We start from the raw sequence: 461,373 nt of genomic DNA, 5'->3' as shown, positions 1-461,373 counted from the left end.
AAAGATATTTAATACTAACGATAATTTTGCGCTTATCATATATTATGTCATAAAAAAGCTTCTGTAACAAAACAGAAGCTTAATAATAATTTTTAAACTTAGTTATACGACTCCTTGGGCTAGCATAGCATCTGCAATTTTCACAAAACCTGCAATGTTTGCTCCTTTAATATAATCTACAGAACCATCTTCATTTTCTCCATAGTGCACACAAGAATCGTGAATCGCTTCCATGATACCTTTTAGTCGTGAATCTACCTCTTCTCTTGTCCAGCTTAATCTAAGTGAATTCTGGCTCATTTCTAATCCTGAAGTAGCAACACCACCAGCATTAGAAGCCTTACCTGGAGCAAACAATAATTTTGCTTTTTGAAATACTTGAATAGCTTCTGGTGTTGAAGGCATATTTGCTCCTTCAACCAAACACATACAACCATTTTCAACTAACTGTTTTGCGTTCTCTTCATTTAATTCATTTTGAGTTGCACAAGGCAAAGCGATATCACATTTTACAGACCATGGTTTTGCATTGTCAAAATACTCTGCATTAGGATATTGATTTACATAGTCACTAATTCGACCACGTTTTACATTTTTAAGATCCATTACAAATTCTAACTTTTCCTTATCAATACCATCATTATCTAAAATATAACCTCCAGAATCTGATAGTGTAATTACTTTGGCCCCTAACTCGATTGCTTTTTCTGCGGCAAACTGAGCTACGTTTCCTGAACCAGACATCACAATGCTCTTACCTTTTATTGTTTCCTTCTTTAGTTTCAACATATTTTGCCCAAAATAAACCACACCATAACCCGTAGATTCAGGTCTAATTAAAGAGCCTCCCCAAGTTGGTCCTTTACCCGTTAATACACCAGTAAATTCATTTTTTAGTTTTTTATACATTCCAAACATATAACCAATCTCTCTTCCTCCAACACCTATATCTCCTGCTGGCACATCTGTAAACTGCCCTATATGCCTATATAATTCACTCATAAAAGCCTGACAAAAGCGCATAATTTCATCGTCCGATTTTCCTTTTGGGTTAAAATCAGATCCACCTTTACCTCCACCCATTGGCAAGGTCGTTAATGCATTTTTGAATACCTGTTCAAAAGCTAAGAATTTTAAAATACTTGCATTTACAGAAGGATGAAAACGCAAGCCTCCTTTATAAGGCCCAATGGCAGAGTTCATCTGAATTCGATAACCTCTATTGACTTGTATCTCTCCGTTATCATCAATCCAACTGATTCTAAAAGATATTAATCGTTCTGGTTCTACCATTCTTAACAGAATATTTTTACCTCTATATAATTTATTTTGAGCTATATATGGGATTAATGATTCTGCTACTTCTTGAACGGCCTGTAAAAATTCAGGTTCATGACTATTTCTTGCTTGCACTTCTGCTAAAAAAGCATCAATTTTTTGCCTCATTGGTATTTATTTATTATCGAAATTAAATAATTCATTGACCAATTCTAAATAATAATCTATTTTTGTCAAAATAATAGGATATTTTATTTTATACAGGCATTTGTAAGAATATTTTGATATATTGTGGCTTACTTATTACTTTAATAATTAAGCATCTATCATTTTTATTAATCTGATATTGTAAATAATCTTGTCCAATAAGAAAAGGGATTAAATTTTATGAAAAAAATTAAAACATGCATTTTGTCGGTTTTATTTGGTAGTTCATCGAGTTTTTATATATTTGCTGGGTAAAAGCATCAATTTTAAGATTACATGACACTAAAAATAAAACATTTATACATAGCTCTTGTATTGCTTTTATCGATGCAAATGAGTTACTCACAAAGTTTCTCCCACGAGGTTGGAATAATTGCTGGTCCCATAGTTTATCAATCTGATTTTGGTGAGCGTTATGATTTTGAAACCAACACTGGTAATATTGGGTTTGGTATTGGTCTCGTTTACTACATGAACTTCGACTATCTTTCGAGCTACTATTCTTATTCAAGAAATAATTTTTTTACGAACCACTTTAAAGTACGAGCTGAAATTTCTTGGAACAAAACAGGACTTAGTCATTTTGGACAATGGGTAGACGATGATAGAACAAGCACTGCTGCTGACAAACTAAGAGCCCATACAGGGGAAGCTCAAAACTTTAATATCGGAGCGCAATTAGAATACTATCCTTTAACCACAAGAGCATTATCTCGAGGAGGTGATAAATTTGGCCCATTCGTAAGTTTAGGAGCACAGTACGTAATGTACAATCCAGGTGTTTCTACAACATACGGAGACGAGAATATAAACGACCCTAATAATTTTTATCCAAGTTGGGAACCTGGATCTATAGATGCTTCAAATGGATCTACTTGGTCTATAGTTGGGAGTGTTGGAGTAAGGTATAATCTTAATGCTTTTTCACATTTAATGGCTGATCTAAGAATTCAACGTTTTATGAATGATGAAACAGATGGTTTAGACCATCAATTAGATTCTAATAAAACAAATGATTGGCTCGCTTGGTTTAACGTTGGTTACATATTTATGTTCGATTAAACCATTAACAATAACTAATACAAAAAAGACCAAATCTCACGATTTGGTCTTTTTTGTATTTTAGATTAACCTATAGCTTGTTTTAAATCGGCAACCAAATCATCCTCATCCTCAATACCAACACTCAACCTAATTAGTGAATCTACAACACCTATTTTTTCTCGCTCTTGTTTTGGAATACTAGCATGCGTCATACTTGCCGGATGACCAGCTAACGATTCTACTCCACCAAGCGATTCAGCTAAGGTAAAAACGTTTAAATTCTCAACAATATTAATCGCTTCTTCATAATTATTTCCTTTTGTTGTAAATGATACCATCCCACCAAAACCACTCATCTGAGATGCTGCAATCGCATGATTAGGATGACTAGGAAAACCTGGCCAGTACACATTTTCGATTTTAGGGTGTTTGGCTAAATATTCTGCAACAGCCTTTCCATTTTCACAATGGCGCTGCATTCTAATATGTAAAGTTTTAATTCCTCTTAAAGCTAAAAACGCATCTTGTGGGCCACAAATAGCACCACTAGCGTTTTGAATAAAATATAAACGTTCAGCCAAATCTTTATCTTTCACAATTAACGCTCCCATCACCAAATCACTATGTCCACCTAAATATTTTGTAGCGGAATGCATAACAATATCGACACCCAAATCCAAAGGTTGTTGTAAATAAGGTGTAGCAAATGTGTTATCTACAGCTAACAACACGTTATGCTGCTTTGCGATTTTGGCTGTTGCTACAATATCAATAATATTCAACATCGGATTGGTTGGAGTTTCAACCCAAATCAATTTTGTTCTATCGTTAATATAATCTTCAATATGATCCGCATTTTGCATCCCAATAAAATGAAACTTAATACCAAAGTTTTCATATATCTTAGTGAATAAACGGTACGTTCCGCCATATAAATCGTTAGTAGAAATAACCTCATCACCATGCTTCAATAATTTCAAAATAGCATCTATAGCCGCTAATCCCGAACTAAAAGCCAAGCCATGTGTTCCATTTTCGATACTTGCAAAAGCTTTTTCTAAAGCATGACGTGTTGGATTTCCAGAGCGCGCATACGCATAACCTTTGTGTCCACCAGGTGTAGATTGTGCAAACGTAGATGTTTGATAAATTGGAGGAATTACAGATGCATAAGCAGCATCTGGCTTTTGACCACCATGTATTGTTTTTGTGTTGAATTTCATAATCATCAGGTTAGACGTAATCCTCTAAAAGATTAACAAAATTATCGCTTTTGAATCATAACAAATTTAACGGATAATTCGTTCTATTCAAATCTATATAATACCTTTATTGTTTATTAAACATAACCTCAACTACTGTGAAACGCATCATTCCATTTTTAATATTTGTCATCTTTTTAAATTCATGTACTTCTGAATTTAAACCTGCTACATTTGATACTATTTCTGTTGAAGAATCTTATGAAGCAGAAATATCAGCTGTTTACAGTAAAGCAACAGGAAGTAGCGACCTAAGCAACGCCATTAATACTAACGTCGAAAATGCAATAATTGCAACTCTCAATACATCTGAAAACAAAACCATTTTAACAGATGTTTTAAAAGCCTTTAATGAAGAATATCTAAGTTTTAAAAAGGATTATGCAGAAATAGACGAACCTGCTTGGGAGCTTCATATTGAAACAGAGCTCGTTTACCAGTCTGAAGACATTATTACGATAGCTATTAGCACATATGAGTTTAAAGGTGGTGCCCATGGAAATGATAAAATAAAATTATTAAATCTTGATGCCAAAAGTGGAAAAACGTTAGACATCAATGATTTCATCAATGACATTGATGGCTTTACAACATTGGCAAAGGCTCAATTTATTACATCTTTAGAAAAGAACAAAGATCAATTAACAATTGAAAACTTCTTCTTTGGAGAACCGTTTCACTTACCTGAAAATATTGGTTTTAGTGAAGAAGGATTGGTCTTAATTTACAATGTCTATGAAGTCGCTTCCTATGATTTAGGCTATACCGAATTTATGATTCCCTTTGATGACGTAGAGCCTTATTTAAAGTTGAACTAAACAACTTTTTTTGTTAAGCGCTTTATAATTGGCCCAACAGTTAACCCTTGTCCAACAATAGAAACGACAACAACAACGTAGGTTATAACTAAGAATAATTCTCTATGCATATCTTTTGTTAGGCTCAATGCTAAAGCAATAGATATTCCACCTCGTAAGCCTCCCCAAGTCATTATTAAATTTGTTTTTGGCACAAAATCCAATCTCTTTTCGAAGAACTTTATGGGCAACCACAACGAGATATAACGACACATTAATATTAAAGGAATAGCTAATAAACCTGCGTAAATAAATTTTCCATCTAAGGATAAAACCAGCATTTCCATACCAATCATTACAAACAAAATAGTGTTTAACAACACATCAACAAGTTCCCAAAACTTATCGACATAAAGCTCTGTGGTTTCAGACATAGCGGTATTTCTAACGGTATCATTTCCCACAATCAATCCTGCTGTTACCATTGCTAAAGGTGCAGATAAATGAAACTCATGAGCCAACATCGTACCACCCATAACTGCTGCTAGGGTTAATATAACCTCAATTTCATAACTATCAATAGATCGCATTAATCGGTAGGTTATCCAACCTAGAAAAAGACCCAAAACAATACCTCCAATAACTTCTTGTCCAAATAAGGTTGCAATATCAGAAAACTCAATAGCAGCATCGGGTTTAGCTGCAATTGCAAAAATCGTTAAGAACACTACAACACCTACTCCGTCGTTAAACAATGATTCTCCAACAATTTTGGTTTCTAATTTTTTAGGAGCTCCAGCTTTTTTCAAAATTCCTAAAACAGCTATAGGATCTGTTGGAGAAATTAAAGCTCCAAATAATAAACAGTAGATAAAATCCACATTTAAACCCATTAACTTTAAAACGTAAAACATAGCAATACCAACTAAAAATGTCGATACCAAAACACCTACTGTAGCAAAAGCCATTATTGGCCAGCGTTGTACTTTAAGCTGATTAAAATTGGTATGTAATGCACCTGCAAACAACAGGAAACTCAGCATAATGTCCAAGAGAACGGTTTCGAAATCTATCAAGGCTATAAATTCTCTTTCTTGCACCAATAAAGTATCATCAAATTGAGCAATACCAACTAAAACAACTGTGAATACAATGGTAATAACCATTAAACCAATGGTAATAGGCAATCTTAAAAACTTCTCGTTTATATAACCAAAGGCTGCAGATAGAACGATTAAAATAGTAGCTATTGAATAATAATCCATAAAATTATAGTGATTTTCTGAGTGCTAAAATATAACCTAAATGAATACCTTCATGAAAATTATTGAAATCAATGGCTTCTTCAACATTACTAAGTGTACTTTTTGTAGTCACGGTATATTGATTATAGGTTTGAAAAACTTTATTATGGTAATCCTCTTTCGTCTTTTCAATTGTAGAAAACAATAAGCCCTTTATCGTATCTACTTCAGACTGTGACAGGTCCCGCTCTGTTTTTGTTCCTTTTTTAAAATCCTCAATCATTTCATCAGAGACAACCATTGGCAATCCTGATAATTTATACACCAATAATTGCTGTGTTACAACTGTATGCGCAATATTCCAAATAATATTATTATTAAAGCCTTTTGGCACTTTATTCAACTCCTCCAAAGTGTGATTTTCAATAAAACTTTTTAATAATTTTCTATTCTTAAGTGCGACGTCGAAAGCAAAATCCATAAAATCATATTTTGCTTAAAAGTAATAAAATTCGTTAGAAATACGGTTTCTTTGCATATTGAAATTAAACCGTTTTGATTATGAACAAAATATATTATTTAAGTAGCTGTAATACTTGTACTCGAATCATTAATGAGCTTAATCTTCCTGAAGGCTTTCAACTTCAAGATATAAAGACAGAACCTATTACTGAGGAACAGATTGCACAAATGAGAGCACTTACAGATAGCTACGAAAGTTTGTTTAGCAAGCGTGCAAGACTCTACAAAGAATTGGGATTAAAAGATAAATCACTTTCTGAAGACGATTATAAAAATTATATTTTAGAGCACTATACATTTTTAAAACGTCCTGTAATACTTTTTAACAACCAACTATTTATAGGTAATTCTAAAAAAACGGTTGAAGCTGCAAAACTTTCTTTACATCCATAATAGATATGTAATCTCAATTAAATCTATAAAAAATTAAATTGTCTTTATCCTCCGAAATATTTAAAACCGTAGATGCCATTCCACAAGCCTATTGGCATGGCGTAAACTGCTGTACAAATATTTATTATTCACCTGAATTTTTAAAAGCGTTTGAGCTAGCCAATACAGGTATTGAGTTTAATTATATCTTCATTTTAAAAAACAAAAAAGCTATTGCTTTCGCCAACACTCAAATCGTAACTATTGGTATCGAAACCATTACTAAAAACATAACCATAACGTCCGAGAAAATTAGACGCGCGGTAAACAATATGTTTTGTAACAATGAAATTAGAGTATTATTCTGTGGAAACGTATTCTTAAGCGGAGAATATGGCACATTCATAAAAGATGATGAAGATAAAGTTGAAACCTTTAAAGCTATTGCTGAAGGTGTAAGACTATTATCAAAATCATCAAAAAGACTAATGGCAGTATTCGTAAAAGATTTTAAAAACGAATCGCTTGCTATAACCAATCATTTAGAAGCTTACGATTATGCCGCCATGCAAGTTGAGCCTAATATGATAATTAAGCTACAACCAGAATGGCATTCTTTTGAAGATTACACAAATGCCTTAAAATCTAAATATAGAGTAAAAGCCAATAGAGCAGATGCGAAAAGTGAAGCTTTACATGCTAAATTATTCTCTCAGGAAGCTATTGAAGTGTACAAAGATGCACTTCAAGAATTATATCAGAACACTATTGATAATGCTGATTTTAATGCTCAAATATTAAATCTCGATACTTATATTCATCTTAAAAAAACCTTTAAGGATCAATTTATAGTGAAAGGCTATTTTCTAGAAGAAAAGTTAGTAGGCTTTTTGTCTGCCATGCAAAACGACACACATCTTGATGCTCATTTTATTGGAATTGACTATTCTTATAATAAAGAATTTGCTATTTATCCAAGGATTTTAAATGATTATGTTCGCCTCGGCATTGAGACAAAATCGACACAGATTAACTTAGGTAGAACGGCTTCAGAAATAAAAAGCACTCTTGGAGCAGAACCAGAAGCGCTAACGTGTTACTGCAAACACAAGCGGTATTTACCAAATCAGATTTTAAAGCCGTTTATAAAAAATGTTCAGATTAAATCTTTTAAACAACATTCTGTTTTTAAGTGATACCATTTTTTTTGGACCTTTCAGGTTTTTAAAACCTGAAAGGTCTCTTATAATTAGTTATAACTTCATAGCCTTAGGTCTCACTCCGTGTTTCCTTGTATCTTCTTTAGTTAACACTTTAAAACTTTCAGACTTTGGGAATTTATGAGCTAATTCTAATAAAGGCTCTGGCAAACCGGTTAATTTTCTTGCTTTTAGATCAATCCATCCACCTTGCATTTCGCAGTAGGCTAAGTTTTCACCTTTATGATTGTAAAAGTTATGCTCAAACATAAACAACATGCCATCTTCACTTAACCCAGACACTTCAATAGTCACAGTAATTGGAGTGCCCAAAAATGATTCTTTAAAATAATACATGTGCTCATAAAATACCACAGGACCTACATTGAATTTCATTATTTCAGGCATTGAAAATCCTTGCTCAGAGAAAAAAGCCATACGCGCATGACTCATAAAATTGGTATAAGCAGAATTCGCTAAATGACCATTGGCATCAACATCGCTCCAACGAATTTCAAATTGTTTTTTGTACATCTTCATAACTTTAATTTTCTGAAACAAAGTTAAGAAAGTATCTTATGCACGCATAAGTCTTTGTAAAAATTTTAAAACATCTCTAAAACCATTGATTTTTGTACCTTTGCGCAACTTTAAATGCAAAGTTTTAATGATACAATCCATGACAGGTTATGGGAAATCTGTGCTACAGCTCCCAACTAAAAAAATATCTATAGAGTTAAAATCTCTAAACAGCAAAAGCCTAGACCTCAACGCTCGTATGCCTTCTATGTATAGAGCAAAGGAATTAGACATAAGAAAACTTATTGCCAGAAGCCTTGTTAGAGGAAAAGTAGATTTCTCACTATTTGTAGAAATTACAGGAGAAGACACAAGCTCTAAAATTAACAAAACAGTTGTAAAAGAATATATTAAGCAACTTAAAGACGTTGTTGATGGTGATGCTACTGAATTATTAAAAATGGCGGTTCGTATGCCTGATGCCATAACTACAGAACGCGATGATATTGATGAAGAAGAATGGTCTTTAATTAGTAAGGAAATAGATACAGCCATTTCCAACATAGTTATCTACCGAGAAGATGAAGGAGCGACATTAAAGAAAGACTTTGAAGATAGAATTGGTACTTTAAGACAACTATTAGAAGAGGTCATCACCATGGACCCTGAACGTATTGATGGTGTAAGAGCACGTTTAGAAAAAGGTATTGCTGATATTAAAGAGAAAGTAGATGAGAACCGTTTTGAACAAGAATTGGTTTATTACATTGAGAAATTTGATATTACCGAAGAAAAAGTACGATTAGAAAATCACTTAGATTATTTTACACAAGCCTTAGATTCTGAAGATTCTAACGGTAAAAAACTAGGGTTTATCTCTCAAGAAATCGGAAGAGAAATTAATACTATAGGTTCAAAATCTAATTATGCACCAATGCAAAAATTAGTTGTTCAGATGAAAGATGAACTCGAAAAAATTAAGGAACAATTATTAAACGTACTTTAATCAGTAAGAAGTAAAAACATACATTTTGTCAGAAATTAAAAACGAAGTCCAAGGCAAACTTATAGTATTTTCAGCACCTTCTGGTTCTGGAAAAACAACCATAGTTCGCCATTTATTAAAGCAGCAAGAACTCAATTTAGAATTTTCAATTTCGGCGACATCACGTGAAAAACGTGGTAATGAGGTTAATGGAAGAGATTACTATTACCTATCGCTTAAGGAATTTAAAAACCGCATTAAAAACGATGAGTTTCTAGAATGGGAAGAGGTCTATAGAGATAATTTTTATGGGACGTTAAAAACCGAAATTGAACGTATTTGGGCAAAAGGTAAACATGTTATTTTTGATATAGATGTTTCTGGAGGTCTACGAATAAAACGAAAATTTCCTGAGCAAACTATCGCCATTTTTGTAAAACCACCAGATTTAAATGAATTAGTGAGACGCCTAAAAGAGCGTGGAGAAGAAAGCCCTGAAAAAATAAGTATGCGTGTAGCAAAAGCACCTGCTGAACTCGCTACTGCTCCACTTTTTGATGAAATTGTAGTGAACTCCAATTTAGACGAGGCTTTAGAAAATGCCTATAAATTGGTGTCGGATTTTATTAAAAAATAGGTACTGAATTAAATTCAGCGTAAAATGAAAGTAGGTTTATATTTTGGGACGTTTAATCCCATTCACGTTGGTCATTTAACGATTGCTAATCACTTAGCTGAACATAGCGATTTAGATCAAATTTGGTTTGTAGTGACGCCCTTAAGTCCTTTTAAAAAGAAGAGCAGTTTATTAGATAATTACCAACGTTTAGAACTGGTTCATTTAGCTACAAAAGATTACGATAAACTAAGGCCAAGCGATATAGAATTTGGATTAAAACAACCCAATTACACCATTGATACGCTCACCTATCTTTTTGAAAAATATCCTAAAAATGATTTTTCATTGATTATGGGAGAAGACAATTTAAAAAGCTTTCATAAGTGGAAAAACTATGAACTCATTCTAGAAAATCATAATATTTACGTCTATCCTAGAATCTCAAAAGGAAAAATTGACACGCAATTTAATGATCATTCTAAAATTATAAAAATTGATGCTCCAATTATGGAGCTCTCATCTACGTTTATTAGAAATGAAATTAAAGAAGGTAAAAATGTACGTCCGATGTTGCCAGAACATGTGTGGCAATTTATTGATGAGATGAATTTTTATAGGTAAGATTCCTGTGTTCGCAGGAATCTCTTTTAATAATCGCTTGATACTTTAAAAGTATAATAACTTACCTTTTTATATTCAAGAGATTCCCACTTTCGTGGGAATTAAAAATGATAAAAAGCATTCTCATAATGGGTAAGTTCCTCTGTTGTTTTATTTTTTAAAACAGCAATAATATCAAATCGGGTTTCTAAATCAATATCATTTTCAATGATAAAAGCATCCATAGCTTTAACCAACAACTTAATTTTACTTGGCGTAACAAACTCTTGAGGATCACCAAAAAAATCAGAATTACGAGTTTTGACCTCAACACAGATCATTGAATTATTGTGTTTGGCTATAATATCTATTTCAGCTTTTTGAAACACATAATTACGAACAATGATTTCATAGCCTTTTTTTATAAGCAATTCGGTTGCGAGTTGCTCTCCTAATTTACCAAGTTCATTGTGTTGGGCCATTTTTTTAGTCTTCAGTATTCTCTACGTCGTTTTCAGTCTAAAGTTAGAAATACTTTTCAGTATGCTTCAATATACAAAATTTGAGTTATCAAAGTGCGAGATGAAACAATCTGAGCTAAAGCGGCTTAGTTTTGAGCACATAAAATAGTACAATTAGCCATATCTTTGTATTGCTGTAAAACACGTAAAATGGCAAGTCATATTAAATGCCCAAATTGTGGTCTCTATAATACAAATGAAGACTATTGCACCAATTGCAATACACTATTGTCATACAAAAAAAGACGAGAACTAACCTTTGCTCAAGACAAAAAAGAACGTCGTGAACGTGAGCGCATTCAAAAAGAAACATCACCTTCCTTTTATGAAAAGCACAAAGACCATCGATTTTTAATAGTACGTGTCTTTGTTAAAATTACACACTCTATTTGGATGGGATTTGTAGCCATCGGAATGTTTATCGCATGGCTAATAACCGCTATTGCAGCATGAAAATTTTAAAACATCCTATTTTTTATTTCAGTGTATTATTAGCTTCTACAGTTTACATAGCAAACCGTTTGGAAGTACCACTTCCTAATTGGGTGTTTTTCTATATCAATGACTTTTTATGTATGCCAATTGTTTTAAGTACATGCTTAGCAGTTTTAAGAATCATAAAAAAAACCGAAATGCTTTATGCACCTATCAGTGTGGTTTTAGTCTTAACGATTTATTTTTCAATGTATTTTGAATGCGTAATGCCTCATATAAATACGCGTTATACTAGTGATATAATTGACGTTGGACTTTATTCTTTAGGTGCTCTTTTGTTCTTCAAGTTTCAAAAAAAGTTATTCTGAAAATTTTAATGTTGATTGCTCTTTTGCAACCGTTAATTCAACTTTTCTTCCTAAAACCAAAGCTCTGTTGTCTTTTTCATGACCTGCAGGCATATTAAATGTAATCGGGAAATCGTAATCTTCTAATGCATCAAGAATCAATTGCTCAACAGAAGTTCCCCAAAGTGTGGTGTTTTTTCGCATTTTAGACATATCACCAACAACAAGGCCATTTAAATTTTCAAAATAACCAGCACGTTTCAGACTCTGCAGCATACGATCTATATGATATTTGTATTCTCCAATTTCTTCAATAAAAAGAATTTTTCCAGAGGTATCAAGACTTTCTTTAGATCCTAACATGGTATGTAGCATTGTTAAATTTCCTCCAACTAATTCACCTGAAGTTTCTCCGACTCTATTGTAGTTTGAGCCTTTTAAAGTATAGTTTTCAGGATTTCCGAAAATAGCCGATTTAAACGTTTCAACGGATTCCTTTATATCATTCAAATCTTTGGTTAAACTCACACACATTATAGCGTGTAAGGACTGAAACCCTTCATTATGCACTTGATTATGTAAAGCTGTGATATCACTATAACCAACAACCCATTTTGGATGTTTCTTAAATTCAGTGTAATCTAATTTATCTAAAATCCGAACCGTTCCGTAACCCCCTCTTGCACACCAAATCGCACTAATTGTAGGATCGTCCATCGCATTTTGCAAGTCTTCACAACGCTCTGCATCTGTACCTGCAAAATGATTAGATTTACTAAACACATGTTTCCCTACAACAGCATGCAGCCCCCATCTTTTTAAAAGTGCAACAGCTTGTTGCACTTCGCCTTCACGACTTTTTAAAATCCCAGATGGAGCGACAATTGCCACAGTATCTCCTGCTTTTAAATAGGGTGGCTGAATTAATTTTGAAGTCATCTCTAAAGATTTATTAGTTTCTAATTGTGCATTAACATCGGTATTCACAACCATAATAAAAAGTAAAATAAGGTATGAAACGTACTTTTTCAAAATCATAACATAGTTTTTGTAAATATAAAAAGTAAAAACTGAAGCTTATCAATTTAAATATCGAATAATACTTAAAAATATAACTCCGCTTTTCATCTTCAATTTAAATCAGTCAGAAGTTTCATCGCATAAAAAAAGAGATGACCTTATTAATAAGACCATCTCTTTCTATAAAATAATTAATAAAATTATTATTTGAATAATGCTTTAGTTTTTGTTGCATTAGGAGTCGCTGATCGACCTGAATCACTTGAGTAATCAAACGACAATAAAGATCCTGTATAATAACCTGAAAATGATGTACCATTAGATACCGTTCCTTCAAATTCAAATTCATAAGAAGAACCATCATCTAAAACCGTAAAAGATCCTGAATTAATTTCGAATTCATCATAAAAATCGTCAAAAGCAGCATCTATGATAACCTCAGCATATGTATAGGCACCCGATTCAACATTGTTTCCAAATGAATACACTCCCTCTTCTAAATCCGATGAATTTGATGTAAAAAGTTCAAAATACACTCCAGAAAACGTATCATTTGTAGGTACAGCTTCACCATCTACAACTTCTAGTCTAGAGTCTACTAAAGATATATCAAAATTATATATACCTTCAAATCCACCATAATCCTCAATAACTCCCGCTTTTAATTGATATTCCGTATCACCATAAACTAAAATACCTGAACCTGTGCTAGACCCACCATCGCCATCATCATCACTTCCACAAGAAAAAGATACTAAGCTAATTGACACTAATAAAATAAGTAGTTTTAAATTCTTCATTTTTTATAAATTTGTTTGATTAAGCGCTAAATGTAGTTTAATTTATGTTTTTATTAAATAAATGTTAAAAAATTTCGATAAAGCGTTTCTACATTTCATTATAATTGGCACTACAAAATGCTTACTTTTGTAGCTTCAAAAAAAATGAAAATCATGTCTAAAAGATATACCATAACAGCAGCATTACCATATACAAACGGCCCAATTCATATTGGACATTTAGCTGGTGTTTATGTGCCTGCAGATATTTATTCTAGATACCTAAGATTAACCGGAAATGATGTTGCCTTTATTTGCGGAAGCGATGAGCATGGTGTGCCCATTACTATTAAAGCCAAAAAAGAAGGAGTCACTCCACAAGATATTGTAGATAAATACCATGCTATTATCAAGCAATCGTTTCTAGATTTTGGTATTTCATTTAATAACTACTCACGTACAACAGCTCAAATTCATCATGATACGGCTCAAGAGTTTTTCAAAACCCTTTATGACAAAAACGAATTTGTAGAAGAGGTTACTGAACAATTATACGATGCTGAAGCGAATCAGTTTTTAGCAGACCGTTTTGTAACAGGAACGTGTCCAAAATGCGGCAATGAAGAAGCTTATGGTGATCAATGTGAAAGTTGTGGATCCAGTTTAAATGCGACAGATTTAATAAATCCTAAATCGGCAATAACTGGTAATGTACCAACTTTGAAAGAAACCAAACACTGGTTTTTACCTTTAAATAAACACGAAGCATTCTTACGTGAGTGGATTTTAAAAGGTCATAAAAAAGACTGGAAACCTAATGTTTACGGCCAAGTTAAATCTTGGATTGATGATGGACTAAGACCAAGAGCGGTAACTAGAGATTTAGATTGGGGAATTCCGGTACCTGTTGAAGGTGGCGAAGGTAAAGTCCTCTACGTTTGGTTCGATGCTCCTATTGGTTACATCTCTTCTACCAAAGAATGGGCAGCTCGCGAAGGTAAAAACTGGGAAGATTATTGGAAAGATGAAGACACTAAATTGGTGCATTTTATAGGAAAAGATAATATTGTATTTCACTGTATTATATTTCCATCCATGTTAAAAGCAGAAGGCTCTTATATTTTACCAGAAAACGTGCCTGCTAATGAATTTTTAAATTTAGAAGGTCAGAAATTATCGACCTCAAAAAACTGGGCGGTTTGGTTACCCGATTATTTAATTGATTTCCCTAATCAGCAAGATGTATTACGCTATGCTTTAACAGCGAATGCACCAGAGACTAAGGATAACGATTTTACTTGGAAAGATTTTCAAGCTAGAAACAACAATGAATTGGTGGCTATCTTCGGTAACTTTATCAATCGTGTAGCCGTCTTAACCAACAAATACTACAATGGTAGTGTTCCTACACCTAGCGAATATTTGGCTATTGATGAAGAAACATTAGCAGCTGTAAAAGCCTATCCGGCAGTAATTTCGAGTTCTATTGAGCGTTACCGTTTTAGGGAAGCGAGCCAGGAATTGATGAACTTAGCACGATTGGGTAACAAGTACCTTGCAGACGAAGAACCATGGAAAACAATAAAAACTGATGAAGCACGTACCAAAACAGTAATGTTTGTAGCTTTACAAATTGCGTCGGCATTAGCAGTTTTATCGGAACCATTTTTGCCTTTTACTTCAACAAAATTGAAAGGTATTTTAAATTATAATGATGCTTCTTGGGAAGATGTTTCAACAAAAGATATTCTACTTCCGGCAGAACATAAACTACAAGAAGGAAAAGCTGATTTACTATTTTCTCAAATTGAAGATGCTGAAATTGATAAGCAACTTGAAAAATTAATTGCGAGTAAAAAAGCTAACGAAGCGGCCAATAAAGTAGCTGAACCGCAAAAAGAAGAAATCACTTTTGAAGATTTTACCAAACTAGATTTACGTGTAGGAACCATTCTCGAAGCAGAAAAAATGCCAAAAACTAAAAAGCTACTCATCTTAAAAGTAGACACAGGTATTGACACAAGAACGATTGTCTCTGGTATCGCTGAAAGTTTTAAACCAGAAGACGTTATTGGAAAACGTGTTACGGTTTTAGTCAATTTAGCACCAAGAAAATTAAGGGGTGTTGAAAGTGAAGGAATGATATTAATGACTGAGGATGAAAGCGGTAATTTGGTGTTTGTTAATCCTGATATCGACGGAGTTAATAACGGACTGCAGATTAGTTAATGACAAAACCTTCAATAACAAGACAAGTTAAAGATTTGCAAGCTCAGGCAGAACGCCTCATTAGAACTGGTGGAAATATGCCTGAGATTGAATCATTTTCTAAATATAACGAAGAGATAAAAACCTACTTATTTACACATATCGACGACGATTTTGTATTAAACTATATCAAAACCATTCCGAGTCTAAATCTAGATAATATTGAAACTAAAACTGGAATACTCACAGTTGTTATTAGCCTATTCTTTGGTGGCTCAGTTACTGCTTATCATGAGAGAAATAAAATAGAACAAGCTTTAAAACAAATTAAAGAAATTTCTAACAAATATTCATCTTGTGAAATGATGATTAGAAACTGTTTTAATGATTAACCATTTAGCTAATGCATCAACAATTTAATCTTTTGAAATAATGCACCCTTCCCTGTTTGAGTAATTTTGAATTGAAACAATACTCAAAACAATGAAAAATATAGTACTAGTACTTATTACCTTTTGCTTTTTAGCTTGTGGTTCTTCTAAAACAGTTCGTCAATCCAAAAAAACGATTAAAGGAGATTGGACATTAACGTCCATAAAAACTTCAGCCATTGGAGATTTAAAAATCACACTACTTAACGATGCAGAAAAAGCCTGTTTTGAAAATAGCACTTGGCAATTTATACCGAATAACAATACAGGAAACTATACCCTTTCAGGATTAACTTGTGAGGCAGATCAACGCTACTTCGCATTCACAATAGATGAAGTTAACGAAGATACAGGTTTGTATAATTTCCTATTAAAACCTACCAATGAAAAAGGTAAATCTGAAACTAACGCAGGGTTCAGACTAGAACTCACATCACTTTCTGAAACCGTTATGCAGTGGCAACAAATTGTGACTTTAGATGGAAAGCCCATCACTATTAACATGAACTTTTCAAAAATTTAAACAAATATGAAACTATTCAATTATAAAACAAATTTAGCCATAGCCTTATCATTACTTTTAGTTTTGATGACAAGCTGTAAGGCTGTAGATAATGCCAATAACAAACAAAAAGGCGGAGTTATTGGTGCTGCAGGTGGCGCTCTTTTAGGTGCCATCATTGGAAATAACGTTGGAAACGGAAACAATAGCGAATTAGGAGCTGTAATTGGTGGCGTTGTTGGCGGAGGCGCTGGAGTCCTTATTGGAAATAAAATGGATAAGCAAGCGCAGGAAATTGAAAATGAAATACCTGGAGCCACCGTAGAACGTGTTGATGATGGTATCGTACTGACCTTTGATGAGCAAAGTGGTGTTTATTTTGATACTGAAAAGTATAATATTAATGCCAAGTCTCAGGAATCATTAAATAAACTAGCTGCCGTATTTTTAGAATATCCAGATACTAATATTTTAGTTGTTGGGCATACAGATAGTTCAGGTAATGATGCTTACAATATGACGTTATCTAAAAACAGAGCAGAAGCTGTAACCAATTACCTAACCGGAAAAGGTTTAAGTAGTGGTCGGTTTACAACACACTGGTTTGGTGAAGAACAACCGATGTACGATAATACAACAGCAGAAGGACGTTCTAAAAATAGACGTGTTAATATTGCCATTGTTCCTAATGAAGACATGATTAATGATGCCAAACAAGAGGCAGGTTCTAATGAATAACTTTTGTTAAATCATTCGGCAATTACAGCCGAGTTAAATATCTTACAGGCCTTATACTCTAAAACGTATAAGGTCTTTTTTTATGATGATAGATTACATAGTTCAACTCACCCAATTACCTAAAAGCAGTATAAAAAGTACCGTTCAATTATTGAATGAAGACTGCACCATTCCCTTTATTTCGCGCTACAGGAAAGAGGCCACAGGAAATTTAGACGAAGTGCAAATTGGAGATATCGTTAAATACAAAGAGCTGTTTGAAGCTTTAGAAAAACGAAAAATCGCCATTTTAAAAGCTCTGGAAGAACAAGACGTTTTAACTGACGACTTAAAACTGAAGATTGAACAAGCACAAGACGCAACAACGCTTGAAGATTTGTATTTACCCTTCAAGAAAAAACGAAAAACAAAAGCCGAAACAGCTCGTAAAAATGGCTTAGAACCTTTGGCTAAAATCATAATGAGCCAAAAGGCAAATGACATCGAATCTATCGCGTTTAAATATGTTAAAGGAGATGTTACATCTGTGGAAGACGCTTTAGAAGGAGCTAGACATATTATTGCTGAATGGATTAATGAACGTACGGATATTCGGAATACGCTCAGAAATGAATTAGAGCGTCATGCTCAAATTACGACCAAAGTAATTAAGTCTAAATCTACAGACGAAAAAGCCCAAAAATTCCGAGACTACTTCGATTGGTCTGAATCTCTATCACGAATTCCTTCACATAGGTTATTAGCCATTTTAAGAGCAGAAAGCGAAGGCTTTATCCGTGTGAAAATTGAAGTTGATGCCGTTAGAGTTTTAGAACGTATTGATCATAGAATCATAAAAAGCCAAAATGCTTGCGCAGACCAAATAGAACTAGCGATTTCAGACGCTTATAAACGTTTATTGTTTCCGTCATTAAGTAATGAAGCACTTCAAAAGGCAAAGGAAAAAGCCGATGAATCTGCGATTACTGTTTTTGCTAAAAATTTAAAGCAATTATTATTAGGCTCACCTATTGGCGAAAAACGCGTTTTAGCCATCGATCCTGGTTTTAGAAGTGGTTGTAAAATCGTGTGTTTAGATGCTCAAGGTGCTTTAAAACACAATGAAAACATCTATCCACATGCCCCAAAAAATGATAGTATTGGAGCTATAAAAAAGATTTCTTCTTTAGTCGAAGCTTATAAAATTGAAGCGATTGCGATTGGAAACGGAACAGCATCACGAGAAACCGAAGCTTTAATTCGAAAAATTCAATTTAAAAACGATATCCAAGTGTTTGTCGTTAGTGAAGCTGGCGCGAGTATTTATTCGGCTTCAACAATTGCACGTGAAGAATTCCCCAATTACGATGTAACGGTTAGAGGGTCGGTTTCTATTGGAAGACGTTTGCAAGATCCCTTAGCTGAGTTGGTAAAAATTGACGCTAAGTCTATTGGAGTTGGGCAATACCAGCATGATGTGGATCAAACAAAGCTTCAAAAACAACTCGATGTTGTCGTTGAGAATTGTGTGAATGCCGTTGGTGTTAACATTAACACTGCCAGTACACCGCTACTCAGTTCGGTTTCTGGAATTGGACCAAAATTAGCAGAAAATATTTTTAATTACAGAAACGAAAACGGAGCCTTTACATCGAGAAACGATATTAAAAAAGTGCCACGTTTAGGTGGAAAAGCATACGAACAAGCTGCTGGCTTCTTAAGAATTCGCGATGCCAAAAATCCATTGGACAATTCTTCTGTGCATCCTGAAACCTATAAAATCGTCGAGAAAATGGCTAAAGACGAAGGGGTTTCGCTTCAAGACTTGATTGGAAACAAAATGATTCTTCAAAAAATAGATCTAAAAAAATATTACACAGAAACAGTTGGTTTGCCTACGCTTCAAGACATCATTACTGAGCTTGAAAAACCAGGTTTAGACATCAGAGAAACAGCAAAAGTATTCACTTTCAACCAAAATATAAAAACCATTACTGATTTACACGAAGGACAATTATTACCAGGAATCGTTAATAACATCACCAATTTTGGGTGTTTTGTAGATGTTGGGATTAAAGAAAGTGGACTGATTCATGTTTCAAATTTATCGGATAGCTTTGTTAAAGACGTTAATGAACATGTGCATTTGCACCAACAAATTATTGTAAAAGTTCTAGAAGTCGATGTCGCTCGGAAACGCATACAGCTTAAATTGCATAAGTAACATACCAGTCTCGAATTTAACTGAACTAGTAGTAATTATAATTTTGGTGGCATAGTATTTGTGATGTTAATTTTTTAACATTTCTAATCTCTAAAACCAAAAACTATGCTAAAAACTTTACGCAACTCGGTTAGAATTCTATTTACCACGCTTTTTATTTTTTCTTTTTCGATTAATGTCTCAGAAGCCCAAGAATCTTCACAAATTGTAGAGACTTATAAAGCCTATACAACGCCTGCTCGAGAAGTGGTGTACTTACACCTTAACAAATCTACATATATTAGTGGTGAGCCCATTGGTTTTACAGCCTACGTTTTAGATAAAAAAAGTAAACAACCGTCTTTTATCACCACTAATTTATACGTAAGTATTGAAGATAAAAATAAAACGGTTTTAAAACAAAAACTCATAAAAGTAACAGATGGTGTGGCTTCAAACACATTTGAGGTGGACTCCACATTTTCTTCCGGAAACTATAAAATAAAAGCCTATACCAATTGGATGCTTAATTTTGATGAAAAAAATTATTTTTCAGAATCTATTAGAATACTCAATCCTGATAATGAAAACGATCTTAGTGAAAAAAGAATAGACAATAAAATTGATGCTCAGTTTTTACCAGAAAGCGGCCACTTATTAAACGGTGTTGTTAATATTATAGGCGTTGTTATTAAAGACCAACTTGGTTTTGGTATTCCTTATGCAAAAGGTAATGTTGTAGATAAAAACAATGAAGTTTTAACATCTTTTGAAACCAACCAATTTGGTATTGGAAAATTTCAATTGTTGCCAGAATTTGGTAATCACTACAACATAAATATCACAAATAACAATAAAGATTTTAGCTTTCTTCTCAATCATAAAATTGAAAATGAAGGTGTTTTAATTTCTCTTAAAAGTTTAAAATCTAAGGTTTTTGTGTCGCTCATAACAAATGAAAAAACACTAGAAACAATTAAAAATAAGAAGCACTCCTTAATGATTCATAATGGAGATGAATTTAATATTAAGGACATCTACTTTACTGATAATACAGAAATTACAACAACCATTGAGTATAATAATGTAGCGACAGGTGTTAATACACTAACGCTTTTTAACGACAATGACCAACCTATTGCAGAACGTTTGTTTTTTAATTATGAAGGCATTCATATTTTAAAGTCCCATCATATAACCGCTAAGAAGACGAAAGATTCGGTAAGCCTAAACCTTAATTTTAAAACTTTAAATCCAAATACGTTTAACACTTTAAGTGTTTCTGTTTTGCCGCAAGAAACCAAATCTTATAATAGGCATCACAATATGTTGTCGTACACGTTTTTAGAACCTTATGTTAATGGCACTATTGAACAAGCAAAATACTACTTTACAGATATAGACGATAGAAAGAAGTATGAACTAGATAATTTACTACTAACACAAGGTTGGAGCAGTTATAATTGGGATAAAATTTATAAGACTAAATCCCAATTAACCCACGCTTTTGAACAAGGCATTACCATTAAAGCTAACCTTACCGAAAAGGATTTAAACGATAGTTCAGATCTTAATTTTGTATTGCATGCAATAAATAATGAAAGCCCTAGAATTTTAAATGTGCAACGACCAGATAAGAGTTTCTTAATTGAAAATATTTTTCCTGAAGACAATAACCAACTCAATCTTTCTAAAGTTACTGAAAACAAAGGACTGCAACCTGCGAAATTATATCTACAATATTTTCCACGAATAATTCCTCAATTAAAAGATGAGAAATTGTTATTATCACCTAAAACCGACTACAAATTAAAGGAGAGTTTTGATACACACAACACCAATTTTATTCTTAACTCACCTAATGTACAGCAACTTAAAGAAGTTACTTTAACTACAAAATTAGATAAAAAGTTAAAAAGAATAGAAGAATTAAGTTTTGGACGATTTGGAGAAGTCAAAGTTGTTAATGAGGAAGATATTAGATCATATTTAACACTTAATAATTATTTAATGGCTCAAGGCTTATTAGTAACAGAATCATCAAGTATGGTTAATACCGCTGTTCAACAAGAAAATATAGCTTTGGGAAATAACGTTGGTAGCCCAAGATTATCCGCTGATAACGGAGATGATCTTAGCCAAATGATTGATGATAATGGATTAAAAGTGTCCACGTATAGCGGAGGAGTTTTCGCCATTTTCTTAAATGATATGCGCTTAATAGATACAAGCATTTTAAATAGATACGATTTATCTCAAATAGATTATATAGAAATCAACAGATTTGCTATAGGTGAAGGCATGAGAGGCTCATCTGGAGTACTTCGTTTATACACAAAGTTTAAAAACTCAAAGGCTGTTGATAAAAAAACGGTAAATTCATTTAAAGTCCCTTTAGCTTTTAGTCCTGAAAAAAAATATTATACACCAAAATACAGAAACACAGGTGATTCATTTTACAAATCCTATGGTGTTGTAGATTGGAAGACTTTTACCAATTTAGATAGAAATAATAATGTAAATTTAAAAATTGCTAGTCCAAGCATGCCTATTACATTATATATTGAAGGTATTACTAATGCTGGCTCTTTTATTTTTGAAGAAAAAATAATTTCAATAAATTAGATTTTAATATTAAATATTATGAAAATCAACAGCTCTCTATATTCTTGCCCTTTTGTTTTTATTCTTTTGTTATTAAGTTTTGTTTCGATAAACGCTCAAGAAGATTCTCAAATTTTAGACAGTTACGAGGAGTATACAGAAGCTGCTCGCGAAGTGGTTTACTTACATCTCAATAAATCTAACTACATTAAAGGAGAAGACATCGCTTTTACAGCTTATGTCCTAGACAAAAAAGATAAAAAACCATCTTTTCTTACTACAAATCTATATGTAAGTATTGCGGATAAAGATGACACTATATTAAAACAAAAATTAATAAAAGTTGTGGATGGAGTCGCATCAAACACCTTTGAAATCGACTCACTTTTTAAGTCTGGCCACTATAAAATAAAAGCATACACCAATTGGATGCTTAATTTTAATGAGAAAAATTATTTTTCAGAATCCATTAGAGTTATTGATGCGGATACTGAAGACTATGCTGATGAAAAACGAATAGATAATAAAATTGACGCCCAATTTTTACCAGAAAGTGGCCACTTACTAAACGGTGTGGTTAATGTTGTAGGTGTTGTTATTAAAGACCAACTTGGTTTTGGTATTCCTTATGCTAAAGGTGAAGTTGTAGATAAAAATAATGAACTGCTAACCTCTTTTGAAACCAATCAATTTGGCATTGGGAAATTTCAATTATTACCAGAAATTGGCAACCATTACAAAGTGAACATCAAGAACACAAATAAAGATTTTACGTTTAATATTAACCAAAACCTAGAAGATGAAGGCATCATCATAGCACTTAAAAGCTTAAATTCTAAAGTTTTTGTGTCGCTCATTACAAATGACAAAACACTTGAAACTATTAAAAATAAAAGACACACCTTAATGATTCATAATGGAGACGAATTTGATATTATGGATGTTTACTTTACGGATTCGACAGAAATAACAAGAGCAATTGAATACAGCAGTACGGCTACTGGTATTAATACACTCACCCTTTTTAATGAAAACGATCAACCGATTGCAGAACGTTTATTCTTCAACTATGAAGGTCTTTCTATTTTAAAAACAGATACTGTAACAACCGATAAAACTAAAGATTCCGTAACTGTAAATCTTAATTTTAAAGCTATAAATGTTGATACTTTTAACTCCTTAAGTATTTCCGTTTTACCACAAGAAACAAAATCTTATACTAGCCATAACAATCTAATGTCTTACGTGTTTTTAGAACCTTACATTAAAGGTACTATTGAACAATCGAGATACTATTTTACAGATATCGATGCTAAAAAGAAATATGAATTAGATAATCTACTCATAACGCAAGGTTGGAGTAGCTATAATTGGGATAAAATTTTTAATACTGAACCTGACATTAAATTCGCCTTTGAACAAGGCATTACTATAAAAGCTAACCTTACGTCTAAGGACAAGAATAGCGGTAAGGAAATCAACTACCTATTGCATTCTGTAAATAATGATGCTCCACGAACCTTCACGGCTAATGATACAGATCAGAGTTTTTTAATTGAAAACACTTTTCCTGAAGAGGCGACTACAATTAAACTTTCAAAAATGACTGAAAGTGATGGTCTATTACCTGCCATATTGTATTTACAGTATTTCCCAAGTATCATACCTCCTCTTAACGATAACAATAAGGTACTAACTCCTAAACCCGATTATAAATTACTAGAAAGTCTTAGTCAATATCGCAGTAATTTTATATTCAACAATGCTAATAACGTACAAAAGCTAGACGAAGTCACTATAAAATCTAACGCTAGCTATAATAAACAGCGATTAGAAAAATTGAACAACAGCGTAGGAGGAAATATCACTGTTTTTGATGAACAAGACAAAAAAACATTTACCACTTTAACTAACTTTTTAATCTCTAAAGGCTTATTTGTGGATGATTCAACAAGCGGACTAGACGTCCGTTCTACTTACAGCCCAGATACACCAATGTTAATTTATTTAGACAATATGCTTTTATATGATACAAGTATTTTAAACCGGTATAGTATAGAAAATATTGACTATATAGAAATTAATAAAACAGGAATAGGTCAAGGTTTAAGAGGCGAAAGCGGTGTTATTAAAATTTATTTGAATGAGATTAGTACCATATCAAATTACGACAAAAGCACCATGAAGGAGTTTAAACTTCCATTAACGTTTAGTGTAGAAAAAACATACTACGTACCTAAATATAGAAATACAGGTGATTCATTTTACAAATCTTATGGAGTAGTTGGTTGGAAACCGCAATTAAATATTGATAAAAACGGTAATACAAGTTTCAAATTAGAACGCCCTAGAATACCAATTACCTTATTCATTGAAGGCATAACTAGGGATGGCATTTTTATTTTTGAAGAAAAAACAGTCCTTATGAATTAGGAAGCCTAATCTTTTTAAGTTGTAATGTTAAAAATAGCGTATCACCCAATCTATAAACATTCTTTACCTGCAGGCCATCGTTTTCCTATGGAAAAATATGAATTGTTACCACAACAATTACTGTATGAAGGTACCTGTAAAGACATTAATTTTTTTGAACCAGAACAACCTAATGATAAATATATTGTTGCTATTCATGATCCTGAATATTATTATGATTTAATAAATATCACTCTAAACCAACGTGCGGCTCGTAAAATAGGATTTCCCCTAAGCAGAGCTTTGGTACAGCGTGAAATACACATTGCCGATGGCACCATAAAAGCGAGTGAATTTGCTTTACAACATGGCATTGCCATGAATATTGCAGGTGGCACACATCATGCCTTTACAAATCGTGGAGAAGCATTTTGTATGCTGAATGACCAAGCTATTGCTGCGCGTTATCTTCAAAATAAAGGTCTCGTTAAAAAGATTTTAATCGTAGATTTAGACGTGCATCAAGGTAATGGCACAGCAGAAATTTTTCAGAATGACGATTCCGTTTTCACCTTTTCAATGCATGGTAAAAGCAATTATCCTTTTAAAAAGGAAGTTAGTGATTTAGATATCGCTTTAGAAAATGATACTGACGACTCTGCCTATTTAAAACTTTTAAAAAACACATTACCAAAACTCATTGCGCAACAACAACCAGACTTCATTTACTATTTATGCGGTGTTGACGTGATTAAAACCGACAAATTAGGCAAACTAGGCCTAACCATTGAAGGCTGTAAAGCCAGAGATCGTTTTGTTTTAGAGCAATGTAAATTAAATCAAATCCCAATAATGTGTAGCATGGGAGGAGGTTATTCACCAGACATAAAAACCATTGTAAATGCCCATGCCAATACGTTTCGCCTAGCACAAGACTTTTATTTTTAGAGTTAATTTCTAAAGAAGAAAAGCTTCAAAAGTGATTTAACTATGCTTATATTTGTTTAAAACACATACAAATTATGTTATCAAAGTCTATAGAAGCCGCATTAAACCAACAAATAAGAATCGAAGCAGAATCATCACAAGCCTATTTAGCTATGGCCATTTGGGCCGAAGTAAAAGGACTTGAAGGCATTTCTAATTTTATGTACAGTCAATCAGATGAAGAGCGTGAACACATGCTAAAACTCGTAAAGTTTATTAATGAACGTGGAGGACATGCACATGTCTCTGAACTTAAAGCGCCAAGTGTAACCTTTTCTTCGTATAAAGCTATGTTCGAAAAACTTTTAGAACATGAAATTTTCGTATCAGAAAGCATCAACGAATTAGTACACATTTCTTTACAAGAAAAAGACTATGCGACCCATAACTTTTTACAATGGTACGTATCAGAGCAAATTGAAGAAGAAGCTATGGCAAGAACTATCTTAGATAAAGTGAAGATGATTGGAGATGATAAAGGCGGATTGTATTTGTTTGATAGAGACATACAACAACTAACCGTAAGCTCAGCAGCTGATACACCTAGTGCATAATTATTAAACTCATCGGTTTTACATAGTCATTTTAGACAAAAAACTCTAAAACAGCATTATCGATTCCACTTTTTTTCACTTAAAATATTTAGAAATTAAAAATATAATGGTGGTAATAATAGCGACTCTAAAAATCCTATTATAAATTGAAACAAGCATAAAATATTCATATTTAGTTACGTTATATTTAAAGTCATTATGATCTACTTTAAATATTAAAATAATTTTTTATGAAAATACGATGTCTATTAACCGTTTTAATGCTTACTCTATTATGCTATAGCTGTGCTAATAAGAACGACAAAAACAAAACGATAGATACTGTAGAAGTTGTTGAACCTACCAATAAAAAAGAATTAAAATTCTCTAATGAGCAATTTTATGATGCTGAAGGCCAATTCTTAGAAGAAAAGGCAAAAGATGCTTTAATGGAAATGCTAGAATATCATAATTATCCCATTTTTGAAGGTCTACGCGAAAAAATATGGCTGACCGATTATAATCAAGGCAACTATGCAGAATTAGGATTAGCCTCAGTTATGTTTGTAAATAACGAGGAAGACCAATATATGCTCATGGACATCTTTCTATTACCAGGCCAAATGTTAGGCGAGCATATGCATTTTGCCGCAGAAGGTAATCCTGTAAAAATGGAAGGTTGGCTCGTACGACATGGAAAAAGCTACATCGTTGGTGTAGGCGAAAACAATCGTGATCAGTTTCCACAAGTGGTAGTTCCACAAAACCACTGGGATGGAAAAGTAAGCACCAATCATATTATTGAAGCCAATGAAGGAGATTTTGCTTCGTTAGCTGAGGCTGAATCACCACATTGGCAAATGGCAGGACCAGAAGGTGTCGTTATTACTGAAGTAGGAAACGTACACACCAATGCTGGCGTTCTCAGGTCAGATCCCAAAATGAATTAAACATAAACTTATAAGCTATATTGCATCTGTAGTTCATTGGCTAATGACAAAATGTTAAATTTTATTTAGATTAAGTATAAATAGTTATTTTTGCACTATTGATTTTTTATGCAATGGGCAAAAAGAAGAAAAATAAAAAGCTAAAAAAAGAACGGATTAAAGTTCTGGCGGCTGCTGGTATAGAAACACTTGACAATGTAAAATCCAAGTGCTGTAAAAAATATAAAAAAGCGGAAAACAAGCGATGTAAAAAATGTCCTTGTTTTGATTTACTAAAAAAGGTGGCTTAGACCTATCTTAAGTATATAACAAACTTCAAATCTACAATAGATTTATAATCGAGAAACAGTAACCAAATGGGTTGCTGTTTTTGTTTTTTTAGTACTTTAGAATAATGAAATACATCGCATTTATTCTTCTGCTATTAATTGTATCGAGTTGTAAAAACGAAACAAAAACTGAAATACAAACAGAAAACTCCATTGACCAATCGGTTTACGACATGTGGCATACGTACACCGCATCTCATCCCGAATTTCAAAAAGACAAGCTCCCAGAATCTTGGTATTTTCATGATAATAAAGATGATGCCAATCGGTTAGCAGCATTGGTCTTAAATGGTAAGAAGAAAGCTAGTTCTGGTCTATACGCTTGGTACAAAGAAGCAAATGCAGATTTACCAAAAAGAGGAACTAAACATATTATTACTGATTTTGATGGAAAAGCAAAAGCTATAATTGAAATTAAAAAGGTAGATACAATTCCTTTCTATCAAATTTCTAAAGCTTATGCCGCTTTAGATATGGGAACAACTACAGACCCACTTCAAAAATGGAAAAAAGCGCATTGGGACTTTTTCGCCAATGCCTTAGAACAAAGCGAAGAAACACCAACCGAAGACATGCTCATCGTTTGTGAAGAATTTGAAACTATTTGGCCTGAATAATTCAAAACTCAAAACACTTCAAAATTGTTAAAAACGCCTGAAATTAATTTAAAGTCATATCTAATGATATTATTGTTATATTTAGCATAATGCTATTCATACCATAGTTATGTACTAAAGTCACACCTTTATAAAACCAAATAGTAGCACTAAAAATAATATAAAGATTGTTCTTTGTTTTAAAGACTTTATTTCAAATGATTGCATCAGACCAATTGGTAACTTACATGTGGATTTTATTGGGAGTGTACGCTGCCGTCATCTTATTTTTCGTAATCCGAGGAGCTCGAAAAAATACGAGTATAAACGATTATGCCGTTGGTACAATTGGCTTTCCGTCGTGGGTTGTTGGCTTATCTTTAGCAGCTTCAATGACCAGTGCCGCAACCTTTATTATCAACCCAGGATTTATTGCACTCTACGGAATTTCAGGAGTGATCTCTTTTGCCATTGTATTGCCAATTGCGGCTTTTATTTCGTTAATCGTTTTTACAAAAGGCTTCGTAAAACAAGGTAATGCCGTAAAAGCAACCACCATGGCACAATGGATTGGTAAACGCTACAACAGTAAAAAATATGCCTTTTTCTTTGGCATCATCGCCCTTTTACTCATTACATTTATTGTGCTTATTAATGTTGGATTAACACAAGTGATTTCAAAATCCCTGAATGCTGATCCATTTTATGTGTTAATGGGAATTACAGCCTTTGTATTTGGATATATGATGTTTGGAGGTGCGAATTCTATGGTATACACCAACACCATTCAGGCGATAATAATGTGTATTGTGGCCTTAATTTTAATAGGTTCAGGTTCCGAATATTTCGCAGATGGTATTACTGGATTCTTTGATAAATTGAATGCCATTGACCCAAATCTTACAAAACCCACAAATACAGAAAGCTTTCTGTTTCGAGATTATTTTGAAATCATCGCCACCCAAATCGTTATAGGAGTTGCTATCGTTTGTCAACCACATATTATCACAAAATCGCTCTTATTAAAAGATTCAAGTAAAATAAACACCTATTTGTTTAGCGGCATTGCTTTTATGATTGTGTTCTTTTTAGTCGTAATTGTTGGTTTATATGCACGTATCAGCTTTCCAGATTTTATGGTTAACGGAGAGAAACTACGAATGGATGAAATCATACCAACTTACGTCGTAACCAAATTTTCAGTTGGAATTGGTTTGGTCATTGTAGTGGGATTAATTTCCGCAGGATTATCCACTTTAGAGAGTTTAATTCAGTCTTTATCTATAACTATTACTTCAGATATTATAAATCCACTGTTTAAAGATAAATTCACCAAAAACACCATAACCATTAATAAGGTGGTGATTATTGTTTTGGGTATTGTGAGCTTTTTACTCAGTTGGGAACAGATTAAAAACCCAGATGTGAGTGTGGCTATTTTTGCTCAAAATGGTGTGTATGCTTATTTTGCTGCTGCTTTTGTTCCGGTTTTGTTTGGTACATTTTTAAAACATGTATCTACCCGATCGGTTTTTATAGCAAGTAGCACAGCTATTGTAGTGCATTTCGGGATTTATTACGGCAGAATTACACCATACATGCAAGAGCCTGTTAACAACCCAGGAGTTTCAGCAGCCATCGGCATTATAACATCATTAATCGTTGGTTATAGTATTTACAAATTAGACACTAAAAAAATAGAACGTGGACACACTAGATTGGACCGCTAAATGGGCAGATTATACGCCCGATAAGATTGCTATTACATCATATGACGCTAATAAAAGTTATACGTATAGCGACTTACACACCTATGCCAATCGTTTAGTCCATAAATTTACTGAACGCAATCTCGAAGAAGGAGACCGCATTGCCGTTTTAGCAGACCACGGCCTAGAATACATGGTGCTTTTTGTGGCTTGCCAACGCATGGGATTGGTAATTGTACCATTAAATTATCGCCAATCTGTTAACGAAATTTCTAAATTAGTTATCGATTGCACACCGCGATTATTTATTCATAATAACAACCACAAAGACAAAGCTGAACAGTTACCAATTCAAAATTTAGAGGTTTTAACGTTTGAAGTATTAGCAGATTATGTTGAAAACTCAGATTGCTCAGTCAACAAAACCTTTGAGATTAAAGAAGATAACCTTTTATTTATTTTCTATACCTCTGGTACTACAGGAACTCCAAAAGGGGTAATTTACACTAATAAAATGCTCTTTTGGAATAGCCTTAACACCTCTATGCAATTGGGAATTACCTTTAGAGATTCCACAATAAACACCTTACCTCCTTACCATACTTCTGGATGGAACGTTTTTATTACACCATTATTACACAAAGGTGCACATATTGGAATGCTCGAAAAATTTGATGCCGAAAAAATATTATGTCTTTTAGAGCTCAATAAAACAACCTTATTCATGGCCTTACCAACCATGCTATTAATGATGCAAAAAACACCAGTTTTTAAAGAGGTTAATCTTAAAAAATTACGTTACATCATTTCTGGAGGAGAGAAAGTACCATCAGAACTCGTAAGCTTCTGGAAAAACGAAAAAAACATTTATATCCGACCAGGTTATGGCTTAACAGAAGCCGGACCAAGCATCACCTCTTTACATCATAATATGGCAGAGTTAAAACCCAATTCTATTGGTAAACCTAATTTCTATTTGGATTTAAAAATAGTGAATCAAAATGGAGAAACCGTTAAAGCAAACGAAGTTGGAGAACTCTGTATAAAAGGAGATATTGTGACGCCTGGTTATTGGAACAATTCAGTTAAAACAAGCAACAAAATAAAAAAGGGTTGGCTATTTACCGGTGATTTTGCTTATTGTGATGATGACGGTTTTTTATATATGAAAGGGCGTAAAAACGACATGTATATTTCTGGAGGAGAAAATATTTATCCGCAAGAAATAGAAGTGCAATTAGAGCTCATTAACGACATTAAAAAAGCAGTTGTTTTAAGTGTAAAGGATGAAAAATGGGGAGAATGTGGCATAGCATTTGTAACTTCAAAAAGCGAAGCCCTTACCGTTTTAGACATACGTAAAACACTCACAACAAACCTAGTGGCTTTTAAACACCCAAAGTATATATTTATTTTAGACGACATTCCATTAACGAGTTTAGGAAAAGTATCCCGAAAGAAACTCTTTAAATATTTTAACTCCATTAAATCGGAACAATGATCAACACCATGAAAAGACTTAGCATACTACTCATATTTATACTGATTAACACGACTGTATTTACCCAAAACTCTAAACCACTCATGAAAGACATAATGTCTGAATACAATTTTGAAACCCAATCTACGACTTTAGATAGTTTAGAGATAAGTTACGTTAAAGAAGGAGATGGAGAAAAAACATTGCTTTTTGTGCATGGCTTAAGCAGTAATTCTGATGCTTGGGCGAAAAACATTAACACATTAAGAAAAAACTACACGTGTATTGCTTTAGATTTACCAGGCTATGGAAAATCTTCAAAACCTGAAGCTGCCTATACTCCAACCTATTTCGCTGAAATTATATACAAATTCATTAAAGAACTAGACTTAAAAAACACCATCCTCATAGGACATTCCATGGGAGGCCAAGCGAGTATAAAATTAGCCACCACCTATCCTGATGCTATAGAAAAATTAATATTGGTGGCACCAGCTGGATTAGAACAGTTTTCGGAAACAAACGCTGCATTTATGAAAGCTTATTTTACACCAGAATCCGTAGAAAATACCACTGATGAGCAAATTGAAAAAAATTACGCCCTTAATTTTTACGCGCAACCAGAGGATGTTTCTAAAATGGTAAATGATCGTAAGAAAATTAAAGACGCATCCGATTTTGAAGCCCATTGTAAAGCCATTGTCAACAGTATTTCTGGAATGTTAGATGACACTGTATTTAAAGAGCTTAAACAAATTACACAACCGACTTTAGTTATTTTTGGTGATAAGGATATGCTAATTCCTAATCGGTATTTTAATCCAGATTTAACCATTGAAACCGTAGCAGATATTGCAAAAAAGCAAATCAACTCTGCAAACATCACCTTTGTAAAAGATGCTGGACATTTTGTACAGTATGAAAAACCAACAGAAGTTAATACCCTTATTCAGGAATTTGTAGCTGCAGAATGAAAACAAAGCTTAAAAAGTTTACAGAATTTAGCAAAACCATTCTTCCTAATGAAGCTAAATATTTAGAGTCGCGATATCAATTTACAGATAATGAAAAGCTTGAAATAATTGAGCTACTCATCGCAAATGCATTATCTCATAATAAACGTGTAGATTTTGATAATAACATCGATAAGCGCAAATATTCTTACATTAAAAATTGGGTTGAAAAAAAATTAGCCAGCATAGATGTTGATGCCACTATTGCTTGGATTATGTCTCTTCAAAAAAAGATTTTAACCGATGCCATTGCATCACACGAAGAAAAAGCCTTTCTGCATTACATTTCAATCTATAAAAATATAGAGTTTAATTTTCAGAATTTATATGATCTTGCTAAAGAGTACAAATCGTATCTCTTAGTAAGAATGCGCTATAAAGATCATAAAATTGTAGCCGATTTTTTAGATGCTTATAGTGATAGTTATAATGAAGCCAAAGCGACAAAAGACAAACTTTACGACGCCACAACCGAAATCACCAACCAATACACTCGTAACAATAACGAAACAAAACATTTAGAAACGTGGTTACTTGAAGTGTTTAAAGATGAACATATTGATGGTAAAAACCGATATCAGGCGTTTGTCTTGCTCGCTTTTATGTATACTAATTACAATGAGAATGATAAGTTAAAAGTCATTTTTGACCAAATAGACTATTATTTTAGTCAAGGAGAAATGTACTCTAGACGCTTGCTCTCTAACTATTATGCGAGTCGAGTTTTACTACACTCTAAACAAGATGAATTTGAAAAAGCCGAGTTTTATGGCTATTTATCCATACGACAAAACAACAATGATGTTTTAATGTATCTGAATAATTTGGTCGCCATTTTATTACGAAATCACCAACCCGAAAAAGCCTTCTGCCTTTTAGAAAAACATCACGATTTATATAAAGAAACACACAACTACCATCAAAAAATAGGCTATTGTTCATACCAAATCCGTGTGTTAGCCGAGCTTCAGAAAAATAAATTAGCAGAAGCTACTGCAAAAACGTTTTTACGACAGTATAAAAATGAAGTGCTCAACCATCGTTGGCATCATTTTTTTACGTCTTTTATCAACGTCTTAATTATCCTAGAAAAATACGAAGACGTTTTAAAATTAGCTTCAAAATTCAACCTTACAGAAAAGGAAAGTGAACGCCAAAAACAGAATAACTACGTACCCAATATTTCATGGAGTATTTCACTTTCAAGATATATGGAAGGACAGATTAATTCTTCACGATTATTAGACGAAATAAAAGCTCCTCTTAAAGACATTCAACCTACAAAAAATCAAAAACAATTGATGATTAAGGTTATTGATCGACTCTCAAACAACCTTCCCGAAGCCTTTTTAAAATTAAAGTCACACATCTAGTTTTTACAGTAAAAACAAGGCTTATATTATGATATTCGTAATTTAATAACTCTAATTTTAAAAAAGTCACACTAATAAGCTTGTTAATTTATCAATGTTTAGTTTGAATTTCATAATAGATTGCCACTCAAACTAACTTAATCAATAGTCTCTAATTATGAAAAAATTATTTTTTTTACTAACCCTCATTAGTTCTTTTATGGTTACTGCTCAAGAAACGGGCAGCATTAAAGGATTAATTTCTGAAGAAAGTGGTATGCCATTATCTGGCGCTACCGTACATATTAAAGCCTTAGATAAAGGAACAATTACCGATTACGACGGTAAATTTATGCTAGAAAATATTGTAGAAGGCACGTATGACATTTCTGTTTCTTATGTTGGCTACGGAACGTCAACGACAAGTGTTTCTGTAACAGGAGGAAATACAACCACATTAAATCTTACTCTAAATGAATCTAATAGTGTTTTAGATGAAGTGGTATTAACAGCCAATAAACAGCCTCAAAAAATTACAGATGTACCTGCAACCGTTAACATAATTACCGCTAGAGATATCGAAGAATTTCCAAGTTTTAATATTGGAGAATTAGCCTCTAGACAAAAAGGAGTTGACTTCGTAAGAACAGGTGTTTTAGGTACAGGCATTAATATTAGAGGTTTCAATTCAGCTTTCAATTCTAAAAATCTGCAAGTTACAGACGATAGGTTATCGACATTAATTGCAACCGGCTTGCCAATGGGATCATTCTCTACAGTGACCAAAGACGACATTGCACGTGTTGAAATATTACTAGGCCCTAACGGAACACTTTATGGGCCAAATGCACATAACGGTTTAGTAAGTACCATTACTAAAAACCCTAGACAATCTGAAGGTACTACTGTAGCTTTAGGTTTTGGTAATCAAAGTGTTTTTACCACGCGATTAAGACATGCTGAAGCGATCAACGAAAAATTTGCTTATAAGTTTCATTTTGAACATTCTCAAGGTAAAGAATTCAATTATGCAGATAGTGTTTATGTAGGCACAAAAGCGTACAAAGAATTAGATTTAGATCGTGATTTTGAATCTTCAAAATATGGTGCTTCGTTGTATTACAAGCCAACAAAAGCTTCTGAGATAATTGGATATTATGGCCATAGTAACAATAGTAATATTGGAGTTACGAGTGCTGGTCGTAACCAAATTAAAGATTGGAGTATTGATGTGGCGCAGTTAAAATTTGTATCTAAAAACTTCTTTGCTAACACTTATTACACATGGAGTAATACGGAAGACACTTATGCTATGAACCAAAGAACGCAAAATTATGTGTCGTTTATAGACAATGGGTTTTCAGAGGCAGAAGCGCGCGAACGGTCATATACAGAACAATGGTTTCAATTTGGTCCTAATCAAGGTGATGGCATTCCATTACAACGTGGTGCACTTTTTAAAGATGCCTCAGAACGTTTTAATGCAGAAGCACAATACAATAATAGTTGGGATAAACTGCATGTTACTTTAGGTGCACAATACCAATTAGATATGGCAGATTCTAAAGGCACCTACCTTTTTGACGAAGGAGGAATTGATTTAGGTCAAACAGGAATTTATACACAATTAGAATATAAATTAGACGATTCTGGATGGGGATTTTTATTAGGAGGACGTTATGATAATCACGATTTATATGGTTCCAACTTCATCCCAAAAGTAGCCGTTACTAAAAAGCTTAACAACGGAACGTTTAGAGTAACTTATGGAAAAGGTATCGCTGTACCATCTATATTAAACCTTAAAGGCAACCTGTTTGGCGGTTTAGTTATTGGAAATGGTGAAGGGTTTACCTTAACAGATGGCACTGAAATTCCGAGATTAGACGTAGAAACCATTAATTCTTATGAAATAGGGTATAAAGGTCAATTATCAGAAAAATTATTTATTGATGTTAATGCGTACTATAACCAATCGGATAATTTTATAAGTCCATTAGTTAACGTTGCAGATGCTGCAAATGGAAATAATGTAACCCATGTTGGTAACACTCCAATTGGAGATCTTGTAGATGGTTCTGACGGTTCGTTTGTTTTAACCTATTTAAACTTTGGTCACGTAGATACGTATGGTGCTGATATTGGTTTAAACTATTATTTCAATAATAACTTTAGAACGACTGTTAACTATTCGTACTTCGGTCGTAACTTAGATACAGATGACCTTGCCAATGACGGAAATTTAGACGGACAAGTTCTAGAAAGTGAATTACCGATTAATACACCAAATCACAAATTTAGCGTTGGATTTCATTATAACAAAGGAAAATTTTACGGCGCTGTTTACGGACGTTTTGTTGAAAAATACGATTTCTTCTCTGGTATAAACGTTGCGGCAGAAACACAAGATCAAGATGGAGATGGTGTTAATGAAATTGTTGAAAACGCCCAAGTCGGAAGAACTTGGAATTACGGTCAATTAGGAGGTTTCACTATAGATGCCAATGCAGGCTACAACGTTACAGACCAATTATCAATGGGACTAAGCATCACCAACTTATTAAATGCTAAAAACAGAGAGTTTGTTGCTTCACCAATAATTGAAACCTTAGTTTCTTTTGAATTAAAGTACCAATTCAGTCTTAAACAAAAGAAGTCCACTGTAAACTAAGTTTCTAAGACATGTTAAAAATTCAAGTGAACAATATAGAACTAGATTATGAAGATCACGGCCAAGGGAAAGTTCTTCTGCTGCTTCATGGACTAGGATCCACTAAAAAAGATTGGGACGCACAAGTCCCTTTCTTTTCTAAAACCCGTCGTGTTATTGCTGTAGACTTACGAGGTCATGGAGCCTCTACAAAACCACAAGATGCGTATAGTGTAGCATTAATGACCGAAGACGTAAAGCAACTATTAGACCAACTCCATATTAGTAAAGTAACCATTGTTGGTTTTTCAATGGGAGGAGCAGTCGCTTTTGAAATGGCTGCAAAACATCCTGAGTATTTAGAGAATTTAGTGATTGTAAATTCTGGTCCAGATTTTAATGATATGGGCAAAATTGGAGAAGATCTTTTAAAGAACCGAACCCATTTTTTAGAAACCAAAGGATTGGATGCCTTATCAAAAGAAATTTCATTTAATATGTTTCCAGAAGATCACCAAGTCGCTTTGCGAGATGAATTTGAAGCCCGTTGTAAAAAGAACGATTATAATGCGTATTACAAATCGTTTGTCTCTCTAATGGATTGGGGTCTGGGAGAGCAAATAAATAACATAAAAACCAGAACATTAGTTGTTTGTTCGGATATGGATTACACTCCTGTTTCGTTTAAAGAAGACTATGTTAACCGCATGCAAAACGCGTCATTAGTTGTGATAAAAAACTCTAGACATGGAGTTGTAATTGACCAACCTGATGCTTTTAATTTAGAACTTCAAAAATTTTTAAATCATGGTTAAAACGGCCCTTATTACAGGAAGCACAAGTGGCATTGGTTTAGGTATTGCACATCAGTTTGCTAAAGAAGGTTATAATATTATGTTTCATGGTTTAGAATCTAACGGACAAGATATTGCTAATGCTATTGCAAAGAAATATGCTATTAAAGTCGGGTTTTCTAATGCCAATTTATTACAATCTGAAGCGATTGAACATTTAGTAAATGAAACGATAAACACATTTGGAAGCCTTCACGTATTAGTTAATAATGCAGGCATTCAATTTGTGTCTCCTATTGAAGACTTTCCAAATAAGAAATATGAAAACATTATTGCCATAAACATGAATGCTGTGTTCTACGCGTCAAAAGCCGCATGGAAACAGATGAAAACCCAAAACTTTGGTCGCATTATCAATGTGTCTTCCGTACATGGCATTAGAGCTTCAGAATTTAAATCGGCTTATGTTACAGCAAAACATGGAGTTATAGGAATGACCAAAGTGATGGCCTTAGAAGGAGCGCCGTTTAATATTACTTGTAATGCGATTTGTCCTGGTTATGTAAAAACACCTTTGGTGGAAGGCCAAATAAAAGATCAAGCCAAAGCACACAACATGACGGAAGAAGACGTTGTAGAAAAAGTAATGCTAAAGAAACAAGCTGTAAAACAATTTGTACCACTTGAAGCTATTGCAGATATGGCGATTTTATTAGCAAAAGACAGCTCAACGACCATTACAGGCACCTCCTTTGCTTTAGATGGAGGCTGGAGTGCGCAGTAAGATATTAAGTGTTAAGTGTTAAGTGTTAAGTGTTAAGTGTTAAGTGTTAAGTGTTAAGTGTTAAGTAAAATATTTTAACTCTATGTACATGGCAAATAATTTTTAACCTTAAAACAAATTTATAATTACAGTATGTGTTTCTTAAAATCTGCTATTTAAGAAATCATACTTTATTTAAAATTAGGCATCAGAAAATTTTTAAGTGTTAGTCAAAAATCTGATGCCTTTTTTATGACATATCAGACAAACACGTAACTAAATTTCTTTTTTTGTAATTTTTAATCCACTAATCAGACTTAGTGGTTATGACTCATACTTTTAAAGAATTTTCTACAAATGCCATTTTCAATATTGGAAATGAAACTGATTTACGCTCCTTTAAAACAGCTAAACAGTGTGAGTTATATACGTTTATTTGGGCAAAATCAGAAGCTATCGATTTAACTATTGACAGCGTTCCGTTTACGGTTCCTCCGCATAGTATATTAGCATTAACACCTATTCAATATCTGCAATACAATGGAGGTAATGACCTTATAATGTATCAATTTAATAGTGAGTTTTACTGCATTAAAGATCATGATCAAGAAGTGAGTTGTGTTGGTATTCTCTTTTTTGGAAATACTAATATTCCAATGATTCATTTAGATAAAGCCGAGCAACAAAAATATGATACGCTTCACGACGTTTTTATAGACGAATTGGAAACCGAAGACAACATACAAGCCGAGATGCTCAGAATGTTAATGGCGAGATTTATTATAAAGAGTACACGATTATTAAAAGCTAAAGAAGGCATATCCGATTCTCCAAAAAGTTCTAAAGTAGATTTACTCCGAGAATTTAATTTTCTAGTAGAACAACATTTTAAAACAGAACACAGTGTCGCTTTTTATGCCGAAAAATTATTTAGGTCACCCAAAACCCTATCTAATAATTTTGCAAAACTAAACAGAAGTCCATTACAAATTATACACAACCGTATTGTATTAGAAACACAACGTCAATTAGTCTACACCGATAAAACAGCAAAAGAAATTGCATACGATATCGGTTTTGAAGACGCCTCTCACTTAAGTCGTTTGTTCAAAAAGAGCACCTCCATGTCACCTTCAGACTACAAAAAACGCTTAAAAACCTCTAGTTAGGAAAAATTGACAAGCCTAAGGGCAGTTTATTCATTTTATAGCATCCCCTTTCCTCGCATCTTTGCATTGTAATATTAAAACAATAACAAGATGAAACTAAAAATCAAATCCATATTCAATCTCATAGAGATATTTACAAACAGTCCAAAGAAAATAGCGAATACCATTAATACAGAAATGCATTGTGATCAAAATCATATTCATGATTATTACTGTGATGCCGAAAAGCCATTTATAAGCTAAATTAATTTAACGGGAAAAAATGACATGTTAAAAGGAACTTTACATATTCTTTACAGCTGTATTATACCCCAACTTTGTACCAACAAAAAAATCAAAATATATACTATAAACACCTGAATACATTTCAGGATAAACAATTAAAATTATGACTACATTTAATGTGCCTTCCAGAGAAGACGTAAGTACTACCAACCAAGCTATTTTCGATAACCTAAATAAAGCTTTAGGATTTGTACCAAACTTATATGCAACCTATGCACATAGTGATACTGCTTTAGAAAATTACTTAACATTTGCTAACGCAAAAACATCCTTATCTGCTAAAGAAAAAGAAGTTGTCAATCTTGCTGTGAGTGAAGTCAACGATTGTATTTATTGTCTTTCTGCACACACTGCCATTGGAAAAATGAACGGCTTTACAGACCAACAAATATTAGAATTGAGAGCTGGATATTCTACTGTAAACGACAAACTAGATGCTTTAGCTAAATTAGCTAAAAACATTACGGAAAACAGAGGTAAAACAGACGCAACAGTGTTAGAACATTTTTTTAATGTTGGCTATACCAAAGGAAACTTAATAGATACTATTGCTTTAGTTGGTGACAAAACCATTTCTAATTATGTACATAGTACGACGCAAGTACCTGTAGATTTTCCGGTAGCACAACCTTTAGAATTAGAAACCATTTAATTAAAACAGCAACCCACAAAATTTAAAAAGATGAAAAAAATTATCACAATTATCGTACTTGCATTAACCTTTACATTAACAGGACATGCACAAGACAACATGAAAACTAAAGCAACAACAGTGACTTTAGAACAAACCACAGGTGCCTTTACTCAAGAATCATTAACCTTAGAAGAAGGAGATTACATTTTTGAAATTGCGAATAACAATGTAGGTCACCAAGTTGGTTTTGTATTAGTCCCAAAAGGAGCAGATGTGTCTAAACCAGAAAACCATATTAAAACGGCATATGTCACTAAAGCTGTAGAGAATAATACTTCGGAATCTAGTAATATTACGACATTAGCAAAAGGAGGATATGTGTATTTCTGTCCTTTAAATCCAACACCACAATACACTTTATTAGTGAAGTAATTTATAAAAAGACATATTGTATTAAATAAAAAAGAGCAACCTAATGGGCTGCTCTTTTTAGTTTTATATCTAAATAAATGCTATTTATTTCCAAGCATTAAAAGCTCGCTACAAACCACTTCGGTGATGTAACGTTTCATGCCATCTTTATCCTCCCAAGATCTTGAGGTTAGCTTCCCTTCTATGGCTACTTCTTTGCCTTTGGTAATATATTTTTCTACAATCTGAGCTGTTTTTCCCCAAGCAACAACATTATGCCATTGTGTGTCTGTGACCTTTTCACCTTGTGCATTTTTATAACTATCGTTAGTAGCGATAGAAAATTTAGCTAAGATTTTACCGGATTCAAAATTGGTGATTTCTGGGTCTTGTCCTAAGTTACCAATCAACTGTACTTTGTTTTTAAGTGTGTTCATAATTTCTAATTTTTAATGGTTAAACAGTTAATACTATCGAGTTCTAATGTTTCGACACTGCAAAGATGTAGAGGCTTGCAAATATTATTCGGTAGTTACCTACTTACATTCGTTTGTAATTAATTGTTTTCGTTTGTAAATGACTAATAGTTGATTATGATGGGTTTTGTTGTATTTTTATAAGGAATACATTAGAGTGCTGATATTTGCATGTTAGCAAACAGTTGAAAAAACAAATCCACATATTAATTTTAAGTCTGATTTCGACTTTTGCATTTGGACAAACCGAAAAAGAATCCTTTTGGAATCCTTATATCGAGTCTGACCGAATTGAAATTGGATTAAAACATTATGACAGTCTGAATTTTGAAAAAGCTTACCGAATTTGGACAGATTATCAAGTTGTGGAACTGATTAAAATAACTGACTCAACTTATAACGGAACTTTGACAAATTTTGTGACAGAAAATAAAAGAAAGAATAAGTCAGAGATTATTTATCAAAAAATAAAAATTCCAAACAGAATTGTTGAGAAATTAATTAACTCTCTAAATGCGGAAAATATTGAGACCTTAAAAGATTGTGCAGAAATTGAAAACTATCCGAAAGGATTTGACGGAAAGACATATGTTTTTGAAATCGGAAATGGAAAAACAAGACATGTCTACTCATATTGGGAACCAGAAAACGAAAGATATCAAGACCCAGAAATGTCTGAAATAAAAAACGTTCGGAACATATTAAAGTCAATTAACAACGAATTTAACTTGTGGAAATATTTTAAAGATTTTAGAGACAGATTACCAAAAGGAAGTTATTCTTATGGAATGATAAATATGATTAAAACATAAAAAACCGATTTGCTAACACCGTATAAAAATAATTGCGGCTTAGTGCTTAATCAAAGGTCGTTGCGTGTTTGTAACTTCTGAATTTCCTTCGGAAATTCCTCGCATACAAACCCGCAACTATTCTTATACATAAACGTTACCCAACATTAACCACTCAAACCAAAAACTGAATTAAATGCAAGAAAAGATTGAAATACCATTAAGCAAAAACAAATTACTTTTAGGAATTGGAGGTTCTATATTATTTGTAATATTAGGAGTTTGGCTGTTTACAAATGCGGAGAGTTTTCAAGAACATTCATTTAGAATATTGAGAAATCCAATGGTAGTAAAAGGAGTTGGGATTTTAAGTATTTTGTTTTTTGGTGCTACAGGAATTTTTGGATTTAAAAAACTGTTTGACAAAAAAGTTGGACTGACAATTGACTCAAACGGAATAACTGACAACTCAAACGCATCGAGTGTCGGATTAATTGAATGGAATGATATAACTGATATCATAACAAAGCAAGTTATGTCATCAAAATTTCTACTGATTAACGTCACGAATCCTGAAAAATATATCGAAAAAGCAAAAGGCGGAATGAAAGCCAAACTTATGCGTTCGAATATGAAAATGTACGGAACACCACTTTCGATTACATCCAATACTCTAAAATATGATTTTGGAAAACTGGAACAATTAATACAAACTGAATTTGAACGAAATAAAAACGTTGGGTAACACCGTGCATAATTAATTGCTAGGTTTTATCCTACTTGTGAAAATTCCTGCGGAATTTTCACGGGTTCGTAAATGTTTACTAACTTAGTTGCTTAACCACGCAACTAGCCACACACAACAACGTTAGCTGTAATTAACTCACTCAATTCTGAAAAACGAAAAATGGGAATATTTGACCTTTTTAAAAAAAATAAAGAAGCACCTGAAAATAGTAAAGTAGAAATCAGAATTTTGGAGAAACCAGATTTTAAAGAAATTGACATTCAAAAATTAAAAGATTATTACAATTGGAAATTGAATTATGGAGAGCGCATAATGAAATTGGATATAAATTTTGAGCTTGAATCAACAAATCAATCTGAATTAAATCAAATCGTAGAATTCGTAAACAAAATACCTGAATTTGATATTCAAAATCGAAGTTATTTAGAATCGGATTTTGAACAAGACGCAAGTGAGGTATCTGACTATTTAAATTTCTATCTAGACGAACTTGACGAAAGTGAATTAGCTGGAATAATAAACTTGAAAAATCGAAACAATTCGAGAAATAGTCTTTTAATGGAAAAACTGAACTTAATTAGAGTTGGAATTTATCCACAACATTCTTATTTCGGAACTTTTGATTATTCAATTGATATTAATGGAGAACCTTGTAATCAGCTTTTAGTTGTGAATATCAACAAAGATGGAACACTACATGACATAACGTGGGAAAGTTGAAAACGAAATAATAACTACAGCTAACACCGTGTATAATTAATTCATTGCTCACTGCCGACTTACGAACATTCCTGCGGAATATTCTATCTGTGATTTATTTGCTAAATTAGTTGCTTAACCACGCAACTAACCATACACAATCATATTGCAGCCAATTAAAAAAAACGCCTGAAATGAAAAAAATAATTTATCTATTATTAATATTATTTACTACATCGTCTTGTACAGTTGGAAGATTTGCATATTATAATTTTGCCGATATAACTGATTATAAAATTTTCCCTGAGCGAAAAATAGAAAATGATTCTACCGATATTTTTTATTTTAAAAATAATGAAAAGAACGAACTTAATATCACATTAAAAGATGGTGGTAGTTTTGAAGATTTTCTTATCAAAAGTAAAACAGTAGCTTTTTTAATAATTCAAAATGATACATTAAAATATGAGAATTATTTTAACGACTATTCTAAAGAGTCTATAGTTGCATCTTTTTCAATGGCAAAATCATTTACTTCTTTTTTAATAGGTTGTGCAATTGAAGACAAATATATCAATTCAATTGATGACCCAGTAACAATTTACATACCTGAACTAAAAGAAAACGGATTTGAAGATGTGACTATTGAAAATCTTTTGCAGATGACTTCTGGACTTGATTTTAACGAAAGTTATATTAATCCTTTTGGACACGCAGCAACATTCTATTATGGTAGAAATTTAGAAAAATCAAGTTTAAAATTAAAACTAAAAAACAAACCTAACGAGTTAACAGAATATGTTAGTGGTAATACTCAATTATTAGGTTTAATACTAGACAGAGTTTTAAAAGAGAAGAGCATCTCTCAATATCTGGAAGAAAAACTATGGAAACAAGTTGGTATGGAATATAGTGCGTCTTGGAGCATTGACAAAAAGAAAGATGGTTTAGAAAAAACTTTTTGTTGTATAAACGCTAGAGCAATTGATTTTGCAAAATTTGGACGTTTATATCTAAATAAAGGCAATTGGAATGGTAAACAAATCGTTTCTGAATCTTGGGTTCATAATTCAACTAAATTAGATTCTTTGAAAGGTAGTAATTTAGGCTATCAATATCAATGGTGGATACCTAACGAAAAAGGAGATTTTATTGCAGAGGGTATTTTAGGTCAATTTATATTTGTCAGTCCATCCCAAAATTTAATTATTGTAAGAATGGGAGAAAAATATGGTAATGTAAATTGGGAAGATACATTTGAAAAAATAAAAGAAGTAGTTAAAAAATAACTAGCTACAACACCGTGTTTAATTAATTGCTTTGGCAAGTGCTTATTTGGAAAATTCCTTCGGAATTTTTACGGGTTCGTAAAAGTTTGCTAAATTAGTTGCTTAACCACGCAACCAACCATACACAATACCGTTTTATAAACAAGCTGAAAAACGAAAACCTATGATACATTTACTTTGGTCAATTATTAATTTAATTATTGTTTTCTACTTTCTATATCTGATTGTTGGAATTATTAGAAAAGGTAAACGAATTTTTAATCCTAGATTCAAAGTTGTTTCAATATTTGTAATGGTAATTGGAATTGTTCAAGTAATTTCTGCTGCTAATTCGGAGGAAAAAACGAATCGAATTACAATATCAAACAACTACAACAAAAAGAACTTTTCAGAAGTAGAAAAAGTAACGCTCGAAAATAATTTGACTTTTGATATAAATATGCACGTAAAGTATTCGATTGAACAAACCGAATTGATTCCCATAGAAAGTAATAGTTTCTTAACTGGATTTGTTAGCGGTTACGAATGGGAATTTACATCGATTGAAACTAATAGTTACAAACAATCTAAAAAAGCGGAATTTACTGCTAACGGTGTTTTGAAATGGAATCTTTTCGGAATTACTATTTATAACGAATCAAAAACATTTAGCGGAATTATAAAATAAAAAAGCCAGTGTACAACACTGTGTATAATTAATTACCTGGTCACTGCCGACTTACTAACATTCCTGCGGCATATTGCTTCGCCAGTTCGCTGCGCTCGGGTCTAACTGTGTTTTATTTACTAAATTAGGTGCTTAAAGCACACAACTAACCATACACAAAACTGTCTCTGCTGTAATTTAAACTCACGCATTTCTGAAATAAAGAATACAGCTTAAATAATAATTATTATGACTAATAACCCCAATTTACTAACTCTTAAGAATTTAAATATTTTACAAGCATTAGTAATGGATAATGATAAATTTTCACTTTCGTTTTTTAAAAACAACTTCAAGGAACAAAAATCTAATACTGAAAAATTAATAATAGATATTGGCATTGAAATTGAAAATGAAAATTACCATTTTGCTATGATTCATATTAAAAGTATGAAGTTAGAAATAAATAAAAGTCTTTTTAAAAATCCGTGTTCTAAATCTTATTCTGACTTAATTGAAACCAATGATGATGACATTAAATTTTGTAGTGATTGCAAAAAAAATGTTTATTTAGTCTATAATGAGGTTGAATTTGAGAAAAGAAAGGAATTAGAACAATGCGTTGCTTTAGGTACAGAAAAAAATATTTATGATAAATACAAAGACAAAGAACATTCCTCTTGTAACATCCTTTACAATGATGAAATTGATTTGGGTTTACCATTTTAATTATAAGAAAAATGAATGAAAATTTAAAGCAATTATTAATTTCCATTAATTCAGCGATTGAATTAGAACGCACTTATCCATTAAGTCACTTAATACACAAAATACCCAATAATGACCTAAAATCTAAACTCCTAAAGGAAAGACTGTTTTTTAACTATGGTAATATTATAAATATTATTAATAAATATCTTTATGAAAGAGTTAATGCCGAAGAATATTATACAGATGAAGATGTTAAAGATTTTCAATTTGAAAACATTGAAAACACCACTATTGACATCATAAAAAAAGAAATAGGAATTTCAAAATTTCATTTTAAAACGGATGAATTCAGAAACAATGCAAACTTTAGGCATTGGGATAATTTAAATCGTGTTGCAGTAATATGTAACAAAGAATTAGTTCAGAAAATTAAACTAAATCCCAAATTATTACTTTTTTTAGAAGTAGAAAAGAAATATGGCAAATTAGGTAGATACACAAGGCTTACAATTTATACTCAGGAAGAAGCCGAACGTTACTATGATGATAGAGTTACTGATAGGTCACAACTAGGAGAATATAACAATTGGCATAGCGATGCTTATGAAAATGACGATTCAAACTTATGGAATACCGATTAAGAAAACCTCACCACTTCTATGAGTAATAAAAAAGCAATTATAAAAGCTATAACAGAAATGGATATGGCCTTGCTAGACGTCGTTTTAGACAATGACAAAGCTTACATGGAGGTTCCTAAAGAGTTATTTATTAAAACGTTAAGTATTGAGTTAAACAAGTTAAAAAATCAAGGAATTACAAAATTTGTGAACGTTTCAAAAGGAACTTGTAATAAATGCTTTAATGGTTGTAATGGCTATACTTTTTTAACAAAAAACAATGACTATTTAGATTTACTTTTTAAAGAGGAAAATAATGAAATCGTAGATTTATTTAGATGTAATATTTTTAAAAACGAAGAAAACCTCATTAAGAAAAACTGTATTTATTTCAGGTTTAAAAAAGATGAAAGTAAAAATTACAATCCTTCATCTTATATTTCATCACTTCAAAAACAAGTAGAAGTTGCCGTAAAAGAATTTGAGAAATTTGAGAACAAAATAACAGATATTGATAAGTTTGTTTCTTGGTTTAAAGACAATAAAAAAATACATAATTCTGTAAAAGACTTAGATTGGGATTATAATTTTGTTTGGCCTTTCTTATCAATTTATATGACCATTGAGAATTTTAACGAATTAGTTAAAAATCATAATTCTGCTAAAAAAGCACTTGCTGAATTTGATAGTTCTTCCGAAAAGTCAATGATAGATTGGCTAATTAAATACGAGAAAAGTAAGTTACGATTTACAAATGGTTATGAAAAAACTAAAAATTGGGAAAAAACAAATTTAATTCTTTTTAAAAATGGAGAAACATTTTTTGAAACTGGCGGAGAAATAAAGTTGTATAACCATGTTTTAGTAGATATTAAAGAATATAAAGAATCAGTCCTGTTTTCCGACATATTTAGTAAATATTATTGGGAATATGAAAAAAAGTATGCACCTACTAAAGAACTCTTTGAAGTCTATGGAGATTTTGAAATCGAACTATCCGAATATCTATCAGCACGGAATTTATATCCTGAAATTTTAAAGAAACACGAAATAAAAACAAAAGAAAAACAAATAAAAACTTCTGCCAACAACGCATAAAATTAATGGCTAATTTTCAACTACTTACAAAAACACTTACCTATTTTTATTAAGTTTATATTTACTAAATTACATGCTTAGCCATGGAATTAAACACACACATTACAGCCAATTAAAAAAACATGAAAAAAACTACATTCATTTGGATTTTATTGTTATTCACGCATTTGTCTTATGCACAAGAACTACCTAAAAAAATTAGTGAAACAGATTTTTCGATTGGAAAATCGGTGCACATTGAATCAGTACTATTAGATGAGACTAGAGCATTGAACATCTATTTGCCTCCTAGTTATTCTATTGATAGTTCAAAAACTTATCCTGTTATTTATTTACTAGACGGCTCAAAAGATGAAGATTTTATACATATTTCAGGAATCGTTCAATTTGGATCTTTTTCTTGGATTAATATGCTTCCAGAATCTATTGTTGTTGGTATCGGAAACGTGGATAGAAAACGAGATTTTACGTATCCTTCTCAAAATAAACTAGACCAAACAGAATTTCCTACATCTGGTAAATCTGAAAAGTTTATAACCTTTTTAGAAAAAGAATTACAACCGTATATTGATGCTAAATTCAGAACAACACCTGTAAAAACGATTATTGGACAATCATTGGGCGGGTTATTAGCAACAGAAATACTATTTAAAAACCCAGAACTTTTTGATAACTATATTATTGTGAGTCCAAGTTTGTGGTGGGACGATGAAAAGCTACTAGATCTGCAACCCGCTTCCTACGATTCAAATAAATCGATATACATAGCAGGAGGAAAAGAAGGAGCCATCATGGAACGCACTACTAAAGAACTATATGACAAACTAAAAGAGACTAAAAGTCAGAACACCAAATTATTTTACGATTTCTTAGAGAACAAAACACACGGAGACGCTTTACATAATGCAGTTTACAATGCCTTTGAATCCCTATTTAAAACTGACAAAAAATAATAAAACATGAAAACCTTTTGGACAATAGCAATACCACTTTTTATAGGAATTACGTTTCTAGTCATAAAGTTCTTTGAAGGTTTTATGAAAAAAGAAACCACTGAAAAAACTGGACTTCAAAAATGTATTATTGGCACTTTATATTAATGATTAACGGTGCGCTTACAGCGTTAATAATATTGCTTTTAAAATGGGGAGATGTCTTAACTTTTTAGACGCTATATAAGGTAATTGTAATTGATTTTAAAAACGCAGTCGATAAAAAAATAATGACCAACACCATGCGTAATTCAATGTATGAAAGAAAAATTCCCAAAAATGAGAAGTCATTGCATATTTTGAATAAATTAATTCAGAATGGTCATTACAATGGGTATATAGAATTGGAAAAATTTGAATTAACACGAAATTACTTGCCTAATAATTATTTCATCGTTGGAACTCTAAATGCGGATAGGAAATTTGAAATAAAATCTTATTTAAAAATTAGAAAAATTTTAAAAGATAAGTTTTTAGCGCTTATTGGCATTGCACTCTCTTTATTCTCATTCATCCACTTAAAAAGCTATTGGTTAGTTCTAATTATTAGTGCTTTGCTTCTACTTCTCATATATTTTATCACTAAAATCAAAAAGAAAAAGGAAATTAAAATATTTACCACAAAATTCTTAGACATTTACAAAATGGAATGCGATTGAAACAATAAACCATTTGCCTAAATCTTAATGAACGAAATCACTTTACCATATCATTTAATCATTCCATCATTAATTTCAATGCTAGTTTTAGGAATCCTATTCTTAAAAAGAAAGCGCATATTTAGAAACACAAAAATGAAATGGTTTTGGATCAGCGTCACTGTCTTCTTTTCGTTTTACCTATTTATCGTTGGAACATCTACTTATGATGACATTTATGCACAATGGAATTTAAATACGTTTGACCTAAATAAAGATGGTTTTTTTAACGGAAATGAAATCACACCTCAACAGAAAAAAGCCATGAGAAATCTAATAAGTGATACTGGTAGAAATTTTTCATTTATAACTGGATGCGTTGTTTCAGGAACTCTTGCATTAACTGTTTTCGGAATTGGAAAAATAATAGAATTTATAAAAAATAAACAAAACACCGGATACAATCAAAAGCACTAACACGCTTACAAAAATCCCTTAGGATTTTATTTTTAGTTTTTATTCATTAACTTTAGTGCTTAAACGTGGAACTAAGCAAACACAAAAACCCTAAAAATAAACTTCATGAAAACTAAATTATCTAACATAACGTCCGAAATAGAAAACTATGTAAATGATTCTAATTTAACAGAATTACAAGTTGTTGATAAGCTGAAAGATTACTATTTCAACAAAAAAGTAAATGAAAATATAAAACTTTATAAAAAAGGAACTAAAAAGGTGAGTGAAATCACTAAAGACCTAAAAATCTCACCTCGGAGATTCTACGCCATATTAGAGAAGAAAAAAATAGCACACACCAAATACAATAAAAAAGAAGAAGAAAAAGAAGCAACAAATTAAACCTAAAAGCTTAACTTACAAATACCTAAACTAAATCTCTGTGCCAAAATTTATAACATCATGAAAATCATAATTGGATTAGTAATTTGTATTTTAATTTCTTTTGGTACTGAGGCCCAAAGTATAATTGGCGCTTGGGAAACCTATACAATGACTAAAACTGGCGACCAATTAAAAACCGTCGTCATTTTTACCGATGGTTACAAAGTAGCAACGACCTATGATGCCACAACCGGAAAATTTATTCAAACAAATGGTGGATCATGGACATTAGAAGGAGATATGGTGACCGAGAGAATAGAGTTTCACACCGAAAACCCTGCACTTGTTGGCACAGAAATCAGTTTTAAAGTTGCTGTTACAGACAACAATATTGAAATTGTTGACAATGACTTAAAATTCACTAGAATAGACGATGGCGAACCAGGGCAATTACAAGGGGCTTGGTTAATGTCTGGTAGAGTAAGAAATGGTGAAACGCAAACACGAGATACCAGCAAACCAAGAAAAACCATGAAAATATTATCAGGAACCCGTTTTCAATGGATTGCCTATAACACAGAAACGAAACAATTTTTGGGTACAGGAGGAGGCACCTACACCACCGAAAACGGAAACTATACAGAGAACATTGAATTCTTTTCAAAGGACGATTCTAGAGTTGGTGCATCTTTAAAATTTAATTATAAATTAACTGATGGAGATTGGAACCACACTGGGTTTTCTAGCAAAGGAGATCCACTAAACGAAATTTGGAGTTTAAGGGAATAATGTGACTATTACAAATTCAAAAATAAACTCATGATAAAAGGACTGTTTGAAACACACTTATATGTTGAAAATATAGAACGTTCCATAGATTTTTACACTAACAAATTGGAATTAGAACAATGCCATTTTGAAGATGAAAGACGCGCCGTATTTTTTTGGATTGGCAAACCCAAACAGTTTATGTTAGGCTTATGGGAAAAACCAAAAGCGGAAATTGATATTAGACACTTTGCCTTTCAATGTGAACCTGATTGGGTTTTAAATGAAGCGGTAAACTATCTTAAAAAAAGGGCAATTAAATGTCGGAATTTCCTAAACGATGGTACCGAAAGACCAATGATTTTTGCATGGATGCCAGCAATATCAATATATTTTAATGATCCAGATGGGCATTCTCTAGAATTTATAGGGATTTTAAACGGTGAATCTAAACCCGAAAATGGCATCTTATCATACGAACAATGGAAAGCATTAGAAAACGAATAATTAAAATTTTAACCTAAGTAATACGCTACCGATGAAAAATTATGTTGTAATACTCGTATTCATATTTGCTTTTAGCTCTTGCAAAAACACCGAACAAGAACAAAAAAAAGCCGTCACAGAAATAATATTTAAAGACATCATAAATGAAGATTATGAATTACACAAATCATCACAAAACGCAAACGCAGTATTAGTGCTTTTTGGTGGTTTTCCTGAAAGTGCCAAGGACATCAAACGCGAATTTAAAATACTAGAAAGCGCAAAAGATAATAACATTTCAGTGTTGTATATGAATTATAGCCGAAAAATATGGCTAGAGCAAAATGAATTATCACAATTATCAGAACAGCTTCAAAACATATTTAAAACAAACCAACTACCAACAGATAATATTTATATTGGCGGTTTTTCAAGCGGAGGAAATATGGCACTTTTAATTAGTAATTTTATGACCAATCAAAATTCTAAAATTATTCCTAAAGGTGTTTTTATAGTAGATTCACCTGTTGATTTAGTTGCGTTGTACAATACTGCTCAGAAAAATGTAGAACGTGATTTTTCAAGTTCTGCAGTAGAAGAAAGCACATGGCTACTTGAAACTTTAGGGACACAATTTGGCACTCCAACCGACAGTCTTTTTAATTATGAGAAACATGCTGTATTTACATCGAAAACAAACAATATCAACGCTTTAAAAAACTTAAAAAACACAAAAATTAGACTTTACACTGAGCCAGATACTCTTTGGTGGAAAGAAAATACCATGGCAAAATATGAAGAGTTAAATGCTTACTACATTAAAAAGCTCTCGGAATCATTGCATGCATTTCAATTTAAAGATGTTGCATATATCCCAACAAAAGACAAAGGCTATCGCTCTAATGGCGAGAGGCATCCGCATAGTTGGGCTATTATAGACACCAAAGACCTCATAAATTGGATGCTGAATTAGCGCTTTGGAAACTACGATTCAAAGATGAATCAGGAACTCTAATCCAAACAATACCTTTCTAAAGAAGATCCTAAAACTGAATTCGAGCATGAGAATACAGAATAAAACAATCCCTCAACGTAATAAAGCCTACCCTTATGTCGTCTATGAAGCAACTACTCAGTTATATTTATCCTGTTACAAAAACCATTGATTCTAAATACAGCGGAACACTAGAAATTACGTGGTTCAATGGCAAAAAACACCTCAATTCAGCCAATGCGAATTATAGTTATGGCTCTTTACAACGTATTTTAAAATATGGTTTAGAAAAAATTGAGCTTTCAAAAATCAATTCAGTCTTGGTTTTAGGCATGGGAGGCGGAAGCGTTATTCAAACGCTACGCACTGATTTTAATTACAGTAACACTATTGAAGCCGTAGAATTAGATCCTGTTATTATAGACATTGCGAAATCAGAATTTGGAATTGAAGAAAATCAGTATCTCAAAATTCATTGTGCAGATGCTTTTGCTTTTCTTGAAGCCAACACCAAATTATTCGACTTAATTATAATTGATCTTTATATCGATCTTTCGGTTCCGGATAAATTCTTGAGTACAGCGTTTTGGGATTATGTATTAAAATCAAAATCCTCAAAAGGGACGTTACTTTTTAATGCTTCGGTAAAAGAATCCGATTTAGACAAGGTTGAAACTTTAGTTAACTACCTTAAAACAAAAGTCTATAAAGTAGACGTCTATAAAAAAGTAAACAACACCAATACTGTTATCATTACAAATTCCTTATAACGTTATAAATTAGTATATTGTAAGTACTTAATTTTAAAGTTATGCGGAAAAAGTGTCCAGAATGTGGTGATTTAATCGTTGGTAGAATTGATAAAAAATACTGTAGCGATGGTTGTAGAAATACGCAAAACAACCGCCTAAATAAAGATTCTAAAAACTTAATTAGAAACACTAATAACCGACTTAGAAAAAATTATAGAATCCTAGAAGCACTCAATCCCAATAAAAAAATGAAATGCTCTAGAGCGAAAATGGTGGAGAAAGGTTTTGACTTTAATTATTTCACAAGTATATATACGACCAAAGCTGGCACTGTTTATTATTTTGTGTACGACCAAGGCTATTTACCTCTCGAAGGAGAGTATTATGCTTTGGTGAAGCGCGATGATTAATTTTACAGTTCAGACAAGTTGCGTGTACGGACAAGTCGCGATTTGTCTTTAAGAGCCTTTTTTCGTGGTACTATTCCAATTTTCGCCTTTTAATTCTAGTGCTGCAATTAAAATATCCTTTTGGCTAATTTGCCCAATAAGTTTTCCGTTTTCAACGATTGGAAAACGTCGTCTTTTGGAGTTTAAAAACTTATTTGCCGCATCAAACACATCCATATTACCATCAATAGTTTCTACATCTACTGCCATACGCTTATCTACAGTATCGTGTTCTAAAGGCATATTGTAATACCTACTTTCACTTAATTGTTTTAGACAATCACCTTCAGAAATAATTCCAATTAATTCTTGTTTCTCATTTACTACAGGTCCACCAGAAATTCTATTAGTTATTAAAGCCTCTACAACCTCTTGGACAGATTGATCTGGTCTAAACGTTATAAGTTTGGTAGACATATAATCTTTGACTTTTAATTGCGTAGACTCATTAGCATTTTGCTGTTTACGCGCTCCTTGGAAACTTTTTATTGCCATAACGTTATGATTTTTAAGGTTAGAGTTAATTCTAAAAATACTGAAAATTAACCACTTAAAAAAATCAAAATGCATAAGCACAAATATTACGTATTTTTAACCTAAGGTTAGATCTATACGTTATGAAAACACAAATAAGCATTATTGGTTGTGGTTGGTTAGGGTTGTCTTTAGCTCAGAAATTAGTTAAAGAAGGCTACATAGTCAATGGTTCTACAACTACTAAGAGTAAGTTACAAGAATTACAAAAGCAGCGGATAAATCCGTTTTTAATCACTTTAACTGAAACTTCAATTTCATGGGATTATTCTAAATTTTTAACAGGAAGTGATACCGTTATCATTAATATTCCACCAGGATTAAGAAAAGATTCAACTAAAAATCATGTTGAAGAGATTAAGCATTTAATACCTGAAATTGAAAAACATAAGATAAAAAACATCCTTTACATAAGCTCTACTTCTGTATTTGAAGATGCGGTAAATTTTCCGGTTATAACAGCGAAAAAAATTCCAAATGCAACTTCCAATAACGGGAAACAACTCATAGCCATAGAACAAATGCTTCAAGCAAATTCTAATTTTAAAACCACAATTTTACGGTTTGGTGGCTTGATAGATGAGACACGTCATCCTTCAAAGTTTTTATCCGGAAAAACTAATATTTCAAATCCCGAAGCTCCCATAAATTTAATTCATAAAACAGATTGTATCGCCATTATAAGTTCTATTCTTAAAAATGGATTTTGGAGTGTCACATTAAACGCAGTCTATCCAAAACATCCCAATAAAGAATCTTACTATAAAGAACATTGTGAACGCAATAACTTACCGCGTCCTATATTTAGTACTTCAGGAGAAAGCAAAGGAAAAATCATAGACAGTAAAATTATGGTACAACTTTTGAATTACACCTTTAAAGAGGCACCATAGAAATTATAAGATTTTTAAGATCATTTCTTATTAATTTTTATAGATTTAACCCTTTAAAGATAAAATAATTAAAGAACAATAAACTAAGAACAAATGAAGACGATTACAATTGCAATACTTATGTTATTTTCAGTAAGTGTATTTGCACAGACTAATACAGAGTTAAAAGCACATTTTGAAGCGTATTATAAACAAATGAAAAAGCAAGGTGACAAACAAGGAGTTATCAATGCTATGACGCATCTCGATGTTTTAGAACCGTCTGTAGCACGTAAAGATACTTTAGCATACATCTACCTTTCGGAAGGACAGTATATGCAAGCTTTAAACACTATTGGAGTAGAGAAAAACGCTACCGATTCGGATATGAATGTAGAAGTAAAAGCGTTAGCTTTAAAAAACCTTAATCAAGTCGCCATGTCATTAGAGCACTTTGAAGTGCTTTACCAACGTGACCCAAATGCTTATTTAGCTTATGAAATGGCTGATATGAAAATTCAGACTAACGATTTAGCAGGCGCAAGATTAAACATAGATTACGCTATGGCTAATGTTACAGATGATATGAAGCGTGCCTTTTACGAAAAGCAACAACCTTACGAAACGTCTTTGAAAGCAGCTTTAACCTATTTAAAGGGACTTTTAACCTTTACAGAAAATAAAACGGCGAATATGGATGCTGCATTAAAATTAATGAACGATGCTTTAGCTATTGATCCTAATTTTAATTTAGCAAAGATTAGTAGAGAAGCATTAGAAGCTCAGAAGGCACAACGCGCTCAACAAGCAGCAGCTGCGAAAAAAGGTTAAGACATCATCAATTATATTATAAAAAAAGCAGCTCAATGAGCTGCTTTTTTTATATCCACTTTTAATGTTTACCAAATTCTAACTCGATCTTCGGGCGCTAAATACATTGCGTCACCTTCCTTAATATCAAATGCCTCATAGAATGCATCTATATTTTTTAAAGGTTGTGTTGCTCTGTAAACACCTGGAGAATGTGGATCTGTTTTTATCTGAGACCTTAATCCATCTTCTCTTGTTAATGTTCTCCAAACTGTTGCCCAAGACATAAAGAAACGTTGCTCTGGTGTAAAACCATCTATATTTTCTGGTCTTCCGTTTTCTTCGTAATATAATTGTAGACCATCATAAGCCCCTAGTACACCACCAAGATCACCAATGTTTTCACCTAAAGTAAAAGCTCCATTTATATAAACACTATCTAAAACCTGAATAGCAGAATACTGATCTGCTAAAGCTTTCCCTCGTTTTTCAAATTCTACTAAATCTTCTGGTGTCCACCAATTATTTACATTTCCATCACCATCAAAACGGGCTCCAGAATCATCAAAAGCATGTGAAATTTCATGGCCAATAACCGCTCCAATACCTCCATAATTTACAGCTTCATCTGCTGTATAATTATAAAACGGAGGTTGTAAAATAGCCGCAGGAAAAACAATTTCATTATTCATTGGGTTAAAATAAGCATTAACCGTTTGAGGTGCCATTCCCCATTTTGACTTATCAACAGGTTCGTTAATATCATCCATATTTTTCTTTTGAGCCCAAGCACCTACAGCTAACATATTCTCTGCATAAGAATTACCTTCTTTTACTTGCATTGCTGAGTAATCTTCCCACTCATCTGGATAGGCTATTTTAACCGTAAATTTATCGAGCTTCACTATAGCTTTCTTTTTGGTTTCTTCACTCATCCAATCTAGATTATTAATTCTATTTTGGAATGCCTTAATAACATTAGCAATCATTTTTTCTGCTTTCTCTTTAGCTTCTGGCGGAAATTTTGCCTGCACATACAATTGACCAATGGCTTCACCAACAGTACCATCTACAGTACCCAGAGCACGTTCTTTTGCTGGACGCATCGCTTTAGAACCATTAAGCGTTTTACTGTAAAACTCCCAATTAGCTTTTTCCATTTCTGTGGTAAGCATACTTGCAGCATTATCTAATGTACTCCAAGTTATAAGTGTTTTGATATCTTCTATAGAATTGGTTTTCAAAAACGCATCCATAGCTTTTAAATACTTAGGTTGCATAACCATAAGTGTATCTACTTTTTTCTCAATCCCCATATCATCCATTAATTTTTGCCAATTAATAGAAGGTGCCATTTTTTGTAAATCTGTAAGCGCTGTAGGATTATTAAAATTTCTAATATCTCTACTCGCTACTTTATCTAAACGTGGCTCTGCCAATTGCGTTTCTAAAGCTAAAATCTTTTCTGCTGCAGTACGAGCATCAGCTTCAGAATAATTAATAAATTGAAGCATTTTTGTAATATGATCTACATATTTACCTCTTATCTCTTTCGTTTTTTCATCTTGGTCGAGGTAATAATCGCGTTGCAATCCTAATCCACCAGGGAATACCCAAGCAATATTCATACTACTATCATTAAGATCGGCACTAGCTCCAATACCTGAAAACGGTGCACTAACACCTAATGTAGAAGCATAAACCGTCTGCATATCGCTAAGGTTTTTAACCCCATTAATCTTATCTAATAAAGGCTGAATGGGTTTAATACCAGCTTCATTACGCGCAAGCGTATCTAACTCAGATTCATAAATTAATAAAGCCTTTTTTTGGTCAGAACCTTCTTTATAAGTTCCTAATTCTTTTGAAGCATTTAAAATCTCTAGAACATCTTGTCTTGTAGATTTACGCAAGACTCCAAATCCTCCCCAACTAGTTTCATCATCTGGAATGGTATTATTCTTAGCCCAATTTCCATTGACGTAATTGTAAAAATCTTGTTTTGGATCCACTGAAGTATCCATATTCTCCAAAACGATTCCGGGTATTTTTACCTCTGTCATGGCAGAATCTTTTTTGACCTCTTCCTTACACCCTACTAGTGTAATAAATGCCAAACCTGATAGCGCTAATGCGCGACTAATATTAGTTTTCATAGTTTATGTTAATTAGTTTTAATTAAAATTAATTGCTAATAAGACAAAAAAAGCATTGATTTGTTACAAACATATTAGATGTTATTCTGGTTGAATTTTATCATAAAAATCATCTTCAAGCTTTTTATTAATGAGGTAATTAAGGTTTGAGAAAGCCACAAAAAGCGCTTTAATATTAAATAATTTCTCATCTCTACTAATGTTATCTATAGTTAGATTTTCATTTAACTTTAAAAGCTCTGTTTCAATAATAGCATTTCGAGAGACAATAAGATTCGTTTTAAACTGATCTGGCATTTGTGTTTTAAACTCTTTAATAAACTTTTTTAAGAGCTCTATATCTCCATTAAAAAAAGAGAAATCCCCTTTCTTTAAATAACTGATTTGAGTGGCTAATTCATGATATCTATCCCAAGTTACAATCTCACTTTCACTTTCGCTACTAAGCGCATAATCCCTATAATCAATATCTTCAATAGTTTTAGCTGTAATTTTTTTATTCTGATCTACATTTTCAGTTGTTTCCAATGTTTTAGTGCTAGTGGTATCATCATCACAACTGATAACCATAATACAACTTAAAAATAAAACGACGAATCTAATTTTCATAAGTAATAACTAATTTGACTGTAAAGATACTAAACTATCTATTCTAGTGGTTTAGTATATGCATTTGAAACTAAATTGAGGAATTCATAATATAACACGCATTTTCTGAAAATTTTAATATTGCAAAGTCGTAATTCTTATTACTTTTGGCGATAATTTAAAAAGAGCAGATGTCTTCAAAAATATTAATCATTGGTGCCTGTGGGCAAATAGGAACAGAATTAACGACCAAGTTAAGAGAAATCCATGGTGTAGATAACGTTATTGCTAGCGATATTAATACACGCAAATTAGAGTTAGTAAATGCTGGACCATTTGTGATTTTAGATGCTAAAAACTTTAATGCGATTAAAGATTGTTGCATCAATCATAATATAGATACGGTTTACTTAATGGCAGCTTTACTTAGTGCTACTGGCGAAAAATACCCAATGGAAGCCTGGGATTTAAATATGAATTCATTGTTTCATGTTCTAAATTTAGCCAAAACTAAGCAAATTAAAAAAGTATTCTGGCCGAGTAGTATTGCTGTTTTTGGACCAACGACTCCTAGAGAAAACACGCCTCAACATACCATTTGCGAACCAACAACCGTTTATGGCATTACCAAACAAGTTGGCGAACGTTGGTGCGAATATTACTATGATAAATATGGAGTAGATGTAAGAAGCATACGCTATCCTGGTATAATTAGCCATAAAGCAATGCCAGGCGGTGGCACTACAGATTATGCTGTAGAAATTTATCACGAAGCTATAAAAGAAGGTAAATATGAAAGTTTTTTATCTGAAAAGACCAATTTACCTATGATGTTTATGGATGATGCCATTAAAGCTACAACTCAAATTATGGCAGCACCACCTGAAGATATCTCCATAAGATCCTCTTACAATTTATCGGCTATTAGTTTTACACCACAAGAGATTGCAGACAGTATTAAAGCCGAAATTCCAGATTTCAAAATTTCTTATAATCCAGACTTTAGACAAGCCATCGCTGATAGCTGGCCGTCATCTATTGATGATAGAGTTGCACGAAAAGACTGGAATTGGTCGCACGATTTTGACTTAGAGAAAATGACCTTGGAAATGTTAACGCAGTTGAAGAAAAAGTATCAGTCATAACATTAAAATAAAATATAACCGCATAAAAAAAGCAAGAGAAACCGAACTCTTGCTTTTTTACTGTAAAAAATGTAATAATCGAAATTATTAATCTTTACTATTATCATTTAGCATGCTCTTATATACAATTCCATGAGAAGCTTCTAATTGAGTTCCTAGGACATAAGCTGCTATAGTTGCAATATCTTCCATTTGAATTTCAGAAAACACCACACCTTTTTTAAAATCTGGACCATAGGCTACAAAACCCGTTTGAATATTTTTAGTATCTGGATATTGACCATGCTTACCACCATGTGCCGGTTTAATCAAATCTCCTTCTCTATCATTATTAAAACTAAAGCCATCGTTCGCAGATAAAGCCAAAACAGCATCTGGATCAGCTCCTCTAGAAGTCATTTCATCTCTAGAAATAATTCTAAAGGCTTTTTTGATACTAAAAGGTAAACCTTCGAGTTTCTCTACAATTTTTTCTAATGTTTGGGTATCGTTTTTATCCTTCATATGTAAGAATGCCGAACCACCAGTACTTATAAAGAAGGTGTCTTTATCCAATAAACCTAATTCTTTTAACCATAGGTTGGCACCAATACTAGAATGTACCGTGTAAAAACCATGATCTCCAGTGATAATAATATTGGTTTGCTCTAAAATATTAGCTTTTTTTAAGGCGTCTATTATAGTACTCACGGCTTGATCTGCACCAGCAATTGCCTTTTCGACACCAACACCGTCACGTCCATTTCTATGCTGTGCACCGTCGGTATTTGGTAAATGAATCGTTAATAAATTTGGAGTATAGGTTCTGATTATATAGCCTGCTATTCGACCCAAATTTTGATCCATACTTAAAGAACTTAAGTTATAATCGTCTACATCTAAACTCCCTGTAGCATTCGCTATGGCATCTTCAAACAAACCTTCAGGTGTTGCATATTTTTGAGTAGCACCACGACGGTCTCTCGGGTTATCAAAGGACCATATTTCTGGTATATTATAATCTATAAACGGTGCATTTACAGTAATGGGCCATGACACAGAGGCTGTTTTTAGTCCAGCGTTTTTTGCAGCTTCCCATAAGGTTTTAGCTTTTACGGACTTAAAATCATAATACCAGTCCCCTGTAGTGCCTTCTTCCGAAACTTTAGTGTTGTAATATATGCCATGCTTGTCTGGACCTACACCAGTAATTAAAGTCGTATGTGAAGGGTACGTCACTGTCGGGAAAATACCATTGACACCTTGAGAAGCAATTCCATTGTTAGCTAAATCCTTAATATTAGGAGTTGGCCATTGGTCTTGTAAATAAAAATCTGGCCTAAAACCATCGATACTAATAATAACGAGGTGTTTCGCCTCTTGTGCAGCGATTAGGTTTAATCCAAAACACGTTAATATGACACAATAAATATATCTAAGTTGCTTTTTCATTTTTCGAATTAATTAAAAGGTAATACATGATTTGACGCTTTATTCGCTACCAATACACGGTTCATATCATATAAGATAGTCACATTTCCTGTTGTTTCATCTACAGTAAAATCGTCTAAACCTAAATTTAAAGGAATGAAACTAGGTATAGTAGGCTGCGTAAATTCATCTGAAATATTAGAATTGTTTAACTGCTCGGTTTGAGATACAGGAAACTTAATTCCTAAATCGTTAGAACGCCTACCTTCACTTATAAAAATTTCTTGACGCATTAAGTAAATAAGATATAATAAATCGTCTGCACTTGCTGTTGCATCAATATCTTGAATTGTAATACTTGTACCAGAAACGGTATACACAGGTATTAAACCTGCTTGTCTATCTAAGATATACCCTGAATTAGATTCTTGACCACTTTCAAAACTTACGTCAACAGCTGTTGTTGGATAATCTTGTCTATTCGTACCATTTCTCAATTCTTCACTATCGTCTAAATACATAATTGGTCTGGATGCTAAAACATTATCTATTAAATTAGTTAATGTAGATCTAGCCAATTCTAAATTATTTTCAGCCGTATATGCTTCCGCTAAAATTAAATAGGCTTCTTCTACTTTAGCTAAAGACAATGGTTTTTGATCCTCTGAAGCCGTTCCTAAATCAAAGAATTTAGGATCTAAAAAGTCTAACCTTGGCAATGGCGCAAATCTATTTTCGCTAGCTGTAAAAGTGGCATTTTGAATTTCATTAGGAACACCATTGGTTCCATCAAATTCTACAGTAAATAATAAGCTATTATTACTAATCGCTGCTAAAGCAGAGGATTTCGCATTATCTACATCTCCTAAACCACGGTACACTCTAGACTTTAATAATTGGTAAGCTAAAATAGTTTCAGAATCACTTTCATTGTCAATAGCAAGATCTAAATGGTCTAAGCTAGCTTCTAATAATTCGGTTGCCATATAAGCTTCACCATTACTGTTCATTGGAAGACCTGTGAAATTTTCACCAGATAAAATTAAGGCATAAGCTTTTGCAAAATGAGCGTAAGACCATTCTTGAGTTGTAGCGTCTGGATCATTTGGAAGTACTGTTTCTAAAGCATACTCTGCCATCTCTCTTAAAGCTCCAATTTCTACTTGCATACTGTTTCCATCGATGTCGGTGTAATCAATTTGCGGAATATCGAATACTTTATTATAAAGCGTATAATTGTTGAAATAATTATCAGAAACCATTTCAGAATTGATGACGATATCGTTCATGGTTAAGGCAAGTTGCCTTTTAATACCCATTATCCAACTCGTAGCTGAATTGTTGTTGTCCAAGAAATCCTCTTCAGTAACATTTGGGTTATCGACACAAGCGGTGAGTGTCAGAAACAAAACGGTTATGTATATATAAATTGTTTTCATGTTTTTTGTTATTAGAAGTTTATTTTTAATGAGGTTAAAAATTCTCTAGGCGCAGAGTACGTAGCATAAGATATACCACCCGTAGAAGCACCACCTTGACCAGTTGCCGAACCACTAATGGTTGCTTCCGGATCGAATGAAGATGCTGTAAAACTAAGCGGGTTATTCACATTAAATCCAATTAATATTGATTTAATAGTACTGTTATTTTTAGGTACTAAATTATAGCTAATACCTATAGTTCTTATTTTTATAAAATCTGTTTTTTCTGTAAATAAATTTGTGAAGTTTAACCAATTTGATGTGCCATTAGCTTCAACTTCGGCAGCAGGAACTATATCATCTGAAGCTCCATAGAGAAATCTAAACTGTTGGTCAAAACTATTCGCGTAGGCTCCTTTTTGATAATTACCATTTGCAAATAAACTGAAGTTTTTATACGAGAAGTTCATTCCTAAGTTACCAAACAAATCTGGAATCGTAGTTCCTAAATACGATTGGGCTGTTGTGGACTCTAAAACACCATTCTCATCAAAGGTTCCATAGTTTCCTCTAATATATCCAATAGGATACCCTTCCTCTACTACAGTTTGAATGGTTCTGGCACTAAATCCATTAATATTAAATGGAGCGACACCTCCTGAGTCTACCACTAAGTTATCTAAAGTGTTTATAGATACATTAAGTGACAAGGTTACATTTTCGGTTTTGATAGGAATAAAGCTGGCATTTATTTCCCAACCCTTATTCTCTATTTCACCAATATTATATAATTGACTATTGGCATACCCACTAGATGGTGTTGGTGGTACGTAGAATAAAGCATCTTTCGTATTTGCATTATAGTAGCCTACAGAAAGATTCACTCTATTATTAAATAATGCAGCGTCTACACCTACTTCAAAAGTTTTCGTTTTTTCAGGCTTTAAATCAGGATTTCCTGACTGACCAAAAAAGGCAGCTTGTTCTCCTAAAAAACCATCAAAATCTATGGTTCTTTCATTTACAAAAGCAGGAGGTAAATTACCAGCCACACCGAAGTTACCTCGTAATCTTAAAGAATTTATAGCTGTTGAATTTTCCAACCAAGGTTCTGAGCTTAATAGATATGAAACACCTGCTTTAGGATAGTATTGCGTCCCAATATTATCTCCAAAAGATGGGTTACGATCTCCTCTAATACCTAAGTCAAAGAACAACTTATCTTTAAAGCCGATATTTTCTTGAAAATAGAAACCATAGTTGAGTACTTCTGCTAAATATTCTTCACTTGTCTTTATAGCGGCATCGCTAATAGTTTCGGCTCCATCTCTAATATTAGTACCTGTGTATTGAATTTGATGATCTGAGTTTCTAAACAACTGACCTCCGACGGTAGAGATAAATGAAAATTGACCTGTTTCAAATTTATGTTGTGCACTTAACTCTAGAGTAATACCAAAGTACTTACGATCTATATTATTTATACTTCCTTCGTCTGTAACATTAGTTTGAGTTGTATGTGTTAGATATTCATTAGTTTGAATCGCCTTGTCGTTCTGAACCCTATAATCGATACCTCCAACAAATTTAGCTTCAAAATTATTTACAGGTTTATAAGAAAAACTTTGAGACGTTGTAAATCTATTAATTGAGATTTCGTTGTCTTGTAATTCTTCTGCCGTTTTTACAAAATCATTAATTTCACTAAACTCGGCAGCACTAAGATCGTCTAATCTATTGTTAAACCCTTTTAAGACTGAAGCACCACTTTCTGCAAACCACAAACCTGTATAACCTCCTTGGTTACCATTTCGGTTTCGGTTGTAGGTATTATTCACATAAATAAAAGAACTATTATAGGTTACTTTTTCTCCTAATTTCGCTTTAAAACCAGTGCTAAAATCTATTTTCTTGTTGGCATTATTATCCGCTATTTGAGCTCCGGTGTTATCTAAAAAATTTCCAGAAAAACTATAACCGAAACCTTCAGAGTTACCTCCACTTATACTTAAGTTGTATTTTTGATAAGTTCCTGTTTCAAATAATAAGTCTTTAGAGCGATCAAAATAAAGGAAATCTGTAGTTGGCGCTATGATTCCCATTTGAGTTGAAGCTGTAATTTGCGTTCCTCTAGAGCTTCCTTTTTTGGTGAAAATTTGAATCACTCCGTTTGCTGCATCTGAACCGTACAATGTTGTTGCGGCTCCACCATTAATGTATTCAATACGATCTATATTATCCATTGGAATATCTGCGATAGAACTCATAGCTGCTCCTTGTGCACTACCACCACCTAAAGCACTAGTGGTGTTTAAGTTATCCATACGCACACCATCTATATAAAAAACTGGTGTTGAACTTAGAAAAGCTGAATTAATACCTCGAGATCTAATTAATGTTGTTGCTCCGGACTGGCCTCCGGTAAAATTAATCTGTGTATTAGGCAATTTGGTTGCAATCAACTGGTCTATACGTTGCGACGGTAATCCAGCTAAATCTTCGGACTTAAGAACTTCAACGTTACTAGATAACCGTTTTCGTTGCACACTAGCACCTTGCCCTGTAATAACCACTTCGTTAAGTGCAGCAAAATGAGGGGTTAAATTCACCGTAATTTCTAATTGACCTTCTAAAGCGTATTCTACTTCTTCATATCCGATGTAAGTAATTTTTAACGTCTTAGTATCGGCAGGAACGGTAATTGTAAACTGACCGTCATAATCCGTTACAGCACCAATATTATAAGCTGTAGCATAAATATTAGCTCCAAGTACAGGTGTATTTGTTTCATCATACACCACACCTTTAATAGTGATATTCTCTTGATTAATCTTAGAAACTGTTTGAGTTATCGGCTTAACTAAAATGCCATTATCTGTAATTTTAAAATCGATCGGTGATTTTTGCTTTAACGTCTTTAATACCGTTTCTAAAGGTTGATTATTGACATTTAAGTCAACTTTTGTGTTTTGGTAAAGTGCGTTAGAAATATAAATGAATTTTAAATCCGTTTGTTTTTCAATTAAATTAAACACCTGAATTAAGGATGCTTCTTTTAACTGTAAATTAATAGTGTTAGTATTAATGTAATAACGCTCAGTGTTGCGTGTTGGATGTGTACTTCCGTAAACATTTAATAAACTTGCCAAGATGATGACAGTACTTAATATGAATTTTTGGTGTTTCATAAAGTTGTGATTTTTTTGTTGTTTAGTTGTGGTTGATATAATCTTAAGGGATTAAAAGCATAGGCTAACATTGCTCAATAGTGTAGCGTTCTACTTTAGCTTGCTGATATTAGAGCTGATATGCCTGAGGGCTAACCCAATATGATTCTCTACAGTTTTAGGGCTTATGCCTAATAGTTCTGATATTTCTTTGTATTTAAAGCCGTCAATTCTGCTCATTTCAAAAATTTGACGTGTACGTTTTGGTATGGATTCTAAAACATTTTTAATAACATTTTTATTAATTTCTTTTTGTTCGTTAGCAATGATTTCATCCTCTATACTCGGATACAGGCTACTGCTATTTAACTGGTCGTCGTTTTGTAGTGGTCTTGTTTGGTAATTGTTCTTAACTCTTAGGAGATCGTTTTTTAGTATCGCATAGATATATGATTTTGGATTTTTAATTTTATTAAGTTGGTCTCGATTAGACCATAATTGAATAAAAACATCGTCTACTTTTTCCTCTATGATATGAATGTTAGACTCGAATAAAACACCAAATCTGCACAGTTTGTCATAGTATTTTTTAAAAAACACATCGAGTGCCTTGGTATCACCTTCTTGAATTTGTTCAAATAGAAAAAGGTCTTCGCTTGTGATAACTGAATGACGAATGCTTTTAATCTTCATGATTTTGAGTTATTAGATATTCGTTATGATTTATCTTCTTCATTTTAACATCTGCAATGAATTCAATGGAGTGAATAAACTCCTCGAGGTCTTGTTCTTTAAAAGCACCTGTTATCTTTTTTTGATTAATTTCTTCATCAGTAATCTTGAAGCGTACTCCGTAAAAATTATTTATTTTATATAAGGCGTCTTTGAATATTAAATTATCGAGAATTAACATGTTATCTTTCCACGCTAAAGCCTTGGTGACATTGAAGTTTCTTTTAGTAACATCCGAAGTTTTGGTGTTATAAATAAGCTCTTCCTTTGGTAATAAATTAAGACTGTTTTGAGACTTCTTAATAAGGACATTGACCTTACCTCTTTCTAACGACACAGACTTATTATCTAAGACGGTATTAACGTTAAAAGCGGTGCCTAAAACGGTGATATTTAAATCCTCTGTATGGACAACAAACGGAATTTCTTTATTATGAGTGACATCAAAATACGCCTCTCCTTTAATGTAAACCCAACGCTTAGTATTAAAATCTGAGTTGTATTGGATTTCGCTAGACGCATTTAAAATCACCAAACTGCTATCAGGAAGGTAAACGGTTTGTCGCTGCCCCTTACTTGTAGTGACTTGGTTTTTATAGCTTAATTCATCGGAATGCGAAAAGTAACCATAGGTTATAAATAGTAAAACACAAGCCGCCAAACTATATGCAACACGACGTATAACATTTCGTTTTGAACGCTGAGTTCTATGAATATCTTGGGATTCTAATTGTAAGTCTTTTTGTGCTTCATAGGCTTTTAAACTTTCAGGATAGTTATCCCAAATAAGTTTGTAGTTATCAAAGGTTGCTTTTAACTCATGATCTAAAGTCAGCTCTATTTCGAATATCGCTTTAGCTGCTGTAGACAATTCCTGCGTTAAATATCGAACGCATTTTCTCTCATTTTTAGTCATTTCCGTCATGGAGTATTCCCTTTTACTACTAAGAGTAGAAAATTAGAAAATACCCTCAGTGATTGACATCAAGAGATTGACAAGGAATTATTAAGTAAATGTTAATTGCGTTCTATGACTCAGCGTGGAGGTATTTTTAGGAAGTTTGGAAAATCAAAAAAGCCTCTACGTTTCTGTAAAGGCTTTTGATTTAAATAAGCTCCTCTTCTTAGGCTCGAACTAAGGACCCTCTGATTAACAGTCCGTAACATATATCTTACACTTATTAATCAATGATTACATTTAGCACGTATTTAAAGGACTTAAGGCTATATAACAATAATAAATGTTTTCAATTGATTGCATATAATTATGAAAATGTTTGACCTATGTTTGACCTAATATTAAAATTTATTCTATTGTATAAGTTCCCTCGGAAATATCAAATAAAAACATTTGCCCATTCTCTATTTCAAATATACTTTCATTAAAAATCACTGTTTCTGTTTCTAAATTTTTAATATATATTGAATTAACTCTACTATCCTCATAGCCTGAAACATCATATTTAAATCCAATTTTATCAAATGCATTAACATTATAGGATTCATTTATATCTGTATTAGTTTGAGAATTTATGGTATGAGTCTCTAAATTCCCAGATTCATTATCCCAATAATAAGTTATAGCTAAGGGATATTGTTGGTCAGAAGAACTATATCCTGAAACCTGAATATCATAATCATATGGTCCTGTATAACCCTCTCTAAAATAATCACCTTCATAAGCTTCATATTGAGAACCTGATACTGGCTGAAAATAAACCTTATAATCATTCTCAAAAGCAACTAACTGAACAAACGTTAGTTCAACTCCCTCAGGAAATATCATGGTTAGTATATCTCCATCTACACTAAAACTTCCTACTTCACTATTAAAATCGTAATCAGCATCCCCTGACCAATTGTTGTATATAACTTCCCCACTTGAATTAAATACAAAAGAATTATTCGTAGCTACACCATATATTACTGGGTTATCAAAATACCACTCACCTATTAGCCCCTGTCCTACCTCATTTAAATTAGATGAGTCATCACTATTAGAGCATGTTAATAATGATAAAGTAACCATTAATGTTAAAAATGTTTTTTTCATGTTTTTTTATTATTTAAATTTTAATCTGTTAAGTCATTCACTCAGATATTTAAAAGAAAAATATCAAGGTATATGTTTAGATATAATCCACAAATACCATTTCATCAAAAATCCTCTTAAATTCTGTAGCGTGTTTAAATTCTTTTTTATCAATTTTAATCATTTTAACCCTACTTGGCTCATCATGATTATTAATCCTTACATCTATAATTACCCCTATTGAATCAATATCTAGTCTGTACTTAAGGTTTTTATACTTTGATTTATTATCCCTTACCCATTCTATCACGGATTCTTTACTTTGTTTAATACCAGAGAATCTTATTAATTCTTCTGCATAAAACTCTTCCTGACTATTTAACTTTCTCACTTCTAAAAGCTTGTAATATAACTCAATAAATATACAGTCTTTCTCTCTAGTATGACAAGCACATGGAAATACATGAATACTATTATCTCTAACCCATTTACTCCATTTACCACAACTTGACTTAGGTATGGCATCATAGAATTCCTTCTCATATTTCATAAGCCACCAATTAATATGATGGATACTTACAGCTTTTTTATCTATAGAAAATAAATCTCTACTGTATTCTTCATCTACCATTGAAATATATTTTTAGTAATCAATTACAAACAAACCAAAGTAGGTATTCTTCAATTGACTTTATAAGTGGAATTAAAACTACAATTTAGCTATTTATTACTTAGTGATGAAAAACTGATTATTACTAGACATACAGAAATATCTCTAATACAACATATATTATAACCATCCAGTAACTCTCATTTTTTTTAATATTTCGCTATAAATATATAATTCACAAATTATCACTTGACTTCCAAACATGTGATTCCAACTGAATATTTACACATTCACATGTGAGCTAATCAGAAAATTGTTATAAAATTAGAGAAGAAACATAAAAAAAAATCCTAGAGCGTGGTATAATCACTTTTCAGTAATTTATTAAATCGTATAGTCAGATTAATCCCTCATCCTTAAAACTATAATAATTATCTTTTGTGATAATTAAATGGTCTAGTAAAGTAATCTCAACTATCTCACACGCATTACTTAGCTTATTAGTTATCCTCTTATCTGCTTCACTAGGTTTTAAATTACCACTTGGATGATTATGCACTAATACTATGTGTGAAGTGAGTGCTTTTAAAGCAACACTTAATACTAGCTTAATATCGACTATACACCCTGAAATACCACCTTTTGCCAAGTCATATATACCAATAACTATATTAGCTCTATTAAGTAAGACAACCTTCACTTCTTCCTGAAGTTCAATTAAATTGACATCCCAATGATTAGTAATTAATTCATACACACTTTGACTGTCTTTTATTATTACTTTGTCAGGGTTTTCATTAGAATAGGAAACTTTAATTTCTGATACTTTCATTGTAGTTAAATTAGAACTTCCAGTTTATGTTTCCTACCCATATAGTAGTTACACACAAACTGGAAGTATGATTAATTAATCCATTAATTCTTCCTCTAGTACACCATTCTGAGAAAATGTGTGTTCTTCAGCTAATAGCTCCTGAACTGCTTTATCTTCTTTAGATTGAGACTCACCCTCTGGAACATAGACATACCTGTGTTCTAAAATTATCATTTCACCTGTTTCTCTAACAGTGTATTGATAAGGTTCACAACTTTGCTTTTCTATATTTCCAGGCATAGAAGTGCCTATTAATGCTTTGCAAGTTTCTTCATCAAATGTTGAAGTAATAAAGGACTTTTTAGCTGTTGCATAGAACTGGTTAGTCTGTTGGCTTTTTACCATTTCAACACCACCTTGTAGCTCTAAAACAAAGAAGTTGCTTCCATCCTCTACTTGTCTTTCTTTGTAGTTAATAATACGTACCATAATTTTTAAATTTTTGAGTTGAACATAAACCCTACAAAAGATTACACCTTTGTTAGACATAAGATAACAGCTATCAACTTGTATCATATCTGCCTAAAAAAAAGTAAAATCTTTAAATTGGGGTTGGGGGTGTTTTTACCCCTCAAAATGAGTGGGGGTACTTCTTAAGGAGGATTGCGTGAATGTGTTATTTTAAAATACCAGAATTTTTCTAAAAAAAATTTATCTACAGATTTATACACCACCTTATAATTCTAGAATAAAAATTGTATTCAATCTTCTCTCGCTCTTTGTTTGAATTCAATAATCTAACTATTGGAAAATGATGTTGAGTTGTAGTACACCACTTAGAAAATCATAACATTACAGCGTATAAAACTCAACTATCACCTTGAATTTATTATTCCTATCTAAAAAATTTATTTTCTAAATATGTGTTAGGGGGAGCTTCTTCTTGTGAATTGGTGAGGTGATTGCATAAGGTATTTTGCGCTTTCATACAGCAACCTCAAAAATAATTTTAACAAAAACTTTATATGTAAAAAAATAGGTGTAGATTTATAATCTCTCCCTAAATTAGTAGCACCAAAATTTTAAATATTATCTTATTTTTCTAATAGGATAAATTTTCTAATACAATAATTATAAAGCATTAATGTCTTCGAGAATTACTAAATAATAAAAATTAATAAGAAAAAACATAAAGTGTCTGATTCAGCAAAAGGTTCATTAGCAGGGTTTCTATTTCAATTTGAAAGAGCATTGTTATTACTAACAAAATTAGATAATAACTCAAACTTCATATCCATTGAAGATGTTGATGATATAGCCACACACAGGGAGAATGGGACTGTACTTATAGCAGACCAAGCAAAGCATAGTATTTCGCAAAGTGGAAGTACTTTTGAAGACACCTCATATTCTTTATGGAGAACTATAGAATTATGGATTCTAAAGTTAGAGAATAAAACTTTAAATGAACAGACAAAATTTATTTGCTCAACCAACAAACAGGTAAAAAAAACCTCTCTTTTGTATTCCATTTGTAATGAAGACTTTGATTCAGTTCTGAGTAAAATTCAAAATCTAGAGAAAAACCAAAAGCAGAAATTAACTGAATTAAGAAAAAAAGAGCCGCAAAAAGGTAAATCAATAGAAAAAAATATAAAGTTGATGAACTTTGTTTTAAAAAAAGAAGAGCACTTAAAAATAGTACATAAGTCAATTTCTATTGAAGATATTCCTAACATCAAGGAATTAATCTATAATAAACTTCTTTTAAATACTGATAAATATAGTTCTCTTCAGAGAGAGAATATCTATCATTCAATGATTGGCTGGTTAGTTGATGGTAGTCTTTATAAGTGGAAAGATTCAAGAAAAGCTAAGTTTAGTAAAAGTCAAATGGATAATAAATATCATTCTACTCTGTCAACACCTTCCATTTCTAATGCAATTTTCAGAGCAAAAGAATCTTTTAATATTGACAAAAACACTATCAGGATTAAAAAAGATGGCTTGTTTGTAAAACAAATTCAAGCAATCACAAGAAGAAAAGACGCTCAAGAAAGAATAGTCAAAAGGGCAATTGAGGACTTTATTAAATATGAGATTGAACATACCTATGTTATAAATGAAATAGGTGAATTTACTAAAGAAGACTTTAAGAAGTTTATTGATTCCTGTTATGAATCATGGCAATCCTACTTCGACACAAAAGTTATCTATGAACTGTCTGAATATAATGAAAAAGAAAAAAATGAAATTGCTATTAATATATATGATTATGTAATGACTGAATTAAAAATAAATTTCAACTATGACTACCCAATAAACACATCTAATGATTATATAAAAAATGGTAGTTTCTTGAAACTCTCTAACATCCCCAAAATTGGATGGTTACCTGATTGGGAATCAAAATTTAAAAAATAGACTATGAATCCTATTAATAGAGAATTCGATTTATATGATATAATGCAAAATACAGCATTAAGCGCTTTGGCTTGTCATAGTTTTGTATTAGGGTATTATAAGGTAGCCAAGAATAAAAATGACAAAAAAAACTATCCAAGTTTAGATTATCTTTTTTTCATTTTACCAATAGTTTACCATAAAGATACAAGAGTTGTTTTTAAAAGTTCAAATGAACTTTATAATGTAATTCTCAAGAATAAAGAAATCATTTTAGGTCTTCAGACAAGAGCAAATAAGATGTCACCCCAAACTTTTAATGCACTAAATTTAGCTTTTAGTAAAAAGGTTCTCTCATATAATAAAGAAAGTAAAGCTATAGAATTAGCAAGAGGTTTTATGAGTACCAAGATTAAAATACCCTCTAGTTTAGGACATGAAAATATTGTTAAAAACATACAGGATAGCGCTTTTAAATTAGGAAGTATTTTTGCTAAAAACTCAGAAAAAAACTTACAATTAGAACTAAACATTAGATTTTAATGAAACTATTTATTAAGAATATTATCTTATACCCAAAAGACAAAGAGCTAAAACCTAGGGTCATAACTTTTAAAGAGGATAAAATCAACATAATTACTGGGTATAGTCAAAGAGGGAAATCTGCAATAATAGATATAATAGATTATTGTTTAGGTAGTTTTGATTGTAATATACCTATTGGACCAATTAGAGATAAAGTTGAAGTTTATGCTTTATATCTAAAATATAACGATGAACATATTTTTTTAGGTAGAGAGAATTACGAAGAATCTAAGTCTACAATGTATTTCTATAAAGAAAATGAAAAAGCAGAAAGGTTAGAATTAAGAACTAATAAATGGCTTGAGAATAAAAGCTCTTACAGGCAAAACTTACCTTATATAAAGAAGATTTTAAATGAATTAGCTGGCTTTAAAAACATAAACACTGGTGACAACCCAGAAAGTACATTTGATTCAGCTGCTAGCTTTAGAGACACTTCAGCTTTTCAATTTCAAACTCAAAACATTATTGCTAATCCATCAACAATGTTTTACAAAACTGATTCTTGGGAACATCTTCAAAGGTTAAAAACTATTTTCCCTTTAGTGCTTGGTTATAAATCTTATGAAGTTTTAAAATTAGATAGAGAGATTTCAAGTTTAGAATCTGATAAAAAAAAGAAAGAGAATAAACTTGAAGGGGTTAAAAAACAATATGAAAACTGGCAATCTGATATTTATCAATATTATTCAGAAGCAGTTAACTTAGGACTAACAAATTCGGATATTGACATTAGTACATCAACAGTTAATCAAATACAAAATGAACTATCTAACATTACTAAAGAGTCTAAAAGAGGTTTTCTATATAAAAAAGGTTCTGCTAATAGGTTTGTTGAAAAGGCAACTGAATTAGAAGAAAAGAGGAACTTTTTAATTAGAGAATTAAGTAAGTTAAAAACTACTCTTTATAAAATTGAAGATATTAGCGATTCTAAAGATGTGTATTTAAAAGATGTAGCTTATGAAAAAGAAAATAGGCTTAAGCCTATTGAATGGTTTTTAGAACAGAGAGGTACTGATGAATGCCCTTTTTGTGATTCGCAATCAACTAAAGCCATTGACGAATTACTTTTACTCAAAGAAGAAAAAGATAAAAACAGAATTGTATTACAAAATGCAAAATCTCTTTCGTTTAGCTTTGATAATGAAAGAATAGAGGTAAAGAAATCAATTAAAGAAAAAGAAGAACAGATTGAAAAATTTGATAATAATTTAAGAATTATACTTTCTGAAGCAAAAGAAAGTGAAAAATCCTATCAAAAAATATTTGAATTCATTGGTAAAATTGAGCACGCAATTGACAACCTGAAAAAAATCTCTCCCTCTGGACAATTAGAGGATGAAATCAACAGAGTTCTAATTCAAATAAATTCTAAAAAGAAAGAATTATATAAGTTACAAAGTAAGTTCGACAAAGAGCATTCTTTAAATAAATTAACAAAAATTATTGGTAAGTATATCACAACTTTACCTATAGAGGATAAAGAAACTAAAAAAGTTCACTTAGACCCTGACCAAAGTATTAGCATAAAAATTGAAGATACTAAAACTCAAAATAAATATTTTTTATCAAGATTAGGTAGTGGAGCTAATTATATGGGATACCATATCTCTACAATGCTAGGCTTACATGAATTCTTTTACAAACTAGAGGAAACGAGTAAACCAAATTTCGTACCATCATTTATAGTATTTGACCAACCAAGTCAAGTTTATTACCCAGATAAGTTTGAAACTAAGAAAGGTGAAAAAGGTTCAAAAGATATTGAGGACACTAAGAAAATATTTACTGCCTGTAATACCTTTATGAAAAATACTAGTAATAATGTTCAGGTTATAATTTTAGAGCATGTTCCAAAATCTACTTGGGAAGATATTAATGATGAAAATTTTCATATTGCTGGCATATGGAGAGGAGATGAAAATAGTGATAACTATCAAGCTTTAATTCCAAGAGATTGGTTTTAATTTTATATTAGAACTGAGATGGAAAAGATTTGAATTTAGACACAGAATAGGTTTCAATCTACTCTTTCTTAGTGTAAAATTTTTCAATTATTTTTATTTCATTCTTAAATCCTCTTTCGCTTAACAAACCCAAAAGGGCTTCTCTATCATATCCTGTATTCATTACAGCTGACTTGATTTTACTCTTATCCAATGTGTCTATAAAGGCTTTTCCATCATCCCAAAAACTAGCTGAAGTAATGTATACTCCTTTAGCTATTTTACCTTGACCTATATCTAACTTATATTCTTTAACTGCAAAAGGCAAGGTCTTAGAGAAAAACCATTTTAAAGAAGATTTTGTTTGATAATTTCCTAATGGTATTGTTGCACCAGAATGATAACCCTTTAGTTCAACTATAACTATTTCAGGTGGATTTGTAGAATGAATTATGTAATCATATTCATAGCTTTCTTTTTCTCCCTTTTCATTTAGCCTCGAGATAGTCTTACCTCTTTGTATAGTGGCAACAGGGTAAATACTAGATAACAAAGGATACATTAAAAACTCAAATAATGTTCCTCTAAGTTCTTTTAAAGCATCTTCTTGACCTGCCTTACTAATTGAACTTAAAATATTTTTAATAACATCATCAATCTTTTCTGTATTATTGAAAGCTGTAGATAATTCTCTTGTTCTGCTAAGAATATCATATATTCTTGTCCCAAAAATAGCACTTATATCAAAAGCAATGATTCCAAGCTTTCTTATTTTATTAATGATTAAATCAGTTGAGGAACTATAAATTATTATTGGAAGAGTCTTTCTTTTATCATCATGAACAGAATTCCTATTGATTTGAATCCTGTTGTAAAAAGCATCTAAGTGGACTTGAGAGTATTCATTTGACAAAAGAACATCTAGCACTACAAGAGTCTGTTTCTCAATATTATCAGCTTTAGAACTAAGAATAGGATTTATACCTGTTGCACTTGTGTAAGCAAATGCATCCCATACTAAATTATTATGTTCAGCACCTAAAGCAGGTGTTTTCTTATTCCGATATATTGCATTAGAATTTTTTATTAAATTTGATTTACCTAACCACCTTAAAATATCTGGCAATACACTACAATCCATTACCATTTTTGAAAAGTGGCTAAACATCATAGCTTTTTCAATATTATCTTGAATAAATTCATTTTTATTCTTATAAATTATATACACAACACTATTAGAGTCTTTCTTTGTATATACAATATTTAGTTTATACAATAAATTCAAAATATCATCTAAACATGAAACCTTAGTAGAACTCTTTTCTAAAGTAGAAGCAGTTATTTTAAGTCCTTCATAATATGATATAATTCCTCCATTTATATCCATTACTTCTAGTAATCTATATATAGGAGGTCTGTGCTTTTCAACAATAGTTTTTATACTTTCCTTATCTAATTCAAAATCGTTATAGATATAAACATACTGTTTCTTTCCAAAGGTATATGGAGAAGAAGATTTGATTGCTTTACTTGAGGTTGCTCTTTTAATAATTTGTCTAGCATAATCATTAGTCACCCCAAATTTATCTACGAGATTATTATTCAAATTTATAGCAGTATCAAATAATCTCTCTTTGAGTAGCTTGCTTAAAAATGTATTATATTTTTCTTGAGTTGAGCTTTTATTTACATTCATTTTGTCACACTGCCCTTATTAATTTTATTTTTTAACACTATCCGCCTCTCTGTTTTTTTGTGTATTGAATAATTTAATATTTAAAATCTTGATTTACAACTATTTAAAAATTAAATTGGATGAAAAACAAAAAACACATTTACTTAAAGTAGTCACAATATAGCATTTATTTGTTCACAAAATAAAAAACTAACGATGTTTAGAATCATCATTGAGAGTTTGTGCTAGTCCTTTAAAAATACATTAGCATTTTACTTAACAATAAAAAAGCACTCACAGAAATGTAGATGTTTTTTTATCTTTATAACATGCGAGTATTTAAAAAAAAAGATAAACGATTCAACACCCCTCTTGATAATTATACAGATAAGTATATGGATAACTTCATACTTCTCTTGTTTTATATACTTATTGGGGTAGTTGGTTATTTGCTTTATAGTATTTACAATTATCTATTTTAAATGGAACTATACGATTTTAATAGACTTGAATTAAATGAACAAATGGAAGTTGTTAACCAGTTAGGTGCTTTCATAGATAACCACGTTACCAAAACAGAAAGGTGCAACCTTTATGCAGTGGATATGTTTTTTGTTGAGGTAGTTTACAATTCTGAATATAACACCATCACTGAATTAAGAAGTTTTAAAACTGGATATCTACTAGATAAGTATTCAACAGGCTTTTAATTGACTTTTTTCTATACATCTTTATTAGTTAGTTATTTAAATATATCTATACGTAAAACTACGTATAGAAATATCTTATTTTATTTATAAATTTGTAGGTATTGATATATGACGGATATAGTTAATACCTATATCCAATTGTTAGCAAACATTAGAATCAACATTATTCATTCCTAGAATTCTATTCATAATTACGTAAATGGAAATTAACTATAACATTGTCAGTTTAATCGATATACTCGGGTTAGTTCAAGGTGTGTTTTTAGGCTTGGTATTAATAATCGAGGGCAGACGCATAAAACCCAAGCTTTTTTTAGGCTTATTTTTAATTGCGTATTGCGCAGAACTCTTAAACTCAATCCTTCACGATTTAAACATTCTTGAATCTGAACCTTGGTTGCTGTTTTTACCATTTAACTTTTTTTATTTAATACTTCCTTTATTCTATATATATGTTAAAGGAATTTCTAATATTAATTTAACTAAAAAGAAAATTGTACTCATCCTTTTGCCTGGAATACTAGAATTTATAAGTTATACAGTACTTTTTATGCTAAGTGTGGGTACAAAAGTAAAATTGCATAATTCAGAAAGTTTTTCTAATGTATTGTCTCTGATTGAAATATTATCATTTGCTTATTCAATATATTATATCTTTCTAACTATTAAATTCATTAATAAGCAAAAAACAAAAGTTGAAGAATTTTACTCAAATACAGAAGGAAAATTACTCACTTGGGCAAAGGGTGTTCTTATGTTTCTGTTTACCTTTCTGATTATTATATTGTCTTCACTTTTTTTAGAAGGAATATTTTATGATGATTACATCTATCCAGCCATTTCAATAATTAATGTCGTTTTTATTTTCTGGATAGGGATTTCCGGTATAAAGCAGCCTAAGCTTTTTGTTACTAAAATCGCTAGTATTAAAAAGATAGACCATCAACAAAGTGATGTTAATGAAACCAATAATAGATTAAAAACTAATAATAAAGATCATTATGAAAAGTTAATTGCATTAATGGATGATGAAAAATTATTTTTAGAGCCCAATTTATCTTTAGCAGATGTGTCTTTAAAACTTAAAATAACGCAACGGAATTTATCGGAACTCATACGAGACGAGTCTGACAAAAACTTTAATCAATTTGTAAATCATTATCGAGTAGAAGAAGCAAAAAAGTTATTATTAGATACTTCAAACAATCATTTAAATATGTTAGGAATAGCTTTTGACTCAGGATTTAGCTCAAAAGCAACATTTTATAGTGTTTTTAAAAAACACACTTCCCTTACACCTACATTGTTTAAAAACAACATATTACCACAAAACTACACGAGTCTATAATTATGTAATAAGTCTAGAAAACGGTTTTCTAGACTCAACAAGCCTTTTTTAAGACTTAAAAAATAGTCCTTGGCCGTATCTTTGCACCAGCAAATCAAGAATTAGAATTATGAAGACTAATAAACTGACTTTGATGGTAATAATCTTTATCTGGATTCTTTTCATTTCTTGGGAATTACTTGTAACAGAATGGAGTCTTATAAAAAACAAAGATGCATTTAGGGTAGACCTACTTATTATTTTTCCACTACTTCAGTTTATTACAATTTATACATTAATTAAAGTATTTAGTAAAACCAAAATAACAAAATAAATAATTGCGCAAAAGTGCGCTAAAAATTAAAAAAAATGAAAATTAAAAATTTATTTAAAACAGTAATTTGCTTATTAACTTTAAGCTTAACATTTAGTTGTTCTAGCGATGATGATTCTATGAATCCACCAACAGTTAATAGTAACTTTACAACTAATTCCAACACAGATTTTTTTATAAATTTTGATGGGACTGTAAATCTAATAGTTTCGGGAACTTTTCAAGAAGATAGTGGTTTTGGGACAGTAACAGACAGAGGTTTTGTTTATGGTACTTCATCTAACCCTGAAGTTGGTGCTAATAATACTTCAGGTATATCTGGTAATAATTCTGATGCAACAGGTTATATAGAAAATTTAACAAGTGGTCAAACTTATTTTATAAGAGGTTATTTTGAATACAGTGATGGCACTCATTTCTATGGAAACGAGATACAAGCAAGTACTGATGTTGATGCGAGTACTAGTAGAAATGTTACTTTAGATATAGAATCAGACGCGTTTTTAATTCAGACAGACTTTATCACAGTAACATTAAATATTAATAATGTTGTTAAAGAAATGCCTATAGAATTTGGTGTTGAATATAGTGTAAATAGCGATTTCACTAGCAGTAGTATAAATGCAATTGAGAATTTTGATGGTATACATAACGAAGGTACTATTGTAATTACTAGTTATTCTGCTGTAGCAGAACCTCTAATGTCAGGAACTCAATACTATTTTAGGCCATACGTAAAATATGCTGACAATACAGTAACAAATGGCGGAACTAGTATAGCTAATTTCGCTACAAACTAAATAGAATAAAACGTTTGCTAACAACGTATATAAAAAATAGCTAATTAAGCGCAAATCATAATGGTTTGCGCTTTTTTAATATCTTTAGGCAAAGAGAAAAGTATTGAATACCTAAACGCTACTTTTCATATACAAGACCGTTGTGGGTAATTAGAGCACAATAAATAACAATGAAATTGGAGCATAAAATAAATAGTAAATACAAAGTTGGTGATTTGATTTATGACGCGAATGTTTACGACGGAATGAACACTGACCTAACTGATTTGAAATTTTACAAGAAGTGGTTGCCAAAAAATAAGGACGCTCGTATACTTGAACTTTGTTGTGGAACTGGCAGACTTACCCTTCCAATTGCAAAGGATGGATATAACATTAGCGGAGTTGATATCACTTCTTCAATGCTTGAACAAGCACAAGTAAAAGCTTCAGAAGCTGGTTTAGAAATTGAATTTATTGAAGCGGATATTAGAACTTTGGATTTGTCTGAAAAATACGATTTGATTTTTATTCCATTTAATTCAATTCATCATTTATATCAAAACAAAGATTTATTCCAAGCATTAAATGTTGTAAAGAATCACCTTAAAGAAAATGGGTTCTTTTTATTGGATTGCTATAATCCTAATATTAAATACATTATTGAAGGTGAAAAAGAACAAAAAGTAATTGCTGAATATATAACCGAGGATGGAAGAAAGGTTTTAATAAAGCAGAAAATGCGATATGAAAACAAAACTCAAATTAACCGAATAGAATGGCATTACTATATAAATGACGAGTTTGATTCAATTCAAAATTTGGATATGAGACTGTTTTTCCCTCAAGAATTAGATTCATACCTTGAAAGTAATGGCTTTGATATTATTCACAAGTTCGGAGGATTTCAAGAAGAAGAATTTAATGATAATTCTGAAAAACAGATATTTGTTTGTCAATAGATTATTAAAGTAACTACCCACAACACCGTATATAATTTATTGCTAGTTCTAGCCTACTTACGAAAGTCCTCGCAGACTTTCTGTCTGTATTTTATTTACTAACTTTAGTGCTTAAACACGCAACTAACCATAGACAATCACGTTAGGCATAATTAAGCGAACAACCATTGAACTAACAGAGAAAAATATGTTTTTAAAATAAAATGAAAGAAAAATCAGACCCAATCTTATCAATGTCTAAATCAGAATTTAAAAGTCAATTATCTGATACAATTAATAAAGGCGAAACATTATTTAGAAAGGAAATTTCAGACAAGGAAAGTTTTGATAATTTTGAAGAAGAGTATAAACTATGGGACAATTATAACAGTCAGTTTTTAAGTAATGCCTTTAATGATGCTTTTAACACCTATAGTTCTACTTATTATTCTATAGAAGTCTCAAGTTTAAATTATACTCGTTATAACAGACCATCGCCAGATAAGCTTAAAAAAATTCTTTTACAAAAAAAATTAGCAAACCTTAATTTTATATTAGCAAAAGCGCATATGATTAAAACCAAACATGAACCCGTTAACAGTAAAAAGCTAACAGATAACAAATCAAAAGTATTTATTGTTCACGGACACGATGAAGAAGCTAAAACTAAAACAGCACGTTTTGTTGAAAAACTCGGGTTTGAAGCAATTATTCTTCACGAACAAGCAAGTTCTAGTATGTCAATTATTGAAAAAATTGAGGAATATTCCAATGTAGGTTTTGGTATTGTTTTATATACACCTTGTGATATTGGAAGTAAGCAAATCGAAAATCCTGAATTAAAATCGAGAGCAAGACAAAATGTTGTTTTTGAACATGGATTTTTAATTGGAAAAATTAAAAGAGAGAATGTCTGTGCTTTAGTCAAAGGAGATGTTGAATTACCTAATGATATTTCTGGAGTTGTTTATATTCAATTGGACAACGCGGATTCTTGGAAATATACAATTGCGAAAGAAATGAAAGCATCTGGATACGATATTGATATGAATAAAATATAACTATGCCTAACATCGTGTATAATTAATAACTAGTTCTAACTTACTTACAGAAAGAAAAAATATAAAAGTTAAGATTGCGTGTTTCTACACATTGCTAAGTTCATATTTTCTAATATTAAAAAACAATCTTTAACCTTTGTTTTTCATGTTCTTTGTAAAACTATCTTCTTCTGCACCTAATGGGAATAGAACATAATACCAAAGACAATTCAAATAGTATCTAACTATTCTATACCATCTAGGTAATTTCTTTTTTTGTGACATAAATTTAAAAATGATTTCTAAATTTACGAAATGTTTGCATTAATTGATTGTAATAACTTTTATGCCTCTTGTGAAAGAGTGTTTAATCCAAAACTAATTGGAAAACCTATTGTTGTGCTCTCTAACAATGATGGTTGTGTCATTGCTAGAAGTAATGAAGCTAAGCCTTTTGTGCCAATGGGAGGTGTAGCATTTCAATATAAAGACATTTTTAAGCAATATAATATTACTGTGTTTTCTTCAAACTACCCTTTATATGGTGATATGAGCCAAAGAGTAATGGATGTTTTAAGTACCTATAGTCCAGATATTGAGGTTTATTCTATAGATGAAGCTTTTCTCCAGTTTAAAGGATTTGAAAACTACAATTTAGATGATTATGGACTTGATATGATTACCAAGGTCAAGCAGTTTACACATATTCCAATTAGTGTAGGTTTTGCACCTACAAAAGCACTAAGTAAGGTTGCTAATAAAATAGCTAAGAAGTACTCAGATAGAACCAAAGGAGTCTATAGTCTAGATACTGAAGAAAAAAGAATAAAAGCTCTTAAATGGACTAAAATTGAAGATGTTTGGGGAATTGGAAGACAAATTTCAAAGAAATTAAAAGCTATTAACATAAATACAGCATATGATTATACACAATTACATGATAGCTATGTTAGAAGAGAGTTTTCAGTTGTTGGCTTAAGATTAAAACATGAGCTTGAAGGTAAGCCTACTTTACAACTAGAGGAAATAAAGACTAAGAAAAATATTGCTACCACTAGAAGCTTTGCTAATAATCTTACTGAGTTAGATGATTTAAAAGAAAGAGTAAGCACTTTTGCTACTAGTTGTGCTTTAAAATTAAGAAAGCAAAAGTCTGCTTGCAATGCACTTATGATATTTGTACATACCAACAGGCATAAAAAAGACCAAGCACAGTACAATAGAAATATTGTTGTAAAGCTACCATTTGCATCAAATTCAGATATTACCTTAAGCCAATATGCAAATAAAGCCTTACTAACCATTTATAAAAAGGGTTATGCCTATAAAAAAGCAGGTGTAATAGTAATGGGTATTGTACCTGAAAACACCATACAACATAACTTATTTGAAAATGAAAACCCAAAGCATCAAGAGCTGATGAGAACTGTAGATAAGTTGAACTCTAGGATAGGTTATAATAAAGTTAAATTAGCCAATCAGAATATTCAAAAGACTTGGATAATGAAGCAAGAAAAACTATCTAAAAGATATACTACAGATTGGAATGAATTATTAGAAGTACAATGAAGATTTTAAACTTACCAAAACTTAACAAAGAGCTAATTAATCTACCTTTTAGAATAGATGATAACAAAGTTTATGTAAACTATTTTGATGAAGGTGTACAGGCAGGTTTCCCTAGTCCAGCAGAAGACTTTAAAGAAATTCCATTAAGTCTAGATGAAAAATATTTACAAAATCCACAGGCAACTTATTTAATTAAAGTTGCAGGAAATTCAATGTACCCTACTTTACAAATTGGAGACATCCTTATAGTAAAATCTGACCAAGAATTTGGGGATAGTGATATAGGTATAGTCTCTGTAAATCAAACAGATTTCACAGTAAAAAGGTTTGATAAAATCAAAAAAAAGCTTTTGGCAGATAATTCGGAATTTCCTAACATAGAATTAAATGAAGAGGACACCTTAATTTGTTTAGGTGTTGTAAAACAATTAATCAGAGATTTATAATGTGTTTTCATAGCAAGCAAAGCAAAAAAGCTCAACAGATAGAAAACAAGTTCAATGCTAAGTTTGAGACTAATAATGACTTTGCACCTACTAATCATTATAATGGGTTTAACTTTCCAAAAACTCCATTAATAACCAATGATGATAGTACAACTATTCAAATGCTAAATTGGGGTTTAGTGCCACAATGGGCAAACCAAAATTGGAATAAATCTTATACATTAAATGCTAGAATAGAAACTATTGAGGATAAGCCAGCATTTAAAGATGTCATAGAAAATAGATGTATTATTTTAGTTGATGGTTTCTATGAGTGGCAACATGTAGGAAAACAAAAAATTAAATATGAGATTGGTTTTGAAAATGAGCTATTTGCTTTTGCAGGTCTATATTCAGAATTTGAAAATATAAAAACCTATACTATAATTACAACTGAAGCAAAAGGTATTATGAGAGAAATACACAACACAAAATTAAGAATGCCAATTGCTTTAAAAGAGGATATTGAAATAGAAAATTGGTTAGTTAAAAAAGAAGTTAAACCAAGGTTTGATTTCACAGCTATAGCTTTAGACCAGATACAACCAACCTTATTCTAAAAAAAATAACCACCCTACATTTCTGTAAGGTGGCATCACTCAACTCAAAAACCAATGATAAGTACTATCACCATTGAGAGTTTGTGCTATTCCTTTAGAGAATTCATATGCATTTAAGTTTCTATCTAAGAAAGTATCTATATAACTACTTTTATTAGCTTGAGTAAAGAGATTGAACACACTCCACAAGTTAATATCACCTTCATCATTTCTACTGAAACTCTCATCTTGATAGTAGTCCTTAGCTACTGTAGAAATTTGTCCATCATTAAGTAACAATTCTGGAATTTCAAGTTTATCCTTTTTAGGCAGATAATTATATAATCTACTCTTACCAATTAACTGCGCAAACTGATGTTCAGATAAAGTTTCATATGATAATTGCCTCATACTATTCAAATGTTTTTCAGCTTGATAAGCTTGCATAATCTCTAATAGTTTAGACCTCATTGCACTATAACTATCAACGCGTAAATCATCCAACATTCCATCAGTTGAGACACACATATTACAACATACTAAATTCTGAAAACCAATAAAAAACTTAAACCTCTCATAAGTTTTCTTTGAGTATAAGTTCTCTTGATTATAAGCTCTTACTCCACCTATAGTTAAAGCAACGTCATTTCCATTAATATTCTCTGTAATACTTGGAACACGTATAATAAAAGCCATCCTTTCATAATAAATTGTCTTCTCATGGTCCAATAGTTCCTTTACAGGTTTATTTACAGCACTTGGTACTCTACCTTTAATCTGATGACTCACTCTAATTTCTGGAGTATCAAAAATATGATGAGGAAAAACCTGATTTAAACAGTCTTGAGCTACTTCTACAAATTCATTATGACTGATGGTCCTTTCATTGTCTTTTGAGAAAACTGGTATAATACAGTCATTTCTAAGATGATTTAACTGGACATCAATAGTATTAGCCTCTATAAATGGTTTAGGCTTATATAGAGGCTTGTTTATACTACTTTCTAATATAATATTGGGAACTACAGAGTTTAACTGTAGCTCCCTTTTAGGCTGAATGATTTGTAATTCCATTACTTGAAATATTTTGAGGGTTTAACAATTGTTTTTTAGATTGGATAGTTTCCTTTTGTAGTTTGAAATCAGCATCTAAAGCTTTCATACTATAATATTGACTATAAAGCAATCTTAATGCTTCAATATCATTACAGCTTTTAATCTGCTCTCTAACCTCTTCTAGACTTGTTCCATTATTACACCAATCTAGAATCTTCTTCCCTGTAGATGTATTTATTACAAATTCAGATTTACCCATAAATAGACCAGTTCTGTCTTTTGAGCTAGTAGCATAATGCTTAATATCTACATCAAACACCAAAGTGAACTCATAATCTGTTCCATCTCTAGAAATAGACTTCAAACCTACTTTTTCAGGTATATACTTACCATCTTTTTGCTGTAATACGTAATCTTGCTTAGTTCTCATGGTAGCAATAATATGAGTTGGTGATTGCAGTATCTTATTTAGAAACACTTTCTCTAAAGGCTTAATTTTAGCCCAATTTGTAAAACTATTACCTGCCATTTTAGAATGATAATCTAATAGGTACTCCCAACAATGAGAAATACTATCTATGATAATTACTTCCATATTAGCTTTCTCACAAACCTCAATAGCTTGCACATATTTTTCAGGTGTAAATGGTGGTTGTAGAGATAAGACATTATAATTACCTAGATGAGCATACAAATCTGCACTACCATTTTCAGTATCTATTATTGCAACTCTAGTCAAATTGTCTTTTGTTAGTCCTTTTGCTAGAAGTAAACTTGAATATGTTTTACCACTTCCAGCACTTCCTTGTAATGCCATTTTTATCTTGGCAAGTTTTCTCTCTGATTGTCTTAATTTCATTATTTATGATTTTAAAGGTTAATATGTAATTTGTTTAATGGTTATTAAAAATGAAAAAAGCACCTTACTGAAGTAGTAAAATGCTTTTTATTTATGCTGTTTTTAAGAAATGGCTATTAGCTCTAATCTTTCAACAAAACTTGATTATTAATTTTCAAAGCCTTAACTTTGTGTATCTTATCAGTACAAAAGATTAAGATCTTTCCAGACTTCCTCGTCCAGAGTTCCTGCGTTGAAAAATTACTAATTTTGAAGGGATAGGTGTTTTCTTAAAGAGGAAGGGAAACTTTTGTGAAGTTGTCAGAGAATGTATAATGGGATTTGGATTCTTCTAATAATTTTTCCATAGCACTATCTAAAACGTCATTCTGAAATTCTTTCAAATAAGCCTTAGTAACATTTACATTCTGATGCCCCATAGTTTCTCCAATAATATCCATAGAAATCCCTGCATATTTTAAATTAGTAGCAAAACTATGTCTAATGGTATAGCTAGAGACATTAGTATTTATACCTTTTAATGATGCTATCTCCTTTAAATCCTTATTAAATTTCTTAAGTGTTTTACCTTTTCTATTCTCAATTTGAGTAGGTGTAAGCTCGTCACTTAGAAGAATAGGAAAAACATATTGAGTTTTACTAGAAACACCTCTATAGTAGTTTAAAACCTTTTCAACAGGTGGTAATACTTTCACAGAGAATCTTCCTTTAGTCTTAGACCTTTTATAGAGTATCCTATCTCCATCTATGTCTGACCATTTCAACTTCATCATATCTACAAAATTCATACCTCCTGTATAGTAACTAAATATCATAAAATTATGAGAGTTCACTAAATGAGGTAACTCACTTGTATTTAAGTTTTCCATCAATTTTATTTGCTCTCTAGTTAAAGCCTTATTTATACTCTTCCCCTTTAGTTTTGATACTTTATAGACCTTAAAAGGGTAATATTTCTCTAGAGTAACGCCTCTATTAATTGCATCATTAAACAACGCTCTAATTTCTCTCATCTTAACACCAATACCACCATCTTGATTACCATTTGTTCTTAAATAAGTCTCATACCTAAGTAACAGCTCGGGTGTTAGCTGGTGAAATCTCAAGGATTTACTTTTTTGAAATTTAAAAAATGAGGTATATGTATCTCGATAAGCCCTAGCATTCCCTGTTCTACCTACCTGAATAAGCTCATCTATCTTATCTAACCAAAAATCAGATACAGACAACTTATTCTTTTTGACACCCTTAAATTGCTCTTCAAATTGCTCTAAAGTAAAATCTGTATCTGTGGATATATATTCATCTATTATGTTAAGTGCTTTTTGCTCTAATTCTAATAAGATTCTATTTCTTTGATTCCAATTAGGGTGACTTCTTTTAAACCTATTTGATTTATCATCCCAGTCTTTTAGTGCTGTAGTTACCCCAAGAGTTATAAGCTTAGACTTTCTATCTTTTACAACTCGCATCACAATAGGACATTCACCCTTAGTGTTAGTCTTTTTTCTTAATAGTATTTTTATACTTGCCATAATTATTGTTTTATTGAGAGTAATGAATTCCTTATATAAAGAGTAGGGAAAACATAACTCAAAGTTTAAAAGTTAATGAGCTCCAAATACTTTTCTAATAAGAGTTCTCTTATATAGATTTTCGTAGTAAGTAAATTATACTTATTTAGTAGCTCACTATAATCATTAAAATGCCTCATTTTAGTAGTTGCTGAATATTTCTTTATAGTAGTTTCCCAATAATATGGGTTGTTGTACTTATTTAATTTTGATAGGTCTAAAGGCTCAATAGAAGACTCATCAAATTGGTCTATTATTACAAGCTCATCAAACCTTTGTATTAGATTCTTGAACAATTTCCTTAGCATGTGTTTATCCTTTAAATCCTCTAACTTAAAAATTCCAAATTTTTGAAATTCTTTAGCCTTCATGAACCTAACTTCAAACCTTAAGATGTTTTCTGTTAGATTATATTGCCTTCCTTTATCATATATCTTTAAAACATAGTTATAATGGTCAAATTGTTTCAATTTTCCTCTGCCATTAAATAATCTTACATGATTAGGACCATTGGTTTTATGCATTAATAAGTTATTATTGATAATTTCTTCTGCAGGTATAGGCACTTTAATATTAAACCCAAATTCTAGCTGTGTGAGATTTGAGTTATCTACATCTATTAATTTTTTATTAATATGGTCTATCACGAAACAAATTCCAGAATAAGCAAAGTCATTATGATTATGTCCCACCCCTGAACCTAATTGATTATAAGCCTTATGAATTGAATTATATACATAAGCACGCTTCTCTGTAATCCTAACATCCATACCACTAAAACCTGTCACATAAGGGTATTTAATTTCACTCGTGTGAAGATTAAACAGTGTATGTAGCTCTTCGAAATTCTCTTCTTGACAAACAAAATTTTCAAATATTGCCTTGTCTCTCCATGAGAGTCTAACAAAGTCTACCATAACGGAGTATCATTTGAGTTACTCCCAGATTGATGCATACTATATAGAATTTCTGAGTCAGATGCAATTCTCCCACTCTCTATCCAAGCATCTACCTCTACTCTTTTAAAATAGATTTTTTTACCCCCTGGATTGTAAAAAGGTATTTCCTTTTTACTTGTCATTTTATAAATTGCAGATTTTGAAAGTTCTAAATAAACAGACAAGTCATCTACTGACATAAAGTTTTTTAGAGGCTTCAATACCTCAGAAAACTCTTCTTTAATTTGATTTAATTGTTCTTGTGTAAAAACTATTCTTTGAATGGTTTCCATAATCATTATGATTTAGGAATGTGCGCACATTCAGGTTAATATTAACACAAAGAAACTGTGCAAATAACCTAAGAATTAAGAAGTGTAAGAAGGGTGTAAGGTAAAATGTAAGATGTTTAGCTTAGTAGTATTGTATCCATTTCTTTGTTGAGTCTATCAAGCTTTGGATTAAACTTCAATAATGTCCTATTGTAATTAGTTTCAGATAACACAGTACCACCTTTAGTAAGGAATCTACCTGATTTCTCAATAGACTTTGGGTCTAATGAAGTAAAATAAGGTCTCAACTTTTCAATAAATTGTTTAGCTAAGGCATTTTGGCAGAAGAATTTTATAACCTTATTAGGTTCACTTGGGTTTTCAAGTAATACCTCTAAAAAAGTTTCTTGGTCAATTACATCATATTCAATAATCTCTAAACTATCAGCTAGTTCATATAGCTCAATAAACTTCTGCCTAGAGATTGTATCTTTAAATCCAAAATATGATAATTTATCTTCTGCTCTCTTTTTAGCAAAAGGCTTAATATCATACTTTATAAGAAGATGATGCTCAATAAGTTTTAAGGCTCTAGGTAGTTCAGGATAATTTGGATAAAGTTTGTCTGCTTTCTGGTTTAAAGAATGTAGTTCTAAGCTAATGTTTTTTAGAGTAGCTGTATAGACTTCATTTGCTTCTGCTTTAGAATATACTAATTTGTCTATTTCCTCAGTTACAACTTTAGCATTAAATATTAATTCGTTTTTATGTTCTTTATAAAAATCATAGGTAACTAATCCCTCTGTAGGTTCTCCGTTGCTATGTTGGTCTGAAAAAACTTTCCAAAACTTTATAACTCCATTATTAGTATCTACATGTTCAACTAAATTTCCATACATCTCCTTCATATTATTAAGTGATGTATCTTTTAAAAATTCAAGTTTATTTGATTTTAAGAGATTTTGAAAGTAAAAAAGTAACTGATGTGTTGGCTTTAGAGTCATCTTTTAAATTGAGATTACTAAGATACAATGTTTGACCTATGTTTGACCCAAAGGAAAAAGCAAAGTTTCTCAGATACCTATAAAACACAAAAAAGCCACTACTTTCGTAGTGGCTTTGTTTGCTCCTCTTCTTAGGCTCGAACTAAGGACCCTCTGATTAACAGTCAGATGCTCTAACCAACTGAGCTAAAGAGGAAGGTTATTTTTCGCGTTAGCGGATGCAAATATATATAGTATTTTCAATATTACAAAATGAAATATTATTTTTTTTGTAAAATTTTTAAAATCGTTAATTCGTGACGGCTTTAAAAATATCATTACCGTTGGCAAACAATACCAAAGCGATTAAAATAAAGAAACCAATAACTTGCGCGCGCTCTAAAAACTTTTCGCTTGGCTGACGTCCAGAAATCATTTCGTACAATAAAAACACCACGTGACCACCATCTAAAGCTGGTATTGGTAATAAGTTAAGTATCGCTAACATAATAGATAAAAAGGCTGTTAAACCCCAGAAATCTTGCCAAATCCATTGATCTGGGAACACATCAAAAATTGCTTTAAAGCCACCGACACCTTTATAAGCGCCTGTACTAGGTGTAAATATTTTTCCTAATTGATCAAAATAACCAGAAACCTGTTCTTTAAACTTATCTACTCCTCCACCAAAACTTTCTAAGAAGGTATAATCTTTATGAATAATATTAAAATAACCTAGTTCTGCAAATCTCGAATTATGTGATGCTGGAAAAATTCCAACCCTTCCATTATCATCAACCTTTAGGTCTATATTAATTTTTTCGTCTTCTCTTAAAAATGTTGCATTTACGGATTGATTCTTATAGTTTGATAATCGCGATTCAAATTGGTCAAAATAACGCAATTCATTTCCGTTAACAGTTAATAAGACATCACCTTCTTTTAGGTTAACACCAGCATTTATGGATGTATCTGGCACACTACCAACCATAAATGGAATTCTTAATTTGAAAGTTCCATTCTTTCTTTCGGCAGAAGATAGTTGACCTAAGAAATCTTTTGGAAGTACAACTTCTTGCTTTTCTCCATCTCTAACGATTGAATATTTTTCACCATTTACTAAGTTCTTTCTAACCTCATAATAGGTATCAACTTTTTCATCATTAATAGCTAATATTTTATCGCCATTTTTAAAACCAACATCTAAAAGCAGTTTGTTCTCTATCCAAAAACCGTCTTTCATACTGTCTGTAGTCACATCTGTATCTCCATAAGTAAAAGAAAGTGCGACGTAAATAAAGTAAGCCAAAATAAAGTTTACGGTTACACCACCAAGCATAATAATTAAGCGTTGCCAAGCTGGTTTAGAACGGAATTCCCATGGTTGTGGTGGCAGTGCCATTGCTTCCTTATCCATACTCTCGTCAATCATTCCTGCGATTTTCACATAGCCTCCAAGTGGTAACCAACCAATACCATATTCGGTATCACCAATTTTCTTTTTGAAAAGCGAAAACTTCACATCAAAAAAGAGGTAAAATTTTTCCACTTTAGTCTTAAAAAGCTTTGCTGGTATAAAATGCCCTAACTCGTGCAAAACAATAAGTAAGGATAAACTAAGTAAAAATTGAGATATTTTTATAACAAATTCCATGTAATCATTTTCAAATTTCGATTTGCAAAAGTAACATATTTATATCAAACGAATATTTAAAAAAACTTAGCATTACGTTAAAACTATAGCGTGTCTAATTTTTTATTATTCTTTTATTAATGATCTTATCATTTGTTTGAATTTGCACAAACAATATACCTGATGCTAAGGTTTTTAAATCAACTTCAGTAGCCCAATCTTGTTGCAGTAATAACTGACCTAAACTATTGTAAATTTTAATCGTTTCAACCTCTATATATTCAGGTTTTATAATATTTATTATTGCGGTTGTTGGATTGGGATATACATTTATTTCAGAATTAAAATCAAAATCAGAGGTACTTAAAGTTGCAGCATTATTTTTTGAAATTAAATGATAATCCGGATCAATTAACACCTCTTGTATTGTGAAATCAATGGTTTCAACAAACTGTTCATTATTACTCGTGTTGTCTAAAACCACATCTAAAGATTCTCCTAAAGTTCCTAAAATTCTAATGGGCACATTGGCTTCAAAAAAAGAAACGGACGCATCACTTTGAGTTTGCGACACCATAAGTTGTAACTGGTTTCCATCCTGATTCCAGTTCACATTGTAACTTGGATAACCTTGATTGTAGAGCCAGTCATTAAAAAATTCGTCTAAATTTTGTCCCGTAGACAATTCCATCACATCTATAAAATCTTGAGTTTTTGCATAATCGAACGCTAAGGCTGGCGTATCTAAATAGTCTTTTAATCCTTGATAAAAATCAGTATCACCAAGTTTTCGTCTTAACATATGCAGTACCATAGCACCCTTACTATAACTTAATCGGCTACTAAAAATTCTATTAACGCTTGTTGTATCCTGATCCGTAAGATATACGGCACCATCTGGTTGAGACGTAATATTAGCAGTGGTCTGCTGTCTCCAAGTTTTAAAACTGCCTTCTCCATCTAGATCTTCAATAACTAAACCAGCTAAATAGGTGGCAAATCCTTCATTTAGCCAAATATCTTTCCAACTGCCACAAGTTATTTTATTACCAAACCATTGGTGTGCTAACTCGTGTGCAATAAGAGCTCTACTAAAGGACCCCATAAACGAAACGGTTGTGTGTTCCATGCCTCCTCCCCAACCAAATTGGGCATGACCATATTTTTCGTCTGCAAACGGATATTCTTCAAACAAATCCGTAAAAAGATTCATAATATCTACAGTAATACCTGTGCTTGCTTGAGCTGTAACAACATCTTCCGGATAGACATAATTTACAATATCAAAAGGGCTACCATTATTTGGTACTTCATGTGAATACACGTCATAATTAGTAACCGCAATAGCAATTAAATACGCAGGTATGGGATGACCATGTTTAAAATGCGTAGTTTTCTGAGTTCCTGAAATAATCTGACTCTGTTCTAAACCATTAGATACCGAAACATAGTTCTTATCTAATGGACTTAAATCTGGTGTGGTAAGATACACATCTATAGAATCGATTTTGTCAATTAAATCTTGTTTGCAAGGCCACCAACCTTTAGCACCATAAGGCTCAGAAAGCGTCCAAATAATAGGATCATCGTCATCTCCATGTGTGGTTTGTTCAAAAGATCCAAAACCAGAACTCACAGGATTTCCAGAATAACTTACAGTTAAAGAGTCTAAAACTCCCTGTACTTGTGTGACAGGTAATGTAATCACCAATTCATCATCCGTATTTTGAACAAAACTTAAACTATTGCCACGTTGTAAAACTTGAGACACCGTCATATTATCGGCCAAATCAAAAGTGATATCTGTCATGGCTTCTTTAGCTTCAAAATACGTGGTAATATCACCCGAAATCTCAGCTACTGATGGATCCACATTTAATTCAAGGCGATGGTATTTAACATCATAATTTCCAGTATTAGCATTCTGGCTACTCATCATTTGCTGTAATGCCGCGTTCGCTTCAGAAGCACGAATTGCATTTAACGTCTCGTTGTAGTCTTGCGCATTTATTTGTATTACAAAAATTAAGATTATACCCGTTAGAAATTGTTTCATTGCACCTCTTTTAATGTTAAAAATAAAGCTTTTATTGAGATTCAGTCGTATTTTTGTCATTCAACTCTCGTTAAAACATACGGAATGTCATTTCTTTCTTTTTTTAAGGGTTACAAAAACTTCGGAATATTCTTTTTTGTACTTTGTGTAGTCATCATAACTATTATTTATAATGTCTTAAATGTTAAGCAGCCGCTTCCTATATATCAACCTGGTATGGTAAGCGAAGAATTAGTTGATAGTACTATTCAATACAAATTAAAATACCATAAGATTGCTGATTTTAGTTTAATCAATCAAAATGGAGAAACGATAACCCAAGACACCTATAAAGATAAAATCTATATTTCGGATTTCTTCTTTACGACGTGTCAAACTATTTGCCCAATAATGACCGATCACATGGCCATCATACAGCAAGAAATTATTAACGACGATGACATAATGTTATTGTCACATACGGTAACACCAAAAATTGATACAGTAGCGCAACTCAAAAAATATGCGCTTGAAAAAGGTGTGATAGACCGAAAATGGAATTTAGTCACAGGAGATAAAAAGCAAATCTACGAACTGGCCAGAAAAAGCTACCTAGCCGTTAAGACTGATGGTAATGGGGATGAATACGATATGATTCATACCGAAAACTTTATGTTAATTGACAAAAAACGTCAAATTAGAGGCTTTTATGATGGTACAAAACCTGAAGATATTGAACAAATTTTAGAAGATATTGAAACCTTAAAGTACTTTGGTGGCTCTTAGAAAAATGGAAACCAATCAAATATTCACGGTCTAGTTTTTTACACTAAAAAAAATCGCTTACTTTTGCTTCTTTAAAATTAATCTAAATAAGGATAACGTTGACATTAGCAGATTTAAAACGCGGGCAACAAGGCATTATTACCGATGTGTCTTCTATACATATTCCATTAAAACTTCTCGAAATGGGGTGTTTGCCTGGTAATTTTGTAGAGCTTGTGCAAGTGGCTCCCTTTGCAGATCCAATGTATCTTAATATTAATGGTACACATTTAGCCATTAGAAAAGAAACTGCTATTCATATTATAATTGAAACTGCGCATGAGTAAGCAAATCAACGTCGCATTAATAGGAAATCCCAACACCGGAAAAACATCTGTTTTCAATGCCCTTACAGGGTTAAACCAAAAGGTCGGTAATTACCCTGGTATTACGGTTGAAAAAAAAGAAGGTATTTGTAAACTGCCACGAGGAGTAAAAGCACATATCATAGATTTACCCGGAACCTATAGTTTAAATGCATCGTCTTTAGATGAAAATGTAGTTATTGAACTGCTGCTTAATAAAAATGATAAAGATTATCCAGATGTTGCTGTTGTTGTCAGTGACGTGGAAAACTTAAAACGAAATTTACTATTATTCACACAAATTAAAGACTTAAAGATTCCTACAATTTTAGTGATTAATATGGCTGACAGGATGGAATACAAAGGTATTTCATTAAATCTAGACCATTTAGAAGAGGAACTCAAAACTAAAATTGCGTTAATAAGTACAAGAAAAAACAAGGGTATAGATAAATTAAAAGAATTAATTGCCACTCATAAAGAACTCTCTATAGAACCTTGTTTGGATGCATCTACTATAGATGAAGCGTATTTTAGTAATTTAAGAAAAGCATTTCCTAACCAGTTATTGTACAAACTGTGGTTAGTCATAACGCAAGATGTTAACTTCGGAAAAACAGACCGAAAAACATATGAAGCGGTTGAAGATTTTAAAACTAAATCTAAAACAGATTTAAAACGACTACAACAAAGAGAAACCATAAAGCGTTACCAATTTATAAACGAAACGCTAAAAGAAGGACAAACCATTGACCTGAAATCTGCAAAAGATTTACGTATAAAATTGGATAGAATTCTAACGCACAAAGTTTGGGGTTATTTAATTTTTGGGGTTATTTTATTAACTATTTTTCAAGCTATTTACGATTGGTCTAGCATTCCAATGGATTTTATAGATAGCTCGTTTGCATCCTTAAGTGAGTGGACAAAAAACACCTTACCGGAAGGAGCATTTACGAATCTTTTAGCTGAAGGTATTATTTCAGGACTTGGAGGTATTGTAATATTTATCCCTCAAATTGCCTTCTTGTTTCTATTTATTTCAGTATTAGAAGAAAGCGGCTATATGAGTCGTGTGGTGTTTCTAATGGATCGCATTATGCGTCGTTTTGGATTGAGCGGCAAAAGTGTGGTACCCTTAATTTCAGGAACAGCTTGTGCAATTCCGGCGATTATGGCAACGCGGAATATTGAAAGCTGGAAAGAACGTTTAATCACCATCTTAGTAACACCGTTTACAACGTGTTCGGCAAGATTACCTGTCTATCTTATTATTATCGCTTTGGTTATTCCAGAAGGACGCATACTCGGTTTAAGTTATCAAGCCTTAACCTTAATGTTATTGTACCTAATTGGTTTTGGTGCAGCTGTTGGCTCTGCTTGGATTTTAAATAAAATATTGAAATTAAAAAGTAAGAGTTTCTTTGTGGTAGAAATGCCAAATTACAAATTACCGTTGTTTAAAAATGTGGTATTAACGGTTTTAGAAAAAACAAAAGCTTTTGTATTTGGAGCTGGTAAAATTATCCTTGCCATTTCTATTGTGCTTTGGTTTTTGGCATCTTATGGTCCTGGTGATAACTTTAATAATGCAGAAAGCATAATTACAGAACAATACGCTGGGGAGAATTTACCAGAGGACGAATTAAACCAAAAAATAGAATCTCATAAACTAGAGCATTCATTTATTGGTATTGCAGGCCATGCTATAGAACCAGCCATTAGACCGTTAGGTTACGATTGGAAAATTGGGATTGCCATTGTAAGTTCTTTCGCTGCGCGTGAAGTATTTGTTGGAACTTTAGCTACCATCTATAGTGTAGGAAGCGACGAAGAAGAGACTATTAAAAATAGAATGGCAGGAGAAGTAAATCCAATACTTGGAGGCCCTTTATTTAATTTTGCTTCAGGTATTTCATTGCTTCTATTTTATGCCTTTGCCATGCAATGTATGAGTACACTTGCTATTGTGAAAAAAGAGACCAACTCTTGGAAATGGCCAATGTATCAGTTAGTAATTATGAGTGCTTTTGCTTATATTGTAGCATTAGTTGCTTATCAAGTCTTAAAATAATAGACCTAGCAAGTAGGTTTTTTTAAACCACGTAGGTCTTTAATACTGTATTTATGAATACTATAATTCAAAACATATTGGCTTTTTCTGCGGTAGGTTTGGCCATTCTTTATCTCGTACGAAAATATATTTGGCCACCCAAAATAAAATCAGCAAAATCTTGTGGAGGTGATGACGGCTGTGGATGTCATTAATCGTTATTTTAATCGCCTTTGTTTTCGATTATAAATCGAATAAAACAACATTTCTAAAAGACTTTTTTAGCGGTATAATTGTATGTCTATTTCTTTTTATATCTGCAATAGCTTTTGTCATCGCATTTGACCTCACTATAGTTCACGGTATTTTCTATGCCAGTGTAGAAATTATTCTTTTGTTTACACTAAAAGCCTTTATACAACGAAGAAATCAATAGAGCATTACGCCTATTATTTTTCTATAAAATCCACAGGAATAGAAAATGTATTTGCATCTGGAGTTACAAACTTCACGTTATTAAGCGTTGCATTACCAATCACCTTTCCTAGACCACCATCTTTAGACCATTCATAAAACTCCCAATTATGTGCAATTGGCACACCATCTATCATTTTATAATTAGAATATCCAATAGCATGCGGATCAGCTTCTGCTGCCTCTGTAGATTTATTAACTGTAACAATATAAGCGACATAATCCATCATATGTGTTTCAGGATCACTATAAACAACATACCAATCATCTGGTGCATCACCAGTATTTGCTTCGAAGGTTAGCGTTTGTGCATTATAAGTTTTCTCATTAAGCTCTAAAGCCTCTACATCAGACCAAATTGTGCCTTCATCACTTAATTTAGTTTGAAACAATAAGAAATACATCCAAGTATAAGCATCAAATCGAGCTGCTTTTTCATTTTTAAGATCTGCAGAATGAAACACTTTAGATCCATCATAGTAAATGAATGAACCATCATTTAATTCGATTTTACCTTTTGTTGAATTCGTTAAATAAGTCATTTTTCCATTAAGGCGTTCTTTACCACCAAAGCTAATAACCATGTCTAACTCAATAGCCTCATTAGACAAAAACCCCTCTTTATTGTAAGCCTCCTCAATTTTTTCAACAGGAGTTAAAATCTTATTTTCTATTATAGGCTCTGGAGTTTCGACTTCAACCGGTTCTTTCTTTTCATTTTTACAACTTGTAGTAAGTGTTAAAAGCAAAAGACAAATGATACTAGACTTAAACATAGGAGACATTTTATGAGATTTTATTCAAACTTAAAGTGTAAGATGTATACCAACTATTACACGTAACTATTTTAAGATAATTTTAGCATTTGAAATGATATTCAAATACTATAACGATTAAACCCTCTTCAAATATAGATTTTTGGCTACACTTTGAGAGACTACAATTTCAGAATTTTCTAAAGCTATTTTTATAGAATTATCAAAAGGCTCTTTGTGCTTTATGGTAATTATGGTTCCAAGACCGATATTGTTACTGTCTAAATATTTCAAAAAATGAGAAGACGTATCATCGACGCCAACACATTTGTAAGTTGATCCGACCTCGGCTTTAGCTAAAACAATTTTTTCAATATGTTTAAAGTTCCCTTCCTTATCAGGAATTGGATCGCCATGAGGATCGTATGTAGGGAATTCTAAAAACGCATCGAGTTCGTCAATAAGCTTATCCGATTTAATATGCTCTAAATGTTCTGCAACTTCATGCACCTCATCCCAAGAAAAATTTAATTTTTCTACTAAAAACACTTCCCAAAGGCGATGTTTCCGAATAATATTAACCGCAACACGCCTACCATCATCCGTTAACGTAACACCTTGGTATTTTTTATAATCGGCATAATTCTTTTCAGATAATTTTTTAACCATATCCGTAACAGAAGAGGCTTTGGTGCTCATAGCCTCTGCAATAGCATTAGTATTAACTGAATTGATACCGTTATTACCTAGATGGTAAATGGCTTTAATGTAGTTTTCTTCTGTTAGTGTAATCATGATTAGTTTATGAATAACAAATATAGAAAAGATAAACTTCTTAAAATATTTTTAGACTTATCTAAAAATATATTTATATTTGCTTAAAAAATAATAAAGATGAGACTAATAATACTTTTTACCCTCGCTTCCTTTTCAATGTTAAACGCACAAAACACTTATAAAATAAACGGTGTAGTAACTGCAGAAGGTGAAGTGTTGCCCTATGCAAACATCTATGTAGAAACAACGATCAAAGGATCAACAACAAACGAAAATGGGGTTTATACCATCAAAAACTTAGAGCCAGGAACCTATTCTATTGCTGCCTCTTTTGCTGGCTATACCACACAAAAAAAGAAAGTTCAAATCACAAATGCCGATGTTAGCCTAAATTTTAATTTAAACTATAATGAAAGTCTAGATGAAGTTATAATTACGGGAACTTTAAAACCCGTATCACGATTAGAAAGCCCTGTGCCTGTTGAAGTTTATACTCCAACATTTTTAAAGAAAAACCCAACTCCAAATATTTTTGAAGCGCTACAGAATGTCAATGGAGTAAGACCACAATTAAATTGTAGTGTTTGTAATACTGGAGACATTCATATTAACGGACTAGAAGGACCTTACACTTTGGTTTTAATCGATGGTATGCCAATTGTTAGTGGCCTATCTACTGTTTATGGACTTTCTGGCATTCCTAATTCGCTTATCGAACAAATTGAAGTTGTAAAAGGACCTGCATCCTCATTATACGGAAGTGAAGCTGTTGGTGGACTTATAAATGTTATTACAAAATTACCAGAAAATTCGCCTCGTTTTTTCGCTGATGCTTTTGTAACAGGTTGGGGAGAAACAAACTTAGACCTAGGTTTTAAGGCTAAAGTTGGAGAAAAAGCCAATGTATTGGTTGGTACAAATTATTTTAAATACGACAATCCTATAGATAACAACAATGATAATTTTACAGATGTTACGCTTCAAGACCGCATATCTATATTTCAAAAATGGGATTTTAAGCGGACTAACAATCGTAAGCTGTCTTTAGCTGGTCGTTATTTTTATGAAGACCGTTGGGGCGGAGAAATGCAATGGAATTCGAGCTATAGAGGAGGTGACGAAATTTATGGAGAAAGCATTTACACCTCACGTTTCGAAATTTTAGGTGACTACCAATTACCAATGACTAAAAAAGTAAATCTACAGTTTTCATATTCTGATCACGACCAGAACTCAGTGTATGGAAACACACCGTATTTAGCACAACAACGCATTGGATTTGGACAATTAATTTGGGATAAGACCATTTATAAACACGATTTATTATTCGGAACAGCACTACGCTACAATCATTACAACGATAATACTACAGCAACCATAACTGCAGACGAGGTCACAATACCTTCACTTTTTATACAAGATGAAATTGACTTTACTGAAAAACAAAGTTTACTTTTAGGTTTACGTTACGATTATGATAGCAGGCACGGAAGCATTTTGACACCACGATTAGCCTACAGATACAAACCAACCGACACTGATATTATTAGATTGAATGCTGGTACAGGGTTTAGAGTCGTCAACTTATTCACTGAAGAACATGCTGCACTTACAGGAGCACGAGATGTTATAATTCAATCCGAGTTACAACCCGAAGAATCTTACAACGTTAATTTAAACTACCTCAAAAAACTCTACCTCAACAATGGCATGTATTTCACCTTTGATACCTCAGTTTGGTACACCTACTTTACCAATGCCATTATACCAGATTACGATACCAACCCTAATCAAATTATCTATGACAATCTTGATGGCTACTCTGAATCTAAAGGTTTAAGTTTTAATATAGATGCGGTTTTTGGAAGTGGTATTAGTGCTTCAGTTGGTGCTACTTTTCAAGATGTTGCTCAAACTGAAAATGGTGAACGCACCAAACAAATATTAACAGAGGAATACTCTGGTGTTTGGTCATTATCGTATAAAAATTATGCCACTAACCTTATTTTCGATTATACGGGTAATCTTTATGGTCCAATGCGCTTGCCTTTACTTGGCGACTTAGATCCAAGAGAAGAATATTCGCCAACCTGGAGTGTTCAAAATATACAAGCGACCTATGATGGTTTCAATAACTTAGAGATCTATGGTGGAGTAAAAAACTTACTCAACTGGACACCAAACAAAGGAAATCCCTTTATAATCGCGAGGGCAGATGACCCTTTTGATGAAAACGTACAATTTGATGGGAATGGAGATGTTATTGCTACAGCAGATAATCCTTACGCTCTAACTTTTGACCCAGCTTATGTTTATGGGCCTAATCAAGGTATACGACTGTTCTTTGGTTTAAGATATAATTTAAATTAATCATTGATTTTTAGTACTTTCGTAATAAATATTTAGATATATGAAAAAAATAATTTTCTTATTAGCTATCACACTCACTTTCATAGCTTGTAAAGATGAATCTCAAGATAACGGAAAACTAAATATCGTAACCACAACAACTATGATCACCGATTTAGTCCAGAATATTGGTGGCGATATGGTAAATGTTCAAGGTTTAATGGGAAGTGGCGTAGATCCACACCTCTACAAAGCAAGCGAAGGAGATGTTAATAAACTCGTTAATGCAGATATTATTTTTTATAACGGCTTGCATCTTGAAGGAAAATTGGTTGAAGTTTTTGAGAAAATGGGAAGCAACACCAAAACTCCAATCGCATTAGCAGATGCTTTAGACAAAAAAACACTAATTGGTTCTGAATATTTTGCATCCAATTTCGACCCACACGTATGGTTCGATATTAATTATTTCAAACAATTTGCAGAAAAAGCAGCCACTATTCTATCAGAAAAGAATCCTGAAAATGCCGAAAAGTTTGAAGCCAATAAATCAGTGTACCTTGCTAAATTAGAAGCGCTTCAAAATAAAGTAAAACAAACTATTGAAACCCTTCCCAAAGAAAAAAGAGTACTCGTTACAGCTCATGATGCCTTTAATTATTTCGGAAAAGCTTACGGATTTGAAGTCGTTGGTTTACAAGGCATATCTACAGCCACTGAAGCAGGTGTACAAGATGTTCAAAAATTAGCTACATTTATTATCGAAAAACAAATCAAAGCCATATTTGTAGAAAGTTCTGTTCCAAAACGAACTATTGAAGCCTTACAAGCCTCGGTAAAATCTAAAGGCCACGATGTAAAAATTGGTGGCACGTTGTATTCTGATGCTTTAGGAAGTGCAGGAACCGTAGAAGGTACTTATATTGGTATGTTTGAGTATAATGTGAATACTATAGTGAATGCTTTGAAATAAAATTCCTGCGAAAGCAGAAATCTCATGAAACTTAGTTCAATTCTAAAATGAAAAACGAGTCAAACGAAAATATAAAAGATAGCAGTCCTAGTGACAAGACTCCTACTTCCGCAAGAGTCATAGCCGTAAAAGTAGACGACCTTACCGTTGCCTACAACTACAAACCTGTACTTTGGGATATCGATTTAGAAATTCCGGAAGGCGTTTTAATGGCTATTGTTGGACCCAATGGAGCAGGAAAATCGACACTTATAAAATCTATTCTAGGCATCTTAAAGCCTATTGCTGGTAGTGTTTCTATTTATGATAAACCTTACGAAAAACAAAGACAACTCGTCGCATACGTTCCACAAAAAGGTAGCGTAGATTGGGATTTCCCTACCACAGCCTTAGATGTTGTAATGATGGGAACCTATGGCAGTTTGGGTTGGATTAAACGTCCTGGACAAAAAGAGAAAAAAGCGTCACTAGAAGCTTTAGAAAAAGTAGGCATGCTAGCGTTTAAGGGTCGACAAATTAGTCAACTTTCAGGTGGCCAACAACAGCGTATTTTCTTGGCCAGAGCCTTAGTTCAAAACGCATCTATCTATTTTATGGATGAACCGTTTCAAGGAGTCGATGCTACTACTGAAATAGCAATTATAAACATATTAAAAGAATTACGAAAAGCAGGAAAAACAGTTATTGTAGTCCATCACGATTTACAAACCGTACCCGAATATTTTGATTGGGTAACATTTTTAAACGTGAAAAAAATTGCCACAGGACCAGTAAAAGATATTTTTAATGATGATAATCTGACAAAGACTTATGGTATTAATTATAAAGTGAGTATACAGGAGTAGGAAATAATTGGCAGTTAACAGTTAGCAGTTGGCAGTGCTTACTCTAATGAGAAATAAGAAAGCAAGAAAAATATGAAATACGCATACACTATTTTATACGTCGAAGATGTTGAAAAGACAATTTCATTCTATGAAAATGCTTTTGGGTTTCAAAAAAAATTCATCACACCAGAGCATGATTATGGCGAGCTAATTTCCGGAGAAACCACAATCGCTTTTGCATCTAATTCTTTAGGGAATTCAAACTTTAAAAAAAGTTTTAAACAACTTTCTATAAATAAAAAGCCTAATGGAGTTGAAATGGCTTTTACAACTGAAAACATTGAAAATGATTTTAATGAAGCAATAAAAGCTGGAGCAATAGAATATGAACCTATAATTGAAAAACCTTGGGGACAAAAAGTTGGATATTTAAGAGATATTAATGGGTTTCTTATTGAAATTTGCACACCAATTAAAAATTAAAACATATACAGACCTCACTAGTTATAGAAACCTTTGAGGTCTACAAACTAAACGAAAAAAATATTACAAAGTAGGATGAGATTCCTGCTTTCGCAGGAATTGTGGACATAACAGAATACATAAAACTAGTCTTCACAGACTACACCTTACGAACCATCACACTCGGAACCGCAATTTTAGGTGCTGTAACAGGCATGTTAGGAAGTTTTGCGGTACTCAGAAAACAGAGTTTATTGGGTGATGCTATTTCGCATGCGGCTTTACCAGGTATTGCCATTGCCTTTTTAATTACAGGTTCAAAAGACAGCAACACGTTACTAATTGGAGCTTTAATTAGTGGCTTAATAGGTACCTTTTGGATTAGAGGAATCGTCACCAAAACCCATTTAAAATCTGATACGGCTTTAGGCTTAATTTTATCATTATTTTTTGGTTTTGGGATGTTATTGTTAACTTTTATTCAAAAACAACCCGATGCCAACCAAGCTGGATTAGACAAATACCTTTTTGGACAAGCCGCAACATTAGTGGAAAGTGATGTATGGTTAATGGCTATTGTTACAGGCTTGTGTTTAATAGTTATGCTCACCTTCTGGAAAGAGTTTAAAATTCTATTATTTGATGCAGATTATACCAAAACACTCGGTTTTAATACCCGATTCATTGACATTCTAATTACGACGTTTATTGTTTTAGCGATTGTCTTAGGTCTTCAAACGGTTGGCGTTGTTTTAATGAGTGCTATGCTCTTAGCGCCTGCTGCTGCCGCGAGACAATGGACGAACAGTTTATCAACCATGGTGTTTTTGGCTGCTATTTTCGGAGCTTTTTCTGGAGTATTAGGTACAGCCATTAGTGCGAGTCAAGATAATTTATCTACAGGTCCGGTAATTGTTTTAGTGGCTGGTGTTTTTGTGATGTTTTCATTTATATTTTCTCCAAGTCGTGGATTGTTATTTAAACAAATCCGATTTATTAAAAATCGTCGCGATTTAGAATTGCATAAAACCCTAGCCTTTATGCATCATATTGCAGAAACACACGAAGATATTTCGCATCCGCATACCATAAAACTTTTAAATAATTTTCAAGGCTATACACGATCTACGCTTCAAAAATTAGTAGATAAAGATTATGTTCAACTCGATGGAAACATGTGGAGTTTAACCAAAACAGGCTTTGAGGCTGCTGCCAATTTATACACTAAACAATCTACTGAAGATGAGTAACGCACAACTTGAAATACAATTGATTGCGAGTCTAGTTGCTGTGGCCTGTGCCATTCCAGGAACGTTTTTAGTCCTCAGAAAAATGGCCATGATTAGCGATGCGATTAGCCATTCCATCTTACCAGGAATCGTAGTTGGATTTTTTATTACACAAGATTTAAATTCACCTTTATTAATTCTTCTTGCTGCATTAACAGGAATTATAACCGTTGTTTTAGTAGAATACATTCAAAAAACAGGTTTAGTAAAAGAAGATACCGCTATTGGATTGGTGTTTCCGGCTTTGTTTAGTATTGGTGTGATTCTTATTGCAAAAAACGCTAACGATGTACATTTAGATGTCGATGCCGTTTTGTTAGGTGAATTGGCTTTTGCTCCTTTCGATAGATTACTAATTGCCGGAACTGACGTAGGACCAAAGTCACTTTGGGTAGTAGGCACCATTTTATTAATTACACTCACCTTATTAATCCTATTTTTTAAAGAATTAAAAGTAAGCACATTTGACAAAGGCTTGGCTGCATCCTTAGGATTTTCACCAGCGATTATTCATTACGGATTAATGTCTGTAGCTTCAGTTACTACTGTTGGATCTTTTGATGCTGTTGGTGCCATTTTAGTAGTGGCTTTAATGATTGCTCCTGCTGCTGCTGCCTATTTACTAACTACAGATTTAAAGAAGATGCTTGCTTTAGCAATAAGTTTTGGGATTTTCAGTGCCATTTTTGGCTATTGGGTCGCACATTGGTTAGATGCGTCTATTGCCGGGTCTATAACAACCGTTCTTGGTTTAGTATTTTTATTGGTGTATTTGTTTGCACCCTCAAAAGGTATCATCGCTGTAATGTATAGAGAAAAGCAACAACGCACCGAAGTGTCTTTATTAACGTTTTTATTGCACTTAAAAAATCATGATGAAATTGAAGAACGCCACGTCAATCACTTAAGAGAACATATCAATTGGCAAAAAGTCCGTGCTAAAACCGTTCTCGATTTAGCACAAAAAAATAATATGATTCATATTGAAAAAAATATTGTGTCTTTAACAACAAAAGGGGACGAATTCACATCTAAGGCCATTGACTACATTATGACCAACGAAGATGCTCAAATTGAAGACATGAAAGCTGATTTCTTCTTGTTTAGAGGGTAAACAATGAAAGATTTCGCCCTAAATAACGACAGAGGTTAAATATTTTAAATAGCTATGAAACTTCTCAATTACTTTACAGGAAAAAATGGATTAATCATCGTAGGATTTATAGTGCTATGTGTTTTTATCTATAACAAATACAAAACGCAACGCTACTTTAAATACATTGAAAAAAAGCAGAAAGAAAAAGAGAGAAAGAAATAAACTTTTGTATTTTTTCACATCTAGCAACCAAACACCAACAAGGACTCCCTATTTAAACCCACGTTCCTTCTGAATATGCTCGTAAGCCTCCTGCACTTGTCTAAACTTCGCCTCTGCACCTTCTTGATGTTCTTTACCTAAGTGACCAACACGATCTGGATGGTATTTCATCGCCATAGATCGATATGCTTTTTTAACCGCATCATCGGAAACAGACTTATCAATTTCAAGGATTTTGTATGCATTATCGCTACTGTTGTAAAACATAGCTTTAATACTCTCAAAGTCTCTATTACTAATACCTAAGTAACCTGTAATAGTATATATCTGACGTAATTCGTCTTCTGTAACTAAACCATCTGCTTTTGCAATTCCGAATAAAAAATGAAGCAATTGCAAACGCGATGCATGATCCATCATTTGCTTAATTTGTAAACAAACTTGGCGTGTAGAAATATTTTGTTTGGTAATACGCTTAAACAATTCAAAAGCATGATTAGCTCTATCTTTACCATACATGTTGGTAAATTGTTGACGCACAAAATCGAGTTCGCGTTGATCTTGTTTGCCATCGGCTTTAATAACTATAGACGCTAAAATTAAGAGACTCACCTCAAAATCACCAGATTGTGTTTTTGGTCTTGAAGATCTTTGACCATAATTTGGTACTTTTCTATAGGTATCACGTTGTCTTCCTGCTTGACGGTCACCAATTAAAGGCGTTCCACTATCAGTTAAATTATCGACAAAACTACCTAAAGCCAATCCTATAATAGCACCTATTGGACCTCCAAACGACCAACCTAAAGCACCACCAATCCATTTTGCAAAACTCATATTATATTTTTGATTTTATAAAGTTGTAAATATACTATTAGTTAGTTGGATGAAATTATAATTTGTTACGTTTTGTACGCAACCTTTTATATAAAATTGTATCTTTTAGGGACAACCAATACTATATCAATATGAAGATCTCCTTTTATATTCTAGCCATAATGTTTCTTACATTAAGCTGTAACGCCGATGACGATGCACAGCAAGATCCAGAACCAACACTTAATGCAACGTGGTCTTTAGTCAATGTTTCTGGTGGTTTTGCAGGTGTTAACGATGATTTTGAATCTGGATTAATCACATGGAATTTTAATACTGTCCCCTCTCAGATTACGATTACCAATACTAATACAACTGAAGTAATACATAGTGGTTACCCATCAGGAACCTACAATTATGAAGTGATAATTACTACCAATGACAGCACTTTAGTTATTGAAGATAGGGATTTGAGAATTATAAGTTTAACTACAAATCAACTCATTTTAGATGAAGGGATGGTTTCGGATGGATTTTTATACACACTAAATAGATAGCTTAAATTGAAGGTATTCTAAACACCATTGAAAACTAAAATAGCAGCATTTAAACTGCTAACTGAATACTTCAGACTACCATCAATTTTTCATTATCTTTGCACTTCAAATTAAGATTAATTAAAATTAAAAAATATGTATCCAGCAGAATTAGTAAAACCAATGCGTGAGGATTTAACCAACGTAGGTTTTGAAGAATTACATACAACAGAAGCTGTCGAAAATGCACTTGCAAAAGAAGGTACAACTTTAGTGGTTGTAAATTCGGTTTGTGGATGTGCTGCGGCTAATGCAAGACCAGGAGCGAGAACAAGTTTACAAAACGCAAAAAAACCAGATCATATCGTAACAGTTTTTGCTGGTGTAGATAAAGATGCTGTGAATGCAGCAAGAGCGCACATGGTGCCTTTCCCTCCAAGCTCACCTTGTATGGCTTTATTTAAAGACGGAGAATTAGTACACATGTTAGAACGTCACCATATTGAAGGTCGTCCTGCAGAATTAATTGCAGAAAACCTTAAGGATGCTTATAATGAGCATTGCTAAAAGATAAAAAACGGAATATCTAAACCACGATTTTTATCGTGGTTTTTTTGTACATAAATTGCAATGATTACCTTTGCCGCATGAGAAAACTACTAGCCTATCCGCTTTCAGTTATATTTTATTTATGCTTTGGATTAACCTTGGTTATATTTCATATTATCCAGTGGGTTAGCTTTAATATTTTTGGATATAAAGGTTTAAAAAATGCTGTAGATGCTTTACAATTTGCAATAATGCGCTGCCTTAATCTTTTAGGTACCAGAATTTCATTTTATAACCCTTACGATATTAGCACAGACAGACCTTTAATTATTGTGGCTAACCATCAAAGTATGTATGATATTTCACCTATATTATGGTACATGCGTAAACACCATGTTAAATTTGTTTCTAAACAAGAATTAGGAAAAGGTATCCCAAGTATATCCTACAATTTACGTCACGGTGGTTCTGTTTTAATAGATCGAAAAAATCCACGTCAGGCACTACCAGCAATGATGAAATTTGGTGAATACATAGAAAAAACAAAAAGAGCAGCCGTTATTTTTCCTGAAGGTACCAGAAGTAAAGACGGAACGCCAAGACCATTTAAAACTAAAGGACTAGAACTTTTAATCAAAAAAGTGCCTTCTGCATTAATTGTTCCTATTACTGTAAACAACTCTTGGAAGATGTTAAGATATGGGAATTTTCCAATGGGAATTGGAAATCATATTAAATTTACTGTGCACAAGCCCTTAGAAATTATTAACTTTACTGATAAGGTCGAATTAATTCAGCAAATAGAACAAACTATTGTTGAGGCTATCGAGAAGTAACAACTAAAAATACCCCTTAGATGTCATTAAAAAACGTAAGATTAGAAGTGATGCAGCATCTTGAAAAAGATGTACAATCGCTTATTGAAAAATATTTAATTCCTGTTGAAAAAATCTGGCAACCAACAGACTTCTTACCAGACTCTACAAAAGACACCTTTTTTGATGAAGTAGAAGAAATAAGAGCTCTTTCTAAAGAATTACCTTATGATTTTTGGGTAGTTTTAGTTGGCGATATGATAACTGAAGAAGCACTCCCTAGTTACGAATCGTGGCTAATGGATGTTGAAGGTGTAGACCAAGTAGAACGCAACGGCTGGTCTACATGGTTAAGACATTGGACAGGTGAAGAAAATAGACATGGAGATGTTTTAAATAAATACTTATACCTATCTGGCCGTGTAAACATGAAGGAAATTGAAAAAACCACGCAATATTTAATAAACGATGGTTTTGATATTGGTACAGGTAGAGATCCTTATAAAAACTTTGTGTATACGAGTTTCCAAGAACTAGCAACTTATATTTCTCATAATCGTGTGGCTAAAATTGCCAAACAAAAAGGAAATAAACAATTGGCTAAAATGTGTAAAATTATTTCGGGTGATGAAATGCGTCACCACCATGCTTATTCTGAATTTGTAGAGCGAATTTTTGCTGTAGATCCTAATCAGATGATGATGGCTTTTCACGATATGATGAAACGAAAAATTGCCATGCCAGCTCATTTCTTAAGAGAATCTGGTGAAAGTATCGGAACAGCTTTCGAAGAGTTTTCTAACACAGCACAGCGTCTTGGTGTATACACCTCTAACGATTATGTTGATATTTTACAGAAACTAATTGACCGTTGGGAAATTGGAAACATGACCGGTTTAAATGAAGAAGCAGAAAAAGCTAGAGATTATTTAATGAAGTTACCTCCTAGAATGTATCGTTTGTCTGAACGCATGAAGATTCCTGAAAATTCGTATCAATTTAAATGGGTTGATCCTGCGTAAAATTTTATTATGCGTCATAAAAGTAAATTAATCAATTCAACTATTGCATTTGTAAAACAAGAGTTAATAGGTGCTGAAGGTGGACACGATTGGTTCCACATAGAACGTGTCTATAAAAATGCATTATTAATTGCCCAAACAGAACCAGTTGATATTGTAGTCGTAACATTAGCTGCGCTTTTACACGATATTGCAGATCCAAAATTTCATAACGGAGACGAAACCATTGGACCTAAAAAAGCACAAAAATTTCTATTAGATAACGATGTTGATAGTTCTGTAATTGAACATGTCACTCAGATTATTGATAACATGTCTTTTAAAAACACGTTTGATTCAAATACCACATTCAGATCAAAAGAAATGGAAGTCGTCCAAGATGCAGATCGTTTAGATGCAATTGGAGCCATTGGTATTGCACGCTGTTTTAATTATGGAGGATTTAAGAATAGAGCACTTTATAATCCTGAAATAAAGCCTAATCTTAAGATGACAAAGGCTGAATATAAAAATTCTGAAGCGCCAACAATTAATCATTTCTACGAAAAATTGTTACTGCTAAAAGATCAAATGAATACTAAAACAGGAAAGCGCATTGCTTTGGAGCGCCATAAGTATATGGAAGGCTTTTTAAAACAGTTTTATGCTGAATGGGAAGGGAATATGTAATTAATCCCAATGTACTTTTATCTTCAATGTTTGTCCATTTATCACCTCAACGGTTTCATCAATTATAAAATATTTACTCAAGGGTGCTTCTTCGACACCTCCAGTGCTATAACTATTTTCTGTTCCCCAGAATTCAAATGTGTAGTTATATATGCCTGCAGAAACATGCTCAAGCCTAACTTGTCTATCACCAATTCCGCTTTCTTCTTTTATAATATTGACTTCTGGAAATTCAACACGAACTCTTGACATAGCATAATTATTAGGAATCTTAAAATCAATCACTATAGCACCTGTATTGGACGATGTACCAACACCTCCTGAAACATATTCTGCATCTGAAACTTTAATTTCATCTTTTTCGCAGTTTAGCATCATTAGCGTTAAACATAGAACTACTATTCTAAAAATTGTTGTGTATTTCATATTGTGAATAATTTTACCAATTTACAACATTTTAAAAAAAGAGTTGAAGCAATACTGTTACTTTAGATGTACTTATAAATTCCTAATATAGTTCCTTGTAAAGAATGGAAGAAGAAAAAATCTAATTCGCTTTAGCCACCTCTAACGCTGTCAGTTTATATTCAATAGCAGCCATTTCTTCACCGTAATGAATGATTTGATCCGCTGTTAGATTACTGTTAGCATTAACAGCATCTATAATATCTTGGCCTTTTTTAGAATAGTATAATATTGCAGTATCTATTTTCTTACCCATAAAAATTAATTATAATTATTGAACCATTAACTTTAACTCACCTCTGTATTTAGAAGCGCTTTTACCAGTAAATTCTTTAAATAGTTTATTAAAGTGTGAAAAGTTATTAAAACCACACTCAAAACTAACATCTGCAATACTCATCTGACTTTCGGATAGTAATTTAGTAGCATGCACAATACGGTATTCATTTACCAATTTTGTAAATGTTTTACCTGTAACCTTTTTAAAATAGCGACAAAACGCAGGAACCGTCATACTAACCTTATCTGCAATTTCATCTAAACTAATATGTTCTTTAAAATTTTGGTTAACATGCTTAAAGATCACATCAATCTTAGCACTATCTTGTGGCTCTGTTTCAAAGGCAAAACCATCAGCGTTTAAAATCGTGTAATCCTCTGATTTTGCTAAACCATGTAACACTTCCAACAAAATTAAGATCTTCTTAAAGCCTTCCTTTTCATTTAGCTTTTCAATTTTCTTTCCTAGCTTCTGTTTTGTTTTAACACCAAAAAGAATACCTTTCTTTGAAAGCTCAAACATTTTATTGATAGCTTCCATTTCTGGAATATCAAAAAAATGATTACCTAAAAATTCAGGTTTAAATTGTACTAAGGTTTCAGAACCATTAATAGTTAAACGATCTGTAAAACCATTATGAGGTAAATTAGAGCCCAATAATAGGAGTTGACTATTATTAAAATAAGACAAATGATTTCCTATGTGACGTTTACCTTGGCCCTTATTAACATAGACCAATTCTATTTCAGGATGAAAATGCCAAAATGGCTTTTTTTCACCTTTATAAGCATCAATTTTATGCTTACGAACTAAAATTGAACTACCAAATTCGGGACTTATTTTTTCTAAAGTAGGTTTTCTTGTATTCATAATATATTAATAAGTGCAAAGTTAAATGTATTAAATATTAAAACCTATAGCAGATTATCAATAATATGCTCTATTTTAACCTAATATCGCACTTTAACAGCATATTAAGATAATTATGTATATAAATGTGCCAATATTCATGTTTTTCCTAACGTATAACCATGATACCTTTGTAATGTAAAATCATTTGAACTGATACTTGAAAAAATTTCAGTTTTAACCCAAAAAATGAAACATTATGAAAAATTTATTCAAAAACATTTTAGTATTAGCGGTGATGTTAGGAACATGCACAGGCTACGCAAATGCAACTTTAGAAGGTTTACCTACTTTTAATAGTGTGAAAAAAGGAAACTCTATTTCTGTAACTGATGCTGTTGGAGAAGTCGTCTTTAGTGGTCTTATTAATTATGATGGAAATATTAGTCGCCTTTACGATTTTTCACAACTAAAAGATGGTATCTATACTATTGAAGTAGAAAAAGCTTTTGAAATTGAAATTAACATCGTAGAAATAAAAAATCACGAGGTTAGTTTTATAAATAATAAGAGTGAAAAGATTTTTAAACCAGTCTTTAGAGCAGAAAAGGATAAGCTAATAATTTCTAAATTGGCTTTAGATAATCCCGAAATGAAAATTGAGCTATATTATGGTAATGAATTAATACAGTCAGAAACTGTAACTGGAGGTGAAATCTTAAATAGAGTATACAGATTCGATAATTCTATTAAAGGGGAATATACAGCAGTTGTTAAATCTAACGGTAGAGTATTCACTGAAACCTTTAAAATATAGGTTACTATTAATATGAATTAGAATTGTTTATTTGAAAGTGGAAGCTATATAGCTTCCACTTTTTTTTGTTTAAAATAGTTACATTCCATAGAATTCTAGTGTAAATCTTAATTGTTTAGTGTAATGACACTCTATATATAGAGAGAAAGCATATACTACTAAAACTAATTACACAAACAGAAAAAACATAAAACCAATCCTATTACAAATTTTCCGGATAAGGCAATTTTTAAATTGAATTAGATACGTCCTATTACCCCTAAAATACAAAGCATTTAAGAAACCTATAGAAAATTAACAGTAATATGTTCTATTTTAACCTAAGAGATTACTACAAACTACCTTTGGGTTAATTTTGTATATAAATGCACCAATTTGGTTGTTTTCAAAAACGTAAACGTACTATAAATTTGCAGTAATAAATCGTTTAAAGCTGGAGCAAAAATATTGCTATGACCCCAACCACAATTCCAGCTTTAGAACGATAACAAATTAAAAATTATGAAAACATTATTCAAAAATATTATAGTATTAGCAGTATTGTTAGGAACATCTACAAGTTACGCAAATGCAACATTAGACGCTACACCTTCTTCCGCAATGGCTAGCAAAGGAGATCAAATCTCAGTAGCTAACGCTTCTGGTGAAGTAGTTTATAATGGTCTTATTAACTATAACGGTTACATTGAAACTCTTTATGATTTTTCACAATTAGATAATGGTATCTATACTGTTGAAGTAAATAAGGATTATGAAATTGAAATTAATTCAATTCAAGTAAAAAATAATATTGTTACATTTTTAGAAACTTCAAACAAAAAGATTTTTAAGCCTGTATTTAGATCTAACAATTCTCAAGTTATCATTTCAAAGTTAGCTATTGACACTAACAAAATGACAGTTGAATTATACTTTAAAGATGAGCTTATTCATTCTGAAACTGTTAAAGGTGAAGATATTTTAAACCGAGTTTACAAATTAGACCAAAACCTTAAGGGCAACTATACCGCGATTATTAGAGCAAATGGTCGTGTGTTTGTCGAAAATTTCAAAATTTAGATTATTGTTTATTTATTAGTTTATTTAGTTAAAAGTGGGTTGTAGAGAGCCCACTTTTTTTTTGTTTAAAATAGTTTCATTTGTCCATCTTTGTATGTCTCATAAAGCTCAGTGTTTAATTTTGGCATCTCTCTATTTTTAAAATACTTCAGTCGCGCTAATTTCACCAGATCATTGATTTGCTGCGCAATTTGTCCTTCACCGCGCATTCTAACTCCAAATCTGCTTTCATTGAGTGTACCACCATGGCAACTTTCAATTTGACTTAAGACTTTATCTGCTTTGTCTGGCAACGTTTTCTTAATCCAATCCGTAAAAATCTCACCAATTGCTCCATTTAATCTAACTATAGTGTGTGCAATACTTAAAGCACCAGCTTCTGAAACTGCTTTTGCCATTGGTAGAATCTCATGACTATTTATTGACGGAATTATAGGTGCCAACATCACATTTACAGGAATATCATTATCGCTTAATTCTTTTACAACTTGAAGTCTCCTTTTAATGGTTGCAGTTCTTGGCTCTAGTATTCGTCTAGTGTCTTCTGATAATGTTGTGATAGAAACATTGACTCTTATTAAATTGTCTTTAGCTAAGGCTTTTAATACATCAAGATCTCTTAGTATTAGAGCATTCTTGGTAATAATACCAACAGGATGTTTGTATTTTAAAAACACCTTTAAACACTGTCTTGTAATTTCGAATTTCTTTTCTGCAGGTTGATAGCAATCCGTGTTGCCAGACATTACTATGGTTTGTGCCTTCCAGCTCTTCTTCTTTAAATGGGCTTCTAATAATTTTGGAGCCTCTTTTTTAACCAAAATCCGTCGTTCAAAATCTAAGCCTGCACTATAACCCCAAAATTCGTGAGAATTCCGAGCATAACAATAAATACAACCATGCTCACAACCTTGATACATATTCATGGAATAAGCCATACCAACATCTGGACTCGCTACTTTATTAACTATCGTTTTAGGAAACACATTAAGATATAGTGTTTTGTTTTTATCTACAAGCTCTCCTTCTTTATGGCAAAATTCTAAAAAATCATCTCGCATTTGGTAAGACAATTCAAAAAATCGGTTGTGCGTGTTTTGTTGAGCTCCTCTGCCTTTTATTTTTGATTTGGGATTTATCATACTATAAAATTAGTATGAAATTTAGCTAAGCATGGCTACAGGTTGTAGTTTTAATGCTTAAGATTATCCACAAAATATGTAAGAAAACTAACACTGCATTTTTCAATGTTAATTTTGAGTAGTAATTAGGTAAGATTTATGTTTTTCAGCATCATAATACGCAATAGATTTGACAAAAATTAATCGTTTAAATTATGTACCAATTATATAAAATACAATTACTTATAATGAGCCCGCTTTTAGTAGCTAGCTTCATTTTAATGGCACCTCTTTATTTCCTATATAAATCCTTCTCAAAAAAGGTAGAAATCAAATAATAGTTTTCTATTTTCCAGGAAACTCCGCCTTACGTTTTTCTAAAAAAGCCGTTGTGCCTTCCACAAAATCCGCTGTTCCAAAGCATTTTCCAAACTGCTTAATTTCTACTTTGTAACCGTCTTTTCCATCTTTGTAATTCGCGTTAATCGCTTTTATGGCCTTACTGATAGCAACTGATGAATTTCGCATTATTTTACTTGCAATCTTTTCTGTTAGTGGCAGTAGTTCTTCTAACTCAACAACGTGATTTACTAAACCGTAATTTAACGCTTGATTCGCATCAATCATACCTGCGGTCATTACCATTTCCATAGCTCGTCCCTTACCTACTAATTGTGGCAAACGTTGTGTACCTCCATAACCAGGAATGACTCCAAGAGACACTTCTGGCAATCCCATTTTGGAGTTGCTACTTGCCACTCTAAAATGACATGCCATCGCTAATTCTAGTCCACCACCAAGGGCAAAACCGTTAACAGCTGCTATAACTGGTGTGCTTAAATTTTCTACAAAATCGAACAATAACGCTTGTCCTTGTGCTGCTAATTTTCCACCTTCCCCAACACTAAAATCAGCGAATTCACTAATATCAGCTCCGGCAACAAAGGCTTTTTCTCCGCTTCCTGTAATGATTATAACTTTGGTATCTTTATCAGTATCAGCAGTGTCAAAAGCAGTATGCAATTCTTGAATCGTATCTTTATTTAAGGCATTTAACTTTTTTGGCCTATTGATAGTGATGGTTGTAATTCCATTGGAATAATCTGAAAGTATGTTTTCGTAGTTCATTGTAAGTTATTTAATATTAAAAAACCTTTAGACTGTGCGCAAGGTGACCTATAGTTCCTTAGTATAGACTTAAGATTTAGGAAATGAAACCGTAAAAATAGTCCCTTTTCCTAATTGTGTTGTAAAGGTAATACTTCCGTTATAAGTTTCCACAATGTTTTTTACCATGGCTAGTCCTAATCCCATCCCACTAGATTTAGTGGTAAATTTTGGCTCAAATATTTTGTCTTTAGTGTCTTCATTTATTCCAGAACCGTTATCTCTAATCGTAATATTCACATAGTTACCTTCACTAAATACATGGACTTCAATTTTAGGGTTTTCAACATCACTTGGAATTGCCTGAATGCCATTTTTAACCAAATTAGTAACGACACGTATTAACTGTGTTCTATCAAATTTAGCTATGATTTGTTCGGTTTCAGGATAAAACTCAATATAATCTTCATTAAAAATATCGAGTGCCATTTTTACGATCTGGATGACGTTGAGGTTTTCACTTTTTTGAGCTGGCATCTTTGCAAAATTTGAAAATGCAGAAGCAATAGAACTCAAGGTATCAATTTGTTGAATTAACGTATTGCTATACTCGTCAACTTTTTCGTAAATTTTTTCATCTTCAGGATTAAACTTACGTTGAAAACTCTGAACTGTTAATCGCATTGGAGTTAACGGATTCTTAATCTCGTGAGCTACTTGCTTTGCCATTTCCCGCCAAGCTTGTTCACGTTCATTGGTTGCTAAAACAACGGCACTGGCCTCAAGTTCATCAATCATACTATTGTATGAATTAACTAAAGTTTCTATTTCTTCGCTTGAGGATTCTATCTGAATTTTCTTATTACGCTTTTCTAATCGTGTTTCATTCATCTTATCACTAATAGTTCTCAGTGATTTGGTTATGTATTTGGATATAAAATAAGCTATTATTATAGCAACCAAAATCAATACTATATACGCATAAGCCAAACGTTTTAAAAATTCTTTTAGCTCTTTATTAAAAAAGTCATCATTCTCTAAATACGGTAAATTTAAAATGGCTAACGTCTTAAATTTCTCATCCATTATGTACGTATAAGAAGACTGAAATGTTTGTCCGGCAACATTATTCTTCACCACATATCGATGTTCTAAAGTATTAGAAAGCGTATTTAATATTTCAACATCTAAACAAAGATTAGTCGTGTCTCTATGAATAGTTCTTTTAGAGCTTTTTAGTAACTGCCCATCTAAATCATAAAGGTTGATTTGTAAATTATGAATGGCATCAATTTCAAATATTTCATCTTTAAAAATTAAAGGAATATTCTCTGTTGTACGAGGATACGTAGTTTCTCCAATAACAAAATCAATACTCTGTTTAATCGCTTTTTCTTTACGCTCTAATCGCTCCTTGTGATATTCTTTAGCCTCTTCCCTATATTGATAAATAGTCACTGCAGCGATTAAAACCGACGCTACAAGTACTAAAAGTATCATCGCTAAATTTATTCGGGCTCTTAAGGACAGGCGTTTATTAATAATCATCTAAATGTGCTTGGTAACGAAATTTAATGGTGAATTATAAGTTTTAAAGATAGCAATAATCAATCCAAAAGTGCGCAGCACAAATCTCAAATTACAAAAAGCAAAATCCTAATAGGTTCTTTTTAGGAATTTGGGATTTAAGTTTTAGAACTTTTATTATGCATCCGGATTTTTAGCACGAATATTTTTATACAGTTTGAAACCTAACATAATTAAAACTCCTAAAACGACTAATCCGATAATTCCAAAAATCCAATTGATGGAACTTTTTAATATCACGAGAAAAACAACTGCAAATAGTATGAATGTTGCCCCTTCGTTCCAGATACGCATAAAACTAGACGAGACTTTAACCTCATCATTTTGAAGTTGTTTAAAGTAGATATGTGTTTTATAGTGGTAAATGAATAGTAAGAATACAAATAACAATTTAACGTGCATCCAATCCATTTGAAACCAACTTGGCATTAAAATCATTAACCAAATCGCAAACAAGATGGCCAAAATTGCAGAAGGCCAAGTGATAATAAACCAAAGACGCTTTGCCATTAATTTTAGTTGTTTTCCTAAAATTTCCTTTTCTGGTGATGGTTTATGAAAGGATTCAATTTGATATACAAAAAGTCTTGGAATGTAAAACAAACCGGCAAACCATGTAATTACAAATATAAGATGAAGGGATTTTATGTAGTCGTAATATTCCATGTTGCAAAAATCGGTAAATTATTCAAAGCAAAAAGTTACAGATTAAAAATCATTCAATTAATTCAGCATTCAAACTCAACTTTACTTCACGATATAAAAAATAAGCCGTTACTATAGTTGAAAGCACATCTGAAATAGGAAATGACATCCAGATGCCCAATTCCCCAAAATATAAAGGTAAAACATACATTAACGGGATAAAGAAAATTGCTTGTCTGGTAAGCGTCAGTAGCAATGCTGGCATCGCTTTTCCAACTGCTTGAAAATACGCCGCTCCTATAAGTTGCAATGCTACAATTGGTACGGCTGCAAACGTCCACCGCATATTACTTGGAGTCTCTCTAATAACTTCAAGATCGGTTGTAAACCACTTTGTAATCACTTCAGGAAAAACCATTAATCCAACAAATACAATCGTTGCTAAAATCGTCGCATATTTTATGGCTGTATAAATAGATTCCTTTACACGTTGAAATTTTTCGGCTCCATAGTTAAAACCAGCAATAGGAATAAAGCCTTGTGTAATACCATAAATCGGAAATAACGCAAACATACTCAGCCTACCCACTATGGCATAAGCGGTGACCGAAGTTTCGCCACCAAAATTAAATAAGGCATTGTTAACGAGTAAAAACGTCACACTAACAACAGCTTGTCTCACCAAAGTCACAAAGCCTAAAGAACCAATTTCAGAAACAATGGCTTTATCTAATTTAAAATGTGAAAGGTCTATTTTTAATTCTGAATTCTTAGAAAGAAAATACCACATAATAAATAAAAAAGAAACCACATAAGAACCTGTAGTTGCCCATGCAGCACCAGCCATTCCGTAATCTAAAATATTAATAAAGACGTAGTCTAGAATTAGGTTTCCAATGGATGGAATCATCATTGCATACATTGCAAATTTTGGTTTTCCCTCGGCCCTTATGACGGTATTACCCATCATTACAAATCCGAGAATTGGAACACCATAAAGAATGATTTCGTAATAGACTTTTGCAGGCTCAAAAATATTTCCTTTTCCACCAAAAGCAGGAATCAGTGTATCCACAAAATACAATCCAAAAACAGCAAATGATACAGTGAATAGAAAAGTTAATGTTAATTGATTTCCAAATGTTTTTAAGGCTTTTACTAGGTTATTGCTCCCTAAGGCTCTTGAAATAATTGAAGAACCTCCAATACCAATTGCCATACCAAGGGCAGCAATAAAAAACGACACTGGTAATACAACATTAATCGCCGCAATGGCTGTTGCGCCAATCCAATTACCTACAAAAATAGTATCGACCAAGATGTTAAGGGACATCACCAAAATACCAATAGATGCTGGTACGGCTTGCTTAATAAGTAATTTACCTATAGGCTGATTTCCCAAGTCTTGTGACGATACATTTGCCATTACACCACAGTGGTTTTTGCACTTGCCCACTCCGTAATGATATTAGCCATGACGTCAGCAAAATCATCGCGGTCGTTGAGACAAGGAATAACTGTAAATTCTTCCCCTCCCATTTCGTGGAAGATTTCTTCACCTTCCATCGCAATTTCTTCCAATGTTTCTAGACAGTCACTTACAAAAGCAGGCGTTACAATCGCCATTTTTTTGGTGCCTGCCTTACCCATTCTCTCAATGGTTCTGTCTGTATAAGGCTGTAACCATGGATCAAAACCAAGTCTCGACTGAAACGTCGTAGAATATGTGCCATTTTTTAAACCTAACTTTTTTGCCACATTTACAGTGGTAATTTCACATTGGTGACGGTAACAAAATTCATGTTGTTTACTACCCATTTTAAAACAGCATTTACCATTCATTTGGCAGTTGCCATTGGTAATATCACTTTTTCTAATATGTCTTTCAGGAACTCCATGATAACTAAAGAGGATATGTTCATAATCCAAATCATTCAAAGTTTCACCTATACTTTTAGAAAGTACGTTGATATAGTCTTCACGATTATAAAACGCTGGAGTCCTAGTAATTTTTACATTTGGAAAATGTTCAGCGACCAACTCATCAACTTTTACATCAATCGTTTCTGTGGTAGCCATTGCAAATTGTGGATATAGTGGGATTGTTTTTATTTCAGTACAACCTTTATCTACCAATTCCTGCAAGCCTTTTTTAATAGTCATGCTACCATAACGCATAGCAAGAGCTACAGGATAATCTACTTTTTCTTGTACTTTTACTTGCAGTCGTTCAGACAATACAATTAACGGAGACCCTTCTTCCCACCAAATTTTTTGATATGCGGCAGCCGATTGTTTTGGCCGCGTATTTAAAATGATACCTTTTACTAATAAGGTTCTTGCCCAAAGTGGCACATCAATTACACGTTCGTCCATTAAAAATTCGCCAAGATATTTCTTAACATCTTTAGGACTTGGACTATCTGGAGAACCCAAATTAACTAATAAAATTCCTTTCATGCTGAATTTATTTCAGTATCTCTTACAAGAGATTTATGCTTTTCTTTTTCAACTACAAAAGTACAATACTTAATAATAGTTTGTATTCATTTAAAAGTTAATAAATATGAAATACGCACCAATAATCATGGTTTTTTATCGACTTTTATAAATTAGATAGAGCTGTTTAAAGGATTTAAATATCTTTACAAGCCTTGAATAAATATATTATGAACCGAGCATGTTCAAAATTTTATCATTTTAAAGAGATAATTAATTACGAACTGCACGTGACTATTAAAAGTCAATACCTATAAACACATGAAGAAAATCTTATCCATATGCCTTACATTATTTACAATCGTTGCATTTTCACAACAACAATATCAAAGTTTACTTTGGAAAATTACAGGTAACGGACTCGAAAAACCGTCGTATCTCTATGGCACTATGCACGTCAGTAAAAAAGTGGCGTTCAGATTAGACGATGTGTTTTATAAAGCTTTAAATCAGAGTGATTGTATTGCCTTAGAATCCGACCCCACAACATGGCCAGGTTTCAATTATGATATGATGTTAGGACAAATGGCTGGATATAACAATTATAACGACGATTTTTATACCAATCTTTTTAAGCTCACACATCCTGAAGAAATGGCGATTAGAGGCTCTGTTCGCATGGATAACAATGCCGTAAATGCCTATTTATACAGAAAAAGTAGCGCTTCAGATAATTTTGAAGAAGAGACGTATTTAGACATGTTTATTTTTCAGGCTGGAAAGAAAAACGATAAAAAAATATATGCTTTAGAGGATTTAGAAGAATCGCGATACTTAACCACCAAAGCGGCTTATAATGCCAATAAAAAAGAAATAGATCCTTGGGTTCAAAAATTGTATGCTAAAGAGAATGCCTATTTAATTCAAGAAAACTTATATCGCGATCGGAATTTAGATTTACTAGATTCTATTGGAGCTGGTGTAAACACGGAATTTTTCAGAGAAAATATGCTCTATATCCGAAATGAAAATATGGTCGTTTCTTTAGAAAAACTAATGCCAACTAAATCCGTTTTTGCAGGCGTTGGCGCTGCACATTTACCAGGCGAACATGGCATGATTAATATGTTGCGTAAAAGAGGTTACACGGTAAAAGCATTAACGTCTGAGCAAACCGATTATAGCAAAACAGAAAAAACAAAACTCGATAGTCTTTTTGTAACACCAGACCTTAAAAACCACAGCACACCAGATGGATTTTTAAGGATTAATACCTATGATGAACTTCGCGAACTTTCTTATGGTGGACAAAAATATTATCTAGATCCAGACATGACCAATGGCGCTTATTTAACCATAAATAGAATTAGTCGCTTCACCTATTTACCCAACGAAAAATCTAATATTACCTTAAAAGAGATTGATCATTTATTATACGAAGATATTCCTGGTGATATCATTAAAAAGGAAGAATTAACCACACCTTATCCAGGCATTAGCATCGTTAACAAAACTAAGAAAGGCGAATTTCAGAAGTATCATATTTATGAAACTCCTTTAGAAATTATAATTATAAAATTTGCTGGCCGTAGTGATTTTGTACTTAAACATGAGGATAAGATTTTCAATTCTATAACACTGAAAACTCCTTCAAACGCGACACAATTATTTGTATCTCCAGAGAAAAAATTTCAAGTTGATTTTCCTGACTATTACATTACTAGCAACATGAATAACTATGGGAAAAAGTTAGTAGAAGGCTATAAAAACGACGCCTATTATTTTGTTGAAGAAGCCGTTTTAAACGACCTAACGTATATTGAAGAAGATAGTTTTGAAGCTAAATATTTTCATCATGCTTTATATAAAAACTACAAGCTTACTGAAGCTGAAGGTGGTTTTAAAGCTGGCGATTACAAAACGTATGAGTCCAATGCCGTTTTAGATGCAGATACCAATAAAAAGTTATATCTAAAAACTATTGTTAAAGATGGCAGCTACTATTTACTAGGGTATGTTGGCACTAATGATAATGATAAATCTTCGTTTTTTAAATCGTTTAAATTCAATAAAACGGATTATTCAGGTTTTGAAAAAGTGATAGATACGTCATTACATTTTTCAGTTAACACTAATGGAAAAGCACCTTTACCAAATCCGTATAACTACAATTATAATGGTGGTAAAAAAGCGAAAGATTACGAACAAACTATAGATGAAACGGTATATTCTACCTATGCCAACGAACAAATTACGGTATCTAGAACTAAGTTTCACGATTTACAAATGTTTCATAATGTAGATAGTCTTTGGACAAATTTAGAAGACAAAGTGAATTATAAAGCGCATTATTATAAAGCCGAAAAAGCATTTCATATTGCGAATCGTTCTTCCACCAAAACCGATGATGGTATTTACATTCATACTTTTAGTTACTCGGATTCTGCAAGTGCAAAGCAAGTACTAGTTAAAAATATCCTGAAGGAAGGAGTTCTTTTCGAACTGAAAACTTTGGTAGATTCTATAAGTGCGCCTTCCACATTTGTGACTGAGTTTTACGAGTCATTTACACCCAAAGACACACTTTTAGGCAAAGATGTACTTCAAGATAAAACCGATTTGTTTTTTGAAGCTTTAAGAGCAAAAGACAGTATTGTTTTAGAATCTTACGGCCTTATTAAATTTAAGAAACATAACAGTAAAGATATTGTGTCTATTCTGAAAGATTTTGAATTCGACAAAGAGCGCTTAGAGATAAAATCGTACCTAGTAGAACAACTTATCGAAATCGATTTAAAGAACAATCTGCCTTTTATAAAGCAATTGTATCACGATAGTTATTCTGACCCACAAACTCAAATTTCTATTTTAGAAGGCTTGTTAGATTCTAACACTAAAGAGTCTTACACCATTGCTTTAGAATTAATGGAACGCGATTTACCTATAGGAAGTGTTGGTAGCATGTTCTATAATTACAAAGGCAAAGATTCTTTGGATTTAAAAGCCTCATTATTTCCTAAAATATTAGAATACAGTACTATACAAGAATACAAACAACCACTTTATACTTTACTTGCCAAAGTAAAAGACAGTGGACTAGTAAAGCAAAAGACCTATAAAAAATATAAAAATCAGTTGATAAATGATGCTAAAATGGAGATTAAGCGAAATTTAGGAAGCTATAATAATTATGGTTATAATTCGTATTCTCAAAATTTAGCGACTTATGTAAGATTGATTTTCCCTTATAGAAATGAACGTACGGCTCAAGATTTTTTTGAAAAACTGATGAGTGTAGATGACACGAAAGCTTTGGTAAAATATTACATTCTATTAGTAAAAGCAAAAGAAACGATTCCAGCAAAACTTAACGAAAAGCTATTAAATGATGAAGAAAATCAATACCTGGTTTTAGAAGAATTAGATGCTTCTAAATTATTGGGCAAACTAAAATCTATTGGTATTAACCAACAACAATTTGCCAAATCCAAACTTTTATCGGACGCCAATTATGAAAAAGAACAAGATTCTATTGCCTTTCTTTTTAAGCGCGATTTTATAACCGATAAAGGTAAAAATGCCGTAATGTATTTCTTTAAAATAGATAAGGATGACGAGTATTCTGGCAAGGTTGAAGCGTTACATTACATCTCTTTTATTAAGCCAAAAGACCCTAAGCAACTGGTTGTAGATTATTATTCTAAATCTGAAAGTTATGGTACCATCGTAGATAAAACAAAGGAGATAGAAGAGCAATATATTGAAATCCTTAATCTAGCAATTTATAAGGATAGACAACGGGTTACACCAAGTGGTGGTGATGGGTATTATGATTATTAACTAGAAGCCGATATATACTTATTAGACGTAGTCTCAAATTTTTTTTTAAAGCCCCAATAAAATGGCTTTCTGTGCTGCACCCTACTTTTAGTCCAACTTTGTTTACATTATAATCGCCAGATTCTAAAAGTTTACGTGCCACTTCCATTTTATAATCGAATAGAAAACTAAAACCATAATATCTCTAAGAAATTGATGTGTTTAGTGTTTTTATTTATATTTAAGGTATTCAAATAGTTACAGATAAGCTTTGCAAATTAATCATATCTAAAGATTAAATACCTTTAGATTCTTTATAAAAAACACATGAAATATCTAAGATTATTAATAATTATAACATTTTCTATAGGAACATTAAACATAAGTGCACAAGCTAATCTTTCTGGTATTATATCATACGAGTCTACAATAAATCAAAAAAAAGTAGATGATTATTTAAAGAAAAGAGATTCATTAGTCAAACAAAAGTCAGGTGAGTTTATGGTACAAAGTCTAGATGCAATTTACTTAAATTCAAAACCGACGTTGTCAAAAATTATATTTAACAATGGTGAAGGTTTATTTAAGGTAGAGACAGATTTAAATTTAGACAATAATGACATAGCGCAAAGGGCAGCTAGAATTAGTGCAGGTGGATCTCGTGAATACTACTACAATACTTTAGAAGGCACTTATTTAATAAAAGAGTGCGAAGCTGTGGGTGAGTGTTTTATATATCCAAACCCAAATTTAGAATGGGAATTGACACAAGAGTCAAAACAAATTAATGGGTATGAAGCGTTTAAAGCCACACGCAGTGATGGCAAGGTTACTGCATGGTATGCGCCAAAATTACCTCTAAATTTTGGGCCTAAAGGAGAATATGGTTTGCCAGGGTTAATTTTAGAATTAGAAATAGGTAGAACAATCTTTAAGGTCACTAAAATAGAGCTTAATCCAAAACGAAAAGTTAAAGTAAAAGCGCCTACAAACGGAAAAGTTGTTACCTATGAAGAATATGAAAAAATTATAGAAAAAGCAAAACGCAGTGTCTTCGGTAACAATTAGTGGATGAAAATAAACTATATCATTTTATTACTATTGTTTTCAACACAGTTATGGGGTCAAAAAATAACAATATCGGGTACCGTTAAAGATAGCCTTAATAATGTTGTTCCGTATGCGAATGTAATTGCTAAACCCAAAGACCTATCAAAAAACTTACAATTTTCTATAACGGATAATGAGGGATTGTACAAATTACAACTTACTAAAGGAGATACGGTAACAATTAGAATTTCGTATTTAGGTTACAAGCCTATTAATTTTCAATTTGTAGCCTCAAACACGCTAAAAAAAGATTTTATTTTAGAGCCGTCTTCAGAGGAGTTAGATGAAGTTGTTATAGAAATGCCTGTAACCGTGAGTGGTGATACCACTACCTACAAAACAGACAAATTTGTTGATGGCTCTGAGCGCAAATTAAGAAACGTACTCAAAAAACTACCTGGTGTAGAAGTAACCAAAGATGGTAGTGTGACCGTTTTAGGTAAAAAAATCACCCATATGCTAGTCGATGGAAAAAAGTTTTTTGGTGGCAACTCAAAATTGGCGGTCAACAATATCCCAGCAAATGCCATTGGAGATATAGAAGTCATTGATAACTATAATGAAATAGCTTTTTTAAAAGGCTTAACAGACTCGAATGATATGGCGATGAACGTAATTCTAAAAAAAGATAAAAACCGATTTACGTTTGGCGATGTAGAAATAGGTAAAGGAAACCGTGATTTCTACAAAACAAACGCCAATCTCTTTTACTATGCACCTAAAACTAATATAAATTTTATCGGAAATATTAATAATATAGGTGAGCAAACCATGTCATTTAAAGACTATTTTAGTTTTTCTGGTGGTGTAAATGCCGTTTTTAACGGTAATTTTGATTTTCGTGGTGGCGACTTTTCTCAGTTTATGAACAATAGAGATGTCTTAACTAGTACACAAAAATTTGGTGCCTTAAACATCACAAAAACTGCTACTTCAAAATTAGATATTTCAGGATATGTTATTTTTTCAGACAGCAATACCAGCAGTTTTGTTGAGGATTTTAATGAATACACAACCTTAATAGAAGAAAGAACAAACAAAACAGACGCACAAAATTTGTTAGGAATAGCAAACCTCAACTTAGAATATTCACCAAACACTAAGGAAAAGTGGCATGCAAGGACACAAATAAAAAAAACTAATAACAGACATGATAATAACTTAGCGAGTTTGGTATCAAATAATACGAATACCATAAATACAGATAAACGTTTAACAGCAATATTTGTGAACCAAAATATAGAATGGCACAAAAGAAAATCGGCTAAACACACATTCTCTGCAGTAATTAATTATGTATTTGATACAACGGACAGAAGCACATCTTGGACAACAAACCATCCAATTTTACAAGGCTTAATCCCAACTGATAATAGTCAGGATTTAACGCGTATATTTCAAGAGAGCAACACACAAAAGCAAAATTTTGATGGTGTTTTTAAACATTTTTGGGAAATTAACAACAGTAATCATATTTATTCTACCATAGGTAATAAACTTTTGATAGAAGATTTTTTCACAGAAGACCTACAACACTTAGATAACGACAGTGAAAATAATTTTGCAACTGGTGGATTTAACAACGACCTAGCTTTTAAATTAAATGATGCTTTTACAGGATTACATTATAAATTTAGAACAGGAATTTTCACTTTTAAACAAGGCGCTTTTTTACACAATTACAATTGGAATGTAAACCAACAAACACAAGTACATAAAAACAAGTGGGTTGTTTTGCCTGATTTTTTAGCTAAAGTTGAGTTTAATAAATCTAAAACAATACAGTTTAATTATAATTTAAAAACAAGCTTCTCTGATGCTAGTCGTTTTGCAAACCAATTTTATTTACAATCTTATAATTCTGTTTTTAGAGGTAATGAAAATTTAGAAAACAACTTATTTCATTCGCTGAATATAAGATATAGTAGATTTAGCCTGTATAGAGGTTTAGTTCTATTTGCAAATCTTAGCTATAACAAGCAAATCAGAGGTGTAAGAAATTCAGTTGTCTTTGACACATCAAACCCTAACCCTTCCCAGCAAATCAATCTGTTTTTAACAGCGAAACTGTTCAACAATGCTTCCGAAGATTTTATAGCTAATATTCACTTGGAAAAAGATATAAAAAGCATAAAATACAAGTTAGACGTAGGGTATAATGATTCACGTTTCATTCAAGAAATAGATAATAGCATCGAAACTAACATTAATAGAAGCTACAATTATGAAGTAGGCTTAGAGACATTATATGAAAAATTTCCAACTATAGAACTAGGCATTAACCAAGATATTGGACGCTTTATATCTCACAATACCACTTCCAAATTTATAACCACAGTCCCTTTTGCAAAAATCGATTACTATTTTATGAACGGTTTTATTTTTAATTTTGAATACAGAAAAAACATCTATAATAATAAAGATTTTTCACAAAAGAACTCGTACGAAATTGCAAACACCTCTTTATCTTTTAATAAAGAAAACAGTGCTTGGTCTTTTAAAATCACTGGGCAAAACTTATTTGATGCCCGATTCAAACAAAGTAATAGATTTTCAGATTATTTAGTGTCCGATACTAAAACTTTTATTTTGCCTAGAATTCTAATGTTTAGTGTTGGATATAATTTATAAATATTTATCGGTGGTTGTTATTTATAAAAACAAATCGAAGGGTCATTTTCAGAAACAAAACAGCATCAACTAGAAGCCGTTATATACTTCTTAGGCGTCGTCCCAAATTTCTTTTTAAAAGCCGCAATAAAATGGCTTCCTGTGCTGTACCCTACTTTTAGACCCACTTCGTTTACATTATAATCGCCAGATTCCAAAAGTTTACGTGCCACTTCCATTTTATAATCGAATAGAAAACTAAAAACCGAATCGCCATAAATCTGCTTAAACCCTTCTTTTAATTTTTTGAGACTTAGACCTATATCATCTGCTAACTCTTGCAACGTTGGTGGTTCTGCCATATTGGCGATAATGATGTCTTTTGCTTTTTTTAGTTTAGCCACATTGACCTCATCTACTAAATAGGGACATTGTTCAATATCGGCATCTTCACTTCGGTTAAAAAACAAACTTAATAATTCGTAAGCTTTACCTTTAAAGTATAAGGATTTAATAGAACTATTAAGATTAAAACTGATGAGCTGATTTAAAACCACAGCCATTGAAGGCGATATTTTGCCGTCTTTGTAATATTTTTTGTCCTTATTATCATCAGTTAAAAAGGTGACATAATTGGCGTCGTTAGAAAATAAACCATGAAATTTTTTAATAGAAATTACCAAAGACACCAACCAAGAATGTGGTTTCAATTCTAAATGAATCGGTAAATCACGTTGCGGATTGTATAACAACAAAGACGTTTCCTCATCAATATTCAACGTATAATTACCTTGATTAAACATAAAAGCAGCTGAACCTTTACTACAAAAATGAAACTGAATATAACTACTATCAATCTCGCGCTCAATAACTTTAGTATGATCACTATCATTTTTGCTAGTTAATACAATAAAACCTTCTTCAATATTAATTTCATCAAAAGTACCTTGAGCGTTACTTTTTAAAGCCGAATTTTCTAATTTCATTTTGATACTATTTAGATTGGTTCTAAACTAAGACTATGAAAAGCCTTGATTTCACTACAAAAGTATGATATTTATCACCTTTTATCGAAAAAGCTCTAGAAAAAACCACAATCGATACTTAAAGTTCTTCTAGCGTTATTTTTTTATGAATATCAAAATTACATTTGCGCTGTTACTTTCCTAAGTCAGGTAAACGAGTAAAGCAACACATGCCAAACAGAAGCAAATATTTTTACGCTATAGGTCTCAGCTATAAAAAAGCTGACGCGCGCGTACGTGGTCATTTTAGTTTAAGTGATGATGCAAAACAAAACGTTTTGTCTCAAGCAAAACAAAATGGCGTAGAAAGCCTATTGGCGATTTCTACATGTAACAGAACTGAACTTTACGGTTTTGCAGAACACCCTTTTCAGTTGATTCAGCTCTTATGTGATAACACCAAAGGAACAGTTGAAGAATTTCGAGAGGTGGCCTACGTACATAAAAACAAAGACGCCATTAACCACATGTTTCGTGTAGGCTCTGGTTTAGACAGTCAGATTCTTGGCGATTTTGAAATTATAAGTCAGCTTAAATTTGGTGCGAAAGCCTCTCGTAAAGTCGGTTTATTAAATTCATTTACGGAGCGCTTAGTGAATTCTGTAATTCAAGCGAGTAAGCGCATTAAAAACGAAACGGAATTATCTTCTGGCGCAACATCGGTTTCTTTTGCCTCTGTTCAGTACATCATGAATAACGTAGAAACCATTTCTGAAAAGAATATTCTACTCTTCGGAACAGGAAAAATAGGAAGAAATACTTGTGAAAATTTAGTAAAACACACTAAAAATTCTCATATTACCTTAATAAACAGAACAAAAACGAAAGCTGAAGAAGTTGCTGGTAAATTCAATCTAGTTGTAAAAGATTACGACAATTTAACCCAAGAACTTAATGCTTCAGATATCGTTATTGTGGCTACAGGAGCACAAAACCCAACGGTATATAAGTCTTTAATTTCAACTGAAAAACCTTTATTGGTTTTAGATTTATCAATTCCAAAGAATGTTAACGAAGATATTAGAGACCTTTCTAATATCACTTTAGTTCATTTAGATGATTTAGCTAAAATCACAGATGATACTTTAGAAAAACGAAAAGCATTTATTCCTGATGCCGAATCTATAATAGAAGACATTACAACCGAATTTAATGCTTGGTTAGATACTTTGAAATTCGTTCCAACCATTCAGGCTATAAAACATAAATTGACTGATTTTAAAAATTCTGAATTCAATACGCAACGTAAAAAAATGGCTGATTTTAATGAAGATCAGGCCGAATTGATTACAAATAATTTGATTCAGAAAATCACAAACCAGTTTGCACATCACTTAAGAGAAGACAGTAATTCTTCCGACGAAAGCATTGAGCTTATCAAAAAAATATTTCAGTTAGAAACTACCAATAATGTCTAAAATAATTCGCATTGGCACACGCGACAGCCAGCTCGCTATGTGGCAAGCAAAAACTGTTCAATCTCAACTTGAACATTTAGGTCACAAAACCGTACTTGTTCCCATAAAGTCAACAGGAGATTTAGTTCTCGATAAACCCTTATACGAACTTGGTATTACCGGAATTTTTACTAAAACTCTAGATATCGCCATGCTTAAAGGCATTATTGATATTGCGGTTCATTCCTTAAAAGATGTACCAACTGTTTTACCAAAAGGTATTATACAAGCGGCTGTTTTAAAACGTGGAAACATAAATGATACCTTAGTTTTTAAAACAAACGAAGAGTTTTTATCTTCTAGAGATGCCGTTATTGCAACAGGAAGTTTAAGACGTCGCGCACAATGGTTAAATCGTTATCCAACACATACCATTGTTGGTTTGCGAGGCAACGTGAATTCTAGATTAGAAAAACTAGAAACCAACGACGATTGGGATGCTGCTATTTTTGCAGGAGCAGGTTTAGGTCGCTTAGATTTAACACCAGAAAACTCGATTAATTTAAGTTGGATGATTCCTGCACCTGCACAAGGAGCCATTATGATTACGGCTTTAGAATCTGATGAAGAAACCAGAGCAATACTAACTGAAATTAATGACGAAGTCACTCAAATTTGCACATCAATTGAGCGCGAATTTCTAAATCGCCTAGAAGGTGGTTGTACCGCTCCAATTGGAGCTATTTGTTATATAAACAAAGAGGAAGAAGTTAATTTTAAAGGTATTCTTTTAAGTAAGGATGGTAGTAAAAAGATTGAAGTTACTAAAGTTGCTGCTTTAGGAAGCCACCATAACATTGCCGAATTCTGTGCCGATTATATCATTGGAAAAGGTGGTAAAGTTTTAATTGACGAATTAACGCAAGGTGATAAAATCACTAATATATATTCTACCAAACAATTAACTAACGATCAGAAAGCGTTGTTTCATGATGATGTTGTCGCTGAAAGTAACGATGATATTAAGATTAATCCAAATCGACTGAGTAAAACTATCATTCGTAACGAAATTGAGAACGTTATTATTACGAGTCAGAATACTGTTGAATCATTACTCACTAATTTTTCGGCGGTGGAATTACAATTCAAAAATATTTATTGTGTAGGTCGAAAGACAAAGCGCATGGTTGAAAAACGTATCGGAAAAGTAAAACACTATGAGCAATACGCTAAAGATTTAGCCAATCACATAGTTGAATTTATGGATGGTACCGAAGTCACTTATTTCTGTAGTAATTTGAGATTAGACACGATTCCGGATATTTTATCTAAAAACAACATTAAAGTCAACGAAGTTGAAGCCTACGAAACAAAACTTGACGCTAAAAAAGTAGAAGGTGAGTTAGATGGAGTTATGTTTTACAGTCCATCTACCGTTCAAAGTTTCTTAAAGCACAATGAAGCCAATGGCATTGCGTTTTGTATTGGAGAAACCACGGCTACTGAAGCTAAAAAACACTTTAAAGAAGTCCGTGTGGCTAAGGTTCCTTTGGTAGAGAGTGTTGTGGAGTTGGTTAATGAATTTTACTTATAGCTTTTAGCTTTTGGCTTTTAGCCTTTAGTCTCACTGTTATGAAAAGCTAAAAAAATGAGGAATTATAAAAACCTAAAGATTTGGGAGCAAGGGATTGAACTGGTAAAACAAATTTATGTTTTAGTAGAGCAACTACCTTCATCTGAAAAATTTGGTTTAAAATCTCAGATTACTAGAGCTGCAGTTTCAATTCCTTCAAATATTGCTGAAGGTTGCGCAAGAAATAGTGAAGTAGAATTCAAACGCTTTCTAGAGATTGCTATGGGTTCACTCTTTGAAGTTCATACCCAATTAATTATTATACAAGAATTAAAATTTATCAATCCTGAAGATTTAGCAGACATTTTTGAGCTAATTGAAACTGAAGGTAGAATGATAAATGGATTAATAAATACAATCAAAAATAGCTAGAGTAAGTGGCCAACAGCCAACAGCTAAAAGCTAAAAGCCAATTATGATAAAAAACGATTTATTCCTAAGAGCATTAAAAGGTGAAATAGTAGAACGTCCACCAGTTTGGATGATGCGTCAAGCAGGTAGATACTTACCTGAGTTTATGGAAATCAAAGCGAAATATGATTTCTTTACACGTTGTCAAACGCCAGAATTAGCAAGTGAAATTACAGTTCAACCGATTCGTCGTTATGGCATGGATGCTGCTATTTTGTTTTCAGATATTTTAGTGATTCCTCAAGCCATGAATATTGAGGTAGAGATGAAACCTAATTTCGGTCCTTATTTACCAAATCCTATTCGTTCTCAAAAAGATGTCGATAACGTCATTGTTCCAGATGTAAAAGAGGCTTTAAATTATGTTTACGAAGCTATAAAAGCAACAAAGGAAAAACTTAATGACGAAATTCCGTTAATTGGTTTTGCTGGTTCACCATGGACCATTTTATGTTATTGTGTGCAAGGTCAAGGGTCTAAAAACTTTGATAAAGCCAAAGAATTTTGTTTCACCAATCCGATTGCTGCACATCAATTATTACAGAAAATTACAGATACCACTATTGCTTATCTCAAAGAAAAAGTAAAAGCAGGTTGTAATGCAGTACAAGTATTCGATTCTTGGGGAGGCATGTTATCTCCTGTAGATTATCAAGAATTTTCATGGCAATATATCCAACAAATCATTGATGCTTTAAAAGACGATGCACCAGTTATCGCCTTTGGAAAAGGCTGCTGGTTTGCCTTAGATACAATGGCTAAATCTGGAGCTTCTGCTTTAGGTATCGACTGGACGTGTTCTGCTAAAAATGCACGTTACCTCACCGGAGGGAATATCACTTTACAAGGTAATTTTGATCCTACACGATTATTCTCGCCACCTGCCGAAATCAAGAAAATGGTGACCCAAATGATTAACGACTTCGGAAAAGATAAATACATCGTTAATTTAGGACATGGTATTTTACCAAACATTCCTTTAGAAAATGCCAAAGCATTTATTGATGCTGTAAAAGAATATAAAGCAGAATAACTTTAATGCTCAATTATTGTAACTTAGAACACCTTTTAACGTCTTTTAAGTGTCGTCAACTAAAAACAATAATATGATCAATAACATATTAAAAGGAATACAAGCATACACAGGAGCTTTCGCTTTAATTTCAAAATTAAAACTTTGGAAATATTTCGCCATCCCTATTATAATCAGTGTTGTAACAGCATTAATCATAGGATTATCTGCATACGGATTATCAGATAATATAGGTCGATTTATAGCCAGCGTTTGGCCTTGGGAATGGGGAAAAGAAACCTTTACTACCATCTCAACGTTTATAGGAGGTATTGTTGTAATTGCCATTGGCTTAATTTTATACAAACACATCATCATGGCATTATCCGCGCCATTTATGAGTCCGGTTTCAGAAAAAATTGAAACACATTTAACCGGAGTAGAACAACACAATCATAGAAACACATCCTTTAAAGACCAGCTGTGGCGAGGGATAAGAATTAATATCCGCAATTTAGCCAAAGAACTATTGGTTACGATTCCTATTTTACTTTTAAATTTTATCCCATTAATTGGAAACATCGCGTCGTCTGTAATATTATTCTTAGTGCAATCTTACTATGCTGGTTTTGGTAATATGGATTACACCTTAGAACGTCATTTTAAATACAGAGAGAGCATCAATTTTGTTGGACGATATAAAGGCATTGCTATAGGAAATGGCATGGTTTTTATGTTGTTTTTATTAATTCCGGTTATTGGTGTTATTTTGGTTTTACCTTTAAGCGTAACAGCCTCTTCTGTGAATACGGTAAAATTATTAGAGCAAGAAAGATTCTTGAATCAAAATAGCATCACAGTATAATGGTTGCCAAATTCGATGCTTTTGAAATCAATCCTATTCATGATGGAGACGCTTGGAAAGTTTGTGATTTCATAATCGCAAACGAAGACCGCTTAAAACGTTATTTCCCAAAAACCTTAGAGCAAAACCTCAACCCAACATTATCACAATTATTTGTTGAACAAAAAGTGAAGCAATTTGAAAATGACGAAGAATTTTTATTCACTTTAAAACATTCCGAAACAAGAGCACTCGCAGGACTTATTTACATCAAAGAACTCGATTGGAACACTAAACAAGGTGAATTTGCCTATTGTATTGGTTATACTTTTAAAGGGCAAGGACTGACTTCAAAAGCTATTGATAAGCTATCACAACATGCATTCAATAATTTAGGTCTAGAGACACTTCAAATTATAGCACATAAAGACAATTTATCGAGCATAAAAGTGGCTTTGAAAACTAATTTTAAATGGGTTAAAACTTTAATTAATGAGTTTACACCAATTGGAGAAGCGCCTTTGGATATGGAGTTGTATGAATTGGTTTCTGATTCCTGTAAGGTTTCAAAAACCTGACAGGTATTTATAATAAAGACAATAATAAAGGATATTTTCACCTATGGAAAAACTAACAAAAGGACATTATTTTCACATTTATAATCGAGGAGTTAATAGTACTAACATTTTTGAGAATGAAGAAAATATGTCTTATTTCTTAAGTCTCTTCAAGAAGTATCTTTCAGATTCTGTAGATATTCTTAGTTATTGCTTACTTAACAATCATTTTCATTTTATTGTTGAAATAAAAAATGAAAATTCATCACAAGCCTTTTCAAATTTGTTTAACGCTTATAGTAAAGCTTTTAATAAACAGAATTCTAGGACAGGTTCATTATTTGAGCGTCCATTTAAACGGAAATTAATAAAAGATGAAGAGTACCTTAAAAACCTAATTCTGTATGTTCATAAGAATCCAGAAACTCATAAAATAATAAAGGATTTTAGAACCTATAAATTCTCTTCATTTCATGATTTTTCTTCAGACAACAACAGTTTAATTACCTCAAAAAAAGACTATGTGCTTTCTTTGTTTGAAAACTTAGATAATTTTAATTTTATGCATCAAAATAGTTCTCTTAAAGACCTGTCAGGTTTTGAAAACCTTACAGGAGATTTAGAGGTTAAAGACAAATTCTTCAAATACATACACCAACTACAAGACACTATAACTTCAAAGCTTGAAGAAGTAGATGGCAAAGCCAAATTTCAAGAAGATAATTGGGACCGACCAGAAGGAGGTGGAGGAAGAACACGCGTTATAGAAAATGGAGCTGTTTTTGAAAAAGGAGGTGTAAACATATCTGGTGTTCATGGTAAACTACCAGATAGCATGCAAAAATACTTTGGTGTAGAAGACGCTGATTTCTTTGCTTGTGGTTTAAGTTTAGTCTTGCATCCTATAAATCCAATGGTGCCAACCGTACATGCTAATTGGCGCTATTTTGAAATGTATGATAAAGATGGAAACATCGTAGACCAATGGTTTGGTGGCGGACAAGATTTAACACCTTACTATTTGTTTGAAGAAGACGCCAAACACTTTCATCAAACTTGCAAAACTGCTTGCGATAAACATAACCCAGAATTTTACCCAAAATACAAATCGCGTTGCGATGAATACTTTTACAATGCTCACCGAAATGAAGGTCGTGGTTTAGGCGGTTTATTCTTTGATTATTGCAAAGCTACAGACGAGATGAGCATGCAAAATTGGTACGACTTTGTCACCGAAGTTGGAGATAGTTTCCTGGAAGCTTATGTACCGATTGTTGAAAAAAGAAAACATTTAGAATACACGAAACCTCAGCGTGATTGGCAAGAAATTAGAAGAGGACGTTATGTGGAATTTAATCTTGTACATGACAAAGGCACTTTATTTGGATTAAAAACCAATGGACGCATAGAAAGTATCTTAATGAGTTTACCACCACATGTACAATGGGTTTACGACCATCAACCAGAAACTGGAAGTGAAGAAGAAAAACTAATAAACATTTTACAAAACCCTGTGGATTGGGTATAAACAGTTGACACTATCTCAGACCTAGAAGGTTTTCCAAACCTTGCAGGTCTTTTCTTTAAAAAAACAGCAACAATGAACTGCTACTGCGGAACCAACAAAACTTACCAAGAGTGCTGCGAAGTTTTCCATCGCAACAACGGAAAAACAAACACCGCCGAACAACTTATGCGTTCTCGTTACAGCGCTTTTGTTCTCGCAAATGGAGATTATTTAATGGCAACGCATCACAAATCTACACGACCAACAAAAGAGAAAAAAGCGATTGTAAAATGGGCAAAATCTGTTCAGTGGATGCGACTAGAAATTTTAGAAACAACCAAAGGTTCTGAGAATGACACTGAAGGTACAGTAACCTTTAATGCTTATTTTTTTGAAAATGGAAACGTAGATGTCATTCATGAAAAATCAGCTTTTGTAAAAGAGAATGACCAATGGTTTTATTTAGGGTTGAGTGAATAAACATTAAAACTCAGTCCTAGCAAGTTTCAAAAAACCTAGCAGGTCTTCGCTTTACTTACCTTAAAAGCTACTTCCAAACCATAACTTCCTTGGTCACCTCTTTAAAAGCATTGTACACATGAAACAATCGTGCTTTTAAGAGTAGTTTTCGACCTTCTATACGACGTGTAAATATGAGTTTTGTTTTTCCAAAGTAAGAATTCCAATACTTCTGAAATACTAAGGCATTTTCTTTTTTATCGCCAAACAATTCTGGAACTGGATAGAAATTTTCAACATCTAAACGTTTTCTGAAAAAATTCGTCTTTACAATTAAATATCTAGGAGAGGCAATAGGTTCTAAAAGTTGGCTTAAGGCTTTGGAAAATAAGGAATTTTCAAGCGCATTAGCCCCAACCAAATTACAAACCACATCACCTTTCCCTAACACATAAGAACTTACCGTAATATTAGTTCTGGTAGAAGTAATATACCCTAATTCATTCAAAGTATCAAGAATGGATAATCCCATTTTACCAATCTTTTTGTAGAGGTAACCATGACGTATAAATAGCTTTAAAACTTTAATCAACTTATATCCAAAGACACCAATGAAACCAGCTAAAAGTGCATAGATAAAATAGACAACACCGCGTTGTAAAATAAGATGGAAACTTTGCAACATAAACTCTACATAAAAGAGCATCATGGTAAAAAACAATTCCACCACAAAAAAGCGAAGTGCATCAAAATAGTAAATCTGTTTTTGAGCTTTAAAAGGTCGTTTTCCTGAATGTAAAATTTTGACCTCTTTGGTTAACTTAGTCCCTTTTCCGATAGCATTATTCCATTTTTCGGTGATAAGGATTCGTTTTGTAGCACGCTTTAGAGCCTCATCATTTAAAGTGTCAAGGGATTCTACATTAATTTCATCTGGAATATTTAAACGCTCAAAACCATTTGAAATAAATGGAATGGTACTATTGGTAACACCTACAAACGCTTCAAAGCGTCGTTTTAAAGTATCAACCTCTTTTCCACCATCTAAAGCGGTTGGATCTACACAAGCCAAATGCCAAATGTTTCCGGTTTTATTAGGCGCCTTTGCATCTTTCCGGATGGCGCGTCCGCGCATTTGATTAGACGACACAAACGAGCCAATAAAAGATGCCAAAATTAAACTGTTAATAGATGGTGCATCCCAACCCTCACCCAACAAGGATTTTGTACCTATGAGCACTTTAATGTGTCCCGATTCAAAAAGTTGAGTAATAATACTTACAATGGAATTTTTCGATTTTCCTTTAGTTGTAACCAACAAAAACGACGCATCAATTTGCAATGGCGAAAACGAAAAATTATCTAAAGATTCAATCGCTTCAAAAGCCATTAAAATAGATTGATGAAGGATAACAATACTGCCCGAAAGCACCGCTAATTCTTCGGGTTTATCGCAATAATGACGTACATATTGAAAAATAGGAAGCACACCAATTTTGTCTATGTTTTCTATTTCAGCTTCATTGATGGTTAAGAATTCTTTCCGAATATAATCCGTTAGAATTACGCATCTCAAATCGCGTTTTAGAGTTTTCCTTTCAGCATTAACAATACTTACAATACTTTTTGACTTACTCGGACTGTTAGACAAGGATTTGTAAAGCAATTGCTCACCAATAAAATCGACTGAATTACGTTCAAAAACATGAAGTCGTCTTAGTCGTTTTTCTAAAGTTGAAACGTACTTTTCTTGCTCAATTAATTGTTCTCTGTCTGAAACTAAGATGTTCTGAAATAAAATTCCTAACCAATGTAAATCGAGCTCAGGAAATTGAATCATTTCTTGTTTTTCAAACCCTAAAATTTCTAATTTTTGATGATCGATTTCAAAGCCACAAGCATATAAAAATATAAGAATCGCAGAAAAATAGTCGGTATTTGAATAGAGTTCATCCAAATGCCAATTCGGGTTTTTATAGAAACGATGCTCAAATAAAAAATCGATGAAGGTGTCATCTTTTAATAATTCATCTTTAAAATCGGCAATATTTCGCCTATAATCCACAATGAAATTAATCTCTAAATCTTCGGGTTTCGAGAAGTAGACAAAATCTTGATGTGGACTTAAATCGCCTTCACGTACTAAATCTGGCACCGCTATTTCATCATCAACTTCTCCACAAAGTGTAAAATATTTAGAGACCTCTGCTCTACTGCTATCGTAAGGTGGTGTTGCCGTTAGTGCCACGATATAAAACTCAGAATGCCGCTTTAAATCCATTAAACAATTCCACCACGCATTTTTTAAATGATGGGCTTCATCTAAAACTAAAGTTTCAATATTATGGCTTTTGAAGAATTGGTAATAGTCATTTTTATCTTCAAAAGTTTTATAAAATGCATGAAGCGATTGATACGTAGAAAACGTGATATCGCTTGGCGCTTTTATATCGAATGAATAAGCTTCAAAATCGCAATTCTCGATAAAAAAGTTTTGTAAACGGTTTTCCCATTGGTTTCTAATGGTTAGTGTTGGTGCAAGTACTAAAGTTTTCTTGCCTAATTTTCTAACAATTTCTAAACCTAAAATAGTTTTACCAGATCCAGGAGGAGCAATCACATGAAAATGACGATCTTCAATATGAGCGCTAAAATGCTTTAAAAGTTCCGCTTGATAACTTCTCCACGGAAAAATAAATTCTAAATCATCTAGGGATTTGAGCACTCTAAAATGGGTATAAATCGTTAACTTTGTATTTGATAAAAGTAATCATAATCCTCATACATAAAAACCTGTCAGGTTTTAGATACTGAATTAAATTCAGCACAACGCCTAACAAGTCTAAAACATATAATCATGTTTCCATTACGAAGAAATAGAAGACTAAGAACTAACGCGGCTATAAGAAGTTTAGTTAGAGAAAACTACATTACTCCAAATGACTTTTTAGTGCCACTTTTTGTGGTTGAAGGCAAGGGCGTAAAAGATGAAATTCCGTCTATGCCCAACTATTTTAGGTACAGTTTAGATTTACTTGAAAATGAAGTCAAAGAATTATGGAGCTTAGGTTTAAAAGCGGTGTTACTCTTTGTAAAAGTTCCGGATAATTTAAAAGATAATAAAGGTACAGAGGCATTAAACCCAGATGGATTGATGCAACGCGCTATTAAAACGGTAAAAAATGCTTGTCCGGATATGATAGTGATGACGGATGTTGCGTTAGACCCTTATTCTTCTGTTGGTCATGATGGTATTGTACAAAACGGGATGATTATTAATGACGAATCGGCTGAAGTGCTGGCAAAAATGGCCTTAACACACGCTCAAGCGGGTTCTGATTTTGTAGCCCCTAGCGATATGAACGATGGCAGAACATTACAAATTCGTCAATTATTAGAACAAGAAGGCTATAAAAATACGGGTATTATGGCTTATACTGCAAAATACGCCTCTTCGTTTTATGGTCCTTTTCGCGACGCTCTTGATTCTGCACCAGTAGATTTAGTTGATGTCCCTAAAGACAAAAAAACCTACCAAATGGATTTTGGTAACCGAATAGAAGCGGTTAGAGAAACCTTAATAGATATTGAAGAAGGTGCCGATATTGTCATGGTTAAACCAGGCCTTTCCTATCTGGATATTTTAAGAGATATTAAAAATGAAGTCGATGTACCTGTAGCCGTGTATCAAGTCTCTGGTGAATACGCCATGATAAAAGCAGCCGCAGAAAAAGGTTGGCTAAATCACGATCAGGTAATGCTAGAAACCACGATGGCTTTTAAGCGTGCTGGTGCGGATATCATCACCTCTTATTTTGCTAAAGATGTTGTTAAACTACTTAACGGTTAGCCAATTATAGTTAATAATCAAAATAATTTTATTATATTTAATTCCGAATCAATTGACAAACCAAAAAATTGATTCCGAATTAAAACATGGACGCTATTGACAAGAAAATCATAAAAATACTCAGTGCAAATGCACGGGAGTCTTTTGCAACCATCGGAAAATGGGTAGATCTATCTGCTCCTGCTGTTGGAAAACGTGTCAAACAATTGGAAGATAAAGGGTTTATTTTAGGGTATTCCCTTCGACTTAATCATGAAAAATTCGGTATTCAAGTTAAGGCTTATATCAATTTAAAAATCCATCAATCGAGTACTTTAAGAACAGCCTATAATCAAATTAAATACTTAGACGAAGTTCAGCGTTGCGATCGCATTACAGGAGAAGATAGTTTGTGTATTTTAGCTTATTTTAAAAGCAACAAAGAATTAGTAATCTTATTAGAACGCATCTCCCAATATGGTGTTCCTAATACGAGTATCATTTTAGAAAGTTAATTAAAAGAACACCCCTAAACTTAATAATACAAAACTCGACTCGACTAAATTCTACTGGGTTATCGTTCAGCTTCGCTTAAATTATAAGTCAACTCGGAATATCCTATTTTCCCATCTTTAGAAATAGCTTCAACAATTACCGAAACTTCCCCAACGTGATCATCATTATAAAATTCCAACTTATACTCACCTTTGCGATTTAATTTAATTTCTGGAGACCAATGAATAACACTTCTATTATCTGGCATCGCCCAATCTTGGTTAGTTAATGTACTATAATCTGAAGTATAAAACTCCACAGACTTAGCAAATCCTTCAATAGTATCAATACGCACTCCTTCTGATTTTTTGTATCCGTGTAACCCACTACCAGAATAGGTGTAAATATTTATAAAGCTTATTTTTTTTAAACTTAATCCAGGAAGGTTATGTGTTCCATATATATCATAAAGATATAGTCTTTCATTTTTAGCATCTACAATAAGATCAATACTCTCTACAGCTTCAACAGGTATATTTTGAATAAATTTATAATCCCCAAGGTAGACAGGTTTGTTATCTATTAAAATATGAGTGACATCTGAACCCACTACTTTTGCATATAGCAAATCATTAAACTTCCCGACCCTTTGAATACTAATATCTTCAGGATATTTAATTTGTAACACACTATAGATGCCATTATTCCAATCTGGCGCCTCTTCCTGTAATTTTTTTCCATCTATTACTTTAGACGGCTCTCCATGCAATTCAATGGATTTTTGACGCTTTGGTGTTAATTTATAATCTTTTAATTCTACTTCATCTAAAGCAATAGTATTAAATGCTATTTCATATTCTTTTTGCCTCCTATTTATCGTCTCGCTTTTTTCTAAAAAAGTAGATATAATATCATTTGGCAAAGCAATATTTTTATTCTTAATTGTTGTAATCGTTGGTGTCCATTTTTTATCTAAATTAACAACAAAATCAATAGGTTGCCCCTTTTTACTTACCACTTGCAAAAAGATATCTGTCTTCGGTTTATAAATATCTCCTACTTCAAAGTAATATTTACCACTAGAATCTATTTCTTGACTAAAAACTTCAGAAGGTTTACTGTACACCATCATATTGATATCTAATGGTTTTGTGGGACGCTTTTCGGGATTAAAATATTCGCCTACAGTACCAGAAACCACTAGTCCTTTTTCTGGTTTAAACCTGTAATTATTAGTATTTATTGTTTTTTGATATTTATAATTACGCCAACCTTGGCTTAACATTAACGCATCTAAACTAAATACACGGTCTCTATTAGAACTATCAAAATAAAAACTTGGATTCTCAATGAAACCTTTTAGTTCTGAACTAAGTAATAAATAAGAAACTAAATTTGATTTGTATTGCTTTGAAATTCTAAATTTTTCCGTGTCTAAAACTAAAACAGATAAACTTATATTATCAGATATTTCTAAACTATCCAACTTAATATTAATCGTTGTCTTTTCTCTTTGGTAATATGTCTTTTGATCACTTTTAACATCTAGATGCAATCTATTATCTGAATTATTGTTAAAAACCAAACGCTCACAAATAATCTGATTACTATCATTTAAAACAGTCCATTTAATAATCCCATCTGGAAGTGATTTTGACGCAATTGACACGTTAATAGAATCTGTTTTTTTTAAGCTTAGGTCGTGATATTTTACACCTCTAGATTCTGTTTGAATTCTTACATTACCTGTGTTTTCTGTATTGGACACTAATAAAACTCTTAGATCATCTTTTAATTTAACTACAGACAAAACACTCCCCTTATTATCAGCAACTGGCAAATTGTATTTGTAGGTTATGTCATTAACATGCAATTCTGCATAATAAGCATTCCCTTGTCTTGGTAAAATCTTAAATGTTCCTAAACCTAGGTCGTTACTATTAAAACTGGTTATAACATGACCTTTACTATTTTTAATATCACCTGCTATTTTATAACCCAGCCCATTATAATCTATGGATTTACATGCAACGGTACTTATAAATCCATTTATCAATTTACCTCCTTCAGGGAAAAATTGTACATCTAAATAGTTTTTGTCAAGTACTATGGTTTTACTATAATTTTTTGGGGAGTTTAAATCCGGTCCATAGTCCGTAATTTGTGTGCTAAACTTCAATTCTGCTTGCGTTGCAATTTTTGGGAGTTTGTAATTTAGTTTATAAATATCATCCTTACTCTTACTAATCTCTACTGAATCTACTCGGTTTCCGACATTAATATATAATTTTAACTTCCCTCTGTATGATGGATTAATAACTCTTGGGTTTATATCAGCAGTAAGTGTTTTATCTTCATTGTTATTTATAGCAACGTTAATTATTGGGTTTTTAGCCTCTTCATTATCCTTTAAATTAAAAATATCTATTGGTTGAACAAAGAAAAAATCGTCATCAAAATTCCTGTTCCATTTCGTATAGGCTCTGATGATATACTTCCCAGACTTTAAACTTTTTTGCAATTCAAATGCGCTACTGGCTATACCATCTTTTAATTTTAGTAGTTTTTTATCGATAATTGATTTATTTGAATCAATTAGTTCCACATGTAAAATGTTACTAAGATCAGATAAACTATTATTTGCTGATTTTGCAACGATAGCCTTAAACCAAATTTTCTCACCTGTTTGATACAATGTATTATCTAGCTGCAAATAGAGCTTCTCTGCTAAACTATGTTTTGACAATGAAAGTTTAGTAATAGTATTGTGAGCTATTTCTTGTGCATTCAGTTTAGAAAAAAATATTATCAGAAAAACAAAAGGAATAATAAATGTCCTCATATTTTTTAATTGTTATTATATAAAAAATATTCCTCCTTTAACTTAATTATCACCAAAAGGGTTACCACTAAACTTTATATATTCTTCTTGTGTTAGTAATTCTCCTTCCATAGGCTCTATGATATCATCAGCTTCAGGATTATCAATATCAATTTTAACGACTGTCCATAGTAATACAATATCTTCAATTTCCATAATTAAACCTGGCAATCCGTTAAAACCTCTTGGACCATGTTTTACAGGGATTTCTGGTGTAAACCATGCCTTTACTTTCTTATCGTTGCGTTTATCTATGGTTGCTAAATAGCATGTATAGCCATCTATAACTTTAGATTCTTCTGTAATAGTCCATTCTTTTGGTTTTTGTATAACTCTTTTGGTAGGACCCGATACAGAATTTTGGGTAATACTATAATCGCGACTCCAATCATTGTAATAGGTTGAACTCCCACCAGCCATCACCCATGACAAATTAATATTACTTCGAGTAATCATAAGGCCATCACTACTATTATTCCATCCAGGAATGTCAATTTTTGGTTCTACATTATAAATAGCGATACTATCATTAAACACCAAATAACCCTCCACAGGTTCCGCATCATGAATCATTGCAAATACTTCATTTTGAGCTTCAGTGTTCTCAGGATTTTCAAAAGGCTGCTCTATACTGTCTTTAATGGTTTCGAGACGATATGTTATCTTTCCCTTTATTTGTGCTGATAAACAGTAAGTACCTAGCAAGACGAGTATTAAAAATATATTTCTCATAATTCGAATTTACAATTTTTTTTGACACGTACTTTTTCTTTACCAACCATAACTTGGTAATAACTAAAAAAATAGCTAGCTTTAAATTAGTATTCATTTCGTAACTTTGTACATATAAAAACTTCAAAACATTAATGGGCTTACTCATTTTTTACGCTGTCATTTCCATCTTCTTTTCATTTTTGTGTTCTATTTTAGAGGCTGTACTTTTAAGCTTAACACCGACATTTCTTAATATTAAAAAGAAAGAAGGTAAAGCTTATGCTCTTGAATTAGAAGAACTAAAAAAAGATGTCGATCGTCCCCTAATTGCCATTTTAACATTAAACACTATTGCACATACCGTTGGTGCTATTTTAGTGGGTGTACAAGCCAAAGTGGCTTATGTTGAGCTTTATGGCAGCACAAAACGTTCTATTTTAGGATTTGAGTTTACCGAAGATATCATGGTCGCTGTTGTGTCTACGGTTATGACAATTCTGATATTAGTTGCTTCAGAAATTATACCAAAAACAGTAGGTGCAACGTATTGGAGGCAATTAGCAAACTTTACGTCAAAAGCTTTAAATATTTTAATATTTCCTTTAAAATGGACCGGCATTTTATGGTTACTTCAACTCACTACAAAACTGATTGGTGGCAAAGGTCATGGTAGTGTTTTAAGTAGAGAAAGTTTTGCTGCTATGGCAGAAATAGCACAAGAAGAAGGTGTTTTTGAAGAAAATGAAAGTAAAGTCATTAAAAATTTATTGAACTTTAAAGAAGTACAAGCAAAAGATGTGATGACACCTCGTACAGTAATGAAAACTGAAAACGAAAGCATGACCGTGGAAACGTTCTTTAAAGCCAATTCTAATATTCGGTTTTCTAGAGTCCCTGTTTATACTGACGAATCCGATAATATTACTGGCTTAGTTTTAAAAGCTGAAGTTTTCAAAGAAATGGCATTAGGTAATGGTTCAAAATTATTATCTGATATTAAACGAAGCATTATTATCGTGAATCGTAGTTTACCAATCCCAAAATTATTTGAACAATTGGTTGAAAGCCGAAATCACTTAGCTTTAGTTGTAGATGAATACGGTACCGTAAGTGGCTTAGTGACCATGGAAGATGTTATTGAAACATTGCTAGGATTAGAAATCATGGATGAAAGCGATAATGTATCTGACTTACAACTTTTAGCAAGACGAAGCTGGGAATCTAGAGCAAAACGTTTAGGCATCATTGATAATGACAATCCTGAAAACTAAACTTTTATTTGGAACAGTCGCTTCTACAAATCTGCCATATTGAAACTCCACTTGGACATGCCAAAATCAGCGGAAATGAGAATGGTATTGTTTCTGTTTCAATCATAGATTCACAAGAAACATTATCAGAAAGTATTCCGGAAGCCTTATTAGATTGTGTGATTCAGCTTAAAGAATATTTCAACAATACCAGAAAAAAATTCGACCTAAAATTACATCCTGAAGGCACAACCTTTCAGAAAAAGGTATGGAAACAATTGGAGGCTATTCCTTTTGGAAAATCCATTTCGTACTTAGAATTATCCAAACAATTAGGGGATATAAAAGCCATACGAGCTGCAGCAAGTGCCAACGGTAAAAATCCGCTTTGGATTATTATACCTTGTCACAGAGTCATCGGTAGCAACGGAAGTCTCACAGGTTATGCTGGTGGGTTATACAGAAAACAATGGTTGCTCAATCATGAAAGTGAATACAAACAACAATCCTTATTTTAATGTATAAAATAGCAACTGAATTTTTAAAACGTTTTTTTAAAACCTCAACGATATACAAATATGGTTTCAATTGGTCGCCAATGTATCGCCGATCTACTGCCAAACTTATAGAGGTTAGTGACGATTTGCTTTTTGTAAAAATTAGATTAAAACCAAGTTGGAAAAACCGCAATTATGCAGGTTCCATTTTTGGTGGTAGCATGTTATCTGCAACAGATCCTATTTATATGATTCAGCTCATTCAAATTCTAGGCAATGATTATGTGGTTTGGGACAAATCCGTTGAAGCGCGCTATAAAAAGCCAGGCAAAACTACAATTTATGGTGAATTTATATTTACAAAAGAAGAGATAGACACTATAAAACAATCTGTTATTGAAACTAGTGAAATTGATATTGTTAAAACCATGAATTTAGTGGACGACAAACAACATATAATTGCTACTTTTAAAAAGACTATTTATATCGCCAACAAAGCCTTTTATAAAGAAAAACTAAAAAATCGCAAAGCAAATAATTAACATCTAACGCAATGAAATTTATCAAAAAACTATTAAAATGGCTCATCGGAATTATTGCTGTGCTTGTAATTGCCTCTTATATTTTTGATTACGACTACATTCTAAAAGGGGTTCGTGTGGTTTATTTTACAGGACACTCTTCAGCATTTATTGATGATTATCCGTATTTTGAAAATGATACCATCAAAAAAGGTACAACAATCGATGCTTGGCCATTACATAAAAATTACAATACTATAAATGCAACAGATCGGCTAAACACAACAAATGACACGTTTGGTACGATTGCCTATCTCATTATAAAAAATGACAGTATTTACTACGAACAGTATGCCGAGAATTACGATGCAGCTTCTAAAACCAATTCATTTTCAATGGCTAAAAGTATAACCTCATCATTACTTGGGAAAGCAATTATGGAGGGCTATATTAAAAATTTAGACCAACCTGTTAGTGATTATTATAAAGAATTTGAAGGTACAAAAACAACCGTTGGCGACTTATCATCCATGGCTTCTGGTTTAGATTGGGTTGAGTCTTACACAAGTCCGTTTTCTATTACAGCAAGAGCGAATTACGATGATGACTTAGCTGAAACAATATTAAATCAAAAGGTGGTAAAAACACCTGGTAAAGAATTTGAATATTTAAGCGGCAGCACGCAATTGCTAGGTATGGTGATTCAAAAAGCTACAAAAAAACGATTACCACAGTATCTCTCCGAAAGTTTTTGGCAACCCTTAGGCGCTGAAAATGATGCCTTGTGGCAATTAGATGATGATGAAAACAAACTAGCCAAAGCCTTTTGTTGTATTTCTAGTAATGCACGAGATTTTGCACGCTTTGGTAAGCTTTATAAAGATCATGGACAATGGAATGGTAAGCAATTACTAGATTCTACTTTTGTCGCCACAGCGACCACATCTCGATTTAGTGGTCAGCCTTATGGGTATGGTTTTTGGATAAGTGAATATAATGGGAAACACACCTTTGCTATGCGAGGAATTTTAGGGCAATATGTCATCGTAATCCCGGAAGACAATTTAATAGTGGTGAGATTAGGACATCATAGAAGTACTGAAACAATCAATTCTTTCCCTGAAGATTTTTATGTTTATATAGATGAAGCCTATGCAATGCTCAATCTAAAATCTTAATATTATGTTATTTAACAAATAGTTAGATATACATCGTCATTTTTATGTCTTTTTTTGAGTAAAACCAATCAACCATGAAGCAACTTTATTTTACTCTTATCCTGCTATTTACATTTCTAAACATTACTGCACAAAGCAATCACCACGTAGATCTTGAAACCTTAAATAGAGATACTGAATTTAATAAAGGTTCAGCTATTACTTTCAATAACTTAGATGAAAATCAAATAAAAAACCTTGAGCTTTTAGGACGTGTTTGGGGATTTTTAAAATACTATCATCCCGAAACCGGAAAAGGAAACTATAATTGGGATTATGAACTTTTTAGGTTTCTTCCTGAATACCAAAAAGTGACGACAACTACAGAACGTGATAAATTACTTTTATCTTGGATAGATAGCTATGGAAAAGTAAAACATTGCAGAAAATGTGAACCCACTTCTGAAGACTCTCATTTAAAACCGGATTTAGAATGGATAACAGCAACTAATATTTCTAAGTCTCTAAGTGAAAAATTACTATACATACAAACCAATAGACATCAAGGTGAACACCATTATATTGCTATGAAGCCTGGTGTTGGAAATCCAGAATTTAAAAATGAAGCCATCTATGAGGATATGCCTTATCCAGATGCTGGTTTTAGATTATTATCACTCTTTAGATATTGGAATATTATAAATTATTATTTTCCTTACAGACATCTAACAGATAAGGATTGGGACACCTGTTTGGCAGAATACATCCCAAAATTCATCAATGCTAAAGATGAGTTAGAATACGAACTAGCCGCCATTCAAATTATTGGAGATATTAAAGACACACATGCTAATCTTTGGGGTGGAAATAATAAAATACAAGAACAACGAGGCGATTATTATGCTCCAATTCATGTTAAATTCATAGAAAACAAACTCGTTGTAGATGATTTATTTAATGACCCAGAAAACAAAACTAGCGAATTAAAAATAGGCGATATCATTACGCATATTAACGGTAAACACACTGATGACGTAGTAAAAGACATGAATCCTTACTATCCAGCATCTAACCAACCCACTCGCTTACGAGATATTAGTTTTAATATTTTGAGATCAAAAGAAAACAGTATAGAGTTAAAAATTGAACGCGCTGGAAAAACTTCGAACTTAAAACTAGATTTATATAAAAAAGAGAATATCGAAGGGTATTACAGTTGGTACAAAAAAAGAACTGAGAAAAGTTTTAAAAAACTAAATAATGATATTGGATACATAACCTTACAAAACATCACAAACGAGGATATAGATTCTATAAAAGAAGAGTTTCAAAATTTAAAAGGAATTATAGTAGATATTAGAAATTACCCTTCAACTTTTGTCCTTTTTGAATTAGGAAATTTCTTAAATAATAATAGGGCTGATTTTGTAAAGTTCACAGGAGGCAACTTAAATAACCCAGGCGAATTTAAATCTAAAGAAGGTTACAAAGTTGGACTTTCTAAAAAATGGTCCTTTAAAGGTGAAAAGGTAATAGTATTAGTAAATGAAATATCTCAGAGTCAAGCAGAATATACAGCCATGGCTTTTAAAGCAGGAGATAAAACAACTATAATTGGTAGCACAACTGCTGGTGCAGATGGTAATGTCTCAGCTATACAGCTTCCTGGAGGGTTAACAACTGCAATATCAGGCATTGGGGTTCTTTATCCAGATGGTTCAGAAACACAACGCGTAGGTATCGTTCCAGATATTGAAGTAAAACCAACCATCGAAGGCATTAAAAATGGACGTGATGAAGTGCTTGAAAAAGCCATACAACTCATTGAAAAACAAACAATCACGCCAAATTCGACTAAAAATTAATTTAAAAATGTTAACTTTAGTTGAAAATAGAACATGATTAGTAAACTCAACCTAGAACACATTCTATTCTTAGACATAGAAACCGTCCCAGAAACAGAAAACTTCTCTGATTTAGATATAACTAAACAAGAGCTTTGGGATGCTAAATCGCGCTATCAACGTAAAGAAGAATTTACGGCTGAAGAATTTTATGACAGAGCAGGCATTTGGGCTGAGTTCGGGAAAATAGTTTGTATTTCTGTTGGGTATTTTAAAATGGAAGGTGAATCTCGAAACTTTAGAGTCACCTCGTTTTATGGCGATGAAATTAAAATTTTGAAGGACTTTAAAAATTTATTGATTTCGCATTTTAGTTCTAACAGACATTTACTGTGTGCACATAATGGTAAGGAATTCGACTTTCCATACATCGCAAGACGTATGATTATCCACAACATAGAATTACCATATAAACTGAATTTATTCGGTAAAAAACCTTGGGAAGTGCCACATCTCGATACTTTAGAACTTTGGAAATTCGGAGATTATAAAACGTATACCTCTTTAAAATTATTGACCAATGTTTTGGGTATACCTTCACCAAAAGATGATATTGATGGTAGTGAAGTCTATCGTGTGTATTATAAAGAAAAAGAAGTCGATCGCATTATTGTGTATTGTGAAAAAGACACGATTGCCGTTGCTCAAATTTTCTTAAGATTGAGAGGAGATGAATTGCTTCATGATAATGAAATAAAACATATATAAAAAAGTCCAGATTTAAAATCTGGACTTTTCCTTTTTTAACTAATTCATTAAGATATTACTCCTTAACAAATTTCTTTATTTTGGTTTTCTCACCAATATTTATTTTTAATATATAAACACCACTATCAAATTGAGACACATCAATCACTGAGGTGTATCTTCCTTTTGCTACGGCTTGTCCTAACATATTTACAATTTCAAAAGTTTGAGCCTCAAAGCCAAGTAAATCAACATAAAGTGTTTGTTTAACAGGATTTGGATGTACTTTAAAATGTTGATTTGGATTATCTGAAATGACTCCAGGATTCACATCTAATATTGAATTCCCTGCATTACCCAAACAGAAATTAGTAGTTTGTGAGCTTGTAAATGATGCTCCAGAAGCTAATGTTATTCCCGAATCAGAATTCGTTAAAGTATACGAGCCATTTCCATAAGAACAGCAAATGCCATCTCCGTAAGCATCTGTTATTACAAAATCGTAACAACCATCTGCCAAACAATCCACATTAATATTTAATGTAGAACCATCTGCCTGAGAACCGTAAGTTCCACCAGATGCAACTGTGCTACCTGATGCATCTATTAAACTCCAAGCGGTTTCTTCTGGGTAATTATCAAAAGTAATTGACAATGCTACATTAGAACATGAACTAGAGCCTCCACCTGTCGTTAAACCAACAGCATCAATAGCCATATCTCCTTGCCACGTTGTTCCTGTAATGCCATTGAAACGTAATTGAATAGAAGATCCTACGTAAGATCCTAGATCTACACTACCTGTTAACCAAGAATTTCCTTGATTTCCAGATTCACTCCAAACACTTGTCCAAGTTGATCCATTGTCTTCACTCACTTCTAAAGCTAAACTTCCCATTGAAGAAGCTCCATACATATGATATTTAAACGTAAACGTTGCTTGAGATGCACTTCCTAAATCAAAACAAGGAGAGTTCAAAATGGCTCTTTTTGTCGAATAATTAGGAGAAGACGATTCCATAAATAAATAATAAGAACCAGAATCCGCACTAGAAGGACCTGTATTACTTGATGGAGTAGTTCCACTTCCTGTTTCCCAATCAAAATCATCACCAGAACCTTGAGACCAAGATCCTAAAGTATTTTCAAAACCTTCAGAATATGGAAACGTTGAAATTCCACCTGAACAATCACCTGTAGAAGGTTGGGTTACTACAACAGACCGAGTGCGTTGTGTTGCTGCATTTCCTGCGGTATCACTTACGTTGTAATATTTAGTATATGTTCCTGCTAAACTTGTATTCACCGTTCCTGTAATAACAATACTTGCTGTTAAATTACCATCAACATTATCGCTTGCAGTTGCTCCTAACTCACTATACGTATCACCAACTTCTAAATTAATGGTTGACGCTCCGGTTAACGTAATTACTGGTGCAGTGGTATCCGCTGGCTGTGTGACAATAACTGTTCTAGTGAGCTGTGTGGCAGCATTTCCTGCAGCATCGCTTACATTATAATATTTAGTATATGTTCCGGCAGAATTAGTATTCACAGTTCCCGTTATAACAATACTAGACGTTAAATTACCATCAACATTATCCGTAGCTGTTGCTCCCAACTCATTATAAGTATCACCAACTTCTAAATTAATGGTTGATGCTCCGTTCAGCGCAATAACTGGCGCTGTTGTATCTGCAGTTCCGGCAATTAAATTAACCGTATAATCTTCGACTTCACCATAAGTAAATGATTGACATGCAGTAGGAATTTCATTATAACTCATAGACACACGCATTCGTGTCGCTCCAGAATAGGTTCCTGATGGAATTGTAAAACTTCCACTAACAGGAGTTGTTTGTGTTGCTGCTTGCGACAAAATTTGTTCTCCCGAATCTGAGAAATCACCATCGTGGTTATAATCAATCCATACAGAATACCCTTCGTTATATTGTGTTCCTGTCCAGGTCGGCGTCACGGCTACCGTATAACTTTGACCTTGAGTTAAATTTGTTGAAAGGTTTGTAAAATCTGAATAAAATTGTGCTCCTGATGTATTATTAATAGTTCCTAATTGCACTCCACTAATGTATTCATCATTAACATTACTACTTGTAGATGTACAATAATTTAATTGCACTTCTGTTGTTGTAAAGTTTACAGAACTTGTATAACTTGATGTAGAACTATCTGCACATTGACTTCGGACCTGAACTTCATAAGACGTTTCTGGAGATAAACCGGACAAAGACGTTGCTGTTCCTGAAACTGAAGATGTTATCCATGTAGAAGCTCCTACTTCACGATATCTAAAATCGTAAGACGCACCTGACACAGCATCCCAAGATACTGTTGCTGTAGAAGACCCAAATCCATCAATTGATAATCCTGTAGGTGTTGTTGCGCTACATACTACTGGTGTTGCTGACAAACCAGTCACAATTAATGAATAATTTTGACTTCCACCTGTTAATGAGCCTTTGTGCGTTATGGTAATCGTGTACGTTCCTGATGCATTTTCCACATCGACGCGTTCATAAGGATCTTTAGTATTATCACCTTGTCCGTTTGTAGTCACTCCTGTTAATCTCCAAGGAGTATACGTTGTACCGCTTTTAGTAACTCTTATATCTAAATCATTAACCAAATTAGATGCTGTAGAATTTACAGATGTTGACGCTGTACCTGCTCTATCTGTCCAAGAAATTGAGGCATACAAATCATTTATACCATCAGAATCTACGGTGATTTGATACGATTGTCCATTAGATAACGTTAACTCGTCAACTATAGATGCGTTACCATTATTTGTAATTACTTCAGCAGCACGCTTACTATTCATTAAGCCCCAACCAAACACAGCATCAGGTCCATTAGATCCAGCATCATCTGCAGTGTGAAGTGCTAAACCCTTTAATGTTGCAGCTCTCATGAAACTTCCACTAATGTTGTTAGCATGTTGTTGTAATAATAATAAAGAACCAGCTACATTTGGTGATGCCATAGACGTACCAGTGATACTAGCATATGCTGTATTGCTAGACTCGTATGTAGAATATACAGCCGTTCCATTACCTGTAATATCTGGTTTAATTCTGTAATCATCAGTTGGTCCTTCGCTACTACTGCTATTTATTGTGACACTTACAAGGTTTCCACTAGCATCAATATTAGCATCATTAGCATTGGCAACAACCATATTGTTTTTAGCGGTTGCATGACCAGAAAGCTTATCATAAGATGTATTGCCATCTAAAGGTGAACTATTTGCAGAATTATCAGAACCATCATTACCTGCAGCAACTACCATTAAGTAATAAGGTGCATTATACATAATTTCATCCCAATCTCTAGAATCTGTTATATAACCACCAAAATAATAACTCGGTAGTTGTGCTTGGCCAGCTGAATTTCTAGCAGCATATCCATAAGAATGGTTTGAAATTAACATCCCATTTCCTGCCGCAGAAGTTGCTTCAGATGTGTCATTATTCCACTCGTAACCTACAGCACTCGCTTGAGGTGCCATTCCCTTTGCATTAGCAACGACACCAGATGCAATTATGGTTCCAGTAACATGTGCGGAATGATAGTTTAAAGTTGAAGTTCCATCTCCAATTGAAAACCTGTTATTACCACCTGCTCCATCATATTCTTGATGCGATGCACGTGCTAAACCGCCATCCCAAACATGTGCTTCCATGTTTTGACCATCTAAACTTAAGCCTAGAGAACCACCTGAATTTAAATGATTCGCTCTTGTGGACTTGGCAGCAGCAACATTAAATGTTCTGTAATAAATAGGTTGGCCTTCTGAAGAGATTTTTTGAAGTTCCATATAAGCATCTTCAGTTGTAATGATAAGTGGCCAACCATTAACTAATGCCATTTGCGTAGCAAAAGCCTTTTCTGCTTTAGATTGTTTATCAAAATTTTCGCTTAATTCTTGAATCGCTTGTTTGTCGTAACGACTCGTTATCTGTTCTTTTTGAAGATTGGTTTGTGAAAACGCTGTAAACATCGACAGCATAAATACCATTACACAAATACCATTAAAATAATTTTTATTCATACTTTTTGATAAATTTTTAGGGTTAAACTTATTTTTATTTCCCTGAAAGTATTAAAATTTTGTTAATATGACAATTTAACGAAAACGTTTTCGTGATAATGTGAACAACTTTTCTAGAGTTACGGTTTTACCACAGCACTATTGAAGAAAATAACTACATTTACATATGGCAAATGAAAAATTATTAGACGTTGATGGATTAAAAATTTCTTTTTATAAGGATAAAATTGAGAAGGAAATTATTAAACATATTTCTTTTCATATTAACCCAAATGAAATTCTGGCTGTAGTTGGCGAATCTGGATCTGGTAAATCCATTTCTTCATTAGCATTAATGGGTCTGCTGCCTGTAAAGATTTCAAAAATTACGTCGGGTTCTATTTTATTTGAAGATAAAAACCTTGTTGGACTTTCTGAAAAAGAATTTCAAGCGATTAGAGGGAATGACATTGCGATGATTTTCCAAGAACCAATGAGTTCTTTAAACCCTTCTATGCGTTGCGGCAGACAAGTTGAAGAAATCTTGAAACAACACTTTAAATTATCAGCTTCAGAAATTAAGTCGGAAGTTTTAAACCTCTTCGAAAAAGTAAAATTGCCTAATCCTGAACGGATTTTTAAAGCTTACCCTCATGAAATTTCCGGTGGACAAAAACAACGGGTTATGATTGCTATGGCCATTGCTTGTAAACCAAAGCTATTGATTGCAGATGAGCCAACCACAGCACTAGATGTAACCGTTCAAAAGGAGATTTTAGAATTACTAAAAAACATTCAAACCGAAACAAAAATGAGTGTATTGTTTATCTCACACGATTTGTCTTTGGTTTCCGAATTAGCCGATCGCGTTTTAGTTATGTATCAGGGTGAAATAGTAGAACAAGGCACTACAGATACTATATTCAATCACGCAGAACATAACTACACCAAAGCGCTGATTGGAGCGCGACCTTCAACAGAATTTAGATTAAAAAAATTACCAACGATCTCGGATTTTATGACTGATAACGTCAGTACAACCATTATTTCTGATACTGAAAGAGCAAAAAATCACGAAAAACTATATGCACAAACACCTTTATTAGAAGTTATAGATGTCGAAAAAACCTATTTTTCAAAAACGGGATGGTTTACAAAAGACCAACCCTTTAATGCTGTAGATGGTGTAAGTTTTAAAGTGTTTCCTGGTGAAACCTTGGGTTTGGTGGGTGAATCTGGCTGTGGAAAATCAACTTTAGGAAATGCCATTCTACAATTAGACAAAGCCACAGCAGGACAAATCTTATATAAAGGAAAAGACATTATCAATTTAAGTCGCTCTGAAATGCGGACGCTGCGAAAAGATATTCAAATTATTTTTCAAGATCCATTCGCTTCTTTGAATCCGCGTTTAACTGTTGGAAATGCTATTTTAGAACCTATGACTGTTCATAACATTGGAACCTCTAACAAAGTCCGAAAAGAAAAAGTAATATCTATTTTAGAAAAAGTAGGCTTAGACTCCTCAGCTTTTGATCGCTATCCTCATGAATTTTCTGGTGGTCAACGTCAACGTGTTGGTATTGCAAGAACTATCGCTTTAGAGCCTCAACTTATAGTTTGTGACGAATCGGTTTCAGCTTTAGACATTTCCGTACAAGCGCAAGTTTTAAACTTATTAAATGATTTAAAAGCACAATTTGGATTTACCTATATATTTATTTCACACGATTTGGCGGTTGTAAAATATATGGCAGATCAATTGCTAGTAATGAATCAAGGAAAAATTGAAGAAATTGGAGATGCAGATCTTATTTATGCGTCTCCAAAACAAGCTTACACAAAAAAGCTTATCCATGCTATTCCGAAAGGATTATAGCATGAATACTCTTTTGGCTAGTTTGAAAACATTTGAGACTAACTCCAAAGTGTTTTCTAATGCTGAAAATCCGTGATCTTCAGTTAAAGTAGGTTCTGGTAGATTTGATTTAGTTTTCATAAGCAGTAATTCATGGTAGATTTAGGGCAAAAAGGTAAATTTCGGTTTATGTTAAATCAGGTTAATAAATTAGGTTTGTTTGGGTACTGCAATATGAAACATATTTTGAATTAATCTGCCTAAATACATTATAAATCGATGAAATACACTTATTTTTAACATTTAACATATTATATGAGGAATTTACGCACAAAAAAGCCGCTATAAATTAGCGGCACTTATTTTGAACAATGGTTTCATCTATAAGTTCATTTCAGGAATATCACCATCAATAATTAAATCTCCTTCAGTCGCGTTTTTGATGTCTTCTACAGAGACTCCAGGTGCACGTTCTAAAAGTTTAAACCCTTTTGGTGTCACTTCTATAACCGCCATGTTTGTTACTATTTTCTTCACACAGCCCACTCCCGTCAGAGGTAAAGAGCAGTTTTTTAGCAACTTAGATTCGCCTGCCCTATTGGTATGCATCATGGCTACAATAATATTCTCAGCACTCGCCACTAAATCCATAGCACCTCCCATGCCTTTAACCATTTTTCCTGGAATTTTCCAATTCGCTATATCGCCATTTTCTGACACTTCCATAGCTCCAAGTATCGTTAAATCAACATGTTGACCTCTAATCATTGCAAAACTCATGGCTGAATCAAAAAATGAAGCTCCCGGTAATGTGGTAATAGTTTGTTTTCCTGCATTAATAATATCTGCATCTTCTTCTCCTTCAAAAGGAAACGGTCCCATTCCTAAAACGCCATTTTCACTTTGAAATTCGACTTCAATATCATCTCTTACATAATTCGCTACTAATGTTGGAATACCTATTCCTAAATTAACATAGTAACCATCTTGTACTTCTTTTGCAATGCGTTTTGCTATTCCGTTTTTATCTAACATCTTTTTCTGTCATTCCTGTGTAAGCAGGAATCTATTTAATTAAAACATTATTTCTATACTGGATTCCTGCCTTCACAAGAATGACAAATTCTAGGTACTTCTTTGTCTTACCGTTAATTGTTCAATTCGCTTTTCGTAGGTTTCACCTTGAAATATACGTTGTACAAATATACCTGGCACATGAATTTGATTAGGATCTAATTCTCCAACTGGCACCAATTCTTCGACCTCAGCAACTGTTATTTTTGCGGCTCCACACATGATAGGATTAAAATTTCGGGCGGTTCCTTTGAAGATTAAATTGCCTGCAGCATCACCTTTCCATGCTTTTACAAAAGCAAAGTCGGCTTTAAAGGCATGTTCTAAAACATACATTTTTCCATCAAATTCTCGAGTTTCTTTACCTTCTGCGACTTCTGTTCCGTAACCTGCAGGTGTATAAATTGCGGGAAATCCGGCTTGTGCAGCTCTACAACGCTCCGCTAAAGTACCTTGAGGTATTAACTCAACATCTAACTCTCCCGAAAGCATTTGACGTTCAAACTCATCGTTTTCGCCAACATAAGATGAGACCATCTTTTTGATTTGCCTTTGATGTAATAATAAGCCCAAGCCAAAATCATCGACTCCTGCATTATTAGAGATACAGGTGAGTCCTTTTATATTACGTTTTACGAGGTCAGCTATTGCATTTTCCGGAATTCCAGAGAGGCCAAAACCACCGAACATAAAGGTCATATTATCACTGACTCCTTTTAGGGCTTCAGAAATATTGTCCACTTTTTTATTAATCATATTTAGAATAATTTTGCTTTTGAAAAATACAAAACTAAGTCCAAAACCTATAATTAATAGTCATAAAATAAGGGTGTGACTTTTGACGATTCTTAGAAATCGAATTCGATATTTTCAACAGAATCCGATTCATCGGTGATGTCACCTTCGTCTTTAGCTGTACAGTCTATATCAATTTTTAAATCCAAAGGTTTCTCAAATTCGCTGGTAGACACGTTTAAAGTTTTATCGGCATAACAAGCCTTCATATATAATCCCCAAATTGGTAATGCCATAGAAGCACCTTGACCGTATGTAATGGATTTAAAATGCGCTGCTCTATCTTCTGCTCCAACCCAAACACCTGTCACTAGGTTAGGCACCATGCCCATAAACCAACCATCACTTTGATTTTGTGTGGTACCAGTTTTACCTGCTATAGGATTAGAAAGTTCATAAGGATAACCTGTCATTACCTCCTTATACATTGCGGATTTTTTTAACCATTCTGAATTATGTCTTAATCGCGCTCCTGAACCAGCTCTGGTTACACCTTCCATTAAATTTACAGTAACATAAGCCACTTCTTCACTTAAAACATCTTTACTCTCTGGAACAAATTGATATAAAATGGTTCCATTCTTATCTTCAATACGCGTTACCATTACAGGTTTATTGTACACTCCTTTATTAGCAAACGTAGAATAAGCGGCAACCATCTCATAAACACTTATATCCGCTGTACCTAAAGCAATAGCTGGAACTGGTAAAATATCTGACGTAATACCTAGTTTTTTTGCCATTTCAACTACCGGCTGTGGTCCAACTTCATTCATTAAACGTGCTGTAATTGTATTTGTGGAACTTGCTAAAGCATCTTTTAACGTTTGTTCACCTGAATAGTTACCATCTGAGTTTTTGGTAGTCCAAGGCTCTGGATTTCCAAATTTATTGGCTTCTATAGTGATCGGTGTTCTTGGAAATATATCGCAAGGCGACAACTGTAATTGATCGATTGCTGTGGCATAAACAAAAGGTTTAAACGTGGAACCTACTTGACGCTTACCTTGTTTTACCATATCATACTGAAAGTGCCTATAATTCATACCTCCGACCCAAGCTTTCACATGACCCGTTTGTGGATCCATAGACATCATTCCCGGACGTAAAAATGACTTGTAATAACGCATAGAATCTATAGGTTTCATAATCGTATCTACTTCGCTTGGCTTACCATCTACCCATTTAAAAACGGTCATATCCGTTGGTTTTTGAAACGATGCTTCAATCTCCTTATCTGATTTCCCTTGATTTTTAAGAATTCTCCAACGCTCACCACGTCTCATACCATCTTTCATTAATTTATTAACCTCAGACGTATTAAGATCTAGAAAAGGTGCTGTTTTATTGCGCTCTGGCGTATTCTGGTTATCAAACTCAGCCTGTAACCTTGGCATGTGCTGTCCAACTGCATCTTCGGCATATTGCTGCATTCGCGAATCTATGGTCGTAAAAATCTTAAGTCCATCTGTGTATAAATCGTACTTAGTACCATCTGGCTTCCTATTCTCATCTTTATTTGCCCATTCTTTCATGAAACCTCTAAGGTACTCTCTAAAATAGGTAGCAATACCTTCACGATGCGACTCTGGTGAATAATTTAAATCTAATTCTGTTTTTTGAAGTGAATCTCTTTCGGCTTCAGTGATATAATCATATTTAGCCATTTGAGCTAAAACCACATTTCGTCTATTTCTAACACCTACAGGATTTTTATGAGGTCTAGGGTTATATAAAGATGAATTTTTAAACATCCCAACTAACATTGCTGATTCCTTTATATCTAAATCCCTAGGTTCCTTACCGAAATAAATACGCGAAGCAGAACGAATACCATCACCATTATTACCAAAATCATAGGTATTAAAATACATGGCCACAATTTCCTCCTTAGTATATTGACGCTCTAAACGAATGGCTAATACCCATTCTTGTATTTTTTGAATAATAGCATTTGTTGTGCTTTCTTTATCTCTAAAACCAATAAATAACTGTCTTGCTAACTGCTGCGATATTGTACTTGCACCTCCTTTTCTACCAAGGTAAACAAAAGCTCTCAATGTACCTCTTCCATCAATACCAGAATGCTCATAATGACGAACATCTTCTGTGGCAATTAACGCATCAACTAAATTTTTTGGTAAATCTTTAAATCCAATTGGAGTTCTATTATCATCAAAATAAAACTTACCCAACGTTTTATCATCTGATGAAATTATTTCAGATGCTAAGTTAGTCTCAGGGTTTGCTAATCTCGAAGGATCAGGCATTTCACCTAAAACTCCCCAAGATGCTAATAAAAATACAAGTACTACGGATAATATACCACCTAAAAATACGATCCAAAACCATCGTACGTATTTTGAAAAGTCTAAAGTTTCTGATTTAGCTTTCGTTGTTTTCTTTTTTGCCATGTTCACTATTTTTGAGCCTGTTCTACTCTAAAACCAATATCTGTAATACCTTGTAAGTTTTCTACACCATTAACAACTCCATTGTTTCGCATGGCATGTTGAATATTAACTATGTAATCACCTTCTTCTTTAAATACAAACGGTTCTTTATAACCTCTAAACCACAATTTATTTTCTTTCAAATCCGAAAATCCAGTACCTAAAAGCTCACCATTTGGTGCTGCCATTTTATATTCTAAAGTATCTTTAACAACCTTTCCGTTAGGATAGTTCATCTCTACAATAAGAAATAAATTACTAAACTTATAAGCGTCAGTATTTCTTAAATTAACGTATAAGTTATACCTATTTGAAGTATCTGGAGCTTTAAAATTAAACGTTGCAATAGAATCTTTGTTCCATTGGTTTGGCACTGATTTATAAGTGTCAAAAACAGCATTGGAATCACAATTTGTAAATAGAAAACAACTGATGACTACAAGAAATAACCCATTAATTTTTCTTAGCATTTGGCTTTGGCTTAGCATTAGAATTTTGATTGCGGTTTCGATTTCGAGATTTATTATTGTTGTTATTTCTGTTATTCTTATTGTTTTTACGTTTCTTATTCGATTTTGGATTATCGAAACGTGTTAAACTATCTTGACCTACAACGTTCTCAAACTCAATTTTAGTGTCTTGGATGTGCTCTGCAGCATAAATTTCCAAACTAGCTACTTTTTCTTTTTTCTTATTCTTTGCAATAATTTCATTAGCTTGCTCTGTAGTGATAATGTGCCAATTCATCCATTCACCTTCATAAGCATACCACATTAAACCTTTGAAAATATCCGTTTTTTGACAAACCGCATTTCCTTTTTCAGTGTATAATTTAGTATCCGACTTAGGAAACGCTTTAAGCGCATCCAAATAAGAATCCAACTCATAATTAAGACAACATTTTAGCTTTCCACATTGTCCTGCAAGTTTTAAAGGATTTAAGGACAATTGTTGGTAACGTGCTGCTGAAGTGCTCACAGATCTAAAATCTGTTAACCATGTAGAACAACATAATTCTCTACCACAAGAACCTATACCACCAAGTCTTGCAGCTTCTTGTCTAAAGCCAACTTGCTTCATTTCGATACGTGTTCTAAACTCGCGTGCAAATACTTTAATTAACTCTCTAAAATCAACGCGTTCTTCCGCAGTGTAGTAGAATGTTGCTTTACTTGCATCGCCTTGAAATTCGATATCCGAAATTTTCATTTTCAGTTTTAAATCGATAGCAAATTGACGTGCCTTCACCTTCATTGGCTCTTCCCTGTCCCTTGCTTCCGACCAAATATCAATATCTTTTTGTGATGCTTTTCGGTATATTTTTAAAACATTTTCTGCGTCGTCTAATCTTACTTTCTTACGCTTCATTTGTACACTTACCAATTCTCCTGTAAGGGTAACCATTCCAATATCATGACCAGACTTAGCCTGTGTTGCCACAATATCTCCAATGCTTAAAGTGAGGTTTTCTGTATTTTTATAATAGTGTTTTCTGCCATTCTTAAAACGTACTTCGACACCAATAAATGGTTCTTGTCCGTTAGGAAGCGACATATTAGCTAACCAATCAAAAACAGTGAGTTTATTGCAGCTATCTGTGCCGCAAGTCCCGTTGTTTTTGCATCCTTTTGGTTGGCCATCATTACCAGTTGAGCAACTGTTACAAGCCATAAAAATTTTATATATTAAATCTAGATTTTGAGCTCATTTGAACTTTTTCTAATTGCTGAAAAATTATTTTAAAGCTTAAATAAAAAAAATTGATGACTTTGATTAAAAAAATCTAGATATAGGATTCATAAATAATTAATGAGTAAAGATAATATTATTTACTGAGTTTACTAGACTCTGAATTGTTAATGCTACGTTACGGTAGTTTAATTCAATATAAAACTTGTTGGAACGGCATTAATTATTCAATTGATTTTAAAGTTTCTAGTAACATTTAGGTGAATTCAATCTCATAATTTAATTTATTTGAAAGTGATTTCATCGTTTTTTTAGATCGAAAAACATTAGCTAATAATTCCTTACTCCAGCCGATTTTTTTCGAATAGTCATTAAAACTTTCTTCACGCCAATTAAAGCCATCTTTCCAGAATTTCTTTGGTGAAATATAACAAAACGTATAATCGAATATAAAACTCGATTGGTTTTCAGAATTTAACTTTGTTATGGTGTTCGGTGCCATAAGAATAATGTTATTGGTGGCGCAGGTTTGTCTTATCGATTGAATTAGACTAGGATAATCATTGGCTAATGAAGAAATATCAAAATCGTTGTATTCTGTATTTCCTATTTTTTGAATAGGACGAATTTGAAGAATATCGAAGCTCTTGGCATCAAAATGATCAAAAAATTCACTGAGTTCGTAAAAATTATCTTTATTAAAAGTGTAATTTATTCTGACTTTGAAATCATACTTTTTCTTTAATTCTTTAAAAGTATTGAACACACTATGAAATTTTTCATAATTGGCTTTTTTCATAAAGCCCTCATAACTTTCTTTTGTAACACCATGTAGCGAAATTGTAAATTCATTTAAACCAGCTTTTAAAAGGGCTTCAATCTTTTCTTCTGTTAATAAATTAGCGTTGGTTGTAATTGAAATGTAAGGCACTTTATATTGCTTGCCCAATGCTACAATTCGCTCCAAGTTTTTATACAAAGTAGGCTCTGTACCACAACCAATTTGAAGTTTTAAAGCACGACTAAAAATAGACTTGGCCACCAAATCTAAATCCGGATCTTTAAATTGCCCTTTTAGAGTTTTAAGATAATCAGCATCTGTAAAATAACACATTTTACAACGTAAGTTACAAGCTAAAACGGGATCTAAGTTAACCGCTAAATAGCGCTTATTAAACTTATGTAGCAAAAAAAGACCAAAGAATTTAACCCTATGGCTTTTAATCCTTCTGTTAAGTTTTAATAGCTTATAAATATTCATTTTTAGACTTGTTTATCAATTAACTTTTACGCTAATAATATTAACCGGACAGGCTTTTGATGCATTTTCGCAAAGCTCTAAAATACTATAATCATTAGATTTTAAGGTATAAAATCCTTTTTTTTCCTTAGCATTAAGTAAAACCGTTTTTCCGTCTTTTTTTGACATCTGAAACTGATTGGGCGCCATTTCTACACAGTAGTTACAGCCAATACATTTTTGTCGTTGTAAGGTCACAATCACCATTAGGCTTCCACTTTGTTTTCAACTATTTTATAAAGCTTATCAGATGGTCTAATTCTAAAATCCATAGGAATAGTTACCAAATCTCCTTTGGTTCCTTTGTTGGTTTTTTCGTCATTTGCCATCATTTCAACAACCTCCATTTCTTTGGCACCAGTGGTTGGACCTGTGATTAAAATCGTATCGCCAACTGTAATATCGTAAGCTTCAATTTTAAACTCTCCAATTTTCGCTTTAGGGTAAAAATGTGTGCCTTTGCCTAAATACACTTTCTTCTGTACCGCATGAGAACCCGAACCTGTACTCCATTCGCCTAATTTTTGCCCTAGATAATAGCCACTCCAAAAACCTCTGTTATAGACTTTTTCTAGGTCTTGCATCCAAGAAATCACTTTGTCTTTACTATAGGTTTCGTTTTTAACACTATCAATAGCATCGCGATAACATTTAATGACTTTAGCTACATATTCTGGAGCTCTCCCACGACCTTCAATTTTTAAAACTTTTACTCCTGCATCTGCAATTTCATCTAAAAAATCGATAGTACATAAATCTTTGGGAGACATGATATATTCGTTATCGAGTTCCATTTCAAAACCAGTTTCCTGATCGATAACCGTATATTTTTTTCTACAATTTTGTTTGCAAGCACCTCTATTTGCTGAAGAATTATGAGAATGTAAACTCAGATAACATTTGCCAGAAACAGCCATGCAAAGTGCACCATGACCGAAAATTTCAATTTCAACCAATCTGCCAGAAGGCCCTTTTATTTGTTCTTTTTCAATTTGCTCGGTAATGTGCCTTACTTGACGTAAACTCAACTCTCTACTTAACACCATAGTATCGGCAAAAAGGGCGTAGAATTTTACTGTTTCAATATTAGTAATATTAATTTGTGTAGAAATATGTACCTCAACTCCATGCTCGCGAGCGACAGCAATAACCGCTTGATCCATAGCTATAACGGCCGTGACATTAGCTTCTTTAGCCTTTTTAATTAAGGTTTTTACAACTGATAAATCGTGATCGTAAATTATGGTATTTAATGTCAGATAACTTCTAACGTTTTTAGCTTCGCAACGTTTTACAATCTCTTGTAAATCATCTAATGTGAAATTGATCGAAGCTCTGGCTCTCATGTTAAGCTGTTCCACACCAAAATAAATAGAATCTGCACCATTATCTAAAGCTGCTTGCAAGGATTCAAAATTTCCTGCAGGAGCCATTAATTCAATGTTTTGCATCGGAATTTAGATTTTATCGGTTGTCATGGTCTCAAAAATATTTCTCAAATCCTTTTTAAAAGGCAAATGGTCTGCACGTCCTTTTTTGAAAATATCATTACTATTACCTTGTCCTTTTCGTAATGCTTTTTGCTCTTCAAAAGGTAATCTATTTATTTCCATACAGTTTGAAGAACAACAGTTTTCCATTTTTTCTTTACAAGAATCACACTGGATAAACAATAAATGACACGCTTCATTTGCACAATTGGTATGCAAATCTGCTGGCTCTCCACATTGATGACAATTAGCTATAACATCATCACTGATGCGTTCTGATCGTCTTTCATCGAAGACAAAATTCTTACCTAAGAATTTATTCTCTAAACCTTCAGCTTCAATTTGACGCACGTAGTTAATGATACCACCTTCTAACTGAAACACGTTTTTAAAACCTTTATGCTTGTAATAGGCACTTGCTTTTTCGCAACGGATGCCACCAGTACAATACATGACTAGTTTTTTATCCTCTTTATGTTCTCTTAAATCTTCTTCTATTAAATCTAAAGATTCACGAAACGTATCCACATCTGGCGTTACGGCATTTTTAAAATGACCGATTTCACTTTCGTAATGGTTTCTCATATCCACCAAAACAGTATTTGGGTCTTCTATGAGTTCGTTAAACTTTTCAGCGTTAACGTGAACCCCTTTGTTAGTTACATCAAAAGACGCATCGTTTAATCCGTCTGCGACTATTTTGTTTCGCACTTTTACTTTCAATTTTAAAAAGGCAAAATTATCGTGCTCTACAGCAATATTCAATCTTACATTTTCTAAAAATGTAATGGTATCTAAATGTTTTTTGAATGCTTCAAAATTTTCTGCAGGCACAGAAAGCTGGGCGTTAATACCTTCGGTTGCCACATAGATTCTTCCTAAGACCTCTAATTGGTCCCAAGCCAGAAATAAGTGATTTCTAAAAATTTCGGTATTGTTAATTTTGGCGTACTTGTAGAAAGAGATGGTTAAGCGTTCTTTTCCCGCTTGTTCAATAAGTTCTGCTCTCTCCTTAGCACTTAAGTTATTGTACAGTTGCATGCTATACTAATTTTTAAGGTTAAAGAATAAATAATAAGCTGCAAAGGTATCGTTTTTGCTGAAAAGGCTTCAAAATAAGCATAAAAAAAAAGCACCTTGATAAATCAAAGTGCTTTAAGATTAACTTACTAACTTAAAACTTAACTTAAAAAGTTAATCTGCATCGGCTTCACAATTACTGAGGGAAAACAAACGGTAACTGAAACACCTAATATCTTACTAACCTTTTTAATTTTAATTAAACATTTAGAAAAAATTCGCTACTCAACTCTAAAGCTAACTTCAGAGTTGGTTGTAGCGTTTTTCATAGCAATTATTTCCTTTTTCATTTAGTAGATGTAAAAAGTGTAAAAAGGTTGCGTCGTAAAATTGAAAAAAAATAATTCCTTTTCATTTTCACAAAACGTTTAGCATCTCAAACACATCATAAAATGATGATAATAAATTATTTAAAACTTGAATATAACGTATATAATATCAAGAAATAACTGATATATTTTAACCGTGTTGTAATATTTAATTATGATAGGTTTTTTGGGCCATAACTCACTTTTATTCAGTCATAAAAAAAACTTATTCCAAAAAACTCTATTTTTATTTGGAATGAATAAAAATAAGGATATTTTTGTCAAAAATTTAACGGTGTTGCAATTCAAGGTATTTTCTATTTTTATATTATTCTTATGTAGTGTTTCAGCTTTTAGCCAGAATGGAAATTTTTACGGAAAGGTAAAATATGATTCTAACGAACCCGCAGTGTCTACATTTATTGTTCTTAACGGTAACAACGTAAAACAAGAAACTAACTCTAATATTAATGGGTCTTTTACTTTTAAGAACATCCCTTACGGAAACTATACGATTGCATTTTACTCTTTAAATGAGCAACCAAAAACTGTTGACGTAACCTTAGATTCAAAAAACAAAGAGGTTAATGTTACATTAGAAGTCGCAGCATTAGATGAAGTTTTTGTAAAATCTAAAACCGTTCAACAAAAAATTGAAGAAAAAGGTTTTGCTGTCAATGTTATAGAGACCAAAGAGATTGCCATACAATCTATTCAGGTTAACGAATTATTAGATCAATCTGCTGGAGTAAGAGTGCGCCAATCTGGAGGTTTAGGGTCTCATGCACATTACAACTTAAATGGAATGACTGGGAATTCAGTCAAGATTTTTATTGATGGTGTTCCTATTCGAAATTTTGGACCTTCCTTTTCTTTAAACAGTATTCCTCCATCTTTAATTAAGCGTATTGAAGTGTATAAAGGTGTTGTTCCTCCGCATTTGTCAGACGATGCTATGGGTGGCGCCATAAACATTGTATTAAATGGTATTACTAAAAACGAACTAAAAGCATCTATTTCTGCAGGGTCTTTTGGTACCTATAGAGCTGATGTTAATGGTGGTTACCGAAATCACAAAAACGGATTTACTGCTAGAGGGTCTGCCTTTTTAAACTATGCAGATAACGATTATGAGGTTTGGGGAGACCAAGTCGCTGTAGCGCTTTCTGCAGGAACACCTGATGTATATATACACGCGAAACGTTTTCATGATCGCTATAGGTCGCAAGGTGGAAAGGCTGAATTTGGATACACAAATGTGGAATGGGCAGATAAATTTTTGGCTGGTGTTTTACTTTCTAACATGGATCAACAAATTCAAACTGGTGCTACCATGGAAATTGTTTATGGTAACCGATTTACGGAACAAAACACCAAGATGTATAGTTTAGAGTATGCAAAGAAAGGGATTGTAGAAAATTTAGACGTGAGTGCTTTTGCCTCATATTCTCGCCTCAACCGAAAAACAATAGACACCATTGCCACACAATACAGCTGGTTGGGCTATCCTACAAGTTATTATAACGATCCAGATGTTTGGGCAACAGGAGCAGAGGCTGGAGACCCAACGTTACAAAAAGATATTGACGAAACAATTAACGCACGTACTAATTTAGCCTATAACATCAATGACAACAATGTTATTCAGTTAAATCATTTACTAAATACCTTCACTCGAGATTCTGATGACCCCATGCTTCCTGCTGCTGAAAATGCTTTAAAAGAAGAGCGTGAGTATTTAAAATCTATTTTAACGCTTTCATTTGAAAACAAAGCCTTCAATGAAAAATTAAGAACTTCTGTTTTTGCGAAATCCTATTATATGGATAGAACTTCTAAATTACGAACACGTAGTTCTAACACATCAAGTTCCACTATAATCATTGAAGAAAATAACATCAACTCTAACGACTTCGGCTATGGAGGAGCCATTTCATATACATTCTCACCAAAATTCACCGTATTTGGTTCTGCTGAAAAAGCAATTCGCCTGCCAGAAGCAAATGAGGTGTTTGGTAATGTTGCAGCCAATGTAAATGCTTCTGTAAATCTAAAACCAGAACATAGTAATAATTATAATTTAGGTTTTACATACGATAACATAAAATTCAAAAAACACACTTTTGGAGTCACATCTAATATATTTATTAGAGATACAGAAGATTTAATTATGCAATTTCCTACGGGAAGTAATGAGGAATTTTTCGAAAACTCTAACATTGGTAAAATTTACACAGAAGGCTTCGATTTCACATTAAACTATACTTATAACGACAAGTTGTTTTTTAGTGGAAACACTTCATTTTTCAATGCAAGAGACTACAATGTAACGTATGATGTAGATGGCAATCCAATAACTCCAAGTTATGAAAGATTGGCAAACACACCTTATTTTACAATGAATTATAATTTAAAATTTAAAACACCGAATCTTATTCAAAAAGGATCCATGTTATCTACTTATACCAATTTATTGTATGTAAATGAATTTTTTAGAGGTAGTAGTGTTCTTGGTGGTTCTGGAAAAACAGTGATACCGACTCAAGTGTCTTTCGATGCTGGTTTTGCTTATACGTTTCCTAAAAATAAAGTCACTTTAAGTTTCGATGTTAAAAACATTTTTAACAATCAAATATTCGATAATTACGCGCTTCAAAAACCTGGAAGAGGGTTTTATGGTAAACTTTCATTTACAATCTTATAAAAACAACTTTAATTTAAAAATTATGAATATCAAATCTATTTTAAGTATCGCCTGTGTTTCAGCTTTAACTCTAACCTCATTTTCATGTAGTGAAGATGATGCTCCATCTTCAGGATCATCAGAATCTGCTTATAGACCATACCACTTAGTCATAGGGTCTAGTCCAACTGGTGAATCGGAAACATATGCGCAAGGAGTAACCGTAGAAGAACTTAACGATCCTAGCAAAACATTTACATTCAGTGGTTTTGGCCAAGAAATTCCATCGACACGTACGGCAAGATTATATACTTCTAATGATGGTGAAACCATATATAACTTAAATTATGGTGGTGGTGATATTGCTAAATATGACTATATAAGTGGACAAAACTATAATTTTGTTTCTACAACAGATGTTCAAGCCGTTATGGGAACAGCTTATCCACGTTGGACAAAAATTGATGACAACTACGCAATGTTACACAATGTAACTACTGAAAACATTTATGAAGACCCAACAGATGAAACGTCTCCTTATGTAAAAACTACTGCTACAGTAACATTGGCACGTGTTGATTTAAGCACTATGAGTATTTTAGAAAATGCGTCTTTTGAATTTCCATATAATGAAGATGAGTCCACGGAAGGCATTCATACATTTAGAATTGATGCTCCTGTAATTACCAATGGAAAATTATATTATGGTGTAGCAAAACGATTTTTTGACGCCCTAACAGGTGAAAATGGCACTATGGTTTATGATAATGTTGAAACCTTGGTCGTAGATTATCCTTCTTTAGAAAACGAAACGACTATAACGTCTACATTAGCACAAGGATCTACAAATGGTTACAGAACACCTGTTGCACATAAAGATGAGAACGGAGATACTTACCAATTAATAACAAGTGGTGATGCAACCATAATGAAAGTTAGCAATGGCGCATACGATACTGCTTATGGGACGTTTGATATAAAATCTATTTTAGGTCATAATGCAGAAGCAAATACAGGATGGTTTTACGTTGGAAACGGCATTGGTTATGTACCTGTATTAAATACAGATTTAGGAGATAATGAAAGTTCTAATTGGGATGTTGTTCGTGTTGATGTGTATAACAAAACAGCCGTTAAAATGAATATTCCATTAGATTTATGGTTACGTCAGTACCAATGGGCCAGTGTCATAGATGGTAAATTATATATGGCTTTAGCATCTTTAGGAGGTACGGGCAATGTTTACATTTTTGACCCTAGTTCTACAAGTGCAACTGGTTATACTGTAGGTGCTACTCTAGAAACAGGAACTACTGAGGCCTCTTATATTGGTCTATTCTAAAATAAGTCAATCGATTTAATAAATTAAGCCAGAACATGTCATTGTTCTGGTTTTTTTATACCTTATAATCTGAAATAAGACCATCTAATTTTTAAAAATTAAAAAAACATTACTTGCATTTGTAGTAATTTGAAACGAGAAATGTTATTAATTAAAATAAGTGGTATTTTTGAATTATAATTAATAAGGAATTCTTAGAAAACAGAACATATGAGTAGTGAAAAAGACGCAAAATTAAAAGCTTTAAAATTAACTTTAGACAAGTTAGATAAGGCTTACGGAAAAGGAACTGTAATGAAAATGAGCGATCAGGCTGTAGTAGATGTAGAAGCTATACCTTCTGGCTCATTAGGATTGGATATTGCATTAGGCGTTGGTGGATACCCAAGAGGACGTGTTATCGAAATATATGGACCAGAATCTTCTGGTAAAACAACCTTAACACTTCATGCCATTGCAGAAGCTCAAAAAGCAGGTGGTATTGCTGCATTTATTGATGCAGAACATGCTTTTGATCGTTTCTATGCTGAAAAATTAGGAGTAGATATAGATAATCTAATTATATCTCAACCAGATAACGGAGAGCAAGCTTTAGAGATTGCGGATAACCTTATTAGATCTGGTGCAATTGATATCGTGGTTATTGATTCAGTTGCCGCCTTAACACCTAAAAGTGAAATTGAAGGTGAAATGGGTGATTCTAAAATGGGCTTACATGCACGTTTAATGTCTCAAGCACTTAGAAAATTAACAGCATCAATTAGTAAAACAAATTGTACTGTAATTTTCATCAACCAATTACGTGAAAAAATTGGTGTAATGTTCGGTAACCCTGAAACTACAACTGGTGGTAATGCCTTAAAATTCTACGCTTCTGTACGTTTAGATATTAGACGTTCTACCCAAATAAAAGACAGTGATAGTAACGTAATGGGTAATAAAACCAGAGTTAAAGTGGTAAAAAACAAAGTAGCTCCACCGTTTAGACTGGCAGAATTTGACATTATGTATGGCGAAGGTATTTCGAAAGTAGGTGAAGTTTTAGACTTAGCTGTAGAACACGAAATCGTTAAAAAGAGTGGGTCTTGGTTTAGCTACGGAGACACCAAATTGGGTCAAGGTCGTGATGCCGTTAAGATGATTATTAAAGACAATCCAGATCTTATGGATGAACTAGAAGAGAAGGTTAGGACACTTATTAAAGAGTCCAAATAGAAAATTAAAGAAAAAATCCTGAATAAAATCAGGATTTTTTGATTTTAGACGCAACCCTTTTACGTTTTCTTCATCTATATAGTGAGATTGATTATTTTTAATTATGGAACAAACATTTATCCATATAAAAGATATAAATATAAACACATGAAAAGATATGCCCTTTTAGTCTTTGTTTTTGTTTCAATGCTTACATCATGTAGCATTGAAGATGATAATAACTATGTTGGTACAGAAGTAATGCCAATAGAAAGTATTGAAATACCAGAACACTTTGTTCATGGTGAAAGTTATGAGATTATGATAACTTATAATCGTCCATCAAGTTGTTACCAATTTTACAATTTTTTGTATGATATTAATGGAAATGAGCGTACGGTTGCAGTGATTAACTCGGTGTATTCAAATTCATCATGTATTGAAGATGAAGAATCAGTTACGGTGAGTTTAAATTTTATGGTTACAGGAACAGAAACGTATCTTTTTAAGTTTTACCAAGGCCATGATGAAGAAGGTGAAGATCAGTATTATTTAGCAGAAGTACCTGTTCTCAGCGAGAGACCAAGTCCTGGAAGTACAGTATTAGACTAATTATTAATTAATCCCTTAACTAATGTGAGTTTAGACAAGCTCATAGAAAATTGTATTAAACAAGATGTACAAGCTCAAGGCCAATTATACAAGCAATATGCAAGTAAATTATTTTCGCTTTGTCTTAAGTACTCTAAAAATTATGCAGAAGCAGAAGATAACCTGCATGATGCATTTATAACTGTTTTTAGTAAAATAGAACAGTATAATAATAAAGGTTCTTTTGAAGGTTGGCTAAAACGTATTGCAATTAACACCTCATTGCAACGCTACAGAGAAGATGTTGGCGTATATGATATCGTTAACGAAGGTAATATTGAAGATGTTTCTGTAGATATCAATGATGATAATGTGAGCATTGATTTTTTATTAAAAATCATTCAAGAATTACCAGACAGATATAGATTGGTATTTAATTTATATGTTTTAGATGGCTACTCTCATGTTGAAATTAGTGAATTGATTCAAATTTCAACAGGCACCTCAAAATCTAATCTAGCACGAGCAAGAATGATTTTAAAAGAAAAGATAGAAACCTACAACGCGAGTTTAAAATCGCAGAGTTTATAAAAAATGAGTGATCAAAAAAACATAGATAGACTTTTTCAAGAAAAGTTTAAAGATTTTGAAGTTGCGCCTAATGATGCAATTTGGGATCGTATAAACGAAAGTCTTCCTCATAAAAAGAAAAAGCGTAGAGTTATTGCACTTTGGTGGCAAATTGGAGGTGTAGCAGCTGCTATTGCTCTGTTGTTTACTGTTGGCGTTACTGTTTTCAGTTCGGACGAGAATAACGCTCAAGAATTTCCAATAGTAAATACTGAAGATTCAGAAACCAAATTAGAAAAGGATAATGCCAATACATTAACCGATAAAAATCAGAATGATCTTAAGACAGTTAAAGATGAAGCGACTACAATTGTTGATTCTAATTTAGATGCTGAACAAAAATCAAATTTAAACGATTCCGAAAATGAAACGTTTCAAAAATCAAACTCTTCAACTCAGTTAACAACGTCTACTACGTCGAGACAAAAATCAAACACTGTTGCTAACCACACTAATAAAGACGAAATAAATACAACTCATCAGAGACAAAATAATACATCAACAGTTATTGATAAGTCTACAGCTATCAGAGTTGCAAATCAAACTAAAACGTCTCACTCTAATTTAAAGACAGGCACCAAAACACAACTGGCATCTGAAGCAGAACAAAAATCTGCTATTAAAAAGAGCATTAAAGACACTCAAACGACTTTAGCAGAAAACACAAGGTCTAAACAACTAGACTCCGAAACATCTAATTCTGATACGAACAAAACAAATGATACTGAACCTGAAAATTCAATTATTGAAATTCCAGAACAACAGACCATTGAAAATGCTATTGCAGAAAATAACGAAACTATAGATGAAGAAGAAAAAGAAGATGAACAAAGCAGGTGGAGCATTGCCCCAAATGTTGCGCCTGTTTATTTTAACTCCTTAGGTCAAGGGTCTTCATTAGACAAACAATTTAACGAAAACTCTAAAAGCTCTGATGTTAATATGAGTTATGGTATAGCTGGTAGTTATGCGATTTCTAAAAAACTAAAAATTAGAGCTGGCGTTAATCGTGTTAACCTTAATCAAACCACCTCAGATGTGTTTGCTTTTGTAGGTCCCGAAACTGCATCTAGAGGTATAGATGCTTCATTTAATAATATTGCATTTAGCTCAGAAGAACAAGTATCACTTATAAGTGCTAAAATGATGAATGTATCGTCTACACCAGAACTATTTAACACAAAAACTGCCGGTAATATAGATCAGCGTTTTGGGTTTATTGAAGTTCCTATAGAATTAGAATACCGATTATTAGATACCAAATTTGGGATTAATGTTATTGGCGGATTTAGTACGTTCTTTCTAAGTGAAAACGAAATTTATGCAGATCTTAATGGAAGTTCAGCATTAATTGGAGAAGCTAATAACATTAATGATACTAGTTTTAGTGCCAATTTTGGTTTAGGAATGGATTATAGTCTTTCAAGACAATGGAACATCAATCTTGAACCAACATTTAAATATCAAATAAATACATTCAATAATACAACAGGTGATTTTAAACCATTCTTTATTGGAGTATATACAGGATTAAGTTATAAGTTTTAGGTTAGTTTATTGCATGTCATACGCTATGAAAACGCAAGTATGATTAAAAGCTACTCTTATTAGTTAGAGTGGCTTTTTTTTTGTGATTTGACTCGTCATTAATTCATCCCAAATTAACGTTCGCGCTTTTTCATTTAATGCTTTTGTATCTGCAGTCTCCAAACCTATAGTTGGTAAAAACCGATGTATTTTAGCGCGCATTTTACCCGGACTTCCACTAAAAAAAGTATATGAAAATCGTTTTTTATTATCATAGAAAGTAATGGGAACTACAGGTATTTGATGATTAATTGCTAATCGAAATGCTCCATCTTTAAACTCGTCTAATAAAATATGCTCATCGGGCACTCCGCCTTCTGGAAAAATACAAATACTTACTCCTTGTTTTAAACGACGTTGCGCTCTTAAAAATACAGCTTGCCTACTTTTAGCACTTGATCTATCTACTAATATACACGTACGCTTATAAAAGAATCCAAATAATGGAATTTTTGCTAATTCTTGTTTTCCAACAAACACAAATGGGTTTTTAACGGAGACCAACATTAGCATAATGTCTGCCATAGAGGTATGATTGGCTACAAACATGTAACTCTTATCAGGATCTGGTGTTTCTTCTCTTGTAATTTTATAGGCGAAACCCATACCTATTAAAATAAACTTAGACCAAATACGAGCCAACCTAAAAAAGTAAGGATACCATTGCTCTCTAGAGATCGAAACAATCAACAAAGGAAACATTATAATAATCGGAATGGCAACTAAAATGTAGAACCAAATGCGATATAAAAGCCAGAATGGATATTTAAAAAATGCCATAGCACCAAAACTAGTTAATTAAATTAAATGACTTCTAATAGTTCTACTAAAAAATTTACCTTTGTTTTTTACAATTTAAGTTTAATTTAAAAAAATTCCTACCTTAATTCAATTACTAAATTTAATTTGAAATTTATTAATATTAAGGAGCAATTAAAGATATACCTGCTTTCGCAGGCATTATTATGGCAAGAATACTAACAGGAGTACAAAGTACAGGAACACCACACTTAGGTAACATTTTAGGTGCAATTTTACCGGCAATAGACATGGCAAATGATGCTAAAAACGAATCATTTTTATTTATTGCAAATTTGCACACGCTAACCCAAATTAAAGATGCAGACGAATTAAGAAACCACACCTATTCTGTTGCTGCCACTTGGCTTGCTTTTGGATTAGATATTGAAAAAACAGTGTTTTATAGACAAAGTGATATTCCACAAGTTACAGAATTATCTTGGTATTTAAGCTGTTTCTTCCCATACCAACGTTTAACGCTTGCGCATGGTTTTAAAGATAAAGCTGATCGCTTAGAAGATGTAAATGCAGGTTTGTTTACATATCCAATGCTTATGGCTGCAGATATCTTGTTGTATGATGCTGAAATTATTCCGGTGGGAAAAGATCAATTACAACATATTGAAATGACTCGTGATGTCGCATCTCGTTTTCATGCGAAGATGGGAGACGCTTTTGTTTTACCTGAAGGAAAAATACTAGAAAGTGGCATGCTTATTCCTGGTACGGACGGTGAAAAAATGAGTAAGAGTAGAGGGAATTACATCAACATCTTTTTACCAGACAAACAATTACGTAAAAAAATAATGTCTATTGAAACGGATAGCACACCGCTTGAAGAACCAAAAGATTGGGCCACCTGTAACTGTTTTGCTATTTATAGTTTATTAGCTTCTGAACCTCAAATTGAAGCGATGAAAGCTAATTATGAAGGAGGCAACTACGGTTATGGCCATGCGAAACAAGCCTTATATGAATTGGTAGTAGAGCGCTTTGAAAAGGAAAGAGAACGCTACCATTATTATATGAGCAATCTTGAAGAGGTTGACACCGCTTTAGCAAAAGGTGCCGCAAAAGCTAAGCTTGTTGCTGACGCTGTTTTAAAACGTGTGAGAGAAAAAGTAGGCTATTAATTCGTTCTACTTTTTAAAAATTTCAAATAAAAAAAGACCTCTATTAGTTTAATAGAGGTCTTTATTGTTTAACGATTAAGTGAATTAATCCTTAGTTTATAATCTTCTTAGTTACAGTAACATTACCTTCTAAAGTAATCGTTGCTAAATATACTCCTTTAGAAAATCTGAAGCTTTCACTCAACGTATTATTCTGTCCATTAGAAGCATAAGAACTTACTTGTCTTCCGTTGATATCATAGACTTTAACGTCTTTAATACCTGAACCAGATCTTACATTTAATGTTTCATCCTTTACATAAGCAAAAGTGTTAGACATTGCAACGTCATCAACTGATAAAGTAGTTGTATAACGTAAGTTAAATCTATCATTAATTTTTCCTTCAACTCCAGAAAAAGAATAAGGAGACGCTATTAAGTCATGTTCTGTATTTAGAACCGTATCTTCAAGATAAATACCTTGTGCACCACCTGCAAATACCGTTCCTGCTAAATCACCAATAGCTATTTTAAATATACCGCTTTCAGGTAATTCAATTCCTAACGGTACCACATCAGTATCTACAAATGGTAACGAACGACCTTGAATAACCATTTCTGCATTATCAACTATAGAATAGATACGCATTGTGTTGTCATCAGAATAGGCATCAAAAAGTCTATCTTTTGCCATCGTTGCTCCTTCTACGTAACCAACTAAAGTACTAGCAGAAACATCCGTAGCATCAATTAAACTTAACCAAACGAGATGCTTTTCTAAATCATTATTAGTCGATTCTTCTGATCTGTAAAATTGAGAATTATCATACGCTACATCATCATCGTTAGAACGCATCGCATTTGTAAACGTTACTGAACCTTCTGAAGCACTATCATCAACTTGAACAAAGAATCCTTGTCCAGAACCAATATATCCATTAGTACTTTCTGGTGGATTAGCACCTGTAAAGTTATAGCTTACATACTGCTCGCCATAGTTGTAATCTAAAGCTTGATAAGCAGAACTCGCTAAAGGTGTTACTGCATTTGGGATTGCTGAATTGTGTGACCATATTTTTACGTTACCTTCTAATAAGGTATTGTCAGTTAATAACTGCTCTGCACTTATCGCAGAAGGATATGGGTTACCAATAAGGTTTCTATGTCTAGCTTCAAGGTTTGGAAAGTTTCCTGCTGATTTATAAACATCTACAGAAATATCTCCATTATTTGGGGTTCCAACAAAAGTTGTGGTAAATCCTGTTGCAACAAGTTCCGTTGGTACATTAACAGCATATCCTAAACCTGAATTCATTGCTCCAGTAATTAGAGCCCAATCACCAGAAACACCATTAGAATTAGCCGTATTTACACCCCAATTAAAAGCATCAGTTGTATACTCAGATGTGATATTAGAAACATCAAAACCAGCTACAGGAGATGACCACAATACATAATCATTATCATGTAAATCTGTAACATTACGTTCTACTTTAATTGAACCAACATTTTCATTACTTGATACTATTTTAGTTTGAATTAAACTCGCGCTATCTTCAAATGTTAATGAAGCACCAGATTCTACAGTAACTTCACCATAAAGTTTAAGCGTAGATCCTGAAGGTATAGTGACATTACTACCAGAAGGCACTAAACAATCACACCCTTCTATATCTCCAGCTTCGTTATAATTAGATGAAAATACTAAACCTCTATCTTGTGGTTCAACGACCACACCTGCATTTTGATACACTGGAGGCAATTCCCAATCTGATCCATTCCAATACACAGGAGTTCCACCTAAAGAAAGACTTACAGGTACTACAACCGCACCATAGGTATTACTTACTCTTAATTTATAAATCCCTAAACTCTCGTCATCTACAGTATTAGGAAGCGTGTACGTATTAGAAGTCGCTCCAGGAATAGGATCGTTATACTTAAACCATTGGTAAGATAACGTTTCTTCAGGTGCACCAGTGGCACCACCAGAAACTGTAGCAGTAGCAGAAAATGAGATACTAGAATCGCTTGGTAATTGACATACAAACCTAGCTGTAGGATATTCCGTAAATACTGGGGTTTTTATATCAAAAGACCCTCTATTATAGGCAAGAAAACCAAGATCGGCTGTACCACCAGCTACCATGTTCACATTATTTATATCTGTAATATTAGTATCTGTAATTTGGAAATCTTCAAACTTTAAGGCTACCATTCGTAACGGACGCTGTTCATTATTAGAAAAAGCTCTCGATTGCGGTGTTGCTATACCGTAATTAACACCATTAGTAAAATTATATAAATCTAATCTCCATTGTGTTAATAACGCATCACCTTGCGTATCTGATTCATCTAATATGGTCAATTTCACAGGTCTACCGACAACATTCTTTTCAGAATCTGTATAATAATAAATATCTGTACTACCTGCCATAGCGATTTGTGAGATTAAAAAATCTGGTATATCATCATTTAAAGCCCCTAGTTGGCCACCAGCACTATAAAATTCAACATCTGCAGTGGCATTAAAATTAGTAACTCCTGTACCAATATCTAAACCATTTACTCCGTCAATTAAAACATCGTAAATTGTAGTACCTAAAATTTCTTCAGAAGTAATAACAGATCCTTCATTAACTTCTCCATCTATTAAATCCGCCATAGCTAAATAGTTAGATCCGTAAGTGGTTCCATCAACACCATTAGTTGTATACGCATAAAATAGTTGTGTGCTAAACGTCACTCCATTATCTGTAAGAACCTGATCATCTACACCAGTAGAATAGGTAACTCCATTATAGGTAAACGCCAATAAATCGTGACTCGTATTAGGTTTTAAACTGTTATTAGTAGGGTCTGCTTTCCATTGTGACGACCTCCAAAACCCATTATACGTTGTAAATATTTCGGTAATTTTAGTAACGTTACTCGATTCACCATTTTTGAGAGTTTTGTGAGTAGGACTAATATAATCTATATTAATTCCTGTAGATACACCACCAACTACAAGTTCACCAGAAACATCTGAAGTTCCTGTATGTGAAATAGCGAATAACAATTCAGTATCACTTAATAATGTAATACTACTGCTATTGATGTTGATACCATTGATACTAATAGAAGTGCTCTCTGTAAAATCGGTTCCTAAGACCGTAATTTTAGAGTTGGTAGTTATTCTTGAGGGAAAAGCCTCAGTAACAGTTTGGCCAAAGATATTGGCCGAAGCTGTTAAAAAAAGCGCAAAAACAGTCATTTTGAGTGTGTTAAGCGGTTTTAAATTAAAAGTAATTTTTAAGTTCATACGTTAAGGTTTAAAAATAAAAGTCCTGTCTCTAAACTATTTAGAGATTCTGTTTGTTTTAATAAAATGTTTAATATGCTACTTAAACCTAGGGAGGTATTTAAATAAAAGGGTTTAGTTTATTAGTTTTTTTGTGACTACAGTACCATTATCTAACGTAATAGACACAATATAGATACCTTTAGAGAATCTAAATTCTGTATCAAAAGAATTATCACGATTATCTACGTTATAATTGGTGATTTGTTTACCATTCATATCGTATACCGTTGCCGATTCAATAAGGTTAGACGATTTAAGATGCAAGGTTGCATTACTAATATACGCAAAGGTATCTGCTACAGAAACTTCAGAAATTGAAAGCGTTGAAGATGGCGTATATCTTAAGATAAAACGATCATTAAACTCACCGGCTTCACCTGTAAAACTGTAAGGTGATGTTCTTAAATCGTGAATAACGTTTGTATACGTATCTTCTAAATATATATCTTGTTCTTGATCTACAAATAAACTTCCTTCTACTTTACCAATGGCAATTTTGTAAATTCCACTTGCATTTAATTCAATACCTAAAGGCACGGTGTTGGTATCTACAAATGGTAATGGAAGGCCTTGAATCACTAATTTTTCGTCTTCTGTAATTAAAGAGTATAAATTGAAGCCTTCATTATTAGTATAGGCATCGTAAAGTCTATCTTTTCCTTCTGTGGCTCCATTTGCATAACCTACTAATGTACTAATTGCCTGATCGTTTTCATTAGCTAAACTAAGCCAAACTAATTGCTTTTCTAGAGCTATAGTTTCTTCTGAAGTGCTTCTGTGAAATTGATTGTTATCATGAGCAACTATATTATTATGACGCATTGCATTGGTGAAATTCACAGAATCCTCAGTATCTAGTGCGTCATCATCAACTCTTACAAAAAAGGCTTGCCCTGAAGCAATTTTCCCATTAAAAGTATTAGATGGATCTGGTGTTGAAGTTCCTGTACTATTGAAAGTTATATATTGGTTCCCATAATTCACTCCAAAATCATCGTAAAATGCATCGGATGCTCCTGTAACATCAAACAGACCTGTATCATGCGTCCATATATCTACACGGCCTTCAAGATTTGTATTAGCAGTTAAAAAGGTTTCCGCATCTATCGCTGAAGGGTAAGGATTACCTATTAAATTCCAACTACTATCATTATAATCCATAGTTAAATAAGCAGACGATTTTTCAACACCAATTGTAAAAGGTCCATTATTTGGCTCTCCAAAAAATTCGGTTGTGAAACCACTTAATTGACTATTAGAAACTCTAACAATATAACCTTCTCCTGGAGTCATTGTAGCATTAGCTGCAGACACCCAGTTACCTACACCTGAATCATTACTTACGGCATTTACATCCCATTGGTATGTTGGTGTGTTAGAAATTCCTGAGATATTAAAAGCTGCTACTGGAGATGCCCAATACACATAATCATATTGATTTACTTCAGCATTATCTAATGTTCGTTTTACTTTTATTTCACCACTATTTACAACATCATTAATCTGTACTAAACTTGCATTGTCTTCTAAGGTAAAGGTTGCTTCAGGAACATGACTCACAAGGATTATATCATCACCTTCTTCATCTTGTACTGTATTACCAAACTCGTCTAATAGTTTTACTTCTGCGATTTCCGGCTCTACAGTTAATTCATTGTAAAGCACCATCTTTGACCCTTTAGGCATCACAACGTTAGCACCTGAAGTTACTTTACAATCACAGCCCACTAAATTACCGGTTATAGCATATTCACCTGTATAAACTAGACCTCTTTCTTTTTCTACTACTGCTCCATAAGGAGAACTCCAAGCTGTTCCATTCCAATAATAAGGCGTACCACCTTCACTTAGGGTAACTGGCAAAATAATTGTGCCACCATTTTTATTAGAAATTTCTACTTTATAAGTGGCTAAATCGTCCGATGCTACTCCTCCAATAGTAAAATTCTCACTTGTTTCACCACTAATTTCTGAGTTGTACTTTCTCCATTTATACTTTAACTCTAAATCAGCATCTCCCGCAGGTGGATCTGTAATCCCTCCAGAACCATCATCTATACCAGCAATGACACTAAAAGTTATACCTGTAGTCCCATCAGCTTTACAAACAAATTGAGGTAATATTGGTTCCGCTATAGGAGCTTTTATATCGAAAGCAGATTGATTGTAAGCAATAAAAGCCATATCTGCAGAACCTCCTGCAACAGAATTAATATTTTTCACAGAATCAATATCATCACTAGTTAATATATCGAAATCTTCTAAATTAAAAGCAACAATTTTAATTAACCTTGTTTCATTATTTCCAAATGTTCTCGATTGCGGGTTTGCGGTATTAATATCTGCACCACTAGGAAGTGAGTATAAATCTAAAGCCCATCTACCTAAGTTATTTGTACCGTTATTCAAATACATTTTTATAGGTCTTCCAACAACATTACCTCGGTCATCTGCATAATAATAAATATCCCAACTACCAGAATCTGCTATTTGAGTAATTATTAAATCAGGAACTCCATCTGAAATTGCACCAACCTGTCCGTTACCACTAAAAAAACGAATGGAAGCTGACTTATTGTAATTAGTAACCCCTGTTCCTAAATCTAAACCATTAACTCCATCTACCATGACCTGAAAAACAGTTAAATCTAAAATATCTGTTGACGTAATGTTAGTACCTTCATTGACAACACCATCTACCATATCTCCCGTTGCTATGAAATTGGCACCGTTATTAATAGTCCCTGTAATTCCGTTTGTAGAATAGGCTTTAAAAACTTCCTTACTGTAAGTAAGTCCAGTTATATTATCGAGAAGGTCGTCATCTACTCCCGTAGAATAAAAAACTCCATCATATTCAAATGCCAATAATTCATGACTATCATTTGGATATGTACTAGAAGTACCGTAAGTATAATTTGTAGAATACCTCCAATACCCTTGAGTATTATAATTCCAATTCGTAATAATGTCGGTTACGTGTTCAAAAGATTCACTACCAGAGGTATAATGATTTCTTTTCAATTTAGCCCCTACGTAGTCAATAGTCACTTTATTCGCCGTACTGACTGAGCCTATATAAACATTTTGTCCGGCTACTTTTAAATCGCTTGAAAAACTAGCTGTACCATCTAAGGTTATTTCAAAACTTAACTCCGAACCATCTGGAGTCGCTTCAACCGAGCTAGTAGAAATACCAAAAAGAGAAACAGTTGTAGAGTTTGTAAATCCAGAACTAAGATCTCCAATAATAGTAACAATACTACTTTTTGTAACTCTAGTAGGAAAAACATCAGTCACCACTATTTGTGAAAAAGACAAAGCACTTATAAAAAGCAACAACGTAGCCATTACTTTTTTAGATGAGACGAAGGATAAAATTGTATTCATAGGTTATTTTATTATAATTCTTTTGAACAGACATTAAAATCAAGAGTAAGTCTAATGATAATATCTATTCAGCGTAAATTTGGGTTTAACACTGCAAAAGTGCAGTAGTTTAAAGGATACTCAAAAAAAATTAGTTGATTTGCCGTTTATATCCTTTTAAATGCACCTCGCGACACTGTAAAGCACACAAATCGTGTCTTTTAAGGTCGTTGAGATGCTTAAACATTTTCAATATTCTTAAAGTTTGGATGGAATCTTTCAATATTAAATTTACCACTATCCGTAATCGGTGTGAAAAACAACTTATTAACCGTTAGATTGAATACCAAACATCGGAATAACAAAAGAATGTTTAAAATGAAAAACTGGGATGCATCGAAATGCCTCAAAACACGAGTAGATTGTAACCTCATAAGTAGGATAATTATTAAGTTTTACTATACAACCAAAATTGGCAGAACAGTATTGTTTAATTTATATTATAGAGGGACTGCAAATATGAGAAAATAAATTGGAAGTACAAAACAAAAATTCGATAAAAAGCATAAAAACTTCGATAAAGGGTAAATTTTAGAGATTTACCAACAAAATACTTACAATAATAGTAGACAATAAATCTTGATTCTAAAGTGGCTTACAAAGGCTGTTAACTGCAATTATTCTTTAAATAAACTAGGTTTAGATTTCGCATGATAAAACATAAACCCGTTAAACACATAGATAAAGTAAAGTATGACTCACTAATACTGTTTCAAATAATTTTCATCTAATGACTAAATCACTTCAAACAACTTACCAGGCAAAGGTCTCACCACACCTTTCAACTCCATATTCAATAATAGTCCGGCTAATTTATAAGTAGGCATTTCGCAACGTAAAGCAATAACATCTAACATTGTTTTATTATTCTCCTTTAGAAAATTATAAATGATTTTTTCATCGGGTTCTAATTCTACAAACAGTTGTTGCTGAATCGCTAGCTTTTTATTGGATTTCAATTCCCAATTCAACATATAAGGCACATCTAACGGATTGGATAATAAATGGGCTTTTTGAAATTTTATTAAATTATTACACCCTATACTTTGACTATCTGTGGTTCTTCCTGGCACAGCAAACACTTCTCTATTATAAGAATTGGCAATATCTGCTGTAACTAAACTCCCTCCTTTTTCGGCAGATTCTATAACGATTGTTGCTTCGCTTAAACCTGCAATTATTCGGTTACGTTTTAAAAAATTATTGCGATCAAAATTATCTGTACTCCAAAAGTCAGAATAAAAGCCACCATGGTTTTCAATTTCAGCCACGTACTTTTTATGCACTTTTGGATAAATCTGATTAAGACCATGAGCCAAACAACCAATGGTTTGCAAATTGTGCTTTACCGCAGCCCTTTGCGCTGTAATATCTGTTCCGTAAGCAAAACCGGAAACTATAATTGGGTTAAACGGCGACAAGGCTTCCACTAATTTTTCACAAAAGGCAATACCACTTGTGGTAATTTTACGCGCCCCAACAATACTTATAATACGCTGTTGCTTCAAATTAATATTCCCAGATTGAAATAATATAATCGGGCCATCTATACAATGTTTTAAGCGCTCCGGATAGGTGTCTTCAGTAAAATAATGGGCAATGATGTTGTTGTCTTTAATAAATTTTAATTCTTGTTCGGCTTCTTCTAAATGAATTTTATCAAAAAGACCTTGAATTGTAAAAGCTCCAATACCATCAATTTTTAAAATCTTGGATTTCTTTTCTTTTAAAACGGCTTCAGCAGATCCACAATGATTAATGAGTTTCTTGGCTGTTGTCGCTCCAATTTTTGGAACATGCTGCAAGGCTAAAGCATAAATAAGTTGTTGATCTGTCATTGAACACTAAGTACTTAAGAAAATTTTCAACTGTTTACGAATATAATTATTTAATTCTGAATGATTTTTAAATCATCTTAAATAGAACCTGTGATGAATCCCATTGGATAAATTTTATTTAAAAAAATAATACTATTCTTAAAAAAAAATACGTTCTGAATTCAAAGAAAATCAAAGAGATAGACAACTATTTATTTTGATGTTAATAAATAAACGATACTTCACTTCTTTCAGAAACAAAAATTTTTAACTTTGCCTTCATATGCAGTTAGAGACTTACATTAGCGACCTTTTATACCGTTACGATTGTGTTACTGTTCCAGAATTTGGAGCTTTTTTGACACGACGTGTTTCGGCAAAAATTCATGAAACCACACATACGTTTTATCCTCCCAAAAAGGCCTTGTCTTTTAACGAGCAATTACAACAAAATGATGGGCTACTAGCTAATTACATTGCTGAGGTTGAAAAAATACCTTATGCAACAGCTTTAGGTCAAATTTCTAAGCAGATAAAGTCCATTAAATCCTATATGGTTGAAGGGGAGACTATTCAATTTAAAAATATTGGTGAATTGGCTTTAAATGCTGATGGGAAGATTCAATTTGATCCGTCTAGCCATATCAACTATTTAACTGATGCTTTTGGTTTATCTCATTTTTCATCTTCGGACATTACGCGTGAAGTTTATAAAGAAACCGTTGAAATCATCGAAGAGACTGCACCTATTACCTTAACACCTGAAAAACGTTCTAACCGCAACTGGTTAAAATATGCCGCTGCAGCTGTTGTTTTATTAGGTTTAGGTGGCTTTGGAGCTGCAACCTATTACAACAATACCATTGAAAATCACAACCAATTAGCACAAGAGCAAGCCAATGAGCAGCTCGATGCTAAAGTACAAGAAGCTACTTTTATTATCAGTAACCCATTACCTGCTGCAACATTATCTGTAGAAAAACAAAGTGGCAATTACCATATTGTTGCTGGTGCTTTTAGAGTAGAAGCTAATTCTGAGAAGAAAGTCAACCAACTTAGAGATCAAGGTTTTAAAGCACGTCAAATTGGTGCCAACCGTTATGGATTGCATGAAGTGGTTTATGGCAGTTTTGAAACTAGAGCTGAAGCACAAAATGAACTTTTTAAAATTCGTCGTGAGCATAACCGTGATGCATGGTTGTTGATTAAGAAGCTTAAATAGACTTTCAAAATCCGAGTTTCACCAATGCTTACGTTTAGCTTAACGTCAATTATTACACAGAGATTTAAGGAGTTGACGCGAAGATTCAGAGAGAAATAATTACACAAACTTTATTTAGAAATTTTAATAGTTTGATCTATCATTATTTTTCGTCGAGCCTTTTTTTGGTTTCACTTTTACTAGTAATCATACTCCTCTATACTAAAATCGCTCTATCTTTACACAAATTTTAAAATTCTTATGCTATCTAGAACCGCATTTCAGTCTAAAACCATTAGTACCGATTTGGTATTACCAAGCGAAACTAATCCACTCAACAACTTATTTGGTGGTGAACTATTAGCGCGTATGGACAGAGCAGCTAGTATTTCCGCAAGACGACACTCAAGACGTATTGTGGTAACGGCGACCGTAAATCACGTCGCATTTAACAGAGCTGTTCCTTTAGGAAGTGTGGTAATGATTGAGGCTAAAGTATCAAGAGCTTTTTCGTCTTCTATGGAAGTGTATATGGATGTTTGGATCGAAGACAGAGAGTCTGGTGAGCGTGTTAAGGCCAATGAAGCTATTTACACTTTTGTTGCTGTAGATGAAATTGGACGACCTGTAAGAGTCCCTGAATTGGTGCCTGAAACAGAATTAGAAAAACAACGTTTTGATGCTGCTTTGCGTCGTAAGCAATTGAGTTTGGTATTGGCCGGCAAAATGAAACCTGCAGATGCCACTGAGTTAAAGGCGCTTTTTGAGTAGTGCTTTAATTTACTGTCTGGCTAACCAAGATTCTGGATTCAATTTTAGATTGTTTTTATAGATTCTAAAATCTAGAAGGGTTTCTCCTGTGATTTTATTACTAAAAACCTCACCTATAACCTGACCTGTTGTAATTTTATCTCCTTTTTTTACGTAAAGTTTTCCAAGGTTATGGTAAATCGTTAAATAATCACCATGTCTTATTAAGATCGTTGGATTTCCTCTTTTCATAACATGAATCGAAGATACTACTCCATTAAAAACTGCTTTAACGTCTGCATTTTGCTCTGTTGCTATTTTTACACCCGAATGATTAACTTCAACTGAGCTATCCGTTAAGGAACGCGTTTTACCAAATTTTCCCTTAATAACACCTCTAGCTACTGGCCAACCTAATTTTCCTTTGTTTGCTGCAAAACTAGACGCGAGTTTTTTTGCTTCAGGAGTTAAAACAAATTTTCCTGTTGATGATTTTGTACCAACTTCTTTATTCGATGCCGCAATCGCTTCTGCAATTAAACGGTCTATCTCCTTATCTAATTGATCGGCTTCCTGCTTCTTCTGTTTAATCTGAGACGCAAATTTTCCCATATCAGACTTAATAGAAGCCATTAAAACTTCACGTTGTTTTAGTTCACCTTCTAATTCGCGCTTAGCAATTCTATTCTCCTCAACCAGCTTCTGCTTATCTTCCTTTTGTTTGGACAGTTGAATATTTAGCTCCTGTAACTCTTTCGTTTTAAGTTTTATGGCTTCACCTTGTTCTTTCTGATAATCTCTATATTGTCTTATGTATTGAAGGCGTTTATAAGCTTGTTGAAAATTACTCGAAGACAGTAAGAACATCACTTTACTTTGTTCTGACTTACTTTTATATGATTTTACAACCATAGCAGCATAATCATCTTTTAATTCTTGTAGTTGTGTTCTAAGGCTCGTTATTTCCTTCTGATTCGCGTTAATTTCTCTTGTCAGTAAGTTGGCTTGTTCGTTAGTAATTCTGATTAAATTTTTTCTAACGTTCACTTTATAATTAATGTCTTCAATAAGTGTAATAGCTGACTTCTCCTCTTTCTTTTTGGTAAATAATAAGGCATTAATTTGCTTAATCTCTCTTAACTTTTGCTGACGCTGTGCCTCTAACTCTTTTTGTCTATCGCTTTGAGCAAAAAGTGAAAAACTGGACATTAAAAGCCCAATCACTAAAATTATATAAAACCGATTTTTAGTCATTATTTGATTTCAATTTCTTTATAACCTGAAGGAATATTAAACGGAAAACGCACTTCATCATTCAAAGATACCGATTTAAATTCCATGGTGATAGCAACTTCGCTAGTATCTTCAACTGCAATTATCCTTATATTTTCTGGAACAATTTGCTTATCAACTTCTTGATAAGACGAATAATCTACCTGAAGCATTCTTTTTTCCAATGCTTGTTGCATTTGTAGGCTGTCCATCTTAAAGTGCGACGGATTAATCAGATAAAATAACTCTATCAATGCATTTTGATCTTTTGGGCTTACAGCATAAGAATTATTATTAACAGAAACCTGATAAGGCTCGTCGTTAAGGTCGTAAATAGCCTGACCTAAAAGGATGTTTTGGACTTTCATGAAATCTAGGTCTATACCTACCACATCACTTAATAACTTGTAGTCTCCGTCAAAATATTCGTTATCTAATTTATTATAAAACTTTACTTTATCTGGTGTAATCATCATACGTGCCATGCCTAAAATGGATTCACTTAACCAAATCACCTTATCCTTTTCCATTCTAAGTGTAAAACCAGCACCTTGCGAATTGTTATTTTGAGTAATATCTATTTTCACCCTCGCCTTTAAGGTTTTAAAGTCAATATCATTCTTAGTGTGCTGCTTTATCACTTGCTTTGCCGAAAGTTTATCGCTTGCCACTCCTGATGCTATAACACTTTTGGTAGAGCCACAACTAAATGCCAATGTTATTAAAATGACACATAGGGTAAGTTTATAATTTTTATATACTTGAGGTAACTTCATTATCTATTGGGCTTTTAAAGCTTTTGCCTTTTTAGCAAACGCTTCAGATTTACTAATATTATTTAAGGCTTTGTAGGCAATGCTTAATTCGGAATAAAAATCAGCCTCCATATTAGGATTGTCTATTAGAAAATCTAATCCCATTTCTAAACTATCGATAGCTTTCTTCGGTGCGTTCAAATTATTATTAGCCACAGCATTTACCAAATATAAAATAGGTTGCGCAGGATATAATTCTAAAGCACGTTCACTGTCCGTTATAACAGAATTATAGTCCTTTATATCTAATTGAAGTAATAAGACATCTTTTATTAATTTAAAGTCGTTAGGACTTTGTTTTAAAGCTTCTTTAAAATTTGATAAGGCCTTTGCTTTATCACCTGCTTTTAAATAATAGTGCCCTAAATCGCTATGTGTTTGTGCATCTTTATTACCGTCTATAAGCGACGTTATATCAATTAGATCCGTTTCGTAGTCAGGATTTTTAGCTACAAAAGCCACAAAATCTTTAAGAACTTTGGCTTTAGCATCTGCATTGATTTCTGGACTGGTCAACACTGTTTTTACAGAATTGATGGCGTCATCCACCTTTTCATCTTGAAGATAAAACTTATACAAGGCTAAATGCACAAATTTAGAATCTGGCTTTGCTTTTAATAAATTTTGGGCAGCTTTATAAGCGTTTTTATGATCGCCAGTCTGACTGTATCTATAAATGAGCTTTAAGTGATTATCTTCATTACTAGGATTGTTAGCAATACGTTGTTCTAAGTTTTCTATGCGATCATCCGCATTACCTGTGATACTGTAAATATCATTTCGCATGGCATCTCTAGATTCACTCAATCCATATTCGGCATCTAACTCATCTAATAAATCTAAAGCGAGCTTATACTTTTCTTCTCTAACGTAAAGCGCTGCTAAATCTTCTTTATAATCGGGATGATATTTTACTAGTTGCTTAATGGTTTTTAAAGCATTCTTAATATCGTCTTGCTGAAAATACACATCGTAAAGCTCATCTAAAAACCAAACATTATCAGGCTGCATGCTAATGGCTTTTTTTAGATTCTCTTCTGCTGCTCCAAAGTTTTTGAGTTTATTATAGTTTTTACCCAACTCAAAAAAGATGACTGGCTTTTTACTATCGAGATTCAAACATTTTTGAAGGGCTTCAACAGCACGATCATAATTTTCGATGCCTTTTTGCTTTAAGGCTTCAAAAAAATGCTCCTGAAATTCGTCTTCCACATTGCCTAAATCATCATCTGGTCGTTTGTTAAAATCGACTTGGGCGTAGGTCGTCTGTGGAACGATTATCATTCCGAAGAGAAAAACCAATATCAAGATAAATTTCTTATTCACTTTGTTGTTGCTTTAACAAGTCTTCAATCATTTCAAACTTTTCTAACACTTCAAATTTCTCATAAGAGGCCTTCATTATATTTCTGAAATAGTTAGCTTCTTCTGGTAAATTGTTCCCAGCATTATCAAACGTATTTTTATCAGGCCATTGTGCATATGCAAAGAAGTTTAGGGCATCCTTTTTATGTAATCTAGACCCTAAACTTCCTTCGTATTTGTAAATCAATGTTGTTAACCCTTTCCAAGCTTCAATAAAGTTGTCTTCTTGGTTGGGTTTTACTGTAATTGTGTACAATACGATATACATGATTGCTTCATTTGAATAGCGAGATTATTCTATTTCAATAATTATTCCATAATGGTGTAATCACCAATACTAATCTTAGTAAACTCACCATTATACTTTACGTGATTACCAATCATAGCTTCGTCTAAATTAGCGTTTTTAATAGTGGTTTGGTTTTGTATTAAGCTATTTTTAACGGTCGTATTTTCTATTACACAATTTTTACCTATGGACACATAAGGTCCAATCGTTGTGTTTTTCAAAACCGTTCCTTTTCCAATATAACACGGCTCAATGATTTTTGAATTTTCTAAAACGACAGAATCATCAATTAATTGCTCCTCATTATCTGCCTTTAAAAACCCTAACATTTTAGCGTTGGTTTCTAGAGTAACAGCTTTGTTTCCACAGTCCATCCACTCGTCAACAGTTCCTGTTTTGAAGATTTTTCCGTCTGCCATCATGCGTTTAATACCATCATTAATTTGGTATTCTCCACCATTCATCACATTTTCATCTAAAACCTCTTGTAATTTATCTTTTAAATCCGCTACATCTTTAAAGTAATAGATACCTATTACAGCTTGATCACTTACAAAGGTTTCTGGTTTTTCTACTAATTCAACGATGTTTTTGTCATCATCTAATTTTACAACTCCGTAGGCTTCAGGATTTGCAACACACTTTGTCCAAATGACACTATCTGCTGTTGGATCTAAATCGAATTCAGCTCTAATCAATGTATCTGCATAAGCAATCACAGCAGGACCAGATAACGAAGGCTTAGCACTCATAATAGCATGACCAGTTCCTAATGGCTGATCTTGTCTGTAAATGGATGCTTTTGCACCTAAACCTTCAGCAAGTTCCGTTAAACTATCTACCACATCATCTCCAAAAAATGCTGGATCACCAAGAACAAAAGCAATTTCTTCAATAGGTTGCTTTAAAACTTTAGCGATATCCTTAACTAAACGATGTACTATCGGTTGACCTGCAACAGGAATTAATGGTTTTGGTACGGTTAAACTATGTGGTCTGAGGCGAGATCCTCGGCCTGCCATTGGTACTATTATTTTCATAACATATGCCTGCGAAAGCAGGTATCTTTTTAATATTAAACTTAATTCCTGAAAAACAGGACTCTATCTATTTATCTCTAATTTTATTAAAATTCAAATTCCAGTTGGTACTTAAATCAGACCAACTTGGATTCATTTCTTCTATTAATTCAACTTTCCAAACTCTTTTCCATTTTTTAAAGTTTTTTTCACGCTTTTCAGCTTCTTTTCCATTTTCAAAATCTTCAAAATAAACTAACTTATCGCAATTATACTTTGCAGTAAATGATTTAGGATAAACTTTTAACTTATGTTCTTTTACTCTTTCTTCAATATTATCTGTTACTCCTATATAAATTACTCCATTTGGCTTGTTTGCCATTATATAGACATACCAATATTTCATGCTATTTTATTCTGAGATTCCCGCGTTCGCGAGAATTGGTCATCCAACTCCCGTGCTTCCAAAACCGCCTTCTCCTCTATCGGTATCAGATAATTCTATAGAATCTAACCATTCTGCACGTTCATGTTTGGCGATGACTAGTTGTGCAATACGTTCGCCATTATTAATTGTAAAATCTTCGTTTGAAAGATTAACTAAAATTACACCTATCTCTCCTCTATAATCGGCATCTATTGTTCCTGGCGCATTTAAAACGGTTATACCTTGTTTTGCAGCTAACCCACTTCTTGGCCTTACTTGTGCTTCAATACCAACCGGTAATTCTATATATAAGCCAGTACCAACAATACTGCGTTCTAAAGGTTTTAAAATTCTAGATTCCGATAAGTTAGCGCGTAAATCCATACCAGCAGATGCGATAGTTTCGTAATGTGGTAAAGCGTGACTCGATTTATTTATTATTTTGATCTTCATTAATTTCTTCTATTTGTTCTAGCCTTCCGATTATACTCAAAGAGACAAAACGATTAGCGTTTCAATACTTGTTTTAATTCCTTCTTTTCAAGAAGAATAACTAATCCCAAAAATACAATTAACATCGCAATTCCGATCATATAATTTTCTCGATAGTTATAGAAAAATATAAAGGAAAACAACGTTGAAACCACTAGATATAAACCTATTTTCTTCAAATTATAAGGAATCGGATAGTATTTTCTTCCGTAATAAAAGGACAACACCATCATTAGTAAATAGGCTGAAAGTGTTGCTATAGCTGAACCCTTAAAACCAATTACAGGAATTAATATATAATTTAATGCTAGTGTTACTATGGCTCCAGCGATTGAAATATAAGCACCATACTTAGTACGGTCCGTTATTTTATACCAAACTGAAAGGTTGTGATAAATACCCAAACAGAAATTGGCTAGCAAAATAAAAGGTACAATCCACATGGCTTCATAATAGGCTTCGCTTAAAATGATATAGGATTTTAAAAGATCTGCAAAAACTATGACTACTAAAAGAATAACTGAGCCTAAGGCTACAAAATATTCTAAGATCTTAGCATAATTCTTTTGTGGGTTTTCGGTTTTAGAATGGCTAAAAAAGTAAGGTTCTATTCCCAAACGAAAAGCTGTCGCAAACAAGGTCATGAATAACGCGAGTTTATAACATGCTGAGTACATACCTATTTGTTTTTCGGCTACAGCAGGATCTAATAAGTAATCTAGTAGAATACGATCAAAAGTTTCGTTTACAGAATATGCAACACCTGCAATAAGAACTGGCAGCGCGTATCGCATCATCTTTTTCCATAATATAGAATCAAATGTGAATTTAATTTTGGTATAAAATGGCAATAAAAGTAATAATGTTAATCCACTTGCAATTAAGTTAGAAATAAAGATGTAACTGATTTCAAAATCTGGTTTATAAATTTGATCTAAAACCGAATTACCTTCTGCTAAATCTTTTAAATACAGCAATAAGAATACATTCAATCCTAAATTAACCGCGACGTTTAATATCTTAAGGATTGCGTAACGCATGGGTCTAGCAGTTGCCCGTAACCAAGCAAATGGAATGATAACTAATGCATCTAACAGTAAAATGACAAATACTAAATTGAGATACTGAAGTTCTATATTGATGAGTGTTGAAATCTGATTTCTAAATAAAAAAGCAATTCCTAGTAACGCAAACGAGCTAAGTATTAATGAAATGGCAGACGTACTTGTTACTTTGTCTTGATTGTCTTCTTTATTGAAAAACCTAAAAAATGCGGTTTCCATTCCATACGCTAAAACAACATTAAACAATACAAAATATGCAAAAATGAATGATACACGACCATATTCTTCAACAGAAAGCACTGCTGGATCCGTATAAAGTGGCACTAAAATAAAACTCAACATTCTAGGTAGCACGGTAGCTAAGCCATAAATAAATGTTTGTTTGAAAAGTGATTTGAATCCGCTCAATATTGCTTAAATTATAGGCATACAAAAGTATTAAATATTAATTAACCATCGTCTTGGTTGAAATAAAGAAATAAAAAAGCCTTACTAGTACAGCAAGGCTAAATATATAATGTTGTTTTTTGATAATTAATTATCTACCTCTTGATCCTCAACGGACACAAGATCTGTTGCATTTTCCTTTACATAAATCGGTGGTGGTCCATTTTCATAGTATGTTCCTGCAAATTCTGTAATATCCGTGATTTTAAAATATTTTGTATGACCATTTTCAATATAACTTACAACACATTCATTATCCTTTAGCTTAAACGGATAATCCTCCTTAGCCTCAGACTTTTTAAAAGTATAATGTGGTGAATCATTTTTAAGTTGTGCTGAGTAGGTACCATTAATTTTAATGAGGTCAGCTGTCAGATTTCTAAAATAAATTTCGGTGATTTCAACATTTTGTGCGACATCAGTGATAGGAAGGAATATGTTTATTCCTGTTCCACCAACTTTGATTCCTGCGTACCATTCTTGAAAAGAAGCAGAATTGACTTCAAACGGAGCTTGTTTTTGGAATGTAGTTGAAGTCTTATTATTTTGGGCAGTACAAAGATTAGTTGCACCACAAATAACAGTAAAAACAATGGCGTAAGCCGACTTTTTTAATAGTTTCATTTTACAGTAGGTTAAGGTTTGGGACTGCAATATATAAAAATATCTAAATAAGACACTTTAAAACACAAATAAATCAGTTAACAAGCGGTAAACAGAAAGAAAAAACTTACAAAATAGTGGTTTAAAACTGATTTACACCGGTTTATCATCTGATTAAAATATAAAATCAATAAACGGTCAAAAAAAAAATTGAATTATAAAGGCACAAAAAAAACCTAACTCGTTAAAGTTAGGTCTTGGTATTTTGTGTAAAAGATCCCTGCTTTCGTGAGAACTTATTAGTTATTTAAAGCTTCTGCACCACCAACAATCTCAAGGATTTCGTTAGTAATTGCTGCTTGTCTAGCTTTATTATAAGTTAATTTAAGCTGATCTCTTAATTCTGTCGCATTATCTGTTGCCTTATGCATTGCTGTCATACGTGCACCATGTTCTGAAGCGAAAGAATCTCTAATACCTTTATATAATTGTGTCTTTAATGACTTCGGTATTAACTCTTCAACTATTTCTACTTTAGAAGGTTCAAAAACGTAATCTAAAGTTACATTATCGTCACTTTCTATAGGCACGATTGGTAAGAACTGCTCAGTCATTATAACTTGTGTTGCAGCATTCTTAAAGTGATTGTAAACAATCTCAATCTTATCAAATTCACCAGAAACGAATTTCTCCATTAGCATTTCTGCTATTTCAGCAACATTTTCAAAAGTTAAATCGTCATAAATATCACTTTCGTTCGCAATGACTCTATTTTGTTTCGCAAATGCATCATTAGCTTTTTTACCAATAGCAATAACAGAGACGTTTTTAGTAGCGTAAACGTTATTGATTAGGTTATTTGTTTGCTTAATAATGTTAGAGTTAAACGCACCACATAAACCTCTGTTAGAAGTCACTGAAACTATAAGTACATTTTTAACTTCGCGTTGCTCAGCATACTTACTTCCAGAATCTGCATCCAAAGTTGCACTTAAACTCTGAAGCAATTCCGTTAACTTATTAGAATAAGGACGCATTGCTGTAATAGCATCTTGAGCCTTTTTTAACTTAGCAGCAGATACCATTTTCATGGCACTAGTAATCTGCATCGTTGAAGACACTGATGATATTCTGTTTCTAATTTCCTTTAAATTCGCCATTCTTTATATGATAAAGACTCTTTGCCTAAGCGCTGAGTGACATTAGCTTAATAATTTAAATTTAGAGTTATGAGTAAGCTAAATTTTAACTCATAACTCTAAACTTATAACTTTATGATTTATATTTTCCTGAAAGATCTTTTGCTACACTTGTTAATGTATCAATAACCTCATCAGTTAATTTACCAGCTTTAAGTAAATCTAAAGTATCTCTATGCTTTGCATTTAAGAACTCTATGAAATCTCTTTCAAATTCTTTTACTTTCTCAACAGGAACATCTTTTAACAAGTTCTTAGAACCAGCATAAATGATTGCTACCTGATCTTCTACTTTAAAAGGATCGTTTTGCGCTTGTTTTAAGATTTCAACATTACGCTTACCTTTATTAATTACGTTTAAAGTAACAGCATCTAAATCTGAACCAAACTTAGCAAACGCTTCTAATTCACGGTACTGAGCTTGATCTAATTTTAAAGTACCAGATACTTTCTTCATAGATTTAATCTGAGCATTACCACCAACACGAGATACAGAAATACCTACGTTAATTGCCGGACGAACACCAGAGTTAAATAAATCACCATCTAAGAAAATCTGACCATCAGTAATAGAGATTACGTTGGTTGGGATATATGCTGAAACGTCACCTGCTTGAGTTTCAATAATTGGTAAAGCTGTTAATGAACCACCACCTTTAACTAAAGGTTTTAAAACATCTGGAAGGTCATTCATTTCTTTAGCAATAGCATCATTATTAATGATTTTTGCAGAACGCTCTAATAATCTTGAGTGTAAATAAAATACATCACCAGGATATGCCTCACGTCCTGGAGGACGTCTTAATAATAAAGATACCTCACGGTAAGCAACGGCTTGTTTTGATAAATCATCAAATACAATTAAAGCTGGTCTACCAGTATCTCTAAAATACTCACCAATAGATGCTCCTGTAAACGGTGCATAAACTTGCATTGCAGCAGGATCAGATGCATTTGCAGCTACTATAGTTGTGTATGCTAAAGCACCTTTTTCTTCTAATGTCTTAGCAATTAAAGCTACAGTAGAAGCCTTTTGGCCAATAGCAACATATATACAATATACAGGCTCACCTGCATCGTAAAATTCTTTTTGATTTAAGATAGCATCAATACAAACTGCTGTTTTACCAGTTTGTCTGTCACCAATTACTAACTCACGTTGTCCTCTACCAACTGGAATCATCGCATCAATTGCTTTAATACCTGTTTGTAATGGCTCTGTTACTGGCTCTCTATAGATAACACCTGGCGCTTTACGCTCTAAAGGCATTTCGTAAGTTGTTCCAGCGATTGGTCCTTTACCGTCAATTGGGTTACCTAAAGTATCTACCACACGTCCAACAATACCTTCACCTACTTTTACAGATGCGATACGGTCAGTACGTTTTACTGTAGAACCTTCTTTAATTCCTACTGAAGTTCCTAAAAGTACAATACCTACGTTATCTTCTTCAAGGTTAAGTACAATACCTTCTGCACCACCATCGAATTCAACTAATTCGCCATATTGCACATTAGCTAATCCGTAAGCACGTACAATACCATCACCGACAGTTAATACCGTTCCTACTTCATCTAATGAAGCACCTGCTTCAAAACCTGAAAGTTGTTGTTTTAAGATTGCTGATATTTCAGCTGGATTTACTTCTGCCATCTTATTTAGTCTTTAGTTTTTAGTCGTTAGTTTTTAGAAAGATACCGACTTATAACTTATTAATTTAATGTAAATTCTTTTTTTAATGTATTCAGTTTGTTTGAAATACTAGCATTATACTGAATATCTCCAACTCTTAATATGAAACCACCTAAAATGCTTTCATCAATAATATTTTTTAACTCTGCGTCTTTACCTGTAAGCTCTTTAACTTTAGCTAGCACTTTCGTTTTTAACTCATCAGTTAAAGGAATTGCTGTTGTAACCGTAGCTACTTGGCTTCCTCTTTGCTCATCGTATAAATAGATATAACTTGATGCCACATCATTTAATAAAGGTAATCTCTTATTTGCGATTAACGTATCTATTAAATTAGTAGTTGCAACGTTTGCATCCTTAAATACAGCTAACAATACAGCCTTTTTATCTGAAGATGTTACTACAGGACTTTGAAGCATCTGATTTAAATCTTCACTCTGAGCGATAGTATCAGTGATTAATTTCATATCACCACTTACCGCTTCCCCAGATTTTTGATCTGTTGCTAAACTTAAAACCGCTTTAGCATATCTTATTGCTGCTCTTGATCCTAACATAACTAATTAGTTTAAAGTTGCTTCACCTAACATATCCTCAATCAATTTTACTTGCTTGTCTTTGTTAGATAATTCGTTACGCACTACTTTTTCTGCAATCTCTAAAGATAAACCTGCAACATGACTCTTTAATTCAGCCATAGCTGCTTTCTTTTCGCTTACAATTGCTTCCTGTGCTTGCGCAATCATTTTGTTAGCTTGTGATTGTGCTTGTGTTTCAGCATCTGCTATCATTTTGCTTTTAAGCTCACGTGCTTCTTTAAGCATTGTTTCTCTTTCTAATCTTGCTTCTTGTAATAACTTTTGGTTATCAGCCTGAAGATTAGCCATTTCACGTTTCGCTTTTTCTGCTGCATCTAAAGCACCTTGAATACCTTCTTCTCTTTCATTTAAAGACGTCAAAATTGGTTTCCAAGCAAACTTCACCATCAACGCTATTAGCGCCAACATCAATATTGTTGATACTACAAATAAACCTGGTGAAAAATCGTTTAATAATGTTTCCATCCTATTAACTAATTAGGTGTTAATTCTTTTTTTAATTTAAAAACACGTCCTGCAACCAACCGTTACAGGATAGTGTTTTTGTAAATTTGATTTGGTTCTTATTTTCCTAAGAATAAAGCACCAAATGCTAAACCTTCTAAAAGTGCTGCAACAATAATCATTGCTGTTTGGATTTTACCTGCCGCTTCTGGTTGACGAGCAATACCTTCCATTGCTTTACCACCGATTTGACCAAGTCCAATACCTGCTCCGATTACGATTAATCCTGCTCCAATTAAATTGTAAGTTACTGGTTCCATAAAAATTGATATATAAAATTAAATTAAAAAAATTCTTGTTAAATAAAATCTCCTCTCACATCTTCTACATCTGAAGAAATTTCGTGAGCATGCTCTTCATGCTCATGATCGTGTTCTGCTACAGCCATTCCAATAAATAAAGCTGAAAGCATTGTAAAAATATACGCTTGTAAAAACGCTACTAATAATTCGATTAATAAAAGGAAAAATGATAATACAAACGATAAACTAGTTGCACCAACAACACCTAAAGATTCTTTAAGTGTAAACATGATAGCTATTAAACTCATTAATACAATGTGCCCTGCAGAAATATTTGCAAACAAACGTACTAATAATGAAAAAGGCTTAATGATAAACGCACCTACCAATTCGATAACCGCTAATATTGGCTTCACAAAAATTGGCACTCCTGGCATCCATAATATATGCATCCAATAATCTTTATTACCACTTATAGTATAAATAATAAGCGTAAAGATTGCTAAACATGCTGTTACTGCTAATTGACCTGTAACGTTAAAACCTAATGGCGTTAAACCAGCTAAGTTTAATATCCATATAAAGAAAAATACAGTTAATAAGTAACCTGTAAATTTACGGTAGTGCTTTTCCCCAATATTTGGACGTGCAATTTCATCACGCACATAGAGTACTAATGGCTCTAAAATACGTCCGAAACCTGTAGGGATTTGTTTTTTCTTGTATTGTTTTGCTAACCTAGAGAACCAGAACAACATTAGTAAACCTATTAATAAGATACCAACAACACTTTTTGTGATTGAAAAGTCTAGAACCTTTGTTCCGTTAGTAGCATGATGATCTGCATCAAAATTAACAGCAGTAGCATCTTTTTCTAATTCGTAGATTTTTGAATGAATCTTTGTAAACTTAAGTCCGTTTTTTTCAACGACAACTTTACCTTCATCATCATGATGAAACTCAGAAGACATAAACGTCACCAATCCTTCTGATGACCAAAGTATTACTGGTAGCGAAACACCAAAATGTTTGCGTTCACCAGAATCATCGGTGTACGAAAACAAATTAAAATCGTGTGAGTCTTTTAAGTGATGTAGAATATAGGCTTCTACGTTCTGTTTTCCAGAAACTTGACCACCATCTCCACTAGCACTATAAGCAAAAATAGATGTTGGTAAAAACATCAAAATTGCTATTGCTAAACATTTTAAACTGTGTTGAACTATCCTCATTGTAATAAACTCTAAAAAATACTCTTCTCAAATTCCGTGCAAAAGTACGGAATTTATTAAAATAACAATATGTTTTTATATCTATTATTTATTTGTCGATTTTTGAGAGAATTTTTACGATAAAATACACTTCTAAGCCTAAGAACAAGAGTAATGGAGCCAAAAGGCTCAGTCGCTCTGCCATACTTAATACCTCTATATTGAATACAGAATCTTTAAAAGCGACATAAAACAGAACACCTTTTATAAAAAGTGTTGGTAGGTAAATAAAACCCAACTGTGTTTCTAAGTTTTTTAGAAGTGAGAAGAATTGAAAATGGACACATATTAATAATGATGCCATAGCAAAAAAAACATTGGTGTCCCACAAATTAAATCTAATAACAGTTTTATACTGACTAATTAAATACTCTTGGGAATAATGAATAATTAAAAATAGCATCCCAAACGATACTATGTAGCTTAGTAGTGATTTAATCATCTTCTTTAGACATTTTAATAACTTGAGAAATTACCAAATACATGGACAGAAAAACTGAAAGGAGTGTTATTGTAGTTTCTAAATAATCCTTGTCATACTTTGCATCTAGCCATTGACCTAAATAATTTCCAAGAAAAATAGTGCCTCCCATTTGAAACGCCACAGATGTAAACCTAATAAACTTGTTAGGCCCTTTATTTGCTTTGGACACTTTGAGCTTGTGTAGATTGCTGCTTAACGGGCTCAGATAATGATTTAACTGTCCCTTTCATACTACAAGTCGCATTAAACGTTGCTCCTGGCTCAACGGCTAATTTGGTAATATGAACCTCACCTTCAATATGTGCTGTGGATTTTAATGATAATGTTCCAGATAATATAAGCTTACCTGAAAATTTACCTTCAAAATCAGCATTTTCACCTTGTAAAGTACCTTTTATATAACCTGATTTTCCTACCACCACTTTACCAGAAGTCTTTACGTTACCTTCAACAGTTCCGTCAATTCTAAATGGGCCTTGGCTTGCAATGTCACCTACAATTTTAGTGCCTTGCGCTATAATATTTTGTTGCGTAGTTGATTCCATAGTTGATTGGTCTTTTTGTTTTTTTCTGTCTGGAGAAAACATGTTGATTTGGTTTTAAATTACTGTAATTCTAAATACGCGATTAAGTTTTTATGCCGTTGGATAATCGCATAATTTGGCGACGAAATAGCAAAGTAAGGTCGGGTAATTTTTGGTTTTATAACACGTCCTCTTTTATCTTTTTCTTCTGATTTAAGCAATTCTCCAAATCCCTTTGCCCCATTAATACTTTTAAGACCATGCACTACCACAAAGGTTGTATTTTTATCGTAAAGGTCTTTTGATACCGTAAGATCAAAGTATTCTATTTTCGCTACTTCCTCGTTTAAAGTCGTAATAAAGGCTTCGATATCTTCACCTGAATTATTTTCAAATTGAAATATCACATTGAATTTATCCGCATCATCATCTGATACAAATTCCTTTTTTGCTAAAACAGGAATGGCATCTTTTAAAATTTCTTGTGCTTTTTTACCTTCTTCAGTATTGGCATAAGTTAATGCAATATAGTTAATCCCTTCTTTATAAGCTTCAAAGCCATAAAGCCGCCCTTTAGCCGAGGCTTTTAAGATTTCAAACTTTGGCACAAAATCGTCACCTTCAAATCTTTTAATCTGCGCTTCAGCTTCCGTAATTACGCCTTCATAATCTTCGTTTTCGAATTGTTTGTAGAGTTTTGTATAAATGGCTTCAGGACTGTTTTCATCCTTAGATAATTCGGATTGTGGATTTAATAGAATTTCAGCATAGCGCGATTCCGGATAGTCTTGGATAATCGCTATTTTCATAGCTTCTGCCTTTTGATTTAATCCTAATTCTATATAAATACGGTACAGGTTATATTTTGAAGGTAATATTAATCGGTCTTCAGGATTGTTTATTAAAAGATTTTCTAGCTTAGATTTTGCAAGTTGAAACTCTTTAAATTTTTCTTTATAAATAATTCCTAATTGATAATACGCATAGTTTCGTTCTGTAGCAATGCTATCAATTTCACTTTGACGTGTTGGCAATGACGCCAAATAGGTTTCAGGGTCAAAACGTTTGTCTTTAATCGTTATATCTGCTAACTCATCTTCTTTTGTCGTATTCTCAATATCCGCTCGTTGGTCATTAAATCTCCAATTATCCTGTAGTTTACGTTCTCCCCAAAGTTTTAAAAATTCATTTTTACCATAAGCTACGGTAGTTGTATTATAAAAATAAAAGCTACTAGCACTATTGCCTATTCCGCTAGAAGGAGTCACTCTAGAGGTTCCTGGTGGAGTTCTTAAACTTCTTGAAGCTGTTTTATTATTTTGATCTAATCCTGTCGCTGGAGCTGCCTGATTTTTTTGTCTTTCTAAAGCTTCTTCTTGTTGCTTTTGTGCCTCTAAAGCTTTTAGCTGAAGATCTTCTGCGTATTTTGTATAGAGTGCTAATTGCTCCGATTTTGGCAAACTTACCATTCTTAAAATACTATCATTGGTTTGCGCAATACCTTCATAATATATAACATCATCAAGATTTTCGCGCTTCTTTTTTATAATTCGGTAGGGCTTTGTGTTGACAACCATTGCTGTCATTGTACTATCGTAATACGCTCCTGCGGTTTTATAAACATTTCTATCAAAATACATGTTCCCCAAAGTTTCATAACTAAGCGCTCTTAAATACTTATCTGAGGTTGTTTTTCTAAGTGATTTATTGTAATATACTTCAGAAATGCTATCTGATGTATTATTGCGATGATACTCTGCAATACGGTAATAAATTTTATCTAGAAACGGTCTGTTTTCTCTGTTTTCTTCTAATTCTGTAAGGTATTCTTCAAACTCAATTTGATCACCGTTTAATGCATCAAAATTATTTGATTTTTCGATATGCGCATTGATATAAAATGATCTTGGTATTTGACGATGCATATCTATAATAGCATCAAATTCTATATTAGCACTATCTTTTTTTCCGAATTCATTATACAATTGCCCTTTAATAAAATGGTAACGCGCTTTTTCTCTTTTAACCTTTGTGTTCTCAGCTGCAATAGCGAGCTGAGCTAATGCACTGTCTTTAGATTTTATATTGATATAAGCTTGGGCCAAAGCTGCTGTAGCATCTGCTAAATCTTGCCCTTCAATTTCTTCTTCTTTTAACAAGCGTTTCAGTTTCTCTATAGCACCAGCATCATTATCTAAGCGCATACTCGTTTTTTCGCGCCAGATTTTAACTTGATTAATTTTATCGCTTGTTGGATATTTATTTAAAATATTGTTGAAAGCAGCCATTGCTGGTACAAAACGCTGATCAAAATAACGTGCTTGTCCTAAAAGTAAATACGCCTCATCTATCTGCGTATTTTTTTCTTTTCCGTCAATATTCATTCCGTGCACCTGAATCGCTTTTATCGCTTTTTCTTCGGCGCGTTCAAAATCGGCATTTTTGGTTTGTCCTGGTAGAAAGATATCTTCGGACACATTCATGCGCTCCACAGGCAAAAGGTCCCAGAAGTTTTCTGTGAACTCATTGTTCACTCCATCTTTTCCTCGTTCTAATGCAATATTTCCGTTATAAAGCACATTGTATTTTGTGCCCATAGCGTGAAAATTTCTGTTAATGAATTTATCCTTTTTACGCGAACAACTTTGGGTAAGCATTACCACGCAACATAGAGATAATATAATTTTGTAATAGGTTTTCAAACGTTGGTTCTATTTAGATTGATATCCAATTTAATATGGAAATATCGTATTATAGATAACTTAAAAACACCCTGTTTAGTGTGTTATGTGGTAAAAATAAGGATCTTTTTGAATTTGAGGCTGAATTTTAGAAGATATTAGACCGCTTCGCTGTTAGAATCAAGAATAAAGACTTGATTGTAGTTTGTTTGGGATTATTAGATGAATTAAAAAATTAATATTCACGCGAAGTCGCGGAAACGCAAAGACCTACTCTTGCATAAAAAAATTGACATGAAAATGATTTTCATGCCAATTTGAATTATTTCTGAAATGAATAGCGCTTTAAAGCCATACATTCGTATTGGACGTTACAGGAACAAGCCTCTTATTGTTCTTACGCTGATTTAAATCTGTTGTATTTTTTATTCCTCTTCTTGAGAAGCCATGGCAGTGCTTCCAAAATGCGCCTCTAATTCCTTCAACGTGGCAGGATTGGTTTCTAAATCTTTAATCACATTTCCCTTTTCTAATACAACGATACGCTCACAAACATCTGTAACGTGGGTTAGATCGTGACTAGATACTAAAACAGTAACTCCTTGTTTTTCGGCTAAGTCTTTAATGATTTGTTTTAGTCGTATTTGAGTTGTTGGATCTAAATTAGCAAAGGGTTCATCTAAAATAATAACTTCCGGATGACCAATAAGTGCCGCCACAATACCTGCTTTCTTTTGATTTCCTTTACTTAAATCTCTAAGATATTTTTTCTTTCCAATGATTTCTCCGTTAAAGAAATCTTCAAACTTTGATGTTAACGTATCTACATCGGCTTTATTCTGACCACGAAGTTCTCCTATGAAATAGAAATATTCTTCTGGTGTTAAATAGCCAATTAAAAAGCTTTCATCAATAAATGATGATGTAAATGGTTTCCAATCTTCACTTTCATCTACAACAACATTATTACTAGTGATACTTCCTGTGGTAGGTTTAATTAAATCGAGAAGCAAACTAAAATACGTTGTTTTTCCTGCTCCATTATTCCCTACCAAACCAAAACTTTGGCCTTTAGGAATGGTTAATTCTTCAATCTTTAGAACGGTTGTTCCGTTATATGTTTTTGAAAGGTCTTTTGTATATATCATGGTCTGTGAATGTATTAGTTATCTTGACTAAAGGCGTCAATCATTTTGTATTTTGAATCGAGATATCGTTTAGTAATGCCTTTCATTAATTTCTTATGAAACACAATACCTGCAACACCTAGAAGGATTAATAAAGCTGATGCGGCTTCAAAACCAACAAGCCAATTGATCACCCCAAATAAAGCCATTGGAATTAACATTAACGGAATTCCGATGATCCATTGTACAGCTCCTGTCCCTTGATAGTTAAAGGCTGCTTTTTTATCTAAATCAATCTTTTTTCTATTGAATGATCCACCATAAAGAATAACATGAGTATTAACACCAATGTTATAAATAGCTGCGGCAAAATGGGCAATTAAAATTTTATATCCGAAATACACATAAGGAATTCCCAATACAAAAAGAAGCACCACACTTATAACCATTAAGATAAATTTTGAACGTAAATATTGCTCGTATTTAATATTTTGGCTCATTAGTAATTTGTAGTAACCACTATCCCAAGCCGGAATGAATTGCCCGAAATTAATAAGGAAGAATCCCGTAGAAAATATTCCGATAAAGGCATACATAAATTCCATTTTCAAAAACTGTGGCTGTGGATAAAAGAACAAGCCGTAAAGCACACCAACCACTAACAGCATAGCCATTGATTTGGTTCGTTTGTTTCTCCAAATCAATTTTAAATCGAGTTTCATAAATGGTGCAATGTCACCAAAACGTTCTGTCCATGATAAGTCTGAAGCATTAACTTCTGTAACTTTAGATTTTAAAGAGCTATCTAAAAACAGCTTCTCTCTTAAAATTTTAAAGTTGAAAATGTAGCATGCAACTAAGATCGCTATAGGAATTAAAACCAAAATTGGATTACCTGCAATAGCCAAGAATCCACTACCAATTAATGTTGTTAATGGTAAGATTCCAAAATAATTTAAAGTAAATAGCACTCCTACAATCGCAACTATAGGCAAAAATGATAATTCAGAACTAGCCGAAAATGCTTCAATTATAAAGTTTATGAAATTTATAATAAGCACTACAACAATCATTGTAAACATCCATGTTAATATCATTGACGTATCATAACCTTCTCCGATTAAGATGATACTAAACGGAATAATAGCAAATAAGGGCAGAAAGTTAAAAAATGATACTGCCGATTTTCCTAAAACATAATTCACCACTGTTGAACGCTTTATGGGAAGCGTTAATAAGGGTTTCACACTCATTACAGGAAGCTTTTGCAAAAAGAATCGCATTAGCAAATCTCCAATAATCCAATAAAACAGATAGTTGTTTGCGATGATAAATGGGTCTTGATCTGGAAATGCCTTCCTTAGTAAAAAGAACAATCCGAATCCTAATGCGGCAAAAGAAACAACAAAATAAAGCGCAAAAAATACCATTAAGATATTGATGACCATATTTTTTTGCCAATACGACGAACGAAAATATTGTTTCCATTCAAGATTGAGAAAATGTTTTATCATAATGTAATGATGGGTTGGTTTATGTAGTAAGTATTAAAAAACAGGAATTTGTTACAAACTAAATTCTGGGTAGGTTTCGTTGAGTAGTTTTTCGGCTTTGTTGGGTATGAGTTCAAAGCTGATATAATTGATTAAAACTAAAGCTGTAAACGCCAATGATAAACCAAGGACAGCATATATGTTAGTTAAAAATTCATCTGAGATTATAAACATATTATAAATCTGAGATAGAAAAATTAACGATGTTGCTCCGGCTTGTTTATAGATCATTTCTTCCAACATCCATTTTTTGTTAGAAATTTCCTTTCTGCGTCTAAACTGTCTATTCAGCTGAATAGATTTATACATAACCCATGAGGCAATAAGAACATAAAGTACCACAGAAGCAATTGCTACAAATTCAGAAGAAAAAGCTAGATAAAATAACAGAAACAAGCCTATCGTTGCAATAATTTGTGGTAGCTCAAACCATTTCTTAAGTTCAGTCCACATATAACGCATGTAGCGTTTATTCATAGCTTTTGCTTTTTGTTCAATAGCATCCATAAAACCAAATATGCCAAATTTCTTAAAGGCTTTGTTTTTGGCATCCTCAAAAGTGAGCTTGGGCAGAACTTGCCATTGTGCTTCTATGTCATTAGCTAAATGATCTACGAGTTCGGTTTGTAAGTCGTAGTGCTCTACAAAATGTTGTCTTGTGAAGGCGTAGAGGTCTTGTATTTGGGATTCGCTTAATTTCATGTGATTATTCTTATTGTTTTTAATGGACACATGTTTCATTTATAAAAACTTAAGGTTAAAAGTTGTCTTATTCTCTTTATATATGTTCTGATAAAGCTCAATATTAGATCTAATCATAGGATAAAATAAACATGTTACAATAACAAAAAACCCGTGAGGCATATTTACAACATTCTCATAACTATCCTTTAAGATATAAAACGAAAGATTATATAATGACCACACTGCCATCGCAGAACTTGTAGCCATTGCGAAACTTAATGATTTTCGAGTAGACTTATCTTTTATAGAATAATACACTGAATATATTGTAGGAAGCATTAAAACCAATAAACCTATAAGGAAACATAACTCTGGTTTAAATTGATAGAGCATAATAAAGAGTAAAATAATTGCCAAATACTCTAACCAGAACTTAAATGTAGAAAACTTAACTTTCAGATGGTTCCATGTCATTTTTCGGTATTTCCTTCCCAATGCTTTCTGCTTATTTCTTATGAACTTCTTAAATCCGATATTACTTTGATATAATCCGCTTTCAAATATTTTGTTTTTAGGAACACCAAATTCTATAAACTGGTTTCCAAAGCCTCTATGCACCTGAAGTAAAGCTTCATTAAAAGACATACCACCTTTCGTTATTTTCTCTTCAACCGCAGAAACAATATGATCTAGAAGTTCTAAACGCACATCCCAATACTTTACCTTGTTTTTAATAAGGTAATCGTCTATGAATTGTATTTCTTCTTTGGTTAGTTTCATGACTTATGCAAGGCTCTTATATTGTTTTTCGTAACTCTTAAATAATTTTACACTGACAATAATTAAAAGTGTTATTAGAGTTAAACCTATGCTCACGCTAGCTATAAGCCAAATCATAGTATTCGTTCCCTCTGCTTTTCTTGAGAAATTAAAAAATAGATTAGGCAGTTGGTAGAACGCATAAAATGGAAACGCTAAGCGTTCAACTACTGAAAATCTTTTTAAGCTTTTAATACTTTGATAAATAATATAAGTTACCATAAAACCTAATAAACCTATTAATGGAATAACGGAAACAAACCATTTTAAAACCTCTATACCATAATTTTGAGACAGTAAATAGAAAGCCGTACAAAACACTATAAATAATATTGGTGCCACTGGACTAAAAAACTCCTTCACTAATGCCTTCCATATCTTCTTATCGGCAGACTTTAAAAATTGTTTATTATCCTTTAAAAGTTGGGCTTTATTCTCAACCATATAACCTTTAAAGACATTATAAAAACCTCTCGTGTCCCCAGCTTCCATTCGTTCTTCGATGTCTGAAGCCACATGGTCTACCATTTCCATTCTGATATCGGCAAAAACTACATCAGAATTCTCTAGATACGTATCAATAAATTGTATGTCTTCTTTAGATAATTTCATTGTCATTTTAAATGAAGACCTGCTAGGTTTTAAAAACCTGATAGGTCTAAGCTAGTTTTGGATTCACTATAGCTTGCATCGTTTTAATGTACTCTGCTAATTCTTCAAGCTTATTAACGGTTTCTTTGGTTCCTGTTTCGGTGAGTTTGTAATATTTTCGCAGTCGGTTATCCACTTTTGCGACCTCAACATCTAGCAAACCTTCCGCTTCTAACTTATGTAATGCCGGATATAAGGCACCTTCTGTGATTTTAAGTTCTCCTTGTGTCAGTGCCTTTACCTTTTGGGTAATCTCGTAACCATACATTTTATCATGCTCATTTAATAGCTTTAAAATGATGGTTGTTAAACTTCCTTTATATAATTTTGAATTACTCATCGTATTACAAATATATACATAATTTTCTTATGTATAAGAAACTTAGGTATGTAAAAAATACCTGACAGGTTTCAAAAACCTGTCAGGTCTATGGAAGATTAGTTATCTTTGCAAAAAATTATTTTTTAATGTCACATTTTCATTCACTCACTATAAAATCAGTTGATAAAGTAACGGACAGTTCAGTAGCCATTACCTTTGACATCCCTGAGAACCTTAAGGAAAAATTTAGCTTTAAAGCCGGACAATATATTACCTTAAAAACTACTATTAATGGCGAAGACATCCGTAGAGATTATTCTATCTGTGCGTCTCAAAATAGCGGAAACGTTACTGTTGCTGTAAAAGCTGTTGAAGGTGGAACATTTTCTGTTTACGCCAACACTATCTTAAAAGCAGGTGATGTATTAGAGGTTGCAGAACCAAATGGTCGTTTTGTATTTGAAGCTAATGCTGCCAAAACCAGAACTATTGCTGCCTTTGTTGCCGGAAGCGGAATTACTCCAGTGCTTAGTATTGCTAAAACTCTTTTAGAGGAAGAACCGTTTAGTAATTTCATATTAGTTTATGGTAACAAAACGTTATCTGACGCGATGTTCATTGAAGAATTATTGCAACTAAAAAAACAATATGCTAACCGTTTTCATGCCCATTTTATTTACAGTCAATCACAAGAAACTGATGCCTTATTTGGACGCATCGAAAAAAGCACAGTAAACCTCATCGTTAAAAATAAATACAAAGGAGTTACGATTGAAAACTTCTACCTCTGTGGTCCAGAACAAATGATTCATACCGTTAAAGATGTTTTAATCGAAAATGGTGTAAAGGAAAAAGCGATTAAATTTGAATTATTTACAGCTCCTGTTGAAGCGGGTTCTGATATTGCTACTGATTTACCTTCAGGTGAAACAAAAATCAAAGTGGTGGTTGATGAAGAGGAATTCGAATTCAATATGTCACAAAAACAAACGATTCTTGAAGCCGCTTTAAAACAAGATATCGATGCCCCTTATTCTTGTCAAGGAGGAATTTGTAGTAGTTGTATTGCTAAGGTTACAGAAGGTACTGCCGAAATGCGTCAGAATAATATTTTAACAGATAGCGAAGTTGCTGAAGGATTAATTTTGACTTGCCAAGCGCATCCTACATCAACTACCGTGGCTGTTGATTATGATGACGTTTAATCTAGATTATTAGATTAGTTAGATTTTTGGATCATTGGATTCTTACTTATCTAAACATCATTTTACGTAAATTTTAAAAAACCTTAGACCTTTCAAGTTTTAAAAACCTGAAAGGTCTTTTTATGATCAAAAGTTCTCGATACGAAATTCTAAAAAACGAATGTCACTCGATCTGACGAATAGTGATTAAAAGAAATAATGTCACTTCGCGTGATTTTTGAGGCAGGAAAAAATTGTATCGAGAAGTTTTATATAACTGCTTTAATTTTTGAAATGATTTCTACTTCAGAAACACTACCAGCTGCATTCTTATAACCATCAGGGAATTTATTACCGTAAATAGAGGTAGGTATTAAAGGAAAATCTTCTCTGTCTGCGGTAAGCGCAAAATCTATAGGCTGATTGAAAGGTGCAAAACCAGCAAAAGGATGCGTTACACCCCAAATTGTAATTACTTTTTTACCCAACATTGCAGCCATGTGTGCATTACCAGAATCCATAGCGAGCATGAGATCTAAATTTGAAATAAGAAGTAGTTCTTCTTCTAAATTTAACTTTCCTGCTACAGATTTTACGCTTTGGAACTTTGCTTCAAGGTCATTTAAAATCTGAATTTCTTTGTTTCCTCCACCGAATAAAATGATGTTGTACTCTTTAGAAAGCGCCTCAATAACACGTTCCATTTGAGCTAAAGGATACATCTTACTTTCGTGTGCTGCAAAAGGTGCAATTCCAATAGTTTTGAAATCTTTATTTGAAATAAAACCATTTAATTTTTCTGATAATTGTTTTGGATTTGGAAATACAGGTTGTAATACCTCTATGGAATATCCCAAAGCTTCAAAAACATCAGCATAGCGTTGGTGTGTGGTTTTTAATTGCCGAAATAATTGACCAGTCGTAAGCGCTTTTTTTTCGGCTCGACCTTTATCTAATTGCACCACTTTTTTTCCGAAGAAAAAAAACTTTAAAATTTTACTACGTAGAACATTATGCAGATCAGCTACAGCATCAAAATTTAATGCTTTAAGTTCTTTAGATAATTTATAAAGCCCTAAAACACCTTTATGCTTGCCTTTAAAATCAGGTTCATAAACGGTTACATTTTCTAAATCTTGAAAAAAGGGTTTAAAAAAGGATCTTGTAACGACTGTTATTTTTAATTCGGGATACTGTGTTGTCAATGCTCGCAAAATAGGAACTGTCATTGCAACATCTCCCATTGCAGAAAACCTAAGGACAAGTATGTGTTTTGGTTTTTGCATAATTTTGTACAAACCTGTCAGGTTTTAAAAACCCAACAGGTTCACGAACTATTTCTGTCCCCTCAAAACAGGGTTTAGTTCATTATCATTGTACATTTTCATTTGCTTATAAACTTTCATGTACTTATCTCCATTTGAAATATCGTTAAGCATATCGTCTATCGCAGTGCTTAAATCTACACGCTGTTCTAATAAAACATTAAGTTTTGTTTGGCACGCTGCTTTATGTGCATCACTAGCATCATCTCTTACAGTTTCGAGGTGCATGTGATAAATTTTTAGTGCTAAAATTGACAAACGATCGATTGCCCAAGCTGGACTTTCAGAATTGATTTTAGCATCTGGTTTTACGGTTACGTCTTTGTATTTATTTAAAAAATAACTATCGATATATTCAACCGTATCCGTTCTATCTTGGTTAGAGGCATCAATCATTCGTTTCAACTTTAAAGCTGCTACCGGATCGATGTTTGGATCTCTAATAATATCTTCGTAAGCCCATTGAACAGTATCTATCCAAGATTTTCTATATAATAAATGCGCAATAAGATCATCGTTTTTATCATACTTGTTTGTAAAAGGCTGATCTACGGTATCTAAAACTTTATAAGTCTCAATAACCTCTTGAAATATAGCGTTTGCTTTTTGTGAAAACATAATGAAATTGATTTAATGTTTACAAATATAGTAGGAATTATTAACTTTAACGACTGAACCAATTCCCGTAATATGCAAATTCATAACCTTTCTGAAACGCCTTCAATCTTAAATACTTTTATGTCTGAACTAAGAGATAAAACAATTCAAAAAGACAGTATGCGCTTTAGAAGAAATATAGAACGTATTGGCGAAATTATGGGTTATGAATTAAGTAAATCGCTTCAGTTTGAAACTCATAATATTGAAACGCCTTTGGGAGCTTCTGAAACCGTTTTACATAAAAAAGACATTGTGCTATGTTCCATTTTAAGAGCGGGTGTTCCTCTTCATAATGGATTACTTAATTATTTTGATGCTGCGGAGAATGCTTTTATTTCAGCTTATAGACATCATAAGCACGATCCTGAAAGCTTTGAAATTATAGTAGAATATTTAGCTTGCCCTAGTTTAGAGGGTAAAACATTAATATTAGCTGATCCTATGTTAGCCACAGGACAATCAATGCTTGCAACATTTGAAGCTTTAAAACCCTTTGGCACTCCTAAAGACATTCATCTAGTAAGTATTATTGGTGCTCAAGAAGGTGTTGATTACGTGTCTAATGCTTTTGATGCTGATGTTAAACTTTGGATTGCTGCTATAGATGATAGTTTAAATGAAAAAGGATATATTATTCCAGGATTAGGTGATGCCGGTGATTTAGCCTTTGGAAACAAGTTACAACAATAAACCCACAATGGGTGCAATGACTAAAAGCGCTACAAAAACTTCCTTAAACCAACGTTCTGAAATCACTTCAATATAGTTTGCCATTATTATTGAAAAGGGAGCAAATAAAAACAGAAATTCACTTCCGTTTTTTGTAGGCGCTATAATAGCCACTAAAATAGCAATTATAGAAGCCCAAGCGATTAAGAAATAAGAGGGTTTTAATTTCTTATTTTTATCTGGAATATTTTTAAAAAAGTAAACAAGCGTCCATACATACGATGTAAATAACACTGTGAGTTTTAGAATATTTTCTTTACTATCATAAGCTGTAAAATCTAAACTTGCATACCGTTTAAAATTAGTAGGTTTTAAGTACACATCATCCACTAAAATATTATATACTAAAAGTAATATTATAACTGTTGCTGCACCCATGAAAGGAATAATAACGTTCTTAAAATCGTTTTGAGAATGGTAAATTAGTGCTACAATTACTAAAGCAAAAAACAGAATCGCCCAGAAATAGAATAAAGCCGCTAATACAATCCAGAAGGCCGCATCAAACAACTTCTTTTTAACGTGAAGGATAGAATGCAAGCTTATCAATCGTCTTAAAGCAAAAAAGATAAACAGGTTAGCCAGCAATATATTTGTGTGCATCATTGCTTCTGGAAACATCCCAAACAATAAACCAAAAGTCATAATAGCGTAACTATTTCTTTGGGTTAGATTATTTTTAGAGACAATAAAGTCAATTAAAAAAACTAAAAACAACGTAATCACCCATTTAAAAAGCGTTGCTAAAGACGTGTTTAGGTCCGAAAAAAGTAAGTTGTAGTTCGTAATTACAAATAAAAGGGAAACATAAACCGCAACAATTATGAAGTTTATGGGCTTAGATTTATTAAAAACACTTGTAATCATAAAAAGACGCTTATAAATATGCCATTTATTTTTTTATGCCTCTTTACGGACATAATTACATTATAATTTTGAACCTTAACGATGCTATGCTCAAAATTATAATCCATTCTGAACCCAAAATATCCAATAAAAATTCTAACCACACATTTATAAGAGTCTCATTTCTTTTTGTATTTTTGCTGCTCAATCCCAATTCAAAATTAGAATTGGTGTAAATTTATAAAGTTATGAGTGATTTCTTTAACGGAATAGCGGATTTATTTGTAAACGTGTTATTTGCTCCATTTGATGCACTTAAAGCATTAGAGTTAGAAAGCTGGTTTGCTGCTAATATTATGTCGTGGATATTTATGTTTATTGGCATCGTTGCATTTGTGTATTGGATGCTACAGCTTAAAAAATTCAATGATAATAATGAAGAAGACAAAAGTATATCTTCACATTCTTTTCTATAAATCAAATCCAATATCCTTACGGTAATACATCTTATCAAAATGTAGACTTTCTATACTTTGATAAGATTTTTTTATGGCTTCAGAATACGTATTGCCATAAGACGTAATTGCTATTACACGCCCACCAGACGTTATAACTTTTCCATCGTTTTCAACTGCTCCTGCATGAAAAGCTATAGAATCTGTAATATTTTCTAATCCTGTAATTTCTTTTCCTTTCTCGTAAGCTTCAGGATAACCACCAGACACCAACATTACGGTTGTTGCAGCGCGTTCATCAATATCAATAGTTACTTCTGATAATGTTTGGTTTGCCATCGCTTCAAAAATAGCTACCAAATCGGTTTTTAATCTTGGTAAAACGACTTCAGTTTCAGGATCACCCATTCTAACATTGTATTCAATTACTTTTGGATCATCTCCAACTTTAATTAAACCAATAAAAATAAACCCAACATAAGGTAAGTTATCTTTCTTTAAACCTTCTACTGTAGGTATTACAACTTGGTTTTCAATTTTATCTAAAAATTCTTTTGTCGCAAATGGCACTGGTGAAACCGCTCCCATACCACCTGTATTTAAACCTGTATCTCCTTCTCCAATACGTTTATAATCTTTAGCCGTTGGCAAAATTTTGTAATCTTTTCCGTCGGTTAAAACAAAACAACTCAATTCAATACCGTCTAAAAATTCTTCGATAACCACTTTGGTACTCGCGTCACCAAATTTAGCATCGACCAACATACTTTTGAGTTCATCTTTAGCTTCTTGTAGATCGTTTAGGATTAACACTCCTTTTCCTGCTGCTAAACCATCAGCTTTCAAAACGTATGGTGGTTTTAAAGTCTCTAAAAATTTGTAACCATCTTCTACATTAGCTTTAGTGAAACTCTCATAAGCTGCTGTGGGAATGTTATGACGCATCATAAACTCTTTAGCAAACTCTTTACTGCCTTCTAATTCTGCTGCAGCCTGTTGTGGTCCAATAACTCCAACATGCTTTATGGTATCATCTTCTAAAAAGAAATCGTGAATACCTTGTACTAATGGATCTTCTGGCCCAACGACTACCAAATCTATTTTATGTTCTAAAACCGCAGATTTAATGGCTTTAAAATCGGTAACACCAATATTTAAGTTCGTTGCAATTGCTTTTGTTCCTGAGTTTCCTGGAGCTACAAAAAGTCCCTTACAACGGTCACTTTGTGCTAATTTCCATGCAAATGTGTGTTCTCTTCCTCCTGAGCCAAGTACTAAAATATTCATGTCTAAAATTTCTTTAGGCAAAAATAATTGGTTTTAAGTTTAAAAAACAATTAATTTACGGAAACCTTAAAGGCAAAAAACACTTTGCGATTATTCGATTTTACCTTAAAAGTAAATGGCTTTGATATTGACAAGGCTAAAATTGCTTTAGCTGAAATTCAAGCGAAAAATGATTCGGAGTTTGAAACTTATATTGAAGATCAGAAAAGAGCCACTATTACGTATCATTTGGAGCATAATTCCTTCTACAAAACCTTAGGAAAATCAATTGATATCAACGATTGGAATTCAGTACCAATTATTACAAAACGACATTTACAGCAACCATTAGAACAACGCTTAAGTGATGGATTTACACCTAAAAATGTCTATATAAATAAAACATCTGGAAGCTCTGGTGATCCTTTTATTTTTGCAAAAGACAAATGGTGCCATGCGTTGACTTGGGCAGAAATTATGAACCGGTTTGGTTGGTATGGTATAGATTTTAACACATCCAAACAAGCACGATTTTATGGGATTCCTTTAGATAAAAAAGGCTATTATAAGGAACGGTTGAAGGACTATTTTAGCAATAGATTTCGATTTTCGGTGTTTGACTTGAGTGATGCTGCTTTTGAAAATGCCTTGACAAAATTTAAAAAATCTGAATTTGACTTCATCAACGGTTACACCAGTTCAATAGTTCAATTTGCTAAATTTTTAAAACAAAAAGGTTTGGTTTTAAGTCAAATTTGTCCAAATTTAAAAGTTTGTATTGTGACTTCAGAAATGTTATTTGATGATGATAAATCTCTTATGGAAACTTATTTTGGTGTGCCTGTAGTGAACGAATATGGAGCTTCTGAACTAGATTTAATTGCTTTTCAAAATCTAAAGGATGAATGGCAAGTTAATAGTGAAACCTTGTATGTTGAAATTCTAGATAAAAATAATACGGTTTTACCATATGGTGAAGAAGGTCGAATTGTTATTACCTCCTTTTTCAATAAAGCACATCCACTAATACGTTATGATGTTGGTGATGTTGGTGTCCTCAGCAAAGAAAGCACTCTCAAAAAGCCTATTTTAAAGCATCTCACTGGCAGAACAAATGATATTGTACAACTACCAAGCGGAAAAAAAGCAGCTGGACTTACATTTTACTACATTACAAAAAGCGTGATTGAAAATGATGGTAATGTTTCAGAATTTATAATTGAGCAACTGGCTTTAGATCATTTTAAAATAAAATTTGTGAGTAGAGATGAACTCTCACCTAAAAAGAGAACACTCATTACCTCAGAAATAGAACGCTACTTGGAATCTGGAATCACCGTCAGCTTTGAACGCTTAAACAAACTAAAACGCTCAAAATCCGGAAAATTAAAACAGTTTGTTTCTAAGTTATAGGCTTAATCAATCGTTTTTTTACAAACAAATGTTCATTGAAGAATTGAATTAGATATACTACAGATTTTAGGAACGAAAACCCCAAACCAACTCTATAGACATTAAAGTTGTGTTTTATAAGACTCGTTTTATTTGATGAGAGCGACCCTTCTGTAATTCTGTAATAGGCTATTGTTTTAGTAATACCTATTGCTGGCTTTTCACTTCGTTTTAAAGCTTCTAACCACAGTAACCAATCTTGCCGTTTTTTTAAATCTTTCGTGTATATTTTACCTAATTTTTCACAATTATAAATTCCTGTTAAGTTACCTATATAATTTGCTTTCAGTAGCTTTTTGTAAGTAAGTGATTTTAAAGCATGGACTTTTTTATTTAGTGGATCCCCTTCAGAATCAATCCATTCATAACTTCCAAAACAGACATCAGTATTATTGCTTTTAAGTTGTGCTACTTGTAATTGAAGTTTATTGCTTTCCCAAAGGTCGTCTGCATCTAAAAACGCAATATAATTACCCAAAGCCATTTTAGTTCCTAAATTTCTCGCCTTTGCCGCACCTTTATTATTTTTGTGGCTATATAGCTTAATTCTTGAGTCTTTATCAATATATGGCTTTAAAATAGCCTTAATCTGATCTGTAGATGCATCATCTACCAAAAGCAACTCCCAATTAGGATACGTTTGATTGAGTACACTACTAATGGTTCTCTCTATGACATTAGCATTGTTATACATCGGAGTTATGATAGAAACTAGTGGTTTCATATATTACTTTAATATGCTTTATCGTCGCCTTTAACAACGTTAATTATGGTAAGGCCAATGATTTTTAAATCTAATAAAAGTGACCAATTTTCTATGTAAAAAATATCATATTTTACTCTATTTATAATATCCTTATCGCGTTTAATTTCACCTCTATATCCTTTAATTTGTGCTAATCCTGTTACGCCTGGTTTCACATTATGTCTATAGATAAAATTGTACTTATTAATTTTCTTAGAATAATCATCGGTATACGTAAGCATGTGTGGTCTTGGACCAACTACAGACATTTCCCCTTTTAAAACGTTTATAAACTGTGGTAATTCGTCTATACTTGTTCTCCGTATAAACTTACCTATTGCAGTGACCCGTTTATCGTTTTGGCTCACATACGTTCCTTTAGATTCTTGAGTTGTGGTAAGCGATCTGTATTTATAACAATAGAATACTTTATAATTTATTCCTGTTCTTTTGTGCTTATAAAACAAAGGCCCTTTTGATTCTAACTTAATTAAAATAAATAAAAGAATAGACAGCCATGGTAATACAAAAACTATTATTAATATAGAAAATACAATATCGAATACGCGTTTAAAAAGTTTGTTGACTTCATTATTTAGAGCGACTTCTTGAATAGATAAAACAGGGATGTAGTTGTAGTAATCTGTTTTATATCGTTTGGTAATAAACTTTTTTGTGTTTGGAATAAACTTAATGTTACAGTGATGTATGTTTGCATACCTCACATACTCATTAAGTTCTTTCTCTGATAAATCTGTAATTGAACAGTAAATCTCATCAATATTGTCATTATTACTTTCTAGGTAGGCAAAGCTATCTTCAATAAAACCCGAATTGTTATCTTCTTGTGATTTACTAAAAATAGCTTTAATACTGTAGCCCAACTCTTTCTTTTCTAGAAATATTTTTTTTAATGCGTTGACACTTTCCCCATCACCAATAACAATAATATTCCTTAAGTTTCCTTTTAAATACACTCTAATAGATTTTAGAATATAATAGCTTAATAACTTAACGAAGCTAATAGCTAAAAAACTATAAACTAAATAATTTAATGTTACAGAAACCTCTATGTTAATACTTCTAAAAAATCCTTCAAAAGCATAAACTAAAAAAGTATATACAACCAATTGCTTTAAAATAAGAGAAAGAATATCTAATAAAGACGTGTATCTATAAACTTTATAAAATTTTAAGAAATGTGTAGATAAAAGCCAAAATATGACTGAGTACAATAAGTATAATATATTTTTATTATTGAACAACTCATATGAGAAAAAGTATAATTCTTGGCTATTAAAATTTAGTAAATAAAAAGCAAGAAAATTAATAACAAAGAGATCGTATATAATCAAAAATGGTCTTAAAACCCATGAATATCTTCCTCGTATAAATTCCATATGTATTTGATTATTTTAAAAGGTATTTGGGGTAATTTCGAATGAAGTTTAGTTACAGGGTTGATATTAAATCTTAATTTGCGATATCTAATAAGCTTTATCTTCACCTTTTACAGCGTTAACAAAGGTTTGAATTATAATTTTAATATCTAGAAGTAATGACCAGTTCTCGATATAGAATATATCATACTTTACTCTACCAATAATGTCTTTATCTGTTTCGACCTCTCCTCTAAAACCACTAGTTTGTGCTAAACCTGTAATGCCAGGTTTAACGAAATGTCTAACCATAAATTTATCTATTTTCTTAGCATACATTTTTGTGTGACTTACCATGTGAGGTCTTGGTCCTACTACAGACATATCGCCAAAAAGAACATTAAAAAACTGTGGTAATTCATCAATACTTGTTTTTCTGATAAATTTACCAACCTTAGTCACCCGCTGGTCGCCTCTTGTTGCTTGGTTTGCATGCGCATCCTTATTTGGCATCATAGATCTAAACTTATAACAATCAAATTCTTTATAATTAAATCCATTTCTAGACTGTTTAAAAAATATAGGACCTCTAGATTCTAACTTTATTAAGATGGCGATTATAGGTGTTAACCATGATAGAATTAAGACGATAACGAAACAAGAGAATAGAATATCGAAAACACGTTTTATAATTGTGTTTACAGAATCTTCTAAAGGAATAGTTCTAAGTGTAAGAACAGGTATATAATCGTAATATTCATATCTTAATTTTTTTGAATAAATCTCTTTACTATCTGGAATAAACTTTAAAATCTTAAGATTATTATCAGCAAAATTTACAATATCAGCAATTTGAGCATTGCTTAATTCTGAAATAGAACAATAAATCTCATCAATACTTTCTTTTAGTACAAACTGAAAACAAGCATCAAGAGAATCTGTTTTATTTTTTAAATTGAAAGTCTTTTTATGTGAATAACCATACTCTGGATTCTTGTTAAAAAAGTTATCTAAAGCAAGTGTCTTTTTGTTGAACCCTATAATTACCGTGGTTCTAAAGTTTCCACCAAACGAGGTTCTATATTTCTGCAGTAGGTAATATATGGCATATTTAAAAATTGTAATAAAAAGAAAACACAATAGCGCATATTTAACTAATGGCTTTGGATACATATCAAGCTCATAATACAAACCCGAAAAAGCAAAAATCACAAGTAGGAACAAAATAAATTGCTGCACAATAAGCGACAAAATGTTTATTGGTCTTGTATATCTATATACCTCATAAAAATGTGAATAAACAGATAAAAAAAACCAACATATTGATATTAGAGCTAAAAAAGCAAATGGATAACTCTCATTAAATAAATAAAAGACAGCTATTACATTAATTATTAATAAATCAATAATGTAAGAGATGGGCCTTAAATACCCAGAATATCTTCCTTGTTTGAATAAACTCAATTTTTCGTTTTATTATTTAATAAAAATATGGTTACTTTTTTAGATTTTCTAAATAAATTTTTTCCAGATGACGAATGTTCTTATTGATATCAAATTTACTATTAAATAGTTTTAACGAGTTTTCAGAAAACTTAGTATTAATTTCATTAGTATTTATTAACTTAATTATTCCTTCAGAAAACTTGTACTTATCTTCATTCTCAATAAGATAACCATTATAATTATTCTCTATCAAATCTCTATTTCCGTCAGCATCAGTGGCTACAATAGCTTTTTTAAGTGCTAGACTTTCTATTACAGAATAGGGTAGCCCTTCATATCTTGCTGTAGAAATATATAATTGAGAGTTTTTTATAATATTAAATATATCATTGCGAGAAGTCCATTCTAAAAGAGTAACATTTTTATCTAAATTTTGTGTTTTAATTATTTCTTTAACCGTATTAAGACTAGGTGAATGATAACCAACACCCATTAGTACAAGATGAATTTGTGGCAGCGTTTTTTTTACCTCAACCAATACATCAAGCATAAGCTCAATATTTTTTTGGTAGGAAGGACGGCCAACAGAACAGATATAATAATCTGGCCAAGTTTTTTCAATAGATAAATCTTCTATTTCAGAAATTGGATTAATTGAATTATTAAATAACAACACATTCTCTCTATTATAACCAACCTCTTTAATAGCTCTATTTTTTTCAGAAACAGAAGAAGCTAAAATTTTATTATTAAGACCTCTAAAACACCGCTCAACAAAAAGATACAAATTTTGCTTAAAACTCGTTTCTGCACTTAAATAAGAATAAGCTTGAGGCGTGTGTAAAACTGGTATTTTTAATATATAACCTACTATTTTCCCTATTATACCACCTTTTGCACTATGAGCATGAATAATTTGTGGTTTCTCCTTCTTTAAAATTTTTAACGTATTAAAAATCGCAGCAATGTCTTTTAATGGACTAATCTCCCTTTTGATTGGTAATTTATAATCTTTAATAGGGTTTTCAACATTATCCAAATATGGAACATTTGTATCATCATCACTATGAAAAACAATATTTTCATATTTAGAACTATCAATATTCGTTAAAATTAATCGTAGTGAGACATCTACTCCTCCAACTGAATTAAGAATATGTGCTATTTTTATTTTCTTCATTAAAGGAAAAATAATTAATTTTTAGAATACTAACAAGCCTAATTTAATAGACAACAAATATAATTTATTTAGCTACTAAAGTAAATACTAACTAATATAATTCCTTTTGAACGTAATTGTTCAATTTTAAATAATAAACATTATAAAAAGCACTTATTATTTGATGGAATGACCTTCTGAATTTTTAATATTAGAAGAAATCATTGTAGAAAAAATCAATGTTAGTGCAAATAATTCTGCGCCCATTTGCCTAGCCAAAACGTTCTCTACTGAACAAAAAAGAATGAGAGATATTAGTAGAATAAAAGAATAATAACTTTTATAATCTAACTTGAGCCAAAGCAGAAAAAAAATGATAAATATTAAAAATATTAAAATACCAGAACTTAACAAGAAGTTGATAAATTGATTATGAGTATTAAATTTACTTCTAACAAAAAAATCTTGTTGCTTTTTATCTGCAAAATCTAACCTGTTTACGTAACAGCTTTCTAGTTCATTATTAATTACAACAAAGCCTTTCCCTACGAAATAATTTTTATTATTAAAAAATATCTCATTTGCGCAACTCCATATAAAATATCTCGGTTCAAACTTAACTATCTGTTCAAAACTATGGTTATTATTAGATATAAAAAAACGCTTTTTTAAACTCGGGTTAACAGTAAACATTATGATGCTAAACAAGGTTAACACAATTATTATCAAACCTACTTTTTTTAAGTTTTTAGTATAAAATAAATATGATAAAACCACAACAACGATTGAAATCAACGAAATTCTTGCTGAAATAATTAATAAAAAAACTAGAAATAATAATGCTAAAACATAATACAGAAATTTTGCCTTAGAAATTTGAGTCGCAACATACAAACACATGCAAAAACTTAATACATATACATAGCCAATATATGGTCTATCACCTAATAAAATTGAAGAAACATGATCACCCACTGTCATATTAAATTGCCCTGATAACATGTAGTGACTAACCAAATTTATAGTAGATACAATAAGTAAAGCTAATGATCCATAAATAAATGAGAGAATCGGAATCAGCTTATTTTTGATTGGGATAGATATAATTAAAACAAGTATGACTAACAGTAATGTACTAACAAATTTAAAATCCTCTAATCGACTAAAGATAACTAACTGAATAGTTACCAAAAAGATTAAAAAGTATAAGGTATAAAACCTCTTATCTAAAATTTTTTTCCAATCTTCTTTTTGAACTACAAAAGGAAATAATACCAATAACACTAATAATGCAATATTAGGAATTGCTTCTCCCAAATCTGTAAACGGAACTACTGCACAAAAAAGCGAAAAAAAAGTTACATAGATATTTTTAAGATTCTTTTTCAATTCTTATTAATAATTTTTTTTATAAAAGTTGTAAAATCTCTCGGCGCCAGTAATAAGATATAATTTCTAGCTAAGCCATAAATAGGGTAAAATCCAAAATAAAAATGAGATTTTAAAATACTAATTCTAGCTTTAACTTGCTCTACTCGTCTTGTACTAGAAAGTGAGTTTGGGTCCACTACGTAATCTAATAAAACCTCGGGCATATTGGCAACTTTATATTTTTTTATTACATTAAAAAAAAAAGCGAAATCTTCACCATTTCTATGATATTTCTCAGGAAACAAGCCAACTTCGTTTAGAATATCTACATAATAAATAACGCTTGAATTAACGAAAGTACTATTTAAATGTATCTTTTTAATTATTGAGTCGTATGTCGTTGGATGCTTTAACACAAAAAGTATTTTACCACTGGTATCAACCATATTAACAAAAGTTCCTACTAACTTAACGTCAGGATGTTCTTTTAGATAAGAGATTTGTTTTGAATACTTATTACTATGGTTTGTATCCCCACAATCTAACCGTCCTGTAAACTCATAATTCATTTTTAAAATCACCCTAAGCCCATGATTGGTAGCCATACCAACGCCCATATTTTTGGGCAAAATTTCTAGAAAAATATCACCCCCTTTGTATTCTCTTTTTAAAGAAGCTAAGTTTGGTTTTTCTATACTGCCATCGTCTACAATCAATATATCTACGTTAATTGACTCATCGACAGATAATATTGATGCTTTTAAACCGTCTAAATTATTATAATGACATATAAGAATTATTAATTTCTTCTGTGTATTTATCATTTTTTAATATTTACTAAATTATCTGTTTTCCTCAAGCATATAAGCATAGCTAATCCCAACCAAAAGACATATAACCTAAATGAATCTATTTGGAACCACATTAAAAGAGTTCCAAAAAAGACAACAAAAACTGTAATACCTATATAATTATAATGCTTATTTGAATTGAGAAATTTATAAGTGTAATAAAATATTAACAGTATAAACAGCATAAAAATAATAAAACCAATAATTCCAGTTTCAGCAAGTATCCTAATATAAAGATTATACCCTGGAGGAAAGGATTTTATTTCTTCATTTAAATAGAACGCCTTAAACTCATAATTACCTTTTGTAGCCCACTCCGGATATAATTCTTTTGATTCAAATGATTGCTGTCCCCACCCTATACCAGTAATTGGATATTTTTTAAAAACCTGAAAATTGGCATACTGAATACCAAACCTTGATTGATTAGACCTAGCATTATCAGATTTTATATCTGCAAAATTTAATGATTCAATTCTATCACTAATAGTATCATATATTATATCTCCTTTAAGCATTAATACCACAGGAAGAATGCAGACAAGAGAGATCATTATCTTTTTACAAACATTTCTAAATATGGGATAGTTTTTATATGAAAAATACCCTAGAAATATAAGCTGTAAAAAAACAGTTACTAAAGCTGTACGTGATTTAGAAACAATACTTAAAAAAATTACAAGTAGAAAAGGAATAAACCTATACCATTTTTTATTGGTAAGGATATAACTAAATATAAAACCAGAAATACTTATTACATAAATACCTAAATCTGGAGGCCTCCAAGCAGTAGCATTAACTCTTTTTAATTCAAAATATAAAGTCGGCCTTGTAAATGGTAAATAGTCAAATAATTCATAAAGAGGAATTAAACTCATTGCTCCTGAGTAGATTAAAAGCTGAACAAGTCCAACTATAAAAACCACAATAAGACTCCAAAACATTGTCTTTCTAACAATAAAAAAAGTCTTTAATACCCCTAAATTGATACAAACATTATAAAATAAATAAAACAATACAAAATATGCCAGCAATACAGAAATCAATTGTTTTAAATAACGAACCCAACCAGATGTTTGCTTAAAATAATAGTCTGAGATGTTAAAAAAATTAAAGAAGACAGCAAATGATATAAAAATTATAAATAGGAAGAATGCCTGATAAATAGGATGAGAAAATGGTAAGGATATTTTAAACCTCAACAAATCATGAATAACTAATACAATAAATGCTATGAGAAAAAATATTGGAGCAGAGTCGGAACTATATTCGCCTAAAAAGCTCATAAAATCAGGGACTTCAGAATTAAAGGGCAGAAAAAACACTCCTAATAAAAAAATAAAAATATAGGTCTTTTTTATTAAATCCATATTAAAATATTTTTCTATAATATATATAATTCATCAAATTCGCAGTAATAAAAGCAAACAATAAAGTTAATACTAATCCTATATCATTAAATAAAGTAATTAAAACAACTCCAAATATAAGCATAGAAATCGCACCAAAAAGATGTGAAAAGAACAATGGATAAGTAACTTCTTTGGCCTTTAAAGCAATAGAAATTGGTTTTGTAGACATCGCAATCAATTGTGCAAACCAAACAATTAAAATATAGGTTATGCCTTCACCGTATTTATCTTGATATAAAAAATAGTAAACGATATACATTACAGGGATTGAAACAACATAGATCATCACTAAAGGTTTGGTATATCGCTTGTAAAAATCTTTCATAACAACAGGAATCAAATTTACAGACTCTAATGCTTTCATGGAAAAAGTAGGTGTTAAAAAATTATCCATAGCTATCAACAAAATTGTAAAAACTCCAAATAAATTTTGAATAATCCTCAATTTACTTATTGCAAAATCAGACACTCCAAAAGCTTTACCAAAAATATAAATACCTTGTGTATAAACCCAAAATGAAACAGCGCCTGCAAGAATCCATTTAGCATAATTAAAATGGGTAAAAAAGACAGACTTATAAAACTCTTTATTAAAAACGCCTAAAACTGATAATTCTTTTTTAATGTTAGTTTTAAAATATATTATAATTATAAAAAAAAGACTAGCTAGTAAATAAGCAACCCAATAAATCACCAAGATTCGATTTAAATTTAAGGAATCTCTATATGCATATATACCACTAAAAAATGTGATATTCATTAGCAATGAACTAATAGGGGCAAACCCAGTTGAAATTACTTTATTTGAGAAAATGAATCTTTTAAAAATATCTACTAATGTCAATCCAAAATTCATCAATAAAAAATTCAATAAAAAAACATGAGCCACCTGAATTCTTAAAAAGAAAAAAGATATTACTGAGAATACAATATTAAAAATTGTAAAACCAATGATATTTACACTTAAATAATTAAACTTTGTCTTATCCCATTTCTTAATACCAAAAACCAAAATAGGGGCAGAAAAAATAGTCGTTAATATTATATTTAAAAGTGTGGAATAACTGTATAGAACTACAAATTCACTAAAAACAGTTTCATTCAAAACCGTTGATAATACTAAAACAGAACCAAAGTTCATTAAAGAGGTTAATACTTGGTCGGTTAAAATAAAATATTTATTATTAAAAAAACTACTACGAAAATTCATGTAAAATTATAGTATAAACTCTTTTCCTAATTGCCGAAAGTAGTTAATAAATGTTGTTGCGTAAAATAATAATGAAAATTGTAGATTTAAAAACTTGAAGCATAAAAAATATTGATACTTTTGGACATATTTTAATGTATTAACTCAATAATTGCATGAAATTTTTCATAAAGAAAATTTTTAAAGAAAATAAAAAATCCAAAATTTACCAGTTTAGCTCTTGGATCTATAAACGATATTTTCCTTATGTCAACGTCGTTACAAACATGTTTTATGACACCTTCTTTTATTGCAAATACTCCAACGTATTTAAAGTTGACACATTAAACAAAATTGAAGCTAAAATAATTTTAGACTACCACTCAATTGAGAAAGGACTCTTATTTTCTCAAACAAAATACGGCTTTGCTGAAGATAAAATAAAAAGACTTAACAAGTACCTTAAAAACAAAAAAGTACTCACTAATTCTAATAAGTCTCAAATAAATGTAGCATATAGTATTATGTGTGAATATTATGAGCTGCACAAAAAAAATAATTTTGATATCTCTACGTTTTATTCTGAAGAAGATTATCTCTTCTATAAAGACCAATTAAATAGTTCTTACAATTCAACTTTTAGAGGGGCTATTGAATATTCAAAAGAAGATTTTTTTGATCATACTTTCTCTTCATTCGATAAATTCTCAGACTCTAGAAAAAGTGTTAGAAACTTTACGGGTAATTTAATAGACGACTCTACAATTGAGAAAGCTATAATGCTTTCTAAAAATGCACCCTCTGTATGTAATAGACAACCCTCAAAGGCTTATTATTTAAAAGACAAATCAAAAATTGATAACGTTTTAGAACTACAAGCTGGATTAAACGGTTTTACCCAAAACATCAACCAGTTACTTATAATTACAACAGACGTTAATTATTATTATTCTATTGGCGAACGTTATCAATTTTATATAGACGGTGGCGTTTACCTCATGAACCTTTTATATTCATTGCATTTTTATAATATTGCTGCCTGCCCAGCAAATTGGGCAAAGGAAAAAGACGACGAAAAAAGAATTAAACAGATACTTGATATTAATAGTTCTGAAAAAGTTATATGTTTAATTGCTATCGGAGAAGCAGATAAAAACTTTAGAACAACGTTATCCAAAAGAAGAGATTTAGATGAAATCTTAACTATAATTCAATAATTAATGACAAAATTAAAAATTGGAATTTTAACACTTCCTATAAACAATAATTACGGTGGAATTATTCAATTAGCTGCATTATATAATTTTATAGAGTCTAATGGATTTGAAGCTGTTTGGATAGACAAAAGACACCCTGAAAGCGTTGTTAAATTTTGGTTGAAAAAAATTATTGAAATCAATCCATTGTATAATATTTACGATCCTAAAAACTTTAAAACGATAAAGCTTTTTCGTAAACAGGTAGCCCCTTTTTTTAAAGAATATTTAAGTGTAAAAACTAATACTGCTTATACTTCTGAGTATTTAAAAGAAGTTACTAAGGATTTAGATTGCGTTATTGTTGGTAGTGATCAAGTTTGGAGGTTAGAATATATAAAAGAGAACTATCCTACTTATTTTTTGGATTTTGTTTCTTCAAAAACTAAAAAAATAGCATATGCTGCTTCATTTGGAAAGGATTTTTGGGAAGGAAAAACAGAGTCTATATCAAAAATTGAATCTTTAATTCAAAAATTTGACTTAGTATCAACTCGAGAAGAAGATGGTTTAAAAATTTGTAAAGAAAGCTTTAACTACGAAAAAGCTGTTCATACACTTGATCCTTCATTTTTACCAGATGTAAGCTTCTATGAAAAAATGATTAAGGGCATTGATTTCTCTCATAAAATTGAATTATTTAATTACGTTTTAGATGCTTCAGAAAAAAGCACTTCAATTGTGGATGAAATTTCTAATAGAATGAATCTAAAAATAGATAAGATTTATTTGAATGCTAGTAATTCATTAAACAGTCCTCATTTAATAGAAAACTGGCTATCTCATTTTTACTATTCCAATTTTATAATTACCGATTCTTTTCACGGTTTAGTATTTTCAATTATTTTTAATAAACAATTTATCATTATAGGAAATAAATCCCGAGGTTTAAGTCGATTTAATTCTCTTTTAAAATTACTTAATCTAGAAAATAGACTAATTGATATTGATCAATTCAAAATAGAAGATATTGCTCTTTTAAATGAAAAAATTGATTATTTAGAAGTAAATAAAAAACTCAATATGCAAAAAGAAATTTCTAAGACGTACCTCTTAAATGCAATAACCAATTAAAAATTGGTTATTAATAAGGCTATCAAAAACTTGTGAAGCAAAAATTATATACTAAACTGTATTTTTAAGACTGCCTTTTATTAAGATTTGCCATAGCGATTGCCAAACTAGCTTTCCAATTTGGTATTTTTAAATCTAAAAGATGACTTATTTTTGTAGTATTCATTATGCTATACTTTGGTCGTACAGCTAGCGTGGGGTAGTCCTTAGTTTCAATTTTATTAAGTTTTATTAGGCTATTACTTAATTCAAAAATTTCTTTTGCAAAATCATACCAACTTACCTCTCCCTTATTAGAGTAATGATAAACACCATAATTTGCGGTTTTAGATTCAATAAGCTTTAGAACCATATCTGCTAAATCTCTGGCATAAGTTGGACTTCCAATTTGATCACCAACGACACCTATTTCATCGCGTTCATTAGCTAAGCGCAACATGGTTTTTAGAAAATTATTTTCATATTCGGAATACAACCAAGACGTTCTAATTATAAAATGACGTTCTAGAGCTTTAGAGATAGCTTGTTCGCCTTTTAATTTAGTTTCACCATAAATACCTAAAGGATTAGTGAGGTCACTTTATAAGTAAGCTTTTGACGATTTACCATCAAACACAAAATCTGTAGAGATATGAATCAAGGTGACGTTAAAATTATAACAAGATTCCGCTAATAGCTTTGCTCCTAGATGATTTACTTTATCCGCTAATTTGGTTTCCTCTTCAGCCTTATCTACAGCGGTATAAGCTGCACAATTAATACAATAATCAAATGAATACGAGCTAAACACATGTACTATATTGTCTTTGTTTGTAATATCTAAATCCGATGACGATTTAAAAACAAATTGAATATTGGGATATTGCGCAGTTAAACTTTGAATGCATTGTCCTAATTGACCGTCTTTAGCAGTCACAAGACTTGTATCATAGTTTAGCATCTTTTAATTTAGGAAGTATAATATCTTTATCTGAAAGAATAAAATCAGCACTAGGCAATTGCCAATCGATATTTAAATCTTCGTCGTTGTAAATGATTCCGGCTTCAGATGCTTTATGGTAATAATTATCGCATTTATAACTAAAGATTGTTTCATCTTCTAAAACAATAAAACCATGTCCGAAGCCTCTAGGGACAAATAATTGCGTTTTATTTTGTTCTGAAAGTTCAACAGAAAAGTGCTCACCAAAAGTCACAGAATTCGGTCTTAAGTCCACAACAACATCTAAAACCCTACCTTTAATTACTCTTACTAATTTTGCTTGAGCATATACGCCTAATTGATAGTGCAAGCCTCTTAAAACCCCTTTAGAGGATTGTGACTCATTATCCTGAACAAATACAACATCTATACCCAAAGCTTTATTAAAGACCTTTTCATTATAACTTTCAACAAAATAACCACGTTTATCTTCAAAAACTTGAGGCTCTATAATAAAGCATCCGCTTAGCTTTGTCTCTTTTATAGTCATACTATTCCGATACTAAACTTAATAAGTGCTTACCATAACCACTTTTTGTTAAAGGCTTAACCACTTTTATAAATTGTTTTTTATCAATATATCCCATTCTATATGCCGCTTCTTCTATAGCTCCTATTTTTAAGCCTTGTCGCTCTTCTATAACTTGTACAAATTGCGAGGCTTGCATTAACGATTTAAAGGTACCTGTATCTAGCCACGCTGTGCCTTTATTAGTACACTTACTTTTAATTTCCCTTGGTTTAGATACGTCTTATTTACGTCTGTTATTTCCAACTCTCCACGTTTACTTGGTTTGATATTTTTAGCGATATCCACTACTGAATTATCATAGAAATAAATGCCAGGAACGGCATAATTAGACTTTGGATGTTCTGGTTTTTCTTCAATTGAAACCGCATTATCATCCTTATCGAACTCTACAACACCATATCGCTCTGGATCGTGCACATGATAAGCGTATACGATGCCACCATCAGGATCGTTATTCTGTTGCAACAATTCAGCTAATCCTGTCCCATAAAAAATATTATCCCCCAAAATTAAAGCCACCTTATCATTTCCTATAAATTCCTCTCCAATAATAAAAGCTTGAGCTAAACCATTTGGTTCTTCTTGTACAGCATATTCAAAATTGCAACCAAAGCGTTTACCATCTCCTAGTAATTTTTTAAATAAAGGCAAATCTGAGGTGTAGAAATAATTAGAATATCCTTTATACCAGCCCACATTAAAGTAGACAAAGGATAATAAATCATAGGTTTATCATAAATAGGCATTAATTGCTTACTTACGGCTAAAGTTAATGGGTGCAACCTTGTACCTGATCCACCTGCAAGAATAATTCCTTTCATACTAACTATTGTATTTATTTAGATACCACTTTATGGTTTTCAATATGCCTGATTCAAAATTCTCACTTGCCTTCCAGCCTAATTCGTTTTCTAATTTTGAAGCATCAATTGCATATCTAAAATCATGTCCAGGCCTATCTTTAACGAAAGTTATTAAATCTGCATAAGAACCAGAATCCTCTCTAGTCTTTATACCGTCTAATATTTCACAAATCTTATGAACTATATATAAATTATCCCGTTCATTCTTGCCCCCAACATTATAAGTCTCACCAGCTATTCCTTTCTGAAATGCCAAATCAATTCCTTTACAATGATCTTCTACATATAGCCAGTCTCTAATATTCTTTCCATCTCCATAAATAGGAATAGCCTCATTATTCAAAGCCTTTCTTATAATAGTTGGAATCAACTTTTCATCATGCTGTTTCGGTCCATAATTATTACTACAATTAGTCGTAACGACATTCATTCCATACGTATGAAAGTAACTTCTCACTATAAAATCTGAAGATGCTTTTGAGGCACTATATGGACTATTTGGAGCATAAGGAGTTTCCTCAGTAAACAAGCCTGTTTCACCTAAGGTACCATAAACCTCATCCGTAGATATGTGATGAAACCTATGATTCTCACAACCTGGCTTAAATAAAAATGGAGCATCCATCCAATTATTTTTAGCGATATCTAATAAATTAAATGTGCCATTAACATTTGTCTTTATAAAAGCATCTGGGTTTTTAATAGAGTTATCTACGTGAGATTCTGCAGCAAAATGAATAACACCAGAAAAATTATAAGTATTAAAAAGCTCATTTACAAGTTCCGAATCACAAATATCTCCTTTAATGAAGGTATAATTAACATTGTTCTCAAGTTCATTTAAATTAGAAAGCTCACCTGCATAAGTGAGCTAATCTAAATTAACAACTTTAATAGTCTTATACTTTTCTAAAAAATAGACTATAAAGTTTGAACCTATAAAACCTGCTCCACCAGTAATTAATATGGACTGAGTTTTATTCATAATCTTTAATATAGTTAATTGCTTTATTCGCCATAAATCCTACAAGAAAAAGTAATATGGCTAAAATAGGAAATATAACATAGTAGCGTGATAGAATTTTTTTATCATCAACGCCTAACCTGTCAAAGGACGAAACAATATCAAAATACGTATTCTTTTCTACAAGCCCCCTATTTATAGAATTTAAATTTCTTCGAATTTCTTGTTCTTTTAAAAATAATTCATACTCCTTAGTTAAAGACTTTTCTTCCTGAAGGGGAAGCCCTGTATTCAATCCAAATGATATATTTCTATTTTTAGATTCACTCTTTAAAACCTCTAAGTATGTTCTTTGAATACTATCTAAACGTGATAACTCTGTCATTAAAGATAAACGTTCAATATAGACACTACTATCTCTAATTTGTTTTTGATGTTTTGAAAAATCATTCTCAAAAGTCTTTCTAAAACCTTCATTGAGCTTTAGAAAAACATCTTGTTTGATAGCTTTTGCTGTGATAGTGTAAATACTACCCGATAATAAATCTCTATTACTATAGTATTCTCTGTAGCTCAACTGATTAACTAATGATGTGTCAATAGATTTAACATATTCACCATATTCTACAAATAAATCATTTTGAGTTACAGGGCCAGCTTCTAAATCAAAACCCTTTAAATATTTCGTATATGAGCTATCAATTTCAAATATATTTGACAACTCTGCAATGTCGTTTGATTTAATTAAAGCATTAAAATAATCAATATCACTAACTAACTGATATTTAGAATCAAAATGTGCCTCTACCACCATTTTCGATGAATAAATAGGATCTTGAGATTTTTCAAGAATAAAACCTAAAACAAAAGCAATTATTAAAATTATTGCAACTAGTTTAAAATATACTATTAATGGTTTAATGATGTATATAATAGCAGAAAAAATCCCTATCAATATACTTGATATAAAAGCAAACAGTCTTTCAAATAACCTCCCTATAGCATTAAATAACTGTCCTAAATCAACCTCTTCATTATCTGGTTGCTGTGGTAATTTCTCACTCATTGTTTATGAATTAAATATTTGTTCTAGTATTTTTTTTGTAATGACGTATGTTGGTTTTACACCAGAAGTTCCTAAACCTCCGGAAGCTAAAGTGCCTCCTGTTTCTAAAGGATTGTCACTCGCGTAATAAGCGTATCTTACTTTAACATCTTCATTTATACTGCTTCTAACTCTAGATGCTGCTTGAATGGCTTTTTGATAATGTGCACCTTCCATCTCTAAACCAATAACGTTCCATGTCGATTTTTTAAAGAATTTTAAAATCTCCTTATTCTGAAGTGATGTACCTAAAACAGTCACCATAGTACCTTCATAAACAGAAACTCCACAGTCTAATAAATCCTTTTTACTCAATTCGTTTTTAAACGGGTAATTATCTGCTGTGCCTTCAAAAATATGAGCCGTCGGAATCATTACATCTCCTTTACCTCCTTCTAAGATTCCTGCTTTACCCATAATTGAAATAGATTTGACGTCTAAGTGAACGTCTTTTCCATCTACATGTATAGGTTTCAAAAACTCATCTAAAGTTTCATAGGCTTGTTCTCCAAAAGCGTAATCCATTACAAAAATAACCGCCTTATTTTCTTTAGCCTCTTCTAAATACTTAAACTCAGTTTTTGAAAAATCAATTTTAGCCGTATCAAAAATCTGAATATCTATATTCGTTCCAGATGTATCATTGATTTGAATCATTCCATTTTGCAACGCTAGTTTTTCAACTTTATTGCGCAGGTCTGAATTTTTAGAATTACTTAAAGTCTCATACGTTTGAAAAATATCTTTTTTAGCATCTGCTCCTTTTAGTGCTCCTTTTGCAAATAAAGAATTCATAACGCTATGCATATTGGCACTAATGACATGAATTGGCCGTTCTAATAAGCCGTTTTTATGCAAAGCAGCCTTAATGGTATCTGCCCATATTTCTCCATGAATATGATGTCCTAAACGCTCTCTTAAAACAGGACTAAAAGTGATAGTACGTTTAGAATTATTAATGGTTTCTTCTATAGCTAATTTCCCTAACCAATATACGATGTGTAGTAAACGTTCGGGCTGACTTTCAGTAGCAAATTTTGGATAAGCTTCAGTAAGTTCGTTAAACGTTCTTCCTAAAATATTAGCCGTGTGCGTAATGGCTATTTCACGTTCTTTCTGCGTAAGTTTCTTTGTTGAAAGTACAGCGTTTTCTAATTTTTGCCAATCTCTAACCGTTGAGCCATCTTCATCTATAATAACGCGTTTGCTGATTTTATGAGACTCAACAAACAGAAACGTAAGGTGCGTTAATATATCGTAAATCTCAGAGCGACCTCTTGTGATTTCAATATTCATTTGCTCATCATCAATACGGTAGCAATTACGTCTTCGTTTTGGTGGAATTATAGCTTTAAAATGCGAATTTCCGTACCCCTCATCACTTGTTAAGTTAATAAATGTACATTCTTCTATACCTTGTGGCAAACGATCTACAACATATAGTAAACCTTCTAATTCTGCTTTTTCTTCTCCTATAGAACCATAAATTTCTGGACGTAAAAGCAATAATGCTTCGCGTAATGTTTCACCAGAAACTCCCATAGGTTTATAAAACCCACGATTAAATAAGTGGCGCATAGTAATATACATGCGTTCTATAGCACTAGAACTCTCTTGAGCTCTAGTTCTTCCTTGTTTCTTTTTATTTGTAATCATATCTTAATTTGACCTACAAATATAGGCTTATTTGATTAATTTAAGTTGATGCAAACTGTCTGCAATTTTTCTATCATTTGCTAGTCTGGGAATTTTATTTTGACCTCCTAATTTTCCAATGGATTTCATATAGGTCTGGAAGCCATCTTTTTTGATTTTTGTGATTTTTAACGGCTTTAAAACTTTCCCCTTAATCAAGTCTAAATAATAACTGTTTTGTTGCTGTAAGGACTGCTCTAAGGCTTCAATTAGTTCCGCTTCGTTTTCTGGTTCGTTTTCAAACTCAATTAACCATTCGTGATATGGTAAGCCTTCTTCAGGACTTATTTGAGGCGCAACCGTAAATTCATTGACAGAGATAGATGTGTTTTGAGTAGCTTCCTTTAAAGCTTGCTCCACTTCTTTTCCTATCACATGCTCTCCAAATGCTGAAATAAAATGCTTTATGCGTCCACTCACAATCACTCTATAGGGTTTTAGTGATGTAAACTCAACAGTGTCTCCAATATTGTATGCCCAAAGCCCTGCTGTAGTAGAAATAATCATTACATAATTTACGCTTAACTTTACATCTGCAATGGTGATCCGTTTAGGGTTGTCTTCAAAGAAATGTTCGGCTTCTACAAATTCATAAAAAATACCAGAATTTAATTGAAGCAGCATACCGCGTTCATTCTGTTGATCTTGAAATGCAAAAAAGCCTTCACTCGCAGGATATAGCTCTATACTGTCGACTTTCCGTCCTATTAAATTTTCAAATTTAGCTCTGTATGGTTCATAGTTAACCCCTCCAAAAATAAATAGATTGAAGTTTTTAAAGAGATCACCAACATTTTTGCCCGACTTCTCAATCAGTTTTTCAAAATACATTTGCACCCAAGATGGAATACCAGAAATGATACTCATGTCTTCATTTATGGTTTCATCTACAATGGCTTCAACTTTAGTTTCCCAATCATCAATACAATTGGTTTCTAGACTTGGTAATCTATTTTTTTGAAGATATTTAGGCACATAATGTGCTACAATTCCAGAAAGCCTACCGAGTTTTATACCATTCTTTTCTTCTAATATTGGACTGCCTTGAAGAAAAATCATTTTACCATCCACAAATTTCGCATTTCCTGTTTCATAGATATACATCAGAATCGCATTTCTAGCCGCTTCAACATGCGTTGGCATACTTTCCTTTGTAATAGGAATGTATTTTGCTCCAGAGGTTGTCCCAGAGGTTTTAGCGAAATACACAGGTTTGCCTTTCCAAAGAATATCTTCTTCTCCTGCTACAACACGCTCCACATAAGGTTTTAGTTCTTCATAATCTCTAATAGGAACATTTTTTTGAAAGTCTCCATAAGTTACTATTGATCCAAAATTATGATCTTTACCAAAAGCGGTATGTTTAGCTTCAGAAATTAAATTTTTAAAGACTTTTTGTTGTGTTTCAACAGGTCTAGAAGACCATTTTTGAATGCGTTTTGCTACATATTTAGCAAACGGTTTAGAAAGTGCAGCTTTAAATGAAGACATTATTCAAAATTGATAAAATTAGTTGGATCTATAGCGTATCCTTTACTCCATAATTCGAAATGAAGATGAGGCCCTGTGGTTAGTTCGCCTGCATTACCAGACATCGCAATGACTTCACCAGACTTTACAACGTCGCCTTGAGATTTTGTGATATCTGAATTATGTTTATAAACAGAAATCAATTCTCTATTGTGTTCTATGATGACGACATAGCCCGTTTCTACGGTCCACTCAGCAAAAATAACGGTACCATCTGCTGTTGCTTTAACAGGAGTATTAACCGGTACAACAACATCTACTGCAAAATGTTTTTCTTCTAAATTATAGCCTTCGGAAATGGTACCATTTACAGGAGGAAACAAAATGTAACTCGAATGGTCTCCTGCAACTTCAAACAAATTGTATTTATCTTCTTTTGCTACTTTTTCTCTTAAAAGAGAATCTTCTCTACTCGTTGGTACTTGTAAAATATCTAAATCGTTTTTAGCGGCTTCAATCACTGAGTCTCTATTAAAATCTAATGTAGCCACATCTCCCGTTAGTACTTTTCTTATGGAGGCATAGTAACGTTTATTTAATTCCAATTCTTGAACTAGTGAATCTGTTTTGTAGTTTAAAATGGTTGCTCTCTTTTTTAATTTTGCTGAAGAATAACCAGGAATGTATTCTCTTAATGGTGTAAATGCAATCAATAAAACCGTAAAAAACACCAATGAAATAGCCGAAAGCGACGTTAATATAAAAACATTTAATCGTGTTAGTTTAATAGCAAAACGCTCTTCAAAAGTATCCTCATTTAGTATGACTAAACGATACTTGTGAAGTAATTTTTTAGTAAATTTTTTTTCTGATTTTTTCTTTTTTGCCATCGAAACAAAATTAGTTAAAATACTCAAATAGTCCCATGATTAAGTCTTAAAGTTGACATAACAACGCTATTATTAAACTATAATTACTTAACTTTGCAGCCTAAATAAAAAGTTATGAGTTTAAACATTATCCCATTAATGATTGGATGGCCTCAAGTAATACTAATTGCTGTAATAGTTTTATTACTTTTTGGTGGTAAAAAGATTCCTGAATTAATGAAAGGTTTAGGTAGCGGTTTAAAAGAATTTAAGAACGCTAATAAAGATGAGTCTGTAGACTCTAAAGAGAAAGAATAAAACTCTTACAAAACGAAACACATAAAAAAAGCCAACTCTAAGAGTTGGCTTTTTTATTGGTCTATAGTATCTATTTTATTGTAATCGATTTAATAATCGATTCTAATTCAAAAATATAGTCTCGTTTCTCTAAAGACGGTGCGTAAACATAGCCATCTGCAATTAAGTAACGGTTGTTTATTTTATCTTCAATCGCATACGTAATAAATGGTCCTGCCATAGTGAAGCCTTTCATTATCCACATACCTCTTACTTCGTAAGCGGGTTTATTATCTATTATAGTTTCAAACATTGATGGTGCATAGGCATCTTCAACAGCCATATAAATACCATCTTCACCCGGAATTTTAGATTTAGTAATCTCATCGCGCAGCTTAACAATATCTACAATCGTACTGTCCCCTTTAGAAATCGATTCAAATGGCACCTCATAAAACATAAGCTCCATCGTTTTCGCATTTGAAAGGTTTTTACGAACCCAGAAAAAATCATCACCAGCTTTGCTAATTCTATAAGCCGTAGGAATATTAATAGTAAAACCTAATTTATCTTCCATTTCTGTATCGTTTAACAACGATAAATTGATACGTCTTTGCTTCTCTTTTACTTCTTCTTTAGTGAATGCATCAATAATCTTAGCTTTATTCTCTACTAATTGCTCAATGATCTCTTTGTCGGTTTTGCCACCTACTACTGCAACTGTTTGTGGTTTAGCAAAAGCATTATTTACAATTTTAGTAGTCGCTTCAATATCCCCTTTTTCAATTTTAAGTACAAGTCTACTTCGTGCTGCAAACCCGTCAAAAACCTGAGTTGGAATTTGTCTCATATTAAATAACGGTTCTTCTGTTGGTAAACCATCTAAAGGAGCTGCAAAAATATTTCGAACCTGTTCTCCCACATCACCTTCCCAAACAATATTATCAGCTACAACAGAAATAGTATTCAAATTTCCGTTTGAAGCAGGTAAATAAATCGTTTTATCATCTCCTTTTTTATCTCCACATGCTAATAACAACACACAAAATAATACCGTGTAAAGCGCTTTCATAAGTTTATATTTTTTGTTGGTTTACTATTTAGACACAATAAGCGTCATTCCTATTTTGAGTTTATTACTACTAATATCGTTCCAATCTTTAATATTTTGAACAGAAACTCCAGAAAATTTTTGAGAAATAGACCAAAGTGAATCTCCAGACCTTACTTTATAGGTTTGTTTTCCTTCTGCATTCACTACTTTTTTAGTTGGTGTTGAAGCTGATATAGCACCATGATTCTTAGGGTAAATAGTTAAGCGTTGACCAATATTGAGGTCATTTCCCCTTAAATTATTCCATTGTTTTAATTGGCTTACTCTAACACCATACTTCCTTGCAATCTTACCAAGGTAATCTCCACTTTGAACACGATACCTGATTTTTGTATCATCATTAACAACTTGAGGTAATGGTTTTTCCCGCTTATTAAATTCGGCATTAGCAAACGCATAGATTTTATCTTCATTAGTTACAAACGTACCAATAGCTTCACGAGGTAATCGTAACGTATAGATTTTACCTTCAACCTTCGGAATTATATCTAATTTATAGGCTGGATTTAAAAACTGTAATTCTTCAATTTGTATACCTGTTGCTTCAGACACGTGATTTAAAGAAATCATTTGTTTTACGTGAACCGTATCTGTTTGTACAAGTTGAAAAGGTGGTCGTTCTGGTTTAAAGCCGTGTTCTTCCGCGTATTCAAAAATATACATCGTAGCTAAAAATGCAGGCACATAACCTGCCGTTTCTCTAGGTAAATTATGACGAATATTCCAATAATTCTTAGATCCTCCAGAACGTCTGATCGCTTTATTTACGTTGCCTGGTCCTGAGTTATAAGCGGCTAATGCTAAATCCCAATCATTAAAAATACGATATACTCTATTTAAATATTCGGCAGCGGCTGTAGTAGACTTTATGGGATCACTACGATCATCTACATAACTGCTCACGTTTAAATCATGTTCCTTACCTGTACCATACATAAATTGCCAGATGCCTGTTGCGCCAACACGAGAACGTGCTCTTGGTTTTAAAGCCGATTCTACAATCGCCAAGTACTTCATCTCTAAAGGAATATTGTGATTGTCAAATTCTTGCTCAAACATTGGAAAATAAAAATGGCTTAAGCCCATTAAACGCTCTAAAGAATTACGTCTATGTTTAAGGTAGCTTTTAATAACACTTTCCAAAGAAGTGTTATATTCTACATTAAAAGGCGTTCTGGCATTAAGTCGCTCTAACCTTGCTTTTAATGTATCTGTAGGAAGCTCAGGATAATCTACAGGCTCATAGTCTAGCTCTGTAACCGATTTATAAATGGTGTCGAAAAGGGAATTGCTATACAATTCTTCTAACCATTTTTTATCGATTTCTGCTGCTTCTGGTAAATCTTTAAGGTTTTTAACAGTTGTTGAATCTACAACAGGTTCTATTTTTTCACCAGGCTTGAATAACTTACCATCAATTACGGAACTTTGGCTTGAATCAACTTTAATTGATTTTTTAGCAACACTATCCGTTTGAGTTTGAGAAAACCCTATACAAACAGACAGGTATATACAAGCCAATAAAAATCGTTTTAATGTCATAGGTTTACAAGAATTGATTACATACCAATTACCACTTGAAATTAGTATAGATAAAGCATTGCCTTTCTAATCCTAATCTCAATTGGTAATCGATATAGCGTTCAACATCATACAACGTTGAAATCGCTAAAAATAGTATATAAAATTTATTAACTTAGAATAGCAGCAATACCAGGCAAGGTTTTACCTTCTAAACTTTCGAGCATTGCTCCACCACCTGTACTAACGTAGCTTACTTTATTTTCAAAACCAAATTGTTTTACAGCAGCAACAGAATCACCACCACCTACTAAAGAAAACGCTCCATTTTTAGTTGCATTTGCAATAGAATCTCCAAGTGCAATTGTACCTTTAGAGAACGTTTCTAATTCAAAAACACCTAAAGGACCATTCCAAAGTATGGTTTTACATTCATTTACAACAGCATCAAAATTCTCTCTTGATTTAGGGCCAGCATCTAATCCTTGCCAACCATCTGGAATATTCATAACATCACAAACTTGAGTGTTTGCATCATTACTAAAGGCATCAGCAGCAATAACATCTACAGGTATGTGTATTTGTACTCCTTTTTCTTTAGCCTGTTTTAAGATCTCTAGAGCTAATTCCATTTTATCATCTTCACAAATAGAATCTCCAATCTTTCCACCTTGTGCTTTAATGAAGGTAAATGTCATTCCACCTCCTATAATTAAATGATCTACTTTATCTAATATATTTTCTATAACCGTAATTTTAGAAGATACTTTTGCTCCTCCAAGAACAGCTAAAACAGGTTTTTCACCATCTTCCATTACTTTTTTAATGCTCTCAATTTCCTTAGCTAATAATAGCCCAAAACATTTTGCTTCCGGAAAAAAATCAGCTACAATCGTTGTAGATGCATGTGCTCTGTGTGCTGTTCCAAAAGCATCATTCACATAAATATCACCTAATTTAGATAATTGCTCTGCAAAATGCCTGTCCCCTTGTTTTTCTTCGTCATGAAAACGTAAATTTTCAAGTAATAAAATTTCACCTGGCTGTAAAGCATTTGCCATTGCCTCAGCTTCTGCTCCTACACAGTCGCTCGCAAATTTTACTTCAACTCCTAAAATGTCTTCAATCTTATTTACAATATGCTTTAATGAATATTCATCTTGTACACCTTTTGGCCTACCTAAATGCGACATTAAAACACAGCTTCCACCATCTTCTAAAATTTTAATAATTGTTGGTTTAGCAGATACAATTCTTGTTGCGTCTGTTACCTCAAATTTATCGTTTAATGGTACATTAAAATCTACGCGAATTAATGCTTTTTTATTTTTAAAGTTGAAATCGTTTAATGTCTTCATGATAATATAAATAAGATGTGAAAATTATTTTATTTTGAATAACAAATATAAAGATTAGTAAGTTAAAAAATATACTTTATCTAACCGCTTTTTAATAATCACTAGCCTTTATTTACGATAACCTTTGCGCTTATCTACAAATTCCTTTTTTTAGATTTAAATTATTAAGTCCGATTAAAAATTAAATAATAGATTAATAAAAAATACATAGTTTTGCTTTATGCTATTTTCTGAAGTTTTAGGTCAAAAACATATAAAAAATCACCTCACCACAAGTGTCGATGCAGGTAGAATTGCTCATGCCCAATTATTTATTGGTCCTGAAGGTTGTGGTACGCTACCAATGGCTTTAGCCTATGCGCAATATATATTGTGCGGCAACGATAATGGTGAAAATTCAGGAGGAAATGAATCGTGTAATATAAAGTTTAAGAATTTTTCTCATCCAGATTTACATTTTGCATTTCCTGTTACGACAAGCGACAAAGTAAAAAGCAAACCCGTTTCTAAATATTATCTCGAAGAATGGAGACAACTTTTAGACCAACAACCTTACGGCAACCTATTTGATTGGTATAAACTTTTAGGAGTTGATAATAAACAAGGACAAATTGGTGTAGATGAAGCCTTTGAAATTGTAAAAGCACTAACACTAAAATCTTATGAAGGCGGACATAAAGTGATGTTGATTTGGATGGCTGAAAAAATGAATACGGCTAGTGCCAACAAGCTTTTAAAGCTCATTGAGGAGCCACCAGAAAAAACCATTTTCATTCTTATCGCTGAAGAAGAAGAACAAATCATTGGTACGATCAGATCACGTTGTCAAATATTACACTTTCCACCTTTGGCCGAAGAAGCTATTTCAGAAGCTTTAGTAAAAAACTACCATATAGAGCAATCGGTTGCGACAAAAATAGCCCACCAATCCAATGGGAATTATAATAAAGCATGCGACTTAATCTATCACGATAGTGAAGATATACAATTTGAAAAATGGTTTGTATTTTGGATTCGCTCAGCGTTTAAAGCGAGAGGGAATAAAGCCGCAATACACGATTTAATATCTTGGTCAGAAGAAATTGCAAAAACAGGACGTGAAACACAAAAGAAATTTCTTAATTTCTGTTTAAATTATTTCAGACAAGCTTTATTACTCAACTATAAAGCTGACGAGCTAGTATATTTAGAACCTAAATCAGACGATTTTAAACTCGAAAAATTTGCACCTTTTGTTCATGATTCCAATATTTTAGAGATTTCAGATGAACTACAAGATGCCATTTATCATATTGAACGCAATGGAAGCTCTAAGATAATTCTTACAGATTTATCCATTAAACTAACGCGTTTATTACATAAAAAAAGCCAAGCGTCTTAGGCTTGGCTTTTTTAAACAAATTACGATCTGTTATTATTATTCTGTTGCTGCATCGGTTGATACTTCCGTTTTAGCATCTTTAGAATTATACGCTTCGTTAATTCCCTTTTTAACTTCTTCGGTAATATCTAAAGTTTCGATTCCATAAACAACACTTCCTGCTTGATTTTTTCCTAGAATGAATGTGTATCCATTTTCTTTACCATACTCTTCAACAAAGGTGTTGAATTTAGAAAGCACAGAATCCATTTCAGTTTTAAACATTTGATCCATTTGTTGCTGACGCATTTGCATTTGTTGCTGAACTGGTTGCCATTTTTGAGAAAATGCTTGAGATTCTTCTTGTTGTTTTTGTGGTGACAACTGACTTATACGTTGTTGAATAGATTGCATTTCCATTTGGTACACCATAGCAATACTATCTCTTTGCTTTGTAAATTGGTCATCTTGAGTTTTAAATTTATCCTCAATATCAATTTTCATTTGATAAGCACTAATTATTTCACCATTATCTATGAATGCGATTTTTTGTTGTTCTTGACAAGATGCAGCAGAAATCAAAACCGCTAAACTTAAGATTATTTTTTTCATTTTTTTATTGTTTAAGTATTTGTGAAAATTTTGTTGAATATGTTTTTATTTAATTTTTGCAAATGTATAAAAGTTACACCGTGATTTGCTCAATTTTTCTACTATTGATGTTTTCTATTGAAATCTAGGTATTCAATTTTTAAAATCAATCAAAAAAGAAGCTAAATAAAGCGATTTAAGCGTGTTTCGGGATTTTGTATTGTTATGACTCACTAAGCATATCAAAAAAAGAACAGCGCTGCTTATATTAAGAATTACCACTTCGCAAGACATAAATATGAGAAGAGTACTCTCCTGAACGTTTTGCTTTACGATTAGATTGCCATCCTATCCAAAATGCCTTAATTGGATTCATGAATCCTGATTTATATTTTTCAGAAAGTAAACACACATAATAGGCATCAAATTTCATTGGTAAGGTTTTTAGCAATGTCATTTGTTTTCTTTTGAATAATTCTGAAATAGACATTTTTGAAAAATGCCAAAGGTGTCTTGGCACATCATAAGCAGCCCAAAAGTTTTTGTAATACTCCGCATCATAACTTTTATAATTTGGAACCGCAATTACTAAAGTGCCATTTGGTTTTAAAAGTTTTTTAAATAATACAGTGTGCATTTCTAAATCTGGTAAATGTTCTAACACATGCCAAAGGGTAATAACATCAAAACTGTGAGGCTTCAATTTTAATAATTCTTCGGTTTCAAAAACTGCATTATTTGTTTTTGAATTTGCAATTTGTCGTGCATTTTCGTTCGGTTCTATTCCTGTTATTTTCCAGTTGTCTTTTTGAGCCGTTTCTAAAAAATCACCAGTTCCACATCCGATATCCAAAAGTGTTTTAGTTTCTGACTGAAAAGAATTGATTAATTTCAATTTTCGATTTAGAGAAATTTCTCTTACTTTATGGTAGGCGAATTCTAGTAAATTTCGCTTGGTATCTGTGTGCGAAATATAGTCTTCACTTTTGTAATATTCTGAAAGCTTTTCACCTTTTGGCTCCGGAAATGTTTCTAACATATCGAGCTCCTCATTATATAATAATTGGAATTCTTCTTTAGAAACAGAATGGTCTTTTAAAGTTAGATATGTTGGTTTTTGATTTAGCACGAATACACTTTTACTTTTGAAATGAATTGCAATATTACTGATATAATTTTTCTTCAATTTGCTTTACAAATAAAAGATTATCCTTTTCTGAAATAAAGAATACTGAAGGGCTATGTGCATTTGTAAAAGCTAAAGCTCCATAATCCTTATTAAATAGTATAGGCCCTACTCCATCAATTATTGGTTCAATCATCATATAACTATCAAACCAATTTCCATCCAAATCAGATAACACTTTAAATTTGCTTATTTCATATTCAGCTCCTATATCAAAAATCAGAGTTTCAATTTTTAAATTATAGGTTATTTTAAAGTTTCTTGATACATCGGTTTCACTTATATAATTATACCCAATAGTAGAATTATTTTCAGTTTTCGTCAAACGATATTCAGTACGCAACATCAAAGAATCACTAACAAACCCATAAAGATATCGTGTTTTGATTTCAATATAATTTTCTGAATAAGATGGTTTGCTATACTTGTTCTGAATGTTATAAATAAAATAAGAAGTTAATCCAATTACAAATATTAGAGCAATTACAAAAACCAATATCAATGTATCTTTAGTTTTAATCAAACGTCTTAATGTTTTTTCGAATACATTTTAAGCTATAGATCTTTATCAATGTTGGGATATTCACTAACAGTTTTTAAGAATTAATCACACCGTTTAACGTCATAGAAACAAATTGTTTCACGTGGAACATTTTATTCTCACAAAAGTGAGAATCTATTTTTACCTGCCCAAATAAACCAACAATACAGAAATATCATTTGGGTTTACCCCACTAATTCGCGAAGCCTGAGAGATGGTTACAGGTTGAATTTTAGTCAACTTTTGACGCGCCTCAATACTCATAGATTTCAATTTTGAATAATCAAAACCAGCTGGAATTTTTAAATTCTCTAATCTATTTAGTTTGTCAGCATTGTTCTTTTCCTTCTCAATATAACCCGCATATTTCACCTGAATTTCTGTTTGCTCAATAATCTCTGTATCCAAATTATTAGACTGAATATAATCATCTACAGATTGAAATTGTCTAACATCGTCAATCGTAATATTTGGCCTAGCATATAATTTAAACATTTTATCTTGCTGTTTAACTGGTGCTGAGTTCTTAGATTCCAAAACCGGATTTGCCTCTTCCGGTGTGACGCTTGTATCTCTAAAAAATTGCACAAAAGCATCCGATTTAGATTCCTTTTCCTCCATACGTTTTAAACGTTTTTCAGAAGCTAATCCCAATTTATAACCTTTAGGCGTTAATCTAAAATCAGCATTATCTTGTCTTAATAAGGTCCTATATTCCGCTCTAGAAGTAAACATCCTGTAAGGCTCTTCCGTTCCTTTTGTAATTAAATCATCTATTAAAACCCCGATATAAGCTTCATCTCGCTGTAATGTAAAAGCATCTTTTTCTTGCACTTTTAAACTCGCATTAATACCAGACATTAAACCTTGAGACGCGGCCTCTTCATAACCAGTCGTTCCATTAATTTGTCCGGCAAAATATAAACCTTCAACGAGCTTAGTTTCTAACGTATGCTTCAATTGTGTTGGCGGAAAGTAATCGTATTCTATCGCATAACCCGGTCTAAAGAATTTTACGTTTTCAAAACCTACAACAGAACGCAAGGCTTTAAATTGAACATCTTCTGGCAACGATGTTGAGAATCCATTTATATAATATTCACAAGTATTCCACCCTTCAGGCTCAACGAATAACTGGTGTCTATCTTTATCTGCAAAACGATTAATCTTATCCTCAATTGAAGGACAATACCGAGGACCTACACTTTTAATTCTACCATTAAACATTGGTGAGCGATCAAAGCCTTCACGTAACAAATCGTGAACCAATTCACTCGTATACGACATATGACAAGAGCGCTGTTTAGTTAACGGTTTTGTAATATCTAAATACGAGAATTTTTGTGGATCTTCATCACCAGGTTGCTCTACCATTTTTGAAAAATCTAAAGACCGACCATCCACTCTAGGAGGAGTTCCGGTTTTCATTCTACCCGATTCAAAACCTAAATTTACAAGTTGTTCTGTGATTCCAGTAGCCGCTCTTTCACCTGCTCTACCACCACCAAAATTCTTATCACCAATATGAATTAAACCATTTAAAAACGTTCCATTTGTAAGGACAACTGACTTTGCTCGAACTTCAACACCAAGCGATGTTTTAACACCAACTACTTTATGATTTTCGACTATAAGTCCAGAAACCATCTCTTGATAAAAATCAAGATTTTCTGTGCCTTCCAAAAGCATTCTCCAATCCTCCGCAAAACGCATTCTATCGGATTGCACTCTAGGACTCCACATTGCAGGTCCTTTGGATTTGTTTAGCATCTTAAATTGAATCGCAGAGGTATCCGAAACAATTCCACTATAACCTCCAAGCGCATCTATCTCTCTTACAATTTGGCCTTTTGCAATACCACCCATAGCAGGATTACAAGACATTTGAGCAATGTTTTGAAGGTTCATTGTAATTAATAATGTCTTACTTCCCATATTTGCAGCAGCTGCTGCAGCTTCACTTCCTGCGTGACCTGCACCGACTACAACAACATCATAAACTTCATTAAACATATATCGATTCGTTTTTGTTCCACGTGGAACAATTAAATTTTAAAAAATTTTGAGTCTGCAAATATACACTGAATTGGTATGTATTAATTGCGTTTCGCTAAGTAGTAATCTTCTTTAGAACGCATCTCTTTTTCCGCTGCATCAGTTTTGTCTTTATAACCGCAGTAATGCAAAACACCATGAATAATCACGCGTGCCATTTCCTCATTAAAAGCCGTATTAAATTCCGATGCATTTTCTCTAACACGATCAACAGATATATAAATCTCACCATGTAGTTCTTTTCCTACTGAATAATCAAAGCTGATTATATCTGTTAAAGTATCATGATTTAAAAAATCTACATTCAATTTATGTAAATAATCATCAGAACAAAAGATATAGTCGATATCTCCTATTTTACATTTTTCTTCTAAAATGGTAGATGAAATCCACTGCGTGAATTCTGCTTCTCGATCTAAAATAAAGTCGGTTTCGTAGTTAAAACTAATCATTGGTTTTCTTAAAATACTCTTGAATTTTCCTCTTATACTGATTCTGCAAAGGTAGTGCTTGACGATTTAAAATTTCAGTTGTATTGAAATATTGTTTCGCCGTCGGAATTTGACTAGGATTAGTTTGATTAAATTCTTCTTTATTCGTTTCAGATTTCCGTTTTGAATCTTGCCCTTGCATGAAGGTAGCATTCTCTAATTTTAACAAATTATGTTGAAGATCCATCATTTTTTGAAGGGTCTGATTCGTAAAACCAGTATTCAATAAATCCAATTCAATCTCTTCCATTTGTCTAATCAATTGACCTGCGGATTCTATTCTACCATCTTTAACTAATCGATCTTCTAAGGCTTGTCGTAATTGTTGTTGTTGCTGGTAAATTTTAAATAGCTCACCGTTTTGTTCCTCACTTCCACCTTCACCATAGCCGTCATTATTTTCACCTTCACCATTTCTATCACCACCATTTTTTCCATCTTTGTTTCCCTTACCATCTTTGCCATTTTCTCCTTGCTTTCCACCTTGTTGTCCTTCGCCATTTTGAGATCCGTTTTCACCAGATTGACCACCTTCACCTTGTTTACCTTCTTTCTGTCCGCCTTTTCCGCTCTCACCACTTTCACCACTTTCTCCTTCTTTACCAGATTTTCCTTTATCTCCCGGCTTATCGCCTTCACCTTCTTTGCCTTCCTTACCTTCTTCACCTGGTTTTTCACCCTCACCTTCCTTTCCTTCTTCACCTTCTTTTCCTTCTTCACCTTTCTTAACACCTTCTTCCATTTTCTTATTAAGCTCCTCTTGGCTCATAATAATATCTGGTAACTGTTCTCCGCCACCACTTCCTTCACCCATAGACGGATTCATTTGCATTTCCATATTATCTAAAACATCACTTAAAAAATTCGCCAATTCGTTGGTCGCTGTTACAGCATATTGTTGTGCACCAACACCTTGATAAAGTCTATTCTCTGTTAAATTGTCTAAAGCTTTGTCTATATTAAAATACACATCGGTAATTTGTGAATTTACTTGTTCAGAAATCTTAGGTTGTCTTAACGACAAAGCAAATAAACTATCATCAATATGCTCAAAATGAGCTCTAAGATTACTTTGCTCTATAATGTACTTTCCATATTTATTATTATCAATTCCAATACTCTCAAAAGTTCCCATAAGAGCTTCTTGATCAAAAGAATAAAGTAATAGGTTTTTTAAAATTTGACGTAACGTATCGATATCCTCAGACATTTGCTCACCACCTCCACCACCTCCACTAGCAGCTTTTTTCATCATGTCACTGATCTGCTTCATCTTCTTAGCTGCTTTCTTTTGCTTTTCTTTAGCTTTTTCTTGCTGCTCTTGTGCTTCTTGTGGTTTCTTTTCAGATTCGCTTTCTTCCTTCTTGTCTAAAGCGTCCTTAGCTTCTTTTTGATCGAATTTTATTTCATCTTCTAAAAATTCATCCCTTGGAATATCCATTGGTTTTTGAAGCTGTTTATCTTCTCTCATTAATTCCTCTATTTCTTTTTGTAGCTTATCAAATTCATCGTTTAATTTTTCTTGAGCGTCTTTAGTATTCTCTATATCCTTTTCTGATAATTGCTCTTGTTCTTCAGCTAATTTTTCTAAGTCCCTCGCCACCTTTTCGGCTTTCTTCATCACATAAAAACGCTTTGTTAACTCTAAAAGCTGTTTCATGCTGCGTTGCTTATTCTTATTTTGCTTGGCTAATTCTTCAAGTTTTTCTGTAAACTCTTCTTTATTAATTTTATCCTGTAGCTTTTCAAGTTCCTCAAGCAGCTTTTCGTCCTTTTTAAGTTGCTCTTCATTTTCCTTTAAACGTTCTTTTAAATCTTCTTTAAACTGATCGTCCTTCTCTTCTTCTTTTTGAAATTCTTCTAAATTATCCTGTAGTTTTTTGTTGAAATTTTTCATCAACTGTTCCTGATTTTTCTGACGTTTTAAAAACTCTTCAAATTTCTTTTTGTCATTAAAATTCAGGCTTTCTTTTTCTTTTTGTGTTTTAGATATTTCTTCAAGCTTTTTATCTTGTTCCTGAAGTTTATCAAACGTTTTACTAATATCTTTTATCGTTTCATTTTGCTCATTAAGTTGCTTCTGCTCTTCTTCTTCTTTAGTCAATTTTCGGTAACTAAACGTGGAACTTTTAGTGCGCTTGTAATTATGAAGTGCATCGTTATCAAACACTTCAAAATAGAGTTGGTAACTTACACCATCTTCTAAGTTGAATTGATTAGGAAACGCACTTACAAATTCACTAAAATTTGATTTTGAAATGGTAATCGACTCAACAACTTTTTTGGATTCATCATCAGCTGGATAATACACCAATTGTAACTTGGTTAAACCATAATCATCAGTAGCCTGACCATAAAAATAAAGGCTTTGTTGATCTATGGAATCCTTTTGAACCTTAATTGATAATTCAGGATAAGTATCTTTTACAACATTAATATTATAGGCTAAATTCTCGTAGTCTTTTAAATCATAATTACTCGTGGTGATACTGTAATTATAGTTTCTAAAAAGACGTTTTGAAGCTTCAAAATTGCCTTTGTCAATTGGTTTGAAACTCAAGGTGTCTTCGGCATAAATTTGTACTCCCGTAGTGGACTTTGTCTTGGCTTTCCATGTCACATTTGTACCCTCAGGAATAACCGCTGAACCGGTACTTTTCAATACCTCATCTTGCTTTTTAGTATGCGACGGGTAATCTAAAACCATTTCAAAATTAACGAGATTTGGTGTGTTCACCACCTCTAATTTGTAAGGTTTTGAAGTGACATCATTTGCAGATAATGTAAATTCTACAGCTTCTTTTGGCAGGCTGAATGTATATTGAAATTCGCCAGGTGCTATTTGTTGTAAAAAGTACGACTGCCCATTAAATTTGATTTGTGCATTCTCTGGAATCACATTTCCAGCGGTTGATACTTTTAACTTAAAATCTTTATTTTCTATAGCTTGAAGCGATTCATTCAACACAAAAAATTGAAAAGGAGCTGGTGGTTCATAAGCCGTTTGGTAATTTACCACGCGTTCGTAACTATCGCTAAACCAATTTATTTTTCCTGTGGCGAAGGACAATAATAAAATGACAATAGGAATGGCGGCATATTTTAAATATTTGGTATTTGATTTAAAATTAACCGCAGACTTAAACGGAATCGGTTGTAATTCTTGAGACTTTTGTTCTATGCTTGCTAATAATAAATCGGATTGTTGTGGACTTTTGTTTAATTGAAGTACGTTTAATAGTTTATCGCTGACTTCTGGGAAATGATTTCCTATTAATTTAGAAGCTGTTTCAAAATTGATACCTTTTCTAAGTTTGAATAAATGTGATAATGGAATGGCGATGAATTTTACGAATAAAGCTAATTCTACTCCAATGAATGTCCAGAATAAGATTGTTCTTGCTGTGGGATTCAACCACAATACATATTCTACAAATAAGGTAACAATGAGATATAACAAACCAATGGAGAAAAATAAGATAGCGCCTTTTAGTAATTCATTGGTGTAATACCTTTTAATGAATTGCTCTAGTTTTTGTTTTATAGTATTAAAGTTGCTCATTAGATTTTGGCTATTGGATTTTAGCTATTAGCCTTTGGTTTAAAATGCCATATTACCTTTAACTGACTAAACTACGATTTTATTTTAATTGCAATTTCGGGAAAAATGGTAAGATTCTGTTAATTTAGATGTTTTTGGTGTTAAATTAGATTCAAATTGAGGCATTCTTAACTTAAACGTGGATTTCTACCTCTAAAAGAATGACAAACTACATATGAAAGACCTTAAATATCTAGCCGCATTTTCAATCCCTTTAGTCTGTTTCTTCAGTTTGTATTTTAAAGGCTATTGGATTTGGGCTACTCCTATTTTTGGATTTGTTTGCATTCCGATTTTAGAACTGATATTTCCTGTTGATACGGATAATTTAAAGCCTGATGAAGCCGACAATAAGTTAAAACAAAAGCTATTTGATTGGTTGTTGTATTTAAATCTTCCTATTGTTTATGGTTTAGTTATTTATGGATTATTTACCGTATCAAACGCAGCATTAGAAACTTATGAATTCGTCGGAATCATTGTTTCTGTTGGTATTGTTTTGGGTGTTAACGGTATTAATGTTGCTCACGAACTTGGCCATAGACAAACCACAAACGAACGCTTTTTAGGCAAAGCGCTACTTCTACCTTCATTTTATATGCACTTTTATATAGAACACAATTTTGGTCATCATTTGCATGCAGCAACTCCAGAAGACCCTGCAACAGCTCGTTATAATCAAACTGTGTATTCCTTTTGGTTGACTTCAACACTACGGCAATATTTTAATGCTTGGAACATTCAGAACAAATTGTTGAAAAACAACAAAAAACACTTCTTTTCGCTTAAAAATGACATGTTTTGGTTCGTTTTCTTTCAAATTAGCTATCTAATTGCAGTTTTATTCATATTTGGGACTTCAGCTTTACTGTTTGCTTTTTTTGCTGGAATTGTTGGTTTTATTCTCCTTGAAACTGTTAATTATATTGAACATTACGGTCTGTTGCGATTAAAAACTAAATCCGGACGTTACGAACGTGTTAAGGAGATCCATTCATGGAATTCTAATCATGTTATAGGTAGAATTGTATTGTATGAATTAACCAGACATAGTGATCATCATTATAAAACATCTAAAAAATATCAAATATTAGATTGCCATGAGGAAAGTCCACAAATGCCTTATGGTTATCCAACATCAATGGTCTTAGCCATGTTGCCTCCACTTTGGTTTTCTATTATGAATAAGCGTGTCCCTAAGACTATGATAACAGATTAGTTTTCAGTCACAGTCGTAATTTTCAGTTGGTGGGATTAGAAACTTTGAAGTTTAAACTTTGAACATTGAACTTCAAAAATCTATCTTTGCAAAAGATTCTGAAATAAATTCAGAATGACAAACTATTTCGATTTTCCGTTATGTCTAAAAACGTACGTGTGCGCTTTGCACCAAGTCCAACAGGACCTTTACATATTGGTGGTGTAAGAACCGCTTTATTCAATTATTTATTTGCTAAAAAACATGGTGGTGATTTTGTTCTCCGAATAGAGGATACAGACCAAAACCGTTATGTTGAAGGTGCTGAAGATTATATTGTAAAATCTTTAGATTGGTGTGGTATTTCATTTGATGAAGGTCCGGGGAAAAACGAAAAATTTGGTCCTTACAGACAAAGTGAACGCAAGCATTTATACAAACAATATGCAGATGATTTAATAGCTAGCGGAAATGCGTATTATGCGTTTGACACGTCTGAACAATTAGATGCAGAACGTAAAGGCCACGAAGCAGAAGGTAAAACCTTTATCTACAACTGGCATAACCGTGAAAAAGGACGTTTAGTAAACTCTTTGGTTTTAACTGAAGCTGAAACTAAAGCTAAAATTGAAGCTGGCGAGGATTACGTGATACGTTTTAAATCGCCTCAAGATGAAACCTTACATCTTACAGATATCATTCGTGGTAATATAACGATTGATACCAATGTATTAGATGACAAAGTGTTGTTTAAAAGCGATGGTATGCCAACCTATCACCTAGCGAATATTGTGGATGACCATTTAATGGAAATTACACATGTAATTCGTGGTGAAGAATGGTTACCTTCTTTAGCATTGCATCAATTATTATATGATGCTTTTGGTTGGGAAGCACCAGAATTTGCACATTTACCATTAATTTTAAAACCAACAGGAAAAGGAAAATTAAGTAAACGTGATGGTGATAAATTAGGCTTTCCTGTATTTCCATTAGAATATACAGCACCAGACGGAACGGTGTCTAGAGGTTATAAAGAAGATGGGTATTTCCCTGAAGCTGTGGTTAATTTCTTAGCGTTTTTAGGATGGAATCCAGGAACAGAACAAGAGATATTTAGTTTAGAGCAACTGGTTGCAGATTTTGATTTAGCACGAGTTAATAAAGCTGGAGCACGCTTTGATCCGGATAAAACCAAATGGTTTAATCATCATTATATGCAGCAGCAATTAGATTTACATTTGGCTGAAGCGTTTAAAACCATGCAACCTGAATTAGCAGATGTTGATGTTAATTATATAGCCTTGGTCGTTGGTTTAATAAAAGAACGCGCAACATTTGTTCAAGATTTTTGGGACTTAAGTCATTTCTTTTTTACTGCTCCAACCGCTTATGATGAAAAAGCCTCTAAAAAGGCCATTAAAGAAGATACGGCTGAACTGATGACAAAAGTGATGGACTTGGTTACAAAAACCAATGATTTTACAGTAAGTAATCTTCAAACTGATATTAAAGGTTGGATTACAACAAACGAGATCGGTTTTGGTAAAGTAATGATGCCATTGCGATTAGCTCTCGTTGGAGCCTTACAAGGACCAGATGTATTTGATATTATGTTTATGATTGGTAAAGCTGAAACGGTAAATCGTATCGCTCAATTTATAAAACAAGTTTAGTTTCTTTAAATATTAAAACACATCTAAATTTCCCTCAAGGGGACAATACATGTGATAAAAATTATACTTAAATTTTAACTTATGAAGTCTTATGTTTTCCTTTTGGTGTTTATTCTAAGTTTAAGCACGTCTTGTAAAAGTGAAAAAAAAGCAGAAGGACCTACAGTAGTCGTAGAATTACCTTTACATGATAAACGTGTTTTGATTTTAGGTAATAGCATCACACAACATGGTTATTATGTAGACTTTATAGAATATTATTTACGTAAACAATTTCCTAATAATCAGTTAGATATCATCAGTATTGGTCTATCAAGTGAAACGATTTCTGGAACCTCAGAAGCCAATAGTGTATTTCCAAGACCAAATGTTAGGGAACGCTTAGATAAAGCGTTAACAAACATTAAACCAGATGTTGTTGTAGCCTGTTATGGGATGAATGATGGTAATTATCAGCCCTTAGATTCCCTCTTATTTAAAGCTTATAAAGACGGTATTTTAGAGTTGAAATCTAAAGTAGAAGCACGTAATGCACAATTAATTCTACTCACACCAACAGTTTTTGATCCTAATCCGATTGCAGATCGCGTTTCAAAAGAAGGAGAACCTCATGCATATTGGCATCCTTATTATAAATACAATGACGTCTTAACGGCCTATTCTGATTGGTTATTAAGTCTCGAAACGGATAAACTTCAAGTTATAGATTTGCATCATCCTCTCGATTCCCTTTTAAACGATGTAAAACGAATTAAGTCTGATTCTACGTTTATTCCAGATGGTGTACATCCTAATAAAATTGGTCATTTTTATATGGCTCAGAAGATTTTAAACGATTTATATCCTGATGTTGTAATGGAAAATCCGGTTTCAGAAATTAATCGTTTAGAAGCCGATTCGCTTTTTACTTTAGTTTCTAAAAGACGTGACTTACGCTCTGAAGGTTATCGAAATTATATTGGATATACGAAAAATGGTGACACCATAAAGGCTGATTCTATTTCTTCAACTATTACCAAAGTAAAGTTATTGGATGCCACTATTTTAAAATTATTGAATCCGTAAAAAACGTTATCGTCATTTTAAAAATGTTGTATACCTATTATCTGCTTCATTTCAATTTATCTAATTAAAATATCTTACTTTTAATGTCAGTTAGTTTTAACTTTAAAATCATGTTATGGGAAATTTTATTCTAGTTCCAATTATATTTTTTGGATTAATCATTTTAGTATCCTCATTCTTTATGGTCAAGCAACAAACTGCTGCCATTATAGAACGTTTTGGTAAATTTCACAGTATTCGTCAATCGGGTTTACATATGAAAATTCCAATAGTGGATAAGGTTGCGGGACGTTTGAGTTTAAAAATTCAACAATTAGATGTTATCATTGAAACTAAAACTTTAGATGACGTATTTGTAAAACTAAAGGTTTCTGTGCAGTACAAAGTCGTTACAGAAAGTGTTTATGATGCATTTTATAAATTAGATTATCCACATGATCAGATAACGAGTTATGTCTTTGATGTGGTGCGTGCTGAAGTACCAAAAATGAAATTAGATGATGTTTTTGTGAAGAAAGATGATATCGCCTTAGCCGTAAAAGCGGAATTAAATGATGCTATGATGGACTATGGATTTGATATTATCAGAACTTTAGTGACTGATATTGACCCAGATCCACAAGTAAAAATAGCTATGAACCGTATTAACGCTGCAGATAGAGAAAAAACAGCGGCACAATATGAAGGTGATGCACAGCGTATTTTAATTGTTGAAAAAGCAAAAGCGGAAGCTGAAAGTAAGCGTCTACAAGGACAAGGTATTGCTGATCAACGTCGTGAAATTGCTCGTGGTTTAGAAGAATCGGTTGATGTTTTAAACCGTGTTGGTATTAACAGTCAAGAAGCTTCGGCGTTAATTGTAGTAACACAACATTACGATACCTTACAAGCTATTGGAAGTGAAACGAATAGTAACTTAATTCTTTTACCAAATTCTCCACAAGCAGGTAGCCAAATGTTAAATGATATGGTCGCTAGTTTTACAGCGAGTAATCAAATTGGTGAGGCAATGAAAAATCAGCAAAAGAAAAATGAAGAATAATATAAAAAAGATATTGCTATTTGTTTTAATAGCGACAAGCGTGAATGTGTTTTCTCAAACCAAAACAGAAGCTTTAAAAGATGCTAAAACAACGTCTAAAGCAACTTTAGAAATGGACTTTGAAACCGTTCTAAAGCATACACTCCCCTCTGTATTGGACATGATGGGAGGCAAAGATGCTGCTTTAAAAGTCATCGAATCTACCTTTGAAGGTATGAAAGCACAAGGTTTTGTATTTGAAAAAGCAGATATTAATGGTGTGTCTGAAATTGTTAAAGAACAAGGTCAATTTCGATGTGTGGTTGAAGGCTACAATCAAATGGTGATGTCTGGACAACGTATTTCTTCTAAAAGTTACCTTTTAGGAATTTATAATGAAGCCGATAACTATTGGTGGTTTATTGAAGCTAAACAGTTCAAAAATGACGCTCTAAAAGATCAAATTTTACCAAATTTTGAAACGGCTCTGGAGATTCCTGAAGATGAAATGAAGGTCGAACCCATAGAAGATTAAATTATAAAAAAACCTCATAACTAATAATTATGAGGTTTTTTTATAGAACTAAATCATGCAATCAATGACCTTCTTCTTTATATCTATCTCTGATTTCTTTTAACTCATTAAGGTAATTTTCTAAATCTGAAGTATCTATATTATCCATTTCATTAGACCCATGAGGTAATGTACTTCTAGTTTCGCTTAAATATTTTTGAAGTTCTGGATAATTCTCTTCTATATCTCTAGTTACTATAGAGATTTTAGTAAGTATTTTTTGTGATTCTTCCATGATATGATGAGTTTATCTAAAGTTACTCTTTTTTAAAAGTAATCCCTCTCAATAAAACGTTAAAACCATGGTTACCCTAATCAGTTTTATAGTCAATTATAGCTTGAACAGGACTCAACACACTATAATCTTTCCAAATAGAAGGATCGTATTTTGAGATATAACTTATTGGATATTCTTTAGTAATTTTAAAAGCTGAATCATCTTCCAATGATCCTTTACTTATAAAAAATAATTCACTTTTAGCCTTATAATCTTGTTCGATCATAAACTTTAATTTTAATTGCTGTTTATCGGTTTGTTCTGCTGTATTATTTCGAATAAATTTAAGTGATCTATTAAGATAAACGTAGTTTCCATTTTCTTGACTGATAAAATACAAGTCATAAACAGCATTCTCATTCTTTTTAAAAATCACTGTAGAACGATACGCATTTTCTTCGAACTTAAAGCCTGCTAAAAGTTTAAGATTCATTTTAGAACCCGTTCTATTTTCGGCAAATTCATATTCTAGCTTTACCACTGCGAAATCGGACGTGTTTACATACATTTTACCTGTGTATTTAGCAGAACGTTTTGTGGGATTAAAGCTAATGCTGTAAGTTGCTTCATCGTTGAGATAACTGATTCCATCAATTGAATACTCGTAGCCTTTATCTTCGAATATAAAATCTAAATTTGAGTTTTCTACCAGTGAATTGTTTCTAATAATCCTAGATACCTTATTGTTAATTACAGTGGTTTCTCCTTTTTTAGATTCAGAATCTTCCTTTATAATTTTACCCACTTTAAGTGAATCTTCAATAGTAAATATGCTTGTTTTTAATTTGTAAGTTGCCGAAGAATCTAACACATTAAGTACACTTTTTATTAATTTACCATTCACCGCATCGGTAGATAAATCTTTTTCAATATTCACTAATTTAGTTGCTTTTATAATCTGACTCTGTGTACTATCTGCAATATGCAATAGGTCTAATAGTGTATCTTCATAAAACTTAGAATTATTATTGACCATCATTTGACTCATGGTCTCAAAGTTTTTATTAATGTCTTTAATTGTTGCTCTGTTGAAATTGGAAGATTTTGAAACTTCAAAGTCAAAATCTTTAATATTAAAATTGCTGCTTTCTCTCATAAAAATCCTTTGATTACCATTTACAGGATAGTTTTTTGAGATATTTGCTCTCACATTTTCTAAAATTTCTTCAATAGACAGAAGTTTATTTGTAATAAAAACTTCTGAAAGCTCACTTATAGAATCTTCTAAAACATATGTTGGTTTTGTAAATGTTGAAAGTTGAAATTCTAATGATTTATACCCCAAACATGAAATTGAAACGTTATCCGAGTCTGAAAAATTATCCGTTTCTAGTGTAAAAACGCCCTCATCATTAGTTATAACTCCATAATTTGGACCAATCTGAAGTGTAACATAAGGAATAGGATTATTATCAATATCTACAATTTTACCAGTAATAGTCTGACTAAAAACGGTAGTTCCAATAAGAAGTAACGTTAGAATGAGCGTAATTTTTTTCATGTATTTGAATTTGAAATTTAGACATCCTAAACTACTCTAAATTATTTAGTTATTTTAAAAAAAATACCTACAAGGTTTTGAAAACCTTATAGGTACTTTCAAATAGTAAGAATATATAAATATTAAATATCTGAAGCCTCAGCAACCAAGACGTCATTCTTATCCTCTTTAGCTTTATCAATAAATTCTGTAATAGCTTCATTTTGTTCTAAGCCATTTTTAAGCAGTTCTTTTAACGCAATTAAAACTGCGATGCGAGTCCCTGCTTTTTTTACAGCCGTACCAAATAAAGGCTCTAATTCGTCGTAAGCGACATCTTTAGCAAGCTCTTGTATTTCAGATTTAACTTTTAGTTGTTTTTCTTCAGGTAAATTGGTATATTTTTTACCAAATTGCTGAATAACACTGATTGCCGAACGTTTTTGTTGTTGCGGTTTTGGTATATTCTGATTTTGAGTATTCTGAGGTTTAGGCTTCTGTTTTGCCCAACTATCTCTTAAACCAACTGTTTTATTAAATACTAATTTTCCTGGTTTAGAATCATCATCAACATTAAAATAGCCTAAACGTTGAAACTGAAACTGCTCTCCTACTTCAACATCAGCTAAACTTGGTTCTAAGTAACCCGTTTTTATAGTTAAAGATTTCGGGTTTACGTATTCCATAAAATCTTTGTCTTTGTCGCTATCTGGCGATTCGTGCATAAATAGACGATCGTATTCTCTAATTTCTGCAGTTATCGCATGTTTTATAGACACCCAATGCAATGTTCCTTTTACTTTTTTAGAGGTGTCTTCATCATAGGTACAATGAATTTCGGTAATGTCTCCGTTTTCATCTTTTACAACTGAATTAGCTTTAATGATATAAGCATTTTTCAATCTCACTTCACCTCCAATTTGCAGTCTAAAAAACTTAGCACCTGCTTCCTCTTTAAAATCCTCTTTTTCAATATAAATTTCTCTAGAAAAAGGCACTTTTCTAAATCCAGCAGAATCATCTTCCTGATTATTTTCAGCTTCTAACCATTCCTCCTTGTCTTCAGGATAATTAGTAATCACCACTTTTACAGGATCTAAAACGGCCATGACACGATTCGCAGATTTATTTAAATCTTCCCGAATACAGAATTCTAAAAGTGACACATCAATGACGTTTTCGCGTTTGGCAACACCCACTTTATCAATAAACTTTCTAATGGAATTCGGAGTATAACCACGACGACGCAAACCAGAAATCGTAGGCATACGTGGATCGTCCCAACCTGAAACAATACCTTCTTCAACCAAACGTAATAATTTACGCTTGCTCATAATGGTATAACTTAGGTTTAAACGGGCAAATTCGCGTTGTTTAGGTGGCAATGGTAATGCGTCCTTAGCGTAATCATAAATATGATCTCTAAACCAATTATAAAGCTCTCTATGTGGTTTAAACTCTAAAGAACACAAACTGTGTGAAATTTGTTCTATATAATCACTTTCACCATGCGTCCAATCGTACATCGGATAAATACACCAATCGTTACCTGTTCTGTGGTGTTCGGTATGCATAATACGATACATCATAGGATCTCGCATGAGCATGTTTGGGCTTTCCATATCTATTTTTGCACGAAGAATATGTGTACCAGCAGGAAATTCCCCAGCTTTCATACGTTGAAATAAATCTAAATTTTCTTCGATACTTCTGCTTCTATATGGACTATTAGTTCCTACCTGTGTTGGTGTTCCTTTTTGTTGTGCTATGTCTTCAGAGGTTTGGCTATCTACATACGCCTTACCATCTTTTATCATTTGAACTGCCCAATCATACAACTTCTGAAAATAATCAGAAGAATACAATTCATTTTCCCATTGGTACCCTAACCAAGCAATATCTTTTTTAATAGCATCTACATACTCCTGCTCTTCTTTAGCAGGATTTGTATCATCGAATCTTAAATTTACTGGTGCATTATAGGTTTCACCTAATCCGAAACTTATACCAATAGCTTTAGTATGACCTATGTGTAAATACCCATTTGGCTCTGGTGGAAAACGAAAACGTAGCTTGTCTTTTGATAAACCGTTCGCTAAATCTTCTTCTATAATATGCTCAATAAAATTGAGTGCTTTTTTTTCTTCTGACATGTTTTAGGTGTTAGCTGTTAGGTATTCGCTGTTAGGTGAAATCCCTATACAGCTAAAATTCTCAACATCATTATTCCGGGTGGTAAAATTAAACAAATTGTAACATTTATTTACTTTTTTAGACTGATAGTATGAATCAATAACCAAATACTGAAATGAATTATAAATGTCCGAAATGCCATAATAATACCTGTACTGTTGACCAAATGCGAGCCACTGGTGGTACGTTTTCTAAAATCTTTGATATTCAGAACAAAAAATTTACGTCAGTCACCTGTAAAAAGTGCACGTATACTGAATTTTATAAAGCCAAAACAAGTGCTATGAGTAATATATTTGACTTGTTTACGAGTTAGAGAAGCGTAAAGATCGCTTCGCTGTAAGAACCAAGAAACAATACTTATTAGTGGTAACTGATGCTAATTCAGGTTTTATTTGAGTTTTATAGCGTTCTAAAATCCCTCTAAGTTTCACTTCAACTTCGAACAGTAACCAGATCTTAATTAACTGAATTAAAATTCTATTAGAAATTCAGTTTATGTGAACTTAGTATTATTTTTGTCCTATGGGAATTATAAAGGTTGAAAACATAAGAGTATTTGCTAATCACGGCTGTTTAAAAGAAGAAACTGCTATTGGTAGCGATTACCGTGTAGATATTGAAGTTAAAGCAAATTTGCAAACCTCAGCAGGATCTGATGAATTAAGTGATACTGTAGATTATGTGTTGCTAAATAAAATAGTTAGAGAAGAAATGGCAAAACCTTCTAAGCTTTTAGAAACGGTTGCCAAGCGTATTTTGAATCGTGTTTTTATTGAAGAAGCCTTAATTACTAAAGCTACAGTTGCTGTTAGTAAAATTAATCCGCCAATTGGTGGTGATGTTGAGATGGTTACGATAAAAATGACTCAAAAGCGAAAAAAGTAAAGCTATTTAGGGTATAACGTATATAATTTTTATATTTGCGCTCTCGTTAAATTAAGTTTAAATTGATGAGACTCCTTTTTTAAAAGGAATAAAGGGTGTCGTGGCCGAGTGGCTAGGCTCAGCTCTGCAAAAGCTGCTACAGCGGTTCGAATCCGCTCGACACCTCAGAAGATAAACCTCTAAGATCCCTTAGAGGTTTTTTTATTTTTTAAATTTTAAGAAAATTTAGATTAATGGTTACGCGATTCGAATTCTAGCGCAATAATAACTCCTGAAACCCTTGAACTTATGTTGATGTTTTTTAATTTTACTAAAGTTAAAAACAAACAACGTTTGTACTAACCAAATTCTATTTAATCAAAGTAATAATACTGAACACTTCCATCATATACATTTGAAGTTTTGCTTATCGGATAATTATTTGAATTATAGTTATAACTGTAATTAACATCAATAGGAAACTGAACATTAGTTCTAACTATCCTTGTAATATTATTTGTGTTATTAAAAATATTATTAAGTCTATTAGAATTATCAAAAAAACCATTTGTTAATACATATACAAAATACTGTACAAATGATAAATTTAAGGTTTCATCAAACTTATAAGGGTTTTGGTAATCATCATATTCATAAGTAATAGAGCCATTACCAGAGGATATATTAATTAAATTATTATTACTATCATAAACAAAATCAACTGTCGAAGTTCCAACTGTATAACTCAAAATCTGATCGTTATCATTAAGAACCATACTTCTATCATCAGAATTAATTTGATCTATAAAGTTAACAGTGTTTCCTATATATTCAATATTATAATTTAAACTTTCAGGGCCACAAAGCGTAATGTCTACCTGAATATTTGTAATTCGGTCAGAACTATCATAGGTTAAAGTAAAATTACCTCTGCAACCACTACCATAAAACATATCTTGTTCCGTAAAATTAGTAATTAAGTTATTATTAGTTTCATAGAACCTTATATCACCATTATATAAGCCCAAGTAATAATATAAATACGAAAATTGAGTGTTCTCATAATGTATAACGACGTTTTGGTTTGTAATATCTAAATTAAGATTAGCGCCAGAAGTAACTGTAGAAGAAGAACCTTTAAAAATTGAATTGTCATAAGTAACATCTAAAAGATTAATTGTAACCGCAGCGCTGGCAGAAACATCATCATTAGTAACATTTATTATCCCAGAAATAATAGGGTAGGTTTCATAATTAAAAAGATTACTATTTTTTACTTTTAATTCTCCAGTAGATGCGTCTACACTAAATGCATTCACAGGATATTGCTCTTGAATCGAAAATGTTAGTTCCCCGTGATTTGTATTAGCTTGTACAATGCCCAAAACTTCATTATTTGGTATATCTTCATTAACACTTAATTCGAAATCAGTAGCTTCTACAGTTATAACTATTTCGTCTAAGTCATTTAAAGTAACTTCTATTGCCGAAAATACCGCAATATCATCAGTATAAACTTTAACCGTTCCTGTTAAAATTGGGTTTACTTCATAATCAAAAAGTGAAGCATCTCCTACAGTCAACTCTCCTGTATTTTCATTAATTAAAAATGCTCCTGTTGGAGTTTCCTCTTCTAATGAAAACTGAACTTCACCCTCATTAATTGAAACTTCAATTATTCCCAATAATTGATTACTATTTGGATTTTCATCCAACGTAATTACAAAATCAGTAGTTTCAACTAAGTCATTTAAAGTAACTTCTATTGCTGAAAATACAGCAATATCACCGTTGTAAACTTTGACCGTTCCCGTTAAAATTGGGTTTACTTCATAATTAAAAAGTGAAGCATCTCTCACCGTCAACTCTCCTGTATTTTCATTAATTAAAAATGCTCCTGTTGGAGCTTCCTCTTCTAATGAAAATTGAACCTCCCCTTCAGTAGTTGAACCTTCAATTGTTCCCAAAAATTGATTAGTATTTGGATTTTCATCCGTTTGCAAGAAAAAATCAGCTGAAGTAACTTCAATTTCTGTTTGACTCTCATTAGCATTACAGGAAATAAGTAATACTACTATTAAAAGATTTAAAAAGATATTTTTCATAATATAACATTTTAAAGATGTTTAATTATCAATCAAATAGGATTAACAAGCTCCATCTGTTCAATTCCCTTTTCATAAAGATCCGGGAATAAACCTTGGCTTAACAGTATAATTCCAAAAACTAAAATCACTAAGGCTACTATTTTTTTAGTCTTAAAAATACGTCGTGGAGTCAACTTGTTTTTTAATCGTTTTGCAGCTGCTATTTTAACCAAATCTGTCAAGAAATAAGCTATTAACATGGTTACAATAAAGATAGTTACGCCGTTTTCAGAGGTTGTAATAGAAGTCCCAATGACTATAAACCCTAACCAGCCTAATAACACACCAATATTGATAAAATTAAGTAGAAATCCTTTTACAAAAAGCTTACCATAATCCTTTTTAGGAAGTTCAATTCTATGATGCTCTCTTACAATAGATCGGAACGATTTAGAGGTTTTTATGAAACTTATAAGTCCGTAAATAACTAATAATGCACCTCCAAAAACTAATAATTTTGGATCGTCTTTTATTTTATCTAAAAGTGTATCTGTACTTTTAAAAATAACAAGGATGAAAACGATATCAGCGAAAATAACTCCTAAATCAAATATAATGGCACTTGTAAACCCTTTGGTAGCACTTGTTTCTAGTAATACAAAAAACACTGGTCCAATAGTGAAGGCTAAAATTATTCCAAAAGGAATAGCTGTTAAGATATCGTCTAACATGTAAAACTTGCGGTTTACACAAATGTAAGAAACTCAACCGAACTTACATACGTTTTATTTTACCACCAAGGATTGTCTTTTCGTCAATCTCTTTTGGTTTACCGTAAATGTAAACATTACCACCGGCTTTAATTCTAGCATTTACCGATTCTGTGGCATGAATATAAGCTTCTCCAGCTGCGTTTATACTAACATCTGTTATTTCGGTAACAAAATCTTTACCATTAATTGCTCCTCCTGTATAAATGGATATATCTTGATTTTTAGAACTTCCTGCTACATTAATAATTCCACCTGTAACGGCTCTTAAATTAGCGTACGTTGTTTCTAACACAGCTGTAATTTCTGCTCCTTCTTGTACTCTTAAATCCAGTTCATATTGCTTTATAGGTTCCTTTACAATCACTTTTGCACCTTCATTAGCATCAATTTCATCTACTGACGTATAATACAATATCACCACGGTATCGTTACCGTCATAACTTTCTCTTAGATTCATCCGTATTTTAAGTGTTCCGTTGTTATTAACAACTTCGACATCATTTCTGTTTTTACCTGAAATGACCACTTTATTTTCATCCGATTCCATCATTTTAAGATGAATTAAATCAAATACTTTAACGGTTGAAAATTCCCCAATTTGCTTTTCAATAGACTCTTGTGCATTACTAGAAATACCTAATGTAAATGCTAGTATTAAGATGATATATTTCATATTTTAATCCCTTTATTTTAAGATAATTACCTTTTTACTGAATACCCATTTTAGTTGAATTTCATCACCAGATTGCTTTTTTATAACACGTCTTTGAGGCGTTAAAATTACAGTAATCACAGCAGATGCAACTGCTAAAACCATTTGGTTAATATCTACAAAAATAGCTTGAATGCTAAATCTTACAATAACATAAATAACGGCAAATATTAAAAAAACGTATAGCCCGGCTTTTGTACTTGTTTTCATGTGTATTATATTTAAACAGCAACTTTTACAGCTGTTCCAGTAATTGAAACAATTAAGGTATTTGTAGTAGCTAGTGTTTCTATATCAATTTGAACACCTACAACGGCATTAGCACCTATAGTTTTTGCGTTATCTTGAAGTTTTTGAAACGCTTCTTCTTTTACAACTTCTAGTCCTTTAGCATATGCTTCATAATACTTTTGTGAACTGAACATATCCTTAAAAGACATACTTTTTCCTTTATAAGAGTGTGTAGAATTAAAAGAAATACCAGTAACTATACCTAAATAATCAATTATTTTATGGTTCTCTATTGAATTGGTGGTTGTAAGAATCATACGATAAACGTTTTATTATAAGTCTTATTTTTAGAAAAATTGTTACAGATAGCTCCGTTACTCATCAACAGTTTCAGGTTTACCAACCATATAAAAATCCAAATGCTTTTTAGCCAAATCTGCATTTTTAACCTTTACAATAACCTCATCACCAAGCTGATACATGGTTCCTGTTTTTTGTCCAATCATAGCATATTGATCTTGGTCAAACTGATAGTGATCGTCTTTCATATCTCTAACACTTACCATACCTTCACATTTATTAGAGATTATCTCTATATAAATTCCCCAATCCGTTACTCCAGAGATAACACCCATAAATTCTTCATTTTCATGATCTTGCATAAAACGAATCTGCATGTATTTAATAGAATCGCGCTCAGCTTTAGTCGCTAAGTATTCCATGTTACTAGAATGCTTACATTTTTCTTCGTAAATCTCTTGATTCGCTGATTTTTCACCATCCAAATACTGCTGCAATAAACGATGTGCCATGACATCTGGATAACGACGAATAGGCGATGTAAAATGACTATAATAATCGAATGCTAAACCGTAGTGACCGATATTGTGTGTGGTATATTCGGCTTTAGACATGGTACGAATTGTTAAGGTATCTACTAAATTTTGTTCTTTTTTACCAACAACATCTTTTAGTAAATTATTTAAAGAGGATGCAATACTACCTTTATCTTTAAAATTTAATTTATGTCCAAAACGTGCCACAACCGTTTGTAATTGTGCTAGTTTGGATTCGTCTGGTTCATCATGGACACGGTAAACAAATGTTTTCTCAGGTTTTTGTTTTCCTACAAATTCCGATACTTTTCTGTTAGCTAATAACATGAATTCTTCAATCATTTTATTAGCATCTTTACTTGTTTTAAAGAATACTCCAACCGGATTAGCTTCTTCGTCTAAATCGAATTTTACTTCCACCTTATCAAAAGAAATCGCTCCATCTCGCATACGTGCTGAACGCATTTTACGAGCGAGTTGGTTCATTTTTATAGTGGCTTGAGCAACATCGACAGACGTTTGATATTCTTCTCCTGTTAATGAAACTTCAGCAGGAATTGTTGTATTTATTTTTTCTTTATGCTTTAATACATCAACTTCATTAAGTGTCGTATTATTTTCAATAATGGCTTGAGCCTCTTCATATGCAAAACGTGCATCAGAATAGGTTACGGTTCTACCAAACCATTCCTTTTTAATTTCGCATTTATCATTCATATGAAACACTGCAGAAAATGTATATTTCTCTTCGTGTGGACGTAATGAACAGGCTCCATTAGATAAAATTTCTGGTAACATTGGTACTACGCGATCTACTAAATAAATAGACGTGGCACGTTCGTAAGCTTCATCATCTAAAACCGTTCCTGGCTGCAAATAGTGAGATACATCGGCAATATGAATTCCTATCTCATATAAGCCATTATCTAGAACTTTAAAAGATAAGGCATCATCAAAATCTTTAGCGTCCTTAGGATCTATGGTAAAGGTTAAATCTTTACGCATATCACGTCGTTTCGCTATTTCCTCTGGTTTAATTTCTAAATCGATCTTGTTAGCGTAGGCTTCAACCTCATGAGGAAATTCTAAAGGTAAACCGTATTCTGCCATGATGGAATTAATCTCCGTACCGTGTTCACCTGGTTTCCCTAAAACTTGTATGACTTTTCCGTTAGGCGAATCTGCTTTTTCTGGCCATTCTTCAAGAGATACTAAAACTTTATCTCCATCTTCAGCTTTGTTTATTTTATTGATAGGTACAAAAATATCTGTGTACATTTTGTTACTATCCACAACCACAAAGGCAAAATTCTTTTTATTATGAATTTGAATGGTACCAACATATTCCGTTTTTGCACGTTTAATAATATTAGTAATCTCTCCTTCTTGCTTGCCTCTATGTTTTCGTTTATATGCGTAGAATTCTACTTCATCTCCATGTAAAGCTTTGTTCATATTGTTTGAAGCGATAAATATATCCTCTTCAAAATCATCTGAAATAACATAACCGTTACCTTTAGAAGCAACGTCTAAAATACCTGTATGATATTCGGTGTTAACAATGGCTTTAAACTTTCCACGGTCGACTTCTTCAATCTCTTGCTTTGCTTTGAGTTGCTGAAGTTTCTTTATAATTTGATTGCGACTACTGGCATCGTTAACACCAATTTTAGCTGCAATTTGTTTATAGTTAAATGTTGAGTTTCTGTCTTTTTTTAAAATACTAAGAATTGTATTTGTAAGGTTGGAAATCTTATTATTTGAAGGTTTCCTGTGTTTCTTTTTTGTCATTTAATTTGTAATCTATTATTGTATTTGTCATTTTTAAAGAACCAAAGCAGCATATCTATTGAAGAGATTGCCACGCTTTGCTCGCAATGACGGTATTATTTAAAACTTAAATATAGCGAAGAGAGGTTATTAAGTTTGGTACAAAGTTACGGTTTAATTTTTTAATGGTGTTTAGGTAAGGTTAAATTAATACCAAAGCGCTGTAAAATTACAGCGCTTAGATTAAAATATGTGTTAACAAATCTATTCTACAATCAGTTTTTTAGAGCCTTTTCCTTTATTTGTTTCTATTTCTACAACATATAAACCAGAAGCTAATTTAGATGTATCTATAACAGATTTTTTTGACGTTAGAACTTGTTGACCTAAGTTATTGTAAATGGTTACGTTTTGTAGTTCTTTATTGTTTTCTAATTGAATTGTGAATTGATTTTTTGTTGGGTTTGGGTAGATATTGAATCCATTTAGTGTTTTATCTTCTGTTGATAATAGTAGACTTAAATCATAAATACTTGCGCTTCCAAACCAAGTATTAGTTCCACTGGTATTAAGTGAACTAATTGCAACAGTCGTTCCATCTGCACTAAGACTTAATTTATAACCAAAACCTTGATTTAAATCATCACCATTAATAGAACTACCTATTTGAGTCCAAACATCTAATTGATTTTGGTATATTTTTACCTGACCAGAATTAGAACCATTCTCGTAAATTGATCCTGAACCAATTGCTAAAGTACTTCCATCTGCACTTAAATCTAATGAGGAACCAAATCTATAATATATGTTTTGTCCATCTATATCAGTTCCTATTTGTGTCCAAACGCCTGATACATTTTCATAAACTCTAACATGACCAGAATTTTCACCATTACCATCATTAGTTGGAGCACTAATTGCAACGATATTTCCATCAGCACTTAATGATAATCGTACGCCTGATTGATCGTAATCTGATTCACCTTCAATATCTTGACCTATTTGAGTCCAGACATTTGATATATTTTCATAAATTCGAACTATACCTACATTAATTCCTCCATTAATTCCGTCACTATTTCTTGCACCAACAGCTATTATATTACCTTCTGAATTTAACTCAACAGTCCATCCTAACTCATCATTATATTCTTCACCTTCTATTTCAGATCCAATTTGAGTCCAAACATCTGATTGATTTTCAAATATTCTAACTTGACCTTTTGACCCATTATGTAAGATTGAAGTTACTGCAACAATATTTCCAACTGAATTTAAATTTACATATCTACCAAGGTTGTCATTATAAGATTCACCAAAAATTGTTTGACCTAACTGAGTCCATACTCCTAATTGATTACTATATATCTTAACTGCACCAGAACTAAAACCATTTCCATCGTTTCCAGCTCCCGTTATTCCTATTGCAACAATACTTCCATCAAAATTTAAACTAACGGAAAGTCCTAAGAAATCATTAGGTAAATCACCATATATATCATCTCCAACCTGAATCCAAACACCTGATTGGTTTTCATATAATTTTACACTTCCTGAATGAGAACCGTTTCCGTTATTATATACCGCTCCTACTGCTAAAATATTACCGTCTGATGATAAATCAATAGATCTTCCAAATTGGTCATTATCTGTATCACTAAAAATAGCTTCTCCTATTTGTATTTGACCAAAACTAAAAAAAGGAATTAGAATAAATAAGCGTAGTACATTTTTCATATTAAACAGATTAGACTGACAATATAATATTAAAATACTCTATTTGAAAATTTCAATTGAAAATCGATAAAAACGATGTTATGAACATATATATAATCAGTTTTATTTTAAAATTTAAAAAAATAAATAGTGGTTATTATAGTATGTTAATAGTGGCTATAATTTTATTAGTTTTTATTTTAATAAATTTCTTTTAATGAAAAAAGCGCTGTAAAATTTACAACGCTTTTTCTTTATTATATAAAACTTCTCGATACTCAATTTTTTAAATAAGAATTTTACTCGAAGTGATATTTAGTTATTCTATAATCAGTTTTTTAGCCGATTTTCCTCTATTAGTTTCTATTTCTACTACGTATAAACCAGAGGCTAGTTTAGAAGAATCAATAGTGGTTTCTTTAGAAGTTAAAATCAATTGACCTATATTATTATAGATACTAACGTTTTGTAAATTTGATAATTTATCTAATTGAATAGTAAATTGGTCTTTGGCTGGATTAGGAAATATTTTAAAACTATTTTGATTAAAATCTACGATACTCAATGCACTACAATCTGTTGAAAAACTAGTTTGTAAATCAATAGTAGTCCAATTTGTTTCTGAATAATTAACATCATCAACTTGAATACATAAAAGGTCAGAATTACCGTTGACGATAAAATAAGAATCTATTAAAGTATTTGATCCATTCTGGATATTTAGACTTGTTAAACTATTATCATTAAGTATAACATAACCTAATTGGTTATTTGAAGTTAAATCAATACTAGTAAGTAAGTTATTGTTAATATATATTAAATCTAAATTTACATTACTAGATAAATCTATGTTAGTAAGTTGATTAAAACCAAGATATAAATCGATTAAACCTGTTATGTTAGATACATTAATACTAGTTAGTTGATTATTAAAAATAATTACCTCTTCTAAATTTATATTATTAGATAAATCAATAGTTGTTAATTCATTATAGCTAACACCTAAAGTTATTAAATTTGTATTATTAGAAACATCTAAATTTGTCAGCTGATTAAAAGCAAGAGCTAAAAATGTTAAACCTGTATTATTTGAGACATCTATACTCGTTAATTGATTAGAAGTAACAATTAAACTTGTTAGATTTGTATTATTTGATACATCTATACTGGTTAGCTCATTTATATCAGCCCTTAAACTCGTTAAGTTTACAAAATCTTCAATACCTGTTAAATCTGAAATACCAGAATCCATAACATTTAAGGTTGTTAAACTGGATATATCAGAGGTTAAAACTTCACCATTCAATATTCCATCACTATCTATTGATTGGTCTATTAAAGCTTGTTCAAAGGCCATATCTGGTATTAAAGTGGTTTGACTATTTACTATTGATGATAAATCATAAACTTTAACTTGTCCGGAATCTAAACCATTACCATCGTTACCACCAGCACTAATAACTATAGTAGTACCTAAAGAATTCAAACTTAATGAATATCCTAAAAAATCATCAACTGATTCACCATTGATATCAGTTCCTATTTGAGTCCAATTTTCATTTTCATTTTCAAAAATTTTTACTTCTCCAGAACCTAAACCATTATCATCATTACTGTTATCACCAATGGCTAATATCGTACCATTAGAATTCAAATCTACAGCGCTACCAAAATTAGTAATACCTGATGTGGCATTAATATTAGAACCAATTTGAGACCAATTACTATCTATATTTCTATATACTTTAACTTGTCCATAATTTATATCATCATCAGTACCTTTAGTAGCTCCTATAGCTAATACCGTACCGTTAGAATTTAAACTTATAGAAATTCCTAAAAAATCACCGGTTTCACCATTAAAATTAGCACCTATTTGAGTCCAAACTCCTGATATATTCTTAAATACTCTTGCCTGTCCTGACCAATCTCCATTTGCTCCGTTTAAATAACTACCCTCAGCAACGGTAGAACCATCTTTACTTAAAGAAACAGAAACTGCTGAAAAATCAAACACATTCTCTCCTTCAATATTAGAACCATTTTGCGTCCAAACACCTGATATATTCTCAAAAATTCTTATATGTCCCTTAGTACTACTACCGTAAGGAGTACCTATAGCAAGAATATCACCATTCCCACTTAAACTTATAGAATATCCTGAAACATCACCTTCAGATTCTCCAATTATATCAGCACCTAATTGAACCCAATTATTACTTACATTTTCGAATACTTTAACAATACCACCATCTCTATATGGTGCAGAAATAGCTATAATAGATCCATCAGAACTAAGACTTACTGAAAATCCAAACTTATCGCCTCCAAAGTCACCAGTAATATCTTGACCTATCTGTGTCCATGAATCATTAATATTTTCATAAACTCTAACATAACCAGTAGCATTTTCATTATTTGGTGATGAAACAGCAATTATAGAACCATCGGAATTAGAACTTACAGCGAAACCAAGTCTATCTTCTATATCTCCAAAAATATCTTGTCCAATTTGTACTTGACCAAAATTTAAAAGAGGAATTAAAATAAATAAGAGTAATAATTTTTTCATAATATCATAATTAAACAGATTAGTCTTACAATATAGTATTAAAATAATCTATTTGAAAATTTGAATTGAAAATCGAGAAAAACGATGTTATGAACATATATATACATATAATCAGTTTTCTTTTAAAATTTAAAAAAATAAATGGTGGTTATTATAGTATGTTAATAGTGGCTATAACTTTTTGAAGTTTTATTTTGAATACTCGTAGTTTACATTTTACAACATTTTAGTTAACACTAAGTTTACATCTAAACGCTTCATTTTTAAGCTAAATTAAAAAGCTATTAACAACTGTTAATAACGAATGTTAATAGAATTGACTAACATGTATTTTGTAAAATACTGTTCATTTCACAACTTTTAGGTCTGATAACTTATTTTAAAAAAAGTACTAACTTATTTGGTTATGACGTTTCAATTTTAGTTTGGAAAAATAAATGAATAATCCTAATTTTTGTTTTCAATAGTTGTGAACAGATATTAACAATTAGTTGTTATTTTATCTGCACTTATGAACAATGAAACTACTATTAACAATTGATTCATTAGTGATTTGAAAACTAATAATTTAACGTCTTCGTTAAATGAATTTTATAAGAACTGTCTACTTTAATTAATCTACATTATAGTATTACAACAATTTAAATATTATGGATGGATAAGCTAATATTTTTAATCACTATAACTTATTCATTTTAAGGCTTATTAAAATGGTATATGCAAGATTAACCGATCTATTAACTACCAAAAAATAAGATTAACCACTCTATGTATTTACTTTCAGAACAAAAAACGGCGTTTCAGAACAAATTTTTTTTATAAAAAAGTAATTTTTATACTCTTGTAATTCAAGCTATTAATTAATTCTGAATTATGAAAACGAAATTACCTTATCTATTATGTTTATTTAGTCTATTATTTGTCAATTATATAACCGCTCAGAATACTTACGTCCCAGACGATGGCTTTGAGCAGTATTTAATAGATGTAGGCATTGATCTAGATCCAATATTAGATGATTATGTACCAACGGCTAATATTACATCTATTACTGATTTATATTTAGGTGGTTATGGTATTACTAATTTAACAGGATTAGAAGATTTTTCAGGATTAACTACTTTGGATGTTGGTAGTTCTGCGTCAATAAATAGTTTAGATGTTAGCAACAATACAGTATTAAAAAGTTTATATGTTTTTAATACTTCGATAAGTAGTTTAGATGTTAGCAGCAATACATTATTAGAAACTTTAAATGCTTCTAATACTTCAATAAGTAGTTTAGATGTTAGCAACAATACATTATTAGAAACTTTAAATGCTTCTAATACTTCATTAAGTAATTTAGATATTAGTAATAATACAGCATTAGTTAATTTAGATATTACTAATACTTCTAATTTAGATTGTATTACAGTTAATGATTTAGTATTAGCAAATACTAATACAAATAATGGAGACTGGTATATTGATCAAACCTCTTTTTATAGCTTAGATTGTAATAATATTCCATACACTCACGTTCCAGATGACATTTTTGAGCAGTACTTAATAAACCAAAATCTTGATAGTGGGCCACTAGACGATTATGTAAGAACTGAAGCTATTCAATTTGTAACTAATGTTAGTATTTATGGTTTAGCAATTACAGACTTAACAGGGATAGAAGATTTTACAGCATTAACCACTTTAGATATTTCTAGTAGTTCTTTAAGTAGTTTAGATGTAAGTAATAATTTAGCATTAACCACTTTAGAACTTTATGATTCAACAATAAGTAGTTTAGATGTGAGTGCTAATACAGCCTTAACAAATTTAGGTGCATATAATACGGTTAATTTATTTTGTATTACTGTAGCTGATGCATTTTCGGCTTCTTCAGGATCAGGTATTTACTCAAGTTGGTCTAAAGATGTAGATTGTAATTATACTGAAGATTGTAGTATTCCATATACCTATATACCAGATTATAGCTTTGAGGAGTACTTAATAGATCAAAATTATGATTCTGCACCAATAGATGGTTTTGTACCAACAGCTAATATTGAAACTGTAACAGAATTAAATTTATCTAATTCAGGTGTTAGTGACTTAACAGGATTGGATGATTTTACAGCCTTAACCACATTAAACCTTGATAATACTAATATAAATAGTTTAGACATAAGCAGTAATACCGCTTTAACCGCTTTGAATATTGAAAATATCAGTATATCTAGTTTAGATGTTAGCAACAATACTGCATTAACGACTTTAAATATTAACGGTACTAATTTAAGTAGTTTAGATATAAGTGCTAATACCGCATTAACGACTTTAAATATTAATGGTACTTATCTATTAAGTAGTATAGATCTAAGTAATAATACGTTATTAACAAATTTCTCAGCATATAATGCTGCATTAAATAGTTTGGATGTCAGTAATAATACAGCATTAATAGAATTAGATATTAATACCACATCAATAAGTAATTTAGATGTAAGTAATAATACATTTTTAACCACTTTAAATGTATATGACACATCCTTAAGTAATTTGGATCTTAGAAATAATACCTTATTAACAACTTTAAATGCTGATGAGATATCTACTTTAGATTGTATTAGCGTATTAGATTCTGAAGTAGCAAATGCTGGTACCGGAATTTATACCAATTGGCAAAAAGATGACTCTTGTAGTTATAGTGTAGACTGTCTTGCGCTTACTTATGTGCCAGATGATGGGTTTGAGCAATACTTAATAAGTAATAATTACGATTCTGCACCATTAGATGATTATGTATTAACTTATAAAATTGAAGACTTAACTGAAGTTTATTTATATAATTCAAGTGTTATTAATTTAACAGGTATTGAAGATTTTACTGCTTTAACTCACTTAGAAGCCTATAGTTCAACATTAAGCAGTTTAGATGTGAGTAGTAATACTTTATTGACTTATTTATCGGTAAGTAGTACACCGCTTAGTAGTATAGATGTGAGTAGTAATACTGCCTTAACTCATTTAGAAGTACAACAAACATCTATTAGTAGTCTAGATGTTACAAGTAATATTTCATTAACTTATTTAGATGTTCAAGACTTATCTTTAAGTCATTTAGATTTAAGTATGAATACAGCATTAACTGAATTCTATGCTTTTAATATGTCTAACTTAGACTGTATTAACGTTGCAGATGAAACAGCTGCAACCTCAGGTACGGGAAATTACTCAGGTTGGTATGAAGATGGGACTGTTAGTTACAGTGAAGATTGTAACCCAGTAGCACTTACACACGTTCCAGACGATGTTTTTGAACAGTATTTAATAGATAATAACTTAGATGATGTCTTAGATGATTATGTACCAACAGCTAATATTGAGACGGTAACTGCAGTAGATTTAAGTAATACAAACATTAGTAATTTAACAGGTATTGAAGACTTTACTGCATTATTTAATTTAAATATTTCTAACACTTCTTTAAGTAGTATTGATGTAAGCAGTAATACAGCTTTATATGTTTTAAATGCTTTTGAATCTTCATTAAGTAGTTTAGATGTCAGTAATAATTTAGCATTATATAATTTAAATATTGAGAACACCTCAATAAGTAGTCTAGATCTTAGTAGTAATATTGCATTATACTATTTAAATGTTTCTTTTTCTTCGTTAAGTAGTTTAGATGTCAGTAATAATACAGCACTATCTAGTTTAGGTATTGGTAATACTTCAATAAGTAATATAGATGTTAGTAATAATGCCTCATTATCAACTTTAACTGTTGAATTTTCAGCATTAAGTAGTTTAGATGTGAGTAATAATTCAGCATTAACTTTTTTATATGCTATTATTACATCTAACTTAGATTGTATTAAAGTAGCAGATGCCACGGCAGCAAATGCAGGTACAGGTATTTACGCTAGTTGGCAAAAAGATGCCACCTGTAGTTACAGCGAAGATTGTAACCCAGTAGCACTTACTTATGTCCCAGACAATGTTTTTGAACAGTATTTAATAGATAATAACTTAGATGATGTGTTAGATGATTATGTACCAACAGCTAATATTGAGACGGTAACTTTTGTAAATTTAGGTAATACAGGTGTAAGTGATTTAACAGGAATAGAGGATTTTGCTGCATTAACTATTTTAAGTGCAAGTGATAACAGTTCACTATCTAGTTTAGATGTGAGTAGTAATACAGCATTAACAGCTTTATATACTTATGAGACATCACTAACCAGTTTAGACGTAAGTAATAATACTTTATTAACAGATTTGCGTGTTTCTAATAGTCCATTAACCAGTTTGGATGTAAGTAATAATACTTTATTAACTACATTAAATGCTTTTGGAACTTCAATAAGTAGTATAGATTTGAGTTTGAATACCGCATTAACATTCTTATCTATTAATAATACGTCATCTCTGAGTAGTTTAGATGTAAGTACAAATATTGCATTGACCACTTTATATGTAAGTAATACACCACTAAGCAGTTTAGATTTAAGTACTAATACTGCATTAACTAATTTAGAAGCAAATTACACTTCTAACTTAGATTGCATAACCGTAGCAGATGCCACTGCGGCAGATGCCACTACAGGTATTTATACCAATTGGACAAAAGATGGCACCTGTAGTTACAGTGAAGACTGTAATCCAGTAGCGCTTACTTATGTTCCAGATAATGTTTTTGAACAGTATTTAATAGATAATGAACTGGATGATGTTTTAGATGATTATGTTGTAACGGCTAATATTGAGACTGTAACTTTAGTAGAATTATATAATACAAGTGTTAGTAATTTAACAGGTATAGAGGATTTTACAGCATTAACGGAATTAAATGTTTTTAATACCCCACTGAGTAGTTTAGATGTAAGTAATAATACTGCATTAGAAGTTTTATATGCTTTTGGAACCTCTATAAGTAGTTTAGATGTAAGCTCAAATACCGCATTAATTCATTTAGATATACGAAATACAGCAATAAGTAATATAGATGTGAGTATGAATACCTTATTAACGGGTTTAAATATTACTGACACCAGCATAAGTAGTATAGATGTGAGCAGCAACACTCAATTAATTTCTTTACGTATGGGTAGCACACCATTAAGTAGTATTGATATTAGTGGTAATACTGAATTAATTGTCTTAGTAATTAGTAATACCCAAATTAGCACTTTAGATGTGGGTACAAATACCTCATTAGTTGGTTTATATGTAGATAATACCTCAATAAGTAGTTTAGATGTAAGTAATAATACTGAATTAATATATTTTAATGCCACTAACACACCAAATTTAGATTGCATAACCGTAGCAGATGCCACTGCGGCAGATGCCACTACAGGTATTTATACCAATTGGACAAAAGATGGCACCTGTAGTTACAGTGAAGACTGTAATCCAGTAGCGCTTACTTATGTTCCAGATAATGTTTTTGAACAGTATTTAATAGATAATAACTTAGATGATGTTTTAGATGATTATGTCGTAACAGATGATATTGCGACGGTAACTACAGTAAATGTAGGAAACAGGAATATAAGTGACTTAACGGGAATAGAGGATTTTGCGGCATTAACTACTTTATATGCTTTTGGCACTTCTATAAGTAGTTTAGATGTTAGTAATAATTTAGCATTAGATAATTTACAAATACATTATACATCTATAAGTAGTTTAGATGTTAGTAATAATATCTCATTAACAAGACTAATTGTTGGTGGAACACCTATAAGTAGTTTAGATGTTAGTAATAATGTAATTTTAGATGGTTTAAGTATTCAAGGCTCATCCATAACTAGCTTAGATGTTAGTAATAATACTATGTTAACTTTTTTAGATGTAAATGATACCTCAATTAGTAGTTTAGACTTAAGTAACCAAGCTTCATTAACTCTTTTTCGTTCGCTTAACACATCTAACTTAGATTGTATAACCGTAGCAGATGCAGCAGCAGCAAATGCTGGCACAGGAATTTATTCGGGTTGGACAAAAGATACCTCATGTAGTTATAGTGAAGATTGTAACCCAGTAGCACTTACTTACGTCCCAGACAATGTTTTTGAACAGTATTTAATAGATAATAACTTAGATGATGTTTTAGATGATTATGTAGTAACGGCTAATATTGAAACGGTAACTACAGTAGACTTAGCAAATACAAGTGTTAGTGATTTAACAGGAATAAAGGATTTTACAGCTCTCACTACTTTATATGCTTATAACACATCATTAAGTACTATAGATATAAGTAGTAATACAGCATTAACTATTTTGATTGTAGGTGATAACAGTTTACTAACTAGTTTAGACGTGACTAATAATACTGCACTAACTCATTTATCCGTTAGGGAAACTTCATTAAGTAGTTTAAATATAAGTAATAATGTTTCGTTAACAGATTTACGAATAAATGATACTTCAATAAGTAGTTTAGATTTAAGTGCTAATCCTTTATTAACAATTTTAAGCGCGTTTAGGACTTCATTAAGTAGTTTAGATGTAAGTTACAATACGCTGTTAACGTATTTAGCCGTTGATCAAACCTCGTTAAGTAGTTTAGATGTAAGTAATCATAATTCATTAACTTATTTATCTACGAACTTCACTTCCAACTTAGATTGTATAGCTGTAGCAAACGAATTTGCAGCAAATGCAGGCACAGGTATTTATTCAGGATGGACAAAAGATGCCTCATGTAGTTACAGTGAGCACTGTAGTCCTATAGGTTATACCTATGTTCCAGACGATCAATTTGAGCTATACCTCATAGACCGTGGTTGGGATGATGTATTAGATAATTATGTACTAACAGCTAATATTGAAACTCAACCGGCAATAAATTTAATTGCTTTTCCTGGAGTAGTTGATTTAACAGGTATTGAAGATTTTACAGCACTAACTCAGTTATTCGCTAATAACAGTTCAGTTGCTACTGTAGATCTCAGCGCAAATCTAGCTTTAACTACAATATATTTAGGTAATACTTCTATAAGTAGTTTAGATGTAAGTGCCAACACGGCATTAAATAACTTAAATGTTGGTGGATCATCTCTAACTAATTTAGAATTAGGTAGCGCACCTATAACCATATTAAATGCGTCTCAAACACCTCTTAGTAGTTTAGATATTAGCGGCAGTACCTCATTGATAAATGTAAACCTTAATAATACTTCAATAAGTAGTTTAATACTAACTACTAATACTTCATTAACCCAATTAAATTTAGTAAATACTCCAATAAGTAGTTTAGATGTAAGAAGTAATACGGCATTGACTAATTTATTCACACAAAACACCAATAATTTATTTTGTATAAATGTAGCAGATGAAGTAGCAGCTATAGCTGGTAATGGTATCTATTCCAATTGGACTAAAGATAGTACATGTAGTTATAGCGAAAACTGTGGTTTAGTATCTACAGGAAACCTTATCATTTCTGAAGTGATGCAAAATCCAAATATTGTTTCAGATATTAATGGTGAGTATTTCGAGGTCTATAATCCAGAAGCATTTCCTGTAAATTTAAATGGTTGGACAATTAGTGATGGAAATAGTGATTTACACACCATAACAGGAGACGTTATTGTTGATGCAGACAGCTTTATTGTGTTAGGAAATAATAGTAATACAGTTACAAATGGTGGTGTTACTTTAGATTATCAATACGCTAATATTGATTTAGACAATGGAGCAGATGCTCTTATTTTAACAGATGGAAACACTACAGAAATTGACCGTGTAGAATACGATGGTGGCACCATATGGCCAAATCCAGATGGAGCCGCAATGATATATGTTGGTAGTAATATTGAAAACAATAATGATGGTTCTCTTTGGGAAGCCGCTACCACATCGGAAAGTATCACAACCGATTTTGGTTCGCCAGGTAGTAATGGTGAAGATCAAATTGTGGATTGGTTGGTATATGTTAATAGTTCATGGAATAGACCACCAACAATAGAAACAGATTTAAAAAATGCGCTAATAAAAGCTTCAGAAGTGTATAGTTTTACATCTAGTGTAGATTTATTAAGCTTAGTAGTAAAAGAAGATGCGGATGTTACAATTAATGCTGCAGTAACACTGAAAGTACCAAACGTAATCTTAGAATCAACCTCTACAGGTTATGCTAGTTTAATTTCAAATGGTACAATTACCGGACTTGTAAATTATAAACGTCACGTTAATGCCGTACAATCTATTGGTGGTAACGATCTTGTGACTCCACCAGTATCCGGACAAGTTTTTACTGATTTTGTAGCACAAAACGATAATATAGTTTCTAATACTGCTAATACCTTGTTCCTTTTTGGTCCTTTTGATAAGACTATAGGAGATTATGTTACCTATTCAAATACGGAAACGGCTGAGCTAGTCTCAGGAATTGGTTACCGTGCAGGAACCACGGATAATGGGATATTACATTTTCAAGGAACTATTAATCAAGGATCAGTATCACAAAGTGTATCTAACTCAGGACCTTTTTATAGCAAATGGAATTTAATAGGAAATCCATATCCATCGTATATGAATGTTCAAGACTTTTTGAGTAATACTAATAATTTAACAACCTTGGATGCAAACAATGCTGGTATATATGGTTATGATGGAGATGCTTCAGACGGATGGGTTATATATAATTTAAATACAATAGATTATACAACGGCTTTAGCACCTGGCCAAGGTTTCTTTGTTGCTGTAGAAAATACCGGTACTGTTGAGTTTAATTCTAACATAAGGCAACATGGTACCACTGATGATTTTATTGCAGGGCGTAGTTCAAATACAAATCAACATTTAAGATTAGAACTTAATAATGGTAATAAAACCTATAAGACAGACTTCTATTTTAATGACAATTCATCAGATGGATTAGACCTAGGTTATGACGCAGGAATGTTTGGAAATTCTGCTGGTTCGTTTGCCATCTATTCTCATTTAGTAGAAGATAATACTGGTTTAGATATGGCAATTCAATCTTTGGCTAAAGACTTTTTATCAGAAGGAATAGTGCCATTAGGTATTAATGCAAATGAAGGTGAACAATTAACTATAGCAATAGAAACTTCTAGTTTACCTCAAACAGTAGAAGTGTATTTAGAAGATACCGTAGAGAATACATTTACGTTGTTAAATACCTCTAACTATGTCATTACTCCAAGTAGTACATTAGAGGGCACAGGTCGTTTTTATCTTCATTTTTCAAATACCACTTTAAGTAATTTAGAAAATGAATTAGATAAATTAAAGATATATACCTCTAAAGCAACAAAAGAATTGATTGTTAGCGGTCAATTATATGAGGATGCAAAAGCAAAACTATATGATGTTAATGGAAGAGAAATATTGAGTGTAGTTTTAGATAGTTCAATTCACAATAATGCAATTGATATTAAGCATATTCAATTTGGAGTTTATATTTTACAAATTTCAAATAGTTCGCATAATTATAATCAAAAAGTAATTATTAATTAATTTTTATAAGTGTTAAAGAAACCTTGAAGTAGTTTTCAAGGTTTTTTTTTGTTAATTTATCAACCACTAATATTTTTTACGTGCTCAAAAATTTCTCTTTCATTTTATTTCTTTGTGTAGGTTTTAGTTTTTCGCAAACTAAAGCACTAGATGAATTAAAAGAGACGTCAGACTATTTTGTTAGAAATAACAGTCCAAATGAAGGGTTTTTGTATATCGATAAGAAGTTAAGTGAAACCACTGATATTAAAGAACAGCAGGTTTTAAAAACCGTAAAACTGTTTCCATTAAGTCAAGTAGAGTTATTTGATACTATGATGACCATTTCTAATGATTTATTAGAAGACCCTAATTTAAATATAGATTTAAAAATTATTGTTCACTTACGGCGTGCTTTAGTTTATGAGATTTTTGAAGATTTTAATAGAAGTAAAACAGAGTTAGACCTTGCCAATATCTTAATACAAGAACACCCCGAACAAAAAGATGAAAAATATGGGGAATTGCTATATCGTTATGCTTCCTTATATAGGGTTTATGATAATTTTACTTTAGCTAATGAATATATAGATAAATCCATAGCATTTTCAACCAAAAACAAGTATAACGACGTGGCAGCTGTGGCTTATATGGTTAAAGGTTTTTTGATTTCAAATAATGATATTTCAGAAAAAAAGAATTATTTTAATTTAGCACTTTATAATTATAAAACACACAGTGATTCAATAGGAATTTCTTCCATGTATTATAATTTAGCGGATCTATATTATACCGAGAATAACTTAAATAAGGCTTTCATTTATACAGATTCTGTTATGCATTACAGCAAAAATTTTGAATATTCATTTGCTTTTGCACAAACACATCACTTAAAAAGCGAGTTGTATAAAAAGCAAAATAAGTTAGATTCTTCTTTATTTTTTTTAGAAGAATATTACCATTTAAAAGAGGCCTTATCTTATGATCGCCAATTATTAAAAGTTAAAGATATTGAAAACAATTTTTTATTAGAAAAAGAGCAAATAAAACGCGATAATGTCTTTTATGAAAATGAAAAAATAAAGTCATTTAATGCTCAATTAAAAAGCTTTATTTATAGTTTGATAGCCGCTTTAGCATTATTCATAACAGCTCTAATATTAATTGCTAGAAAGAATAAAATAATACGAGAAACAAGACATAACATAACTTTCATTAATAAAGAATTACAAAAGAATGTAGCGGAAAAAGAATTTTTATTAAAAGAGCTTAACCATCGTGTAAAAAACAATCTATCATTAATTATTAGCCTTGTAAACTTTCAAGCGATAGAAACAAAAGACGCTTATTCAAAATTACAATTTGAAACCCTCAGGCAACGGATAGAAGCGATTGCGATTGTTCATGAAGATATGATGGGCAAGTCTAACTCAAAACTAGACGATAAACACAACATTAATGAATACATTAATAAAATAGGTGATTCGTTAATAAAACTAGATACGAGAACAGTTGTTTTTCATCCTCAAATTCTTAATATAGAAGTTTCTATAGATATTGCAGTACCTCTAGGTATTCTTATAAATGAGTTAATATCTAATAGTATAAAACATGCTGTAGTAACCGATAAATTAGAGATTTTTATTGAAATTTCTGAAGAAAATGAGTATTTGAATATTAACTATTCCGATAATGGTTCAAGTTTTTATTTAAAAGAATCAGGTCACGGTTTAGGCTTATTTATAATAGAAAGTATGGTCAAACAACTAAAAGGAAATTTAAAACGCAATGGGTTTTATTACATTATTAAAGTATTAAAAAACAAATAATAAATGTATAATATACTAATTGTAGAAGACGAAATACTTATTGCTAATTTACTAAAAAATTATATTGAGAGTGCTGGATTTAAGTGTTGTGGTATTGCTATAGATTTTGAAGAGGCTCTAGACATCTTAGGTACTGAACAAACTATTGACTTGGTGTTTTTAGATGTATCGTTATTTGGTGTCAAAACAGGTATTGATATCGCTAATTATATAAATACTAAATATGATATTCCTTATCTATACTTAACGTCTTACAATGATGTTAATACCTTAAATGAGATAACAAAAACGAATCCGATAGGTTATTTATCAAAACCATTCAAAAAAATTGATGTGGTTACAGCGCTACAATTGCATTTCAATTCTAATAAAACAATTGATGTTAAAAGCTTTAAATTTACTAATGGTAAATCTATTTATACTGTAGATCTGACAGAACTTTTATATGTAAAATCAGAGCATGTTTATTCTAGGTTAACGTTTTTAAATGAAACACTTTTAATCAGACAATCTTTAAGTAGTTTAATAAATACGTTTCCTGAAGAATTGCTTATTAGAATTAACAAAAGTGTTGCAATTAATCCAAACTTTATTAATAAAACATCAGGGACAACAGTAGAAGTTAAGGATGAAGTCTTTAAACTTTCAAGAAAATTTACCCACAATTTGAAAGATTTAGACAATTTTATATAATAAATTACCTAGCATATCAAAGACGTTGTAAATTCTAAAACCTAGGGTTAGAAATGAAGGTTCATTTTTTTAATTAACTTCTAAAAGATTATATAATAAAGAAATCTTAATGCAAAAACATTAGGTTTTTTTTATTCGTAACTTTGTATTCTAAAATAAAAAAAATGAACATTTCAATAGGAAACGATCACGCAGGACCAGATTATAAATTTGCTATCGTAAAACATTTAGAAGCTAAAGGACATACCGTTATTAATTACGGAACCGATAGTTTAGATAGTGTAGATTATCCAGATTTTGTACATCCTGTTGCTAAAGATGTGGAGGCTAAAAAAGTAGATTTTGGTATTCTTATTTGTGGAAGCGCTAATGGAGTGGCTATGACCGCTAATAAATACCAACATGTAAGAGCTGGTGTATGTTGGACGAATGAAATTACAGAATTAACGCGTTTACATAATAATGCAAATATTATATGTATTCCAGCACGTTTTACATCGATTCCACAAGCTATTAAAATGGTAGATACATTCTTAGAGACTAAGTTTGAAGGAGGTCGTCATCAAAACCGTGTAGATAAGATTCCGGCATCATGTTAATATCAATTCTAAATTGATGTCAAATGAACCACCATCATAACCATTCTCACAGTCCTAAAGATTTAAAGGGGCAAAAGCTATTAATTTCAATACTCTTAAATATTGTTATTACAATAGCTCAGGTTATTGGTGGATTAGTTTCTGGTAGTTTATCATTACTTAGTGACGCTTTACATAATTTTAGCGATGTTGTTTCTTTAATTGTTAGTTATGTCGCTGCTCGTTTATCTAAGCAAAAAGCGTCTATTAATAGAACCTTTGGCTATAAACGTGCCGAAATTTTAGCGGCATTCATTAATGCTAGTACACTTATTATAGTCGCGATTATCTTAATTTTTGAAGCTGTAAAACGTTTTAATAATCCTCAAGAAATAGAATCTGGCTTAGTGATTTGGTTAGCTATTATAGCCATTATAGGAAATGGTTTGAGTGTTTTATTATTAAGAAAAGATTCTAAAAATAACATTAATATGCGGTCTGCCTATTTGCATTTACTTACAGATATGTTAGCAAGTGTAGCAGTATTAGTTGGTGGGTTATTAATGAAATACTATCAACTATTTTGGGTAGATAGTTTATTAACCTTATTAATTGCTTTATATTTAATTTGGGTGGGTTACGATTTATTAAAAACATCGACTAAAATGTTAATGTTGTTTACACCAGATACTATTAATATTAAAGATGTAGTAAGAACTGTTAATAAACTACCTAAAGTTAGTAAACTACATCATGTTCATATTTGGAATTTAAGTGATGATGAGTTGCATTTAGAAGCCCATTTGGACTTAACAGAAGACATTTCTACGACTGCGTTTAATGATTTACTTTTAGATATTGAAACGGTTTTACATGATGAATTTAACATCAACCATGTTACTATCCAACCAGAGTTTAATAAAGAAGACCCTAAAGAGGTCATTGTACAAGATTAATGCTAGATATAATAATTAAGAATTTCAACGAATTAACAACGCAAGAACTTTATAATCTACTTCAATTACGTAGTGAAGTCTTTGTAGTTGAGCAAGATTGTGTATACCAGGATATAGACGGAAAGGATCAAAAAGCTCATCATATTTTAGGGTATAAAGATGATAAATTAGTGGCTTATACACGAATTTTTAAGCCAGGTTATTATTTTGATGAATCTAGTATTGGTAGAGTTGTAGTACAACAGAATACACGAAAATTTAAATATGGTTACGCTATAATGAAGGCGTCAATTGAAGCCATTAAATCGCATTATAATGAGCGTATAATTAGAATTTCTGCACAAACGTATTTGAAACAGTTTTATAACAATTTAGAATTTTATGAAGTAGGTGAGGAGTACCTAGAAGATGGTATTCCGCATATTAATATGATTAAGTCCTAATTATTTTTTTTCATAAATGCGAGTCACTAAAATTTCGACACGTCTATCTAATTGTGGTTCACCTCCAAGGGGTTGTTTTCGTCTCATACCAGCAAATTTCATGCGGTAATGTTTCACACCTTTATCAACTAAATAATCATAGATATATTTTGCGCGTGCCACAGATAGGTTTCTTTTTTTAGTCTTACGATCAATGGCATCTCTTTCACCTTGTGTACAGCACACATGGCCTTCAATAGTGAAATATACATTGGTTCGTTCTACTAAAATTTCTGCAATTCTATCGAGTACAACTTTAGATTCTTTTGTTAGATAGCTATAGCCTGTTCTAAACAACAAATTTTCTAATAGAATTTTATCACCTTCTTTTAAATCACCTCTTAATAAATCTTCAGTCGTGTCAACAATAGGTTTTACTTCCTTTATTTTTGGAGGAAAAACAGGAGTTACAATGATTTCAACTTTACGGTTTAAACCACGTATTTTATTAAGATCATTTTCTTTAATAATATTCACTAAAATTTTACCTTTTCCATCAACGTTGGTCATTTTAGACTCATCAAATTCGTTATTAGAAAAGACTTCTTTTATAGCATCTGCACGATTTTGCGATAAAACAAGATTGTAATTATCACTACCGCGATCATCTGTAAAGCCGTAAATGGACACTTTTTCTATATCAACATCTTCAATTTTGGACAGAAAAAGTAATAACCTACTGTGCTCAGTTTCAGGAATATCGTGTTGGTCAGTTTCAAAATATACTTCGTGCTTCAGTTCCTTTTGAGCAAAAGAAAGTTGAAAACATAAGCATAATAGGATAAATAGGGGTTTCATGTTGCTATATAATTTTCTTACTAATAGAAAATAGTTATGACGTTAAATATAAATAATTTTAATGCTATCTCAAAATGCCTGCATATTGCGAAGGATTATTAAGAATGCTTAAGGCTTTTTTAATTTCTGCATTATTAGCAGTATAATAGGTATATAAACCTTCACTATAAAAATAACGTTTAATAATTTCGTCTGTTAGTAATGATTTTAATTGTGTTTTATTATCGTCAATCGCATTGGTTTTATACGCTTGTAAAGCGGCAGTTAAGGCGTTGTATTCTGAATTAATTTCGGCTTCAAGTGCTTCTTCTTTAGCTACAGCAATAGCCTTATCTAAAGCTATTTCTGTCTTAGTTTCAAAATTAAAACCGCTTGATTTAATATAATTTTTAAACTTTTTAAAGTCTGAATCTGAAAGTGAAAAGCCTTTTAAATCTTCAATTTGATGATCGTAATAATAGTCTGTTGCAAAGTTGAAGACTAGATTTTCGTTAGATATCGCTTTACTTATAGGTGTTTGCTTAGAAAATTCAACTTCAACATCTGGTTCTACACCGCCTCCATCAAACACATCGCGTCCATTTCTGGTTTTAAAAGCATTATAGTTTTCTTGTTGTGTTCTTGTGGCATTACCATCTTCATCACGATTCCAGTAATCTAGAGCCTGAATACAACGACCAGATGGTGTGTAATATCTGGAAATTGTAATCTTCATTTGTGTACCATAAGTCAACGGTTTTGGTCGTTGTACTAAACCTTTACCAAAACTTCTTGTTCCCACTACAACTGCACGATCCATGTCTTGTAAAGCACCAGAAACAATCTCGCTTGCTGAAGCACTTTTACCATCAATTAAAACGACTAATGGAATTTCAGTATCTACAGCTTCACGTTGTGTATAATAGGTTTTATTGTATTTTTTTACTTTAGATTTAGTGGTTACGACTAATTGATCTTTCGGCACAAAAATATTAGTGACGTTAACCGCTTCGTGCAATAAACCACCAGGATTTCCTCTTAAATCTAATATTAATTGCGTAGCGCCTTGATTTTTTAAGGCTTTAATAGCTCTTATTGTCTCAGAAGACGCTTTATCATTAAATTTTCTTAGTACCACATAACCGGTTTTATCATTGACCATAGAGTAGTGTGGTACGGCTTTAATATCTAGCGATTCTCTAATAATAGTGACCGTATTGGTTTTGCCTTGTCGTCTATAGGTCACAGAAACTTCTGTACCAGCAGCTCCCTGTAGTAGGTTGGCAGCATCATCTTTAAAATCAGCAACCACAACTTTATCTACTTTAATAATTTCATCACCAGCTTTAAGTCCGGCTTTATCGGCAGCATAATTTTGATAAGGTTCTACAATAACCAATTTATCTTTTAAGGTTAAAACCTTCGCTCCAATACCTGTATAATCCCCTGCATTGTTAATTCTAGAGGCTTCTACGTCTTGTTCGTTATAAAACTGTGTGTAAGGATCTAAATCGTCTAACATGCTTTTAATAGCGGTATCCATTAAATCTCCTGGGTTGGTATCATCCACATAGTTCATGTTAATTTCCTTAAAAAGCGTGGTAAATATTTCTATTTGTTTCGCAATTTCAAAAAAGTCGTTCTTAAAAGCTGTGGTGCCAAAAAAGATAAGCACACCAAAGACAGGAATTAGTATTTTTTTATGTAGCAGTTTTTTCATGTGTAGCGATTTTGTCGGTAAATTTCCGAAACAATAATTTCATACCATCATTTAGTTTATCAAAAGTTGTTCCATCCTTACTAAGGTACAAAATCATAAACGCATAAGATTCAGAACTATTGTTAAAATATAAGGGTTTATTCAGTCTATAGGCTTCGCGGAGCAATCGTTTAATTTGGTTTCTAGAAACGGCCGTTTTATGCAATCGTTTACTTACAGAAACACCTGTTTTTAATGTTGAACCATCTTCGTATTCAGTTTTAAGATACACCAATCTTAGCGGATAAGCGGTAACAGCTTTGCCATTAGTAAAAAGCTGTTCTATTAACTTTTTACTTTTTAGTTTATCTTTTTTTGAATACTTAAAGTTCACGTTTCGTTTATCAGGTTTAACAAAAATAGAAAACCGCATCAACATGATGCGGTTTTGATTCATTTATATTACAAGTGTTTATTCAATTGTAAACACATTATTAGTTCTATCAACATCTGCCATCATCTGAGAACTATCAATTTCAACAGATTTTACTACTTTCTTAGCGTCAAATGAATACGTTGGTATTGCCCAAGCCCAATCATTAATAATCGTTGCTGAGGTTGGTTTTTCTCCACGCATCATTTGAAGCGGAATGTAAAAGTCTTCTGTAGTGCCATCAGTATAAGTTACAGAAAGGTCTATTGGCATTGGCATTAATCCAATACGTTCTAAAGTAATTGATTTACCGTTAACCGCACTGACTTTATAATCTATTGTATTTGTAGTTTGCGTAAAATCTATAAAATACCAATCCAGTTCAAAATCAGTGATGCGTTCTGCAGTTCTAATAATATCGAAGGGTTTTGGATGTTTAAATTTAAAATTTTCAAAATATGTTTTAATCGTTTTATCTCTGTTTTCCTCACCAATAACATAACCTAATTGTGCTAAAAAAACAGCTCCTTTACTGTAAGCTGCAGCTCCATAAGCTCTGTTAAAGGCATAGCGATCAGAATGTGTGGTTAATGGTTGCTCAACTCCAGAATTTGCTAATGCGATATAACCTCTATAGGCACCAGATAATGGATTAGATTTTTTGTCTTCACTAAGCGAATTCATTGCTAAATTTGAAATATATGTTGTGTAGCCTTCATCCATCCATTCGTGTTTAGATTCGTTGGATGCCAATAAAAATTGAAACCAAGTATGTGCTAACTCGTGTGCGGTAACTCCTAATAAACTACCATAGCTACGTTTACCAGTGATTAATGTAGACATGGCATATTCCATACCTCCATCACCACCTTGAATTACTGAATACTGATCGTACGGATAGTTTCCGATATGTTCATTAAAGAAATCCATTAATAAAGCTGTATCAGCTTGTAATTTTTTCCAATTATCTAAATAGACCTGTTCTAAAGTGCTTTTATAGTAGAAATTAAGTGTTGGACCATTTGGCATTTGAAATGTATCGTGAATATATTCTGGATCTGCAGCCCAAGTAAAATCATGCACTTTAGGAGCTTTAAAATGATGGATTTTCTTACCAGATTTTTCTATTGGCTCTCCTTGAAGATAGCCAGTTCCACCAACAATATAATCTTCATCGATAGTTAATTTTACATCAAAATCTCCCCAAACTCCATGAAACTCTCTGCCTATATAAGGATCTGCATGCCAACCTTCATCATCATATTCTGCTAATTTTGGGTACCATTGAGACATGGATAAAGCAACACCTTCTTTATTATTTCGTCCTGATCTACGAATTTGAACAGGAACTTGAGCATTAAAATCCATATTAAAAGTTACTTTTTCACCTGGTTGAATAGGTTGACTCAATTGTACTTCTAAAACAGTACCAACAGTTTCGTAAGACACAGACGTTCCGTTTTGTTGTAAAGAATTCACTTTAATATAACCAATTTCATTAGGTTGAAGTTTACTAATACGATCACCAACTCTAGGATCTGGATCACTAATGGTACGTGAACGTACATCCATTTCACTTCCAGGTTGAAAGGCATTAAAAAACAAATGGTAATACACACGATTTATAACATCTGGTGAGTTATTAGTATACACTAATTTCTGCTTCCCTTTATATTGATAGTTATTGACGTCCATATCAATTTCCATAGCATAATCTACATGTTGTTGCCAATAACTATTTGTAGAATTATTTATTGTTTTAACCCCTTTACTTGGCTGCTCTGTAGCACCACAAGAGACAAGAATTAAGAGTGAAAAAAGACTAATAATGGAATGTTTCATGACATTTGTTTTTATAAATATGAAAATTAAAAGACCTTAAAAATAATTGGGTTATTTAGATGTATTGACTAAATAACCCAATTATTTAATTTAATATGAAAGAGTTTATTATAATTTTGATGCCATTATTAAGGCATTATAAGCATTAACGATTCTACCAGATGTAGATAAATCTGAAAATGACTTAACGTTAGAGGCATCTCCACCAACAACCACTTTAGTTGTAATAGGCAAACCAGATTCTAAAATGACTTGTTTAACTTGTGCAGCAGTTAATTTAGGGTAGTAAGAGCGTACTAAAGCAACTACACCAGCAACAGCAGGTGATGCCATAGATGTACCGCTTATGCTTTCATAATCATTCTCTGGAAACGTTGAATAGATATCTGATCCAGGAGCAAAAACATCCACATTCTTTTTACCATAATTAGAGAAACCAGAGACAATTTTAGAACCATATTTTGAGGTTAATGAACCCACTCTGATATAAGTGTTTGATATTTCAACAAAGTTGACATTATCATCTGGAAAATTAGCACCTTCATCTACATTTTTACTGTCGTTACCTGCAGCATGTACAAATACAACGTCATTATCTGAAGCATATTTAATAGCGTCTCTTACCCATTCTGGATGCGGAGAAAATGATTTACCAAAACTTCCGTTTATTACTTTTGCTCCATTATCTACAGCATAACGAATAGCTAATGCAACATCTTTATCGTACTCATCTCCATTAGGAACTGTTCTAACGGACATAATTTCTACATTATTAGCAATTCCATTTGCTCCTTTTCCATTATTGCGTTCTGCAGCAATAATACCTGCAACGTGCGTTCCGTGAGATTCTGATTTTTTAACAGGCTTAACGTTTCCATTTCCATAGCCTTTATCAGATAAATCATTGATGTCATCTTTAGTGGTGCGACCCGAAAAATCAACATTAAAATGATAGTTTAAGCGTTCATTAAAGCCTTCTAATGGCGCACTAACTTCTGCAATAGCTTCTTCAAAAGTACCACCATTAGCATGTATGTTTTGTGCAATTTGAACAGCTTGTCCTAATAATTCATCTTCTGTTTTAATCGCATTAACCTCTTCAATTGTATAGTCCTTCTTACCAAAATGTGTTATTAACTTTTCATCGGCACTTTTTAAGACATTTATAATTTGTTCATATCTCGTTTTAGCACCAAGATACGTTTCATATTCCTCTTTTTGTAGAGCTACAGCTTCATCATAACGAGGATTAGACGTATCTCCGCTTGCTATTAGGCGTACGTATTCTAACTGTTCGTCATAACCATCACCTAAGAAATTCCAACCATGGATATCGTCTATATAACCGTTGTTATCATCATCAATTCCGTTGTTAGGAATTTCATCTTCGTTAGTCCAAAGTACATTTCTTAAATCTTCATGATCAATGTCAATTCCAGAATCAATTACGGCAACAATGACTTTAGTTCCTTTTTTATTTTTAATGATTTCAGTATAAGCTTTATTAACACTCATTCCAGGAATAGTATCATTTACAAGGTCTAAATGTCCCCAGTTTTTAGCTTCAGCATCGGTTAACGCTGTAACCTTTAAAGGAGCTGAATCTATGTTTTCAATTGGTGTAGAAAGAATGGCACCCGTGCTACCACACCCTAGAAATAGTGTTCCAGCAAACCCTAAAATCGTTATTATTCTAAAATTAAATTTCATGTATTAATGTTTATTATTGTTTTATTTTTTTAGTTAAATAGGTCGTTAGTTGTAAATGTTTCGTTAAGTCGCACCCCTTTTTCAGTATGTTTAACCGTAATAATTTCGTTATGGGCATCATGTTCTAAAAAAAGATAGAAATTTTGGTCTGCGGCCATATTTAAAAACAACTCTTTTTCGTCAAGTGTTAATAAGGGTCTAGTATCATAACCCATTACAAAAGGCATAGGTAAATGACCAACAGTTGGTAATAAATCTGCCATAAAACAAATGGTTTTTCCTTTGTAATTAATCATAGGAATCATCTGTTTATCGGTATGGCCATTGGCAAAGAAAATATCAAATCCTAAGTCAGAATTTTTTAAAATAGGATTATCAGGAACGGAAGTGAATTTTAATTGTCCACTGTCTTCCATTGGTAAAATATTCTCCTTTAGAAACGAAGCCACCTCACGTCTATTTGGTTGTGTAGCCCATTTCCAATGGTCTTTATTACTCCAAAAATGAGCATTTTTAAAAGCAGGTTCATAACCCGTTCGGTCTTTGTTCCATTGAATGCTCCCTCCACAATGATCAAAATGGAGATGCGTCATAAAAACATCTGTAATATCATCACGATGAAATCCATAAGACGCCAACGATTTATCTATAGAGTCATCACCATAAAGAAAATAGTAACCGTAGAACTTATCACTTTGTTTATTACCCATTCCGGTATCAATTAAAATAAGGCGATTTCCATCTTCAATTAATAAGCAACGCGCAGCTATATCTATCATGTTGTTATTATCAGCAGGATTGGTACGTTGCCATAATGATTTTGGTACCACACCAAACATGGCTCCACCATCGAGCTTAAAGTTTCCAGATTGTATAGGATATAATTGCATTTGCGAAAATTTTGTAAAGTTTTGCAAATTACTAAAAGCTTTAAAACTAATTGTTGTTAGTCTTAATAAATTAGAAGAGATTTAACAATTAAGGGCTATATATTCTCTTATCTATTCTAAAAAATATTTACTTTTAGAATGAAAATTGAATTAGCAATGAAACGAATGTCAAAATCACCATTAAAAATTAAGAAAATCAAACTCTTGCGTTTTGGTCGCGATTTTAAACCCGATCAGCAAGTTATTTTACGAGATTATTTAGCCATAGAGCGTACACGATTGGCAAACGAGCGAACACTATTATCCTATATTCGTTCTTCTTTATACTTATTATTGGGCGCCATTGCGTTATATCAACTTAAAGAATTTGCTAATTTTCAATATTTAGCACTGACGGCAATTGTATTTAGTGTGGTCTTTTTTATCATTGGAGTTTATAGATTTACTTTATTAAAGAAGAGTTTAAAACGGGTGTACTATAAATCTGAAGAAAAAGAAGCTAACGACACTGAAGAATAATATTTAGAAACTCACAATTCAGTTGCGGTTTTTACTTAAATAATTTGTGTGGTTAATAATAGCACTTAAATTTTAATAAAATACATTATGAGTAGTTATACATTAAAACCTTTTATAAAAGTAGAATTTAGTATTTTCACGCAAAAAGTAGATAGATGTTAGAACTCGCCGGAATTATAATTCTTGGAATATTAGCACAATGGGTAGCTTGGAAATTTAAAATCCCAGCTATTTTACCCTTAATACTAATAGGATTATTGGTAGGTCCGATTGCAGCAGAATTTTTAAGTGAAGATAAAACCAAATGGATAGAGCCTATTTGGAATGGCACAAAAGGGTTGTTCCCTGGCGATAGCTTGTATTATTTTGTGTCACTTGCCATAAGTATTATTTTATTTGAAGGAGGCTTAACCTTAAAACGATCCGAAATTAAAAATGTAGGACCTGTAATTACCAAATTAATTACCGTTGGTTCTGCCATTACATTCTTCGGTGCTGGTATCGTGGCACGTTATACGTTTAACTTAAGTTGGGATTTATCTTTTCTATTTGCAGGACTTATTATTGTAACTGGACCAACTGTAATTACCCCAATTTTAAGAAATATTCCACTTAAAAAAGATGTTTCAACCGTGTTAAAATGGGAAGGTATTCTTATCGATCCTATTGGTGCTTTAGTTGCCGTTTTAGTTTTTGAATTTATAAGTGTTGGAGGTGACAGTGGTTTTACAAAGACAGCTTTAATGGAATTTGGTAAAATTGTATTATTTGGTACCACATTTGGTTTCACGTTTGCTCATGCTTTGGCTTTTGCAATTAATAAAAAGCTAATTCCACATTATTTATTAAACGTCGTATCGCTTTCAACCGTATTATTGGTGTTTGTTGAATCAGAATTATTTGCTCACGAATCTGGACTTTTAGCTGTTGTGGTTATGGGAATGGTTTTAGGAAACAGTAAACTAGATAATCTCAAAGAACTATTATATTTTAAAGAATCGCTGAGTGTATTATTAATTTCAATTTTATTTATTCTGTTAGCTGCAAACATTGATATTGAAGACCTACTTCTACTATACAATTGGAATACAGCGATACTGTTTGCTATCGTTGTCTTTGTTATTAGGCCATTAGCGGTATTTGTGAGTACCCACGGTTCTAAGCTTGAACTCAATGAAAAACTATTTATAAGTTGGGTTGGACCACGTGGTATTGTTGCCGCAGGTATCGCATCACTTTTTGGCAGTAAATTAATGAAGCAAGGTGTTGAAGGAGCAGAATACATTACTCCTTTAGTATTTATGATTGTTTTAGGAACCGTTTTATTAAATGCAACAACGGCACGTTTATTTGCAAGATTGGTTGGTGTATTTTTAACAAAATCGAATGGAATTTTAATAGTTGGAGCTTCAAAATTATCACGACTTTTAGGACATTATTTAGTAACGAACGGAAGGCATGTGGTGCTTATTGATAGCAATCAAAATAATATAGATAAGGCCGAAGAATTAGGTCTTGAAGCCTTAAGTAGTAATATTTATGCAGATACACTTTCGGACAATATTGAATTAAATGATGTAGGTTACATCATGGCAATGACCGGAAACTCGGATATTAATGCTTACGTTATAGAAAAATTTACAAAAGAATTTGGTGAGAATGGTTCGTATAGATTGGTCACTTCAGATGAAATGAACAACCCAGAAAACAGTCCAAAAGAAGGCTTATTTTCTCCCACTGATGATTATATTAATTTAACAGAAGTAACACGTAAATATCCTGCCATACAAGAAATAGACATACGTGATGCTGCACATTACGCTAGTCTTATAGAAATGGCACGTAAGGATCAGTATATCATTCCATTGTTTATAAAAGATGATGAAGGAGAACTTCATATAATTTCAGTGCACAACACAAAAGACGATAATATTGGACAAAACTTTAAATTGGTGTATTTAGGTAAGCCTTTTGATCTGGAAAAGGTGGTGAATGAGGATTAAAATGCCCTATGATAAATGAATATTTAAGATAAAGAACGAATAATAAAGAAAAAGATTCCTACGAAAGCAGGAATCTTTTTTTATTTAAAACATGATTAATCATTCAGTTTCAATACAGCCATAAATGCCTGCTGAGGTATTTCAACATTACCTACTTGGCGCATACGTTTTTTACCTTTTTTCTGCTTTTCAAGTAACTTACGTTTACGAGAAATATCTCCACCATAACATTTTGCTGTTACATCTTTACGTAATGCTTTTACAGTTTCACGTGCAATAATTTTTGCACCGATGGCCGCTTGAATAGGAATATCAAATTGCTGTCTTGGTATTAACTCTTTCAATTTCTCGCACATTTTTTTACCAATATGGTGTGCGTTATCCGCGTGAATTAATGCCGAAAGCGCATCAACAGGTTGTGCATTTAATAAGACATCTAAACGTACTAATTTTGACACTTTCATACCAATTGGCGAATAATCGAAAGAGGCATAACCTTTAGAAACCGTTTTTAAACGATCATAAAAATCGAAAACAATTTCTGCTAATGGCATTTCAAAAATTAATTCTACACGTTCTGTCGTTAAATAGGTTTGATTAACAATCATACCTCGTTTTTCAATACACAAACTCATAACGTTACCGACAAAATCAGATTTTGTAATAATGGTAGCCTTAATAAACGGCTCTTCAACACGATTTACAGTTGTAGGCTCTGGTAGGTCACTTGGATTATTAACAATAAAAGCCTCATCAGGATTTTTGTTGGTATATGCATGATAGGATACGTTAGGAACTGTAGTAATTACGGTCATATCAAATTCACGTTCTAGACGTTCTTGGATAATTTCCATGTGTAACATGCCTAAGAATCCACAACGGAAACCAAAACCTAAAGCTGCAGAGCTTTCAGGTTGAAATACCAAGGATGCATCATTAAGTTGTAATTTTTCCATAGAGTTTCTCAACTCTTCGTAATCTTCAGTGTCCACAGGGTAAATACCAGCAAAAACCATTGGTTTTACATCTTCAAAACCTTCAATAATATTGGTTGTTGGATTAGCAAAATCTGTAATGGTATCACCCACTTTTACTTCTTTAGCTGTTTTTATACCTGTAATTAGATAGCCAACATCACCAGCTTTTACACTTTGTTTGGCAACTTGAGTTAATTTTAAAGTTCCAACTTCATCTGCAAAATATTCTTTTCCTGTGGCAACAAATTTAATTTTTTGACCCTTCTTTATTTCACCATTAAAGACTCTAAAATAGGTTTCAATACCTCTAAATGTGTTATAAACGGAATCAAAAATTAAAGCTTGAAGCGGTTCGTCTACATTACCTTTTGGAGCTGGAATACGTTCAATAATGGCTTTTAAAATATTCTCAACACCAAAACCAGTTTTTCCACTGGCATGAATCACTTCAGAAGGATCACAACCTAAAAGGTCAACAATATCATCGGTTACTTCCTCAGGGTTTGCACTTGGTAAATCAACTTTGTTCAATACCGGAATTATTTCTAAATCATTCTCTAGTGCTAAATACAAGTTAGAAATAGTTTGCGCCTGTATACTCTGAGCTGCATCTACAATTAATAGGGCACCTTCACAAGCAGCAATAGAACGTGAGACTTCATAAGAAAAATCTACGTGACCAGGTGTATCAATAAGGTTAAGCACATATTTTTCGCCTTCATATATATAATCCATTTGTATGGCATGCGACTTAATAGTAATACCACGTTCACGTTCCAAGTCCATACTATCTAAAAGCTGGGCTTGCTGTTCGCGCGCAGTTACAGAACCTGTGGCATCTAGTAAACGATCTGCTAAGGTACTTTTACCGTGGTCAATATGTGCAATAATGCAAAAATTACGAATGTTTTTCATGTATCTTTTCTAAGGCAATAACTAATTGGCAAAAGTACATGAATTTTTTCATTTGAATTTTGTAAGTTTTCAAATTAAATAAATTATGTAGGCTAACGAAGTGGTTGCTGAAGTGAAGCTAAAATTTATACTTTTTAAGTTTATTAAATAAAGATTATACTGAAGAAATATAATTGATTTCTTGTGCTTTATCGTATAAAATATAAGAATAAAAACAATTGCAATTACGGAAAAACCGCAGTATTATGTAAAAAACAATTTATATCTTGCATTCAAACCTATTTTATGATTAATCATTTGCGCCTCTTTTTTTGTGTATATATTTTTATGCTCTCTTCTGTGATGTTTGCTCAAGATTATACAGTTTCTGGTCGTGTAGTTGATTCTAATAATAATCCCATTGAGTTTGCAAATGTTGTAATTCTTGCAGAATTAGATGGTGATTATTTAAAAGGAACATCAACAGATGATAAAGGTTTTTTTAATTTAATTAATTTATCCGAAACTACATTCTACCTTAAAATAAGTTACTTGGGTTTTGAGGAATTTCAACAAAAAATTATTCTAACAGGACATTTAGATTTAAAAAATATTCAGCTTAATGAGATTCCTGATAGTTTAGATGAAGTTACAATAATTGCTAAAAAACCAACTATAACACGTAAGTCAGACCGCTTAATTTTTAATGTAGAGAATACAGCGTTAATAGAAGGTTCTACACTTAGTGTTTTAAAAAATACACCCGGAATCATAGTTTCAGAAGGGACTATAAATATTAAAAGCGCACCGGCAATTGTTTATATTAATAATAGACGTGTGCAATTGACTTCCGATGAACTCATTACATTGTTAGAAAGTGCACCAGCAAATAGCATTAAATCGGTTGAGGTGATTACCAATCCACCAGCCAGTTATGATGCAGATTCTGGTTCTGTGATTAATATTATAATGAGTAAAAATTTGGTTACAGGCTATAGAGGCAGTGTGTTTACTAATTATACGCAAGGTGTTTTTCCTAGATATAATGCTGGTACGAGTCATTATTTTAAGAATAATAAAGTCAACCTAAATCTTAATTACAGTTACACTAAGAATAAAATTAATAGAGAACAAGATGATACCGTTAATTTTTTAGACTCCGCAAATGACATTGAAGAAATCTGGACATCTAACATCAATAGAAATACCTGGACAGAAACCCACAATCTTAACCTTAATTTCGATTATTATATTAATGATAACAATACTTTAAGTTTAACAAGTACGGGTCTCTATACTCCATATTATAAGTATCAAATAAATAATAACACGAATATTACGGACGAAAATTATGTTTTTCAAGAACGTTTTACAGCAGATAATTTATCTAGAGACAACAAGTACAATATTGGCACCGATTTAATTTTTAGACACGATTTTGAAAATAGTGCCAACCTTACATTTAATGCACATTATACGATTTATGATTATGAGCGTGACCAAAATGTACTCACTAACACTTATGATGAAAATAATCTGTTTAGTGGAGATTCAGAGTTTAATTCAATTTCTAACCAGAAAACAAATATAGTAACAGGTAAAATAGATTATAGTTTGCCTATAAATGAATCTTCTAGTTTTGGAGTTGGAGTAAAATATTCAAACATAAATACCGACAGCGACATTACAAGATTAGATATTGTTGGAGGTTCTGAAGTTATAAATACAGCAAATACTGATGCCTTTAAATATGATGAAAAGGTCTTTGCTGCGTATTCTAACTATGCTAAATCTTGGGACAAATGGGAATTAAACATAGGGTTAAGAGTTGAGCAAAGCAATATTGAAGGAGAATCTCTAACAATGAATGAAATGAATACACAAGATTATTTAGATTGGTTTCCTAATGCGAGTGTGTCACATCAAATTCTTGAAGATTTAAGTATCAATGCAAATTATAAGCGCAGCATTGCAAGACCAAGTTATACAGATTTAAATCCATTTACACTTTTCTTAAACGAGAACACCATAGTATTGGGTAACCCTAATTTAGTCCCAACCTATTATGATCACTTTAAAATAGGAACCGATTTCTTAAAATATTTTACGATTGAGGCTTATTATATAAACTATGATGGAGATATTGTAGAATTACCTCGCCAAAACAATAGCACTAATATGGTTGCTTACACACCAACCAACCTAGACAAGAAAGTAGAATATGGTTTTGATTTTCAATTCATCTACTCTCCAACAAACATTTGGGATTTATATTTTTTAACCTCATTTTATAACTTTTCTGAAGAAGCAGATTTTGGAGAGGGTTTTGTTGAACAAGATCAATGGTCTAACTATAGTATTTTATCTAATAGTTTTTCCTTTTTGAAAGATCAAAGTTTAAGTGCGAGTCTAACGTTTACTTGGATTGGCAAGAATTTACAACAATTTCAAACCGTTGAAAATCGGTTGGTTTCTGAGTTAAGTTTATCAAAAACTGTTTTTAATAAAAAAGGGGTTATTTCTCTATCTGTTGAAGATTTCTTTGATCTACAAAACTATGAAACGTCAACACGTTATTTAAATCAGTCTAATTCTAGTTTTATAGATCTAGATAGTAGATATATAAAATTAGGGTTTAGATATAAATTTGGTAATACAAAACTCAGCACTAATGAGCGTACTACAAGTGCTGAAGAGCGCGAAAGATTAAAAGATTTAAACTAATCTTGCCATTCTGCAATAAACAAATTAGTATCATGTCCTCCACCATTATTTCTATTAGAAGAAAACACTAAATATTTTCCATCATTAGAGAATACCGGAAATGCATCAAACGTTTCACTATGTGTAACACGTTTTAAATTCTTTCCATCAATATCAATTAAGTATAAGTTGAAAGGAAAACCGCGTTCAGATTCAAAATTAGAAGAGAATAATACCTTCTCACCAGAAGGGTGAAAAAACGGACTCCAATTGGCATTACCTAAATCGGTTAATTGACGTAAATCAGACCCATCTGCATTACAGATATACAATTCCATTTGCGTTGGTTGAACTAAGCCTTCAGCCAATAAATCTTTATATTCTTTAATCTCTTCTTCTGTTTTAGGACGCGATGATCTAAAGATTAATTTACTGCCATCTGGTGAAAAGAAGGCTCCACCATCATAACCTAATTCATTAGTAATTTGTTTAACATCAGAACCATCCAAATTCATGGTGTATAATTCTAAATCACCACTTCTAGTTGAAGTAAATACAATTTTATCACCTTTTGGAGATACAGTTGGTTCGGCATCATAACCCACTTCATTAGTTAATTGGCTTACAATATTACCTTCTAAATCAGCTACAAAAATATCGTAGGTATCATAGATTGGCCAAATGTACTTTCCGTTTCTTTTCATTGGTGTATCAGGGCAAGCGTCGTCTCCGAGATGTGTAGAAGCATAAATAATATGCTTGTTATCTGGCATAAAATACGAACAGGTTGTTCTTCCCTTTCCTGTACTGACCATTGGTGGAGCAATACTATCTGTAAAGGTTTGGTTAGCATCCATTATAAACATTTGATCGCATTCCACATCCCATTTAACATTATTAGATTGAAACACCAATTGTTTATCATCAAAACTCCAATAGGCTTCAGCATTATCACCACCATAAGTGACTTGTCTCATAGACTTAAAATAAGTTTCTTCAGGGTAGATTAAAGAATCATATTTTTTAGTAGCACCCGATGTTGTTTCAACGGTTCCGTCAGATGTTTTAGAGCGGTCATTTTTACAAGATGAAAACGTAACCAATAGAATTAAAACTGCAATGATTCTGTTCATAATAAAGAATTATAATAAGTGATATTTAATGCCTAATTTTGTGCAAAAGTAAGATTTAATGGTGAAATACGCGACGAAATACTGCGGATAAATAATTCACTGTTCGACTACAAAACTGCTTTCTCATAAAACATTAAAAATATATTCTGACATGAAAAAAGTATTGATTTTATTCATTTTAGTAGGATTTCTATCTTGTAAAAATGAACCTAAAGTTGCTGAAAACAACATAAAGGAAGACGTTGCATTTTTAGCTGATGATAAATTAGAAGGTCGCCAAACAGGAACACAAGGTGAAGTTTTAGCATCTGAATATCTTATTAAGCGTTTTAAAGCAATTGGAGTACAACCAAAAGGAACGGAAGGGTATTTACAGTCGTTTTCGTTCAAACCTAAAACAGATCCGCACAGTGAAGTAGAATTTACGACCAATGCAGACAGCACCATTACGGGTCATAATGTCATTGGTTTTATAGACAACAATGCTAAAACTACTATAGTTATTGGTGCACACTACGATCATTTAGGTTTTGGAGGTGAAGGGTCTTTATATCGTGGTGAAGATAAAGCCATACATAACGGAGCTGATGATAATGCGAGTGGAGTGGCTGTGATGCTAAATCTGGCAAGCCGGTTAAAAGTGAAAAATGACCAGTCTGAAATTAAGGACAAAAACAACTATTTATTTTTAGCGTTTTCTGGTGAAGAAATGGGATTATTAGGCTCTAATTACTTTTCAAAAAACCCAACATTAGATGCTGAATCGATCAATTACATGATAAATATGGATATGGTTGGCAGAATGAAAGCGGATAGTACTTTAGCGGTTTATGGTACAGGAACCTCTCCAATATTTAAGCAAACCTTGAAATCTAATAATGATAAATTCAAAATTGTAGAAAATGAAAGTGGGGTAGGTCCTAGCGATCACACGTCTTTTTATTTAATAGACATTCCGGTGTTACATTTCTTTACAGGTCAGCACGAAGATTACCATAAACCAGGTGATGATGCTGAAAAGTTGAATTACGAAGGCATGGATTTAATTTCAGATTACATCTACGATATTATTAACGATTTGGATGATAATGGAGAATTGGCATTCCGAAAAACAAAGAATGAAAGTGAAGAAACACCACGTTTTAAAGTGGGGTTAGGAGTGGTTCCAGATTATTTATACGATGGAAAAGGCATGCGAATAGATGGCACTCGCGAAGATACACCAGCTTTTAATGCAGGTTTACAAAAAGGAGATGTAGTCACTAAATTAGGGGATAGCACTATTACAGATATGATGAGTTACATGCGTGCCTTATCTGTTTTTGACAACGGTGATGAAGCTGATATTACCGTGAAACGTGGACAGGAAGAAATTGCAACTAAAGTTCAGTTTTAAGAATCAATTAGCGGATTCAAATTAAAATTAATGACCTCACGGGTTTTACAAGCCGTGAGGTCTTTTAATAAAAAGCATTAATTTTGCATCAAAATTTATACACTTGGTTAAAATAGGCGACATAGAATTACCAGACTTTCCATTGCTTTTAGCACCTATGGAAGATGTAAGCGATCCACCATTTAGAGCACTTTGTAAAGAACAAGGAGCCGATGTGGTGTATACTGAGTTTGTATCTAGTGAAGGCTTAATCCGTAACGCAGCAAAAAGCGTTATGAAATTAGATATCTACGAAAAAGAACGGCCAGTTGGTATCCAGATTTTTGGAGCCAATATGGAAAGCATGTTGCAAACCATTGATATTGTCGAAAAATCGAATCCAGATATTATTGATATCAATTTTGGTTGTCCGGTTAAAAAAGTAGTATCAAAAGGAGCAGGAGCAGGTATTTTAAAAGATATCTGTTTAATGGAACAATTGACTGCCGAAATGGTAAAGCGTACTAATTTACCAGTAACTGTGAAAACTAGGCTAGGTTGGGATCACGATTCTATTAAAATTGTTGAGGTTGCAGAACGTTTACAAGATGTAGGTTGTAAGGCAATTTCTATACATGGTAGAACCAGAGCACAAATGTATAAAGGTGATGCCGACTGGAAACCGATAGCGGAGGTTAAGAATAATCCACGTATGCATATTCCTGTGTTTGGAAATGGTGATGTAGATACGCCTGAAAAAGCGATGTTAATGCGTGATTCTTATGGTTTAGATGGAGCTATGATTGGACGCGCATCTATAGGAAACCCATGGTTTTTTAAACAAGTAAAGCACTTTTTTGAAACCGGTGAACATTTAGGACCAATCTCATTAGCAGAACGTGTAGAAGCCGCTAGACGACATTTACAAATGGCTATTGATTGGAAAGGTGAGGTTCTTGGTGTTTTTGAAACCCGTAGACATTATACCAATTATTTCAAAGGAATTCCACACTTTAAAGAATACCGCATGAAAATGGTAACAAGCGACGACTCTAAAGATGTCTTCGCAGCTTTTGATGAAGTTTTAGACAAGTTTTCTGATTATCAGTTTGAGTAGAAAAGGCTAAACTTAAGTTTCAATAAAAACAAAAACTAGATTCTAAAAAGGGAAACTCTAGTTATGGTTTGTTTTTTCTCAGAATAACGATGTGCAACTATAATTCTCGCAAAGTCGCAAAGCGGATAAGTTGATTATGATAACTTTTAAAAATCGCCTTCTTAATTATTATCTGCTAATCTCCATGTAAACGTCGTACAACTCAGTTTAAGCCCTTGAGCTATTCGAATAAATCACTATAAATTCGCGTTTAAAAATTAACTCTTTATTAAACTAGGTGTAATGCGTTGAGAAGCAATTTTAGAAGCCATAATACCGAAAGCAAAAATTGTTACTAAAACAACGATGGCATTAAAGAAACTAAGACGAACAGGATAAGCGAGGTCTGGAGTTAACATTACTAACTCAAAACTTTGCTGTAAAAAAACAATGATTAATCCTATTGTAACGCCAATAATCCCACTTACAATGGTCATTAGACTACCTTGTAGAAAAAAGATAGACTTAATAGATTTGGTTTCTGCACCTAAATGAAACAAGGTGTTGAGTGATTTCTTCTTGTCCAAAATCATCATAATAATGGCACCAATAACATTGAATAAGGCAATAATAATCACTAAAGTGAAGATGAGGTAAATAGCGAGGTTTTCGGTATTCAACATTTTGAATAAGGCATCATTCAATTCGGCTCTATTTTTTATATTGAATTTACCTTCGAAGGCAGTTTCAATTTGAGATCTGATAAGGTCTTCATTCGCATCAGGATTCAATTTTATCTCAATAGCACTGCGTTGATCGTCTTTGTAACTAAGTAATTGTTTAGCGAGTTTAATATCTGAAAACACATAATTATTATTAAACTGCTCATTGATATCAAATAGGCCAACATTAGTCACATAAACCGAATTATAATACCCTTGAATAGACGTGGCTTGACCTTTTCCAACCTTAGGAACGTAAAACGAAAGAGGCTTTATATAATCTAGAACACCAAAGGATAAATTATTAGAAATTCCCCAGCCAGAAACAACTTCAGTGCTATTAGGAGTGATCCAATTTCCTTTGGTTACCATAGAGTCGATGCTAGTAACATTTGAGTAATTTTTATCGACGCCTTTTAATGTGGCAATTTGGTTTTTATTATCAGTTTTAATGAAAATACGTTCCTCTATGATTTCAGAAGATACAGCAATACCTTCAATTTTTAAGAGGGAAGCATTATCCTTTTCAGACCATTGAAATGACTTTCCTGTTGAAGGAATTAATTTTAAATCGGGATCGACAAATGTGGAAAAATTAAGACTATAATCTTTTAAGCCCGCAAATACAGATAGGACAATAAATAGTGCTGCTGAAGCAATAATCACTCCTCCTGAAGCAATCAACGTCATTATATTAATAGCATTGTTACTGCTTTTAGAAAACAGGTAACGTTTTGCTATATATAAAGGGAAATTCACTTAAGATTTTTTACGCTTGCCTAATAAGTCTGGGTTCTCTAATGGATTGTCTTCTCCTTTTAATGAACGTTCAATACCATCAATATATTCTAGTGAATCATCGATAAAAAATTCTAATTGTGGCATACGTCTCAATTGGTGACGTGTGCGTTTTGCTAATTCGTGTCTAATTAAAGGTTTGTTAGATTTAATACCTTCTAATAAGGTTTCTCCTTCTTTATTAGGAAAAATACTAAGATAAACTTTAGCCACAGACAGATCTGTAGTTACATTTACTTTACTAACGGATATGATTACACCACGCAAACCACCATCGGTAGCCGCTTTTTGTAATACCTCTGCTAAATCTTGTTGGAGGATACCTCCTATTTTCTTTTGTCTTTGTGTAAATTCTTCCATGATGATTATAATAACTAATCGTCTGCAAAAGTAGAGGTTATTTAAGGATTATCTTATTTTTGAGTGTAAATTATTAATGGGATTTTCGCTTTTGCGGAAACTGAAACGGATATTCCCTTTTTTAAGGGAACAAAAAATAAAAATTTTTCATGAAGAAAATAGAACATATAGGAATCGCTGTTAAGGACATTGAAAAATCGAATTCCCTTTTTAAAGCCTTATTTGGAAAAGAGCATTATAAAATTGAAGATGTTGAAAGCGAAGGGGTAAAAACGTCATTTTTTAAATGTGGTCCAAATAAAATTGAATTGCTTCAGGCAACCGATGAAGACAGTCCGATTGCTAAATTCATAGAGAAAAAAGGAGAAGGGATGCATCATATTGCTTTTGCGGTTGATGATATTGAGAAGGAAATTGAACGCTTAACCAAAGAAGGTTTTACGATGATTCATAAGAAACCAAAACAAGGAGCGGACAATAAATTGATTGCTTTTTTACATCCAAAATCCACAAATGGAGTTTTAATTGAGTTGTGTCAAGATATAAAGGATTAAAACGGTTTATTTTTCTTGTAGAGTTTTAAAATATGTAGTAATATTGCACACTCTTTAGTAATAAAGAGATTGACAAATGTCAATGGTCCTATAGCTCAGTTGGTTAGAGCACCTGACTCATAATCAGGTGGTCCATGGTTCGAGTCCATGTGGGACCACAACAAAAAAAGCCTTACAGAGATGTAGGGCTTTTTTTATGGAGTAGAAGTTTTAAACTTTAATTTTTCATAGTACTTCTGAAGCTAAAATAGCTTTGCTTAAAAATTAAATCATCCCTCCAAAAAACACATGACACCCTATAAATGCGATTACGGATAAAATAATACCAATTAAAAAAATATTAAACGATTTACGAAGTAACTTAAATTTACGGTCAATCGTTTTGCCTAAATGGTAGGTATCTGTAGCAATGGTCTTATATAACTCATCGCCTTCATTCATTAAGTTGGTAATGTTATTGACGTACTCAACTTCTTCCATATCACGAAAGTTTCCGTAAAACATTAAGTTTTTCGTTTCACTTTTTCCATGAACTAATTCTGGACGTGTTGCAAAGATTGCAAAGGCAATTGAGGCTAGATTCGTAAACAAAATCATGACTACTGGAAAGATTAGATGAGGGTCTGTGCTTAATTGGCTCATTACTGTACCTAGAATTAATGATAAAATTAAAGCGTTTATGGAGATTAAAATATTTGATTTAGTATCTATCATCGTGTTTAGAGTATACTGATTTTTAGATAATAATCTAAATAATGTTTCTACTCCTCTTTCAGACCTTGGTGCAACTTTAGCTAATTTCTTTTTTAATTGTTTTAACGCGTCTTTATCAATATTTAATTCTTCCATTAAATAGTGATCCTCAGCTTTCCCTTTTGATTTATCTCCCATTAATTAGATATTTTATAAGTAATACACCTATTGTGAGTAATAATTTTGTATTCTAGAAGTCTATAGTGTTTATTATGAGTTGTTCTTTAATTGATGAATTGCTTCTGCAAAAAAGGTTACACCTTCAGATTCTACGATTGTATCTGCATTAAGAACCGCACCTTTAAAGTCACCAGATTTCCATTCTCCAGATGGTAATTTCGGTAATTGTGAAGTGTCTATTGTACCACCATTTTTGTATCCAGAGATATATAAATAATGTTTGTTGCTGATAGCATCAGGAATTGCTAAACCTAATCCAATAGTAATATCAGAATCGGGTAATGCATTATAAATGCCAGAATCAAAGTGATGTGGCCAAACTCTAATTGATGTATTAAGATTATAGTTTTGATCTATTTTTTCAAGAATTGATTGTGCTAAAACACGTAGGTTTTTGAGTGCATTCAGTTGGTCAGAATCTAACAATTCAAACGTAAAAGAATTGTCGATTGCATAAGGTAAATCGTAGTGAAATGCGTAATGATATGTTTTATTTAAATGGGCTTTAGTCGTGTCCGTCAGCCAACTTAAAACTTCAGCATGCATAGCACCATCTAACTCAAAAGTTGTAGTGCCTTTATTAGATTTCCATTGTAATGCGAACTTTTCATAATCTAAACATAATTGATCTCCATTCTCTGAAAGTGTATGCGTACAAAGACTTCCATTTTCTTTATCAAACCCTAAGTTAGTATGGCTATCGTCTGGTTTTTTTTCTAAAAAGCTTATTCCTGCTGCAGCTAAATATTGAGCTGCTAAATGCATTTGTTTTTCCATAGTATATTGTTTTATATTATTCCTGCGTAATTAATTCCTGTAAGTTGATGCATATCGCGATCGTAAGTTGAAAGGTCTTCTTGATTAAATTTAGAGATCGTATCATAACCACAAGCACGTGCTACAACTTTAATTAAATCGTTGCTTGCTTCAAAGTAGTTTTGTAATTGTTTAGCTGAAGCATCTATAATTAATCTGCTTCGTAACGATTCTTTTTGAGTCGCAATTCCAACCGGACAGTTATTACTGCCACAAGCACGCATCCCTAAACACCCAATAGCTTGTAATGCCGAATTAGATACCGCAATAGCATCTGCTCCCAACATCATGGCTTTTGCAAAATCTTCAGCGACACGTAAACCTCCTGTAATAACTAAAGTGACATCAGTCGCACCAACTTTATCCATATACGCTCTTGCTCTTGCTAATGCCGGGATGGTTGGAACGTTAATATGATCTCTTAAAATAGTAGGAGCAGAGCCTGTTCCGCCACCACGACCATCGAGAATAATATAGTCGACACCAACATCGAGTGCAAATTGAATGTCTTTTTCAATATGACTTGCAGCAATTTTAAATCCAATAGGAATGCCTCCTGTACGTGCTCTTACTTTATCTGCAAATACTTTAAAGTCTTCAACCGTATGAAAATTTGGGTTTGCAGCTGGTGAAATTGCGGTTTCTCCTTCTTTTAATCCGCGAACTGCTGCAATTTCAGCACTTACTTTATTGCCTGGTAAATGTCCTCCTGTTCCTGTTTTTGCTCCTTGACCGCCTTTAAAATGAAAGGCTTGTACGTTGTCTAATTTATCCCAAGAAAAACCAAATTGAGCGGATGCTAATTCGTAAAAATATTTAGAATTACTCGCTTGTTCCTCGGGTAACATACCACCTTCACCAGAGCAAATTCCTGTTCCTGCTAATTGTGCTCCTTTTGATAAGGCTATTTTGGCTTCACGAGATAAGGCACCAAAACTCATATCACTTACAAAAAGAGGCATATCCAATTCTAATGGCTTTTTTGCCTTTGGTCCAATCACAACTTTAGTTGCTACGGCTTCATGATCTAATAAAGGTCTTGATGCTAATTGTGCTGGTAAAAACTGAATATCGTTCCATTTAGGAAGCGTCGTCCTATCGACTCCCATAGAAGCTGAGAATCCGTGATGACCAATATTTTTTAGTCCATTTTGAGCCAATTCCTTTATATAACTTGTGTAGGGTTCTGTGTCTTCGGGATGTGTATCAGCATAGGCTCCTAAATACGCATCACGATTAAAAGGTTGTGGACTATTGACTAAATAAGCATCAATTTCGAAAGCATCTACAAACAAATCATCTCCTTCAATTTTAGTCGAAAATTTATGAAGGACTTCTTTATTATTATATTCTGAAACTCCAGAATCAACACGATAATCCCATCCATGAACTCCGCAAATTAAATTATGACCATCTACATGACCGTCGGACATTAGTGCTCCTCTATGCAAACATCTTCCGTAGAGTACGGAAATATCGTCATCAAATTTTACGATGACTAAGTCTAATCCATTAACGAGTGCGTGTTCTGGTTGCTTATTTTCTAATGCGCTTACTTGAGCAATGACTACGGGTTTTTCCATGTGATTATAGATATGGTAATAATTTATTTAAAAGATGAAGGCTTATACTAAAGCAATTTTTACTCCATCGACTGGTAATAAGATGCCTTAAGATACAAATTTGAAAAACTCATAAGGCTCAGAATGTTCTAAAATGGAAGGTGAATAATGTAGAAAACACGCGCTTAATGCTAAAAGAATAAAGGCGACAAGACCTAGGTATCCTAGGGTTTTGATTAGTTTCATTTAATTATTAATGGGTTGGTTTTTGAATTTGTCGATATATGTTAAAATTCCTTTCAAATAAAACAAGATACAGTTTGTGAGTAGATTGAAAATGATTTTAATCCACGATGGTAAAAAATAATTTCAATATTATTTATGGCATGAAAAGGCCTTGATTATCCTTTAGAGCTGTTAGTGTAGATGTGTATCCCAAATTAAAAATAGCCTCCATATTACTCATACCAAAAGTGCTGTAATTCACTAGTTCTTGAGGGCTTATTACCATGTCACAATCAGGAAACTTGTTTGAGGACTCTGCAGCAACTTTAATTTTATAAGCGCGTTCTATGACGGAATAAGAATGTCTTAAATCTTTCATGTTTACGGTCTTTAAAGGGTTGACGCAAACACCAATAATTTTATCACACTTATTTTTTAAGGGTTCAACAGGAAAATTATTTAAGGTGCCTCCATCAACGTAAAATTTCCCATTAATTTCAGTAGGTGTAAAAACACCAGGAAAAGAGGCAGAAGCAATAATGGGTTTAATAAGTTGTCCTTTGCTAAAAATTTTTGATGTACCATCAATGATATTGGCTGCAGGAATGAATAAAGGCTTTTTTAAATCTTCAAAGCTATCTTTCGGTAAGAAGGTTTTAAGATCATCATAAAAGTTTTCAGAATTTAAAAAACCAGGTTTTTTTCTAGCAAACCTTTTAGTATGAAAAAGGGGAATAGTTTTAAAAAAAATCAAAATTTCTGACCAAGGAACGCCAGCGGCATATAAAGCACCGACAATAGCACCAGCGCTTGTACCTGCAATATGTGTAGGAAATATATTGTGTTCCTCTAATGCTTTAATAACACCAATATGCGCTGCACCTCTTGCGCCTCCACCAGAAAGTACTAATCCTATATTCATGTCATAAAGGTACAAAGTTGCACGTAAATACGGAACAATTTTTTATAGCACTGTAATATAATATGCTGAAATTACACTTTGGTATTTACAAACCAAACAGAGTAGGCAAAAACATCGATATTTCAGGAATATAAGTGATAAGTAGCAGCACAGCAATCATAATTAATAAAAACGGCAGTAACGGTTTTATAACTTTTGAAACGGAAATCTTGGCTACACCACTACCTACAAAAAGAATGGTGCCTACCGGTGGCGTACATAAGCCGATACAAAGGTTGAGTACTAAAACAATTCCAAAGTGAACCGGATCCATGCCTAAAGCGACTACTACAGGTAGAAATATAGGGGTAAATATAAGTACAGCAGGTGTCATATCCATAAAGGTGCCTATGATTAATAACACAAGGTTAATGACTAAAAAGATGACAATTTTATTGCTGAATTGTTCGAGTAAAAAACCACTAATCAATTCCGGAATACCTTCAAAAGAAAACAGCCAAGACATCGCCATAGACGTACAAATTAAAAACATAATAACAGCCGTAGTCTTAGCGCTTGTTAATAATATGGCAGGAAAATCTTTGAAGTTAACGTCACCATAAATTAAGGCCAATACACCAGCATATAAAACAGCAATAGCAGAGGCTTCAGTAGCCGTAAATATACCTGACACAATACCTCCAACCACAACAACTAATAATAATAGACTGAAAAAAGCTTTCCTAAAATAAGTCCAAATTAAAGACAACGGCACACGTTCACCTTTGGCAAATTTTCGAGTTATGGCGACAAAGGCTATGTAAGCCATCAAAGCTACACCAAGCAGAATCCCAGGTAAATAACCCGCGATAAATAAGGCTGCAACAGAAGCGGTGCCACCACTTGCTAAAGCGTAAACAATTAGAATATTACTTGGAGGAATCAATAAGCCTGTTGTTGATGAGGTGATATTTACAGCGGCACTAAATGCTCTTGGATAACCTTCCTTTTCCATAGGGTCCGTCATAATACTTCCTATGGCAGAGGTTGCGGCTATGGCTGACCCTGATACTGCTCCAAACAACATTGATGATAAGACGTTTACATAAGCCAAACCACCAGGTAAACTAGCCACTAAAGACTTCGCAAAATTAATAAGCCGATTGGCTATTCCGCCTTGTTTCATTATTTCGCCAGCGAGCACAAAAAACGGAATGGCTAAGAGCGCAAAACTATCGATTCCGGTGTTCATACGCTGCGCGATGGTGGTTAGACCTGGCATTTTATCAATGTTGAGTAGTAAACTCAATGTAGTAGAAATTCCTATACTATACGCCACAGGAACTTTCAGCATTAACAACACAAAAAAGCTAACAAATAAAACGAGGATACTGATGACTTCTATACTCATAATTAATCGGTTATGTCGTTAGTGTTGATTTTTATAAAATGATAAATTGAAAAACACATCATAAGAAGTCCGCTAGCAGGTAAAATGGCATAAATATAGCCCAGAGGAATACGTAAGGTTCCTGATAACTGTTCTAAATGCAGCGTGGTGTAAACCAAATTAATTCCACCGATAACCATAATACAAAGCGCGAATAAAAACACACAGATTTCAATAAACATAAGGGCTTTTTTCTGAGATTTAATACCCATTTTCTGATAGAGAAAATCCATAGATAAGTGTTCGCGTTTGGCACTGAGATAAGCGGCACCTAATATAGATAACCAAATCAGAGAAAAACGGGCTAACTCTTCTGTAAAAGTGAATGAGGTGTTTAAAATATAGCGTGAAAAGACTTGTAGTAATACATCTATAACTAATAATCCGAAAATAGAAATCAATACCATTTCCATGAATTTGCATACTTTAGTGAAAAGAATATCTGCCGTTTTCATACCTATTGCTTTTGAATGTTATTGACGATGGAACGCATCTCAGGATGGTCTTTCATAAAGTTTTCTAAGACCGATTTTGAGCGTTCTTGAAACAAAGATTTTTCAGGAATAATAACTTCTACACCAGCGGCTTTTGCAATGGCCATAGATTCTTCAACAGATGCATTCCAAAATACTTTTTGAGCTTGAGCCGATACTTCAGCAGCCTCTTGAACCCATTGTTTTTCTTGTTCGGATAATTGGTCCCAAAACTTAGTACCAATGAGTAATACATCAGGAATGGAAGCGTGTTCGTCAATTGTGTAATACTTACTAACCTCGTAATGATTAGAGGATACAAAGGATGGTGCGTTATTTTCGGCGCCATCTACCACGCCTTGCTGCATGGCAGTATAGAGCTCACCAAAAGCCAAAGGTGTTGCCGAGCCTCCCATACTATTAATCATATTAATGGCCATTTGATTGTTCATCACCCGTATTTTCAATCCTTTTAAATCTTCTGGTGTTCTAATGGCTTTTTTTGTCGTGTAAAAATTTCGGCTTCCAGCATCGTAATAACATAAACCGCGTAACCAAAATTGACTTCCTTTTTCTAAAATCGATTTTCCGACGTCGCCTTCTAAAATATCAAATTGATGTTGCTTGTTTTCAAATAAATAAGGAATGCCAAACACGTGATATTCGGGTACAAAATTAGACAAAGTGGCTGCACTTACTTTAGTTATAGCCACACTGCCTATTTGTAATAATTCGAGGACTTCTCGTTCTGAACCTAATTGCCCATCTGGAAATATCTTGACATCTAATTTTCCGCCAGATTTTAATCGTAAGGCTTTTTGAAATTCTAAAATACCTTTGTGAACCGAATGCGTTTGTGGCATATTATGCGCCAAATAGAGCGTCTTAGTAGCCTTTTCTTCTTTACAACTTTGTAGCGAGACGATAAATATTAAGATAACTAACAAACGGTTTTTCATAGTGTTAATTTTCAAAATTGAAATAATTCACAGCGTTGTTATAGCAAATATCTTGAATCATTTTCCCTAGAAATTCAATGTCATTTGGAACTAACCCTTCTTTCACATCTTCTGCAATTAAGTTGCATAGAATGCGTCTGAAATATTCGTGTCTTGGGAAAGATAAAAAGCTACGACTATCAGTTAGCATACCCACAAACCGACTTAATAAGCCCATGTTTGAAAGTGTGCTTAACTGTTTTTCCATGCCGTCTTTTTGGTCTAAAAACCACCAGCCAGAGCCCCATTGCATTTTCCCAGGAATGCCTGCTTCGCTATAATTCCCCATCATGGTGGCGAAGACTTCGTTTTGAGAAGGGTTGAGGTTATAGGTTATGGTTTTTGATAATAAGTTTTCAGCATCTAATTGATTGAATAATTTAGACATGGCTTGTGCCTGACTAAAATCACCAATAGAATCGACGCCTGCATCTAAGCCTATTTGATTTAATAATCTGCTATTATTATTTCGTAAAGCCCCTAAATGAAATTGTTGCACCCAACCTTTGGCATGATACATTTTACATAATTCAAATAAGATACAAGAGGCAAATATATTCGCTTCGTCTTTAGTGATTACTGTCTGAGATAAACGCTTTTGAAAGATAGCATCTGCTTCGTCCTTAGTAAAATCGATAGCATAAATTTGCTCCAATCCATAATCTGAAAGTCGACAACCTAAGGCATCGAAAAAGTCCACTCTATTTTGAATAGCTTCTAGTAATTCTGATAAGTTGGTAATAGGAAATTTAACGCGAGAGGTTAATTTTTCAATATAAATGATATAGCTATCCGCTTCAATTAAAATTAAATTATCGGGTCTAAAGGTTGGTAAAACGGTAGTGAAAAATCCTTTTTTAGCAATAGTTTTATGGTGTTCTAAAGTATCTGTTGGGTCATCTGTAGTACAAATCACTTCAACCTTCATTTGTTCTAAAAGTTGTGCTGGTGTTTTGTGTTCTAAAATGGCATTTGCTTTCTCATAAATAGTTTCTGCCGTTGAGGGTTGCAAAAGCTCGTCGATATTAAAATAGCGTTTGAGTTCTAAATGCGTCCAGTGAAATAAAGGATTTCTTAGGGTATAAGGCACGGTTTCGGCCCATTTTACAAACTTCTCTTTTGGGCTTGTTTCATCACCAGTTATAAAGGCTTCTTCAATTCCATTGGCACGCATTGCTCGCCATTTGTAATGGTCTCCATATAACCAAGCTTCGGTGATATTGTTTATGGGTTGATCTTCTGCAATGCGCTGTGGCGACAAATGATTGTGATAATCTATAATCGGTAAGTCTTTAGCATATTGATGATACAGCGTTTCTGCAACGTCCGATTGCAATAAAAAATTAGCTCCTATAAAAGGTGAATTACTAGTCATTCTGAAAAGTTTTCTATGTTATAATGAACGTCTAATACCGAGTTCTAAACCTCGTAACTCAGCCAAACCTCGTAAACGTCCAATTCCTGAATAGCCTGGATTGGTTTTCTTTTTTAAATCATCTAACATTTTATGACCATGATCGGGTCTAAACGGCAATCTAAGGTCTGTTCGTCCGGCTTCGATACGCTTCTGTTGTTCTTTAATTAAGGCTTTCATCACGGCGTACATATCGACATCTCCATCTAAATGGTCGGCTTCATGAAAATTACCTTCAGCATCGCGTTTTGTAGCTCGTAAATGAATAAAGTGAATACGTTCACCTAAGCGTTCTACCATGCCTGTCAAATCATTATCGGCTCTTACACCAAAAGAACCCGTACAGAAGGTTAGTCCATTATTATGAGAAGGAACCGCTTCATATAAATCAACAATATCTTGTTCTGTTGAAACCACTCTTGGTAAGCCTAAAATTGGAAACGGTGGATCATCCGGGTGAATACACATTAACACACCAGCTTGTTCTGCAGCGGGAATAATTTCTGATAAAAATGAAAATAAATTCGCTTTTAATTCTTTTGGACCAATGTTATTATAAGTTGCTAAAATGGTATTAAATTCTTCTAAAGTATAACCTTCTTCAGCACCTGGTAAACCTGCAATAATATTCCGGATTAAGGTTTTTTGTTCCTCAGCGGAAGCCTGCTTCAAAAATTCAGCAGCACTTTGTTTTTGAGCATCCGAATAGTCGTGTTCTGCACCAGGTCTTTTTAATAGATACAATTCAAAAGCAGCAAAAGCAGCGGCTTCAAAACGTAGGGCAGTAGAACCATCTGAAACTTCAAAATCTAGGTTGGTACGTGTCCAATCTAAAACAGGCATAAAATTATAGCAAACGGTATCAATGCCACAGGCACCTAAATTCAATAAGGTTTGATTGTAATTATCAATATATAACTGATAATCGCCCGACTTTGTTTTAATGTTTTCGTGGATAGGTACAGACTCTACAACTGACCATGTAAGTCCATGGCCTTCTATAGTCGCTTTTCTTTTGTTGATCTCTTCAACCGTCCAAACCTCTCCATTTGGAATATGATGTAATGCCGAAACAATTCCTGTGGCTCCTGCTTGTTTTATGTCTGATAAAGAAACAGGGTCATTTGGTCCATACCAACGCCATGTTTGTTCTAAATTTTGTATCATTTTTTTATTTTTTAAACGCCACTATAGGCTGAAAATCCACCATCAATTGGCACTACAACTCCTGTTACAAATTTTGAACCTTCACCACAAAGCCATAATGTTGTGCCTATTAAATCTTCAGGTTCACCGTAACGACTCATTGGGGTTTGGTCAATGATTTGTTGGCCTCGTTGTGTTAAACTTCCATCTTCATTAGTTAATAATGTTCTATTTTGGTCCGTTAAGAAAAATCCTGGTGCTAAGGCGTTAACACGGATGCCGACTTTAGAAAAGTGCACCGCTAACCATTGCGTAAAGTTAGATACAGCAGCCTTTGCTCCACTATAGGCAGGTATTTTTGTTAAGGGTGTAAACGCATTCATAGAAGAAATATTTAATACAGAACACTCGTCTCGGCCTACCATATCTGTTGCAAATACTTGTGTAGGAATTAATGTTCCTAAGAAGTTGAGGTTGAATGTAAATTCTATTCCTTTTGGGTCTAAATCGAAAAACGTTTTAAAGCCTTCTGTTTTATTTGCTAAATCTGCTGTTTCTAAAAAGGGGTTAGATGTTGTTCCTAGAGGATGATTTCCACCAGCGCCATTTACCAAAATATCCACTTTGCCAAAAGCCTCATTCACAATTTTCTTAGCGGCTTCTAAAGAGTCTTTCTCTAAAACATTAGCCATAACGCCAATAGCTTTTCCTCCATAAGCGGTGATTTCATTTGCTACTTTATCTGCTGCTTCTTTTCTTAAATCTAAAACAGCAATTCTGTTTCCTTGTTTTGCAAGAGCCATGGCTAAGGTGCTACATAAAACCCCTCCTGCTCCTGTTAATACGATTACTTTATCCATTATTAAACGTCTTAGTTTGTTCTTAAATTATTTTTTCGTGTACGCACACACAAATATAATGATAGTATTTTGTGTGCGCACACAAAAATGTATTTGTTTTTATTAAATTGCCATGATTTAAAGCAGCGTATTTAATGTATAAGTTTGCATCAGATAGATTGAGATATTTTAAAATATGATTACAATTAAGGATATAGCTAAAGAGGCCAATGTTTCAGAAGGCACTGTGGATCGCGTTATACATAACAGAAGAGGTGTTTCTAAAAAAACCGAGGCCAAGGTTAAAAAGGTTTTAGAGCGTCATAATTTTAAAGTAAATCCTGTAGCAAGTGCGCTTGCCATGAAAAAGAAGCATCAAATTTCAGTGTTAATTCCTGAGCATAATGATTCTGATTTATTTTGGAAATCACCATACTTAGGGGTAATTAAGGCTGCTGATGATGTTAAGAATTTTGGTGTTCAGGTGAATAGTTTCACATTCAATCAATCTGATGCAACGTCTTATTTAAGCGCATTTGAAGATGTATTAGAAACAGAGCCAACAGCTGTTATTATGGTGCCTAATTTTTCTGATGAAACGAAGCAAATTATAAACCGATTAGAAGCACTTAATATTCCATATCTGTTTCTAAATATTGATATAGAGGGCTTTAATAATATCGCCTATGTTGGTCAAGATGCCTATACGGCAGGTTATATAGCAGGTAAGATGATGCATTTTAATAATCCGCAACCGTGTGAATTTTTAATTATTCAATCGAGCCAAAATATCACTAAAAACAATGCGATATCTAATAGAGTTAAAGGCTTTAAGGATTATTTTTTGAAAAATGAAATGAATTCAACTCCGGAAACTTTAAAAATTGATGATATCAATAACGTGCTAGAGGCAAAGGAAATCATTAATTCATATTTACAAATACATCCTGAAATCAAAGGAGTATTTGTACCATCGAGTAGAATTTATAAAGTAGTAGATTGTATTGAAAACCATCGGTTACAACATTTAAAACTTATAGGGTTTGATAATACACCTCAAAATACAGCGTGCTTACTGAATGATTCGGTTTCGTTTTTAATCTCTCAAAAACCGTTTGATCAAGGTTATAAATCTGTAAGGTTGTTAACTGATTTTCTAATTCAAAATAAAGTTCCAGAACATAAAATTTACCTTCCAATAGATATTCTCATAAAGGAAAATGTGGAATACAATGGTCGCGATGAGTTTGTGTATGAAGATAATAATACTGTTAAGGAGGGTTAATTTTTGATTGAGATAGTGTTGACTTTGTAACAATTAAGAAGATTAACCGACAAATCCTATAAACAGAAGCCCTTGAATCTAACAGCAAATCCCATATCACCAGAAGACAAAGAAGCCTTAGTGCACGCAAAATCTAGCATGCAAAATTTAGGTTGGGCCATTCGTAATGTCAATAAAATTGGTAATACGGTTGAAACAGGAGTTAGCTACGTACCAGAAAAAGTATTAGTTAAAGTGCAGAAGATTACAGAATCTGTATTATTAAAAATTATAAAAGCTAATTTATTAACCATTCAAAAAAACAAAACTTTTAAAAAGCCTTCAAAAAACACTTATAAAAGTATTGTCACTGGTACAGGAGCTTTAAGTGGTTTTTTTGGATCGTCTACGGGGTTTGGAACTGCTATTTTTGCATCAGAAGTTACGATTACCACTAAGTTTTTAATGCGTACCATTATGGATATAGCACGAAGCGAAGGTGAAGATATCTACACTTTAGAAGGTCAAATGGCATGTCTGCAAGTTTTTGCGCTTGGAGGAGATTCATTAGATGATGATGGCATGGAAGCTAGTTATTACACCACACGTTTGGCATTGAATTCGGCTTTAAATAATGTCTCAACAGCAGGCATAAAAATGAGCTTAGAGAGTTTAGTAAAAGGAGCAAGTGCTTTGGGGTCTAATGCTGTGGGTAATTTTTTATCTAAAATTGCGACAAGATTAAGTCTTCTCATTAGCGAGAAATTTTTGGCGCAAGCTGTACCTATTGTTGGAGCCATTGGAGGAGGTGGTTTAAATTATGTTTTTGTAGATCACTTTCAGAATATGGCAACGGCACATTTTACCATTAGGCGTTTAGAGCGAAAGTATGGAGAGGCTGAGGTTAAATTGGTCTATGAGGCTATAAAAATGGGTATTAAAGAGTAGTAGAGCTTTTATAATATTTTTATGTCCATAATAAAAAAACCAACCAAGAATTTCTTCAAGGTTGGCTCTGCTATTAATTAAGTTTGGAAACTTAAATTAGAACTTTGTAATTAAGGTGATTAATTACAGGTATTGTTTTTGAATTCTAAATCGTCAGTAGTACCAATTTCAAAACTTACTTCAACATCGTTATCATTGTCATCATTATCAAGTTCATCTAATATCCAAGTCGTATTGATATCATCAAAATCTGGAATATTAAAGGTTACGTTGATGTTATTTCCTGTGCCGCTGGTAGTCCAAGTGCCATTCGCTGTATTTTCATCCCATGTCACAATAACCGTATTGTCTGCTGAGAAATTAAAGAAGTAACCTACATAATTGCTTTCTAAATCGATATTATTTCGTTCTAAATCTTCAATATACCAATCTGAACAAGCTGTTAAAATAGTTTCTAATTGTTCCGTAGTACAAGTATTACAATCGTCGTTATGGTCATCATCATCGTCATTAGAACAAGATAATAAGCTAAAAACTAGTAGTGCGCTTAATAAGGTTTTAGGTGTAAATAGGGTTTTCATAATATGTGATTTCATAATGTTTAATTTAAGGTTTGTTTGTTATTTAATTTTAGGATTAGTTGCAATTATTGTTTTTGAATTCTAACTCGTCATCATCACCAATTTCAAAACTTACTTCAGTTTCATTGTCATCATCGTCGTTATCGATTTCATCTAAATACCATGTGTCATTAATATCATCAAATCCTGGAATATCAAAGGTTACAGTGATGTTGTTTCCTGTTCCGCTAGTTGTCCAAGTGCCATTTGCAGTGTTACCACTCCAAGTTACGGTTACTGTATTATCAGTGAAGAAATCAAATAAGTAGCCATTATAGTTGTCTTCTAAGTCATTATCATTACGTTCTAATTCGTCTATGTACCAACCAGAACAAGCGGTTAAAATTGATTCTAATTGACTTGGTGTGCAATTGGTACAATCATCATCGTCATGGTCGTAATCGTCATCTTCATCACAATCATCTCCATAAGTGTCAATAGCATTATCAAGATCGTCAAAATTATTGATTACAATTTCGGTACCATCTGCTATGACAATACTTATAGGAAATTCAAATCCAATTAAATCATCTTCGTCAATATCATCTATAAATTCATACAGATCGTAATCGTTAGTAAATGTTAATGTTGCCACAACTTCGTTGCTGGTATTAAATAGTGAAGCAGTGATAGGATATACAAAATCTAAACATTCTATATCATCGTCAATTTCATTTTCATCATTACAATCGTCAGCATAGTCTTCTAACTGGTCTAAACTGTTGATTTGGATTTCAGTATAATCTGCAAGAATGATTGTGATAGGAAAAGCAATCTCAACATCATCGTCATCGTCATCAAATTCATCAAGAATATCTTCAAGATCGTCATAATCATTAACATTAGTAATGGTTAATTCTACTCCATTAATGGTTACTGAAAGTGGAAGTTGAATGGTAAAACAATTCGCGTTGTAAACGATATTATCGATAGAACCATCGTTCATGGTGACTAGCTGAATCTGGCTTGCTAACGCTGAATTAGGTTGTAAAATAGATTCTGTAGGTGGATCTATATTGACATCGTCTTCGGTTCTACAAGACGTCATTGTTAGAAATAAACCCAATAAGGCAAAAAGTAAAGGTTTGATAGTTTTCATTGTTAATTTGTTTTTATAATTATGGTTAAGTTTTTTATTAAGGCACTTAAATTACCGCTTTTATACTTAGAACAACTTAGTAATTAAATGTCCCGAGAAATTTTTAATTTTTTATTTATTTAATTGTATTTCGAGTTGTTTTAGGTTTTGAATCGTAGTTTTTAGTTTCAGTTGATTGATTCATATTTTGTGAGGTTTTAGATTGGGCTTATAGTTTTAAAACAACTGCATATTAAAATATCCCAAATTTTTTAAAACAAATTCTAATTCAATTCTAAAATCTAAATTTGATATTTTAATAACACTAACTTTTTTATGGTCTTTTAAAAAAGTATACTTTTGGATATTCAAATTTCAAAATCATTTTTAATTGCCTAAGTCGCTCCACAAAGATATCTGTGATAAATTGCGCTTTTCTAAACTCTATGAAAAGTATGCACAGAGTATGAGTAACATTTTATATTATAAGTATGGGGATTTGTTAAATCCTTCAGATAAAGTGCAAGATGCCTTTATTAAATTATGGGAAAATTGCGCAAAAGTAGCACCTGAGGCTGCAAAATCTTATTTATATACGGTTGCAAATAATATGATGCTAAATGAAGTAAAGCACCAAAATATTGTATTTAAACATCAAGAAGTTAAGCCTAAGGATTACACCAATGAGACTCCAGAATTTATGTTGCGTAAAAAGGAATTTCTAAAACGCTATGAAACGGCATTATCAACTTTAAAAGAAGAAGAACGTGTTGCTTTTCTTTTAAGTAAGGTTGATGGAAAAACGCATAAAGAAATAGGTGAATTATTAAATGTCACCAAAAAGGTCGCTGAACATAGAATTTATGCGGCTTTAAGTAAGTTGAAAGACCAGTTAGAAGAACTTAATTGAAATAATTCTGGGACAATTAAACATTGAGTTGTTTTATAAGTATAACATCGAGTTATGGACAAAGAATATTTATTAAAAAAATGGTTGGATAATGACTTATCTGAAGCGGAAGCAAAAGCTTTTAAGGCTTTAGATGATGCAAAGCTGTATGAAGAAATTGTAGATGAAGCGCAACGATTTGGTGCCCATCATCAGGCAAAAGTTCCGGCTTTTGAAACTTTAGATAAACGATTACAAGATAAAAAAGCAACACCTTTCAATTGGATGAAAGTAGCTTCAAGATTTGCAGCCATTTTTGTAATTGGTTTAGCACTATTTTTATTTTTGAATAAAGATAATACCAATATAATTTCAACCGATTTAGCACAAAAAGAAACGATTACACTTCCTGATAATTCTAGAGTAGAACTTAATGAATTATCCCAACTTGACTACAATTCTTCAAATTGGAAAAACGAAAGAACGCTAAACCTGAAAGGGGAAGCTTTTTTTGATGTTGAAAAAGGAAAGCGTTTCGACGTCACTACTACACTTGGAAAAGTGAGTGTTTTAGGTACAGAGTTTAATGTGCTATCCAAAGACAGTATTTTTAAAGTTACCTGCTATGAAGGTTTAGTAGAAGTGCGTTATAATGATGAGGCTATTCAATTGCCTGCAGGTTCAGAGTTTATTTTAGTTTCAGGAAAGGCTCAAAAATCTAATGTTGCAATTGCAGAACCGTATTGGCTTAAAAAGATGAGTGTATTTAAAGATGCACCAATTAAAGCGGTTCTTTTAGAACTTGAAAATCAATATAATATTAGCGTTACAGATTCAATTAGTGCTAACAATTTAAGGTTTACAGGTGCATTTGAGCACAACAATCTTAATAGTGCTTTAAAATCTATTTCCCAGCCACTTGGTTTGACCTATAGTATTATAAATAACGAAAAGGTAACGATCCGTAATGTTAAAAATTGATTGGATTACTTTTCTAGTAAGTTTCTTGTGTTGTCTTTCTGTGAGCGCGCAAACTAATGACGAAAAAGTTTCAATAATAGATGCACTCAATGATATTTCTAAGGCGCACAACATCACTTTTAATTATAAAAGTGATCTTCTTAAAAATATTAATGTAATTCCTATATCTAGTAGCATAAGTCTTAAGGCTAAAATTAAAAACTTAGAACAGCAAACCCATTTAAAATTTAGGAAGATTAGTGATGTGGTGATCTCTATCACAGAAATGATTACTGTTTGTGGTTATGTACGAGACCGTTTAGACAATCCACTTTATGGAGCAACAATTAATACAAAAAGTAATTATGCTGTTACCAATGAGGAAGGTTATTTTGAAATTGAAATACCTTCAGTAGATGCTATTTTAACCATCCGATTTATTGGTTTTAAAACCATAGAGCGTCAAGCCGAGTTTTTTAATCTTAATAGTTGTGAGTCTATAACGCTCATAGAAGAAGCAGAAGTGTTTAGTTCTGTAGTACTCAACGGTTATATTATAAAAGGTATAGACAAACAGCGAGATGGAAGTATCGCTATTGATTATAGTAAGTTCACGCTGTTGCCAGGACTTATTGAGTCTGATGTGTTACAAACTGTTCAAGCATTGCCAAGTGTGATAAGTGTAGATGAAACGGTTTCTAATATTAATATAAGAGGAGGTTCTAACGATCAAAATTTATTGCTTTGGGATGGCATTAAAATGTATCAATCTAGTCATTTTTTCGGATTGATTTCAAGCTTTAATCCACAGATGACACAAACAGCAACGGTTATTAATAACGGAACAGATGCTTCTTATACTGATGGTGTTTCAGGAACAATTGATATGCGATCTAATAAAAATATTGACTCTAGTTTTGAAGGTTCCTTTGGTCTTAACCTTCTTAATGCCGATTTATTTTTGAATCTACCTATTGGCGAAAAATCTTCGGTTCAAATTGCAGGACGGAAATCTATAGATGAATTGGTGCGCACACCAACTTATGAAACCTATTTTAAACGTGTTACGCAAGACACAGAAATAGAAGAAAATACAACTAGTGTTTCCAATTCAAATCAATCTTTCGATTTTTATGATAGCTCTTTACGATGGCTTTACAACCCAACGAATAAGGATTTTATACGATTAAATTTTCTTCTCGTACACAATGATTTAACTTTTGATGAATCTGCACTTTTTAATGGTATACAGGAAACACGAGAAAGTAGTATTTCTCAAAAGAGTATTTCTGCAGGTTTAAATTATAAACGACAATGGAACGATAACTTGAGCACAGTTCTCAATATTTATAATACAGATTACAAGTTACAAGCGGTCAATGCTAATATTATGGCAGAACAGCGCTTCTTGCAAGAAAACATAGTGTCTGAAACGTCTGTAAAACTAGAAGGGTTTTATACCCAAAACCAATGGCAATTTAATTTAGGGTATAATTTCATTGAATCTGAAATTACAAATCTCAACGACATTGATGTGCCACGATTTGTTAGGCGTGACTCTGAAGTTTTAAGAGAACAAGCTGTTTTTGCACACGCTAAGTTCGAAAATGAAAACAAAAATCTTATTGTAAAATTAGGATCTAGAGTTAATTATATTGAAAAGTTTGATGAATTAATTATAGAACCTCGTTTAAGTATTAGAAAAGCTTTAGGAAATCATTTTGAATTAGAAGCTTTAGGCGAATTTAAACATCAAAATACCTCTCAAATTATCAATTTTCAAAATGATTTTCTAGGAGTAGAAAAACGACGATGGCAACTTACGGATAACGATAGCATACCTATTATTAAAAGTAAACAAGCGTCAATAGGATTGCTTTATAAAAATAAAGGTTGGTTATTAGATGTTAAAGGGTATTATCAAAACGTAGATGGCATTACCACACAAAGCCAAAGTTTCACTACCAAATATGAATTTGAAAAAGAAAAAGGTAGCTATGATGTTTTTGGTGCTGAATTTTTAGTCCGAAAAAATTTCAATAATTTAAATATGTGGTTAAGTTACGCTTATATGAAAAACGATTACACTTTTGAAACTCTAGAAGACATAGAGTTTCCTAGTAATTTTGATATCACCCACGCTTTTACATTTGGTGCAACCTATAGTAATGATACGTGGAATATATCTGCAGGACTTAACTATAGAGTTGGCAAACCAACATCGATACCATTAATAGGTAGTGAAGTTATAAATGATGCCGTAAATTTTGATAACGCTAATAACGAAAGATTGCAAGAATACATTAGAATTGATGCTTCAGCACTTTATAAATTTAGAATAAATAAAGCGTTACGTTCAGAAGTGGGTATTTCAGCATGGAATGTATCCGATGTCAAAAATCCAATAAATAATTATTATAGAATTGATGGTGAGACTAATCCGATAAAATTTTCTAGATATTCTTTAGGTATTACTACTAATGCTGTTTTGCGGATTTATTTTTAGAAACCATTGGCAGTTAAACGCTTATTTTGTGATTTGAGCGTATTCAGTGTATCGTTTATATAATTTAAATATTATATTTGCATTGAATGATAATGAAAAATGTAGGTAACTTCCCTAACTTAACCTCGTTTTATGCGTTTTATCGATAAAATTTGCCGTTTAAAGATGTTTTTAATGAATTTAATTTTGTCAGCTCATTTTTTTTAATACTTTTACACCATAATTAATAGAATGCATAAGAAAAATATGTTTGTCTCAATCTTAGTTTTTTTTGTAGGTTTCGCTTCTATGGCTCAGGAAACTACAGGATCGGTTCCTCCTCCTCCAGCACCACCGTCACCACCTGGCCTTCCTATTGATACAGGAATAGTTGTTTTATTTGCCCTTGCATTATGCTATGGTATTTATAAATCTTATAAATTATCTATTAAAGACGCTTAATTTCTTAGGTCATTAAGACGCTTTACATATTTTCCGATAACATCAAACTCTAAATTTATTGTATCACCAACTTTTATTGTTTTTAAGGTCGTATGATTAAATGTATAAGGTATAATGGCTACAGAGAAACGATTCAATTGAGAATTCACAACCGTTAAACTCACTCCATTTACTGTAATAGATCCTTTTTCAATTGTGATATTGTTTAGGCTCTTATCATATTCAAAAGTAAAAACCCAACTGCCATCTTTTGTAATAATATCTGCACAAGTAGCAATCTGATCCACATGACCTTGAACAATATGGCCATCTAAGCGATCGCCAAGTTTCATAGCACGTTCTATATTTACAAATTCATTTTCTTTTAGAAATCCTAAATTGGTTTTGTCAAGCGTTTCTTGGATAGCTGTAACTGTATATGTATCTCCTTCAATGTCAACAACAGTTAAACACACACCATTATGAGCAACACTTTGATCAATTTTTAATTCATTTGTTATAGAGGTTTGTACTGTAATATGAAGATTTCCTCCATCTCTATTTATTTTTTCGATTGTACCGAGATCTTCTATAATACCTGTGAACATAATTTGTACTTTATTTAGTTAAATTTGCAGTTACAAAGTTAAAGACAAAAAATGAAAAAAGACGAAAAGATAATTGTAGGGATTTCTATTGGAGACCTAAATGGTATTGGTGCAGAAATAGTCATTAAAACTTATGAAGATCCAAGATCTTTAGAGCTAAATACTCCTGTGATTTTTGCTTCGGCAAAAACAATGCAATTCTTTAAGACTCATTTTAATAGTAAAATTAATTTTTTCAGTATTGATTCTCCAGAAAAAGTAGTTCATGGAAAAGTTAATGTGGTTAATGTTTGGACCGAACCTGTAAAAATTGAATTCGGAACAGAAGACAAAAAAATAGGAGAATACGCTATTAAATCTCTGGAAGCCGCTACAAATGCTTTAAAAGCAGGAACTATAGATGTATTGGTGACTGCTCCTATAAACAAACATAATATTCAATCGGAAACATTTAACTTTCCAGGTCATACAGATTATTTAGCTAAAGCCTTAAATGGAAAAAGTTTAATGTTTATGGTGTCTGATGAGTTGCGAGTTGGGCTATTAACAGACCATGTTCCGCTTAAAGATGCTAGCAATGCTATTACAGTAGATCTGATTAAGGAGAAAATAGCAACGGTTACAAAATCATTAAAGCAGGACTTCGGAATTAGAAAACCAAAAATTGCTGTTTTAGCTATTAATCCACACGCAGGTGATAATGGAGTTATAGGAAATGAAGATGATACCATTTTAAAACCCACTTTAGAAAAAATAAAATCTGAAGGCACTTTAGTTTACGGACCTTATTCGGCTGATAGCTTTTTTGGCTCTAACACGTATAGAAATTTCGATGCTATAATTGCTTCTTATCACGATCAAGGCTTAATTCCTTTTAAAACGATTGCTTTTGGGAAAGGGGTTAATTACACAGCCGGTCTAGATAAAGTGAGAACGTCACCAGATCATGGTACAGCATATGAAATAGCAGGAAAAGGTATAGCTGATGAGAGTTCCATGAAACAAGCCATAGTTACAGCAATAGATATTTTTAGACACAGAGAGGAGTATAATTACTACAGTAAAAACCCTTTAAAAAAGGGATCTCGATAGTTATAAACAAAATTTGTTGATATCTAGGCTTTAAATAAGGAAAAAGTTATATATTTGCACGCTCAAATTGAATGTGATAATGAAGGCATTAAAATCTTATACGATCCCTTTTGTAGGTTTAAAGATAGGAATGCATCATTTTGATTTTCAAATTGATAATACGTTCTTTAAGCATTTTGAATTTGATGAATATAATGCAGTTGATGTTAAAATTGACCTAGAATTCGAGAAAAGATCAACCCTTTTAGAGTTGTATTTTTCGGCTAAAGGTTCAATAAATTTGAATTGCGATATTACGAATGAGCCTTATGACCAAGCGATCAACGACGATTTTAAATTAGTAGTTAAGTTTGGAAATGAGTATAACGATGATAATGAAGATATCTTAATTATACCTCATGGCGAATATGAAATTAATGTAGCACAATATATATATGAGCTGATAATTTTAGCAGTTCCTATTAAAAGAATTCATCCAGGTATTGAAGATGGTACATTACAATCAGACATACTTTCAAAATTAGAAGAATTAAGTCCTAGTGAGGACCATAAAGTAAAATCATCAGAGGATATTGATCCTCGTTGGAATAATTTAAAAAAACTATTAACGGATAAATAACATTTAAAATGGCACATCCAAAGCGTAAAATATCGAAAACAAGAAGAGATAAAAGAAGAACACATTATAAAGCTTCTGTACCTCAAATAGCAACTTGCCCAACAACTGGTGAGCCACATTTATACCATAGAGCACATTGGTTCGAAGGTAAACTATATTACAGAGGTCAAGTCCTTATTGACAACTCTGTTGAAGAAGAAAACGCAGCATAAGTACTATGCGTGCATACAAGAAAACGCTCCTATGTGAGCGTTTTTTTTGTTATTATTTTTTCAATACAGCAAAAACCACTTACTTTGCGTTACTATTTGCCAAAAAACGAGGAAAATTGAATGAAACACTACATTTTTTGTCAATTTTTCATACTTTTAATTAATCTAAAAGCTAATAATGAGTAAAATCACAGCGGCAATTACAGCTGTCGGAGGCTACGTTCCTGAATATGTTTTAACGAACAAAATCCTCGAAACAATGGTTGAAACCAATGATGAGTGGATCACTTCAAGAACTGGTATTAAAGAACGTCGCATTCTTAAAGAGGATGGAAAAGGTACATCGTTTTTAGCCATAAAAGCGGCTGAAGATCTAATTCAAAAAACAGGATTAGACCCAAAAGAGATTGAATTGGTTATTGTTTGTACGGCATCACCAGATATGAAAGCGGCATCAACAGCTGCCTATACAGCAACACAAATTGGAGCCGTAAATGCGTTTTCGTACGATTTGGAAGCTGCATGTTCTAGTTTTCTTTTCGGAATGTCTACAGCAACAGCATATATTGAAGCAGGACGCTATAAAAAAATTCTTTTAATAGGAGCCGATAAAAATTCATCATTCATAAATTATAAAGACAGAGCAACGTGTATCATCTTTGGTGATGGTGCAGGAGCTGTACTTTTTGAACCTAATGAAGAAGGATTAGGTTTACAAGATGAATTACTTAGAAGTAATGGTGACGGAAGAGATTTTTTACAAGCCACTTACGGAGGGTCTTCATATCCTATCACCGAAGATACTTTTAACGAAGGCAAACATTATGTTTTTCAAGATGGAAAAACAGTATTTAAAAATGCTGTTTTTAACATGGCAGATGTCGCAGAGAAGATTATGAAGAGAAATGATCTTACAAACGATGATATCTCATGGTTAGCAGCACACCAAGCCAATAAGCGTATTATTGATGCTACGGCTAATAGAATTGAATTAGAAGAAGATAAAGTAATGATGAACATTCAGAGGTATGGTAACACAACTTCTGCAACGTTGCCATTATTATTGTTTGATTACGAATCACAACTTAAAAAAGGTGATAAAATTATATTTGCTGCCTTTGGTGGCGGATTTACTTGGGGCTCAATTTATCTTAAGTGGGCTTATAATTCCTAACTAAAAACTAACTAATCAAAATATCTAAAATTATGGATATAAAAGAAATTCAGAACTTAATTAAATTTGTTGCCAAATCTGGGGCAAGCGAAGTTAAGTTAGAAATGGATGATATTAAAATCACCATTAGAACTGGTTCAGAAAGCGATACCACAATTGTACAACAAATGCCAATGCAAGCAGCTCCAGTAATGCAACAGCATATACCAGCACAAGCTGCTGCACCTGCACAAGAAGCTGCACCAGCAGCTGCAACTGAAGATTCAAAATATATTACAATAAAATCTCCAATAATAGGTACATTTTATCGAAAGCCTTCTCCAGACAAACCCGTTTTTGTTGAGGTTGGTACAGATATTAAAGAAGGAGATGTACTTTGTGTCATCGAAGCTATGAAATTATTTAACGAGATTGAATCAGAGATTTCTGGTAAAATTGTTAAAGTACTTGTTGATGATTCATCACCAGTAGAATTCGATCAGCCATTATTCTTGGTAGATCCATCATAACCCGATTTAAAATTCCAAAGATTAATTTCTCATATGTAGAAATTTGGAATTTGAAATTTTAAATACCTAAAAGTTATGTTTAAAAAAATACTGATTGCCAATAGAGGTGAAATAGCGCTTAGAGTTATTAGAACCTGTAAAGAAATGGGTATACGAACGGTAGCTGTATATTCTACAGCAGATGCTGAAAGTCTTCATGTAAAGTTTGCTGATGAAGCTGTTTGTATTGGACCACCTCCAAGTAGTGAATCCTATCTTAAAATATCAAATATTATTGCAGCTGCAGAAATTACAAATGCAGATGCTATTCATCCGGGTTATGGATTCCTATCTGAAAATGCTAAGTTCTCAAAAATATGTGAAGAGCATGGTATAAAATTCATAGGTGCATCTGAAGAGATGATTAACCGAATGGGTGACAAAGCCAATGCAAAAGCAACCATGAAAGCTGCTGGTGTGCCATGTGTGCCAGGTAGTGAAGGAGTTATTGAAACTTTTGAAGACTGTGTGAAAGTCGCTAAAGAAACAGGATATCCTGTAATGCTTAAAGCTTCTGCAGGCGGTGGAGGAAAAGGAATGAGAGCTGTTTGGAAAGCTGAAGATCTCCAAAATGCATGGGAATCTGCGCGTTCAGAATCTAAAGCAGCTTTTGGAAATGATGATATGTATATGGAGAAACTCATTGAAGAGCCACGCCATATTGAAATACAAATCGTTGGTGATTCACGCGGAAAAGCATGTCATTTATCAGAACGCGATTGCTCAATCCAAAGACGTCATCAAAAGTTAACAGAAGAAGTGCCTTCTCCGTTTATGACAGATAAATTGAGAACTAAAATGGGTAAAGCGGCCGTAAAAGCTGCGGAGTTCATTAAATATGAAGGAGCAGGAACAGTAGAGTTTTTGGTAGATAAGCACCGTAACTTCTATTTTATGGAAATGAATACACGTATCCAAGTTGAACACCCAATAACAGAACAAGTTATTGATTTCGATTTGATTCGTGAGCAAATATTGGTAGCAGCAGGAGTACCAATTTCTGGTAAAAACTATACGCCAAACTTACATTCTATTGAGTGCAGAATTAATGCCGAAGATCCTTTCAATGATTTTAGGCCGTCACCAGGTAGAATTACAACGCTACATGCACCAGGCGGACATGGAGTTCGTTTAGATACGCATGTTTATGCAGGTTATAGTATTCCTCCAAATTACGATTCTATGATTGCTAAGTTAATCACAACAGCGCAAACAAGAGAAGAAGCGATTAATAAAATGAAGCGTGCATTAGATGAATTTGTGATTGAAGGTATAAAAACTACCATCCCTTTTCATAGACAACTAATGGATCATCCAGAGTATTTAGCAGGGAACTATACTACTAAATTCATGGAAGACTTTAAGTTAGAAAAACAGATTGAAGAATAGATTAAAACCCAAACGTTTACGTTTGGGTTTTTTGTTTCAAGTAGAATATTAAAGTATATAGTGTTTTTATGGGGTAACGGGCTTTTAAATATAAATAGCTTAACTTTATAAGCTATAAAAAAAAGAAATTATGCTTAAGAATTACGTTTTAAAAATCAGCACAATTATCATTGTGTTTTTTTCAATGTCCAGTCAAGGTCAAAATTCGAGTGAATTATGGACGAGTATTAATGCTCAGAAAGCTCAACAATTCGAACAAGTTGTAAGAAAAATTCAACTTAAATCCGAAAAGTTTTTCCAACTAAATATTGAACAATTAAAAGTGGAACTTCAAAATATTGGAGATAGAAAAAATCCAGGAAATACTATTATTTCTATTCCTGATTCAGAAGGTAAATTAAAACAGTTTCAAATATTTGAAGCTTCAATAATGGAATCAGAACTTCAAGCACAGTTTCCAGATATGAAAACTTATGCTGGCCAAGGTGTTGATAATCCTACTGAGATAATAAGATTTAGTATGACTTCTAAAGGGTTTCATGCCATTATTTTAGGAACATCTCATGGTACTCAATTTATTGATCCATTCTCTAAAGAGGGAGATATCTACACTGTTTATTCTAAAAGAGATTTATCCGATAGAAATTTTGAATTTGAATGTGGTGTTATAGATGATCCGCTTCTTGATACGACGAGCTTTGAAGCTCCTCCATCAAAAAATGCAAATGATGGAACGTTAAGAAATTATCGTATTGCAGTTGCGTGTACAGGAGAATATACGCAATTTCATGGAGGAACGGTTGCTGATGCTATGGCTGCAATAGTTGTAACGTTAACTAGAGTTAATAGTGTTTATGAGCGTGATTTATCAATTACTTTAACCTTAATTGCCAATAACTCGAGTATCATATATACAGATGGCGACGATGATCCATTTTCTAATGATAATGAGTCTATTCTTATTGGTCAAAGTCAAAGTGTGATTAATTCGGTTATTGGGTCTAGTAACTATGATATTGGTCACACCTTTAGTACAGGAGCAGGTGGATTAGCTTCTCAGGGTGTAACATGTAATACTAACTTTAAAGCACGAGGGGTTACAGGAGTTACACAACCTATCGGTGATGCTTTTGATATAGATTTTGTTGCACATGAATTAGGTCATCAATTCGGAGCACCACATACTTTTAATGGAACTGTGGGTAATTGCGCAGGTGGAAACAGATCCGCTTCAAATGCCTACGAGCCAGGCAGTGGTACAACAATTATGGCTTATGCAGGTATCTGTGGTTCTGATAATATTCAAGTTGGTAGTGATGCTTATTTCCACCAGAATAGTATTAACCGAATCTGGAGTCATGTAACTAGCACTGGTGCATGTCCTGTAAATAGAACATCTACAGGAAACACAGAACCAGTTGCAAATGCAGGCTCTAATTATACCATACCTCAAGGCACTCCTTATAAATTAAATGGAGATGGTTCTACCGATGATGATGGAATGGAAACATTAACATACACATGGGAACAATATGATTTAGGATCAGCAGGTCTGCCAACTGAAACAGCTTTTTCAGGTCCTTTAGTAAGGTCATTTGAAGGCACTGAAAACCCAATTAGATATGTGCCAAGACTCGCAGACGTTTTAAACAATGGCGGGACATCTACTACATGGGAAAAATTATCAAGTGTTAATAGAAGTATGACTTTTGCATTAACTGTAAGAGATAATGATGCTAGAGGAGGTCAAACAGATTCAGATCAAATGACCATTAATAATATTGCAGCAGCAGGTCCGTTTACAGTAACATCACAAACTGCGGATCAAATAGTTTGGACACCCGGTGAAACAGAAACCATAACTTGGAATGTTGCTGGTACAACTGGTAACGGAGTTAATACAGCCAATGTTAACATTCGTCTTTCTACAGACGAAGGTTTAACCTATGATACTTTTTTAGCTACTAATGTTCCAAATGACGGCTCTCACCAGATTGTTGTACCTAATGTAAGCGGAGCAAAATGTAGGATAATGGTCGAAGGTTCTGGAAATATCTTTTTTAATCTTAACACGTCTTTTTTCGCCATCGGTAATTATATTTATGAAGCTGTAGATGTTTGTGAAAGTTATAATTTTGATTTCGGTGGTTTAACGGTGCCAGAAAGTGATACTGGTTATAGTGGGTATACTTTAAATATTCCAGCTGCATTAACAATGACTGATGCAAATATCTCTGTAGATATTACGCACCCAAATAGCGGTGATTTATTATATGGTTTTAGACATCCAGAATATTCAGGTGCATTTCTAGTAAGATTAGCATCTCAAGAATGTTCAGGTAGTGCTAATCCAAATTTTGTTTTTGACGATGAAGGTGGTGCGATTAATTGTTCAACATTAAGTAACGGAGACAGTGTTGTTTCAGAAGATGCCTTATCTGTTGTAGATGGTACAAATTCTCAAGGAGATTGGGTATTCTATATTTTTGACAGTACAGTGAATGGTACTGTTAGTTCAATAAATTCAGTAACGATTGAGGTTTGTGAAAATTCTGTCGAAGCGGTATTATCTGTTCAAGATAACGAACTAGATCAATTAAGCATCTATCCAAATCCTAATAACGGGGAGTTTAATATTCATTTTAATCCAAAATCAGGTGAAGATATCTCTGTCGCTGTTTATGATATTAGAGGGAGATCTATTTATACTAAAAACTACAATAACGTTAGTAGGTTTGACGAAACGATTCAGCTTAATAATGCACAATCTGGAGTGTATTTGTTAACTATTATGGATGGATCACAAAAAGTGACTAAGAAAATTATAGTAGATTAAGAATATATTTTATTACTTTAAAAGCTCCTAAATTAGGAGCTTTTTTTTATGCTATGAACTTATCATATTGGGAAATAAAAAACTGGTTATCTAACATTGATTATACAATTGTTGGTAGTGGCATTGTAGGTCTTAATTGTGCCTTACAACTAAAACAACGATTTCCAAATTCTAAGATTTTAATTCTTGAAAAAGGAATACTTCCACAAGGTGCTAGTACTAAAAATGCTGGTTTTGCGTGTTTCGGAAGTTTAAGTGAGATTATAGACGATTTAAAACGGCATTCAGAGGAAGAAGTCCTAGAGCTGGTAAAAAAACGTATTAATGGTCTTCAAATTCTTAGAGAAACTCTTGGAGATACTATTATAGATTATCAAAATTTAGGAGGTTATGAATTGTTCTTAGATACTAATGAAACATTATATAATTCCTGTGTTGAAAAACAGCAACAAATCAATCAACTATTGTATCCACTTTTTAATACAGAGGTTTTTTCGTTTAAGAAAAATAGCTTTGGATTTAAAGAGATAAAATCCCATTATAGTTTTAATCCTTTTGAAGGGCAAATTGATACTGGAAAAATGATGGATGCTTTATTGCATAAAGTCCAATCTTTAGGCATAAAAATATTGAATAATACTACAGTTGAAGTGTTTTCTGAAGATTCAAATTCGGTAAAAATGAAGACGACTCATTTCGATATAACAACAAAAAAACTCTTTATTGCCACTAATGGATTTGCAAAACAGCTCAATATTTCTGAAGTAAAACCTGCTAGAGCTCAAGTTTTAATAACAAAACCGATAGGGAATTTATCTATTAAAGGCACATTTCATTTAGATGAAGGGTATTATTATTTTAGAAACATAGATAATAGACTCTTGTTTGGAGGTGGAAGGAATCTCGATTTTAAAATTGAAGAAACTACAGTGTTTGGAGAAACAGAACGCATACAAAATAAACTTGAAGACCTTTTAAAAACTACCATTTTACCAGGTATTAAGTTTGAAATCGATCATCGATGGTCCGGAATTATGGGAGTTGGTAAACAGAAAAAAGCAATCGTAAAACAAGTCTCCAATAATGTGTTTTGCGGAGTGCGTTTGGGAGGAATGGGAATTGCAATTGGCAGCACCGTTGGGAAACAGTTGGCGGATTTATTAGATTAATTTATGAAGAGACTATTTCGATTTTTGGTTAAATTGCTTATCTGGTTCGCTATTCTTTCTGTAAGCCTGGTGGTTTTATTTAAGTATGTTCCTGTTCCGGTAACACCTTTAATGGTTATTCGTTATGTTGAAAGTACTGATGAAGAAAAAAGCTGGAAACACAATTGGGTACCAATCGAACACATATCTAAAAATATACAGTTAGCCGTTATTTGCAGTGAAGATCAAAAATTTTTAGAGCATAATGGTTTTGATATTGAGGCTATTGAAAAAGCATACGAAAATAATAAAAAAGGAAACCGTATTAGAGGAGCTAGCACTATAAGTCAGCAAACGGCTAAAAATGTGTTTTTATGGCCAAATCGCAGCTGGGTTCGTAAGGGCTTAGAAGTTTATTTTACGTTTTTGATTGAAACTATCTGGAGTAAAGAACGTATTCTCGAAGTTTATTTAAACAGTATTGAAATGGGACCAGGTGTTTACGGTGTGGAAGCCGCATCGCACCATTGGTTTAAAAAATCGGGGGCTAACTTAACGGCATATGAGGCTGCTGCCATAGTTTCCGTGTTACCAAACCCTAGGAAATATCGTGCAAATCCAGCATCGACCTATATTCAAAAACGAAAAGAGTGGATTGTAAAACAGATGCGATTCTATGGAAAATTGGACTTAAATCCTCAAAAATGACTTTAAAAGAAGCACTGTATAGATCCTGTTTAAAGTTTATTGACGACCGTTTATTAACGGTTAACAGTACAATTTCAGACATTCAAAATTCATTACAATCCGAAACAAAAAGTAGTGCGGGTGATAAGCACGAAACCGGTAGAGCGATGCTGCAATTAGAACGTGAAAAAGCAGGTCATCAATTGGCTGAAATAGAAAAACAAAAGCAAATACTTCAAAAAGTAAATATTGAATCCAAACACAATAAAGTGGCTTTAGGAAGCGTAGTTAAAACAAGTCTATCCAATTATTTTATAGCTATGAGTGCTGGTGAAATCATCATAGATAATACCTCTTATTTTGCTATATCTGCAGCCACACCAATCGCACAGTTGTTACTGTCTAAAACTGTTGGTGATGAGGTTATGTTTAGGGAAAATAAGTTTACGATAACAGAGGTTCTTTAATGAATTTAAAATAATTATAAAACAAAAAAATCTAAGCCTTTCGCAAGACTCAGATTTTTCAATGTATAAAAATTAAGCTTTTACTTATTTCGCTTCAGCATAACGACGCTCAACTTCATTCCAATTGATAACATCAAAGAATGCGTTAATATAATCTGGTCTTCTGTTTTGGTAGTTTAAATAGTAAGCGTGTTCCCAAACGTCTAACCCTAAAATTGGTGTACCTTCACAAGTTACGCCAGGCATTAACGGGTTATCTTGGTTAGGTGTAGAACATACTTCAACTTTTCCACCTTCATGTACACACAACCAAGCCCATCCAGAACCAAATTGTGTAGCAGCAGCTTTAGAAAAAGCATCTTTAAACGCCTCAAAAGATCCAAATTCTGCTTCAATAGCATCTTTTAAATCACCAGATAAACGACCTTTTCCTTCAGGATTCATCACATCCCAAAATAATGAGTGATTGTAAAATCCACCACCATTATTTCTAACCGCTTTATTATCCATATCAAGGTTGATAAGGATGTTCTCTATCGTTTTCCCTTCTAAATCGGTGCCTTCAATAGCTGCATTTAAATTGTTTGTGTAGCCTTGGTGATGTTTAGTATGATGGATCTCCATTGTGCGAGCATCTATATTTGGTTCTAAAGCATCGTAAGCATATTTTAATTTCGGTAGTTCGAAAGCCATAATATTTCTGATTTTAATTAGTTATTTTATTGTTTGAACTCAAATTTACAATTTTGTCTGTAATTTTCTCTTAATAAACTATTAAGATTCCCTATTTTGGTATAAAAATTATCTCTTGCAAAATTCAGCTTTCAAAATATACAACGCTTCTGCAGGCAGTGGAAAAACATTTACACTAGCCAAAGCCTATCTAAAAATACTGATTCAGTCTAAAAGTCTAGACCAATTTAAATCTATTTTGGCAATCACTTTTACCAATAAAGCGGTAGGTGAAATGAAAGAACGTATTATAGATATGCTAAAATCTTTTTCTTCGGAAAAAAGCTTGACAGAACCGCATCCTATGTTTGTTGGCATCTGTGATGAATTGGAAATTAAGCCAGAAGTTCTTCACACAAAATCAAAACGGATATTAAAACATATCATTCATAATTATGGTGCTTTCGATATTTCTACTATTGATGGTTTTACACATAGAGTGATTAGAACGTTTGCACACGATTTAAAATTACCTATTAATTTTGAAGTCGAACTCGATCAAGAACGCCTCCTAAACGAAGCTGTCGATAGTTTAATCGCTAAAGCAGGAAGTGATAAAACCTTAACTAAAGTCCTCGTGGATTTTGCGATAGAAAAAGCAGACGACGATAAAAGTTGGGACATTAGTTATGATTTTAATAAGATTTCAAAATTATTAGTCAATGAGAATGACCTATTTGCCATTCAGACTTTAAAGGAAAAAACCCTTGAAGATTTTAAGATTTTAAAACAGCAGTTATCTAAAGAAATCCTTCAGCTTGAAGAAAACATTATAAACACAGCAAATTCAGCTTTAACTTTAATTGAAGAATCAGGATTACAATTTGATGATTTTAATAGAAGTTCACTTCCCAAGCATTTTGAAAAATTAAGTACTGGTCAATTTTCTGTTGGTTTTGATGCGGCTTGGCAAAACGATTTAAAGGAAGGAAATACTATGTATCCAAAGCGTGTTACTGAGATTGTTTCTTCAACCATAGAAAGCATTCAGCCACAATTAGCGACATATTTTGAGGATTCAAAAACGACTATTTTCGATATAAAATTGAAAAAAGGATTTTACAGAAATATCACTCCATTGTCTGTTTTAAATGCCATTAAAAATGAATTAGATGCTTTAAAAGCAGATCAGAATAAAATGTTGATTTCAGAGTTCAACACTATAATAAGTAAAGAAATTAAAAATCAACCAACCCCTTTTATTTATGAACGGTTGGGTGAAAAGTTTAAGCATTATTTTATTGATGAATTTCAGGATACTTCAAAAATGCAATGGGAAAATTTAGTACCCTTATTAGAAAATGCACTATCAGCAGCTAATGGTTCTGCGATGTTGGTTGGTGATGCCAAACAAGCTATTTACAGATGGCGAGGAGGTGAAGCAGAACAATTTATAAAACTGTATAATAAAATTGAAAACCCGTTTCAACTTGACGCTGAGGTTTTAACTTTAGATAGTAATTATAGGAGTTCTAAAGCGGTTATTGAATTTAATAATTCGTTTTTTGAGTTTTTAAGTAAAACCGCCTTTAGTGAAACGGCTTATGCCGATCTTTATGAAAAGGCAACCCAAAAAATGTATAATAGTTCTGAGGGTTATGTAAATCTGAATTTTTTAGATGTGCAAAAAGAAGATGATAGTCATGAAATGTATGCTAATCAAGTTCTTCAAACGATTAAAGAATGTCAAGTCAATGGATTTCCCTTAGATGATATTTGTGTTTTAGTTAGAAAACGAAAAGAAGGTGTTGCCATTGCAAAATATTTGAATGAAAATGGTATTAAAATTACGTCTTCGGAAACCTTGCTTTTAAAAAATTCGGATAAGGTTAATTTTATTAATTCATTTTTAAAACTGCTTATTCAACCTAATAATGATAGTCTAAAGATTGAAGTGCTTTCTTATTTAGCAGAACAACACCATATTGAAGATAAACACCAGTTTTTTGTTACCTATTTAAGGGAGGATCTTGACGAGATGTTTTTAGAACTAAAACAGCTGAATATTTATATAGATAAAAACCAATGTCTTCAATTACCACTTTATGAATTAGTAGAACACGTAGTACGACTTTTCAATCTTAATGAAACTTCGGATGCCTATCTTCAATTTTATTTGGATGTAGTTTTAGAATTCACGCAAAAGCAAAATGCAGATATTGCTGCTTTTGTTAATTATTTTGAAAAGAAAGAAGATAATTTAAGCGTTGTAACACCAGAGAATATGAATGCCGTTCAGATAATGACGATTCATAAGTCGAAGGGTTTAGAATTTCCAGTGGTGATATTTCCTTATGCAGATCTTAATATTTACAGAGAATTAGAGCCAAAAGTTTGGTTCCCTGTTGAAGCTGAAAATTATAACACCTTTGACACTTTACTCCTTAATTATAATAAAGATGTAGAGAATTTTGGGGAAACAGGAACGCTTATTTACAACACGCACCAATCGCAATTAGAGTTAGATAATATTAATTTACTTTATGTGGTTTTAACAAGAGCGGTTGAGCAGTTGTATATTATTTCAAAAAAAGATGTGAGTTCTAAAGGTGTGGTTAATGAGAATACCTATGCTGGTATGTTTATAAAGTTCTTGCAACACCAAGATAAATGGTCGGATAGCCAACTTAATTATAGTTTTGGGATTTTGAAACCAAATGAAAATAGTTCAGATAAGGAAATCACAACACGTCCACTAAAATTAATTTCGGTACCAAAAGAAGCTCATAATTTAAACATAGTAACCAATTCTGGATTGCTGTGGGATACGCAACAAGAAGCGGCAATTGAACGTGGAAACTTAGTTCATTTAATTTTATCTAAAATTAAAACGAGTGAAGATCTTGATTTTGCGTTTAATGATTTATTAATATCCGGAGATGTCACTAAAACTAACATCCATGCTCTAAAAGTATTAGTCCTAGATGTTTTGGAGCATCCAAAGTTAAAGACTTATTATACTAGTGATTTCAAGATTTATAATGAACGCGATATTATAACTAGTTCTGGTCAACTTTTAAGACCAGACCGACTTAATATAAATTCAAAAAATGAAGCTATAATAATTGATTATAAAACAGGTGAAGCTAAAGAATTTCATGAGAATCAACTTAAGGATTATGAGGCTGTTTTAAATCAGATGAATTTAACCGTGACGCATAAATTACTAGTTTATATAAATGACACAATCGAAGTTCTCGAAGTCTAATTTTTCATAGTATCTTTGTTTCATATTCAAAACCAAACACAATGTACGGAGATATAAAAAATCATTTACAACAAGAAATAGAATCGATAAAGGACGCTGGACTTTTTAAAGAAGAACGCATTATAACATCACCTCAAGGAGCCGAAATAACCCTTAATACTGGACAAAAAGTTTTAAACTTCTGTGCTAATAATTATTTGGGTTTATCATCGCATCCAGATGTCATTCAAGCTGCAAAAGACACTATGGATACGCATGGTTTTGGGATGTCTTCGGTACGTTTTATTTGTGGAACTCAAGATATTCATAAGGAACTAGAACAAAAAATTGCCGATTTTTATGGTACTGAAGATACTATATTATATGCAGCTGCTTTTGATGCTAATGGAGGTGTTTTCGAACCTTTATTAACAAAAGAAGATGCTATTATTTCAGACTCATTAAATCACGCCTCAATTATAGATGGAGTAAGATTATGTAAAGCGGCAAGATATCGTTACCAAAATAACGATATGGCAGATTTAGAAACACAATTAATTGAAGCGAATGCTAATGGAGCACGTTTCAAAATTATTGTAACCGACGGTGTGTTTTCAATGGATGGTTTAGTCGCACCTTTAGATAAAATTTGTGATTTAGCCGACAAGTACGACGCTATGGTGATGATTGATGAATGTCATGCCACAGGATTTATTGGTGAAACAGGTATCGGAACTCTAGAAGAAAAAGGTGTTTTAGGTAGAATAGATATTATTACCGGAACTTTAGGAAAGGCACTTGGTGGAGCCATGGGTGGTTATACGACGGCTAAAAAAGAGATTGTTGAGCTTTTGCGTCAACGTTCTAGACCTTATTTGTTTTCAAATTCTTTGGCACCAGCAATTGTTGGAGCTTCTATAAAGGTTTTTGACATGCTTAAAAATGATACAACGTTAAGAGATAAAGTAGATTGGAACACGAAGTATTTCAAGAAAGGAATGAAGGAAGCCGGTTTTGATATTGTCGATGGTGACTCTGCTATTGTGCCTGTGATGTTATATGATGCCAAACTATCTCAAACTATGGCGAATAAGCTCTTAGAAGAAGGGATTTATGTAATAGGATTCTTTTTTCCTGTAGTACCAAAAGATAAAGCCCGAATTAGAGTGCAACTCTCTGCTGCTCATGATAAAAGCCAACTCGATAAAGCGATTGCAGCCTTTACTAAAGTTGGTAAAGAATTAAATGTTATCTGAAACCGTTATAAATTTAACTCAATCGCTCTATTTTAGGGCAATTTTCCAATATTTTTATATATTTGTCTTTGTTAATAAAATTTAACATCTTATTTTTGCCACAATTAACACTTAAAATTAAAATTAATTAGAATATGAAAAATCTTAGCAGATTATTTTTTGTCGCAGTGCTTATCGCAAGTTTTAGCACATCTAATGCACAAGACAAGAACAATCCATGGGCCCTTGGTTTTGGAGCCAACGCAGTTGACTTTTACCCAGTAGGTGAAGACACACCACAAGGAGAATATTTTGACGAATACTTCAACGTATCTGATCACTGGAATATCCTTCCTTCAATTTCAACACTTTCTGTATCTAGATACCTTAGTGACGGTTTTGTATTTACTGCAAAAGGTTCTATTAACAGAATAGATAAATTTGGTTCTAACGTCGATTTAATGACAGGTGAAGAAACAACTAACAAAGTTGATGATTTAACTTATTATGGTTTAGATGGTAGAGTTTCTTATAGCTTTATGGATGTTATTAACTCTAAAACAATTGACCCTTATTTAGGTGTTGGTGGTGGTTACACTTGGGTTGATGAAATCGGAGCTGGAACTGTAAACGGTACTTTAGGTTTTAAAGTTTGGTTCACTGAAAAGCTAGGTTTAGATATTCAATCTACTTATAAGCATTCTTTCGAAGATTACTTACCAAAACACTTCCAACATTCAGTTGGTCTTACTTTCAAGTTTGGTGGTACTGATACTGATGGAGATGGTATATATGATCAAGATGATGCTTGTCCTGAAGAAGCTGGTTTAGAGATCTTCAATGGTTGTCCAGATTCTGATAATGATGGTATCCAAGATTCTAAAGATGATTGTCCAAATACTGCTGGTTTAGCTGAATTTAACGGTTGTCCTGATTCTGATGGTGACGGTGTAATGGATAAAGATGATAAATGTCCAGATGTTGCTGGATTAAAAACTTTAGCTGGTTGTCCAGATGCTGATGGTGACGGTGTTTCTGATGCTGATGATAACTGTCCTAATGAAGCAGGTCCTGCTGCAAACAGTGGATGTCCTTGGCCAGATACTGATGGTGACGGTGTATTAGACAAAGACGATAAGTGTCCTAATGAAGCTGGAACTGTTGCAAACAATGGTTGTCCTGAAGTTAAGCCAACTGCTCCTGTAATGGATACTTTAAATGAATATGCAAGATCTATCTTATTTAATTCAGGTAAAGCAACTTTCCAGAAACAAACTGATCAAGTATTACAGTCAATGGTAGCAATCTTTAAAGATTACCCAAAAGCTAACTTCTCTTTAGAAGGTCATACTGATTCTGATGGTTCTAAATCTATGAACCAAGCATTATCTGAAAGACGCGCAAATGCAGTTAGAGATTACTTAATCGCTAATGGTATTAATGCTGATAGATTAACTGCTGCTGGTTTCGGTGAGTCTAATCCTATCGCTAGCAACAGTACAAGTGCTGGTAAAAAAGAAAACAGACGTGTAGAGGTGAAGTTGAAAAACTAATCACATCTAAAATATATTAAAAAAACGCCCCGATATTCGGGGCGTTTTTTATTTTTATAGAATGATAAGTTTTATAAAATCGGTACTCGTAGATCTTCAAAAGCAAGGCTTAAAACTCGAAGATTTATATTTCATTTTACCAAGTAAACGTGCTGGTGTTTTTCTTAAGCATCACCTTTCTACATTAATAGACCAACCTATATTTGCTCCTCACATTCTCAGTAGTGAGGAATTTGTAGAAGAACTATCTGGTTTACAAAACCTGCCAAATACAGATTTACTATTTAGACTTTATGAAACGTATAAAGCTTTAACAGCAGATGAAGAACAAGAGTCTTTTGAATCGTTTTCTAAATGGGCTCAAATCTTATTACAAGATTTTAACGAAATTGATCGTTACCTTATACCTCAAGAACACATCTTTGATTACTTAAATGCGATAAAAGAGCTTCACCATTGGTCGTTAGATCCTAATCAAACAGATCTTGTTAAAAATCATTTAAAGTTCTGGAAACAGCTTAAAAATTACTATAAGGCGTTTACTGATAACTTAATTCAATCCAAGCAAGGCTATCAAGGATTAATTTACAGAGAAGCTGTAGAAAACCTAGAGTCTTATATGTACAGCAGTAAAGGGAAGATGCATGTCTTTATGGGCTTTAATGCGTTAAATACGGCAGAGTCTCAAATTATTCAAGGTTTATTAAAAAACGATTTGGCTCACATATATTGGGATATCGATAAAGCATTTATTAATGATAACGTACATGATGCAGGTTGGTTTACAAGGCAGCATAGAAAACAATGGAATTACTTTCAAACACAACCTTTTAATTGGGTCACTGATTATTATAGTGAGCCAAAGCATATTCAAGCTATTGGAATTCCTAAATTAGTTGGGCAAGCTAAATATATAGGACAACTCTTAGAGGAGTTAACAGAAAAAGAGACTAATTTATCTAGTATTGCTGTTGTATTAGGAGAAGAGCATTTATTACTTCCGGTATTAAATTCAATTCCTAAAAACATAACCAAACTCAATGTTACCATGGGTTTGCCATTACAGTTTGTGCCTTTGGCTTCATTTTTTGAGCAACTGTTTAATGTTCATAAAAACAATCCGAAGCAATTTTATTATAAGGATGTTATAGGTTTATTGTCTCATCCATCCATTTATCCTTTGTTTGAAACTGAAGATGCCAATGTATCAAACGACATTGTAGTTCATATTCAAAAAAACAATACCGTTTATGTTAGTGTAGATGAACTTAAACAACTCACTAAGTCCCATAAAGAACTGATAGCATTACTTTTTAAATCTTGGGATGATAACCCAGAAATGGCACTAAATAATTGTTCTGAGCTGATTTTAAGAATGAAAGCAAATTTTGAGGACAACAAGCAAAATCACAGTTTAGAATTAGAATACTTGTATCGTTTTAATACTTTATTTAATCAATTATCAGAATTAAATATCACCTACAAATACCTTCGTTCGATAGTCGCTTTACAGTCCATCTACAAAGAATTATTAAGTTCTGAAACCTTAGATTTTAAGGGAGAACCTTTAGAAGGTCTTCAAATAATGGGCATGTTAGAATCGCGAGTTCTGGATTTTGAAACAGTGATTATAAGTTCTGTAAATGAAGGTATTTTGCCTTCGGGAAAAACCAATAATTCTTTTATTCCGTTCGATGTAAAAATTGAAAATAAGTTACCAACCTTTAAAGAAAAGGATGCTGTTTACACTTATCATTTTTACAGACTTTTACAACGTGCTAAAAACGTATACATTTTATACAACACAGAAATTGATGCCTTAAAAGGTGGTGAAAAGAGTCGCTTTTTAACACAAATGGAGATTGAAGGTATTCATGATATAAAAACAAGTATTGTATCTCCAGATGTTCCGATTATAGAACAAAAATTAACTGAAATTATTAAAACACCTTCAGTCGTTGATCAAATAAAGGTCTTGTCTGGTAAAGGCTATTCTCCGTCGTCATTGACCAATTATATTAGAAACCCTATAGATTTTTATTACGATAAAATTTTAGGAATTAAAGAATTTGAAGATGTCGAAGAGAACATTGCAGCGAATACTTTAGGCTCTGTAATTCATAACTCTTTAGAAGATTTTTACAAGCCATTAGAAGGCTCAATTTTAACTGTTGAGCATATAAAAGGCTTTAAAAGTCAAATAAAAGGCATGGTAACAAAGCATTTTGAAGAACTTTACAACAAAGGTGGCTTCTCTCAGGGTAAAAATCTTATCATTTTTGAAATTGCGCAACGCTACATTTCAAATTTCTTAAACTTAGAACTAGAGAGTCTTAAACAAGGAAACGAAATTAAAATCCTTTCTATTGAAGCGGATGAATCCATTGATATTAAAATAGAGGGCTTAGATTTTCCAATTAAGTTAAAAGGAAAAGTAGACAGAATTGATAGCTTTAATGGCATGACTAGAGTTATCGATTATAAATCTGGTAAGGTGGAACAAAATAAAGTTGAAATTGTTAATTGGGAAGACCTAACTACAGATTATGATAAGTACAGTAAATCGTTTCAGATTTTGTGTTATGCCTATATGATGAGACAACAAAACTTAATAGAATTACCAATTGAAGCTGGAATTATTTCATTCAAAAACTTAAGTGAAGGCTTATTGAAATTTGGAAAAAAATCGTCGTCTCATGCTAGAACAAAAGACCAATTAATTACGAATGAGACCTTAGATGATTTTGAAATAGAACTCAAAAAACTGATTTCAGAAATCTGTAACCCAAAGCTTAATTTTACTGAAAAAGAACTCGACTAATGACTATTGATAAAGACATAATTTTAAAAAGAGACGGAAAAAAACCGATTTTAATTGATGCGTTTTATCATGAATCGAAAACCAATCAGCCCATCGTTATATTTTGTCATGGCTATAAAGGTTATAAAGATTGGGGAGCTTGGAATGTAATGGCAGAGCATATTGCTGAGGCTGGATTTTGTGTTATAAAATTCAACTTTTCTCTCAATGGTGGCACCATGGAAAACCCTATTGATTTTCCAGATTTAGAAGCTTTTGGAAATAATAACTACACTAAAGAATTAGATGATTTAGATGCTGTTATTAGTTGGGCTCAAAAATATTTTAAATCAAATTCTAATATAAACAGCAACAAGATATGTTTAATTGGTCACAGTCGAGGTGGTGGCATAACTATTCTTAAGGCTTCTGAAGACACACGGATTACAAAACTAATTACCTTAGCAAGTGTCAGTGATTTTGGGAATCGATTCGGTACAGAAGATGAAATTAAAAATTGGAAAAAAGATGGAGTTAAGTATGTTGTAAACGGTAGAACGAAACAGCAAATGCCACATTACTATCAGTTTTACGAAAATTTTAAAGACAATGAAAATCGACTTCATATTGAATCGGCTGAAAAACGATTAACCATTCCACATTTAATTATTCATGGTTCTAAAGATACTTCTGTGAATATTAGCGAAGCTGAAGCGTTACATAAATGGAATCCTAATAGTGAATTTAAGATTGTTGAAGATGCAGACCACGTATTTAATACTAAGCATCCTTGGCCTAAAAATGAGCTTTCAGAAGCATTAAAGTTTGTGGTTGAAAGTGCTGTTGAGTTTATAAAATAAAAAAAGCGTGTCGAAACACGCTTTTCGTGGAGAAGATCGGGCTCGAACCGACGACCTCTTGACTGCCAGTCAAGCACTCTAGCCAACTGAGCTACATCCCCAAATTATTTTTTTAAAAAAGTAAAAGTAAACAATATAATGATTCGTTTAGCAGAAGAAAAAGATATTCAATCAATTTTAAAAGTCACAAAAGCTTGTGCTAAATTTATGATTTCTAATGGTGTTTTTCAATGGAATGACGATTATCCAAATAAATCTGCTTTTCAAAATGATATAAAGCGTATTGAACTTTATGTTTTAGAGTTAGATAACGCTATTAAAGGTTGCATTGTGATTTCTACACTTATGGATTCAGAATATAAACCGGTTAAGTGGTTAACAGAAAATGAAAACAATATTTACATTCATCGTTTAGCAATTCACCCAAAATTACAAGGGAAAGGTTATGCGCAGCAACTGATGTCGTTTGCAGAGCAATTTGCTATTGATAACAATTATAGCTCTATTCGATTGGATACCTTTTCAGAGAACAAAAGAAACCAAAAGTTTTACGAACTTCGCGGTTATAAACGATTAGGAGATATTTACTTTCCAAAGCAAAGTGAATTTCCTTTTCATTGTTACGAATTGGTATTGTGAGCACAGCTATAACTTTAAAACAAATTAATAAATTGGCGATTCCTGCTTTAATTGCAGGAGTGTCTGAGCCTATTTTATCTTTAACCGATGCGGCAATCATTGGTAATATGGAACAGAACGCCACAACATCGTTGGCAGCAGTTGGTATTGTAACGACATTTTTATCGATGCTAATTTGGGTGTTAGGTCAAACCCGAAGTGCTATTTCGTCTATTATTTCACAGTACTTAGGTGCTGGAAATGTAGAAGCAGTGAAGAATTTACCAGCCCAAGCTATTTTTGTAATTACAACACTCAGTCTTGTAATTATAACTATTACCTATCCCTTAGCTTCGCCTATTTTTAAACTTTACAATGCCTCGGGCGACATTCTAAATTATAGTGTAGACTATTATCAAATTCGGGTTTTTGGATTTCCTTTTACCTTGTTTACCATAGCTGTTTTTGGAACCTTTAGAGGACTTCAGAACACCTATTTTCCTATGCTAATTGCTATTTCTGGTGCGTTAGCAAATATTGTACTAGATGTTATACTTGTATATGGAATTGAAGGTGTTATACCTCCCATGCACATTAAAGGTGCAGCTTATGCAAGTGTTATTGCGCAACTAATTATGGCTTTACTTTCTGCTTATTATTTATTAAAAAAAACAGGCATTCCGTTAATTGCAAAATTGCCTTTTAATCCCGAAATGAAACGATTCACTTTAATGATTTTGAATTTATTCATTAGAACCATAGCTCTGAATATTGCCTTGTATTTCGGAACTAGCTTTGCTACAAAATATGGCGAAAATTATATTGCTGCTTATACTATTGCGATTAATCTTTGGTTTTTGGGTGCTTTTCTTATTGATGGTTATGCCAGTGCTGGTAATATTTTATCGGGAAAATTGTTAGGTGCAAAAGACTATAAAAACCTTTTAGAATTAAGTAATAAACTGATTAAATATGGCATTGTTGTTGGACTTTTTATTGGAGCAATTGGAGCTGTTTTTTACTATCCTATCGGAAACCTTTTTAGCAATGACGAAGCAGTACTTACTGAATTCTACAACGTGTTTTGGATTGTTTTAGCTATGCAACCCTTATGTGCATTAGCATTTATTTTTGATGGTGTTTTTAAAGGACTTGGTAAGATGAAGTATCTTAGAAACGTTTTGTTATTCTCTACGCTCGTAATTTTTGTTCCAGTTATATTTTGGGTAGATAGCCTAGATTATAAACTCTATGGCATTTTTATCGCCTTTACATTGTGGATGATTGCTAGAGGCTTACCATTAATTATAAAATTTAGAAAAACATTTATTTCGCTAGCACAAAACGCTTAAATTTGATCAATACAATTTACTTCTATAATGAGCTTATTAATAACAGTATTGCAAAACGTTGATATAGACGAAAAAATAAAGAATGCTCCAGATAGCAGTTATAGCATCGGCATTTTTATTGGCACACTCTTACCTTTTGTGGTTTTGGTTCTTATTGCTTTTGCAATTTATAGATATAATAAAAACAGATATAAAGACGAATAGTATGGATATTCTTGGCTTCTTAGGCGGAAACGGCTTATTCCTTATATTAGGATTAGTACTTATAATTATATTTTTCTACAACAAATATAAAAGACGTTAATATAGGTTTACCGCGTTTTTAACCAGCCTGTAATACTCAATCGCTGTGTATTTACTGGTTTTACTTCATGCTCTAATTCTTGGCTTTCAAAAATAACGACTTTACCAGGAAATGGATAAATAACCTTGTCTTCATCGTCTAAATAAAGCACTAATTCACCTCCGTTTTCGGGTTGCCAGTCTTCACTATTTAAATAACACACAAACGATAATTTACGTCTGTCATCATTCTGAAATGTATCTAAATGTCGTTTGTAATAGGTGTCCTTAGGATAAATGGCATAGTGGAATTCCTTCTGATTAATTCCAAGAAAACAGGTGCGATTGAGGTAATCTTTTAAATCATTAATTCTATTGAAGAATAATTGTTCGGCAAAATTGATGACGTTTTCATCTATCCAAAGAATAATATCACCACGTACCGCTTTTTTAACGAGCTCATTGGTTTTATTTCCAATTGCCGATTTTTTAAAGGTATCTTCCTCGTACTTTAAAAGCAAGGAGTGCCGTAAAGCAATAACTTCATCTTCTGAAAAAAAATCATCAACAATACTATATTTTTGCGATGAAATGTCTGAAATAACACGCTCGTAAAGCGAGTTTTCAACAAACGGAATAGCTTCGAAAAGGCTACTCACCGTAACTTTTAAAGAAATTTAATCCTTTCATTATCTTTTAAGAATTTAAAAAAAGTGCGCAAATGTAATCTAAAAAGCTATTCCTTTTACATTTATAATATCTTTGCACTATAATTTAGAATAGCATGAGTAAAATTCGCATAACAAAACAGTTTTCTTTTGAAACAGGTCACGCCCTATACGGTTACGACGGTAAGTGTAAAAACGTGCATGGTCATAGTTACCACCTTTTTGTTACCGTAATAGGAACACCAATAGCAGATGCCACTAATGTAAAATTTGGAATGGTCATCGATTTTGGTGACTTAAAGAAAATAGTAAAGGAAGAAATTGTAGATGTTTTTGACCATGCTACGGTTTTTAATAAAAACACACCACACGTAGAATTGGCCAAGGAACTAGAAGCTAGAGAGCATAATGTGTTGCTTGTAGATTATCAGCCAACAAGTGAAATGATGGTGATTGATTTTGCGGAAAAAATAAAACAGCGTTTACCAGAAACTATAAAATTACATTCTTTAAGGCTTTCAGAAACCACCTCTTCTTTTGCTGAATGGTACGCTAGTGATAATGAGTAAACCGAACCACATACATATTGCCGACGGAAAAAAAATCTATTTTGCATCAGATAATCATTTAGGCGCACCAACTAGTGAAGCGTCTCGACCTCGTGAAAAAAAATTCGTCGCTTGGTTAGATGAGATCAAACATGATGCGGCGGCTATTTTCTTAATGGGAGATCTCTTCGATTTTTGGTTTGAATATAAAACCGTAGTGCCTAAAGGTTTTACAAGAACTTTGGGGAAATTAGCAGAAATTAGTGATTCCGGAATTCCGATTCATTATTTTGTAGGTAACCACGATTTATGGATGAATGGCTATTTTGAAGAAGAATTAGGTATTCCTGTATATCATAAGCCTGAAGAATTCACGTTTAATGACACCTCTGTCTTTATTGGTCATGGTGACGGTTTAGGTCCTGGAGATAAAGGCTACAAACGCATGAAAAAAGTGTTTACAAGTCCTTTCTTTCAATGGTTATTTAAATGGATGCATCCTGATATTGGAGTTAAAATCGGACAATATATGTCTGTAAAAAACAAAATGATTTCAGGCGATGATGATGCAACGTTTTTAGGAGAAGACAATGAATGGCTAGCGGTATATTGCAAACGTAAACTCGAAGATAAACACCGAGATTATTTTGTATTTGGTCATAGACATTTGCCTTTAGAAATTGACTTAAATGAAACGTCTAAGTACATTAATTTAGGCGACTGGATTCAGTATTATACCTACGGAGTTTTTGACGGTGAAAATTTTGAACTTAAAACCTATTAATGTCGTCCTGTTTTTACTTTAACAGAAGCGTAAGTAGACACAGAATAAGGCACCACAAAGCATAAGCCAAGCTTTACCCAATTTACCTTTTCAAAATTCAAATGATATAAAAGGTCTCCTTGGTTGATAATATTTAAAATACAACCAACCACTATAGCGACTTTAATTGAAGAGATGACAATGTCTTTTTCTAAAGCTATTTTAAGCAGTTTTAGAATCATGCTAAATGAAATGTTTAATATTTTGCTGGCAAAAGTAATAAAAATGATAAGCCTTAAAAGTGATTTTATACTCCATCTTTTTCGTGTTCTTCAATATCTTTAGTAAGATCTAGTTCACGTAATGATTTGTTTTTAAAATGCATTGTTGTCACCGTAATAAGTGTTACGGTACCTCCAAGTATTACAGCCAATGGCGCTCCAAATAGTTTTGCAGCGACTCCACTTTCAAGCGCTCCAAGCTCATTAGAAGACCCAACAAACATAGAGTTAACGGCACCAACTCTTCCTCTCATATCATCTGGAGTCTTAAGCTGAAGAATGGTCTGACGAATCACCATAGACACACCATCAAACACACCAGATAAAAATAAAGCAACCAAACTCAGCCAAAGTAGCTTAGAAGCTCCAAAAATAATCATACATATTCCAAAGCCAAAGACTGAAATTAGCAGTTTTTTCCCTGTGTTTTTTGTGATTGGTAAATAGGTTGTTGCCACCATAGTAATAATACTTCCAGAAGACAACGCTGCATTTAGAAAACCGAAGCCTCTTGGACCTGCATCTAAAACATCTTTTGCAAATACAGCAAATATGGCCACAGCGCCACCAAATAAAACAGCAATCATATCTAGGGTTAATGCTCCTAAAATAACCTTATCGTTAAACACAAATCGTAGTCCAACTTTTAAACTGTCCATCACCGATTCATTCGTTTTTTTATTGAGAACAGGTTTCTTTTTTATACCAAAGACTAATATTAATGCTAACATCACGAGTGAAAATATAATTCCAAGCGTATGGTGCACACCAATCCATGCGATTAAAAATCCGCCACAAAGTGCACCAAATACATTAGCACCTTTCCAAGTACTACTGCTCCAAGTCGCTGCATTTGGGTATATTTTTTTAGGTACAATTAAGGCTATAAGCGAAAAAATAGTAGGCCCAAAAAAGGCTCTTAAAACGCCTCCGAAAAACACTAAACTATATATGCCATATAGAATATAGTTGACTGTCCAAGAACTTTCAATAGCTTCTGAAGTGAGCCAAAACAAGCCAAAACTGATTAATGAGAATAAGGCAATGCAAAGCGTAAATAAGTTTCGTTTTTCTTTTTTGTCAACAATATGACCTGCAAAAGGGGCAAATAAAAATGCGGGTAAAAATTCGCAAAGCCCAATAATGCCTAGACTTAATTTATCATTGGTTAAAGCATACACTTGCCATTCGATGACAATAAATTGCATAGACCAACCAAAAACCAAGGCGAATCGCACCAATAAAAAGATGTTGAATTCCTTGATTCTTAATGCCGCGTATGGATCGTTTTTTGCCAAGATGATTTAAGTTACGAGACCTAGCAGGTTTTAAAAAGCTAACAGGTCTGCAATTGATTCAATACAAATGTATAATAAGCAAAGGTTTTATTTAGTTTTCAATCAACTTAAAAGCAACACGTCTATTTAATTGGCGTCCTTCTTCTGTGTCATTATCTGAAATAGGTTGCGTACTTCCAAAACCAAATGATTTAATCCTAGTTGCATTCAATCCTTTTTCAATTAAATAATCTAAAACCGCTTTGGCACGTTGTTCTGATAATTCTTGATTCCTAGTTTCTAACCCAGTGGCATCTGTATGTCCGTAAATTTCAACATTTAATGTAAGGTTAGCTTCTAAATGTTTGTAAAGTTGATTGAGTTCTTCTTTTGAAACCACTAACAAGTCCGCTTTATCAAAATCGAATAATACATTTTTGAAGATGTAAACTTCATTGGTATTAATAGTTGGCTCTTCAACTGTTTTGATAGTTTCTATAACGACTTCTTTTTCTAAAAGTTCTATTGAAACATCATCAATGTAGTAGTATGAAAATGGTTCATAACCCGTTTGTCGCGCTTTACTCTTTTTGGTATCGGAATTAGAATTAAAATTACCAATAGCAAAATAGTTTTCAAATCCATTTGCGGTATAAATAAAGGAAACCTCCATCCAGTCTTTGTCATTATCATAGAATTCTTTACTGAAAGTTGGACGGAATTTTAAATTCGGAATTCGATTCGCGAAGTGTCTTGCATTGATATTCGTTTTACTTTTGGATGCATTGAATTTCTCAGCCGTCATCATAATCCCCAATTCTTTAAGGGCGTATCTTGAGTTTTCCGCTAAACTGATATAGAATTTAACTTGATATTTCTTCCCTCGCTCTAAGGTAGTTTTTAATGTGCCTTGAACATATTCTCTATAGTCTTTCTTGAAATACGCATATATACCAGCATAACTATTTCCTGTTTTGGCTTTTTGATAGCCATTGAAGTTTTGGAAACCCATTTTCTCGCTACACGAATTAAAATAATCCGTTGTGCCATTATTGGGAATTGTCCAGTCTTTTACATTTCTATGAAATAAGCTTATATCTCTTGGACAATCATAAAAATCTTCAAAACTTGGATTTAAAACTAAGTTTTGACTATTTGAAATAAATCCACAAAGAAAGAAAAGCAATACGACTGGTTGTTTCATATACAATCAACGAAGCGTTATGAGTTTTATTTTTTTATATCCTTCAATTTCAACTGTAAACTGACGTTGCCATTCCAATGATTTTCATCTATGGAATAAGCTGCACTAAACGGTCTTTTACTTTTTATGATATCAATTTTATCGCCTAAACCAAAACCAATACAGACAATTTTATCATTGAAGGATTGGGTTACAGTTAATCTAATGTGTTTATCATCTTCTCCAACACATTTTCCCCAGCCAGTATCTTTTAGATTTTGAGACATAAAGGTGGGTGACATATTCCCAGGGCCAAATGGTGCAAATTGTTTTAGGATTCGCATGAGTTTATCATTGATTTGACCAAGTTCTATTTCTAAATCAACTTTAAGCTCTGGTGTTAACAATTTTGGATCTATGGTGTCTTTTACAACACTCTCAAATTTAGCTTTAAAAGCCTCATAGTTTTTCGGATCTAAAGTTAAGCCTGCGGCATATTTATGACCTCCAAATTGCTCTATATGTTCTGAACAAGCTTCCAACGCATTATACACATCAAAACCAGAAACTGAACGTGCTGAAGCCGCTAGCTTATCTCCACTTTTAGTAAATACTAATGTTGGTCTGTAGTATGTTTCAATTAATCGTGATGCGACAATACCAATCACTCCCTTGTGCCATGATTCGTCATAAACAACAGTGGTAAATCCTTCTTGCTCGTTATTCTCTTCAATTTGAACTAAAGCTTCTTCTGTGATACGTTTGTCCGTTTCACGACGATCGGTATTAAAGGCATCAATATCTACGGCATATTTTGCAGCAAGGTTAAAATCGGTTTCGGTTAAAAGTGTTACAGCGTGGTTACCGTGTTTCATTCGTCCTGCGGCATTAATTCGAGGTGCGATAATAAAAACCACATCTGTTATGGTAAGAATGTCCTTTTTAATCTCAGCGATAATCGCTTTCATGCCAGGTCTTGGGTTGGTATTTATAATGTTTAAACCCATATAAGCCAGGGCTCTGTTTTCATCTACAATGGGTACAATATCTGCACCAATGGCAGTAGCTACCAAATCGAGATATTCGGTTAAATCTTCTACCGTTTGCCCTTGGTTGGCTGCTAAAGCCGTAATTAATTTAAAGCCTACACCACAACCACAAAGTTCTTTAAACGGATAATCGCAATCGTCGCGTTTTGGGTCTAAAACCGCAACAGCGTCTGGAATCTTATCACTTGGTCTGTGGTGATCGCAAATAATAAAATCAATGCCTTTCTCTTTAGCATATGCGACTTTGTCAATGGCTTTTATACCACAATCGAGCGCTATAATTAGTGAAACATCATTATCGTCTGCAAAGTCAATACCTTTATAAGAGACACCATAACCTTCGTCATATCGATCTGGAATGTATGTGGCAACAGTATCTGTTCTTGTTTTTAAATATGAAGACATTAAGGCGACAGACGTTGTGCCATCGACATCATAATCACCATAAACCATAATATTTTCACCTCCGTCAATGGCCTTTTCGATTCTAGCAACTGCTTTGTCCATATCTTTCATTAAATATGGATCATGAAGCTCATCAAAACTTGGTCTGAAAAATTTTTTGGCAGCGTCGTAATTGTCAATGCCGCGTTGCAACAATAATGTTGCAACAATATCATCAACTTGAAGTGCTTTCTTAATTAAAGCCACTTGAGTGGCTTCTGGTTTTGGTTTTAATGTCCAACGCATAATATTCTAAAAAACTTTTATTTTGTGCTTTTATGAAAGTGAATATGGGTTTTAACGGTTGCAAACTGACGAAACATTTCCATCACTCCACAGTATTTATTAACAGATAAGTTGACGGCACGTTCGCATTTTTTTTCATTTAAATCGGCACCATAAAAATGATAATCTACAACTACGGTATGGTAATATTTTGGGTGTTCGTCTGTTAGTTCACCAGAAACATCTATTTTAAAATCGTCAATTTCAACTTTCATTTTATCTAAAGTAGAAATCACATCTAAACCCGAGCATCCGGCTAAAGAGGATAGCATCATGGCTTTAGGTGCCATACCTGAACCTGTACCTCCAAATTCTTCAGAAGCATCCATCATAATGGACGGCCATCTTGGGTTATCAGATTCAAAAGTCATGTTACCTCTCCAATGTGTTGTTATTTTATCTGCCATTTGTTTTTAGTTTAAAAATTAGAACTAGTATCTTGTTCATTCAAAAATAACACTAAAAAAATAACTATGGCATTAGTAACACCTTTGTCTGCTGACCACGATTTAGAAACCAAAGAATTAGCTGAATTTTTTGATGAAACCCTTGGGTTTTGTCCAAATTCAGTACTAACCATGCAACGTAGACCTGCAATATCTAAGGCCTTCATTAACTTAAATAAAGCTGTTATGGCCAATGAAGGCAGAGTAACCTCAGCTTTAAAACGTATGATTGCTTGGGTGAGTAGTAACGCAACAGGTTGCAGATATTGCCAAGCACATGCGATTAGAGCGGCCGAACGTTACGGTGCAGAACAAGAGCAATTAGATCATATTTGGGACTATAGAACGCATGCTGCTTTTAATGATGCCGAGCGTGCTGCTTTAGATTTTAGTTTGGCAGCGTCGCAAGTACCAAATGCGGTTGATGCAGAAATAAAAGAACGTTTATACCAACATTGGGACGAAGGCGAAATTGTAGAAATGTTAGGTGTAATTTCACTCTTTGGTTACTTGAACCGTTGGAATGATTCTATGGGTACTGATATTGAAGACGGAGCTGTTGAAAGTGGGGATCAATATCTTGGAAAACATGGGTTTACGGTTGGTAAACATAATGGGTCTAGGTATTAGACCTTCATTTCTTGCATGTTAACGAATAATTGTAATGTGCTTGAAGATTAGAGAGATATTGTTTTGTTTGCTCGTTCTTGTTTTTATTATATTGTGCCCCCTTAGAATAATTTTCCCTCATGAATACTAAAACGACTACACTTACAGCATTTTGTATTATTATAATTAATTCATTGTTATTAACAGCACAAGCCCCTTATGGTAGTGCTGGTGAACATACAGCTGTGCCTTTGGGAGACTCAGAAGCTCCTTTTGGTTATTACGAGTATTTACCATTAGATTTTGATACTTCATCAGGCGAAACGTATCCACTTGTCATATCTTATCATGGTTCTAGTTCCAGTGGAAATGGTACTTGGGAGTTAGATTACGTGCTATCCGCAGGTCTTCCAAAATTAATAAGTAATGGCTCTGACCTTGAAGCAATAATAATTTCGCCTCAAAGCACTGATGCTAATTTTAGCGCTACTGATTTTTTAAGTCTATATAATTATATAATTGATAGTTACAATATAAACACAGATAGAGTATATGTGACCGGTTTAAGTTCTGGAGGTAGTAGTACTTGGAATGCCTTAAAAGAACATTATGACAAGATAGCTGCTGCAATTCCAATTTGCGGGTATAACTTAGTGAATGACCCATCAGTTTTTTTGCAGCAAACACCAATTTGGACTTTTCATAATTTTGATGATTCTGTAATAGATGTTAGTAGAACCATTAGTAACGTGAATAGGATTTCAGATACAGATAGCTCTGTTATGACTCTTTATCCCTACGAAAATGGAGATGATGCAGCCAATGAGGATTATACGATGCAGTTTGATTCTAGTACTCAAACTTGGTCTATTGGAGAAGGAAGAAATGAACCATTAGATAATTTAGCATTTACTTTGTATAAAGATGGAGGTCATAATTCTTGGACAAAGACATATGACAATCAAGCGGTTTTGGATTGGCTATTTTCTCAAAGTATAAACACGCTTAGTATTAGCGAAAAAACCTTAGATTTTAAATTATATCCAAACCCAACTTCAGGTAGTGTTACGATTTCTACAAAGAATGAAACTGAAAAAAAAATAGAAGTATATAGTATCTCAGGTAAAAAAGTCTATGAGAGTTCATTTTTTAGGGAGCTTACTGTAGATTTGAGTGCGTATTCTTCAGGAGTTTATTTTGCTAAAGTTGTAGCAAATGATTCAATTGAAAAAAGCATGAAAATTATTATTAATTAGTATTTCATATGCCTTATTTCGATTTTGTAAAGAAGAAGTCGATATTAGTTAAAACTTAGAAACCTGACTAGAAATAGTCAGGTTTTATTTTGTTTGAAGAAAAGTTAAAAGGAAAGCATACACTTAAGTGTTTAAAATTTATAGTCTATAAGGTTGTACTGCCGATATTCGGTTTGCTTTTCTATTTGATTATTTTTCGGACAGAAAAATTAAAAACAATTTTACAAATTGTGTTCAATCCAATTACAGGTTCAGGATAGTTTTTACCTTCTTCCGCAATTCAGGCACAACCAATTCCTCAAACCAGGGGTTTTTACTTCTCCAAAATCGATTGGTTGGTGATGGATGTGGAATTGGAAAATAGGCTGGCAAATACTCTTTATAATCGCCAACGCTCTCTGTCAAGTTTTTTCCATCTTTTAAATAGTACTTCTGAGCATAAGCTCCTATTAAAATAATCAATTCCACATTTGGCATTTTATCCAATAATGTATCGTGCCATTGCGGTGCACATTCTGGTCTTGGTGGCAAATCTCCCGTTTTTGCTTTTCCTGGATAGCAAAATCCCATAGGGATAATGGCGAAGTTTTCTGTGTTATAAAATTGTTCGTCGGTGACATTAAGCCATTGTCTTAGTCTTTTTCCACTTTGGTCGTCCCAAGAAATCCCAGATTGATGCACTTTTGTTCCTGGTGCTTGCCCAATAATTACAATCTTAGAATTAATATGTGCTGTTGCTACAGGTCTTGGACCTAATGGCAAATGTGCCTTACAGAGGGTACATTGACTTATATTATGAAGTAATTCTTTCATGTTTTAATCATCATCTTTCAACATGCTTTTCAAATCGTTGGTATAAGAAGGGTATGTGAATATTTGTTTTTTAAATTCACGTATAGTCATACCTGCGTTTATTGCCATGGCTAAAATATTAATTGTTTCATTGGCTTGCGTACTCAATAAATGAGCACCTACTATTTTTTGAGTGCGCTCGTTAACCAATATTTTATAGGCATAAGCTTCTGCATGTTCCTTTTTTGCATTATACCAGTCAGAAGTATCTCCTTTATAAACTATGACGTTTTTATATCGGCTTTTGGCTTCCTCTTCGGAGTAGCCAACACTTGCTAATTGTGGTTTCGTAAAAACAATGGAAGGTACTAAAGGGTTTTCGAATTCTTTAGAATTGCCATTTATGATATTATGGCCTGCAATATAACCTTGCAAACCAGAAAGCGGTGTTAAAGGTAGCGATTTACTGGAGACGTCTCCACAAGCATACACCTCTTCATGACTTGTACTTTGCATAAAATCGTTGACCAAAACTCCAGATGCATCAGCTTTTATCCCCGCATTTTCTAAATTTAATTTTTCTACTGCTGGCACGCGACCTGCGGTATTAAATATTTTTCTGGCTTTTATCGTTTTTGATTTACCGTCTTTTTCATACGTCAGCTTTAAGTTCTTCTTCAATTTTTTAACCGCCGTGGGCTTCGTGTTAAACATAAATTTTACACCATTGTTCTCTAAAACCTTGATGAGTTTTTCAACTAAAAATGAATCAAATTGTGTAAGCGCAGTATCACTAGCTTCAATCATAGTGACGTCGCAACCTAATGTTGAAAGCATGTAGCAAAATTCCATTCCAACATAACCCGAACCAATAAATATGGCTGATTTCGGGATTTTTTTCAAATTGAGAATGTCATCACTAGTTTTTAAAAGGTCCGAACCCTCAAACTCTAATGGTCGTGCGACATAACCTGTAGCAATTACAAATTTGTCTGCAGAGATGGTTTTACCTTCAACCATAACTTCATTTTTGCTGATGAATTTTGGAGATTGATGATACAAATCAATACCTAAATCTTTTAAATCACTTTCTGTAGATGACGGAACGGGTTTGGTAAAAGACGTTTTAAATTTCTGAACGGCTTTCCAATTAATTTTAGGTGATTTTTTAATTCCGAAACCTTTAAGTTGGTTAGAGTGTTGCGCTAAATCTGCAAATTGCATCACTATTTTTTTAGGATCACAACCTCGTGTAGAGCAGGTGCCTCCATATTCTCTTTTGTCTGAAATAGCAACTGTTAATCCTGATGCAACGCAAGCTTTTGCTGCTGTTTGTCCTGCAATACCACTACCAATAACAAATACGTTATAATGTTTAGTCTTCATAATTTTAGTTTGAAATAGAAAATTAAGGAAAGTAAACGATAACGACTGATGCTGTAGGTGTAAAGGTTAACCCAATTACGAAAAGTGCTGTTATTTCTTTTTTAACGGAAAGGTTTCAAAGTATAAGCCTTCAAAGCCTGTTGCTATAAAATTTCGGATGTTTTGATGTCCAGTTCCTTTTGGGTTTATAAGGACATCTTCAAAATAGTAGGTCCCAAAACACGCTAAGGTTTCTTCTGCTGTTAATTTTTGATCAACAGCAAAGGCAAATAGTTTACAAGAGCCTGAGTTTTGGTCTTCAGCATTTTTTAAAGTTCCATTTGTGAATGCCGTTGGTGTAAATTGATAATAGGTTTCTATTACAGTCATGGTTTCGGAAAAATCAATCTGTTTTGGATTAGATTTTAATTTGGCTAAAAAATCTTCTAAAATCATGTTCTATTTGTGTTTTCCGTCTACGACAATTACAATTTCGCCTTTAGGCGGTTTGTTGGTGTAATGATCTAAAACTTCTTTTGCGGTTCCTCTAATCGTTTCTTCGTACAACTTTGTTATTTCTCTAGATACAGAGATTAAGCGATCTTCTCCAAAATATTCGCAAAAATGCCCAAGTGTTTTTATGAGCTTATGTGGACTTTCATAAAAAATGATAGTTCTCGTTTCTTCGGCTAAAAGTAAAAGTCTTGTTTGTCTTCCTTTTTTAACAGGCAAAAAGCCTTCAAAAACAAACTTGTCATTTGGTAACCCACTATTTACCAAAGCAGGTACAAATGCGGTTGCTCCAGGTAAACAATCCACTTCAATCCCATGTTCTACACAAGCTCTTACCAATAAAAATCCAGGGTCTGAAATGGCTGGAGTACCAGCATCACTAATGACTGCAATGGTTAAACCGGCTTTGAGTTTTTCAATTAAATGATTTACTGTTTTATGCTCATTGTGCATATGGTGGCTTTGCATTTGTGTGGTGATTTCAAAATGCTTTAAAAGTTTTCCTGAAGTTCTAGTGTCTTCAGCCAATATTAAATCCACTTCTTTTAAAACGTCGATAGCTCTAAAAGTGATGTCTTTTAAATTTCCAATAGGAGTAGGAACAAGGTATAGCTTCATGTTTGAATAAACTTAATATCAAATTTACAATCTTTTCTATATCTTAACGCAACCATTTGTAAGAATCTACATCTTATTGTAAAAACCAACCTGTGTCAAAACCGCTTTACTTTTTAGTAGTTCTATTGTTTAATGTCTGTTTCTCATATAGTCAAACTACGGATTTATCTATTGCAATAGAAGCTCAAAATTTAAGTGGCACTGCTGTTTCTCAAGTCAATATTTATGAGGGTTTTCAATATGTGATTACGGTTTTAAATTCTGGAAACTCAGTTGATAACGCAACTGTTTCTATAAATTTTGATACTGATATAACCGTTAATTCATATGTCTCACAGAATAATACAAATGGTGCGTCTGATGTTACGAATATCAGTGTGGTTAATAATATTTTAACGGCTTCGATTGCTGCGATGCCCAATAATTCGAGTGTGGAATTGTTGGTGTTGGTTACGGCGCCTACTAATTTAGGTGGTATTGCCGCAAATGGAACAATTAGTCCTCCAGACGACGTTGAAGATATTAACACGAGCAATAATCAATCTATAATATCTATTGATGTTTTGGATATAGATATTGATTTTGAGGTTACGCATACGCAAATTATACCGCAAGAAGGAACAACGATTAATGCTTGGGGAGATTCAGTCACGTATCAATTTACAATCACTAATAATAGTGCTATTGATTTTCCGCTAACAGAGATTCGAGGTAATTTGATTTTAGTATCGCCAAATGAGAATGGTGAGCCCTTTGCGGAATTTATGTCATTAGAATGTATTGGGACAAGTAACGGCACGGTGTGTCCTGATTTGTCAGGTGTCATAGGTGCTTCTGCGACGGTTTCTGGCCCAAGTGCTTCATTTCCAGCTGTCCTGTTTTTAAATGATGTTGAACTGGAAATAACATCTGGTGGAAGTATTACATTTGAAATGGTTTATCGCTACTCAAATTTTTCGTGTTCAGTAGATCCTATGCCAATTCAGGTAAGTAGTTTTATTAAGATTTCGATAAATCATCACATGCTCTCATCGGTAAATTCAAATTTTGTAACGACGCAGTTATTAGATGCCAACTTATGTCCGGAAACTGATATTTGTATTGAAACTGTGCAAATAGATCCAGAGCCCAATACGACTATAGACTATAATCAAGAGGTTACATTAATTACTACGGTCTGTAATATGGGCTCAGTAGAAACTCCTATTCGGTTTTTTCTCCAAAATTTAACCTTCCCTAATGCCATATGGAATATCATTTCAGTTACTTGTATTGAAACTACAGGTCCTGTTTTATGTAGTGACTTTACATTAACGAATCAAGGTCAGGTATGGACAAGTAATAATTTTACTTTGCAGCCCAATACAACAATAACTATAGAAACTGTGATTGAATATGTTGAGCCAGAATGTAGTACTAATACTAATTTAATATCTGCTATTATTAGAAGCGGTACTAATATTTTAGACTCACAATTGGTGGATAGTAATCCTAATAATAATTATTTTAGTAATGAATTACAGTTGCCTCCTGTTCTTAATCTTTGCGTGGAGTCTGATTTACAAGTGTCCAAAGTGCAAACAAGTCCAGAATTACCAAATGGCAGTTCTACCAGTAATACCATAGAATGGGGTTTAGTATCTTATGAAATAACGGTTTCCAATGACGGAGATGCCGATGCCATTATTGAAGTTAGAGATTTCATGCCCAGTGTTAATAGTGATGATGTTTCTATATATGGACGGTTAATTTCTGTAGAATGTTTTGGTACAACAGGCACTGCATCTTGTTTTGATATGGAACACGTAAATGTTGGTGAGTTATTAGATGGGGTAGCCGAAGACGGAGTCGCAGATACGTTTTGGCAAATTATACCTGAAGATAATTGGGAGTTGCCAGCAAATAGTTCTGTTAGTTTTAGTGTGACTATAGATTGGTTGCCCGAATGTTCAACGAGTGCTATAGAAGCCACTAATGGGGTTGTAGCCTATTATGTGAATGATATAACAGATATTAACCCTATCAATAATGAAGCTACAGTTGATACTTATTTTGCGCCTTGTGTAGACCTGGTAGCCCAAACTTATCCAGAGTTTACACAGGTAAATACCAACCAAGCGTTTAATTGGATTATTGATATTAGTAATAGTACCACGAGTTCTAATGCTACAGATGTGCTATTTGAAAACACACTTAATGCTGCGTTTAATATAGTTGGCACTCCTAGTTGTAGCGTTGTTTCAGGAACAGCATCCTGTATTTCAAATTTTGATATCACGGGGAATTTTGTTTCAGGACTCATTCCAAATATGGAGCCAGGTTCAACAGTGAGAATTAGTATTCCTGTATCTGCTCCAAGTTTTGGTGGTGCTTTTAATAATATAGCAGAAGCCATACCTAGTGCTGAGAATAATGAAGAACTAACTCCTGAAACTAACATTTCTATTAACAGCGTGCAAGTTATAGCTCCAGTTCTACAAAAGGCATTTGTACCTGATACTATTTTTGAAGGAGGTGAAAGCGAATTAATATTCACCGTTTTTAATATAGCTTCAAACCCATCTCAAACCCAAATTTCTTTTACAGATAATCTACCAAATGGCATTTATCTTACAGGTGTTCCAAGTTGGATTGAAGCTAATGGAAGCACCACAACATTTATAGGAGCAGCAGGAGATACATTTGTTGGAATTGAAAATTTGATGTTTCCAGAAGGTGTTGTAAGTTGCACGTTTTCTGCGAGAGTTAGTGCAGATGTTTCAGGAACTTATCTTAATAATTTTCAGAATTTCACTAACAATAATAATGTAGATACCTCTCAAACAAGCGCAACATTAAATGTGGTTGTTGATACTTCTGATGTGGATATTGAAATCACTAAAACTGTAATGCCTGGAGAAGCGGTTTATGGTGAGCACGTAGATTTTACAATTACAGCTACTAACTTAGGAACGACAACAGCAACGCTGATTGAAGTGATTGATATCTTGCCACAAGGTTACGAATTTGTATCAGCAACTATGAGTTATGGTGTTTTTGATGACACTACGTTTATTTGGAATATTCCAAGTTTAAATCCAGATAGCTCGGAGTCTTTAATATTAACAGCAAGCGTAATTTCTTCAACGGATTTAACAAATTTAGCACTATTGAATAGTATTAATGAACCTGATAGAGATTTAACAAATAATGAAGATGATGCCACCGTAGAAATTTCTAATTGTTTAATTATTCCTGAAGGGATGTCACCAAATAATGATAGTAAAAATGATGCACTTGTTATTCCTTGTATAGAAGAATATCCTGATAATACACTTAAAATATACAACCGCTATGGCACACAGATCTATGAAGCAAAAAACTACCTAAATACATGGAATGGCAAAGCCAACATGGGACTTTTAAAAAGCTCAAAAGTATTGCCTGTTGGTACTTATTTTTATGTTTTAGAAATCAATGGTATTGACAAGCTTTTTGTGGGATATGTTTATTTGAATTATTAATTAAACCGACTTTCAACGAGCTCAATAAAACGCTCTTCGTATTCTTCCTTACCATCCCAATTGTTATAGTCTGGCTTAACATATTCTAGAATTAATGTTCTAGCTTCTCCTAAAGAATGTGTGGTGTTAATTTGAGATATTACACGATCGTAATCTTCGTTTTTACCTTCAAACAAATGCTTAATGAAAGCTAATTTATCATTGAGACCAATCTTTAATTGCTGACCTTTTAGTTTGTCATTTAAAGATTTATTAGTGTTTTCAACTTCACGTTTTTGTGCCTCTTCAATCGGTTCAAACTCGGGAATTTTGTCAAAACCAGAGGTGATAGTTTCAAATTCTATAGGCTCAGGTGCTTCCGTTTCTTTTTGTAGAATTTTTTCCAAAACAGGATCTGTAGGTTCCGTTTCTTTGGGCATATGTTCAAACATATCCTTAATTTTGGCCATTACAGGTTCCATAATTTCATCATGTTCAACCTCATCTACATTGACATAAGTTCTATCTTCAACTTCAATATTGTCGCTAACCTTATTATTAAATGCCGTGTCTAGCATACCAAAAAATGAAGAGTCATTGCCAATTGTTGGCATATGGTCTTCAAAATTATCTTGAGCAAATTTTAAAACGGTAAGTTTTTCATAGAGTGCAGCAACTTCTTCGTGAAGTTTATTGACATCCTCTCTGCCTTTTAGTTTTAGAATCCTATGCGCAATACTAACTAATTCTGATTCTAATTTCTTTTTCATAGTTCTAATATTTTATATTGAAGAATTTTAAAGTTCTTCAAGTCTTGAAAATCAATTCATAATTCAAATAAAAAAGGAAAATAATTTCTTTATTTGCTTTTCGTAAGTTTTACTTTTGATTTTTAATAAATTTGCGTAACCTTTATAAAAACGGAGTCTGACTCCGATTTAGTGCTAAAATTACAAAATGTTTCTCGAAAATACAGTAAATCAGAAAGAACAATTTGGGTGGATTGAAGTCATCTGCGGATCTATGTTCTCCGGTAAGACCGAAGAGTTAATCCGACGACTAAAACGTGCGCAATTTGCAAAACAAAGGGTAGAAATTTTTAAACCTTCTGTTGATGTGCGTTATGATGAAGAGATGGTGGTGTCTCACGATGCTAATGAAATCCGTTCTACACCAGTACCTGCTGCTGCTAATATTCCAATTTTAGCAGATGGTTGTGATGTGGTTGGTATTGATGAAGCTCAGTTTTTTGATGATGAGATTGTTCGCGTTTGTAATGATTTGGCCAACAAAGGAGTCCGGGTTATAGTTGCCGGATTAGATATGGATTTTAAAGGCAATCCTTTTGGACCAATGCCTAATCTTATGGCGACTGCAGAGTATGTTACTAAAGTACATGCTGTTTGTACAAAAACCGGGAATTTAGCACAATACAGTTACAGAAAAGCATTGAGTGATGATTTGGTTTTGCTTGGAGAAGTGGACGAATATGAACCCTTAAGTAGAGCTGCTTATTATAAAAGTATGCAACGTGATAAAGTGCGACAAATGAAGGTTAACGACGTAGAAGAGATTGACTCTAAGGAAGATAAGCCAAATGTCTAAAGCTCTAGAAACTATACTCGAGATTGATTTAGGCGCGCTTACACATAATTTCAATTATTTAAAATCGAAGCTCCAACCTCAAACAAAATTTTTAGCCGTAGTTAAGGCCTTTGCATATGGTAGTGATGCTATTGAAATAGCAAAACATCTTCAAAAATTAAATGTTGATTATTTTGCTGTGGCTTACACACAAGAAGGTGTGGATTTAAGAGATGCTGGCGTTACAACTCCTATCCTAGTTTTGCATCCACAGTCTTTAAACGCCGAAACTTTAATTGATAGATGTTTAGAACCGAGTATTTATAGCGCTCGATTATTAAACGATTTTATAGCCGTTGCAGAAAAACGAGGACAAAAGAATTATCCTATTCATATTAAATTCAATACAGGTTTAAATCGTTTAGGGTTTGAACAAAAAGATATAAATACTATTGTTTCTAAATTAGAATTAACAACAGCGGTAAAAGTAAAATCAATATTCTCTCATTTAGCAGCGAGTGAAGATCTTGAAGAAAAAGATTTTACAAAGCAACAAATAGAAACTTTCAAATCTATAGCTGAAACTTTCAAAACAAAATCAGGAATAGAGCCATGGTTACATCTATGTAATACTTCTGGAATTCTTAATTATCCTGAAGCGCATTTCAATATGGTGCGAAGCGGAATTGGTTTATATGGATTTGGAAATTCAGAATTAGAAGATAAGAATTTTGAACCTATAGCAAGTTTAAAATCTGTTATCTCTCAAATCCATGAGATTGATAAAGGGAAATCTGTTGGTTACAACAGAGCTTACACCTCTAATCGTAATGAAAGGGTAGCAACAATACCTATTGGCCATGCAGATGGTTTAAGTCGGGTTTATGGTAATAAAAAAGGCTTTGTTTTTATAAATGATAAGAAAGCCTACATCATAGGTAATGTTTGTATGGATATGATTATGGTCGATGTTACAGACATTAATTGTAAGGAAGGAGATGAGGTCATTATATTTGATAAGGCACATACAGCCAATGAAATTGCGGAATCGGCAGGTACGATTTCTTATGAAATAGTAACCGCATTATCTAAGCGCATAAAGCGTGTATTCCTACCTTAAAAACATTTTTTAACATTTTGTGACTTTTTTAGTAACTTAGTGTCTTATTAATAACCTAACTAAAAATTAAAATACAATAGATTATGTTAAAAGAATTCAAAGAATTTGCAATGAAGGGTAACCTTGTAGACATTGCTGTCGGTTTTGTAATGGGTGCTGCTTTTAAAGAAGTGGTTACTGCATTTACAGGAGGTATCGTATCTCCATTAATTGGTATGATTTTCGATTCAGACTTTAAAGCGTTGAGATACCAATTAAAAGAGGGAACATTAAACGATGCTGGAGAAATGGTAGGTGATGTTTTCTTAGAATATGGTACATTTTTAACCAATGTAATTGACTTCATCATTGTGGCATTTGTAATGTTCCTTGTAGTAAAAGGAGTTAACAATATGAAAAAGAAAGAAGAGCCTGCACCAGCTGCGCCTGCAGGACCATCTGAAGTTGATTTATTAATTGAAATCAGAGATTCATTAAAAAAATAAAACGCGTATAGCGTCATCGCTACACTATTATTTTTAACTAAACCCAGACTGATCCAGTCTGGGTTTCTTTTTTTATTGTAAAATTAATAATTACAACCCATTATTTTTGTCACATTTTTAAGGTGAAAATGAATGCTTTACTTAAAGAAATATCATAATTTTGAAATCTTAAATTAAATATTTTATGAAAGTAGCAATTGTAGGTGCAACAGGCATGGTGGGTAACGTAATGCTTAAAGTATTAGAGGAGCGTAATTTTCCTTTAGACGAATTATTATTAGTAGCTTCAGAACGTTCTGTTGGTAATAAATTAAAATTCAAGGGCAAAGATATTGAGGTAATTAGTATTCCTACTGCTATTGAAAAACGTCCGGATATTGCTTTGTTTTCTGCAGGTGGAAATACCTCATTAGAATGGGCTCCAAAATTTGCGGAAGTTGGTACAACCGTTATTGATAATTCTTCAGCATGGAGAATGGATCTTTCTAAAAAATTAGTAGTTCCAGAAATTAATGCTAGTGAGTTAGAAAAAACAGATAAAATTATTGCTAATCCTAACTGTTCTACGATTCAGATGGTGATGGCATTGGCACCACTTCATAAAAAATATAAAATTAAACGTATTGTTGTTTCAACATATCAATCTGTTTCTGGGACTGGAGTAAAAGCCGTTGAGCAGATGGAAAATGAAATTTCAGGTATAAAAGGAGACATGGCTTATCCTTACCCAATTCATAAAAATGCAATTCCACATTGCGATGTTTTTGAAGATAATGGATATACCAAAGAAGAAATGAAGTTGGTAAACGAAACTCAAAAAATATTAGGAGATCGCACTATTGCCGTTACTGCAACTGCTGTTAGAATTCCAACAGCTGGTGGACATAGTGAAGCAATAAACGTTGAGTTTGAAAATGATTTTGACGTTAATGAAGTAAGACAACTTCTTAATGCTACTGATGGTATTACAATTCAAGATAATTTAGAAACAAATTCATATCCAATGCCAATGTTTGCACATGGTAAAGATGATGTTTTTGTAGGTAGATTAAGACGAGATGGTTCTCAACCAAACACTCTAAATATGTGGGTTGTTAGTGATAACCTTAGAAAAGGAGCAGCTACAAATACGGTTCAAATTGCCGAATATCTTATTGAAAATGGTTTAGTGTAATACCATAAACACGTATTTTAATTTTTTTCATAATAGCAATATTTTCAAGCATTTCAACTAATTAATTATATAATTAGTTGAAATGCTGTCTATATTACGGACCCAGGTTCTGTAAGTTTTTAGCGGTTTGATAATATCAAATAACTAAAACCTTATATTTGAAATAATATTGTTTTATTTCTAAAAGCTTAATTATGAAAAAAATACTTCATCTTGTCTTAGTGCTAACAATTTTTGTGTCCTGTAAAAACGAAACTGAAACTGTGAAAAAGATTATTACCGTAGATTACCCGGAATCTCATAAAATAGATACTATAGACACTTACTTTGGTGAATCAGTAGCCGATCCTTACCGTTGGTTAGAAGACGATAGAAGTAAAGAGACAGAAGCATGGGTTAAGGCTCAAAATATAGCTACTTTCGGGTATTTGGACAATATTCCTTACCGCGAAGAATTAAAAGAGCGCCTTACAAAGCTTTGGAATTATGAAAAAATCAGTGCACCATATGTTGAAGGTGATTATACGTATTTTTCGAAAAATGATGGTTTACAAAATCAATCCGTAATTTACAGATACAAAACAGGTGAAGATCCTAAAACCGCTGAGGTTTTCTTAAATCCGAATACATTTAAAGAAGACGGAACTATTTCATTAGGAGGTATGAGCTTTTCAAAAAACGGAAAAACTTTAGCCTATGCTATTTCTGAAGGAGGAAGCGACTGGAGAAAAATTTTGGTCATGAATGTGGAAACCAATGAAATTGTTGAAGATACATTGGTCGATATCAAATTTAGCGGTATGTCTTGGTATAAAAACGAAGGGTTTTATTACTCAAGTTATGATAAGCCAGAAGGAAGTGAATTATCAGCAAAAACAGATCAACACAAAGTATATTATCACAAATTAGGCACAAAACAAACTGAAGATCAATTAATCTTTGGTGGTACACCAGAAGAAAAACACAGATATATTGGAGCCGGAGTTACTGAAGATGATAATTTCTTAATTATAACAGCAAGTGTATCAACGTCTGGTAATAAGCTTTTTATTAAAGATTTATCAAAACCAAATGGTAAACTTATAACGATTTTAGATCATACCGATAGTGATTCAAACATTATTGAAAACGTTGGGTCTAAGCTTTACATAATGACGAATTTGGGCGCGCCTAATCAAAAAATTGTAACTGTAGATGCTTCAAATCCAACTCCAGAAAATTGGATAGATTTTATTCCTGAAACAGAAAATGTTCTAAGTCCATCAACTGGTGGAGGTTACTTTTTCGCCAATTATATGGTTGATGCCGTTTCAAAAGTATTGCAGTACGATTATAATGGGAAACTAATACGAGAAGTTGAATTACCAGGCATTGGTACGGCTTCTGGTTTTGGTGCAAAGAAAGACGAAAAAGAATTGTATTATTCTTTTACGAACTATGTAACCCCTGGAAGTATTTATAAATACGATATAGAAAACGGGACCTCTGAATTATATAAAAAACCGAGTATTGATTTCAATCCAGAAGATTACGAAAGCAAGCAAGTATTTTATAACTCTAAAGATGGTACTAAGGTACCCATGATTATTACACACAAAAAAGGCATAAAGCTCAACGGTAAAAACCCAACAATTCTTTATGGTTATGGCGGATTTAATATCAGTTTAACACCAAGTTTTAGTATTGCAAATACGGTTTGGTTAGAGCAAGGAGGAATTTATGCTGTACCTAACCTTAGAGGAGGTGGTGAATATGGAAAAGCATGGCACAACGCAGGAACGCAGCTTAAAAAGCAAAACGTATTTGACGATTTTATTGCTGCTGCAGAATATCTTATTTCAGAAAAATATACATCATCAGATTACTTAGCTATTAGCGGCCGGTCTAATGGAGGTTTATTAGTTGGAGCAACAATGACCCAACGCCCAGAGTTAATGAAAGTAGCCTTGCCAGGAGTTGGCGTTCTAGATATGTTACGTTACCATACGTTTACTGCTGGAGCGGGTTGGGCTTACGATTACGGAACTGCAGAAGACAGTAAGGAAATGTTTGATTACCTTAAAGCCTACTCACCTGTGCATAATGTGAAAGCAGGTGTAGAATATCCTGCAACATTAGTTACTACTGGAGATCATGATGATCGCGTAGTACCAGCACACAGTTTTAAGTTTGCTGCCGAATTACAAAGTAAACAAACGGGTAATAACCCTACATTGATTAGAATTGAAACGGATGCTGGTCATGGAGCTGGTACACCTGTTAGTAAAACCATTGAACAATACGCAGACATTTTTGGTTTTACATTATATAATATGGGATTTGAAGTATTACCATCAAAAACTGAAGAAAAAGTAAAAGATTAGTGCTTCCGAAATTGTAGTTAGATTCTTTTACTGTTTACTTGGTCGATGTCAGAAACTGCAGAATTCTTAATATAAAATTCTGTTTCAGGTGACTATTGATTTTTTTTAGCTAACTTTTGTAGGGTTTTTAAACATTTAACTGTTTTATTGATAGTGTATCAGCATTGTGTATGAAAAAAAATTACATTCTATTTTTTCTTTCAGTTTTGTTTCTGTGTTCTTGTGGCAGTGATGATGGCTTATCTCCATTAATCATTGAAACTAACCCGGATAATTTGACTATTGTCCAAAATTCAGAAATTGAAATTTTTATATTTCTTAATGATTTTAATATTCCTGTAACCGGAGAATTGTCACTGAGTCAACCTGTTAAGGGGAGCGTTGTAATAATAGATGTTAATAATACACCCAGCAACCCAAGTGACGACCATATAAAATATACGGCTAATCCGAATGAAGTTGGTGTAGATAATTTTGAATATACTATCTGCAGCACTTCGGGAGATTGTAAAACTGAACAAATTTCTGTGACTATCACATCAAGCTCTAGTGTTCTTTACGACTTAGAGAATATGCCATTTTCATCATTGTCAGACTATCAATTTTTTGAAGGGGAATTACAAAACTTAGAGCCTACTAATGGTGTAATTCCATATAGTTTAAATTCCACTTTATTTAGTGATTATGCGAAGAAAAAGCGTTTCATCTGGATGCCCAACAATAGTAAAGCTTCATTTATAAATGAAAATGAACTTTTAGATTTTCCTGTGGGAACCATTTTAATAAAGAACTTTTACTACGATAATGTCCTTCCGGATAACACAACACAAATTTTAGAAACACGATTAATAATTAGAAAACAAGAAGGTTGGATTTTTGCAAATTATGCTTGGAATAACGAACAATCAGAAGCTTTGTTGGATATGAATGGAAGCTATGTAGATGTGCAATGGCAGCAAGATGGAGAGACTAAATCTGTAGAATATAGAATTCCTTCTGCGGCGGAATGTCACACCTGTCATAAAGTATTCGAAATAGCAAGACCAATTGGTCCTAAACCGAGGAACTTAAATTTAAGCTATGATTATAGTGATGGTACAGCAAATCAATTAGAAAAGTTGGTAAGTCTTGGGTATATAGAAAATACATTACCGGCAACAATTTCAACACTTCCAGATTATAGTGACGAAAGTCATACGTTGGGGCTAAGAGTAAGAGCCTACTTAGATATTAATTGTGCACATTGCCACTCAGAAAATACACATTGTTCATATAGACCCATGCGATTAGACTTTTTGTCTACCGAAGATATTACTAACATGGGTGTTTGTATTGAGGCGGATACTAATCTTGGTTTTGGACTTGACCACATTGTAGTGCCAGGTGACGCAAGAAATTCTGTCATGCATTTTAGAATAAGTGCCACAGAACCCTCAACTCGGATGCCCTTATTAGCACGTACCATTGTGCATACGGAAGGGGTTCAACTTATTGAGGCATGGATAAACTCATTAAATATAAATTGTAATTAAAAAAAAGGATATGAGAAAAACATTACTCTTTACATTATTTTTAACCTTGATTTATGCGTACAGTTATGCGCAACAATTAAATCAAGTAGCGAATTGGCCTAATAGCCAATGGACACTTTCAGGAAGCTACGATTCTGCCTATTTATTTGAAGACCCAACATTGACAAGTTCATCATTTTCATTTGATGATAATCTTGCTGGTGGAGCTTCTAATAACACTATTGCAGTAGAGTCTCCAATTATAGATCTTAGTGCAGCATATAATGTCGGCGAAACGGAATTAGCGGTTGTATTTCCCTATGTTTTTAATATATGGCAAAATGATCAATCTTTACATCTTCAGTATTGGGATGTCAGTATTAGTGAATGGGTAAATTGGGGGAGTGAGCTAGAAGATAATTCTTCAGATTATTCCAATTTTTGCGATGGAACTTCAACAAATTTTACAAGTGAAAGCTTAAATATTGCATCATTTACGGCATTGCAATTAACAGGATTTAAATATCGTATTTATTATGACGATCACAATTCTTATGGTTGGGGTTTTTGTATCGATTCTCCTTTAATTAGTTCTTCTATTCCACCAGAGTGCCCCAATGTGTCATCGGTAACAGTAAGTAGTATCAATGCCTCAGGTGCTATCGTTAATTGGGTAGCAGGTGGGTCAGAAACGTCTTGGGAAGTTGCTATAATGTTAGCTTCTGAAGGTATTCCAACTTCTGGGAATACGATAGGAACAAATAGCTATAGCTTTAATAGTCTTTCTCCATTAACAGATTATATGATGTATATAAGAGCAATTTGTAATACTGGTGGGTATAGCAATTGGATGAGTGAAAGTTTTACAACAGGAATAGATACTTCTAGTTATCCAGCAGCATTTACTTCAAACCCGATAAATACAACAGGTGCTTACGATATTGCTCTTGTAGATTTAAATGGTGATTTTTTAGATGATGTTGTTTCTGTTTCTACTACTGGTAATACTATAAATGTGCATTACCAATTGGCATCAGGTGGTTTTAACATGATTAATATAGCAATGCCAGAAGTAGAGAATACTCCAGATTGGAGTTTGGCTGCAGGAGATTTTGATCGCAATGGCTATAACGACCTTGTCTACGGAGGTTATGGTGGTGTTACATTTATGAAAGCCAACAATACAGGTACGGACTATACAGAAATATCTGGATCAGAATATGTGTTCTCTCAACGGTCTAATTTCGTTGATATAAATAACGATGGTCATTTAGATGCTTTTGTTTGTCATGATGTACAAGCAAATGTGTATTACATTAATGATGGTAGTAATGATTTAACCTTTTACCAAGGTCAAAGTACAGCATTACCAAATGGTCTTGGTTTGGTACCTGGTGGTGGTAATTATGGAACTGTCTGGATAGATTTTGATAATGATAGAGATATGGATTTATTTATAGCGAAATGTAGAGGTGGTTCTTCAATTAGTATTAATGAGTTATGGAGAAACGATGGCAATGGTGTGTTTGTTAATATTGCAGATAGTAATGGTTGGCACAATACCAATTATCCAGGTGTAGGTCATAATAATTCTTCAAATTTGGGTGACTTGGTACAAACCTGGTCTTCTGCTTGGGCAGATTTTGATAACGATGGAGATATGGATGTTTATGTCGGTGCTAGTAGTACTGTTGACGGAGATTCTAAATTGATGCGTAATAATGGGGATGGTACTTTTACTGATGTCACAGCGGGTTCTGGAGTTTTAGACGCGCAATTAGGACGAGAAAATGCTCCAGCAGATTTCGATAATGATGGTTATGTGGATATTTTAAGTAATGGTGATATATTATTTAATAATGGTGATTTCACATTTACTAATTTTTCTGATGATAATCCTGGTGATGATTATATTCCGTCAAGTGGTGCTATTGGGGATACTAATAATGATGGTTTCTTAGATGTTTTCAGTAATGGTAATATTTATCTAAATAATACAAATAGTAATAATTGGATTAAAATTAATACGGTAGGTACAACTAGTAATATAAATGGTATTGGTGCACGAGTAGAAATACAAACAGATAATGGTATCCAAATAAGAGATGTTAGGAGTGGAGAAGGTTTTGAGTTTATGAGTACATTAAATACGCATTTTGGTATTGGTACTTTAACAAGTATAAACAGCATCACTATTTATTGGCCATCTGGTACCGTAGATTTTATTGAGAATCCTGAAATAAATACATCGCATACAATTTTTGAAGGTTCAACATTGAGTATCATAGATGAAACGTTAATAGATGTAACGATTTATCCCAACCCAGTTGAAGCAGAACTTACCATAAAAACGTCTGCAGACATTATTAATAAAATAGCAACGGTTTTTGATGTGAATGGAAAACGTATGCTTAACCAAAAACTTACATCGAGCACTATTGATGTTTCAAGTTTAACAAGTGGAGTTTACTTTTTAAGATTAGAATCCGAAGGAAAAATTATAAAGCGAAAGTTTATAAAGAAATAATTTATAGACTGTAAATAGTTCAAAACCGTCCTGCTATTAATCGGGACGGTTTTTTTATGACAATTCTTTAACGATGTAGTATTTTTGCAACATGCTTCAAGTAAAACATGTCACTTTTGGGTATTCTAAAACTAAGGTTTTAAAAGCGATTGACTTTAAAGTCAAAGCCGGAGAGCATCTTGCTATTATTGGAGAAAGTGGTTCGGGAAAAAGTACACTTCTCAAACTTATTTATGGCGAATACGATTTAAAGGAAGGTCACATTTTTTGGAAGGATGAAGAAATTCTTGGCCCAAAATACAATTTGGTTGTGGGTTATGATTTTATGAAATACGTGACCCAAGAATTTGATTTAATGCCCGTAACTTCAGTGGAAGAAAATATAGGGAAGCACTTATCGCGTTTTTATCCTGAAGAAAAGCAAAGGCGAACAGAGGAACTTATTAAGGTTGTAGAATTGGAAGCCTTTGCGAAAACCAAAGTTAAATTTTTAAGCGGTGGCCAAAAGCAAAGGGTAGCGATCGCAAGAGCATTAGCAAAAGAGCCTGAAATCTTACTGTTGGACGAACCCTTTAGTCATATTGATAATTTCCAAAAACAAGGTTTGCGACGTAATGTTTTTAATTATTTAAAATCAAAAAATATAGCTTGTATCGTTGCTACTCACGACAGAAATGACGTGCTTGGCTTTGCAGACCAAATGATTGTGCTTAATGAAGCAGAAATCATAGCTAAAGACACTCCTCAAAACTTATATAAAAATCCTAGACGCCCATTAATTGCCTCGTTTTTTGGTGAATTTAATGTCATTGAACCTTATGGGATTATGTATGCGCATCAGATTCAAATTGTAGAAAAATCGGATTTAAAAGCGACGGTAATAACGTCTTATTTTAATGCTAGTTTTTGGTTAATTCAAGCGCAGTATAAATCAGAATTTATATTTATTGAGCACTCAGAAAGCCTCAAGGCCGATGACGAAATATGTTTAAGAATTACTAAATAAATCTTCTCTTTCTGCATACTGTAAACCCTGTGGTAATTCTATAGACGAAAACTCTAAATGTAAAACACGTCGTCTTTTTTGAACCGTAGTTTCAGACGAAGCATGCAATACTAATGGCTTCAATAATTGCACACCTCCAGAGGATACTTCGCTCACAAAAGGAATCGAATTCGTACTAATTAGTTTAATTTCTTCAGTACGCAACTGTTTATTATGAGAACCTGGAATCACTTTAAGTGCTCCATTTTTAACAGTGGTATCATCGAGATGAATTCGCATTGAAAATGTATTTTTAGAAATTTCTTCAGGTGGACGTACACTTATAACTCCTTTTTTATTTGTCCAAGCTGAAAAGCCTTTTGTTTCAATTTTCTCTAAAACATTAATCTGTACGTCTTGATGCCATGTCACATACCAATTGTCTTTTGGTGATTTGTCAAAATATATCGCTTTGGTTAAAAAGGTCTTTTTGTCTATGGATTTCACCACTTTTCTAAAATTCTTATTGAATAGAATATCTTTTAATTCGGGCATCTTTTTGAGGACTTCACGCATTCCAAAAGTCTGCTCATTGTGTTCTTTAAAATAAGTATCAAATCGCGATTTTAATTTTCTAATGTCACGTTTGGTGTAGACATGATTGAGCATTCCAAAACCTTTATGTTCTAAGCGTTTTGCAATCGTTCTTAGGCTTTTGTCATTAATCTCAGTTTCGTAGGTATCAACGGCATCATATAAGCGTTCTGTTATATTTCGTTTTAAGCGTTCTGGAGCAATCACTTTTATACCTTCACCCAAACCTAAAATCTCTTTTTCTAATTCAAAATTTAATTGAACATCTAAAGTAATGGTGACTCCATAATGATCTCTATCAATCTCTTTTTGCGAATGATGAAAAGGTTTGGTTAATATGTATGGTGCTTGCTTGTGGGTGATGTAAAGGATTACTTTTTCTGGTTCTAATGTCGGACTTACAGAAACTCCAATAGCGTTTTTATAAAATGTTTCGATATCAAAATTAACATCAAAATTATAAGGCTTCTCACTTTTTTTAATTGAAATTATTCGGTCTAAAGCTAAATTCATGATACCTTCATTTTTTCGTCTTTTTCCAATTAAAAACCATCGGTTTCTGAATTCTTTTAACAAATAACCATGAAATAAAAAGGTGCTTTCTTTGCGGGCTTTAAATGATTGATACGTGATTTCAATCGCTTCCTTTTTTAATATAAATTGATACAACTGATCTAAAAATTCTAAGCCTTTTAAATTATCATTCTTTTCAAAATCTATTAAAGATCTCTCATGTGTTTTTTGAGTATAAACATGATCTTCTAATTTCTGAACCATACTGCCTAATTCATTAAAATGAGAAAAGCCTTGAAACTGTTTTAAAAAAGAAACCGCTTCAGATAATTTATTCAAATCTTGATTGGAAATTGGGCTGTTGGTAATACTATAATCCGCATCCTCATACTTATAAAACTTACGATCGTAAACTACAATTGGTGCATTATATCCCAACTTATCGCTACGCATCATTTGCAAATCTAATTGCACAGTACGTTTGCTAACATCTACATCTTTACCTTCATAATCATAAAGTGCGTCAGAAACAGCTTCAATTAAATCGTTGAGTGTCCATTGTCTAAAATGATTTTGAAGACATTTATCAATGGTTTTATATCGTATTAATGCATTTTTATTTACGGCCATAAGACTTCCTTTGTCGGAATAAGACCTTGTAGGTTTTAAAAACCTAGCAGGTCTAAAACATTAAATTTAAACGAAAAAAATTAATACGCAAAAGGCTTACGTAGTAGCTAAAACTTTCAGATTTAAAAAAAATCACCATATTTGCACCAATAAACAAAGAAAAAAGGAACCTATGACAATACATTTTTTACAAAATCGGATGCTGAAAAGCTATTTCTGTAGTGTAGAGAAATAGGTAAAACTAGAAATATTCAAGTTAAAAAAGCATCCTCATAAAAAAGGGTGCTTTTTTTATTAATTTTTTTAAAGTTGATACTAATGTATGCCTAAAGCGCAAATAACTGCACTTCAATTTTTTAGATAATCTGCCATTTGCGGACAGGCATTCTATATTCTAAAATTCAACATAAATAACTGATTATCAATAAATTGATTTAAAGTTTAATTTGGAAATTTAAAATATTACCCTTTATATTTGCATCGCATTTCAACCAAAACAGATGTTGAATTAAAAATTAGAAACTATGAGTTTATGTATAACATATCAAAACGATCCAAAAGGAATTCTGCCTTTTGTGATGCTTCGTGATTATCGTTAGATAAACTTTTTAAAATTATAAATGAGAAATCCGAAGCCAGTTAAACACTGTTTCGGATTTTTTGTTTCCCATTCTTAGCAAGTCTGCTAAACACATTATTCAAAACAATTATTAGAAAATCAAGACACGTGTAGTATTGATATTTTCTTCGCTTAGTGCGCTCGAAATATGACATCAATATCTCATATCGTCACAAATTAAATTATCTAAAAGCGCCATTAAAATAGGAGCTCAAGGATTTTATTAGAAAACATATATCATGGGAAAACCATTAATAAATACTAAAATAATACAAATAACCTCAGGTCGAGGACCAGCAGAATGCAGTTGGGTTGTGGCTCAAATTCTAAAACATTTCTTAGAATCTGTAAACGACAAGGATATTCAATATAAAATCCTACATAGAGAAAAAGGCATTGAGAATATGACGTTGCAATCTGTAACAGTTCAGCTCAAAGGAAACAACCTAAGTCGGTTTTTGAGTCAATGGTCAGGCACAATTCAGTGGATTGGCACTTCAACATTTAGACCACAACATAAGCGTAAAAACTGGTTTGTTGGTTTATATGAAATTAGAAAAAGTGAACAATTTCAAATTCTTGAAAAAGATATAACGTATCAAGCCACACGTAGTTCTGGACCAGGAGGACAACATGTAAACAAAGTGAGCTCAGCTATTAGAGCGACGCATCTACCTACAAAAACGCAAGTGTTGGTTATGGATAGTCGCTCGCAACATCAAAACAGAAAAATAGCAAAAGCACGCTTACAAGAAAAAGTTGCAGAAGTACAATTAGAAGCTTTGCGATCTGGAATTAAAAGCCAATGGAAAAACCATCTATCGATAGAAAGAGGTAATCCTATAAAAGTTTTTAAAGGCTCAGATTTTAAGAGAAATACAATTGTAAAAAAATTTAAAAAACAACGTTGCGCATTAAAAAATGAATTGCGTAAACAATTAAACAATTAAACAATTAAAAAATGGACACGAATTTGTTAAACAATTACGTGCTTAAAGCCATAGATGCTTATCCATACGAACTAGAAGAAACAGTAGAAAATCTAAACTACGCCTTATCCTACGAAGCAGACAACGCTTATGCTTTGTATTTAATGGGACGCTTACAAGCTGAGCAGTTTGGCGATTATGAAAAAGCCAAACACTATTACGCAGAGGCTTTGGCTAACAAACTAGATTTTCACAAAGTGTATTCAAAATACATTCTAGTTTTAATGTGGAATGAAGACTACGAAGAAGCTCAAAAACTTATTGACTTTTCTCTAACCGTTAAAGGGTTAAACAAAGGGGAAGTTTACTTGTTTCAAGGGCAACTTTTTGAAATTCTTCAAAAATACAAGAAGGCATTAAAGACTTTAAAGCTCGCAAAAAAGCACGTTTACAATAACAGTTTTATCAGTTTCATCGATTCTGAAATTAAAAGGATCAAAAACAAAATGAAACCAGAAAAGACTAAAAAAACCAAGAACACAAAGAAAAAAAAGAAGAAATAAGAATTTATCATTCCTAATTAAACAGGAATAAAAAAACATATAGAAAACATGAATAAATATATAATAATTATAGATCTCGAAGCCACATGTTGGAATGGAAAAATTCCGGCAGGTCAAGTCAATGAAATCATAGAAATTGGTATCTGTGTTTTAGATACATCTACAGGATTAATTTCTAAAAATGAGGGTATGTTAATTAAACCAACACGCTCAGAAATCAGTCCTTTTTGTACAGAACTAACAACAATTACACAAGAATTGTTGGACTCAGAAGGCATCACTTTTAAAGACGCTTGTGAAAAATTAAGAGATGATTATGATGCACATCAATACACATGGGCAAGTTATGGTGCTTACGATTTAAATATGATGAAAAAACAGTGTAAGATTAGAGGAGTAGAATACCCTTTGTCGCAAAACCATATAAATGTAAAAACACTGTTTTCTGAAGTTAAAGGTTTAAACCGAAAAGTTGGTATGAATGGTGCGCTAGACATCTTAGAAATTCCATTAGAAGGCACACATCATAGAGGAATTGACGATGCTAAGAACATTGCAAAAATTCTGAATTGGTGCTTAAATCAAAATATACAATTCTAAAAAAATTGAATTAAAAACAAAATATAATTTAACTACGCAAAAAGACTGCGCAATAGCTCAGAATATTTGCAGTGTAATTAATTAGAAGTCTTTTTGGAATCAGACTTTAAAAGTAGCGCTCTGCTAGAAAAAGGAGTCTAGCAGAGCTTAATATAAGTTCTTTGAAAGAAATTGAAGTTGAATTTTAGCTTCAATATTAATAAAATCATCATTAATTATTAATGATGTGAGGTGGCTTATCGTCTTTAGATAAACTTGGTAACAAGGATAAATCTATTTGTAGACAGTACAAGTGGAGACTGTATTCATTTTGAATATAGTACAAGTAAGCAAGCAGTTAACATAAATCATTATTTGCAAGGGACAACCGTTGACGCAGATAAGGATTTATAGCCAACACACAAGTTAGGCTTGAGGTGGAGACATCAATAGGAAAAGTTGTAGTAATGGGTTACATTTTTGGTTATCCAACCTAATGGAGCGCATTGCAGTATTAAAGTTACCCGACAGAAAACTGTTCGGCAACTTAAAGTACCGTGTGTTGGGAGACACACAAGGAAAAGGTTGGTATTTTGTAGGCCAAAATCTACGAAGCCATTTTCGAAGCCCTTTTCCTAGGTCAATATGTTTGGGTTCGATTCCCAATCCTACACCAATGAAGGATTGCTCAGGTAGAGCATTGTATTTTTATACAGAAAACGCAAAAGACTTCGAACATTATAGCAGTTAGTAGTTGCCTAAATCCATTGAAATATATGGAACGTTAGAGGTCGCAAGCCTTTAATGTGTGGTAAACATTCTAATAAGCCGCCTCAAGAGAGGACGTTTATGAATGGTGAGGGAGCCAACCCTCGTTATTGCAAAGCGTGGTAAAAAGCCACTATGCAAGCCAAGTCTAAGTTGCCGAACAGCTATAATGTATTAAGGCATCAGATAAGTACAGGATTCTCTAAGCAATGAGAAGAACGTGGAAAACTAGGGAAAGCGTAAGCCATAATTCTAGAAAAGCTTATCTAAAAGCGCAGGTATTCTCAGCACGCTTTTTTAAAATATTAATACCTCTTTAGCTCAAAAGGAAGAGCTGCGGAAAAAGATTTACGTAACCGTGGAGTGATAGGATTATGTGGTTGGTGGCACACTCACCAATGACTAGGTTTTGCAGAAGCACCGAAATGCACAAGATGTAAAGTAGGGAAGCGCATTTAGAGTCTGTCTGTTCATTATTATGAAAGTACCAGTTCGAATCTGGTAAGAGGTACAACGTTCTATAAAATATTAAAACTGGAAGCATTGAGCAATTGGTTGGCTCGCCAGACTGAAATGCGTTTTTACGCATTCAACGAATCCTATTAATAAATAGAATCCGTTGAGTTAAAATCTGGTCTTGATAAGCGTGTAGGTTCGAGTCCTACTGCTTCCACATCAAGCAAGTCTTGTTACGTGTTTCGGTATAGCACTATTGTATAAATCCTTACCAATTGGTATGAGGTTTTTATATTCAACTTGACTTGAAGGCTTCGGTTATTTGCCAAATAATAACCATCATCTATCGGTCGTGGGTTCGAATCCCATTCTCAATTTATTTGAGGTAGTTCAGTCTGGTTAGAACAATAGATCAATTTGTAGGTTCGAGTCCTGCCAAACTCAAATGGGTTTGTGGCGAAACTGGTAGACGCGCAACACTTTAGATGTTGTATTGAAATGGACTCAAAATCCATATTCCCGAAGAAGGTCACTTTTAAAAATAGACCACCAAGTGCTCCACACTTTAAATGGCAAAAACAAAGTGAACTAAAACTCGCAAAAGCAATTCGTTGTTTACGCAGTCTAGAAAACACCTTGAAATACTGATGTATTTAAAGCCATTTTAGGTTTTCTTTTAAAGATTCATTTTTTGATTAACGAAGCACCAAAACGGTTGTTTCAAAATTGATAAATCGTCTAAAGAACAAAGCTTAAAAAATCTTTAAATCAATTGTATTTCCGTAATTAGAAAGATGGTTTTCTTTCGCTCTGTTAGTGAAACTCATATTTGAAAAGTCTTAAAGATGCATTCAAATATGGCAGTTGAACTAATCCCGCTGAAAAGCGGGATCTTTTGAATAGTCATTCTCAAAAAAGAGAATTCTATTATAAATGTTTAACCGTTCTGAATTAAAAATTAGAAACTTCAGAACAAAAAAATTAGAAATCATGTATAGAGTAAGAATTCATGCAGGTACAGTAGGTTTAGTGTTTAAAAACGGTAATTACGCTCGCGTTATTACAGAAGGAAAACATTGGTTGAATTTTAGAGAAAATTTCGTAAAACACGACTTATCACAAGCTTTCAGTGCACCAAAAGCATTAGAAATCTTGCTTAAAGATGAGGCGTTGGCAAACCTATTGCATGTTGTAGATGTAAAGGATAATGAAATCGTTTTGCTTTACGAAAACAACAACTTTAAATGCGTATTAAAAGCTGGTCGTTACACTTTTTGGAACGGTTTAATAAACTACAAATTCGTAACTGTAGATTTAAGTAAAATTGAAATTACAGAAGACGTCAGCAAAGCTTTGTTTAGCAATATGCAATTGCGTCAATACATTAGAACGTTTGAGGTAGCGGCATTCGAAAAAGCAATTATGATTGTAGATGACGTGTTTGTTAAAATCCTAGAACATGGTACCTACCATTTCTGGAAAAACGAGCAAACCATTAAAATCATCAAAGCAGATATGCGTCAGTTACAGTTAGAAGTTGCAGGTCAAGAATTATTGACCAAAGACAAAGCAACCGTTCGTATTAATTTCTATGCACAATACAAAGTGACTAACGTAGAAACTGCGTTAATGCATAGCAAAGATTACGAAAAGCAATTGTACATCACGTTGCAATTAGCATTACGAGCCTTTGTTGGAGCTTACACTTTAGATGAATTGTTAGAGCAAAAGGAAACGATTGCCAAAGCCGTTTTAGAAGATGTAAAAACGCAAGCTGAGAAATTAGGTGTAAACGTATTGCACGCAGGTTTGCGAGATGTTATTTTACCAGGCGACATGAAAGAGATTATGAACCAAGTTTTAATAGCTCACAAAAAAGCACAAGCCAATGTAGTGACAAGACGAGAAGAAACAGCTTCTACTAGAAGCTTGTTAAATACCGCGAAATTAATGGAAGACAACAATATGTTGTTTAAATTAAAAGAGATGGAATATGTTGAGAAAATTGCCGATAAAATTGGAGAAATCACAGTTGCTGGAAACGGTAATGTTATTGAACAATTAAAGGATATTTTCTCTGTGAATAAGTAATGTTATGGCGTTACCCAAACCGAAAAAGGTTTGGGTCGCGCTTTCCACTATATCTTTTGCGAAAAAGCAAAAGGATTCCGTTGCAACTACGAAGTAATCACGATTTCCTATTTAGTAAAATAAGTGTGAATGAGTAATCGCTAACGCGGAGCTAGCAATCATCATTTAAACATAAGTATGCGAGAGAAGACAAAGAGTTGAAAACATAAACAAGTAAAAACTCAAGTCCCAAATTTCGACATGGTCGGAAAACATCAAAATTCAGAAATAATGAACGAAGGAATGTAGATGCGAAGCGAAGCTTCAAGCACGGAATTCCGAAAGTGAATGGTGCTTTAGCAATTTCCTATATTTTGATTGTGATTTTTTGGTTCGTTTACTCGTGGATTTTCATTTTTATGGAACTCGTGATGTGCTTCGCAGTATGTATCAAGGCAAAATGAACATAAAGAAAAAAAGGATAAAAAATTTATACTACGCAAAACTATTGCGCATTACACTATAATATTTGTAGTGTTATTAAAATAGATTCTGAAACAAGTTCAGAATGACAAATCAATAAAAATGAAAACAAATACAAAAATAACAGGTCACGATTTAAAAGCCTTAGGTTTTAGACAAGGCAAATGGATGAAAGAAGCCATTGCACATATCAACGATAATGGACTAGAAGATGAAGCTATGGAAACCTATTTAGAGCAATTTAAATCACCAGACCCAATAGCGTTACATAAAACGGCAATTGAGTTTTCAATAAACATTAAAGCAGAAAACGAAGAAGAACAAGACAATGTAGATAAGGTAATTAACTCTATGCAAACCTTAATGAAAACACCAACATTAGTAGATGGCGCCATTATGCCAGATGCTTGTCCTGCTGGTCCAGACGGAACAATTCCAGTTGGTGGTGTTGCAGTGGCCAAAAACGCCATTCATCCAGGTATGCATAGTGCAGATATTTGCTGTTCAGTGATGTTAACCGATTTTGGTAAAGCAGACCCTAAAGACATTTTAGATGTTGCCCATGCTAACACGCATTTTGGTCCTGGTGGACGCGATAGAGATTCACAATTCAGGTTTCCTAAAGAACTATTAGACGCTTTTGAATCTAACTATTTCTTGAATGATGGTAACATGATTTCAATCGCAAGGTCGCATTTAGGAACGCAAGGTGATGGTAACCATTTCTTGTTTGTTGGTAAATCTAAAAAAACAGGAAACACCATGTTGGTCACACATCATGGATCTAGAGGTCCTGGTGCAAGATTATACACCAAAGGTATGAAAATCGCGGAACGTTTTAGAAAGGAATTATCGCCAGATACGAAAAAGCAAAATGCGTGGATTCCTTTTGAGACTGAAGAAGGCCAGGCCTATTGGGACGCTTTGCAAATTATAAGAAATTGGACAAAAACCAATCACGAAGTGCTGCATAATTCAGTAGCGGAAACTTTAGGACTAGAGATTGAAAACAGATACTGGAACGAACATAACTTTGTCTTTAAAGATGGCGATTTATTTTATCATGCAAAAGGCGCAACCCCTTTAAATGCTAAGTTTATGCCAGATATAACAGGGCCAAGATTGATTCCTTTAAACATGTCTGAACCCGTTTTAATTGTTGAAGGCGCTACCACAAAAACCAATTTAGGTTTTGCACCACATGGAGCAGGTAGAAACGTAAGCAGAACGCAACATAGAAAAAGCAAAACAGGAACCACGATGCAAATCTTTAAAGAAGAAACATGTGGTTTAGATATTAGATTTTTCTCAAAGGAAATTGATATTACCGAGTTGCCATCGGCTTATAAAAACGCCAAAGCTGTAAGGCAACAAATGGACGAATTCAATTTAGGAAAAGTCATTGACGAAGTGATGCCTTATGGTTGTATTATGGCTGGAGATTGGCAGAAAAATGCACCTTGGAAGGTTCGAAAACGTCAGGATAAACGTAACAACTCTAAAAGAAGAAAATAGGAGGACCTCGCAGGTTTTTAAAACCTAGCAGGTTTGAAAATTTAACCTTAGAAAGGTAGAAGCGGACTCACTTTGGTTGGTCTGCTTTTATTTAAAAATTGTATCTAGAAAATGAGAACTAAAATATTACAAAAACTCTCAGAAATAGAGAGAGATAAAAACATAGAAATCCTATTCGCAGTAGAATCTGGAAGTAGAGCTTGGGGTTTTGCATCACCAGATTCTGATTATGATATTCGTTTTGTATATAAACATAAAAAAGAATGGTATTTAAGCCTCTGGGAACAAAAAGATACTATAGAATTTATGACAGAAGATGATTTGGATGGATCAGGTTGGGAACTAAAAAAAGCATTAAAGCTCTTATCTAAATCTAACGCTTCTTTCTCAGAATGGTTATTTTCACCTATCGTATATAGTGCAAATGAAAATTTTCTAACCGAAATAAAAACTTTAGCAGAAAACAACTTTAATCCTGTTTCAGGGTTTTATCATTACCACAGTATGAGCAAGGGTTTTGAAGAAACTCTTGACACAGATGAAATGACACTGAAAAGTTTTTTCTATGCCATAAGAACTGCTTTGTGTGCGAATTGGATATATAAAAACGAAACCATTCCGCCAGTTTTGTTTATAGAACTGTATGAGATAGTAGATGAGAAGTTTCATTCAGTTCTCAGTGATTTAATAGATTTAAAAAGTCAAAAAACAGAAAAAAGCAATGAACCTGTGGATGCTGTATTGATACAATTGGTTCGAGATATTGTAAAAGAAAATAATAGCGTTAAAGATGGCGTCATAAAAAAGAAAGCTAATCCTGAAGCGTTTAATCAGTTTTTCATAAAAGTAATAAAATGACCATTGAAGAATTAAAAAAATCAGGCTCAATAATCTTTGAGAGTATTAGTGGCAGTAGAGCTTATGGCTTAGATACTGCCACGTCTGATACAGATATACGTGGTGTATTTATATTGCCAATAGAACAATATTATTCATTAAATTATATTGCACAAGTCAATAACGAAACAAATGATATTGCCTATTATGAGCTAAGTAAATTTGTGGAATTGCTCTCAAAAAACAATCCAAATATCATGGAACTTTTAAATGTTCCTAAAGAATGTATTTTTTATAAACACCCCATATTTGATACCATTAAAAAAGAAGATTTTTTATCAAAACTTTGTAAAAACACATTTGCTAATTACGCATTTACACAGATCAAAAAAGCTAGAGGTTTAAATAAGAAAATTGTAAATCCTGTGGAAAAGAAGAGAAAATCTATTGAAGATTTTTGCTATGTTAGAGATGAAAAACAATCGATTCTATTTAAGGATTACATATCTAGTAATTGTCTAAGCCCAAAACATTGCGGATTGGTTAAATTGTCTCACATGAAGGATTGTTATAACTTATTTTATGATGAAAATTTAAACTATAACGGGATTGCAAGAACAAATGCCAATGAAGTTTGTTTAAGTTCGGTACCTAAATCAGAAAAACCTATCGCGCTACTTTATTTTAATATAGATGGTTATTCCACTTATTGCAAAAAGTATAAAGAATATTGGGATTGGGTAGATAAAAGAAATGATGCACGCTATAAAAGTAATATTTCGCACAGCAAAAATTACGATGCAAAAAACATGATGCATACCTTTAGGTTGTTACATATGGCAAAAGAAATTGGACTAAACAATGCAATTAATGTAAGACGAAAGGATAGAGATTATTTATTGTCTATAAAAAATGCTGAATTCGAATATGACGATTTGGTTTCTAGAGCAGAGACTATGAAAGAACAACTTAATTCTATTTATAATAATTCCCAATTAATGGAAAAACCGGACTTAGATAGTATTAATAAAATAGTTTATGAAATTAGAAACAATTTTTATACTAATATAAAACTTAAGTAATGGATTTTGAACAACATATGCGATATCCTTCTGGTGTTTCAGAAGAAAAGCTCTCAAGGAGGTTTGGACTTTATTGGGATAGAAACATGCAAGATTGGGAATTAGAAATTTCTGATTCAGGAAGAATTAGTGATTTTATTTCAGTTTATCAAAACGAATTAGATAATGATGATGATAAATTTACTTTAATGGGATTAATTGTCTCTTCATTAGATGATGTAGCTGCTGAATTTGATGAAGACCATCAAGACAATTGGAAAACGTGTAAAATAATATTAGAAAAGGAATACTTTCTTCACTATTCAACAATTGTATATTGGTGCCAGCTTCAATCTGAACGAGATAATGTCTTTGCTATTACACCATATATAAGAGAAGTATGGGAAAAAGTGAAATGGAATTTTAATACCTAATAGTAAAAGACCTATGAGGTTTTAAGACCCTTGCAGGTCTATAAGGTTTAACCATGTATCCATTGAAAGAAAAAGCAGATTTACTCAAAGTGGTCTGCATTTTTAGTCCCAATCCAAACTATTATATCCTTTAATTTCCCGACTTTTGAAGCCAAAGTACTCCAAGTAAAAAATGTTTCAAGAACGAAACCTAAATTCTAAAGAACTAGCGTTTGTCACCAGGCAAATTAGGCACACTAAAAAAGTACTGATGTGGTTGTTTATTGCTTTGACGATCATAGTTGCATTTTTGGCTTTAGCAGTTTATAGCAGTTTCGATGGTTATAATGTACTTATTAATGTCTGTTTCGGCATTTTAATAATGTGTTTGTATGGCATCTATTGGTTTTTTAAGGGCTTTAAGAAACACAAGGTGAATTCTGAAGTTCAAAAATCTAATGGATTTTATGAGCGCGTCGTTATTCATCATGGGAAAGCCACAAGTCGGTTTGACAAAATAAATGGAACAAACGTTAAAATTCCATGGCATTGGCGAAACTATTTAAAATCACAAAAGGAAAAAGTTAATTACGAATACATTCTACGGGATGGTGCTGTTGCTGCTAATGATAGTGCTACGCAATATGTCGTTTCTCTGAATGATACGCTGTCTTTGAATTACGAATTAGAACATGGACTAGATAAAGCTAATCCACTTAATTTTTTTAGTTTTTTAGCCCTTTTCCTCACTCCATTTATGGTGTTGCTTTCATTTATGAATAGCGATTTAGACAAAGGGTTTAATGTGTTACAATTATTTCAAAATGAAAGTGATGCCATTACTTTTAATTCTGCTGAAGAACTAAACACAATTTCCAAACCCTGTTATATTACCATTGAAAATGCATGGGTGCATCGGTTTAAAATAATGTCTGATTATAGAGGTGAAAATTCCCTCATTTCAAAATCTGAACGCGATCGAATTTATAATGACCCTTCATCTAGTTTTAATCATTTGTATTTTCTACCAGCTAAAGCTATAACTAAACCTGATAAAGAAACATTCAAAAATAACATTAAGGGTAATCCACTATTTAAAAAGTTCAATTCTGAAAGTATACCAGATTCTATCTTGAACAAAACCATTGACTCTCAATTTAAGAACCATATAACGAATTATGACAAGCAAATTAGGCAAGCCGAAAGTGAGGAAAAATTGATTGAAAACATTCAGCCTACGACAAAAATTTTAGAATTAAAATCTGAAACTTTTCATCCTTCCAATGCCACATTTAATTCCGTAAAAGAAAGTCTTGAATGTCCAATTACTATTCATGGCTTTTACAATCCTGAAGAGCAAAGTCTTATTTCAATAGAAGAACAGAAAATTGAGAACAAAGAAATTCTAGTTGCATTTATTTCCCTTACTCTTTTAATCATACTATGCCTTTTTACCTTGTATGCTCTAGGTAAAATTATTTACAATTCCCGATTAAAAAAACAACTGGTTAAAGACCAAGTTAGGTTAACCCATGGTCCAAAAAGAATTAATATATAAGGTTTTGTTGTTGAACTGAATTAAATCATCCAGCCGCTTGTTTTGTTCTTAAATTGGATTCTGAATTTGATTTCAAGTTTATTCTTGAAGAATTAAAAGAAGATAAGCTAGGGTTAGTCTGTTTTTTTGTTTCTATAAGGTGTAATAGAAAAGAAGCTATTTAGGTAATAACAGAAAATGAAAAAGGATGAACAGTCGTTCATCCTTTTTGCCCCAAATCTACCATAAACTTAACCTACTTATGTTATGGTGAGTCAAATATAAGTGGACTATAATGTAAGTATTGCATTTTTTGGATAAACGACCTATATATTAGTCTAAGCGTGGAAAGTGTACTGTTTAATAGGTCGTAAGTGTAAAAACCCGCTCTAAGTTGAGTTACAATACTTAAAGTAATACTTTATGAAAAAAGGGCATAAAAAAAGGTGAACGAAGTTCACCTTTTTTTGCCCCAAATCTACCATGAACTTAACCTACTTATGTTATGGTGAGACCAATGTATATTTAATTTGTTAAAACAAATCAATTATCGGACGAAAGACATTTTAATCCGGTAAACTACTTGTTTTATCGGATTAATGACTCTTTTAAACGTATATTTTAGTACGCACGTCTATTGTTACCCTCGTAAAAATTAATAAATGCTCTATTTACAACTCTATTGCCACCAGGTGTAGGATAATCTCCTGTAAAGTACCAATCCCCTAAGTTTTTCGGGCAGGCTTTGTGCAGGTTTTCAACAGGTTGAAAAATAATTTTTACATCAGCTTTTATGTCTTCTCCACCTAGTAATTCTGAAATCTTATCAGAAATCTGTTCGTCAGTAAAATTAGCATAAATACCTTTTACATAATTAACGATATTCTTATCCTTCTTTTCGACTTGCGCTATACACTTATTATAAATCTCTTCTACAATATGATATTGGTTATTTTCTTTTAATAATGCTAAAGCAGCTTTAAAAGCAATAAGTGTTTCAAGGTTGGCCATGTCTATGCCATAACAATCAATATAGCGTATTTGAGGAGCAGAAGAAACCACAACAATTTTTTTAGGGTTTAATCGGTCCATCATTTTAATAATACTCTTTTTGAGCGTTGTACCTCTAACAATACTATCATCAATGATAACTAAGTTGTCAGTTGGCTTTATAACACCATAAGTAACATCGTAGACGTGTGCAACTAAATCATCTCTACTGCTATCTTCGGTAATAAAGGTTCTTAGTTTTACATCTTTAATGGCTATTTTTTCAATTCTTGGACGTTCAGATAGAATTTCCGTAACCGTCTCTGCTGATAGTTTACCACCTCCTTTAAGTATGGATTCTGTTTTCTTTTCGTTGAGATGATCTTCAACTGTTTCTATCATACCGTAAAACGAAGTTTCCGCCGTATTAGGAATATAGGAGAACACACTATTTTTAGTGTCATTATTAATAGCTTCAAGTACTTTAGGCATTAATAAACGACCAAGCATTTTACGCTCTTGGTATATTTCTGCATCACTACCACGCGAAAAATAAACACGTTCAAAAGAACACGCTTTTCGCTCTAAAGGTTCTAATATTTTTTTGATTTTTGTTTCACCAGATTTCTTGGTAATGATAGCATGTCCAGGTTCTAGTTCCTTTACATCATCAAAAGGCACGTTAAAAACGGTTTGAATTACAGGGCGTTCTGAGGCTACCACAACAATCTCATCATCTTTATAATAGTAAGCTGGTCTTATACCTGAAGGATCTCTTAATACAAATGAGTCTCCATGGCCTAATAAACCTGCCATAGCATAACCTCCATCCCAATTTTTGGCAGCATGCTTTAATATTTTACCAACTTTTAAACGTTCTGCAATTAGAGGAGAACATTCACTTTTATTATAACCTTCTTTTTTAAGGTCTTTATAAATTTTTGAAACGGCATCATCTAAGAAATGCCCTATTTTTTCCATTACAGTAATGGTGTCAGCTTTTTCCTTTGGGTGTTGACCGATTTCAATAAGATTATCGAATAATTCATTAACATTGGTCATATTGAAATTACCAGCAACAATAAGGTTTCTGTGCATCCAATTGTTTTGTCTTAAAAACGGATGAACACTTTCTACACTGTTTTTCCCAAAGGTGCCATAACGCACATGACCTAATAAAACTTCACCTATATAGGGAATGTTCTTTTTTTGTAGATCCACATCGTCTTGGTATTCCGGATTTTTAGTTAGCTCATCATTAATGCGTTCATTAATCTGAGCGAAAATATCTTGTATAGGTTGCTGTGCAATAGATCGCACACGACTGATGTAACGTTCACCAGGCTTTACGTCTAATTTAATACTTGCAAAACCAGCTCCGTCTTGTCCACGGTTATGCTGTTTTTCCATCATTAAATACATTTTATTAACACCATAAAATGCACTGCCGTACTTTTCTTTATAGTATTCTAATGGTTTTAAAAGTCTAATAAGTGCAATTCCACACTCATGTTTTAAAGCATCACTCATAATTAATTTTCCGCTATTAATTTTATAAAATGAAATAAAAAACGCGCTCAATTTCTGAGCGCGTTAGTTTATGTTAATTCGATATCAAATTGGGTTAGACTCTTAAACTGGTCTAATCGTTTATAAATTTCTTTATCTGTTAAATTTTGCATGCGCTCTGTCCCAAATTTCTCAACACAAAAGGAGGCCAATGTTGAGCCGTAGATGACGGCTGTTTTCATGTTTTCAAAAGAAAAATCGCCTGTTTTTGCTAAATAACCAGCAAACCCACCAGCAAAGGTATCACCTGCACCAGTGGGATCAAAGACTTCTTCTAACGGAAGAGCAGGAGCATAGAATACATTACCATTATGAAACAACAATGCTCCATGTTCTCCTTTTTTAATGACCACATATTTTGGTCCCATTTCATGAATCTTTCTTGCGGCAACCACTAAAGAGTACTCACCAGATAATTGTCTAGCTTCTTCGTCATTAATAGTAATAACATCTACGTTTTTAATTACAGAAAGTAAATCGTCTAGAGCAATATCCATCCAAAAATTCATGGTGTCTAAAATGGCTAATTTTGGTTTTTTAGTCATTTGGTTTAGCACACCTTGTTGTACTGCAGGATGTAAATTACCTAACATCACAACGTCTGCATCTTTATAATTTTCTGGTACAACTGGATTAAAATGTTCTAATACATTTAACTCTGTAACTAACGTGTCGCGAGAGTTCATATCGTTATGGTATTTTCCACTCCAGAAGAACGTTTTACCATCTTTCACGATTTCTATACCTTCAATATCAACGTTTCTGTTTTTTAGAAGATCTAAATATTCCTGCGGAAAATCTCCACCAACAACAGAAACTGCAGCTGAATCTACATTAAAATTTGAGGCTGATAAACCTATATATGTTGCTGCACCACCAAGAATTTTATCGGTTTTACCAAAAGGGGTTTCAATGGCATCAAAGGCTACAGTGCCAACAATTACTAATTTACTCATAAAAGCAGTTTGGATTAAAGTGCAAATTTACGTAAAATATATTCCTTGTGAAACATCAATTGATGGAATGCAAAATAGATTTACTTCCTCCCAAAATCCGCAGGAATCTCTCCCCAAGCTTTAGTTTCCCATTTCACAATAGTAGTAGAGTATTCATTAGTTTTTAACCATTGTACAGCACGATCTACCAAATCATAAACAGGTTTGTTTTTAGCATTCCGTTCTAGTTTCGAATTACAGGTTTTTTTACGCACCCAACTCATGGCAGTTCTCGAATCGGTGTACATAATGCGATTACTATTATGTTGTTTTAGAAAAGCTAAACCGTGAACTAAAGCTAAAAATTCTCCAATGTTATTAGTGCCTTGTTCAAAAGGTCCTTGATGGAAGAGTTGTTTTTTTGTTTTGGTATCTACACCTCTGTATTCCATGATGCCTGGATTTCCACTTGAAGCTGCATCAACAGAAATAGAATTGTAGTTGGGTTGTCCTATTTTTTTTAGTTCTGTTTCAGAAAGTCCACTTGAAAAGGACTTGTTTTTTCCTATATAATCAAAGTAATTCCCTTTTAGTGCTTTTTCGGCTTCATCAAGCGTTGGGAAAGATTTATATTGTGCACCTTGATAATCTTTAATTTGGGCTTTACAGGCATTCCAAGTGTTATACACTCCTTTTTTATGGCCTTTCCAAACGGTATAATATTTTTTTTTCTTTTTACTCATGTTTAGTTCCTGTGAAAACGGGAATCTTATTTTAATAACTCATTAACGACCTCTGGAAAATGCTCCATCTCCAACAAATGAATCTTTTCTGCAACATCTTCGGCAGAATCCGTAGATGAAACCTTACATTTTGCTTGAAAGATTATAGCTCCTTCGTCATAATTTTCATTTACATAATGAATAGTGATTCCGGTTTCAGTTTCTTTGTTTTCTACAACAGCTTGGTGCACATTCATACCGTACATTCCTTTTCCTCCATAATTTGGTAACAACGCAGGATGAATATTAATGACTTTATTATTGTATGCTTTTAATATGAATTCAGGAAACTTCCAAAGGAAGCCAGCTAACACAATAAGATCTGGTTGAGATGCTTTTAATATATTTAAGACATCATCTGATTTTGAAAATGCAATTCTATTGAAAGATAAGGCGCTAACATTTAGTTTTTTACAGCGATCTAAAACTTTGGCATGAGGATTGTTAGTTAGTACTTGAATAACAGACGCATTATCGCTGTTGTGAAAAAACTTAATTAAATTTTCAGCATTAGAGCCACTTCCGGACGCAAAAATTACAACACGTTTCATTTACAGGTATATTTCTTCAATTATTCGAACAAAAAAAAGAATAATAATTAACAATTAGGGCAATTCCAAAATACTTTATCTTTATTTTTACTAAATTAAAAACACATTTTATCGGTAAAGATGAATATTCAAATAAAGTTTTTTATTTTTGCCATCTAATTAAAACTTAAAATTAAAAAATTATGTCAGACATTGCATCACGAGTAAAAGCGATTATCGTAGATAAATTAGGTGTTGATGAAAACGAAGTTGTAACTGAAGCAAGCTTCACAAACGATTTAGGAGCGGATTCATTAGATACTGTAGAATTAATAATGGAATTTGAAAAAGAATTCGATATTCAAATACCAGACGATCAAGCTGAGAACATAGCAACAGTTGGTCAAGCGGTTTCTTATATAGAAGCAGCAAAATAATAACTCAATTTTTATGGAATTAAAGCGAGTCGTAGTAACGGGTTTAGGTGCACTTACACCAATAGGAAATACAATAGAAGAATATTGGGATGCTCTTATTAGTGGTAAAAGTGGTGCCGCTCGTGTAACACATTTTGACCCTGAAAAGTTCAAAACTCAGTTCGCTTGTGAAATAAAAAACTTTGAAGTTACTGATTTTATTGACAGGAAATTAGCGCGTCAAATGGATAAGTTTTCGCAGTATGCAATGGTCGCTTCAGATGAAGCAATTGCAGACTCAAAACTAGATCTAGATGCCATAAACAAATTAAGAGTTGGAGTTATTTGGGGAGCTGGTATCGGTGGTTTAGAAACATTTCAAGAAGAAGTGTTAAACTTTGCTGCTGGTGATGGAACACCTCGATTTAATCCACGTTTTATTCCAAAAATGATTGCTGATATAGCGCCTGGAAACATATCTATAAAATATGGTTTTATGGGACCTAACTATACTACAGTATCTGCTTGTGCTTCTTCTGCAAATTCAATGATCGATGCTTTAAACACTATACGTTTAGGGTCTTGTGATGTGATTATAACAGGAGGAAGTGAAGCTGCAGTTACTATTGCTGGTATGGGTGGATTTAATGCTATGCATGCAATGAGTACTCGAAACGAGAGTCCTGAAACGGCTTCTAGACCATTTGATGCAACTAGAGATGGTTTTGTATTGGGTGAAGGAGCTGGAGCTATTGTTTTAGAAGAGTACGAACACGCAAAAGCAAGAGGAGCTAAAATCTATGCAGAAGTTTTAGGTGGAGGTTTATCTTCGGATGCGTATCATATGACAGCGCCTCATCCTGAAGGCATAGGTGTTGTTGCGGTAATGAAAAATTGTTTAGAAAATGCGGGTCTAAAGCCTGAAGATGTAGACCATATAAATACACACGGTACATCAACACCTTTGGGTGATGTTGCCGAGTTAAAAGCTATATCAACAGTATTTGGCAGTCATGCTAAAAACATAAATATTAATTCTACAAAATCTATGACAGGTCACTTGTTGGGTGCTGCTGGAGCTATTGAGGCAATTGCTTCTATTTTAGCAATGGAGCATGGTATTATACCGCCAACAATTAACCATAAAATGGTTGACGAAAACATAGATCCAGAATTAAATTTAACGCTCAATAAAGCTCAGAAACGAGATATTAAAGTCGCGATGAGTAACACATTTGGATTTGGCGGACATAACGCTTGTGTACTATTCAAAAAATTAGATTAAATCCCGAATGAGCTTCATTCGTAACATATTAAATTCCCGCTCTCAAGAAGACGGGAATTTTTTTTTTAAAATTAAAGAGGTAATTGGGTTTAAGCCCAAGTCTAAATCGCTTTATATCACAGCATTTACGCATCGTTCTATGAATTTAAAGGACGATAAAGGGAATGCTATTAACTACGAACGCTTAGAGTTTGTTGGAGATGCCATACTTGGTTCCGTAATTGCTGCTTATCTATTTGAAAAAGTACCACATGGAGATGAAGGATATCTCACCAAGATGCGTTCTAAAGTGGTCAGCAGAGAGCATCTTAATAAACTAGGTGAAGAACTACGACTTATAGATTTTGTAGAAAGTAGAATTCCGACCTCTAATTTTGGGAATAATATTCACGGCAATCTTTTTGAAGCGTTAGTCGGTGCTATTTATTTAGATAAAGGCTATAGCTATTGTGAAAAATTTATAAATAAGCGTGTTATAAATCCGCATGTTGATATTGAATCTTTAGAAGGCAAAGTTATTAGTTATAAGAGTTTATTAATAGAGTGGTGCCAAAAAGAGAAAAATACTTTTGATTATGAAGTGTACGAAGACACAGGTAAGGATGAGTTAAAGCACTTTTCTGTAAAGCTTACTATTAATAATAAGGTGGTTTCTAAAGCAAGAGCAACCTCAAAGAAAAAGGCAGAAGAAAAAGCATCTAAACGTGCATTTTTTGCTTTACAGAATCAGATTACCAAGGTTCAGTAATATTTTTCACAATAGAATTAAATCAAACGAACTATAACGTTTTCGTAGATTTTAAGACCTAATCTTAGCATAATCTTAATAAATTACAGCGATTAATATACTATATTTACCGTTCAAAGTTATAATTGTATGGCTTTACATAAACTTCAGGTAGATGATTTCTATGATGATTCCTATAAACTAATTGCGATTCATTGTAGGTTAGAAGATTATCGATTGGCCTATTTGCTCAACAAGCATTTAGAGCTTAAGTTAGAACGTAAGCAGAAAGATATAGACTTTAAGTATTTAGAATCCTCATACAGTATTTATGAATGGGATAATGAAACGGAATATGTGTTATGGAATTTAATTTCTAACGTTTGTCAAAAAGAAGAAGATAGTTTAAGTAGTACAGGAACATTATTTAGTGATTCTGAGAAAGTGCTCAAAACATTCCATTTAATTTCCGAATATAAAAAAGTAGATTATTTCATTAAAGTTTCAGACGAAATAAAGAATGTGGATGAGAAGCTTATCTTAAAAAAGATACAAGCCATTCCGCAAGTTATAACCAGTTATACGGTAGATCCGTTAAAAATAAAGTCGAAAGACCATTTAATATTTTAGATTGATGTCAATAAACAAGAAAACAAAAATAGTAGCAACTTTAGGTCCAGCAACTAGTACAAAAGAGGTATTAAAAGCAATGCTAGATGAAGGCTGTAACGTATTCAGAATTAATTTTTCTCATGCAGATTATAAAGACGTTGAAGAACGTATTAAAATGATTAGAGAGCTTAATGAAGAATTTGGTTATAATGCTTCAATCTTAGGAGATCTTCAAGGTCCTAAATTACGCGTTGGAACCATGAAAGGTGAAGTGTTTGTAAATCCAGGTGACGAAATTATTTTTGCAACTGGTGAGCGTTTTGAAGGAACTAAAGAACGTGTTTACATGACGTATGATAAGTTTCCACAAGATGCACAGCCAGGCGAACGTATATTATTAGATGATGGAAAATTAATTTTTGAAGTTGTTTCTACAGATAAAATTTCTGAGGTTAAAGCAAGAGTTATACAAGGTGGGCCTTTAAAATCTAAGAAAGGGGTAAACCTTCCTAACACTAATATTTCACAACCTGCTTTAACAGAAAAGGATATTGAAGATGCCATTTTTGCAATTGGTCAGAAAGTAGATTGGATGGCTTTATCATTTGTGCGTCATGCAGAAGATTTAATGCAATTAGAGCGTTTAATTAGTGAGCATAGTGAGCATAAAATTCCAATTATCGCTAAAATTGAAAAGCCAGAAGCGGTTGAGAATATCGATAAAATTGTAGCCTATTGTGATGGCTTAATGGTAGCTCGTGGTGATTTAGGTGTTGAAATTCCTGCAGAAGAAGTACCATTAATTCAAAAGCAATTAGTTTTAAGAGCCAAACGTGCTAGAATTCCTGTAATTATTGCAACCCAAATGATGGAAACCATGATTACAAGTTTAACACCAACACGTGCTGAAGTTAATGATGTCGCTAACTCTGTTATGGATGGTGCAGATGCTGTAATGTTATCTGGTGAAACGTCTGTTGGGCAGTATCCTGTTCAGGTGATTCGTCAAATGTCAAATATTATACGTAGTGTAGAAGATTCACCACTTATTGAGGTGCCACAATCACCTCCTCATATTCGTACTAAAAGATATATTACTAAAGCTATTTGTTATCACGCAGCAAACATGGCGAATGAGATTAATGCAAAAGCAATTTCTACTTTAACTAATAGTGGCTATACAGCTTTTCAGATTTCGGCTTGGAGACCATCTGCTCATATTTTAGTATTTACATCAAACAAACGCATATTAACACAACTGAGTCTTCTTTGGGGTGTTACAGCTTTTTATTATGATAAATACGTAAGTACAGATGAAACCATAGAAGACGTAAATGCTATGGCTTGTAAAAAAGGATATTTAGAAGTCGGAGACATGCTAATTAGTTTAGCGGCAATGCCAATACAAGATAAAGGTATGGTAAATACGTTGCGAGTTTCTGAAATAGAAAGCTGTAGTTTCTAAACAGTAGCTTTAATAATTAAGATAAAGTAAATGCAGTATTGTTGTTAAACGATACTGCATTTTTTTTAACTATATGTTCTAAATCCTAAGTCTGTTAGATGGTTATTAAACGCGTTTAAATTAAAAGGTAAATTTTAATTGCACACTAACGGATTTTTTTTCAAGGTTTGTCGGTTTCATTTTTTTAGATTTTTCGGTATTTAAATTTGATAAGGAAATACCTAGGAGTCGAACTGAATTTTTCATAATGTCTTGATAGAGTAGATCTTTTGCAGTTTCTAGAATTAACGTTTTTTCACTAACATAATAAGGCAAGGTTTTGCTCCGTGTCTGCAAGGTAAAATCGCTATACTTTATTTTTAGGGTGATTGTTTTTCCTGCTACTTTACTTTTCTGTAATCGTTTAGAGACTTCTTCTGCGATATGCTCAAGTTTTTCTAGCATAAAAATTTCAGACGATAGGTTTTCATTAAAAGTGCGTTCTGCTGCTAAAGACTTTCTAATTCTATTAGGTTTTACTTCGCTTGTATGTACGCCTCGTACCACATCGTAATAATAGCGACCCGATTTTCCAAAATTGGCGTCTAAATACTCTAAGGATTTCAATTTTAAATCTTTTCCTGTAAAAATGCCTTTTTGATACATTTTTTCAGCGGTCACTTTACCAACACCATAAAATTTGCGAATGTCTAAATCTTCTAAAAAAGGAATGACATCTTCTGGATTTACCGTTTTCTGGCCATTGGGTTTATTATAATCACTGGCTATTTTAGCGATAAATTTATTAATAGAGATCCCTGCGGAAGCCGTTAAGCCCACTTCGTTGAAAATCCGTTGTCGTATCTCTTCAGCAATTAATGAGGCGCTAGGGAATCCCATTTTGTTTTCTGTAACATCTAAATAGGCTTCATCTAAGGATAATGGTTCTACTAAGTCGGTATATTCAATAAAAATTTTTCGGATGCGTTTAGAGATTTCAGTATAACGCTCAAAATCTGTTTTTACAAAAATAAGTTCGGGACATAATTTTATAGCTAACCGTCCAGACATGGCACTTTTGACTCCAAATTTACGTGCCTCGTAACTTGCAGCACTTACAACACCTCGTGTTCCGCTACCTCCAACAGCAATGGGTTTACCTTTAAGTTCTGGATAATCCATCTGTGCTACAGAGGCATAAAATGCATCCATATCTACATGAATTATCTTTCTTATTGGTAAATCGTTAATCATACTGTAAATTTAGGCATTAAATGCCTTTTAAATTGTAATTATTAAGACTTGTGATGATAGAAATAGAACGAAAATTTTTGGTGAACTCTGTGGCTTTTAAAACAGAAGCGTATAGGAGTTACACTATAAAACAAGGTTTTTTAAATAGTGATAAAGAGCGAACAGTGAGAGTTCGATTAAAAAATGACAAAGGGTATTTAACTGTTAAAGGAAAATCTACTGCTAATGGTTTATCACGTTTTGAGTGGGAGAAAGACATCTCTAAATCAGAAGCTGAAGCCTTATTACAACTTTGTGAACCTGGAATTATTGATAAAACGCGTTATGAAGTTAAATCTAATGATCACACTTTTGAAATAGATGAATTTTATGGTGATAATGAAGGTTTAGTTATTGCTGAGGTTGAATTAAATTCGGAATCTGAAAACTTTGAAAAACCGAATTGGGTTGGAATGGAAGTTACAGGTGATATTAAATATTACAATTCTCAATTAAGTAAATTTCCATATAAAAAATGGTAAAAGAAAAAGCCTATTCGTTTTAAAGAATAGGCTTTTTAATTTTTATGTTAACTAGGGTTTATTCAGCTGTTGGGCTAACAATAATAAACTCTGAGCGTCTATTTTCTGCATGTTGTGCTTTTGTACAACCACCTGAACAATCTACTTTTGGTTCCGTTTCACCTTTACCTTCACCAGTAATACGAGCTTCATCAATACCTTTAGAAATTACATACTGAACCGTCGTTTTAGCTCTGCGATCAGAAAGTCCGTTATTATAAGTATCGGTTCCTCTATTATCTGTATGTGATGTTGCTTCAATAACCATTTCAGGATATTTGTTCATTATCTGAACTAATTTGTCTAATTCAAAAGCCGCTTGTGCTGTAATATTTGACTCATCAAATTCGAAGAAAATTGGTGCTAAATTAATTGATTCATCTACGATTAACTTTTCAATAGGGTCTAAAGAAATTTGAACATTATTTTCTTCGTCATTAGAACCTTTAACTTGCACTTTTTTGCTATCAAAGCCATCCATTACAACTTCAAGTTCTGAATCTTCTTCACATTCCACGATAAATTCAGCAACACCTTCTTCATTAGTTGTTTTTGAAACGACTTTGTTTCCTTCTGCATCAAATAATGAAACTGCTGCTCCACTAATAGGTTCACGTGTTTTATCATCTAAAACAGTAGCACTAATTAGTACATCACAAAGTGGTTGTAGTTTTTTAAATGCGTAAATATCGTCGCTACCTTTTCCACCAGTTCTGTTGGAAGATACAAACCCTTCATCATTCTCTTCATCAATAGAGAAAGCAAAATCATCAGCATTACTGTTAATAGGAATACCTACATTACGAACAGGCGCTATTTTACCGTCAATTACTTTTGTATAAAAGACGTCTAATCCACCAAGTCCTAAATGTCCGTTTGAAGAGAAATATAAAGTGTTGTTACTACTAATGTATGGGAACATTTCTTGACCTTCAGTATTTACTTTTTGACCTAAGTTTTCAGCTTCACCTAATGTACCATCATCGTTTATTGGTGCTTTATAAATATCAAATCCACCAAAACCTTCTGGCATATTCGAAGAAAAATATAAGGTTTTCCCATCAGTACTGACAGAAGGATTTTTAACTGAGTAATTTTCACTATTAACAGCTAATGCTTCTATAGTATCCCAATCATCCCCTAATTTAGTCGCTTTAAATAAATAAAGTTGACTGAATTTTGTACTGCTTAAAGAATCCTTTTGAAAATCTTTTTCGTAATAACTTTCTCTAGAAAAATACATGGTTTTACCATCTGGAGAAAACGATACTAAACCTTCGTGGTATCTCGTATTGATTTTATTATTTGCTAAAGTTGCTTCTTGGTATGTTCCGTCAGTATTTTTAGTAATTGTGTAAATATCTAAAAACGGCTGATCGTTCCATCCATAAGTTTTACGACTATCGTTACGACCCGATGTGATGTATAATTTACCTTCACTCATAGTACCACCAAAATCAGATTGTTCAGAATTGAAATCTGCATTTTGAACATTAAACTTTTTACCTTGTTCTAAAATCTTAGGAAGGTAATCAGGGTTTTTTCTATAAGCTGTAGCTCTGTCATCTGAAGGACGTAGCGTTGCAAATTTATCCATCTGTTTGTTAGATTCGTCATACTTACCATTTGCTTTTAGCATTTGTGAGTACTTGTATACCATTTCTGGGTTATCAGATGTTTCTAATGCTTTAGCATACCAACGTTCAGCTGCTTCAGTATTAAAAATGTTATAATAACTTTCAGCAAGTTGTCCATATACATAAGCATCAGCTTTACCATTGTCTACGAGTTTGTTGTAGCTTTCTGCGGCTTTTACAAATTCGTATTGTGCAAATTGCTTGTCTGCTTTTTTAGTATCTTTATTTTGAGCAGTTAGGCAAAAACCACTCATCAACGTAATTAATAATAATGTTTTATAGTTTTTCATAATTGATTTAGCTTAACTGATTAAAAGTATCTAGGTGAACGAGAAACACGTTTTGCAAAATTAAGATCAAATAATAACATGATCTCATGAGATGCAGGTGCATAGGCTTTAATATCTGAAGAGATGGCATCATATGCATATCCTACTCTTATAGATGGTGATAAAGCAAAATTAACTAAACCAGAAAATGAATCATCTAATCGATATGACGCTCCAATTTCGAATTTTTTGTAGAATCTCGCATTGACGTTAACATCGAATGATGTTGGTGCATCAAATGCAGACTTCACCATTACTGATGGCTTCAACTCTGTATTTGGTGATAAATCGAACACGTAACCACCAGTTAAGAAATAGTGTTGTGTTTCAGATCCTATTTCATAACCATCAGCATCTAAATGTACTGATGACAATAAATTTGGTACAGATAAGGAAACATAATATTTATCAGTATAATAAAAGAACCCTGCTCCGATATTAGGTGTTGTCGTATTAATGTCTTGTGCAAAAAATGGGTCTGTATTATCCACCACATCTACACCCGAGTTTAAACCTATATCATGAAATGTAGCTCCCGCTTTTACGCCAAATGCTAAACGGTGTTCACCACCTAATTGCAATGTGTACGACAAATCTATATAAGCATTGGTTTCTTTAACCGGACCAATTTGATCTGAAATAAGAGACACCCCTAAGCCAAGCTTATCACTAATAGGTGCATGACCGAAAAATGTTCCTGTTTCTGGTCCGCCATCAATCTTTGTCCATTGATTTCTGTATAATAATCCAAAAGAAAGATTTTCTTTTGAGCCTGCATACGCAGGATTAATGATATTCATATTATACATGTACTGCGTGTACTGTGGGTCTTGTTGCCCATGCATCTGAAATGCTAAAAGCAAAACCGCTATAATAGAGAGTTTTTTCATTATAATAAGTTAATTTTTTATAGTTGATTATTTGTTAATATATACCCAAGCACTTTTTGTTTTTGCACCACCTTCGTAAACAACCGTATAGAAATACGTACCTACTGGTAGCTCATCACCATCATTGTTTTGTCCAACCCATTCATCAACGTAATTCTTTTTTGAATACACGAGTGTTCCGTATCTGTTAAATATTTCAAGTTTAGTCACACCAAAACTGCTTAAGTCAAAAGTATCGTTCTGACCTGGTGAAACACCTGGTGAAATACCTTCAGGGAAGATACATGACTCAGCTTCTTCAACAGTTACAGTTATAGTGTTAGAACATCCTGTACCATTAAAAGTTATAGTAGCAGAATATTCACCTGCAAGCAGTACAGAACTTAAGGTTGTACCATTTCCAGTTATTGGGTTACCATCTAAAGACCAACTAACAGAAACATCTGCATCAGTAAAGTTAGAAGGGGTTATGCCAATTGTAATTGGAACTGTTGCGTCAGGACATACTATATAATTATACTGAAGATCAAAATCAGCCAATGGAACGATATTAACTTCTAGATCAAATGAAGTCGTCTGGTAACATCCAGTTACTGTATTTTCTGCTCTGACATAAACAGTTTCTCCGCTACTAGTGTAAGGGTTAGTTAATGCGCCTGAACCAGCTTCTGCTGTTTCTAAAGAAGTATGGTATGAGATTATGATATCATCTTCAATAGTAATTTCGTCATTTAAGGAAACTAAATCAAATTCTGTTTCACCATCTACAACACCATCTAAATCATCACAGACAACAAAATCTTCTGGCTGATTAATAATAGGTCTTGGATTAACTATTAATTCTATTTGAGATAACTCTCTACATCCTAAGAATCCATTTATTGCAGCATTTTCATCTTCTATTCTGATGATTAGTGTCTCACCACTTGATTCATATTGAGAATCTACAGGGTTTATGGCTTGGGCAGCATCATCTGTAGTCAAATAATAGCTTACCGTAAATCCATCGAGACCAAGTGATGTTGAAAAAGCATCTAAATCAAATGTTTCTGTTCCGTCAGCTTCTGGCCCATCACATTCAGCGAGTGTTTGAGGAGCTAATGGCTCTGGATCTTCATAAAGGTATATAAATGCTATTTGAGAGAATGCTTCAGAACCACATTGGTTATCAGTAGCCTGTACTTGGTAGTTGTTAGATTCTGTAACAACAAGAGTTGAAGAAGTTTCTCCTTCCATAACAAAACCATCTTTATACCAAACATATTCATCTGCAAAAGGTGAGCTTGTTTCTAACGTTATTGATTCAAAACCACATACATTAGCTTCAACGATATTAGGATCATCAGTTTCTAAAAGTAGAACTTCGTTACTAACAATCTCAGCTGAGATTTCAGCGTCAATAGTTCCATCTGTTGGACCACCTCCGTTTGTTTGCTCTATAGAAATTGTACCTGGTTGATTTCCATAGTTAGATACTAGTAGTATATAGATTTCTCCTTCTAGGGCATTGTCTATTGTTAATGTTTCTATTGAAGCTGCTGACCAACTACAATCTGCAATGTTTCCATACGGATAGAATTCTGGTGCATATGGAATTCCTGGACAATCTCCTGGTGTTGGACACCCTAAATCTAAATTATCACAAGAGTCTTCTATAGAACTAAAAGGTCCCCAAAGTGCATAATCTACGTCTAAGCCGAAACCATCATCATCTACCTGAGATATTGTAATTTCAACCAATCCAGGACTACCAATTTGAATAGTATTCCATGTTGGGTTTTGAGCAGAAGTTAAACATGCTATTGCTCCAGCAGATGGAATTCCAAATATACTAGGTGCAACTAAAGCTCCTCCTTCTGAACAGAAATTTTCTGCATTTTCACATAATGTATTTGTTGGTGCAGGTCTAATACAAAGATCAAACGTAGAAGTCTCTGACACACTACCTCCACTAAATACTCTTATGTAATACGTTGTGCCAATGGTTAATTGTGTTGTTATACTTGCAACATCATCTGAACAATATAATTCTGTTAAAGATCCACAAGCCCCTTCATAAACAGCATGATCTATATTAGTGGTACCTCCAGTAATATTAATTATTGAAATCAGTTGAACGTCACTTAAAGCTGTAAACTCAAACCAAACATCGTCATTTGGTGTGCCAGTACAAGAACTGTCAGGAACATTTGAAGGTGATGCAGCTAGTATAGTTCCAGAAGTTACTAAATCGCAACTACCAAACTCATTAACTACTGCTGTTATAGCTTGGTCACATTCATCATTACTTGGTGGACATGCTAAAATTTCGAAAGTTTCACTGCTGATAACACAATTATTATCTTGTTCATTGGTTACAAATACTTTAACGGCAGTTCCAAAAGCGAATGGACCGGCTTGGTATGTTTCAGTATCAGAGACTTGAATTGTACCTCCATCAAAATTATTAGTAATTTCTAATGAAGTAGCATCGCCTAAACTTATAACGTTTACAGCAATGTAAAATTGATCGTTATCACAGTCTGGTACTGTTGTAAATTCTGCTTCGGCAAGCGTACAATTTAATTCTTGAACGTTTACTGTGAAATCTAAAGTTACACCCCAAGTGCCATTATAACAAGGGTTAATAGGTGTTTGTACAAAATCAGTTCCTACAATTCGCATTCTATGTTCTCCTAGTGGAGCTGTTAAAGGCATTGTAAATGAAGCATCTAATATATGTGGATTACTACCGCCTGCTGAAGCACCTCCATATACCATCTCAGAGGTATCGAATATTAAATCATCATTAAAATCTATCCAGATATTAGTATTGTAGGTTGCTGTATGAGCATATTCTATTTCTACATTGGTATTTATCCCTTGGAAAACATTCACAACAGGTGACGTATTATTTTCATAAGTGACATCTCCTGGACTTGGAAAATCTGTTAAACCGACTGTAGCGTTGTTAACTCCATTACCATCATTAGATGAAGGAATAGAAGCACAGTAACCAGTATAGAACTCGAATGGGCCGTTAAATGAACTTTCATCTCCAGGGCTACAAATAGCTTGTACATAATACTCATAACTAGTATCAGATGTTAAATCAGATAAAATATATGGGTTGGTGTCGATATTATATTCAAATGTACCAGAACCTAGTGCGAAACCAGCTTCACCATATTGAATGTTCCATTCTGAAGCAGATCCGTTTTCTGTCCAACTTAATTCAGTAGACGTTAAACTTAAATTAGTAGCTGTTAAGTCTGTAGGCTCAGGACATGTTGGAATGCCTCTAACTCTAAAGTTATCTACAAATACATCATTGTCGTTACCGTCATTAACAGTACCACTAGTAGCATAAAATGCAAATTGTACTATTTGACCACTATACGCCGTTAAATCCATTACTGGATGTTCACCGGTTTCAGATAATGTAGATGTATTGTCATAAGTTGTTAAACTCGACCATGTAGCACCATTATCGGTAGATATTAAGAAATCCACAATATCATCAGAACCTAACGTTCCAACAGTAGTATTTGTCCAAGTTGTAATTCCGAAATCAAATTCTACTTGAAAAGGACCACCAGTTAAGTCAAATTGTGGTGATAAAATCCAATCGTTGAAAGTTGTACCGTATAAGTTTAATCTATAAGCTCCAGTAAAACCATCGTTAAGGAATCCATCAGCAGTCCAAGAACTAGCTCCTAATTCTGTAGGACCAGTCGTTAAATCACCGTTATTGGCTTCATTCCAACAATCAGGAGTTATAGTTGTGAAGTTTTGAATATAATCTGGAATAAACACAGAACATACCGTTGTGAAGTTTAAAGGACCAGTATACACACTTATATCGCCACCACAATCAGATTGTACATAGAAATCATAAGAAGTAATTGCATCAAGACCTGTTGCAATATAAGGGTTAGAAACGTTTGTGTCTGTTGGTGTACCTGTCGGTGTTTCACCTGCTTCTACTATTTCTACATTCCATATTGCAGAAGTTCCTGCTTCTACCCATGATAATTCAGCAGAATCAGATGTTATATTTGTAACCGCTAAATCATTTGGTTCAGGACATTCAGGTACGGCTCTTACTTGGAAATTATCTACAAATATGTCAACATCTTGCGAGTCAACGATTGTTCCAGAGGTAGCATATATAGCAAATTGAACGGTTTGACCACTATATGCCGATAAATTTACTACTGGATGAGCGCCAGCTGCAGGTATTGTAGAAGCATTGTCATAAGTAAGTAAAGTTGTCCACGAAATGCCATTATCGTTTGATATTAAAAGTTGTACTGAATCATCAGAACCTAATACACCAGGGTTTGCATTACCCCATAGTGTAATGCCAAAATCAAATTCTACTTGAAAAGGATCACCAGTTAGGTCAAACTGTGGTGATAAAATCCAATCACTAAAATCTACAAAAGTTGAACCATAAACATTTATTTTATAGGCTCCTGTAAAACCATCATTAAGAAATCCATCAACGGTCCAAGATCCTGCGCCCAAATCTATAGGGCCCGTAGTTGGGTCACCATTATCAGCTTCATCCCAACATTCAGGGGTGACAGTAAAAGTAAGATCTGTAAAGTCTTGAATATAATCAGGAACAATTACATCACATAACGTCGTAAATGTAAAAGGACCTGTCCATGCACTTAGCTCACTTCCACAATTAGCTTGTACATAATAATCGTAACTTGTTAAACCGTCTAAACCAGTAGCAGTATATGGATTTAAAATATCAATTTCGGTTGGTGTACCTGTTGGCGGAGTTCCATTAGTTACAACTTCAATATTCCATTGGGATACACTACCTACTTGATTCCAACTGAGTTCTGCAGAATTTGCTCCAATTCCAGTAGCTGTTAAAGCACTAGGAGGAATACAACTTGGTGCTTCGGTAACGTTTATAGTCATTTCTGCTGTTACACCCCAAATCCCTGAATAACATGGGTTAGCTGGCGATTGTTCATTGTATGAACTTACCATTCTCATATTATAATTACCTAAAGGTACTTCTGGCATTACGAATGATGCATCTAATGTAGTAGGGTTACCACCTGGTGCTTGCCCTGAAAAAACCAATTCAGTAGCATTGTCATATACTAAATCATTATTAAAATCAATCCAAACGTTAGCGTAGTATGCATAACCTGTAACAAAGGTAATTTGCATGTTTGAAGTTACACTAGAAGCTAAATCAACAGTTGTTGCTGTAAAATCTTCATTGTTAAGAGCTCCTTCAGAAATTAATGTTTCCTCACCTAATACTATTTGTGAGATTCCATTACCCTCTAGATTTGTTGGTATAGATTGACAATAACCTGTATAAAAAGTAAAAGGTCCTACCCATTCGCTTACACCATCATCGATACCACAATCGGCTTGATAATACACATAGTAATTTGTATTCTCAGTTAATCCTGTGAATGATGTTGCAGGTGTACCTGTAATAGCAGCAGAAGCTTCTTCTTCACCTGCACCTGGTGTAAAATCGGCTCCACTATTGTATTCAACATTCCATGCCGTTTCAGAAAAGCCTGCACTCCAAGTTAAATCAACATCTGTTGTTGTTAACATGGTAGTCATCATACCTGATGGGCTAAGACAGCTTGGACTTTCAAAAAGTGTTACAACTATATTAGACCAATTGGCATCAGATCCAGCATAATCTTGGTTAGGTGTAATTTCTAAATATCCGTCTGTAGTAGGATCGTAACCTGCAGGTAATTCACCTGAGAAAATCAACGTTGTATCGTTAGCGTCAAAGTTCCAGCCAGAAGTTGCTATATCTAAAAATACATCTCCCGCTGAAGTCGTTATAGTCAGTTGGGCTTCTTGAGAATAAGGGAATCCGTCACCTTCGACCCAATCAGCTGATACCGAAAACGATGAATATGACCCAGAAGAGGATGCAGGCATGCCTGCTGTATTGGCTGTATCATTGATATTGATACTTACATTTCCTCCGGAGACAACATTTATCGGTCCTACTATAGGTGGAAAATCATACTGAGCGCTAGCGGTAAGGAAGAAACCTAGCATGATTAAAAATAGAGTAATTTTTTTCATTATTAATCGGTTTGTTAAAAATTATTTATTTGCTTTATAACTGTTTGATTATAAAGCGGTTTGTTGGTTTTTGAGAAAAATTGTGATGTGTTCCGCATAACTGCCGTTGGTTGGACGTTTTAACTATGCGAACTCGAATATATAAAAAATGACTATTAACATGTTGTTAACAATCTTAAAATAGATTAACTACCGTATTAATCGACAAATGGGTTGGCTAATTATTATGAAGGCTTCAATTCAATAAAAACGGGGAAATGATCACTGTAACCTCCCTTATATTTTTTACCTACAAAGGTCCTAAATGGTTGACCTTTGTATTTACCATCTAATTGCGTAAGAAATTTACTATTAAAAACTTTAGCATCGCTAAATACTAATTTAGAATTACTAGTGTCAAAAAAATTAGTAGAAAATAAAATTTGGTCAAATAAGTTCCATTGAAAATTATGACTCAAACTTCCGTTGTCTCGAGACCAAACGGTTTTAAAAGGATTAAAAAGACCGCTTTCGTTCTCAAGCAGTAGCATACTATTACAATTAGGGTTATCATTAAAGTCACCCATAACAATAATTTTAGCCTTCAAGTTTTCATTTTTAACCTTCTTAATCACTGAATTTACAACTTTGGCCGATGCAATACGCTTAAATTCGGTTTCTCTGACGCCTTCTCTACGAGATGACCAATGATTAACAATGATATTAATAGGGTCATTATTTAGTTCCCCTTGTACCAAAAGAATATCTCTAGTATAATCTTGCTCTCCTTTTTCATTTTGAAGATATACAGAAAAGGTTTCAGAATGTGTTACTTTAAAAATGTCAGGTTTATATAGTAATGCTACGTCTATACCTCTTTCGTCGGGAGAATCAAAATGAATAAATTTATAATTTTCTTCTTTGAGGTTTTTACTATTTACTAAGTCTGAGAGGACGTTCTGGTTTTCAACTTCGGCTAAACCAATAATTATTGGTGCAATTTGATTATCTTCATTACCTATTTGTGGAATTACCGTTCCCAATTTCATTAATTTATTTTGATAGCGTTTTAACGTCCAGCGTTTTTGAGATGTTGGTAAAAAATCTTTATCATTTGTTAAAGGGGCTTTTTTTATATCGAATAAATTTTCGATATTATAAAATGCAATGGTATAAGCGTCAATATAATTATTCATAGGATTAAATATAGCTTTTTAAAATATTAATAGGACTAAACCATTTGCTTAACTTTGTACTTTAATTTATTATGATAGAGAAAAAAGATATAGAATTAGAGAAAGCAGTACTCATTGGTGTTATTACACAAAATCAAGATGAAGAAAAATCTAAAGAATACTTAGACGAATTAGAGTTTTTAACCTATACTGCTGGTGGTGAAGTCATAAAACGATTTACCCAAAAAATGGCAATTGCCAACCCTAAAACCTTTATTGGTACAGGGAAAATGGAAGATGTAAGAAAATTTGTAGAAGAAAATGATATTGGTACTGTTATTTTTGATGATGAATTATCGCCTGCACAAGAACGAAACATCAGTGCTATATTAAATTGTAAGATTTTAGATAGAACGAATCTTATTTTAGACATTTTTGCCCAACGTGCACAAACGAGTTATGCTAGGACCCAAGTTGAATTAGCACAATGCGAATATTTACTACCAAGACTAAAAGGAATGTGGACACACCTTGAGCGTCAAAAAGGGGGAATTGGTATGCGCGGACCTGGTGAAACAGAGATTGAAACAGATAGACGAATTGTTCGTGATAAGATTGCTCTGCTAAAAGCTAAGATTAAAGTTATAGATAAACAACAAGCCGTACAACGTGGTAATCGCGGTAAAATGGTACGTGTGGCCTTAGTTGGTTATACCAATGTAGGGAAATCTACTTTAATGAACGTGATTAGTAAAAGTGAGGTGTTTGCCGAAAATAAATTGTTCGCCACCTTGGATACTACCGTCAGAAAAGTAGTGATTGGTAACTTGCCATTTTTAATGAGTGATACCGTAGGATTTATTAGAAAATTGCCAACACAATTGGTAGAGTCTTTTAAAAGTACATTAGATGAAGTTCGTGAAGCCGATTTATTACTTCACGTTGTTGATATTTCACATACTAATTTTGAAGAGCATATAGATTCTGTTAATCAGATTTTAGATGAAATTGAGAGTAAGGATAAACCAACCATTATGGTTTTTAATAAGATTGATGCTTATGAGCCAGAACCTTTTGATGAAGAAGATTTAGTAGAAGTACGTACGGAAGCTAATTTTACTATTGATGAATGGAAAAAAACGTGGATGTCTAGAGTTGGTGATAATGCGTTATTTATTTCGGCATTAAATAAAGAGAACATGGACGAGTTTAGAAAACGCGTTTATAAAGAAGTTCGCGAAATCCATGTAACGCGTTTTCCGTACAATCATTTCCTATATCCAGACGTTGAAGATATAGAATAATAAAGTTCTAAAATATATGAATGCTCCCCAATCGCGCTTTAAAACTTTTATTAAAAAGGGTCTAAGTAACAAATGGATAAAATGGTTGCTTATTTTTATAGCTGCTATTTTAGTGTTTCTTGCAGGACTTTATATAAGTATATATCTTGGGTTCTTTGGAAAACTTCCAACAGTAGATGATATAAGTTCTATAAAACAAGAACAAGCGACACAACTACTAGATAAGGACGAAAAATTAATAGGTAAATATTACATCTACGACAGGCAACCTGTAGCGTTTAACGATTTACCAAAACATCTTATTGAGGCTTTAGTGGCTACAGAAGATTCAAGATTTTACGAGCACGATGGTATAGACAACATTAGTTTAATGCGCGTGTTTGTCAAGAATTTAATTCTTCAAGATAAATCGGCAGGAGGTGGAAGCACAATAACACTTCAATTGGCTAAAAACTTATATGGCAGAAAGAATTATGCATTTTTCAGTATGCTCATTAATAAATTTAAAGAATCTATTGTTGCCAAGCGTATAGAATCTGTGTATTCTAAAGAAGATATTTTAACCTTGTATCTCAATACGGTTCCTTTTTCTGATAATACATACGGCATAGAAAGTGCTTCGCTTAAATTCTTCAATAAATCTGTAAATGAGATTTCGCTTATTGAGGCTGCAACGTTAGTCGGTACATTAAAAGCAAACACCTACTACAATCCAAGAGTGCATTTAGAACGCAGCAAAGGTCGAAGAAATGTTGTTTTAAGTCAGATGGTGAACTATGAGTATCTATCAAAAGATTCATTAGCTTATTATTCAGATCAAGAACTAGAATTGGATTATCGATCTTTTAATCACGATTTAGGAGTAGCTCCTTATTTTAGAACCGAAGTAAAAAAACAATTAGAGTCTATTTTAGATACTTTAAAAACACCTGAAGGAGAAAAATATGACCTCTATAAAGATGGTTTAATTGTGCATACGACCTTAGATTTTAAAATGCAGCAATTAGCAGAAGACGCCATGAAAGAGCACATGAGTAAGCTCCAGGCTGATTTTGAAACATCGTATGGCAAAAATTCACCTTGGGAAACAAATGCTAAACTGCTTGAAAGTGCGATTTCTAAATTAAACCAAGTTAAAAGGTATAAAAAACAAGGACTAACTGAAAAGCAAATTAAAGATTCATTAAATATTAAGCGACCTACAGACTTATTTAGTTGGAAAGGGGATACCATTAAAAACATATCGACGATAGATAGTTTAAAGCATTATTTAAAATTCTTAAACACAGGCATGTTGTCTGTTGAGCCAACCACAGGAGCGGTAAGAGCTTACGTTGGAGGTATTGATTACAGATATTTTAAATACGATCATATTTCGCAAAGTGAACGCCAAGTGGGTTCTACTTTTAAACCTTTTGTGTATACTGCAGCTATAAATCATAGTTTAAGTCCATGTACTTATTTCTCATTAAATAAAGTGACGTATACAGATTATGATGATTGGACTCCTACTAATTCCGGAAGTGGTGAGGAGGATCCTTATATCAATTACACTTTAGAAAATGCTTTAAGTAATTCCGTAAACACCATTTCGGTTAAGGTTTTAGAAGAGGTTGGTATTCAAAAAGTTTTAGAGCAAGTTGAAAAGTTAGGAATTTCGAAAAAATTACCCAATGAACCCTCATTGGCATTAGGAGTTGCAGAAATAAGCGTGAAGGATTTAACAGGTGCTTATGCTAGTTTTCTTAATGAAGGTAAGGCTGTAAAACCTTATTATATTACCAAGATTGAAGATAAATTTGGTAATGTCATAGCAACTTTTGAACCGGAAATTTCTGAAAAAGAAGCCTATACGGAATACACGAGGCAGGTGCTTTTAGAAATGATGAAATCTACAGTTAATAAAGGTACAGCAACACGATTAAGAAGTACCTACGGATTAAAAAATGAAATAGCAGGTAAAACAGGTACGACGCAAGATAATAAAGATGGTTGGTTTGTTGGCTTAACGCCAAACTTGGTTACTATTACTTGGGTTGGAAATGACAATCATGCCATAGGATTTAAGTCTACAGGTATGGGGCAAGGTTCTAATTCAGCCTTACCTATATTTGCTAAATTCTATCAGAAATTGAATAAAGACAGTGACTTTAATACCATTACTAAAGCGCAGTTTGAAACACCTTCAGAACAAGTTTTAAGCGACTTAGATTGTGAGCCCACAAAGCGTGATGGTTTTATTAAACGCCTCTTTAAGAAAAAGGAAAAGAAGAAAACTTTTAATTAAGGAAAGCTAAAACATAAAAAAACCTATCTAAATGTTAATCTAGACAGGTTTTCTATTTTAAACGTGGTTGCTATTAAAACTTGTAGCTTAAACCAATAGTATAATAAGATTGTAATTTGTTATCTGCATCAGCTAAATCAACTTCTTGGTAATTAGCAGCTTCTTGTTTGTTGCTTCTTAAAGCAAAATCAAAACCAACACCAATCATTTTCCATAATGTATAGCTAAATGAGTTGGTCCAAGTAAAGTTAGATAGGTCACTATCTTCGTAGCTTTGGAACGTAGAGAAATTGGTTTTAAAGTTAATTGCACCAATTTGTCTTGTGTAATCTGCTACAATTTTAGCACCTGCAGAAGATTCAAAAGCAGCATCATTTTCAGCAAATACAAAGTTATAGTTTAATGGGTGAATTACCACGATTAAATTTTCAAGTGGAGTCCATGTCGCACCAACACCAACATCTAAAAATCCTGGGTCATTAAAGTCATTTAAAAGTGTAGTTCTATATTCTGCTAAACCAGAAATAGCCCAAGTTTTACTGATATTTCTTCCGTAAAGTGAAGAAATATTAAAAACATCTGATGTAGGTTCAAAATCATCACTATCTGCGTCAGTATCTTTATCATCTAATTTTACCCAAGCAAGATTAATGTTAAGCGAGTTTCTCCAAAAATATTTGTCTTCAATTTTATTAGCGAAAGCATTAAAAGTGATTCCAATGTTTCCTGTTGAATTGTTTGGTGCTGCTTGTGAGTACCAATCGTTAAAATTAGATAAGCTTCCTCCAATAGTACCAAAAGCACCTTTTCTCCAACCTGGTAATGCATCTATTTGTGCTTGTAATGCATTAGCTTCTCCTTGAAATTTGTCAGCTTCTGCTTGTTTTTCAGCTTTTTGAGCTTGTAATTCTTCTTTAGTTTGTGAAAAACTTAAAGTGACTACCAATAATAGGAATATTGATAGAAGTAATTTTTTGTTCATAATAGGATTAATTTTTTAAAAATTGAATTTGCAAATTTAAGTGTTAATTGATTTTAAATCATTTTTTTTTCGATAAAATCACTATTAATAAGACACCTGAACTTTTAATAAGTCACATTTATAAAATTATTTTTTTTTGAATAAGGGAACCGAAGAACAAGCTTCTCCAAACATGATAGATTTTGCAATCGGTTTTAATTTTTGAGAAAGCAATACTAAGGCATTTGAAGGTACAGGTTTGTTTGAGCAACCCTTTATAATTACTGGTGAATTTTGATATTCTGAAAGGTCTAAATTTGCAATAATCTCTGTATACAAAATAGATTCTAAGTTTTCTAGTGAACCAATATTAGCCAACTTAGCATAATCTTGTAGCTCTATGGCAATCAGCATATAAGCCCAATCTGGCACAATTGCATCTGTTGAACAATGTAAGGCCACGTAACAATCCTGATATTGTGACCAATTATGTTCAGAAACAAAAGCTCTAAAGTCTTTCTCGCGAAGCACTAAACCTTCCGTCAACCAATCTTTTATATCAAAAAGAACACGTTCACCTTTTGGATAATAGTCTTCTAAATCTATAACTTTTAGTTTGCTGTTTGCAACTCTATTAATGATTTCTCCTTCCATACAACAAAGATAATTGATTTACTGATAGCCTTCAGCTTGTAGAGTGAACAATTCAGAATACAAATCTTGATTCTTCATGAGTTCCTCATGGGTGCCAATTTCTAATGCTTTTCCATGTTCTAAGACTAAGATTCTATCTGCTTGGCGGACTGTACTAAATCTGTGTGAAATTATAATACTTGTTTTGCCTTCAGTTAAGCCAATAAAACGACCAAAGACCTCGCTTTCTGCTCTTGCATCTAAGGCAGATGTTGGCTCGTCTAAAATCATTACTTCGGCACTTTTCATATAAGCTCTCGCTAAAGCTACTTTTTGCCATTGTCCGCCAGATAATTCCTGTCCATTGGAAAAACGTTTTCCTAATTGTTGATTGTAGCCTTGTTTTAATTCGGAAACCACTTCGTTGGCTAAACTCAATTCTGCAGCATTTTCAATTTTATCTTGGTTGTTTATTTCATCTATGTTTCCGATCGCGATGTTTTCTCTGACAGTAAATTCATACCTAAAGAAATCTTGAAAAATAACACCAAAATATTCTTGATATTCCGCGATATTGAAACGGTTAATATTAATGCCATCTAATAATATTTCGCCAGAAGTAGGTTCGTAGAATCGTAATAATAGCTTTATTAAAGTTGTCTTTCCAGCTCCATTTTGTCCAACAAAAGCTAATTTTTCTCCGGCTTGAAGATTGAATGTGATGCCTTTTAAAATTTCAGTTTCAGAATTTGGATAAGCAAATCGAACATCTTTAATTTCAAAACCGGTTTTAATTTTTTTAGGTAACGGAATATCTTCTTTAACTTTTGAAACAATTGAAATATCAACGAAATCAAAATAATCTTTCAGATATAAAGCACTTTCAGAAATACGTGTGAATTTTGAAAAGAAATCTTGAAGGTTTCGCATTAAGCGATTAAACGAACCCGATAAAAAGGTTAATTCACCAAGTGTAATCGCTCCAGAAAGCACGCGATAAATAATAAATACATAAGCTCCATAATAACTTAAAGACCCTAATACATTAAACAGAAAGCCCAAGGCAGATCGTTTAATGGCCAAAGTTTTATTAAGCTGAAAATACTCTTCGGATAAATTTTTAAATCGATCTACCACAAAATCGGTTAGGCCAAAAAGTTTGATTTCTTTAGCCGTTTTGTCGTTTGCTCCTATAAACCGTAAATAATCTAATTCGCGTCGTTCAGATGTCCAGCTTCGTGCTAACGAATATTGTTGTTGACTAAATCGTACTTCGTTAATAAATGATGGAATAATACTTAGTACTAATAGAATTATTAAGTACGGTTCAAAATAAATTAAACCCGCAATAAGTGTTGCAATAGAAATGGCACTTTGCGCTTGTCCTAAAACATTAGACATTAGAGCAACACGACCAGTAGTTTGTGTTCTGGCACGTTCTAGCTTATCATAAAATTCAGAATCCTCTAATAAGCTAATATTAATTTGATTGGTTTTTTTTATAATGGTAATCGACGTGGCAATATTATATTCGTCACCCAATAAACCATCGGTTAATGAAATGGCTCTACTTATTAAATCGGAGAGAATTATTAACCCAAACTCAGCGGCAACATACGTCCACAGCGTATAATAGTCTGGATTATCTAATGAAATTTGTAAAATAATTTCATCTATAATTAGTTTTCCTATCCATAAAATAATAACAGGAAGCAAAGCTCCTATTAGTCTACAAAATGCAGATAATAGGAAGAGGCTTTTGTTGACTTTCCAAATTTCTTTAAAAAATCTTGGAATATAAACCAGAGCATTAAATGATGATTTTATACTCTTTTTTTTATCATCTTTTAAGGAGGTCGGTGTGCGTCTTGCCATTTATTGGTTTTAATTAAAGCATACCAAGCTCTAACTTGGCTTCTTCGCTCATTAAATCTTGAGACCAAGGCGGATCGAAAGTAATTTCTACTTCGGCATCTTTTACCTCATTAATTGATTTTATTTTTTCTTCAACCTCTAATGGTAACGTTTCTGCTACAGGGCAATTAGGTGTTGTTAAGGTCATTAAGATTTTTACTTCGTAATCTTCGTTAATTAAAACATCGTAAATTAACCCTAATTCGTAGATATCCACAGGGATTTCTGGATCGTAAATGGTTTTTATAACTCTAAGGATTTTCTCTCCTAATACTGCTGTATCTATGGTTGTGTCGCTCATCTGAAAATTTATTTTCTGTTCCCATTCAAATAGGAATCTGTTTAGTTATTAAGTTGTTTGTTGTGCAGTTGAATCGGGCCAACTACCACTCAAAGATAAACAACCTAATTCAATTGTGTTTGATATGCAATGGCATACAATTTTAGTTGTTTTATCATACTCACTAGTCCATTGGCTCTAGTTGGTGATAAATGCTCTTTTAAGCCAATTTTATCAATAAAGTCGGTGTTAGCTTCAAGTATAGCTGTTGGGTGCTGATTAGAAAATGCTCTAATCAATATGGCGATAATACCTTTGGTGATAATAGCATCGCTATCTGCTGTAAAGTTTATTTTATCATCTACCATATTGGCATGAACCCAAACTTTACTCTGGCAACCTTTTATAATATTATCTTCGGTTTTATATTTTTCATCTATTAAAGGTAAGTCCTTCCCTAAATCTATCATGTATTGGTAGCGTTCTTCCCAATCCTCAAACATAGCGAACTCATCAATAATTTCATTTTGTACGTCTTCAATAGTCATAGTCTCATTCTTTTTTACAAAATTACAAAATCGCTACTGTTTTACGGTTTTTTCTTTAATGGATAACACTTTATTAACTAATGCTTCTATTTCCATTGGTGGATTACCATGATCAAAAGTCGGTGTCATGTATTCTACATCACCAATCTGAATGGCTAAAGTAGCATGAAGCGCTCCATCGTATTGGTGTTTTTGAGAAGGCGGTTTTAATTGATTAAGTGTCTCTAAATCAGTGTTTTCAATTAAGTTTTTGAGTTCTTCCCATTGTGCTAGATCAATGCTGTGTTTTTGAATAGTCTGAAGGCTTTGATCTTTTGAAATTGAAATCCCATGTTTTGAAATCAAAATAAAATCAAACGACCCTCTGGTTGAGGCTTCATATTTGACAGCAGTTTTATAAGAATCACCTGTAGTAGTGCTTTTTTTAGAAGCTGCAATAGTCCTTATTCCTTTGATTAGGAGGTTATCGTTTTCTGAAAATGAAATACTATTAGTATCAATTGAAAATGAATTAACAAGACTCAAAGATTTTAAAAACTGCTTTTCTATAGTCATGATGTCTTTGGAACACCACTTTTTTGAAGCGGCAATATCTCCAAATGTAATTGTATTGTTTTCTGTAGAATAACTACCAAAGAAACTATTACAGCTAGCAAATCCAGTGACATTATTGGAGGTCTCATCAAAGGAAATTGTGATTTCATTGAGAGAAACATCAGTATTTCCAAGTTGGGTTATGTAATAAGTTCCAGAAGGTGTTTCGTGCATATTTTTACTGTTTTCAATGACATCTGTTGAAGATTTACAGGAGCTTATAGTTATTAAAAGCGTGACTAAACTGAGTAGAAATTTCATCATTTAAGGTTTTTTAAATAAGTAAATACACGTTTAATGCCAAAGTCTAAGAAAGCATCATTATTGCTTTCTTTAAAGCTGTGATAAAAGCATCAATTTCTTCTTTGGTATTATAAAACATGAAAGAGGCTCTTACTGTTCCTGGAATTTTATAAAAATCCATAATGGGCTGTGCACAATGATGACCTGTACGGACTGCAATCCCCATTTTGTCTAAAATAGTTCCGATATCGTAAGGATGTATGGTTCCAACATTAAACGAAATAACAGAGGTTTTTTCCTTTGCTGTACCGTAAATTTTTAAACCTTCAATTTTTTGTAATTCTGAAGTTCCGTAATCTAAAAGTTCATTTTCGTAAGTGGCAATGGCATCAAAACCAATGGCATTCATGTAGTCTAAAGCAGCTCCAAAAGCAATACCTCCACAAATGTTTGGTGTGCCAGCTTCAAATTTATGAGGTAAACCTGCATACGTCGTTTTTTCAAAGGACACTTCAGCAATCATTTCACCTCCTCCTTGGTATGGTGGTAATTTGTTAAGCCATGCTTCTTTTCCGTAGAGCATTCCCACACCAGTTGGACCACACATTTTATGAGCTGAACAGACATAGAAGTCAACATCTAAAGCTTGAACATCTGGTTTTATATGTGGACAAGATTGTGCGCCATCTACTAAAACGGCTGCACCAACGGCATGTGCTTTTTTAATGATGTATTCAATAGGGTTTATAGTTCCTAAAGCGTTTGAAATATGATTTACGAAAACCAACTTCGTGTTTTCATTCAAAAGCGCATCGTATGCTGACATAATCAACTCGCCATTTTCATTCATGGGAATGACTTTTAATATGGCTCCTGTGCGTTCACATAGCATTTGCCAAGGCACTATATTACTGTGATGCTCTAAAGCTGAAACGATGATTTCATCTCCTTTTTTTAATAGTGAAGAAAACCCATTAGCAATTAAATTAATGCCATGTGTTGTTCCAGCAGTAAAAATAATTTCGTGGCTGTGTTTGGCATTAAAGTGCTTCTGAATTTTGAGTCGTGCTTGCTCATAAGCATCGGTAGCTTCTTGGCTTAAACTATGCACTCCTCTATGAATATTCGCATTGTAATTACTGTAATAATCTACAATAACATCAATGACTTGTTGAGGTGTTTGCGAAGTTGCAGCATTATCAAAATAGATGAGTGGTTTCCCGTTAACCTCACGTTGAAGTATTGGAAAATCTTTTCTTATGTTTTGTATGTCTAACATTGTCTTAATTGCTAAAGACAAAGATACAACGCAATGTTCTTAAAGAAAAACTAATAGATAGGCATTAAAGCAAATAACACGCATTTTATTTAGATACATTTATATAAAATGTATATTTGTAATATGTATAGTAAAGAATTGACAAAAGGAACGTTACAACCCATTATTTTAACGCTTATTAATGAAAAGGGTAGAATGTATGGTTACGAGATTACACAAGAAGTAAAAAAGATGACTTCAGGGAAAATAGATATATCGGAAGGTGCATTATATCCCATTTTACATAAGCTTGAAGCGAAAAAGGTTTTAGAAACTGAAAAGGTGTTTATAGGAAAGCGTGTTCGGAAATATTATAAAGTAACGAAGGAAGGGAAGAAAATGGTTGCGGTTGTTACTGAGGAAATCAATGATTTTATTGAGACCTTAAGTTTAATTTTTAATCCAAAACCGATATAATCATGGAGTTAACAGAAAAGCATATTACGTTTATAGATAACAGTTTATCCTTGTATGGTGTTGAGAGTAAAGATTTAAAAGAAGATTTGTTGGATCATATCTGTACGTATATTGAAAACCAAGATTCTGATGATTTTAATATGTTATATCAACAGGCTTTACAAAAATTTGGAGGTTATGCGAGTTTTCAGAATTTACAATTAGAAACTAATCACCAGAAACTGGCCAAACAAATTATCACAGTTAATAGGCTGAAATTCTCTCTTGGATTTTTAGTTATTGTCTTATCAGTAGTGAGTTTAGTTTTTCAGATGATGCAATGGCCTTATGCTAATGCTTGGTTACTTGCAGCGATTTTAATTTCGGTTCTTTTTATTCTTCCAGCTCACTTTTATGCGAACTATAAAAAATCGATTCACAAATATTCTTAAATTATTTATTATGAAGAAATCATTTTACATCCTCGGATTTATTACTTTTTTTATTCTTGGAATTGGAGCTATGTTCGAGTTTTTAACGTGGCCATATAGAGGAATCATTGTTTTTATTGGCTTTCTGTTCCTTAATTTTGGACTGATTCCAACTTATTTCTATCAAAAATATAAGCAATGTTCAATTTAAGAAACGCGTGCTTATTGATTGGTGTGTTTGTTTTTTTAAGTTCAAAAGCACAAACAAATGCAAATCAAAAAATTGATGAATTGTTAGCAGCTTATGTTTCTAATGATGCGCCAGGATTGAGCGTAAAGGTGATTAATCAAGGTCAATCTATATATTCTAAAGGCTTTGGGCTTTCTAGTTTAGATTATAACATTAAGAATTCTGATTCTACCGTTTTTAGTTTAGCATCCATTGCAAAACAATTTACAGCTTCGGCTATTTGGGCTTTGGCAAATGATGGTAAAATCAGTTTAGATGACGATATTAGAATGTATTTGCCAGAATTTCCAAAGTACGAAGAAACCATCAGGATAAAACATTTACTAAACCACACGAGCGGTATTCGTAATTATCACACCCTAATGTATTTGGCAGGTTTTGATTATGACACTCAATATTACGATAACACCACGGTTTTAGATTTGGCCATTAAACAAAAACATTTAAACCATTTAGTTGGCGAGAAAGTGAGCTACTCTAATACCAATTATAATTTATTAGCCATAATTATTGAGCGTATTTCAGGGCATAACCTTAACGAATATTTGAAACTCGAAATTTTGAATCCCTTAAAATTGAATTCAACTTTTGTAAGAGTTGAACATGGAAAACCGATTCAAAACAAAGCTGTTGGTTATCAAAAACATAAGGACGGATTTAGGTTTTCTATAAGTAATCAGTTAAGTTATGGAGCAGGAAGCATGGGGTCTTCAGTAAATGATATGGAAATTTGGATGCAAATGCTTAATGGACAGGTGCCAGAATTTAAATCACTAACGGAATTTTTAAAAACTACTGAAACTCTAAATTCAGGTAAGAATGCGAAATACGCACGTGGATTAATGTTAGATAATTATAAAGGTTATGAAACTATAAATCACAGCGGATATGGTTTTGGTGGACGTACACAATTAATAACAGTTCCAGAAAAGCAAATAGGCATAATAGTTTTAACAAATTCACAAGGGATAGATGCCCCAAGAATAGCTTATCAAATTTTGGATATTCTACTAGATAAGGACAAAATCCAGGAAGAAACCAATGTCAAAATTTCTCTTAAAAAACAAAATTTTGAAGAATTTATTGGCGAATACAAAGAAATCAATAGTGATATGACTATGAAAGTAATTGTTAAAAATGGCACCTTGAAATCAATTGGCTCAATGGGAGGAACTTCGGTCACTCTTATACAATATGAGAAAAATAAGTTTCATAGAACACAAAGTCAGAATGTGAAATACGATTTTACACCTTCAGTATCTCACGATATGATTATTTCATTTGGTGGAACACCATTTTATTTTCAACACGCTAACTTTATTGATGTTGAATCCGTTGAAGTCTCAGATTTTGTCGGTAATTTTTATTCTGAAGAATTAGATGTTGCTTATCTTTTTTTTGAAGAAGACTCCATGCTTAAATTGACTTATGCAGAAAAGGAAAACGTAAACTTACATCCTGTTCAATTAAACGAATTTGGAAATAATGATAGAACATTGTATCATTTTATAAAAGATAAAAATGACACAATTACAGGTATGCTTTTATCTTCTGATGGTACAGTGAAGGATATTGTGTTTAAAAAAGAAAAGGATCACTAATTAGCAATCCTTTTTTTAAATTATAATATTTGTTAAATCTTACAAATCAAACCCAATATTAACACCCAATTTCTCGGCGATAATCTTAGTGATTCTATTCTTAATTTCTGGAATTTTAACAGAATTCATAACATTATTACTAAAAGCAAACATTAATAAAGCTCTAGCTTCTTTTTCGGGAATCCCTCTAGATCTCAAGTAAAACATAGCACTTTCATCTAATTGACCAATAGTACAACCATGAGAACATTTCACATCATCTGCGAAAATCTCTAATTGTGGTTTGGTGTTGATGGCGGCTTTGTCGCTCAATAAAATATTATTATTAGCCTGAAAAGCATTGGTTTTTTGAGCTAGTTTTTCAACGACTACCTTACCATTAAAAACACCAGTTGAATTATCATCAAAAATACCTTTGTAATCTTGGTGACTCTCACAGTTTGGTTCTATATGATGTACTAATGTATTATGATCTACATGTTGTTTATTCCCAATGATTGTAATACCCTTCATTGTAGAATCGATACGTTCTCCATTTTGATAAAAGTTAAGGTTATTTCTAATCAATTTACCACCAAAAGAAAAGGTATGGACTTTGGCTAAACTTTCTTGTTTTTGGTTGATAAAGGTACTGTCTATTAACGACGCATTTTCGTTGTCATTTTGAATTTTGTAATAATCGACTATCGCACGTTTATTAGTGAAAATCTCAGTAACACTATTGGTTAATACAGGATTGTCTGTTAAACTCTGATGACGTTCTATAATCTGAACATGAGAATTTTCATTAACCACAATTAAATTACGTGGTTGTAACATTACAGCAGCTTCATTTCCTGTAGAAAAATGAATGATTTGAATGGGCTTCTCAACCACTTTGTTTTTAGGAATATTGATGTAAGCACCTTCCATTGAAAATGCAGTATTCAATGAAGATAAACCATCTTTTGTCGCAATTTTATTGAAATAATTATCAATTATTACTTTGTATTTTGGTTTAGTTAACGCTGCAGACATTAAGCAAACATCTAAACCATCATGTGTGGTTTGCGATAAGTGAGATGAATACTTCCCGTCTATAAAAATGATTTTATACGAATCAATCTCATGTATAAAATATTTTTTTATGTCTTTAAATTCTAGGGCATTCTCATTCTTAGGAAACACACTGTAGTCGTGTTTTAAAATCGAATTCAATGATGTATATTTCCAATCTTCTTGTCGCTTGGTAGGAAACCCTTCAGCTTCAAAATTCTTTATAGCTTCAGTACGAATATCATGTATTGACGAGTTCACATCTACAGTGTCCTCTAATGCCATAAATGACGATACTAATTTTTCTTTTAAACTCATGTTTTAAGTCTTCAGTAATCAGTCTTCAGTTTTCAGTCCACAAAATTGTAAACTATAACTGTAAAATTGATTATTCTATATTAATTTATGGGTAGTATAAAATCATATTCCTTTGAGCAACTACCATCTAAATTTAATAATTAATTTTTATTTAATTTTAATTCAAAGTAATCAGAGTAGAGTAAGCAACTGCCTACTAAATACTAACCACTGCTTACTAATTACGCGTTAACCTCTTCCTTAATCCAATCGTAGCCTTTAGCTTCTAATTCGTGAGCTAATTCTTTGCCTCCTGATTTTACAATTTTTCCATTGTATAAAACATGAACAAAATCTGGAACGATATAATCTAATAAACGTTGGTAATGCGTAATAACGATTACAGCGTTGTCTTTAGATTTTAACTTGTTAACTCCATTAGCTACAATACGAAGGGCATCTATATCTAACCCAGAATCCGTTTCATCTAGGATGGCTAATTTTGGTTCTAACATCGCCATTTGAAAGATTTCATTTCGTTTTTTCTCACCACCAGAAAAACCTTCGTTTAATGAACGCGATAAAAATTTACGATCAATTTCTAATAATTCTGATTTATCACGAATCATTTTTAACATGTCCTTTGCAGGCATGTCTTCTAAACCTTTTGCTTTACGAGTTTCGTTTATTGCTGTTCTCATAAAGTTAGTGACACTTACTCCTGGAATTTCTACAGGATATTGAAACGATAAAAATACGCCTTTGTGCGCACGTTCTTCTGCCGATAATTCTTCAATATCTTCATCGTCTAGCAATATATTACCTTCGGTAACTTCATATTCTTCTTTACCAGCAATTACAGAAGCAAGTGTACTTTTACCAGAACCGTTAGGTCCCATTATAGCATGTACTTCTCCTGGTTTTACTTCAAGATTTATACCTTTTAATATACTTTTATCTTCTACACTTGCATGTAAATTATTGATCTTTAACATAGTTTTAGTTTGCTAATTTTATAACGTCTTCTTTATTCGGGTCAGGTGCTTCCACCTTTAAAATTTCTTTAATTTCTACGCGGTATTGCCAGCCTTCTTCGTCTTTTTCTTTTTCAAATTTTCTAACTCTTACGGTTACAGGAACCATATCAGTGTCTTCTGTTTTAAATGCTTTTGCTTGTTCAGCTAATAAGTGCATATTCTCATCGATAACCACACCATAGATTTCTTTTGGTGTCTGTAAAACAGCAGCATCAGCGAAATATACAAAATCACCTTTTACGGTTATAAATCCGTCGTTCTGATCATAGGACTTTGCACGATTTTCTTCAAGATTTACATCTTGTTTTTCCTCGTTTTTGCACGAAACAAATAGAGCAAGGCATAATATAATTGCGAATGTGTTTCTAATCATTAGTCTAAATATTTTGGATATTTTGGTAATCGGTTAAAATCGTCTGCGCTATGCTGAATATAAACATCGGCATTAGTTTCTTTTGCTAACGCTTCAAAAAGGTCCATGCTTTTTAAGGTGGCATCTACATCGTAATTAAAACTTGGGACCCCTTTAGTATCTCTATTTTCTTGAAAATGATATAAATCTCCGGCTAATAATACGTTGCCAGCATTTTCTAATCTCAAGAATAATACTTGGTGTCCTGCAGTATGGCCTGGCATAGATTTTATGACGACCGTTCCATCACCAAAAACATCATATTCTCCATTTAGTTTTTTCACATTCGTTAATGCGGCAATGGCTGGATAGTTATCTCCTTTTTTTTGTTCTTCACTCGTTATGAAATCATATTCCGAAGTTTGAACCAACCACGTTGCATCAGCAAATTTAGATGCCGAACCAGAATGGTCAAAATGTGTGTGTGATAAGGCTATATATTCGAAATCTTTGGGTGTTAAATTCAATAATTTTAGTTGTGATACCACAGAATCTTTTCTAGACACTGTAAAAGCTCCATTTGGTGTTGTAAAGGGTTCTTGTCCTACTAAACCTTCAGCTAAACCAGCATCCCAAAGCAGTCGACCTTTTGGGTGTTCAATAATATAAAACGCATCAGCGAAAGTTTTAGATTGGCCTTGGTACGTTGTGTCTTGAGAGAAGATTTCTAACATATTGACCTGCACAGTTCCACCGTCTAAAGTGTAAAGTTTTATGCCTTCTTTTTGTGTTGCTTCAGCTTCTTCTAAAGCATCGTTATAACCTTCGTTAAATCCTTTTTTGAAGTCTTTACAAGCTACAAATGCTAGAGCAATGGTTAATAAGAGTAATGTTTTTTTCATCTTGTTGAAATAATAGAATTTTTATTATTTTTTTGAGATTCCTGCGTTTTCGGGAATTGTTTATCCTACACTTCCTTCTAAACTAATTTCCAATAATTTTTGAGCTTCCACTGCAAATTCCATAGGTAATTTATTAAGGACTTCTTTACTAAAACCATTTACTATTAAAGCAATGGCTTTTTCGGTATCGATCCCTCTTTGGTTACAATAAAATATTTGGTCTTCACCAATTTTACTTGTGGTTGCTTCGTGCTCTATCGTAGCACTTTTATTTTTAGCTTCTATATAAGGGAAAGTGTGTGCGCCACATTCATTTCCCATTAATAAACTATCACATTGTGAAAAGTTACGAGCGTTATCTGCACGAGATCCAATCTGAACTAATCCACGATACGAATTTTGTGATTTACCAGCGGAAATACCTTTAGATATAATCGTTGATTTTGTGTTTTTGCCTAAGTGAATCATTTTAGTACCAGTATCTGCTTGCTGATAATTATTAGTTACAGCAATCGAATAAAATTCACCAACTGAATTATCACCTTTTAAGATACAAGAAGGATATTTCCATGTTACGGCAGAACCCGTTTCAACTTGTGTCCAAGAGATTTTTGCATTTTTCTCACAAAGCCCTCTTTTAGTTACAAAATTGTAAACACCACCTTTACCTTCCGCATTTCCTGGATACCAGTTTTGTACGGTAGAATATTTTATTTCAGCATCATCCATAGCAATTAGCTCTACAACTGCAGCATGTAATTGATTTTCATCTCTACTAGGTGCTGTACAACCTTCTAAGTAACTCACGTAACTTCCTTCATCTGCAATAAGAAGTGTTCTTTCAAATTGCCCAGTTCCTCCTTGGTTGATTCTAAAATATGTGGATAATTCCATTGGACATTTAACTCCTTTTGGAATATAACAGAAAGAACCATCACTAAATACAGCAGAATTTAATGCCGCATAAAAATTATCTTTAGTTGGTACTATGGTTCCAATATATTTTTTCACTAATTCTGGGTGCTCCTTTATGGCTTCAGAAATACTCATGAAAATAATGCCTTTTTCAGACAGTGTTTTCTTAAATGTTGTTGCCACAGAAACCGAATCAACTACGATATCCATTGCTACATTATTCATTTTTTTCTGCTCATCTACTGAAATGCCTAGCTTTTTGTACATCGCTAATAAATCAGGATCTACATCATCTAATGTTTTGTTAGGGTCTACAGCAACTGGTGCAGAATAATAAGCTATAGCTTGAAAATCGGGTTTTTTGTAATGGACATTAGCCCATTCTGGTTCCGTCATTTCTTTCCAAACCTTAAAAGCGTCCAATCTCCATTCGGTCATCCATTCTGGCTCATCTTTCTTTTTTGAAATAGCACGAACGATATCTTCATTTAATCCAATAGGAAATGTTTCAGATTCAATATCTGTAAAAAAACCATATTCATATTCTTTGGTTTTTAATTCCTCTCTAAGATCGTCTTCTGTATATTTACTCATCGTTTAATTCTGAGTTTAAAATTTTAAATTCAAAGTTGGGTTAATCCACTTTGTAATTGATTGTTTATTCTCCCTCACTTTTCGGAGGGTTGGGATGGGCTTCTTAGTTTTATAGCGAAAATGATTCACCACAACCACAAGTACGATTCGCATTTGGGTTGTTAAAAACGAAACCGGTTCCGTTTAATCCGCCAGAATATTCTAGTGTAGTTCCAATGAGATAGAGAAAGCTTTTTTTGTCTACAATGATTTTAATATCGTTGTCTTCAAATACTTTGTCGTCATCGGCTTGAGTTTTATCAAACTTTAAATCATAAGATAAGCCAGAGCAACCTCCACTTTTTACACCTACTCGGACGTAATCTGTAAATGGGTCGAAGCCATCGTCAGTCATGAGTTCTATGACTTTCTTTTTTGCGTGATCAGAAACTTTTATCATATTCTTATATAGATTTGCTCTAAATAGAGTGCGAAGATACAATATAAGTCTCTTTTTTCCATAGAACCTAACATTATATTAGGATATGATTTCATAGGGTTTGGCTATGAAGGATAAGGCCAAGGGAAAGCGTTATTATATAGCCACTTTTGATTTGGGTATACGTCTGGTGAGACGATATAATTCTTGCAAGGTGTCTGCGATTTGAGTGTTAGAAACTGTAATGGTTTCAAAATTTCCATGACGATCAGTAATCACAACGGTATCGCAATGCGAACATGTCATTTCAATAGTGTGATCAATATTGGTCTTAGATCTTTGATAATTATGGCCAAATATGGCACAAGGTAGGGCTTTGGTAGAGTTAGGTTTCATTTTTATAAACTTAGGGTAGAGCAATTTAAAAAATGAAATTTAAATCAAGTTAAAATACCTGATTTTTCGATGAAATGCACAAAAAAAATTTAAAACATGAATTTTAACGATGTTTTTCTATTAAAATAAGGTCTGAGACTTAAGGTTATAATCTTAGTAATTAGATAGGGAAACTTGTATTTTGGACAATCATGTGTCTCTTTATTTGAGTTAAATTCTTAATAAATAATTCTATTCATGTAGCCTAATCAAAAAAAGCACAATATTTTTGCATTATGATTGAAGATAAAAACCCAAAGCGTACTCCATTGAGTGAATTAGGAGAATTTAAATTGATTGAACACTTAACAAATCATTTTAAAGTAACTCAAAAATCAACTGTGAAAAGTATTGGTGACGATGCTGCAATCCTTGATTTTGGTAAAAAACAAGTTGTTGTTTCTACGGACTTACTAGTAGAGGGTGTGCATTTTGATTTGAGTTATGCACCTCTAAAACATTTAGGTTATAAAGCTGTAGTAGTGAATTTATCAGATATTTACGCTATGAATGCTGTGGCGACACAAGTCACGGTTTCTATTGCTGTTTCTAATCGTTTCCCATTAGAGGCATTAGAAGAATTATATGCAGGAATTACAATGGCTGCAACATTCTACAATGTTGATGTTGTTGGTGGTGATACGACGTCTTCAACCTCTGGTTTAATTATTTCTGTGACGGCAATTGGTGAAGTTGAAAAAGGAAATGAAGTCTTAAGATCTGGTGCAAAACCAAATGACTTGTTGGTTATAACGGGTGATCTTGGAGGAGCTTTTATGGGCTTGCAAGTTCTAGAACGCGAAAAAGAAGTGTTTAAAGTGAATCCTAATAATCAACCCGATTTATCCATGTATACCTATATTATTGAGCGTCAATTAAAACCTGAAGCTCGAAAAGATATTGTGAAGTTACTGAAGGATTTAGAAGTGAAACCAACGAGTATGATTGATGTTAGCGACGGAATTTCTTCTGAAATTATACATTTATGTAAGCAAAGTAAGGTTGGTGTAGACTTATATGAAACGAAAATACCATTAGATCCTCAGGTGATTTCTACTTGTGAGGAATTTAATTTAGATAGTACTACAATTGCTTTAAATGGAGGTGAGGATTATGAATTGTTAATGACAATTTCTCAAGAAGATTTCCCTAAAATAAAAGGCAATCCAAATTTAACTGTGATTGGTTATATGACAGAAGAAGACAGAGGTATGCACTTAGTAACAAGAGCAGATGAAAAGATAGCTATTATAGCTAAAGGTTGGAATGCGCTTACAGATCAAGCATAAAAAGCTTTTGTCCTTTTTCTAAACGCTTATTGTGTACACGATGTAATACACTATTAATTTCCTTAAATTTTGGTGTTAGTGGAATAAATTTTCCATCTCCATCGATGGTCATTTCTGTTTTACAATTTTTACACTTATATTCTTTAACATGATAAGTAACATTTTTGGACACTATGTAATCGTGACCAAACAATGAGCAATAAATGTTTTTCATTAACTAGTTTTCTTAGAGATATTATCACTTTTATAGGGATTCTAAAGATAAGAAAATTAGTTACTTAAAAGTTATTAACAATTAACAAATCGACGAAGTGAGTGTTTTTCGCTTCAAACGCATCGACTTATTGTTATAGAGGCGCTCTAGAGCTGTATTTATGTCTTGATGCTTAGCTGTTAATTCTGTGAGTCTACCATTGCTGTTTGTTGTCAATTGTTTTTTACAACATTTACAAGTATACTCCTTCACATGGTTGGTAACTTTTTTGGTAATTTGATAATTATGTCCAAATAAATCACAGTAGAGTTTGTTAGGTTTCATAATGTGGTTGTTTACGATTTATTTTTTAATCTCTTCAGTAAACTTAGAAAATAAAACCAAACAAAACGTTTAAGCGACTTATTTTTCGATAAAGTGTAAAATATTGTAAGATAAATCTGATTTATTTTCAATATAGCTCATATGTCCTTCCGAAAACTCTATGAAATCAATGTCTGTATTTTTAATTTGCTCTATAATTTGTTCACTATCAATAAGACTATCCTTTTTACCAATTATAATTAGTTTATTGCATTCTAGGTTTTTGAAAATTTGAAAACGGTTAGGTCTGTGTTTCATGCCTTCTTGTGCGGCAATGTAGCTTTGCAATGGTGTTTCTAAGGCTATTTGAAGTGCTTTTTCGTAGGCGTTTTTAAAACGATCCTTGCTTTCAGGAGCAAATAAATTGGCAAATGACATCTTTATCAAAATCTCATAATTTTGTTGTGCCATTTCTGAAGCACGTGTTCTAATTAATTTTCGAGTAGTATCATCGGCTTCAAATGTGGAATTCATTAAGCATAGACCTTTAAACAATTCCGGTTTATTTTCAGCTAAAGCTAAAGCGACATAACCGCCCATTGAATGTCCAACGATATGTGCTTTTGTAATATTTAGATGTTCTAAAACGGCTAAAACAGCGTCTGCCATTGCCTCCATGGTGTGGATATAACCAATACAGTCCGTTTTGCCATGCCCTAATAAGTCAATACAAACAACTTGATTTGTCTGTGAAAACTTAGCAACTAAATCTTGCCACATATCAACATTCTCAAGAAATCCGTGAAGTAATACAATCGCATCTCCTTTGCCTTCAAGCTTGTAATGAACGCTACTATTTTTGTAGTTTATAATCATAATTGCAAAGATATATTTTGAAAACATTTCTACTCAGTAATCATTATAACATTTTAGTATCTTTGAAATCTTTCAAACTAAATTAAAAATCTAATGGTTTTAAAACGTCTTTTTATATCATTTCTAATTGTATTTTCTTGCTTATTAAATGCTCAAATTGAAGAGCAACAACTAGATGACTTAATAAAGGAAACTTTAACCATTTTTGAGGTGCCTGGGATTTCTGTGGGTATTTTTAAGGGTGGAAAAATCGTGTATTCAAAAGGGCATGGTGTGCGTTCATTGACGAATAAAAAAGACATGAATGCTGAAACTTTAGTAGGAGTAGCATCTAATAGTAAAGGTTTTACGTGTTTTGCTTTAGCGATGATGGTGGATGCAGGTAAGTTGAATTGGGATGACAAAGTGCGTAAACATATTCCGGAATTTCAATTATATGATGCTTGGGTAACTGAAGAATTTACGGTTAGAGATTTGGTAACACATCGCAGTGGAATGGGATTGGGAGCAGGGGATTTAATGTTTTTTCCGGAAGGCAGTGATTTTACAGTAAGTGACATTATTAATAATGTAAAATATTTAGAACCTGAAAGTTCATTTAGAAGTGAATTTGCCTATAACAACAATATGTTTATAATCGCAGGTGAAGTTTTAAAACGAGTGAGCGGTTTGTCTTGGGAAGACTTTATTGAAACCAAGATTATGAAACCTGTTGGAATGCTGAGTAGTAAAGCGTCTTATAATCGCGTCAAGGATAAATCCAATATTATTGATGCGCATACCATGGCTGAAGGAAAAGTAATTCAAATTCCACATGATTGGAGTGAAACGGCTAATCCGGCAGGAGGAATTGTGAGTAATGTTCTAGATATGTTAACGTGGGCTCAATTTTTAATGAACGATGCTGTTACAGAACATGGTGAGCGCCTATTAAGCGAAGAGCAGTTTCACGAACTTTGGCAATTGCAAACTCCTTTGAAAGTGAGCGCTGATGATTCTTATGCGTCTAATTTTAAGGGCTATGGTTTAGGATGGTTTGTTGCCGATGTAAAAGGAGGGCGCAAGCAAGTGTATCATACCGGAGGTTTATTAGGAACGGTGACGCAGTTTACTATGATTCCTGATTTAGATTTAGGTATTGTGGTGTTAACCAATCAAATGAACGGTTCTGCTTTTAGCACAATTACCAACACCATTAAAGATGCGTATTTAGGGTATGAAAATCGTAATTGGTTAGAACAATACGGCAAAAGAAATGAAGATTTTATTAAATATAATGATAGTATAAAAGCTGCAGTGTATTCAAAAGTTGAAAAAGCGAAAACACTAAAGTTGTTACCAAAACCAGAGTACATTGTTGGAACATATACAGATGATTGGTTTGGTGATGTTATTATATCATATGATGCTAAAAATGGGTATGTCATAGAGAGTAGCCGGTCTTCTAGATTGTTTGGTGAATTGTTACCTCTAAATGCCACAACGTTTGTTGCGAAATGGAATGACAGAAGTTATGATGCTGATGTATATGTGAAATTTACATTCAATGAAAAAGGTGAAGCGATTTCAGCGACCATGGATTATATTGCTCCAATTACTGATTTCAGTTTTAATTTTGGAGATTTAGAACTCAAAAAAATCAACTAGGTGACGATACAACGGAAAGAGCTTTTAATAACTAGTTTTGGAATGTTTTCCTTGTTTTTTGGAGCAGGTAATTTGTTAATTCCACCTTTATTAGGTTATAATGCGGGCGACGATTGGTTTTGGGTCACCATCGGTTTTATGATTACAGCGGTCGTCATCCCTATTCTTGGCATTCTTGCTCATGCCAGATTGCAAGGCACATTATTTGATTTTGGCAAAAAGGTATCGTCGACGTTTAGTTTAACTTATTGTATCCTTATTTATGTTATTGCTGTTGCTATTCCGTCACCAAGAACTGCGGCTGCAACCCACGAAATTGCAATATTCCCAGCGTTTGGAACTTCATCTACGTTAACGAGTGCTATTTATTTTTCGTTGGTACTCTTATTTGTGCTCAACCGTTCAAAAATATTGGGTCTCATTGGTAAGTTTTTAACTCCATTTATTGTATTAATGTTATTGGCTGTTATAGGAATAGGGTTGTTTTCAACGGCATTTAATACAGGGGGTTCCCAATTTAAAACTCCATTTTCAAAAGGTGTATTAGAAGGTTATCAAACCTTTGATGCTATTGGAGCCGTTGTAGTTGGAGCGGTAATCATTGTATCGTTGAATTTTAAAAATATGGCTGTAGAAATCTACAGTTCCAAACGGACGCTAATTAGAAAGTCGGGTTTTATCGCAGGTTTGAGCTTGTTTGTTATTTATGCAGGATTAATTTCTGTTGGTGCGTATTATAGTTCTGAAATTAATATTAACGCAGAACTCAGTAGTGATATGCAACGGGCTAATTTATTACGTGATATTAGTATTTCTGCTTTAGGTGATTTTGGAAACACCGTTTTAAGTATTTTAATTTCATTAGCTTGCTTTACGACAGCCATTGGTATTATAGCGGGTACGGCTGATTATTTTAAAGGGTTGCTTAATAATTCGCAAACGGTTTATATTGTTACTGCTATTTTGGCGAGTGTTTTAGGTTTTGCTATTGGTCAGCTAGATTTTAATTCAATTATTGTGGTGGCTATTCCTGTGTTATTATTTATTTATCCAATTACGATCATACTAATTTTATTAAATGTATTGCCAGAAAAAATGGCGTCACCTTTAGTTTTTAGAACCGTTGTATTTATCACGATTTTATTTAGTATTCCTGATGTCATAGGGTTTATAAGTCCATCAGAAACTTTAAGATCCATAACTAATTACATTCCGTTTTCAAGCCAAAGTTTAGGTTGGGTTTTACCAGCGTTTTTAGTATTTATTATTTCGGTTGGTATAGAATTAAAAATGAAGAAGAGCATATGAAGTACATGGGAAGCAAGGCGCGTTTTGCTAAAGATTTATTACCAATAATTTTAAAAGATAGAAAAGAGAATCAAGCCTACTTAGAACCCTTTGCAGGTGGTATGAATATGATTGATAAGGTCGATGGGTTAAGAACAGCCAATGACCAGCATGAAGAACTCATGGCTATGTGGCAAGCCTTAATCCATGAGAATTGGGATCCTCCACAATCTGTAAGTGAAGAAGAGTATAAGCGTATAAAGTACAATCAAGACCAATACCCAAAACATTTAGTAAGTTACGTTGGTTTTAATTCTTTTGGAGGAAAATGGTTTGCTGGTTACAGACGCGATAAGGAAGGTAAACGCGATTATTGGGGAGAACATTACCGAAATATTACCAAGCAAGTTCCAAAATTAGAAGGCATCATTTTATCTTGTAAATCGTATACCGAATTAGTCATTCCTGAAAAAAGTATTATTTATTGCGATCCGCCTTATGAATCTACGACGAAGTATCGCGATGGTTTTAATCATGAGAAATTCTGGGAGTGGTGCAGGGAAAAAAGCAAAGCAGGTCATCAAGTGTTTATCAGTGAATATAAGGCTCCAGATGATTTTAAATGTGTTTGGGAAAAGCCAGCAAAAACAACATTTTCTTGGCATGCTGAGAACTTGGCGCCTAAAGTTGCTTTGGAACGATTGTTTGTTTTTGAAGGGTAAAACGTTGTGAAAACTGGACTTTTAAAATTAAACAAAGCGCAACATCAATACCGTAGGTCTTATTGCTTATACGTTTTTATTAAATCTCTTAAAAATTGTAAGTGCTTTTTTGGTGTTTATAAAATATACTCCAGTAAGTAATACAGCTGCTGCAATTATTGACTGTAAGGAAATATTCTCTTTTAAAAAATACCATCCTAAGAGTAAGGCTACAATCGGATTAACATATGTTGAAGTCGCTACTTTTTCCGGAGATACTTTGCTTAATAAGTAATTAAACGCCGTGAAAGCCACAATACTTCCAAAAATGATAAGCATTCCCATGGAGTTGATGATTTCAGTATTCCAGCTAGAAAATGGGAGTCGTTCTTCTCTAACAATAAGGCTGCCAATTAATAACATACCACCTCCAAATAGCATTTGGTAACCTGTATTAACAAAAAAGTTTGAAGGTAGGTCGGCTTTTGAAACAAAGAGACTACAATAGGCCCAGCTCAGCATACAAATAAAAATCATAATCATCCCAGTTATCATGCCTTCTTGGCTAATCATTTCGCGTTGACTGACTAATAAGTAAATCCCAATACATCCAATAATTACACCTAAAATAGACATAGGTTGAATTTTTTTGCCTTCAAAAATTCGCAATAGAATTAGGACGACTAAAGGTTGTGCCGAAATTTCTAGAGCGGCAAAACCACTATCGACAAATTGTAGTGCCCAAACGACTAAGCCATTCCCTATGGTTAAAAATAAAAAACCAGCAATTGCTGTATTTCGTATTTGAGGCTTTGTGATTTTCAATGGAATTTTTAAAAATTTTGCAATAGTGAAAATCAAGATACTTGCTGTAATAAATCGAATAGAAGCAGCGTATAATGGAGCTAATTGACTAACTAAAATTTTATTCAACAGATACGTGGATCCCCAAATAACATAAATTGAAAAAAATGATAGTATTATGTAAAGACGCTCTTTTGTCAATTTCATGCCTTTTGATTTAGGCGTCAATATTAATCAAAAAACTTGCAAGCTACATGATGAGCTTACAAGTTTTTAAAATTTAAAAGAATTTTAAAATTAAGAATTCATAATATCCTCAATCTCTTCTATTTCAATAGGAATATCCCGCATTAAATTAAAAGGTTCTCCCGTTTTTTGAATTACCACATCATCTTCTAAACGAATACCAAAACCTTCATCCGGAATGTAAATTCCAGGCTCAACAGTAAACACCATATTGGCTAGCATCGGTTCAGTTAGAATTCCGTAATCATGAGTGTCTAATCCCATATGATGTGATGTGCCATGCATAAAGTATTTTTTATATGCTGGCCAATCTTTGTTTTCGTTTTGCACATCTGCTTTGTCTAATAAGCCTAAACCTAAAAGTTCCGAGGTCATTATTTTTCCAACTTCAACATGGTATTGTTCCCATAATGTACCAGGAACAAGCATTTTTGTAGCTTCGTTTTTTACACGATTTACAGCGTTATAAACGTCTTTTTGTCTGTTGTTGAATTTCCCTGAAACCGGAATTGTACGGGTCATATCGCTAGCATAATTAGCATATTCTGCACCAGCATCAATTAATATTAAATCGCCAGCTTTACATTGTTGGTTGTTTTCAATATAATGTAAGACGTTGGCATTATTTCCGGAGCCGACAATAGGTGTATAGGCAAAACCTTTTGAGCGATTGTTTAAGAATTCGTGCATAAATTCGGCTTCCAAGTTATATTCCCAAACACCGGGTTTTGTAAATTTTAAAACGCGTCTGAATCCTTTTTCAGTAATGTTACAAGCTTGCTGTATAAGATCTAATTCTATTGGATCTTTTACAGAGCGTAAACGTTGTAAAATGGGATTGCTCTTTTCAACTTTATGAGCAGGGAATTGTGCTTTTATTTTTTTATTAAAACGAGCCTCGCGTGTCTCAGTTGCCACGTTGGCTCGATAATGTTCGTTTGTGTTTATATAGATAGTATCTGCTTGCGACATGATTTCTTTCATGATTTTGTCGAAATCTTGCAGCCAATACACGGTTTTAATACCTGAGGTTTCAAAAGCTTTTTCTTTGGTTAGTTTTTCACCTTCCCAAATAGCAATATGTTCATTGGTTTCAGTTAAAAATAAAAGCTCACGATGTTTTGGGTTTGGGCAGTCTGGAAAAAGCACTAAAATACTTTCTTCTTGATCCACTCCACTTAAATAAAATATATTCCTATCTTGTTGAAAAGGCATAGTGCTGTCTGCACCAATTGGGTAAATATCATTAGAGTTAAAAACAGCTAAACTGTTGCTAACCATTTTGTTTTTGAAGTTTTCTCTGTTTTTTATGAAAAGATTGGAATTAATTAAATTGTATTTCATGGGTGTTAATTTTTAATTGAATTACAAAGCTAAGGTTTTATTTAACGAATACTTAAAATACAGGATTTGGATCTTTAGGTTTTAACATTTTATTAAAGCTCATTTTTGAAATAGTTTTTGAACATAAGAAAATCAATAAATTCTAGTATTTTGGTGTAACTAATTAAAAAAAATACGATAACGTATTCGTTCAATGTTTATAGGTGTTTTGAGATTATGAATTTGATTTTAATTGATATTAGTACTATTTTAAGTGACATTAATCATGTGATTCAATTGAATTACAGTATATTTTTGTTGACTTAAATTAAAAAGATTATAATTTATGGAATTTTTTTCAGAATTGCTTACCCATGACTATTTCGTATTGTTTCTTGTCATTGGTTTAGGAATTGCTCTTGGAAATATTCGAATAAAAGGAATTAGTTTTGATACTTCTGCGGTTATTTTCGTCGCTATTTTTTTTGGGTATTTATACAATTTATATCGTATTGATTTTAGTATTCCACCCATAATACAAAGTGTGGGTTTGGTGCTATTTATTTATACTATAGGAATGCAAGCAGGACCTTCGTTTTTTAGTTCTTTTAAAGAGCAAGGCGTGAAATTAATTGCCCTTGCTAGTATTACAGTAATTACAGGTGGAATCACAGCGATATCTATTTCTTATATTTATGATGTTGATATAAATATGATGAGTGGTTTGCTAACTGGAGCATTGACATCTACACCAGGTTTAGCAGCATCTATTGAGGCTTCTCGTTCTACTTTAGCGTCTATAGGTTATGGTATTGCTTATCCATTTGGAGTTTTGGGAGTTATTTTATTTGTGAAGTTGGGACCCTCATTATTTAAGGTAGATATTAAAAAGGAAGAAAAAGAATTTGAAGAAATATCAAGTTCTAATACTCCACTTGTAATTAATAAAAATTTGATTATTTCTAATGAAAACGTAAACGGAAAAACAATTAAAGAGTTGAGGATTAGGTTTATGACTAAGGCTAATATTTCACGTATTATGAAGCCAAATCAATTACCTACGTCTCCAACAAGTAATACAGTTTTGGAAACAGGCGATATTATAAAAGCGGTGGGTACTGTAAATGCATTAGATAGAATTGAGATACTATTAGGTAAGGTTACTGATGTGAAAATCCCTAGAAGTGGAACTTATGAAATAAAATGGTATGTGGTTAGTAATGATGCTGTGGTAAATAAATCAATTATGGAACTTAACCTTCTAGATAATTATTCTGCAACTATAACACGTATTAGGAGAGCGGGAATTGACTTAGCACCACATCCTTCAACTCAAATAAAATATGGTGATAAAATTCTTGTATCCTCTTCTAAAGGAAATGTTCCTGCGGTAACACAACTTTTTGGTGACAGCTTAAAAAGAATTGGAGAAACAAGTTTTCTGCCTGTAGCATTCGGAATTGTAATAGGTGTTTTAATTGGCTCAATTTCTATTCCCTTAGGTAGTATTCATCTTAAATTAGGTCTAACAGGAGGTGTGCTTCTAACGTCTATATTTTTAAGTTGGAAAGGAAAAGCAGGGGGTATAATTTGGAATCTTCCAGGTCCTGCCAATCAAATTCTACGTCAGTTTGGACTTCTGTTATTTTTAACACCAGTAGGCTTAAGTGCAGGACAAAGCTTGGTGCTCGCAATTCAAGAACATGGTGCAATTTTGTTACTTTTTGGAGCGCTCATTACATTAATACCTATGCTTATTACAGTTCTTGTTGGGCGTTTCGTAATGAAAATTAATTTTTTATCTGTCATAGGAGCATTAACAGGTGGAATGACATCCACACCAGGTTTGAGTGTTGCAGATGCAATGACCGAATCTGATGCGCCACAAATTGCTTATGCTGCAGTTTATCCAATTTCTTTAGTATTGATCATAGTGATTGCCGAAATAATGGCTATGCTTTAATTGAACACGATCTGTTTCATAATGTAAGTCTGTAATTTATAAATAATTGTTTATAAGTGTAAATTGTTATAGATTAGGCTAAGTTAAAGGTTAATAGTTTTTGAGCTAATTAAATTCATTCTAAATAAATTAATAATCATTCATCGTAGTTGGGAAAATGTTAATTGCGCTGTATCTTTGTTAGACTAAATAAAATTAGATCTACAATGAGCGGAATTCTAAATTCGTCGATAGGAAGAAAGTTTGCCATGGCACTTTCGGCATTCTTCCTTATGATTTTTGTACTACAACATTTTGTAATTAACCTATTTTCTGTAATAAGTCCTGATACTTTTAATGAGATATCGCACTTTATGGGGACATTTTGGGTAATTCAATATGTGATTCAACCTATTTTAATTATTGGTGTTATTTTTCACTTTGTAATGGGTTTTGTCTTGGAAATCAAAAACAACAAAGCAAATGGTGTTAAATATGTGAAAAATAATGGTGCTGCCAATTCGACTTGGATGAGCAGAAACATGATTTGGAGTGGAGGTTTTATCCTTGCTTTTTTAATCATTCACTTTATCGATTTCTGGATTCCAGAGATTAATACAAAATATATTGTTGGTGATATGTCTGGAATGCACAATGGTGAGTTTAGATATTTTCATGAATTGCAAGAAAAATTTGTTCCGCTTTGGAGAGTTGCACTTTACATTGTAGGTTTTGTGTTTTTAGCACTTCACTTATTACATGGTTTTGACTCCGCATTTCAGTCTACAGGCGCAAACAACAAATACACAAAAGGATTACAGGGATTCGGAAAGGCTTACGCAATTTTAATTCCATTAGGATTTATATTTATTGCATTATTTCATCACCTTAATCACTAAAAAACATATCTAATATGGCTTTAGATTCAAGAGTACCAAAGGGTCCAATTAAAGATAAATGGACAGATTATAAAAACCACATCGATTTAGTAAATCCTGCCAACAAACGTCATATCGATGTTATTGTTGTTGGAACAGGACTTGCAGGTGGTTCTGCTGCAGCAACTTTAGCTGAGTTAGGCTATAATGTAAAAGCATTTGCTTACCAAGATTCACCTCGTAGAGCGCATTCAATCGCGGCTCAAGGTGGAATTAACGCAGCAAAAAATTACCAAGGTGATGGTGATTCTACATACCGATTATTTTACGATACCGTAAAAGGTGGTGATTACCGTTCGCGTGAAGCTAACGTATATCGTTTGGCTGAGGTTTCTGCTAATATTATTGACCAATGTGTGGCACAAGGTGTTCCTTTTGCACGTGATTATGGAGGCTTATTAGATAACCGTTCTTTTGGTGGAGTTTTAGTATCTAGAACATTCTACGCTAAAGGTCAAACAGGTCAACAATTATTATTGGGAGCGTATTCAGCTATGAATAGACAAATTGCTCGTGGTAAAATTGAAATGTTTAACCGTCATGAAATGCTAGACGTTGTTGTCGTAGACGGAAAGGCAAGAGGTATTATTGCTCGTAATTTAGTTACAGGTGAAATAGAAAGACATTCAGCACATGCTGTTGTTGTTGGTTCTGGTGGCTATGGAAATGTATATTTCTTATCAACAAACGCTATGGGCTCTAACGCAACTGCAGCTTGGAAAATTCATAAAAAAGGAGCGTATTTCGCGAATCCATGTTATACACAAATTCACCCAACATGTATTCCACGTTCGGGAGATTACCAATCGAAACTGACGTTGATGTCAGAATCATTACGTAATGATGGTCGTATTTGGGTACCTAAAAACATGGAAGATGTATTGGCAATTAGAGAAGGTCGTAAAAAACCAACTGATTTGTCAGAAGATGAACGCGATTATTACTTAGAAAGACGTTATCCTGCATTTGGTAACTTAGTTCCGCGTGATGTAGCATCTAGAGCAGCAAAAGAACGTTGTGATGCTGGTTATGGTGTGAATGCCACTGGTGAAGCGGTTTATTTAGATTTTGCTTCGGCTTTTGAGCGCTACGGGAAAGAACAAGCTAAGATTCATAATATAGAAAATCCTAGTCCGGCAAAAATCAAAGAACTTGGTCAGGCTATTGTAGAAGCTAAATACGGAAACTTATTCCAAATGTATGAGAAGATCATTGATCAGAATCCATACGAAACACCAATGATGATTTATCCAGCGGTGCATTACACCATGGGAGGTGTTTGGGTAGATTATAACTTAATGACAACTATTCCAGGTTGTTACTGTATTGGGGAAGCTAATTTCTCTGATCACGGTGCTAACAGACTTGGGGCTTCAGCCTTAATGCAAGGTTTAGCTGATGGCTATTTCGTATTACCTTATACTATCGGTGATTATTTATCTGCTGATATTCGTACCGGGAAAATTCCAACGGATTCAAAAGAATTTGATGACGCTGAAAAAGAGGTGACCGATAGAATCAATTTCTTTATGAATAATAAAGGAACAAAATCTGTAGATTATTTCCATAAGAAGTTAGGGAAAGTGATGTGGGATAAGGTCGGGATGTCTAGAAACGCTCAAGGTTTAACTGAAGCGATGTCTGAAATTAAAGCCATCAGAGAAGAATTTTGGAAAGATATTTATATTCCAGGAACGGCTGATGAAATGAACCCAGAACTTGAAAAAGCTGGTCGTGTTGCCGATTTCTTAGAATTAGGAGAATTGTTCGCAAAAGATGCGTTAATGCGTGAAGAATCTTGTGGTGGACACTTTAGAGAAGAGTCTGCTGAGTTAGATGGCCCTCAAAAAGGTGAGGCAAAACGTAACGATGAAGACTTTGCATTTGTAGCTGCTTGGGAATATAAAGGTGAACCAGCAGATGCGGTTTTACACAAAGAAGAATTAGAATTTAAAGATATTGAACTAAAACAACGTTCATACAAATAAGAAAGACGATATGAATTTAACACTTAAAATTTGGAGACAAAAAGACTCAAAAGCTAAGGGTCAAATGGTCGATTACAAAGTAACTGAGATTTCAGAACACATGTCTTTCTTAGAAATGATGGATGTTTTGAATGAACAATTAGTTAATTCTGGTGAAGAGCCTGTAGCATTTGATCATGATTGTCGTGAAGGAATTTGCGGAATGTGCTCAATGTACATTAATGGTGAAGCCCATGGTCCAGATAGAGGAATTACAACCTGTCAGTTACACATGCGTATGTTTAACGATGGTGATACTATTACTATTGAGCCATTTAGAGCAGCAGCATTTCCTGTAATAAAAGATTTAGTAGTCGATAGAATGGCTTTTGAGCGTATTCAACAAGCAGGTGGTTATATTTCTGTAAACACGTCTGGTAATACTCAAGATGCCAATAATATTCCTATTTCAAAGCATGCAGCAGATGAAGCTATGGATGCTGCAACTTGTATTGGTTGTGGTGCTTGTGTAGCGAGTTGTAAAAACTCTTCAGCCATGTTGTTTGTTGGTGCTAAAGTATCACAATATGCTTTATTACCACAAGGACAAGTGGAAGCGGCAGACCGTGTTCAAAATATGGTAGCGCAAATGGACTTAGAAGGTTTTGGTAACTGTACCAATACTGGAGCTTGTGAAGTAGAATGTCCTAAAGGTATTTCTTTAGAAAATATTGCACGTATGAATCGTGAGTATTTATCCGCGACTTTAAAAGGTTAATAAATTCCTGCGAAAGCAGAAATCTCATATATCGAATCCCAAGGTAAAATCTTATCTTGGGATTTTTACTTTTCTTATATTTCGTTTTTAATTTAGCATCATGCAAAACCCAAATTCATTTTATAAAGAACATTTAGAGGCTAATCAAGTTGCTTCTAAACGAATTTTCAAACAACTTAGTTTATATAGTATACTTAGACTTTCAGTTTTTGTTTTAACAGGAATAGGCATTTACTTTACGTATCAAAATTGGCAAATTGCCGTAGGAATTGGAGTTGTTGGTATGGCATCTTTTCTTTTTCTGCTTTCGAGATATACAGATTTAAAATCGAAAAGAAACTTACACAAACGACTGATTGCCATTAATGAAGACGAATTAAAAATTGAAAAAGGCGATTTTCATGAGCGATTAGATGGTGAAGAATTTCAAAATCCAAAGCATTTTTTTAGTTTGGATATCGATTTATTTGGAAAAGGCTCTTTCTTTCAATTTATAAATAGAACAGCTATTAATGAAGGAACTCAAAAGTTAACCGAAAACTTATTGTCAAACGATATTACGAATATTGAAGAACGACAACAAGCCATACAAGAATTAGCAGCATTACCAGAATGGAGACAAAACTATGCAGCTGTTGCTCAAGGTGTAGAAATAGAACATTCTGCGACTTCTATTATTACATGGTTAAAGGATTATCAACCCTTTTTAAGTAAAACACAATATTGGATATCTATAAGTTTTAGTATGGCGTCTTTAGTTATTATTGTGTTAGGGATTGCTGAAATTATTCCGGTTTCTATAATTGGTTATTGGTTGTTGTTAGGATTGGGAATTACAAGTATGTTTTTGAAGAATATTAATATTCTTGCCCAAAATACAGGACGCGCCAAAGATACGTTTAGGCAATATGCTTTGTTACTTAATGCTATTGAAACCAAAGAATTCACTTCAGAATTATTAAAATCTAAGCAAAAATTGATTCAATCAGAAGGTCTAAAGGCTTCAGAAATATTTGCAAAATTCTCTAAAACCTTGGATGCACTAGACAATAGAAACAATCTTATATCTGCGATTTTCGGAAATGGTTATTTTCTTATTGATATTAGAAGTAGTTACAATGTAGAACAATGGATTACGCAATATGCAGATAAGGTGGACGATTGGTTTGAAGTCGTTACGTTTTTTGATGCCTTTAATAGTTTCGGAAATTATGCTTTTAATCATCAGGATTTTACGTATCCAATTTTAACCGAAGAACCTGTTACAATTTTAGCAGAAGGTTTAGGGCATCCGTTACTAAATCCTGAAAAACGTGTAGATAGCGATTTAAAACTTGAAGAAGAACAATTCTTCATCGTTACTGGAGCGAACATGGCAGGGAAAAGCACCTTTTTAAGAACGGTAGCACTTCATATTGTTATGGCTAATGTTGGACTGCCTATTTGTGCAAAACAAAGCAAATACAAGCCTATTAAGTTGATAACAAGTATGCGAACAACCGACTCCTTAACAGATGATAGTTCGTACTTCTTTAGTGAGCTCACACGATTAAAGTTTGTAGTTGATACGATTGAAAACGATAAAAACTATTTCGTCATATTAGATGAAATTCTAAAAGGCACTAACAGTACAGATAAAGCCATTGGCTCACGTAAGTTTGTTGAGAAATTAGTTAAACAACATGCCACGGGAATCATAGCAACGCACGATTTAAGCCTCACAGAAATTGAAACCGAGTTAGAAGCTGTAAAAAACTATTACTTCGATGCCGAGATCATAAATGATGAACTCTTTTTCGATTATAAATTAAAACAAGGGGTTTGTCAAAACATGAATGCGAGTTTCCTGCTAAAAAAGATGGAGATTATATAATAGGATGTCATTCTGAGCGAAGTGAAGCATCTTTATTCAATATATAATATTATGTAACTATGAGATTCTTCGCATTGCTCAGGATGACAAAAAATAAAAAACCCTCTCTATAAATAGAAAGGGTTTTCGTAATTTGATAAGAAATTTATTTCTTAAGCTTCGAAAGCTTCAATAGAAACGTAAGACTTATTGTCTTTTTTCTTAGTAAATTTTACTAGGCCGTCAACTTTAGCATGTAAAGTATGATCTTTTCCTTGGTAAACGTTTTCACCTGGATGGTGCGTGTTTCCACGTTGTCTTATGATAATGTTTCCAGCAATAGCAGCTTGTCCACCAAATATCTTAACGCCTAAACGTTTTGATTCTGATTCTCTACCATTCTTCGAACTACCAACTCCTTTTTTATGAGCCATGATCTTAAGGTTTTATTTTGTTAATATTAATGCAATTGAAAATTACTTTTCAATTCCACCGTCTAATCTGTCTTGTAATTCTTTTAACTCGTCCCACTTACCGTCTGCAGCTAATTTAGCTTGCTTTGGCCAAGTATCAGTAACGATGTGTGATAATCTTGAGCTAGCTTCACTAAGCACATTGCTTAATTCTTCTGGCTTTGCATTTGCCACTTTTTCAAAAGTTTCAAAACCAGCAGCAACTAATGCTTCAGCAGCTTTAGGTCCAGCACCTTCGATTTTCTTTAAATCGTCAGCTTTTCCAGTTGCTTTTTTAGGAGCAGCTTTTGCTTCTACTTTTGGTTCAGCTTTTTTAACTTCTTTCTTTGGAGCAGCTTTTTTAGCTCCAGAAGCAGTAATACCTTCAATTACGATTTCAGTTAAAGATTGTCTGTGTCCGTTTTTTACACGGTAACCTTTACGTCTTTTCTTTTTGAAGACGATTACTTTGTCACCTTTAAGGTGTCTTAAGACTTTTGCACCTACTAGTGCTCCGTCTATAGCTGGGGCGCCTAAAGTAATATTGCTACCATCACCAATCAAAAGAACGTTGTCGAAATCTACTTTTTCGCCTTCTTCTGTTGCTAAACGGTTAACAAAAACTCTTTGGTCTTTTTCAACTTTAAATTGATGCCCTGCTATCTCTACAATTGCGTACATAGCGTAACGTTTTTATTAATTTGTTTGTTAATTAAAATGCTTTCTTCTCAGAAAGCGGATGCAAATATACGTCTAAATTATTAATAGGCAAGTGTTTTAAGGGTTTTAGACCTGTTTTTGCTTCAAATAATTGATAGTTTAGGGAAGTTGGTTAAGATTGATAGCTAGATATAGGGGAATTTTCACACTTTATTATGTTAAAAGGAGAAATCATTGTTTATTTTTGTTGGGCTATTTTGTAACAATTTGCATTTAGTAATGACAAACAGTTAAACAATTTAAATTTAAAACACATTTAATAATGAAAAAAGGCTTATTTACTCTAGCTCTTTTGTTGTCGGTTGGATATATGTCAACAGCACAACAAGTAGAATTCGAAGAGTTTGATTTAGACAATGGATTACACGTAATTCTACATCAAGATAATACTGCACCAGTTGTTTCTACATCTGTAATGTATAATGTTGGTGGAAAAGATGGAGATAGAGAGCGTACAGGATTTGCACACTTTTTTGAGCATTTATTATTTGAAGGGTCAGAAAATATTGGTCGTGGAGAATTCATGAAAATTATACCAGCAAATGGAGGTACATTTAATGCTAATACGTCTCAAGATAGAACGTATTATTTTGAAGTATTCCCTTCTAATAAATTAGAGTTGGCTTTATGGTTAGAATCTGAGCGTATGTTACACCCAGTTATTGACCAAGTTGGTGTGGATACTCAAAACGAAGTTGTTAAAGAAGAAAAGCGTCAGCGTTCTGGTTCACCTTATGGTGGGTTGTTTGAAGCTTTAGGTACAAACCTTTTTAAAGTTCACCCTTATAAAGATCCAAATATTGGGTACATGGAGCATTTAGATGCTGCTACTTTAGAAGAGTTTAATGCTTATTTTGATAAATATTATGGTCCAAATAATGCCGTTTTAGTTATTGCTGGAGATATTGATATGGCTAAAACTAAAAAATTGGTTGCTGCTTATTTCAGTGAAGTGAAGAGTAGACCAGAGGTGGTAAGAAACTTCCCAAAAGAAGAACCTATTACGGAAACTATAAAAGCGCAAGCTTTTGACGAAAATATTCAAATTCCTGCCATTTTAGCAACGTATAGAACTCCAGGTTTTGCGAGTAGAGATTCTTATGTTTTAGATATGATTTCAACGTATTTAAGTGGAGGTAAAAGTTCAGTTTTATACAAGAAAATTGTTGATGAGCAAAAACAAGCATTGCAATTACAAGCTGTAAATATTCCACAAATGGATTATAATATATTTACAATTTTCGCTATCCCTTCAGGTGAAACTTCTTTAGATACCATTTTAGAAGAAATTGATGAAGAGATTGTTAAAATGCAAGATGAATTAATTGCAGAACGCGATTATCAAAAATTAATTAATCAATTTGAGAATCAATTTGTAAACGCTAATGCTAGTATTGTGGGTATCGCAGAATCTTTAGCGACAAATTATTTGTTAAAAGGAGATGTGAATTTAATCAATAAAGAAATTGATATATACAGATCAATTACAAGAGAAGAAATTCAAGCTGTAGCTAAAAAATATTTAAGTAAAAATCAGCGTGTTGAAATAGAATATTTACCAAAAAAAGATGATCAATAAGATGAAAACGACTTATATAATGAAAACAAAATTAACTGCATTTGCCTTATTGTTTTTTATAGCATTAGGTGTTAATGCTCAAATAGATAGATCAAAACAACCAAAAGCTGGTCCTGAGCCAGAAATTAGTTTAAAAACTCCAAGTGAATTTGAATTAAAGAATGGTTTAAAAGTATTGGTTGTTGAAAATCATAAATTGCCAAGAGTGTCTTACTCTTTACGTTTAGATAATAACCCTATTGCTTCTGGTGATAAAGCTGGTTTAGAAAGTTTACTCGGTAGTATGCTAGGAAATGGAACAACTTCTATTTCTAAAGATGACTTTAATGAAGAGATAGACTTTTTAGGAGCACGTTTAAGTTTTGGATTTAGTGGAGGCTATGCAAGTTCTTTATCTAAATATTCTGATCGTATTTTAGAGTTAATGGCAGATGCTGCTATCAATCCTTTATTAACTGAAGAAGAGTTTGAAAAAGAAAAAACGAAGCTTATTGAAAACCTAAAACAAGGCGAAAAAAGTATAGATGCTATTAGTGGTCGTGTAGGTGATGCTTTAGCATACGGAACTAAACATCCTTATGGTGAGTTTACTACTGAAGAGACTATTAACAATGTGTCATTTGGTGATGCCTTAGCGTTTTATGAGAAATATTTTAATCCTAATCATGCGTATTTAGTAGTTATAGGTGATGTTGAATTTAAAGCTGTTAAAAAGCAAATAGAAAAGCGTTTTTCTAAATGGGAAAAATCTGTTGATATAACAACAACACTTCCTAAAGTAAATCCTAATGCACAATACACGCAAATTAATTTTGTGGATTTACCAAGTGCATCACAATCTAGCATTACCATTATGAATAATGTTGATTTAAAGATGAATGATGAAGACTATCATGCGGCTTTAATCACAAACAATATTTTAGGTGGTGGTGGAGAAGGTTATTTATTTAAAAACCTTCGTGAAGAACATGGGTATACTTATGGTGCATACTCTAGCTTAAGAGCTAATAGATATGGAGCTGGTCGTTTTACGGCAACTGCTAAAGTAAGAGCTATGGTTACAGATAGTGCTGTAGTAGAAGCTTTAAAAGAAATTAACCGTATTAAAACAGAACCTGTAGATGCTCAATTACTAGCAGATGCAAAAGCAAAGTATGTTGGTAATTTTATAATGGGATTAGAAAGTCCTCAAACGGTTGCAAATTATGCACTGAATATAAAATTGAACGATTTACCGAAAGATTTCTATGCTACGTATTTACAGAAAATAAATGATGTGTCTACTGAAGATATTATGAGAGTTGCTAATAAGTATTTTAAGCCAGAAAATGCGAGAATACTTGTTGTAGGTAAAGGAAGTGATGTTTTAGAAAATCTTGAAAAAACAGGAATTCCTATTATGTATTACGATGCTTACGCAAACTCAGTTGAAAAGCCAGTATTCACTAAGCCATTACCAGCAGGTTTAACTGCTGATGCAGTTGTAAAAAATTATATTAAGGCCATTGGTGGTGAAGATAATTTAAGCAAGATTAATACACTTTTAGTTAATTCTGATGTAACTATTCAAGGAGCACCATTTAAGCCTAAAGCAACTATTAAGCAAATGGCACCAAACAAATCTTATATGGAGATTGTAGTTGAAGGCATGGGTGCTGTAATGCAACAAAGTTTTAATGGAGAGACTGGCTATATGGTTCAACAGGGTCAAAAATCGGTGATGGATGACAAAATGCTAGCTGCTAAGAAAGCTGAAAAAGGATTGTTCCCAGAATTGCATATGGAGGTTTCTAGCTTAGAGTTAGAAAGCATCATGACAATTGAAGGTGCTGACGTTTATAAAGTAAATGTAACAAATGGAGATGTAACGTCATACAGATATTACGATACTGAAACTGGGTACTTGTTAAGAACTGAAGAAACTGCTGAAATGGGTGGACAAACATTAACTACAACTACTGATTTTTCTAATTACAAGGAAGTTGGTGGTGTAATGTTACCTAACACTATGAAAATTGCAACTGGACCTCAAGTTTTATCTTTTGAAACTACAGAAGTTAAAATCAATGAAGGTGTTACAGATGCTGACTTTAACTAATCAGAATTAAATACATAAATATGAAAACCGAAGTGAAAGCTTCGGTTTTTTTATGCTTATCATTTTAGTTTAGAATTCGGTTTAGGAGATCGTGAAGATTTTATATAATAATCTTAAAAAGGAATCACAAAATTCGTTAATTGTCTCGTTAGAAACATCAATATTCATTAGATTTAACCAAAATTATTAATATCCTGAACTAATGAAGACATTAAAAACAATTAGTATGGTGGCAATTATGGCTTTGGTTTTTACCTCATGTAAAAATGAATCACAGCCAGAAGTTAAAACTGTAGATGTAGAAGTTACTAAAAAAGACGTGACTACAACATTAGATCCAAATGCAACTTATGCTAAAGTAGAGTTTGGTATCGATGGAATGACATGTGCCATGGGTTGTGCTAAAACAATCGAGAAGAAAATGGCTAAAATGGAAGGTGTGAAATCCGCTAAAGTTGATTTTGATAAGCGTTTAGCTATGGTAGAATATGATGAGGCAAAAGTTACACCACAATCTTTAGAAGAAGCTGTTGGTAAGGTTTCAGATACTTATAAGGTTAAAGATATGCATGCCGTTGATGATTTTGGATCTGAGAAGAAAGTGTGTAATGCAGATTGTAAAAAAGCCTGTTGTGCTAACAAAACAGAAGCTGAAAAAGTAGCTTGTAAAGCAGACTGTAAAAAAGAATGTTGTAGTAAAGAAGATAAAGCTGAGTAAATTCAGTAGAAATACATACTATTTAAAAACGCTATCCGGAAGGATGGCGTTTTTTTATTGGACTTGAAGTAGAATTAAAGCTATTGCAACGCATCCTATTGGTAAAAGCCATAACAAGTATATAGATGTATTGCGACGTTTGGATTTTACGTTAAGTATGTTTCTTTTCTTTCCATTATAGCGCATCCAATTTTTAAAGATTATAAAGAGCGCAATTAGCCCTAATAAGATCCAAAACTTGGTATTAGTCATTAAAGATATTTTCATTTGGCTTGCGAATGCTTTTAGAAAGGCACCCATTGCTAGGACAAAAGAGAACTCTAAAAAGCAAACATATAATAATGCTATATTGATACTTTTTTTGCCATAAGCTTTCTTATAATGATTGAATATGAAAATATAATTAGTGTCAGGAAGAGATGCCATATAAATAGTATTAAAAAAACAAAACCTGCTAATTATAAAATCAGCAGGTTTCTATAAAAAATTATGAATTTCTAGTTTTCACCTAAAATTTTAAAGTTATCTATTTCATATGTTCCATCGATATCTCCACTAGATGGGTAACCACCAATATATTTAAAGGCGATGTAACCAGCAGAACCAGAATAAGAACTTAAGTTGATTAATCCAGAATCGAACCAATCTTGGTAAAATTCATCATCACCAGCTATTATTGCAGGAATTGTTGTCCATGTAGCAGAAGCAACATTAGCAGTAGTACCATCCCAATCTGTAGATATTAATACTTCTAATTCACTATCATCAGAAAAACTATTTGATGATTGGAAGTTTAAAAACTCTATACCTTGTGCATCTAAATCAATAGCTGGGCTAATTAACCAAGCGATGTTTTCATCTGTACTAGAACCATAAGCACCCATAGAAGCAATAGTGTTTCCTGGTCCAGGGTTTCCTGTGTCCGTTGTTGTTAAAGCTCTCCAATTGTATGTGCCTACTTGAGCATAAGATGTCCATCCGTTACTTGATATTGCAGATCCTGTAGACATACCTTCAAAGTCTTCTTCAAAAAGTGTAGCAAAATCGTCTAAGTCTAATAAAGAACATCTAGGTCCTTCCATATCTACATCGTCAACAGAGTTTAATGCTAAAACATAGCTAGTAGCGTCAAATGTTTTGCTTACTACAGCTTTTATAGAACCGTTTCCTGTTGGAAGATCTTTAGCTTTAAAATCGGCAAAAGAACTAGTCTCTAATATAAAAGTATCATAACCGAAACCAGAACAAGATTGTAATGTTCTAGCAGTGTCATAAACTTCAATTGGGTCAAAATATTGTAATCCATTTAAGTTATCTGCAAATTCAATATTATCAACTTGAACAAACATACCAACGTGTTGGTCAGTGATTTCAGCAAACGTTAAATTTAAAGGTACAATTTCTTCAGTAGTTCCTGATCGTAAAATGTTTTCTGCAATTTGATTAAAGTTTAATGATGTAACCGTACCGCCATATTGGTCAAATTCTGGTTCACCACCAATAGTGTAAACTCCACTACCTGTACGTTCTTCACCAATATAAAGATCGGTTAGTTTAATGTAAACTTCTCTACCTTTATTAAATTGATTGTAATTAGATACTTGATCTAATATAACTTTCATAGCACTAGTTGGATTTTCTGAACTATTTTGAATGTATAATTCTTTGTAGAAATTTCCTGTTCTATCACTTGATGAAATATATCCTTTAATATAAACATCATTTTCTATTAAATATGGAATCGCGTCATCAGTATCTCCATCCTCATTAGGATCAGAGTTATATAATGCTTTAGCATAATCAAATGAAACTTCTGTTGCAGTATCTAATAATTCTTGAAGTGCATAATTTTCTTCATCTCCTAAGCTATTAGGAATTGTGTAATCGTCATCTTGTACACAAGATGTAACAGCAAATGATGCTATTAGGATTAAAATTAAGTTTAAAGATTTAATCGTTTTATTCATAACATTTTTATTTATAATTATAGAACTCATGAATGTTTCACATTTCATAATCGTAATATTATTTATTAATTTTTCTTTTTTTTTAGAATCTGACGTTTAAGTTAACAAAATAATTTGCACCACGACCATACCAATATTTAGAACCAAATCTAGGTGTGCCATCTGCATTATCCTCTTTTAACTCCGTGTAGTTAGCATTTCTACCTTGCTCAAAACCACCTGTTTTGTATATCTCGTCTAATAAGTTTCCAACACTTGCAAATAAACTAATGTAATACTGGTCTACTTTCCAAGATTTACCACCTACTAAGTTAACAACCATGTAGTCAGTAATCTTCTCTTGTTTCAATAACTCTGTTGCTAATTCCTCATCATAGTCATTAATAGGTAATCCGTCTGAAGCTAAATAAAAGTTCTCAGTTCTTGTTAATGCATTTACATCAATGTAAGCATTAGAAAAGAAGTTAGCTGTTGCACCAAACCACCAGAAATCAGGATCTCTATATTCAAAACCTATAGAAGCTGCTCTCTGAGGACCTCCTGCTAATTTGTAATCTTTTAGGTTTGCTTGTCCATAATCAATAGAACCAGAACCGTCTGCAGTTTCAAAACTTGCAGAAGTTAAATATAAATTAGGGTTATTACCGTATGTGTATTGACCGATAGAAGCTGCACCTTTTAATTTAATAGTTGGAGTTACTTGAGCTTCAATTCCTAATTCAACACCTAAATGATTTTTATCTATACCTGTTAAAACTTCTTGTACAAATGCAGAGGTATCATTATCTGCTATCTCATTTCCACCACTAATACCATCAGCATAATAGAAACCAACTTCATTGGCATCTTCGATTTTAGTATAGAAACCAGTTATTTTAGCATTTACAATTGGTGATCTAAATATGTAACTAGCATCAAAAGAAGTCACCGTTTCTTCACTTATGTTTCTTACAACACTATGATTCTCTCTAGAGTTAGAATAGGTGTTACGTAAATTAGGGGCTCTAGTTAAATAACCTCCGTTAACGTCGATTAAGTGTTTTCCAGATATTTTGTATGTTACACCAGCCTTACCACCTACACCTGTAAAAGAAAGTTCTTCTCCTTTTCCATATGATGTTGGTGCTTCAGGTCCAAAAGTTTGAGCTTCATCAAATCTGCTGTTTTCCCATAAACCTTCTCTTTGATATGTTGTACTAGTTATGCTACCAGAAACATAGAAGTCAAATTTATTATATTTAAACTGCCCTTGTGCATAAGCAGACAGTACATCAGCATATAAATTATAATTGTATCTGTACTTATCGCCTTCACCTACTAATCTATCACTATTTCGGTTATCGTATTGGTAACCATCAAAAGAATCTACATTTAACAAACCAACATCTGATCCTAATAAATCGATTACTTCACCAAAGTTTTCTGATTTTAAATTTTTATAATTAACAGCACCATTAATAATGATGTTGTCATTAATTTCAGACGTAAAAATAGAATTAACGGTTAATTGTTTGTCATCTGCTCTATCTTCATATAATGCGTACGCAGAACTCGTGTCACTTATGTTATTAGTAACGTTAGCGTCTATTATACGATTCCAATCTAATTGACCATCTTCTATAAACTCTTGCTCGGCTAAATAAGCTCTGTCAAGATCACCTCTCTGAACATGGTAACTAGGTAATAGTTGATAGTATGCTGCACTTGGATTAGCGCCACCACTATAATCTAATCTACTGTTTCCTTGTTTCCCAAATTGGTAACCAACATTAGTATTTAATCTTGTTTTAGAAGAAATGTCCCAATAGTGGTTTAACATAAAGATTGGCTCCTCAACTTCTTTAATTCGAGAGTTGCGTTGTTCACCATCTAAACTTCCCCAGTACTCATTATATTTAATCCCTTTCAGATCATAAATTTCTTGAGTGTTTGGAGATGACTTTCCTCTTCTGTTTGGTGTGTAAACAGAGGTAAAGTTAATACTGTGCTTTTCATTTATTTTCTTTTCTACAGAAGCGAAAAATGAATTAGAATCATATAAGGTTCCATCTACAAAACCTTCTTCTCCCCATCGTCTTCCTATCATAAGTGCGTAAGACCAGCCACCTTCTAATAAACCAGAGGCATAACTTGCCATGGCGCGATTTGTATAACTTCTATTAGAAGAAGAAAAAGTAACTCTACCACCTTTTCTGTATGAAGAAGCTCTAGTAATAATATTAGATGATCCTAAAACACCACCAAAATTGTAGTCTGAAGGTGTTAAACCAGTAGTTAATACTTGGTTACGCATCATGTCGTTTAATCCTCCCCAATTACTCCATTGCGGTCTCCCGTTGTAAAGTTTGTTCATTTCAATTCCGTTCATTAAAACAGAACCGTTTTCTGAATCTAAACCTCTTACCTTAAAGAATGAAGAACTAAATTCAAAAGCTGCTGTTCTTTGAAAAACATCTAATGAAGACGACAACAATCCTGAAATGTTATCAGCACCACTAGTGTCATCATTTAATTCGTCATCAGAAAGTGTGATTGTAAACATGTCTTGTACGTCTGATACATCGATGTCTAAAATCATGTCTGTAATGTCAACCGTTTTTCCTTCATTAACAATGATAGGATAGCGTTTTGTGACATAACCTTCTTTAGAAATTCTTAGAACTTGCTCGCCTAACGGTACATTATTAGAGAAAACAAATTCTCCAAAGCCGTTAGTTAAAGTTGTTTGTTGGGTTTCTTCAATTGTAATTGTGACATCTGGAATTGGTTCCGAAGATGCAGCATCTTTTACACTACCTTTAATAATAGTGCTTTGAGCCACCATAGTAAAAGAGGAAAGAATTCCAAGTAATAAAATAATTAAACTTTTTTTCATACCAAATTTTAATGTTAATTGTCTTTGTGCATTAAATAAAAGTTATTTAAGGCTCGCAAATTTACATTATTTATAATAAATATCTACTTTTGGCTTAAGTTTTGTAAAGTAATTAATGTTAATATAACATCCATTCAATGAAAAAATTAAAACACCCTCTATTAGTATTATTTATTTTGGTATTAATGAGTGCCAATGCTCAGGAAAAGAAAAAGTATAAAATACATACTGTAGCATTTTACAATTTAGAAAATTTATTTGACACTATCAATGATACGACTAAATATGATGAAGCAAGTCCTATTATGGAGTTGAATGAATCGCTTAGAGCAGAGGCTTATGTAAAAAAGCTTCATAATATGGCTAAAGTAGTAGCAGATATTGGTCATGATGACACAAAAAACACACCTGCTATTATTGGAGTTTCCGAAGTTGAAAACAGACAAGTTCTAGTAGATTTAGTTAACGAGCCAGAATTGCTAAAAAAGGATTATGGCATTATTCATTTTGATTCACCTGACAAAAGAGGGATTGATGTAGCACTACTGTATCAAAAAGCACTTTTTAAACCTATTGATACTAGCTCTCATGAGTTACTTATTTATGATGACTCAACAAGAGAACGTGTTTACACCAGAGATCAATTATTAGTAAGCGGTGAATTAGAAGGAGACTTAATTCATATTATTGTTAATCACTGGCCATCGCGAAGTGGAGGGGAAGCAAGAAGTAGATTTAAACGTGTTGCTGCTGGAAAATTGAACAAACGTATAATTGACTCTTTACAGTCAATAGATCCTTATGCTAAAGTATTTTCAATGGGTGATTTTAACGACAACCCTACAAATAATAGTATGAAAAAAGAATTGAAAACGGAAGCAGATAAGGAAGATGTAAAGTTAAAAGGTATCTATAATCCTTTTGAAAATCAATATAAGAAAATGGGCTTAGGCACAACAGGTTATAGAGATGCTTGGAGTTTGTTTGATATGATTTTGTTTACACAACCGTTATTGGAAAAAGATTATTCGTCATTTAGATTTTATAAAGCAGGTATTTTTAATAAGTCGTATTTAACGAACAAAGAAGGGCGTTATAAAGGCTACCCTTTGAGAATGATTGACGCAGGACTTTCAGGAGGCTATAGTGATCATTTTCCTGTTTATGTTTATTTAGTTAGAGAAGAATAATATATTAAGTGTTTATTAAATTAAAAAAGCGTCTAGAAGTTTATTTCTAGACGCTTTTTTTATGTTATAATTTGAAATTTAAAACCAAAGATTCCATGGAATCATATATAAAACGCAAGCTAAAGCCAATGTGTAAAAAATAGCCAATAGCTTAAATTTTGGCTTAGAGGTCAATTTCTTTTTGTGTTTTGAATACCCAATTGTAACTAAAGCAACAGCAATAATCATTGCGAATGGATGCTCTATAATTAGTTTTCTTAATCCTGAGTTTTTCATCACTTCTCCCATGCCACCAACTTGCTCAATTACTGAAAAATAATCCTTGGTGAAATACAATACAATACCAATTAGTAATTGAATGTGCATTGTAATTAATGCGAATAATGAAATTCTAAAATCTTTTGCGTCGAATTCCTTGTCACCAAAAAATTTAATAAGTGCGTTGAGTGTTGCTAGGACTAAAACTAATAAAACTAGATAAGCCCATTTTGAATGTATAAACTGAAGAGTTTCCATAATTAAAATTTATTTACGGTTGTAAAAATACACATTAGAACTTTTATGTATCAATTATATCTATTGAATTATTTTGTTAAAAAGAATAAATTAAATACGGTAAAGTTGCTGTTTTAGATTGTGACTGCTTATCTGAAGATTATTATTGGAGCGACGGAATCATAAAATCTATATGGTGTAAAGATGATGGCTCCAAATTTATGTGTTTGGTTGGCTAATTTTGAATGGCCTCGAATACGAAAATATAAATTATGGTGTGGTTGGGTTTGTGAATGTTTAAAATTACTAATTATAATGGTGTTTAAATTAGGGATATCGTTATTCATTTGCGAATATTTTAGTAATAGCTCAATTATTTATCTTAAAACACCTATTCTCGACTTATGATACCTATACATGAACTATACAAAGGCCATTTTCACAATTATTACTCGATCTTATTTCTATATTTGAGCGTATACAATAATCTCTAATTTAACTAAATAAACAATTTTTATGAACGCAATAAAAAATCCCTCCGGTATTAAAGTAATCTTATTTTGTTGTGTTTTTTTCTTCTCAATACAAGTACGTGCTCAATTAGGTTTTTGCTCAGGAAACTCAGGTGATCCTATTTTTTCTGAAAATTTTGGAACAGGAACAGTAAACTCAGTACTTCCAGATGGCACTACAACGTATTATTATACAGATGGATTTCCTGATGATGGATTTTATACACTTGGTAATGGGTCTTTTGGGAATGGTTTTGATTGGCATGAAGTTGAAGATCATACACCTGGTGATACAGACGGGAAATTTTTAATGGTAAATGCAGGCTTTTCTGCTGGTGAATTTTATAGAACAACAATTTCAGGATTATGTGAAACGACAACTTATGAGTTCTCAGCGTGGTTGTTTAATTTAGTTAAGATTCCTGGGTTTTGTCATGATTTAGGTATTGAAATTCCATTTAATGTTAGTTTTCAAATTTGGGATAGTACCGATACTAATTTGCTTGCAAGTGGAGATACAGGTGATGTTTATGGTACGCCAGATCCAGTATGGGAACAATATGGTTTAGTGTTTCAAACGTTAGCAAATCAACATGAAGTCATTCTTAAAATGATAAACAATGGAGATGGTGGTTGTGGAAATGATTTAGCCATTGATGATATTGCGTTTAAAGCTTGTGGAGATTTTGTAGCAGTAACAGATGAACAAAATAATACGTCTGCTGATATTTGTAATAGTGATATGCCATATTCATTAACCTTAACAGCGACACCAGATTTTGCGGTATTTTCTTCTCATTTTTATCAATGGCAGGAAAGTAGTGATGGTATTACATGGACTGATATTGCAGGTGAAACAGATCAAACCCTTGAGGTTTCAGTAGCATCTTCTTCATTTTACAGAACAAAGATAGCAGAGGTGGCGACTAATTTAGATAATGATCAATGTATATTGTTGTCTGATGTTTTTGAAATTTCGGTAAATGCGAATCCTGATGCACCTATAAGCAGTGGTGATATGCCTTTTATTTGTAACATTAGCGAGGCGTTACTGTCAGTAACGGTACCGTCTAATATGGAAGTAAATTGGTATGATAATGCTGTAGGTGGTAATCTTTTACAAGCCGATAATCTTAGTTATACAGCAACAGCCTTAGGAACATATTACGCTGAAGCGGTAGATCTCACTACAGGTTGTATTTCCACAACCAGAACGGCTGTAAGTGCTATTAGTGAATTGCCATCATCACCTGTTAGTAATGGAGATGTAGATTTTAATTGTAGTCTTGAAGAAGCTATTTTATCAGTCTCAGTGCCGTCT

At 32.8% G+C, this 461,373-nt stretch carries 402 protein-coding genes, 6 tRNA genes and 4 pseudogenes (1 of these 412 cut by a window edge); 212 read left to right on the top strand and 200 right to left on the bottom strand.

The genetic code is table 11. From position 1 onward, the window contains the following. Window positions 1-102: 102 nt before the first annotated feature. Window positions 103-1,446, bottom strand: coding sequence for an NADP-specific glutamate dehydrogenase (gdhA, locus tag HM992_RS04545; RefSeq protein WP_178986191.1), 1,344 nt, complete (start codon window positions 1,444-1,446; stop codon window positions 103-105). A gap of 315 nt (window positions 1,447-1,761) precedes the next feature. Here gdhA and HM992_RS04540 point away from each other — a divergent pair, with 315 nt between their 5' ends. After that, complete coding sequence (locus HM992_RS04540) at window positions 1,762-2,547, top strand: THC0290_0291 family protein (protein ID WP_178986192.1); 786 nt, start codon at window positions 1,762-1,764, stop codon at window positions 2,545-2,547. 65 nt (window positions 2,548-2,612) lie between these two features. On the opposite strand, the gene HM992_RS04535 is transcribed toward HM992_RS04540, so the two are convergent. Next, entirely contained in the window at window positions 2,613-3,752 is a 1,140-nt protein-coding gene (locus HM992_RS04535) for a cystathionine gamma-synthase (RefSeq protein WP_179318871.1), read from the bottom strand. A gap of 137 nt (window positions 3,753-3,889) precedes the next feature. On the opposite strand from HM992_RS04535, the gene HM992_RS19915 reads away from it, so the two are divergent. Then, window positions 3,890-4,609 (top strand): DUF3298 and DUF4163 domain-containing protein, encoded by a 720-nt coding sequence (locus HM992_RS19915; RefSeq protein ID WP_179318870.1) that lies wholly within the window; start codon window positions 3,890-3,892, stop codon window positions 4,607-4,609. On the opposite strand, the gene HM992_RS04525 is transcribed toward HM992_RS19915, so the two are convergent. Together HM992_RS04525 and HM992_RS04520 are read right to left on the bottom strand one after the other, a co-directional pair. After that, window positions 4,606-5,853, bottom strand: coding sequence for a cation:proton antiporter (locus HM992_RS04525; RefSeq protein ID WP_178986195.1), 1,248 nt, complete (start codon window positions 5,851-5,853; stop codon window positions 4,606-4,608). The two genes, HM992_RS19915 and HM992_RS04525, sit on opposite strands and share 4 nt — an antisense overlap. 4 nt (window positions 5,854-5,857) lie before the next feature. Beyond that, entirely contained in the window at window positions 5,858-6,313 is a 456-nt protein-coding gene (locus HM992_RS04520) for a DinB family protein (RefSeq protein ID WP_179318869.1), read from the bottom strand. Between the two features lie 80 nt (window positions 6,314-6,393). Here HM992_RS04520 and HM992_RS04515 point away from each other — a divergent pair, with 80 nt between their 5' ends. Beyond that, complete coding sequence (locus tag HM992_RS04515; RefSeq protein WP_178986197.1) at window positions 6,394-6,747, top strand: arsenate reductase family protein; 354 nt, start codon at window positions 6,394-6,396, stop codon at window positions 6,745-6,747. A gap of 38 nt (window positions 6,748-6,785) precedes the next feature. Continuing rightward, the gene (locus HM992_RS04510; protein ID WP_179318868.1) at window positions 6,786-7,922 is read left to right on the top strand and encodes a peptidogalycan biosysnthesis protein; all 1,137 of its coding nucleotides are present in this window, start codon (window positions 6,786-6,788) and stop codon (window positions 7,920-7,922) included. A gap of 57 nt (window positions 7,923-7,979) precedes the next feature. On the opposite strand, the gene HM992_RS04505 is transcribed toward HM992_RS04510, so the two are convergent. Then, entirely contained in the window at window positions 7,980-8,459 is a 480-nt protein-coding gene (locus HM992_RS04505) for an acyl-CoA thioesterase (RefSeq protein WP_178986199.1), read from the bottom strand. A 133-nt stretch (window positions 8,460-8,592) separates the two neighbouring features. On the opposite strand from HM992_RS04505, the gene HM992_RS04500 reads away from it, so the two are divergent. The 3 genes from HM992_RS04500 to nadD are packed head-to-tail and all read left to right on the top strand — an operon-like array spanning window position 8,593 to window position 10,669. Further along, entirely contained in the window at window positions 8,593-9,450 is an 858-nt protein-coding gene (locus tag HM992_RS04500) for a YicC/YloC family endoribonuclease (protein ID WP_178986200.1), read from the top strand. Between the two features lie 25 nt (window positions 9,451-9,475). Further along, entirely contained in the window at window positions 9,476-10,066 is a 591-nt protein-coding gene (gmk, locus tag HM992_RS04495; protein WP_178986201.1) for a guanylate kinase, read from the top strand. A 24-nt stretch (window positions 10,067-10,090) separates the two neighbouring features. Continuing rightward, window positions 10,091-10,669, top strand: coding sequence for a nicotinate (nicotinamide) nucleotide adenylyltransferase (gene nadD / locus HM992_RS04490; RefSeq protein WP_178986202.1), 579 nt, complete (start codon window positions 10,091-10,093; stop codon window positions 10,667-10,669). A 101-nt stretch (window positions 10,670-10,770) separates the two neighbouring features. Here nadD and HM992_RS04485 read toward each other — a convergent pair whose 3' ends face one another. Further along, entirely contained in the window at window positions 10,771-11,130 is a 360-nt protein-coding gene (locus HM992_RS04485) for a YraN family protein (protein ID WP_179318867.1), read from the bottom strand. Between the two features lie 189 nt (window positions 11,131-11,319). Here HM992_RS04485 and HM992_RS04480 point away from each other — a divergent pair, with 189 nt between their 5' ends. Next, window positions 11,320-11,622, top strand: coding sequence for a hypothetical protein (locus HM992_RS04480; protein WP_179318866.1), 303 nt, complete (start codon window positions 11,320-11,322; stop codon window positions 11,620-11,622). Further along, complete coding sequence (locus HM992_RS04475; protein WP_179318865.1) at window positions 11,619-11,972, top strand: hypothetical protein; 354 nt, start codon at window positions 11,619-11,621, stop codon at window positions 11,970-11,972. The genes HM992_RS04480 and HM992_RS04475 overlap by 4 nt, the downstream gene beginning before the upstream one ends. On the opposite strand, the gene HM992_RS04470 is transcribed toward HM992_RS04475, so the two are convergent. Both HM992_RS04470 and HM992_RS04465 read right to left on the bottom strand, forming a co-directional pair. Beyond that, a complete protein-coding gene (locus HM992_RS04470; protein ID WP_179318864.1) occupies window positions 11,964-12,989 on the bottom strand; it encodes a S66 peptidase family protein in 1,026 nt (341 codons plus the stop codon). The genes HM992_RS04475 and HM992_RS04470 overlap by 9 nt on opposite strands. 185 nt (window positions 12,990-13,174) lie before the next feature. After that, complete coding sequence (locus tag HM992_RS04465; protein ID WP_179318863.1) at window positions 13,175-13,771, bottom strand: hypothetical protein; 597 nt, start codon at window positions 13,769-13,771, stop codon at window positions 13,175-13,177. Window positions 13,772-13,888: 117 nt separating this feature from the next. On the opposite strand from HM992_RS04465, the gene metG reads away from it, so the two are divergent. The 23 genes from metG to HM992_RS04355 all read left to right on the top strand — a co-directional run bounded on the left by metG (window position 13,889) and on the right by HM992_RS04355 (window position 40,503). Then, on the top strand, window positions 13,889-15,979 hold the full coding sequence (metG, locus tag HM992_RS04460) for a methionine--tRNA ligase (RefSeq protein ID WP_179318862.1): 2,091 nt from the start codon (window positions 13,889-13,891) through the stop codon (window positions 15,977-15,979). Beyond that, complete coding sequence (locus HM992_RS04455) at window positions 15,979-16,350, top strand: hypothetical protein (protein ID WP_179318861.1); 372 nt, start codon at window positions 15,979-15,981, stop codon at window positions 16,348-16,350. Before metG ends, HM992_RS04455 begins: the two co-directional genes overlap by 1 nt. Window positions 16,351-16,441: 91 nt before the next feature. Next, the gene (locus HM992_RS04450; protein ID WP_179318860.1) at window positions 16,442-16,912 is read left to right on the top strand and encodes a lipocalin family protein; all 471 of its coding nucleotides are present in this window, start codon (window positions 16,442-16,444) and stop codon (window positions 16,910-16,912) included. Window positions 16,913-16,918: 6 nt separating this feature from the next. Continuing rightward, window positions 16,919-17,629, top strand: a complete 711-nt coding sequence (locus tag HM992_RS04445) for an OmpA family protein (protein ID WP_178986211.1) — start codon at window positions 16,919-16,921, stop codon at window positions 17,627-17,629. Between the two features lie 85 nt (window positions 17,630-17,714). Next, on the top strand, window positions 17,715-19,832 hold the full coding sequence (locus HM992_RS04440; protein WP_179321034.1) for a Tex family protein: 2,118 nt from the start codon (window positions 17,715-17,717) through the stop codon (window positions 19,830-19,832). A 105-nt stretch (window positions 19,833-19,937) separates the two neighbouring features. Continuing rightward, window positions 19,938-22,436, top strand: a complete 2,499-nt coding sequence (locus HM992_RS04435; RefSeq protein WP_179318859.1) for a hypothetical protein — start codon at window positions 19,938-19,940, stop codon at window positions 22,434-22,436. An 18-nt stretch (window positions 22,437-22,454) separates the two neighbouring features. Continuing rightward, entirely contained in the window at window positions 22,455-24,848 is a 2,394-nt protein-coding gene (locus tag HM992_RS04430) for a hypothetical protein (protein ID WP_179318858.1), read from the top strand. 24 nt (window positions 24,849-24,872) lie between these two features. Then, window positions 24,873-25,775: a histone deacetylase family protein gene (locus HM992_RS04425; RefSeq protein WP_179318857.1), complete on the top strand. Its 903-nt coding sequence runs from the start codon at window positions 24,873-24,875 to the stop codon at window positions 25,773-25,775. A 74-nt stretch (window positions 25,776-25,849) separates the two neighbouring features. After that, on the top strand, window positions 25,850-26,368 hold the full coding sequence (locus HM992_RS04420; RefSeq protein ID WP_179318856.1) for a ferritin: 519 nt from the start codon (window positions 25,850-25,852) through the stop codon (window positions 26,366-26,368). Between the two features lie 230 nt (window positions 26,369-26,598). Then, the gene (locus tag HM992_RS04415) at window positions 26,599-27,297 is read left to right on the top strand and encodes a cupin domain-containing protein (RefSeq protein ID WP_179318855.1); all 699 of its coding nucleotides are present in this window, start codon (window positions 26,599-26,601) and stop codon (window positions 27,295-27,297) included. Window positions 27,298-27,410: 113 nt separating this feature from the next. Continuing rightward, window positions 27,411-27,587, top strand: coding sequence for a hypothetical protein (locus HM992_RS19815; protein WP_229720447.1), 177 nt, complete (start codon window positions 27,411-27,413; stop codon window positions 27,585-27,587). A gap of 104 nt (window positions 27,588-27,691) precedes the next feature. Further along, window positions 27,692-28,243: an ASCH domain-containing protein gene (locus HM992_RS04410; RefSeq protein WP_179318854.1), complete on the top strand. Its 552-nt coding sequence runs from the start codon at window positions 27,692-27,694 to the stop codon at window positions 28,241-28,243. Between the two features lie 197 nt (window positions 28,244-28,440). Next, window positions 28,441-29,952: a sodium/pantothenate symporter gene (locus tag HM992_RS04405; protein WP_179318853.1), complete on the top strand. Its 1,512-nt coding sequence runs from the start codon at window positions 28,441-28,443 to the stop codon at window positions 29,950-29,952. After that, window positions 29,927-31,432, top strand: a complete 1,506-nt coding sequence (locus tag HM992_RS04400) for a class I adenylate-forming enzyme family protein (protein WP_179318852.1) — start codon at window positions 29,927-29,929, stop codon at window positions 31,430-31,432. The genes HM992_RS04405 and HM992_RS04400 overlap by 26 nt, the downstream gene beginning before the upstream one ends. 83 nt (window positions 31,433-31,515) lie before the next feature. Next, window positions 31,516-32,385, top strand: coding sequence for an alpha/beta fold hydrolase (locus HM992_RS04395; RefSeq protein WP_179318851.1), 870 nt, complete (start codon window positions 31,516-31,518; stop codon window positions 32,383-32,385). Continuing rightward, on the top strand, window positions 32,382-33,797 hold the full coding sequence (locus HM992_RS04390; RefSeq protein WP_179318850.1) for a hypothetical protein: 1,416 nt from the start codon (window positions 32,382-32,384) through the stop codon (window positions 33,795-33,797). Before HM992_RS04395 ends, HM992_RS04390 begins: the two co-directional genes overlap by 4 nt. A gap of 157 nt (window positions 33,798-33,954) precedes the next feature. Further along, window positions 33,955-36,447 (top strand): TonB-dependent receptor, encoded by a 2,493-nt coding sequence (locus HM992_RS04385; protein WP_179318849.1) that lies wholly within the window; start codon window positions 33,955-33,957, stop codon window positions 36,445-36,447. A gap of 11 nt (window positions 36,448-36,458) precedes the next feature. Beyond that, window positions 36,459-37,241 carry an alpha/beta fold hydrolase gene (locus HM992_RS04380; protein WP_179318848.1) on the top strand — a complete coding sequence of 261 codons (783 nt, stop codon included), beginning with the start codon at window positions 36,459-36,461 and terminating at the stop codon, window positions 37,239-37,241. After that, the gene (locus HM992_RS04375; RefSeq protein ID WP_178986224.1) at window positions 37,234-38,004 is read left to right on the top strand and encodes a 3-hydroxybutyrate dehydrogenase; all 771 of its coding nucleotides are present in this window, start codon (window positions 37,234-37,236) and stop codon (window positions 38,002-38,004) included. The genes HM992_RS04380 and HM992_RS04375 overlap by 8 nt, the downstream gene beginning before the upstream one ends. Window positions 38,005-38,309: 305 nt before the next feature. Further along, the gene (locus tag HM992_RS04370) at window positions 38,310-39,152 is read left to right on the top strand and encodes a helix-turn-helix domain-containing protein (protein WP_179318847.1); all 843 of its coding nucleotides are present in this window, start codon (window positions 38,310-38,312) and stop codon (window positions 39,150-39,152) included. Between the two features lie 90 nt (window positions 39,153-39,242). Then, window positions 39,243-39,395 carry a hypothetical protein gene (locus tag HM992_RS04365; RefSeq protein ID WP_178986226.1) on the top strand — a complete coding sequence of 51 codons (153 nt, stop codon included), beginning with the start codon at window positions 39,243-39,245 and terminating at the stop codon, window positions 39,393-39,395. Window positions 39,396-39,540: 145 nt separating this feature from the next. Continuing rightward, entirely contained in the window at window positions 39,541-40,089 is a 549-nt protein-coding gene (locus HM992_RS04360; RefSeq protein WP_178986227.1) for a carboxymuconolactone decarboxylase family protein, read from the top strand. Window positions 40,090-40,119: 30 nt separating this feature from the next. Continuing rightward, window positions 40,120-40,503, top strand: a complete 384-nt coding sequence (locus tag HM992_RS04355; RefSeq protein WP_179318846.1) for a hypothetical protein — start codon at window positions 40,120-40,122, stop codon at window positions 40,501-40,503. An 80-nt stretch (window positions 40,504-40,583) separates the two neighbouring features. Here the strand turns inward: HM992_RS04355 and HM992_RS04350 are convergent, their stop codons facing one another. After that, a complete protein-coding gene (locus HM992_RS04350; protein ID WP_178986229.1) occupies window positions 40,584-40,919 on the bottom strand; it encodes a single-stranded DNA-binding protein in 336 nt (111 codons plus the stop codon). A 224-nt stretch (window positions 40,920-41,143) separates the two neighbouring features. Between HM992_RS04350 and HM992_RS04345 the strand changes: the two genes are divergently transcribed. The 17 genes from HM992_RS04345 to HM992_RS04265 all read left to right on the top strand — a co-directional run bounded on the left by HM992_RS04345 (window position 41,144) and on the right by HM992_RS04265 (window position 53,443). Further along, window positions 41,144-41,770 (top strand): hypothetical protein, encoded by a 627-nt coding sequence (locus HM992_RS04345; protein ID WP_178986230.1) that lies wholly within the window; start codon window positions 41,144-41,146, stop codon window positions 41,768-41,770. Between the two features lie 175 nt (window positions 41,771-41,945). Continuing rightward, on the top strand, window positions 41,946-42,494 hold the full coding sequence (locus HM992_RS04340) for an STM3941 family protein (protein ID WP_178986231.1): 549 nt from the start codon (window positions 41,946-41,948) through the stop codon (window positions 42,492-42,494). 162 nt (window positions 42,495-42,656) lie between these two features. Beyond that, window positions 42,657-43,217 (top strand): DUF2004 domain-containing protein, encoded by a 561-nt coding sequence (locus HM992_RS04335; protein ID WP_179318845.1) that lies wholly within the window; start codon window positions 42,657-42,659, stop codon window positions 43,215-43,217. Between the two features lie 173 nt (window positions 43,218-43,390). Continuing rightward, window positions 43,391-44,485, top strand: a complete 1,095-nt coding sequence (locus HM992_RS04330) for a serine hydrolase domain-containing protein (protein WP_178986249.1) — start codon at window positions 43,391-43,393, stop codon at window positions 44,483-44,485. A gap of 163 nt (window positions 44,486-44,648) precedes the next feature. Further along, window positions 44,649-45,152, top strand: a complete 504-nt coding sequence (locus HM992_RS04325) for a hypothetical protein (RefSeq protein WP_179318844.1) — start codon at window positions 44,649-44,651, stop codon at window positions 45,150-45,152. 228 nt (window positions 45,153-45,380) lie between these two features. Beyond that, window positions 45,381-45,860, top strand: coding sequence for a hypothetical protein (locus tag HM992_RS04320; protein ID WP_179318843.1), 480 nt, complete (start codon window positions 45,381-45,383; stop codon window positions 45,858-45,860). Between the two features lie 11 nt (window positions 45,861-45,871). Further along, entirely contained in the window at window positions 45,872-46,483 is a 612-nt protein-coding gene (locus HM992_RS04315; protein WP_179318842.1) for a hypothetical protein, read from the top strand. Between the two features lie 18 nt (window positions 46,484-46,501). Beyond that, window positions 46,502-47,560, top strand: coding sequence for a hypothetical protein (locus HM992_RS04310; protein ID WP_179318841.1), 1,059 nt, complete (start codon window positions 46,502-46,504; stop codon window positions 47,558-47,560). A 122-nt stretch (window positions 47,561-47,682) separates the two neighbouring features. After that, window positions 47,683-48,513: an alpha/beta hydrolase gene (locus HM992_RS04305; RefSeq protein WP_179318840.1), complete on the top strand. Its 831-nt coding sequence runs from the start codon at window positions 47,683-47,685 to the stop codon at window positions 48,511-48,513. 6 nt (window positions 48,514-48,519) lie between these two features. After that, a complete protein-coding gene (locus HM992_RS04300) occupies window positions 48,520-48,660 on the top strand; it encodes a hypothetical protein (protein WP_179318839.1) in 141 nt (46 codons plus the stop codon). A gap of 578 nt (window positions 48,661-49,238) precedes the next feature. Then, the gene (locus HM992_RS04295; protein ID WP_179318838.1) at window positions 49,239-49,667 is read left to right on the top strand and encodes a hypothetical protein; all 429 of its coding nucleotides are present in this window, start codon (window positions 49,239-49,241) and stop codon (window positions 49,665-49,667) included. Window positions 49,668-49,772: 105 nt separating this feature from the next. Then, window positions 49,773-50,051, top strand: coding sequence for a hypothetical protein (locus HM992_RS04290; protein ID WP_179318837.1), 279 nt, complete (start codon window positions 49,773-49,775; stop codon window positions 50,049-50,051). A gap of 60 nt (window positions 50,052-50,111) precedes the next feature. After that, window positions 50,112-50,822, top strand: a complete 711-nt coding sequence (locus HM992_RS04285) for a membrane or secreted protein (protein ID WP_179318836.1) — start codon at window positions 50,112-50,114, stop codon at window positions 50,820-50,822. Between the two features lie 30 nt (window positions 50,823-50,852). Then, window positions 50,853-51,308: a VOC family protein gene (locus tag HM992_RS04280; RefSeq protein WP_179318835.1), complete on the top strand. Its 456-nt coding sequence runs from the start codon at window positions 50,853-50,855 to the stop codon at window positions 51,306-51,308. A gap of 31 nt (window positions 51,309-51,339) precedes the next feature. Continuing rightward, window positions 51,340-52,260: a hypothetical protein gene (locus tag HM992_RS04275; protein WP_179318834.1), complete on the top strand. Its 921-nt coding sequence runs from the start codon at window positions 51,340-51,342 to the stop codon at window positions 52,258-52,260. Window positions 52,261-52,406: 146 nt separating this feature from the next. Next, the gene (locus tag HM992_RS04270) at window positions 52,407-53,051 is read left to right on the top strand and encodes a spermidine synthase (protein ID WP_179318833.1); all 645 of its coding nucleotides are present in this window, start codon (window positions 52,407-52,409) and stop codon (window positions 53,049-53,051) included. Window positions 53,052-53,092: 41 nt separating this feature from the next. Further along, entirely contained in the window at window positions 53,093-53,443 is a 351-nt protein-coding gene (locus HM992_RS04265; RefSeq protein WP_179318832.1) for a hypothetical protein, read from the top strand. Between the two features lie 48 nt (window positions 53,444-53,491). On the opposite strand, the gene HM992_RS04260 is transcribed toward HM992_RS04265, so the two are convergent. Continuing rightward, the gene (locus HM992_RS04260; protein ID WP_178986265.1) at window positions 53,492-53,977 is read right to left on the bottom strand and encodes a CBS domain-containing protein; all 486 of its coding nucleotides are present in this window, start codon (window positions 53,975-53,977) and stop codon (window positions 53,492-53,494) included. A gap of 122 nt (window positions 53,978-54,099) precedes the next feature. Between HM992_RS04260 and HM992_RS04255 the strand changes: the two genes are divergently transcribed. Next, entirely contained in the window at window positions 54,100-54,909 is an 810-nt protein-coding gene (locus HM992_RS04255; RefSeq protein ID WP_179318831.1) for an NAD(P)H-binding protein, read from the top strand. A gap of 93 nt (window positions 54,910-55,002) precedes the next feature. Then, a complete protein-coding gene (locus HM992_RS04250; RefSeq protein WP_178986267.1) occupies window positions 55,003-55,719 on the top strand; it encodes a hypothetical protein in 717 nt (238 codons plus the stop codon). Between the two features lie 68 nt (window positions 55,720-55,787). Here HM992_RS04250 and HM992_RS04245 read toward each other — a convergent pair whose 3' ends face one another. Beyond that, window positions 55,788-57,854, bottom strand: a complete 2,067-nt coding sequence (locus HM992_RS04245) for a M13 family metallopeptidase (RefSeq protein ID WP_179318830.1) — start codon at window positions 57,852-57,854, stop codon at window positions 55,788-55,790. Between the two features lie 81 nt (window positions 57,855-57,935). Next, window positions 57,936-58,463: a hypothetical protein gene (locus tag HM992_RS04240; protein ID WP_179318829.1), complete on the bottom strand. Its 528-nt coding sequence runs from the start codon at window positions 58,461-58,463 to the stop codon at window positions 57,936-57,938. Between the two features lie 170 nt (window positions 58,464-58,633). On the opposite strand from HM992_RS04240, the gene HM992_RS04235 reads away from it, so the two are divergent. After that, window positions 58,634-59,587 (top strand): NAD-dependent epimerase/dehydratase family protein, encoded by a 954-nt coding sequence (locus HM992_RS04235; protein WP_179318828.1) that lies wholly within the window; start codon window positions 58,634-58,636, stop codon window positions 59,585-59,587. A gap of 87 nt (window positions 59,588-59,674) precedes the next feature. On the opposite strand, the gene HM992_RS04230 is transcribed toward HM992_RS04235, so the two are convergent. From HM992_RS04230 to HM992_RS04190, 9 genes are all read right to left on the bottom strand, one after another. Then, window positions 59,675-61,018 (bottom strand): alkaline phosphatase family protein, encoded by a 1,344-nt coding sequence (locus tag HM992_RS04230; protein WP_179318827.1) that lies wholly within the window; start codon window positions 61,016-61,018, stop codon window positions 59,675-59,677. Between the two features lie 8 nt (window positions 61,019-61,026). Beyond that, a complete protein-coding gene (locus HM992_RS04225; RefSeq protein WP_179318826.1) occupies window positions 61,027-62,436 on the bottom strand; it encodes a tetratricopeptide repeat protein in 1,410 nt (469 codons plus the stop codon). Between the two features lie 11 nt (window positions 62,437-62,447). After that, window positions 62,448-65,606, bottom strand: coding sequence for a SusC/RagA family TonB-linked outer membrane protein (locus HM992_RS04220; RefSeq protein ID WP_179318825.1), 3,159 nt, complete (start codon window positions 65,604-65,606; stop codon window positions 62,448-62,450). A 90-nt stretch (window positions 65,607-65,696) separates the two neighbouring features. Then, window positions 65,697-66,278: an RNA polymerase sigma factor gene (locus tag HM992_RS04215; RefSeq protein ID WP_179318824.1), complete on the bottom strand. Its 582-nt coding sequence runs from the start codon at window positions 66,276-66,278 to the stop codon at window positions 65,697-65,699. Further along, window positions 66,268-67,188 carry a FecR family protein gene (locus HM992_RS04210; protein WP_179318823.1) on the bottom strand — a complete coding sequence of 307 codons (921 nt, stop codon included), beginning with the start codon at window positions 67,186-67,188 and terminating at the stop codon, window positions 66,268-66,270. The genes HM992_RS04215 and HM992_RS04210 overlap by 11 nt, the downstream gene beginning before the upstream one ends. A gap of 435 nt (window positions 67,189-67,623) precedes the next feature. Next, the gene (locus HM992_RS04205) at window positions 67,624-68,346 is read right to left on the bottom strand and encodes a hypothetical protein (RefSeq protein WP_179318822.1); all 723 of its coding nucleotides are present in this window, start codon (window positions 68,344-68,346) and stop codon (window positions 67,624-67,626) included. Window positions 68,347-68,446: 100 nt separating this feature from the next. Further along, window positions 68,447-68,980: a hypothetical protein gene (locus HM992_RS04200; RefSeq protein WP_179318821.1), complete on the bottom strand. Its 534-nt coding sequence runs from the start codon at window positions 68,978-68,980 to the stop codon at window positions 68,447-68,449. A gap of 376 nt (window positions 68,981-69,356) precedes the next feature. Beyond that, window positions 69,357-69,791: a JAB domain-containing protein gene (locus HM992_RS04195; RefSeq protein ID WP_179318820.1), complete on the bottom strand. Its 435-nt coding sequence runs from the start codon at window positions 69,789-69,791 to the stop codon at window positions 69,357-69,359. 75 nt (window positions 69,792-69,866) lie between these two features. Further along, window positions 69,867-70,262, bottom strand: a complete 396-nt coding sequence (locus tag HM992_RS04190) for a hypothetical protein (protein ID WP_179318819.1) — start codon at window positions 70,260-70,262, stop codon at window positions 69,867-69,869. Between the two features lie 705 nt (window positions 70,263-70,967). Between HM992_RS04190 and HM992_RS04185 the strand changes: the two genes are divergently transcribed. Genes HM992_RS04185 through HM992_RS04175 form a run of 3 tightly spaced genes read left to right on the top strand, consistent with a single transcriptional unit; the run spans window position 70,968 to window position 74,731 of the window. Further along, complete coding sequence (locus tag HM992_RS04185; protein WP_179318818.1) at window positions 70,968-72,197, top strand: ABC-three component system protein; 1,230 nt, start codon at window positions 70,968-70,970, stop codon at window positions 72,195-72,197. Between the two features lie 3 nt (window positions 72,198-72,200). Next, window positions 72,201-72,719, top strand: coding sequence for a three component ABC system middle component (locus tag HM992_RS04180; protein ID WP_179318817.1), 519 nt, complete (start codon window positions 72,201-72,203; stop codon window positions 72,717-72,719). Then, window positions 72,719-74,731: a DUF3732 domain-containing protein gene (locus tag HM992_RS04175; RefSeq protein WP_179318816.1), complete on the top strand. Its 2,013-nt coding sequence runs from the start codon at window positions 72,719-72,721 to the stop codon at window positions 74,729-74,731. The genes HM992_RS04180 and HM992_RS04175 overlap by 1 nt, the downstream gene beginning before the upstream one ends. Window positions 74,732-74,789: 58 nt before the next feature. Here the strand turns inward: HM992_RS04175 and HM992_RS04170 are convergent, their stop codons facing one another. Then, window positions 74,790-76,406 (bottom strand): hypothetical protein, encoded by a 1,617-nt coding sequence (locus HM992_RS04170; RefSeq protein ID WP_179318815.1) that lies wholly within the window; start codon window positions 76,404-76,406, stop codon window positions 74,790-74,792. Between the two features lie 461 nt (window positions 76,407-76,867). On the opposite strand from HM992_RS04170, the gene HM992_RS19805 reads away from it, so the two are divergent. The 8 genes from HM992_RS19805 to HM992_RS04135 all read left to right on the top strand — a co-directional run bounded on the left by HM992_RS19805 (window position 76,868) and on the right by HM992_RS04135 (window position 84,130). Further along, window positions 76,868-77,095 carry a hypothetical protein gene (locus HM992_RS19805; RefSeq protein WP_229720446.1) on the top strand — a complete coding sequence of 76 codons (228 nt, stop codon included), beginning with the start codon at window positions 76,868-76,870 and terminating at the stop codon, window positions 77,093-77,095. Between the two features lie 199 nt (window positions 77,096-77,294). Then, window positions 77,295-78,443 (top strand): helix-turn-helix domain-containing protein, encoded by a 1,149-nt coding sequence (locus HM992_RS04165; RefSeq protein WP_179318814.1) that lies wholly within the window; start codon window positions 77,295-77,297, stop codon window positions 78,441-78,443. A gap of 348 nt (window positions 78,444-78,791) precedes the next feature. Further along, window positions 78,792-79,556: a hypothetical protein gene (locus HM992_RS04160; protein WP_179318813.1), complete on the top strand. Its 765-nt coding sequence runs from the start codon at window positions 78,792-78,794 to the stop codon at window positions 79,554-79,556. A gap of 176 nt (window positions 79,557-79,732) precedes the next feature. Beyond that, on the top strand, window positions 79,733-80,497 hold the full coding sequence (locus HM992_RS04155) for a class I SAM-dependent methyltransferase (protein ID WP_229720445.1): 765 nt from the start codon (window positions 79,733-79,735) through the stop codon (window positions 80,495-80,497). Between the two features lie 203 nt (window positions 80,498-80,700). After that, window positions 80,701-81,537, top strand: coding sequence for a TIR domain-containing protein (locus HM992_RS04150; protein ID WP_229720444.1), 837 nt, complete (start codon window positions 80,701-80,703; stop codon window positions 81,535-81,537). A 294-nt stretch (window positions 81,538-81,831) separates the two neighbouring features. Further along, window positions 81,832-83,085 carry a Y-family DNA polymerase gene (locus tag HM992_RS04145; RefSeq protein WP_179318812.1) on the top strand — a complete coding sequence of 418 codons (1,254 nt, stop codon included), beginning with the start codon at window positions 81,832-81,834 and terminating at the stop codon, window positions 83,083-83,085. Next, window positions 83,082-83,531 (top strand): LexA family protein, encoded by a 450-nt coding sequence (locus HM992_RS04140; protein ID WP_179318811.1) that lies wholly within the window; start codon window positions 83,082-83,084, stop codon window positions 83,529-83,531. The genes HM992_RS04145 and HM992_RS04140 overlap by 4 nt, the downstream gene beginning before the upstream one ends. Then, on the top strand, window positions 83,531-84,130 hold the full coding sequence (locus HM992_RS04135; protein WP_179318810.1) for an SOS response-associated peptidase: 600 nt from the start codon (window positions 83,531-83,533) through the stop codon (window positions 84,128-84,130). The genes HM992_RS04140 and HM992_RS04135 overlap by 1 nt, the downstream gene beginning before the upstream one ends. Window positions 84,131-84,169: 39 nt before the next feature. On the opposite strand, the gene HM992_RS04130 is transcribed toward HM992_RS04135, so the two are convergent. From HM992_RS04130 to HM992_RS04090, 9 genes are all read right to left on the bottom strand, one after another. Next, window positions 84,170-85,183, bottom strand: a complete 1,014-nt coding sequence (locus tag HM992_RS04130; RefSeq protein WP_179318809.1) for a DUF3871 family protein — start codon at window positions 85,181-85,183, stop codon at window positions 84,170-84,172. After that, entirely contained in the window at window positions 85,158-86,024 is an 867-nt protein-coding gene (locus tag HM992_RS04125) for an AAA family ATPase (protein ID WP_179318808.1), read from the bottom strand. Before HM992_RS04125 ends, HM992_RS04130 begins: the two co-directional genes overlap by 26 nt. Before the next feature lie 269 nt (window positions 86,025-86,293). Further along, entirely contained in the window at window positions 86,294-87,559 is a 1,266-nt protein-coding gene (locus HM992_RS04120; protein WP_179318807.1) for a site-specific integrase, read from the bottom strand. 65 nt (window positions 87,560-87,624) lie between these two features. After that, the gene (locus tag HM992_RS04115) at window positions 87,625-88,515 is read right to left on the bottom strand and encodes a hypothetical protein (protein ID WP_179318806.1); all 891 of its coding nucleotides are present in this window, start codon (window positions 88,513-88,515) and stop codon (window positions 87,625-87,627) included. Further along, a complete protein-coding gene (locus HM992_RS04110) occupies window positions 88,509-88,829 on the bottom strand; it encodes a helix-turn-helix domain-containing protein (RefSeq protein WP_229720443.1) in 321 nt (106 codons plus the stop codon). Before HM992_RS04110 ends, HM992_RS04115 begins: the two co-directional genes overlap by 7 nt. A gap of 116 nt (window positions 88,830-88,945) precedes the next feature. Further along, window positions 88,946-89,812, bottom strand: coding sequence for a DUF6617 family protein (locus HM992_RS04105; protein WP_179318805.1), 867 nt, complete (start codon window positions 89,810-89,812; stop codon window positions 88,946-88,948). A gap of 122 nt (window positions 89,813-89,934) precedes the next feature. Continuing rightward, window positions 89,935-90,008: transfer RNA gene (locus HM992_RS04100), tRNA-Asn, on the bottom strand. 93 nt (window positions 90,009-90,101) lie between these two features. Further along, the gene (gene rseP, locus HM992_RS04095; RefSeq protein WP_178986276.1) at window positions 90,102-91,445 is read right to left on the bottom strand and encodes an RIP metalloprotease RseP; all 1,344 of its coding nucleotides are present in this window, start codon (window positions 91,443-91,445) and stop codon (window positions 90,102-90,104) included. A 94-nt stretch (window positions 91,446-91,539) separates the two neighbouring features. Beyond that, window positions 91,540-93,480, bottom strand: coding sequence for a M1 family aminopeptidase (locus HM992_RS04090; protein ID WP_179318804.1), 1,941 nt, complete (start codon window positions 93,478-93,480; stop codon window positions 91,540-91,542). An 84-nt stretch (window positions 93,481-93,564) separates the two neighbouring features. Here HM992_RS04090 and HM992_RS04085 point away from each other — a divergent pair, with 84 nt between their 5' ends. The 4 genes from HM992_RS04085 (at window position 93,565) to HM992_RS04070 (ending at window position 96,857) form a co-directional block, all read left to right on the top strand. Further along, window positions 93,565-94,245: an SCO family protein gene (locus HM992_RS04085; RefSeq protein ID WP_179318803.1), complete on the top strand. Its 681-nt coding sequence runs from the start codon at window positions 93,565-93,567 to the stop codon at window positions 94,243-94,245. 92 nt (window positions 94,246-94,337) lie between these two features. Continuing rightward, the gene (locus HM992_RS04080) at window positions 94,338-94,571 is read left to right on the top strand and encodes a FeoA family protein (protein WP_178986965.1); all 234 of its coding nucleotides are present in this window, start codon (window positions 94,338-94,340) and stop codon (window positions 94,569-94,571) included. Next, window positions 94,564-96,663 carry a ferrous iron transport protein B gene (gene feoB, locus HM992_RS04075; RefSeq protein WP_179318802.1) on the top strand — a complete coding sequence of 700 codons (2,100 nt, stop codon included), beginning with the start codon at window positions 94,564-94,566 and terminating at the stop codon, window positions 96,661-96,663. Before HM992_RS04080 ends, feoB begins: the two co-directional genes overlap by 8 nt. Before the next feature lie 53 nt (window positions 96,664-96,716). Then, window positions 96,717-96,857, top strand: a complete 141-nt coding sequence (locus HM992_RS04070; RefSeq protein ID WP_178986280.1) for a FeoB-associated Cys-rich membrane protein — start codon at window positions 96,717-96,719, stop codon at window positions 96,855-96,857. A gap of 234 nt (window positions 96,858-97,091) precedes the next feature. On the opposite strand, the gene HM992_RS04065 is transcribed toward HM992_RS04070, so the two are convergent. Both HM992_RS04065 and HM992_RS04060 read right to left on the bottom strand, forming a co-directional pair. Then, complete coding sequence (locus HM992_RS04065) at window positions 97,092-97,901, bottom strand: DUF6503 family protein (protein ID WP_179318801.1); 810 nt, start codon at window positions 97,899-97,901, stop codon at window positions 97,092-97,094. A gap of 108 nt (window positions 97,902-98,009) precedes the next feature. Continuing rightward, window positions 98,010-98,666, bottom strand: a complete 657-nt coding sequence (locus tag HM992_RS04060) for a metal-dependent transcriptional regulator (RefSeq protein ID WP_179318800.1) — start codon at window positions 98,664-98,666, stop codon at window positions 98,010-98,012. Window positions 98,667-98,765: 99 nt separating this feature from the next. Between HM992_RS04060 and HM992_RS04055 the strand changes: the two genes are divergently transcribed. From HM992_RS04055 to HM992_RS04030, 6 genes are all read left to right on the top strand, one after another. Then, the gene (locus tag HM992_RS04055) at window positions 98,766-101,018 is read left to right on the top strand and encodes a TonB-dependent receptor (protein ID WP_179318799.1); all 2,253 of its coding nucleotides are present in this window, start codon (window positions 98,766-98,768) and stop codon (window positions 101,016-101,018) included. Window positions 101,019-101,058: 40 nt separating this feature from the next. Beyond that, on the top strand, window positions 101,059-101,970 hold the full coding sequence (locus HM992_RS04050; RefSeq protein WP_179318798.1) for a metal ABC transporter solute-binding protein, Zn/Mn family: 912 nt from the start codon (window positions 101,059-101,061) through the stop codon (window positions 101,968-101,970). Window positions 101,971-102,017: 47 nt separating this feature from the next. Next, window positions 102,018-102,815, top strand: coding sequence for a metal ABC transporter ATP-binding protein (locus tag HM992_RS04045; RefSeq protein ID WP_229720442.1), 798 nt, complete (start codon window positions 102,018-102,020; stop codon window positions 102,813-102,815). A 72-nt stretch (window positions 102,816-102,887) separates the two neighbouring features. Continuing rightward, window positions 102,888-103,280: a VOC family protein gene (locus HM992_RS04040; protein WP_179318797.1), complete on the top strand. Its 393-nt coding sequence runs from the start codon at window positions 102,888-102,890 to the stop codon at window positions 103,278-103,280. A gap of 101 nt (window positions 103,281-103,381) precedes the next feature. Continuing rightward, entirely contained in the window at window positions 103,382-104,509 is a 1,128-nt protein-coding gene (locus HM992_RS04035) for a metal ABC transporter permease (RefSeq protein WP_179318796.1), read from the top strand. Then, window positions 104,502-105,662 (top strand): metal ABC transporter permease, encoded by a 1,161-nt coding sequence (locus HM992_RS04030; protein WP_178986287.1) that lies wholly within the window; start codon window positions 104,502-104,504, stop codon window positions 105,660-105,662. The genes HM992_RS04035 and HM992_RS04030 overlap by 8 nt, the downstream gene beginning before the upstream one ends. A 252-nt stretch (window positions 105,663-105,914) precedes the next feature. Here the strand turns inward: HM992_RS04030 and HM992_RS04025 are convergent, their stop codons facing one another. Then, window positions 105,915-106,703, bottom strand: coding sequence for a TerB family tellurite resistance protein (locus HM992_RS04025; protein ID WP_178986290.1), 789 nt, complete (start codon window positions 106,701-106,703; stop codon window positions 105,915-105,917). Between the two features lie 131 nt (window positions 106,704-106,834). Here HM992_RS04025 and HM992_RS04020 point away from each other — a divergent pair, with 131 nt between their 5' ends. From HM992_RS04020 to HM992_RS04000, 5 genes are all read left to right on the top strand, one after another. Further along, window positions 106,835-107,239: a hypothetical protein gene (locus HM992_RS04020; RefSeq protein WP_179318795.1), complete on the top strand. Its 405-nt coding sequence runs from the start codon at window positions 106,835-106,837 to the stop codon at window positions 107,237-107,239. A gap of 135 nt (window positions 107,240-107,374) precedes the next feature. After that, a complete protein-coding gene (locus HM992_RS04015) occupies window positions 107,375-107,785 on the top strand; it encodes a BrxA/BrxB family bacilliredoxin (RefSeq protein ID WP_178986292.1) in 411 nt (136 codons plus the stop codon). An 80-nt stretch (window positions 107,786-107,865) separates the two neighbouring features. Further along, the gene (locus tag HM992_RS04010) at window positions 107,866-108,603 is read left to right on the top strand and encodes a lysophospholipid acyltransferase family protein (protein ID WP_179318794.1); all 738 of its coding nucleotides are present in this window, start codon (window positions 107,866-107,868) and stop codon (window positions 108,601-108,603) included. A gap of 20 nt (window positions 108,604-108,623) precedes the next feature. Next, window positions 108,624-109,604, top strand: a complete 981-nt coding sequence (locus HM992_RS04005) for an acyl-ACP desaturase (protein ID WP_178986294.1) — start codon at window positions 108,624-108,626, stop codon at window positions 109,602-109,604. 9 nt (window positions 109,605-109,613) lie between these two features. Beyond that, window positions 109,614-110,273, top strand: coding sequence for an HD domain-containing protein (locus tag HM992_RS04000; protein WP_179318793.1), 660 nt, complete (start codon window positions 109,614-109,616; stop codon window positions 110,271-110,273). On the opposite strand, the gene HM992_RS03995 is transcribed toward HM992_RS04000, so the two are convergent. The 3 genes from HM992_RS03995 to HM992_RS03985 form a co-directional block, all read right to left on the bottom strand. Next, window positions 110,274-110,699 carry a hypothetical protein gene (locus HM992_RS03995; protein ID WP_178986296.1) on the bottom strand — a complete coding sequence of 142 codons (426 nt, stop codon included), beginning with the start codon at window positions 110,697-110,699 and terminating at the stop codon, window positions 110,274-110,276. Between the two features lie 121 nt (window positions 110,700-110,820). Beyond that, window positions 110,821-110,994, bottom strand: coding sequence for a hypothetical protein (locus tag HM992_RS03990; RefSeq protein ID WP_178986297.1), 174 nt, complete (start codon window positions 110,992-110,994; stop codon window positions 110,821-110,823). 15 nt (window positions 110,995-111,009) lie between these two features. After that, window positions 111,010-111,888 (bottom strand): AraC family transcriptional regulator, encoded by an 879-nt coding sequence (locus tag HM992_RS03985; protein ID WP_178986298.1) that lies wholly within the window; start codon window positions 111,886-111,888, stop codon window positions 111,010-111,012. A gap of 238 nt (window positions 111,889-112,126) precedes the next feature. Between HM992_RS03985 and HM992_RS03980 the strand changes: the two genes are divergently transcribed. Both HM992_RS03980 and HM992_RS03975 read left to right on the top strand, forming a co-directional pair. Beyond that, entirely contained in the window at window positions 112,127-112,684 is a 558-nt protein-coding gene (locus tag HM992_RS03980) for a hypothetical protein (protein WP_178986299.1), read from the top strand. 501 nt (window positions 112,685-113,185) lie between these two features. Then, window positions 113,186-113,743, top strand: a complete 558-nt coding sequence (locus HM992_RS03975; RefSeq protein WP_179318792.1) for a hypothetical protein — start codon at window positions 113,186-113,188, stop codon at window positions 113,741-113,743. Window positions 113,744-113,808: 65 nt separating this feature from the next. Here the strand turns inward: HM992_RS03975 and HM992_RS03970 are convergent, their stop codons facing one another. The 6 genes from HM992_RS03970 to hemH all read right to left on the bottom strand — a co-directional run bounded on the left by HM992_RS03970 (window position 113,809) and on the right by hemH (window position 120,663). Then, on the bottom strand, window positions 113,809-114,885 hold the full coding sequence (locus tag HM992_RS03970; protein ID WP_195806600.1) for a PA0069 family radical SAM protein: 1,077 nt from the start codon (window positions 114,883-114,885) through the stop codon (window positions 113,809-113,811). 324 nt (window positions 114,886-115,209) lie between these two features. Then, on the bottom strand, window positions 115,210-115,992 hold the full coding sequence (locus tag HM992_RS03965; protein WP_179318791.1) for an enoyl-CoA hydratase/isomerase family protein: 783 nt from the start codon (window positions 115,990-115,992) through the stop codon (window positions 115,210-115,212). A gap of 69 nt (window positions 115,993-116,061) precedes the next feature. Next, entirely contained in the window at window positions 116,062-117,471 is a 1,410-nt protein-coding gene (locus HM992_RS03960) for a sensor histidine kinase (RefSeq protein ID WP_178986968.1), read from the bottom strand. Window positions 117,472-117,675: 204 nt separating this feature from the next. Beyond that, complete coding sequence (locus tag HM992_RS03955) at window positions 117,676-118,224, bottom strand: CopD family protein (protein ID WP_179318790.1); 549 nt, start codon at window positions 118,222-118,224, stop codon at window positions 117,676-117,678. Between the two features lie 49 nt (window positions 118,225-118,273). After that, complete coding sequence (locus tag HM992_RS03950) at window positions 118,274-119,629, bottom strand: MATE family efflux transporter (RefSeq protein WP_179318789.1); 1,356 nt, start codon at window positions 119,627-119,629, stop codon at window positions 118,274-118,276. Beyond that, window positions 119,629-120,663, bottom strand: coding sequence for a ferrochelatase (hemH, locus tag HM992_RS03945; protein WP_178986304.1), 1,035 nt, complete (start codon window positions 120,661-120,663; stop codon window positions 119,629-119,631). Before hemH ends, HM992_RS03950 begins: the two co-directional genes overlap by 1 nt. A gap of 300 nt (window positions 120,664-120,963) precedes the next feature. Between hemH and HM992_RS03940 the strand changes: the two genes are divergently transcribed. Further along, entirely contained in the window at window positions 120,964-124,482 is a 3,519-nt protein-coding gene (locus HM992_RS03940) for a TraB/GumN family protein (protein ID WP_179318788.1), read from the top strand. Here HM992_RS03940 and HM992_RS19800 read toward each other — a convergent pair. Next, window positions 124,479-124,654 (bottom strand): annotated as a pseudogene (locus HM992_RS19800) (AraC family transcriptional regulator); the annotation flags it as partial. The gene HM992_RS03940 and the pseudogene HM992_RS19800 overlap by 4 nt on opposite strands. 134 nt (window positions 124,655-124,788) lie before the next feature. Here HM992_RS19800 and HM992_RS03935 point away from each other — a divergent pair. Both HM992_RS03935 and HM992_RS03930 read left to right on the top strand, forming a co-directional pair. Next, entirely contained in the window at window positions 124,789-125,529 is a 741-nt protein-coding gene (locus HM992_RS03935) for a GLPGLI family protein (RefSeq protein ID WP_179318787.1), read from the top strand. 3 nt (window positions 125,530-125,532) lie between these two features. Beyond that, window positions 125,533-128,202 (top strand): carboxypeptidase-like regulatory domain-containing protein, encoded by a 2,670-nt coding sequence (locus HM992_RS03930; RefSeq protein ID WP_179318786.1) that lies wholly within the window; start codon window positions 125,533-125,535, stop codon window positions 128,200-128,202. A gap of 65 nt (window positions 128,203-128,267) precedes the next feature. On the opposite strand, the gene HM992_RS03925 is transcribed toward HM992_RS03930, so the two are convergent. Beyond that, window positions 128,268-129,167 (bottom strand): helix-turn-helix transcriptional regulator, encoded by a 900-nt coding sequence (locus HM992_RS03925; RefSeq protein ID WP_179318785.1) that lies wholly within the window; start codon window positions 129,165-129,167, stop codon window positions 128,268-128,270. A 209-nt stretch (window positions 129,168-129,376) separates the two neighbouring features. On the opposite strand from HM992_RS03925, the gene hemA reads away from it, so the two are divergent. The 8 genes from hemA to HM992_RS03885 all read left to right on the top strand — a co-directional run bounded on the left by hemA (window position 129,377) and on the right by HM992_RS03885 (window position 137,047). Then, the gene (gene hemA, locus HM992_RS03920) at window positions 129,377-130,624 is read left to right on the top strand and encodes a glutamyl-tRNA reductase (RefSeq protein WP_179318784.1); all 1,248 of its coding nucleotides are present in this window, start codon (window positions 129,377-129,379) and stop codon (window positions 130,622-130,624) included. Further along, window positions 130,617-132,197 (top strand): hydroxymethylbilane synthase, encoded by a 1,581-nt coding sequence (gene hemC, locus HM992_RS03915; protein WP_179318783.1) that lies wholly within the window; start codon window positions 130,617-130,619, stop codon window positions 132,195-132,197. The genes hemA and hemC overlap by 8 nt, the downstream gene beginning before the upstream one ends. Before the next feature lie 54 nt (window positions 132,198-132,251). Next, the gene (locus HM992_RS03910; protein ID WP_020895122.1) at window positions 132,252-132,608 is read left to right on the top strand and encodes a four helix bundle protein; all 357 of its coding nucleotides are present in this window, start codon (window positions 132,252-132,254) and stop codon (window positions 132,606-132,608) included. Between the two features lie 43 nt (window positions 132,609-132,651). After that, a complete protein-coding gene (hemE, locus tag HM992_RS03905) occupies window positions 132,652-133,680 on the top strand; it encodes a uroporphyrinogen decarboxylase (RefSeq protein ID WP_179318782.1) in 1,029 nt (342 codons plus the stop codon). A gap of 73 nt (window positions 133,681-133,753) precedes the next feature. Continuing rightward, the gene (locus tag HM992_RS03900) at window positions 133,754-134,524 is read left to right on the top strand and encodes an EI24 domain-containing protein (RefSeq protein WP_178986312.1); all 771 of its coding nucleotides are present in this window, start codon (window positions 133,754-133,756) and stop codon (window positions 134,522-134,524) included. Then, window positions 134,524-135,081: a GNAT family N-acetyltransferase gene (locus HM992_RS03895; RefSeq protein ID WP_178986313.1), complete on the top strand. Its 558-nt coding sequence runs from the start codon at window positions 134,524-134,526 to the stop codon at window positions 135,079-135,081. The genes HM992_RS03900 and HM992_RS03895 overlap by 1 nt, the downstream gene beginning before the upstream one ends. A 568-nt stretch (window positions 135,082-135,649) precedes the next feature. After that, window positions 135,650-136,588: an oxygen-dependent coproporphyrinogen oxidase gene (gene hemF / locus HM992_RS19795; protein ID WP_229720538.1), complete on the top strand. Its 939-nt coding sequence runs from the start codon at window positions 135,650-135,652 to the stop codon at window positions 136,586-136,588. Between the two features lie 72 nt (window positions 136,589-136,660). After that, the gene (locus HM992_RS03885; protein WP_179318780.1) at window positions 136,661-137,047 is read left to right on the top strand and encodes a YchJ family protein; all 387 of its coding nucleotides are present in this window, start codon (window positions 136,661-136,663) and stop codon (window positions 137,045-137,047) included. A gap of 67 nt (window positions 137,048-137,114) precedes the next feature. Here HM992_RS03885 and HM992_RS03880 read toward each other — a convergent pair whose 3' ends face one another. Next, complete coding sequence (locus HM992_RS03880) at window positions 137,115-139,751, bottom strand: DEAD/DEAH box helicase family protein (protein WP_179318779.1); 2,637 nt, start codon at window positions 139,749-139,751, stop codon at window positions 137,115-137,117. A 132-nt stretch (window positions 139,752-139,883) separates the two neighbouring features. Between HM992_RS03880 and hemB the strand changes: the two genes are divergently transcribed. Continuing rightward, a complete protein-coding gene (hemB, locus tag HM992_RS03875) occupies window positions 139,884-140,876 on the top strand; it encodes a porphobilinogen synthase (protein WP_179318778.1) in 993 nt (330 codons plus the stop codon). An 86-nt stretch (window positions 140,877-140,962) separates the two neighbouring features. Then, window positions 140,963-141,370: an Lrp/AsnC family transcriptional regulator gene (locus tag HM992_RS03870; RefSeq protein ID WP_179318777.1), complete on the top strand. Its 408-nt coding sequence runs from the start codon at window positions 140,963-140,965 to the stop codon at window positions 141,368-141,370. A gap of 59 nt (window positions 141,371-141,429) precedes the next feature. Here the strand turns inward: HM992_RS03870 and HM992_RS03865 are convergent, their stop codons facing one another. Next, window positions 141,430-144,192 carry an MG2 domain-containing protein gene (locus HM992_RS03865; protein ID WP_179318776.1) on the bottom strand — a complete coding sequence of 921 codons (2,763 nt, stop codon included), beginning with the start codon at window positions 144,190-144,192 and terminating at the stop codon, window positions 141,430-141,432. A 42-nt stretch (window positions 144,193-144,234) separates the two neighbouring features. Next, window positions 144,235-144,963, bottom strand: coding sequence for a GLPGLI family protein (locus HM992_RS03860; protein WP_179318775.1), 729 nt, complete (start codon window positions 144,961-144,963; stop codon window positions 144,235-144,237). Between the two features lie 134 nt (window positions 144,964-145,097). On the opposite strand from HM992_RS03860, the gene HM992_RS03855 reads away from it, so the two are divergent. The 6 genes from HM992_RS03855 to HM992_RS03830 all read left to right on the top strand — a co-directional run bounded on the left by HM992_RS03855 (window position 145,098) and on the right by HM992_RS03830 (window position 150,982). Then, the gene (locus HM992_RS03855; protein WP_178986321.1) at window positions 145,098-146,216 is read left to right on the top strand and encodes a CNNM domain-containing protein; all 1,119 of its coding nucleotides are present in this window, start codon (window positions 145,098-145,100) and stop codon (window positions 146,214-146,216) included. Between the two features lie 8 nt (window positions 146,217-146,224). After that, complete coding sequence (locus HM992_RS03850; RefSeq protein ID WP_179318774.1) at window positions 146,225-146,713, top strand: methylated-DNA--[protein]-cysteine S-methyltransferase; 489 nt, start codon at window positions 146,225-146,227, stop codon at window positions 146,711-146,713. Further along, complete coding sequence (locus tag HM992_RS03845; RefSeq protein ID WP_178986323.1) at window positions 146,713-147,234, top strand: DUF4442 domain-containing protein; 522 nt, start codon at window positions 146,713-146,715, stop codon at window positions 147,232-147,234. Before HM992_RS03850 ends, HM992_RS03845 begins: the two co-directional genes overlap by 1 nt. Window positions 147,235-147,245: 11 nt before the next feature. Next, window positions 147,246-148,391 carry a serine hydrolase domain-containing protein gene (locus tag HM992_RS03840; RefSeq protein ID WP_179318773.1) on the top strand — a complete coding sequence of 382 codons (1,146 nt, stop codon included), beginning with the start codon at window positions 147,246-147,248 and terminating at the stop codon, window positions 148,389-148,391. 74 nt (window positions 148,392-148,465) lie between these two features. Next, window positions 148,466-150,235, top strand: a complete 1,770-nt coding sequence (locus HM992_RS03835; protein ID WP_179318772.1) for a S41 family peptidase — start codon at window positions 148,466-148,468, stop codon at window positions 150,233-150,235. Window positions 150,236-150,268: 33 nt separating this feature from the next. Continuing rightward, window positions 150,269-150,982, top strand: a complete 714-nt coding sequence (locus HM992_RS03830) for a 3'-5' exonuclease (protein WP_178986326.1) — start codon at window positions 150,269-150,271, stop codon at window positions 150,980-150,982. 55 nt (window positions 150,983-151,037) lie between these two features. Here HM992_RS03830 and HM992_RS03825 read toward each other — a convergent pair whose 3' ends face one another. Next, complete coding sequence (locus tag HM992_RS03825) at window positions 151,038-155,033, bottom strand: immunoglobulin-like domain-containing protein (protein ID WP_179318771.1); 3,996 nt, start codon at window positions 155,031-155,033, stop codon at window positions 151,038-151,040. A 166-nt stretch (window positions 155,034-155,199) separates the two neighbouring features. Between HM992_RS03825 and HM992_RS03820 the strand changes: the two genes are divergently transcribed. After that, window positions 155,200-156,891 carry an ABC transporter ATP-binding protein gene (locus HM992_RS03820; RefSeq protein WP_179318770.1) on the top strand — a complete coding sequence of 564 codons (1,692 nt, stop codon included), beginning with the start codon at window positions 155,200-155,202 and terminating at the stop codon, window positions 156,889-156,891. Here the strand turns inward: HM992_RS03820 and HM992_RS19880 are convergent. From HM992_RS19880 to trhO, 10 genes are all read right to left on the bottom strand, one after another. Continuing rightward, window positions 156,886-157,011, bottom strand: coding sequence for a hypothetical protein (locus tag HM992_RS19880; protein WP_262890888.1), 126 nt, complete (start codon window positions 157,009-157,011; stop codon window positions 156,886-156,888). The two genes, HM992_RS03820 and HM992_RS19880, sit on opposite strands and share 6 nt — an antisense overlap. Window positions 157,012-157,251: 240 nt before the next feature. Beyond that, window positions 157,252-157,905, bottom strand: a complete 654-nt coding sequence (locus tag HM992_RS03815) for a CoA transferase subunit B (RefSeq protein WP_179318769.1) — start codon at window positions 157,903-157,905, stop codon at window positions 157,252-157,254. 90 nt (window positions 157,906-157,995) lie between these two features. After that, entirely contained in the window at window positions 157,996-158,700 is a 705-nt protein-coding gene (locus HM992_RS03810) for a CoA transferase subunit A (protein WP_178986330.1), read from the bottom strand. A 92-nt stretch (window positions 158,701-158,792) separates the two neighbouring features. Beyond that, a complete protein-coding gene (locus HM992_RS03805; protein ID WP_179318768.1) occupies window positions 158,793-161,153 on the bottom strand; it encodes a penicillin-binding protein 1A in 2,361 nt (786 codons plus the stop codon). A gap of 5 nt (window positions 161,154-161,158) precedes the next feature. Further along, window positions 161,159-161,662, bottom strand: a complete 504-nt coding sequence (locus HM992_RS03800) for a gliding motility lipoprotein GldH (RefSeq protein ID WP_178986332.1) — start codon at window positions 161,660-161,662, stop codon at window positions 161,159-161,161. Then, entirely contained in the window at window positions 161,646-162,863 is a 1,218-nt protein-coding gene (locus tag HM992_RS03795) for a PSP1 domain-containing protein (RefSeq protein ID WP_178986333.1), read from the bottom strand. The genes HM992_RS03800 and HM992_RS03795 overlap by 17 nt, the downstream gene beginning before the upstream one ends. A gap of 274 nt (window positions 162,864-163,137) precedes the next feature. Continuing rightward, a complete protein-coding gene (locus HM992_RS03790; protein ID WP_229720440.1) occupies window positions 163,138-164,070 on the bottom strand; it encodes a radical SAM protein in 933 nt (310 codons plus the stop codon). An 87-nt stretch (window positions 164,071-164,157) separates the two neighbouring features. Further along, a complete protein-coding gene (locus tag HM992_RS03785; protein ID WP_178986335.1) occupies window positions 164,158-164,388 on the bottom strand; it encodes a ferredoxin in 231 nt (76 codons plus the stop codon). After that, entirely contained in the window at window positions 164,388-165,632 is a 1,245-nt protein-coding gene (locus HM992_RS03780) for a peptidase U32 family protein (RefSeq protein ID WP_179318766.1), read from the bottom strand. The genes HM992_RS03785 and HM992_RS03780 overlap by 1 nt, the downstream gene beginning before the upstream one ends. A 6-nt stretch (window positions 165,633-165,638) precedes the next feature. After that, window positions 165,639-166,712 (bottom strand): oxygen-dependent tRNA uridine(34) hydroxylase TrhO, encoded by a 1,074-nt coding sequence (gene trhO / locus HM992_RS03775; protein WP_179318765.1) that lies wholly within the window; start codon window positions 166,710-166,712, stop codon window positions 165,639-165,641. Between the two features lie 603 nt (window positions 166,713-167,315). On the opposite strand from trhO, the gene HM992_RS03770 reads away from it, so the two are divergent. The 6 genes from HM992_RS03770 (at window position 167,316) to HM992_RS03745 (ending at window position 175,047) form a co-directional block, all read left to right on the top strand. Then, the gene (locus HM992_RS03770; protein ID WP_229720439.1) at window positions 167,316-169,763 is read left to right on the top strand and encodes a TonB-dependent receptor; all 2,448 of its coding nucleotides are present in this window, start codon (window positions 167,316-167,318) and stop codon (window positions 169,761-169,763) included. Window positions 169,764-169,785: 22 nt separating this feature from the next. After that, window positions 169,786-171,084 (top strand): hypothetical protein, encoded by a 1,299-nt coding sequence (locus HM992_RS03765; RefSeq protein ID WP_179318763.1) that lies wholly within the window; start codon window positions 169,786-169,788, stop codon window positions 171,082-171,084. Between the two features lie 210 nt (window positions 171,085-171,294). Beyond that, window positions 171,295-172,299, top strand: a complete 1,005-nt coding sequence (gene recA, locus HM992_RS03760; RefSeq protein WP_178986340.1) for a recombinase RecA — start codon at window positions 171,295-171,297, stop codon at window positions 172,297-172,299. Between the two features lie 147 nt (window positions 172,300-172,446). Next, the gene (locus tag HM992_RS03755; RefSeq protein ID WP_178986341.1) at window positions 172,447-172,890 is read left to right on the top strand and encodes a hypothetical protein; all 444 of its coding nucleotides are present in this window, start codon (window positions 172,447-172,449) and stop codon (window positions 172,888-172,890) included. 24 nt (window positions 172,891-172,914) lie between these two features. Further along, on the top strand, window positions 172,915-173,460 hold the full coding sequence (locus HM992_RS03750) for an RNA polymerase sigma factor (protein WP_179318762.1): 546 nt from the start codon (window positions 172,915-172,917) through the stop codon (window positions 173,458-173,460). Between the two features lie 3 nt (window positions 173,461-173,463). Then, window positions 173,464-175,047 (top strand): porin family protein, encoded by a 1,584-nt coding sequence (locus tag HM992_RS03745; protein WP_179318761.1) that lies wholly within the window; start codon window positions 173,464-173,466, stop codon window positions 175,045-175,047. 63 nt (window positions 175,048-175,110) lie between these two features. Here HM992_RS03745 and HM992_RS03740 read toward each other — a convergent pair whose 3' ends face one another. Further along, window positions 175,111-175,866 (bottom strand): lysophospholipid acyltransferase family protein, encoded by a 756-nt coding sequence (locus HM992_RS03740; RefSeq protein ID WP_179318760.1) that lies wholly within the window; start codon window positions 175,864-175,866, stop codon window positions 175,111-175,113. A gap of 185 nt (window positions 175,867-176,051) precedes the next feature. Here HM992_RS03740 and trpS point away from each other — a divergent pair, with 185 nt between their 5' ends. Beyond that, entirely contained in the window at window positions 176,052-177,020 is a 969-nt protein-coding gene (gene trpS, locus HM992_RS03735; RefSeq protein WP_179318759.1) for a tryptophan--tRNA ligase, read from the top strand. Between the two features lie 91 nt (window positions 177,021-177,111). Here the strand turns inward: trpS and HM992_RS03730 are convergent, their stop codons facing one another. From HM992_RS03730 to dprA, 3 genes are all read right to left on the bottom strand, one after another. Then, entirely contained in the window at window positions 177,112-180,303 is a 3,192-nt protein-coding gene (locus tag HM992_RS03730; protein WP_179318758.1) for a T9SS type A sorting domain-containing protein, read from the bottom strand. Window positions 180,304-180,417: 114 nt separating this feature from the next. Beyond that, on the bottom strand, window positions 180,418-183,735 hold the full coding sequence (locus HM992_RS03725; RefSeq protein WP_179318757.1) for a T9SS type A sorting domain-containing protein: 3,318 nt from the start codon (window positions 183,733-183,735) through the stop codon (window positions 180,418-180,420). Between the two features lie 773 nt (window positions 183,736-184,508). Next, window positions 184,509-185,612 carry a DNA-processing protein DprA gene (gene dprA / locus HM992_RS03720; protein ID WP_179318756.1) on the bottom strand — a complete coding sequence of 368 codons (1,104 nt, stop codon included), beginning with the start codon at window positions 185,610-185,612 and terminating at the stop codon, window positions 184,509-184,511. Between the two features lie 262 nt (window positions 185,613-185,874). On the opposite strand from dprA, the gene HM992_RS03715 reads away from it, so the two are divergent. Together HM992_RS03715 and HM992_RS03710 are read left to right on the top strand one after the other, a co-directional pair. Continuing rightward, a complete protein-coding gene (locus HM992_RS03715; RefSeq protein ID WP_178986349.1) occupies window positions 185,875-186,813 on the top strand; it encodes an HU domain-containing protein in 939 nt (312 codons plus the stop codon). 240 nt (window positions 186,814-187,053) lie between these two features. Next, window positions 187,054-187,563 (top strand): acyl-CoA thioesterase, encoded by a 510-nt coding sequence (locus HM992_RS03710; RefSeq protein WP_178986350.1) that lies wholly within the window; start codon window positions 187,054-187,056, stop codon window positions 187,561-187,563. 9 nt (window positions 187,564-187,572) lie between these two features. Here the strand turns inward: HM992_RS03710 and HM992_RS03705 are convergent, their stop codons facing one another. The 25 genes from HM992_RS03705 to HM992_RS03585 form a co-directional block, all read right to left on the bottom strand. Beyond that, window positions 187,573-188,796 carry a murein hydrolase activator EnvC family protein gene (locus HM992_RS03705; protein WP_178986351.1) on the bottom strand — a complete coding sequence of 408 codons (1,224 nt, stop codon included), beginning with the start codon at window positions 188,794-188,796 and terminating at the stop codon, window positions 187,573-187,575. After that, the gene (locus tag HM992_RS03700; protein ID WP_179318755.1) at window positions 188,796-189,590 is read right to left on the bottom strand and encodes a DUF4292 domain-containing protein; all 795 of its coding nucleotides are present in this window, start codon (window positions 189,588-189,590) and stop codon (window positions 188,796-188,798) included. The genes HM992_RS03705 and HM992_RS03700 overlap by 1 nt, the downstream gene beginning before the upstream one ends. A 3-nt stretch (window positions 189,591-189,593) precedes the next feature. Beyond that, window positions 189,594-190,955, bottom strand: coding sequence for a tetratricopeptide repeat protein (locus HM992_RS03695; protein ID WP_317167541.1), 1,362 nt, complete (start codon window positions 190,953-190,955; stop codon window positions 189,594-189,596). Beyond that, the gene (locus HM992_RS03690) at window positions 190,948-191,262 is read right to left on the bottom strand and encodes an antibiotic biosynthesis monooxygenase family protein (RefSeq protein ID WP_179318754.1); all 315 of its coding nucleotides are present in this window, start codon (window positions 191,260-191,262) and stop codon (window positions 190,948-190,950) included. Before HM992_RS03690 ends, HM992_RS03695 begins: the two co-directional genes overlap by 8 nt. A gap of 41 nt (window positions 191,263-191,303) precedes the next feature. Beyond that, on the bottom strand, window positions 191,304-192,323 hold the full coding sequence (locus HM992_RS03685) for a sugar phosphate nucleotidyltransferase (RefSeq protein WP_179318753.1): 1,020 nt from the start codon (window positions 192,321-192,323) through the stop codon (window positions 191,304-191,306). Between the two features lie 67 nt (window positions 192,324-192,390). Continuing rightward, window positions 192,391-192,708, bottom strand: coding sequence for a GIY-YIG nuclease family protein (locus tag HM992_RS03680; RefSeq protein ID WP_179318752.1), 318 nt, complete (start codon window positions 192,706-192,708; stop codon window positions 192,391-192,393). A 39-nt stretch (window positions 192,709-192,747) separates the two neighbouring features. After that, window positions 192,748-193,182, bottom strand: coding sequence for a dUTP diphosphatase (gene dut, locus HM992_RS03675; RefSeq protein WP_178986356.1), 435 nt, complete (start codon window positions 193,180-193,182; stop codon window positions 192,748-192,750). 53 nt (window positions 193,183-193,235) lie between these two features. Beyond that, window positions 193,236-194,693, bottom strand: a complete 1,458-nt coding sequence (locus tag HM992_RS03670) for an oligosaccharide flippase family protein (protein WP_179318751.1) — start codon at window positions 194,691-194,693, stop codon at window positions 193,236-193,238. 126 nt (window positions 194,694-194,819) lie between these two features. Next, window positions 194,820-195,356 (bottom strand): hypothetical protein, encoded by a 537-nt coding sequence (locus HM992_RS03665; RefSeq protein ID WP_179318750.1) that lies wholly within the window; start codon window positions 195,354-195,356, stop codon window positions 194,820-194,822. Between the two features lie 278 nt (window positions 195,357-195,634). Continuing rightward, window positions 195,635-196,495: an ATP synthase F1 subunit gamma gene (gene atpG / locus HM992_RS03660; protein ID WP_179318749.1), complete on the bottom strand. Its 861-nt coding sequence runs from the start codon at window positions 196,493-196,495 to the stop codon at window positions 195,635-195,637. A 112-nt stretch (window positions 196,496-196,607) separates the two neighbouring features. Beyond that, window positions 196,608-198,188 carry a F0F1 ATP synthase subunit alpha gene (gene atpA / locus HM992_RS03655; protein WP_178986360.1) on the bottom strand — a complete coding sequence of 527 codons (1,581 nt, stop codon included), beginning with the start codon at window positions 198,186-198,188 and terminating at the stop codon, window positions 196,608-196,610. A 59-nt stretch (window positions 198,189-198,247) separates the two neighbouring features. Further along, a complete protein-coding gene (gene atpH, locus HM992_RS03650; RefSeq protein ID WP_179318748.1) occupies window positions 198,248-198,784 on the bottom strand; it encodes an ATP synthase F1 subunit delta in 537 nt (178 codons plus the stop codon). A gap of 6 nt (window positions 198,785-198,790) precedes the next feature. After that, window positions 198,791-199,291: a F0F1 ATP synthase subunit B gene (locus HM992_RS03645; RefSeq protein WP_178986362.1), complete on the bottom strand. Its 501-nt coding sequence runs from the start codon at window positions 199,289-199,291 to the stop codon at window positions 198,791-198,793. Between the two features lie 98 nt (window positions 199,292-199,389). Further along, window positions 199,390-199,590 carry an ATP synthase F0 subunit C gene (gene atpE, locus HM992_RS03640; protein ID WP_020896353.1) on the bottom strand — a complete coding sequence of 67 codons (201 nt, stop codon included), beginning with the start codon at window positions 199,588-199,590 and terminating at the stop codon, window positions 199,390-199,392. Window positions 199,591-199,628: 38 nt separating this feature from the next. Beyond that, on the bottom strand, window positions 199,629-200,804 hold the full coding sequence (atpB, locus tag HM992_RS03635) for a F0F1 ATP synthase subunit A (protein ID WP_179318747.1): 1,176 nt from the start codon (window positions 200,802-200,804) through the stop codon (window positions 199,629-199,631). Between the two features lie 88 nt (window positions 200,805-200,892). Continuing rightward, window positions 200,893-201,285, bottom strand: coding sequence for a DUF6168 family protein (locus HM992_RS03630; protein ID WP_179318746.1), 393 nt, complete (start codon window positions 201,283-201,285; stop codon window positions 200,893-200,895). Then, window positions 201,278-201,496, bottom strand: a complete 219-nt coding sequence (locus tag HM992_RS19875) for an AtpZ/AtpI family protein (protein WP_244954718.1) — start codon at window positions 201,494-201,496, stop codon at window positions 201,278-201,280. The genes HM992_RS03630 and HM992_RS19875 overlap by 8 nt, the downstream gene beginning before the upstream one ends. Then, on the bottom strand, window positions 201,480-201,914 hold the full coding sequence (locus HM992_RS03620) for a bactofilin family protein (protein ID WP_178986365.1): 435 nt from the start codon (window positions 201,912-201,914) through the stop codon (window positions 201,480-201,482). The genes HM992_RS19875 and HM992_RS03620 overlap by 17 nt, the downstream gene beginning before the upstream one ends. Before the next feature lie 17 nt (window positions 201,915-201,931). Continuing rightward, complete coding sequence (gene porW / locus HM992_RS03615) at window positions 201,932-204,508, bottom strand: type IX secretion system periplasmic lipoprotein PorW/SprE (protein WP_179318745.1); 2,577 nt, start codon at window positions 204,506-204,508, stop codon at window positions 201,932-201,934. Window positions 204,509-204,957: 449 nt separating this feature from the next. Beyond that, entirely contained in the window at window positions 204,958-205,680 is a 723-nt protein-coding gene (locus HM992_RS03610) for an ABC transporter ATP-binding protein (protein ID WP_179318744.1), read from the bottom strand. A 14-nt stretch (window positions 205,681-205,694) separates the two neighbouring features. Then, window positions 205,695-207,173, bottom strand: coding sequence for a DUF5687 family protein (locus HM992_RS03605; protein WP_179318743.1), 1,479 nt, complete (start codon window positions 207,171-207,173; stop codon window positions 205,695-205,697). 51 nt (window positions 207,174-207,224) lie between these two features. Beyond that, window positions 207,225-207,953 (bottom strand): hypothetical protein, encoded by a 729-nt coding sequence (locus HM992_RS03600; RefSeq protein WP_229720437.1) that lies wholly within the window; start codon window positions 207,951-207,953, stop codon window positions 207,225-207,227. Further along, a complete protein-coding gene (locus HM992_RS03595) occupies window positions 207,954-208,676 on the bottom strand; it encodes a hypothetical protein (protein ID WP_179318742.1) in 723 nt (240 codons plus the stop codon). Window positions 208,677-208,679: 3 nt separating this feature from the next. Continuing rightward, on the bottom strand, window positions 208,680-209,327 hold the full coding sequence (locus tag HM992_RS03590; RefSeq protein WP_179318741.1) for a hypothetical protein: 648 nt from the start codon (window positions 209,325-209,327) through the stop codon (window positions 208,680-208,682). A gap of 46 nt (window positions 209,328-209,373) precedes the next feature. Beyond that, the gene (locus HM992_RS03585; RefSeq protein WP_179318740.1) at window positions 209,374-209,706 is read right to left on the bottom strand and encodes a PadR family transcriptional regulator; all 333 of its coding nucleotides are present in this window, start codon (window positions 209,704-209,706) and stop codon (window positions 209,374-209,376) included. A 128-nt stretch (window positions 209,707-209,834) separates the two neighbouring features. On the opposite strand from HM992_RS03585, the gene HM992_RS03580 reads away from it, so the two are divergent. Beyond that, window positions 209,835-210,893, top strand: coding sequence for a ferredoxin--NADP reductase (locus tag HM992_RS03580; protein ID WP_179318739.1), 1,059 nt, complete (start codon window positions 209,835-209,837; stop codon window positions 210,891-210,893). Window positions 210,894-211,141: 248 nt separating this feature from the next. Here HM992_RS03580 and HM992_RS03575 read toward each other — a convergent pair whose 3' ends face one another. Both HM992_RS03575 and HM992_RS03570 read right to left on the bottom strand, forming a co-directional pair. Then, window positions 211,142-212,158 carry a glycosyltransferase family 9 protein gene (locus tag HM992_RS03575; RefSeq protein ID WP_229720436.1) on the bottom strand — a complete coding sequence of 339 codons (1,017 nt, stop codon included), beginning with the start codon at window positions 212,156-212,158 and terminating at the stop codon, window positions 211,142-211,144. A gap of 48 nt (window positions 212,159-212,206) precedes the next feature. Continuing rightward, on the bottom strand, window positions 212,207-212,815 hold the full coding sequence (locus tag HM992_RS03570; protein ID WP_179318738.1) for a DUF4254 domain-containing protein: 609 nt from the start codon (window positions 212,813-212,815) through the stop codon (window positions 212,207-212,209). 72 nt (window positions 212,816-212,887) lie between these two features. Between HM992_RS03570 and upp the strand changes: the two genes are divergently transcribed. Further along, window positions 212,888-213,547, top strand: a complete 660-nt coding sequence (gene upp / locus HM992_RS03565; RefSeq protein WP_178986374.1) for a uracil phosphoribosyltransferase — start codon at window positions 212,888-212,890, stop codon at window positions 213,545-213,547. On the opposite strand, the gene HM992_RS03560 is transcribed toward upp, so the two are convergent. Next, window positions 213,536-214,453, bottom strand: coding sequence for a DUF6427 family protein (locus tag HM992_RS03560; RefSeq protein WP_179318737.1), 918 nt, complete (start codon window positions 214,451-214,453; stop codon window positions 213,536-213,538). The genes upp and HM992_RS03560 overlap by 12 nt on opposite strands. A 227-nt stretch (window positions 214,454-214,680) precedes the next feature. Between HM992_RS03560 and HM992_RS03555 the strand changes: the two genes are divergently transcribed. Beyond that, on the top strand, window positions 214,681-214,908 hold the full coding sequence (locus HM992_RS03555) for a DUF6341 family protein (protein ID WP_178986376.1): 228 nt from the start codon (window positions 214,681-214,683) through the stop codon (window positions 214,906-214,908). Here the strand turns inward: HM992_RS03555 and purD are convergent. Then, entirely contained in the window at window positions 214,903-216,174 is a 1,272-nt protein-coding gene (gene purD, locus HM992_RS03550) for a phosphoribosylamine--glycine ligase (protein ID WP_179321026.1), read from the bottom strand. The genes HM992_RS03555 and purD overlap by 6 nt on opposite strands. A gap of 84 nt (window positions 216,175-216,258) precedes the next feature. Between purD and HM992_RS03545 the strand changes: the two genes are divergently transcribed. Continuing rightward, complete coding sequence (locus tag HM992_RS03545; RefSeq protein WP_179318736.1) at window positions 216,259-217,566, top strand: phenylacetate--CoA ligase family protein; 1,308 nt, start codon at window positions 216,259-216,261, stop codon at window positions 217,564-217,566. On the opposite strand, the gene HM992_RS03540 is transcribed toward HM992_RS03545, so the two are convergent. The 8 genes from HM992_RS03540 to HM992_RS03505 all read right to left on the bottom strand — a co-directional run bounded on the left by HM992_RS03540 (window position 217,556) and on the right by HM992_RS03505 (window position 227,073). Further along, on the bottom strand, window positions 217,556-218,329 hold the full coding sequence (locus HM992_RS03540) for a glycosyltransferase family 2 protein (protein ID WP_178986378.1): 774 nt from the start codon (window positions 218,327-218,329) through the stop codon (window positions 217,556-217,558). The genes HM992_RS03545 and HM992_RS03540 overlap by 11 nt on opposite strands. Before the next feature lie 8 nt (window positions 218,330-218,337). Next, complete coding sequence (locus tag HM992_RS03535; protein ID WP_179318735.1) at window positions 218,338-219,750, bottom strand: exopolysaccharide biosynthesis polyprenyl glycosylphosphotransferase; 1,413 nt, start codon at window positions 219,748-219,750, stop codon at window positions 218,338-218,340. A gap of 87 nt (window positions 219,751-219,837) precedes the next feature. Continuing rightward, entirely contained in the window at window positions 219,838-221,193 is a 1,356-nt protein-coding gene (locus HM992_RS03530) for an undecaprenyl-phosphate glucose phosphotransferase (protein WP_179318734.1), read from the bottom strand. Between the two features lie 31 nt (window positions 221,194-221,224). Continuing rightward, complete coding sequence (locus HM992_RS03525; RefSeq protein WP_179318733.1) at window positions 221,225-222,355, bottom strand: glycosyltransferase; 1,131 nt, start codon at window positions 222,353-222,355, stop codon at window positions 221,225-221,227. 156 nt (window positions 222,356-222,511) lie between these two features. Continuing rightward, window positions 222,512-223,723 carry an O-antigen ligase family protein gene (locus tag HM992_RS03520; protein ID WP_179318732.1) on the bottom strand — a complete coding sequence of 404 codons (1,212 nt, stop codon included), beginning with the start codon at window positions 223,721-223,723 and terminating at the stop codon, window positions 222,512-222,514. Beyond that, on the bottom strand, window positions 223,720-224,529 hold the full coding sequence (locus HM992_RS03515) for a glycosyltransferase (RefSeq protein ID WP_179318731.1): 810 nt from the start codon (window positions 224,527-224,529) through the stop codon (window positions 223,720-223,722). The genes HM992_RS03520 and HM992_RS03515 overlap by 4 nt, the downstream gene beginning before the upstream one ends. Continuing rightward, window positions 224,526-225,926, bottom strand: a complete 1,401-nt coding sequence (locus HM992_RS03510) for an O-antigen ligase family protein (protein ID WP_179318730.1) — start codon at window positions 225,924-225,926, stop codon at window positions 224,526-224,528. The genes HM992_RS03515 and HM992_RS03510 overlap by 4 nt, the downstream gene beginning before the upstream one ends. A 1-nt stretch (window position 225,927) precedes the next feature. Then, entirely contained in the window at window positions 225,928-227,073 is a 1,146-nt protein-coding gene (locus HM992_RS03505) for a polysaccharide biosynthesis protein (RefSeq protein WP_179318729.1), read from the bottom strand. 260 nt (window positions 227,074-227,333) lie between these two features. Between HM992_RS03505 and HM992_RS03500 the strand changes: the two genes are divergently transcribed. Next, a complete protein-coding gene (locus HM992_RS03500; protein WP_179318728.1) occupies window positions 227,334-228,374 on the top strand; it encodes a nitroreductase family protein in 1,041 nt (346 codons plus the stop codon). 3 nt (window positions 228,375-228,377) lie between these two features. Then, complete coding sequence (locus tag HM992_RS03495) at window positions 228,378-229,487, top strand: polysaccharide pyruvyl transferase family protein (protein ID WP_179318727.1); 1,110 nt, start codon at window positions 228,378-228,380, stop codon at window positions 229,485-229,487. 64 nt (window positions 229,488-229,551) lie between these two features. On the opposite strand, the pseudogene rfbD reads toward HM992_RS03495, so the two are convergent. From rfbD to HM992_RS03455, 8 genes and pseudogenes are all read right to left on the bottom strand, one after another. Beyond that, window positions 229,552-230,427 (bottom strand): annotated as a pseudogene (gene rfbD / locus HM992_RS03490) (dTDP-4-dehydrorhamnose reductase). Continuing rightward, window positions 230,414-230,959: a dTDP-4-dehydrorhamnose 3,5-epimerase gene (gene rfbC / locus HM992_RS03485; RefSeq protein ID WP_179318726.1), complete on the bottom strand. Its 546-nt coding sequence runs from the start codon at window positions 230,957-230,959 to the stop codon at window positions 230,414-230,416. Before rfbC ends, rfbD begins: the two are co-directional and overlap by 14 nt. A 1-nt stretch (window position 230,960) precedes the next feature. After that, window positions 230,961-231,822: pseudogene (gene rfbA, locus HM992_RS03480) on the bottom strand (glucose-1-phosphate thymidylyltransferase RfbA). 1 nt (window position 231,823) lies between these two features. Then, window positions 231,824-232,849 (bottom strand): annotated as a pseudogene (rfbB, locus tag HM992_RS03475) (dTDP-glucose 4,6-dehydratase). Further along, window positions 232,842-233,894: a hypothetical protein gene (locus HM992_RS03470; protein WP_179318725.1), complete on the bottom strand. Its 1,053-nt coding sequence runs from the start codon at window positions 233,892-233,894 to the stop codon at window positions 232,842-232,844. The pseudogene rfbB and the gene HM992_RS03470 overlap by 8 nt, the downstream one beginning before the upstream one ends. A gap of 3 nt (window positions 233,895-233,897) precedes the next feature. Further along, window positions 233,898-235,589, bottom strand: a complete 1,692-nt coding sequence (locus tag HM992_RS03465) for a DUF6909 family protein (RefSeq protein WP_178986392.1) — start codon at window positions 235,587-235,589, stop codon at window positions 233,898-233,900. Between the two features lie 27 nt (window positions 235,590-235,616). Continuing rightward, the gene (locus tag HM992_RS03460; protein ID WP_179318724.1) at window positions 235,617-237,119 is read right to left on the bottom strand and encodes a GH3 auxin-responsive promoter family protein; all 1,503 of its coding nucleotides are present in this window, start codon (window positions 237,117-237,119) and stop codon (window positions 235,617-235,619) included. Continuing rightward, window positions 237,119-237,988, bottom strand: a complete 870-nt coding sequence (locus HM992_RS03455) for a M23 family metallopeptidase (RefSeq protein ID WP_178986394.1) — start codon at window positions 237,986-237,988, stop codon at window positions 237,119-237,121. The genes HM992_RS03460 and HM992_RS03455 overlap by 1 nt, the downstream gene beginning before the upstream one ends. Window positions 237,989-238,102: 114 nt before the next feature. Between HM992_RS03455 and HM992_RS03450 the strand changes: the two genes are divergently transcribed. Then, on the top strand, window positions 238,103-238,285 hold the full coding sequence (locus tag HM992_RS03450; protein WP_178986395.1) for a twin-arginine translocase TatA/TatE family subunit: 183 nt from the start codon (window positions 238,103-238,105) through the stop codon (window positions 238,283-238,285). 70 nt (window positions 238,286-238,355) lie between these two features. On the opposite strand, the gene HM992_RS03445 is transcribed toward HM992_RS03450, so the two are convergent. The 3 genes from HM992_RS03445 to HM992_RS03435 form a co-directional block, all read right to left on the bottom strand. Further along, window positions 238,356-239,336, bottom strand: a complete 981-nt coding sequence (locus HM992_RS03445; RefSeq protein ID WP_179318723.1) for a DUF4837 family protein — start codon at window positions 239,334-239,336, stop codon at window positions 238,356-238,358. 24 nt (window positions 239,337-239,360) lie between these two features. Beyond that, the gene (locus HM992_RS03440; protein ID WP_179318722.1) at window positions 239,361-240,920 is read right to left on the bottom strand and encodes a LysM peptidoglycan-binding domain-containing protein; all 1,560 of its coding nucleotides are present in this window, start codon (window positions 240,918-240,920) and stop codon (window positions 239,361-239,363) included. 149 nt (window positions 240,921-241,069) lie between these two features. After that, window positions 241,070-242,257 (bottom strand): phosphoglycerate kinase, encoded by a 1,188-nt coding sequence (locus HM992_RS03435; RefSeq protein ID WP_178986398.1) that lies wholly within the window; start codon window positions 242,255-242,257, stop codon window positions 241,070-241,072. A gap of 220 nt (window positions 242,258-242,477) precedes the next feature. Between HM992_RS03435 and HM992_RS03430 the strand changes: the two genes are divergently transcribed. Beyond that, window positions 242,478-243,638 carry a DNA polymerase III subunit gene (locus HM992_RS03430; RefSeq protein ID WP_178986399.1) on the top strand — a complete coding sequence of 387 codons (1,161 nt, stop codon included), beginning with the start codon at window positions 242,478-242,480 and terminating at the stop codon, window positions 243,636-243,638. A gap of 36 nt (window positions 243,639-243,674) precedes the next feature. Here HM992_RS03430 and HM992_RS03425 read toward each other — a convergent pair whose 3' ends face one another. The 6 genes from HM992_RS03425 to HM992_RS03400 all read right to left on the bottom strand — a co-directional run bounded on the left by HM992_RS03425 (window position 243,675) and on the right by HM992_RS03400 (window position 252,043). After that, window positions 243,675-244,229 carry an OmpH family outer membrane protein gene (locus HM992_RS03425; RefSeq protein WP_179318721.1) on the bottom strand — a complete coding sequence of 185 codons (555 nt, stop codon included), beginning with the start codon at window positions 244,227-244,229 and terminating at the stop codon, window positions 243,675-243,677. Between the two features lie 247 nt (window positions 244,230-244,476). Continuing rightward, window positions 244,477-245,337, bottom strand: a complete 861-nt coding sequence (locus HM992_RS03420) for a class I SAM-dependent methyltransferase (RefSeq protein WP_317167540.1) — start codon at window positions 245,335-245,337, stop codon at window positions 244,477-244,479. Between the two features lie 34 nt (window positions 245,338-245,371). Beyond that, window positions 245,372-245,917, bottom strand: a complete 546-nt coding sequence (locus HM992_RS03415; RefSeq protein ID WP_179318720.1) for a hypothetical protein — start codon at window positions 245,915-245,917, stop codon at window positions 245,372-245,374. Window positions 245,918-246,076: 159 nt separating this feature from the next. Continuing rightward, window positions 246,077-247,948 (bottom strand): tRNA uridine-5-carboxymethylaminomethyl(34) synthesis enzyme MnmG, encoded by a 1,872-nt coding sequence (mnmG, locus tag HM992_RS03410; protein ID WP_179318719.1) that lies wholly within the window; start codon window positions 247,946-247,948, stop codon window positions 246,077-246,079. 83 nt (window positions 247,949-248,031) lie between these two features. Further along, complete coding sequence (gene ybeY / locus HM992_RS03405) at window positions 248,032-248,442, bottom strand: rRNA maturation RNase YbeY (RefSeq protein WP_178986403.1); 411 nt, start codon at window positions 248,440-248,442, stop codon at window positions 248,032-248,034. Then, entirely contained in the window at window positions 248,435-252,043 is a 3,609-nt protein-coding gene (locus tag HM992_RS03400) for a DUF4175 family protein (RefSeq protein ID WP_179318718.1), read from the bottom strand. The genes ybeY and HM992_RS03400 overlap by 8 nt, the downstream gene beginning before the upstream one ends. A 214-nt stretch (window positions 252,044-252,257) precedes the next feature. Between HM992_RS03400 and HM992_RS03395 the strand changes: the two genes are divergently transcribed. The 5 genes from HM992_RS03395 (at window position 252,258) to HM992_RS03375 (ending at window position 257,577) form a co-directional block, all read left to right on the top strand. After that, a complete protein-coding gene (locus HM992_RS03395) occupies window positions 252,258-253,301 on the top strand; it encodes an alkane 1-monooxygenase (RefSeq protein ID WP_179318717.1) in 1,044 nt (347 codons plus the stop codon). 140 nt (window positions 253,302-253,441) lie between these two features. Then, entirely contained in the window at window positions 253,442-254,956 is a 1,515-nt protein-coding gene (gltX, locus tag HM992_RS03390) for a glutamate--tRNA ligase (protein ID WP_179318716.1), read from the top strand. An 81-nt stretch (window positions 254,957-255,037) separates the two neighbouring features. Further along, window positions 255,038-256,021, top strand: coding sequence for an SGNH/GDSL hydrolase family protein (locus HM992_RS03385; RefSeq protein ID WP_179318715.1), 984 nt, complete (start codon window positions 255,038-255,040; stop codon window positions 256,019-256,021). Window positions 256,022-256,136: 115 nt separating this feature from the next. After that, window positions 256,137-257,063, top strand: a complete 927-nt coding sequence (locus tag HM992_RS03380) for an SPFH domain-containing protein (protein ID WP_178986408.1) — start codon at window positions 256,137-256,139, stop codon at window positions 257,061-257,063. After that, the gene (locus tag HM992_RS03375) at window positions 257,053-257,577 is read left to right on the top strand and encodes a hypothetical protein (protein ID WP_179318714.1); all 525 of its coding nucleotides are present in this window, start codon (window positions 257,053-257,055) and stop codon (window positions 257,575-257,577) included. Before HM992_RS03380 ends, HM992_RS03375 begins: the two co-directional genes overlap by 11 nt. A 61-nt stretch (window positions 257,578-257,638) precedes the next feature. Here HM992_RS03375 and HM992_RS03370 read toward each other — a convergent pair whose 3' ends face one another. The 3 genes from HM992_RS03370 to HM992_RS03360 all read right to left on the bottom strand — a co-directional run bounded on the left by HM992_RS03370 (window position 257,639) and on the right by HM992_RS03360 (window position 261,526). Continuing rightward, a complete protein-coding gene (locus HM992_RS03370) occupies window positions 257,639-257,851 on the bottom strand; it encodes a hypothetical protein (protein ID WP_195806599.1) in 213 nt (70 codons plus the stop codon). Window positions 257,852-257,927: 76 nt separating this feature from the next. Then, window positions 257,928-259,394, bottom strand: a complete 1,467-nt coding sequence (locus HM992_RS03365) for a carboxypeptidase-like regulatory domain-containing protein (RefSeq protein ID WP_178986410.1) — start codon at window positions 259,392-259,394, stop codon at window positions 257,928-257,930. Between the two features lie 122 nt (window positions 259,395-259,516). Beyond that, window positions 259,517-261,526, bottom strand: a complete 2,010-nt coding sequence (locus HM992_RS03360; RefSeq protein WP_179318713.1) for a glutamine--tRNA ligase/YqeY domain fusion protein — start codon at window positions 261,524-261,526, stop codon at window positions 259,517-259,519. A gap of 155 nt (window positions 261,527-261,681) precedes the next feature. Here HM992_RS03360 and HM992_RS03355 point away from each other — a divergent pair, with 155 nt between their 5' ends. From HM992_RS03355 to HM992_RS03345, 3 genes are all read left to right on the top strand, one after another. After that, entirely contained in the window at window positions 261,682-261,882 is a 201-nt protein-coding gene (locus HM992_RS03355; protein ID WP_179318712.1) for a zinc ribbon domain-containing protein, read from the top strand. A 209-nt stretch (window positions 261,883-262,091) separates the two neighbouring features. Further along, window positions 262,092-262,454, top strand: a complete 363-nt coding sequence (folB, locus tag HM992_RS03350) for a dihydroneopterin aldolase (protein WP_178986412.1) — start codon at window positions 262,092-262,094, stop codon at window positions 262,452-262,454. Between the two features lie 94 nt (window positions 262,455-262,548). Then, a tRNA-Cys gene (locus tag HM992_RS03345) sits at window positions 262,549-262,619 on the top strand. A gap of 188 nt (window positions 262,620-262,807) precedes the next feature. Here HM992_RS03345 and HM992_RS03340 read toward each other — a convergent pair. The 8 genes from HM992_RS03340 to HM992_RS03305 form a co-directional block, all read right to left on the bottom strand. Then, a complete protein-coding gene (locus tag HM992_RS03340; protein WP_179318711.1) occupies window positions 262,808-264,538 on the bottom strand; it encodes a cadherin repeat domain-containing protein in 1,731 nt (576 codons plus the stop codon). Between the two features lie 32 nt (window positions 264,539-264,570). Next, window positions 264,571-265,251 carry a LysE family translocator gene (locus HM992_RS03335; protein WP_179318710.1) on the bottom strand — a complete coding sequence of 227 codons (681 nt, stop codon included), beginning with the start codon at window positions 265,249-265,251 and terminating at the stop codon, window positions 264,571-264,573. Window positions 265,252-265,294: 43 nt separating this feature from the next. Further along, window positions 265,295-265,966: a head GIN domain-containing protein gene (locus tag HM992_RS03330; RefSeq protein WP_179318709.1), complete on the bottom strand. Its 672-nt coding sequence runs from the start codon at window positions 265,964-265,966 to the stop codon at window positions 265,295-265,297. A gap of 12 nt (window positions 265,967-265,978) precedes the next feature. After that, window positions 265,979-266,215 (bottom strand): hypothetical protein, encoded by a 237-nt coding sequence (locus HM992_RS03325; protein WP_178986416.1) that lies wholly within the window; start codon window positions 266,213-266,215, stop codon window positions 265,979-265,981. A gap of 11 nt (window positions 266,216-266,226) precedes the next feature. Then, complete coding sequence (locus HM992_RS03320) at window positions 266,227-266,553, bottom strand: YbjQ family protein (protein WP_178986417.1); 327 nt, start codon at window positions 266,551-266,553, stop codon at window positions 266,227-266,229. 57 nt (window positions 266,554-266,610) lie between these two features. Beyond that, window positions 266,611-268,863 carry a ribonuclease R family protein gene (locus HM992_RS03315; RefSeq protein ID WP_178986418.1) on the bottom strand — a complete coding sequence of 751 codons (2,253 nt, stop codon included), beginning with the start codon at window positions 268,861-268,863 and terminating at the stop codon, window positions 266,611-266,613. A 243-nt stretch (window positions 268,864-269,106) separates the two neighbouring features. Further along, on the bottom strand, window positions 269,107-270,579 hold the full coding sequence (locus HM992_RS03310; RefSeq protein ID WP_179318708.1) for a T9SS type A sorting domain-containing protein: 1,473 nt from the start codon (window positions 270,577-270,579) through the stop codon (window positions 269,107-269,109). 298 nt (window positions 270,580-270,877) lie between these two features. Continuing rightward, window positions 270,878-273,130 (bottom strand): T9SS type A sorting domain-containing protein, encoded by a 2,253-nt coding sequence (locus HM992_RS03305; RefSeq protein WP_179318707.1) that lies wholly within the window; start codon window positions 273,128-273,130, stop codon window positions 270,878-270,880. 873 nt (window positions 273,131-274,003) lie between these two features. Between HM992_RS03305 and HM992_RS03300 the strand changes: the two genes are divergently transcribed. The 6 genes from HM992_RS03300 to HM992_RS03275 all read left to right on the top strand — a co-directional run bounded on the left by HM992_RS03300 (window position 274,004) and on the right by HM992_RS03275 (window position 287,085). Further along, complete coding sequence (locus tag HM992_RS03300) at window positions 274,004-282,607, top strand: lamin tail domain-containing protein (protein WP_179318706.1); 8,604 nt, start codon at window positions 274,004-274,006, stop codon at window positions 282,605-282,607. Between the two features lie 314 nt (window positions 282,608-282,921). After that, window positions 282,922-284,415, top strand: a complete 1,494-nt coding sequence (locus tag HM992_RS03295) for a sensor histidine kinase (RefSeq protein WP_179318705.1) — start codon at window positions 282,922-282,924, stop codon at window positions 284,413-284,415. A 3-nt stretch (window positions 284,416-284,418) separates the two neighbouring features. Continuing rightward, window positions 284,419-285,108 carry a response regulator transcription factor gene (locus tag HM992_RS03290; protein ID WP_179318704.1) on the top strand — a complete coding sequence of 230 codons (690 nt, stop codon included), beginning with the start codon at window positions 284,419-284,421 and terminating at the stop codon, window positions 285,106-285,108. A gap of 164 nt (window positions 285,109-285,272) precedes the next feature. Beyond that, the gene (gene rpiB, locus HM992_RS03285; protein ID WP_178986422.1) at window positions 285,273-285,707 is read left to right on the top strand and encodes a ribose 5-phosphate isomerase B; all 435 of its coding nucleotides are present in this window, start codon (window positions 285,273-285,275) and stop codon (window positions 285,705-285,707) included. Window positions 285,708-285,730: 23 nt separating this feature from the next. Beyond that, the gene (locus tag HM992_RS03280; RefSeq protein ID WP_179318703.1) at window positions 285,731-286,642 is read left to right on the top strand and encodes a cation diffusion facilitator family transporter; all 912 of its coding nucleotides are present in this window, start codon (window positions 285,731-285,733) and stop codon (window positions 286,640-286,642) included. Next, the gene (locus tag HM992_RS03275) at window positions 286,642-287,085 is read left to right on the top strand and encodes a GNAT family N-acetyltransferase (protein ID WP_179318702.1); all 444 of its coding nucleotides are present in this window, start codon (window positions 286,642-286,644) and stop codon (window positions 287,083-287,085) included. The genes HM992_RS03280 and HM992_RS03275 overlap by 1 nt, the downstream gene beginning before the upstream one ends. Here the strand turns inward: HM992_RS03275 and HM992_RS03270 are convergent, their stop codons facing one another. From HM992_RS03270 to HM992_RS03245, 6 genes are all read right to left on the bottom strand, one after another. Beyond that, a complete protein-coding gene (locus HM992_RS03270) occupies window positions 287,086-287,922 on the bottom strand; it encodes an OmpA family protein (RefSeq protein ID WP_178986425.1) in 837 nt (278 codons plus the stop codon). It abuts the gene before it with no gap. Between the two features lie 64 nt (window positions 287,923-287,986). Next, complete coding sequence (locus HM992_RS03265) at window positions 287,987-289,621, bottom strand: S41 family peptidase (RefSeq protein ID WP_179318701.1); 1,635 nt, start codon at window positions 289,619-289,621, stop codon at window positions 287,987-287,989. Continuing rightward, a complete protein-coding gene (rnpA, locus tag HM992_RS03260) occupies window positions 289,602-290,033 on the bottom strand; it encodes a ribonuclease P protein component (protein ID WP_195806641.1) in 432 nt (143 codons plus the stop codon). Before rnpA ends, HM992_RS03265 begins: the two co-directional genes overlap by 20 nt. 39 nt (window positions 290,034-290,072) lie before the next feature. Further along, complete coding sequence (locus HM992_RS03255; protein ID WP_179318700.1) at window positions 290,073-291,875, bottom strand: M1 family metallopeptidase; 1,803 nt, start codon at window positions 291,873-291,875, stop codon at window positions 290,073-290,075. A gap of 108 nt (window positions 291,876-291,983) precedes the next feature. Beyond that, complete coding sequence (locus HM992_RS03250) at window positions 291,984-293,585, bottom strand: S8 family peptidase (RefSeq protein WP_179318699.1); 1,602 nt, start codon at window positions 293,583-293,585, stop codon at window positions 291,984-291,986. A 29-nt stretch (window positions 293,586-293,614) separates the two neighbouring features. Then, window positions 293,615-294,475 carry an MBL fold metallo-hydrolase gene (locus HM992_RS03245; protein WP_178986429.1) on the bottom strand — a complete coding sequence of 287 codons (861 nt, stop codon included), beginning with the start codon at window positions 294,473-294,475 and terminating at the stop codon, window positions 293,615-293,617. A gap of 195 nt (window positions 294,476-294,670) precedes the next feature. On the opposite strand from HM992_RS03245, the gene HM992_RS03240 reads away from it, so the two are divergent. Both HM992_RS03240 and HM992_RS03235 read left to right on the top strand, forming a co-directional pair. Beyond that, window positions 294,671-294,994, top strand: a complete 324-nt coding sequence (locus HM992_RS03240; RefSeq protein ID WP_178986977.1) for a DUF202 domain-containing protein — start codon at window positions 294,671-294,673, stop codon at window positions 294,992-294,994. 155 nt (window positions 294,995-295,149) lie between these two features. Continuing rightward, the gene (locus HM992_RS03235) at window positions 295,150-296,997 is read left to right on the top strand and encodes a cation:proton antiporter (RefSeq protein ID WP_178986430.1); all 1,848 of its coding nucleotides are present in this window, start codon (window positions 295,150-295,152) and stop codon (window positions 296,995-296,997) included. Between the two features lie 95 nt (window positions 296,998-297,092). Here the strand turns inward: HM992_RS03235 and lepA are convergent, their stop codons facing one another. Then, entirely contained in the window at window positions 297,093-298,889 is a 1,797-nt protein-coding gene (gene lepA / locus HM992_RS03230; protein ID WP_179318698.1) for a translation elongation factor 4, read from the bottom strand. Window positions 298,890-299,174: 285 nt separating this feature from the next. Here lepA and HM992_RS03225 point away from each other — a divergent pair, with 285 nt between their 5' ends. After that, window positions 299,175-301,592, top strand: a complete 2,418-nt coding sequence (locus HM992_RS03225; RefSeq protein ID WP_179318697.1) for an outer membrane beta-barrel family protein — start codon at window positions 299,175-299,177, stop codon at window positions 301,590-301,592. On the opposite strand, the gene HM992_RS03220 is transcribed toward HM992_RS03225, so the two are convergent. Continuing rightward, on the bottom strand, window positions 301,589-302,704 hold the full coding sequence (locus tag HM992_RS03220; RefSeq protein ID WP_179318696.1) for a TolB family protein: 1,116 nt from the start codon (window positions 302,702-302,704) through the stop codon (window positions 301,589-301,591). The two genes, HM992_RS03225 and HM992_RS03220, sit on opposite strands and share 4 nt — an antisense overlap. A gap of 151 nt (window positions 302,705-302,855) precedes the next feature. On the opposite strand from HM992_RS03220, the gene HM992_RS03215 reads away from it, so the two are divergent. Both HM992_RS03215 and dusB read left to right on the top strand, forming a co-directional pair. Next, window positions 302,856-304,100, top strand: coding sequence for a M28 family peptidase (locus tag HM992_RS03215; RefSeq protein ID WP_179318695.1), 1,245 nt, complete (start codon window positions 302,856-302,858; stop codon window positions 304,098-304,100). A gap of 103 nt (window positions 304,101-304,203) precedes the next feature. Next, the gene (gene dusB, locus HM992_RS03210) at window positions 304,204-305,196 is read left to right on the top strand and encodes a tRNA dihydrouridine synthase DusB (protein WP_179318694.1); all 993 of its coding nucleotides are present in this window, start codon (window positions 304,204-304,206) and stop codon (window positions 305,194-305,196) included. Between the two features lie 257 nt (window positions 305,197-305,453). Here dusB and HM992_RS03205 read toward each other — a convergent pair whose 3' ends face one another. Continuing rightward, complete coding sequence (locus HM992_RS03205) at window positions 305,454-306,656, bottom strand: ABC transporter permease (RefSeq protein WP_179318693.1); 1,203 nt, start codon at window positions 306,654-306,656, stop codon at window positions 305,454-305,456. Further along, window positions 306,657-307,055, bottom strand: a complete 399-nt coding sequence (gene rbfA, locus HM992_RS03200) for a 30S ribosome-binding factor RbfA (protein WP_179318692.1) — start codon at window positions 307,053-307,055, stop codon at window positions 306,657-306,659. A gap of 149 nt (window positions 307,056-307,204) precedes the next feature. On the opposite strand from rbfA, the gene mce reads away from it, so the two are divergent. After that, window positions 307,205-307,609: a methylmalonyl-CoA epimerase gene (gene mce / locus HM992_RS03195; RefSeq protein ID WP_178986438.1), complete on the top strand. Its 405-nt coding sequence runs from the start codon at window positions 307,205-307,207 to the stop codon at window positions 307,607-307,609. Window positions 307,610-307,693: 84 nt separating this feature from the next. Beyond that, window positions 307,694-307,767 (top strand) — tRNA-Ile (locus HM992_RS03190). 106 nt (window positions 307,768-307,873) lie between these two features. Here the strand turns inward: HM992_RS03190 and HM992_RS03185 are convergent. The 10 genes from HM992_RS03185 to HM992_RS03140 all read right to left on the bottom strand — a co-directional run bounded on the left by HM992_RS03185 (window position 307,874) and on the right by HM992_RS03140 (window position 318,387). After that, entirely contained in the window at window positions 307,874-308,500 is a 627-nt protein-coding gene (locus tag HM992_RS03185) for a Pycsar system effector family protein (RefSeq protein ID WP_178986439.1), read from the bottom strand. A 72-nt stretch (window positions 308,501-308,572) separates the two neighbouring features. Next, on the bottom strand, window positions 308,573-309,319 hold the full coding sequence (locus HM992_RS03180) for a hypothetical protein (RefSeq protein WP_179318691.1): 747 nt from the start codon (window positions 309,317-309,319) through the stop codon (window positions 308,573-308,575). 11 nt (window positions 309,320-309,330) lie between these two features. Further along, complete coding sequence (locus tag HM992_RS03175) at window positions 309,331-310,941, bottom strand: glutamate synthase-related protein (protein WP_179318690.1); 1,611 nt, start codon at window positions 310,939-310,941, stop codon at window positions 309,331-309,333. 358 nt (window positions 310,942-311,299) lie between these two features. Then, window positions 311,300-312,067, bottom strand: coding sequence for a patatin-like phospholipase family protein (locus HM992_RS03170; RefSeq protein WP_179318689.1), 768 nt, complete (start codon window positions 312,065-312,067; stop codon window positions 311,300-311,302). 85 nt (window positions 312,068-312,152) lie between these two features. Further along, window positions 312,153-313,457, bottom strand: coding sequence for a TRAP transporter large permease (locus HM992_RS03165; protein WP_179318688.1), 1,305 nt, complete (start codon window positions 313,455-313,457; stop codon window positions 312,153-312,155). 2 nt (window positions 313,458-313,459) lie between these two features. Beyond that, a complete protein-coding gene (locus HM992_RS03160) occupies window positions 313,460-313,951 on the bottom strand; it encodes a TRAP transporter small permease (RefSeq protein ID WP_178986444.1) in 492 nt (163 codons plus the stop codon). A gap of 2 nt (window positions 313,952-313,953) precedes the next feature. After that, entirely contained in the window at window positions 313,954-314,928 is a 975-nt protein-coding gene (locus tag HM992_RS03155; protein ID WP_179318687.1) for a TRAP transporter substrate-binding protein, read from the bottom strand. 4 nt (window positions 314,929-314,932) lie between these two features. Continuing rightward, entirely contained in the window at window positions 314,933-316,342 is a 1,410-nt protein-coding gene (gene uxaC, locus HM992_RS03150) for a glucuronate isomerase (protein ID WP_179318686.1), read from the bottom strand. An 18-nt stretch (window positions 316,343-316,360) separates the two neighbouring features. Then, window positions 316,361-317,548: a mannonate dehydratase gene (uxuA, locus tag HM992_RS03145; protein ID WP_179318685.1), complete on the bottom strand. Its 1,188-nt coding sequence runs from the start codon at window positions 317,546-317,548 to the stop codon at window positions 316,361-316,363. 11 nt (window positions 317,549-317,559) lie between these two features. After that, entirely contained in the window at window positions 317,560-318,387 is an 828-nt protein-coding gene (locus HM992_RS03140) for an SDR family oxidoreductase (RefSeq protein WP_179318684.1), read from the bottom strand. A 175-nt stretch (window positions 318,388-318,562) separates the two neighbouring features. On the opposite strand from HM992_RS03140, the gene HM992_RS03135 reads away from it, so the two are divergent. Both HM992_RS03135 and HM992_RS03130 read left to right on the top strand, forming a co-directional pair. Further along, complete coding sequence (locus HM992_RS03135) at window positions 318,563-319,651, top strand: substrate-binding domain-containing protein (protein ID WP_179318683.1); 1,089 nt, start codon at window positions 318,563-318,565, stop codon at window positions 319,649-319,651. Window positions 319,652-319,723: 72 nt separating this feature from the next. Beyond that, complete coding sequence (locus HM992_RS03130) at window positions 319,724-320,578, top strand: EcsC family protein (RefSeq protein WP_179318682.1); 855 nt, start codon at window positions 319,724-319,726, stop codon at window positions 320,576-320,578. Window positions 320,579-320,697: 119 nt separating this feature from the next. Here the strand turns inward: HM992_RS03130 and HM992_RS03125 are convergent, their stop codons facing one another. Together HM992_RS03125 and HM992_RS03120 are read right to left on the bottom strand one after the other, a co-directional pair. Further along, window positions 320,698-321,174 (bottom strand): hypothetical protein, encoded by a 477-nt coding sequence (locus HM992_RS03125; protein ID WP_179318681.1) that lies wholly within the window; start codon window positions 321,172-321,174, stop codon window positions 320,698-320,700. A 40-nt stretch (window positions 321,175-321,214) separates the two neighbouring features. Then, window positions 321,215-322,297 (bottom strand): hypothetical protein, encoded by a 1,083-nt coding sequence (locus HM992_RS03120; RefSeq protein ID WP_179318680.1) that lies wholly within the window; start codon window positions 322,295-322,297, stop codon window positions 321,215-321,217. Window positions 322,298-322,667: 370 nt separating this feature from the next. On the opposite strand from HM992_RS03120, the gene HM992_RS03115 reads away from it, so the two are divergent. From HM992_RS03115 to HM992_RS03100, 4 genes are all read left to right on the top strand, one after another. Beyond that, window positions 322,668-323,186 (top strand): RNA polymerase sigma factor, encoded by a 519-nt coding sequence (locus HM992_RS03115; protein ID WP_178986463.1) that lies wholly within the window; start codon window positions 322,668-322,670, stop codon window positions 323,184-323,186. Window positions 323,187-323,240: 54 nt separating this feature from the next. Then, window positions 323,241-324,146: a FecR family protein gene (locus tag HM992_RS03110; protein ID WP_179318679.1), complete on the top strand. Its 906-nt coding sequence runs from the start codon at window positions 323,241-323,243 to the stop codon at window positions 324,144-324,146. Next, window positions 324,133-326,631 (top strand): TonB-dependent receptor, encoded by a 2,499-nt coding sequence (locus tag HM992_RS03105; RefSeq protein ID WP_179318678.1) that lies wholly within the window; start codon window positions 324,133-324,135, stop codon window positions 326,629-326,631. Before HM992_RS03110 ends, HM992_RS03105 begins: the two co-directional genes overlap by 14 nt. A gap of 231 nt (window positions 326,632-326,862) precedes the next feature. Next, the gene (locus tag HM992_RS03100) at window positions 326,863-327,072 is read left to right on the top strand and encodes a hypothetical protein (RefSeq protein ID WP_229720433.1); all 210 of its coding nucleotides are present in this window, start codon (window positions 326,863-326,865) and stop codon (window positions 327,070-327,072) included. Here HM992_RS03100 and HM992_RS03095 read toward each other — a convergent pair. Then, a complete protein-coding gene (locus tag HM992_RS03095) occupies window positions 327,069-327,659 on the bottom strand; it encodes a riboflavin synthase (RefSeq protein ID WP_179318677.1) in 591 nt (196 codons plus the stop codon). The genes HM992_RS03100 and HM992_RS03095 overlap by 4 nt on opposite strands. Window positions 327,660-327,710: 51 nt before the next feature. On the opposite strand from HM992_RS03095, the gene pdxA reads away from it, so the two are divergent. The 10 genes from pdxA (at window position 327,711) to HM992_RS03045 (ending at window position 337,831) form a co-directional block, all read left to right on the top strand. After that, window positions 327,711-328,751, top strand: coding sequence for a 4-hydroxythreonine-4-phosphate dehydrogenase PdxA (gene pdxA, locus HM992_RS03090; protein WP_179318676.1), 1,041 nt, complete (start codon window positions 327,711-327,713; stop codon window positions 328,749-328,751). Between the two features lie 79 nt (window positions 328,752-328,830). Beyond that, window positions 328,831-329,370 carry a YceD family protein gene (locus tag HM992_RS03085; protein ID WP_179318675.1) on the top strand — a complete coding sequence of 180 codons (540 nt, stop codon included), beginning with the start codon at window positions 328,831-328,833 and terminating at the stop codon, window positions 329,368-329,370. Between the two features lie 8 nt (window positions 329,371-329,378). Next, window positions 329,379-329,582 carry a 50S ribosomal protein L32 gene (gene rpmF, locus HM992_RS03080; RefSeq protein ID WP_092466088.1) on the top strand — a complete coding sequence of 68 codons (204 nt, stop codon included), beginning with the start codon at window positions 329,379-329,381 and terminating at the stop codon, window positions 329,580-329,582. 178 nt (window positions 329,583-329,760) lie between these two features. Then, window positions 329,761-330,756, top strand: a complete 996-nt coding sequence (locus HM992_RS03075) for a beta-ketoacyl-ACP synthase III (RefSeq protein ID WP_179318674.1) — start codon at window positions 329,761-329,763, stop codon at window positions 330,754-330,756. A 32-nt stretch (window positions 330,757-330,788) separates the two neighbouring features. Continuing rightward, complete coding sequence (gene accB, locus HM992_RS03070; RefSeq protein ID WP_178986470.1) at window positions 330,789-331,265, top strand: acetyl-CoA carboxylase biotin carboxyl carrier protein; 477 nt, start codon at window positions 330,789-330,791, stop codon at window positions 331,263-331,265. Between the two features lie 75 nt (window positions 331,266-331,340). Further along, window positions 331,341-332,693, top strand: a complete 1,353-nt coding sequence (gene accC, locus HM992_RS03065; RefSeq protein ID WP_178986471.1) for an acetyl-CoA carboxylase biotin carboxylase subunit — start codon at window positions 331,341-331,343, stop codon at window positions 332,691-332,693. A gap of 130 nt (window positions 332,694-332,823) precedes the next feature. After that, window positions 332,824-335,529 (top strand): zinc-dependent metalloprotease, encoded by a 2,706-nt coding sequence (locus tag HM992_RS03060; protein ID WP_179318673.1) that lies wholly within the window; start codon window positions 332,824-332,826, stop codon window positions 335,527-335,529. A 53-nt stretch (window positions 335,530-335,582) separates the two neighbouring features. Next, a complete protein-coding gene (locus HM992_RS03055; protein WP_179318672.1) occupies window positions 335,583-336,698 on the top strand; it encodes an NAD(P)/FAD-dependent oxidoreductase in 1,116 nt (371 codons plus the stop codon). Between the two features lie 3 nt (window positions 336,699-336,701). Then, the gene (mtgA, locus tag HM992_RS03050) at window positions 336,702-337,385 is read left to right on the top strand and encodes a monofunctional biosynthetic peptidoglycan transglycosylase (RefSeq protein ID WP_179318671.1); all 684 of its coding nucleotides are present in this window, start codon (window positions 336,702-336,704) and stop codon (window positions 337,383-337,385) included. Beyond that, window positions 337,382-337,831 carry a 3-oxoacyl-ACP synthase gene (locus HM992_RS03045; RefSeq protein WP_179318670.1) on the top strand — a complete coding sequence of 150 codons (450 nt, stop codon included), beginning with the start codon at window positions 337,382-337,384 and terminating at the stop codon, window positions 337,829-337,831. Before mtgA ends, HM992_RS03045 begins: the two co-directional genes overlap by 4 nt. Before the next feature lie 84 nt (window positions 337,832-337,915). Here HM992_RS03045 and HM992_RS03040 read toward each other — a convergent pair whose 3' ends face one another. Beyond that, window positions 337,916-338,524: a superoxide dismutase gene (locus HM992_RS03040; protein ID WP_195806598.1), complete on the bottom strand. Its 609-nt coding sequence runs from the start codon at window positions 338,522-338,524 to the stop codon at window positions 337,916-337,918. Window positions 338,525-338,639: 115 nt separating this feature from the next. Here HM992_RS03040 and HM992_RS03035 point away from each other — a divergent pair, with 115 nt between their 5' ends. The 5 genes from HM992_RS03035 to HM992_RS03015 all read left to right on the top strand — a co-directional run bounded on the left by HM992_RS03035 (window position 338,640) and on the right by HM992_RS03015 (window position 348,198). Then, complete coding sequence (locus tag HM992_RS03035; protein WP_179318669.1) at window positions 338,640-341,771, top strand: UvrD-helicase domain-containing protein; 3,132 nt, start codon at window positions 338,640-338,642, stop codon at window positions 341,769-341,771. Between the two features lie 41 nt (window positions 341,772-341,812). After that, the gene (gene kbl / locus HM992_RS03030) at window positions 341,813-343,006 is read left to right on the top strand and encodes a glycine C-acetyltransferase (protein WP_178986477.1); all 1,194 of its coding nucleotides are present in this window, start codon (window positions 341,813-341,815) and stop codon (window positions 343,004-343,006) included. A gap of 134 nt (window positions 343,007-343,140) precedes the next feature. Beyond that, the gene (locus HM992_RS03025; RefSeq protein ID WP_178986478.1) at window positions 343,141-344,538 is read left to right on the top strand and encodes an OmpA family protein; all 1,398 of its coding nucleotides are present in this window, start codon (window positions 343,141-343,143) and stop codon (window positions 344,536-344,538) included. Window positions 344,539-344,599: 61 nt separating this feature from the next. Then, on the top strand, window positions 344,600-347,359 hold the full coding sequence (locus tag HM992_RS03020; RefSeq protein ID WP_179318668.1) for a PD-(D/E)XK nuclease family protein: 2,760 nt from the start codon (window positions 344,600-344,602) through the stop codon (window positions 347,357-347,359). Next, window positions 347,359-348,198, top strand: a complete 840-nt coding sequence (locus tag HM992_RS03015; RefSeq protein WP_179318667.1) for an alpha/beta hydrolase family protein — start codon at window positions 347,359-347,361, stop codon at window positions 348,196-348,198. Before HM992_RS03020 ends, HM992_RS03015 begins: the two co-directional genes overlap by 1 nt. Window positions 348,199-348,225: 27 nt before the next feature. On the opposite strand, the gene HM992_RS03010 is transcribed toward HM992_RS03015, so the two are convergent. Beyond that, window positions 348,226-348,299: transfer RNA gene (locus HM992_RS03010), tRNA-Ala, on the bottom strand. Between the two features lie 37 nt (window positions 348,300-348,336). Here HM992_RS03010 and HM992_RS03005 point away from each other — a divergent pair. From HM992_RS03005 to HM992_RS02995, 3 genes are read left to right on the top strand one after another with little or no spacing between them, the layout of a single operon-like run. Beyond that, complete coding sequence (locus HM992_RS03005; RefSeq protein ID WP_179318666.1) at window positions 348,337-348,837, top strand: GNAT family N-acetyltransferase; 501 nt, start codon at window positions 348,337-348,339, stop codon at window positions 348,835-348,837. Beyond that, complete coding sequence (locus tag HM992_RS03000; protein WP_179318665.1) at window positions 348,834-350,168, top strand: MATE family efflux transporter; 1,335 nt, start codon at window positions 348,834-348,836, stop codon at window positions 350,166-350,168. The genes HM992_RS03005 and HM992_RS03000 overlap by 4 nt, the downstream gene beginning before the upstream one ends. Window positions 350,169-350,195: 27 nt before the next feature. Further along, window positions 350,196-350,372, top strand: coding sequence for a hypothetical protein (locus HM992_RS02995; RefSeq protein WP_178986483.1), 177 nt, complete (start codon window positions 350,196-350,198; stop codon window positions 350,370-350,372). 107 nt (window positions 350,373-350,479) lie between these two features. On the opposite strand, the gene HM992_RS02990 is transcribed toward HM992_RS02995, so the two are convergent. Next, a complete protein-coding gene (locus HM992_RS02990) occupies window positions 350,480-351,109 on the bottom strand; it encodes a 2OG-Fe(II) oxygenase (RefSeq protein WP_179318664.1) in 630 nt (209 codons plus the stop codon). 125 nt (window positions 351,110-351,234) lie between these two features. Here HM992_RS02990 and HM992_RS02985 point away from each other — a divergent pair, with 125 nt between their 5' ends. Both HM992_RS02985 and HM992_RS02980 read left to right on the top strand, forming a co-directional pair. Next, complete coding sequence (locus HM992_RS02985; protein ID WP_179318663.1) at window positions 351,235-351,687, top strand: 6-pyruvoyl trahydropterin synthase family protein; 453 nt, start codon at window positions 351,235-351,237, stop codon at window positions 351,685-351,687. 10 nt (window positions 351,688-351,697) lie between these two features. Then, the gene (locus HM992_RS02980; RefSeq protein ID WP_179321022.1) at window positions 351,698-352,450 is read left to right on the top strand and encodes a UDP-2,3-diacylglucosamine diphosphatase; all 753 of its coding nucleotides are present in this window, start codon (window positions 351,698-351,700) and stop codon (window positions 352,448-352,450) included. Here HM992_RS02980 and nrtS read toward each other — a convergent pair. The 5 genes from nrtS to HM992_RS02955 form a co-directional block, all read right to left on the bottom strand. After that, a complete protein-coding gene (nrtS, locus tag HM992_RS02975) occupies window positions 352,447-352,671 on the bottom strand; it encodes a nitrate/nitrite transporter NrtS (protein ID WP_092466106.1) in 225 nt (74 codons plus the stop codon). The genes HM992_RS02980 and nrtS overlap by 4 nt on opposite strands. A gap of 65 nt (window positions 352,672-352,736) precedes the next feature. After that, the gene (locus tag HM992_RS02970; RefSeq protein WP_179318662.1) at window positions 352,737-354,008 is read right to left on the bottom strand and encodes an MFS transporter; all 1,272 of its coding nucleotides are present in this window, start codon (window positions 354,006-354,008) and stop codon (window positions 352,737-352,739) included. Between the two features lie 91 nt (window positions 354,009-354,099). Beyond that, window positions 354,100-355,191 carry an OmpA family protein gene (locus HM992_RS02965; RefSeq protein ID WP_179318661.1) on the bottom strand — a complete coding sequence of 364 codons (1,092 nt, stop codon included), beginning with the start codon at window positions 355,189-355,191 and terminating at the stop codon, window positions 354,100-354,102. Window positions 355,192-355,217: 26 nt separating this feature from the next. After that, window positions 355,218-356,909 carry a single-stranded-DNA-specific exonuclease RecJ gene (gene recJ / locus HM992_RS02960; protein ID WP_179318660.1) on the bottom strand — a complete coding sequence of 564 codons (1,692 nt, stop codon included), beginning with the start codon at window positions 356,907-356,909 and terminating at the stop codon, window positions 355,218-355,220. A 17-nt stretch (window positions 356,910-356,926) separates the two neighbouring features. Next, window positions 356,927-357,355: an OsmC family protein gene (locus HM992_RS02955; RefSeq protein WP_179318659.1), complete on the bottom strand. Its 429-nt coding sequence runs from the start codon at window positions 357,353-357,355 to the stop codon at window positions 356,927-356,929. A 66-nt stretch (window positions 357,356-357,421) separates the two neighbouring features. Here HM992_RS02955 and HM992_RS02950 point away from each other — a divergent pair, with 66 nt between their 5' ends. Together HM992_RS02950 and HM992_RS02945 are read left to right on the top strand one after the other, a co-directional pair. Beyond that, complete coding sequence (locus HM992_RS02950) at window positions 357,422-358,024, top strand: carboxymuconolactone decarboxylase family protein (protein WP_179318658.1); 603 nt, start codon at window positions 357,422-357,424, stop codon at window positions 358,022-358,024. 119 nt (window positions 358,025-358,143) lie between these two features. Continuing rightward, window positions 358,144-359,259 (top strand): T9SS type A sorting domain-containing protein, encoded by a 1,116-nt coding sequence (locus tag HM992_RS02945; protein WP_179318657.1) that lies wholly within the window; start codon window positions 358,144-358,146, stop codon window positions 359,257-359,259. A gap of 243 nt (window positions 359,260-359,502) precedes the next feature. On the opposite strand, the gene HM992_RS02940 is transcribed toward HM992_RS02945, so the two are convergent. The 4 genes from HM992_RS02940 to rsmI all read right to left on the bottom strand — a co-directional run bounded on the left by HM992_RS02940 (window position 359,503) and on the right by rsmI (window position 362,547). Continuing rightward, the gene (locus HM992_RS02940) at window positions 359,503-360,072 is read right to left on the bottom strand and encodes a uracil-DNA glycosylase family protein (RefSeq protein ID WP_179318656.1); all 570 of its coding nucleotides are present in this window, start codon (window positions 360,070-360,072) and stop codon (window positions 359,503-359,505) included. 3 nt (window positions 360,073-360,075) lie between these two features. Continuing rightward, window positions 360,076-361,437: a dihydrolipoyl dehydrogenase family protein gene (locus HM992_RS02935; RefSeq protein WP_179318655.1), complete on the bottom strand. Its 1,362-nt coding sequence runs from the start codon at window positions 361,435-361,437 to the stop codon at window positions 360,076-360,078. 90 nt (window positions 361,438-361,527) lie between these two features. Continuing rightward, window positions 361,528-361,872, bottom strand: a complete 345-nt coding sequence (locus tag HM992_RS02930) for a HopJ type III effector protein (protein WP_179318654.1) — start codon at window positions 361,870-361,872, stop codon at window positions 361,528-361,530. Between the two features lie 3 nt (window positions 361,873-361,875). Continuing rightward, window positions 361,876-362,547 carry a 16S rRNA (cytidine(1402)-2'-O)-methyltransferase gene (gene rsmI / locus HM992_RS02925; RefSeq protein ID WP_178986497.1) on the bottom strand — a complete coding sequence of 224 codons (672 nt, stop codon included), beginning with the start codon at window positions 362,545-362,547 and terminating at the stop codon, window positions 361,876-361,878. A 92-nt stretch (window positions 362,548-362,639) separates the two neighbouring features. Here rsmI and HM992_RS19910 point away from each other — a divergent pair, with 92 nt between their 5' ends. After that, window positions 362,640-366,050 (top strand): DUF7933 domain-containing protein, encoded by a 3,411-nt coding sequence (locus tag HM992_RS19910; RefSeq protein ID WP_179318653.1) that lies wholly within the window; start codon window positions 362,640-362,642, stop codon window positions 366,048-366,050. Here HM992_RS19910 and HM992_RS02915 read toward each other — a convergent pair. Continuing rightward, complete coding sequence (locus HM992_RS02915) at window positions 366,047-366,799, bottom strand: hypothetical protein (protein WP_179318652.1); 753 nt, start codon at window positions 366,797-366,799, stop codon at window positions 366,047-366,049. The two genes, HM992_RS19910 and HM992_RS02915, sit on opposite strands and share 4 nt — an antisense overlap. Window positions 366,800-366,986: 187 nt before the next feature. Here HM992_RS02915 and HM992_RS02910 point away from each other — a divergent pair, with 187 nt between their 5' ends. From HM992_RS02910 to HM992_RS02875, 8 genes are all read left to right on the top strand, one after another. Next, window positions 366,987-367,634, top strand: coding sequence for a thymidine kinase (locus HM992_RS02910; RefSeq protein ID WP_178986500.1), 648 nt, complete (start codon window positions 366,987-366,989; stop codon window positions 367,632-367,634). After that, a complete protein-coding gene (alr, locus tag HM992_RS02905; RefSeq protein WP_179318651.1) occupies window positions 367,627-368,733 on the top strand; it encodes an alanine racemase in 1,107 nt (368 codons plus the stop codon). The genes HM992_RS02910 and alr overlap by 8 nt, the downstream gene beginning before the upstream one ends. 83 nt (window positions 368,734-368,816) lie before the next feature. Then, complete coding sequence (mscL, locus tag HM992_RS02900; RefSeq protein WP_178986502.1) at window positions 368,817-369,218, top strand: large conductance mechanosensitive channel protein MscL; 402 nt, start codon at window positions 368,817-368,819, stop codon at window positions 369,216-369,218. Window positions 369,219-369,402: 184 nt separating this feature from the next. Next, window positions 369,403-370,392: an aspartate-semialdehyde dehydrogenase gene (locus HM992_RS02895; protein WP_178986503.1), complete on the top strand. Its 990-nt coding sequence runs from the start codon at window positions 369,403-369,405 to the stop codon at window positions 370,390-370,392. Between the two features lie 194 nt (window positions 370,393-370,586). Beyond that, window positions 370,587-372,755: a prolyl oligopeptidase family serine peptidase gene (locus HM992_RS02890; protein WP_179318650.1), complete on the top strand. Its 2,169-nt coding sequence runs from the start codon at window positions 370,587-370,589 to the stop codon at window positions 372,753-372,755. Between the two features lie 170 nt (window positions 372,756-372,925). Beyond that, window positions 372,926-374,287 carry an Ig-like domain-containing protein gene (locus HM992_RS02885; protein ID WP_229720432.1) on the top strand — a complete coding sequence of 454 codons (1,362 nt, stop codon included), beginning with the start codon at window positions 372,926-372,928 and terminating at the stop codon, window positions 374,285-374,287. 10 nt (window positions 374,288-374,297) lie between these two features. Beyond that, window positions 374,298-376,793 carry an FG-GAP-like repeat-containing protein gene (locus tag HM992_RS02880; RefSeq protein WP_179318649.1) on the top strand — a complete coding sequence of 832 codons (2,496 nt, stop codon included), beginning with the start codon at window positions 374,298-374,300 and terminating at the stop codon, window positions 376,791-376,793. A 91-nt stretch (window positions 376,794-376,884) separates the two neighbouring features. Next, window positions 376,885-377,799 carry an ABC transporter ATP-binding protein gene (locus HM992_RS02875; RefSeq protein ID WP_179318648.1) on the top strand — a complete coding sequence of 305 codons (915 nt, stop codon included), beginning with the start codon at window positions 376,885-376,887 and terminating at the stop codon, window positions 377,797-377,799. Here the strand turns inward: HM992_RS02875 and HM992_RS02870 are convergent. Next, a complete protein-coding gene (locus HM992_RS02870) occupies window positions 377,782-379,515 on the bottom strand; it encodes a phytanoyl-CoA dioxygenase family protein (RefSeq protein WP_179318647.1) in 1,734 nt (577 codons plus the stop codon). The genes HM992_RS02875 and HM992_RS02870 overlap by 18 nt on opposite strands. An 858-nt stretch (window positions 379,516-380,373) precedes the next feature. Here HM992_RS02870 and prfH point away from each other — a divergent pair. From prfH to HM992_RS02815, 11 genes are all read left to right on the top strand, one after another. Further along, a complete protein-coding gene (prfH, locus tag HM992_RS02865; protein ID WP_179318646.1) occupies window positions 380,374-381,084 on the top strand; it encodes a peptide chain release factor H in 711 nt (236 codons plus the stop codon). 11 nt (window positions 381,085-381,095) lie between these two features. Next, complete coding sequence (locus HM992_RS02860; RefSeq protein ID WP_179318645.1) at window positions 381,096-381,626, top strand: tetratricopeptide repeat protein; 531 nt, start codon at window positions 381,096-381,098, stop codon at window positions 381,624-381,626. A gap of 48 nt (window positions 381,627-381,674) precedes the next feature. Then, window positions 381,675-382,226: a 3'-5' exonuclease gene (locus HM992_RS02855; protein WP_179318644.1), complete on the top strand. Its 552-nt coding sequence runs from the start codon at window positions 381,675-381,677 to the stop codon at window positions 382,224-382,226. 1,283 nt (window positions 382,227-383,509) lie between these two features. Beyond that, window positions 383,510-383,646: transfer RNA gene (locus HM992_RS02850), tRNA-OTHER, on the top strand. 165 nt (window positions 383,647-383,811) lie between these two features. After that, window positions 383,812-383,873: transfer RNA gene (locus HM992_RS02845), tRNA-OTHER, on the top strand. A gap of 546 nt (window positions 383,874-384,419) precedes the next feature. After that, complete coding sequence (locus tag HM992_RS02840) at window positions 384,420-385,520, top strand: slipin family protein (protein WP_179318643.1); 1,101 nt, start codon at window positions 384,420-384,422, stop codon at window positions 385,518-385,520. A 564-nt stretch (window positions 385,521-386,084) separates the two neighbouring features. Further along, complete coding sequence (locus HM992_RS02835) at window positions 386,085-387,497, top strand: RtcB family protein (protein WP_179318642.1); 1,413 nt, start codon at window positions 386,085-386,087, stop codon at window positions 387,495-387,497. Between the two features lie 111 nt (window positions 387,498-387,608). Beyond that, a complete protein-coding gene (locus tag HM992_RS02830) occupies window positions 387,609-388,355 on the top strand; it encodes a nucleotidyltransferase domain-containing protein (protein ID WP_178986512.1) in 747 nt (248 codons plus the stop codon). Then, on the top strand, window positions 388,352-389,416 hold the full coding sequence (locus HM992_RS02825) for a nucleotidyltransferase domain-containing protein (RefSeq protein ID WP_179318641.1): 1,065 nt from the start codon (window positions 388,352-388,354) through the stop codon (window positions 389,414-389,416). Before HM992_RS02830 ends, HM992_RS02825 begins: the two co-directional genes overlap by 4 nt. Further along, window positions 389,416-389,829, top strand: a complete 414-nt coding sequence (locus tag HM992_RS02820; RefSeq protein ID WP_179318640.1) for a hypothetical protein — start codon at window positions 389,416-389,418, stop codon at window positions 389,827-389,829. The genes HM992_RS02825 and HM992_RS02820 overlap by 1 nt, the downstream gene beginning before the upstream one ends. A gap of 250 nt (window positions 389,830-390,079) precedes the next feature. Beyond that, window positions 390,080-391,366 carry a hypothetical protein gene (locus HM992_RS02815; protein WP_229720431.1) on the top strand — a complete coding sequence of 429 codons (1,287 nt, stop codon included), beginning with the start codon at window positions 390,080-390,082 and terminating at the stop codon, window positions 391,364-391,366. A 600-nt stretch (window positions 391,367-391,966) separates the two neighbouring features. On the opposite strand, the gene HM992_RS02810 is transcribed toward HM992_RS02815, so the two are convergent. The 4 genes from HM992_RS02810 to purN all read right to left on the bottom strand — a co-directional run bounded on the left by HM992_RS02810 (window position 391,967) and on the right by purN (window position 396,172). Beyond that, entirely contained in the window at window positions 391,967-393,865 is a 1,899-nt protein-coding gene (locus HM992_RS02810; protein WP_179321020.1) for an amidophosphoribosyltransferase, read from the bottom strand. Between the two features lie 68 nt (window positions 393,866-393,933). After that, window positions 393,934-394,860 carry a PfkB family carbohydrate kinase gene (locus HM992_RS02805; protein ID WP_178986517.1) on the bottom strand — a complete coding sequence of 309 codons (927 nt, stop codon included), beginning with the start codon at window positions 394,858-394,860 and terminating at the stop codon, window positions 393,934-393,936. Between the two features lie 80 nt (window positions 394,861-394,940). After that, entirely contained in the window at window positions 394,941-395,582 is a 642-nt protein-coding gene (locus tag HM992_RS02800; RefSeq protein WP_179318638.1) for a ribonuclease H1 domain-containing protein, read from the bottom strand. Between the two features lie 26 nt (window positions 395,583-395,608). Then, window positions 395,609-396,172 (bottom strand): phosphoribosylglycinamide formyltransferase, encoded by a 564-nt coding sequence (purN, locus tag HM992_RS02795; RefSeq protein ID WP_178986521.1) that lies wholly within the window; start codon window positions 396,170-396,172, stop codon window positions 395,609-395,611. A 182-nt stretch (window positions 396,173-396,354) separates the two neighbouring features. Here purN and HM992_RS02790 point away from each other — a divergent pair, with 182 nt between their 5' ends. The 5 genes from HM992_RS02790 to pyk all read left to right on the top strand — a co-directional run bounded on the left by HM992_RS02790 (window position 396,355) and on the right by pyk (window position 400,656). After that, window positions 396,355-396,588: an acyl carrier protein gene (locus HM992_RS02790; RefSeq protein ID WP_013869581.1), complete on the top strand. Its 234-nt coding sequence runs from the start codon at window positions 396,355-396,357 to the stop codon at window positions 396,586-396,588. 13 nt (window positions 396,589-396,601) lie between these two features. Beyond that, the gene (gene fabF, locus HM992_RS02785; RefSeq protein ID WP_178986522.1) at window positions 396,602-397,852 is read left to right on the top strand and encodes a beta-ketoacyl-ACP synthase II; all 1,251 of its coding nucleotides are present in this window, start codon (window positions 396,602-396,604) and stop codon (window positions 397,850-397,852) included. A gap of 7 nt (window positions 397,853-397,859) precedes the next feature. After that, complete coding sequence (rnc, locus tag HM992_RS02780) at window positions 397,860-398,600, top strand: ribonuclease III (RefSeq protein WP_179318637.1); 741 nt, start codon at window positions 397,860-397,862, stop codon at window positions 398,598-398,600. A gap of 129 nt (window positions 398,601-398,729) precedes the next feature. Further along, complete coding sequence (locus HM992_RS02775) at window positions 398,730-399,209, top strand: IPExxxVDY family protein (protein WP_178986524.1); 480 nt, start codon at window positions 398,730-398,732, stop codon at window positions 399,207-399,209. Window positions 399,210-399,213: 4 nt separating this feature from the next. Next, window positions 399,214-400,656 carry a pyruvate kinase gene (gene pyk, locus HM992_RS02770; RefSeq protein WP_179318636.1) on the top strand — a complete coding sequence of 481 codons (1,443 nt, stop codon included), beginning with the start codon at window positions 399,214-399,216 and terminating at the stop codon, window positions 400,654-400,656. A gap of 120 nt (window positions 400,657-400,776) precedes the next feature. On the opposite strand, the gene dinB is transcribed toward pyk, so the two are convergent. Continuing rightward, a complete protein-coding gene (dinB, locus tag HM992_RS02765; RefSeq protein WP_179318635.1) occupies window positions 400,777-401,889 on the bottom strand; it encodes a DNA polymerase IV in 1,113 nt (370 codons plus the stop codon). A 53-nt stretch (window positions 401,890-401,942) separates the two neighbouring features. Between dinB and HM992_RS02760 the strand changes: the two genes are divergently transcribed. After that, window positions 401,943-402,410 (top strand): CYTH domain-containing protein, encoded by a 468-nt coding sequence (locus tag HM992_RS02760; protein WP_179318634.1) that lies wholly within the window; start codon window positions 401,943-401,945, stop codon window positions 402,408-402,410. A gap of 58 nt (window positions 402,411-402,468) precedes the next feature. On the opposite strand, the gene HM992_RS02755 is transcribed toward HM992_RS02760, so the two are convergent. The 4 genes from HM992_RS02755 to HM992_RS02740 form a co-directional block, all read right to left on the bottom strand. Then, on the bottom strand, window positions 402,469-404,376 hold the full coding sequence (locus HM992_RS02755) for an OmpA family protein (protein ID WP_179318633.1): 1,908 nt from the start codon (window positions 404,374-404,376) through the stop codon (window positions 402,469-402,471). Window positions 404,377-404,396: 20 nt separating this feature from the next. Further along, window positions 404,397-405,305, bottom strand: a complete 909-nt coding sequence (locus HM992_RS02750; RefSeq protein WP_179318632.1) for a PorP/SprF family type IX secretion system membrane protein — start codon at window positions 405,303-405,305, stop codon at window positions 404,397-404,399. Window positions 405,306-405,332: 27 nt separating this feature from the next. Next, complete coding sequence (locus tag HM992_RS02745) at window positions 405,333-411,380, bottom strand: GEVED domain-containing protein (protein ID WP_179318631.1); 6,048 nt, start codon at window positions 411,378-411,380, stop codon at window positions 405,333-405,335. A gap of 224 nt (window positions 411,381-411,604) precedes the next feature. Next, window positions 411,605-412,555, bottom strand: a complete 951-nt coding sequence (locus HM992_RS02740) for an endonuclease/exonuclease/phosphatase family protein (protein ID WP_179318630.1) — start codon at window positions 412,553-412,555, stop codon at window positions 411,605-411,607. Between the two features lie 71 nt (window positions 412,556-412,626). Between HM992_RS02740 and hflX the strand changes: the two genes are divergently transcribed. Beyond that, window positions 412,627-413,838, top strand: coding sequence for a GTPase HflX (gene hflX / locus HM992_RS02735; RefSeq protein WP_178986530.1), 1,212 nt, complete (start codon window positions 412,627-412,629; stop codon window positions 413,836-413,838). Window positions 413,839-413,854: 16 nt separating this feature from the next. Beyond that, window positions 413,855-416,125 (top strand): penicillin-binding protein 1A, encoded by a 2,271-nt coding sequence (locus HM992_RS02730; protein ID WP_179318629.1) that lies wholly within the window; start codon window positions 413,855-413,857, stop codon window positions 416,123-416,125. Window positions 416,126-416,198: 73 nt separating this feature from the next. Here the strand turns inward: HM992_RS02730 and HM992_RS02725 are convergent, their stop codons facing one another. The 7 genes from HM992_RS02725 to HM992_RS02695 form a co-directional block, all read right to left on the bottom strand. Then, on the bottom strand, window positions 416,199-417,107 hold the full coding sequence (locus HM992_RS02725) for a DUF3078 domain-containing protein (RefSeq protein ID WP_179318628.1): 909 nt from the start codon (window positions 417,105-417,107) through the stop codon (window positions 416,199-416,201). A gap of 126 nt (window positions 417,108-417,233) precedes the next feature. Then, window positions 417,234-417,740, bottom strand: a complete 507-nt coding sequence (locus tag HM992_RS02720) for a DUF2480 family protein (RefSeq protein ID WP_178986533.1) — start codon at window positions 417,738-417,740, stop codon at window positions 417,234-417,236. 18 nt (window positions 417,741-417,758) lie between these two features. After that, window positions 417,759-419,594, bottom strand: coding sequence for an ABC transporter ATP-binding protein (locus HM992_RS02715; protein WP_179318627.1), 1,836 nt, complete (start codon window positions 419,592-419,594; stop codon window positions 417,759-417,761). A 13-nt stretch (window positions 419,595-419,607) separates the two neighbouring features. Further along, the gene (locus HM992_RS02710; protein WP_178986535.1) at window positions 419,608-419,934 is read right to left on the bottom strand and encodes an iron-sulfur cluster assembly protein; all 327 of its coding nucleotides are present in this window, start codon (window positions 419,932-419,934) and stop codon (window positions 419,608-419,610) included. Between the two features lie 104 nt (window positions 419,935-420,038). Then, entirely contained in the window at window positions 420,039-420,461 is a 423-nt protein-coding gene (locus HM992_RS02705; RefSeq protein ID WP_178986536.1) for a SufE family protein, read from the bottom strand. A gap of 33 nt (window positions 420,462-420,494) precedes the next feature. After that, a complete protein-coding gene (locus HM992_RS02700) occupies window positions 420,495-421,319 on the bottom strand; it encodes an META domain-containing protein (RefSeq protein WP_179318626.1) in 825 nt (274 codons plus the stop codon). A 43-nt stretch (window positions 421,320-421,362) separates the two neighbouring features. Next, on the bottom strand, window positions 421,363-422,577 hold the full coding sequence (locus HM992_RS02695) for an aminotransferase class V-fold PLP-dependent enzyme (protein ID WP_179318625.1): 1,215 nt from the start codon (window positions 422,575-422,577) through the stop codon (window positions 421,363-421,365). Between the two features lie 123 nt (window positions 422,578-422,700). Here HM992_RS02695 and HM992_RS02690 point away from each other — a divergent pair, with 123 nt between their 5' ends. From HM992_RS02690 to HM992_RS02675, 4 genes are read left to right on the top strand one after another with little or no spacing between them, the layout of a single operon-like run. Then, window positions 422,701-423,033: a PadR family transcriptional regulator gene (locus tag HM992_RS02690; protein ID WP_178986539.1), complete on the top strand. Its 333-nt coding sequence runs from the start codon at window positions 422,701-422,703 to the stop codon at window positions 423,031-423,033. Between the two features lie 2 nt (window positions 423,034-423,035). After that, a complete protein-coding gene (locus HM992_RS02685; RefSeq protein ID WP_179318624.1) occupies window positions 423,036-423,464 on the top strand; it encodes a hypothetical protein in 429 nt (142 codons plus the stop codon). 10 nt (window positions 423,465-423,474) lie between these two features. After that, complete coding sequence (locus HM992_RS02680; RefSeq protein WP_092466156.1) at window positions 423,475-423,654, top strand: hypothetical protein; 180 nt, start codon at window positions 423,475-423,477, stop codon at window positions 423,652-423,654. After that, window positions 423,642-425,294 carry a serine hydrolase domain-containing protein gene (locus tag HM992_RS02675; RefSeq protein WP_179318623.1) on the top strand — a complete coding sequence of 551 codons (1,653 nt, stop codon included), beginning with the start codon at window positions 423,642-423,644 and terminating at the stop codon, window positions 425,292-425,294. The genes HM992_RS02680 and HM992_RS02675 overlap by 13 nt, the downstream gene beginning before the upstream one ends. Window positions 425,295-425,333: 39 nt before the next feature. Here HM992_RS02675 and sufD read toward each other — a convergent pair whose 3' ends face one another. From sufD to HM992_RS02640, 7 genes are all read right to left on the bottom strand, one after another. After that, window positions 425,334-426,647, bottom strand: coding sequence for a Fe-S cluster assembly protein SufD (sufD, locus tag HM992_RS02670; protein ID WP_179318622.1), 1,314 nt, complete (start codon window positions 426,645-426,647; stop codon window positions 425,334-425,336). Window positions 426,648-426,868: 221 nt separating this feature from the next. Further along, window positions 426,869-427,621 carry a Fe-S cluster assembly ATPase SufC gene (sufC, locus tag HM992_RS02665; RefSeq protein ID WP_178986543.1) on the bottom strand — a complete coding sequence of 251 codons (753 nt, stop codon included), beginning with the start codon at window positions 427,619-427,621 and terminating at the stop codon, window positions 426,869-426,871. A gap of 4 nt (window positions 427,622-427,625) precedes the next feature. Continuing rightward, window positions 427,626-428,036, bottom strand: coding sequence for a hypothetical protein (locus HM992_RS02660; RefSeq protein WP_178986544.1), 411 nt, complete (start codon window positions 428,034-428,036; stop codon window positions 427,626-427,628). After that, window positions 428,036-428,917, bottom strand: coding sequence for an N-acyl homoserine lactonase family protein (locus HM992_RS02655; protein WP_179318621.1), 882 nt, complete (start codon window positions 428,915-428,917; stop codon window positions 428,036-428,038). Before HM992_RS02655 ends, HM992_RS02660 begins: the two co-directional genes overlap by 1 nt. A 60-nt stretch (window positions 428,918-428,977) precedes the next feature. Next, window positions 428,978-430,426, bottom strand: coding sequence for a Fe-S cluster assembly protein SufB (gene sufB, locus HM992_RS02650; protein ID WP_179318620.1), 1,449 nt, complete (start codon window positions 430,424-430,426; stop codon window positions 428,978-428,980). Between the two features lie 109 nt (window positions 430,427-430,535). Then, on the bottom strand, window positions 430,536-430,865 hold the full coding sequence (locus HM992_RS02645; RefSeq protein ID WP_178986547.1) for a HesB/IscA family protein: 330 nt from the start codon (window positions 430,863-430,865) through the stop codon (window positions 430,536-430,538). Window positions 430,866-431,000: 135 nt separating this feature from the next. Further along, on the bottom strand, window positions 431,001-431,240 hold the full coding sequence (locus HM992_RS02640) for a hypothetical protein (RefSeq protein ID WP_178986548.1): 240 nt from the start codon (window positions 431,238-431,240) through the stop codon (window positions 431,001-431,003). Between the two features lie 275 nt (window positions 431,241-431,515). Here HM992_RS02640 and thiL point away from each other — a divergent pair, with 275 nt between their 5' ends. Further along, on the top strand, window positions 431,516-432,568 hold the full coding sequence (gene thiL / locus HM992_RS02635; RefSeq protein WP_179318619.1) for a thiamine-phosphate kinase: 1,053 nt from the start codon (window positions 431,516-431,518) through the stop codon (window positions 432,566-432,568). Here thiL and HM992_RS02630 read toward each other — a convergent pair. The 3 genes from HM992_RS02630 to HM992_RS02620 all read right to left on the bottom strand — a co-directional run bounded on the left by HM992_RS02630 (window position 432,552) and on the right by HM992_RS02620 (window position 433,961). After that, window positions 432,552-432,782, bottom strand: coding sequence for a hypothetical protein (locus HM992_RS02630; protein ID WP_178986550.1), 231 nt, complete (start codon window positions 432,780-432,782; stop codon window positions 432,552-432,554). The genes thiL and HM992_RS02630 overlap by 17 nt on opposite strands. Before the next feature lie 81 nt (window positions 432,783-432,863). Further along, window positions 432,864-433,106: a hypothetical protein gene (locus tag HM992_RS02625; protein ID WP_178986551.1), complete on the bottom strand. Its 243-nt coding sequence runs from the start codon at window positions 433,104-433,106 to the stop codon at window positions 432,864-432,866. 78 nt (window positions 433,107-433,184) lie between these two features. Next, window positions 433,185-433,961 (bottom strand): alpha/beta fold hydrolase, encoded by a 777-nt coding sequence (locus HM992_RS02620; RefSeq protein WP_179318618.1) that lies wholly within the window; start codon window positions 433,959-433,961, stop codon window positions 433,185-433,187. 93 nt (window positions 433,962-434,054) lie between these two features. On the opposite strand from HM992_RS02620, the gene HM992_RS02615 reads away from it, so the two are divergent. From HM992_RS02615 to HM992_RS02605, 3 genes are read left to right on the top strand one after another with little or no spacing between them, the layout of a single operon-like run. Further along, window positions 434,055-435,608: a serine hydrolase gene (locus HM992_RS02615; protein ID WP_179318617.1), complete on the top strand. Its 1,554-nt coding sequence runs from the start codon at window positions 434,055-434,057 to the stop codon at window positions 435,606-435,608. Then, the gene (locus HM992_RS02610; RefSeq protein WP_179318616.1) at window positions 435,609-436,916 is read left to right on the top strand and encodes a branched-chain amino acid transport system II carrier protein; all 1,308 of its coding nucleotides are present in this window, start codon (window positions 435,609-435,611) and stop codon (window positions 436,914-436,916) included. Further along, window positions 436,913-437,617 (top strand): DNA adenine methylase, encoded by a 705-nt coding sequence (locus HM992_RS02605; RefSeq protein WP_179318615.1) that lies wholly within the window; start codon window positions 436,913-436,915, stop codon window positions 437,615-437,617. Before HM992_RS02610 ends, HM992_RS02605 begins: the two co-directional genes overlap by 4 nt. Window positions 437,618-437,683: 66 nt before the next feature. On the opposite strand, the gene HM992_RS02600 is transcribed toward HM992_RS02605, so the two are convergent. Beyond that, window positions 437,684-438,607, bottom strand: a complete 924-nt coding sequence (locus HM992_RS02600; RefSeq protein ID WP_178986556.1) for an EamA family transporter — start codon at window positions 438,605-438,607, stop codon at window positions 437,684-437,686. A 90-nt stretch (window positions 438,608-438,697) separates the two neighbouring features. Beyond that, a complete protein-coding gene (locus HM992_RS02595) occupies window positions 438,698-439,990 on the bottom strand; it encodes an aminopeptidase P family protein (protein ID WP_179318614.1) in 1,293 nt (430 codons plus the stop codon). A 325-nt stretch (window positions 439,991-440,315) separates the two neighbouring features. Between HM992_RS02595 and HM992_RS02590 the strand changes: the two genes are divergently transcribed. The 5 genes from HM992_RS02590 (at window position 440,316) to HM992_RS02570 (ending at window position 447,467) form a co-directional block, all read left to right on the top strand. Then, complete coding sequence (locus HM992_RS02590; RefSeq protein ID WP_179318613.1) at window positions 440,316-441,932, top strand: aspartate:alanine exchanger family transporter; 1,617 nt, start codon at window positions 440,316-440,318, stop codon at window positions 441,930-441,932. A 206-nt stretch (window positions 441,933-442,138) separates the two neighbouring features. Further along, window positions 442,139-442,810 (top strand): succinate dehydrogenase cytochrome b subunit, encoded by a 672-nt coding sequence (locus tag HM992_RS02585; RefSeq protein WP_179318612.1) that lies wholly within the window; start codon window positions 442,139-442,141, stop codon window positions 442,808-442,810. Window positions 442,811-442,824: 14 nt separating this feature from the next. Further along, window positions 442,825-444,837, top strand: a complete 2,013-nt coding sequence (locus HM992_RS02580; protein ID WP_178986560.1) for a fumarate reductase/succinate dehydrogenase flavoprotein subunit — start codon at window positions 442,825-442,827, stop codon at window positions 444,835-444,837. 10 nt (window positions 444,838-444,847) lie between these two features. Further along, window positions 444,848-445,594: a succinate dehydrogenase/fumarate reductase iron-sulfur subunit gene (locus HM992_RS02575; protein ID WP_179318611.1), complete on the top strand. Its 747-nt coding sequence runs from the start codon at window positions 444,848-444,850 to the stop codon at window positions 445,592-445,594. 100 nt (window positions 445,595-445,694) lie between these two features. Beyond that, window positions 445,695-447,467: a MutS-related protein gene (locus tag HM992_RS02570; protein ID WP_179318610.1), complete on the top strand. Its 1,773-nt coding sequence runs from the start codon at window positions 445,695-445,697 to the stop codon at window positions 447,465-447,467. Window positions 447,468-447,619: 152 nt separating this feature from the next. On the opposite strand, the gene rpmA is transcribed toward HM992_RS02570, so the two are convergent. Both rpmA and rplU read right to left on the bottom strand, forming a co-directional pair. Further along, on the bottom strand, window positions 447,620-447,880 hold the full coding sequence (gene rpmA, locus HM992_RS02565; RefSeq protein ID WP_074936881.1) for a 50S ribosomal protein L27: 261 nt from the start codon (window positions 447,878-447,880) through the stop codon (window positions 447,620-447,622). Window positions 447,881-447,922: 42 nt separating this feature from the next. Beyond that, complete coding sequence (gene rplU / locus HM992_RS02560; protein WP_178986563.1) at window positions 447,923-448,579, bottom strand: 50S ribosomal protein L21; 657 nt, start codon at window positions 448,577-448,579, stop codon at window positions 447,923-447,925. Between the two features lie 301 nt (window positions 448,580-448,880). Between rplU and HM992_RS02555 the strand changes: the two genes are divergently transcribed. From HM992_RS02555 to HM992_RS02545, 3 genes are all read left to right on the top strand, one after another. Further along, window positions 448,881-450,197, top strand: coding sequence for a M16 family metallopeptidase (locus HM992_RS02555; RefSeq protein ID WP_178986564.1), 1,317 nt, complete (start codon window positions 448,881-448,883; stop codon window positions 450,195-450,197). 19 nt (window positions 450,198-450,216) lie between these two features. Then, entirely contained in the window at window positions 450,217-452,295 is a 2,079-nt protein-coding gene (locus HM992_RS02550; RefSeq protein WP_179318609.1) for an insulinase family protein, read from the top strand. Window positions 452,296-452,497: 202 nt separating this feature from the next. Next, window positions 452,498-453,013 carry a cation transporter gene (locus HM992_RS02545; RefSeq protein WP_179318608.1) on the top strand — a complete coding sequence of 172 codons (516 nt, stop codon included), beginning with the start codon at window positions 452,498-452,500 and terminating at the stop codon, window positions 453,011-453,013. A 54-nt stretch (window positions 453,014-453,067) separates the two neighbouring features. On the opposite strand, the gene HM992_RS02540 is transcribed toward HM992_RS02545, so the two are convergent. The 3 genes from HM992_RS02540 to HM992_RS02530 all read right to left on the bottom strand — a co-directional run bounded on the left by HM992_RS02540 (window position 453,068) and on the right by HM992_RS02530 (window position 457,855). Further along, the gene (locus HM992_RS02540) at window positions 453,068-453,439 is read right to left on the bottom strand and encodes a hypothetical protein (RefSeq protein WP_179318607.1); all 372 of its coding nucleotides are present in this window, start codon (window positions 453,437-453,439) and stop codon (window positions 453,068-453,070) included. A gap of 71 nt (window positions 453,440-453,510) precedes the next feature. Further along, window positions 453,511-454,980: a DUF5689 domain-containing protein gene (locus HM992_RS02535; protein ID WP_178986568.1), complete on the bottom strand. Its 1,470-nt coding sequence runs from the start codon at window positions 454,978-454,980 to the stop codon at window positions 453,511-453,513. A gap of 82 nt (window positions 454,981-455,062) precedes the next feature. Next, the gene (locus HM992_RS02530; RefSeq protein ID WP_179318606.1) at window positions 455,063-457,855 is read right to left on the bottom strand and encodes a carboxypeptidase regulatory-like domain-containing protein; all 2,793 of its coding nucleotides are present in this window, start codon (window positions 457,853-457,855) and stop codon (window positions 455,063-455,065) included. 137 nt (window positions 457,856-457,992) lie between these two features. On the opposite strand from HM992_RS02530, the gene HM992_RS02525 reads away from it, so the two are divergent. Next, window positions 457,993-459,045 carry an endonuclease/exonuclease/phosphatase family protein gene (locus HM992_RS02525; protein ID WP_179318605.1) on the top strand — a complete coding sequence of 351 codons (1,053 nt, stop codon included), beginning with the start codon at window positions 457,993-457,995 and terminating at the stop codon, window positions 459,043-459,045. Window positions 459,046-459,123: 78 nt separating this feature from the next. Here the strand turns inward: HM992_RS02525 and HM992_RS02520 are convergent, their stop codons facing one another. Continuing rightward, window positions 459,124-459,564: a hypothetical protein gene (locus tag HM992_RS02520; protein WP_179321019.1), complete on the bottom strand. Its 441-nt coding sequence runs from the start codon at window positions 459,562-459,564 to the stop codon at window positions 459,124-459,126. 125 nt (window positions 459,565-459,689) lie between these two features. Further along, window positions 459,690-459,887 (bottom strand): hypothetical protein, encoded by a 198-nt coding sequence (locus tag HM992_RS02515; protein WP_179318604.1) that lies wholly within the window; start codon window positions 459,885-459,887, stop codon window positions 459,690-459,692. A gap of 169 nt (window positions 459,888-460,056) precedes the next feature. Here HM992_RS02515 and HM992_RS02510 point away from each other — a divergent pair, with 169 nt between their 5' ends. Next, window positions 460,057-461,373, top strand: the 5' portion of a protein-coding gene (locus HM992_RS02510; protein ID WP_179318603.1) for a gliding motility-associated C-terminal domain-containing protein. It continues 936 nt past the right edge of the window; 1,317 of the gene's 2,253 nt are visible here — the first part of the coding sequence; it begins with the start codon at window positions 460,057-460,059; its stop codon lies beyond the right edge, outside the window.

The sequence above is a fragment of the Winogradskyella helgolandensis genome (genome assembly GCF_013404085.1).
Lineage (GTDB): Bacteria > Bacteroidota > Bacteroidia > Flavobacteriales > Flavobacteriaceae > Winogradskyella > Winogradskyella helgolandensis.
The sequence above is the reverse complement of the archived record's forward strand: the minus strand, read 5'-3'. Positions and strand labels throughout refer to the sequence as shown.

Excerpts from the sequence above, each read along its gene's own strand:
- gdhA (WP_178986191.1), bottom strand. The coding sequence starts at position 1,446 with ATGAGGCAAAAAATTGATGCTTTTTTAGCAGAAGTGCAAGCAAGAAAT.
- HM992_RS04540 (WP_178986192.1), top strand. The coding sequence starts at position 1,762 with ATGACACTAAAAATAAAACATTTATACATAGCTCTTGTATTGCTTTTA.
- HM992_RS04535 (WP_179318871.1), bottom strand. The coding sequence starts at position 3,752 with ATGAAATTCAACACAAAAACAATACATGGTGGTCAAAAGCCAGATGCT.
- HM992_RS04525 (WP_178986195.1), bottom strand. The coding sequence starts at position 5,853 with ATGGATTATTATTCAATAGCTACTATTTTAATCGTTCTATCTGCAGCC.
- HM992_RS04520 (WP_179318869.1), bottom strand. The coding sequence starts at position 6,313 with ATGGATTTTGCTTTCGACGTCGCACTTAAGAATAGAAAATTATTAAAA.
- HM992_RS04515 (WP_178986197.1), top strand. The coding sequence starts at position 6,394 with ATGAACAAAATATATTATTTAAGTAGCTGTAATACTTGTACTCGAATC.
- HM992_RS04505 (WP_178986199.1), bottom strand. The coding sequence starts at position 8,459 with ATGTACAAAAAACAATTTGAAATTCGTTGGAGCGATGTTGATGCCAAT.
- HM992_RS04500 (WP_178986200.1), top strand. The coding sequence starts at position 8,593 with ATGATACAATCCATGACAGGTTATGGGAAATCTGTGCTACAGCTCCCA.
- nadD (WP_178986202.1), top strand. The coding sequence starts at position 10,091 with ATGAAAGTAGGTTTATATTTTGGGACGTTTAATCCCATTCACGTTGGT.
- HM992_RS04485 (WP_179318867.1), bottom strand. The coding sequence starts at position 11,130 with ATGGCCCAACACAATGAACTTGGTAAATTAGGAGAGCAACTCGCAACC.
- HM992_RS04480 (WP_179318866.1), top strand. The coding sequence starts at position 11,320 with ATGGCAAGTCATATTAAATGCCCAAATTGTGGTCTCTATAATACAAAT.
- HM992_RS04475 (WP_179318865.1), top strand. The coding sequence starts at position 11,619 with ATGAAAATTTTAAAACATCCTATTTTTTATTTCAGTGTATTATTAGCT.
- HM992_RS04470 (WP_179318864.1), bottom strand. The coding sequence starts at position 12,989 with ATGATTTTGAAAAAGTACGTTTCATACCTTATTTTACTTTTTATTATG.
- HM992_RS04465 (WP_179318863.1), bottom strand. The coding sequence starts at position 13,771 with ATGAAGAATTTAAAACTACTTATTTTATTAGTGTCAATTAGCTTAGTA.
- metG (WP_179318862.1), top strand. The coding sequence starts at position 13,889 with ATGCTTACTTTTGTAGCTTCAAAAAAAATGAAAATCATGTCTAAAAGA.
- HM992_RS04455 (WP_179318861.1), top strand. The coding sequence starts at position 15,979 with ATGACAAAACCTTCAATAACAAGACAAGTTAAAGATTTGCAAGCTCAG.
- HM992_RS04450 (WP_179318860.1), top strand. The coding sequence starts at position 16,442 with ATGAAAAATATAGTACTAGTACTTATTACCTTTTGCTTTTTAGCTTGT.
- HM992_RS04445 (WP_178986211.1), top strand. The coding sequence starts at position 16,919 with ATGAAACTATTCAATTATAAAACAAATTTAGCCATAGCCTTATCATTA.
- HM992_RS04440 (WP_179321034.1), top strand. The coding sequence starts at position 17,715 with ATGATAGATTACATAGTTCAACTCACCCAATTACCTAAAAGCAGTATA.
- HM992_RS04435 (WP_179318859.1), top strand. The coding sequence starts at position 19,938 with ATGCTAAAAACTTTACGCAACTCGGTTAGAATTCTATTTACCACGCTT.
- HM992_RS04430 (WP_179318858.1), top strand. The coding sequence starts at position 22,455 with ATGAAAATCAACAGCTCTCTATATTCTTGCCCTTTTGTTTTTATTCTT.
- HM992_RS04425 (WP_179318857.1), top strand. The coding sequence starts at position 24,873 with ATGTTAAAAATAGCGTATCACCCAATCTATAAACATTCTTTACCTGCA.
- HM992_RS04420 (WP_179318856.1), top strand. The coding sequence starts at position 25,850 with ATGTTATCAAAGTCTATAGAAGCCGCATTAAACCAACAAATAAGAATC.
- HM992_RS04415 (WP_179318855.1), top strand. The coding sequence starts at position 26,599 with ATGAAAATACGATGTCTATTAACCGTTTTAATGCTTACTCTATTATGC.
- HM992_RS19815 (WP_229720447.1), top strand. The coding sequence starts at position 27,411 with ATGGGCAAAAAGAAGAAAAATAAAAAGCTAAAAAAAGAACGGATTAAA.
- HM992_RS04410 (WP_179318854.1), top strand. The coding sequence starts at position 27,692 with ATGAAATACATCGCATTTATTCTTCTGCTATTAATTGTATCGAGTTGT.
- HM992_RS04405 (WP_179318853.1), top strand. The coding sequence starts at position 28,441 with ATGATTGCATCAGACCAATTGGTAACTTACATGTGGATTTTATTGGGA.
- HM992_RS04395 (WP_179318851.1), top strand. The coding sequence starts at position 31,516 with ATGAAAGACATAATGTCTGAATACAATTTTGAAACCCAATCTACGACT.
- HM992_RS04390 (WP_179318850.1), top strand. The coding sequence starts at position 32,382 with ATGAAAACAAAGCTTAAAAAGTTTACAGAATTTAGCAAAACCATTCTT.
- HM992_RS04385 (WP_179318849.1), top strand. The coding sequence starts at position 33,955 with ATGAAAAAATTATTTTTTTTACTAACCCTCATTAGTTCTTTTATGGTT.
- HM992_RS04380 (WP_179318848.1), top strand. The coding sequence starts at position 36,459 with ATGTTAAAAATTCAAGTGAACAATATAGAACTAGATTATGAAGATCAC.
- HM992_RS04375 (WP_178986224.1), top strand. The coding sequence starts at position 37,234 with ATGGTTAAAACGGCCCTTATTACAGGAAGCACAAGTGGCATTGGTTTA.
- HM992_RS04370 (WP_179318847.1), top strand. The coding sequence starts at position 38,310 with ATGACTCATACTTTTAAAGAATTTTCTACAAATGCCATTTTCAATATT.
- HM992_RS04365 (WP_178986226.1), top strand. The coding sequence starts at position 39,243 with ATGAAACTAAAAATCAAATCCATATTCAATCTCATAGAGATATTTACA.
- HM992_RS04360 (WP_178986227.1), top strand. The coding sequence starts at position 39,541 with ATGACTACATTTAATGTGCCTTCCAGAGAAGACGTAAGTACTACCAAC.
- HM992_RS04355 (WP_179318846.1), top strand. The coding sequence starts at position 40,120 with ATGAAAAAAATTATCACAATTATCGTACTTGCATTAACCTTTACATTA.
- HM992_RS04350 (WP_178986229.1), bottom strand. The coding sequence starts at position 40,919 with ATGAACACACTTAAAAACAAAGTACAGTTGATTGGTAACTTAGGACAA.
- HM992_RS04340 (WP_178986231.1), top strand. The coding sequence starts at position 41,946 with ATGCAAGAAAAGATTGAAATACCATTAAGCAAAAACAAATTACTTTTA.
- HM992_RS04335 (WP_179318845.1), top strand. The coding sequence starts at position 42,657 with ATGGGAATATTTGACCTTTTTAAAAAAAATAAAGAAGCACCTGAAAAT.
- HM992_RS04330 (WP_178986249.1), top strand. The coding sequence starts at position 43,391 with ATGAAAAAAATAATTTATCTATTATTAATATTATTTACTACATCGTCT.
- HM992_RS04325 (WP_179318844.1), top strand. The coding sequence starts at position 44,649 with ATGATACATTTACTTTGGTCAATTATTAATTTAATTATTGTTTTCTAC.
- HM992_RS04320 (WP_179318843.1), top strand. The coding sequence starts at position 45,381 with ATGACTAATAACCCCAATTTACTAACTCTTAAGAATTTAAATATTTTA.
- HM992_RS04315 (WP_179318842.1), top strand. The coding sequence starts at position 45,872 with ATGAATGAAAATTTAAAGCAATTATTAATTTCCATTAATTCAGCGATT.
- HM992_RS04310 (WP_179318841.1), top strand. The coding sequence starts at position 46,502 with ATGAGTAATAAAAAAGCAATTATAAAAGCTATAACAGAAATGGATATG.
- HM992_RS04305 (WP_179318840.1), top strand. The coding sequence starts at position 47,683 with ATGAAAAAAACTACATTCATTTGGATTTTATTGTTATTCACGCATTTG.
- HM992_RS04300 (WP_179318839.1), top strand. The coding sequence starts at position 48,520 with ATGAAAACCTTTTGGACAATAGCAATACCACTTTTTATAGGAATTACG.
- HM992_RS04295 (WP_179318838.1), top strand. The coding sequence starts at position 49,239 with ATGAACGAAATCACTTTACCATATCATTTAATCATTCCATCATTAATT.
- HM992_RS04290 (WP_179318837.1), top strand. The coding sequence starts at position 49,773 with ATGAAAACTAAATTATCTAACATAACGTCCGAAATAGAAAACTATGTA.
- HM992_RS04285 (WP_179318836.1), top strand. The coding sequence starts at position 50,112 with ATGAAAATCATAATTGGATTAGTAATTTGTATTTTAATTTCTTTTGGT.
- HM992_RS04280 (WP_179318835.1), top strand. The coding sequence starts at position 50,853 with ATGATAAAAGGACTGTTTGAAACACACTTATATGTTGAAAATATAGAA.
- HM992_RS04275 (WP_179318834.1), top strand. The coding sequence starts at position 51,340 with ATGAAAAATTATGTTGTAATACTCGTATTCATATTTGCTTTTAGCTCT.
- HM992_RS04270 (WP_179318833.1), top strand. The coding sequence starts at position 52,407 with ATGAAGCAACTACTCAGTTATATTTATCCTGTTACAAAAACCATTGAT.
- HM992_RS04265 (WP_179318832.1), top strand. The coding sequence starts at position 53,093 with ATGCGGAAAAAGTGTCCAGAATGTGGTGATTTAATCGTTGGTAGAATT.
- HM992_RS04260 (WP_178986265.1), bottom strand. The coding sequence starts at position 53,977 with ATGGCAATAAAAAGTTTCCAAGGAGCGCGTAAACAGCAAAATGCTAAT.
- HM992_RS04255 (WP_179318831.1), top strand. The coding sequence starts at position 54,100 with ATGAAAACACAAATAAGCATTATTGGTTGTGGTTGGTTAGGGTTGTCT.
- HM992_RS04250 (WP_178986267.1), top strand. The coding sequence starts at position 55,003 with ATGAAGACGATTACAATTGCAATACTTATGTTATTTTCAGTAAGTGTA.
- HM992_RS04245 (WP_179318830.1), bottom strand. The coding sequence starts at position 57,854 with ATGAAAACTAATATTAGTCGCGCATTAGCGCTATCAGGTTTGGCATTT.
- HM992_RS04240 (WP_179318829.1), bottom strand. The coding sequence starts at position 58,463 with ATGAAAATTAGATTCGTCGTTTTATTTTTAAGTTGTATTATGGTTATC.
- HM992_RS04235 (WP_179318828.1), top strand. The coding sequence starts at position 58,634 with ATGTCTTCAAAAATATTAATCATTGGTGCCTGTGGGCAAATAGGAACA.
- HM992_RS04230 (WP_179318827.1), bottom strand. The coding sequence starts at position 61,018 with ATGAAAAAGCAACTTAGATATATTTATTGTGTCATATTAACGTGTTTT.
- HM992_RS04225 (WP_179318826.1), bottom strand. The coding sequence starts at position 62,436 with ATGAAAACAATTTATATATACATAACCGTTTTGTTTCTGACACTCACC.
- HM992_RS04220 (WP_179318825.1), bottom strand. The coding sequence starts at position 65,606 with ATGAAACACCAAAAATTCATATTAAGTACTGTCATCATCTTGGCAAGT.
- HM992_RS04215 (WP_179318824.1), bottom strand. The coding sequence starts at position 66,278 with ATGAAGATTAAAAGCATTCGTCATTCAGTTATCACAAGCGAAGACCTT.
- HM992_RS04205 (WP_179318822.1), bottom strand. The coding sequence starts at position 68,346 with ATGGTTACTTTATCATTATTAACATGCTCTAATAGTGATGACTCATCT.
- HM992_RS04200 (WP_179318821.1), bottom strand. The coding sequence starts at position 68,980 with ATGGTAGATGAAGAATACAGTAGAGATTTATTTTCTATAGATAAAAAA.
- HM992_RS04195 (WP_179318820.1), bottom strand. The coding sequence starts at position 69,791 with ATGAAAGTATCAGAAATTAAAGTTTCCTATTCTAATGAAAACCCTGAC.
- HM992_RS04190 (WP_179318819.1), bottom strand. The coding sequence starts at position 70,262 with ATGGTACGTATTATTAACTACAAAGAAAGACAAGTAGAGGATGGAAGC.
- HM992_RS04180 (WP_179318817.1), top strand. The coding sequence starts at position 72,201 with ATGAATCCTATTAATAGAGAATTCGATTTATATGATATAATGCAAAAT.
- HM992_RS04175 (WP_179318816.1), top strand. The coding sequence starts at position 72,719 with ATGAAACTATTTATTAAGAATATTATCTTATACCCAAAAGACAAAGAG.
- HM992_RS04170 (WP_179318815.1), bottom strand. The coding sequence starts at position 76,406 with ATGAATGTAAATAAAAGCTCAACTCAAGAAAAATATAATACATTTTTA.
- HM992_RS19805 (WP_229720446.1), top strand. The coding sequence starts at position 76,868 with ATGGAACTATACGATTTTAATAGACTTGAATTAAATGAACAAATGGAA.
- HM992_RS04165 (WP_179318814.1), top strand. The coding sequence starts at position 77,295 with ATGGAAATTAACTATAACATTGTCAGTTTAATCGATATACTCGGGTTA.
- HM992_RS04160 (WP_179318813.1), top strand. The coding sequence starts at position 78,792 with ATGAAAATTAAAAATTTATTTAAAACAGTAATTTGCTTATTAACTTTA.
- HM992_RS04150 (WP_229720444.1), top strand. The coding sequence starts at position 80,701 with ATGAAAGAAAAATCAGACCCAATCTTATCAATGTCTAAATCAGAATTT.
- HM992_RS04145 (WP_179318812.1), top strand. The coding sequence starts at position 81,832 with ATGTTTGCATTAATTGATTGTAATAACTTTTATGCCTCTTGTGAAAGA.
- HM992_RS04140 (WP_179318811.1), top strand. The coding sequence starts at position 83,082 with ATGAAGATTTTAAACTTACCAAAACTTAACAAAGAGCTAATTAATCTA.
- HM992_RS04135 (WP_179318810.1), top strand. The coding sequence starts at position 83,531 with ATGTGTTTTCATAGCAAGCAAAGCAAAAAAGCTCAACAGATAGAAAAC.
- HM992_RS04130 (WP_179318809.1), bottom strand. The coding sequence starts at position 85,183 with ATGGAATTACAAATCATTCAGCCTAAAAGGGAGCTACAGTTAAACTCT.
- HM992_RS04125 (WP_179318808.1), bottom strand. The coding sequence starts at position 86,024 with ATGAAATTAAGACAATCAGAGAGAAAACTTGCCAAGATAAAAATGGCA.
- HM992_RS04120 (WP_179318807.1), bottom strand. The coding sequence starts at position 87,559 with ATGGCAAGTATAAAAATACTATTAAGAAAAAAGACTAACACTAAGGGT.
- HM992_RS04115 (WP_179318806.1), bottom strand. The coding sequence starts at position 88,515 with ATGGTAGACTTTGTTAGACTCTCATGGAGAGACAAGGCAATATTTGAA.
- HM992_RS04110 (WP_229720443.1), bottom strand. The coding sequence starts at position 88,829 with ATGGAAACCATTCAAAGAATAGTTTTTACACAAGAACAATTAAATCAA.
- HM992_RS04105 (WP_179318805.1), bottom strand. The coding sequence starts at position 89,812 with ATGACTCTAAAGCCAACACATCAGTTACTTTTTTACTTTCAAAATCTC.
- rseP (WP_178986276.1), bottom strand. The coding sequence starts at position 91,445 with ATGGAATTTGTTATAAAAATATCTCAATTTTTACTTAGTTTATCCTTA.
- HM992_RS04090 (WP_179318804.1), bottom strand. The coding sequence starts at position 93,480 with ATGAAACAATTTCTAACGGGTATAATCTTAATTTTTGTAATACAAATA.
- HM992_RS04085 (WP_179318803.1), top strand. The coding sequence starts at position 93,565 with ATGTCATTTCTTTCTTTTTTTAAGGGTTACAAAAACTTCGGAATATTC.
- feoB (WP_179318802.1), top strand. The coding sequence starts at position 94,564 with ATGAGTAAGCAAATCAACGTCGCATTAATAGGAAATCCCAACACCGGA.
- HM992_RS04070 (WP_178986280.1), top strand. The coding sequence starts at position 96,717 with ATGAATACTATAATTCAAAACATATTGGCTTTTTCTGCGGTAGGTTTG.
- HM992_RS04065 (WP_179318801.1), bottom strand. The coding sequence starts at position 97,901 with ATGTCTCCTATGTTTAAGTCTAGTATCATTTGTCTTTTGCTTTTAACA.
- HM992_RS04060 (WP_179318800.1), bottom strand. The coding sequence starts at position 98,666 with ATGATTACACTAACAGAAGAAAACTACATTAAAGCCATTTACCATCTA.
- HM992_RS04055 (WP_179318799.1), top strand. The coding sequence starts at position 98,766 with ATGAGACTAATAATACTTTTTACCCTCGCTTCCTTTTCAATGTTAAAC.
- HM992_RS04050 (WP_179318798.1), top strand. The coding sequence starts at position 101,059 with ATGAAAAAAATAATTTTCTTATTAGCTATCACACTCACTTTCATAGCT.
- HM992_RS04045 (WP_229720442.1), top strand. The coding sequence starts at position 102,018 with ATGAAAAACGAGTCAAACGAAAATATAAAAGATAGCAGTCCTAGTGAC.
- HM992_RS04040 (WP_179318797.1), top strand. The coding sequence starts at position 102,888 with ATGAAATACGCATACACTATTTTATACGTCGAAGATGTTGAAAAGACA.
- HM992_RS04030 (WP_178986287.1), top strand. The coding sequence starts at position 104,502 with ATGAGTAACGCACAACTTGAAATACAATTGATTGCGAGTCTAGTTGCT.
- HM992_RS04025 (WP_178986290.1), bottom strand. The coding sequence starts at position 106,703 with ATGAGTTTTGCAAAATGGATTGGTGGTGCTTTAGGTTGGTCGTTTGGA.
- HM992_RS04020 (WP_179318795.1), top strand. The coding sequence starts at position 106,835 with ATGAAGATCTCCTTTTATATTCTAGCCATAATGTTTCTTACATTAAGC.
- HM992_RS04015 (WP_178986292.1), top strand. The coding sequence starts at position 107,375 with ATGTATCCAGCAGAATTAGTAAAACCAATGCGTGAGGATTTAACCAAC.
- HM992_RS04010 (WP_179318794.1), top strand. The coding sequence starts at position 107,866 with ATGAGAAAACTACTAGCCTATCCGCTTTCAGTTATATTTTATTTATGC.
- HM992_RS04005 (WP_178986294.1), top strand. The coding sequence starts at position 108,624 with ATGTCATTAAAAAACGTAAGATTAGAAGTGATGCAGCATCTTGAAAAA.
- HM992_RS04000 (WP_179318793.1), top strand. The coding sequence starts at position 109,614 with ATGCGTCATAAAAGTAAATTAATCAATTCAACTATTGCATTTGTAAAA.
- HM992_RS03995 (WP_178986296.1), bottom strand. The coding sequence starts at position 110,699 with ATGAAATACACAACAATTTTTAGAATAGTAGTTCTATGTTTAACGCTA.
- HM992_RS03990 (WP_178986297.1), bottom strand. The coding sequence starts at position 110,994 with ATGGGTAAGAAAATAGATACTGCAATATTATACTATTCTAAAAAAGGC.
- HM992_RS03985 (WP_178986298.1), bottom strand. The coding sequence starts at position 111,888 with ATGAATACAAGAAAACCTACTTTAGAAAAAATAAGTCCCGAATTTGGT.
- HM992_RS03980 (WP_178986299.1), top strand. The coding sequence starts at position 112,127 with ATGAAAAATTTATTCAAAAACATTTTAGTATTAGCGGTGATGTTAGGA.
- HM992_RS03975 (WP_179318792.1), top strand. The coding sequence starts at position 113,186 with ATGAAAACATTATTCAAAAATATTATAGTATTAGCAGTATTGTTAGGA.
- HM992_RS03970 (WP_195806600.1), bottom strand. The coding sequence starts at position 114,885 with ATGATAAATCCCAAATCAAAAATAAAAGGCAGAGGAGCTCAACAAAAC.
- HM992_RS03965 (WP_179318791.1), bottom strand. The coding sequence starts at position 115,992 with ATGAACTACGAAAACATACTTTCAGATTATTCCAATGGAATTACAACC.
- HM992_RS03960 (WP_178986968.1), bottom strand. The coding sequence starts at position 117,471 with ATGATACTTTTAGTACTTGTAGCGTCGGTTTTAATCGCTGCAGTGACT.
- HM992_RS03955 (WP_179318790.1), bottom strand. The coding sequence starts at position 118,224 with ATGGAATATTACGACTACATAAAATCCCTTCATCTTATATTTGTAATT.
- HM992_RS03950 (WP_179318789.1), bottom strand. The coding sequence starts at position 119,629 with ATGGCAAATGTATCGTCACAAGACTTGGGAAATCAGCCTATAGGTAAA.
- hemH (WP_178986304.1), bottom strand. The coding sequence starts at position 120,663 with ATGAAAGGAATTTTATTAGTTAATTTGGGTTCTCCAGATAGTCCAAGT.
- HM992_RS03940 (WP_179318788.1), top strand. The coding sequence starts at position 120,964 with ATGAAGAAAATCTTATCCATATGCCTTACATTATTTACAATCGTTGCA.
- HM992_RS03935 (WP_179318787.1), top strand. The coding sequence starts at position 124,789 with ATGAAATATCTAAGATTATTAATAATTATAACATTTTCTATAGGAACA.
- HM992_RS03930 (WP_179318786.1), top strand. The coding sequence starts at position 125,533 with ATGAAAATAAACTATATCATTTTATTACTATTGTTTTCAACACAGTTA.
- HM992_RS03925 (WP_179318785.1), bottom strand. The coding sequence starts at position 129,167 with ATGAAATTAGAAAATTCGGCTTTAAAAAGTAACGCTCAAGGTACTTTT.
- hemA (WP_179318784.1), top strand. The coding sequence starts at position 129,377 with ATGCCAAACAGAAGCAAATATTTTTACGCTATAGGTCTCAGCTATAAA.
- hemC (WP_179318783.1), top strand. The coding sequence starts at position 130,617 with ATGTCTAAAATAATTCGCATTGGCACACGCGACAGCCAGCTCGCTATG.
- HM992_RS03910 (WP_020895122.1), top strand. The coding sequence starts at position 132,252 with ATGAGGAATTATAAAAACCTAAAGATTTGGGAGCAAGGGATTGAACTG.
- hemE (WP_179318782.1), top strand. The coding sequence starts at position 132,652 with ATGATAAAAAACGATTTATTCCTAAGAGCATTAAAAGGTGAAATAGTA.
- HM992_RS03900 (WP_178986312.1), top strand. The coding sequence starts at position 133,754 with ATGATCAATAACATATTAAAAGGAATACAAGCATACACAGGAGCTTTC.
- HM992_RS03895 (WP_178986313.1), top strand. The coding sequence starts at position 134,524 with ATGGTTGCCAAATTCGATGCTTTTGAAATCAATCCTATTCATGATGGA.
- HM992_RS03885 (WP_179318780.1), top strand. The coding sequence starts at position 136,661 with ATGAACTGCTACTGCGGAACCAACAAAACTTACCAAGAGTGCTGCGAA.
- hemB (WP_179318778.1), top strand. The coding sequence starts at position 139,884 with ATGTTTCCATTACGAAGAAATAGAAGACTAAGAACTAACGCGGCTATA.
- HM992_RS03870 (WP_179318777.1), top strand. The coding sequence starts at position 140,963 with ATGGACGCTATTGACAAGAAAATCATAAAAATACTCAGTGCAAATGCA.
- HM992_RS03865 (WP_179318776.1), bottom strand. The coding sequence starts at position 144,192 with ATGAGGACATTTATTATTCCTTTTGTTTTTCTGATAATATTTTTTTCT.
- HM992_RS03860 (WP_179318775.1), bottom strand. The coding sequence starts at position 144,963 with ATGAGAAATATATTTTTAATACTCGTCTTGCTAGGTACTTACTGTTTA.
- HM992_RS03855 (WP_178986321.1), top strand. The coding sequence starts at position 145,098 with ATGGGCTTACTCATTTTTTACGCTGTCATTTCCATCTTCTTTTCATTT.
- HM992_RS03845 (WP_178986323.1), top strand. The coding sequence starts at position 146,713 with ATGTATAAAATAGCAACTGAATTTTTAAAACGTTTTTTTAAAACCTCA.
- HM992_RS03840 (WP_179318773.1), top strand. The coding sequence starts at position 147,246 with ATGAAATTTATCAAAAAACTATTAAAATGGCTCATCGGAATTATTGCT.
- HM992_RS03835 (WP_179318772.1), top strand. The coding sequence starts at position 148,466 with ATGAAGCAACTTTATTTTACTCTTATCCTGCTATTTACATTTCTAAAC.
- HM992_RS03830 (WP_178986326.1), top strand. The coding sequence starts at position 150,269 with ATGATTAGTAAACTCAACCTAGAACACATTCTATTCTTAGACATAGAA.
- HM992_RS03825 (WP_179318771.1), bottom strand. The coding sequence starts at position 155,033 with ATGAATAAAAATTATTTTAATGGTATTTGTGTAATGGTATTTATGCTG.
- HM992_RS03820 (WP_179318770.1), top strand. The coding sequence starts at position 155,200 with ATGGCAAATGAAAAATTATTAGACGTTGATGGATTAAAAATTTCTTTT.
- HM992_RS19880 (WP_262890888.1), bottom strand. The coding sequence starts at position 157,011 with ATGAAAACTAAATCAAATCTACCAGAACCTACTTTAACTGAAGATCAC.
- HM992_RS03815 (WP_179318769.1), bottom strand. The coding sequence starts at position 157,905 with ATGTTAGATAAAAACGGAATAGCAAAACGCATTGCAAAAGAAGTACAA.
- HM992_RS03810 (WP_178986330.1), bottom strand. The coding sequence starts at position 158,700 with ATGATTAATAAAAAAGTGGACAATATTTCTGAAGCCCTAAAAGGAGTC.
- HM992_RS03805 (WP_179318768.1), bottom strand. The coding sequence starts at position 161,153 with ATGGCAAAAAAGAAAACAACGAAAGCTAAATCAGAAACTTTAGACTTT.
- HM992_RS03800 (WP_178986332.1), bottom strand. The coding sequence starts at position 161,662 with ATGCTAAGAAAAATTAATGGGTTATTTCTTGTAGTCATCAGTTGTTTT.
- HM992_RS03795 (WP_178986333.1), bottom strand. The coding sequence starts at position 162,863 with ATGGCTTGTAACAGTTGCTCAACTGGTAATGATGGCCAACCAAAAGGA.
- HM992_RS03785 (WP_178986335.1), bottom strand. The coding sequence starts at position 164,388 with ATGGTGATTGTGACCTTACAACGACAAAAATGTATTGGCTGTAACTAC.
- HM992_RS03780 (WP_179318766.1), bottom strand. The coding sequence starts at position 165,632 with ATGCAAAACATTGAATTAATGGCTCCTGCAGGAAATTTTGAATCCTTG.
- trhO (WP_179318765.1), bottom strand. The coding sequence starts at position 166,712 with ATGCAACTGTACAATAACTTAAGTGCTAAGGAGAGAGCAGAACTTATT.
- HM992_RS03770 (WP_229720439.1), top strand. The coding sequence starts at position 167,316 with ATGAATAAAAATAAGGATATTTTTGTCAAAAATTTAACGGTGTTGCAA.
- HM992_RS03765 (WP_179318763.1), top strand. The coding sequence starts at position 169,786 with ATGAATATCAAATCTATTTTAAGTATCGCCTGTGTTTCAGCTTTAACT.
- recA (WP_178986340.1), top strand. The coding sequence starts at position 171,295 with ATGAGTAGTGAAAAAGACGCAAAATTAAAAGCTTTAAAATTAACTTTA.
- HM992_RS03755 (WP_178986341.1), top strand. The coding sequence starts at position 172,447 with ATGAAAAGATATGCCCTTTTAGTCTTTGTTTTTGTTTCAATGCTTACA.
- HM992_RS03745 (WP_179318761.1), top strand. The coding sequence starts at position 173,464 with ATGAGTGATCAAAAAAACATAGATAGACTTTTTCAAGAAAAGTTTAAA.
- HM992_RS03740 (WP_179318760.1), bottom strand. The coding sequence starts at position 175,866 with ATGGCATTTTTTAAATATCCATTCTGGCTTTTATATCGCATTTGGTTC.
- trpS (WP_179318759.1), top strand. The coding sequence starts at position 176,052 with ATGGCAAGAATACTAACAGGAGTACAAAGTACAGGAACACCACACTTA.
- HM992_RS03730 (WP_179318758.1), bottom strand. The coding sequence starts at position 180,303 with ATGAACTTAAAAATTACTTTTAATTTAAAACCGCTTAACACACTCAAA.
- HM992_RS03725 (WP_179318757.1), bottom strand. The coding sequence starts at position 183,735 with ATGAATACAATTTTATCCTTCGTCTCATCTAAAAAAGTAATGGCTACG.
- dprA (WP_179318756.1), bottom strand. The coding sequence starts at position 185,612 with ATGACAGATCAACAACTTATTTATGCTTTAGCCTTGCAGCATGTTCCA.
- HM992_RS03715 (WP_178986349.1), top strand. The coding sequence starts at position 185,875 with ATGCAGTTAGAGACTTACATTAGCGACCTTTTATACCGTTACGATTGT.
- HM992_RS03710 (WP_178986350.1), top strand. The coding sequence starts at position 187,054 with ATGCTATCTAGAACCGCATTTCAGTCTAAAACCATTAGTACCGATTTG.
- HM992_RS03705 (WP_178986351.1), bottom strand. The coding sequence starts at position 188,796 with ATGACTAAAAATCGGTTTTATATAATTTTAGTGATTGGGCTTTTAATG.
- HM992_RS03700 (WP_179318755.1), bottom strand. The coding sequence starts at position 189,590 with ATGAAGTTACCTCAAGTATATAAAAATTATAAACTTACCCTATGTGTC.
- HM992_RS03690 (WP_179318754.1), bottom strand. The coding sequence starts at position 191,262 with ATGTATATCGTATTGTACACAATTACAGTAAAACCCAACCAAGAAGAC.
- HM992_RS03685 (WP_179318753.1), bottom strand. The coding sequence starts at position 192,323 with ATGAAAATAATAGTACCAATGGCAGGCCGAGGATCTCGCCTCAGACCA.
- HM992_RS03680 (WP_179318752.1), bottom strand. The coding sequence starts at position 192,708 with ATGAAATATTGGTATGTCTATATAATGGCAAACAAGCCAAATGGAGTA.
- dut (WP_178986356.1), bottom strand. The coding sequence starts at position 193,182 with ATGAAGATCAAAATAATAAATAAATCGAGTCACGCTTTACCACATTAC.
- HM992_RS03665 (WP_179318750.1), bottom strand. The coding sequence starts at position 195,356 with ATGAAACTATTAAAAAAGTCGGCTTACGCCATTGTTTTTACTGTTATT.
- atpG (WP_179318749.1), bottom strand. The coding sequence starts at position 196,495 with ATGGCGAATTTAAAGGAAATTAGAAACAGAATATCATCAGTGTCTTCA.
- atpA (WP_178986360.1), bottom strand. The coding sequence starts at position 198,188 with ATGGCAGAAGTAAATCCAGCTGAAATATCAGCAATCTTAAAACAACAA.
- atpH (WP_179318748.1), bottom strand. The coding sequence starts at position 198,784 with ATGTTAGGATCAAGAGCAGCAATAAGATATGCTAAAGCGGTTTTAAGT.
- HM992_RS03645 (WP_178986362.1), bottom strand. The coding sequence starts at position 199,291 with ATGGAAACATTATTAAACGATTTTTCACCAGGTTTATTTGTAGTATCA.
- atpE (WP_020896353.1), bottom strand. The coding sequence starts at position 199,590 with ATGGAACCAGTAACTTACAATTTAATTGGAGCAGGATTAATCGTAATC.
- atpB (WP_179318747.1), bottom strand. The coding sequence starts at position 200,804 with ATGAGGATAGTTCAACACAGTTTAAAATGTTTAGCAATAGCAATTTTG.
- HM992_RS03630 (WP_179318746.1), bottom strand. The coding sequence starts at position 201,285 with ATGATTAAATCACTACTAAGCTACATAGTATCGTTTGGGATGCTATTT.
- HM992_RS03620 (WP_178986365.1), bottom strand. The coding sequence starts at position 201,914 with ATGTTTTCTCCAGACAGAAAAAAACAAAAAGACCAATCAACTATGGAA.
- porW (WP_179318745.1), bottom strand. The coding sequence starts at position 204,508 with ATGCTTACCCAAAGTTGTTCGCGTAAAAAGGATAAATTCATTAACAGA.
- HM992_RS03610 (WP_179318744.1), bottom strand. The coding sequence starts at position 205,680 with ATGATATATACAAAAGACCTTTCAAAAACATATAACGGAACAACCGTT.
- HM992_RS03605 (WP_179318743.1), bottom strand. The coding sequence starts at position 207,173 with ATGATAAAACATTTTCTCAATCTTGAATGGAAACAATATTTTCGTTCG.
- HM992_RS03600 (WP_229720437.1), bottom strand. The coding sequence starts at position 207,953 with ATGAAACATGTGTCCATTAAAAACAATAAGAATAATCACATGAAATTA.
- HM992_RS03595 (WP_179318742.1), bottom strand. The coding sequence starts at position 208,676 with ATGAAACTAACCAAAGAAGAAATACAATTCATAGACGATTACCTTATT.
- HM992_RS03590 (WP_179318741.1), bottom strand. The coding sequence starts at position 209,327 with ATGAAATTATCTAAAGAAGACATACAATTTATTGATACGTATCTAGAG.
- HM992_RS03585 (WP_179318740.1), bottom strand. The coding sequence starts at position 209,706 with ATGAGTAATTCAAAATTATATAAAGGAAGTTTAACAACCATCATTTTA.
- HM992_RS03580 (WP_179318739.1), top strand. The coding sequence starts at position 209,835 with ATGTCACATTTTCATTCACTCACTATAAAATCAGTTGATAAAGTAACG.
- HM992_RS03575 (WP_229720436.1), bottom strand. The coding sequence starts at position 212,158 with ATGCAAAAACCAAAACACATACTTGTCCTTAGGTTTTCTGCAATGGGA.
- HM992_RS03570 (WP_179318738.1), bottom strand. The coding sequence starts at position 212,815 with ATGTTTTCACAAAAAGCAAACGCTATATTTCAAGAGGTTATTGAGACT.
- upp (WP_178986374.1), top strand. The coding sequence starts at position 212,888 with ATGCAAATTCATAACCTTTCTGAAACGCCTTCAATCTTAAATACTTTT.
- HM992_RS03560 (WP_179318737.1), bottom strand. The coding sequence starts at position 214,453 with ATGATTACAAGTGTTTTTAATAAATCTAAGCCCATAAACTTCATAATT.
- HM992_RS03555 (WP_178986376.1), top strand. The coding sequence starts at position 214,681 with ATGAGTGATTTCTTTAACGGAATAGCGGATTTATTTGTAAACGTGTTA.
- purD (WP_179321026.1), bottom strand. The coding sequence starts at position 216,174 with ATGAATATTTTAGTACTTGGCTCAGGAGGAAGAGAACACACATTTGCA.
- HM992_RS03540 (WP_178986378.1), bottom strand. The coding sequence starts at position 218,329 with ATGAAACCACTAGTTTCTATCATAACTCCGATGTATAACAATGCTAAT.
- HM992_RS03535 (WP_179318735.1), bottom strand. The coding sequence starts at position 219,750 with ATGGAATTTATACGAGGAAGATATTCATGGGTTTTAAGACCATTTTTG.
- HM992_RS03525 (WP_179318733.1), bottom strand. The coding sequence starts at position 222,355 with ATGAAGAAAATAAAAATAGCACATATTCTTAATTCAGTTGGAGGAGTA.
- HM992_RS03515 (WP_179318731.1), bottom strand. The coding sequence starts at position 224,529 with ATGATAAATACACAGAAGAAATTAATAATTCTTATATGTCATTATAAT.
- HM992_RS03510 (WP_179318730.1), bottom strand. The coding sequence starts at position 225,926 with ATGGATTTAATAAAAAAGACCTATATTTTTATTTTTTTATTAGGAGTG.
- HM992_RS03500 (WP_179318728.1), top strand. The coding sequence starts at position 227,334 with ATGAAATTTTTCATAAAGAAAATTTTTAAAGAAAATAAAAAATCCAAA.
- HM992_RS03495 (WP_179318727.1), top strand. The coding sequence starts at position 228,378 with ATGACAAAATTAAAAATTGGAATTTTAACACTTCCTATAAACAATAAT.
- rfbC (WP_179318726.1), bottom strand. The coding sequence starts at position 230,959 with ATGACTATAAAAGAGACAAAGCTAAGCGGATGCTTTATTATAGAGCCT.
- HM992_RS03470 (WP_179318725.1), bottom strand. The coding sequence starts at position 233,894 with ATGAGTGAGAAATTACCACAGCAACCAGATAATGAAGAGGTTGATTTA.
- HM992_RS03465 (WP_178986392.1), bottom strand. The coding sequence starts at position 235,589 with ATGATTACAAATAAAAAGAAACAAGGAAGAACTAGAGCTCAAGAGAGT.
- HM992_RS03460 (WP_179318724.1), bottom strand. The coding sequence starts at position 237,119 with ATGTCTTCATTTAAAGCTGCACTTTCTAAACCGTTTGCTAAATATGTA.
- HM992_RS03455 (WP_178986394.1), bottom strand. The coding sequence starts at position 237,988 with ATGGCAAAAAAGAAAAAATCAGAAAAAAAATTTACTAAAAAATTACTT.
- HM992_RS03450 (WP_178986395.1), top strand. The coding sequence starts at position 238,103 with ATGAGTTTAAACATTATCCCATTAATGATTGGATGGCCTCAAGTAATA.
- HM992_RS03445 (WP_179318723.1), bottom strand. The coding sequence starts at position 239,336 with ATGAAAGCGCTTTACACGGTATTATTTTGTGTGTTGTTATTAGCATGT.
- HM992_RS03440 (WP_179318722.1), bottom strand. The coding sequence starts at position 240,920 with ATGACATTAAAACGATTTTTATTGGCTTGTATATACCTGTCTGTTTGT.
- HM992_RS03435 (WP_178986398.1), bottom strand. The coding sequence starts at position 242,257 with ATGAAGACATTAAACGATTTCAACTTTAAAAATAAAAAAGCATTAATT.
- HM992_RS03430 (WP_178986399.1), top strand. The coding sequence starts at position 242,478 with ATGCTATTTTCTGAAGTTTTAGGTCAAAAACATATAAAAAATCACCTC.
- HM992_RS03425 (WP_179318721.1), bottom strand. The coding sequence starts at position 244,229 with ATGAAAAAAATAATCTTAAGTTTAGCGGTTTTGATTTCTGCTGCATCT.
- mnmG (WP_179318719.1), bottom strand. The coding sequence starts at position 247,948 with ATGTTTAATGAAGTTTATGATGTTGTTGTAGTCGGTGCAGGTCACGCA.
- ybeY (WP_178986403.1), bottom strand. The coding sequence starts at position 248,442 with ATGATTAGTTTTAACTACGAAACCGACTTTATTTTAGATCGAGAAGCA.
- HM992_RS03400 (WP_179318718.1), bottom strand. The coding sequence starts at position 252,043 with ATGAGCAACTTTAATACTATAAAACAAAAACTAGAGCAATTCATTAAA.
- HM992_RS03395 (WP_179318717.1), top strand. The coding sequence starts at position 252,258 with ATGAAAGACCTTAAATATCTAGCCGCATTTTCAATCCCTTTAGTCTGT.
- gltX (WP_179318716.1), top strand. The coding sequence starts at position 253,442 with ATGTCTAAAAACGTACGTGTGCGCTTTGCACCAAGTCCAACAGGACCT.
- HM992_RS03385 (WP_179318715.1), top strand. The coding sequence starts at position 255,038 with ATGAAGTCTTATGTTTTCCTTTTGGTGTTTATTCTAAGTTTAAGCACG.
- HM992_RS03380 (WP_178986408.1), top strand. The coding sequence starts at position 256,137 with ATGGGAAATTTTATTCTAGTTCCAATTATATTTTTTGGATTAATCATT.
- HM992_RS03375 (WP_179318714.1), top strand. The coding sequence starts at position 257,053 with ATGAAGAATAATATAAAAAAGATATTGCTATTTGTTTTAATAGCGACA.
- HM992_RS03370 (WP_195806599.1), bottom strand. The coding sequence starts at position 257,851 with ATGGAAGAATCACAAAAAATACTTACTAAAATCTCTATAGTAACTAGA.
- HM992_RS03365 (WP_178986410.1), bottom strand. The coding sequence starts at position 259,394 with ATGAAAAAAATTACGCTCATTCTAACGTTACTTCTTATTGGAACTACC.
- HM992_RS03360 (WP_179318713.1), bottom strand. The coding sequence starts at position 261,526 with ATGTCAGAAGAAAAAAAAGCACTCAATTTTATTGAGCATATTATAGAA.
- HM992_RS03355 (WP_179318712.1), top strand. The coding sequence starts at position 261,682 with ATGAATTATAAATGTCCGAAATGCCATAATAATACCTGTACTGTTGAC.
- folB (WP_178986412.1), top strand. The coding sequence starts at position 262,092 with ATGGGAATTATAAAGGTTGAAAACATAAGAGTATTTGCTAATCACGGC.
- HM992_RS03340 (WP_179318711.1), bottom strand. The coding sequence starts at position 264,538 with ATGAAAAATATCTTTTTAAATCTTTTAATAGTAGTATTACTTATTTCC.
- HM992_RS03335 (WP_179318710.1), bottom strand. The coding sequence starts at position 265,251 with ATGTTAGACGATATCTTAACAGCTATTCCTTTTGGAATAATTTTAGCC.
- HM992_RS03330 (WP_179318709.1), bottom strand. The coding sequence starts at position 265,966 with ATGAAATATATCATCTTAATACTAGCATTTACATTAGGTATTTCTAGT.
- HM992_RS03325 (WP_178986416.1), bottom strand. The coding sequence starts at position 266,215 with ATGAAAACAAGTACAAAAGCCGGGCTATACGTTTTTTTAATATTTGCC.
- HM992_RS03320 (WP_178986417.1), bottom strand. The coding sequence starts at position 266,553 with ATGATTCTTACAACCACCAATTCAATAGAGAACCATAAAATAATTGAT.
- HM992_RS03315 (WP_178986418.1), bottom strand. The coding sequence starts at position 268,863 with ATGACAAAAAAGAAACACAGGAAACCTTCAAATAATAAGATTTCCAAC.
- HM992_RS03310 (WP_179318708.1), bottom strand. The coding sequence starts at position 270,579 with ATGAAAAATGTACTACGCTTATTTATTCTAATTCCTTTTTTTAGTTTT.
- HM992_RS03305 (WP_179318707.1), bottom strand. The coding sequence starts at position 273,130 with ATGAAAAAATTATTACTCTTATTTATTTTAATTCCTCTTTTAAATTTT.
- HM992_RS03300 (WP_179318706.1), top strand. The coding sequence starts at position 274,004 with ATGAAAACGAAATTACCTTATCTATTATGTTTATTTAGTCTATTATTT.
- HM992_RS03295 (WP_179318705.1), top strand. The coding sequence starts at position 282,922 with ATGATGACCATTTCTAATGATTTATTAGAAGACCCTAATTTAAATATA.
- HM992_RS03290 (WP_179318704.1), top strand. The coding sequence starts at position 284,419 with ATGTATAATATACTAATTGTAGAAGACGAAATACTTATTGCTAATTTA.
- rpiB (WP_178986422.1), top strand. The coding sequence starts at position 285,273 with ATGAACATTTCAATAGGAAACGATCACGCAGGACCAGATTATAAATTT.
- HM992_RS03280 (WP_179318703.1), top strand. The coding sequence starts at position 285,731 with ATGAACCACCATCATAACCATTCTCACAGTCCTAAAGATTTAAAGGGG.
- HM992_RS03275 (WP_179318702.1), top strand. The coding sequence starts at position 286,642 with ATGCTAGATATAATAATTAAGAATTTCAACGAATTAACAACGCAAGAA.
- HM992_RS03270 (WP_178986425.1), bottom strand. The coding sequence starts at position 287,922 with ATGAAACCCCTATTTATCCTATTATGCTTATGTTTTCAACTTTCTTTT.
- HM992_RS03265 (WP_179318701.1), bottom strand. The coding sequence starts at position 289,621 with ATGAAAAAACTGCTACATAAAAAAATACTAATTCCTGTCTTTGGTGTG.
- rnpA (WP_195806641.1), bottom strand. The coding sequence starts at position 290,033 with ATGCGGTTTTCTATTTTTGTTAAACCTGATAAACGAAACGTGAACTTT.
- HM992_RS03255 (WP_179318700.1), bottom strand. The coding sequence starts at position 291,875 with ATGAAACATTCCATTATTAGTCTTTTTTCACTCTTAATTCTTGTCTCT.
- HM992_RS03250 (WP_179318699.1), bottom strand. The coding sequence starts at position 293,585 with ATGAAATTTAATTTTAGAATAATAACGATTTTAGGGTTTGCTGGAACA.
- HM992_RS03245 (WP_178986429.1), bottom strand. The coding sequence starts at position 294,475 with ATGCAATTATATCCTATACAATCTGGAAACTTTAAGCTCGATGGTGGA.
- HM992_RS03235 (WP_178986430.1), top strand. The coding sequence starts at position 295,150 with ATGTTAGAACTCGCCGGAATTATAATTCTTGGAATATTAGCACAATGG.
- lepA (WP_179318698.1), bottom strand. The coding sequence starts at position 298,889 with ATGAAAAACATTCGTAATTTTTGCATTATTGCACATATTGACCACGGT.
- HM992_RS03225 (WP_179318697.1), top strand. The coding sequence starts at position 299,175 with ATGATTAATCATTTGCGCCTCTTTTTTTGTGTATATATTTTTATGCTC.
- HM992_RS03220 (WP_179318696.1), bottom strand. The coding sequence starts at position 302,704 with ATGAACAGAATCATTGCAGTTTTAATTCTATTGGTTACGTTTTCATCT.
- HM992_RS03215 (WP_179318695.1), top strand. The coding sequence starts at position 302,856 with ATGAAAAAAGTATTGATTTTATTCATTTTAGTAGGATTTCTATCTTGT.
- rbfA (WP_179318692.1), bottom strand. The coding sequence starts at position 307,055 with ATGGAAGAATTTACACAAAGACAAAAGAAAATAGGAGGTATCCTCCAA.
- mce (WP_178986438.1), top strand. The coding sequence starts at position 307,205 with ATGAAGAAAATAGAACATATAGGAATCGCTGTTAAGGACATTGAAAAA.
- HM992_RS03185 (WP_178986439.1), bottom strand. The coding sequence starts at position 308,500 with ATGGGAGATAAATCAAAAGGGAAAGCTGAGGATCACTATTTAATGGAA.
- HM992_RS03180 (WP_179318691.1), bottom strand. The coding sequence starts at position 309,319 with ATGGAAAAACAAATGCATTTAGCAGCTCAATATTTAGCTGCAGCAGGA.
- HM992_RS03175 (WP_179318690.1), bottom strand. The coding sequence starts at position 310,941 with ATGGAAAAACCCGTAGTCATTGCTCAAGTAAGCGCATTAGAAAATAAG.
- HM992_RS03170 (WP_179318689.1), bottom strand. The coding sequence starts at position 312,067 with ATGAATATAGGATTAGTACTTTCTGGTGGAGGCGCAAGAGGTGCAGCG.
- HM992_RS03165 (WP_179318688.1), bottom strand. The coding sequence starts at position 313,457 with ATGAGTATAGAAGTCATCAGTATCCTCGTTTTATTTGTTAGCTTTTTT.
- HM992_RS03160 (WP_178986444.1), bottom strand. The coding sequence starts at position 313,951 with ATGAAAACGGCAGATATTCTTTTCACTAAAGTATGCAAATTCATGGAA.
- HM992_RS03155 (WP_179318687.1), bottom strand. The coding sequence starts at position 314,928 with ATGAAAAACCGTTTGTTAGTTATCTTAATATTTATCGTCTCGCTACAA.
- uxaC (WP_179318686.1), bottom strand. The coding sequence starts at position 316,342 with ATGACTAGTAATTCACCTTTTATAGGAGCTAATTTTTTATTGCAATCG.
- uxuA (WP_179318685.1), bottom strand. The coding sequence starts at position 317,548 with ATGATACAAAATTTAGAACAAACATGGCGTTGGTATGGACCAAATGAC.
- HM992_RS03140 (WP_179318684.1), bottom strand. The coding sequence starts at position 318,387 with ATGGATAAAGTAATCGTATTAACAGGAGCAGGAGGGGTTTTATGTAGC.
- HM992_RS03135 (WP_179318683.1), top strand. The coding sequence starts at position 318,563 with ATGATTACAATTAAGGATATAGCTAAAGAGGCCAATGTTTCAGAAGGC.
- HM992_RS03125 (WP_179318681.1), bottom strand. The coding sequence starts at position 321,174 with ATGAAATCACATATTATGAAAACCCTATTTACACCTAAAACCTTATTA.
- HM992_RS03120 (WP_179318680.1), bottom strand. The coding sequence starts at position 322,297 with ATGAAAACTATCAAACCTTTACTTTTTGCCTTATTGGGTTTATTTCTA.
- HM992_RS03110 (WP_179318679.1), top strand. The coding sequence starts at position 323,241 with ATGGACAAAGAATATTTATTAAAAAAATGGTTGGATAATGACTTATCT.
- HM992_RS03105 (WP_179318678.1), top strand. The coding sequence starts at position 324,133 with ATGTTAAAAATTGATTGGATTACTTTTCTAGTAAGTTTCTTGTGTTGT.
- HM992_RS03100 (WP_229720433.1), top strand. The coding sequence starts at position 326,863 with ATGCATAAGAAAAATATGTTTGTCTCAATCTTAGTTTTTTTTGTAGGT.
- HM992_RS03095 (WP_179318677.1), bottom strand. The coding sequence starts at position 327,659 with ATGTTCACAGGTATTATAGAAGATCTCGGTACAATCGAAAAAATAAAT.
- pdxA (WP_179318676.1), top strand. The coding sequence starts at position 327,711 with ATGAAAAAAGACGAAAAGATAATTGTAGGGATTTCTATTGGAGACCTA.
- HM992_RS03085 (WP_179318675.1), top strand. The coding sequence starts at position 328,831 with ATGAAGGCATTAAAATCTTATACGATCCCTTTTGTAGGTTTAAAGATA.
- rpmF (WP_092466088.1), top strand. The coding sequence starts at position 329,379 with ATGGCACATCCAAAGCGTAAAATATCGAAAACAAGAAGAGATAAAAGA.
- HM992_RS03075 (WP_179318674.1), top strand. The coding sequence starts at position 329,761 with ATGAGTAAAATCACAGCGGCAATTACAGCTGTCGGAGGCTACGTTCCT.
- accB (WP_178986470.1), top strand. The coding sequence starts at position 330,789 with ATGGATATAAAAGAAATTCAGAACTTAATTAAATTTGTTGCCAAATCT.
- accC (WP_178986471.1), top strand. The coding sequence starts at position 331,341 with ATGTTTAAAAAAATACTGATTGCCAATAGAGGTGAAATAGCGCTTAGA.
- HM992_RS03060 (WP_179318673.1), top strand. The coding sequence starts at position 332,824 with ATGCTTAAGAATTACGTTTTAAAAATCAGCACAATTATCATTGTGTTT.
- HM992_RS03055 (WP_179318672.1), top strand. The coding sequence starts at position 335,583 with ATGAACTTATCATATTGGGAAATAAAAAACTGGTTATCTAACATTGAT.
- mtgA (WP_179318671.1), top strand. The coding sequence starts at position 336,702 with ATGAAGAGACTATTTCGATTTTTGGTTAAATTGCTTATCTGGTTCGCT.
- HM992_RS03045 (WP_179318670.1), top strand. The coding sequence starts at position 337,382 with ATGACTTTAAAAGAAGCACTGTATAGATCCTGTTTAAAGTTTATTGAC.
- HM992_RS03040 (WP_195806598.1), bottom strand. The coding sequence starts at position 338,524 with ATGGCTTTCGAACTACCGAAATTAAAATATGCTTACGATGCTTTAGAA.
- kbl (WP_178986477.1), top strand. The coding sequence starts at position 341,813 with ATGTACGGAGATATAAAAAATCATTTACAACAAGAAATAGAATCGATA.
- HM992_RS03025 (WP_178986478.1), top strand. The coding sequence starts at position 343,141 with ATGAAAAATCTTAGCAGATTATTTTTTGTCGCAGTGCTTATCGCAAGT.
- HM992_RS03020 (WP_179318668.1), top strand. The coding sequence starts at position 344,600 with ATGATAAGTTTTATAAAATCGGTACTCGTAGATCTTCAAAAGCAAGGC.
- HM992_RS03015 (WP_179318667.1), top strand. The coding sequence starts at position 347,359 with ATGACTATTGATAAAGACATAATTTTAAAAAGAGACGGAAAAAAACCG.
- HM992_RS03005 (WP_179318666.1), top strand. The coding sequence starts at position 348,337 with ATGATTCGTTTAGCAGAAGAAAAAGATATTCAATCAATTTTAAAAGTC.
- HM992_RS02995 (WP_178986483.1), top strand. The coding sequence starts at position 350,196 with ATGAGCTTATTAATAACAGTATTGCAAAACGTTGATATAGACGAAAAA.
- HM992_RS02985 (WP_179318663.1), top strand. The coding sequence starts at position 351,235 with ATGAGTAAAATTCGCATAACAAAACAGTTTTCTTTTGAAACAGGTCAC.
- nrtS (WP_092466106.1), bottom strand. The coding sequence starts at position 352,671 with ATGATTCTAAAACTGCTTAAAATAGCTTTAGAAAAAGACATTGTCATC.
- HM992_RS02965 (WP_179318661.1), bottom strand. The coding sequence starts at position 355,191 with ATGAAACAACCAGTCGTATTGCTTTTCTTTCTTTGTGGATTTATTTCA.
- recJ (WP_179318660.1), bottom strand. The coding sequence starts at position 356,909 with ATGCGTTGGACATTAAAACCAAAACCAGAAGCCACTCAAGTGGCTTTA.
- HM992_RS02955 (WP_179318659.1), bottom strand. The coding sequence starts at position 357,355 with ATGGCAGATAAAATAACAACACATTGGAGAGGTAACATGACTTTTGAA.
- HM992_RS02950 (WP_179318658.1), top strand. The coding sequence starts at position 357,422 with ATGGCATTAGTAACACCTTTGTCTGCTGACCACGATTTAGAAACCAAA.
- HM992_RS02945 (WP_179318657.1), top strand. The coding sequence starts at position 358,144 with ATGAATACTAAAACGACTACACTTACAGCATTTTGTATTATTATAATT.
- HM992_RS02940 (WP_179318656.1), bottom strand. The coding sequence starts at position 360,072 with ATGAAAGAATTACTTCATAATATAAGTCAATGTACCCTCTGTAAGGCA.
- HM992_RS02935 (WP_179318655.1), bottom strand. The coding sequence starts at position 361,437 with ATGAAGACTAAACATTATAACGTATTTGTTATTGGTAGTGGTATTGCA.
- HM992_RS02930 (WP_179318654.1), bottom strand. The coding sequence starts at position 361,872 with ATGATTTTAGAAGATTTTTTAGCCAAATTAAAATCTAATCCAAAACAG.
- rsmI (WP_178986497.1), bottom strand. The coding sequence starts at position 362,547 with ATGAAGCTATACCTTGTTCCTACTCCTATTGGAAATTTAAAAGACATC.
- HM992_RS02915 (WP_179318652.1), bottom strand. The coding sequence starts at position 366,799 with ATGAAAAAGAAATTAGAATCAGAATTAGTTAGTATTGCGCATAGGATT.
- HM992_RS02910 (WP_178986500.1), top strand. The coding sequence starts at position 366,987 with ATGTTTCTCGAAAATACAGTAAATCAGAAAGAACAATTTGGGTGGATT.
- alr (WP_179318651.1), top strand. The coding sequence starts at position 367,627 with ATGTCTAAAGCTCTAGAAACTATACTCGAGATTGATTTAGGCGCGCTT.
- mscL (WP_178986502.1), top strand. The coding sequence starts at position 368,817 with ATGTTAAAAGAATTCAAAGAATTTGCAATGAAGGGTAACCTTGTAGAC.
- HM992_RS02895 (WP_178986503.1), top strand. The coding sequence starts at position 369,403 with ATGAAAGTAGCAATTGTAGGTGCAACAGGCATGGTGGGTAACGTAATG.
- HM992_RS02890 (WP_179318650.1), top strand. The coding sequence starts at position 370,587 with ATGAAAAAAATACTTCATCTTGTCTTAGTGCTAACAATTTTTGTGTCC.
- HM992_RS02885 (WP_229720432.1), top strand. The coding sequence starts at position 372,926 with ATGAAAAAAAATTACATTCTATTTTTTCTTTCAGTTTTGTTTCTGTGT.
- HM992_RS02880 (WP_179318649.1), top strand. The coding sequence starts at position 374,298 with ATGAGAAAAACATTACTCTTTACATTATTTTTAACCTTGATTTATGCG.
- HM992_RS02875 (WP_179318648.1), top strand. The coding sequence starts at position 376,885 with ATGCTTCAAGTAAAACATGTCACTTTTGGGTATTCTAAAACTAAGGTT.
- HM992_RS02870 (WP_179318647.1), bottom strand. The coding sequence starts at position 379,515 with ATGGCCGTAAATAAAAATGCATTAATACGATATAAAACCATTGATAAA.
- prfH (WP_179318646.1), top strand. The coding sequence starts at position 380,374 with ATGGGAAAACCATTAATAAATACTAAAATAATACAAATAACCTCAGGT.
- HM992_RS02860 (WP_179318645.1), top strand. The coding sequence starts at position 381,096 with ATGGACACGAATTTGTTAAACAATTACGTGCTTAAAGCCATAGATGCT.
- HM992_RS02855 (WP_179318644.1), top strand. The coding sequence starts at position 381,675 with ATGAATAAATATATAATAATTATAGATCTCGAAGCCACATGTTGGAAT.
- HM992_RS02840 (WP_179318643.1), top strand. The coding sequence starts at position 384,420 with ATGTATAGAGTAAGAATTCATGCAGGTACAGTAGGTTTAGTGTTTAAA.
- HM992_RS02835 (WP_179318642.1), top strand. The coding sequence starts at position 386,085 with ATGAAAACAAATACAAAAATAACAGGTCACGATTTAAAAGCCTTAGGT.
- HM992_RS02830 (WP_178986512.1), top strand. The coding sequence starts at position 387,609 with ATGAGAACTAAAATATTACAAAAACTCTCAGAAATAGAGAGAGATAAA.
- HM992_RS02825 (WP_179318641.1), top strand. The coding sequence starts at position 388,352 with ATGACCATTGAAGAATTAAAAAAATCAGGCTCAATAATCTTTGAGAGT.
- HM992_RS02820 (WP_179318640.1), top strand. The coding sequence starts at position 389,416 with ATGGATTTTGAACAACATATGCGATATCCTTCTGGTGTTTCAGAAGAA.
- HM992_RS02815 (WP_229720431.1), top strand. The coding sequence starts at position 390,080 with ATGTGGTTGTTTATTGCTTTGACGATCATAGTTGCATTTTTGGCTTTA.
- HM992_RS02810 (WP_179321020.1), bottom strand. The coding sequence starts at position 393,865 with ATGAGTGATGCTTTAAAACATGAGTGTGGAATTGCACTTATTAGACTT.
- HM992_RS02805 (WP_178986517.1), bottom strand. The coding sequence starts at position 394,860 with ATGAGTAAATTAGTAATTGTTGGCACTGTAGCCTTTGATGCCATTGAA.
- HM992_RS02800 (WP_179318638.1), bottom strand. The coding sequence starts at position 395,582 with ATGAGTAAAAAGAAAAAAAAATATTATACCGTTTGGAAAGGCCATAAA.
- purN (WP_178986521.1), bottom strand. The coding sequence starts at position 396,172 with ATGAAACGTGTTGTAATTTTTGCGTCCGGAAGTGGCTCTAATGCTGAA.
- HM992_RS02790 (WP_013869581.1), top strand. The coding sequence starts at position 396,355 with ATGTCAGACATTGCATCACGAGTAAAAGCGATTATCGTAGATAAATTA.
- fabF (WP_178986522.1), top strand. The coding sequence starts at position 396,602 with ATGGAATTAAAGCGAGTCGTAGTAACGGGTTTAGGTGCACTTACACCA.
- rnc (WP_179318637.1), top strand. The coding sequence starts at position 397,860 with ATGAGCTTCATTCGTAACATATTAAATTCCCGCTCTCAAGAAGACGGG.
- HM992_RS02775 (WP_178986524.1), top strand. The coding sequence starts at position 398,730 with ATGGCTTTACATAAACTTCAGGTAGATGATTTCTATGATGATTCCTAT.
- pyk (WP_179318636.1), top strand. The coding sequence starts at position 399,214 with ATGTCAATAAACAAGAAAACAAAAATAGTAGCAACTTTAGGTCCAGCA.
- dinB (WP_179318635.1), bottom strand. The coding sequence starts at position 401,889 with ATGATTAACGATTTACCAATAAGAAAGATAATTCATGTAGATATGGAT.
- HM992_RS02760 (WP_179318634.1), top strand. The coding sequence starts at position 401,943 with ATGATAGAAATAGAACGAAAATTTTTGGTGAACTCTGTGGCTTTTAAA.
- HM992_RS02755 (WP_179318633.1), bottom strand. The coding sequence starts at position 404,376 with ATGAAAAACTATAAAACATTATTATTAATTACGTTGATGAGTGGTTTT.
- HM992_RS02750 (WP_179318632.1), bottom strand. The coding sequence starts at position 405,305 with ATGAAAAAACTCTCTATTATAGCGGTTTTGCTTTTAGCATTTCAGATG.
- HM992_RS02745 (WP_179318631.1), bottom strand. The coding sequence starts at position 411,380 with ATGAAAAAAATTACTCTATTTTTAATCATGCTAGGTTTCTTCCTTACC.
- HM992_RS02740 (WP_179318630.1), bottom strand. The coding sequence starts at position 412,555 with ATGAATAATTATATTGACGCTTATACCATTGCATTTTATAATATCGAA.
- hflX (WP_178986530.1), top strand. The coding sequence starts at position 412,627 with ATGATAGAGAAAAAAGATATAGAATTAGAGAAAGCAGTACTCATTGGT.
- HM992_RS02730 (WP_179318629.1), top strand. The coding sequence starts at position 413,855 with ATGAATGCTCCCCAATCGCGCTTTAAAACTTTTATTAAAAAGGGTCTA.
- HM992_RS02725 (WP_179318628.1), bottom strand. The coding sequence starts at position 417,107 with ATGAACAAAAAATTACTTCTATCAATATTCCTATTATTGGTAGTCACT.
- HM992_RS02720 (WP_178986533.1), bottom strand. The coding sequence starts at position 417,740 with ATGGAAGGAGAAATCATTAATAGAGTTGCAAACAGCAAACTAAAAGTT.
- HM992_RS02715 (WP_179318627.1), bottom strand. The coding sequence starts at position 419,594 with ATGGCAAGACGCACACCGACCTCCTTAAAAGATGATAAAAAAAAGAGT.
- HM992_RS02710 (WP_178986535.1), bottom strand. The coding sequence starts at position 419,934 with ATGAGCGACACAACCATAGATACAGCAGTATTAGGAGAGAAAATCCTT.
- HM992_RS02705 (WP_178986536.1), bottom strand. The coding sequence starts at position 420,461 with ATGACTATTGAAGACGTACAAAATGAAATTATTGATGAGTTCGCTATG.
- HM992_RS02700 (WP_179318626.1), bottom strand. The coding sequence starts at position 421,319 with ATGATGAAATTTCTACTCAGTTTAGTCACGCTTTTAATAACTATAAGC.
- HM992_RS02695 (WP_179318625.1), bottom strand. The coding sequence starts at position 422,577 with ATGTTAGACATACAAAACATAAGAAAAGATTTTCCAATACTTCAACGT.
- HM992_RS02690 (WP_178986539.1), top strand. The coding sequence starts at position 422,701 with ATGTATAGTAAAGAATTGACAAAAGGAACGTTACAACCCATTATTTTA.
- HM992_RS02685 (WP_179318624.1), top strand. The coding sequence starts at position 423,036 with ATGGAGTTAACAGAAAAGCATATTACGTTTATAGATAACAGTTTATCC.
- HM992_RS02680 (WP_092466156.1), top strand. The coding sequence starts at position 423,475 with ATGAAGAAATCATTTTACATCCTCGGATTTATTACTTTTTTTATTCTT.
- HM992_RS02675 (WP_179318623.1), top strand. The coding sequence starts at position 423,642 with ATGTTCAATTTAAGAAACGCGTGCTTATTGATTGGTGTGTTTGTTTTT.
- sufD (WP_179318622.1), bottom strand. The coding sequence starts at position 426,647 with ATGAGTTTAAAAGAAAAATTAGTATCGTCATTTATGGCATTAGAGGAC.
- sufC (WP_178986543.1), bottom strand. The coding sequence starts at position 427,621 with ATGTTAAAGATCAATAATTTACATGCAAGTGTAGAAGATAAAAGTATA.
- HM992_RS02660 (WP_178986544.1), bottom strand. The coding sequence starts at position 428,036 with ATGATTAGAAACACATTCGCAATTATATTATGCCTTGCTCTATTTGTT.
- HM992_RS02655 (WP_179318621.1), bottom strand. The coding sequence starts at position 428,917 with ATGAAAAAAACATTACTCTTATTAACCATTGCTCTAGCATTTGTAGCT.
- sufB (WP_179318620.1), bottom strand. The coding sequence starts at position 430,426 with ATGAGTAAATATACAGAAGACGATCTTAGAGAGGAATTAAAAACCAAA.
- HM992_RS02645 (WP_178986547.1), bottom strand. The coding sequence starts at position 430,865 with ATGATAAAAGTTTCTGATCACGCAAAAAAGAAAGTCATAGAACTCATG.
- HM992_RS02640 (WP_178986548.1), bottom strand. The coding sequence starts at position 431,240 with ATGAAACCTAACTCTACCAAAGCCCTACCTTGTGCCATATTTGGCCAT.
- thiL (WP_179318619.1), top strand. The coding sequence starts at position 431,516 with ATGATTGAAGATAAAAACCCAAAGCGTACTCCATTGAGTGAATTAGGA.
- HM992_RS02630 (WP_178986550.1), bottom strand. The coding sequence starts at position 432,782 with ATGAAAAACATTTATTGCTCATTGTTTGGTCACGATTACATAGTGTCC.
- HM992_RS02625 (WP_178986551.1), bottom strand. The coding sequence starts at position 433,106 with ATGAAACCTAACAAACTCTACTGTGATTTATTTGGACATAATTATCAA.
- HM992_RS02620 (WP_179318618.1), bottom strand. The coding sequence starts at position 433,961 with ATGATTATAAACTACAAAAATAGTAGCGTTCATTACAAGCTTGAAGGC.
- HM992_RS02615 (WP_179318617.1), top strand. The coding sequence starts at position 434,055 with ATGGTTTTAAAACGTCTTTTTATATCATTTCTAATTGTATTTTCTTGC.
- HM992_RS02605 (WP_179318615.1), top strand. The coding sequence starts at position 436,913 with ATGAAGTACATGGGAAGCAAGGCGCGTTTTGCTAAAGATTTATTACCA.
- HM992_RS02600 (WP_178986556.1), bottom strand. The coding sequence starts at position 438,607 with ATGAAATTGACAAAAGAGCGTCTTTACATAATACTATCATTTTTTTCA.
- HM992_RS02595 (WP_179318614.1), bottom strand. The coding sequence starts at position 439,990 with ATGAAATACAATTTAATTAATTCCAATCTTTTCATAAAAAACAGAGAA.
- HM992_RS02590 (WP_179318613.1), top strand. The coding sequence starts at position 440,316 with ATGGAATTTTTTTCAGAATTGCTTACCCATGACTATTTCGTATTGTTT.
- HM992_RS02585 (WP_179318612.1), top strand. The coding sequence starts at position 442,139 with ATGAGCGGAATTCTAAATTCGTCGATAGGAAGAAAGTTTGCCATGGCA.
- HM992_RS02580 (WP_178986560.1), top strand. The coding sequence starts at position 442,825 with ATGGCTTTAGATTCAAGAGTACCAAAGGGTCCAATTAAAGATAAATGG.
- HM992_RS02575 (WP_179318611.1), top strand. The coding sequence starts at position 444,848 with ATGAATTTAACACTTAAAATTTGGAGACAAAAAGACTCAAAAGCTAAG.
- HM992_RS02570 (WP_179318610.1), top strand. The coding sequence starts at position 445,695 with ATGCAAAACCCAAATTCATTTTATAAAGAACATTTAGAGGCTAATCAA.
- rpmA (WP_074936881.1), bottom strand. The coding sequence starts at position 447,880 with ATGGCTCATAAAAAAGGAGTTGGTAGTTCGAAGAATGGTAGAGAATCA.
- rplU (WP_178986563.1), bottom strand. The coding sequence starts at position 448,579 with ATGTACGCAATTGTAGAGATAGCAGGGCATCAATTTAAAGTTGAAAAA.
- HM992_RS02555 (WP_178986564.1), top strand. The coding sequence starts at position 448,881 with ATGAAAAAAGGCTTATTTACTCTAGCTCTTTTGTTGTCGGTTGGATAT.
- HM992_RS02550 (WP_179318609.1), top strand. The coding sequence starts at position 450,217 with ATGAAAACAAAATTAACTGCATTTGCCTTATTGTTTTTTATAGCATTA.
- HM992_RS02545 (WP_179318608.1), top strand. The coding sequence starts at position 452,498 with ATGAAGACATTAAAAACAATTAGTATGGTGGCAATTATGGCTTTGGTT.
- HM992_RS02540 (WP_179318607.1), bottom strand. The coding sequence starts at position 453,439 with ATGGCATCTCTTCCTGACACTAATTATATTTTCATATTCAATCATTAT.
- HM992_RS02535 (WP_178986568.1), bottom strand. The coding sequence starts at position 454,980 with ATGAATAAAACGATTAAATCTTTAAACTTAATTTTAATCCTAATAGCA.
- HM992_RS02530 (WP_179318606.1), bottom strand. The coding sequence starts at position 457,855 with ATGAAAAAAAGTTTAATTATTTTATTACTTGGAATTCTTTCCTCTTTT.
- HM992_RS02525 (WP_179318605.1), top strand. The coding sequence starts at position 457,993 with ATGAAAAAATTAAAACACCCTCTATTAGTATTATTTATTTTGGTATTA.
- HM992_RS02515 (WP_179318604.1), bottom strand. The coding sequence starts at position 459,887 with ATGAATAACGATATCCCTAATTTAAACACCATTATAATTAGTAATTTT.